429 protein-coding genes, 34 pseudogenes and 1 riboswitch (2 of these 464 only partly in view) are annotated in these 458063 nt (G+C 65.6%); of the genes and pseudogenes, 199 read left to right on the top strand and 264 right to left on the bottom strand.

All coding sequences use genetic code 11. The annotated features are described in order from the left end of the window. Positions 1 to 23, top strand: partial view of a Rossmann-fold NAD(P)-binding domain-containing protein gene (locus ACV7NQ_RS37530; protein ID WP_463363878.1) — the 3' end only. 544 nt of this gene lie to the left of the window's left edge; 23 of the gene's 567 nt are visible here — the last part of the coding sequence; its start codon lies off the left edge, out of view; the stop codon is at positions 21 to 23. Between the two features lie 76 nt (positions 24 to 99). After that, entirely contained in the window at positions 100 to 1833 is a 1734-nt protein-coding gene (locus ACV7NQ_RS37525) for a GMC oxidoreductase (RefSeq protein WP_463363877.1), read from the top strand. Between the two features lie 75 nt (positions 1834 to 1908). On the opposite strand, the gene ACV7NQ_RS37520 is transcribed toward ACV7NQ_RS37525, so the two are convergent. Continuing rightward, positions 1909 to 2913, bottom strand: a complete 1005-nt coding sequence (locus tag ACV7NQ_RS37520; protein WP_463363876.1) for a bile acid:sodium symporter family protein — start codon at positions 2911 to 2913, stop codon at positions 1909 to 1911. 83 nt (positions 2914 to 2996) lie between these two features. Here ACV7NQ_RS37520 and ACV7NQ_RS37515 point away from each other — a divergent pair, with 83 nt between their 5' ends. The 6 genes and pseudogenes from ACV7NQ_RS37515 to ACV7NQ_RS37490 form a co-directional block, all read left to right on the top strand. Further along, positions 2997 to 3848: a LysR family transcriptional regulator gene (locus ACV7NQ_RS37515; RefSeq protein WP_463363875.1), complete on the top strand. Its 852-nt coding sequence runs from the start codon at positions 2997 to 2999 to the stop codon at positions 3846 to 3848. A 588-nt stretch (positions 3849 to 4436) separates the two neighbouring features. Beyond that, on the top strand, positions 4437 to 5411 hold the full coding sequence (locus ACV7NQ_RS37510; RefSeq protein WP_463363874.1) for a cytochrome c oxidase assembly protein: 975 nt from the start codon (positions 4437 to 4439) through the stop codon (positions 5409 to 5411). Positions 5412 to 5759: 348 nt separating this feature from the next. After that, positions 5760 to 6212 carry a MarR family winged helix-turn-helix transcriptional regulator gene (locus ACV7NQ_RS37505; RefSeq protein ID WP_463363873.1) on the top strand — a complete coding sequence of 151 codons (453 nt, stop codon included), beginning with the start codon at positions 5760 to 5762 and terminating at the stop codon, positions 6210 to 6212. Positions 6213 to 6336: 124 nt separating this feature from the next. Next, positions 6337 to 6897, top strand: a complete 561-nt coding sequence (locus tag ACV7NQ_RS37500) for an isochorismatase family protein (RefSeq protein ID WP_463363872.1) — start codon at positions 6337 to 6339, stop codon at positions 6895 to 6897. Further along, positions 6894 to 8285: an MFS transporter gene (locus ACV7NQ_RS37495; protein WP_463363871.1), complete on the top strand. Its 1392-nt coding sequence runs from the start codon at positions 6894 to 6896 to the stop codon at positions 8283 to 8285. Before ACV7NQ_RS37500 ends, ACV7NQ_RS37495 begins: the two co-directional genes overlap by 4 nt. Further along, positions 8282 to 8488 (top strand): annotated as a pseudogene (locus tag ACV7NQ_RS37490) (acyl-CoA dehydrogenase family protein); the annotation flags it as partial. The gene ACV7NQ_RS37495 and the pseudogene ACV7NQ_RS37490, both read left to right, overlap by 4 nt. A 184-nt stretch (positions 8489 to 8672) precedes the next feature. On the opposite strand, the gene ACV7NQ_RS37485 reads toward ACV7NQ_RS37490, so the two are convergent. The 3 genes from ACV7NQ_RS37485 to ACV7NQ_RS37475 are packed head-to-tail and all read right to left on the bottom strand — an operon-like array spanning position 8673 to position 11545. Then, on the bottom strand, positions 8673 to 9746 hold the full coding sequence (locus ACV7NQ_RS37485; RefSeq protein WP_463363870.1) for an ABC transporter substrate-binding protein: 1074 nt from the start codon (positions 9744 to 9746) through the stop codon (positions 8673 to 8675). Positions 9747 to 9806: 60 nt separating this feature from the next. Next, positions 9807 to 10679 (bottom strand): ABC transporter permease, encoded by an 873-nt coding sequence (locus tag ACV7NQ_RS37480; protein WP_463363869.1) that lies wholly within the window; start codon positions 10677 to 10679, stop codon positions 9807 to 9809. 14 nt (positions 10680 to 10693) lie between these two features. Then, entirely contained in the window at positions 10694 to 11545 is an 852-nt protein-coding gene (locus tag ACV7NQ_RS37475; protein WP_463363868.1) for an ABC transporter ATP-binding protein, read from the bottom strand. Between the two features lie 209 nt (positions 11546 to 11754). Here ACV7NQ_RS37475 and ACV7NQ_RS37470 point away from each other — a divergent pair, with 209 nt between their 5' ends. The 3 genes from ACV7NQ_RS37470 to ACV7NQ_RS37460 all read left to right on the top strand — a co-directional run bounded on the left by ACV7NQ_RS37470 (position 11755) and on the right by ACV7NQ_RS37460 (position 14355). Continuing rightward, positions 11755 to 13356 carry an ATP-binding protein gene (locus ACV7NQ_RS37470; RefSeq protein WP_463363867.1) on the top strand — a complete coding sequence of 534 codons (1602 nt, stop codon included), beginning with the start codon at positions 11755 to 11757 and terminating at the stop codon, positions 13354 to 13356. After that, positions 13353 to 14027 (top strand): response regulator, encoded by a 675-nt coding sequence (locus ACV7NQ_RS37465; RefSeq protein ID WP_463363866.1) that lies wholly within the window; start codon positions 13353 to 13355, stop codon positions 14025 to 14027. The genes ACV7NQ_RS37470 and ACV7NQ_RS37465 overlap by 4 nt, the downstream gene beginning before the upstream one ends. 73 nt (positions 14028 to 14100) lie before the next feature. Further along, positions 14101 to 14355 carry a hypothetical protein gene (locus ACV7NQ_RS37460; RefSeq protein ID WP_463363865.1) on the top strand — a complete coding sequence of 85 codons (255 nt, stop codon included), beginning with the start codon at positions 14101 to 14103 and terminating at the stop codon, positions 14353 to 14355. 139 nt (positions 14356 to 14494) lie between these two features. Here ACV7NQ_RS37460 and ACV7NQ_RS37455 read toward each other — a convergent pair whose 3' ends face one another. The 5 genes from ACV7NQ_RS37455 to ACV7NQ_RS37435 all read right to left on the bottom strand — a co-directional run bounded on the left by ACV7NQ_RS37455 (position 14495) and on the right by ACV7NQ_RS37435 (position 20717). After that, a complete protein-coding gene (locus ACV7NQ_RS37455) occupies positions 14495 to 15736 on the bottom strand; it encodes a dihydrolipoamide acetyltransferase family protein (protein WP_463363864.1) in 1242 nt (413 codons plus the stop codon). A gap of 17 nt (positions 15737 to 15753) precedes the next feature. Further along, on the bottom strand, positions 15754 to 16740 hold the full coding sequence (locus ACV7NQ_RS37450; RefSeq protein WP_463365972.1) for an alpha-ketoacid dehydrogenase subunit beta: 987 nt from the start codon (positions 16738 to 16740) through the stop codon (positions 15754 to 15756). A 41-nt stretch (positions 16741 to 16781) separates the two neighbouring features. Beyond that, positions 16782 to 17825, bottom strand: a complete 1044-nt coding sequence (gene pdhA / locus ACV7NQ_RS37445) for a pyruvate dehydrogenase (acetyl-transferring) E1 component subunit alpha (protein WP_463363863.1) — start codon at positions 17823 to 17825, stop codon at positions 16782 to 16784. 10 nt (positions 17826 to 17835) lie between these two features. Further along, positions 17836 to 19284 carry a dihydrolipoyl dehydrogenase gene (gene lpdA / locus ACV7NQ_RS37440; protein ID WP_463363862.1) on the bottom strand — a complete coding sequence of 483 codons (1449 nt, stop codon included), beginning with the start codon at positions 19282 to 19284 and terminating at the stop codon, positions 17836 to 17838. A 155-nt stretch (positions 19285 to 19439) separates the two neighbouring features. Beyond that, positions 19440 to 20717, bottom strand: coding sequence for a PucR family transcriptional regulator (locus ACV7NQ_RS37435; RefSeq protein ID WP_463363861.1), 1278 nt, complete (start codon positions 20715 to 20717; stop codon positions 19440 to 19442). A gap of 98 nt (positions 20718 to 20815) precedes the next feature. Here ACV7NQ_RS37435 and ACV7NQ_RS37430 point away from each other — a divergent pair, with 98 nt between their 5' ends. Beyond that, positions 20816 to 21022 carry a hypothetical protein gene (locus ACV7NQ_RS37430; RefSeq protein WP_463363860.1) on the top strand — a complete coding sequence of 69 codons (207 nt, stop codon included), beginning with the start codon at positions 20816 to 20818 and terminating at the stop codon, positions 21020 to 21022. A gap of 69 nt (positions 21023 to 21091) precedes the next feature. On the opposite strand, the gene ACV7NQ_RS37425 is transcribed toward ACV7NQ_RS37430, so the two are convergent. From ACV7NQ_RS37425 to ACV7NQ_RS37410, 4 genes are all read right to left on the bottom strand, one after another. Next, the gene (locus ACV7NQ_RS37425) at positions 21092 to 21493 is read right to left on the bottom strand and encodes a DUF779 domain-containing protein (protein WP_463363859.1); all 402 of its coding nucleotides are present in this window, start codon (positions 21491 to 21493) and stop codon (positions 21092 to 21094) included. Beyond that, complete coding sequence (gene adh, locus ACV7NQ_RS37420) at positions 21493 to 23010, bottom strand: aldehyde dehydrogenase (protein ID WP_463363858.1); 1518 nt, start codon at positions 23008 to 23010, stop codon at positions 21493 to 21495. Before adh ends, ACV7NQ_RS37425 begins: the two co-directional genes overlap by 1 nt. 112 nt (positions 23011 to 23122) lie before the next feature. Then, complete coding sequence (locus ACV7NQ_RS37415) at positions 23123 to 24352, bottom strand: transcriptional regulator (RefSeq protein WP_463363857.1); 1230 nt, start codon at positions 24350 to 24352, stop codon at positions 23123 to 23125. A gap of 331 nt (positions 24353 to 24683) precedes the next feature. Further along, positions 24684 to 25355, bottom strand: a complete 672-nt coding sequence (locus ACV7NQ_RS37410) for a hypothetical protein (protein WP_463363856.1) — start codon at positions 25353 to 25355, stop codon at positions 24684 to 24686. A gap of 297 nt (positions 25356 to 25652) precedes the next feature. Here ACV7NQ_RS37410 and ACV7NQ_RS37405 point away from each other — a divergent pair, with 297 nt between their 5' ends. Further along, positions 25653 to 25973, top strand: coding sequence for a hypothetical protein (locus ACV7NQ_RS37405; protein WP_463363855.1), 321 nt, complete (start codon positions 25653 to 25655; stop codon positions 25971 to 25973). Here the strand turns inward: ACV7NQ_RS37405 and ACV7NQ_RS37400 are convergent. Then, complete coding sequence (locus ACV7NQ_RS37400; protein WP_463363854.1) at positions 25963 to 26808, bottom strand: helix-turn-helix domain-containing protein; 846 nt, start codon at positions 26806 to 26808, stop codon at positions 25963 to 25965. The genes ACV7NQ_RS37405 and ACV7NQ_RS37400 overlap by 11 nt on opposite strands. Positions 26809 to 26910: 102 nt before the next feature. Between ACV7NQ_RS37400 and ACV7NQ_RS37395 the strand changes: the two genes are divergently transcribed. Then, positions 26911 to 27735 (top strand): SDR family oxidoreductase, encoded by an 825-nt coding sequence (locus tag ACV7NQ_RS37395; protein ID WP_463363853.1) that lies wholly within the window; start codon positions 26911 to 26913, stop codon positions 27733 to 27735. A 275-nt stretch (positions 27736 to 28010) separates the two neighbouring features. On the opposite strand, the gene ACV7NQ_RS37390 is transcribed toward ACV7NQ_RS37395, so the two are convergent. After that, positions 28011 to 28418 (bottom strand): DUF4158 domain-containing protein, encoded by a 408-nt coding sequence (locus ACV7NQ_RS37390; RefSeq protein ID WP_463363852.1) that lies wholly within the window; start codon positions 28416 to 28418, stop codon positions 28011 to 28013. Positions 28419 to 28519: 101 nt separating this feature from the next. Beyond that, positions 28520 to 29163, bottom strand: a pseudogene (locus ACV7NQ_RS37385) (dihydrofolate reductase family protein). 58 nt (positions 29164 to 29221) lie between these two features. Between ACV7NQ_RS37385 and ACV7NQ_RS37380 the strand changes: the two are divergent. From ACV7NQ_RS37380 to ACV7NQ_RS37365, 4 genes are all read left to right on the top strand, one after another. Beyond that, entirely contained in the window at positions 29222 to 29761 is a 540-nt protein-coding gene (locus ACV7NQ_RS37380; protein WP_463363851.1) for a winged helix-turn-helix transcriptional regulator, read from the top strand. A 253-nt stretch (positions 29762 to 30014) separates the two neighbouring features. Next, positions 30015 to 30407 (top strand): hypothetical protein, encoded by a 393-nt coding sequence (locus ACV7NQ_RS37375; RefSeq protein WP_463363850.1) that lies wholly within the window; start codon positions 30015 to 30017, stop codon positions 30405 to 30407. 410 nt (positions 30408 to 30817) lie between these two features. After that, complete coding sequence (locus ACV7NQ_RS37370) at positions 30818 to 31252, top strand: hypothetical protein (protein ID WP_463363849.1); 435 nt, start codon at positions 30818 to 30820, stop codon at positions 31250 to 31252. A gap of 753 nt (positions 31253 to 32005) precedes the next feature. Beyond that, positions 32006 to 32284, top strand: coding sequence for a hypothetical protein (locus tag ACV7NQ_RS37365; RefSeq protein ID WP_463363848.1), 279 nt, complete (start codon positions 32006 to 32008; stop codon positions 32282 to 32284). Positions 32285 to 32359: 75 nt separating this feature from the next. On the opposite strand, the gene ACV7NQ_RS37360 is transcribed toward ACV7NQ_RS37365, so the two are convergent. Further along, positions 32360 to 33469, bottom strand: coding sequence for an ROK family protein (locus tag ACV7NQ_RS37360; RefSeq protein WP_463363847.1), 1110 nt, complete (start codon positions 33467 to 33469; stop codon positions 32360 to 32362). A gap of 236 nt (positions 33470 to 33705) precedes the next feature. Here ACV7NQ_RS37360 and zwf point away from each other — a divergent pair, with 236 nt between their 5' ends. From zwf to eda, 3 genes are all read left to right on the top strand, one after another. Then, a complete protein-coding gene (zwf, locus tag ACV7NQ_RS37355) occupies positions 33706 to 35184 on the top strand; it encodes a glucose-6-phosphate dehydrogenase (RefSeq protein WP_463363846.1) in 1479 nt (492 codons plus the stop codon). Further along, positions 35181 to 36998 carry a phosphogluconate dehydratase gene (gene edd, locus ACV7NQ_RS37350; RefSeq protein WP_463363845.1) on the top strand — a complete coding sequence of 606 codons (1818 nt, stop codon included), beginning with the start codon at positions 35181 to 35183 and terminating at the stop codon, positions 36996 to 36998. Before zwf ends, edd begins: the two co-directional genes overlap by 4 nt. A gap of 115 nt (positions 36999 to 37113) precedes the next feature. Continuing rightward, a complete protein-coding gene (eda, locus tag ACV7NQ_RS37345; RefSeq protein ID WP_463363844.1) occupies positions 37114 to 37734 on the top strand; it encodes a bifunctional 4-hydroxy-2-oxoglutarate aldolase/2-dehydro-3-deoxy-phosphogluconate aldolase in 621 nt (206 codons plus the stop codon). Between the two features lie 204 nt (positions 37735 to 37938). On the opposite strand, the gene ACV7NQ_RS37340 is transcribed toward eda, so the two are convergent. Then, positions 37939 to 38274: a hypothetical protein gene (locus tag ACV7NQ_RS37340; RefSeq protein WP_463363843.1), complete on the bottom strand. Its 336-nt coding sequence runs from the start codon at positions 38272 to 38274 to the stop codon at positions 37939 to 37941. 89 nt (positions 38275 to 38363) lie between these two features. Here ACV7NQ_RS37340 and ACV7NQ_RS37335 point away from each other — a divergent pair, with 89 nt between their 5' ends. The 5 genes from ACV7NQ_RS37335 (at position 38364) to ACV7NQ_RS37315 (ending at position 45561) form a co-directional block, all read left to right on the top strand. After that, positions 38364 to 38969 carry a TetR/AcrR family transcriptional regulator gene (locus ACV7NQ_RS37335; protein WP_463363842.1) on the top strand — a complete coding sequence of 202 codons (606 nt, stop codon included), beginning with the start codon at positions 38364 to 38366 and terminating at the stop codon, positions 38967 to 38969. Between the two features lie 202 nt (positions 38970 to 39171). Then, positions 39172 to 39876 (top strand): response regulator transcription factor, encoded by a 705-nt coding sequence (locus ACV7NQ_RS37330; protein WP_463365971.1) that lies wholly within the window; start codon positions 39172 to 39174, stop codon positions 39874 to 39876. Beyond that, positions 39854 to 41398 (top strand): sensor histidine kinase, encoded by a 1545-nt coding sequence (locus ACV7NQ_RS37325; RefSeq protein ID WP_463363841.1) that lies wholly within the window; start codon positions 39854 to 39856, stop codon positions 41396 to 41398. The genes ACV7NQ_RS37330 and ACV7NQ_RS37325 overlap by 23 nt, the downstream gene beginning before the upstream one ends. Before the next feature lie 74 nt (positions 41399 to 41472). Further along, a complete protein-coding gene (locus tag ACV7NQ_RS37320; protein WP_463363840.1) occupies positions 41473 to 43407 on the top strand; it encodes a glycosyltransferase family 39 protein in 1935 nt (644 codons plus the stop codon). A 99-nt stretch (positions 43408 to 43506) separates the two neighbouring features. Beyond that, positions 43507 to 45561 (top strand): glycosyltransferase family 39 protein, encoded by a 2055-nt coding sequence (locus tag ACV7NQ_RS37315; protein WP_463363839.1) that lies wholly within the window; start codon positions 43507 to 43509, stop codon positions 45559 to 45561. Between the two features lie 116 nt (positions 45562 to 45677). Here the strand turns inward: ACV7NQ_RS37315 and ACV7NQ_RS37310 are convergent, their stop codons facing one another. The 5 genes from ACV7NQ_RS37310 to ACV7NQ_RS37290 form a co-directional block, all read right to left on the bottom strand. Continuing rightward, positions 45678 to 45977, bottom strand: coding sequence for a hypothetical protein (locus ACV7NQ_RS37310; protein ID WP_463363838.1), 300 nt, complete (start codon positions 45975 to 45977; stop codon positions 45678 to 45680). 360 nt (positions 45978 to 46337) lie between these two features. Next, a complete protein-coding gene (locus tag ACV7NQ_RS37305) occupies positions 46338 to 46760 on the bottom strand; it encodes a hypothetical protein (RefSeq protein ID WP_463363837.1) in 423 nt (140 codons plus the stop codon). A 43-nt stretch (positions 46761 to 46803) separates the two neighbouring features. After that, positions 46804 to 47625: a YceI family protein gene (locus ACV7NQ_RS37300; protein ID WP_463363836.1), complete on the bottom strand. Its 822-nt coding sequence runs from the start codon at positions 47623 to 47625 to the stop codon at positions 46804 to 46806. Next, on the bottom strand, positions 47622 to 50216 hold the full coding sequence (locus ACV7NQ_RS37295; protein ID WP_463363835.1) for an MFS transporter: 2595 nt from the start codon (positions 50214 to 50216) through the stop codon (positions 47622 to 47624). Before ACV7NQ_RS37295 ends, ACV7NQ_RS37300 begins: the two co-directional genes overlap by 4 nt. A 9-nt stretch (positions 50217 to 50225) precedes the next feature. Next, complete coding sequence (locus ACV7NQ_RS37290) at positions 50226 to 50690, bottom strand: MarR family winged helix-turn-helix transcriptional regulator (RefSeq protein WP_463363834.1); 465 nt, start codon at positions 50688 to 50690, stop codon at positions 50226 to 50228. 188 nt (positions 50691 to 50878) lie between these two features. Here ACV7NQ_RS37290 and ACV7NQ_RS37285 point away from each other — a divergent pair, with 188 nt between their 5' ends. The 4 genes from ACV7NQ_RS37285 (at position 50879) to ACV7NQ_RS37270 (ending at position 56635) form a co-directional block, all read left to right on the top strand. Then, positions 50879 to 52924 (top strand): ArnT family glycosyltransferase, encoded by a 2046-nt coding sequence (locus ACV7NQ_RS37285; protein ID WP_463363833.1) that lies wholly within the window; start codon positions 50879 to 50881, stop codon positions 52922 to 52924. 134 nt (positions 52925 to 53058) lie between these two features. Then, positions 53059 to 53775, top strand: a complete 717-nt coding sequence (locus ACV7NQ_RS37280; RefSeq protein WP_463363832.1) for a response regulator transcription factor — start codon at positions 53059 to 53061, stop codon at positions 53773 to 53775. Then, entirely contained in the window at positions 53772 to 55292 is a 1521-nt protein-coding gene (locus tag ACV7NQ_RS37275; RefSeq protein WP_463363831.1) for a sensor histidine kinase, read from the top strand. Before ACV7NQ_RS37280 ends, ACV7NQ_RS37275 begins: the two co-directional genes overlap by 4 nt. Before the next feature lie 110 nt (positions 55293 to 55402). After that, entirely contained in the window at positions 55403 to 56635 is a 1233-nt protein-coding gene (locus ACV7NQ_RS37270; protein WP_463363830.1) for a bifunctional glycosyltransferase family 2/GtrA family protein, read from the top strand. A gap of 164 nt (positions 56636 to 56799) precedes the next feature. Here ACV7NQ_RS37270 and ACV7NQ_RS37265 read toward each other — a convergent pair whose 3' ends face one another. From ACV7NQ_RS37265 to ACV7NQ_RS37210, 12 genes and pseudogenes are all read right to left on the bottom strand, one after another. Beyond that, complete coding sequence (locus ACV7NQ_RS37265) at positions 56800 to 56952, bottom strand: hypothetical protein (protein ID WP_463363829.1); 153 nt, start codon at positions 56950 to 56952, stop codon at positions 56800 to 56802. Further along, on the bottom strand, positions 56949 to 57188 hold the full coding sequence (locus tag ACV7NQ_RS37260) for a response regulator transcription factor (RefSeq protein WP_463363828.1): 240 nt from the start codon (positions 57186 to 57188) through the stop codon (positions 56949 to 56951). Before ACV7NQ_RS37260 ends, ACV7NQ_RS37265 begins: the two co-directional genes overlap by 4 nt. A gap of 394 nt (positions 57189 to 57582) precedes the next feature. After that, positions 57583 to 58395 (bottom strand): annotated as a pseudogene (locus ACV7NQ_RS37255) (UTP--glucose-1-phosphate uridylyltransferase); the annotation flags it as partial. 518 nt (positions 58396 to 58913) lie between these two features. Next, positions 58914 to 60377 (bottom strand): NAD-dependent succinate-semialdehyde dehydrogenase, encoded by a 1464-nt coding sequence (locus ACV7NQ_RS37250; protein ID WP_463363827.1) that lies wholly within the window; start codon positions 60375 to 60377, stop codon positions 58914 to 58916. Between the two features lie 6 nt (positions 60378 to 60383). Beyond that, positions 60384 to 61616 carry an iron-containing alcohol dehydrogenase family protein gene (locus tag ACV7NQ_RS37245; protein ID WP_463363826.1) on the bottom strand — a complete coding sequence of 411 codons (1233 nt, stop codon included), beginning with the start codon at positions 61614 to 61616 and terminating at the stop codon, positions 60384 to 60386. After that, positions 61616 to 62542, bottom strand: coding sequence for an NAD(P)-dependent oxidoreductase (locus tag ACV7NQ_RS37240; RefSeq protein ID WP_463363825.1), 927 nt, complete (start codon positions 62540 to 62542; stop codon positions 61616 to 61618). The genes ACV7NQ_RS37245 and ACV7NQ_RS37240 overlap by 1 nt, the downstream gene beginning before the upstream one ends. Further along, positions 62539 to 64026 (bottom strand): aldehyde dehydrogenase, encoded by a 1488-nt coding sequence (locus ACV7NQ_RS37235; protein WP_463363824.1) that lies wholly within the window; start codon positions 64024 to 64026, stop codon positions 62539 to 62541. Before ACV7NQ_RS37235 ends, ACV7NQ_RS37240 begins: the two co-directional genes overlap by 4 nt. Next, entirely contained in the window at positions 64014 to 65120 is a 1107-nt protein-coding gene (locus ACV7NQ_RS37230) for a mandelate racemase/muconate lactonizing enzyme family protein (protein ID WP_463363823.1), read from the bottom strand. The genes ACV7NQ_RS37235 and ACV7NQ_RS37230 overlap by 13 nt, the downstream gene beginning before the upstream one ends. Further along, the gene (gene fae / locus ACV7NQ_RS37225) at positions 65117 to 65674 is read right to left on the bottom strand and encodes a formaldehyde-activating enzyme (RefSeq protein WP_463363822.1); all 558 of its coding nucleotides are present in this window, start codon (positions 65672 to 65674) and stop codon (positions 65117 to 65119) included. The genes ACV7NQ_RS37230 and fae overlap by 4 nt, the downstream gene beginning before the upstream one ends. Before the next feature lie 26 nt (positions 65675 to 65700). After that, complete coding sequence (locus ACV7NQ_RS37220) at positions 65701 to 66282, bottom strand: MFS transporter (RefSeq protein WP_463365970.1); 582 nt, start codon at positions 66280 to 66282, stop codon at positions 65701 to 65703. Positions 66283 to 66293: 11 nt separating this feature from the next. Next, positions 66294 to 67523 carry an IS110 family RNA-guided transposase gene (locus ACV7NQ_RS37215; RefSeq protein WP_463365473.1) on the bottom strand — a complete coding sequence of 410 codons (1230 nt, stop codon included), beginning with the start codon at positions 67521 to 67523 and terminating at the stop codon, positions 66294 to 66296. A gap of 189 nt (positions 67524 to 67712) precedes the next feature. Next, the gene (locus ACV7NQ_RS37210) at positions 67713 to 68618 is read right to left on the bottom strand and encodes an MFS transporter (RefSeq protein ID WP_463363821.1); all 906 of its coding nucleotides are present in this window, start codon (positions 68616 to 68618) and stop codon (positions 67713 to 67715) included. 144 nt (positions 68619 to 68762) lie between these two features. Between ACV7NQ_RS37210 and ACV7NQ_RS37205 the strand changes: the two genes are divergently transcribed. Then, complete coding sequence (locus ACV7NQ_RS37205) at positions 68763 to 69599, top strand: IclR family transcriptional regulator (protein WP_463363820.1); 837 nt, start codon at positions 68763 to 68765, stop codon at positions 69597 to 69599. 43 nt (positions 69600 to 69642) lie between these two features. Here ACV7NQ_RS37205 and ACV7NQ_RS37200 read toward each other — a convergent pair. The 15 genes and pseudogenes from ACV7NQ_RS37200 to ACV7NQ_RS37130 all read right to left on the bottom strand — a co-directional run. Then, positions 69643 to 70272 (bottom strand): annotated as a pseudogene (locus tag ACV7NQ_RS37200) (M20/M25/M40 family metallo-hydrolase); the annotation flags it as partial. Positions 70273 to 70402: 130 nt separating this feature from the next. Beyond that, positions 70403 to 72598, bottom strand: coding sequence for an NtaA/DmoA family FMN-dependent monooxygenase (locus ACV7NQ_RS37195; RefSeq protein ID WP_463363819.1), 2196 nt, complete (start codon positions 72596 to 72598; stop codon positions 70403 to 70405). Beyond that, positions 72598 to 72915 (bottom strand): annotated as a pseudogene (locus ACV7NQ_RS37190) (LLM class flavin-dependent oxidoreductase); the annotation flags it as partial. The pseudogene ACV7NQ_RS37190 and the gene ACV7NQ_RS37195, both read right to left, overlap by 1 nt. Before the next feature lie 213 nt (positions 72916 to 73128). Beyond that, positions 73129 to 73389 (bottom strand): annotated as a pseudogene (locus tag ACV7NQ_RS37185) (acyl-CoA dehydrogenase family protein); the annotation flags it as partial. Positions 73390 to 73524: 135 nt separating this feature from the next. Next, positions 73525 to 73791 carry an acyl-CoA dehydrogenase family protein gene (locus ACV7NQ_RS37180; protein WP_463363818.1) on the bottom strand — a complete coding sequence of 89 codons (267 nt, stop codon included), beginning with the start codon at positions 73789 to 73791 and terminating at the stop codon, positions 73525 to 73527. Positions 73792 to 74174: 383 nt separating this feature from the next. After that, positions 74175 to 75080, bottom strand: coding sequence for a LysR family transcriptional regulator (locus ACV7NQ_RS37175; protein ID WP_463363817.1), 906 nt, complete (start codon positions 75078 to 75080; stop codon positions 74175 to 74177). Between the two features lie 115 nt (positions 75081 to 75195). Continuing rightward, positions 75196 to 75561: a hypothetical protein gene (locus tag ACV7NQ_RS37170; protein WP_463363816.1), complete on the bottom strand. Its 366-nt coding sequence runs from the start codon at positions 75559 to 75561 to the stop codon at positions 75196 to 75198. 599 nt (positions 75562 to 76160) lie between these two features. After that, positions 76161 to 76307 carry a DUF1059 domain-containing protein gene (locus tag ACV7NQ_RS37165; protein ID WP_463363815.1) on the bottom strand — a complete coding sequence of 49 codons (147 nt, stop codon included), beginning with the start codon at positions 76305 to 76307 and terminating at the stop codon, positions 76161 to 76163. Between the two features lie 655 nt (positions 76308 to 76962). Next, complete coding sequence (locus ACV7NQ_RS37160; RefSeq protein WP_463358709.1) at positions 76963 to 77577, bottom strand: transposase; 615 nt, start codon at positions 77575 to 77577, stop codon at positions 76963 to 76965. A 20-nt stretch (positions 77578 to 77597) separates the two neighbouring features. Then, the gene (locus ACV7NQ_RS37155; protein ID WP_463365557.1) at positions 77598 to 78236 is read right to left on the bottom strand and encodes a transposase domain-containing protein; all 639 of its coding nucleotides are present in this window, start codon (positions 78234 to 78236) and stop codon (positions 77598 to 77600) included. An 86-nt stretch (positions 78237 to 78322) separates the two neighbouring features. Then, positions 78323 to 78562 (bottom strand): EthD domain-containing protein, encoded by a 240-nt coding sequence (locus tag ACV7NQ_RS37150; protein ID WP_463363814.1) that lies wholly within the window; start codon positions 78560 to 78562, stop codon positions 78323 to 78325. A gap of 95 nt (positions 78563 to 78657) precedes the next feature. Continuing rightward, entirely contained in the window at positions 78658 to 78867 is a 210-nt protein-coding gene (locus ACV7NQ_RS37145) for an imine reductase family protein (protein WP_463363813.1), read from the bottom strand. After that, entirely contained in the window at positions 78837 to 79880 is a 1044-nt protein-coding gene (mgrA, locus tag ACV7NQ_RS37140; protein ID WP_463363812.1) for an L-glyceraldehyde 3-phosphate reductase, read from the bottom strand. Before mgrA ends, ACV7NQ_RS37145 begins: the two co-directional genes overlap by 31 nt. A gap of 175 nt (positions 79881 to 80055) precedes the next feature. Continuing rightward, on the bottom strand, positions 80056 to 80556 hold the full coding sequence (locus ACV7NQ_RS37135; RefSeq protein WP_463363811.1) for a DUF2231 domain-containing protein: 501 nt from the start codon (positions 80554 to 80556) through the stop codon (positions 80056 to 80058). A gap of 96 nt (positions 80557 to 80652) precedes the next feature. Continuing rightward, complete coding sequence (locus ACV7NQ_RS37130) at positions 80653 to 81324, bottom strand: response regulator transcription factor (protein ID WP_463363810.1); 672 nt, start codon at positions 81322 to 81324, stop codon at positions 80653 to 80655. Between the two features lie 201 nt (positions 81325 to 81525). Between ACV7NQ_RS37130 and ACV7NQ_RS37125 the strand changes: the two are divergent. Then, positions 81526 to 82057 (top strand): annotated as a pseudogene (locus ACV7NQ_RS37125) (nitroreductase family protein); the annotation flags it as partial. A 176-nt stretch (positions 82058 to 82233) separates the two neighbouring features. On the opposite strand, the gene ACV7NQ_RS37120 reads toward ACV7NQ_RS37125, so the two are convergent. Then, a complete protein-coding gene (locus ACV7NQ_RS37120; RefSeq protein ID WP_463363809.1) occupies positions 82234 to 82674 on the bottom strand; it encodes a MarR family transcriptional regulator in 441 nt (146 codons plus the stop codon). Between ACV7NQ_RS37120 and ACV7NQ_RS37115 the strand changes: the two genes are divergently transcribed. Together ACV7NQ_RS37115 and ACV7NQ_RS37110 are read left to right on the top strand one after the other, a co-directional pair. Next, a complete protein-coding gene (locus ACV7NQ_RS37115; RefSeq protein WP_463365969.1) occupies positions 82582 to 83055 on the top strand; it encodes a hypothetical protein in 474 nt (157 codons plus the stop codon). The two genes, ACV7NQ_RS37120 and ACV7NQ_RS37115, sit on opposite strands and share 93 nt — an antisense overlap. A 42-nt stretch (positions 83056 to 83097) precedes the next feature. After that, positions 83098 to 83370, top strand: coding sequence for an SSI family serine proteinase inhibitor (locus ACV7NQ_RS37110; RefSeq protein ID WP_463363808.1), 273 nt, complete (start codon positions 83098 to 83100; stop codon positions 83368 to 83370). Between the two features lie 80 nt (positions 83371 to 83450). Here ACV7NQ_RS37110 and ACV7NQ_RS37105 read toward each other — a convergent pair whose 3' ends face one another. Both ACV7NQ_RS37105 and ACV7NQ_RS37100 read right to left on the bottom strand, forming a co-directional pair. Further along, a complete protein-coding gene (locus tag ACV7NQ_RS37105; protein ID WP_463363807.1) occupies positions 83451 to 84320 on the bottom strand; it encodes a class II glutamine amidotransferase in 870 nt (289 codons plus the stop codon). Between the two features lie 564 nt (positions 84321 to 84884). Beyond that, a pseudogene (locus ACV7NQ_RS37100) lies at positions 84885 to 86028 on the bottom strand (IS3 family transposase). Between the two features lie 110 nt (positions 86029 to 86138). On the opposite strand from ACV7NQ_RS37100, the gene ACV7NQ_RS37095 reads away from it, so the two are divergent. Beyond that, complete coding sequence (locus tag ACV7NQ_RS37095) at positions 86139 to 86576, top strand: MarR family winged helix-turn-helix transcriptional regulator (protein ID WP_463363806.1); 438 nt, start codon at positions 86139 to 86141, stop codon at positions 86574 to 86576. Positions 86577 to 86667: 91 nt separating this feature from the next. On the opposite strand, the gene ACV7NQ_RS37090 is transcribed toward ACV7NQ_RS37095, so the two are convergent. Then, positions 86668 to 86805 (bottom strand): hypothetical protein, encoded by a 138-nt coding sequence (locus ACV7NQ_RS37090; protein WP_463363805.1) that lies wholly within the window; start codon positions 86803 to 86805, stop codon positions 86668 to 86670. A 292-nt stretch (positions 86806 to 87097) separates the two neighbouring features. On the opposite strand from ACV7NQ_RS37090, the gene ACV7NQ_RS37085 reads away from it, so the two are divergent. Beyond that, positions 87098 to 87826 (top strand): copper homeostasis protein CutC, encoded by a 729-nt coding sequence (locus ACV7NQ_RS37085; RefSeq protein ID WP_463363804.1) that lies wholly within the window; start codon positions 87098 to 87100, stop codon positions 87824 to 87826. Positions 87827 to 88489: 663 nt separating this feature from the next. On the opposite strand, the gene ACV7NQ_RS37080 is transcribed toward ACV7NQ_RS37085, so the two are convergent. Both ACV7NQ_RS37080 and ACV7NQ_RS37075 read right to left on the bottom strand, forming a co-directional pair. Beyond that, entirely contained in the window at positions 88490 to 89779 is a 1290-nt protein-coding gene (locus ACV7NQ_RS37080) for a cytochrome P450 family protein (RefSeq protein ID WP_463363803.1), read from the bottom strand. Between the two features lie 292 nt (positions 89780 to 90071). Beyond that, positions 90072 to 90977, bottom strand: a complete 906-nt coding sequence (locus ACV7NQ_RS37075) for a phosphotransferase (protein WP_463363802.1) — start codon at positions 90975 to 90977, stop codon at positions 90072 to 90074. Between the two features lie 1429 nt (positions 90978 to 92406). Here ACV7NQ_RS37075 and ACV7NQ_RS37070 point away from each other — a divergent pair. Beyond that, a pseudogene (locus tag ACV7NQ_RS37070) lies at positions 92407 to 92687 on the top strand (single-stranded DNA-binding protein); the annotation flags it as partial. Positions 92688 to 92768: 81 nt separating this feature from the next. Here the strand turns inward: ACV7NQ_RS37070 and ACV7NQ_RS37065 are convergent. Continuing rightward, positions 92769 to 93041 (bottom strand): hypothetical protein, encoded by a 273-nt coding sequence (locus ACV7NQ_RS37065; protein WP_463363801.1) that lies wholly within the window; start codon positions 93039 to 93041, stop codon positions 92769 to 92771. Between the two features lie 103 nt (positions 93042 to 93144). Between ACV7NQ_RS37065 and ACV7NQ_RS37060 the strand changes: the two are divergent. Next, positions 93145 to 93234 (top strand): annotated as a pseudogene (locus tag ACV7NQ_RS37060) (single-stranded DNA-binding protein); the annotation flags it as partial. Between the two features lie 81 nt (positions 93235 to 93315). Here ACV7NQ_RS37060 and ACV7NQ_RS37055 read toward each other — a convergent pair. Continuing rightward, positions 93316 to 94176, bottom strand: a complete 861-nt coding sequence (locus ACV7NQ_RS37055) for a transposase (protein ID WP_463359567.1) — start codon at positions 94174 to 94176, stop codon at positions 93316 to 93318. 20 nt (positions 94177 to 94196) lie between these two features. Then, the gene (locus ACV7NQ_RS37050; RefSeq protein WP_463365557.1) at positions 94197 to 94835 is read right to left on the bottom strand and encodes a transposase domain-containing protein; all 639 of its coding nucleotides are present in this window, start codon (positions 94833 to 94835) and stop codon (positions 94197 to 94199) included. Between the two features lie 261 nt (positions 94836 to 95096). On the opposite strand from ACV7NQ_RS37050, the gene ACV7NQ_RS37045 reads away from it, so the two are divergent. From ACV7NQ_RS37045 to ssb, 6 genes and pseudogenes are all read left to right on the top strand, one after another. Further along, positions 95097 to 95327 carry a DnaB-like helicase C-terminal domain-containing protein gene (locus ACV7NQ_RS37045; RefSeq protein ID WP_463363800.1) on the top strand — a complete coding sequence of 77 codons (231 nt, stop codon included), beginning with the start codon at positions 95097 to 95099 and terminating at the stop codon, positions 95325 to 95327. Positions 95328 to 95500: 173 nt separating this feature from the next. Then, positions 95501 to 95719 carry a hypothetical protein gene (locus ACV7NQ_RS37040; RefSeq protein ID WP_463363799.1) on the top strand — a complete coding sequence of 73 codons (219 nt, stop codon included), beginning with the start codon at positions 95501 to 95503 and terminating at the stop codon, positions 95717 to 95719. Between the two features lie 240 nt (positions 95720 to 95959). Further along, positions 95960 to 96361, top strand: coding sequence for a hypothetical protein (locus ACV7NQ_RS37035; RefSeq protein ID WP_463363798.1), 402 nt, complete (start codon positions 95960 to 95962; stop codon positions 96359 to 96361). Beyond that, complete coding sequence (locus ACV7NQ_RS37030) at positions 96358 to 96762, top strand: tetratricopeptide repeat protein (RefSeq protein WP_463363797.1); 405 nt, start codon at positions 96358 to 96360, stop codon at positions 96760 to 96762. The genes ACV7NQ_RS37035 and ACV7NQ_RS37030 overlap by 4 nt, the downstream gene beginning before the upstream one ends. Positions 96763 to 96906: 144 nt before the next feature. Continuing rightward, positions 96907 to 97206: a hypothetical protein gene (locus ACV7NQ_RS37025; protein WP_463363796.1), complete on the top strand. Its 300-nt coding sequence runs from the start codon at positions 96907 to 96909 to the stop codon at positions 97204 to 97206. A gap of 1229 nt (positions 97207 to 98435) precedes the next feature. Next, positions 98436 to 98769: pseudogene (gene ssb / locus ACV7NQ_RS37020) on the top strand (single-stranded DNA-binding protein); the annotation flags it as partial. A gap of 260 nt (positions 98770 to 99029) precedes the next feature. Here the strand turns inward: ssb and ACV7NQ_RS37015 are convergent. Then, positions 99030 to 100169 (bottom strand): glutathione-independent formaldehyde dehydrogenase, encoded by a 1140-nt coding sequence (locus ACV7NQ_RS37015; RefSeq protein ID WP_463363795.1) that lies wholly within the window; start codon positions 100167 to 100169, stop codon positions 99030 to 99032. Positions 100170 to 100658: 489 nt separating this feature from the next. Between ACV7NQ_RS37015 and ACV7NQ_RS37010 the strand changes: the two genes are divergently transcribed. Continuing rightward, positions 100659 to 102098, top strand: coding sequence for an NF041680 family putative transposase (locus ACV7NQ_RS37010; protein WP_463358523.1), 1440 nt, complete (start codon positions 100659 to 100661; stop codon positions 102096 to 102098). A 75-nt stretch (positions 102099 to 102173) separates the two neighbouring features. Here the strand turns inward: ACV7NQ_RS37010 and ACV7NQ_RS37005 are convergent, their stop codons facing one another. Beyond that, positions 102174 to 102749 carry an IS66 family transposase gene (locus ACV7NQ_RS37005; RefSeq protein ID WP_463363794.1) on the bottom strand — a complete coding sequence of 192 codons (576 nt, stop codon included), beginning with the start codon at positions 102747 to 102749 and terminating at the stop codon, positions 102174 to 102176. A 158-nt stretch (positions 102750 to 102907) separates the two neighbouring features. On the opposite strand from ACV7NQ_RS37005, the gene ACV7NQ_RS37000 reads away from it, so the two are divergent. Then, complete coding sequence (locus ACV7NQ_RS37000; RefSeq protein ID WP_463365968.1) at positions 102908 to 103738, top strand: IS5 family transposase; 831 nt, start codon at positions 102908 to 102910, stop codon at positions 103736 to 103738. 15 nt (positions 103739 to 103753) lie between these two features. On the opposite strand, the gene ACV7NQ_RS36995 is transcribed toward ACV7NQ_RS37000, so the two are convergent. The 5 genes from ACV7NQ_RS36995 to ACV7NQ_RS36975 form a co-directional block, all read right to left on the bottom strand. After that, complete coding sequence (locus tag ACV7NQ_RS36995; RefSeq protein ID WP_463365967.1) at positions 103754 to 104347, bottom strand: IS66 family transposase; 594 nt, start codon at positions 104345 to 104347, stop codon at positions 103754 to 103756. After that, entirely contained in the window at positions 104337 to 104654 is a 318-nt protein-coding gene (locus ACV7NQ_RS36990) for a DUF6444 domain-containing protein (RefSeq protein ID WP_463363793.1), read from the bottom strand. Before ACV7NQ_RS36990 ends, ACV7NQ_RS36995 begins: the two co-directional genes overlap by 11 nt. Before the next feature lie 125 nt (positions 104655 to 104779). Beyond that, positions 104780 to 105052: a GlcG/HbpS family heme-binding protein gene (locus ACV7NQ_RS36985; RefSeq protein WP_463365966.1), complete on the bottom strand. Its 273-nt coding sequence runs from the start codon at positions 105050 to 105052 to the stop codon at positions 104780 to 104782. 19 nt (positions 105053 to 105071) lie between these two features. Next, positions 105072 to 105182, bottom strand: a complete 111-nt coding sequence (locus tag ACV7NQ_RS36980) for a heme-binding protein (RefSeq protein ID WP_463363792.1) — start codon at positions 105180 to 105182, stop codon at positions 105072 to 105074. Positions 105183 to 105243: 61 nt separating this feature from the next. Further along, positions 105244 to 105540, bottom strand: a complete 297-nt coding sequence (locus tag ACV7NQ_RS36975) for a putative quinol monooxygenase (protein ID WP_463363791.1) — start codon at positions 105538 to 105540, stop codon at positions 105244 to 105246. A 639-nt stretch (positions 105541 to 106179) separates the two neighbouring features. Here ACV7NQ_RS36975 and ACV7NQ_RS36970 point away from each other — a divergent pair. Together ACV7NQ_RS36970 and ACV7NQ_RS36965 are read left to right on the top strand one after the other, a co-directional pair. Next, complete coding sequence (locus tag ACV7NQ_RS36970) at positions 106180 to 106395, top strand: three-helix bundle dimerization domain-containing protein (RefSeq protein ID WP_463363790.1); 216 nt, start codon at positions 106180 to 106182, stop codon at positions 106393 to 106395. After that, the gene (locus tag ACV7NQ_RS36965) at positions 106392 to 106628 is read left to right on the top strand and encodes a hypothetical protein (RefSeq protein ID WP_463363789.1); all 237 of its coding nucleotides are present in this window, start codon (positions 106392 to 106394) and stop codon (positions 106626 to 106628) included. Before ACV7NQ_RS36970 ends, ACV7NQ_RS36965 begins: the two co-directional genes overlap by 4 nt. Before the next feature lie 426 nt (positions 106629 to 107054). Here ACV7NQ_RS36965 and ACV7NQ_RS36960 read toward each other — a convergent pair. Continuing rightward, positions 107055 to 107288: pseudogene (locus ACV7NQ_RS36960) on the bottom strand (ScnB); the annotation flags it as partial. 1390 nt (positions 107289 to 108678) lie between these two features. On the opposite strand from ACV7NQ_RS36960, the gene ACV7NQ_RS36955 reads away from it, so the two are divergent. Together ACV7NQ_RS36955 and ACV7NQ_RS36950 are read left to right on the top strand one after the other, a co-directional pair. Beyond that, on the top strand, positions 108679 to 109317 hold the full coding sequence (locus ACV7NQ_RS36955; protein ID WP_463365557.1) for a transposase domain-containing protein: 639 nt from the start codon (positions 108679 to 108681) through the stop codon (positions 109315 to 109317). Between the two features lie 20 nt (positions 109318 to 109337). Then, entirely contained in the window at positions 109338 to 109952 is a 615-nt protein-coding gene (locus tag ACV7NQ_RS36950) for a transposase (RefSeq protein ID WP_463358709.1), read from the top strand. Between the two features lie 525 nt (positions 109953 to 110477). Here ACV7NQ_RS36950 and ACV7NQ_RS36945 read toward each other — a convergent pair. Then, on the bottom strand, positions 110478 to 110627 hold the full coding sequence (locus ACV7NQ_RS36945; RefSeq protein WP_463363788.1) for a hypothetical protein: 150 nt from the start codon (positions 110625 to 110627) through the stop codon (positions 110478 to 110480). 622 nt (positions 110628 to 111249) lie between these two features. Between ACV7NQ_RS36945 and ACV7NQ_RS36940 the strand changes: the two genes are divergently transcribed. The 3 genes from ACV7NQ_RS36940 to ACV7NQ_RS36930 all read left to right on the top strand — a co-directional run bounded on the left by ACV7NQ_RS36940 (position 111250) and on the right by ACV7NQ_RS36930 (position 114518). Then, entirely contained in the window at positions 111250 to 111609 is a 360-nt protein-coding gene (locus ACV7NQ_RS36940) for a hypothetical protein (RefSeq protein ID WP_463363787.1), read from the top strand. Between the two features lie 556 nt (positions 111610 to 112165). Beyond that, entirely contained in the window at positions 112166 to 112531 is a 366-nt protein-coding gene (locus ACV7NQ_RS36935) for a leucine zipper domain-containing protein (RefSeq protein ID WP_463363786.1), read from the top strand. A 40-nt stretch (positions 112532 to 112571) separates the two neighbouring features. Beyond that, positions 112572 to 114518, top strand: a complete 1947-nt coding sequence (locus ACV7NQ_RS36930) for a glycoside hydrolase family 15 protein (RefSeq protein ID WP_463363785.1) — start codon at positions 112572 to 112574, stop codon at positions 114516 to 114518. Between the two features lie 313 nt (positions 114519 to 114831). Here the strand turns inward: ACV7NQ_RS36930 and ACV7NQ_RS36925 are convergent, their stop codons facing one another. Continuing rightward, entirely contained in the window at positions 114832 to 115500 is a 669-nt protein-coding gene (locus tag ACV7NQ_RS36925) for a cyclase family protein (RefSeq protein ID WP_463363784.1), read from the bottom strand. Between the two features lie 37 nt (positions 115501 to 115537). On the opposite strand from ACV7NQ_RS36925, the pseudogene ACV7NQ_RS36920 reads away from it, so the two are divergent. The 6 genes and pseudogenes from ACV7NQ_RS36920 to ACV7NQ_RS36895 form a co-directional block, all read left to right on the top strand. After that, positions 115538 to 115858: pseudogene (locus tag ACV7NQ_RS36920) on the top strand (flavin monoamine oxidase family protein); the annotation flags it as partial. A gap of 34 nt (positions 115859 to 115892) precedes the next feature. Further along, the gene (locus ACV7NQ_RS36915; protein ID WP_463363783.1) at positions 115893 to 116024 is read left to right on the top strand and encodes a hypothetical protein; all 132 of its coding nucleotides are present in this window, start codon (positions 115893 to 115895) and stop codon (positions 116022 to 116024) included. A gap of 152 nt (positions 116025 to 116176) precedes the next feature. Further along, the gene (locus tag ACV7NQ_RS36910) at positions 116177 to 117076 is read left to right on the top strand and encodes an acyl-CoA dehydrogenase family protein (RefSeq protein WP_463365965.1); all 900 of its coding nucleotides are present in this window, start codon (positions 116177 to 116179) and stop codon (positions 117074 to 117076) included. After that, on the top strand, positions 117058 to 117267 hold the full coding sequence (locus ACV7NQ_RS36905) for a hypothetical protein (RefSeq protein ID WP_463363782.1): 210 nt from the start codon (positions 117058 to 117060) through the stop codon (positions 117265 to 117267). The genes ACV7NQ_RS36910 and ACV7NQ_RS36905 overlap by 19 nt, the downstream gene beginning before the upstream one ends. A 6-nt stretch (positions 117268 to 117273) precedes the next feature. Beyond that, positions 117274 to 117792, top strand: coding sequence for an MFS transporter (locus tag ACV7NQ_RS36900; RefSeq protein WP_463363781.1), 519 nt, complete (start codon positions 117274 to 117276; stop codon positions 117790 to 117792). 153 nt (positions 117793 to 117945) lie between these two features. After that, on the top strand, positions 117946 to 119559 hold the full coding sequence (locus tag ACV7NQ_RS36895; RefSeq protein WP_463365964.1) for a GMC family oxidoreductase: 1614 nt from the start codon (positions 117946 to 117948) through the stop codon (positions 119557 to 119559). Positions 119560 to 120386: 827 nt separating this feature from the next. On the opposite strand, the gene ilvD is transcribed toward ACV7NQ_RS36895, so the two are convergent. Further along, positions 120387 to 122093: a dihydroxy-acid dehydratase gene (ilvD, locus tag ACV7NQ_RS36890; protein ID WP_463363780.1), complete on the bottom strand. Its 1707-nt coding sequence runs from the start codon at positions 122091 to 122093 to the stop codon at positions 120387 to 120389. A 152-nt stretch (positions 122094 to 122245) separates the two neighbouring features. Here ilvD and ACV7NQ_RS36885 point away from each other — a divergent pair, with 152 nt between their 5' ends. The 4 genes and pseudogenes from ACV7NQ_RS36885 to ACV7NQ_RS36870 all read left to right on the top strand — a co-directional run. Then, complete coding sequence (locus ACV7NQ_RS36885) at positions 122246 to 122587, top strand: hypothetical protein (protein ID WP_463363779.1); 342 nt, start codon at positions 122246 to 122248, stop codon at positions 122585 to 122587. 358 nt (positions 122588 to 122945) lie between these two features. Further along, positions 122946 to 123140, top strand: coding sequence for a hypothetical protein (locus ACV7NQ_RS36880; protein WP_463363778.1), 195 nt, complete (start codon positions 122946 to 122948; stop codon positions 123138 to 123140). 35 nt (positions 123141 to 123175) lie between these two features. Next, positions 123176 to 123583 carry a hypothetical protein gene (locus ACV7NQ_RS36875; RefSeq protein ID WP_463363777.1) on the top strand — a complete coding sequence of 136 codons (408 nt, stop codon included), beginning with the start codon at positions 123176 to 123178 and terminating at the stop codon, positions 123581 to 123583. A gap of 402 nt (positions 123584 to 123985) precedes the next feature. Next, positions 123986 to 124318, top strand: a pseudogene (locus tag ACV7NQ_RS36870) (transglycosylase family protein); the annotation flags it as partial. 587 nt (positions 124319 to 124905) lie between these two features. Here the strand turns inward: ACV7NQ_RS36870 and ACV7NQ_RS36865 are convergent. Beyond that, a complete protein-coding gene (locus ACV7NQ_RS36865) occupies positions 124906 to 125646 on the bottom strand; it encodes a TetR/AcrR family transcriptional regulator (protein ID WP_463363776.1) in 741 nt (246 codons plus the stop codon). Between the two features lie 63 nt (positions 125647 to 125709). Between ACV7NQ_RS36865 and ACV7NQ_RS36860 the strand changes: the two genes are divergently transcribed. Continuing rightward, entirely contained in the window at positions 125710 to 126633 is a 924-nt protein-coding gene (locus ACV7NQ_RS36860; RefSeq protein WP_463363775.1) for a carboxymuconolactone decarboxylase family protein, read from the top strand. A gap of 34 nt (positions 126634 to 126667) precedes the next feature. Here the strand turns inward: ACV7NQ_RS36860 and ACV7NQ_RS36855 are convergent, their stop codons facing one another. Continuing rightward, a complete protein-coding gene (locus ACV7NQ_RS36855) occupies positions 126668 to 126841 on the bottom strand; it encodes a hypothetical protein (RefSeq protein ID WP_463363774.1) in 174 nt (57 codons plus the stop codon). Positions 126842 to 127094: 253 nt separating this feature from the next. After that, positions 127095 to 128330, bottom strand: coding sequence for a S1C family serine protease (locus ACV7NQ_RS36850; protein WP_463363773.1), 1236 nt, complete (start codon positions 128328 to 128330; stop codon positions 127095 to 127097). An 810-nt stretch (positions 128331 to 129140) separates the two neighbouring features. On the opposite strand from ACV7NQ_RS36850, the gene ACV7NQ_RS36845 reads away from it, so the two are divergent. Both ACV7NQ_RS36845 and ACV7NQ_RS36840 read left to right on the top strand, forming a co-directional pair. Further along, positions 129141 to 130031, top strand: coding sequence for an NAD(P)H-binding protein (locus tag ACV7NQ_RS36845; RefSeq protein WP_463363772.1), 891 nt, complete (start codon positions 129141 to 129143; stop codon positions 130029 to 130031). Further along, a complete protein-coding gene (locus tag ACV7NQ_RS36840; protein ID WP_463363771.1) occupies positions 130028 to 130678 on the top strand; it encodes a CPBP family intramembrane glutamic endopeptidase in 651 nt (216 codons plus the stop codon). Before ACV7NQ_RS36845 ends, ACV7NQ_RS36840 begins: the two co-directional genes overlap by 4 nt. 154 nt (positions 130679 to 130832) lie before the next feature. Here the strand turns inward: ACV7NQ_RS36840 and ACV7NQ_RS36835 are convergent, their stop codons facing one another. Both ACV7NQ_RS36835 and ACV7NQ_RS36830 read right to left on the bottom strand, forming a co-directional pair. Beyond that, a complete protein-coding gene (locus ACV7NQ_RS36835; RefSeq protein ID WP_463363770.1) occupies positions 130833 to 130979 on the bottom strand; it encodes a hypothetical protein in 147 nt (48 codons plus the stop codon). A 210-nt stretch (positions 130980 to 131189) separates the two neighbouring features. After that, the gene (locus ACV7NQ_RS36830) at positions 131190 to 131537 is read right to left on the bottom strand and encodes a DoxX family protein (RefSeq protein ID WP_463363769.1); all 348 of its coding nucleotides are present in this window, start codon (positions 131535 to 131537) and stop codon (positions 131190 to 131192) included. A gap of 206 nt (positions 131538 to 131743) precedes the next feature. Between ACV7NQ_RS36830 and ACV7NQ_RS36825 the strand changes: the two genes are divergently transcribed. Then, positions 131744 to 132547, top strand: a complete 804-nt coding sequence (locus ACV7NQ_RS36825; RefSeq protein ID WP_463363768.1) for a sigma-70 family RNA polymerase sigma factor — start codon at positions 131744 to 131746, stop codon at positions 132545 to 132547. Here ACV7NQ_RS36825 and ACV7NQ_RS36820 read toward each other — a convergent pair. Together ACV7NQ_RS36820 and ACV7NQ_RS36815 are read right to left on the bottom strand one after the other, a co-directional pair. Further along, entirely contained in the window at positions 132515 to 133789 is a 1275-nt protein-coding gene (locus ACV7NQ_RS36820; protein ID WP_463363767.1) for an MFS transporter, read from the bottom strand. The two genes, ACV7NQ_RS36825 and ACV7NQ_RS36820, sit on opposite strands and share 33 nt — an antisense overlap. 89 nt (positions 133790 to 133878) lie before the next feature. Then, positions 133879 to 134025, bottom strand: coding sequence for a hypothetical protein (locus ACV7NQ_RS36815; protein ID WP_463363766.1), 147 nt, complete (start codon positions 134023 to 134025; stop codon positions 133879 to 133881). 194 nt (positions 134026 to 134219) lie between these two features. Between ACV7NQ_RS36815 and ACV7NQ_RS36810 the strand changes: the two genes are divergently transcribed. Continuing rightward, the gene (locus tag ACV7NQ_RS36810) at positions 134220 to 135116 is read left to right on the top strand and encodes a hypothetical protein (RefSeq protein WP_463363765.1); all 897 of its coding nucleotides are present in this window, start codon (positions 134220 to 134222) and stop codon (positions 135114 to 135116) included. Positions 135117 to 135169: 53 nt separating this feature from the next. Here the strand turns inward: ACV7NQ_RS36810 and ACV7NQ_RS36805 are convergent, their stop codons facing one another. From ACV7NQ_RS36805 to nicT, 3 genes are all read right to left on the bottom strand, one after another. After that, the gene (locus ACV7NQ_RS36805; RefSeq protein WP_463363764.1) at positions 135170 to 135523 is read right to left on the bottom strand and encodes a hypothetical protein; all 354 of its coding nucleotides are present in this window, start codon (positions 135521 to 135523) and stop codon (positions 135170 to 135172) included. A gap of 138 nt (positions 135524 to 135661) precedes the next feature. Beyond that, positions 135662 to 135913 (bottom strand): hypothetical protein, encoded by a 252-nt coding sequence (locus ACV7NQ_RS36800; protein ID WP_463363763.1) that lies wholly within the window; start codon positions 135911 to 135913, stop codon positions 135662 to 135664. Between the two features lie 39 nt (positions 135914 to 135952). Further along, positions 135953 to 137083, bottom strand: a complete 1131-nt coding sequence (gene nicT, locus ACV7NQ_RS36795; RefSeq protein ID WP_463363762.1) for a Nickel transporter NicT — start codon at positions 137081 to 137083, stop codon at positions 135953 to 135955. A 153-nt stretch (positions 137084 to 137236) separates the two neighbouring features. Here nicT and ACV7NQ_RS36790 point away from each other — a divergent pair, with 153 nt between their 5' ends. Further along, positions 137237 to 137731, top strand: coding sequence for a Fur family transcriptional regulator (locus ACV7NQ_RS36790; protein WP_463363761.1), 495 nt, complete (start codon positions 137237 to 137239; stop codon positions 137729 to 137731). A gap of 60 nt (positions 137732 to 137791) precedes the next feature. On the opposite strand, the gene ACV7NQ_RS36785 is transcribed toward ACV7NQ_RS36790, so the two are convergent. From ACV7NQ_RS36785 to ACV7NQ_RS36775, 3 genes and pseudogenes are all read right to left on the bottom strand, one after another. Then, positions 137792 to 137998, bottom strand: coding sequence for a zinc transporter Slc39a7 (locus ACV7NQ_RS36785; RefSeq protein WP_463365963.1), 207 nt, complete (start codon positions 137996 to 137998; stop codon positions 137792 to 137794). Positions 137999 to 138134: 136 nt separating this feature from the next. Next, positions 138135 to 138293 (bottom strand): annotated as a pseudogene (locus tag ACV7NQ_RS36780) (transcriptional regulator); the annotation flags it as partial. A gap of 33 nt (positions 138294 to 138326) precedes the next feature. After that, positions 138327 to 139430, bottom strand: a complete 1104-nt coding sequence (locus tag ACV7NQ_RS36775; protein WP_463363760.1) for an IS630 family transposase — start codon at positions 139428 to 139430, stop codon at positions 138327 to 138329. 174 nt (positions 139431 to 139604) lie between these two features. Here ACV7NQ_RS36775 and ACV7NQ_RS36770 point away from each other — a divergent pair, with 174 nt between their 5' ends. From ACV7NQ_RS36770 to ACV7NQ_RS36755, 4 genes and pseudogenes are all read left to right on the top strand, one after another. Then, positions 139605 to 139931, top strand: coding sequence for a hypothetical protein (locus ACV7NQ_RS36770; RefSeq protein WP_463363759.1), 327 nt, complete (start codon positions 139605 to 139607; stop codon positions 139929 to 139931). A 949-nt stretch (positions 139932 to 140880) separates the two neighbouring features. After that, a complete protein-coding gene (locus tag ACV7NQ_RS36765; protein ID WP_463363758.1) occupies positions 140881 to 141177 on the top strand; it encodes a hypothetical protein in 297 nt (98 codons plus the stop codon). A 234-nt stretch (positions 141178 to 141411) separates the two neighbouring features. Continuing rightward, positions 141412 to 141702 carry a hypothetical protein gene (locus ACV7NQ_RS36760; RefSeq protein ID WP_463363757.1) on the top strand — a complete coding sequence of 97 codons (291 nt, stop codon included), beginning with the start codon at positions 141412 to 141414 and terminating at the stop codon, positions 141700 to 141702. A 308-nt stretch (positions 141703 to 142010) separates the two neighbouring features. Beyond that, a pseudogene (locus tag ACV7NQ_RS36755) lies at positions 142011 to 142269 on the top strand (LysR family transcriptional regulator); the annotation flags it as partial. A gap of 44 nt (positions 142270 to 142313) precedes the next feature. Here ACV7NQ_RS36755 and ACV7NQ_RS36750 read toward each other — a convergent pair. Continuing rightward, complete coding sequence (locus tag ACV7NQ_RS36750; protein WP_463363756.1) at positions 142314 to 144305, bottom strand: heavy metal translocating P-type ATPase; 1992 nt, start codon at positions 144303 to 144305, stop codon at positions 142314 to 142316. Between the two features lie 94 nt (positions 144306 to 144399). Between ACV7NQ_RS36750 and ACV7NQ_RS36745 the strand changes: the two genes are divergently transcribed. The 5 genes from ACV7NQ_RS36745 to ACV7NQ_RS36725 all read left to right on the top strand — a co-directional run bounded on the left by ACV7NQ_RS36745 (position 144400) and on the right by ACV7NQ_RS36725 (position 148737). Next, positions 144400 to 144762 carry an ArsR/SmtB family transcription factor gene (locus ACV7NQ_RS36745; protein WP_463363755.1) on the top strand — a complete coding sequence of 121 codons (363 nt, stop codon included), beginning with the start codon at positions 144400 to 144402 and terminating at the stop codon, positions 144760 to 144762. Positions 144763 to 144965: 203 nt separating this feature from the next. Further along, the gene (locus tag ACV7NQ_RS36740; RefSeq protein WP_463363754.1) at positions 144966 to 145940 is read left to right on the top strand and encodes an NAD(P)/FAD-dependent oxidoreductase; all 975 of its coding nucleotides are present in this window, start codon (positions 144966 to 144968) and stop codon (positions 145938 to 145940) included. Between the two features lie 59 nt (positions 145941 to 145999). Further along, positions 146000 to 146836, top strand: a complete 837-nt coding sequence (locus tag ACV7NQ_RS36735; RefSeq protein ID WP_463363753.1) for a transposase family protein — start codon at positions 146000 to 146002, stop codon at positions 146834 to 146836. Positions 146837 to 146849: 13 nt separating this feature from the next. Then, complete coding sequence (locus tag ACV7NQ_RS36730) at positions 146850 to 147194, top strand: hypothetical protein (protein WP_463363752.1); 345 nt, start codon at positions 146850 to 146852, stop codon at positions 147192 to 147194. A 904-nt stretch (positions 147195 to 148098) separates the two neighbouring features. Further along, positions 148099 to 148737, top strand: coding sequence for a hypothetical protein (locus ACV7NQ_RS36725; RefSeq protein WP_463363751.1), 639 nt, complete (start codon positions 148099 to 148101; stop codon positions 148735 to 148737). On the opposite strand, the gene ACV7NQ_RS36720 is transcribed toward ACV7NQ_RS36725, so the two are convergent. Both ACV7NQ_RS36720 and ACV7NQ_RS36715 read right to left on the bottom strand, forming a co-directional pair. Then, positions 148723 to 149160 (bottom strand): hypothetical protein, encoded by a 438-nt coding sequence (locus ACV7NQ_RS36720; protein WP_463363750.1) that lies wholly within the window; start codon positions 149158 to 149160, stop codon positions 148723 to 148725. The genes ACV7NQ_RS36725 and ACV7NQ_RS36720 overlap by 15 nt on opposite strands. Before the next feature lie 564 nt (positions 149161 to 149724). Further along, positions 149725 to 150168 (bottom strand): helix-turn-helix domain-containing protein, encoded by a 444-nt coding sequence (locus ACV7NQ_RS36715; RefSeq protein WP_463365962.1) that lies wholly within the window; start codon positions 150166 to 150168, stop codon positions 149725 to 149727. Positions 150169 to 150290: 122 nt separating this feature from the next. Here ACV7NQ_RS36715 and ACV7NQ_RS36710 point away from each other — a divergent pair, with 122 nt between their 5' ends. Further along, positions 150291 to 150374 (top strand): hypothetical protein, encoded by an 84-nt coding sequence (locus ACV7NQ_RS36710; protein WP_463365961.1) that lies wholly within the window; start codon positions 150291 to 150293, stop codon positions 150372 to 150374. Here the strand turns inward: ACV7NQ_RS36710 and ACV7NQ_RS36705 are convergent. The 4 genes from ACV7NQ_RS36705 to ACV7NQ_RS36690 all read right to left on the bottom strand — a co-directional run bounded on the left by ACV7NQ_RS36705 (position 150371) and on the right by ACV7NQ_RS36690 (position 154060). Further along, positions 150371 to 150745 carry a thiocyanate hydrolase gene (locus ACV7NQ_RS36705; RefSeq protein ID WP_463363749.1) on the bottom strand — a complete coding sequence of 125 codons (375 nt, stop codon included), beginning with the start codon at positions 150743 to 150745 and terminating at the stop codon, positions 150371 to 150373. The genes ACV7NQ_RS36710 and ACV7NQ_RS36705 overlap by 4 nt on opposite strands. Before the next feature lie 17 nt (positions 150746 to 150762). Beyond that, positions 150763 to 151467 (bottom strand): thiocyanate hydrolase subunit gamma, encoded by a 705-nt coding sequence (gene scnC / locus ACV7NQ_RS36700; RefSeq protein WP_463365960.1) that lies wholly within the window; start codon positions 151465 to 151467, stop codon positions 150763 to 150765. A 56-nt stretch (positions 151468 to 151523) separates the two neighbouring features. After that, entirely contained in the window at positions 151524 to 152324 is an 801-nt protein-coding gene (locus ACV7NQ_RS36695; RefSeq protein ID WP_463363748.1) for an SH3-like domain-containing protein, read from the bottom strand. Positions 152325 to 152602: 278 nt separating this feature from the next. Then, complete coding sequence (locus tag ACV7NQ_RS36690; protein WP_463363747.1) at positions 152603 to 154060, bottom strand: catalase; 1458 nt, start codon at positions 154058 to 154060, stop codon at positions 152603 to 152605. A 320-nt stretch (positions 154061 to 154380) separates the two neighbouring features. Here ACV7NQ_RS36690 and ACV7NQ_RS36685 point away from each other — a divergent pair, with 320 nt between their 5' ends. Next, the gene (locus ACV7NQ_RS36685) at positions 154381 to 155517 is read left to right on the top strand and encodes an NAD(P)/FAD-dependent oxidoreductase (RefSeq protein ID WP_463363746.1); all 1137 of its coding nucleotides are present in this window, start codon (positions 154381 to 154383) and stop codon (positions 155515 to 155517) included. Positions 155518 to 155544: 27 nt separating this feature from the next. Here the strand turns inward: ACV7NQ_RS36685 and ACV7NQ_RS36680 are convergent. From ACV7NQ_RS36680 to ACV7NQ_RS36670, 3 genes and pseudogenes are all read right to left on the bottom strand, one after another. Next, positions 155545 to 155760: pseudogene (locus tag ACV7NQ_RS36680) on the bottom strand (MFS transporter); the annotation flags it as partial. 159 nt (positions 155761 to 155919) lie between these two features. Further along, positions 155920 to 156744 (bottom strand): SGNH/GDSL hydrolase family protein, encoded by an 825-nt coding sequence (locus ACV7NQ_RS36675; protein WP_463363033.1) that lies wholly within the window; start codon positions 156742 to 156744, stop codon positions 155920 to 155922. 2 nt (positions 156745 to 156746) lie between these two features. Next, a complete protein-coding gene (locus ACV7NQ_RS36670) occupies positions 156747 to 157397 on the bottom strand; it encodes a hypothetical protein (RefSeq protein ID WP_463361347.1) in 651 nt (216 codons plus the stop codon). Between the two features lie 148 nt (positions 157398 to 157545). Here ACV7NQ_RS36670 and ACV7NQ_RS36665 point away from each other — a divergent pair, with 148 nt between their 5' ends. Further along, positions 157546 to 158070, top strand: coding sequence for a MarR family winged helix-turn-helix transcriptional regulator (locus ACV7NQ_RS36665; protein ID WP_463363031.1), 525 nt, complete (start codon positions 157546 to 157548; stop codon positions 158068 to 158070). 336 nt (positions 158071 to 158406) lie between these two features. Here ACV7NQ_RS36665 and ACV7NQ_RS36660 read toward each other — a convergent pair whose 3' ends face one another. From ACV7NQ_RS36660 to ACV7NQ_RS36635, 6 genes are all read right to left on the bottom strand, one after another. Further along, the gene (locus ACV7NQ_RS36660; protein ID WP_463363745.1) at positions 158407 to 158736 is read right to left on the bottom strand and encodes an SAM-dependent methyltransferase; all 330 of its coding nucleotides are present in this window, start codon (positions 158734 to 158736) and stop codon (positions 158407 to 158409) included. Positions 158737 to 159021: 285 nt separating this feature from the next. Continuing rightward, on the bottom strand, positions 159022 to 160023 hold the full coding sequence (locus tag ACV7NQ_RS36655; RefSeq protein ID WP_463363744.1) for a hypothetical protein: 1002 nt from the start codon (positions 160021 to 160023) through the stop codon (positions 159022 to 159024). Positions 160024 to 160981: 958 nt separating this feature from the next. Continuing rightward, a complete protein-coding gene (locus ACV7NQ_RS36650; RefSeq protein WP_463363743.1) occupies positions 160982 to 162091 on the bottom strand; it encodes an alanine racemase in 1110 nt (369 codons plus the stop codon). Positions 162092 to 162098: 7 nt separating this feature from the next. After that, positions 162099 to 163490: an amidohydrolase family protein gene (locus ACV7NQ_RS36645; protein WP_463363742.1), complete on the bottom strand. Its 1392-nt coding sequence runs from the start codon at positions 163488 to 163490 to the stop codon at positions 162099 to 162101. Between the two features lie 52 nt (positions 163491 to 163542). Continuing rightward, positions 163543 to 165075, bottom strand: coding sequence for an AbgT family transporter (locus ACV7NQ_RS36640; RefSeq protein ID WP_463363741.1), 1533 nt, complete (start codon positions 165073 to 165075; stop codon positions 163543 to 163545). A gap of 1 nt (position 165076) precedes the next feature. Next, the gene (locus ACV7NQ_RS36635; RefSeq protein ID WP_463363740.1) at positions 165077 to 165478 is read right to left on the bottom strand and encodes a RidA family protein; all 402 of its coding nucleotides are present in this window, start codon (positions 165476 to 165478) and stop codon (positions 165077 to 165079) included. A gap of 106 nt (positions 165479 to 165584) precedes the next feature. Here ACV7NQ_RS36635 and ACV7NQ_RS36630 point away from each other — a divergent pair, with 106 nt between their 5' ends. Continuing rightward, positions 165585 to 165728, top strand: a complete 144-nt coding sequence (locus tag ACV7NQ_RS36630; protein ID WP_463363739.1) for a hypothetical protein — start codon at positions 165585 to 165587, stop codon at positions 165726 to 165728. Positions 165729 to 165934: 206 nt separating this feature from the next. Here the strand turns inward: ACV7NQ_RS36630 and ACV7NQ_RS36625 are convergent, their stop codons facing one another. Then, positions 165935 to 166627, bottom strand: coding sequence for a helix-turn-helix transcriptional regulator (locus tag ACV7NQ_RS36625; protein ID WP_463363738.1), 693 nt, complete (start codon positions 166625 to 166627; stop codon positions 165935 to 165937). 339 nt (positions 166628 to 166966) lie between these two features. Here ACV7NQ_RS36625 and ACV7NQ_RS36620 point away from each other — a divergent pair, with 339 nt between their 5' ends. The 3 genes from ACV7NQ_RS36620 to ACV7NQ_RS36610 all read left to right on the top strand — a co-directional run bounded on the left by ACV7NQ_RS36620 (position 166967) and on the right by ACV7NQ_RS36610 (position 172149). Next, positions 166967 to 169825, top strand: coding sequence for a GAF domain-containing protein (locus ACV7NQ_RS36620; protein WP_463363737.1), 2859 nt, complete (start codon positions 166967 to 166969; stop codon positions 169823 to 169825). 357 nt (positions 169826 to 170182) lie between these two features. Further along, positions 170183 to 170941: a phosphatidylethanolamine N-methyltransferase family domain-containing protein gene (locus ACV7NQ_RS36615; RefSeq protein WP_463363736.1), complete on the top strand. Its 759-nt coding sequence runs from the start codon at positions 170183 to 170185 to the stop codon at positions 170939 to 170941. Positions 170942 to 171264: 323 nt separating this feature from the next. Then, positions 171265 to 172149, top strand: a complete 885-nt coding sequence (locus ACV7NQ_RS36610; RefSeq protein ID WP_463363735.1) for an LLM class flavin-dependent oxidoreductase — start codon at positions 171265 to 171267, stop codon at positions 172147 to 172149. A 451-nt stretch (positions 172150 to 172600) separates the two neighbouring features. Here the strand turns inward: ACV7NQ_RS36610 and ACV7NQ_RS36605 are convergent, their stop codons facing one another. Both ACV7NQ_RS36605 and ACV7NQ_RS36600 read right to left on the bottom strand, forming a co-directional pair. Beyond that, a complete protein-coding gene (locus ACV7NQ_RS36605) occupies positions 172601 to 173683 on the bottom strand; it encodes a tartrate dehydrogenase (protein WP_463363734.1) in 1083 nt (360 codons plus the stop codon). 10 nt (positions 173684 to 173693) lie between these two features. Next, positions 173694 to 175166, bottom strand: a complete 1473-nt coding sequence (locus ACV7NQ_RS36600) for an NAD-dependent succinate-semialdehyde dehydrogenase (RefSeq protein WP_463363733.1) — start codon at positions 175164 to 175166, stop codon at positions 173694 to 173696. 140 nt (positions 175167 to 175306) lie between these two features. On the opposite strand from ACV7NQ_RS36600, the gene ACV7NQ_RS36595 reads away from it, so the two are divergent. Together ACV7NQ_RS36595 and ACV7NQ_RS36590 are read left to right on the top strand one after the other, a co-directional pair. After that, positions 175307 to 176548 (top strand): aspartate aminotransferase family protein, encoded by a 1242-nt coding sequence (locus tag ACV7NQ_RS36595; RefSeq protein ID WP_463363732.1) that lies wholly within the window; start codon positions 175307 to 175309, stop codon positions 176546 to 176548. Positions 176549 to 176635: 87 nt separating this feature from the next. Further along, a complete protein-coding gene (locus ACV7NQ_RS36590) occupies positions 176636 to 177130 on the top strand; it encodes a DUF3830 family protein (RefSeq protein WP_463363731.1) in 495 nt (164 codons plus the stop codon). 74 nt (positions 177131 to 177204) lie between these two features. On the opposite strand, the gene ACV7NQ_RS36585 is transcribed toward ACV7NQ_RS36590, so the two are convergent. After that, on the bottom strand, positions 177205 to 178590 hold the full coding sequence (locus ACV7NQ_RS36585) for an amidase (protein WP_463365959.1): 1386 nt from the start codon (positions 178588 to 178590) through the stop codon (positions 177205 to 177207). 27 nt (positions 178591 to 178617) lie between these two features. Further along, positions 178618 to 179523, bottom strand: a complete 906-nt coding sequence (locus ACV7NQ_RS36580; RefSeq protein WP_463365958.1) for a D-2-hydroxyacid dehydrogenase — start codon at positions 179521 to 179523, stop codon at positions 178618 to 178620. Between the two features lie 145 nt (positions 179524 to 179668). On the opposite strand from ACV7NQ_RS36580, the gene ACV7NQ_RS36575 reads away from it, so the two are divergent. Genes ACV7NQ_RS36575 through ACV7NQ_RS36565 form a run of 3 tightly spaced genes read left to right on the top strand, consistent with a single transcriptional unit; the run spans position 179669 to position 181822 of the window. Further along, positions 179669 to 180409, top strand: a complete 741-nt coding sequence (locus ACV7NQ_RS36575) for a maleate cis-trans isomerase family protein (protein WP_463363730.1) — start codon at positions 179669 to 179671, stop codon at positions 180407 to 180409. Between the two features lie 14 nt (positions 180410 to 180423). Beyond that, the gene (locus ACV7NQ_RS36570) at positions 180424 to 181155 is read left to right on the top strand and encodes a maleate cis-trans isomerase family protein (RefSeq protein WP_463363729.1); all 732 of its coding nucleotides are present in this window, start codon (positions 180424 to 180426) and stop codon (positions 181153 to 181155) included. Further along, positions 181142 to 181822 carry a GntR family transcriptional regulator gene (locus ACV7NQ_RS36565; RefSeq protein WP_463363728.1) on the top strand — a complete coding sequence of 227 codons (681 nt, stop codon included), beginning with the start codon at positions 181142 to 181144 and terminating at the stop codon, positions 181820 to 181822. Before ACV7NQ_RS36570 ends, ACV7NQ_RS36565 begins: the two co-directional genes overlap by 14 nt. A gap of 255 nt (positions 181823 to 182077) precedes the next feature. Here ACV7NQ_RS36565 and ACV7NQ_RS36560 read toward each other — a convergent pair whose 3' ends face one another. Next, positions 182078 to 182455 carry a hypothetical protein gene (locus tag ACV7NQ_RS36560; RefSeq protein WP_463363727.1) on the bottom strand — a complete coding sequence of 126 codons (378 nt, stop codon included), beginning with the start codon at positions 182453 to 182455 and terminating at the stop codon, positions 182078 to 182080. Between the two features lie 229 nt (positions 182456 to 182684). Between ACV7NQ_RS36560 and ACV7NQ_RS36555 the strand changes: the two genes are divergently transcribed. Further along, positions 182685 to 182876, top strand: coding sequence for a hypothetical protein (locus tag ACV7NQ_RS36555; RefSeq protein ID WP_463363726.1), 192 nt, complete (start codon positions 182685 to 182687; stop codon positions 182874 to 182876). A gap of 410 nt (positions 182877 to 183286) precedes the next feature. Next, positions 183287 to 183523, top strand: a complete 237-nt coding sequence (locus tag ACV7NQ_RS36550; RefSeq protein WP_463363725.1) for a hypothetical protein — start codon at positions 183287 to 183289, stop codon at positions 183521 to 183523. 420 nt (positions 183524 to 183943) lie between these two features. On the opposite strand, the gene ACV7NQ_RS36545 is transcribed toward ACV7NQ_RS36550, so the two are convergent. The 5 genes from ACV7NQ_RS36545 to ACV7NQ_RS36525 all read right to left on the bottom strand — a co-directional run bounded on the left by ACV7NQ_RS36545 (position 183944) and on the right by ACV7NQ_RS36525 (position 189770). Continuing rightward, complete coding sequence (locus ACV7NQ_RS36545) at positions 183944 to 184198, bottom strand: hypothetical protein (RefSeq protein WP_463363724.1); 255 nt, start codon at positions 184196 to 184198, stop codon at positions 183944 to 183946. Positions 184199 to 184339: 141 nt separating this feature from the next. Continuing rightward, the gene (locus ACV7NQ_RS36540) at positions 184340 to 185419 is read right to left on the bottom strand and encodes a hypothetical protein (protein ID WP_463363723.1); all 1080 of its coding nucleotides are present in this window, start codon (positions 185417 to 185419) and stop codon (positions 184340 to 184342) included. An 830-nt stretch (positions 185420 to 186249) separates the two neighbouring features. After that, complete coding sequence (locus tag ACV7NQ_RS36535; protein WP_463363722.1) at positions 186250 to 186999, bottom strand: Mut7-C RNAse domain-containing protein; 750 nt, start codon at positions 186997 to 186999, stop codon at positions 186250 to 186252. Beyond that, positions 186996 to 188153: an FIST signal transduction protein gene (locus ACV7NQ_RS36530; protein ID WP_463363721.1), complete on the bottom strand. Its 1158-nt coding sequence runs from the start codon at positions 188151 to 188153 to the stop codon at positions 186996 to 186998. Before ACV7NQ_RS36530 ends, ACV7NQ_RS36535 begins: the two co-directional genes overlap by 4 nt. Positions 188154 to 188969: 816 nt before the next feature. Next, positions 188970 to 189770: an NHL repeat-containing protein gene (locus ACV7NQ_RS36525; protein ID WP_463363720.1), complete on the bottom strand. Its 801-nt coding sequence runs from the start codon at positions 189768 to 189770 to the stop codon at positions 188970 to 188972. A gap of 114 nt (positions 189771 to 189884) precedes the next feature. On the opposite strand from ACV7NQ_RS36525, the gene ACV7NQ_RS36520 reads away from it, so the two are divergent. The 3 genes from ACV7NQ_RS36520 (at position 189885) to ACV7NQ_RS36510 (ending at position 193294) form a co-directional block, all read left to right on the top strand. Continuing rightward, positions 189885 to 191093, top strand: a complete 1209-nt coding sequence (locus ACV7NQ_RS36520) for an ISAs1 family transposase (protein ID WP_463358437.1) — start codon at positions 189885 to 189887, stop codon at positions 191091 to 191093. 597 nt (positions 191094 to 191690) lie between these two features. Then, on the top strand, positions 191691 to 191909 hold the full coding sequence (locus ACV7NQ_RS36515) for a hypothetical protein (RefSeq protein WP_463363719.1): 219 nt from the start codon (positions 191691 to 191693) through the stop codon (positions 191907 to 191909). A 302-nt stretch (positions 191910 to 192211) separates the two neighbouring features. Then, the gene (locus tag ACV7NQ_RS36510) at positions 192212 to 193294 is read left to right on the top strand and encodes an alpha/beta hydrolase (RefSeq protein ID WP_463363718.1); all 1083 of its coding nucleotides are present in this window, start codon (positions 192212 to 192214) and stop codon (positions 193292 to 193294) included. A 338-nt stretch (positions 193295 to 193632) separates the two neighbouring features. On the opposite strand, the gene ACV7NQ_RS36505 is transcribed toward ACV7NQ_RS36510, so the two are convergent. Further along, on the bottom strand, positions 193633 to 195120 hold the full coding sequence (locus ACV7NQ_RS36505) for an amidohydrolase family protein (RefSeq protein ID WP_463363717.1): 1488 nt from the start codon (positions 195118 to 195120) through the stop codon (positions 193633 to 193635). A gap of 253 nt (positions 195121 to 195373) precedes the next feature. Here ACV7NQ_RS36505 and ACV7NQ_RS36500 point away from each other — a divergent pair, with 253 nt between their 5' ends. The 11 genes from ACV7NQ_RS36500 to ACV7NQ_RS36450 all read left to right on the top strand — a co-directional run bounded on the left by ACV7NQ_RS36500 (position 195374) and on the right by ACV7NQ_RS36450 (position 204642). Beyond that, positions 195374 to 196192 carry an ABC transporter ATP-binding protein gene (locus ACV7NQ_RS36500; protein WP_463363716.1) on the top strand — a complete coding sequence of 273 codons (819 nt, stop codon included), beginning with the start codon at positions 195374 to 195376 and terminating at the stop codon, positions 196190 to 196192. Continuing rightward, a complete protein-coding gene (locus ACV7NQ_RS36495; protein ID WP_463363715.1) occupies positions 196189 to 196947 on the top strand; it encodes an ABC transporter permease in 759 nt (252 codons plus the stop codon). Before ACV7NQ_RS36500 ends, ACV7NQ_RS36495 begins: the two co-directional genes overlap by 4 nt. Beyond that, positions 196944 to 197783: an ABC transporter permease gene (locus ACV7NQ_RS36490; protein WP_463363714.1), complete on the top strand. Its 840-nt coding sequence runs from the start codon at positions 196944 to 196946 to the stop codon at positions 197781 to 197783. Before ACV7NQ_RS36495 ends, ACV7NQ_RS36490 begins: the two co-directional genes overlap by 4 nt. Positions 197784 to 197825: 42 nt before the next feature. Next, on the top strand, positions 197826 to 198881 hold the full coding sequence (locus tag ACV7NQ_RS36485) for an ABC transporter substrate-binding protein (protein WP_463363713.1): 1056 nt from the start codon (positions 197826 to 197828) through the stop codon (positions 198879 to 198881). Positions 198882 to 198928: 47 nt separating this feature from the next. After that, a complete protein-coding gene (gene allB / locus ACV7NQ_RS36480) occupies positions 198929 to 200299 on the top strand; it encodes an allantoinase AllB (RefSeq protein WP_463363712.1) in 1371 nt (456 codons plus the stop codon). A 49-nt stretch (positions 200300 to 200348) separates the two neighbouring features. Next, entirely contained in the window at positions 200349 to 201233 is an 885-nt protein-coding gene (locus tag ACV7NQ_RS36475; RefSeq protein ID WP_463363711.1) for a hypothetical protein, read from the top strand. After that, positions 201230 to 201892 carry a GntR family transcriptional regulator gene (locus ACV7NQ_RS36470; protein ID WP_463363710.1) on the top strand — a complete coding sequence of 221 codons (663 nt, stop codon included), beginning with the start codon at positions 201230 to 201232 and terminating at the stop codon, positions 201890 to 201892. The genes ACV7NQ_RS36475 and ACV7NQ_RS36470 overlap by 4 nt, the downstream gene beginning before the upstream one ends. 29 nt (positions 201893 to 201921) lie before the next feature. Next, entirely contained in the window at positions 201922 to 202323 is a 402-nt protein-coding gene (locus tag ACV7NQ_RS36465) for an allophanate hydrolase-related protein (RefSeq protein WP_463363709.1), read from the top strand. Further along, a complete protein-coding gene (locus tag ACV7NQ_RS36460) occupies positions 202323 to 203405 on the top strand; it encodes an acetamidase/formamidase family protein (RefSeq protein WP_463363708.1) in 1083 nt (360 codons plus the stop codon). The genes ACV7NQ_RS36465 and ACV7NQ_RS36460 overlap by 1 nt, the downstream gene beginning before the upstream one ends. Positions 203406 to 203590: 185 nt before the next feature. Beyond that, the gene (locus ACV7NQ_RS36455) at positions 203591 to 203767 is read left to right on the top strand and encodes a hypothetical protein (RefSeq protein ID WP_463363707.1); all 177 of its coding nucleotides are present in this window, start codon (positions 203591 to 203593) and stop codon (positions 203765 to 203767) included. A 38-nt stretch (positions 203768 to 203805) separates the two neighbouring features. Then, positions 203806 to 204642 carry an SAM-dependent methyltransferase gene (locus ACV7NQ_RS36450; RefSeq protein WP_463363706.1) on the top strand — a complete coding sequence of 279 codons (837 nt, stop codon included), beginning with the start codon at positions 203806 to 203808 and terminating at the stop codon, positions 204640 to 204642. Here ACV7NQ_RS36450 and ACV7NQ_RS36445 read toward each other — a convergent pair. The 3 genes and pseudogenes from ACV7NQ_RS36445 to ACV7NQ_RS36435 form a co-directional block, all read right to left on the bottom strand. Next, complete coding sequence (locus ACV7NQ_RS36445) at positions 204626 to 204811, bottom strand: hypothetical protein (RefSeq protein WP_463365957.1); 186 nt, start codon at positions 204809 to 204811, stop codon at positions 204626 to 204628. The two genes, ACV7NQ_RS36450 and ACV7NQ_RS36445, sit on opposite strands and share 17 nt — an antisense overlap. 57 nt (positions 204812 to 204868) lie before the next feature. Next, a pseudogene (locus ACV7NQ_RS36440) lies at positions 204869 to 205473 on the bottom strand (hypothetical protein); the annotation flags it as partial. A 211-nt stretch (positions 205474 to 205684) separates the two neighbouring features. Then, positions 205685 to 206338 (bottom strand): annotated as a pseudogene (locus tag ACV7NQ_RS36435) (YoaK family protein); the annotation flags it as partial. A gap of 872 nt (positions 206339 to 207210) precedes the next feature. Between ACV7NQ_RS36435 and ACV7NQ_RS36430 the strand changes: the two are divergent. From ACV7NQ_RS36430 to ACV7NQ_RS36420, 3 genes are all read left to right on the top strand, one after another. After that, complete coding sequence (locus ACV7NQ_RS36430) at positions 207211 to 208059, top strand: aldo/keto reductase (RefSeq protein ID WP_463363705.1); 849 nt, start codon at positions 207211 to 207213, stop codon at positions 208057 to 208059. Positions 208060 to 208176: 117 nt separating this feature from the next. After that, positions 208177 to 210561 carry an FdhF/YdeP family oxidoreductase gene (locus ACV7NQ_RS36425; RefSeq protein WP_463363704.1) on the top strand — a complete coding sequence of 795 codons (2385 nt, stop codon included), beginning with the start codon at positions 208177 to 208179 and terminating at the stop codon, positions 210559 to 210561. Between the two features lie 223 nt (positions 210562 to 210784). Further along, the gene (locus tag ACV7NQ_RS36420) at positions 210785 to 212398 is read left to right on the top strand and encodes a FadD7 family fatty acid--CoA ligase (RefSeq protein ID WP_463363703.1); all 1614 of its coding nucleotides are present in this window, start codon (positions 210785 to 210787) and stop codon (positions 212396 to 212398) included. Here the strand turns inward: ACV7NQ_RS36420 and ACV7NQ_RS36415 are convergent. Then, positions 212391 to 213323 carry a LysR family transcriptional regulator gene (locus ACV7NQ_RS36415; RefSeq protein ID WP_463363702.1) on the bottom strand — a complete coding sequence of 311 codons (933 nt, stop codon included), beginning with the start codon at positions 213321 to 213323 and terminating at the stop codon, positions 212391 to 212393. The two genes, ACV7NQ_RS36420 and ACV7NQ_RS36415, sit on opposite strands and share 8 nt — an antisense overlap. Positions 213324 to 213949: 626 nt before the next feature. Here ACV7NQ_RS36415 and ACV7NQ_RS36410 point away from each other — a divergent pair. Beyond that, positions 213950 to 215302, top strand: a complete 1353-nt coding sequence (locus ACV7NQ_RS36410) for an acetamidase/formamidase family protein (RefSeq protein ID WP_463363701.1) — start codon at positions 213950 to 213952, stop codon at positions 215300 to 215302. A 347-nt stretch (positions 215303 to 215649) separates the two neighbouring features. Then, positions 215650 to 215904, top strand: a complete 255-nt coding sequence (locus tag ACV7NQ_RS36405) for a transposase (RefSeq protein WP_463363700.1) — start codon at positions 215650 to 215652, stop codon at positions 215902 to 215904. Here ACV7NQ_RS36405 and ACV7NQ_RS36400 read toward each other — a convergent pair. Further along, positions 215858 to 216397 (bottom strand): hypothetical protein, encoded by a 540-nt coding sequence (locus ACV7NQ_RS36400; protein WP_463366134.1) that lies wholly within the window; start codon positions 216395 to 216397, stop codon positions 215858 to 215860. The genes ACV7NQ_RS36405 and ACV7NQ_RS36400 overlap by 47 nt on opposite strands. A gap of 273 nt (positions 216398 to 216670) precedes the next feature. On the opposite strand from ACV7NQ_RS36400, the pseudogene ACV7NQ_RS36395 reads away from it, so the two are divergent. The 3 genes and pseudogenes from ACV7NQ_RS36395 to ACV7NQ_RS36385 all read left to right on the top strand — a co-directional run. Next, positions 216671 to 217138 (top strand): annotated as a pseudogene (locus tag ACV7NQ_RS36395) (aldo/keto reductase); the annotation flags it as partial. Between the two features lie 45 nt (positions 217139 to 217183). Continuing rightward, positions 217184 to 217627, top strand: a complete 444-nt coding sequence (locus ACV7NQ_RS36390) for an NAD(P)-dependent oxidoreductase (protein WP_463363699.1) — start codon at positions 217184 to 217186, stop codon at positions 217625 to 217627. Continuing rightward, complete coding sequence (locus tag ACV7NQ_RS36385; RefSeq protein WP_463363698.1) at positions 217617 to 218231, top strand: TetR-like C-terminal domain-containing protein; 615 nt, start codon at positions 217617 to 217619, stop codon at positions 218229 to 218231. Before ACV7NQ_RS36390 ends, ACV7NQ_RS36385 begins: the two co-directional genes overlap by 11 nt. Before the next feature lie 369 nt (positions 218232 to 218600). Here the strand turns inward: ACV7NQ_RS36385 and ACV7NQ_RS36380 are convergent, their stop codons facing one another. The 4 genes from ACV7NQ_RS36380 to ACV7NQ_RS36365 form a co-directional block, all read right to left on the bottom strand. Further along, positions 218601 to 243074, bottom strand: coding sequence for a non-ribosomal peptide synthase/polyketide synthase (locus ACV7NQ_RS36380; RefSeq protein ID WP_463363697.1), 24474 nt, complete (start codon positions 243072 to 243074; stop codon positions 218601 to 218603). A 1020-nt stretch (positions 243075 to 244094) separates the two neighbouring features. Beyond that, positions 244095 to 244280 (bottom strand): hypothetical protein, encoded by a 186-nt coding sequence (locus tag ACV7NQ_RS36375; protein ID WP_463363696.1) that lies wholly within the window; start codon positions 244278 to 244280, stop codon positions 244095 to 244097. A gap of 189 nt (positions 244281 to 244469) precedes the next feature. Continuing rightward, positions 244470 to 245447 carry an aldo/keto reductase gene (locus ACV7NQ_RS36370; RefSeq protein WP_463363695.1) on the bottom strand — a complete coding sequence of 326 codons (978 nt, stop codon included), beginning with the start codon at positions 245445 to 245447 and terminating at the stop codon, positions 244470 to 244472. Positions 245448 to 245642: 195 nt separating this feature from the next. Then, positions 245643 to 245789: a hypothetical protein gene (locus ACV7NQ_RS36365; protein ID WP_463363694.1), complete on the bottom strand. Its 147-nt coding sequence runs from the start codon at positions 245787 to 245789 to the stop codon at positions 245643 to 245645. A 332-nt stretch (positions 245790 to 246121) separates the two neighbouring features. On the opposite strand from ACV7NQ_RS36365, the gene ACV7NQ_RS36360 reads away from it, so the two are divergent. After that, positions 246122 to 246463, top strand: coding sequence for a hypothetical protein (locus ACV7NQ_RS36360; RefSeq protein ID WP_463363693.1), 342 nt, complete (start codon positions 246122 to 246124; stop codon positions 246461 to 246463). Positions 246464 to 246923: 460 nt separating this feature from the next. After that, complete coding sequence (locus tag ACV7NQ_RS36355; RefSeq protein WP_463365956.1) at positions 246924 to 248510, top strand: sulfatase-like hydrolase/transferase; 1587 nt, start codon at positions 246924 to 246926, stop codon at positions 248508 to 248510. A gap of 713 nt (positions 248511 to 249223) precedes the next feature. Here ACV7NQ_RS36355 and car read toward each other — a convergent pair. Continuing rightward, entirely contained in the window at positions 249224 to 252760 is a 3537-nt protein-coding gene (gene car, locus ACV7NQ_RS36350) for a carboxylic acid reductase (RefSeq protein ID WP_463363692.1), read from the bottom strand. 622 nt (positions 252761 to 253382) lie between these two features. Here car and ACV7NQ_RS36345 point away from each other — a divergent pair. Next, complete coding sequence (locus tag ACV7NQ_RS36345) at positions 253383 to 253640, top strand: hypothetical protein (RefSeq protein ID WP_463363691.1); 258 nt, start codon at positions 253383 to 253385, stop codon at positions 253638 to 253640. A 105-nt stretch (positions 253641 to 253745) separates the two neighbouring features. Here the strand turns inward: ACV7NQ_RS36345 and ACV7NQ_RS36340 are convergent, their stop codons facing one another. Beyond that, the gene (locus ACV7NQ_RS36340) at positions 253746 to 254027 is read right to left on the bottom strand and encodes a hypothetical protein (RefSeq protein ID WP_463363690.1); all 282 of its coding nucleotides are present in this window, start codon (positions 254025 to 254027) and stop codon (positions 253746 to 253748) included. 18 nt (positions 254028 to 254045) lie between these two features. Next, positions 254046 to 254378 (bottom strand): hypothetical protein, encoded by a 333-nt coding sequence (locus tag ACV7NQ_RS36335; protein WP_463363689.1) that lies wholly within the window; start codon positions 254376 to 254378, stop codon positions 254046 to 254048. A gap of 546 nt (positions 254379 to 254924) precedes the next feature. Between ACV7NQ_RS36335 and ACV7NQ_RS36330 the strand changes: the two genes are divergently transcribed. Then, positions 254925 to 256865 (top strand): potassium transporter Kup, encoded by a 1941-nt coding sequence (locus ACV7NQ_RS36330; protein ID WP_463363688.1) that lies wholly within the window; start codon positions 254925 to 254927, stop codon positions 256863 to 256865. 496 nt (positions 256866 to 257361) lie between these two features. Here ACV7NQ_RS36330 and ACV7NQ_RS36325 read toward each other — a convergent pair whose 3' ends face one another. Continuing rightward, on the bottom strand, positions 257362 to 257967 hold the full coding sequence (locus ACV7NQ_RS36325) for a TetR/AcrR family transcriptional regulator (protein ID WP_463363687.1): 606 nt from the start codon (positions 257965 to 257967) through the stop codon (positions 257362 to 257364). 197 nt (positions 257968 to 258164) lie between these two features. Here ACV7NQ_RS36325 and ACV7NQ_RS36320 point away from each other — a divergent pair, with 197 nt between their 5' ends. Together ACV7NQ_RS36320 and ACV7NQ_RS36315 are read left to right on the top strand one after the other, a co-directional pair. Continuing rightward, positions 258165 to 259481 (top strand): lipase family protein, encoded by a 1317-nt coding sequence (locus ACV7NQ_RS36320; protein ID WP_463363686.1) that lies wholly within the window; start codon positions 258165 to 258167, stop codon positions 259479 to 259481. Positions 259482 to 260209: 728 nt separating this feature from the next. After that, positions 260210 to 261466 (top strand): alkane 1-monooxygenase, encoded by a 1257-nt coding sequence (locus ACV7NQ_RS36315; RefSeq protein WP_463363685.1) that lies wholly within the window; start codon positions 260210 to 260212, stop codon positions 261464 to 261466. A 158-nt stretch (positions 261467 to 261624) separates the two neighbouring features. Here the strand turns inward: ACV7NQ_RS36315 and ACV7NQ_RS36310 are convergent, their stop codons facing one another. The 4 genes and pseudogenes from ACV7NQ_RS36310 to ACV7NQ_RS36295 form a co-directional block, all read right to left on the bottom strand. Next, positions 261625 to 261855, bottom strand: a complete 231-nt coding sequence (locus ACV7NQ_RS36310; RefSeq protein ID WP_463363684.1) for a KR domain-containing protein — start codon at positions 261853 to 261855, stop codon at positions 261625 to 261627. A gap of 110 nt (positions 261856 to 261965) precedes the next feature. Continuing rightward, positions 261966 to 263380 (bottom strand): annotated as a pseudogene (locus ACV7NQ_RS36305) (phytoene desaturase family protein). Continuing rightward, positions 263377 to 265181, bottom strand: a pseudogene (locus tag ACV7NQ_RS36300) (DUF3556 domain-containing protein). Before ACV7NQ_RS36300 ends, ACV7NQ_RS36305 begins: the two co-directional pseudogenes overlap by 4 nt. 29 nt (positions 265182 to 265210) lie before the next feature. Next, positions 265211 to 266674, bottom strand: a complete 1464-nt coding sequence (locus ACV7NQ_RS36295) for a class I adenylate-forming enzyme family protein (RefSeq protein ID WP_463363683.1) — start codon at positions 266672 to 266674, stop codon at positions 265211 to 265213. A 159-nt stretch (positions 266675 to 266833) separates the two neighbouring features. Between ACV7NQ_RS36295 and ACV7NQ_RS36290 the strand changes: the two genes are divergently transcribed. The 6 genes from ACV7NQ_RS36290 (at position 266834) to ACV7NQ_RS36265 (ending at position 273920) form a co-directional block, all read left to right on the top strand. Next, entirely contained in the window at positions 266834 to 267613 is a 780-nt protein-coding gene (locus tag ACV7NQ_RS36290) for a hypothetical protein (protein WP_463363682.1), read from the top strand. A gap of 660 nt (positions 267614 to 268273) precedes the next feature. Continuing rightward, complete coding sequence (locus ACV7NQ_RS36285) at positions 268274 to 268858, top strand: transglycosylase SLT domain-containing protein (RefSeq protein WP_463363681.1); 585 nt, start codon at positions 268274 to 268276, stop codon at positions 268856 to 268858. A 743-nt stretch (positions 268859 to 269601) separates the two neighbouring features. Then, entirely contained in the window at positions 269602 to 270861 is a 1260-nt protein-coding gene (locus ACV7NQ_RS36280) for an MFS transporter (protein WP_463363680.1), read from the top strand. A 67-nt stretch (positions 270862 to 270928) separates the two neighbouring features. Further along, on the top strand, positions 270929 to 271180 hold the full coding sequence (locus ACV7NQ_RS36275) for a hypothetical protein (protein WP_463363679.1): 252 nt from the start codon (positions 270929 to 270931) through the stop codon (positions 271178 to 271180). 26 nt (positions 271181 to 271206) lie between these two features. Continuing rightward, positions 271207 to 271545 (top strand): MmcQ/YjbR family DNA-binding protein, encoded by a 339-nt coding sequence (locus ACV7NQ_RS36270; protein WP_463363678.1) that lies wholly within the window; start codon positions 271207 to 271209, stop codon positions 271543 to 271545. An 800-nt stretch (positions 271546 to 272345) separates the two neighbouring features. Then, positions 272346 to 273920: a molybdopterin-dependent oxidoreductase gene (locus ACV7NQ_RS36265; protein WP_463363677.1), complete on the top strand. Its 1575-nt coding sequence runs from the start codon at positions 272346 to 272348 to the stop codon at positions 273918 to 273920. A gap of 41 nt (positions 273921 to 273961) precedes the next feature. Here ACV7NQ_RS36265 and ACV7NQ_RS36260 read toward each other — a convergent pair whose 3' ends face one another. The 4 genes from ACV7NQ_RS36260 to ACV7NQ_RS36245 all read right to left on the bottom strand — a co-directional run bounded on the left by ACV7NQ_RS36260 (position 273962) and on the right by ACV7NQ_RS36245 (position 277533). Next, complete coding sequence (locus ACV7NQ_RS36260) at positions 273962 to 274147, bottom strand: hypothetical protein (RefSeq protein WP_463363676.1); 186 nt, start codon at positions 274145 to 274147, stop codon at positions 273962 to 273964. Between the two features lie 922 nt (positions 274148 to 275069). Next, a complete protein-coding gene (locus tag ACV7NQ_RS36255; protein ID WP_463363675.1) occupies positions 275070 to 276074 on the bottom strand; it encodes an LLM class flavin-dependent oxidoreductase in 1005 nt (334 codons plus the stop codon). A gap of 20 nt (positions 276075 to 276094) precedes the next feature. After that, the gene (locus tag ACV7NQ_RS36250) at positions 276095 to 276397 is read right to left on the bottom strand and encodes an ArsR/SmtB family transcription factor (protein ID WP_463363674.1); all 303 of its coding nucleotides are present in this window, start codon (positions 276395 to 276397) and stop codon (positions 276095 to 276097) included. Positions 276398 to 276960: 563 nt separating this feature from the next. Further along, the gene (locus ACV7NQ_RS36245) at positions 276961 to 277533 is read right to left on the bottom strand and encodes a YbhB/YbcL family Raf kinase inhibitor-like protein (protein ID WP_463363673.1); all 573 of its coding nucleotides are present in this window, start codon (positions 277531 to 277533) and stop codon (positions 276961 to 276963) included. Positions 277534 to 277619: 86 nt separating this feature from the next. Between ACV7NQ_RS36245 and ACV7NQ_RS36240 the strand changes: the two genes are divergently transcribed. Then, positions 277620 to 277811 carry a hypothetical protein gene (locus ACV7NQ_RS36240; protein WP_463363672.1) on the top strand — a complete coding sequence of 64 codons (192 nt, stop codon included), beginning with the start codon at positions 277620 to 277622 and terminating at the stop codon, positions 277809 to 277811. 360 nt (positions 277812 to 278171) lie between these two features. On the opposite strand, the gene ACV7NQ_RS36235 is transcribed toward ACV7NQ_RS36240, so the two are convergent. After that, the gene (locus tag ACV7NQ_RS36235; RefSeq protein ID WP_463363671.1) at positions 278172 to 278360 is read right to left on the bottom strand and encodes a DUF6010 family protein; all 189 of its coding nucleotides are present in this window, start codon (positions 278358 to 278360) and stop codon (positions 278172 to 278174) included. Between the two features lie 241 nt (positions 278361 to 278601). Here ACV7NQ_RS36235 and ACV7NQ_RS36230 point away from each other — a divergent pair, with 241 nt between their 5' ends. From ACV7NQ_RS36230 to ACV7NQ_RS36220, 3 genes are read left to right on the top strand one after another with little or no spacing between them, the layout of a single operon-like run. Beyond that, a complete protein-coding gene (locus tag ACV7NQ_RS36230; RefSeq protein ID WP_463363670.1) occupies positions 278602 to 280326 on the top strand; it encodes a DUF3556 domain-containing protein in 1725 nt (574 codons plus the stop codon). Positions 280327 to 280366: 40 nt separating this feature from the next. After that, entirely contained in the window at positions 280367 to 281179 is an 813-nt protein-coding gene (locus ACV7NQ_RS36225) for a tryptophan 2,3-dioxygenase (RefSeq protein WP_463363669.1), read from the top strand. Continuing rightward, complete coding sequence (locus ACV7NQ_RS36220; RefSeq protein ID WP_463363668.1) at positions 281176 to 282384, top strand: aminotransferase class V-fold PLP-dependent enzyme; 1209 nt, start codon at positions 281176 to 281178, stop codon at positions 282382 to 282384. Before ACV7NQ_RS36225 ends, ACV7NQ_RS36220 begins: the two co-directional genes overlap by 4 nt. A 308-nt stretch (positions 282385 to 282692) precedes the next feature. Here the strand turns inward: ACV7NQ_RS36220 and ACV7NQ_RS36215 are convergent. From ACV7NQ_RS36215 to ACV7NQ_RS36205, 3 genes and pseudogenes are all read right to left on the bottom strand, one after another. Beyond that, positions 282693 to 282933, bottom strand: a pseudogene (locus ACV7NQ_RS36215) (MFS transporter); the annotation flags it as partial. 169 nt (positions 282934 to 283102) lie between these two features. Next, positions 283103 to 283390 carry a hypothetical protein gene (locus tag ACV7NQ_RS36210; protein ID WP_463363667.1) on the bottom strand — a complete coding sequence of 96 codons (288 nt, stop codon included), beginning with the start codon at positions 283388 to 283390 and terminating at the stop codon, positions 283103 to 283105. Then, on the bottom strand, positions 283378 to 283707 hold the full coding sequence (locus tag ACV7NQ_RS36205) for a zinc-binding dehydrogenase (RefSeq protein WP_463363666.1): 330 nt from the start codon (positions 283705 to 283707) through the stop codon (positions 283378 to 283380). The genes ACV7NQ_RS36210 and ACV7NQ_RS36205 overlap by 13 nt, the downstream gene beginning before the upstream one ends. A gap of 202 nt (positions 283708 to 283909) precedes the next feature. Here ACV7NQ_RS36205 and ACV7NQ_RS36200 point away from each other — a divergent pair, with 202 nt between their 5' ends. Further along, positions 283910 to 284293, top strand: coding sequence for an ATP-binding protein (locus ACV7NQ_RS36200; protein WP_463365955.1), 384 nt, complete (start codon positions 283910 to 283912; stop codon positions 284291 to 284293). Positions 284294 to 284397: 104 nt separating this feature from the next. Here the strand turns inward: ACV7NQ_RS36200 and ACV7NQ_RS36195 are convergent, their stop codons facing one another. Beyond that, positions 284398 to 284889 carry a MarR family transcriptional regulator gene (locus ACV7NQ_RS36195; RefSeq protein WP_463363665.1) on the bottom strand — a complete coding sequence of 164 codons (492 nt, stop codon included), beginning with the start codon at positions 284887 to 284889 and terminating at the stop codon, positions 284398 to 284400. A 901-nt stretch (positions 284890 to 285790) separates the two neighbouring features. After that, positions 285791 to 286541 (bottom strand): annotated as a pseudogene (locus ACV7NQ_RS36190) (Gfo/Idh/MocA family protein); the annotation flags it as partial. A 211-nt stretch (positions 286542 to 286752) separates the two neighbouring features. Here ACV7NQ_RS36190 and ACV7NQ_RS36185 point away from each other — a divergent pair. Continuing rightward, entirely contained in the window at positions 286753 to 287202 is a 450-nt protein-coding gene (locus ACV7NQ_RS36185; protein ID WP_463363664.1) for an aggregation-promoting factor C-terminal-like domain-containing protein, read from the top strand. A 156-nt stretch (positions 287203 to 287358) separates the two neighbouring features. On the opposite strand, the gene ACV7NQ_RS36180 is transcribed toward ACV7NQ_RS36185, so the two are convergent. The 5 genes and pseudogenes from ACV7NQ_RS36180 to ACV7NQ_RS36160 all read right to left on the bottom strand — a co-directional run bounded on the left by ACV7NQ_RS36180 (position 287359) and on the right by ACV7NQ_RS36160 (position 290468). Next, positions 287359 to 287697, bottom strand: coding sequence for an SAM-dependent methyltransferase (locus ACV7NQ_RS36180; protein ID WP_463365954.1), 339 nt, complete (start codon positions 287695 to 287697; stop codon positions 287359 to 287361). Positions 287698 to 288024: 327 nt separating this feature from the next. Next, positions 288025 to 288300: an NAD(P)-dependent oxidoreductase gene (locus tag ACV7NQ_RS36175; RefSeq protein ID WP_463363663.1), complete on the bottom strand. Its 276-nt coding sequence runs from the start codon at positions 288298 to 288300 to the stop codon at positions 288025 to 288027. A gap of 24 nt (positions 288301 to 288324) precedes the next feature. Further along, a complete protein-coding gene (gene xylA / locus ACV7NQ_RS36170) occupies positions 288325 to 289503 on the bottom strand; it encodes a xylose isomerase (protein ID WP_463363662.1) in 1179 nt (392 codons plus the stop codon). A gap of 114 nt (positions 289504 to 289617) precedes the next feature. Continuing rightward, a pseudogene (locus tag ACV7NQ_RS36165) lies at positions 289618 to 289995 on the bottom strand (thiolase C-terminal domain-containing protein); the annotation flags it as partial. Between the two features lie 23 nt (positions 289996 to 290018). Next, a complete protein-coding gene (locus ACV7NQ_RS36160) occupies positions 290019 to 290468 on the bottom strand; it encodes a hypothetical protein (protein ID WP_463363661.1) in 450 nt (149 codons plus the stop codon). Positions 290469 to 290537: 69 nt separating this feature from the next. On the opposite strand from ACV7NQ_RS36160, the gene ACV7NQ_RS36155 reads away from it, so the two are divergent. Then, a complete protein-coding gene (locus ACV7NQ_RS36155) occupies positions 290538 to 291059 on the top strand; it encodes a DUF3618 domain-containing protein (protein ID WP_463363660.1) in 522 nt (173 codons plus the stop codon). Next, positions 291056 to 291308, top strand: a pseudogene (locus tag ACV7NQ_RS36150) (DUF4235 domain-containing protein). The gene ACV7NQ_RS36155 and the pseudogene ACV7NQ_RS36150 overlap by 4 nt, the downstream one beginning before the upstream one ends. Positions 291309 to 291433: 125 nt before the next feature. Here ACV7NQ_RS36150 and ACV7NQ_RS36145 read toward each other — a convergent pair. The 6 genes from ACV7NQ_RS36145 to ACV7NQ_RS36120 form a co-directional block, all read right to left on the bottom strand. After that, positions 291434 to 292447, bottom strand: coding sequence for a CE1 family esterase (locus ACV7NQ_RS36145; RefSeq protein ID WP_463363659.1), 1014 nt, complete (start codon positions 292445 to 292447; stop codon positions 291434 to 291436). Further along, the gene (locus ACV7NQ_RS36140; RefSeq protein ID WP_463363658.1) at positions 292407 to 292898 is read right to left on the bottom strand and encodes a response regulator transcription factor; all 492 of its coding nucleotides are present in this window, start codon (positions 292896 to 292898) and stop codon (positions 292407 to 292409) included. The genes ACV7NQ_RS36145 and ACV7NQ_RS36140 overlap by 41 nt, the downstream gene beginning before the upstream one ends. Positions 292899 to 292998: 100 nt before the next feature. Then, entirely contained in the window at positions 292999 to 294318 is a 1320-nt protein-coding gene (locus tag ACV7NQ_RS36135) for a PucR family transcriptional regulator (RefSeq protein ID WP_463363657.1), read from the bottom strand. Further along, positions 294318 to 295751 (bottom strand): phytoene desaturase family protein, encoded by a 1434-nt coding sequence (locus ACV7NQ_RS36130; protein ID WP_463363656.1) that lies wholly within the window; start codon positions 295749 to 295751, stop codon positions 294318 to 294320. Before ACV7NQ_RS36130 ends, ACV7NQ_RS36135 begins: the two co-directional genes overlap by 1 nt. Continuing rightward, complete coding sequence (locus ACV7NQ_RS36125) at positions 295748 to 297592, bottom strand: DUF3556 domain-containing protein (protein ID WP_463365953.1); 1845 nt, start codon at positions 297590 to 297592, stop codon at positions 295748 to 295750. Before ACV7NQ_RS36125 ends, ACV7NQ_RS36130 begins: the two co-directional genes overlap by 4 nt. 89 nt (positions 297593 to 297681) lie before the next feature. Next, a complete protein-coding gene (locus ACV7NQ_RS36120; RefSeq protein ID WP_463363655.1) occupies positions 297682 to 299163 on the bottom strand; it encodes a class I adenylate-forming enzyme family protein in 1482 nt (493 codons plus the stop codon). Between the two features lie 299 nt (positions 299164 to 299462). On the opposite strand from ACV7NQ_RS36120, the gene ACV7NQ_RS36115 reads away from it, so the two are divergent. Next, positions 299463 to 299963: a FadR/GntR family transcriptional regulator gene (locus tag ACV7NQ_RS36115; RefSeq protein ID WP_463363654.1), complete on the top strand. Its 501-nt coding sequence runs from the start codon at positions 299463 to 299465 to the stop codon at positions 299961 to 299963. A gap of 77 nt (positions 299964 to 300040) precedes the next feature. Continuing rightward, positions 300041 to 300217 (top strand): annotated as a pseudogene (locus ACV7NQ_RS36110) (amino acid permease); the annotation flags it as partial. A 40-nt stretch (positions 300218 to 300257) separates the two neighbouring features. Here ACV7NQ_RS36110 and ACV7NQ_RS36105 read toward each other — a convergent pair. Together ACV7NQ_RS36105 and ACV7NQ_RS36100 are read right to left on the bottom strand one after the other, a co-directional pair. Beyond that, positions 300258 to 301007, bottom strand: a complete 750-nt coding sequence (locus ACV7NQ_RS36105; RefSeq protein WP_463363653.1) for a VIT1/CCC1 transporter family protein — start codon at positions 301005 to 301007, stop codon at positions 300258 to 300260. A gap of 253 nt (positions 301008 to 301260) precedes the next feature. After that, a complete protein-coding gene (locus ACV7NQ_RS36100; protein ID WP_463363652.1) occupies positions 301261 to 301617 on the bottom strand; it encodes a class I SAM-dependent methyltransferase in 357 nt (118 codons plus the stop codon). 115 nt (positions 301618 to 301732) lie between these two features. On the opposite strand from ACV7NQ_RS36100, the gene ACV7NQ_RS36095 reads away from it, so the two are divergent. Together ACV7NQ_RS36095 and ACV7NQ_RS36090 are read left to right on the top strand one after the other, a co-directional pair. Continuing rightward, positions 301733 to 302224 carry an N-acetyltransferase family protein gene (locus tag ACV7NQ_RS36095; RefSeq protein WP_463363651.1) on the top strand — a complete coding sequence of 164 codons (492 nt, stop codon included), beginning with the start codon at positions 301733 to 301735 and terminating at the stop codon, positions 302222 to 302224. 417 nt (positions 302225 to 302641) lie between these two features. Next, on the top strand, positions 302642 to 303460 hold the full coding sequence (locus ACV7NQ_RS36090) for an SDR family oxidoreductase (protein WP_463363650.1): 819 nt from the start codon (positions 302642 to 302644) through the stop codon (positions 303458 to 303460). 664 nt (positions 303461 to 304124) lie between these two features. Here the strand turns inward: ACV7NQ_RS36090 and ACV7NQ_RS36085 are convergent. The 11 genes from ACV7NQ_RS36085 to ACV7NQ_RS36035 form a co-directional block, all read right to left on the bottom strand. Continuing rightward, positions 304125 to 304769: a DedA family protein gene (locus ACV7NQ_RS36085; RefSeq protein WP_463363649.1), complete on the bottom strand. Its 645-nt coding sequence runs from the start codon at positions 304767 to 304769 to the stop codon at positions 304125 to 304127. Between the two features lie 124 nt (positions 304770 to 304893). Next, complete coding sequence (locus ACV7NQ_RS36080; protein WP_463363648.1) at positions 304894 to 305091, bottom strand: hypothetical protein; 198 nt, start codon at positions 305089 to 305091, stop codon at positions 304894 to 304896. A gap of 73 nt (positions 305092 to 305164) precedes the next feature. Further along, positions 305165 to 305488 (bottom strand): putative quinol monooxygenase, encoded by a 324-nt coding sequence (locus ACV7NQ_RS36075; protein WP_463363647.1) that lies wholly within the window; start codon positions 305486 to 305488, stop codon positions 305165 to 305167. Between the two features lie 95 nt (positions 305489 to 305583). Next, on the bottom strand, positions 305584 to 307233 hold the full coding sequence (gene groL, locus ACV7NQ_RS36070; RefSeq protein ID WP_463363646.1) for a chaperonin GroEL: 1650 nt from the start codon (positions 307231 to 307233) through the stop codon (positions 305584 to 305586). Positions 307234 to 307276: 43 nt separating this feature from the next. Continuing rightward, positions 307277 to 308302: an NAD(P)-dependent alcohol dehydrogenase gene (locus ACV7NQ_RS36065; protein WP_463363645.1), complete on the bottom strand. Its 1026-nt coding sequence runs from the start codon at positions 308300 to 308302 to the stop codon at positions 307277 to 307279. Further along, positions 308299 to 309027 (bottom strand): iron-sulfur cluster assembly protein, encoded by a 729-nt coding sequence (locus ACV7NQ_RS36060; RefSeq protein WP_463363644.1) that lies wholly within the window; start codon positions 309025 to 309027, stop codon positions 308299 to 308301. Before ACV7NQ_RS36060 ends, ACV7NQ_RS36065 begins: the two co-directional genes overlap by 4 nt. After that, positions 309024 to 310046 carry an amidohydrolase family protein gene (locus ACV7NQ_RS36055; protein ID WP_463363643.1) on the bottom strand — a complete coding sequence of 341 codons (1023 nt, stop codon included), beginning with the start codon at positions 310044 to 310046 and terminating at the stop codon, positions 309024 to 309026. Before ACV7NQ_RS36055 ends, ACV7NQ_RS36060 begins: the two co-directional genes overlap by 4 nt. A 149-nt stretch (positions 310047 to 310195) precedes the next feature. Beyond that, positions 310196 to 310546 (bottom strand): propane 2-monooxygenase effector subunit MimD, encoded by a 351-nt coding sequence (gene mimD, locus ACV7NQ_RS36050; RefSeq protein ID WP_463363642.1) that lies wholly within the window; start codon positions 310544 to 310546, stop codon positions 310196 to 310198. Next, positions 310543 to 311661, bottom strand: coding sequence for an aromatic/alkene monooxygenase hydroxylase subunit beta (locus tag ACV7NQ_RS36045; RefSeq protein WP_463363641.1), 1119 nt, complete (start codon positions 311659 to 311661; stop codon positions 310543 to 310545). The genes mimD and ACV7NQ_RS36045 overlap by 4 nt, the downstream gene beginning before the upstream one ends. A gap of 24 nt (positions 311662 to 311685) precedes the next feature. Beyond that, complete coding sequence (locus ACV7NQ_RS36040; RefSeq protein ID WP_463363640.1) at positions 311686 to 312738, bottom strand: FAD-binding oxidoreductase; 1053 nt, start codon at positions 312736 to 312738, stop codon at positions 311686 to 311688. Between the two features lie 75 nt (positions 312739 to 312813). Then, on the bottom strand, positions 312814 to 314463 hold the full coding sequence (locus tag ACV7NQ_RS36035) for a ferritin family protein (protein WP_463363639.1): 1650 nt from the start codon (positions 314461 to 314463) through the stop codon (positions 312814 to 312816). Positions 314464 to 314608: 145 nt separating this feature from the next. Between ACV7NQ_RS36035 and ACV7NQ_RS36030 the strand changes: the two genes are divergently transcribed. After that, entirely contained in the window at positions 314609 to 316375 is a 1767-nt protein-coding gene (locus ACV7NQ_RS36030) for a sigma-54-dependent Fis family transcriptional regulator (protein WP_463363638.1), read from the top strand. Positions 316376 to 316389: 14 nt separating this feature from the next. Here ACV7NQ_RS36030 and ACV7NQ_RS36025 read toward each other — a convergent pair whose 3' ends face one another. Continuing rightward, entirely contained in the window at positions 316390 to 317061 is a 672-nt protein-coding gene (locus ACV7NQ_RS36025; protein WP_463363637.1) for a response regulator transcription factor, read from the bottom strand. A gap of 226 nt (positions 317062 to 317287) precedes the next feature. On the opposite strand from ACV7NQ_RS36025, the gene ACV7NQ_RS36020 reads away from it, so the two are divergent. The 3 genes from ACV7NQ_RS36020 (at position 317288) to ACV7NQ_RS36010 (ending at position 319577) form a co-directional block, all read left to right on the top strand. Next, the gene (locus tag ACV7NQ_RS36020; RefSeq protein ID WP_463363636.1) at positions 317288 to 317515 is read left to right on the top strand and encodes a hypothetical protein; all 228 of its coding nucleotides are present in this window, start codon (positions 317288 to 317290) and stop codon (positions 317513 to 317515) included. 23 nt (positions 317516 to 317538) lie between these two features. Then, positions 317539 to 318915: a sensor histidine kinase gene (locus tag ACV7NQ_RS36015; protein ID WP_463363635.1), complete on the top strand. Its 1377-nt coding sequence runs from the start codon at positions 317539 to 317541 to the stop codon at positions 318913 to 318915. A 203-nt stretch (positions 318916 to 319118) separates the two neighbouring features. Next, on the top strand, positions 319119 to 319577 hold the full coding sequence (locus ACV7NQ_RS36010; RefSeq protein WP_463363634.1) for a hypothetical protein: 459 nt from the start codon (positions 319119 to 319121) through the stop codon (positions 319575 to 319577). Positions 319578 to 319602: 25 nt separating this feature from the next. Here ACV7NQ_RS36010 and ACV7NQ_RS36005 read toward each other — a convergent pair whose 3' ends face one another. Beyond that, complete coding sequence (locus ACV7NQ_RS36005) at positions 319603 to 320094, bottom strand: hypothetical protein (RefSeq protein WP_463363633.1); 492 nt, start codon at positions 320092 to 320094, stop codon at positions 319603 to 319605. 153 nt (positions 320095 to 320247) lie between these two features. On the opposite strand from ACV7NQ_RS36005, the gene ACV7NQ_RS36000 reads away from it, so the two are divergent. Together ACV7NQ_RS36000 and ACV7NQ_RS35995 are read left to right on the top strand one after the other, a co-directional pair. Next, on the top strand, positions 320248 to 320508 hold the full coding sequence (locus ACV7NQ_RS36000; RefSeq protein WP_463363632.1) for an acyl carrier protein: 261 nt from the start codon (positions 320248 to 320250) through the stop codon (positions 320506 to 320508). A 227-nt stretch (positions 320509 to 320735) separates the two neighbouring features. Further along, a complete protein-coding gene (locus ACV7NQ_RS35995; protein ID WP_463363631.1) occupies positions 320736 to 322076 on the top strand; it encodes an IS66 family transposase in 1341 nt (446 codons plus the stop codon). Here ACV7NQ_RS35995 and ACV7NQ_RS35990 read toward each other — a convergent pair. Beyond that, entirely contained in the window at positions 322073 to 323281 is a 1209-nt protein-coding gene (locus tag ACV7NQ_RS35990) for an ISAs1 family transposase (protein ID WP_463358437.1), read from the bottom strand. The two genes, ACV7NQ_RS35995 and ACV7NQ_RS35990, sit on opposite strands and share 4 nt — an antisense overlap. Here ACV7NQ_RS35990 and ACV7NQ_RS35985 point away from each other — a divergent pair. From ACV7NQ_RS35985 to ACV7NQ_RS35970, 4 genes are all read left to right on the top strand, one after another. Then, positions 323202 to 323717 carry an IS66 family transposase gene (locus tag ACV7NQ_RS35985; protein ID WP_463363630.1) on the top strand — a complete coding sequence of 172 codons (516 nt, stop codon included), beginning with the start codon at positions 323202 to 323204 and terminating at the stop codon, positions 323715 to 323717. The two genes, ACV7NQ_RS35990 and ACV7NQ_RS35985, sit on opposite strands and share 80 nt — an antisense overlap. A 233-nt stretch (positions 323718 to 323950) precedes the next feature. Beyond that, entirely contained in the window at positions 323951 to 324307 is a 357-nt protein-coding gene (locus ACV7NQ_RS35980) for a hypothetical protein (protein WP_463363629.1), read from the top strand. A gap of 107 nt (positions 324308 to 324414) precedes the next feature. Continuing rightward, a complete protein-coding gene (locus ACV7NQ_RS35975) occupies positions 324415 to 324672 on the top strand; it encodes a DUF2000 family protein (RefSeq protein WP_463363628.1) in 258 nt (85 codons plus the stop codon). A gap of 151 nt (positions 324673 to 324823) precedes the next feature. Further along, complete coding sequence (locus tag ACV7NQ_RS35970; RefSeq protein ID WP_463363627.1) at positions 324824 to 325618, top strand: glutamine amidotransferase; 795 nt, start codon at positions 324824 to 324826, stop codon at positions 325616 to 325618. Here the strand turns inward: ACV7NQ_RS35970 and ACV7NQ_RS35965 are convergent. Beyond that, on the bottom strand, positions 325599 to 328163 hold the full coding sequence (locus ACV7NQ_RS35965) for a cytochrome P450 (protein WP_463363626.1): 2565 nt from the start codon (positions 328161 to 328163) through the stop codon (positions 325599 to 325601). The genes ACV7NQ_RS35970 and ACV7NQ_RS35965 overlap by 20 nt on opposite strands. Positions 328164 to 328295: 132 nt before the next feature. On the opposite strand from ACV7NQ_RS35965, the gene ACV7NQ_RS35960 reads away from it, so the two are divergent. Both ACV7NQ_RS35960 and ACV7NQ_RS35955 read left to right on the top strand, forming a co-directional pair. Then, positions 328296 to 329573 carry a glycosyltransferase gene (locus ACV7NQ_RS35960; protein WP_463363625.1) on the top strand — a complete coding sequence of 426 codons (1278 nt, stop codon included), beginning with the start codon at positions 328296 to 328298 and terminating at the stop codon, positions 329571 to 329573. Continuing rightward, positions 329570 to 330331, top strand: a complete 762-nt coding sequence (locus ACV7NQ_RS35955; protein ID WP_463363624.1) for an ABC transporter permease — start codon at positions 329570 to 329572, stop codon at positions 330329 to 330331. Before ACV7NQ_RS35960 ends, ACV7NQ_RS35955 begins: the two co-directional genes overlap by 4 nt. Positions 330332 to 330367: 36 nt before the next feature. Here ACV7NQ_RS35955 and ACV7NQ_RS35950 read toward each other — a convergent pair whose 3' ends face one another. The 3 genes from ACV7NQ_RS35950 to ACV7NQ_RS35940 form a co-directional block, all read right to left on the bottom strand. Then, on the bottom strand, positions 330368 to 330697 hold the full coding sequence (locus tag ACV7NQ_RS35950; RefSeq protein ID WP_463365952.1) for an SAM-dependent methyltransferase: 330 nt from the start codon (positions 330695 to 330697) through the stop codon (positions 330368 to 330370). Between the two features lie 27 nt (positions 330698 to 330724). Further along, positions 330725 to 331243: a hypothetical protein gene (locus ACV7NQ_RS35945; RefSeq protein ID WP_463363623.1), complete on the bottom strand. Its 519-nt coding sequence runs from the start codon at positions 331241 to 331243 to the stop codon at positions 330725 to 330727. A gap of 128 nt (positions 331244 to 331371) precedes the next feature. Beyond that, positions 331372 to 331884, bottom strand: coding sequence for a MarR family winged helix-turn-helix transcriptional regulator (locus tag ACV7NQ_RS35940; protein WP_463363622.1), 513 nt, complete (start codon positions 331882 to 331884; stop codon positions 331372 to 331374). A gap of 327 nt (positions 331885 to 332211) precedes the next feature. Between ACV7NQ_RS35940 and ACV7NQ_RS35935 the strand changes: the two genes are divergently transcribed. The 3 genes from ACV7NQ_RS35935 to ACV7NQ_RS35925 all read left to right on the top strand — a co-directional run bounded on the left by ACV7NQ_RS35935 (position 332212) and on the right by ACV7NQ_RS35925 (position 333432). Further along, entirely contained in the window at positions 332212 to 332565 is a 354-nt protein-coding gene (locus ACV7NQ_RS35935) for an MmcQ/YjbR family DNA-binding protein (RefSeq protein ID WP_463363621.1), read from the top strand. 346 nt (positions 332566 to 332911) lie between these two features. Continuing rightward, the gene (locus tag ACV7NQ_RS35930) at positions 332912 to 333055 is read left to right on the top strand and encodes a hypothetical protein (RefSeq protein WP_463363620.1); all 144 of its coding nucleotides are present in this window, start codon (positions 332912 to 332914) and stop codon (positions 333053 to 333055) included. A 227-nt stretch (positions 333056 to 333282) separates the two neighbouring features. Further along, a complete protein-coding gene (locus ACV7NQ_RS35925) occupies positions 333283 to 333432 on the top strand; it encodes a hypothetical protein (protein ID WP_463363619.1) in 150 nt (49 codons plus the stop codon). Between the two features lie 213 nt (positions 333433 to 333645). On the opposite strand, the gene ACV7NQ_RS35920 is transcribed toward ACV7NQ_RS35925, so the two are convergent. After that, the gene (locus tag ACV7NQ_RS35920; protein ID WP_463363618.1) at positions 333646 to 333927 is read right to left on the bottom strand and encodes a hypothetical protein; all 282 of its coding nucleotides are present in this window, start codon (positions 333925 to 333927) and stop codon (positions 333646 to 333648) included. Positions 333928 to 333957: 30 nt separating this feature from the next. Here ACV7NQ_RS35920 and ACV7NQ_RS35915 point away from each other — a divergent pair, with 30 nt between their 5' ends. The 5 genes from ACV7NQ_RS35915 to murQ all read left to right on the top strand — a co-directional run bounded on the left by ACV7NQ_RS35915 (position 333958) and on the right by murQ (position 339231). Then, on the top strand, positions 333958 to 334884 hold the full coding sequence (locus tag ACV7NQ_RS35915; protein ID WP_463363617.1) for a BadF/BadG/BcrA/BcrD ATPase family protein: 927 nt from the start codon (positions 333958 to 333960) through the stop codon (positions 334882 to 334884). 73 nt (positions 334885 to 334957) lie between these two features. Beyond that, on the top strand, positions 334958 to 336487 hold the full coding sequence (locus tag ACV7NQ_RS35910) for a sodium:solute symporter (protein ID WP_463363616.1): 1530 nt from the start codon (positions 334958 to 334960) through the stop codon (positions 336485 to 336487). Next, positions 336487 to 337356: an anhydro-N-acetylmuramic acid kinase gene (locus tag ACV7NQ_RS35905; RefSeq protein ID WP_463363615.1), complete on the top strand. Its 870-nt coding sequence runs from the start codon at positions 336487 to 336489 to the stop codon at positions 337354 to 337356. Before ACV7NQ_RS35910 ends, ACV7NQ_RS35905 begins: the two co-directional genes overlap by 1 nt. Positions 337357 to 337359: 3 nt before the next feature. Continuing rightward, positions 337360 to 338223 carry a MurR/RpiR family transcriptional regulator gene (locus tag ACV7NQ_RS35900; protein ID WP_463363614.1) on the top strand — a complete coding sequence of 288 codons (864 nt, stop codon included), beginning with the start codon at positions 337360 to 337362 and terminating at the stop codon, positions 338221 to 338223. A 105-nt stretch (positions 338224 to 338328) separates the two neighbouring features. Next, entirely contained in the window at positions 338329 to 339231 is a 903-nt protein-coding gene (gene murQ / locus ACV7NQ_RS35895) for an N-acetylmuramic acid 6-phosphate etherase (RefSeq protein WP_463363613.1), read from the top strand. Positions 339232 to 339270: 39 nt separating this feature from the next. Here murQ and ACV7NQ_RS35890 read toward each other — a convergent pair whose 3' ends face one another. The 5 genes from ACV7NQ_RS35890 to ACV7NQ_RS35870 form a co-directional block, all read right to left on the bottom strand. Beyond that, positions 339271 to 340710, bottom strand: a complete 1440-nt coding sequence (locus tag ACV7NQ_RS35890; protein ID WP_463358523.1) for an NF041680 family putative transposase — start codon at positions 340708 to 340710, stop codon at positions 339271 to 339273. A gap of 173 nt (positions 340711 to 340883) precedes the next feature. Beyond that, the gene (locus ACV7NQ_RS35885; protein ID WP_463363612.1) at positions 340884 to 341129 is read right to left on the bottom strand and encodes a hypothetical protein; all 246 of its coding nucleotides are present in this window, start codon (positions 341127 to 341129) and stop codon (positions 340884 to 340886) included. Positions 341130 to 341204: 75 nt separating this feature from the next. Continuing rightward, positions 341205 to 341915: an esterase/lipase family protein gene (locus ACV7NQ_RS35880; RefSeq protein WP_463363611.1), complete on the bottom strand. Its 711-nt coding sequence runs from the start codon at positions 341913 to 341915 to the stop codon at positions 341205 to 341207. 142 nt (positions 341916 to 342057) lie between these two features. Next, positions 342058 to 342519, bottom strand: coding sequence for a PPOX class F420-dependent oxidoreductase (locus ACV7NQ_RS35875; RefSeq protein ID WP_463363610.1), 462 nt, complete (start codon positions 342517 to 342519; stop codon positions 342058 to 342060). Between the two features lie 143 nt (positions 342520 to 342662). Further along, complete coding sequence (locus ACV7NQ_RS35870) at positions 342663 to 343163, bottom strand: adenosine deaminase family protein (protein WP_463363609.1); 501 nt, start codon at positions 343161 to 343163, stop codon at positions 342663 to 342665. Between the two features lie 120 nt (positions 343164 to 343283). Here ACV7NQ_RS35870 and ACV7NQ_RS35865 point away from each other — a divergent pair, with 120 nt between their 5' ends. From ACV7NQ_RS35865 to ACV7NQ_RS35855, 3 genes are all read left to right on the top strand, one after another. Then, positions 343284 to 344072: a hypothetical protein gene (locus ACV7NQ_RS35865; protein ID WP_463363608.1), complete on the top strand. Its 789-nt coding sequence runs from the start codon at positions 343284 to 343286 to the stop codon at positions 344070 to 344072. A gap of 7 nt (positions 344073 to 344079) precedes the next feature. After that, on the top strand, positions 344080 to 344721 hold the full coding sequence (locus ACV7NQ_RS35860; protein ID WP_463363607.1) for a LysE family translocator: 642 nt from the start codon (positions 344080 to 344082) through the stop codon (positions 344719 to 344721). Between the two features lie 128 nt (positions 344722 to 344849). Then, entirely contained in the window at positions 344850 to 345323 is a 474-nt protein-coding gene (locus tag ACV7NQ_RS35855; protein ID WP_463363606.1) for a DoxX family protein, read from the top strand. Between the two features lie 198 nt (positions 345324 to 345521). On the opposite strand, the gene ACV7NQ_RS35850 is transcribed toward ACV7NQ_RS35855, so the two are convergent. The 3 genes from ACV7NQ_RS35850 to ACV7NQ_RS35840 form a co-directional block, all read right to left on the bottom strand. Further along, entirely contained in the window at positions 345522 to 345665 is a 144-nt protein-coding gene (locus tag ACV7NQ_RS35850; protein WP_463363605.1) for a hypothetical protein, read from the bottom strand. Between the two features lie 245 nt (positions 345666 to 345910). Further along, complete coding sequence (locus ACV7NQ_RS35845; protein ID WP_463363604.1) at positions 345911 to 346396, bottom strand: DnaJ family domain-containing protein; 486 nt, start codon at positions 346394 to 346396, stop codon at positions 345911 to 345913. Positions 346397 to 346473: 77 nt separating this feature from the next. Then, the gene (locus ACV7NQ_RS35840; RefSeq protein ID WP_463363603.1) at positions 346474 to 346683 is read right to left on the bottom strand and encodes a hypothetical protein; all 210 of its coding nucleotides are present in this window, start codon (positions 346681 to 346683) and stop codon (positions 346474 to 346476) included. A gap of 91 nt (positions 346684 to 346774) precedes the next feature. On the opposite strand from ACV7NQ_RS35840, the gene ACV7NQ_RS35835 reads away from it, so the two are divergent. From ACV7NQ_RS35835 to ACV7NQ_RS35815, 5 genes and pseudogenes are all read left to right on the top strand, one after another. After that, entirely contained in the window at positions 346775 to 347056 is a 282-nt protein-coding gene (locus tag ACV7NQ_RS35835; protein WP_463363602.1) for a hypothetical protein, read from the top strand. A 236-nt stretch (positions 347057 to 347292) separates the two neighbouring features. Then, positions 347293 to 347481: pseudogene (locus tag ACV7NQ_RS35830) on the top strand (glycerol-3-phosphate dehydrogenase); the annotation flags it as partial. 100 nt (positions 347482 to 347581) lie between these two features. After that, positions 347582 to 348007, top strand: a complete 426-nt coding sequence (locus ACV7NQ_RS35825; protein ID WP_463363601.1) for an FAD-dependent oxidoreductase — start codon at positions 347582 to 347584, stop codon at positions 348005 to 348007. Continuing rightward, a complete protein-coding gene (locus ACV7NQ_RS35820) occupies positions 347977 to 348105 on the top strand; it encodes a hypothetical protein (protein WP_463366133.1) in 129 nt (42 codons plus the stop codon). Before ACV7NQ_RS35825 ends, ACV7NQ_RS35820 begins: the two co-directional genes overlap by 31 nt. After that, complete coding sequence (locus tag ACV7NQ_RS35815; RefSeq protein ID WP_463363600.1) at positions 348102 to 348440, top strand: glycerol-3-phosphate dehydrogenase C-terminal domain-containing protein; 339 nt, start codon at positions 348102 to 348104, stop codon at positions 348438 to 348440. The genes ACV7NQ_RS35820 and ACV7NQ_RS35815 overlap by 4 nt, the downstream gene beginning before the upstream one ends. Before the next feature lie 100 nt (positions 348441 to 348540). On the opposite strand, the gene ACV7NQ_RS35810 is transcribed toward ACV7NQ_RS35815, so the two are convergent. Continuing rightward, positions 348541 to 349671, bottom strand: coding sequence for a metallophosphoesterase (locus ACV7NQ_RS35810; RefSeq protein WP_463363599.1), 1131 nt, complete (start codon positions 349669 to 349671; stop codon positions 348541 to 348543). 243 nt (positions 349672 to 349914) lie between these two features. On the opposite strand from ACV7NQ_RS35810, the gene ACV7NQ_RS35805 reads away from it, so the two are divergent. The 4 genes from ACV7NQ_RS35805 (at position 349915) to ACV7NQ_RS35790 (ending at position 353779) form a co-directional block, all read left to right on the top strand. Then, positions 349915 to 351576 (top strand): hypothetical protein, encoded by a 1662-nt coding sequence (locus tag ACV7NQ_RS35805; protein WP_463363598.1) that lies wholly within the window; start codon positions 349915 to 349917, stop codon positions 351574 to 351576. Beyond that, entirely contained in the window at positions 351573 to 352016 is a 444-nt protein-coding gene (locus tag ACV7NQ_RS35800; protein WP_463363597.1) for a FixH family protein, read from the top strand. Before ACV7NQ_RS35805 ends, ACV7NQ_RS35800 begins: the two co-directional genes overlap by 4 nt. Before the next feature lie 63 nt (positions 352017 to 352079). Further along, complete coding sequence (locus ACV7NQ_RS35795; RefSeq protein ID WP_463363596.1) at positions 352080 to 353240, top strand: hypothetical protein; 1161 nt, start codon at positions 352080 to 352082, stop codon at positions 353238 to 353240. Continuing rightward, complete coding sequence (locus tag ACV7NQ_RS35790; protein ID WP_463363595.1) at positions 353237 to 353779, top strand: hypothetical protein; 543 nt, start codon at positions 353237 to 353239, stop codon at positions 353777 to 353779. Before ACV7NQ_RS35795 ends, ACV7NQ_RS35790 begins: the two co-directional genes overlap by 4 nt. Before the next feature lie 10 nt (positions 353780 to 353789). Here ACV7NQ_RS35790 and ACV7NQ_RS35785 read toward each other — a convergent pair whose 3' ends face one another. The 5 genes from ACV7NQ_RS35785 to ACV7NQ_RS35765 all read right to left on the bottom strand — a co-directional run bounded on the left by ACV7NQ_RS35785 (position 353790) and on the right by ACV7NQ_RS35765 (position 357796). Further along, positions 353790 to 354224 (bottom strand): hypothetical protein, encoded by a 435-nt coding sequence (locus tag ACV7NQ_RS35785; protein ID WP_463363594.1) that lies wholly within the window; start codon positions 354222 to 354224, stop codon positions 353790 to 353792. Positions 354225 to 354284: 60 nt separating this feature from the next. Beyond that, entirely contained in the window at positions 354285 to 355661 is a 1377-nt protein-coding gene (locus ACV7NQ_RS35780) for a purine-cytosine permease family protein (RefSeq protein WP_463363593.1), read from the bottom strand. Then, a riboswitch (TPP riboswitch) is annotated at positions 355657 to 355772 on the bottom strand. It overlaps the preceding gene by 5 nt. A gap of 599 nt (positions 355773 to 356371) precedes the next feature. Next, positions 356372 to 356641 carry a hypothetical protein gene (locus ACV7NQ_RS35775; protein ID WP_463363592.1) on the bottom strand — a complete coding sequence of 90 codons (270 nt, stop codon included), beginning with the start codon at positions 356639 to 356641 and terminating at the stop codon, positions 356372 to 356374. Positions 356642 to 356673: 32 nt separating this feature from the next. Next, a complete protein-coding gene (locus ACV7NQ_RS35770; protein ID WP_463363591.1) occupies positions 356674 to 357027 on the bottom strand; it encodes an MmyB family transcriptional regulator in 354 nt (117 codons plus the stop codon). A 205-nt stretch (positions 357028 to 357232) separates the two neighbouring features. Beyond that, the gene (locus ACV7NQ_RS35765) at positions 357233 to 357796 is read right to left on the bottom strand and encodes a TetR/AcrR family transcriptional regulator (RefSeq protein WP_463363590.1); all 564 of its coding nucleotides are present in this window, start codon (positions 357794 to 357796) and stop codon (positions 357233 to 357235) included. A gap of 129 nt (positions 357797 to 357925) precedes the next feature. On the opposite strand from ACV7NQ_RS35765, the gene ACV7NQ_RS35760 reads away from it, so the two are divergent. From ACV7NQ_RS35760 to ACV7NQ_RS35745, 4 genes and pseudogenes are all read left to right on the top strand, one after another. Beyond that, complete coding sequence (locus ACV7NQ_RS35760; protein ID WP_463363589.1) at positions 357926 to 358366, top strand: SRPBCC family protein; 441 nt, start codon at positions 357926 to 357928, stop codon at positions 358364 to 358366. Between the two features lie 82 nt (positions 358367 to 358448). Further along, complete coding sequence (locus ACV7NQ_RS35755) at positions 358449 to 358673, top strand: hypothetical protein (protein WP_463363588.1); 225 nt, start codon at positions 358449 to 358451, stop codon at positions 358671 to 358673. Between the two features lie 82 nt (positions 358674 to 358755). Further along, positions 358756 to 359079: a transposase gene (locus ACV7NQ_RS35750; RefSeq protein WP_463363587.1), complete on the top strand. Its 324-nt coding sequence runs from the start codon at positions 358756 to 358758 to the stop codon at positions 359077 to 359079. A gap of 317 nt (positions 359080 to 359396) precedes the next feature. Continuing rightward, positions 359397 to 360232: pseudogene (locus tag ACV7NQ_RS35745) on the top strand (alpha/beta fold hydrolase). A gap of 77 nt (positions 360233 to 360309) precedes the next feature. Here ACV7NQ_RS35745 and ACV7NQ_RS35740 read toward each other — a convergent pair. Both ACV7NQ_RS35740 and ACV7NQ_RS35735 read right to left on the bottom strand, forming a co-directional pair. Then, positions 360310 to 362280 (bottom strand): annotated as a pseudogene (locus ACV7NQ_RS35740) (Tn3 family transposase); the annotation flags it as partial. A gap of 74 nt (positions 362281 to 362354) precedes the next feature. Continuing rightward, positions 362355 to 362867 (bottom strand): recombinase family protein, encoded by a 513-nt coding sequence (locus ACV7NQ_RS35735; protein WP_463363586.1) that lies wholly within the window; start codon positions 362865 to 362867, stop codon positions 362355 to 362357. Positions 362868 to 363352: 485 nt separating this feature from the next. Here ACV7NQ_RS35735 and ACV7NQ_RS35730 point away from each other — a divergent pair, with 485 nt between their 5' ends. Continuing rightward, entirely contained in the window at positions 363353 to 364207 is an 855-nt protein-coding gene (locus ACV7NQ_RS35730; RefSeq protein WP_463363585.1) for a hypothetical protein, read from the top strand. A gap of 225 nt (positions 364208 to 364432) precedes the next feature. On the opposite strand, the gene ACV7NQ_RS35725 is transcribed toward ACV7NQ_RS35730, so the two are convergent. Further along, positions 364433 to 365200, bottom strand: a complete 768-nt coding sequence (locus ACV7NQ_RS35725) for a trans-aconitate 2-methyltransferase (protein ID WP_463363584.1) — start codon at positions 365198 to 365200, stop codon at positions 364433 to 364435. A 3-nt stretch (positions 365201 to 365203) separates the two neighbouring features. Between ACV7NQ_RS35725 and ACV7NQ_RS35720 the strand changes: the two genes are divergently transcribed. From ACV7NQ_RS35720 to ACV7NQ_RS35705, 4 genes and pseudogenes are all read left to right on the top strand, one after another. Further along, entirely contained in the window at positions 365204 to 365533 is a 330-nt protein-coding gene (locus ACV7NQ_RS35720) for a hypothetical protein (RefSeq protein ID WP_463363583.1), read from the top strand. Between the two features lie 263 nt (positions 365534 to 365796). After that, a complete protein-coding gene (locus tag ACV7NQ_RS35715; protein WP_463363582.1) occupies positions 365797 to 366015 on the top strand; it encodes a TetR family transcriptional regulator in 219 nt (72 codons plus the stop codon). Positions 366016 to 366534: 519 nt separating this feature from the next. Continuing rightward, positions 366535 to 366870 (top strand): annotated as a pseudogene (locus ACV7NQ_RS35710) (transglycosylase family protein); the annotation flags it as partial. Between the two features lie 139 nt (positions 366871 to 367009). After that, positions 367010 to 367456 (top strand): nuclear transport factor 2 family protein, encoded by a 447-nt coding sequence (locus ACV7NQ_RS35705; protein ID WP_463363581.1) that lies wholly within the window; start codon positions 367010 to 367012, stop codon positions 367454 to 367456. A gap of 11 nt (positions 367457 to 367467) precedes the next feature. On the opposite strand, the gene ACV7NQ_RS35700 is transcribed toward ACV7NQ_RS35705, so the two are convergent. Then, positions 367468 to 369117, bottom strand: a complete 1650-nt coding sequence (locus ACV7NQ_RS35700; RefSeq protein ID WP_463363580.1) for a PucR family transcriptional regulator — start codon at positions 369115 to 369117, stop codon at positions 367468 to 367470. A gap of 30 nt (positions 369118 to 369147) precedes the next feature. On the opposite strand from ACV7NQ_RS35700, the gene ACV7NQ_RS35695 reads away from it, so the two are divergent. After that, entirely contained in the window at positions 369148 to 369375 is a 228-nt protein-coding gene (locus tag ACV7NQ_RS35695) for a hypothetical protein (protein ID WP_463363579.1), read from the top strand. Here the strand turns inward: ACV7NQ_RS35695 and ACV7NQ_RS35690 are convergent. The 11 genes from ACV7NQ_RS35690 to ACV7NQ_RS35640 form a co-directional block, all read right to left on the bottom strand. Continuing rightward, complete coding sequence (locus ACV7NQ_RS35690) at positions 369360 to 369800, bottom strand: DUF1931 family protein (RefSeq protein ID WP_463363578.1); 441 nt, start codon at positions 369798 to 369800, stop codon at positions 369360 to 369362. The genes ACV7NQ_RS35695 and ACV7NQ_RS35690 overlap by 16 nt on opposite strands. A 14-nt stretch (positions 369801 to 369814) precedes the next feature. Next, positions 369815 to 371464, bottom strand: coding sequence for an FAD-dependent oxidoreductase (locus ACV7NQ_RS35685; protein ID WP_463363577.1), 1650 nt, complete (start codon positions 371462 to 371464; stop codon positions 369815 to 369817). Next, entirely contained in the window at positions 371464 to 371730 is a 267-nt protein-coding gene (locus ACV7NQ_RS35680) for a UBP-type zinc finger domain-containing protein (RefSeq protein WP_463363576.1), read from the bottom strand. The genes ACV7NQ_RS35685 and ACV7NQ_RS35680 overlap by 1 nt, the downstream gene beginning before the upstream one ends. After that, complete coding sequence (locus tag ACV7NQ_RS35675; RefSeq protein WP_463363575.1) at positions 371727 to 372179, bottom strand: thioredoxin family protein; 453 nt, start codon at positions 372177 to 372179, stop codon at positions 371727 to 371729. Before ACV7NQ_RS35675 ends, ACV7NQ_RS35680 begins: the two co-directional genes overlap by 4 nt. Before the next feature lie 15 nt (positions 372180 to 372194). After that, on the bottom strand, positions 372195 to 374825 hold the full coding sequence (clpB, locus tag ACV7NQ_RS35670) for an ATP-dependent chaperone ClpB (RefSeq protein WP_463363574.1): 2631 nt from the start codon (positions 374823 to 374825) through the stop codon (positions 372195 to 372197). Next, positions 374807 to 375127 carry a chaperone modulator CbpM gene (locus ACV7NQ_RS35665; protein WP_463363573.1) on the bottom strand — a complete coding sequence of 107 codons (321 nt, stop codon included), beginning with the start codon at positions 375125 to 375127 and terminating at the stop codon, positions 374807 to 374809. Before ACV7NQ_RS35665 ends, clpB begins: the two co-directional genes overlap by 19 nt. After that, positions 375124 to 376086 (bottom strand): DnaJ C-terminal domain-containing protein, encoded by a 963-nt coding sequence (locus ACV7NQ_RS35660; protein WP_463363572.1) that lies wholly within the window; start codon positions 376084 to 376086, stop codon positions 375124 to 375126. The genes ACV7NQ_RS35665 and ACV7NQ_RS35660 overlap by 4 nt, the downstream gene beginning before the upstream one ends. A 6-nt stretch (positions 376087 to 376092) precedes the next feature. Then, a complete protein-coding gene (locus ACV7NQ_RS35655; RefSeq protein ID WP_463363571.1) occupies positions 376093 to 376590 on the bottom strand; it encodes a nucleotide exchange factor GrpE in 498 nt (165 codons plus the stop codon). An 11-nt stretch (positions 376591 to 376601) separates the two neighbouring features. After that, on the bottom strand, positions 376602 to 378506 hold the full coding sequence (gene dnaK, locus ACV7NQ_RS35650; protein WP_463363570.1) for a molecular chaperone DnaK: 1905 nt from the start codon (positions 378504 to 378506) through the stop codon (positions 376602 to 376604). A 295-nt stretch (positions 378507 to 378801) separates the two neighbouring features. Next, on the bottom strand, positions 378802 to 379341 hold the full coding sequence (locus ACV7NQ_RS35645) for a COG4705 family protein (RefSeq protein ID WP_463365951.1): 540 nt from the start codon (positions 379339 to 379341) through the stop codon (positions 378802 to 378804). Beyond that, positions 379238 to 379762, bottom strand: coding sequence for a hypothetical protein (locus ACV7NQ_RS35640; protein WP_463363569.1), 525 nt, complete (start codon positions 379760 to 379762; stop codon positions 379238 to 379240). Before ACV7NQ_RS35640 ends, ACV7NQ_RS35645 begins: the two co-directional genes overlap by 104 nt. Positions 379763 to 379790: 28 nt before the next feature. Here ACV7NQ_RS35640 and ACV7NQ_RS35635 point away from each other — a divergent pair, with 28 nt between their 5' ends. Beyond that, entirely contained in the window at positions 379791 to 381404 is a 1614-nt protein-coding gene (locus ACV7NQ_RS35635) for a phospholipase C (RefSeq protein ID WP_463363568.1), read from the top strand. Positions 381405 to 381474: 70 nt separating this feature from the next. On the opposite strand, the gene ACV7NQ_RS35630 is transcribed toward ACV7NQ_RS35635, so the two are convergent. Then, the gene (locus ACV7NQ_RS35630) at positions 381475 to 381852 is read right to left on the bottom strand and encodes a hypothetical protein (RefSeq protein WP_463363567.1); all 378 of its coding nucleotides are present in this window, start codon (positions 381850 to 381852) and stop codon (positions 381475 to 381477) included. Between ACV7NQ_RS35630 and ACV7NQ_RS35625 the strand changes: the two genes are divergently transcribed. Then, positions 381847 to 381990 (top strand): hypothetical protein, encoded by a 144-nt coding sequence (locus tag ACV7NQ_RS35625; RefSeq protein WP_463363566.1) that lies wholly within the window; start codon positions 381847 to 381849, stop codon positions 381988 to 381990. The genes ACV7NQ_RS35630 and ACV7NQ_RS35625 overlap by 6 nt on opposite strands. A gap of 210 nt (positions 381991 to 382200) precedes the next feature. On the opposite strand, the gene ACV7NQ_RS35620 is transcribed toward ACV7NQ_RS35625, so the two are convergent. Beyond that, a complete protein-coding gene (locus ACV7NQ_RS35620; protein WP_463363565.1) occupies positions 382201 to 382383 on the bottom strand; it encodes a hypothetical protein in 183 nt (60 codons plus the stop codon). Between the two features lie 652 nt (positions 382384 to 383035). Between ACV7NQ_RS35620 and ACV7NQ_RS35615 the strand changes: the two genes are divergently transcribed. Further along, positions 383036 to 384523 carry a carboxylesterase/lipase family protein gene (locus ACV7NQ_RS35615; protein ID WP_463363564.1) on the top strand — a complete coding sequence of 496 codons (1488 nt, stop codon included), beginning with the start codon at positions 383036 to 383038 and terminating at the stop codon, positions 384521 to 384523. Between the two features lie 384 nt (positions 384524 to 384907). On the opposite strand, the gene ACV7NQ_RS35610 is transcribed toward ACV7NQ_RS35615, so the two are convergent. The 9 genes from ACV7NQ_RS35610 to ACV7NQ_RS35570 form a co-directional block, all read right to left on the bottom strand. Continuing rightward, positions 384908 to 385921, bottom strand: a complete 1014-nt coding sequence (locus ACV7NQ_RS35610) for an NAD(P)-dependent alcohol dehydrogenase (protein WP_463365950.1) — start codon at positions 385919 to 385921, stop codon at positions 384908 to 384910. Between the two features lie 1105 nt (positions 385922 to 387026). Beyond that, positions 387027 to 387935 carry an SEC-C metal-binding domain-containing protein gene (locus tag ACV7NQ_RS35605; protein WP_463363563.1) on the bottom strand — a complete coding sequence of 303 codons (909 nt, stop codon included), beginning with the start codon at positions 387933 to 387935 and terminating at the stop codon, positions 387027 to 387029. A 557-nt stretch (positions 387936 to 388492) separates the two neighbouring features. Then, a complete protein-coding gene (locus tag ACV7NQ_RS35600) occupies positions 388493 to 388972 on the bottom strand; it encodes a plasmid pRiA4b ORF-3 family protein (protein WP_463363562.1) in 480 nt (159 codons plus the stop codon). 1 nt (position 388973) lies between these two features. Beyond that, a complete protein-coding gene (locus tag ACV7NQ_RS35595) occupies positions 388974 to 389717 on the bottom strand; it encodes a hypothetical protein (RefSeq protein ID WP_463363561.1) in 744 nt (247 codons plus the stop codon). Between the two features lie 113 nt (positions 389718 to 389830). Further along, entirely contained in the window at positions 389831 to 390610 is a 780-nt protein-coding gene (locus tag ACV7NQ_RS35590) for an SDR family NAD(P)-dependent oxidoreductase (RefSeq protein WP_463363560.1), read from the bottom strand. A gap of 10 nt (positions 390611 to 390620) precedes the next feature. Further along, positions 390621 to 390890, bottom strand: a complete 270-nt coding sequence (locus ACV7NQ_RS35585) for a hypothetical protein (RefSeq protein WP_463363559.1) — start codon at positions 390888 to 390890, stop codon at positions 390621 to 390623. A gap of 124 nt (positions 390891 to 391014) precedes the next feature. After that, the gene (locus tag ACV7NQ_RS35580) at positions 391015 to 391188 is read right to left on the bottom strand and encodes a hypothetical protein (protein ID WP_463363558.1); all 174 of its coding nucleotides are present in this window, start codon (positions 391186 to 391188) and stop codon (positions 391015 to 391017) included. Between the two features lie 121 nt (positions 391189 to 391309). Next, a complete protein-coding gene (locus tag ACV7NQ_RS35575) occupies positions 391310 to 392071 on the bottom strand; it encodes an SDR family oxidoreductase (protein ID WP_463363557.1) in 762 nt (253 codons plus the stop codon). A gap of 64 nt (positions 392072 to 392135) precedes the next feature. Further along, positions 392136 to 392378, bottom strand: coding sequence for a hypothetical protein (locus tag ACV7NQ_RS35570; RefSeq protein ID WP_463363556.1), 243 nt, complete (start codon positions 392376 to 392378; stop codon positions 392136 to 392138). A 182-nt stretch (positions 392379 to 392560) separates the two neighbouring features. Between ACV7NQ_RS35570 and ACV7NQ_RS35565 the strand changes: the two genes are divergently transcribed. Next, the gene (locus ACV7NQ_RS35565) at positions 392561 to 393463 is read left to right on the top strand and encodes a helix-turn-helix domain-containing protein (RefSeq protein ID WP_463363555.1); all 903 of its coding nucleotides are present in this window, start codon (positions 392561 to 392563) and stop codon (positions 393461 to 393463) included. A gap of 95 nt (positions 393464 to 393558) precedes the next feature. Here the strand turns inward: ACV7NQ_RS35565 and ACV7NQ_RS35560 are convergent, their stop codons facing one another. The 18 genes from ACV7NQ_RS35560 to ACV7NQ_RS35475 all read right to left on the bottom strand — a co-directional run bounded on the left by ACV7NQ_RS35560 (position 393559) and on the right by ACV7NQ_RS35475 (position 408975). Continuing rightward, complete coding sequence (locus tag ACV7NQ_RS35560; protein ID WP_463365949.1) at positions 393559 to 394305, bottom strand: DUF6390 family protein; 747 nt, start codon at positions 394303 to 394305, stop codon at positions 393559 to 393561. After that, on the bottom strand, positions 394305 to 394526 hold the full coding sequence (locus ACV7NQ_RS35555; RefSeq protein WP_463363554.1) for a hypothetical protein: 222 nt from the start codon (positions 394524 to 394526) through the stop codon (positions 394305 to 394307). Before ACV7NQ_RS35555 ends, ACV7NQ_RS35560 begins: the two co-directional genes overlap by 1 nt. A 6-nt stretch (positions 394527 to 394532) precedes the next feature. Further along, a complete protein-coding gene (gene hypE / locus ACV7NQ_RS35550; protein WP_463363553.1) occupies positions 394533 to 395618 on the bottom strand; it encodes a hydrogenase expression/formation protein HypE in 1086 nt (361 codons plus the stop codon). Continuing rightward, positions 395611 to 396723, bottom strand: coding sequence for a hydrogenase formation protein HypD (gene hypD / locus ACV7NQ_RS35545; protein ID WP_463363552.1), 1113 nt, complete (start codon positions 396721 to 396723; stop codon positions 395611 to 395613). The genes hypE and hypD overlap by 8 nt, the downstream gene beginning before the upstream one ends. Then, positions 396720 to 397061, bottom strand: coding sequence for a HypC/HybG/HupF family hydrogenase formation chaperone (locus tag ACV7NQ_RS35540; RefSeq protein ID WP_463363551.1), 342 nt, complete (start codon positions 397059 to 397061; stop codon positions 396720 to 396722). Before ACV7NQ_RS35540 ends, hypD begins: the two co-directional genes overlap by 4 nt. An 18-nt stretch (positions 397062 to 397079) precedes the next feature. Next, complete coding sequence (gene hypF / locus ACV7NQ_RS35535) at positions 397080 to 399518, bottom strand: carbamoyltransferase HypF (protein WP_463363550.1); 2439 nt, start codon at positions 399516 to 399518, stop codon at positions 397080 to 397082. Continuing rightward, positions 399515 to 399757: a HypC/HybG/HupF family hydrogenase formation chaperone gene (locus ACV7NQ_RS35530; protein ID WP_463363549.1), complete on the bottom strand. Its 243-nt coding sequence runs from the start codon at positions 399755 to 399757 to the stop codon at positions 399515 to 399517. Before ACV7NQ_RS35530 ends, hypF begins: the two co-directional genes overlap by 4 nt. 3 nt (positions 399758 to 399760) lie before the next feature. Further along, positions 399761 to 400237: a hydrogenase maturation protease gene (locus tag ACV7NQ_RS35525; RefSeq protein WP_463365948.1), complete on the bottom strand. Its 477-nt coding sequence runs from the start codon at positions 400235 to 400237 to the stop codon at positions 399761 to 399763. A gap of 153 nt (positions 400238 to 400390) precedes the next feature. Continuing rightward, positions 400391 to 400510, bottom strand: a complete 120-nt coding sequence (locus ACV7NQ_RS35520) for a DUF6893 family small protein (protein WP_463363548.1) — start codon at positions 400508 to 400510, stop codon at positions 400391 to 400393. Continuing rightward, complete coding sequence (locus ACV7NQ_RS35515) at positions 400492 to 401859, bottom strand: hypothetical protein (protein ID WP_463363547.1); 1368 nt, start codon at positions 401857 to 401859, stop codon at positions 400492 to 400494. Before ACV7NQ_RS35515 ends, ACV7NQ_RS35520 begins: the two co-directional genes overlap by 19 nt. Further along, positions 401856 to 402494 (bottom strand): DUF6084 family protein, encoded by a 639-nt coding sequence (locus ACV7NQ_RS35510; RefSeq protein ID WP_463363546.1) that lies wholly within the window; start codon positions 402492 to 402494, stop codon positions 401856 to 401858. Before ACV7NQ_RS35510 ends, ACV7NQ_RS35515 begins: the two co-directional genes overlap by 4 nt. Next, positions 402491 to 403126 carry a DUF5947 family protein gene (locus tag ACV7NQ_RS35505; RefSeq protein WP_463363545.1) on the bottom strand — a complete coding sequence of 212 codons (636 nt, stop codon included), beginning with the start codon at positions 403124 to 403126 and terminating at the stop codon, positions 402491 to 402493. Before ACV7NQ_RS35505 ends, ACV7NQ_RS35510 begins: the two co-directional genes overlap by 4 nt. Then, the gene (locus ACV7NQ_RS35500) at positions 403123 to 404052 is read right to left on the bottom strand and encodes a NifU family protein (protein ID WP_463363544.1); all 930 of its coding nucleotides are present in this window, start codon (positions 404050 to 404052) and stop codon (positions 403123 to 403125) included. The genes ACV7NQ_RS35505 and ACV7NQ_RS35500 overlap by 4 nt, the downstream gene beginning before the upstream one ends. A 30-nt stretch (positions 404053 to 404082) precedes the next feature. Continuing rightward, the gene (locus ACV7NQ_RS35495) at positions 404083 to 405879 is read right to left on the bottom strand and encodes a nickel-dependent hydrogenase large subunit (RefSeq protein ID WP_463363543.1); all 1797 of its coding nucleotides are present in this window, start codon (positions 405877 to 405879) and stop codon (positions 404083 to 404085) included. Between the two features lie 11 nt (positions 405880 to 405890). Continuing rightward, a complete protein-coding gene (locus tag ACV7NQ_RS35490; RefSeq protein WP_463363542.1) occupies positions 405891 to 406946 on the bottom strand; it encodes an NADH-quinone oxidoreductase subunit B family protein in 1056 nt (351 codons plus the stop codon). An 87-nt stretch (positions 406947 to 407033) separates the two neighbouring features. Further along, on the bottom strand, positions 407034 to 407870 hold the full coding sequence (gene hypB / locus ACV7NQ_RS35485) for a hydrogenase nickel incorporation protein HypB (protein WP_463363541.1): 837 nt from the start codon (positions 407868 to 407870) through the stop codon (positions 407034 to 407036). Next, a complete protein-coding gene (locus tag ACV7NQ_RS35480) occupies positions 407828 to 408202 on the bottom strand; it encodes a hydrogenase maturation nickel metallochaperone HypA/HybF (RefSeq protein ID WP_463363540.1) in 375 nt (124 codons plus the stop codon). Before ACV7NQ_RS35480 ends, hypB begins: the two co-directional genes overlap by 43 nt. A gap of 437 nt (positions 408203 to 408639) precedes the next feature. Further along, entirely contained in the window at positions 408640 to 408975 is a 336-nt protein-coding gene (locus ACV7NQ_RS35475; protein ID WP_463363539.1) for a hypothetical protein, read from the bottom strand. Positions 408976 to 409113: 138 nt separating this feature from the next. On the opposite strand from ACV7NQ_RS35475, the gene ACV7NQ_RS35470 reads away from it, so the two are divergent. Together ACV7NQ_RS35470 and ACV7NQ_RS35465 are read left to right on the top strand one after the other, a co-directional pair. After that, complete coding sequence (locus ACV7NQ_RS35470) at positions 409114 to 410052, top strand: LLM class flavin-dependent oxidoreductase (RefSeq protein WP_463363538.1); 939 nt, start codon at positions 409114 to 409116, stop codon at positions 410050 to 410052. 81 nt (positions 410053 to 410133) lie between these two features. After that, positions 410134 to 410886: an NYN domain-containing protein gene (locus ACV7NQ_RS35465; RefSeq protein ID WP_463363537.1), complete on the top strand. Its 753-nt coding sequence runs from the start codon at positions 410134 to 410136 to the stop codon at positions 410884 to 410886. Between the two features lie 488 nt (positions 410887 to 411374). On the opposite strand, the gene ACV7NQ_RS35460 is transcribed toward ACV7NQ_RS35465, so the two are convergent. Together ACV7NQ_RS35460 and ACV7NQ_RS35455 are read right to left on the bottom strand one after the other, a co-directional pair. Continuing rightward, complete coding sequence (locus ACV7NQ_RS35460) at positions 411375 to 411875, bottom strand: carboxymuconolactone decarboxylase family protein (RefSeq protein WP_463363536.1); 501 nt, start codon at positions 411873 to 411875, stop codon at positions 411375 to 411377. Then, a complete protein-coding gene (locus ACV7NQ_RS35455; RefSeq protein WP_463363535.1) occupies positions 411872 to 412951 on the bottom strand; it encodes an NAD(P)H-dependent amine dehydrogenase family protein in 1080 nt (359 codons plus the stop codon). The genes ACV7NQ_RS35460 and ACV7NQ_RS35455 overlap by 4 nt, the downstream gene beginning before the upstream one ends. A gap of 28 nt (positions 412952 to 412979) precedes the next feature. Here ACV7NQ_RS35455 and ACV7NQ_RS35450 point away from each other — a divergent pair, with 28 nt between their 5' ends. From ACV7NQ_RS35450 to ACV7NQ_RS35435, 4 genes are all read left to right on the top strand, one after another. After that, complete coding sequence (locus ACV7NQ_RS35450) at positions 412980 to 413765, top strand: helix-turn-helix domain-containing protein (protein ID WP_463363534.1); 786 nt, start codon at positions 412980 to 412982, stop codon at positions 413763 to 413765. 81 nt (positions 413766 to 413846) lie between these two features. Next, positions 413847 to 414185, top strand: a complete 339-nt coding sequence (locus tag ACV7NQ_RS35445) for a VOC family protein (protein WP_463363533.1) — start codon at positions 413847 to 413849, stop codon at positions 414183 to 414185. A gap of 250 nt (positions 414186 to 414435) precedes the next feature. Next, on the top strand, positions 414436 to 414945 hold the full coding sequence (locus ACV7NQ_RS35440) for a hemerythrin domain-containing protein (protein WP_463363532.1): 510 nt from the start codon (positions 414436 to 414438) through the stop codon (positions 414943 to 414945). A gap of 89 nt (positions 414946 to 415034) precedes the next feature. Next, positions 415035 to 416036, top strand: coding sequence for a tetratricopeptide repeat protein (locus ACV7NQ_RS35435; RefSeq protein ID WP_463363531.1), 1002 nt, complete (start codon positions 415035 to 415037; stop codon positions 416034 to 416036). 49 nt (positions 416037 to 416085) lie between these two features. Here ACV7NQ_RS35435 and ACV7NQ_RS35430 read toward each other — a convergent pair whose 3' ends face one another. From ACV7NQ_RS35430 to ACV7NQ_RS35375, 12 genes are all read right to left on the bottom strand, one after another. Then, positions 416086 to 416259, bottom strand: a complete 174-nt coding sequence (locus ACV7NQ_RS35430; protein ID WP_463365947.1) for an NADAR domain-containing protein — start codon at positions 416257 to 416259, stop codon at positions 416086 to 416088. Positions 416260 to 416328: 69 nt separating this feature from the next. Then, positions 416329 to 417237 (bottom strand): ectoine hydroxylase, encoded by a 909-nt coding sequence (thpD, locus tag ACV7NQ_RS35425; protein ID WP_463365946.1) that lies wholly within the window; start codon positions 417235 to 417237, stop codon positions 416329 to 416331. A gap of 14 nt (positions 417238 to 417251) precedes the next feature. Beyond that, positions 417252 to 417647 (bottom strand): ectoine synthase, encoded by a 396-nt coding sequence (locus tag ACV7NQ_RS35420; RefSeq protein ID WP_463363530.1) that lies wholly within the window; start codon positions 417645 to 417647, stop codon positions 417252 to 417254. A gap of 1 nt (position 417648) precedes the next feature. Next, a complete protein-coding gene (ectB, locus tag ACV7NQ_RS35415) occupies positions 417649 to 418911 on the bottom strand; it encodes a diaminobutyrate--2-oxoglutarate transaminase (protein ID WP_463363529.1) in 1263 nt (420 codons plus the stop codon). Further along, complete coding sequence (ectA, locus tag ACV7NQ_RS35410; protein WP_463363528.1) at positions 418908 to 419495, bottom strand: diaminobutyrate acetyltransferase; 588 nt, start codon at positions 419493 to 419495, stop codon at positions 418908 to 418910. The genes ectB and ectA overlap by 4 nt, the downstream gene beginning before the upstream one ends. Positions 419496 to 419590: 95 nt before the next feature. After that, a complete protein-coding gene (locus ACV7NQ_RS35405) occupies positions 419591 to 420712 on the bottom strand; it encodes an ATP-binding protein (protein WP_463363527.1) in 1122 nt (373 codons plus the stop codon). After that, the gene (locus ACV7NQ_RS35400; protein WP_463363526.1) at positions 420699 to 421409 is read right to left on the bottom strand and encodes a response regulator transcription factor; all 711 of its coding nucleotides are present in this window, start codon (positions 421407 to 421409) and stop codon (positions 420699 to 420701) included. Before ACV7NQ_RS35400 ends, ACV7NQ_RS35405 begins: the two co-directional genes overlap by 14 nt. 249 nt (positions 421410 to 421658) lie before the next feature. Beyond that, entirely contained in the window at positions 421659 to 422054 is a 396-nt protein-coding gene (locus ACV7NQ_RS35395; protein ID WP_463363525.1) for a hypothetical protein, read from the bottom strand. 578 nt (positions 422055 to 422632) lie between these two features. After that, entirely contained in the window at positions 422633 to 423418 is a 786-nt protein-coding gene (locus tag ACV7NQ_RS35390; RefSeq protein ID WP_463363524.1) for an RNA polymerase sigma factor SigF, read from the bottom strand. Continuing rightward, positions 423408 to 423935, bottom strand: coding sequence for an ATP-binding protein (locus ACV7NQ_RS35385; RefSeq protein ID WP_463363523.1), 528 nt, complete (start codon positions 423933 to 423935; stop codon positions 423408 to 423410). The genes ACV7NQ_RS35390 and ACV7NQ_RS35385 overlap by 11 nt, the downstream gene beginning before the upstream one ends. A gap of 92 nt (positions 423936 to 424027) precedes the next feature. Then, complete coding sequence (locus ACV7NQ_RS35380; protein WP_463363522.1) at positions 424028 to 424711, bottom strand: PAS and ANTAR domain-containing protein; 684 nt, start codon at positions 424709 to 424711, stop codon at positions 424028 to 424030. An 84-nt stretch (positions 424712 to 424795) separates the two neighbouring features. Further along, on the bottom strand, positions 424796 to 425203 hold the full coding sequence (locus ACV7NQ_RS35375) for an STAS domain-containing protein (protein WP_463363521.1): 408 nt from the start codon (positions 425201 to 425203) through the stop codon (positions 424796 to 424798). A gap of 321 nt (positions 425204 to 425524) precedes the next feature. On the opposite strand from ACV7NQ_RS35375, the pseudogene ACV7NQ_RS35370 reads away from it, so the two are divergent. Continuing rightward, positions 425525 to 425813, top strand: a pseudogene (locus ACV7NQ_RS35370) (glycosyltransferase); the annotation flags it as partial. A 25-nt stretch (positions 425814 to 425838) separates the two neighbouring features. Continuing rightward, positions 425839 to 427359, top strand: a complete 1521-nt coding sequence (locus ACV7NQ_RS35365) for an FAD-dependent oxidoreductase (protein ID WP_463363520.1) — start codon at positions 425839 to 425841, stop codon at positions 427357 to 427359. A gap of 179 nt (positions 427360 to 427538) precedes the next feature. Here the strand turns inward: ACV7NQ_RS35365 and ACV7NQ_RS35360 are convergent, their stop codons facing one another. From ACV7NQ_RS35360 to ACV7NQ_RS35320, 9 genes are all read right to left on the bottom strand, one after another. Continuing rightward, the gene (locus ACV7NQ_RS35360; RefSeq protein ID WP_463363519.1) at positions 427539 to 428177 is read right to left on the bottom strand and encodes an FHA domain-containing protein; all 639 of its coding nucleotides are present in this window, start codon (positions 428175 to 428177) and stop codon (positions 427539 to 427541) included. Beyond that, positions 428177 to 429463, bottom strand: coding sequence for a vWA domain-containing protein (locus ACV7NQ_RS35355; protein WP_463363518.1), 1287 nt, complete (start codon positions 429461 to 429463; stop codon positions 428177 to 428179). The genes ACV7NQ_RS35360 and ACV7NQ_RS35355 overlap by 1 nt, the downstream gene beginning before the upstream one ends. Next, positions 429460 to 430581 carry a PP2C family protein-serine/threonine phosphatase gene (locus ACV7NQ_RS35350; RefSeq protein ID WP_463363517.1) on the bottom strand — a complete coding sequence of 374 codons (1122 nt, stop codon included), beginning with the start codon at positions 430579 to 430581 and terminating at the stop codon, positions 429460 to 429462. Before ACV7NQ_RS35350 ends, ACV7NQ_RS35355 begins: the two co-directional genes overlap by 4 nt. Before the next feature lie 20 nt (positions 430582 to 430601). Further along, on the bottom strand, positions 430602 to 432941 hold the full coding sequence (locus ACV7NQ_RS35345) for a serine/threonine-protein kinase (protein ID WP_463363516.1): 2340 nt from the start codon (positions 432939 to 432941) through the stop codon (positions 430602 to 430604). After that, on the bottom strand, positions 432938 to 434110 hold the full coding sequence (locus tag ACV7NQ_RS35340) for a hypothetical protein (protein ID WP_463363515.1): 1173 nt from the start codon (positions 434108 to 434110) through the stop codon (positions 432938 to 432940). The genes ACV7NQ_RS35345 and ACV7NQ_RS35340 overlap by 4 nt, the downstream gene beginning before the upstream one ends. Positions 434111 to 434124: 14 nt before the next feature. Beyond that, positions 434125 to 435105: a glutamate ABC transporter substrate-binding protein gene (locus tag ACV7NQ_RS35335; RefSeq protein ID WP_463363514.1), complete on the bottom strand. Its 981-nt coding sequence runs from the start codon at positions 435103 to 435105 to the stop codon at positions 434125 to 434127. After that, positions 435102 to 436373, bottom strand: coding sequence for a hypothetical protein (locus tag ACV7NQ_RS35330; RefSeq protein WP_463363513.1), 1272 nt, complete (start codon positions 436371 to 436373; stop codon positions 435102 to 435104). The genes ACV7NQ_RS35335 and ACV7NQ_RS35330 overlap by 4 nt, the downstream gene beginning before the upstream one ends. A 96-nt stretch (positions 436374 to 436469) precedes the next feature. After that, complete coding sequence (locus tag ACV7NQ_RS35325) at positions 436470 to 436832, bottom strand: hypothetical protein (protein ID WP_463363512.1); 363 nt, start codon at positions 436830 to 436832, stop codon at positions 436470 to 436472. 266 nt (positions 436833 to 437098) lie between these two features. Further along, positions 437099 to 437959, bottom strand: coding sequence for an SDR family oxidoreductase (locus ACV7NQ_RS35320; protein WP_463363511.1), 861 nt, complete (start codon positions 437957 to 437959; stop codon positions 437099 to 437101). Positions 437960 to 438420: 461 nt separating this feature from the next. Here ACV7NQ_RS35320 and ACV7NQ_RS35315 point away from each other — a divergent pair, with 461 nt between their 5' ends. Next, positions 438421 to 439803 carry a bifunctional lysylphosphatidylglycerol flippase/synthetase MprF gene (locus tag ACV7NQ_RS35315; RefSeq protein WP_463363510.1) on the top strand — a complete coding sequence of 461 codons (1383 nt, stop codon included), beginning with the start codon at positions 438421 to 438423 and terminating at the stop codon, positions 439801 to 439803. 62 nt (positions 439804 to 439865) lie between these two features. Here the strand turns inward: ACV7NQ_RS35315 and ACV7NQ_RS35310 are convergent, their stop codons facing one another. Then, positions 439866 to 440300 (bottom strand): MarR family winged helix-turn-helix transcriptional regulator, encoded by a 435-nt coding sequence (locus tag ACV7NQ_RS35310; protein WP_463363509.1) that lies wholly within the window; start codon positions 440298 to 440300, stop codon positions 439866 to 439868. A 118-nt stretch (positions 440301 to 440418) separates the two neighbouring features. Between ACV7NQ_RS35310 and ACV7NQ_RS35305 the strand changes: the two genes are divergently transcribed. Both ACV7NQ_RS35305 and ACV7NQ_RS35300 read left to right on the top strand, forming a co-directional pair. Beyond that, positions 440419 to 440892: an SDR family oxidoreductase gene (locus ACV7NQ_RS35305; RefSeq protein ID WP_463363508.1), complete on the top strand. Its 474-nt coding sequence runs from the start codon at positions 440419 to 440421 to the stop codon at positions 440890 to 440892. Continuing rightward, the gene (locus ACV7NQ_RS35300) at positions 440841 to 441200 is read left to right on the top strand and encodes a hypothetical protein (protein ID WP_463363507.1); all 360 of its coding nucleotides are present in this window, start codon (positions 440841 to 440843) and stop codon (positions 441198 to 441200) included. Before ACV7NQ_RS35305 ends, ACV7NQ_RS35300 begins: the two co-directional genes overlap by 52 nt. A gap of 202 nt (positions 441201 to 441402) precedes the next feature. Here ACV7NQ_RS35300 and ACV7NQ_RS35295 read toward each other — a convergent pair whose 3' ends face one another. From ACV7NQ_RS35295 to ACV7NQ_RS35280, 4 genes and pseudogenes are all read right to left on the bottom strand, one after another. Then, complete coding sequence (locus tag ACV7NQ_RS35295; protein ID WP_463363506.1) at positions 441403 to 442050, bottom strand: pentapeptide repeat-containing protein; 648 nt, start codon at positions 442048 to 442050, stop codon at positions 441403 to 441405. 149 nt (positions 442051 to 442199) lie between these two features. Beyond that, positions 442200 to 442676 (bottom strand): RNA polymerase sigma factor, encoded by a 477-nt coding sequence (locus tag ACV7NQ_RS35290; protein ID WP_463366132.1) that lies wholly within the window; start codon positions 442674 to 442676, stop codon positions 442200 to 442202. A 53-nt stretch (positions 442677 to 442729) separates the two neighbouring features. Next, positions 442730 to 443536, bottom strand: a pseudogene (locus ACV7NQ_RS35285) (RNA polymerase sigma factor); the annotation flags it as partial. After that, positions 443455 to 443868, bottom strand: coding sequence for a YciI family protein (locus ACV7NQ_RS35280; RefSeq protein WP_463363505.1), 414 nt, complete (start codon positions 443866 to 443868; stop codon positions 443455 to 443457). The pseudogene ACV7NQ_RS35285 and the gene ACV7NQ_RS35280, both read right to left, overlap by 82 nt. Positions 443869 to 444660: 792 nt before the next feature. Between ACV7NQ_RS35280 and ACV7NQ_RS35275 the strand changes: the two are divergent. Beyond that, positions 444661 to 445858: pseudogene (locus tag ACV7NQ_RS35275) on the top strand (Dyp-type peroxidase). A 90-nt stretch (positions 445859 to 445948) separates the two neighbouring features. Here the strand turns inward: ACV7NQ_RS35275 and ACV7NQ_RS35270 are convergent. The 4 genes from ACV7NQ_RS35270 to ACV7NQ_RS35255 form a co-directional block, all read right to left on the bottom strand. Next, positions 445949 to 446146 carry a hypothetical protein gene (locus ACV7NQ_RS35270; protein ID WP_463363504.1) on the bottom strand — a complete coding sequence of 66 codons (198 nt, stop codon included), beginning with the start codon at positions 446144 to 446146 and terminating at the stop codon, positions 445949 to 445951. A gap of 127 nt (positions 446147 to 446273) precedes the next feature. Next, entirely contained in the window at positions 446274 to 446633 is a 360-nt protein-coding gene (locus tag ACV7NQ_RS35265; RefSeq protein WP_463363503.1) for an Rv2640c family ArsR-like transcriptional regulator, read from the bottom strand. Between the two features lie 91 nt (positions 446634 to 446724). After that, positions 446725 to 447306 (bottom strand): HdeD family acid-resistance protein, encoded by a 582-nt coding sequence (locus ACV7NQ_RS35260; protein WP_463363502.1) that lies wholly within the window; start codon positions 447304 to 447306, stop codon positions 446725 to 446727. A 78-nt stretch (positions 447307 to 447384) separates the two neighbouring features. Beyond that, the gene (locus tag ACV7NQ_RS35255) at positions 447385 to 447798 is read right to left on the bottom strand and encodes a VOC family protein (protein ID WP_463363501.1); all 414 of its coding nucleotides are present in this window, start codon (positions 447796 to 447798) and stop codon (positions 447385 to 447387) included. Positions 447799 to 448000: 202 nt separating this feature from the next. On the opposite strand from ACV7NQ_RS35255, the gene ACV7NQ_RS35250 reads away from it, so the two are divergent. Together ACV7NQ_RS35250 and ACV7NQ_RS35245 are read left to right on the top strand one after the other, a co-directional pair. Further along, positions 448001 to 448987: a glycosyltransferase family 9 protein gene (locus ACV7NQ_RS35250; protein ID WP_463363500.1), complete on the top strand. Its 987-nt coding sequence runs from the start codon at positions 448001 to 448003 to the stop codon at positions 448985 to 448987. A 1001-nt stretch (positions 448988 to 449988) separates the two neighbouring features. Further along, positions 449989 to 450615 (top strand): hypothetical protein, encoded by a 627-nt coding sequence (locus tag ACV7NQ_RS35245; protein ID WP_463363499.1) that lies wholly within the window; start codon positions 449989 to 449991, stop codon positions 450613 to 450615. Here the strand turns inward: ACV7NQ_RS35245 and ACV7NQ_RS35240 are convergent. Next, complete coding sequence (locus ACV7NQ_RS35240; RefSeq protein WP_463363498.1) at positions 450587 to 450910, bottom strand: hypothetical protein; 324 nt, start codon at positions 450908 to 450910, stop codon at positions 450587 to 450589. The genes ACV7NQ_RS35245 and ACV7NQ_RS35240 overlap by 29 nt on opposite strands. Positions 450911 to 451147: 237 nt before the next feature. On the opposite strand from ACV7NQ_RS35240, the gene ACV7NQ_RS35235 reads away from it, so the two are divergent. Then, positions 451148 to 451483, top strand: coding sequence for an RNA polymerase-binding protein RbpA (locus tag ACV7NQ_RS35235; protein ID WP_328400575.1), 336 nt, complete (start codon positions 451148 to 451150; stop codon positions 451481 to 451483). Positions 451484 to 451669: 186 nt separating this feature from the next. Here the strand turns inward: ACV7NQ_RS35235 and ACV7NQ_RS35230 are convergent, their stop codons facing one another. The 3 genes from ACV7NQ_RS35230 to ACV7NQ_RS35220 form a co-directional block, all read right to left on the bottom strand. Then, positions 451670 to 452476: an ABC transporter permease gene (locus ACV7NQ_RS35230; RefSeq protein ID WP_463365945.1), complete on the bottom strand. Its 807-nt coding sequence runs from the start codon at positions 452474 to 452476 to the stop codon at positions 451670 to 451672. A 118-nt stretch (positions 452477 to 452594) separates the two neighbouring features. Next, positions 452595 to 453590, bottom strand: a complete 996-nt coding sequence (locus tag ACV7NQ_RS35225) for an ATP-binding cassette domain-containing protein (protein WP_463363497.1) — start codon at positions 453588 to 453590, stop codon at positions 452595 to 452597. A 112-nt stretch (positions 453591 to 453702) separates the two neighbouring features. Beyond that, positions 453703 to 458063 carry the 3' end of an amino acid adenylation domain-containing protein gene (locus ACV7NQ_RS35220; protein WP_463363496.1) on the bottom strand. It continues 9349 nt past the right edge of the window, so only the last 4361 of its 13710 coding nucleotides appear in the window; its start codon lies off the right edge, out of view; the stop codon is at positions 453703 to 453705.

The raw sequence follows: 458063 nt of genomic DNA, 5'->3' as shown, positions 1-458063 counted from the left end.
CCTGGTGGAAAACCCAGCTCTGACGCCCACTATGGGCGCAACCCTACTCGGTAGTAGTGTTAGCGCTGTCACTGGCGACACTGATCGAGGAGCACCACCATGACCCAACGGGAGACGGATTTCGACGTTCTCATCGTCGGTTCCGGGTTCGGCGGCAGCGTGACCGCCCTCCGGCTGGTCGAGAAGGGCTACAAGGTCGGTGTGCTCGAGGCTGGTCCGCGCTACGCCGATGACGAACTGCCCGAGACCAGCTGGGACCTGCGGAAATTCCTCTGGGCGCCGAAGCTCGGCTGCTACGGCATCCAGCGCATCCACCCGCTGCGCAATGTCCTCATCCTCGGTGGCGCCGGTGTCGGCGGCGGCTCGCTGAATTACGCCAACACGCTCTACGTGCCGCCGGAGCCGTTTTTCCAGGACCAGCAGTGGCGCGACATCACCGATTGGCGCGCGGAACTGACGCCGTATTACGAGCGCGCGCAGAAAATGCTCGGCGTGGTGCGCAACCCGCACATGACTCCGGCCGACGAGGTGTTCAAGAAGGTCGCCGACGATATGGGCGTCGGCGACACCTTCGTGCAGACCCCGGTCGGCGTGTTCTTCGGCGAACCGGGAAAGACGGTGGCGGACCCGTACTTCGGCGGTGTCGGCCCGGACCGCACCGGCTGCCTCGAATGCGGTGAATGCATGACCGGCTGCCGCCACGGCGCCAAGAACACGCTGGTTAAGAACTACCTGTACCTCGCGGAAAAGGCGGGCGCGCAGGTGATTCCGATGACAACGGTCACCGAACTTCGGCCGCTGCCCGACGGCACCTGGGACATATCGACCGAACGCACCGGCGCCTGGGTGCGCAAGCGTCCGGTGACCTACACCGCCGGGCAGGTCGTCCTCGCCGCGGGCACGCTCGGTACCCAGAAGCTGCTGCACGCCATGCGCGACAAGGGGATGCTGCCCGAATTGTCGGACCGGCTGGGCGAACTCACCCGCACCAACTCGGAATCCATCGTCGGCGCCGCGACCAAGAAGGTCACCCCGGGTATCGATTTCACCCGCGGTGTGGCGATCACCTCGTCCATCCACCCGACCCACGACACCCACATCGAACCGGTCCGCTATGGCAAGGGCTCGAATGTGATGGGCCTGTTGCAGACACTGATGGTCGACGGCGGCGGGCGGGTGCCGCGCTGGCTGCGGTTCCTGGGAACGGTGCTGCGCCACCCGCTCACGCTGCTGAGCTTCCTCAGCGTGCGGAATTGGAGCGAGCGCACGATCATCACGCTGGTGATGCAGCACCTGGACAACTCCATCACCACCTACACAAAGCGCGGCGTCTTCGGCCGCAAACTCACCAGCAAGCAGGGTCACGGCGAACCCAACCCGACCTGGATCCCCGCGGGCAATGAAGTGACCCGCAGGGTCGCCGACGAGATCGGCGGCGTCGCGGGCGGCAGTTGGGGCGAGATCTTCAATATCCCGCTGACCGCGCACTTCCTGGGCGGCGCGCCCATCGGCGCCGACCGCGAAGCCGGCGTGATCGACGCCTACCACCGGGTGTACGGATATCCGACCCTCAGCGTGGTGGACGGCGCGGCCGTGTCGGCGAACCTCGGCGTGAACCCGTCCCTGACGATCACCGCCCAGGCCGAGCGATCCGCCGCGTACTGGCCGAACAAGGGCCAGCAGGACCAGCGCCCCGCGCAAGGCGCCGCCTACCAACGGATTTCGCCGATCGCGCCCAAGAACCCGGTGGTGCCCGCCGCAGCGCCTGCCGCGCTGGTGCTGCCGATCGTCGAAATCCGCAACTCGGCCGAGGATACTCCCGCCGCGGGGTGAAGCCGCATTGGCGCCGTCAATCGATGAGGTCGGGCAACTATTAGCATCGCCAGCGGAAGGAATCCTCTCCGAGAGTTATGGCGAGCCGACCGGCACGCCGACCACCTCGTCGACAGATTCCGGTCTGCGGGCGAAGTGCTGGGCGAGGATGGCGCAGGTGATCAATTGGATCTGGTGAAAGATCATGAGCGGCAGCACGATCAGCCCGACCGGCCGCCCGGCGAAGAGCACCGCCGCCATCGATAGTCCGGCCGCGAGGCCCTTCTTCGATCCGCAGAAGACCAACACGATCCGGTCGGGCACCGAGAAGCCCGCGACCTTGCCGACCGCTGCGGTCATGGCGAGGACCGCGGCGAGCAGACCGGCGCAGACCGCCGCGGCGGCGAGCACGCGCCATATCGACAGTTGACCCCAGATGTGTTCGGCCATACCGGCGCTGAACGCCGAATAGACCACGAGGAGCACCGACCCCCGATCGACCACCCTGAGTAACGCGGGCCGCCGCAGCAGCCATCGAAGGCGGGGTCGCAGTAGTTGGCCGACCAGGAACGGCAGCAGGAGTTGGACCATGATGACCAGCACCGCCGACGGCTTGACCTCAGCCGTACCGGTGGTGTTCATCAGCAACACCACCAGCAGCGGCGTCGCGAAGACGCCGACGAGGTTCGACAGCGAGGCGCTGACGACGGCGCCCGCGACATTGCCTCGGGCGATCGAGGTGAAGGCGATCGACGATTGCACCGTGGAGGGCACCAGGCACATGAACAGCACACCGGTATAGAGGTCATTGGTCAGCACGGAGGGAACCAGCATCCGCAGCGCCAGCCCGATGAGCGGAAACACGATGAACGTGACGCTGAGCACCACGGCGTGCAACCGCCAATGCCGCAGTCCCGCGATTGCTTCCCGCGGCTCCAGCCGAGCGCCGTAGAGCACGAACAGCAGGCCGATCGCGATCTTCGTACCCTGGTCCACTACCGCCGCCATCGTGCCCTGGGCCGGAAAGACGCTGGCCAAAACCGCGCATCCGACGATCCCCAGCACGAACCCGTCGATGTAGATCTTGTTGAGGTACTTCACGCTGATCACGCTACGGACCGGCTATTGATCGCGATAGGCGCTCAATCAGATATATGAAAACCGTATGTGTGATAAATTGAGGCGTGCTCGACCCAGAACTGCTGCGCACCTTCCTCGCCGTCGAACGGGCGGGCGGATTCACGGCCGCGGGCAAGGTCCTCGGCCTGCGGCAGTCCACGATCAGCGGGCACATCGCCAGGCTCGAGAAGGCGACCGGGCGGGTGCTGCTGCGCCGCGATACCCGAAACCTCGCGCTCACCGCCGACGGCGTCGCGATGGTCGGCTTCGCCCGCACCATCCTCGCCGCGCACGGTCAGGCCGAGCTGTACTTTCGCAGTTCGACCCTCACCGGCCTGCTCCGGTTCGGTGCGTCCGACGATCTGGTAGCCAGCGAACTCCCCGACGTCCTGCTGGAATTCCGGCGCACCCATCCCGGCGTCGATCTCGAATTGACCGTCGGGCTCAGCGAGACACTGAAGACTCGCATGGAGTCCGGCGAGTTGGATCTGGTGTTCGGCAAACGCATACCCGGCGAACGACACGGCGAATTGATCTGGCGTGACCGTCTGGTGTTCGCGGGCCCGCCCGGCGCCACGGGGCCGGATGACCCGGTTCCGCTGGTGACCTACCCGGAGCCCAGCCTCGCCCGGCGCATCGTGCTGCGGGCATTGGAGCGCGAGGGCCGGGTCTGGCGCACCACCTGCGTCAGCGACAGCCAACTCGGCCTGCGCGCCGCCGCGCTCGCTGGGCTCGGCTACGCCATTCACGCCGAAAGCCTGCTGCCCGACGGCCTCGTCAAGATCGACGACCCGCGCCTGCCCGACCTCGGCGACCTGGAATTCGTCCTGATGCATCGCCGGACGCACCTCACCCGCCCGGAACAGGCCTTGCGCGACGCCATCACCGCCAATGCCCATCGCCTGCACGGACTTTGACCCGCCCGTCAGCCGACGATCCCCGCGGAGCCCTGCTCGGCACAGCCGCCCTGGCGGGGGCGCTGTACGCCTCGGGAATCACAACACAGACTCCGCACATGTATTACCGCGCCGCGGTGCGCTCGATGTCGATGAGTTGGCACAACTTCTTCTACGCGGCGTTCGATCCCGATGCGATACCGGCAAGCGTGCGCTGGGCCACGGTTATCGTCGCGGTGGCGTGCTGCCTGGCCGCCGCGCTCGCTCGCGGCACTCGTGAAGAAGATTCCAGCGGCGCCACGCTATCCGCTGATGTCCTTCACATCGATACTCGCGGCGCCTGTCATTTTCGTGACCGGGAGCCCAGGGCGGAGTTTCCCGAATTCCCGCTGCCCTGTCCTACCTGCCGATGCCGAGCCCGGGGAGGCGCGGGACGTGCTAGGGCGCCGCATCGCGCGGATCGCCGCAACCCGCAGGAAACTCGAACACAAAACACCACATCGACTGGGCACAGATCGTCAGCCCAGACATAACCGCCGACCAGTGGGACGCCTGGGTCACCGCAGGGTGTGCGCGGACGGTGAGATCCGCCAGGCGCATACTCGGGCGGTGGCGTATGTACAGACTCCGTTGTCGGTGTTCAGCGTGCTCGATTCCTGGCAGTGGGATTGGTCGACGACGCTCGTGGTCGCGGTGTTGGGCGTCGGTTACTGGCGCGGCAATTCCGCCGCCGCGCGCGTTGGCAAGGGTGTGAGCGCGGCGCGGATGTCGTGCTTCCTTGGCGTCGGCCTCGGCACGTGGGTGCTGGCGACGATGAGTTTCGTTGGGGTGTACGCGGATACGCTGTTCTGGGTCCGGGCCCTCCAGGTGCTCATGCTCCTGTTGGTCGTGCCGTTCGGGTTGGCGCTCGGCAAGCCGGTCACGGTGCTGCGGAACGGCGGGGCGATCACTCGTCGAGAAAGGATCGACGCCGCGCTCGCGAGCCGGGTGGCCCGCCTGCTGACCTATCCGGCGGTCACCTCGCTCATCATGCTGGCCACGCCGTGGTTGCTGTATTTGACGCCTTGGTATCGCGCCGTGCTCGAGGACGAATCGGTGGACATGCTGACCCACATGGTGTTGGTCGTGGTCGGATTCGCCTACTTCTACTCCCGCGTTCAGGTCGATCCGGTGCCGCGTCGATACTCGCAGGTGATCTCGTTGGTCATCACCATCGCGGAGACCCTCGGCGACGGGGTGCTGGGCGTGGTGATCTGGCTGGGGCCGGCCATCGCCGCCGACTATTATGCCGCGCTCGGCCGCACGTGGGGGCCGTCGCCGAGTACCGATCAGACCATCGGCGCGGGAATCCTCTGGATAGTCGCCGATGTGCTCGGTTTACCCTTCCTGTTCGTGCTGATGCGGGCTTTCCGAGCCGACGAGCGGCGCGCCGGGGCCCGCATCGACGTCGAACTCGACGCTCTGCAAGCCGAATCCGGCACGCGCCCAGCGGATCTCGACGATCCGGCGGAGCCCAATCCGACTTCGACGCTGTGGTGGCAGAACGACCCGCAACTACAGGACCGTTTCCGGCGACAGCACTGACCACGCAGTCGTACTGCGGCGGCACCGGCTGGCTCCCACGCGTCGGTGGCTCCGGAGGCAAAGAAAGCACGATCAGCGCCTAGCCGATTCGTTTCATCGCCGCACCCTCCCGGTCTGCGCACGTCGGACACCGCCGCGGCGACGTACCGACTGTGGTCGGTTCGAACGTCTGAGCAACGTTGAAGCTACCAACACCGCAAGGACGGTTACCTGGTAAGTGCCTCGTTGATGAGGGGCCAGGAGTTGTGCAGGTCTTGCCACTGTTCGAGACCGCACTCGCGAAGTGATCGAGAAGAAGGTTTACTAAGCTAACTGTACAGTTGGCTTAATAAATAGTAGGCTTCAAATATGAGGACACAGCGGACCGAGCCGCCAGCAGAGCTGTCCGTCTTGGCGGGCGAACTCCGAGTCGCGCTCGGACAGCTCATGCGCAGGCTCCGCGAGCAGGTAGACGGCAGCGATCTCACGAGGTCGCAGACGTCGGTCCTCGGTCGCCTCGAGCGCGACGGTTCGGCGACAGCAACGGCCCTCGCTCGCGCCGAGGGTATTCGTCCGCAGTCGATGGCGAAGATCATCGACGCCCTCGTAGCGGCCGGACTAGTCAGCGGCTCCCCCGACCCGACCGACGGCCGGAAGACGATGCTGAGCGTCACCGACGCCGCGCGCGAGGAATTCCGCACCGGGCGGCGCGCGCGGGAGGACTGGCTGACCCACGCGATCGAAGCCACTCTCTCCGCCGACGAGATCAAGCAATTGTCCTCGAACACAGAGCTTTTGAAACGTCTGGCCCAGTCCTCCTGACCTGCCGTCGTCGCGACCGACCAATTGCGCCGAGTCGATCAGGCATGCGCCAGTAGGCGCCTGTCTTTATTCGCCCTGCCGATTTCACAGTGATCGGAGCCTTCTTCACCGAAAGGACATCAGCATGCCCATCACCACCCTCGATCCGAAAACCGCCCTCATCGTCGTCGATCTTCAGTGCGGCATCGTCGCTTTGCCACTCGCGCACCCGGTCACCGACATCGTCGAACGCTCGACATCGCTGCTCGAGGCGTTCCGCAGCCGCGGCCTGCCGGTCGTGCTCGTCAACGTGGCGGGGGCGCCGACGGGCCGCACCGACGCGGGAACCGGCGGCCACACCTTCCCCGAGAGCTGGACCGATCTGCTTCCGGAGTTGGAGCAGCAGCCCGACGACATCACCGTCACCAAGCACGCGCGCAGCGCCTTCACAGGAACCGGCCTGGCGCAACGCCTTCGGGAGCTCGGTGTGACCCAGGTGGTCGTCACCGGCATCGCCACCAGCAGTGGCGTCGAGTCGACGGCCAGGGACGCGCACGAGCAGGGCTTTCACGTAACCCTGCCGGTCGACGCCATGACCGATTCGGTCCTTGCCAGACACGAGCACAGCGTGAGGGAAATCTTCCCGCGCATCGCCGAGAAGGGCACCACTCAGGACGCCCTGGACGTCCTGACCAGCCGGTCATGATTACCGCGACCGACACGGCCACCACCCTCGACAAACCATTCGGTTGGCGATTCAGCAGTCCGCTGCTGCTCGGGTCGACCCTCAACCCCATCAACAGTGCGATGCTCGCCACCGGTCTGGTCGGTATCGGGTTGGACTTTCACAAGGGGCCGGGCACCACGGCGTCGCTCATCTCCGTGCTCTATCTCTCCAGCGCGATCATGCAGCCGACCATGGGCAAGCTGGCCACCATCTTCGGCGCCCGCCGCATCTTCGTCACCGGACTGGCCGTCCTACTCATCGCGGGCGTAATCGGTGCGACCGCACCGGCTTTCAATTTCCTGCTGCTCTCCCGGGCACTGATCGGTGTCGGCACATCGGCCGCCTATCCGTCCGCCATGGCGCTGGTGCGCAAGCGAGCGGACGAGATGAAAACCGGTGTGCCGAGCCGGGTCCTGGGAAACTTCTCCATTGCCTCCCAGGTCACCACCGTCATCGGCCTACCGCTCGGCGGCCTGCTTGCCGGAGTCTTCGGTTGGCGTGCAATCTTTTTCGTCAATGTGCCACTCGCCTTGGTCACTCTGATCTTCACGTTCATCGGCGTCGCGAAGGTCGGTCCGACAGCGAAGGCAGGCCGTGATTCTGTCGTCACGACGATCGACCTACCCGGCATCGCGCTGTTCGCCGGGACGATCACCAGCCTGCTGCTGTTCCTCTCCAGCCTGCGATCACCGAATTGGTGGTTGTTGCCCGCGGCCGTCGCGCTCGGCGCGGCCCTTATCGTCTGGGAACGACGCAGCCGCAGTCCCCTCGTCGACGTCCGCATGCTCGGCCGCAACCAGCAACTGCTGCGCACCTATCTGCGCCAGATGATCGTCGCGCTCGGCATCTACACGGCGCTCTACGGCACGACCCAGTGGATGGAGCAGAGCGCGCACTACACGGCATCCCAGGTGGGGTTGATCATGCTGCCGCTCTCGGCCATCAGTATCGTCGTCGCCCGGCTCGTCTCCGCACGCGGTTGGGTGCGCTGGCCCCTCAGCCTGAGCGCAATCTCGATGCTCCTGACCGGCGGGATCATGCTCTCGATCAGCCACACGTCTTCAGTGCTCATCCTGATCGGTATGTCGTTGCTCTTCGGTCTCGCCAACGGCTTCAGCGGCTTCGCCAACCAGGCGGCCCTCTATGTGCAGGCGCCGGCCGATAAGATCGCGATCGCCTCGGGGCTTTACCGGACGTTCGCCTACTTCGGCGCGATCTTCTCCTCCAGTCTCATCGGGATCGCCTTCGGATCCGCCGCGACCGACGCCGGATTCCATGTCGTCGCGTTCGTCATCGTCGGCATCGGCGTCGTCGTCCTGCTGATGGCCATCCTCGACAGGAAGATCCCCGCACTCGCGCACCAGTGAGTCGACAGCCGCCGCGCGCCTTCTTCGAGAAGGAAGTCGCACCGAACGTCGACAAATACATCGACCAGCACCATGTCGACCACGACCTGTGGCACAAGGCGGGCGAACTCGGCCCGCTCTGCCTGTCCATCCCCGGGGAATACGGCGGTGGCGGTGGCACTTTCGCGCACGAGGCAGTGCTGATCGAGCGTCACCGTCCCGCATGCGGACGTAGCGGCCTGCCGTCAGGACCACCCGCTGTCAGGACAGAATGGCGAGTACCGGGGGGCGCGGCGATGCCCGCTTTCTTCGGGAGATGACGCACTGTCCTGATCTCGGTCCGCACCTCCCCGTGCCGACGTGCGTGCTTTCGGTGCCTGGGCACCGAAAGCACGCACGAGATCGTGGTCAGTGGGCGTTCTTGGTGAACTCCGTGGTGAAGGTCTTGCTGAGATCGATTTGCTTGCCCTTCACAGTGGGGTCGAAGGAGTTCAGCACGTTGAGCACGGTCTGCGGGCCATCCGCCGGCATGATGCCGTCGGCGGTGAACATCGCCTTGCCCGCGTCGAGCGCCTTGCTGTAGTCGTCCTTGGAGATGTTCGCGTTGCTGGTGTAGTCCGCGGGCAACTTGTCGGCGATCTCGGCGCCGCTGTGGGTGCTGATCCACTTCAGGGTCTGCACGTAGGCGTTGGCCAGCTTCTGAGCCGCCGATTTGTGGTTGTTGACCCAGCTGGTGGTCATGTACAGGCAAGCGGCGGGGTAGGTGCCGCCGAGGGCGGCGCGGGCACCTTCTTCGGTGCGCATATCGATCAGGACCTTCGCGTCACCCTTCTTGAGCAGCGCAGTGATCGTCGGCTCCGTGGTCATGCCGCCCTGGATCTTGTTCTGTTCCATGGCCGCGATGAAGGTGGAGCCCGCCTCAACGCCCACCGAGGTGACCTGATCCGGGGAGAGCCCGGAGCGGACGGCCAGATACTTGGTGAGGAAGTTGGTCGACGAGCCCAGACCGGTCACGCCGACGCTCTTGCCCTTGAAGTCGGCAAAGGTGTGCACGTCGGTCGCCTGGGTGGACACCACTTCGACCTCGCCAGGCACCTGAGCCATCTGCACCACCGACTCGGTCGCCTTGCCCTTGCCCTGCAGGTCGATGTTGTGGTCATAGAAACCGACCACGCCGTCGACATTTCCGGCCAGCATCTGCGTTTCCGCGTCCACTCCTGCCGGTTCGTCGGACAGTTCGACCTGGAGGCCGTTCTTGGCGTAGAGGTCGAGTTGCTTGGCCAGGATGGCAGGCAGGTAGATCTGCTTGTTCATACCGCCGACCATGATCTTGACGTGATCCATGCCGTCGGCGCTTGGACCCGAACTGGACGAACCACCGCAGGCGGTGAGGGTGAGCGCGAGCAGCGCGACGGTCGCGCCGATCGTGACGGTCTTGACGGTCTTGACGGTCTTGACGGTCTTGACGGTCTTGATGGACATGATTCTCCTTGAAATGAGTGGGCGACCGGAGCGGTCAGGAGTTCGGGGTAGGTGAAGCGGTCACGCGGCCAGTTCCATGTCGGACAGCTGCGGGGGACGCCAGGCGAGCAGGCGTCGTTCCAGGCGGGTGATCACGGCCTCGGCGACCAGCGCGAGCACGGCCATGATCACCATCGCGGCGAACACGCCGTCGATGTTGAAGTTGCCCTGCGCCTGACGGACCAGCAGCCCGAGTCCCTTTTGGGCGCCGAGGAACTCCCCGACGATCGCGCCGATCAGCGCGAATCCGAAGCAGCTGTGCAGGCTGGCGATGATCCAGGTGAGGGCCGATGGCAGCACCACCTGCCAGGTGACCTGGGTCGGGCTGGCGCCGAGGATGCGTGCGTTCGCGATGAAGTTCCGGTCGACCTCACGGGTGCCCTGAAAGGCGTTGAAGAACACCACGAAGAAGACCAGCACCACGGCCAGGGCAACCTTGGAGGACAACCCGAGCCCGAGCACCACGACGAAAACCGAACCGAGCACGATACGGGGAATCGCGTTGAGCGCCTTGATGTAGGGCGCGAAAACCTCGGCCAGCAGCTGGATCCGACCCAGTGCGATGCCGGACACGACACCGAGCACAACGCCGATGGCGAAGCCGAGCAGCGCCTCCTGCAGGGTCACGCCGATCTGCTCCCACAGCGAACCCGCGTCGGTGCCCGACTTGGCCCATTGGGTGAGCTGGTCTACGATGCCGCTGGGGCTGCCGAAGAAGAAGCTATCGATCAGACCCCATCGGCTGGCCAACTCCCAGCCGCCGAAGATGAGGACGAACAATCCCACCTGGATTCCGTGGACGAGAATGCTGCGACGGCGGGCTGCCCGGCGGGACCGCTGACTCTCGGTGACGCTCGATCTTTCGGTGGCGTGGGACTTTACGATGGTGGACATGGATTCTCTCCCGGTCATTCGGTAAGGCTCGAGGTGCGGGCATAGGCGAGCTGGACCTCGTCGCGCAGCGACTCCCAGATCTGTTGGTACAGCTCGACAAACCGGGGATCGAACCGGATTTCCTGGACCGTGCGTGGGCGCGGCAGATCCACCTCGAAGGTGGCCTTGATCGTGCCCGGCCCCGCCGTCATCACAACCACCTTGTCCGCCAAGGCAATTGCCTCCTCCAGGTCGTGGGTGACGAATACGACCGAGGGACGGGTCTGCTCCCACAGATCGAGCAGTTCGTCGGACATGATCGACCTGGTCTGTACGTCCAGCGCACTGAAAGGCTCGTCCATCAACAGGATTCGCGGTTCGTTGATCAGGCTCTGCGCCAGTGCGACCCGCTTACGCATGCCGCCGGAGAGCTGGTGCGGGTGATGGTTCTCGAAGCCGGACAGGCCGACCCTGCGCAGCCAGTCCCGCCCCCTGGCGAACGCGTCGGCCTTGCTCTGCCCACGGAACAGTGGCCCTGCGGCGACATTGCCCAGCACGGTCTTCCACGGGAGCACGGCGTCGTTCTGGAACATGAAGCCGATACCGGGATTGATGCCACGCACCGGCTCCCCGTCGACGAGGACCTCACCCTCGGACGCCCGCTCGAGGCCGGACACCAGGGTCAGCGTGGTGGACTTGCCGCAGCCAGTGGGGCCGACCACCGCGCAGAACTCGCCGGGGCCGACGGTCAGGTCGAGGTCACGCAGGGCGGTGTACGCGCCGCCGTCCGGGGTGCGGAATCGTTTCGTAACAGACCGGAGTTCGATGGTCGCGGTGGCGTCGGCGCTCCGGTCGCCGACCTCGGTGCGCTGCTCAGTACTGATCATTGGTCCGCCTCGCGGTGCCTGAATGTGACGTGTTTCACAGGAGCGTAGATAGCGGCGAATGGCATGGAAACGCATGCGAGGGTTGTGCGACTAGCGGGCCTAACTGGGCATTGTGAGCCTTCTGTGCACGCCACGGCACTTCTCATCGAGGCCCGCGGTGATGCACACTTGAACTCCCCGCGGCGGCAATCAATGAAGAAGAGTTACGTGTGACACGCGGCGCGAAGCTGTCCACCCGGATCCTGGTGGGCCAGGTGACAATCCTCATCATCACGGTGGCAATCGGCTTCTTCCTGTACCGGCAACACACCAGGGATGTGCTGGACCGCCAGTACGAACAACGCGCGCTGGCCATCGCCGAGACCGTGGCAGCCATGCCCGCGATCAGCGCGGCGGTAGCCGCCGGGCAGGACCCCTCGGGCACTGTCCAGGCGCTCGCCGAACAGGTCCGGCAGAGCACCGATGACGTGAGCTACGTCGTGGTCATCACGAGCGATGGCACCCGGCTGTCGCACCCCAACTCCGCGTTGATCGGCAGAGTTGTCGAGGAACCGGTCATCGCGCTGGACGGCCGTCCGCACACCGGCCTCGACTGGGGCAGCCTCGGTCGCTCGGCCAACGGCAAGGCTCCGGTTCACGGGCCGGACGGCGCGATCATCGGCGAGGTGTCCGCGGGCATCCTCGAGGAACAGGTCGATCTCCAGTTCGCCCAGGACCTGCCCGCCGTCGGCCTCTACACCGCACTCGCACTCGCACTCGGCGCGTTCATGGCGCTCCTGCTTGCCCACCGACTCAAGCGGACGACCTTCGGACTGGAACTCCACGAGATCGCCGCCCTGCTGCAGGAACGCGAGGCCATGCTGCACGGCGTGCGGGAGGGCGTGGTCACCTTCGACCGAAACGGCCGGATCACGCTGATCAACGACGAGGCCCGCAGGCTGCTGGACGTGCACACCGGCGTGCTCGGGCAACGACTGGCCGAACTGCTGCCCGAGGGCAGGCTGCGCGAGGTGCTCTCCGGCGAGATCGAAGGGGCCGACCAGGTCGTGTTGACCGACGAGCGCAGCCTGGTCGTGAACCGGCTCGCGGTCAACCTCCGCGGCCGGGCGCTCGGCGCGGTGGCCACGTTGCGCGACCGCACCGAGATCGAGGATCTACTGCGCGAACTCACCAGCACCAGGGGTCTCACCGACGCGCTGCGGGCCCAGCAACACGAGTTCTCCAACCGGCTGCACACCCTGGCCGGTCTGCTCGAACTGGGCGACACCGTCGAGGCGCTCGCCTACCTCACCGACGTTTCGGGGCTGACCGACGATTTCGCCGAATCGGTCAGCGCGGTGATCGACAGCCGCGTGGTGGCCGCGCTGATCGTGGCCAAGGCGTCGGTGGCCGCCGAACGCGGGGTGACCCTCTTGCTCACCGAGGACTCCTGGCTGCCAGGACCGCTCGCTGACGCCAACGCCGTGGTGACCATTCTCGGCAACCTTATCGACAACGCGATCGACGCGGCCGCGCTGCTCGATCCGGAGTCGGCCCACGTCACCATCCGGCTGCGGCGCGACGACGGTCACCTCACCATCCGGGTCAGTGACACCGGTCCGGGGGTGCCCGCGGACGCCTCGATCTTCAAGGCCGGTTTCACCACGAAGGCCGCTCGTTCGGACGGCGGGCGAGGGCTCGGCCTTGCCATTGTGCGCCGCCAGGTAAGCCGATTGGGCGGCGAGATCAGCGTTACCGAGGGGCCCGGCCCCGCCTTCACGGTCGTGCTACCCGACCGTGAACCCACAACGATGTGGAGAGCCACACCATGATTCGCACCCTCATCATCGATGACGACTTCCGTGTCGCCCGTATCCACGCCGCCTATGTCGGCCGGGTCATCGGGTTCACCGTGGTCGGCCAGGCCCACAATGTGCACGACGCGGTTCGGGCGGCAGCCGATCTGCGACCCGATCTCGTGCTGCTCGACCTGTACCTGCCCGACGGGCACGGGCTGGACCTGGTCCACACCGTCACCGACGCCGCCCTGCAGCATCCGGACTTCATCGTCATCACGGCCGCACGGGACGCGCACAACATTCGGGGCGCGATGCAGCTCGGTGCCGTGCACTATCTGGTGAAACCCTTCGGCTTCACCAGATTGCGCGATCAGCTGACCGCGTACCGGGATCTTCACCAACGGATGCGCGACCTCGGCGAGGCCAGCCAGGAAGACGTCGACGCCCTCTATTCGGCGCTACGCACGCCCACCGGCCCCTCGTTGCCAAAGCGGCATTCGGCGCCGACCATGGCCTTGATCCTGGACGCCGTCCGCGACTCTCACCCCGATGTGTCGGCCACCGAGGTGGCGGCCATGGTCGGCATCAGCCGCCCCACCGCGCAGCGCTATCTGTCCCTGCTTGCCCAGCAGGGCGTCATCCAACTGCACCTGAGATACGGCGGCCTCGGTCGGCCCGAGCAGCGCTACCGGGCGCCCAGCTGACATTGCTCAGAAGTCCGCCAGACCGTGTCCGGGCGGGCCGCGTCGGCCGATGTTTCACTTTCAGCGGGGCCTGGTGGTCGTCGCACGTACCGAGAACGCCGAAATCCTGTGTCGCGCAACGGCACTCGCCGGGACCGACGCCGATGTGCTGCTGGTCGACGGCGTCCGCGATGCCGAAACGATCACCCTTGTCCGTCGAGTGATCGGAGATAAACCCTTGTTCAACCAGATTGCCGGTGGCCGTTCACCGCGGTGGTCGCTCGCCGACATCGCCGCGCTCGGTGTGGATGTGGCCATCTGGGCGCAGGTCATCACGATCCTGGGCTAGGCATTCGCGTGGGACCATGTCCCCACGCGGCGGTTCTTCCAGCAAGGCTGGAAATGTTCCCGCGCGACTACGAGAACATCCCCAGCTGGCTCCGTGCTGATGGGTAGCACGGCGAGGCAGCGATCGGCTGCCCGCCCGCTCAGGTGACGATGCGGAGTGGGTGTTCGAGCAGATCCCTGAGTTGCTGCAGGAAGGTGGCGGCGGTTGCGCCGTCTACCGCACGATGGTCGGCGGACAGGGTTACTCGCAGGATCTTGCGCGCGACGACCTGACCGTCGACAAGTTGCAGCTGGTCGCCGGCGGCGCCGACGGCGAGGATGGCGGCCTGGGGTGGGTTGATCACGGCGGCGAATTGCTCGATGCCGAACATGCCGAGGTTGGAGATCGTGAAGGTGCCGCCGGTCATCTCGTCCGCGCGGAGTTTGCGGGCGCGTGCCCGTTCCGCCTTGTCCCGGCTCTCGGCAGCGATCTGGGAAACGCTTTTGCGGTCGGCGTCGCGGATCACCGGAACTACCAGTCCGGCCGGAATCGCGACGGCTACCCCGAGGTGAACTCCGTTGTGCCGCAGCAGTTTGTCACCGGCGAAGGAAACGTTCACCGCGGGGTCGGCACGCAGCGTGGCGGCCACGGCCTTGATGATCAGGTCGTTGACGCTGACCTTCCCGGCATCGGCGATCCGCAGCGTTTCGTTGATGTCGGCCCGGAAGCCCAGCAGTTCGGTGACGTCGATCGCGCTCGTCAGATAGATATGCGGGGCTTGCTGTTTGCTCTCGGTCAGACGTTTGGCCGCCACCTGCTGGACGGTGGTCAGCGGCACTTCCTCGAAGTCCCCGGAGGTGGCAACAGCCGGGGCGGTTGCGGCCTCGGTGATCACGGGTTCGGTTGGGCGGTGGGCGGATTCCACATCCTGTCGGGTGATCCGACCGCCGGGGCCCGTCCCAGTGACGACGTCGAGATCTACACCCAATTCGCGCGCCACCTTGCGGGCAAGCGGAGACGACTTCGGGCGCTCACCCTGCGTCGCGGCAGTCGACGAAGTGCCCTGCGTGCGAACGACTTCGGCCGTCGACGGCGCAGTGCCCGTGGTCGATTCGACCTTTTCCGACGGCACAGTAACCGCCGGAACGGTCTTCGTGGATGCGCCGCTACCGTCACCGATCAGCGCGATCGGGTTACCGATCGATACCCTCGTCCCTGGCTCGGCCAAGATCTGTTCGAGCACGCCGTCGTCGTAGGCTTCGAGCTCCATCAGGGCTTTGTCGGTTTCGATCTCGGCGAGAATGTCGCCGCGAGTGACCTTGTCGCCGACCTGTTTGAGCCAGGCGACGACGACGCCTTCCTCCATCGTGTCGGAGAGCCGGGGCATGGTGATTTCTGGCATGTCGTGGTCCTCGGGTCTCAGCGGCGGCGGCCGACGGCGGCGAGCGTTTCCAACGCGGCCGTGTGCAGGGATTCGGCGGAAGGCAGCGCCGCCTGCTCCAGCGATTTGGCATATGGCAGCGGCACTTCCGCTGCGGCCACGCGCCGGACCGGCGCGTCCAGGTCGTCGAACGCGCCGTCGGAGATGGTTGCCGCGACTTCGGCGCCGATCCCGTAGGTCAGCCAATCATCTTCTGCCACAACGGCGCAGCCGGTCTTGCGCACCGAGGCCACGATGGTGTCCCGATCCAGGGGGCGCAGGCTGCGTAGATCGATCACTTCGGCCGAGATGCCGGATTCGGCATGCAGCCTCTCGGCGACCTGGGTGGCGATCGTCGCCATCCGCGAGTAGCCGATGAGGGTGATGTCGGATCCTTCGCGGGTCACGGCCGCCTTACCGATCTCGGCGGACGGAAGGTCTTCTGGCACTTCGCCTTTGGTGTTGTAGAGGGCGAGGTTCTCCAGGAAGAGCACCGGATCGTCGTCCTCGATCGCGGCCCGCAGCAGGGCGCGAGCGTCGGCCGGGGTGCTCGGGGCGACCACCTTGAGACCGGGCACGAACGCGTAATAGAGCTCGATGTTCTGCGAATGTGTCGCGCCCAGTTGCTGGCCGCCGCCGCCCGGGGTGCGGATGACCATCGGCACGCTGGTCTGCCCGCCGAACATGCCGTAGATCTTGGCGGCGTGATTGACGATCTGATCCAGCGCCAGCAGCGAGAAGTTGATCGTCATGATCTCCACGACCGGGCGCAGCCCGAGCATCGCGGCCCCGACGGCGGCGCCGACGAAACCCTCCTCGGCGATAGGAGTGTCGCGCACTCGCTTCTCACCGAATTCGGCGAGCAGTCCCGCGGTGATCTTGTACGAACCTTCGAAGACGCCGATCTCCTCCCCGATCAGGAAGACGTCCTCGTCGCGTCGCATTTCCTGGCGCAGAGTTTCGCGCAGCGCTTCGCGATAGGTGATGACAGGCACGGTTGTCCTTTCCGTTTCAGAAGAGCGTGCGGTCAGAAGAGTGGATCGGCGGGCAGCCTGCGGGACGCACCCGCCACCGGGGTGGCGTAGGTGTAGTCGAACAGGGTCGACGGATCCGGGTGCGGGCTCGCGTCGGCGAAGGCCACCGCCGCGTCGACCTGCTCCTCGACGGCCCGCTCGATATCCGCGGCACCGGATTCGTCCAGGACGCCTGCGTCGATCAGATCGCCGCGGAACCGCGCGATCGGGTCGGATTCGCGTGCGATTGCGGTGTCCTCGTCGCTGCGGTACTTCGCCGGGTCGACCACCGAGTGACCCTTGAGCCGGTAGCTCACCGTCTCCAGCATCGCTGGCTTACCATCGCGCCGCGCCGTTTCCATCAGCTCCCGAGCGATGTCGCGGACGGCGAGTACATCGGTGCCGTCGACCTGTTCGCCACGCATCCGGTACGCGGCCGCCCGCTTGTACAGGTCGGGTTCGGCGGACGACTTCTCGACCGTGGTACCCATACCGAGTTGGTTGTTGATAACGACGAACACCACCGGCAGATTCCACAACGCCGCGATGTTCAGCGACTCGTGGAATGCCCCGATATTCGTTGTGCCCTCGCCCATTTGGCACACCACCACGTCATCGTCACCGCGATAGTCGATGGCCAGGGCCGCGCCGACGGCGAGCGGCAGCTGCCCGCCGACGATGCCGTAGCCGCCGAGCAGGCGGGCCGCGGTGTCGAACATATGCATCGAACCGCCCCACCCCTTGGAGGTGCCGGTGGAGCGCCCGTACAGTTCGGCCATCACCCGGCCTGGCTCAATGCCTTTCGCGATGGCGTAGCCGTGTTCGCGATAGTTGGTGAACAGGTAGTCGGTGGGACGCATCGCCGCCCCGAGGCCGACGACGGTGGCCTCCTCGCCGAGATTGAGATGGCAGTAGCCGCCGATCTTGGCCTGGGCGTAGCCGTGGGCGGCGCGCTCTTCGAAGCGCCGGACGAACATCATGTCGCGCAGGTAGCCGCGCAGGGTGTCGAACTCCTCGACGGCGAATGCGGTGGGGGCTCGGTCGATTGTTTCGGTCACAGTGTCCTCTTCAGTGCTTCCGCGGCGCGATGTGCACGGGCAGGCCGAGCGCGGTCAGCGCGGCCTCCATCCCGATCTCGCCGAGGGTGGGGTGGGCGTGGATGGTGTCGGCGAGCTCGTCGAGGGTCGCTTCCAAGGTAATCGCCAGGGCTCCCTCGGTGATCAGATCGCTGGCCGACGGCCCGATGATGTGCACGCCGAGCACTTCCTGATGGCGTTGTCCGGCAACGATTTTGACGAATCCTTCGGTCTCGCCGAAGGTTTTGGCCCGGCCGAGCGCCGCGAACGGGAAGCGGGCGGTGACCACTTCGTGCCCCGCCGCGCGTGCCGCGGCTTCGGTCAGACCGACGCTGGCGATCTCCGGGTGGGTGAAGGTGGCCGCGGGGATGGCGGTGTAGTCGATGTGATTGTCATGTCCGGCAATGACATCGGCGGCAGCGAGGCCTTGATGCGAGGCGACGTGCGCGAGCAGCGCCCGGCCGGTGACGTCGCCGATCGCGTAGACGTGGTCGACGCCGGTGCGCAGCCGATCGTCCACCGGAATGAATCCCCGTTCGTCGGCGGCGATTCCGGCGCGATCGAGGCCGAGATCGGCGGTGTTGGGGCGGCGGCCGACGCCGACGAGGACCACATCGGCGTCGAGTTCACGGGCATGCTTGCCTGTCACGGCGACCCGCAGCGCCTCGCCTTTCGCGATCGAGGCGACCGTCGTTTCGGTCAGCACGGTGATGCCGTGTTTCGTGAAGGACCGACCGAGCGCCGCGCCGATGTCACTGTCTTCGGCGGGCACAAGGCGGTCCTGCATCTCCACGATGGTGACGTCGCTGCCGAAAGTGGCGAAGAGACTTGCCCATTCGGCGCCGACCGCGCTGCCGCCGACGATCACGATCCGGTCCGGGACGGTCGTCAGGCCGAACGCGCCGTCGGAGGTGATCACCCCGGGCAGGTCGGCTCCGGGAACGGGTAGGCGCGCGGGCACGGATCCGGTTGCGATGACGACGTCGCGCGCGCTGATCTGCCGGATAGGCGCCATGGGTGCGGCGGCGTAGCGCGGGCCTTCGGGTCCGACCGGGGATGGACCGACCTCATGCACCTCGACGGTGGTCGGTCCGGTGAAGCGGGCGTGCCCCTCGACGACGGTGACACCGTTGGCCGCGAGGAGCCCGGCGACACCGTCGGTGAGCTCCTTGACGATGCCGTCCTTGCGCTGGCGCACGGCAGGGAAGTCGAACCGCACATTGTCGGCGTACACGCCGTAACCCGCTGCGTCCCTGACCGTTTGGAGCACCTCCGCCGAACGCAGCATCGCCTTCGTTGGGATGCAGCCCCAGTTCAGGCACACTCCCCCTGGTCGTTCCTTCTCGACCAGGCCCACCGACAGGCCACGCTGGGCCGCGCGGATGGCGGCCACATAGCCGCCCGGCCCACCCCCGATCACCAGTAGATCGAATTCCGGCACTCGTGGCGCTCCTCAATCTCGAACGATTCCGACTACACCGCGATGGTGGCGTAGGTCATTTCGATTGAGTCTTATTGGCCCGGAATGCACATACAATGCCTTCAAAGCCCAGGAATCGGGCCGCGAAAATGGGCGCAGCGCCCAATCCATTCGGGTCAGTCGGTGCGGCCCGCGAGTTCGAGGGCCGAGAGTGCGAGCGAGAGTTCGAGGTAGGCCCGCTGCCCGTCCAGTGAGCGGCCGATCAGGCCGGAGAGACGCTGCAACCGGTTGAGCACCGTGTTGCGGTGGCAGTGCAACCCGATCGCTGCGTTGGCCGCCGAGCAATTCTCGGCGAGCCAGGCCGCGAGAGTCTGCAGCAGCACATCGCGTTCTCTGGGTGGTTGCTCCAGCACCGGGCCCAGGGTGCGGGCCAGCAACAGCTTCGTCAGATCGGGAGCACTCACGAGCAGTGCCTCAGGATAGCGTTCGTCCAGCGATACCAGGTCGGTCGCGTCGTTGGGCAGTGTGTCCAGGGCCGTCCGGGCGAGCGCGTGGGCGGTGTCCACCTGCGCGAGTCCTGGCACGGCGGGTGACGCGGCGGCCCGGCCTCGGGCCAACGGGCGTAAGAGCTGCAGCACGGTGGCGACGTCCCGATGCTCCAGCGAGACGAGTCCGATCATGCTGTCCACCCGGGTGTGCCAGACCGACCGGATCCCCAGCGCCGCTAGCACCGTCTCGGGTCCGGCCAGCGCAGCGCGACCGTCGGCTAGCACATCCGTCGCCACCACCACATAGGCGCCGTACGCGGGCAGCTCGAGCTCACGGGCCGCGCGGGCGGCAAACGTGGCATCGTGGGCGCGCCCGGCCAGCAGATCCTCGATCAGCGCGTGCCGACGTCGCTCGTCCCGCCGCACCTGCTCGAGCTCGGTATTGCGGTAGGACGTGGACAACGCCGAGGACAACCCGTCGATCACCGTCCACATCGCGGTGCCCGCCTCGCGGATCTCGTGTGGCTCGGAGCCGACGCTTTCGGCGTTGTCCAGCAACGCTTCCCACACAATCCGACCACCGAGCCGGAAGGTGCGCAGCATCGCTTCCAGCGGCACGCCCTGTTCGGCCCGATGCCTGCCGATCGCGGCAGCGACGTCATCGCGCTCGGGATCGGCCGCGGCGCCGCTCAACAGTTCCAGAATTCGAGTCAGGTAACGACGGCAACCATCACGCAGATCCGCACGCGGCACCGATGTGTAATCCGTCCACTCCGGATTGTCGGTGAAGATCGCCGCCAGCAGGCGACGGGTGAGCACCGGAACGTCGGCGCGACACACGTCGGCCAGCTTCCGTGTGCCCGCCGTGGAAAAAGCGGATCGAGGCGCTCCCATGCCGATCGACGCTACCGCCGAATCCGCAGGCATGCGGACGAGGGCGGCATCAGCGGGAATCGTAGCCAGCACCCCACCACCGCTACGGCCCGCGTTGTTGACAAGAATATCGATCGGCCCGTAACGACGACTACCGCGCGGAATCGGCCCGCTTCGATGCCCTGATCCAAGTGGGCTACTTCATCCTCGGCATCCGCGCCGCCGGGCTGGCGGCAGGTCCGATGAACGGCGTCGACGCCGCCGGCGTCGACAAGGAATTCTTCCCGGATGCGACGCACAGCTCACTGGTCGTCGTCAATATCGGCAGGCCGGGCACAAACGCGTGGTTCCCACGCTCACCCCGGCTCGACTACGACGAAGTCGTGACAACTGCGTAGGCGTCCACTCGATCGCAAGGGGTCCCGAGCAATTGCCCGAGACCCTCCCGCGATCTCCCCGGCGCACCGTCAGTGTGGCAGCTGCGCCCCGGTCGGGGGCGGCTGCGCGGCGAGGGCGGCCACCTCCTGGTCGGTGAGCAGCCGCGACCGGATGAGGAAGCGCACACCGTCGGGCGCCTCCAGCGAGAACCCGCTTCCGCGTCCTGGCACCACATCGACGGTGAGGTGGGTGTGTTTCCAGTACTCGTACTGGTCTGCGCTCATCCAGAATTCGGTGTCGACGCCGAGGTGACCGAGCAGCACATCAGATGCGCCGACCCGAAATTCGCCGCGCGGGTAGCACATCGGTGAGCTGCCGTCGCAGCAACCGCCGGACTGGTGGAACATGACCGCGCCGTGCTGCCGAATCAGCTTGTGCAGCACAGCTGCTGCCTGTTCGGTCAGGTCGACGCGGTCGGTCCGGTTCGACATCAGAAGAAGCCGAGCTTGTTCGGCGAGTAGCTGACCAACAGGTTCTTGGTCTGCTGGTAGTGCTCCAGCATCATGCGGTGATTCTCGCGGCCGATGCCGGACTTCTTGTACCCGCCGAATGCGGCGTGCGCCGGGTAGGCGTGATAGCAGTTCGTCCACACTCGACCTGCCTTGATTTCCCTGCCCAACTGGTAGGCGGTGTTGCCGTCGCGGGTCCATACGCCGGCGCCGAGGCCGTAGAGGGTGTCGTTGGCGATCTTCAGGGCTTCGTCGGTGGAGTCGAAGGTCGTCACCGAGACGACGGGTCCGAAGATCTCCTCCTGGAAGATCCGCATATCGTTGCGGCCCTTGAAGATCGTCGGCTCGACGTAGAAGCCGCCGGGGAAATGATCGACCTTGCGCGGGCCGCCGCCGGTCAGGACCTCGGCGCCTTCCTGACGGCCGATGTCGATGTAGGACAGGATTTTTTCGAACTGGTCGTTGCTGGCCTGTGCTCCGATCATGGTGGTGTCGTCGAGCGGGTTGCCGCTGCGAATCGCCTTGGTCCGTTCGATGCAGCGGGCCATGAATTCGTCAAAGATGGAGGAATGGATCAGCGCGCGCGACGGGCAGGTGCACACCTCGCCCTGGTTGAGCGCGAACATCACGAAACCCTCGACCGCCTTGTCGAGGAAGGCGTCGTCTGCGGCCATGACGTCGGGCAGGAAGATGTTGGGGCTTTTGCCGCCGAGTTCGAGGGTGACCGGGATGATGTTCTCGCTGGCGTACTGCATGATCAGCCGGCCGGTGGTGGTCTCGCCGGTGAACGCGATCTTCGCGATGCGAGGGCTGGAGGCCAGTGGCTTGCCTGCCTCGACTCCGAAGCCGTTGACCACGTTGAGGACTCCGGGTGGTAGCAGGTCCGCGATGAGCTCGACGACCTTCAGGATCGAGGCCGGGGTCTGCTCGGCGGGCTTGAGTACCACGCAGTTGCCCGCTGCCAACGCGGGCGCCAACTTCCAGGTGGCCATCAGGATCGGGAAGTTCCACGGAATGATCTGCCCGACCACGCCGAGCGGCTCATGGAAGTGGTAGGCGACGGTATCGGCGTCGATCTCGGAGATGCCGCCTTCCTGGGCGCGAATGGCGCCGGCGAAGTAGCGGAAGTGGTCGACCGCCAAAGGCAGGTCTGCAGCGAGGGTTTCGCGCACCGGCTTGCCGTTGTCCCAGGTTTCCGCGACCGCCAGTTGCTCGCGGTTCTGCTCGATCCGGTCGGCGATCTTATTGAGAATGTTCGCCCGGTCGGTCGGCGAGGTGCGGCCCCACGCGTCGGCGGCCCGGTGGGCGGCGTCGAGCGCGAGCTCGATATCGGCCGCCGACGAGCGCGCGATCTCGCAGAAGGTTTCGCCGTCGACCGGGGACGAGTTCTCGAAGTAGCGACCTTCGACCGGTGCGGTCCATTCGCCGCCGATGAAGTTCTCGTACCGGTGCGCATAGCTGGTGATACTGCCGTCGGCGCCGGGCTTGGCGTAGATCATGACGGGTGCTCCTCACTGAGACTCGAGGCGTGTGCCACACGACGTGGACATCGTGTTGTGGATCACTGTCTCCGGCGAGGGTTGTCGAAAGGTTGCGCGCTCCCGCGACGGGTCAGCCGCGCGAGGCGGTGTGCAGTCGCGCGGTGGCCACCGCCCGGCGTGCGTCATTGCTCGGCAGCAGTCGCAGCGCGTGCTCGTGTATCTCGATGTCGTCGAATGCGTGCTCGCCGTAGCGGAGCGCATGCTCGACGTTGTCGCTGGCCAAGACGGCGGTGCGCATGCCGACCTCGAGGTACTCACGCCACTCGACGATCGCGGGGGTATCCGATTCGGGCAGCAGCGGACCGCGGTACAGCTGGACCGCGGTCGCGGTGTCCCCGGCCTCGAGTGCGGTGACCAGGTCCACCGCATCGCAGTACAGCGGGGTCGTCAGCTGGTAGACGCGATTGGTGATATCGCCGCCGGTTATCCGCCGCAGGTGCGACACATCGGCTTTGAGGGTGCTCGACCCGGCGGGGCGGTCACCGAAGATGGCGAGGTGCAGCCGCTCGGGGGTAAACCCGTTGGGCTCCAGCGCGAGCAGGACCAGGATTTCCAGCTGGCGTCGGCGCAACCGGACCGGCTGACCGTCGCGAACCAGCCGGGCGGTGCCGAGACAGCTGAGCCTGATACCCGATTCGGTGCGGGAGATGCTGGTGTGCAGCCTGGTTTCGATCGCGCTGACCAGGGTTCGCACCGTGGACATGGCCAGCGGATGGGACCGATCCCAGGTGGAGGACAGATCGAGCACGCCGAGCTGGCGGCCGTCGGCTGCCCGGATCGGTGCGCAGTAACACACCCAGCCGTGCAGGGCGGCGACCAGGTGTTCGGCCGAGAAAACGGTACTCGGCTGTCCGGTGCGCAGGGCCAGCGAGAGGGCGTTGGTGCCCATGTGCGCCTCGTCCCAGCGACCGCCAGGGGCGAAGCCCACTCGTTCGGCGCGCCGCCGCATGACCTTGCCCCCGTAGGACCACAGGATGGTGCCGGATTCGTTCGTCACCGCGGCCACGTAACCGGCGTCATGCGCGATGCTGTGTAGCTGATCGGACAGCTCGGTCACCGGGACGCGCAGTGGTGATTCGACCCAACGCGAGCCGACGTCGTCGGAATCGACGGGTGCGCAGTCGGTCGAGGGATCGACGGTACCGAACGATCGCAGCCAGGATTGCGCAACTTCACTGCGCAGGCTGGAGCTACCACCGTCCGCCCGTGCGGGTGCGGCAGACGTTGCGCTCGGCACCCATCGGGCCCATTCCTCCTCCAACGCAGCTCGCTGCTGCGAGAGGCTACTGTGCTGCGCCATCTCTCGGATCCGTGTCTCCCTCGTCACCGTTGTCAACAACCCCAATCATCCCGCGACATGCGGTCTGCTACCGCCCTTTCGGTGATTCTGGCAACCGGCCGCCAACCTTGTCGGCGCGACGACCACCGTTCCGAGCACGCCGTGGACCATCGGATTGCTGTGTCATTCCGGGACCGATCGGGTCAGGGCTTGGACCGCAGGACTCGTGGCGCGGCACGCGAATTCGCAGTCGGAGAGACTGTCGGCTCCAAGGGCGAGGGTGAGTCGCACGGTGTCGGCCAGCCGGTACGGTTCGAGATTCCACCGCATAGTGCGGTGGAGGCGGGTCGGCTCAGCGGAGGCGGTAGCGGCTGGTCGGCACCACGTCTACGTTTCGGTCCGCGCCGAATGTGGCGACGCTCTTCATCATTCGACTGATTCTGCGTCCCAGCTCCTTGCCGTCTCCCCCGCTGCCATAGAACGCGTGTGGATCGGCGAGAGCCTCGATCGGGAACAGCTCCTCCACGATGGCCGCGAGCTCGGGTGCTCCATCCGTGACGGCGCCGACCACAAGGTTCTGGACATAGCCGAACGTCGCCTGCGTTGCGATGGCGACCTGGGTGTGCCGGTTGCGCCAACAATCCAGCCACTCGGTGTAGGGCTGATCCTCGGGGCGTCGGAGAAAGGCGATATTCGCAAGACCCGGCGCCCGCTCCCCAATCGGGACGATCGGTGGCTCGATCGGCGACGCTGCCTCGACGCGCCAGCCCGCTATCCGATCCGCGACCGACCCGAGGGTGTCGACCACCGGACCGACATCCCATCCCGCGCCCAACCAGACGCTCACCACCGCCTGCACCGGCGCGTCGAATGTCGTCAGCCGCAGCATGGCCTTCGCGACCGCGGCGTCGGAGACGTTCACCTGAACCGCGTCCGCTCCGGCAGCGGCCATCCGTTCGGCCAGCTCGCCAGTCAGGAGGTCTCCGGCACCCCACAGCGCGAAGACCAGTTTCCCCGGGGCCATGCAACCATCACTTTCTGAAACAGGTTCTACTTCGCTCGGCGCAGCTTAGCCCATTCGTGAGGGAAATCCACCGGTCTGAACCGCACGAAATCGACTGCGACACTGCCCGACGGTCGGGAGTGTCCATTCGGCGAAGCTGGCCACGGGTCGACCCGTGGCCAGGGCCCCGGCAATGTCGTCAGGTGATGCCGAGTAGTGCCAGCGGGCGGGTGCTGTCGCGGGCGTGGTGACAGTTCGCGGCGGCGATGTTGCTGACGCCGGCGGCGCGGAGCGCGCCGATGGCGGCGTAGAGCGGCCATGACTTGGGGGCCGGTGCCGCAATGGGCTCTGGGCGTCAGCATCTTCACCTCGGATGCCTTGCACCTGGCCATGCCGACCGCCCCGCCGTGGGTCTCACTGTTCAAGCTCTACACCTGGGGCATGTTCGTCCTAGCCTTGATCATCGCCGCCGGGGCCGTACTGATCGCCACCTTCAGCGCCCCGCGCGATCACCCGACGGCCTCGACCCCGTCAAGGAAGCCGGTCACCCGTCAGGGCTTCTTGACCACATCCGTCGCTTGGCCCGCTGCCATTCAACGCGCGCGAGGCTCGCCAGTCACTGACCTCGCTATTGCGTGAATGTCGCCGATGCTCGCTGATCGGACAGCGAGGCGAGGAGGGAGAGCGCTTGGGCGGATCGGGTGGCCGGCTCGGCGTGGTAGATCACCATGAGCTGGTCCTCGGCGCCGGTGACGGCGAACTTGTCGTACTGCAACTCGAGGTCGCCGACCTGCGGGTGGTGCATGTGGTACCTGCCGCCGCCGGGTTGCGGGCGTACGTCGTGGCGGGACCAGAGGCGGCGGAACAGGTCGCTCTTCACTGACAGCTCGCCGACCAGCTCGGTCAGGCGCGGATCGTCCACGTCGGCGCCGGCCGCGCCGCGGAGAATGGCGACGAGTCCGCCCACGTTGGCCTCCCAGTCGGTGAGGAACGCCTGCGCGGCCGGGTCGAGGAGGACGGCGCGCAGGATGTTGGTGCCCGGCGTGTAGATCGGTGAGAGCGCGACCGCCATCCGGTTGGAGACGAGGACGTCGAGGTAGCGGCCCTCGACGAAGGCGGGCGTCTGCTCCCACGACGCGACCAGCCGGGCGACGCTCGGGCGGACCCGCTCGGTGCGGCGCGGCGTACGCCGACGGCGGGGCGCCGGGTCCGCGAGGTCGTGCAGGTGCGCGGTGGCCTCGCGGTCCAGGCCGAGCGCGCGGGCGACGGCGTCCAGCACCTGCGCCGACGGGTGGCGGTCGCGGCCCTGTTCGAGCCGGGTGTAGTACTCGGTGCTGATCCCGGCCAGCATCGCCAGCTCGTCGCGGCGCAGACCGGGCACGCGCCGGTGGCTGGTGACGGTGATCCCCACGTCCTCGGGCCGCACCTGTTCGCGCCTGGCGCGCAGATACTCGCCGATGATGTTCCCCGACACCCCTCGACAATAGGGCACTCCGGTCTCCGCGTGGGTGGCCCTGGCAGCACCCCCCTCAGCGGGGCGCTGGTTGCGGGCGCGCGAGCGGGCGACGCTGAGCGCATGACACGAACCTGGCTCATCACCGGCGTGAGCACCGGCTTCGGCCGCGAGCTCACCGAGCAACTGCTGGCCCGCGGCGAGCGCGTCGCGGGCACCGTCCGCCGGCTCGACTCGGTGGCCGAGCTCACCGAGAAGTACGGCGACGCGTTCCACGTCGCGCACCTCGACCTGACCGACACCGCGCGCATCCGCGAGGTGGTGGTCGGCGCGCATGCCCGGTTCGGGCGGCTCGACGTGGTGGTGAGCAACGCCGGGTACGGCTTGTTCGGCGCAGCCGAGGAAGCCACCGACGAGCAGGTACGCCACCAGATCGACACCAACCTGGTCGGCTCGATCCAGCTGATCCGCGCCGCGCTACCCCACCTGCGCGCCGTCGGCGGCGGCCGGATCCTCCAGCTGTCCTCGCTGGCCGGCCAGGCCGCGTGGCCGGGCGGCTCGCTGTACCACGCCACGAAGTGGGGCATCGAGGGTTTCACCGAGGCGCTCGCCGCTGAGGTCGCGCCGTTCGGCATCGGTGTCACGATCGTGGAGCCGGGCAGCGCCCGCACCGCGTTCAGCAACGGCGGGTTGCGCCTCGCCCCGAAACTCGACGCGTACGACACCTCTCCCGCCTCCGCGGTCCGCCGCATGATCGAAGGGGGAGTCGACGTCCCGATGGGCGACCCGGCCCGGATGGCCACGGTCATGATCGACAGCGTCGACCAGGACCCCGCGCCGCTGCGCCTGCCCCTCGGCAGTGACTCGTGGACCGCGATGACCACAGCGCTGGAAAACCGGTTGAACGACCTACGAGCGCAGAAGAGTGTGGCTTTCCACGGATTCTGACTGATTGCGCGCCCCAGAAGGGGGCACCCAGTCAGATCTCGCTGGTTACTGGCGCGTGAGGGCCAGTAACGAGAGATCCGGCGCTTAGCTCGCTATCGCAGATAAATCGCGGAGTCGCACCTTCCGGCCGGGGCATCCGCCCAGGTCGGCACCGGGGTTATCGCAGCTGATCGGCATTTGTCTGCGGAAACGCCTTAGCGCCGGATTTCGCAGTTTTGGGCTTGCCGACAGCAACGTGCCTGGTCAGAAGCGGATTCATCCTGTTAGCGCCGGATTCAGGCCGTTTGAACCACCATGCGGTCGATCCGGCCGCTCGTCGGCGGCTCGATCCGCTCGGTCCGGCATCGCGCCAACGCGTGTTCGCGCACCCGCTCGGCCGACCGCTCGACCTGGGTCACACTGGCGACCAGCCACTCGGTCACCGCATCCGCGTCGGCGACACTGCACTCCCGGAAACCAAGAGCTTCGCGAATCTGGGCGCGGTGCGCCTTGCTGGTACGGCCGGTGAAGTCGTAGAACGCGATCTCCGTCCGCTCGACGCCGACCTGCCTCGCCATATACTCCACAGCGTTATCGGGGATCTCGCCACGACCGCGCGGGAACCTGCCCCGCTCGGTGTAGAACATCGCTGTCCCACAGGTGGTCTTGAGATTCGCTGTCCTCTGCCAGTTGATCTGTCGCATTGCCAGCGTGTCTGACGCAAGTGCTGGGTTTCTGCCACTAGTCAGGGGCCTGAACCTACGTCACGTCGATTGGCACAGGACACGTCAGTGTTCTCCGCCAGTCACCGTCGCCAGAAAAAGTGATGCACCACCCCACTCGGGCTCGGGATCTGCTCCAAATGAAAACGGTCGACAAGTTCGTCGGGACTCACCCACAACCTTTCGCCGCGACCGAGTTCGACTGGCGCAACGGCGATATGCATCGTGTCGATGAGATCGGCATCGAGAAACTCCCGGACCGTGGCAACACCGCCGCCGATTCGCACATCCTTGCCCTCGGCGGCGTCGAATGCCTGCGCCAGTGCGTCCTTCGGAGACGCATCAAGGAAATGGAACGCGGTTTCCCCCAGAGTGATCGAGGGTCGCTCATGATGAGTGAGGACGAACACCGGCGTGTGGAACGGGGGTTCGTCCCCCCACCACCCTTGCCAGTCGTAGTTCTCCCATGGCCCCCGCTGCGGACCGAATTTGTTGCGCCCCATGATCTCGGCACCGATGTTGTTGGCCCAGTCACGAGTGCAGTAGTCGTCGAGGCTGTAGGTTCCCCCGGGTTCGGTCCGGTTGACCCAGTGAGCAGTGGCGCCCGCCCAGGACCAGAGCGCACCCGGATCGGCGTGGCCGAACGGGCGATCAAGGGTTTGCCCTCCCCGGCGCCGTATCCATCACTGGAAACGTTGAAGCACTGAACGCGGACTTGCTGTGTCATCAGAACCCTTTCTGATTGCAATGTGCAATCGGTCAGGAAACCTACCTAGGCTGATCCCATGGCGCAACCAGTTGCTCATGACGAGCTTCCGGTGGCCCCGGGCAAGTCGGGCTGTCCGATCAATATGACGATCGAGCTCCTCGGGGACCGATGGAGCCTGATCGTCGTGCGCGACATCATGTTCGGCGGCAACACCCACTTTCGCGAGCTGCTCGCCGCGTCCATCGAGGGCATCGCGTCGAACATCCTGGCCGGCCGCCTCGCGAAACTCGTCGACGCGGGCTTGCTCACCCGCGACGACGACCCGAGCCACCGCCAGAAGGTCGAATACCATCTCACCGAGGCGGCGATCCAGCTCATCCCGGTGATGGCCCAGCTGGGCGCGTGGGGTGCATGCTGGTTGGACACGGCACCGGAACTGACGGTGCGCGCCGAACTGCCGGCCGCCGGCGGTCCCCCGCTGTGGGAACGATTCATGACCGAGCTCCGCGCCCCTCACCTGGCCGAATCGTCGATACCTGCAGCTGGAGTGCTTGCGGAACTGACCACCGCCTATCACGAAGCAGCTGCCGAGCGCGGGCACGAAACAACTGGATAGACCGCGTGACGCCGCTGAACTTCCGGGTCGATCGGTGCGTGCAGGACCCGCGTGCGGGCACTGCTGCAACGAGCTGCGGCTACGCACCGGGGTTTACCAGCAGCCGGAGGCGATGCCTCCCCGCGATTCACTCCCACGTCGATGCAGACCACGCGACAACCCCCGGCACCGCACCCATCGGCATCGGAACGGCAACGCCTCGCGCCGGACATCCGCCGTATCCGACTCAGGACCGACCCCGGAACCTGCGCCTGTGAACCCTGCGACGGTCGATCCGGCTACCGTGACCACCGAACGCGACCGCTCCACCGGCGCATACCGGATCTTCGCCGCAGGTGTACAGATCGGGCGAATCGCTCGCGAGAACCGCATCCGTGCGGCGAAGTGGCAGGCCTACGACGAGACGAACCACCCCATCCCACGCGGGCCGTGGAACACCCTGCGTGAGGCGGTGGTCGGGTATCTCGCCTACCGGGAAGAACGGACAAACCTCCCGGCTGCGACGCAAACGATGCAGGCCGGAGTCCTCGATGACACCCCAACCGCCTCTCGGCGGCGCCACGGGGTCCGCATATTCGGCGTCCCTGGGGGTTTGAAGGAGCAGTCGCGAGAAGAGTCACGCAGTGCGGGGTTGGGTGCGGTGTAGATCGGTTCACGTCGTGGCGCAACGCATCCCGGTCCTTACGTGTGGCCAGCCGGAGGGTGTTACGGATCGAACGGCACCTTCCCCGCTGAATCTCGTTCAGCGCGTTGGGCTGCGGAACACCCCTGAATCCACAGTCCCGGTGCGAATCCAGGGGTACAGTCGAAATCCCTTGTGTGACTGTTGATCTTAAGGGGAGTGTTCGTGCGGTCGTGGCGACGTTGTTTGGATGCAGCAGGGATGCAGGGGGACACGGCGCGTGCCGACTATTCGGCTGCAGCGCGGTATCTCCTGCGCAGGAATTCGTTGACTGGGTGCCAGTGCGGGTCTTGGCTCCGCCGGAGAGCCTGCCGCACTTAGCCGAGACCGACATACTGATTGCGTTGGTCCACCTAGCAAGAGAGTAACCAACCATGAACGCTCGCAGTCGACAACTGAGCCTGCCCGCATCGGTCTTCGCCGCAGCCGCACTGACCTGCGTGCTGGCAGCGCCGGAGGCCACCGCCGAAATCACCGGAGTAAGCGTCGCCCCCGGCCCCGAAGGTCTAGCAGTCGGCTGCTCCTATACAGTGACCGCCACCGTCGACACCCCCGCCCCCGAAGAAGGCGACGTCACCTTCCTCATCGCAGGCGGCTCGGTCCCCGGCAACGGCGAGCGCCTCCCCGGCCCCACCACCTACCACCCCGAATCCGGCACCGCCACCATCACCTGGACCCCGACATACCAAGGTCCCCAAAACCTCATAGCCCAACAGTTCAAACCCGGCCAGTACACCAGTGCGAAATACATCCCCGTCAACGTCAACACCACGGGAATCAACACCGGCAGCTCTTGTCTCACACTCTGATCAGCAATGTGACGCGTGGGACCGCAGGGTAGGTTGTGACCGGACAGTGTCGCAGCGACCCCTACTACCGGGACCCCCCTCGGGCCCGACCGGACCGGCCACCGGTAGATCGCCTTCTCCCAGGAGCTATGCCAAACTTCGTTGGATTTTGGGCCAGTCCGGAACCCTCCCATTCGATCGTCCCGAGCTGCTCGCGCAGTCTCCGCTTCCTCGGTACTACGCTCTCCCGGATCGCCCGATTTTGTGCCACCTGCACCCCCGACACCTGACGCACGCCACCTTAGCGCCACCGGACATAGCCGTCCGGTCGGACACTCCCACGACATCAGATGCGTTGACCAGCAACATCTTTCGAGCGACGCGGCGCCGATCACCAGGCGACGACCAGAATCAACTATGCGCATGCGAACGTACCGGCTCCGTCGCTGGGAGGCCGGGGCGCAGTGCCGCGAGTGTGGGAAGACTCGACGCGGCGGTCGACACCGACGCTGAGCAGTCAGGCTGGCGTCAACTTCGACCTCGCTGACCCGTTCTGCAAAGTTCCCGGAATCCTTAGTCAGAGACGAGCATAAGACAACTGGCAGCTACCGACAGTCCGGTTGCCGTTCAAATCGAAGGAAGTTATCACCCTCCGCTATCGCCCATGGACAACACGCCAGAGCTGCACAATGGCGATGCCAAATTTGAAGACGCCGACACCGAGATCCATTATTTACCTGCGATAGAGTTCACAACGAGCTACCCTCCTCAGGCATGGACGAGACCGAACTCCGGCCGCCAACGGTCAGCTCTGCCAAAGACACTGGACTGGTCTTGGACGTCGCCGCTGTCGGCATCGACGATCCAGCCGCCCCCGCCTACGTCCGCTGCACCGACGGCCAAACCTTCCGCCTGCCCGAACCGCTATACGAATGGGCGACCACCCTGATCGACGCACACCACAAACTCCGCGTTGCCGGGAACCCGTCAATGTTCCCCATTCAAATCGAGTTCGGGACACTCGACGGCGGCATGTACGCCGAACTGCTGTAAAATCATCGGGACGTCAGGGTCGGTCCCGCCGACAAGGCTTCCGCCGCCCCTGTTCGGCCGACCCGAACCGTCCCGTCACGGCAGTGCACCACCGAGCCTGGCGTCGACCGCCGACGGTGCGAGCACCTCGTCGAGAATCATTGCGGCACAGGCTTGTACGCCCGCAGGTGCGCTGTCGGCGCCCGGCTCGATGCGCAGCAACCGCGTGGCCAGCGCGGTCGACCGTTGATAGATCAACTCCCGCATCCCGGCTACCAGCGGTTCGAACGCATGCGCCAGGTCGCCGCGCACGACGATCATCGCCGGGTTGAGCAGATCGACTGCCGCGGCCACGACCTCGCCGATGCGGCGTCCCGCCTCCCGCACCAGACGCAGCGCGTCCGGGTCGCCGCCGCGCACCAGATCGACGAGATCGGGCAGCCCTGACACCGGCTTGCCCTGTGCCGCAAGCTGTTCGAGCAGGGCCCAACCGCCGGCCACAGCCTCCAGGCAGCCGAGGTCACCGCAGCGGCACGGGCGGGCGGGGCCACTCACCTTGATATGCCCGATCTCACCGGCACCGCCCCAGGCGCCACGCTGCAACCGGCCACCCGCCACGATGCCCGCGCCGATCCCGGTCGACACTTTGAGTACGAGCAGGTCGTCGACATCGGGGCGCATCGCGTGTTCGACCAGTGCCAGCACGTTGACATCGTTGTCGACCCGAGCGGGCACACCGAAGCGCTCGGCGAAGAATTCGGCAACGGCGACGTCGCCGCGGCCCGGCTCGACGGCAAGGCTCACGCTGCGTCCGGTGCCTACGTCGACCGCGCTCGGCATACTGACACCCACCCCGTGCACCGCCGTCGTGCTACGTCCCGCCTTCGACAGCAGGCGACTCAGCTTCTCGGCGGCGGTCGAGAGCACCGCCCGCGTCTCCCGCGCCGCAGCCACCGCGAATTCGGATTCTGCCAGCACCCGCCCCGCGAGGTCGCACACCGCGACCTGAGCGCGACTGGCGCCGATCGATGCGGCCAGCACCACTCCGGATTCTGGGTTGAACACGAGTCGGGTCGGTGGACGACCCCCGGTCGACGTACTTTCGGCGCGTTCGGCGACGAGGCCGCGTTCGAGCAGTTGCTCGACGCGCAGCGTAACGGCCGTGCGAGATAGACCGGTCAGCCTGCGGATCTCCGCTCGCGTCATCACATCTCGACCACGAATGAGCCCCAATACATCCCCGGTCGAGACGCCGGGCGCCGTCATGGATCGACCTGCCAACGCTCCTCCTCGTCAGTCCTCGATAAGCACAATATCTGGCCGGTCCGGCCCACCCTACGGCACAGTTAGGTATTTAGAGAACCAAAGGTTGCTTGCAAAAGAGCATAAGCCGCTCTAACGTTCCGGGTGTTCGATCACAAATCCGACCGAAGGAGTCCGCGATGTCGGCCCCACCTCGGATCACGCCCTGCGACATCGTCGTGTTCGGTGGCACCGGCGACCTGGCCATGCGCAAGCTGCTGCCCGCCCTCTACCTCCGGGATCGCGACGGCCAGCTGGCCGACGACACCCGTCTCATAGCGGTGTCGCGCAGCGGCCTCGGCGACGCTGGCTACCGCGACAAGGCGGCCGCCGAACTGACCGGCTTCCTCCCGCAGGATACCCACGACCCGGCGGCATCGGCAGCCTTCCTGCAGCGCCTGCACCACGTCACCCTCGACGTCGGCGACGGCGATACCTGGGATGAGCTGGTGGATCTGCTGCCCGACCCGGACCGCACCCGGGTGTACTACTTCGCTTGCGCGCCAAGTCTTTTCGGTCAGATCTGTGCGGGACTGCAGCAGGTCGGCCTGGCCACCGGTAACTCCCGCGTCGTGCTGGAGAAACCGATCGGCCACGACCTTGCCTCGGCACGGCGCATCAACGACGAAGTCGGCTCGGTGTTCGCCGAGGAGCAGATCTTCCGCATCGACCACTACCTCGGCAAGGAGACCGTGCAGAACCTGCTGGTGCTGCGCTTCGCCAACGCCCTTTTCGAACCACTGTGGAATTCGGGCGCGATCGATCACGTGCAGATCACGGTCAGTGAGGCCGTCGGCGTCGGCGGCCGCATCGGCTATTACGACGGCTCCGGCGCGCTGCGCGACATGGTGCAGAACCACCTGCTCCAGCTGCTGTGCCTGGTCGCGATGGAACCGCCGACCCTCGTGGATCCCGAAGCCGTTCGCGACGAGAAAGTCAAAGTGCTGCAGGCACTTCGGCCGCTGCGCGAAACGGATGTGCATCGCGCTACCGTGCGCGGCCGGTACACCGCCGGCCTCGTCGACGGACTTCCGGTGCCCGGCTACACCGACGAACTCGACGGAAAGTACAGCAACACGGAGACTTTCGTGGCGTTGAAGGTCGAGATACAGAACTGGCGGTGGGCCGGTGTGCCTTTCTACCTGCGCACCGGCAAACGACTGGACCGCCGCGCGGCCGAAATCGTCGTCCAGTTCCGCGGCGTACCGCATTCGGTGTTCCCAGCCGTGGCCGATGCCGACATCGCGCCCAACCAGCTGGTGCTGCGGCTACAGCCCGACGAAGGGGTGCATCTGCGGCTGGTCACCAAGGAACCCGGTCCGGGCGGCCTGCGGATGCGGGCGGTTCCGCTGAATCTGAGCTTCGCCGAAACCTTCGAATCTCGCCTGCCCGACGCCTATGAGCGGCTGCTGATGGACGTAATCCGCGGCAACCCGACCCTTTTCATGCGCCGCGATGAGATCGAGGCCGCCTGGGAGTGGATCGAACCGATCCTGGCCGCTTGGGCCGACTCCGATCAGCCCCCACGCCGGTACGTCGCCGGTACCAGCGGCCCGGCCGCCGCGACCGGCCTCATCGAACGTGACGGCCGCACCTGGCACGAGGAGAACCACCCATGACCATGCACCCTGTCGTCGCCGCCGTCACCGCGCGGATCATCGAACGCAGCGCAACAGCCCGCCGTGCCTATCTGGACCGCATCCGGGCGGCCGCGTCGATCGGACCGGCTCGAATGTCGTTGGCGTGCAGTAATTTCGCGCACGGGTTCGCCGCCTGCAGCCCAACGGACAAACTCGCGCTGCGTGGTGAGACCAAACCCAATATCGCCATCATCTCCTCCTACAACGACATGCTGTCGGCGCATCAGCCGTTCCAGGACTTCCCCGCGGTACTGCGGAAGGCGATCGCCGACGCCGGCGGTGTGGCCCAGTTCGCGGGTGGCGTGCCCGCCATGTGCGACGGGATCACCCAGGGCCGTCCCGGTATGGAGCTGTCGCTGTTCAGCCGGGATGTGATCGCGATGTCCACCGCGGTCGCGCTCGCGCACGACATGTTCGACGGTGCACTGCTGCTGGGGGTCTGCGACAAGATCGTGCCTGGCCTGGTGATCGGCGCCCTCACCTTCGGTCACCTGCCGGTCATACTGGTGCCCGCCGGCCCGATGCCGTCGGGCATGTCCAATACCGACAAGAGCCGGCTCCGCCAACTGCACGCCGAAGCCAAGGCAAGCGACGCGGACCTGCTCGCCGCTGAAGCCGCCAGCTACCACAGCCCCGGCACCTGCACGTTCTTCGGCACCGCGAACTCCAACCAACTGCTGATGGAGGTCATGGGCCTACACCTGCCGGGCGCCAGCTTCGTCCACCCGAACACCCCGCTGCGCGAGGCGCTCACCGCCGCCGCGGGCCGTCGCATCGTAGAACTCACCGCCTTGCGCGGCGGCGCGGCACCGATCGGCGAGGTCATCGACGAACGCGCGATCGTCAACGGCGTGGTGGCGCTGCTGGCCACCGGCGGTTCCACCAACCACACGATCCATCTGGTGGCAATGGCCGCCGCCGCGGGAATCAACTTGCGCTGGGACGATTTCGCCGAGTTGTCCCCTGTGGTCCCCACCCTCACCCGGATCTACCCCAACGGCACCGCGGACGTCAATGCCTTCCACTCCGCCGGCGGCATGGCGTTCCTTGTCGGCGAACTGCTCGACGCCGGACTGCTGCACGACGACGTCGCGACCGTCGCAGGTGCGGGACTCGGTGACCACTACCGCAGCGTCGCCGCATTGGACGGTGACGAGCTGGTGATGCGCAACGCACCGAAAGACAGCGGCGACAAGACGGTGCTCCGCGCCGCGGCGGACCCGTTCGCGCCAGACGGCGGCCTGCGCATGCTCGCCGGTTCGCTCGGCCGTGCGGTGGTCAAGGTGTCGGCGGTTCGGCCGGAACATCGCGTAGTGCGCGCTCCCGCCGTGGTTTTCGACAACCAGGACGACTTTCTGAAAGCTTTCACGGCCGGTCGACTCGACCGCGATCTGGTCGCGGTCGTCAGGTTCCAAGGTCCACGCGCCAACGGCATGCCCGAACTGCACAAACTGACCCCGGCGCTCGGCGTCCTGCAGGACCGCGGTCACGCCGTCGCCCTGGTCACCGACGGGCGGATGTCGGGCGCATCGGGCAAGGTGCCCACTGCCATTCACCTCACCCCCGAGGCCGCGGCGGACGGGCCGATCGCCCGCATCGTCGACGGTGACGTCATCGAACTCGACGCCGAAACGGGCAGCCTCGACGTATTGGTCGAGCCCGCCGCGTTCCACTCTCGCCCACTCGCCACCCATATCGCGTCACCGAGCGGCGCGGGCCGGGAACTGTTCAGCCCGTTCCGCGCCGCCGTCGGCCCGGCGGACCGTGGGGCGACCGTGTTCGGAGCCGCGTGATGAGCGTTGCCGAACCAACCCCCGACACCCCCTGGCTGGTCGCCGTGGCGTCCAGCCCCGCCCTGCTCGGCGCCGCCTCCCTGCTGGCGCACCACCAGCCCGTCATGGAGGCCGCATGAACCTGCTCGACATCGCGCCCGTCGTTCCCGTCGCGGTCCTCGACGATCCGAACCACGCGGTGCCGCTGGCCCGGGCGCTGCTCGCGGGCGGTATCGGCATCATCGAAGTGACTCTGCGCTCGAATGCCGCACTGCCCGCGATCGAACGCATCGCCGCCGAGGTCCCCGAAATGATCGTCGGCGCAGGCACACTCATCACTCCGCGGCAGGTCACCGCGGCGGTCGCCGCGGGCGCACGATTCCTGGTCAGCCCCGGCACTACACCAGCGCTCCTCGACGCACTTGCCGACACCGGCCAGCCGTATCTGCCGGGTGTCTGCACCGTCTCCGAGATACTCGCCGTCCTCGAACGCGGCGTGACACAGATGAAGTTCTTCCCCGCCGAAACCGCTGGCGGGACAACGGCATTGCGCGCGCTGGCCGGCCCGCTCCCCCAGGTGCGGTTCTGCCCCACCGGGGGGATCTCCCTCGACAAAGCCGCAGACTACCTCGCGCTGCCCAACCTCGACTGCGTCGGTGGATCCTGGCTGACGCCCGCGGCCGCACTCGCCTCCGGTGACTGGGCCCGCATCGAACGACTCGCCGCCGAAGCCGCCGCACTGAGACAACCGGTCTAGGCGGTACGCGCGAGGCGGCGCCGGCGATCGCACACTGGTTGCTTCCCGACGTCCGCAGGAGCGCCGAATGATCAACTGGGGCTGGATGTAGGTGGTGACCGGCGTGGTGTCGTCGGTGTCGAGTCGGTCGTACATCGCTTGGGCTGCTTGGTGGCCCAGTTCGATCGGTGTGCCGGAGACGGTCGCGCGCGGTGGCTCGACCAGCTAAGCCGCTACATCCCGATTCGCCGCGCGGACCGGATTCGGCAGTCCCAGTATGGTATTGAGGCGATAGGCGCCGCCGAGACCGTGGAATATCGCCATCACCAGCGCGCCGATGAACACACCGGCCAAACCCGCCCACCCATGGTCGGACAGGTCGGCCCAGTACCCGATCAACACCGCGAGCAGGAGTCCGAGGAGACCGGCCACGGCATTGCGCACCGCGGAGTTGCCCGTCACGTTCGGAAACCGTTCTCCGGTTATCCCTTTCACGAAGTGCGGAATCGCGTTCGTGCCCATGATGCCGGCCAGTACGGACAGCAGGAATGTATGCCACATGGTGGCCACCTATCTCTATTTCGGTCAACAACCGTAGACCGAAGCTAGCAGGCGATCACCACTCCGGTCAACGTACGTAGACTGAATTCGTGAATTCTCCCCGCCCCACCCGAGCCGAGCAGCGTCGTAACACCGAGGCCCGGATCCTCGACGCGGCCGGGCGGTTGTTCGCCGAAGTCGGCTACGACCGGACCACGATCCGAGCAATCGCTGCCGAAGCGAACATCGATCCCGGCCTGGTCATGCGCTACTTCGGATCCAAGGAGAGCCTTTTCGACCGGGTCGCGGAGTTCGGGCAGGACGAGCCGATCACCGGAACACCCGAGCAGGCAGCCGAACTCCTGCTCACCTCGCTGAGCCAGAAACTTGCCGATGAACCGGTGACCGCACTGGCCGCCATCCGATCAATGTTCACGCACATGGACGCCGCCGACGAAATCCGCGCCGCGATGATCGCCCAACAACGCCAAGCCGCACAGCATCTGGCCGACGACGACGCCGTCCTGCGCGCCGGCCTCATTGGTGCGCTCACGATCGGCGCGGTGATCGGCCGCTACCTGATTCAACTCGACGGATTGTGTGACGCCCCAACGGAAAAGGTAACGGCCCTGCTCCGGCAAGCGTTTCACGACATCGCCCACGGCGAACCGAAACCCGACCCCACCCATGCCAACACCACCGGCGCGCAGGCATAACGACGCCCGGCCACCGCCAACCGCGGCGCCAACGGCGAACCACGCGGCACCCGACCAGAACCCGGTTGCTTCCGCTATGTCCGATCGACCGGTCATTCACAGCAATCACACAGCCAGCCCATAGCCATCCCCTAGCCGATCCGCGCACGATGAAACAATGTCCGCGATGACCACTGGAAACAGCCCGGCCGAACGGGTCGCCATGCGCCGCGCCGATGGCAGCCCGATCAGCGTGCTTGTGGTCGACGACGAGCCCGTGCTGGCCGAGATGCTATCGATGGCACTGCGCTACGAAGGGTGGGATGTCGACACGGCCGGCGACGGGCGCACGGCCGTCACCAAGGCACGGGAGACCCGTCCGGACGTGGTGGTACTGGATGTCATGCTGCCCGACATGACCGGACTCGAGGTGCTCCGCAAACTGCGCGCGCAGGTGCCCGGCCTGCCGGTGCTGTTGCTTACGGCCAGGGATTCGGTGGAGGATCGCATCGCCGGGTTGACCGCGGGCGGCGACGACTATGTCACCAAGCCGTTCAGCATCGAAGAGGTTGTGCTGCGGCTGCGCTCGTTGCTGCGGCGCACCGGGGTGAGCACCGGGGACAGCGGCGCGCAGATCGTGGTGGGTGATCTGGTGCTCGATGAGGACAGCTACGAGGTCACCCGCGCCGGTGCGCCGATTATGTTGACCGCCACGGAATTCGAGCTACTGCGTTTCTTCATGCGTAATCCCAGGCGGGTGTTGAGTAAGACGCAGATCCTGGACCGGGTGTGGAGTTACGACTTCGGCGGCCGTTCGAACATCGTCGAGCTGTACGTGTCCTACCTGCGCAAGAAGATCGATAGCGGACGTGAGCCGATGATTCACACCCTGCGTGGTGCCGGATATGTCCTCAAGCCCGCAGGCTGAGCCACCGCGGCGCGCGCGTTCACCGCGCCACTGGTCGCTGCGAGCCCGCCTGCTCGTCGGCCAGGTCCTGTTACTGGTGACCGTGGTCGTCGGTATCGGCGCCGCGACAGAACTTGCGCTACAACAGTTTTTGGTTCACCAGGTCGACACCCAATTGGTCGATGCGCAGAAGCGGTCGCTCGGTGATGCCGGTGGTGGTCCAAGCCTCGGGCCCCCGCCCCATGGGCAGTCCCCTCCCCTGTCTCCACCACAGTCGAAGACGACCGGACCCGGTCCGGACTTCCTGGACCGACGCGGCATCCAACCCGATGCGGTCGGTGCGATCGTCGATGCGGGCAATGTCACCGCCGCGGGCCGGATCGGCGCCGACGGCACCCAGGCAGCGCTGTCGGACACCTCGCGCCGCCAACTCGCCGCGGTAGCGGCCACCGGCAAGCCGACCACGCTGAACCTCGACGGCGAGGGCCGCTATCGCGTGACCGCGGAGCAGACCTGGCAAGGCAAGACGGTGGTCACGGGTCTACCGCTGGCCTCGGTCGACCAGATACTCATGCTGGTGCTGTGGGTGCTGGTGATCGTTACCGTCGCCGTACTGATCGTCGCCATCACCGTGGGCATCTGGCTCATCCGTCGCGCGCTGGCACCGCTGGATCGCGTCGCGGCCACCGCCGCCCGGGTGGCCGACCTCCAGTTGGATCGCGGGGAAGTGGCGCTGCCCGTACGGGTTCCGAGGGCCGACGCCGATCCGCGCACCGAAGTCGGCCGACTCGGCTCGGCGGTCAACCGGATGCTGGACCACATCACCGGTGCGCTCTCGGCGCGCCACGCCAGCGAGACCCGCGTCCGGCAATTTCTCGCGGACGCCAGCCACGAACTGCGCACTCCGCTGGCCGCCATCCGCGGCTATGCCGAACTGGCACAACGTAAACGAACCGAGGTGCCGGACGAGGTGGCCAACGCGATGGGCCGGGTGGATTCCGAGGCCCGTCGGATGTCCGCGCTGGTCGAGGACATGTTCTTGCTGGCCCGGCTGGATTCCGGCCGTCCGCTCGAGCACGAGCCCGTCGACCTGACCCAACTCACGGTCGACGCCGTGAGCGACGCACACATCGCCGGACGCGATAATCAGTGGGACCTGGACCTTCCCGACGAACCCGTCGTCATCACCGGCGATGCCGCACGGCTGCATCAGGTGCTGACCAACCTGCTGGCCAACGCGCGCATCCACACCGGCCCAGGCACCACTGTCACCACGTCGCTGGAATTCGACGGCGGTGTGGCGGTGTGGCGGGTGCGCGACAACGGGCCCGGTATCCCGGCCGAATTACATCAGGAGGTCTTCCAGCGATTCGCGCGCGGCGATTCATCGCGCTCGCGGCGCGCGGGGAGCACCGGCCTCGGTCTGGCGATCGTGGCGGCCGTGGTGAAAGCCCATGGCGGCGACATCACGGTGAACAGCGTCCCCGGCCGCACTGAATTTACCGTGCACCTGCCCGCGGGCCCCGCCGCATTCCCGGCCTGACAACCCGACTTTCACACAGCGGACCCACAGGCCCGCCATAGGTGGCATCCACACTAGATCGTGAATATCGAAGAGTGACTACAACTTTGCTGATATCTCGCGCCGCCACGCAGGCCGAAGGGCCGCCCGTGGCGTCTGCCACGCCCAACCGAGTGTGGCGGCAGCTGACGCTGGCGATACTGCTCGCCGGTACGGCGGCGCTGTATCTGTGGGATCTCGGTGCGAGTGGCTGGGCCAACGACTTCTACGCCGCGGCCGTGCAGGCCGGGTCGGTGAGCTGGAAGGCGATGCTGTTCGGATCCAGTGACGCGGCCAACGCGGTGACTGTCGACAAAACGCCGGGCGCGCTGTGGGTTATGGACATTTCGGCCCGGCTCTTCGGCTTCAACGCGTGGAGCATGCTGGTGCCGCAGGCGCTGGAAGGTGTTGCGGCCGTTGGTGTGCTGTATGTGGCAGTGCGCAGGACAAGCGGTCACTGGCCCGGGATACTGGCAGGCGCGACATTGGCATTGACCCCGGCGGCCACGTTGATGTTCCGGTTCAACAATCCGGATGCCCTGTTGGTGCTGCTGCTGACGGTGGCGGCCTACTGCGTGCTGCGGGCGATCGAGAAGAGCAGCGGCGCATGGTGGCTGCCCTTGGCGGGGGTCGCAATCGGATTCGGCTTCCTGGCCAAGATGATGCAGGCATTCCTGGTGCTGCCCGCGTTCGCGCTGGTCTATCTGCTCGCCGCGCGCGCACCGCTGCGCACGCGGATCATTCGATCGGTCGCCGCCGTGGTCGCCATGGTGGTGTCGGCCGGTTGGTACCTGGCCCTGGTGGCGTGGTGGCCTGCCTCGTCGCGGCCCTACATCGGCGGCTCCCAGCACAACAGCATCCTCGAACTCGCCGTAGGCTACAACGGTTTCGGCCGACTAACCGGTAATGAGACGGGCGGTCTCGGCAATCTGAACTACGATGTCGGCTGGGGCCGGCTGTTCGGCTCGGAGATGGGCGGCCAGATCGCCTGGCTGCTGCCTGCCGCGCTGATCCTGGGCGCCGCGGGCCTGTGGGTCACCAGACGGGCCCCGCGCACCGATCCGACCAGGGCGGCACTGCTGCTTTGGCTGAGTTGGCTGATCGTCACAGGTGTGGTGTTCAGCTATGCCAACGGCATCCTGCACCCCTACTACACGGTGGCCCTGGCCCCCGCGATCGCGGGCACGGTCGGCATCGGCGCGAACCTATTGTGGCAGCGCCGCAACGACATTCGGGCTATGACAGTACTGGCGGGCACGCTCATGGTGATCGCGGTGCTGGCCTGCATCGTGCTCCGCCGCACAGGTGACTGGATGCCATGGCTGGGTCCGGCCATCGCGGTAACGGGTATCGGATCGGGCGCGCTGCTGCTGGCCGGAAGGCTCCCTAAGGTCATCGCGAGCGTCGTCCTCGCAACGGCACTGGCAGGCGGAATCGCTGGTCCGACCGCCTATTCGCTGGCAACCGCAGCAACGACGCACAGCGGTGCGATTCCCGCCGCCGGACCGGCCGTGGCAGGCAGAGCCTTCCCGGGCGGTGGTGGACAACCCGGCAATCCCGGCGGCAATGCCGACGGTGGGCGCGCCGACGGCCGAGCCGGCGGTCCGATGGGTGGACTGCTGGGCGGGGTGACACCAGGGGCAAACCTGACCACCTCGCTGAGCACCGACGCGGGCAGCTACACCTGGGTCGCCGCCACCGTCGGATCCAACAACGCGGCCGGATATCAGCTGGCTACCGGCGAGCCAGTGATGGCCGTGGGTGGTTTCAACGGCACCGACCCGGCACCCACGTTGGATCAGTTCAAAGACTATGTGGCACAACACAAGATTCATTACTTCATCAACGCTCAGGTAATGGGCGGTATGCGCGGCACCGCGAGCGGCGGCAGCCAGAACGCCGCCGAGATCGCCGCCTGGGTCCAAGCCAATTTCACCGCCCGAACGATCGACGGCGTCACTGTCTACGACCTCACCGGGGCTCCGTCATAGCGTGGTCGCTGGCGTCGGTTTGGACAACCTGCCGGGGTTCACAGGAAGTACATAGCTCACGCAAACATCGGACCCACACCACTGTTGGACCATCGTGGTATGACTACCGCTACCGAAGCGCCCCTACGGCGGACCGAACTTGCCGGACCCGAGGGTCCGGCAAGGCACGAACCACGATGGTCCCGATTATTGCTCGGGCCCCGCGATCAGCCCCGATGGGCCCGCCCCGGCCTGTGGACGCTGCTTGCGGCGACCGCGGTTCTCTACCTGTGGGGATTGAGCAAATCCGGTTGGGCCAATGACTTTTACGCGGCCGCGGTCCAGGCCGGTACACAGAGCTGGAAGGCGCTGCTGTTCGGTTCGCTGGACGCCGGTAACGCCATCACCGTCGACAAACCGCCCGCGGCGCTCTGGGTGATGGGGTTGTCGGGCAGGCTGTTGGGATTCGGCTCCTTCTCGATGCTGCTGCCTCAAGCGCTGATGGGTGTCGCCTCGGTCGGGTTGGTCTACGCCACGGTTCGGCGCTGGACCGGTCCGGCGGCCGGGCTACTGGCCGGGGCCACGCTTGCGCTGACTCCGGTGGCGGCCTTGATGTTTCGTTTCAACAACCCTGACGCACTGTTGGTCCTGCTACTGGTTGCCGCGGCGTACTGCACGGTGCGGGCAACGGACAACGGAAGCGGGCGATGGCTCGCACTCGCCGGAGTTGCGGTGGGATTCGGATTCCTGACCAAAATGATGCAGGCGTTCCTCGTCCTGCCTGCGCTCGGCCTGGTGTTCCTCGTCGTGGCGCCGATCGGATTCTGGCGCCGCGTCGCCAAATTGCTGGGCGCGCTTGCCGCAATGGTGGTGTCCGGCGGCTGGTTCGTGGCCCTGGTCAGCTTGTGGCCCAGTGATTCCCGGCCGTATATCGGCGGGTCGACCAACAACAGCCTGCTCGACCTGGCACTCGGCTACAACGGACTCGGCCGTGTTTTCGGCGGCGACGGCAACAGAGGCGGCGGCGGGGGCGGCGGGGGCGGCGGCAAGGTCGGCTTCGGCGGCAGCACCGGAATCACCCGACTGTTCGGCGATTCGATGGGAACTGAAATCTCCTGGCTCCTTCCCACCGCACTGATCGGGCTGGTCGCGGGCCTGTGGTTCACGCGGCGCACACCGCGCACCGGGCACACTCGGGCCGGTCTGATCCTTTGGGGCGGTTGGCTTTTGGTGACCGGCGTGGTGTTCAGCTACATGCAGGGCACGATCCACCCCTACTACACGGTCGCACTCGCGCCCGCGATCGCCACGGTCGTGGCGATCGCGATAGTCGAACTATGGCGCAGCAGGCAATTCCCCTCCGCGCGAATCACGCTCGGCGCCATGGCTGCGACGACCGGTGTCTGGAACTTCATCCTGCTCGACCGCACACCCGACTGGTATCCGGCGTTGCGCTGGATCGTGCTGATCGGGTCGATTGTCATAGCGGCGATCGTCGTGGTCGGTGCCCATCAGCTCGGCAGGTTCACTGCTATCGTCGCTATCGCCGGGCTGCTGTTCGGGCTGGCGGGAACCACCGCGTACGCGATCGAAACCGCGGCGACGCCGCACACCGGTTCCATCCCGACCTCCGGCCCGAACACGGGCAGCGGCATGGGCGGGGCAGCGACACCCGGCAGCGCTGCGCCCCGCGGCATTGAATCCGCGCCTGGCGCAACCACTCCCGAAGGTGCGGATTCCCGCGGATCGGCCCCGGCTGCAATATCCGATTCGACAACAGCGCAACGATCCACGACTGATGGCAAGGGCGGGCCCAGCGACTCGGGTTCGAACAACAATACCGAGCTACAGCAACTACTGAAGACCACCGGAAACCGCTGGGCCGCAGCAACAGTGGGCGCGCACACGGCAGGACCCCTCGAACTGGCCACCGGAACATCCGTCATGTCCATCGGCGGATTCACCGGCACCGACGACTCACCGACCCTGGCCCAGTTCCAGAACTACGTCGCCGACGGGGAGATCCACTACTTCATCGCAGGCGGCGGAATGGGCGGTCCAGGCAGCGGATCGGGCACTGCCAGCGAGATCACCGCATGGGTCGAAGCGCACTACACCGCCACGACGGTCGGCGGCGCTACGATCTACGACCTCACTCAGCCGACCACGTCCTGAAGATCTTCTCCGAATTGGGGCGCGTCCATCCAATTGGTGGACGCGCCCCAGTCCCTCACCATCCACGCCGAAGGCCCTATGTCCGCGGACACAGGGCCTTCGATATCGGGCCGAAATCAGGGCAGCGGGATCCACAGTCCGAAGAACCAGAACCCGTGCTGAGCCGGTTGCGGCGTCGGGTCCTGGTGCCGATCAGGCCCCTGGGGCTGCTGCCAATCTGGTCCCTGGGGCTGCTGCCGATCCGGTCCCTGAGGCTGCTGCCGATCCGGTCCCGGGCCTTGCTGCTGCTGGGGCACCGGCCGCTGATCCGGACCCGGATCCGCGCTCGCAACACCCGCACCGATACCCAGCAACCCGAGGACAACGCCACCGGCCACTGCGGTCTTCGCAAGTTTCGACTTGATCCTCGTGCCCATTCCTCCTGTTTGACGGACCTCGGTTCGAGACCATCGGCCTGCGTGTGCTCAGCCGACGTGCCAATGCTGCAGCCCCAACCTCTGTCTGTCGTGGGTCACAGCTGTGCGCTGACTGTGAACCGATCACGGGCTTCGGTGCCGCCGAGCCTCCAACAGGGCGTCACCACCTTGTCACCGGGTGCCGAGCAATGACGGGAAACGTCTTCGCACTCACCCAGATCGCACTTCAGGTCTCGCCACCATCAGCGCCCCTGGTGGCTGCGCTCCGTCCCAGGCGTAGAGGTGCGGGAGATCGTGATCGGCGCGCTCGTTCACCCGAAACGACTGCCGATGCGAGCCGAGTCGCGGCGGTGAGCCCGATCAGAGCAGATGCCGCTGACGCAGGTCGGTCACGTATTTGTGGATGAGGGACGGTGACAGATGCGGAATGTCCTTGTCGGGGCCGATGCGCGCGGCTTGGACGGCGGCTGTGAATTCCTTTGCGGGAATGGCAGATCCACGCAGGGGCGGAGCCGGGCACCGGTAGGCGTGCAACAGCGGCAGCAAGGATACCTGTCGCTGTTGCTCGGGCAGGGCGCGAATGGCGGTGTCGAAACAGGTGAACCACCCGCCGTAGTCGTCGATCCGCTGAATCGGATGGCCTGCTTCGATCAGCCAGTCGACGAATTCGTCGAGTGAGATGCCGTCCTCGTGTGGGTTTGTGACGTCAAAGGTCTGGAAGCCTGCGACCGCCTGTGCGCCGAAGGTAGCGATTACGTTGCCACGAGCGGGGCACCGACACATGGCCACTACCCCGCCCCTCACGATCCCGACCAACTCCGGACAGCTACCCCGCCGGGAGGATTTCGCCGCGAACCACTTCGATGTCGAGGTCGAGCTTGACGGTGGCGCCGACTGCGGCGACTCCGGCGCGCACGATCGCGTTGTAGTCGATGGCGAAATCGTTGCGGTGCAGTTCGGTTTCGGCGTGGAAGGCCGCGCGCACTCCACCCCAGGGGTCTTCGCCGCAGCCGCCGTAGGTGACGTCGAGATTGATCGGGCGGCGCTTCCCGTGGAGGACGAGTTCACCGGGCATCACGAATGTGTCGGTGCCGGTGCGGCGCAACCCGTTGCCGGTGAACGAGATCACCGGATAGGCGTCGACATCCAGGAAGTCGGGCGAGCGAAGGTGGTTGTCGCGCAACTCGATTCCGGTGTCGACGCTGGCGGCCCCGATCTCCGCGTGCCCGGCGGACTGCTCGAAACGCTCGGCGATGTCGAGCCGTCCGCTCACCTCGGCGAAGCGGGCCTTGATGCTCGCGATGCCCAGGTGGCGTGCGGTGGCGATCACCGTGGAATGCATCGGGTCGATCGTCCACGTGCCCGGCATCGGCAGCGCGACCGCGCCCGCCTCCGGTGCCAGCGAGATGTCGCCGAGCAGACCCGTACCCGCGACGGAGATCTGGGCGGTCCGGGCCATCGGCTGATATCCGGCCGCGGTGATCACCGCCGTGTGCACGCCCGGGGGCAGCGGCTCGGTGGCCACTGCCCCGGTCTCGTCGGCGACGGCGCGGGCGACCTGGCGTCCGCTCATGTCCGTCACGGTCAACACCGCATTCGGCACCGGCCAGCCCTCGACGGTGCGAATGCGCGCGGTCAGACCACTCATCGGTGCCCCGTCACATCGTCGGACTCGTAGCCGAGTCGAACGTCGTGGCTGACCTCACCGCCGGACACCGTGACCCGGCTGGTCACCGGCGGGTATCCACGCGCGACAACCGTGTATTGGCCCTCCGCCAGGTCGGTCACGACGTAGTGCCCGCTCTGGTCGGTGCGGGTGGTCGCGGTCAGGTCACCCGCCGCGTCCAGCACCGTGATCTGGACGTCCGACACCGCGCGGTCTCCGTCGGCCCACGCCGATCCGGCAAGCACCGCCATCGGAGCCAGATCGATGTCGTGACGCAGCAGACCGCTGTCGGGCACGGTCAGGGTGACCGCGCTCGGCCGCATGTGGTCGGCGACCGCGACCAGGGTGTAGGTTCCCGAGACCACACCGTGACACACATACGCGCCGTCGCCCGCCGTGATGGCCGCCCCGACAACCTCGCCGCGCATATCGGTCAGCGTGACGGTCGCACCAGGAAGCGGTTCACCGCGACCCGACGATCTGACCACACCCGACAGCTCGCCGGAGCCCATCAGGCGGAGGTCGAGCTGCTGTGGCCGATTACCGATGGCCACACTCACGGCCTCCGGCTGATGCCCGGCCGCGGACGCGATCAGGACGTAGTTGCCCGCGTCGGGTGCACTGATCAGGTACCCGCCGTTTGCATCCCCGGTCGCCCGAGAGACCTGGCGGCCACGCTGGTCGATCAGGGTGAGAGCAGCGCCGGACACCGGACTGCCGTCTTCACGATGGATGCGTCCGCCGATCGACGAACCGTCGTTGCCGCCGCCGGAGAGCACGATCGTCGCCTCGGTGCTCGCCATCGCGGTTGCCCGCGGCTTCGCCCGGTACACGCCGTTGCCCTGATGTTCGATCAACACGTGCTTGCCGACCCCGGCCAGCACCGGTTCGGGCTCGGAAAATACCTGCGCGGCACCCTCCCAGACCTGATCCTCATCCCACGACGACTCCGCAGCCACGACCTGCTCGCCCTCCGGTTCGGCAGCCACGGGAGCCGGAACATCCTGCAGCGGAATCTCTTTCATGAACATCAGCACCACACAGGCCAGCAGCGCCACCCCGGCGGCGGTGTAGAACACGCCGTGCATGGAGTCGGTGAACCCGGTGAGGATCGGCACCTTCAGCGCATCCGGCAGTGCGGCGATGCCGCTGGTATTGCTCTGCATCTTGCTGAGCTGTCCAGCGTCGAACCCGGCGGGCAGCTGTCCGCCGAACGCGTCGATGATCTTGTGCGGCAACAGGTTGAACAGAATCGTCAGGAAGACCGCGACACCGAGCGTGCCACCCATTTGCCGGAAGAACGTCGCCGACGCGGTAGACACACCCATGTCCGAACGCGGTCCCGCGTTCTGCGCCGCGATGATCAGGGTCTGCATACAGCCACCGAGGCCGAGACCGACGACAGCGCAGTAGACCAGCGGCTGCCACAACGCGCTGTCGTAGTGCACCTGCGCGAACAGCGCCGCACCGACCGCGATGATGAAGGTGCCGAGCACCGGCAGGAACTTGTACCGGCCGGTCTTCTTGGTGACCCGTCCGGCCGATTGCGAGCCGATCATAATGCCGAGCACCAGCGGCAGCATCAGCAGACCCGACTTGGTCGGCGAAAAGCCGCGCACCACTTGGAAGTACTGCGGAACCATCGTGATGGCGCCGAACATGGCGACACCGACGATGAAGCCGCCCGCGATGGTGACACTGAAGGTCGAGTTCTTGAACAGCCGCAGCGGAATCAACGCCGCGTCCTTCATCAGGTATTCGACGAGTATGAACAGCAGCAGCCCCGCGACACCGATGCCGTAGCAGAGCAGCGAGCGGTGCGAACTCCAACCCCAGTCGCGGCCCTGCTCGGCGACGATCAGCAGCGGCACGACGCAAATCGCCAATGCCACCGCGCCGAACCAGTCGATTCGGTGATTCTGGCGCTGGTGCGGAACATTCAGTACCTTGGCCACCACGCCGAGTGCGAGCACACCGATCGGCACGTTGACCAGGAACACCCAGCGCCAGCCCTCGATGCCCCCGAGCTGGTCATAGTTGGAGAAGAAGCCGCCGAGCACCGGGCCGAGCACGGTCGCGCTACCGAAGACCATCATGAAATAGCCCTGGTAACGCACGCGTTCACGGGCGGGCACTATGTCACCGATGATGGTGAACGCCAGCGACATCAAACCGCCCGCGCCAAGCCCCTGGAAGGCGCGGAAGCCGGCGAGCTGGTACATCGAGGTGGCGAAGGTGCAGGCCACCGAACCGATGACGAACAACCCGATCGCGGTGAGATAGAACGGCTTTCGCCCGTAGATGTCGGCCAGCTTGCCGTAGAGCGGGGTGGTGATCGTCGCGGTGATCAGGTACGCGGTTGTCGCCCATGCCTGTTCATTGAATCCGTGCAGGCTGTTGGATATCTTCACGATCGCGACGCTGACAATGTTCTGATCCAGCGCGGCAAGGAACATCCCGAGCAACAGCCCGGACAGGATAGTCATGATCTGCCGGTGCGAGAGTGATGTGCCCTCGCCGGCGTCCAGACCCGGCGGCGCCGCCGCCGGTGCCTGGGTGGTGGAATTCGTCATTTGTGAGCCCTATTTCTGATCGGCTATCTGTGGTGGGGTTTTCTCGATTCCTGTGTTGAGCCGGTCGAGCAGTTCGGTCATGGCGGATCGGTCTTCCGCAGGCCAGTCGGCCAGAATCGCGGCCAACCATCGGTTGCGGTGTTTGCGGTTCTCCTCGAACACCCGTTCCCCCTCCGGAGTAGCCGCCAGGACACAGGCGCGGCCATCGATCGGGTCGGCCCGGCGTTCGACCAGGCCATGTGCCACAAGCGATCTGCTCTCCCTACTGACGGTGGAGATCTCAGCGTGCAGTAGCTCGGCGAGCTTACCGGTGCGCTGCGGCCCGTCATGGACCAGGCAGAACAGCGCGGCATAGGCCAGCCGCTCCAGACCGTCCGGCCCGTGTCTGGCCATCTGTGATTTCGCCCGGTTGACCGCACGCATGAACCGAACCAGCTGAACACCGAGCTCATCGGCATCCTTGGCAACGGACATGGGCCTCACCTTTCCACCAGCAGAATCGTTAGCAGTTGCAACTAGTTGCTGTCGCCAACTATACATCTGGCCGCTCGGCACCGAACAACCCGTCCTGGCCACCCATTTGCCCGCTCCAGGCAGACGTTCACAGCCGCTTCCCAGCAGCTCCGAAGGTCCGAACGAGGCGGTGCTCCTACGCTGCGGGCATGACATCGGTAACGAGCGTCGACGCACGCGTGCGGAATAGCGAAGGAGGACCCGTCGGCGACGATGATGTCCTCGAGACAACACGACAGTCGCGGTGGGACCGGATCGCGTTCGGTCCGTCGTCGGATCCGCGGTGGGTGCGCCCGGCGCTGCTGGCCCTGCTCGGCGCGACGGCGGTGCTGTATCTACGGAATCTGACCGTGTCCGGTTGGGGGAACGAGTTTTACGCCGCGGCGGCGCAGGCGGGCACGCAGAGCTGGCAGGCCCTGCTGTTCGCCTCGCATGACGCGGGCAATGCGATCACCGTCGACAAGCCGCCCGCGGCTATGTGGGTAATGGGCTTGTCGGGACGGGTGTTCGGGTTCAATGCCTGGTCCGTGCTCGCGCCACAGGCGCTGATGGGGATCGGCTCCGTCGCGCTGCTCTACGCGGTGGTCCGGCGGTGGTCCGGTCCTGGTGCCGGCCTACTGGCCGGTGCGGCGCTGGCCGCAACACCGGTGGCGGCGTTGATGTTCCGTTACGACAACCCCGACGCCCTGCTGACCCTGCTCCTCGTTGCTGCCGCCTACTGCACCGTGCGCGCCATCGATGCACGCAGTCCGCGTTGGCTTTCGGCCGGGACGGGCTGGCTCGCGCTGGCCGGTGTCGCGGTGGGCTTCGCGTTTCTGACCAAAATGATGCAGGCGTTCCTGGTGTTGCCCGCACTGGGTCTGGTGTTCCTGGTGGCCGCGGCGGGCGGATTCTGGTCGCGGATCGGCAAATTGGCGACGGCCTGCGCGGCGATGGTGGTGGCGGGTGGCTGGTTTGTGCTGCTGGTCGAATGGTGGCCTGCCGATTCCCGGCCATATATCGGCGGATCCACCAACAACAGTCTGTGGGAGCTGGCGGTCGGTTACAACGGGCTCGGCCGGTTGCTCGGTAAGCGCGGCGATCCCGGCGGCGGAGCCGAGCGGGGTCCGGCCGGTCCGATGATGGGTGGGTCGTTCGGCGGCGACACCGGCGTCACACGGTTGTTCCGCGATCTGATGGGAACCGAGGTATCTTGGCTGCTGCCTGCCGCGTTGATCGGGCTGGTTGCCGGGTTGTGGATAACGCTGCGGGCGTCGCACACTGATCGGTTTCGGGCCGCACTGATCCTGTGGGGTGGCTGGGTTCTCGGCACCGGGGCGGTGTTCAGCTACATGAGCGGCACCATCCATCCGTACTACACTGTCGCGCTGGCACCCGGAATCGCCGCGGTGGCAGGGATGGCGGTGGTCGAGCTGTGGGGACGACGAGAGCAACTCGTCGCGCGGATCACCCTCGCGGTGATGTCCAGTGTGACCGGTGTCTGGGCCTTCGCGCTCCTCGGCCGCACCCCGGACTGGCTGCCGCGGCTGCGCTGGATCATCCTGATCGGCGCGCTGGCCGCGGTCTTCGGGCTGATCCTCGGCGCCCACCGAACACGCAGGGTCGCGGTCGTTGTCGCGGCCGCCGCAGTGCTCTTCGGACTCGCGGGCTCGGCCGCCTATGCGATCGAAACGGCAGCCCGAGCCCACAGTGGCGGCATCCCGTCCTCCGGCCCGGCACATGCCACGATGGGCGGACCATTCGGTGGCACCCCCGGCGGCGACGCGCCGACCGACGGCGGACCGGGTGGCCCCGGCGGACCGGCCGGCGGTCGGCCCGACACCAGCGACGAGAATCCCGCATTGAACGCACTGCTGACCGGAACCAACAGCCGATGGTCCGCGGCGGCAGTCGGCTCGTTCAGCGCCTCCGGTCTCGAACTACAGACCCGCACCTCGATCATGGCGGTCGGCGGCTTCAGCGGTCGCGACAACTCCCCGACCCTCGAGCAGTTCCAGCACAATGTCGCCAACGGCGAGATCGGCTACTTCCTGATGGAAGAACGCTCCGGCTCCCGGCCACCACGCAACGGCGGCGACAGCGATGTGACGAAATCCATGGGTGACCAGATCTCCGAATGGGTAAAGATGCATTACACCGCAACGAAAGTCGGGGCCATGACGGTCTACGACCTCACGAAGCCGACCGGTTCCTGATCCAACTGACCAGGGTGTCCGCGTCGCAACGGCGCGAGGCGGACACCCGCTCGGTCGAGCCGGCTGAACCCGTTCCCAGGAAACACCCAGCTTTGTCGCAGCTGGGCCATCGGTTGCCGCGCCAATCTGTGCTTATGAGCAGCAATACTCCCGAGGCACGGGTGCTCGTCATCGATGACGAACCGATGATCGTCGAACTGTTGGCGGTGAGCCTGCGTTTTCAGGGATTCGAGGTGTCCACCGGCATCAGCGGTGCGGAGGGCCTGGCCAGGGCCCGCGCAGACCGTCCTGACGCGCTGATCGTGGACGTGATGATGCCGGGCATGGACGGGTTCAGCCTGCTGCGCCGCATGCGCGCGGACGGCATCAACACTCCCGTGCTGTTCCTGACCGCCCGCGATGAGGTGGACGCGAAACTCACCGGTTTGAGCCTTGGCGCGGACGACTATGTGACCAAACCGTTCAGTCTGGAGGAGGTCATCGCACGGCTGCGCGCGATCCTCCGCAGGGCCGGACACCTCGCGCCGCATGCCGAGTCCTCGCGAATCAGGGTCGGCGACATCGAACTCGACGAGGACAGCCACGAGGTGTGGAAGGCCGGTGCGCCGGTGTCGTTGTCGCCCACCGAGTTCACCCTGCTGCGGTACTTCATGATCAATGCGGGCAGGGTGCTGAGCAAACCGAAGATTTTGGATCATGTGTGGCGCTACGACTTCGGCGGCGACGGCAATGTGGTCGAGTCGTATGTGTCGTATCTGCGCCGCAAGATCGACACCACCGAACCGAAGCTGATCCACACCCTGCGCAGCGTGGGTTACGTACTGCGCGCACCACAGTCGAGCCGGACATGAGACTGCGCGAGAGGCTGGCGCGGCGGGTGTCGGCCATACCCCTGCGGGTCGGTCTGGTCGTCGCCCTGATCGCGTTGGCGGCACTGGTACTTGTGGCATCGGGCACCGCGGTGACGTCCGCGCTGAGCCGTTCGCTGACCGCGCGAACCGACGAGCAACTGCATGACTCCGCGCACACGTGGGCCGAGCCGAGGGCGATGCGACCGGTCGTCACCAGTGATGGTGCGACACAATGGGTTCCGGTCGGCATACCCGACCCGGGCCCGAGATCCTCAGGCGAACAGCCGCGTCGCTTCTTCGAGCTGCGCAAAGGGCCGAACGGCCAGATCTATACCAACCCCGCCGGCGAGGTGGGCGACACCGCCGCGACACCGGATATCTCGGGAACGCACGCGTCCCGTCCGACCACGGTCGGCTCGACGGGCAACTCCTCGGTGCAGTGGCGGGTGCTGACTATCACCAACCAGTACGGCTCGACCACGATCGGGCTGCCGCTCACCGACAACGAGGAAACGGTGTCGCGACTTACCTTTTTCGAGGCGGGTATCGGGACCGCCGCGCTACTAATCCTCGGGGTGGTCGGCTATCTGGTCGTCGGCCGCAGCTTGCGACCACTGCGTGCGGTCGAGGAAACCGCGGCGGCGATCGCGGGCGGCGACCTGCACCGTCGGGTACCGGTGCGCGACGTCGACACCGAGGTCGACCGATTGGCCCGATCCCTCAACGCGATGCTCGCGCAAATCCAGCACGGCGTCGCGGCCACTGAGGCGTCCGAGGAAGACGCCCGCCGCTCCGAGACCCGGATGCGCCGCTTCATCGCCGACGCCAGCCACGAACTGCGCACCCCGCTGACCACCATCCGCGGCTTCGCGGAGCTCTATCGGCACGGCGCGAGCACTGACGCCCCCATGGTGCTGCGACGCATCGAGGCCGAGGCCGAACGCATGGGCCTGCTCGTCGAGGACCTGCTGATGCTGGCGCGCCTGGATGCCAGACGACCCCTGGAACGGCAACAGGTCGACCTGCTCGCGCTGGCGGGCGACACCGTCCACAACGCGCAAGCGATCGCGGCCCGGCAGAAAACCGACCCCACCGACCCGGACCGCCCGATCACCCTGGAAGTGCGCGCCGGCGACGGCACCATGGACGTAATCGGCGACGAAGCCCGACTGCGGCAGATCCTGACGAACCTGCTCGGCAACGCCCTCACCCACACCCCTGCCGACGCACCGGTCACCGTGCGTCTGACACCGTGGGCCGACGAAGTTCGCATCGATGTGATCGACGGCGGCCCTGGACTGTCCCCCGAAGCCGCCGCCCGCGTCTTCGAACGGTTCTACCGCACCGACAGCTCCCGCACCCGCACTAGCGGCGGTTCAGGTCTCGGCCTCTCGATCGTGCAGGCACTGGCCGCCGCGCACGGTGGGCGCGTGACTGTGCACAGTGAGCCGGGCAACGGGGCCACCTTCACCGTTACCCTGCCACGCGATCTTCACGAACCTTCCAGGCTGTCCTGAACTGCCGCGAGAAACACCGCACCCGTGGCCGTTCGAACGGACCCGCGTGCACAGCAATCTCCCAGCTGCGCTGCAGGGTAGCGCGAGATTGACGATCGAGAATGGAGCACATGACACAGACAGCCACCGCCCCGCGTACCGCGGCAGACACCGGAACCAGCACGCCGGTCCTGGATGTCGTGATTCCCGTCTACAACGAAGAGCAGGGCCTGGCCGTCTGCGTGCAGCGTCTGCACGCCTACTTGACCAACGGTTTCCCCTATAGCGCCCGAATCACCATCGCCGACAACGCGAGCACCGACGCCACCATTCAGGTGGCGCACATCCTCGCCGAGGAATACGACAACGTGCAGGTCTTGCACTTGGACGCCAAAGGGCGCGGCCGCGCGCTGCGCACCGCATGGCAGGCCTCCGATGCCGAGGTGGTCGCCTATATGGACGTCGACCTGTCCACCGACCTCAATGCCCTACTCCCCCTGGTGGCTCCGCTCGTCTCCGGCCACTCCGACCTCGCCATCGGCACCCGGCTCAGCCCGAATTCCCGGGTGGTGCGCGGCCCGAAACGCGAATTCATCTCGCGCAGCTACAACCTGATCCTGAAAGCCTCACTGCGCGCGCACTTCTCCGACGCCCAGTGCGGATTCAAGGCAGTCCGCACCGATATCGCGCGGCAGCTGCTGCCGCTGGTCAAGGATGGCGAATGGTTCTTCGATACCGAGTTGCTTGTCATCGCGGAACGCGCCGGATTACGCATCCACGAGGTACCGGTCGACTGGATCGATGATCCCGACAGCCGCGTCGATATCGTCGACACCGCGCGCAAAGATCTGCAAGGGGTCTGGCGCCTCGGCCGTGCCATGGCGACCGGCGCATTGCCGCTCGACGAGCTGCGCCGCGCGGTCGGCCGGGAGCCGCTGGTCGATGGTGTGCCACTCGGGATGGTCGGGCAGGCAGTACGTTTCGCCATCGTCGGCGTCGCATCGACGCTTGCGTACGTGGTGCTGTACCTGCTGCTCCAGTCGATGGTCGGCGGACAGGTCGCGAACTTCCTGGCACTGCTGATCACAGCGATCGGCAACACCGCCGCCAACCGCGCCTTCACCTTCGGTGTGCGTGGTTCGACGAGCGCGGTATCGCACCATTTCCAAGGCCTGGTGATCTTCGGAATCGGATTGTTCCTCACCAGCGGCTCACTGTTCGCGCTGCACCACTGGGCGCCATCGGCGCTGGTGTCGCTGGAACTGGTCGTCTTGGTCGTGGCCAATCTGCTTGCGACCCTGACCCGATTCGTCGGCCTACGCTGGGTCTTTCGCGACACCTCGGCAGTGACATCCGCGGCGTGACATCCACCCAGGAGGACAGCATCTCGTGAAACTTCTCGTCACCGGCGGCGCAGGCTATATCGGCAGCGTCGTCGCCCACCAACTGAATCTCGGCAACGGCAGTGGCTACTCCAACCAGCAGGTCCTCGCTACCGTCCGCGAGGTCACCGGTCGCGACTTCCCAGTCACCACCGGTCCGCGGCGCCCCGGTGACCCCGCCGTCTGCATCGCCTCCAGCGCCAAGGCGGGTGATCAGCCCGGCTGGAAGTCTCCACCACTCGCACGTCGCGCCCGGTCTCCGTACTCCACACCCGGTCGATGATCTGCTGCTTGCTCACCACCTTCTCGGCATTTGCGAGCAGATACTGCAGCCGTCCAGATCCGGCAGCATCACATCCAGCACGACCATGTCCGGCGGATACGCCGCGGCCAGCTTCAACGCCGCGAGCCCACTGTCGGCGGCATGCACCTCGAACCCGCTCATCCGCAACGCGGCGGAGAGCAGGTCGAGAATATTCGGCTCGTCGTCGACTACCAGGACTGTCGCGGCCGGTGACGTATCGCTGTCGGGCACCGCTACAGAATAAGCAGGTCACCTCGCGCCTCCGGCCCGCATCGCCGACCGCGCCGGTCACTCACAGCAATCTCCAAGATGCGCACCCGCAGGCCCGTCTCGTTGGGCGGCGATCAGGTCGTTGGGCTGGCCCAACGAGATTGCAAACAGGCCATAACCGCAGCGATCTGGCTCGAGCTATTTGTGACAGGTCCCAGCGAAATACACCGTTGCTATGTGAATGCTGTTCTGCCACACGCACACTCATGATTGGAACAGACCGCCATCGGCGCTCGATTCGGCATAGGACCGCCTCGGCAACACTCGACGCGGACAGGAACTGTGTCATCGATTCTGTCGTGAGCAGTTCAGGGCGACCCTCGGAATGACCGAGCCCTATTTGAGATCCGGGGTCTCAGGCCGCGTCGGGTCGGTAGGTGTCGTCGACAGCCAGGCGGTGCAGTAGCCATTCACGCAGCGGCGCACCGTACTCGTCGCGCTCCAGAGCGAAATCGACTGCGGCACGCAGATATCCACCCGGGTTGCCGATGTCGTGCCGAGTTCCTTGGTGCACGACGACATGCACCGGATGACCCTCTGCGATGAGCAGCGCGACGGCGTCGGTCAGTTGGAGCTCCCCACCCGCGCCCGGCTCGATCCGGCGCAACGCGTCGAAGATCGTGCGGTCGAGGAGATAGCGTCCCGCGGCCGCGAACGTCGACGGAGCGTCCGCCACGTCGGGTTTCTCCACCATGCCGTTGACCCGCAACACATTCGGGTCGTCCGCATCGGGTTCCGGGGCGACGTCGAACACGCCGTAGGCACCCACTTCACCTTTCGGCACGTCGATCGCGCACAGTACGCTGCCACCCCACTGCCGGCGCACTCGCGTCATCGTGTCCAGCACCCCATGCGGCAGCACCAGGTCATCGGGCAGCAGTACCGCCACCGCCGTCTCGTCTACGGCCAGCGCCGACTCCGCCTGCAGCACAGCATGACCGAGACCGAGCGGGCGATCTTGGGTCACGGTCTGCACCGCCACCGCCTTGGCGGCGTTGCGTACCTTCTCCAGCAGACCGAACTTGCCGCGCCGCGCGAGGGTACTCTCCAGTTCTTGGTCCTCGACGAAATATGTTGCAAGACCCTGCTTTCCAGGCGATGCCACGATAACCATCCGATCGGCACCGGCGTGCGCAGCCTCCTCCGCGACCAGTTCGATGCCCGGTGTGTGGAACCCGACGGTAAGAACCCCACCTGTACAGACCCTGGGAGCAGCCTGCCTATATCACCTGAATCGGACACCGACTCGAGCCCACTAATTCGACTCCGCGGGCACGATATTCGCCAACTCGCGACTATCCTCCGTGCGGCCGTTCAGCAGATCCGCGAAGCGACGCGCCGAGGAACCGCCAAGGTTCCATTCAAGCCGGCCGCTTCGTCGGCACGACGAAACATCTCCCCGGCGGCGGCCGTGGCGTCTACCTGTTGCGGTCTTCGGACGCGTCGGGTACGTCTACAAACCGTCCGCGCATCGGGAACGTGGACTGCGCGAATGTATTCCGGACAATCCCGGCGACCTCGCGCGGCGCGAGGTGGCGGCCGCTCGAGTCGATGAGCTGTTCGGCTTTGGGCGCCGACGGCGATCGTCGACCACCCCGACCACCCCTAGGCTGATGGAGATACGAAGCATGGGCATGATCACCAAGGACAAATGGCCCGGAATGATCACCGTGCCGTGAGGCGCGATCAGACCTCGATCGCGAGGTATTTGGTTTCGAGATACTCCTCGATCCCCGTCTGACCGCCTTCACGGCCAAGGCCGGAAGCCTTGATGCCGCCGAACGCGCCGGCGGGATCCGACACCAGTCCGCGGTTCACGCCAGCCATTCCCGTCTCCATACCCTCGGCGAATCGGATCGCACGGGAGACGTCGCGGGTGTACACGTAACCGACGAGCCCGAATTCGGTGCTGTTGGCCATCGCGAGTGCTTCGGCCTCGGTGTCGAAGGTATAGACGGCCGCGACCGGACCGAAGATTTCCTCGCTCGCCAGTCGCGCCGAAACCGGCACATCGGTGAGCACTGTCGGCTGGTAGAAGTAGCCGGCACCGCCCGCGGCCTGCCCGCCGGTATGCACCCGTGCTCCGCGTGCGATCGCCTCGCCGACGAGTTCGCCGACCTTCGCCAACTGCTCGGCGTCGATCATCGGCCCGACCGTGCTCGCCGGATCGAAGGCGTCGCCGGTGACGAGTGCTTCGAAGCGTCCGGTGAGTCGCCGAGCGAACTCCTCGGCAATGCCGCGATGCACGATGAATCGGTTTGCCGCGACACAAGATTCGCCGGAATTGCGCATCTTCGCCAGCATGGCGCCCTCGATCGCCGCATCCAGGTCGGCATCGTCGAATACGACGAACGGACCGTTCCCGCCGAGTTCCATCGATGTGCGCAGCACGCGATCGGCGGCTTGCCGCAACAGGATCGAGCCGACCGGAGTAGAGCCGGTGAACGACACCTTGCGCAGCCGGTAGTCGGCCATCAGCGCCGCGGACTGCGCACCCGCCTCGGTGGTCGGCACGAAATTGACGACACCGGCCGGGATTTCGAGCTCCTCGAGCACCTGCATCAGCAGGGCGAGCGTCAATGGCGTCTGTGCCGCGGGTTTGACGAGGCAGGTGCACCCGGCCGCGAGCGCGGCGCCGATCTTGCGGGTTGCCATGGCCAGCGGGAAGTTCCATGGGGTGATGAGCAGCGACGGGCCGACCGGGACCTTGGTAGTCACCACCCGATATCCGCCGTTGGGCGCCGGCGCGTACGTTCCGGTGATGTGCGCGGCCTGCTCGGAGAACCATCGGAGGAATTCGGCACCGTAGGTCACCTCGCCGCGAGCCTCGGCAAGCGGTTTACCCATCTCGAGGCTGATCACAGCGGCGAATTCCTCGGTCCGCTCGACAACTCGCTCGAACGCGCGCCGCAGCAGCTCGGCACGATACCTCGGAGTCGACGCACCCCACTCCGCTTGGGCCGCATGCGCCGCGGTCAGTGCCGCCATCGCATCCTCGACGCTCGCATCGGCAATGTCGGCGATCACCGCGGCAGAGGCCGGATTGTGCACGGGAAACCGTGCAGCGGTGGATGATTCACGCCACTTGCCGTCGATGTACAGATCGGCCGGCAGCGCTGCGGCGAGCGCGAGCGCGGACTGCAATTCCATTTGATTCTACCGCTCCTTGGTCGCGGACAGGCTCGCACGCAGCATGGCCGTCAGTTCATCACGGGTCGGCCGCCGCGGAGTGTTGTTGGTGACGGCGTCGTCGAGGGTCTTCGTGACGATCGTGTCGATCAGGTCCTCGGTCACGCCCACGGCGCCGACGGTGGTGGGCAAACCGACCTCGGCGGCGATTTCCGCGATCAGCCGCACCGCCCGTTCCGCCGGGCCGTCCAGGCCAACGGCACGCAGGAGATCGCCGTATCGTGCTGGTGCGGCATCGATTCCGAACACCAGCACCGGGCCCGCGATCGACGCCAGCGCGACGCCGTGCGGGGTGCCGGTGGTCGCGGTGATGGAGTGCCCGATTCCGTGGACGAGACCGAGCCCGCTCAGCGTCAATGCACGACCGGCCAGGTGGGCGCCGATCATCATCTGACTGCGCGCCTCGACATCGCTGCCATCCGCCACCGCCCGCGTCAGCGCGGAGGTGGTGAGCCGCAACGACTCCGCGGCATACGCGCGCGAGATCGCCGTCGCGCCTTGTGACAGCAGGGATTCGGCGCCGTGGACGATGGCGTCGAACCCCGAAGCGGCTGTGATCGCGTCGGGCAGAGCGAGGGTGAGCTCGGCATCGAGAATCACCAGCGAGGGCACGGTCCGGTCGCTGCCGATGTAGACCTTGCGGTGGTTCGCGCTTTCCATCACACCGAAACCGTTGGTCTCCGCGCCGGTTCCGGCGGTCGTCGGGATCGCGGCGATCGGCAGGACCGGGGTGTCGATCTGCTCCGACCCGGTGAGCGTCTCGGCGCTGAGCTCGGTGTGGGCCAACAGCGCAACCGCCTTCGACGCGTCGAGCGCCGATCCACCGCCGATAGCGACGAGGAAGTCGGCACGGCAGTCCCTCGCCACCGCGCTGGCGACATCGAGCGACGCGGTCGACGGGTTGGGCGGGACCTCGCTGTGCACTGTCACCGCCAGGTCGTGCCCGCTGATCGATGCCGCGATGTCATCAACCATGCCGGTCTTGCGGAGACCAGGGTCGGTGACGATCAACACGCGGCGCGCGCCGTGCTCGCGGAGCAGCTGTCCGAGCTTGGATACCGACCCGAGTCCGCTCACGACCCGGCTGTAGGTCGACATATCCCAACTCTCACCGCGCACGCTGTGCGGGTACGCGCAATAGGTTTCGCGCACGCCACCGCTCTCGGCTCCGTCGCGCTGAGGAGCGCCGTGCTTGTTCATCACGCCACCTCCAGGGCACGCAGACGGAGCTGCACCTGGGCAAGGTCTTCCGCGAGCCGGATCGGTGTCATCTCCCCGGCCTCGGGTCCGTACTTCGCCAGGGCGGTGCGGTAGGTCTGCTCGACGTGCGCCGACAGCGGAGCCGGCACACCGACATCGCGGCTGAGGTCGATGGCGAGGCCGAGATCCTTGCACGCGAGCTTCATAGCGAAAGATTCGTCGTAGTCACCGTCGAACACCGATGGCAGGTCGTTGGCGAGGAAACTGCTCGCCGCGGGGCTCGCGAGCAGCGAAAGGTGCAGGGTCTCCAGGTCGACTCCAGCCTTCATCCCGATGGTCAGCACCTCGGCGGAGGCGACCAGGTGTGAGAACCACAGCTGATTGATCATCAGTTTCACCGTGTATCCCGCACCGAGCCCGCCCACGTGCAGCACTCGTTTCGGGTCGCCCATCACGTCGAACAGCGGCCGGATCCTTCCGAGCACTTCGGCATCGCCACCGACGAAGATCTGCAGCGTGCCTGCCGACGCGCCCTTCGCCATACCCGAAACCGGGGCGTCGAGCCGGGAAACGCCACGCGCGGCGAGGGTTTCGTCGACAACGCGCGCCGCGGCCGGCGTCGACGTCGACATGTCCACCCAGACCGCGCCGGCCCGCAACCGCGGCGCCATGGTGCGAATCACCGATTCGACCTGCGGCGGGCCGGGCAGCATCGTGACGACGATGTCGCATGCCTCGGCGAGGGCCTCGACGGATTCCGCTCGTCGCGCTCCGAGCGCGACGAGCCGTTGGGCCGCTTCGTCATTCACGTCGTGGACCACCAGCTGGTACCCGGCGCCGAGGAGGTTCGCCGACATGTGACCACCCATGTGGCCGAGTCCGATGAAGCCGACGAGCGGATTCGAAGTGTGTGTCATTACCGTCATTCCCAATTGATCCAGGTCGTTTTCAATGCGGTGTAGCTGTCGATGGCGTGCAGCGACTTGTCGCGTCCGGCGCCGGTGTCCTTGAAACCGCCGAACGGTGTGATGACGCTCGACTCGTCGAAGGTGTTGACCCAGACGGTTCCGGCACGCAGATGTCCGGAAACCCGGTGGGCCGCAGCGAGATCCGCGGTCCAGACCGCTGCGGCCAGGCCGTAGCGGGTATCATTGGCCATCCGCACACCGCCGTCCTCCGAAGCGAACGTCGAGACCGTGAGCACCGGACCGAAGATCTCGTCCTGTGCGATGGTGTCGTCGTTGTCGACGTCGGCGAAAACCGTCGGCTCCAGGTAATACCCGCCCGTGTCGGTGCGCACGCGATGACCGCCGGTCACCAGTCGCGCTGTGGTTCTGCCCCGCTCGATGTAGCCGGTGACGGTTGCCAATTGGTGCTCGTCGACCACGGCTCCGAACTGCGTGTTCTCGTCGAGCGGATCACCGGGTACGAATGTTCGTGCGGCGAAATCGACTATGCGCGCGAGCAATTCGTCGGCGAGGGATTCGTGCACGATGAGCCGGGAGCCGGCGTTGCAGGTCTGCCCGACGTTGTAGAAGATTCCCCAGGCGACGGTTTCGGCGATTCGCTGCAGGTCTTTCGCGCTCTCCAATACCAGTTGCGGGGATTTGCCGCCCGCCTCGATCGACACCTGTTTGCCGTTGGAGTCGGCGGCGTAACGCTGGAACAGTCGTCCGACCCGCGTCGACCCGGTGAACGCGATCTTCGCGACGTCGGGATGCAGACCCAGTGCGCGGCCCGCCGTCTCACCGAACCCCGTCACGACGTTCAACACCCCGTCCGGCAGGCCCGCCTGCTGCGCCGCCTCGGCTATGACGAGCGCCGAATGTGGCGACTGCTCAGCGGGTTTCACCACAATCGTATTGCCGGCAGCGAGCGCGGGACCGATCTTCCACGACAGGATCAGCGACGGATAGTTCCACGGCACGACGACGCCGATCACGCCGAGCGGCTCCCTGGTGATCAACGCCAGCCGTTTCGCCGGGGCGGGCGCGATCTCGTCATAGGTCTTGTCGATCGTCTCCGCGTACCACCGGACAGTGGCGGCGGTTCCCTTGGCATCCACCGCCATCGTATTCGCGATCGGCTTGCCAACATCCAGCGTTTCGGCCAGCGCGATCCGTTCGGCGACCCGCTCGAGCTCCTCGGCGAACCGCAGCATCACCGCTTTGCGTTCGGCAGGATCGAGTCCGGACCAGCGACCGTCGTCGAATGCGGCCTTCGCAGCGGCGACGGCCCGGTCGACGTCCGCGGACTGGCCGGACGTGACATTGCCCTGGCTGTGTCCGTCGATCGGCGAAATCTTCTCGAAGCTCTCGCCATCGAGGGCATCCACGAACTTCCCGTCGATGAACAACCCCTTCGGCAGCGTCAGCGACGCTGCCTTCGCCCGCCAGTTCACACTGCCCATCGTCGGCATGCCTCCTCATCGAGTTCCGCGCCGACGCCGGCGACATCGGGCACATGGACGAAACCTTCGTTATCGATCTCGATCGGACTCTTCAGCATGAAATCGCGACGCTGCGGAGTCCACCCCGGCGGGTCGTAGGGAAATTCGAAATACGGCCCGCCGCCGACACCCGCGCTGACATGGAGATTGGCCAGCACACCGATACCGTTCGTCCACGAATGCGGCGTGAACCTGCGGTTCTTGAGAATCGCCAGTTCCGCCAGCGTCCGCGCCCGCAGCATACCCACCGCGAGGACGACATCCATCTGGTACACATCGAGCGCATCGTGCTCGAGGTAGTCGATGACCTCCGACACCGAGGAGATCATCTCCCCGGCCGCGACCCGGACCCCGGTCTCCGCGCGGAGCCGGCGCAGCCCATCCCGATCGGCGTATGGAAGCGGCTCCTCGACCCAGTACACATCCAGATCCCGCAGCTGCTCCACAATACGGCGAGCGGCGACGAAATCGTGTGGCACCTGGGTGTCGCCCGCCATGCGCCAGGATTGGTTGAGGTCCACCATAATGCGCATGGAGTCACCGACGGCCTCGCGCGCCGCCCGCACCGCATCGAGCCCCGCGGCGAAGTTGTGCGGGTCGACGCGGATCTTCATCGCCTGGAATCCGGCTTCCCGAATGGCGAGCGCGGATTCCGCGCGCTGCTGCGGGGCACGCAGCTCCCCAGTCGAGGCGTAGGCCACGACCTTGCGTTGCGCCCCGCCGAACAGCTGCGCGACAGGCAGGTTCGCGGTCTTGCCGATGATGTCCCAGAGGGCCACCTCCAGCGGCCAGAAGCGCCCCGCGTGGAAGTTGATCGTCTCGATCCGTTTGACCTGCTCGACTATGTTCAGCGGATCGGTGCCGATGAACAACTCTTCATAGGGCGCAAATCCGTCCATGGTGTCGCCGGAGCCGATACCGACAATGCCCTCGTCGGTGTCGACATGCACGATCGTCGCGTCGAAGTGCCTGCGCGGGACGGGATCCCACGCCGCGAAGAACGGCGGGTCCAGCTCGAGCCGGAGCCGCTGGGTACGAATTGCGGTGATTTTCACGCCAGGGCCTCCGGGTGGGGTTCGGTCCCCGGCGCGCCGCCATCCGCCGGGGTGAAGAACGGGTTGGTGATCCGGCCGCGCGTCTTCAGCACGGAGTCGACGTCGGGCTTGCGCGCCCCGCCGTTGGCGAGCGCCGTCGCGGTCGCCAATCGGTTGTTGCGATAGACCGCCTCGGCGTCGTCGGCCTCGGGGTTCACCCACACCGCGACGACCAGACGCAGATCGGTGACCTCGTCGGCCGCGATCGTGCCGTCGGCGACGCAATCGGCGACACCGGCCGCCACCCCGGCTTGCGCTGGGCCCCAGATCATTTCACCGTGCCTGTCGCTGGCCGGCACGCCCTTCGAGACGAAGACGGTGAACGGCTGCACCGGCACGCCGGGACGCATGATCACTACGAACCGCTCATGACCCGCCGAGGGCGTTGCGAGGCTGGTGGTCCAGGCGGTCTCGGCGGCACTGCCGCGCGGACCGAGCACGGTGTTGACATGTGCCGCGTTGACGCCCGGATCGACGAACGACTCGCCGAGTTCTACACCGTTGTGTCGTGACACGCCTTTTCCTCCATAAATGCTGTCGTTCAAGCGATCTGGGTCTTGGGACTGACAGCGACCGGGTCAGCCACGGCGACATCACCGGGCACGCGGATGACGCCGCGGGCGGCACGCGAGCTGATCTCGACGAGCGACCGTCCGGTGGTCTCCGGCGCCAGGTACTGCGAGACAACGGCGCCAACGAGGCAGACCGCGCCCATCACCGCCATCGTGCCGCCGACGCTCCAGTGGTCGAGCGCGATCGGAAGCAGGAACGTGCCGACGGCGGCGCCGATCCGGCTGGCGGAGCTGGCGAAGCCGACAGCGCTGGTCCGTACCGATGTCGGGAACAGCTCCATCGGATAGACCCCGCACAGGATCGATGCCACACCGTAGGCGAACAGATAGAGGAAGAAGGAGAACGCGACCACCACGCTCGGCAGTGCGGTGTCGAACGCGACGACGAACAAGGCGAGGCCGGTGATCCACAACGGGACGATCAGCAACCTGCGCCGACCGACCCGCTCGATGAGCAACCAGCCGAGGACGGCGCCCGCGAGCGCGACGAAGGTTCCCAGCAGCGCGGCCGCGATCGGGTTGTCGAGCTTGAGCGCTTTGAGACATCCCAGGGCTTAGCTTGTCAAGCTGCGGCTTGTTGATCTTGGGTGTGGTGTGTCCAGGCGGTGGTCTCGTTGTAGAGGGTTCCGGATTTGAGGCAGCCGTGGAGGATGCCCACGAGCCGGTTGGCGACCTGACGCAGGGCGGCACGGTGGGCTAGGCCGCGGGCGCGTTGCTTGTCGTAGTAGGCGCGGGCTCCCGGCGATACGTTGAGCGCACTGAATGCTTGGGCCATCAGCGCGTCGACGAGCCGGTCCTGGTGCACGAACCGGGCCGCGACGACCTTCATTTTCCCCGAGGCGCGGGTGATGGGGCTGGTCGCGGCATAGTTCTTGCGGGCCTTGGCGCTGGCGTAGCGGGTGGGGTCGTCCCCGAACTCGGCGAGCACCCGGGCGCCGAGGATCTTGCCCAGTCCTGGCTGGGACAAGATGATCTCAGCGGCCGGGTGCCGGCCAAAATGGGCCTCGACCTCCCCTTGCAGGACTTTCACCTGCTCGTCGAGGGTGGCCAGGACCGCGACCGCGGCGCGGGTCCCTGCCGCGTAGGCCGCCGCGATGACCTGGTTGCGGCCCAGCTGCTCGCTGCGCAGGATTGCCTGGATACGGGCGGCTCTAGCGTCGAGGTCGCCGCGGCGGCCGGCCCGCTTCAGCGCGGCCCGGATCTGGTTGAGCGACAACCGCGCCGCGGCGGCCGGGTCGGGTGCCTTGCCGAGCAGCTCCAGGGCGTCGGGAGCGTCGAGGTCGTCGAACGCTTCCAAAGCGGCGGGGAAGTACTCCCGCAACGCGTACCGTAACCGCTGCGTGTGGCGGGTGCGTTCCCAGATCAACGTTTTATGTGCTCGCGCAACAACTTTCACCGCTTCTGCGGCGGGACTGTCCCCGGCGACCGGACGCAACTGGTGCGCGTCGGTACGGACCATGTCGGCAAGGGTATGCGCGTCGGCGGCATCGCTCTTCGCACCCGAAACGCTGCGGCGTTCCCGGAACCGGGCCGCCTGCAACGGGTTCACCGCGTACACCGTGTAGCCGGCCGCGATCAACGCCGCGACCCACGGGCCACGATCGGTTTCGATCCCGATCCGTACCTGCGCGGCATCGGCGTCGTCGCCGAGGTGTTCACCGATCATGGCGTGCAGCCGGGTGATCCCGGCGATCCCTTCCGGTAATCGAGCCTTGGCCAGCCGTTTCCCGGCCTCATCCATCAGCTCGACATCGTGGTGGTCCTCGGCCCAGTCATCACCGACCAGCAGCACAGCTGTTCCCTCTTCATCGTTGTCGGACACCAAATCCGGCAGCGTGCGGGAGAACGTCGGCGACCTAATGAATCGGTGCTCACGCCGTCATGCGGCAGGCACGACATCCCATCAGCGATCCATTTCTCCCGGCCGACCGGCAGGGGCACGATCTCAAAGCAGGACTCGAAGTCCGGGGCCAATCAGTGCTCACCTACCAGCCGCTACCAGTAGCGAGTCTGCCCGATCGACCGACCCGCTACATCTCATTAGGACGTCGGCCTGGAAAAAGATGATCGCGAAATACGGGAGCACCAGACAGAGCCAGAACAGCGAGACGAAGACGGTGCGACCGATGTAGTCCCGCGAGAAGATCACACCGAACGTGGCTGTCTCGGCCTTCTCCTCATCGAAGTCGCCGGACTCCAATGTCCAATCCAGTTGTGCAAGAACAGCTTCTGCCTCATCACGTCGGCCCTGCGACAGCAACCACCGCGGCGATTCAGGAAGGCCGTGCCGCGCGATCAGACACAGCGCCGCGGGGATGACCGCCGAGGCGAGGACCAGCCGCCATTGCTCGGGGTAGGCGCGGGTGATCAGGTAGCCGAGGAGGAATGCCACGACATAGCCCAGGTTCCAGGCGATCTGGAGGAACGAGGTGAGCCGCGCGCGCAGCGAGGTCGGCGCGAACTCGGTGATCAACGGCGAACCGATGGCGTAATCCGCGCCGACCGCCAGGCCCATGATCAGCCCGAGCGCGAACATCTGCCACGGCGCCTGGACGAAGAACATCAGAACCGACGCGACCGCGAAACCGGCGAGGTCGGCGAGAAACATGACCTTGCGGCCGAGCTTGTCGGTGATGTAGCCGAAAGTGATTGCGCCGACGAAGATTCCGATCAGCGTCGCGGAGGATATCAGCCCGGCCCAGGTCGATGAGACGTCCAGATCGTCCTTGAATGTCTGCAACGCCATCGTCACCGCGATCACGGCGAAGATGTAGCCGTCGATAAACATACCGCCCGCGGTGACGGCGGTGAGCCTCTTCAGGAATCGCCAAGCCTTCGGCCCGACCACGGGTTCGGCAGGTGGACCTTGGATGTCGGCACTACTCATGACAACACAACTTTCTTCCAGCTGAGTGGTGCGTCACGATCGCCCAGCAGTTGTGAGGCACACCACAGTGATGTAGTCCAAGCTAATTGAGACTTTGACATCTGAGCAATAGACGTTGCACGATAATCAACAAGGAGGTGCGCCATGCCGGACCAACGCACATACAGCTCGGGCCTGATCCGCGACGTCGACTTACTCGAGGTCCTGGCCAAGCCCGAGGCGGCCGCTGCAGGCCTCGGGGTCTCGCGAATCGCCGAGCTCGCCGGACGTGACAAGGCGCAGGTGTCACGTGCGTTGGCCACGCTTGCCGAGGTCGGCCTGGTGTCACGGGACGAGGAATCGAAGGCGTACCGGCCCGGATGGCGGCTGTTCGCGCTCGCGACGCACGCCACCGAAACGCACCTTGCGCATCTGAGCGTGCCGTTTCTGCGCAGGGTCGTGGCGGGGCTCAACGAGACCACTCATCTCTGCGTCCTGCGTGGCAACAAGGTCCTGACCCTGCACAGTGAGCTCGCGTCGCATGCGTTTCGCGGAATCGGTTGGGAGGGAACGTCGGTCGACCCGTACACCACCTCCGCCGGGCGTACGCTAATGAGCAATTGGGACGACGGGACGCTGGCTCGGTGGTGGGAGTTGTTCCCGCCCGAGGAACCCGCCGTACCCGCGCCCAGCGCCATTCCGGCGAGCAATGCCGGGACATCGCGCCCGCCGAGTCCGACGCTGAGCGCACTGCTCGAGCACGTCGCGCTCATCCGGGAACGCGGATACGCCTCGGTGGACGAGGAATTCGAGCCGGGCCTGGTCGGCGTCTCCGCGCCGGTCTACGGATTCCGCGGCGACATCATCGCCGCGATAAACGTGTCCGCTCCGAAACAGCGGCTCGGCAACCACTTACAGGTCGCCGGCGAGTTCACCCGAAAGATCGCCGACCAGATGTCGGCCTCCCTCGGCGCAACCCAAGGGAGTCGAAGCCCGGCGTGACAAACGCTGCCCGCATGATGATATCGCCGATGGTGAAGTCCGGGGATTCCGACGCCAGCTGCTGACGCAGCAGCCCGATGGCGACCTGAGCGACCGTGAACGCATCCGCGGCGTTGACGCCACGCTCCGGGTAGGCCGCCGCGTGCGCGGCCTTGCCGTGGAAGGCGATGTGGCTGTGCGACACCGCGAATGGTTCGGCGCGGGCGACATCGACCGGGCCGGGGTGCGCCATCGCCGCCGCGTGCAAGCCGTCGAATCCCCCGCGCTCGAGCAGTTCGATCTTGCCGCCGCCGCCTTCTTCGGCGGGCGTGCCGATCACCGACACGGTGATGCCGAGATCGTCGGCGACGGGCGCCAGCGCCAGCGCCGCGCCGACCGACATCGCGGCGATGACATTGTGGCCGCAGGCGTGTCCGAGGCCGGGTAGTGCGTCGTATTCGGCGCACAACGCGAGTTGCAGTGGCCCGCTGCCGATGCGGGCGACGAACGCGGTGTCCAGTCCGCAGTAGCCGGTTTGGACCTCGAAGCCCGCGTCGGCGAGCGGGCCTGCGGTACGTCGGTAGGAACGATGCTCTTCCCATGCGGTTTCCGGGTGTGCGTGCAGATCGTGCGACAGATCCAGCAGCCGCGGCTCGGCGGATTGTGCGGCGCGGGTGAGGGTTGCGGCGGGGATAACAGGTCCCCCGGCACCCCGAACCCCGCAGGGCTTCAAAACCCCTTCAAAAACCCAGGGTTATTCAACAATCCCGGACCACCGTTTTCTGAGCTCAGTTTTGGTCTCAGTTGGGATGTCACCGCGGCGATCATCGGCCCACGCACCGACGTGCGGTGGAGCACGACGCCGCCGTGCTCGCTGACAGCCCCGCGTCGTCGGCGACCTTGGCGAGTTCTTCGGCGGCGGCGCGCTTGCGCTGATTGGCGGCCAGCGCCGGGTCGTGCCGGTGCGGCTGCCTGGTCAACCTCGTGGACTCGGGTGCGCTCGCACCGGCCCGGTAGCGCCCCGAAAGCCAGCCGCCGGCAAGCGGACTCCAGGTCAGCACGCCGAGGCCGTACTTCTGGGCGATCGGCAGTGTGGCACGCTCGGCCGCGCGCGCGAGGATCGAGTACGGCGGCTGCTCGGTGACCGGGCGGTGCAGGCTGCGGTCCTCGGCCACCCACTGCGCCTCGACGAGCTGGTGTGGCTCGAAAGTCGTGGTGCCGTAGTAGCGGATCTTGCCCGCCGCGACCAGATCGTGCAGCGCGCGCAGCGTCTCCTCTAACGGCACGTCGGGATCCGGCCGATGCACCTGGTAGAGGTCGAGATGGTCGGTGTTCAGCCTGCGCAGGCTGTCCTCGACCGCACGGATGATCCAGCGGCGGGAGTTGCCGCGATTGTTCGGATCGGCGCCGATCTGACCGTGGAACTTGCTGGCCAGCACCACTTCGTCGCGGCGTCCAGCCAGGGCCTTGCCGACGATCTCCTCGTTCTCGCCCTGCGAGTACACGTCGGCGGTGTCGACCACGTTGATGCCCGCGTCCAGGGCCCGGTGGATGATCGTTGCGGCGTCGTCGTGGTCGCGGTTGGCCCAGGCGCCGAAGTTCATGGCGCCCAGGGTGAGTGGGCTGACCAGCACACCGATGCGGCCGAGATGGCGGAGTGTCATCGTGCGGGTTGTCACTTTCTGATCGTGGAAACGGTCTCGCGGGCAAAGGAATTCACCGGCTCCGGCAGGCCGAGATGGCCGCGCAGCGTGATGCTCTGGTACTCGTGCCGGAACAATCCGCGGCGACGCAGCTTCTGGCACCACCTGGTCGACGAAGTCGGTCAGGTAGGCGGGCAGCACCGCGGGAATGATGGTGAAACCATCAATACCGCCGGTGCGGAACCACAATTCGATGTGGTCGGCCACGGTTTTCGGGGTGCCGATCACCACGCGGTGGCCGCCGAGGACTTCGGTCAGCAGCTGCCGGACGGTATGGCCGGTCTCGACGGCGTAGCGGGTCACCGATTCGAAGAAACCCTGCGGGCCAATCCGGCCTTCCGGCAGCCGCGTCAGGTGCTGAGGCAGTGGTGCGTCGAGGTCGAGTTCCACATCAGGGTGGCCCAGCCAGCGCGCCAGCGAACGCACCGGCGCGCTGTCGGGATGCAGTCCGCCCTGCAACTCGTCGAACCGGTCGCGCGCTTGGGCTTCCGTCGCACCGATGATCGGCACCAGACCCGGCAGAATCCGGATGCTGTCGCCATCTCGACCTGATGCGGTTGCGGTAGCACGTATCTCGGTGGCGAACTCGCGCGCGCCTGTCAGGCTCAGCTGGGTGGTGTAGATCGCCTCGGCATGCGCCGCGGCGAACGCACGTCCCTGCGGCGACGAACCGGCCTGCACCAACACCGGTCGCCCCTGCGGTGATCGGGTGACATTCAACGGGCCTGCCACCGAATAGAACTCACCGCGATGCTCGACCGCGTGCACTTTGTCCTGGTCGGCGAACCGACCGGCCTGCTGGTCACCGATGATCGCGTCGGCTTCCCAACTGTCCCAGAGCTTTTCGGTCACCTCGACGTACTCCACGGCACGCCGGTACCGCTCGTCGCGCTCGGGCAGTTCGGCCAGCCCGAAGTTGCGCGCCGCGTTCGGTTCGAAGGTGGTTGCCACATTCCAGCCTGCCCGGCCGCCGCTGATGTGATCCAGCGACAGGATGCGGCGGGCCAGGTTGTAGGGCAGGTTCAACGAGGTTGTGGCAGTGGGGATCAGCCCGACCCGCTCGGTCGACACCGCGAGCGCGGATGTGAGCAGGATCGGGTCGAGGGTTGCCGCAGGCGCTGTGGCGATGCTCGGCTGCTGCACTGGAATATCGGGAAACAGCAGCCCGTCGAAGGCGCCGCGCTCGGCGATAGCCGCGATACGCTGATAGTGCTCCAGCCGGATGAACGCGTCTGCGGGCAGTTCCGGCTCCAGCCAGGCCGCGGGGTGATACCCGGCGCTGCCGACATTGACGAAGAAATGCAGACTGCGCGCCATCAGGCCGCTCCTTCTTCCTGTTTCCCGGCGTACTCCGGCAGCGGCAGCCCGAGGTGGCCGCGCAGCGTGCTGCTGTCGTACTCGGTTCGGAATACACCTCGCTGCCGCAGGATCGGCACCACGCCGTCGACGAAGTCGTCGAAGCCGCCGGGCAGTACATCGGGCATCAGGTCGAAGCCGTCGGCGATGCCCTTGTCTACCCAGTCGATGATCGAATCGGCGATCTGCTCGGGTGTCCCGGTCACGATGCGGTGTTCCGCGCCGCCGCCCAGTCTGCGCAATAGCTGACGCACGGTCAGGTTCTCCCGCCGCGCGAGACCCAGCGCAATTTTTCTCGAGCTCACCCACACGGTCGTGAAAACGCGGCACCGTCGCCAACGACGCGCCGAGTGCCGTCGGCACCCTGGTGTGCAGGTAGCGGACAGCGGCAATGCCTGCCGTCCGGCGCGGCGCAGCTTCGCGGTGCCGTCGTTGGGATCGCGCAGATCGACCAGCCGCGCATGCGGCACCACGGTGCCGTCGAAGACGACCGACTGCGTGTCGGAGGCGCGCAGGCCCAGGTGATTCCAGGTGGGCTCGACGCGCCATCCGGTCGCGGAGCGGTCGAGCAGGAAGGTGGCCGCCCGCGGCTGCGGCTCGGCGGTGCTGGTCGTGACGGTGAACCAGGTGAGCCCGGAAATGCCGGTGGCGTATGCCTTTTCGCCATCGATGCGCCAGTCGCCTGACGGCAGGCGGGTCGCGGTCGTCGCCGGGACGCCGCCGCGCGACAAGCTGCCCAATTCCCGCTCCACCGCGAGCACGTTGATCAGCGCGCCGTCGGTCACAGCCGAACGCAGCACCAGTTCTTTCAGCTCGGACGGCCAGGGGTTCTCGGGGCGCAGCAGGCTGAGGTGGTTGGTGTAGTTCCACTGCAGGATCAGCCCGACCTATGGATCGGCGGCGCCGACGCGCTCGATCACCTCGACCGCTTCGGCGATGCCCGCTCCGCGACCGCCGTACTCGACGGGCACGGTCAGCGCGGGCGCGTCGATCGCGTGCAATGCTTCGAAGGCCGCGAACGGGAACTGCCCGGTGCGATCGTGTTCTAAGGCGTGTGCGGCGATCAGCGCGAGCGCGTCCACTAGTACGTCCTCCGCCAGCCCATGCGCCTGTGCCTGTGCCTGTGCCTGCTGCGCGGCTACCACGGCTGTCATTCGACCGTTCACCCTCCTACCAGCGTCATGTCGCGCGCGGACAGCTCGAGACCGAGGTTGCCGCGCAGCGTGTCGTGTGTGTACCTGTCGCGAATAATCCGGCGCATCAACACCTCCGGGAAAATATGCGAAGCCAATTTGTGGATGTCTGCGCCGATTTCGCACGGAATAGCGCTCAGGGCGCGAAGAATCGGGACGAATACTCGACGTCACCGACAACAACACAATGGCACGACCGGAGTCTCGATCAGGATTCGGGTGAATGCCATGAGAACTCCTTTCCATAGTGCCGCTTCGCATTCCAGTATCCGAACAGGCACACCGCGGAACAAGGCAGCCGACCTACGAGGATCGTTTAGTTTTTCTCAAAACAACCGAAGACTTCACGATGCCAATTGCGCCGGCCGGTCGATCGTGCGCAGCGCCCGAATCGCGGCGGCGATCGCGGGCCGCTCCAGCGACGCCTGCCGGTAGGTCACCCCGATCTGACGCGATCCGTTCACGATGGTGCATGCGATCAGGTGCCGGTGCTCGTCGGCGACCGACATCTCCGGGACAATCGTGACGCCGAGACCGTGCTCGACTATCTCGGCCATCCCGGCGAAGCTCCCGCTGCGGTGCTCGATGCGTGGCGCGAAACCCGCTTCCCGGCAGGCGTACATCACCGAGACGATCGAAGGCGCGCCGTCGCGAGCGGCGATCCAGTCGGCGTCGCGGACCGCGGCCAGGCCGTGCTGCCTGGCGCGTTCACGCAACCCGGGCGGCGCGAGCAGCACGAGCGGGTCGCCGAACAGAAACTCCGAGGACAGGCCGAGCGGCGGGTCGCGGGCGCGGAAGGAATACGAATAGGTGATCGCCAGATCGACCTCTTGCTGCCGCACCGCCGGTACCGAATCCACCGGCATCAGATCGACCACCCGTACTCGCAGGCCGGGATTCTCGGCCATCAACCGTGCCGCCGCGGGCAGCGCCAGCCGCGACTGGGCGGTGCGGAAAGTGGCCAGGGTGAGTACCCCGGTGACCGCTTCTGCCGTCGCCGCCACCGCGCTCTCGGCTTCCTCCAGCGCCGCGATGATCCGCGATGTGTAGTCGACGAGCACCCGGCCCGCGTGTGTCAGCCGCAGCACCCGTCCTTCTCGCCTGGTGAGGACAGTGCCCACTTCGTCTTCCAGAATCCGCAACTGTTGAGACACGGCAGACGTAGTGATGCCGTGCAACTCCGAGACCGCCGTCATGGTGGTGCGCTCCGCGAGGTCACGCAACAGGATAAGGCGTCGAATGTCGTACATGAATTCCTCGCTTCGACTGCTGGCATCCGGTACTCATCATCGGCAACAGCAACGTTCGAGGAAATCCTTACGATCACAGCGATTCTGTGCAGTGTGGCTTTCAGACCCGGTTACCTCAGACCCGGACCAGCTCGGCCGCGCTCGCCGCACCCGGCGCCGCGGACAGCAGGCGTCGGGTGTACTCGTCGGCGGGGGCGGCGAAAACCTGCACCACCGGCCCGGATTCGACCGCCTTTCCGGCACGCATCACCGTCACGTCGTCGCCGGTAGTGCACTCCGGGACGATCAGGCTCAGCCGAACATCGTCTGCGCCGGCGGCAAGGTGTCGCTGGACCTTGGTGGCGATTGCGTCCGAGTTGCCATAGCCGAGGATGTCGTCGACTGCACGGTCGGCCCCCTGTGCAAGTTCGTCGTGGGAGTACCCGTATCGGAGGAGGTTCCGGGCATAGGGTGAGCCGAGCCTGGCGACTGTGGTGGACATGAACTGGCGCGCAACGGCTTTCGCGTGGTCGCGGTCCTCGTCGACCCGCGACTGTCAGCCCGACGATGAGGAGTTTGTCGGGTCCGAGGATTCCTCTGGCGTGAGTGGTGACGGCGGGCGGAATGAGCGTGGGGAATGCGCCGTCAGTTATCCGATCGGCCAGTTCGAGCATCTTGGGTCCGTTTGCGGCGAGAACACGGGTAAGCCGCCTCCGACGCCGGGAATATTTGCTCGGGCGTGCTCATCCGTTCAATGTAGTTGCGGATGGTGGTGAGCGGGCGCCCGTACTCCTGGCCGATAGCGGCCGCTTGGGCGGGATAGCCGACACCGAGACCCAGAATGAATCGCCCTGGATATCCCGTCTGATCACCGGCGTGTATCTACGTGGGTCGAGCTACTCTGCGACGGTACCGACGAGCTCGTGTCGACGCTGCCTGCTGATCAAGCGCTCAGGGTATGGATGTGGCGGTTCACCGAACAACCCGGGCGGAAAGCTCGAGCCCACCGACTCGTCGATCTCTTCTTCGACGGCCTTCGTCACCCAACCACCGACCTGAATACCGTGGAACCCGCGAGCACGCCCTTCGCCTCCTGCGAGGTCAGTACGCGATAAACAGGATCTCGTCGCGCGAGTACTCGTGCCCTGGATGATTCTCGGCCAGGTGGGCCTGCGTCTTCTGCACAAGATCGTCCTCGTCGGTCCCGACGATGGCTTCTCCGCAGGGGCAGTTCAGGTTTCGCTTCATCAGCCGTCCTTCCTCCTCGATCGATAGCCTAGGCCGTGCGGACCTCACCCAGGCGACTGCACCGTACGAACGCGACGACCCACTCGTGCAGGATCAGTGCGGATCGCACGCGGCGCACGGCAACAAACGGCGCCTAGTTGCTGCCGTACAGCGCCTCATAGTGCGAGGTCGGGCCGCAAGTCGACCTGCCTGGTCTGTCATCTTCCGGTCCGCTTGTCGCCGTATTGATTTCGCTGATACAGGGCAGGCGACGACGTGGGATCCGGTGCGAATCAGGTGGTCATGTGTTCTTCGACGGTAAAGGATTTTGTGCGCGACCGATCGAGAAAGGTGTGTTCATCATCGATGACGCCCGAGCCGGGGGCATACATTGCCGCCACCCAGGACCAATGCCGCTTAGCTCGCCCCCTGTAGAGCTGTGACCGGCGGTTTTGCGGATGGTCGTCGTTGTGTCGGCGTGATGCAGCTTTGGTTGGCCAGCCGGATGGTAGCGGGTCCGGTGTGACGGGTTCCCTTGTCTGCCTTGCGTTTTACTCGGAAGCTGTTGTGTCTGGCGCGTTTGACGACGCGGGGGTAGGAGCGGTGGCGGCGGGGGTTGAGGTGGCGTTTTGCGGTGATCTGTTCGGCGAGTTCGGTGTGGAGCTCGAGTTGGCGGTCAGGGGGAAAAACCGTCCGGGCCTGCGATGGTGTCGCGGGCGAGTCGGACGGTCTGGGTGAACTTCACGCGGTCGGGATCGATGCCGGTCTCGACCGCGGCCCGGCAGATCAGCGAGCAGATCGCGTAGTGGGCGATGAGGAATCCGTATATTTCCTGGCGGACCATGTCCGGGGTTTGCGAGCGCAGGGTTTTGGCGGGGCCGCGGAGCTGCGTCTTGATTTGCCTGTTCGCGGCTTCGTGTTCCCAGCGTTGGTGATAGGCCTCGGCCAGGATCAGCGAGGGTGCCTCGTGCGGGTCGAGGATGGTGGTGAGCAGGCAGATCAGCTCACCGCCTTCGCCACGGTCGGTGATCTCGTACTCGATGACGCGGGCGAAACGAGTCCGGTCCCAGTCCAACTCCTCCCCGGCTATGGCCGCCTCCAGCAGCTCGGCCCGCATTTTCGCCGGGGTTTTGGGCGCGAAAAGCAGTGTCACATAGGAGCCGTCACCGAGGCGGTCCACGATCGGCAGGTCCATAATGTCACCGAGACGCCACAACAGGTCGGCGTCGGTGTCGGCGCCCTGGCACCACAGTTTGAAACTGTAGAACCCCTGGTCACACACCAACATCATGCCGGGTTCGAGTAACCAGATCAGTTCGGCCGCGCGGTGCGTTCACCGGTGCCCTTGCCCACGACCGGCCCGATCACCGCGCCCAGGCTCACATGCGAGCCGCATTCGGTCAACGTCACCACCCGTGCCTGTGGCAACACTCCCTTGCTCGGTTTACCGAATTCCGTTGCGTTGGCCTCGGTGTCGGCCACGTCGAACACCATGCCATCAATCGAGACCAGCCTGCGTCGCGCGTAGAACGCGTCCAGGGTCAGCCGCGACGCCACCGGCACCGCGATCCGCTCGAACAGTGTTTTCATCGGCTCGAACCCCAGCCGCTGCCGGGCCTGGGTGATCCCACCCGAGGTCGGCAAACTCCACTTCGGATCCCAACAACGCCAAAGCCGCAGCGGCCCAACCAGTTTCCGCATCACCCCCTCGTAGTCCACACCTGCGAACAACGCCAACGCGACCACGAAATACATCACCAAATGCGGCGGCAACGTCCCACCACGACGCTTGGGCGCCTTGCCGTGCTCGGAAATCGCCATCTCCACCGCATCACGGTCCACCACAGCGGTCAACACACCCAACAACACCTGATCGATCAACGACACCGCACCCACATCCACCACGTCGGCGACGCTAACCCCAGCACCGACACGATCCGGCACCGACACGCCCAAAAACGCTCCACACCAACCAGTCTCACAGACCAACCAGCTGGCACTACATCGCAATCATGCCGATGACCTGCGAAAACACGTCAAGCTAAGTGGCATTGCACCCAGGACTCGTAGGCCGCGCGGTCGGGAAAGGTGAGTTCAGTGATGATGTCGACGTCGTTTTCCGTTGTGTCATCGGTGACGACGTAGTTGCGCCGGTAGCTCATCGGGGCGGGAGCCAGACTGGTGATCAGGGGCACGTGGTGGTGCTCGTAGTGTTCGATCAATTCGGTTCTGCTGATGCCGGGTTTCTTGACCAGTAGGGCGATGACCTTGAACATCGTGCTGGGTCTCCTGGTGCGTATTCGAATGTCATTGCAGTCACGATTGGTCGGAACTGTCGAAGACTTCCTGGCGATGCGGGGCCGACGGCCGGTCATCGTCGCTCCCCGGAGGGTATGTGGAACTGCTCGATCATCGCCGCGTAGGTATTGCCGCCGTGCCCATCGGCTACGGGCTGGTCGGTCAGGGCCTTGACGAACCTCGGAAGTTCGGCATTGATACCGAGGAAGCTCAGCACAGCCACGTCATGCAACGATCGGCGGAGCGTGGATTTCAGAGTGTGCCTTGGCGCGCTGCTCGCCACAGATCGACCGCACCGTCGTCATCGAGCAGTGCATCGATCTCGTCCAGTTCCTCGACGCCGAGATCGAGATTGTCCAGCGCGGCGACGTTCTGCTCGAGCTGTTCGGTCGATGACGCGCCGATCACCAGAGAGGTCACGCGCGGGTCACGCAGTGCCCACGCCAGGGCCAGCTGCGCCAGCGTCTGCCCGCGCCGCGCGGCTATCGCGTTCAGCTTGCGCAACCGCTCGATCATCTCGTCGTTCAGCAACTCGGTCTGGAACGACGTGCCCGCGGTGGCACGCGATCCCGCCGGAACACCGTCCAGATATTTCGACGTCAGCAGCCCCTGCGCGAGCGCGGTGAACCCGATGACCCCGAACCCCTCCTCGGCGGCGGTGTCCAGCAAACCCTCGGTCTCGATCCAGCGGTTGAGCATCGAGTACGACGGCTGATGGATCAGCAGTGGCGTGCCCAGCTCACGCAGCAGTTTCGCGATCTTCGCCGAGTTCTCGGCGGTATATGAGGAGATGCCCACATACAGCGCCTTGCCCTGCCGCACCGCGGCATCCAGCGCTGTCGCAGTCTCCTCCAGCGGGGTCGTCGGGTCGAAACGATGAGAGTAGAAGATGTCGACGTAATCCAGACCCAGCCGGGCCAGCGACTGATCGAGCGAGGCCAGCACGTACTTCCGGGAACCACCTCCCTGCCCGTACGGTCCGGGCCACATATCCCACCCGGCCTTACTCGAGATGATCAGCTCGTCGCGGTAAGCCGCGAGATCCTCCCGCAGCAGGCGCCCCGCGTTGATTTCGGCCGACCCGTAGGGCGGACCGTAGTTATTGGCCAGATCGAAGTGCGTAATACCGAGATCGAATGCGCGCAAAGCGATCGCACGCTGCACATCGAACGGGCGATCGTCACCGAAGTTGTGCCAGAAACCGAGCGAGAGCACCGGAAGATCAAGACCGGACCTGCCGCTCCGGCGGTACCGCATGGTGCCGTCGTACCGGCTCGGCTCAGGAACATATGTCATCGCGATCTCCTCCAAAGACTTCGTTCAGCCTAGGCCAGGCACACCGCGCCGCGGCGTCGCGGTCAGTTCGCTCGTAGACCGTCGACTACGACATGGCGTATACCTGGCCGACCTCGCCGCGGACGTCCCGGCCGCGATGATCGATTTCACCGGTGTCGGTTGTCTGCGGATGCGCTCAGTCGGTTTGGTCATGCCAGACGGCTTTCGCGCCGCTGTCGCCGATGCGGTAGACCTGGATCGCCGAGCCGGCCGCCACCACGACTGCCACGATGGCAATGGCAAGAGCGACAGTCCTGTTCGCGCTGACTGCGTCGACGCGGCCAACGCGCGACCTCAGCCGGTTGCGGGCCCGCTCGCTGTGGATGACCCACCACGCGGTGGACAGCAGAAACACCGCGATTGACCAGATCAGCAATTGATCTCCGAGATGTGTGTGAGCTTTAACCAGCGGATTTCTCTCGGTGTGGTGTTCGAGCCATTCACCGGACTGTGTCGTGAGCGGGACGGCGACCAGGGTGGCGAATGCCACAAGCGGGGTGATGATGCCCAGGCGGCGCTGTGCGGCGGGCCAGAGCACCGTCAGTATCACCAGCAGCGCGGTAAGTGGCACCATCACGACGACGATGTGGACGAGCAGGGCGTGGGCGGGCAGCCCTGCGATCGTGGTTGGCCCCATGACGATTCAACTTCTCGGTCGCGACGGTCGGTTGCCGGTCGAGCGAAGAGTATGAGCCGATTCTTGGAGGATTCTTGGAGCCGGTCCGCACGGTGTTCAGTTGCCGAGCCGATAGCCGAGGCCACGCACGGTGTCGATGACGTCGCGGCCGAGTTTGCGGCGCAGGTAATGCACGTAGGTGTCGACGGTGCCGACGGTGTCGGCCCGGTCGAAGACCAGCTCGAGCAATTGGGGACGAGTGAACACCTGCCGTGGGGACCGGGCCAGAACCGCGAGCAGCGCGCACTCACGCTCGGACAATGCCACCTCGCCGAGGGGGTCGACCACCGTTCGGGTGGTCAGAACCAGCAGACGCGCACCGACCGGAAGCGACGCCGCAGCGGCGAGGTGCCGACGATGCAGGGCCCGGACCCGTGCGAGCAATTCAGGGATCTCGAACGGTTTGACCAGGTAGTCCTCGGCGCCGGCGTCGAGCCCCTCGACCCGGTCCGCCACCGCGCCACGGGCGGTGAGTACCAGTGCAGGGATGACGACAGCACGCTTACGCAGTGCTCGCAGCAGATCCAATCCCTCCAGCACCGGCACTCCCCGGTCGATGATCATCACCTCGAACTCCCGGGTCAATCCCCGGTGCAGCCCACTCTGTCCGTCGGTGGCGGTCTCGACCCGATAGCCCTCTTCGGTGAGCAGTGTCGACATCATCTCGGAGAGTTGGCGGTCGTCCTCGACCAGCAACACCCGCGGCGCGGCGATGTCGGTGACGAGCATGCTGCCAGCGTGCCATCGAATTTCTTCTCGGAGCGTTCAGGAGGCAAATTCTCAGAGCGTTCCAAGGGTAGATGCCCACCAGGGTGGTGCGCGGGAGACGTCCGCGGGCGTGATCGCGCCGATAGTCGACGAACGCCGCCTTGGTGGGGCGCACGCGATGAATCGTCGCGGCTGGCGGTCGCGCGGCGGGCCGGGACGGGTATGACACAGGCCGTGCCAGCCGACACGCTGCAGCAGCGCTACCGCGAACCCAATCGAATCGCGCCCGCACAGTGGAATCCGGTCCTGCGAGTACTGCACGATCACCGCTCCGTACGCCGCTATCGTGCCGATCCAGTCCATGATGCGACGCTGCGGCTGCTGATCTCGGCAGCACAATCCGCGCCGACATCATCGAACCTCCAGGTGTGGAGCGTCATCGCAGTGCGCGATTGCGCACGCAAGGCGCGGCTCACCGCACTGGCTGGCGATCAGGCCTCCATCGAGCAGGCGCCTGTATTTGCTCCTCTGGGTGGCCGACTTCGCTCGCCTGCGACAGCTCGCAGGCGACCGAGGAGCGTCATTCGACGGCGTCGATTATCTGGAATCCAGCTACGTCGGATTTATCGACGCCGCACTTGCCGTCCAGAACGCTGTTGTTGCCGCGGAATCCCTCGGACTCGGCACCGTGTATATCGGCGCCATACGGAACAAGCCGGAAGATGTTGCCGCGGCACTCAGGCGCGCGCAACATCGACCGCCTCCGCCTCCACCGAGAACGACACCGACGTCATTCTCACCGCGAAACCCCCACCACTGCATGGGATTCGACCAGGAAGGCAGCATTCGGACACCCGAATTGTTCAGGGACAAGTAGCTAGTACTGCACTACGTGGTCGACCACGTAGTGCCGCTTCCTCGATGCCTGATTCAAGCCGGATTGGGCATCGCGCCGTCCCGCTCGATAGCTCCCGCCATGGCGGCCTGACCATCGCTGTCCAACCATTGCTGTTCGGTCGCATGGACCGCCGCGGCGAGCCTGCGGTGCAGCACCACACCTCGTTTGCTCAGCCCGATGCGCACTTTGCGTCGGTCCGCGGCGTCGACCTCACGGAAAACCAGTGCGCGCGAGACCAATCGGTCGACGACTCGGGACAGGGTGGGCGCCGAGGTCAACGTCACGGCCCGCACCTGCGCCATCGGCAGCTCCACTATGCCCGCCAACGCCTCAAGGACCAGCCAGTCGTCCACCGTCACGTCTTCGGCGGCAAGCGCTCGATCGACCGCTGCGGCGGCCTTCCGGGCGGTGACGATCAGAACGGCGGTGCGAGAAGGTTCCACGACGCCTGTCCCCACCGCATCCTGCCGCATGGCTCGTCCTCCCGTTGCACGCTCGCATCCCCGGAGAAATGCTATCAGCCGCGCTCGCACGCGCTCACGCGCCGGTTCGCAGCGGACGCCCATGAATGGCAGTCCGGCGTCCTAGCGCGCCCGCGCAGAAGTCTGGCGGCTCGCCCCGAGGATGCCGTCGTCGCACTGATCGGGCGGACCGGATTCGATCCCGTCTACGGAGCGCGTGGTCTCCAGCGCGTCCTCCGCCGGACCCTCGCCGAGCCGGTGGCCGAGGCGATCCTGCTGCACCGGCCCGTTGGAACCGAACCGCTGTCACTGCGTGCGCGAGCAATCGATGGACTCGTCCGCATAGATCGTCCGGAACCTGCTGCGCAGGAGAGTGAGTTTACCGCTATATGAATCGGCTCCCCACTGGTGCAAGCACTTTCGGTTTTGCGGCACATGCCCGTGGCCCAATTCTGTTACACCCTAACGATTCTCGAGTTGCCGGGTGACCCACGACCGCAGACAGATCCGGCCTGCGACGAACTCGGAGCGGTCGGTGGTGATTTCGGCCAACTTCGGGGTGCGCCCATACGGTTCTGCCAATTCATCTATAAGCCGGTGACCGTTGCCGCGGACGGGATCTGGAATGGTGCGCCGGTGTCCTACCGTCACACGTTCCCGAACGCATGCATGGAACAGAACTCGGACAAGTACGTGTCCGGGTTCTGAACCCACATGGTTCGGACATCTTCGGGCTCCGGTTCCGGTGGTGGTGCGGTGCGTGACCGGGTCGCGGTCAAGCGTGAAGTTCAGTGTGCGGATTGGGATGCGGCCGCGCCGGGGCTCAGTTGTGCGAGCGACAACAGATGGCGGGGAGCAGAATCGACGACGACTCGAGACCGGACGTGCAGCTGACCATCTATGTGCAGGAGCTCACCCGGTGCCAGCGCGCGCCATCCCGGATCCTCGTCCATCCGCTCGCTGGCTACGACGACCGACTGGTGTGCCGCGAGGTGTCGACTGCGTGCGCGGACCGTGCCCGCTCGGCCGGCATGGTCAAGACCCCGCCCACCCCGCGCACCGCCCGCTGAACGCTCCAGCACGAACAACTCATGCGTGTCCGGGTACCGCAGAGCCCACAGCTCGGTCGGGGTGGTGAGTACCAAATTGAGTGCATACACGGGCAGTCGGTCCGCGATCCACCGCACCGCATCGGTGATTCCCGCCGTGGCATCGCCGTTGTGGTGTTCGGTGCGCTGCGTGATCAGGGCAAAGAAGCGTTCGGAATCCGTATCGCCCGCAACAAGATTCAGATAATCACCGAGTTCGGCCTCCAACTCCGTCAAACCCTGCAGGACGCCGTTGTGGGCGAACAATCGGCCCTGCTGGACAAAGGGATGGGTGTTGCGCAGGTTCAGGCCACCGGTCGAGGCATAGCGAATGTGCGCGACAAACGTCTCCGACTCGCGTTCTCTGGCCTCCAGCCCGAACTGGACATCCTCGTACGCCGCGATCGGTTGCTTCTCCACCAGCGGCGACCCGTCAACAGCGAAGGTGCCCAACCCGGTCCCATCGGGCTCCTGTCGGCTCTGCTTCGCCAAGCTGTCCGGCGAATCCAGCAACCAGAACGTCGCCATGACCCGACAGGGCGCGGCCGACAAACCGAACAAGCGACACATGACATCACCTCCGTGATCTATCGAGCCACAAATAAAACGCCTCGTCAGGCGGCCAGCCGCGGGCGCCCGAGCGGTCAGAAGTACCAGCGCCCGGTACCACAACGGTAGTGACGACGGCAACCGCACTGCCGAGCTCAGCGTCCCACTCGAATGTGGTCATTCATCCCACCTGTCCTGGTGGTTCGTGATTCGATTCACGAGCAGTGCTCGGCATTCGGGTCCATGCCGATACGCTCTCGGTCAGCGTCTTCGCTGTGAACGATGAGCAGGGACCCGGCGCACGTATTCGACCTGTACCAAGAAAGCGCCGCGTGGCAGTTCAGCAAATACACCGGTGGGCCTACTGCACCCGCCCGGCCCCTACTCAACTCTAGCTTGAACCCGCCTCCGACAATCAAGACACGACATCATGACGCGCGCTATGCGGCAGAAAAGTGTGTTCACTGGCAGGGCCCGGTTCAGCAAGCCCGCGCTCTTCAGGTCGACGTCCACTCTTGGTGCAATTGACCGGTCCCCGATGACGGAACCACCCGGTTTTAGAGCCAGGTTGTTTTCGATCCGTATTCAGTTGATGCCGCAGGCCACCGGGTGGTGGCTGTGGCTGCAGCGGGCAGCGTACTCGGCCGGGGTCAGATAGCCCAGCGCCGAATGTCGATGTCGTCGGTTGTGGTCTACCTTGTAGTCGCCGATGACGACGCGGGCTTCGAGCAGGCTTGTCCAGTGGTTCCGGTCGAGGCATTCTTTGCGCAGCCGACGGTTGAACGATTCGACGAATCCGTTATTCCACGGCGTGCCCGGTGGGATGTAGATGATCCCGACCCGGTTTGCGCAAAACTGTTGCAGCGCATGGGAAATCATTTCCGGCCCGTTGTCCATCCGCAACACCGTCGGCGACCCACCATGAGTGGTGAAGACCTTCTCGAGCTCGGTGACGAGCCGCTCGGCGGTGATCGAGCGTTCAACCAGATGCAATAGTGATTCACGGGTGTGTTCATCGACCATCGACGCGATCTTCACCGCTCTGCCGTCGATGGTGGAATCGAACTGAAAATCCAACGCCCACACCACCTTCGGTGCATCCGCATCGACCGGCGGCATCGACGAAACGCCGGCCCGTTTACGCGGCTGGTGCTCACGCACCTGCAGCCCTTCCTCCCGCCAGAGCCGATGCACCTTCTTCTTGTTCACCGAGCTGCCCTCGTCGAACCGCAACCGCGCCCACGCCCGCCGGAACCCGTGACACGGGTTCTTCGTAGCATACGAGCGCAGCCAGGCCCGCAAACCGGCGTCCGGATCATCCGGGGTCTGCGCGAGGGGCAGCCGCCGATACGTCGAACGAGCAAGCCCAACGACCTTGCACGCGAACCGTTCCGACACGCCCTTCACTGCTGTGAGCATGTCGACGGCACGGCGCTTGGACGCTGGGCTCAGAATTTTCCCCGGCTGATCTCCCGCAGGGCGTCCTTTTCCAGCTCCGCCTCGGCCAGCAGCCGCTTGAGCCGGGAATTCTGCTCCCGCAGCTCCTTGAGCTCCTTCGCCGCATCGGTATCCATACCGAAGAGCGGCGCCAGTTGTACAACGTCGCCGCCGACACTTCCAGCTCTGCGGCGATCTCCTCGCCCGACTTACCGGCCGCGGCCAGCTCATCGGCACGGCGCAGCTTCCGCACGATCTCCTCCGCGGAATGCCGCTTCCGTCCTCCAGCCATGATCCCAATCGTCCCTTCTGGCCCCTACCAGGGCCAACAGGACTCTAATACCGAGCGGTCTCATTCATTGGGGACGGGCCACAATCAATAGTTGCTTGTATAAAGAGATAGTGCGTGACCACACACCCGAGGATGCGTTCTTTCGCGAACTCAGTACTACCTGCGCGGACCTGCGACAAGCCTTCACCCTGCAGGTGGGGATGAGCGCACCTCGGGTGCAGATGTTCATACGGTTATGGCGCCACGGCGAGACCAGCCACAGCGACCTTCGACGGGCACTGGGAGTCGATGGCGCGAGTATCACCCGATTGGTCAAGGAGTTCGAGAGCGATGGGCTGATCGGCCGACGCCTCGATCCGGGCGACAACCGCTACACCCTGGCCGCCTTGACCCTAGCCGGCGAACGGGTCGCGGCCGACCTGGAGCTATCACACCAGGCATATCAGCAACAGTTGCTCAAGGGCATCACCGCCGGGCAGCAGCAGACCGTGTTGGACGTGCTGCGACGCATCCGGGCGAATATGACCGAACCTACGGAGACGACGTGAGAGATGATGTGCGGGCCAGCGTCCAACGCATGTACGAAGCGTTCAACACTCGCAATTTCACGGCTACCGAAGAGATCTTCACAGCAGACTTCTACAGCCATCCCCTGGACACGACCGGCCGGGCAGTGTCACCCGGGCGTGGCAATGGTTCCATGAGACGTTCCCCGACGCCCGCGTCGTTGTCGAGGACATGATCGTCGAGGGACACCGTCGCCGTTCGCACAACCATGAACGGCATCCCCGACCAGCAGCCACCGACCATGCTGGAGATCTTCCGAGTACGCGACGGGCAGATAGCCGAACTGTGGGCCCTGTCCTCCATGCGGCGAGACGCCTAGCGCGTTCCAGCACACACTCGCGGTCGGCGGTGGCGCGGTCGATCGCCCCGCCCGCGCCAGCGAATGTTGGCCGGCGCCCCTCCTTGACCGGATCAATCTGCTGAACTGGCCGAAGATCCAACCGGCCGGGATCTTGGTGCCGCCGATGTCGACGCCGATCCAGCTCAGTGGATACTCGCTGCCATGCGCGTGGAGATCAGTGTCGAGTCGGTCAGCGGAGTACGGATCGCCGAGCAGTCTGGCGCGGACCGGGTGGAGCTGTGCGCCGGCCTGTCCGAGGGCGGCTTGACCCCGAGTGCGGCCTTCATCGAGCTGGCCGTCGCGCGGACCATGAAGACCGAGGTGCACGTACTGATCCGGCCGCGGCCAGGCGACTTCAGGTACTCACGTGACGAGATTTCCATGATGGTCCGCGACATTGCGGCGGCTCGTCGGGCGGGTGCGCGGGGGATCGTGATCGGCGCGCTGGACTCGTCCGGTTCGCTGGACCCGGCTTGTGAGAGGTTCGTGGACGCGGCCGAGTACATGCAGACCACACTCCACCGGGCGATCGATATCAGCGAGTCTTCGGAACGGTCGCTTGACCGGGCGATTTCATTCGGGTTTACCCGCGTGCTGACTTCGGGCCGGCAACGTCGCGTGTTGGATGGCGCGCCTTTAATCAAAGACCTGGTGAAGCGGGGTTCCGGCGCGATCGAGGTGATGGCTTGCGGTGGTGTCCGGGCCTCGAACGCTGTGCAGGTTGTCGAGGCGACCGGCGTCTCGGACCTCCACGCGGCCCTTCGCGCGCCGGTACGTGGGGATACGAGGGGTGAGGTGTCGTTCGCGGATATCGGTGTGCCCGAAGGGTTTGACCGCTTCGAGACCGACGCTGACGGGGTCGCGGCGCTGTGTTCGGTCATCCGCGGCTGACCCGCCGTTCGCGTTGTTATGTACGAAGCCTCGCAGCGATCGCGCTGACGAAAATGGAAGGGCCGCCGCTGGTTCGCCTTCAGCGGCAAAATTGTGCGGCGCGTACAACGATCTACGGCATGAGCGCCCATCGCTGCAGCCCGCCAGGGATACGTTGACGGGCAACCGATCAGCGGCATGTGTGTGCATTCGGATGGCGACAGCCCGCCGCCCTCGTCGCGGGCGTGTACGAGATCCGAGGTGAGGTCGTCGCCGGGTTCCCGCTGTTTGCTCGTCACCAGTTCGTGCAAGAACGCCCCGAGTTCGTTCTGTATCGCGAATGCCACTTCGGGAGGGGTGGTGTGTGCCAACAGGGTGACGGTCCATTGCCGCAGCCGGGGCCGGGGGACTCTCGTCTATGGCAGGGAACGAAGGAAGGCTTGTCATGGGGAACCCCTCGCCAGCAGCGCTGGCCCGTCGGCGCGTGCAGTTGGACGACAGTCGTAAATATCGTCGGTGGGTCGCCGACGAATCAATGGATACGCGGGATTACCTTACTTAACAAGCCTTTTCGCCATAGTCGCACGAACGCTCCAGCGCCACAGTCATATTGGATGGTCGCCGCGAATTAACTTGTTAGCCAGTGAATCTCGCGGAAATACGCGAATCCGTTGGATCAGCAGATCACGAACGTGGGGCTGGCCACGTACCCGATTCGCCGTACGCGTACAACGGAGAACAGGGACGGAATGTGACCGGCAGTGCGGTCAAGGCTCGGTGGAAGGGGCCCGGCCGCCAGGTGGGTGCGCCGGCTGTTAGGTCCAGCCGCATCTCGGGCAGCGCATCGAGAAGCTGATCGATGGCGTCCTGAGCGATCAGGTAGGCCGGGGATTGCGCCGGGCACGCGTGTGGGCCGATGCCCCATGCCAGATGCGAGCGATTGCCCGCCTGATCCTCGGTCCGGATCGCTGGGTCGTTGTTGCACGCGGCCATGCTGATGACGACCGGCTGATGTGCGGGCAGCCAGATACCATCGACGAGGATCGGCTGACGAGGGTAGCTGATCAGGAGGTTCGCCAGCGGCGGGTCGTTGAACAAGACCTCGTCCAGGGCCTCGCGGGAGGACAGGTTCCCGCCCAAGACACTGCTCCCGAAACGATCGTCGGTGAGGATCACCAGCAGCGTGTTGACGATCAAGTTCAGCTGGAACTCGATCCCCGTGCCGTAGACTTCTGCCACGTGGTTGACCACCTCCAGTTCATCCAGTTCCGCCGGATGCTGCAGCAACACTGTGGTTATGTCGTTTCCAGGTTTGGTCCGTTTGAGTGCCACCAGTTCCAGCAGCGCCTCGAACAGCATCTTGTTGCCACTGTCGGCATCGACACCCTCGACGATCGCGGCCGTACCGGCGGCGACTCGCTGCCCTATCTCCGGGGGGCAGCCGAGAAAGGTATTGACGACCTCGAACAGCAGCGGGAACACGTACTGGCGGATCAGATCGGCATTGCCAGCCTGACAGAAGTTGTTGACCAGCCGGATGGCGGTCGCCTCCACGATGCCGTGGAGCGCATATAGATCTATCGCGTCGATGCTCGCGGTGATGGCCTGCCGGTAGCGCACGAAGTCGACACCGGTATTTCTGCTTGCCATGGGCCGCCACTCCAGCAGCGGGAGGATGGGGCAGTCAGCGGGGACGTTCTTCTGCCAGGTGCGTGGATCGGCAGGGAAGCGCTCAGGGTCGTTGAGGATCCGCACCGCGGTGGCGTAGCCGATGACCAATGTGGCGGGCACGCCCGGCGCGAGCTCCACTGGCGCCAAAGAGCCGTATTGTCTTCGCATTTCCCGGTAGCAGCGGTGTGGATCGGCGGCGAATTCCGGCGAGTGCAGCGGCACCCGCGGTTCGTCGGAATCGATCGGCGAGCCATGGGCGACCGGGCAGGACTGGGGGTGTACTCGGGACTGCGGCGTACTCAAGGATGGAACTCCATGCTATTCGTGTGCACTGTGGGTGGTGTATCACGGCTTCCTTGCCGAGTCGCTGCTCCGGAGACAGCGTTACCTGGTTCCGGCCGGAACCGGTTGATGAAGTCGCGCCGGTACAGCACCCGGGCGTTCAATATCGAACGCCTGCTGCGCGGCAACATTGTTCGGCCATTTCGGCCGACACGAGCGACGACCGGTGCGCGGTGATCGTTGGTCGTGCGGACTCCGAGCCACCTCGACGTGACTCGGTCGGGAGACAGTGACCGAACGGTGTGACGGTTCGTCAGATGCCGAGGGCACCTAGCGAATCGTTGTCGTCCAGGGCGGTGGTGATTCGCTTCAACAGTGTCAAACAGGTCTCGACCGACTGCATCTTGGGTTGGTATACCGCTCGGCCGATCGTGAATGCCCATGCCGCGTAGGCGAACATGGACTGCTGTCGATAGGCCAGCCAGGCGTCGTCGAAGGACGGCACCTCGCCGCCGGAGCGACCTAGCTCCTCCAGGTAGGCTTCAAGCAGTTCACGATCCCAAGCGCGCCGGTCTTCGGGCTCGCATCCCGAGTTGACGGTGTACGCGAAGTCATGCGCCCAGCCGCCCTGCATCACTACCTGCCAGTCGGCGAACCCCATCCGTCCGTCGCCGGTCACGTAGGTTTGCCCGATGTGCGGGTCGCCGTGAAGCAAGGTCGGGGGCATGTCCTTGGTCGCAATATCGAGGGACCGCTCGACGCCCGCCCACAACCGCTCGCTCTGACCGTGCAGGCTCGCGGGAATAACCACTTTGGCCCGCTCCAAGCCGACCGCGCAACGCTTCTTCATGTCGATCGCAGAGAGGACGGCGTCGAGCATGTCGTTCGGATTCTTGAGGCCCGCGATCGACGGATGCTTCCAGAATGTGCCGTGGAGTCGGGCGAGATTGCGCACCAGATCTTCAATCTGGTCGCGGGCGATCGGGGCGTTCGGCTCGATGAAAACAGCGCCACGGGTCGCGGCGATGTCCTCCATGAGCGCAATGGACCGCCACGATGCCGGATCGACGGCGCCCCAGTAGCCGAGCGGGGCCTCCATCTCGACGTTGGGACGAAAGTCCATGAAGAAGTGAGTTTCACCGTCGATCATTTTCGCCCCGCCGAGCAAAATGCGCTGGCTGAGGGAAGTGGTGGTCTTCGCGAACAGCTCGGTCGGCAATCCGGCCTGCGTGCCCGCCTCGTTGTAGTCGACGCGAATCGCAACCCGTGTGGACGTGCCGCGGCTGCCGTTGGATGTGTTGAACGAGAGCACCTCGGCATCGGGGACATCGCGGCACAGGACAGCCGTCAGCCAGTCGACGGTGATCGCGTCGCCAGAGGCGGGGACGTCGTCGGCGCTCCGCGCTTTCGGCCGGGTGATCTTCTCGCCTAGCACATGACCACCGACTGTGGCGAACCGCCCGAGCAGCCAGAGCTTGTGGTTCAATTGTTTGCCTCAATTCCGGAGTGTGACGAAATATCCCGAGCAGCTGTCCCGTTCAAGTGGGCGCGCCGTAGGCACAGTACCCGATAGGTCCGGATAGTGTTGTGCGACAACACTTTTCTTGATTCTGGTTCCATCGCGCCAGCAATCTCGCGCGGTGGCGGGGGTACGAGTGGTGATGTCGCTTGGGCGATCGCCGACGACAAGCAGCTACTCACCGACCGCCTGCGGGCACTGGGCGCTGATCACCCCGACAGTTTGGCCACCCGCCACAATCTCGCTGACGCCCTGTCCGAGGCAACTGATCAACGACGTCGCCGGCTGCTGCAAGGCAGTCGAACGCGCCTGACCTACAGCGGCTTTCAACTCCCTGGCCGTTGGGTTGAGCACCGGCTCGTCCACACCATCGCCGAATGCCAGCCTCCAAACCGGTGCAGCCGCTCATACAAGCCGTTGGTCAGCTCATCGACAAACCCGAGCGGCCCGAGCACATCATGTTCCTAGCCGACAACCAGCGCCGACCTGCCACTCATGCAGTGAAAATACTTGTGCCACTATTACATCTACCAATAATCCCGTAATCATCCACGGCCACAACAATTTTCGTGTATAGCACAAGATGTCAGGCCAGACCAAGTCGCTTGGAACCATCCGCTCTATGCCGCGCCGAGGGCGACGGCACGACGGTTGCCCGGCGGATGGCGGTGGTGACCGGCTTCTAACGAACCTGCGTCATCGACGCTGGAACACTCACCCGCCGAATACGTGCGGCGTCCAACCGTGCCCAACGAGTCACCGCCACTGGGACTTTCGCAACTGCAGTTCGAAGCTCTGTTATCCCCGGCACGCGATTCCCGTAACCGGTTCGAATTCGCGCTGGTCATGCTCGGGTTGCGGATCTTCGAAGCCTGCAAACCCGACATCACCGATGTCGGAGAAGAACACGGCCGCCAAGTACTTCGCGTGGTGCGACCCTGCGGCTGCAGCGCCGGCCGCCCGTTGCGATCGCAAGCGTGATCGAATGCCGGTTCCCGATATGGACCTAGTCACGTTCGGAGGCGACCAGCCCGTGATGCAGCCACTGCAACTCGGGCTCAATCTGGGAGTAATCAGGTGGCACGGCATCAACGTGTCTGCGAAGGCAGCAAAGCAGATGTTCCCACGGCTGACATCAAAGCGCCTACACCCGTTCCAGTCATTCGGGCTCTGTCGCAGCAGGTCGGTAGTGCAGATAAGGAATCTGACTGCCACGCCGGAGCTGCATTTCAAGCCTGCAGGCACCCGGTCGCGAACTTCACCGTCGCGTCTACACCACGTCACTTCGATCGCGACTCCGCGGAGTGGAAGGGCGGCGAGGCGTTGTTCCTGCACTGCAGGCTCTGGCGGGAGGCGGCTGAGAACTTGCCGAGAGCGCTGATTATGTGGAGTTCGAAGCTTAAAACTGGTCTTGTGCAGGTATTTTCCGCCGTGGACATGTCCATGTGGAACGAGCTGGGTCCCGCAGCTTCGTCGACGAGTTGACCGAGATCAGTCCTTCGGCTCGAGCAGATGTTCTCCGTCGTTGCCGCCAAGAAGGAACAGGAAGCGGTCCAGATCGTCTCGCAGTTCTTGGGTCGGGTCGACAGCCGAGTTGCCGCTGAATCGGGTTAGAGACGCCCGAGCGTGATCGGTTGTCAGCCAGTCGTTGACGAAGTGCAGAAGTTCTGCCAGTTCGATGGCGTCCTCGGTCGCGATCCGGATGTGCGGCATGCCGTAACTCTGGACCAGTTCGCCCGACCGATCAAAGCCCTGTGCCGCCATCGACGGCAGCCGGTCAAGGGTCCGCGATCTCAAATTAGACCGAAGTCGTTGTGGGACTTGGTCAATCATCTATCTGTCGTACTATCGCAAGGAGGTGACCCTCATGGCCGCAGACACGGTCATCACGTTTCAAGGGAATTTGACGGCGGATCCGGAACTTCGCTTCACGCCGGTTTCCCGTGGGTTCGTGAATTCCGAAGGGGCCGTTGCCCGGAACTGAAGCGTGTGCTGCCTTCTACGAGGCTATCTGACCCAATGCCGCTTAGCTCGCCCCCTATAGAGCTGTGACCGGCGGTTTTGCGGATGGTCGTCGTTGTGTCGGCGTGATGCAGCTTTGGTTGGCCAGCCGGATGGTAGCGGGTCCGGTGTGACGGGTTCCCTTGTCTGCCTTGCGTTTTACTCGGAAGCTGTTGTGTCTGGCGCGTTTGACGACGCGGGGGTAGGAGCGGTGGCGGCGGGGGTTGAGGTGGCGTTTTGCGGTGATCTGTTCGGCGAGTTCGGTGTGGAGCTCGAGTTGGCGGTCAGGGGAAAAACCGTCCGGGCCTGCGATGGTGTCGCGGGCGAGTCGGACGGTCTGGGTGAACTTCACGCGGTCGGGATCGATGCCGGTCTCGACCGCGGCCCGGCAGATCAGCGAGCAGATCGCGTAGTGGGCGATGAGGAATCCGTATATTTCCTGGCGGACCATGTCCGGGGTTTGCGAGCGCAGGGTTTTGGCGGGGCCGCGGAGCTGCGTCTTGATTTGCCTGTTCGCGGCTTCGTGTTCCCAGCGTTGGTGATAGGCCTCGGCCAGGATCAGCGAGGGTGCCTCGTGCGGGTCGAGGATGGTGGTGAGCAGGCAGATCAGCTCACCGCCTTCGCCACGGTCGGTGATCTCGTACTCGATGACGCGGGCGAAACGAGTCCGGTCCCAGTCCAACTCCTCCCCGGCTATGGCCGCCTCCAGCAGCTCGGCCCGCATTTTCGCCGGGGTTTTGGGCGCGAAAAGCAGTGTCACATAGGAGCCGTCACCGAGGCGGTCCACGATCGGCAGGTCCATAATGTCACCGAGACGCCACAACAGGTCGGCGTCGGTGTCGGCGCCCTGGCACCACAGTTTGAAACTGTAGAACCCCTGGTCACACACCAACATCATGCCGGGTTCGAGTAACCAGATCAGTTCGGCCGCGCGGTGCGTTCACCGGTGCCCTTGCCCACGACCGGCCCGATCACCGCGCCCAGGCTCACATGCGAGCCGCATTCGGTCAACGTCACCACCCGTGCCTGTGGCAACACTCCCTTGCTCGGTTTACCGAATTCCGTTGCGTTGGCCTCGGTGTCGGCCACGTCGAACACCATGCCATCAATCGAGACCAGCCTGCGTCGCGCGTAGAACGCGTCCAGGGTCAGCCGCGACGCCACCGGCACCGCGATCCGCTCGAACAGTGTTTTCATCGGCTCGAACCCCAGCCGCTGCCGGGCCTGGGTGATCCCACCCGAGGTCGGCAAACTCCACTTCGGATCCCAACAACGCCAAAGCCGCAGCGGCCCAACCAGTTTCCGCATCACCCCCTCGTAGTCCACACCTGCGAACAACGCCAACGCGACCACGAAATACATCACCAAATGCGGCGGCAACGTCCCACCACGACGCTTGGGCGCCTTGCCGTGCTCGGAAATCGCCATCTCCACCGCATCACGGTCCACCACAGCGGTCAACACACCCAACAACACCTGATCGATCAACGACACCGCACCCACATCCACCACGTCGGCGACGCTAACCCCAGCACCGACACGATCCGGCACCGACACGCCCAAAAACGCTCCACACCAACCAGTCTCACAGACCAACCAGCTGGCACTACATCGCAATCATGCCGATGACCTGCGAAAACACGTCAAGCTAAGTGGCATTGCTATCTGACCCGTGAGTTCGGGAACCTACGGGCGTTCTTCAAAACCCATGCTGCCCTGTGTAACTGGGAAGAACGCAGTGCACCACAATCGAGATTCCCCCTGCGGAGGCGCCGGGTGGGCGGTGGCATCCTGCTCGCGCAGAGGGGAGGCCACATCATGAAAGAGGCCGTGCGCATCGCCAAAGAGCTGTCGGTGGCCGTCGTGCCCCCATGTCAGCTCAACTGCGGCCCCTACCAAGGCAACCGGGCACTGGTGCTGTCCGACCTGCGCGAGACCGCCGACATCGAACCGGACTGCGACGCCGCGCTGCTACTGCACCACCCCACCCTAGACGGCCTACCGACCGGCGAGATCGAACTGCACATCGGCAAGAACCGCACCGGATGATCGAAGTGCTTGCTTCCCATACCCATCGGAGGACAAGCCGAGCGCCGCCGGGGCGACCGAATGAGTGAGTCGGAAAGGGTGCACGCCACGCCGCAGGTGCTGTTCGCTCCTGTCGGCACCGACCCGCGCGAACTGATCGGCTTCGGTGATGTCCGATAATCGACGTTCTACTGTTGGGCGGCACCGGTTTCCCGGGCGGCGAGGGGATCTCCGAGGCCTTCGCCCGTGGTCTGGATCCGCGCCGGTTCCGGTACCGCTACGTCGACTATCCCGCCCAGTACGGCAACCTGATTCCGTATCAGGAGTCGGTCGCGATGGGCACGGACAAAAGGAAGTCCAGAATGCAGCCAATCCTGTTGTGGTGGTGTCAAACCGGCTCCACCGGTCGCTGAACAGCGTGGAGGTGCGACCGACGCCGACTTTTGGGCCGATCGGCTGCGAAATACCAGCCTCGATCGCGATCCGCCGACAGGACCGATTGGGCGACCTCAGACGGGCGGGTCAGGACTGATGCAACGGCAATTTCGCGTCATTGGCAGATCTCCTGTCCAGCAACCGATTCGTGGCAGAAGAGTGCATTTGACGACCCGCCGAGTTCACCGTCGAGCACCCGAATCAGGTACCCCGACCACGTGGCGATGTTCGAGGTGGTATCGGCAACCCCAAGCGGCCGCCAAGGAATCGATAAGGTTCTGCATCGAATGTGGTTGAACAACAACCGACTCCACAATGGAATCCGAACCACGCATGCTGTTGCTCGACATTGGCACCCGCTCATCCTCGCCGCCACCGTTGACCCGGCGCCTGCCGCGCAGCCTGGCTATGCTGAATCGATCAGGATCGAAACAGCTTGGGGGTCAATCAATGCTGGAGATACGATGGTGACCGATGTGCTTGCCGGCGCGCCGCTGCACCCAACGGTCGTGCGGGGGTTACTCGGGCACATCTTCATCGAAGACCGAGACTCGGCGAGCGAGGCCCCGGAATGCGGCGGCCGCGAGTCTCCTCGTGATGTGATCAGGGGACTTGAATGAGCGACAATCAGATCAACGACCCGAACACGATGTACGAGCGAGGTTATTTCCACAGCTGCCGCAAAGAGCTCGACCAGGCCGAGTACTGGTACCGCCAAGCCGCAGACACCGGCCACCTCGACGCTATGTGCGACCTCGGGTGGGTGATCGAGCAACGCGGCGACCTCAGCGAAGCCGAACGCTGGTATCGGAAGGCCGCTGATGCTGGTCACACCCAGGCGATGCAGAACTTGAAGTGGGTAATCTGGCAACGCCCCGACGCCGACGCCGACGTCGATCTGGCATGCCTCGAACACGAGCACCGGTGGCAGCAGGTGGACCGTGCCGTGATCGTAGTGGCTGTACTGACGATCATCGGGATGGCGATTGCGTACGCGGTGCTCCACCACCCACCGCAGTAAATCACGGTCAAGTATGCAAATCCCGGCATCCACGCCTGCATCTGCCGTGTTTGGACTCGAACCCATCGCTACCACCCCTGTTATTCCTCGGAACGAGCTTGGAGGACGTCGATGATTCGGATCTCATGGAGCGGATACGGTATTTTGGCGCCCCTGATATTGGCCGCATTCGCCCTCGCAGGCACCGGTATCGCGGACGTTGCCGGTCTGTCCACGACCGCGTTCGCCAACCTGGGCACGTCTATCGGGTCGGTGTTGGGCAGCCTGACCGTGTGGTTGGTCGGCCGGGCTTTGAACCGTGCGCAGCCCGGCTACGACCCCCGCACCGGCCAACCCGTCGTCTCTGTCAACCGGCATCAGCTCATGGATAGTCCTATGCAGTGGTGGGCTCCGTCCGGTGTCATATACGCAGTCGTCACCTTCGTCCAGATACTGCACAGCTGACGTCGCGCCGCACGGCGAGCGCCACCGTCCCGGTTGAAGAAGCAGAAGCCTGCGATCCAGGTGATGAGCTTGTGCCGGGCTCCGCTCCGGCGCGAATTCGGAACCGACGCCGACGGGCGAACTGCACTTCAGTTTGAAGTGGAACGCCTCGAGAGCATCTGAGCGAAGACCCCGAGCCAGCCATAGTCATCGGCTATCGAAACCGACCGCGGTATCACTTTTGGGAGTAGCTCGGGAACTGTGAGTCAGGCGGCGAGTGCGTAGTCGTCCCGGTGGACGCGTTGGCGCATTCGGGTCAATGCCATCAACTTTAAGGCGTTGCGCTGACAGTGGGCCACTGGTGAGCGAATCAGGATGGGTTGCAGTTGTTGTGTGAGATCGCCGGTGGAGCAGGTGATCCTCGCCTCGTTGCTCCTGCCGGGACAGTGCAACATCGATGCTGCCGATGCGGTGTTGTCGCTGCCCGGCCGTCAAAGCCAGGCCCGTGCAAACAGGCGGTGCTCGAAGCGGCTCGGTGCTCCTACGCCAGCGCGCACTCGGCGGTCACCGGCCGCTGCGGTCCCGTCGCCGGGAAACGCCAGCTGGAAGGTCTCATGATCGCAGCGCGGTCGATAACGACAACTTCGATGCCGCCCGCATCGCCGCGCCAGCTGCGCCTGAGACGCTGCTGGTGCTCACCGCGGACGGCAAAGGCATTCTCATGCGCCCGGATTCGTTGCCAGACGCGACCCGCAACGCTGCCGCGCGGGAAGCACCGGTGTTCCACACCCGCCTTACCTCGGGAGAAAGACCGAACTGGAACGCATGGCCACCCTCGCCGCGGTCTACGACGCACAGCCCGCCCCGCGGCGTCCGCACGACGTAATCGCCGTCCCCGGCGGGCGCAGCGGCGACCCCACACCCCGGAATCCCGCTGCTCCTGCAGGCCCGACCACCTTCTGCTGGGCATGCCCCCAGATCGACAACCACCTGACCAAAGCCCCGCGGTCCAGAAGACCTGGCTTTCTCGGGTCCTTTGGCAATCTCACCGCCCGCCAGAGCTCCGCTTCACGCTCGTTTCCCGTGCGTTCGCGAATTCCGAAGGGGTCGTTGCCCGGAACTGAAGCGTGTGCTGCCTTCTACGAAGCTATCTGACCCCTGGGTTCGGGAACCTACGGGTGTTCCTCAAAACCCCTGCTGCCCCACGCAACTGGGAAGAACGCAGTCCCTACAATCCTTGGAGGATCATCATGGCTGGAGACACGGTCATTACTGTCAAAGGGAATCTGACAGCCGCGCCAGAGCTGAGATTCACGCCCGCAGGAGTCGCGGTGGCCAGCTTCACCGTCGCGTCGACACCGCGGTATCGCGATCCCAACACCAGCGAGTGGAAGGATGCCGACGCATTGTTTCTGCGCTGCAACGTGTGGCGAGAGGCTGCGGAGAATGCCGCCGAGTCGACAGCCACGCGGTGCTCGCGTCATCGTATCCGGGCGGCTGAAGCAGCGCTCGTTCCAGACCCGCGAAGGCGAGGAGCGCACCGTGGTCGAGTTGGAGGTCGACGCGGGTCGCCCATCAACCCGATGAGCGACCGCGAAGGTCACCCGCCCTCTCAGGCCCGCATGGCCGCGAGGTTCCGGCTGGCTGCCGAGATACCAATACCATTCTTTCTGATCTATTGGGGCTGGGCACAACCACCGCAAGCCGGTGGGGCAACCTCGTTGCCCGGGATTGGGACCTCGATCATCGTCTGCATCTGATCCAGCGTAAGCATCGCCTCCGATACCGGAGACGCGGCTGGTCACCGTGTGTCACCACCGGTGTGTCGGGTCGATGCTCTGTGGTCAGGGATGCAGGACGACCTTGGTCCATCCGTCGTCGCGAGCGTCGAAATGCTGGTATCCGGACGCTGCCTCGGTGAGCGGCAACTCGTGGGACACGATGAACGAAGGGGTGGCTCGGCCCGCGTGGATGAGATCGCGCAGTTGTCGGTTGTAATGCTTGACGTTGGCCTGTCCGGTCCCGACCTTCTGGCCCTTGAACCAGAACTTGCCCATGTCGAAGGCGATCTGGCCGCGACGTTCCAACTCGTCGGGTGCGTTGCGGTCCTGCGGCAGGAAGATGCCGACGACACCGATGTGTCCGGTGAACCGCACCGAATCGACGAGCCGGTTCATCGTCATCGCCGAGTCCTCGTGACCCTGCGGATCATGCGCCTGGTACCCGACACATTCGCAGCCTTTGTCTGCGCCCGCCCCGTGGGTCTGTTCGAGCACCTGCTCGACCGGATCGCCTTTCGAGTCATCGATGGGGATGCATCCGATCTGCTCGGCAAGGCGTAACCGGTCCGGGTGCCGATCGACGACCATCACCTTGCTGGCCCCTTGGATCATCGCGGAGTAGGCAGCCATCAGGCCGACCGGTCCTGCCCCGTAGATCACCATCGAATCACCGGGCTGCATATCCGCGAGCCTGGTGCAGTGCCATCCGGTCGGGAAGATGTCGGAGAGCATGACGTAGTCGGTTTCCTTCTCCTTCGCGTCTTCGGGCAGTCGCAGGCAGTTGAAGTCGCCGAACGGGACCCTGAGGTATTCGGCCTGCCCGCCCCAAAATGGCCCCATGCCAGCGAAACCGTACGCAGCGCCTGCCATTTTCGGGTCCGGGTGGACGGTTAGGCAGAACGCGGTCAGTCCCGCCTCGCAGTTGCGGCAGAAGCCGCAGCCGATATTGAACGGCACACAGACCCGATCTCCGACCGATATCTTGACCACCGCATCACCGATCTCCGTGACGATCCCGAGATTCTCATGTCCGAGTACCATTCCCAGCTCGAGGTCGGTGCGGCCCTCATACATGTGCAGATCCGATCCACAGATGTTCGTGGTGGTGATCTTCACCAACACATCGGTCGGCCGCTCGATCCGCGCATCGGGAACGTCTTTGACATGGACCTCGCGGGGACCGTCGTATACCAACGCTTTCATGTTCAGTCTCCTTCTGCCGCAACGGAATATCCTGGCCCGTTTGCGCTGTCCGCGAGTCGGTGAACAGGGTGTGCGCCATGGAAAAGATGATCGGATCTACGTCAACCCTCGGACATCCCCGGCGCAGCTATGCCCGAGTCCGGCGTCGGCGCAATGGCCACACCGCACGACTCATAGTCAATCCTTGCGGACCAATACTTTCGGAAGACGCACCAAAAGACTTGATCGGCACCGTGTCCGGACCGGTCACCTGTACGCCCATCTACTAGCCTTCTCCTCCGACCATATGATCGGAACCCCTCAGCTTGATTTTTAACCTCCGGGTCACTGCCCGCCGACCGTCCGGGTCGGTGTTGGAGCGGTTCGATCATCGAAACGTGTTGCTGCCGTGTTGATTTAGGGACGAATTTCGGCGTGTCGCCGTGACATGGAGCGGCCACCGCATCATCATCGTCGGGTTCCCGCTAAAGAGCCTGATGAGAAGTTGTGGTGGCCGTGCCTGTCAGTGTGCCCGAAGTATTTCGTCCGGTCGAGTCGGCGCGCCCGTCGGGACCGGAATCGCTTGCCGCGTTCCGCAATTCGTTCTATGAAAGCCTGACCGCGCGCGCCGACGCGCTGTTCGAACTCACCGACGCGGTGCTGTGCGACGACGGACCGGTCACCACGCTGGTCGGACTGTGTCTGACCGGGGAATATCGACGCGGCCACGGCGCCCTCTACGACGGTCTGAACGCCGGAAGTATCGACATCGCCCGGCTCCGGCGCGCGATCACCGCCACGACCACGGTCGGGCGAGACGACGAAGGTGCGATCATGCTGGCCGTCGATGCCAGTCCGTGGCTGCGTCCCGACGCGGCGACCAGCCCCGATCGATCGTTCTGCCATGTCTATGGCCGTGGCAGGGGGCAAGCGCAGATGATCCCGGGCTGGCTGTTCTCCTACGTCGCCGCGCTGGAGCCCGGCCGGACCTCTTGGACCACGATCCTCGACGCGATACGGCTGCACCCCGACGACGACGCGACCGAGGTCACCGCCGCCCAGATCCGGGAAGTCGTGCAACGCCTGCAAGCCGCCGACCTCCATGTTCCCGGCGACCCGCACATCAAGATCGTGTTCGATGCGGGCTACGACATCACATGCCTGGCATACGAGCTCGCGGATCTGCCCGTGGTCCTGATCGGGCGAATACGCTCCGACCGCGTCCTGGCCTTCCCCGCCGAACCCCGTGCGGGCAAGAGGGGCCGTCCCGCCAAGCACGGCCCCGACTTCGCGTTGTCCGACACCGGGACCCATCCCGAGCCCGCTGTCGTCACCACCACCGACACCGACCGCTACGGCGCCGTGCGTGCGACGGCATGGAACCGTCTGCACCCCAAACTCGCCCGCCGAGGATCCTGGGCCTACCACGACGGGGAACTGCCGATCATCGAGGGCGTCGTCATCGGGCTTCGGGTGGACCGGCTACCCGGCGACCGCAACCCGAAACCACTGTGGCTATGGTGTTCGCAACCCGACATCGCCGACCCCGCCATTATCGACCGAATCTGGCGAACCTTCCTGCGGCGCTTCGATATCGAGCACACCTTCCGGTTCCTGAAACAGACCCTCGGGTGGACCAAGCCGCGTATCCGCGACTCCGCCGCCGCCGACCGCTGGACCTGGCTCATCATCGCCGCACACACCCAACTCCGCCTCGCCCGAGGACTCACCGAAGACCTCCGCCACCCCTGGGAGAGAAAACCAACCAGCCCCAGCCGCCTCACCCCAGCCCGCGTCCGCAGGGGATTTCGCCACCTCCGCCCGACAACCGCTCTTCCGGCCCGCGCGCCGAAACCCTCACGGCCGGGTCCCGGACGCCCGCCCGGCGCAAAAAACATCCGACGCGCACCACACCAGGCGGTCGGTAAGACCACCACGGCTGCCAGTTAGAGGTTAAAAATCAAGCTCAGCGGAGACGAATAATTTCCACGAGGCGAATATCCGGACACACCGAACCGTAACTGGTTAGGTTGTTGCGGGAATCCAAGGTCGGCCCTCGGCAAGCATGACGAGGACTTCGAGGAACTGGTGGCCGTGTTTGGCGGCTGTGGATAGGTAGCTGCGGATGGCGCAGAACTGTTCGGCACCGGTAAGGGTTCGCAGGCAGCCGGAGACTTTTTGTCGGAGTTTGATCATGCGGATGTCGCGTTCGGAGCCGTTGTTATCGGGCGGGATCCGGATGTCGGTGGTGAACCGCAGGTAGTCGTCTTCCCGTTTGAGGAGCCGACGGGCCAGCGCGTTCTGCTTCTGCATCAGCTTCGTGGAACGGGCGGAAGTCTCGGCGAGGCCGATCTTGGCGGCGTCGCGGTAGAGACGGACCTGCGTGGCGAGCGCGTCGGGGTCGATCAGTGGCATGTTGTCGGCGACGGCACCGCTGTCGACGGCGGCGGTGACCAGCCGTTGAATCGCGACCAGCGCGTCGGCGACCTGATCTGCCCAACACCACGGGGTGCCGGCGGGCGCGTTGTCGGCGACGCCTTGCAGCTCGCGTTGGGCATGGGCGCAACACAATTGGTGTTCGGCGTCGGTGTAAGAGCGCATCTGAGAACTTGGTAGCTGTTCGGCGTGTGATGCCAGATATGTAGAGGGACTCCCGGTACGACTGAGGTTTCCATACCAAAACGTCGTCACCGAGAGTCCCTGTGCCAGTGTCGCTTACCTGCTCGTGTTCGTTGTGCCCGGCCCACGGCGAGTCCCCGATCACCTCGCCGGAATGCCCGTTCTACCCATCCTCGTCGCTGACCGACCCCGAGTGGGCGCTGCTCGAGCCGCTGCTGCCACCCCCGGGCAACCGCGGCGGCAAGGGCGGACGCGCGGAGAAGTGGCCGCGGCGGCTGGTCTGCGACGCGATCTTCTACCTGGTCCGCGGCGGCATCGCGTGGGCGCAGCTGCCACACGATTTCCCGCCAGCGAAGACCATCTACGACATCTACCGGAGGTGGACGAAAGCTGGTGTGTGGCAACGCATCCACGACGCACTTCGAGACCGGGCGCGGGTGCACGCCGGGCGTGACCCGCACCCGACGGCGGCGATCATCGACTCCCAGACCGTGCGCGGCGCCGACACCGTGGCCGCCGCCACGGCCGGTTACGACGCGGGTAAAAAGACCAAAGGCCGCAAACGCCACATCGCAACCGACTCGGCCGGGCTGCTGCTGGCGGTGGTGGTCACCGCCGCCAGTATCCAGGACCGTGACGGCGCCCACCGGCTGCTGACCGCAATGCGTGCCCGATTCGCCACGATCACGCTCGTGTGGGCCGACGGCGGCTACGCCGGACGGCTCGTCGAATGGGCGAAATCCGTTCTCGCACTGACAGTTCAGATAGTCAAACGCTGCGACACCGCCACCGGGTTCAAGGTACTGCCCCGCCGCTGGGTGGTAGAGCGCACGTTCGGCTGGCTGGTCAAGCACCGACGCTGCGTCCGCGACTACGAAACCCGCACCGACCACCACGAAGCCATGGTCTACATCGCCGCCATCCATACCCTGACCCGCCGGCTCGCCCGCACCACCGACCCCAACACATGAGTTCTCAGATGCGCTCTAAGTGTCATACGGCGCCCACGCGTCGTGGACCGCGACGGTCTTGAAGTCGGGCAGAACCCCAGCGGCTTTCATCGCGTCGGTGCCGCGCTTGGCGTGGCAGGTGATCAGCGTGTACTTGTCGGTGCGGGCGCAGTGGACCCAGTGCAGCTTCCCCGCGACCCGCAACCCGGTTTCGTCGAACCCTGCCACCGGCGACTGCGCGATCCAGAACACGAGCCCCGCCAAGAAGGGCTCCAGGCCGGTCGCCGCGCGTTTGGTCATCGACGCCACCGTGGCATCCGACATCGGCGCGCCGAACAACTCGCTCAGCGCCTCGGCGGCACGTTTCTTCGACAGGAACTGCCCCACGTACAGATACAGCACGATCGCATGGACGCGCGGCCCGTACTGCACCGGCGCGGACACCCCTTCCGGCGCCGTCGCGCAGGTCGACGCCCCACAACCACAACACCGGCGGGTGATCAACCGGTGCTCGGTGACCTCCAACTCCATCGGCGGCAGGTCGAACACCTGTCGCCGGGTCACGCCCACCTCCGGGGCACCGCCAAGACCAGCGCCGCACCCGCCACACGCGGGCGGCTCACGCCGCACGACCCACTCCTCGGGCACGTCCTCGACCTGCGACAACGTCGATCCCCGGATGACCGTCCTGCCCACCCGGTTTGCGACCAGACTTGCGGCGCAACGACTTCGGTGCAGGCTTATCCAAGCCTTCACTCGACGGCGGCCTCGACGAGTTGCGCGGATTCTGCCCCAAACGCCGCTTCAACTCCGCGATCTCGGCCTCGAAACGAGCCGTCCGCTCAGCCATCTCGGATTCGAGACGCTCGATCTGCCCGCCCAGCGCCACCACCAGAGCAGCGAGCTGCTCATAGGACGGACACAGATCACCAAGCACCCCAACATAATCCATCACCAACAAGCAAAACCAGTCACGCCACGCCAGCGAGTACCTGACCAGTTACACCGAACCTTCGTCCAGTGGGAGCATACGATCCGGCCATCTCCCTGCGAGGGGGTGCGTCAGAGTGCATCGACGCCGGCTTCGGCGGTGCTTTGGTCTTGGTCGCCGTCTCCGCCGCTGACGCCTATCGCGCCGACGGTCTGACCATCTCGACGCAGCGGGATGCCGGCGGCGAAAATCATGACGCGACCGTGGTTACTGGCGTGGATGCCGCAGAACTGCTGGCCAGGCTGGGCATTGCCGGCCAAGCCCTTGGTATGGATGTCGAATGCGCGGGCAGTGTATGCCTTGTTGATGCTGATGTCGATGCTGCCGATCCACGCGCCGTCCATCCGCACGTGGGCGATCAGGTTACCCGCCTGCATCCACGACGGCGATGTTTTGAGGCTGGTCCAGTTCTGTCGCGCGTCGCTCAGCGGCCGCGATGATCTTGCGGGCATCGGCACGGGTCAAGGTGGACATAGTCGATCGAACCTCCGCGTAACGGGCAACCTCTGTCAACGTATGCAGCGGCCGGTAGCGTTCAGAGTTTATTTGCGAGCACGTCGAGTTCGCTGACCTCGGGTGGCGAGATGAATAGTTCGTCCGCGCGAGCAGCGAGCGCCTGTCCGACCGGCCCGTTCAGATGCGTCGTCCGGGCGTCGTCATCCGGGAAGGCATCGATGATGCCATAGGTCGACGGGCCGAACCGCACCGCGAACCAGGGGGCGGTGCCGGGCTCCTGCTCCACGAGCGGAAGTGCGGAGAGCAAGAACTCTTTTACCGCGTCCTCCTGGCCGGGTTTCGCTTCAAGTCGAACGAGCAGTGCCTTGCTTGCCATGATCTGTCTCCTCGGATACCGGGTCGTTTGCGAGCATTCGACCTGCGTCGAAGTCGAGACCGCGGGGTGAGGACTGCTCATCACATGCCCGCGGCTGTCGGCGTGTGGAAACTGTGTTGTCGTGAGAGGAACCTCGCTGACACGCGCGTGAATTCCTTCGCGAGTCGGTGCAGGGCAGGGCCAGATGAACGATGCCCGTTGCCCTTTCCAACGGTAGACCGATTTGCAGGGCTCCGGTAGGGCTGGGGCGTACGCATGTCCGTCCAAGGCCATCTGGCACACGCTGGGGCGCCTGACGTTCTGGCGCGGCACATCACCGATGCGGTAACCGCCAGCTGACCATCGAGATCACCACGATCACCGACTGTCCAACAGCGAACAAGGCCACGAGGCGCCTCCCGCGCCGGCAGGCGCTTACGCCGATCACAATCGCCTGATTTCCCGTCATTGAGCGTGCCGTCAATCACCGGTACATTGTATAGCGGTACAGTCGACTACCCCTCAGAGCTGGAACGTTTCCGGCCAGCCAGTCTTCGCGTCGCACTGGACCCGTAGCGGCGTCGGTTGCCCGAAGAGCCGTTACGACATGTCGGCGGTCGGTGCGAGGCGATCTCGGCACCACGAGGCAAGGACAGAACCATGCAGAACGACGAGATTACGCAGATCAGATTTGTCGTTGAGCGACTCACGAGCTGCCATCCTGAGGTTTCCGCTGAGACCGTCGCCTTGGTTGTCGAACAGGTCCACCAACACTTCGCCAGCGCGCAGGTGCGCGACTTCGTTCCACTTCTCGTCGAGCGCCGTGCCCATAGAGAATTGTCGGAAACCTTGACGCGACAACGGATTCAGCGATGAACGACCGCGCCGACATGGCGCAAGCCAAAACGTTTTTCGACCTGCTGGTCGTCGAGACAGAGGAACTCGCCTACCTTATCGAGGCGGCGAAGCGTACAGAGCACACCACAGAGTGGCGACACCTGCGGAGCCAACTCTATGAAGTTTTACGCTGCATCGCCCAGATCCGCCGCAGATTTCCTGGGGTCGCTGCGGGCGTCCACCTCGAGAGGGAACAGGCCCACGGGCGGTGAATCCACCGGAAGTCGAACCTGTTCGAAGGCCCAGCCTGCATGAACCGGACCTTTCGCGTGCGACGGCGACCACACTGACTCAATGCTCAGGTTCCTGGCACATGTGTGAGCCGACCACTCTGACTTTCGGCCCGAGTGGTCGATCGCCTAGCGTCGTAGCTCGATGGCGCGTCGCGCCGGGATTCCCACATCGATGACCTGCACCTCAGTCGGATTCCGGTGATACCGGCGCGGGCATTCCAGCGTGCTCGAGCCGCCAGTAGGCGACGGCGACCGCCCAGACGACGAACATGCCTACCACCGATGAAGCCGAGTTGCGCCGGTCGGTCCTGCCGATGATCCAGCGGTGCGCCTCGCCCGGTGGCCATGACCAGCGGCCCTCCTCGACGTAGGAAGGCCCATATCGGGGTCGCCGACGTGGGCGATCTACTCCCGGTTGAACCGCGCCCGAACCACCTCCATTCGCGCACGCAACTCCTCCGGAGTGATCAATCCTCGATCCATCAGCGTGTGGCCCGTCACGACGACCGATCGGCTCCGGACGGGAAAGTCGTGGTAGGTCGTCTCACCGAGCCCATCCTCGGCATGGCGGCGTTCCAGGTTGTCCAAAGTGCCTCGCCAGGACAGGCATTCGCACGTCGCCTGCATGCTCGACTCGTAGTGACGGATCCGATGTCACCGACAGGGTGATTTCATACTGCGCACACCGGCTGCCGAACCGCCGGAACCGACACGTATCTACAACAGACCGGATAGTCTGTATTCGTCCAGTTCTTGCACTTCAGCAGTCTTGCAATCCCCCAACGATGATGAGCATGAGAGCCTTCCTGGAGGACCAATGCCTCTTGACGTAAGCGGGACACCGAAGTTCGCTTCTAATGCATCGAAGACCTGGATCGATTCGTCGGAATCGACGGCATATGCCGAGACCACGACAAGCGTCGGCATTCTCGTAGTCGACGTCAGCTCAAAATCGGGTCATCCCGCAACGGTGACGGTTACCATCACCGGTCCCACTGGCGGGGGAATCACCCGCACAATCAAGGCGTCAAATTCTGAATCCATCCCGATCCCTGTGAAACACAAGGTGCGAGTGGCCTATGTCGGCGGAGCCGGATGCCGCTGCTGGGTCGAGTGGCACGAGCTATCACACAGATAAAGACGGTCAGCAACCCCTCGAGTGGCCAACTGGGGCGGCCATACTCGCCCGCCAGTATCCGAATGTTCGAAGAATAGGACTGGACGCCCATCTTCGAGGCCGATGGCATCGTGGTCTCCGTCGGCGACCAGTTGCACCGAACACGTGATGGCCATACATCATACCCGTCCGGTGTTCTGCCGAAACAACCACCGCAACGGGCCCAGCCGCACACTCGTCGGCTACCAAACCTGCTTTGCCGCTCGCGGCCACCTCACCTACTACTGCCGCAACTGCGGAGACGAAATCTAGGTACCGGCCCCCTCGGTGTGATCACCAGGCCTTCGATGATCGCCCCGCTAACTCCGGCGAATAGGTGGGAACGTGCGCGCTAATCGACGGGTGCAAGGCGACGCCGCTGATGTCCGCGGACCAGCGCGCCTTGGTCGTCGCGGTGGTGAACGCTCTCACCGAACACCCCCTTCGCTCGCGACGTCGACCTCGTCCGGGCTGTACACACCGCGATCACCCCACCCCGCCCGTGTCGGACATCAAGGCCGTCCAGGGCCTGGTGGAGAGCGAGCCGGTTGGATGGGAGCCCGGCGTCGCTGGCGAGGTCGTCGCAGATGCATATATACGCATATTGCAGTAGGCAAATGCTTTCCTTGTCCGGAGGGAAGTTGCAGTCGATGGCTCGTAAACAGGACTTTGCGTGCCCCAAGGGTCGAGCACAAGTCCTGAACCGATCCCGCTGGGTACGCGAGCCATCCTGCGCGGGCGCGTTCAGCACGCTGTGCGGATCCTGGCCCAATGCCACTTAGCTTGACGTGTTTTCGCAGGTCATCGGCATGATTGCGATGTAGTGCCAGCTGGTTGGTCTGTGAGACTGGTTGGTGTGGAGCGTTTTTGGGCGTGTCGGTGCCGGATCGTGTCGGTGCTGGGGTTAGCGTCGCCGACGTGGTGGATGTGGGTGCGGTGTCGTTGATCGATCAGGTGTTGTTGGGTGTGTTGACCGCTGTGGTGGACCGTGATGCGGTGGAGATGGCGATTTCCGAGCACGGCAAGGCGCCCAAGCGTCGTGGTGGGACGTTGCCGCCGCATTTGGTGATGTATTTCGTGGTCGCGTTGGCGTTGTTCGCAGGTGTGGACTACGAGGGGGTGATGCGGAAACTGGTTGGGCCGCTGCGGCTTTGGCGTTGTTGGGATCCGAAGTGGAGTTTGCCGACCTCGGGTGGGATCACCCAGGCCCGGCAGCGGCTGGGGTTCGAGCCGATGAAAACACTGTTCGAGCGGATCGCGGTGCCGGTGGCGTCGCGGCTGACCCTGGACGCGTTCTACGCGCGACGCAGGCTGGTCTCGATTGATGGCATGGTGTTCGACGTGGCCGACACCGAGGCCAACGCAACGGAATTCGGTAAACCGAGCAAGGGAGTGTTGCCACAGGCACGGGTGGTGACGTTGACCGAATGCGGCTCGCATGTGAGCCTGGGCGCGGTGATCGGGCCGGTCGTGGGCAAGGGCACCGGTGAACGCACCGCGCGGCCGAACTGATCTGGTTACTCGAACCCGGCATGATGTTGGTGTGTGACCAGGGGTTCTACAGTTTCAAACTGTGGTGCCAGGGCGCCGACACCGACGCCGACCTGTTGTGGCGTCTCGGTGACATTATGGACCTGCCGATCGTGGACCGCCTCGGTGACGGCTCCTATGTGACACTGCTTTTCGCGCCCAAAACCCCGGCGAAAATGCGGGCCGAGCTGCTGGAGGCGGCCATAGCCGGGGAGGAGTTGGACTGGGACCGGACTCGTTTCGCCCGCGTCATCGAGTACGAGATCACCGACCGTGGCGAAGGCGGTGAGCTGATCTGCCTGCTCACCACCATCCTCGACCCGCACGAGGCACCCTCGCTGATCCTGGCCGAGGCCTATCACCAACGCTGGGAACACGAAGCCGCGAACAGGCAAATCAAGACGCAGCTCCGCGGCCCCGCCAAAACCCTGCGCTCGCAAACCCCGGACATGGTCCGCCAGGAAATATACGGATTCCTCATCGCCCACTACGCGATCTGCTCGCTGATCTGCCGGGCCGCGGTCGAGACCGGCATCGATCCCGACCGCGTGAAGTTCACCCAGACCGTCCGACTCGCCCGCGACACCATCGCAGGCCCGGACGGTTTTTCCCCCTGACCGCCAACTCGAGCTCCACACCGAACTCGCCGAACAGATCACCGCAAAACGCCACCTCAACCCCCGCCGCCACCGCTCCTACCCCCGCGTCGTCAAACGCGCCAGACACAACAGCTTCCGAGTAAAACGCAAGGCAGACAAGGGAACCCGTCACACCGGACCCGCTACCATCCGGCTGGCCAACCAAAGCTGCATCACGCCGACACAACGACGACCATCCGCAAAACCGCCGGTCACAGCTCTACAGGGGGCGAGCTAAGCGGCATTGGATCCTGGCCTCTATGCCCCTCCCCCCACAGCTCTCGATGAGAGCCCGGTCGACCCGATCCGACTAATTGGATCGAGATCTGTTGCAGCCCTGTCTCGTTCGGCCTCAGCGACGCAGTTCCCGCTCATCTTCGTTCTCGAATGCGCAGCATCTCCGACAGCACTACATCCCTCTTCCATCGATCTCTCGTGCCCAATTACGTTCTCAGTGAAGGAGTTTCATGTCATCGCCTTTGTACGTGAATGAGCCCGGCGCTCTCATCGACGCAATTCCTCCGATGCTTGGCTTTCGACCCAGCGTTCGCTGGTTTCGGCTGTATTGGAGGGCAGCATCTGCACGCCCGGCATCCCACCCGGATTGTTGCGCTGATGCGCTTCGACCTGGTCACCGGTGTCGGCATGCGGCAAATAGGACTTAATCGTGCAACCCGGCGAAGATCAACCGGCGCCGACCTCGACGATCGCCGTGATCGTCGTTGGTGGTCGGTTTCGTCTTCGCGCTGGCGATTCCGTCGCTGATCGCGTTCACGATGGTGGTACGTCGCTCGCGTCCAAACAGCAGAATTTCGCGTGGGCGCGGTGCCGCGTGCGGTGTGGAGTACAGGCGTCTACTGCCACCGATGCGTCGTCCAAGCCGGCCAGCCACATTCCGGCCCGGCAGCCGCCGCCTGCCCAGTCCTGGTGGATCGTCTGGAACACCGGCGGCTACGCGCACCTCTGAGCACAATGTGAACGCTTGCAGCCCAAGGCGACAGCCCCGGGGTCTGGGCGCGCAGCCCGTTGCCGTCAGCCGATGTAGCGCAGATCGAGTCGACGTGTGACCTTGCAACCGACCTGCCCTACGGGCAACAAATCCACACCGCCACGCGAGGTCACACGATCACCGTGCGCCAAGACGAGATCGACCAACCTGGTTGTGGCGAACCATCCGCAAACGCGGGCGCATCGAAGAACCGATATGACGATCCAGACCTGTCGGCGCACCGCATGCTCAGCGACCGTCCTCGCGACGCTGGGCGCGGCACTAATCGTGGCCGCTGCCCCCGCTCTCGCAGCCACCATCCAATTCGACAAAGCCATCGTTCTCGTATCCAGTAATGCACGGGTGATTGTGTCGGTGATCTACAGCTGTGACGCTTCCAGCGGAGTGGCCGGGCTCAGGGTTGAGATGGAGGACCACGACACCGATTCCACCGGCACTGGCCGTGCCTTACCAACCTGCGACAGCACCAGTCACCTGGCCGCGATCCGGGTCGATGCGGCGAACCCCGATGGTCAGTTTCAAGCACGCGACGAAGCACTGGTGACGGTCCGACTCGTTGATGCCAGCGGAAATGTGGTTGGAACAGCCGCTGACTCCACCATGGTCACTCTGGAGCTGGCGGGGTAGTCCTGCTGTCGGGACTTCCCACCGTTTCGCCAGGTAGGCGACCGGCTCGTCGAGGTCGCTGCCGCGTTGGCCGCTCTCGAAGAGCAGATGTCGGGGCCGCCGCTCGCGCATAGCGACGCACCGTCCTGCGGTCGAGGTTCAACGTCGCGCTGATCGCCTTGATACCGAGGCCGTCGGCGAGCAGGGCGTGGATTTCGTCGTACCGCTGCCGCGTGGTGAGTTCCCGGAGTCCAGGCGCTGGTTTCTGCACCGGTGGTGATGGTTGATCAGTCATGTCGCAAAGACCTACGCCGAGGCGTGGTGGACGGTGCTGCACACCGACTGCGAGGAGCTTCGGCACTCGGCGTGGGTCCATCTTGGCGAGGTCCGTGAAGACTACGCGCAACTCGTCGGCGATATCCGGGCCGGCCGCGTCCAACTCCCACTGGGATGGCGAGGCATCCGACATACCCGACAAAATGACAGCTCTTTCACAAAACCGACGGAGATAAGGAGCATCAAGGCAACCAGTAGCAGGCAGCCCGTTATCTACGGAGAGGGTTGACAGTCAGATCTCTTGAGCCATAAGGAGATTCGGATCTACTGCATCTGGCTGCGCCGCTACGAGACCGAGGGGGTGGACGGGCTGTGTCATCGGTCCAGACGACCGCGGACCAGCCCGAACGCCACCCCGCGCCGAGGTAACGGTGCCGTGAGAATTATATGTTCGCCGAGGCGGTACCGACTGGTTCGACGGCGGCGAGACGGCGATGCGGTTGTATTCAGGGGCGGCCTCACTCATCACGTCGCGGCGCACACCGGGGCTTGCCGATACGACCGACAAAGTGGTGGGCTGTTTGGAAACGCCACATCACTCATGTCCCGATCCGCTCGCAGTCTGGTCGAGAAAGAAGGCGGTTCACCAGGCAATCGCGTGGAATAGTCGGCCGGATTTCAGCGCCGAGATGACGATGGAGCAACACATGGACGACGAGATTGAACGCACGCTGCGGCTCACGGCGTTCCCGCGCATCGACGACTACGGTTTCATCTCCGACTGCGAGGTCACTGCTCTTATCGCCCCCAGCGGAGCGATCGAGTGGATGTGTCTACCCCGCATGGACTCCCCCAGTGTCTTCGCGGCCATACTCGATCGTTCCGCCGGGTCGTTTCGGTTCGCCCCCGCCGACTTCGTGGTGCCCACCGATCGCCGCTACATCCCTGGCACGATGGTCATGGAGACGAGTTGGCGCAGCGGCGAAGGGTGGGCGACGGTGCGCGATGTGCTGCTGGTCGGGCCCTGGCGGCACCAGACACCCGGCCGTAGCGCCCATCGTCGGACCCCCACCGACTACGACGCCGAGCACATTCTGCTGCGGACGGTGCACTGTGAGACCGGGCAGATCCAGTTCGGGCTCGACTGCCAGCCGTCCTTCGGCTACGGCAGGCATCGCGCTCGGTGGGAGTACCTCGACAGTTACCACCTCGCGCAGGCCAGCGCTGACGGGATCGATCTGCGGCTGACGTTGAGCACCGACATGCGCTTGGGGCTCGAAGGGGCGCACGCGGTTACCCGCACCCTGCTGAAGGCGGGCGACACACGCTTCTGCGCGCTCTCCTGGGGCAGCCGCGACGCCCCCCGCGCCTTTGACGAGGCCGATGAACGGCTGCGGCGGACAATCCACCATTGGCGGCACTGGCTGGCCGGTGGGAGATTTCCGGACCATCCGTGGACAGCCCAGCTCACCCGCAGCGCACTGACCCTCAAGGGTCTGACCTTCGCCCCTACCGGCGCCATCGCTGCCGCCGCCACCACGTCGTTACCCGAAACCCCAGGTGGACAACGTAATTGGGACTATCGCTACTCGTGGATCCGCGATTCCGCCTTCGCGTTGTGGGGCCTGTACACATTGGGCTTCAGCTGGGAGGCGAACGACTTCTTCTCCTACATCCTCGACTTGGCCGAAGAAGTCCGGGACATGCAGATCGTGTACGGCATCGGCGGCGAAACCGACCTCACCGAGCAAACCCTCACTTACCTGCGCGGCTACGACAATGCCGGTCCCGTGCGCATCGGCAACGACGCATACCGGCAACGCCAGCACGATGTGTGGGGCGCGGCGCTGGATTCGGTCTACCTCTACGCCCGCCACCAAGATCAAATCGACGCACGGGCCTGGCCTCTGCTGGGCCGGGCGGTCGAAAGCGCCCTCACCTACTGGCGCGAGCCCGACCATGGCATCTGGGAAGTACGCGGGGAGCCCCAACACTTCACCTCCAGCAAAGTCATGTGTTGGGTCGCCGCCGATCGCGGCGCCCGCCTGGCCCGCATCCACCAGGACTTCGAACGCGCGCGTCGCTGGCAACAGGCCGCCGACGAAATCCACGCCGACATATGCACGCATGCCATCGACTCCCGGCAGGTGTTCACCCAGTACTACGGCAGCACGGCGCTGGATGGTTCGACCCTGCTCATCCCGCTGGTTCGTTTCCTGCCCCCCGACGACGACCGGGTACGCAACACGGTGTTGGCCATCGCCGACGAACTGACCGAAGACGGCCTCGTATTGCGGTACCGCGTCAATGAAACCGACGATGGATGCGCAGAGGAAGAAGGCACTTTCACGATCTGCTCGTTCTGGCTGGTCTCGGCGCTGTCGGAGATCGGCGAAAAGAAACGAGCCAAACAGCTGTGCGAGAAACTGCTTGCCTACGCCAGCCCACTGGGCCTCTACGCCGAGGAGATCGACCCCCGAACCGGCCGGCACTGGGGCAACTACCCCCAGGCCTTCACCCACCTCGCCCTGATCAACGCAGTAATGCACGTCATCCAGGACGAACAAGCCACACTGCGGCAGGCACTCGGCGGTGAATCGATCGCCCCACGACTGGACGACGCATCATTCACACTGGGATACATGCACCGCTAAGGCTCTGGGCCGTAGTCAGTCGTGCTGAACAGGCCCGCAGCGACCACCTCCCTCCCCAGCAACTGCTCGTATCGCGCACGCATCGAAGCCGCGTCCTACTGAGTTCATCCGGGTCGGCGACTTCGCTGCGGCGGTTGAGCCCGGGATCGCAGGGGATGCCGCGGAATTCGCCATACGGCACCCGCCGTCAGCTCCCCACCGAGCGTTCGAGGCGGACGACTCGCGGCGCATTGCGAGGTCGGGATTGTCTCGGTTCCGGCAGCGGACGCGCGAATTCCCGCTGCCCGCCACGTTCGGCGTGTCGGCGGGCAGATCAGCTATCGACGCCGTAATCGGTCCAGGCGACAGCGCGCAGCGGAAACGAGCCCATCCCACGCACTGGCGCTGGCAGTGCGACCAACCTGGCACCGGTGTCGGGGACCGCGTCCAGGTTCGTCATATGCTCGATGATCGGGATTCCCGCACCGAGCAGAATGTGGTGGCACGGCCGCGTCGGGAGCGACGTATCGTCGATGTCGAACGAGTCGATTCCCACCAGCGCCACATTGGCGGCGACCAGCGCATCCGCAACCTCGCCGACCAGGAACGGATGCCCAGGGCCCGGGTACGCGGATGAACCCCACCACGCCGACCACCCAGTGTTCACGAGCACCGCCTTGCCCCACAACCGCGCCGGGTCGCCGAGCACATCCGGTCCCACCACGCGGATCCGCGTCGCGCGGATCATCACGATCGGCACGTTGAACAGTCGTTCCAGCGGCAGCTCGGCGATATCGGCGCCATCGGCGTGGAAGTGGAAGGGCGCGTCGATATAGGTGCCGGTGTTGCCGACCATATCTACGCGTGCGATGTGGTAGGTCATATCGATCAGCGGCGACTGCTGACGCGAAATATCTGTGGTGACTCGCGGTCCAGGCATGCCTGGACAGGTGAGCATGCCGTCCGAGATCGGATGCGACAGCTCCACCATCGCCTTGCTCATGCAAGAGACCTTACCGGCCCATCCCGCAGTGCAAGTCGGACAACTCGATGAGGCCGAGCGAAGGAAGGCGATACTCGGTGGACTCGTCGAGCGGTTCGGCGAAAAGGCCGGCTCCCCCGTCGACTACATCGAGCATAGCTGGAGTGCTGAGCGCTACTCCGGTGGCGGCATGCTCAGTCACGCACCAACCGGCGTGCTCACCCAATTCGGCCACGCTCTCCGCGAACCTTGCGGTCTTATCAACTGGGCCGGAACCGAGAGCTCCGCCGTCATGTGCGGTTGGGTCGATGGGGCCATTCGCTCGGGTGAACGGGCGGCAAGCGAAGTGATGGAACACGAAATCGCGGCCGTGGGCTGAGGCAGGACATCGAACGGTCAAGGTCCCTGCAATCGTGACGGTGGTTTCGGTGCTGCTGGGCGGTGCACTGCTCGGCATCGTCGGCGCGCTACTTACCATCCCCGTCGCCGCCGCGGCCCTCCTCGTCATCCGCGAAACCGTGCTGCCGTCACTCGACGAGCGGTAGTTCACGCCGGTGACCGTGACAGTCGAAGGCACCGGCCGCCCGGCTAGAACCGGCGGCCGGTGCCCGAAGCAACCGTGGTTAACACCATCGATGTCGACACGGACCAGAGCGCAGTGGCGGATGCACTGCACGCGCTCGCGGATTCGGGGCGAATGGCCCTGCCGTACCCGGGGTCCGGTCATACCCTCGATCGCTGGCGGCAGCTGGCCGAGCTGTCGTTCGGCAACACGGTCGTCGGGCGCCTTGCCGAAGCGCATGCCATTCTCGCGGAGCTCGGTGACCGCGAGGTCGCCCGCGGCGAGGGTGTCTGGGCCGCGGAGCCGCCCAGACCGGTCCTGCGCGCCCAGCAAGGGACGGATGGTTGGACCCTGAATGGCCGGAAACCGTGGTGTTCCGGTGCGACGATCTGCACCCACGCCGTCGTCGCGGCACGAATCGGTGATGAGCGGGGTCTGTTCGCCGTCGCTCTCGGACAACCCGGGGTTCAGCCGGTTCCGGACACCTGGCACTCCGTGGGCATGCGTGAATCGAGTTCCGGTGCAGTCGATTTCACCGATGCCCCGGCCTACCCCATCGGCAGACCCGGCGATTATCTGACTCGCCCCGGCTTCTGGCACGGCGCCATCGGGGTAGCGGCCTACTGGTACGGCAGCGCCTGCGCGCTCGCCCGCAAGTTACACGAGCGCGCCGCCGACGGCTCGATAGACGAGCATGCCTTCGCCCACCTCGGCGCGATCACCGGCAAACTACATGCCGCCAGGCTCTGCCTCGAAGATGCCGCACGGCAGATAGACGACGGCCCGGAGAACGCCTCGGGCACCGCGCGATTGCGCGCTCGGATGGTTCGCGCGGTGGTCGAGCAGGCGGCGGCGGCCACCATTGATCGCGTCGGGCGCGCCCTCGGCGCCGGGCCGCTGTGCTCCGACGCCGCACATGCCCAGCGCGTCGCCGATCTGACCGTCTATCTCCGGCAGAGTCACGCCGAACGAGACCTGGCCGATCTCGGCCGCGACCAAGCGGAAAGAAGGTTCCCATGGCTGCCGCACCCTTGATCGACCTCGCAGCTCTCGGCACTCCCGAAGCCACCTGGTCACCGTGGCGACAACGCCAACCCGGCCTCGCCGTCACGGGCTGGCGACACCTGATCGTGGTTGCGCCACACCCCGACGACGAGGTGCTCGGTGCGGGCGGGCTGATCGCGCTCGCGCGCTCGCGCGCCTGCCGGTTACCGTCGTCACGGTAACGAATGGTGAAGCGTCACATCCTGATTCGCCAGAGCACCCTCGGCTACACCGCGCTGCACGCAGGACTGCTGTTCATCCCGATGGGCGCGACCTTCGCGCTGGCCAGCCTGAACTGGGAACGCGTCCCACACCGCTTCCAGGCCATCATGATTCCGCTTGGGCTGGTGCTCGGCACCGCCACCACGGTGACGCTCGGCTTCATGCTCCGCAACGGCGCCGACTTCGGCCCGCTGGCGCTGACGGTGTTCGGCGTGCAGGGTATCGGATTCGGGCTCGCGTTCAGCCCGCTGATGACCCGCACCCTGGCCAAGGTGCCGATGACCTTGGCCGCCGATGCGAGCGTAATCCTGGTCACCAGTATGCAACTCGGCATCGTGGCCGGCATCGCCGTCTTCGGCACGGTGTTCCTCGGCCTGGTCCGCGTCACCGCCCTGCCGGCGGCCCACGCGCTCGGCGCCACCGCGATCACCGAGGGGGTGACGGTCCTCGTCGCCGCCGCACTGGCGACCCGCGCGGCACGGTAAACATCGCGTGCCGGAGCCCACCGCTGACATCCTAGCGGTGGGCTCCGGCGATTCGCTATCCAGATTCCCGAGAAAGCGAACCGGGCACCGTCACTTCCTCGTATGTTTGCTGTACGCAGTGCAGATCGGAGTGGGACAGTGCAAGCAGCTGGGATTACCGCGGATTATGTGATCGTCGGCTCCGGGTCCTCCGGTGCGGTGCTCGCCAATCGGCTCAGCGACGACCCGGATACCACCGTGGTGCTGCTCGAGGCGGGCCCGGCGGACAAGAACAAGTTTGCGCACATTCCGGCCGCGTTCTCGAAACTGTTTCGCACGGAAGTGGATTGGGACTATCTCACCGAGCCGCAGCCGGAGCTGAAGCACCGGCAGATCTACTGGCCGCGCGGGAAGATGTTCGGCGGCTCGTCGTCGATGAACGCGATGATGTGGGTGCGTGGATTCCGCGCCGACTACGACGAGTGGGCGCTGCTCGCGGGCGAGGAATGGGGGTTCGCTGCCGCGGTCGAGCAGTATCGGCGCATCGAGAATGTCGAGGACGCCCAGTATCCGGACGAGGGCGCCGCCGGTCCGCTGCACATTTCGCGGCAGCGTAGCCCGCGGGCGTCGACGGCGGCCTACCTGGCCGCGGTCCAGGAGGTCGGTTTCGCGGTGGAGCCACCGAATCGGCCGCAGCCGGACGGGTTCAGTGAGACCATGGTCACCCAGCGCGATGGTCGGCGTTGGAGCACGGCGGACGCGTATCTGCGGCCGGTGTTGCGACGGCCGAACCTGACCATTCGCACCGAAGCCTTGGCCGCACGAGTGCTCTTCCAGCGCGATCCGGTGAGTCCGCCGCGTGCGGTCGGCGTGGAGTACGTGCAGGGCGGCATCGCGCACACGGTCGCCGCTCGGCGCGAGGTGATCCTCTGCGGCGGCGCGATCAACAGCCCACAGCTGCTGATGTTGTCAGGCATCGGCGACAAGGACGAACTCGCCCAGCAGGGCATCGAGATCGTGCACCACGCGCCCGAGGTCGGTGCGAACCTGCAGGACCATCTGGTCTCCGGTATCGGCTATGGTGTAGCAGCGGATTCGCTGTTTGACGCCGAGAAGCCGCGCCAACTGCTGGACTACCTGATCCGGCACCGCGGCATGCTGACCTCCAATGTCGGTGAGGCGTACGGATTCGTGCGCAGCAGGTCCGACCTCGACCTGCCCGATCTGGAGATGATTTTCGCGCCCGCGCCGTTCTATTACGAAGGGCTCCAAGACCCCACCGAGCACGGCGTGGTCCTGGCGACCGTCCTGCTGCGCCCGCACAGTCGCGGCCGCATCACCCTCGCCAGCGGCGATCCAGCGGCGAACCCGGTGATCGACCCGCGATATCTCTCCGATAGTGCGGGCGCCGACCGCGCCGCGATCATGTCAGGCCTGCGGATCTGCGCCGAACTGGCGGCCGCACCGGCGATGAAGGCGGTGCTCGGGCAGCTGATCTATCCACCGCAGTCGCCCAAAGATATGGAAGCGACCCTGGAACTGGCGCTGAACGGCTACTCGCACACCCTGTATCACCCAGTGGGTACCTGTCGGATGGGCACCGACGAGACCAGCGTCGTCACGCCACGGCTGGAAGTTCGTGGCGTACAGGGACTTCGAGTCGCGGATGCGTCGGTGATGCCGCTGCTTATACGCGGGCACATCCACGCACCCAGCGTGTTCGTCGGGGAACAGGCGGCCAAGTTCATCAGCGCGCGCCGACCACGGGGCAGAGGCCGAAGTCGCTGACCCCGAGCCTGTCTCGCGTCAACCGAGGCGAATGTGCTTGACGCCGACCGAGGCCCGTCGCAGTCGACCACGCGGCGGTCCATCGGTGCTCAGCGTGAGTGCGAGGCCGGACGATTCGGCGATACGCTCCGCCACTTCCGGGACCGAGAGATCATTGTTCCACCCCAGGACGGTTCACTGCCACTCGATACAGGCCGATGTTCTACCTATCGGCTACTGATGTGAGGCACATACTCATCGGCCATGCTGATTCTCGCTGGCCTACCGGTACGGCTGCGGCCCAGGCCCGGGTGAGTGGACTCTCTTGAAAGTCGAGCAAGATCGTCGGCGTCTTCGGCTGAACAAGTCGTCCAGTCGCGTGGCGAGTGTTGGTTGGGGAGGACTCGGGAAGGAGACGTAGTGGACAGTCGTCATCATGAGCGCTGGGTACTGGCGTTCGATGCATCGTGTGGCACCTGCCGCCAGATCTCCGGCGTTGTCGGAGAGGCATGCGACGGCAAACTCGAAGTCCTGCCGCTGGCGGACGCCAACGTGCGGCAGTGGCGCGAGCAATCGCTCGGTGTCGACGCCGAGTGGGCGCCGACTCTGCTGCGCGTCGACGGGGATCGTGCCGTAGCCGGACCGGTCCGGCCATGGTCAAACCGCTCATTCGCCGGTTCGGCCCGGCGGACACCATGCGGGTCGTCCTGTTCGGTGAACATGCTGGCCTACGCGCAGGACCGCCTCGGTTCGCGCCGTACCAGGTCGTGGTTGTTCCGATCGCCCGTGGCGACAATGTCGCGCCCGAGCATTCCTGCGCGAACATCACCCGGTACCGACCCAGGTCCTCAGTCACATACGGCTCCGTACGATGCCGAGCCCACCAGCTTCGAATATTTGGCGAGCACCCCGCGGGTGTAGCGAGCCGGTAACGGTTCCCAGCCCTTTCGACGGTGCGCGAGTTCCTCGGCGTCGATCAGAAGATCGAGGGTGCCCGCACCGACGTCGAGCCGGATCTGGTCGCCGTCGCGCACGAACACGATCGGACCACCGTCGACCGCTTCCGGGGCGACATGCCCGACGCACAGTCCCGTGGTGCCACCGGAGAACCGGCCGTCGGTGAGCAGCAGTACGTCCTTGCCCAATCCGGCGCCCTTGATGGCCGCGGTGATCGCCAGCATCTCGCGCATCCCCGGACCGCCCTTCGGTCCCTCGTACCGGATGACCACCACGTCCCCCGCCGAGATGGTGCCGTCCTCGAGAGCGTCCATCGCCGACCGCTCACGGTCGAAAACCCGTGCCGTGCCGACGAACACGTCGGAGTCGAAACCCGCCGACTTGACGACGGCGCCGCCGGGCGCGAGCGACCCCGCGAGAATGGTGATACCGCCGGTCGGGTGGATCGGTGACGCCATGGCACGAACCACCTTGCCATCGGGATCCGGCGGAGCGACTTCGGCCAGGTTCTCCGCCACCGTGCGCCCGGTCACGGTCAGGCAGTCGCCGTGCAGGAGCCCGGCATCGAGCAGCGCCTTCATCATCACCGGCACGCCGCCGATCCGATCCACGTCTGTCATCACGTGTCGGCCGAAGGGTTTGACATCGGCGAGGTGCGGCACCCGGCGACCGACACGGGCGAAATCGTCCAGCGTCAGGTCGACGTTCGCCTCGTGCGCGATCGCCAGCAGGTGCAGAACGGCGTTGGTGGAACCGCCGAATGCCATCACGACCGCGATGGCGTTCTCGAAGGCTTCCTTGGTGAGAATGTCCGACGTCGTGATCCCGCGCCGGATCAACTTCACCACGGCCTCGCCGCTTCTCCTGGCGTAGCCGTCCCTGCGCCGGTCCGTCGCGGGCGGCGCCGCGCTGCCGGGCAGCGACATGCCCATCGCCTCGGCCGCGCTGGCCATGGTGTTGGCGGTGTACATCCCGCCGCAGGCGCCTTCGCCCGGACAGATGGCCCGTTCGATGGCATCCACGTCGGCGCGGCTCATCAGCCCGCGCGAGCAGGCGCCGACCGCCTCGAACGCGTCGATGATCGTCACCTCGCGCTCGCTACCGTCGGACAGCTTCGCTACCCCGGGCAGTATCGAACCGGCGTACAGGAACACACTCGCCAGGTTCAACCTGGCCGCCGCCATCAACATCCCGGGCAGCGACTTGTCGCAGCCCGCGAGCAGCACCGAGCCATCGAGACGCTCTGCCTGCATCACCGTCTCGACACTGTCGGCGATCACCTCACGCGACACCAGAGAGAAGTGCATCCCCTCATGGCCCATGGAGATGCCGTCGGACACCGAGATGGTGCCGAACTGCATGGGATAGCCGCCGCCCGCGAACACGCCGTCCTTGCAAGCCCTGGCGAGCCGGTCCAGCGAGAGGTTGCACGGGGTGATCTCGTTCCAGGAGGAGGCCACCCCGATCTGAGCCTTCTCCCAATCGTCGTCTCCCATGCCGACCGCGCGCAGCATACCGCGGGCGGCGGTCTTCTCGAGGCCGTCGGTGACGTCGCGGCTGCGGGGCTTGATGTCGGGGGCGTTCGGATCATTGGCCATGGTTGCTCATCATCCCTGCTCGGAGCCCGATATGCGCCGACTACGCCTATCCCGTCACACCGCAACGCACCGAACTCGTACGACCAGCATCGAGCGGATCCGACTCTAGATCGTCTGGTGAGCAACAGGGTGATTCGGGCCGCGGAGACCCGGTGTTCGTGGATCTGCGCAGCGACGCCCCAGTCAACAAGATCAACGGACTCGTCGGCGAACCCGACGAGCGGAGCAAACGCGCGGAGACCCTCGAGGTGGCGGGGATCAGCCGCGTTGAACAGATCATCGAACTACCGGCCGAGGAAATTCAGCGAGCGATCCGTGACGGATGGTATTCCCCGATCATCGAGGCGATCACGTTGTCGATACCGATGACATCGACTGGGCTGGCTCGCACGACCCGACCAGACCGCCGACGATCGTCTGCGAGTCGCCCGCGACGGTGGACGCGGTCTGCACACCCATCAGGTTACGTCCGTCCCGACGTCAGCGTCCCCTGATGGCTCGAGCACGTTGCCGGCCGCAGTCTGCTCCGACAACCTCAGGCATTCCATCGCACGGGTTGGCAGCCGTAATGGCGCTGTCGGCGTGATCGCGGCCGTTACCGCGCGGCTAGGCCGCGGGGTGGGTGGGGGGTGACCGGAAGCGCAGATGGGTGTCAGCGGTGACGACATCGGGTGGGCGATGGTTGATTCTGGAAGTCGCGAAGCCGATGGCAGGAGGCGCGGCCGGATCAAATCCCCGTATGCCACCGATGACCAGGACATACCTATCGACTGAGACTTGCACTGGAAATGGTGGCGGGAACAACTCGCGACCGGCGGCGCGATATGCCATCGCAGAAGGGAAGGTGCACTCATGGGGTTGTTGTCAGCGACCGACACCGATGTCGGCTTCCCTCCGCGCCGCCTTGGAATTGCTGACGTCGTCCGCGAGTACGGCGAGGACGCAGTCCGCGCACGGATCACCGAGTTGCGGGAGGCCGGGCTACATTTCGCTGCTACCGCGATCGAGGCCGAGCTGAACACCGGCTCCACTTGTCCTGCCACATAGATGATGGTGCCGCTGCTGACCACGACAAAGTCATCGTGCAAGCCCCTGCGGCCGTCATCGCCGACGCACTTGGCTTCAGCACCAAGCACATAGCCCAGAGTCTGGACCGACGCCGGCCGGAACCTGGAAGACCTGCGCACCAGGCGACCACAGCCGGTGACCGCAAGGCCCGCACCCGGTCACCGGCGGACCGGCCGGATCACCCAACGGCAGCGCATCCTCGTCGCCGAGGACACCACCGCGGCACGATCCTCATCGACATCGAGTCCCGCCGTCCAGTCGACGTACTCACCGACCGCACCGCCGAGACCTCGACACCGTGGTTGCTGGCCCACCCCGGAGTGGAGGTCCTGTGCCGAGACTGCGGCGGCGCCTACGGCGCCGCCTCGCGCGCGCCGAACGCGGCCAGGTGGCCGATCGCTGGCATGTCTGGAACAACCTGACGGGAGCTGTCGAACATGTGGTGATCCGCCCGCCCAGTCAGGTGGTGGATGGTGTCGCTACAGGGCGATCGTGTCGGACGAATGAGACTCACAACATATCTCACTGTGATCTCAAGCACATAACGTCACTATAACAGAGACCTGCGACTAATCGTTTCATGGCTCACACCTGCGTAAATCACGCCACGCTCTAGAATCTTCTAGACAATGCATGCGTTATGCAAACGTGATCTATTGTTATTTCTTCGCTACCTTCGTGGTGGGCCTACATCACAGTCGGGCTCCAACTCGAACCGCTGAACGCCGGTGACCCTGCCCCGCGGTTCGGAGATCCCGAACATCTGGGGGCCAGGGACACGGCGAAGTAACTGCCGAGCCGGTGGGCGCAGGAAGGAAATTGACATGTCGCAAAACCACAAGTTAAGCACCCGCGTTCTCGGCTTCACCGCTGTTCTCGGCGCCCTCGTCGCCGTTCCCTTCGGCCTGTCCACCGCCACCGCCACCGCGTCGGCCCACAACTGGGATGCTGTCGCGCAGTGCGAGAGCAGCGGCAACTGGGGAATTGATACCGGCAACGGCTTCTCCGGCGGCCTGCAGTTCACCCAGAGCACCTGGGAGGAAAACGGCGGCGCCGGCCGGCCGAACCACGCCAGTCGCGCCGAGCAGATCCGCGTCGCGGAGCACGTGCTCGCCACACAGGGACGGGGCGCCTGGCCCGTGTGCGGCGCCTATCTCTGATGCGTCACCGGCGCCTATCGCTCGAAATGCGATAGGCGCCGGGCTATTTTGCAGCGATGGGGTTGTCTGGCCGATTTTCCGTCTCCTGATTCCGGGCTGATTTCGACCGAACTTCCCTCTGCGGAAACCGAATTCGGGTCCGCCGAGCGAGCGCTCCCGGTATTCATCCGAACCATTCTGGACTGGAACACGTTTCAGTCTCGTGCCTCGAAATGCCCGCGGGCAGTGATATAGATCACTAGCCTGTTGCCACCACTGATCCACCGGCTGCTCGACGACATCAACGCCCAGCCCCGACGGCTTCCACGGCGGCGGCATCGGGCTGGAAGAACTCCTGCAAACAGACTGGCCCCGAGGCACCGCACTCACCCGGACCCAGCTCGAAGCCGCACGATCAGAGAATCCACCCGGCGAATAGATGACGGATCTCGTTGCGGGTTAACGGGATTCGATTCGATGAAGTGGGGCGGACAGTGTGCTCTCGGTGATCACGATCAGTCGAGTGACACCTGTCACAGCAGAATCGGTCCAGGTCCGCAAGGGGGCGTTGCCTCAGTCCGTTGCCCCCGGAAAGCCTCCGGGTATCACTCCTGGTTTGCCGCCGCTGAGTCCGCTGTCAATTCTGGCCCATGAGTCAGCCGTCGCGGCGTCGGCGGTGGACCGCCCGGCCGCGACCTGCCCGGGTGGTCGATGCCGACGAGTTTGGCAAGGAAGCGGTCGAGCTGTTCGGCGGCGGGCGGCCATGGAAGGTCAGGTTCGTTGATGCGCTGCGACAGCATTCCGTTGACGGCGGTGCGGAGGTCGATCGCGACGGTGGTCGTATCGTCGACCGGCGCGATTCCAGCGTCCATGCACCGCTGCACGGACTCGATCGTGCGCTGGACCATCACCTCTTTGAAGGGCATTCCGAGCCGGCGGTGGACCGTGCTCTCGTGCAGCACCTTGTAGAGCCCGGGATGATCCTCCGCCCAGCCGGCCTGCGCCAGGATGCGCGCGCGGAGCCCGGCGGCCGGGTCCTGCTCGGCCGCGTCGGCAGCGTCGCCGAGCCGAACCAACTCCTCGTGGCAGCGCTGCGTCGCCGCCAGGACGAGCGAGTCCCGGTCGGGGAAGTGCAGATACACCGAGGTGGCTGCGATCTTGACCGCGCGCGCGACTGCGCGCAGAGACAGCGCCTGGTCGTCGGCGAGCACGTCGAGCATCTCTACGGCGGCCGTGACGATCTCCTCGCGCAGCAGGTCACCGCGGCCGCGCGCATTCGGACGGCGGCGGGGGGCGGTGCGGGCCGGGGTCTCCTCCATAGTCAGCGATTGTAACCGAACACTCATTGCGCTACAGTCGTAACGCTACAACTGCATCCCTACGGAAGTTCACAGATAGGAGTGGTCGTCATGACCATCACGAGCGACATCACCCCGGCCACCGCGCCCGCTGGCCCCGACATGGCCGCGCTGGACCCGGTGTTCGCCCAGATGGGCGCTGCCACCGCGCAGCAAGCCAACGCAGTGCCCGAGCTGACCGACCGGGAGAAGGTGTTCCTGAGACTCACCGCCGACGTCTGTCAGCAGTGCCTCGGTTTGCCCTTCGAGCTGCATGTCCGCGCTGGCCTGAAGCAGGGCGTGACCACCGCGGACATGCGTGCCCTGCTGCGCCTCGTCGCCTACGACACCGGCTACCACACCGCCCTCGCCGCATTCGGCGCGCTCGCCCAGATCGAATCGACTCTCGGCCTGCCTCACCCGGATGCCGAGCCGCTGGCTGACGAATTGTTGTCTACCGGGCCCGATGCAGCGCCCAGCCCGCTGCCCGACCAGGTCGGCGCGATCCTGACGGAGCTGGATTCGCACTTCTTCGAGTACTTCGAGCTCCAGTCGCGGATGCGCACGCCGTCCGGATCTGGCACGCTGACCGTGCGGGAGCGGGCGTTCACGACGATGAGCATCGACGTGCACTACCAGACGCTGGGCGACACGTTCCGGATCCACATCGAGCGGGCGATGCGCGGCGGCGCGACCCTCGACGACGTGCGCGCCGCGCTGCGCTACAACGCCCAGTCGGCGCGACCCGAATGTGGCAAGCGTGGCAGGCATTCCACGCCCACGCTGCCGAGGCCGGCTGGAACGACTGACCCGATCGCGAGTACCGCCACACCCCCGAGTACTGCGACAGGTCGCCCGCAACCGTCTCGGCTTTGCGCTTGGACTGCGAGTCGCGACTGGCGTGCGGCTACAGGTTCAACGGACCGAACTCGTCAACCTAAACCACGCGTCCGTCCCAGGACACGGGCCATCTCGTCGGCGAACTGCCGGTCCTAGCCCGGCTTTCCAGGTCTTCGCCTGAGTTCTCGGCTCAGTCGGGCTTGGAGCGCATCGGTTGTCGAATAGCCAACACCGCCAAAGGGTCGGCGGGCACCAGGGCGGCGCTGGTCTTCGGGCGCGGTGTGGGATGTGAGGCCTCCCGGTCGTCGAATTTCGACGTGCCTGGTTGTCGCCGATCGATCTCAGGGGTGATCGCCCACGCCATGGACGACTTCCCGCAGCTGGGCCATCGACGCTGCGGTCGAGCGCGGCGAAAAACTCAGCCCGGCTCTCGAGGAATGGGCGGTTTGGAGTGGCGGACGGTCAAGAAGCTGCAACCGTGAGTTGAGATGCATCCGGCGGGTCCCGCATCCCGAATGTGCCGATTTCGGCAGTGCGGCAAAGACATTCGATTGCTGATGGAACCAATCCGCTGCAGAAGGCTCGGACCCACAACAACAACAACGGTTCGGGCGGGCTCAGCCGACGGGACCTTGGGCCAATGATATCTGTCCGTGTTGCTGTTGCATCTGCTGGTCGACCCAGCCGAAGGTGATGGTGTCGTTGGGGTGGTAGCCGTCCAGAGTGTGGGTGAGTGTGGTCGCCGAGTCGATGCGGTGGCCGTCCACCGTGGTGATGACGTCGCCCGGCGCCAAGCCTGCTTGCTCGGCCGGTCCGTTCGGGACCAGTTGGCGGATGACGGCGCCGGAGCCGTTCGCATCGGACACGGTGACACCGATAAACGCTGTCGGACCGATGTGCACGGTGTTCGATGCCGTGCTGGACTCGATGTTCTTGGCGATCGACAGAGCCTGATTGATCGGTATCGCAAAGCCTTGCGCGCCAGCACGACCGGCGGACACTTGCCGTCCGAACTGGTAATTGGCCGACGCCGCGGTGTCCATGCCGACGACGTCGCCCGCGCCGTTGATGAGCGGGCCACCAGAGTCGCCGGGCTGAATGTCGGCCGCTACCCGGATGAGTCCGGTCAACTGCTCGGAGCTGCCCGTTCCCTCGTCGCTCGCGGTAATCGACTGGTTCAACGCCGCGACCTGACCGGCGGCCATGCTCGGAGCTCCGCCGACCCCACCGGCATTGCCGACGCCCGCGATCGAGTCGCCGACGGCGACGGAGCTGGAGTTGCCGAGTGGCGCCACCGTCAGGCCGGTGGCACCGACCAAACGCAATACCGCCACATCTTGGGATCGGTCGTAGCCGACGACATTCGCCCGGTATGTTCGACCATTGCCGACTTCGGTGACCGAAATGTTGGTGGCGCCCTCGACGACGTGATTGTTGGTGAGTACTTCCCCATCCGAGGTGAGCACGATTCCGGTGCCCGCGCCCGCGGCGCCTTGCATGCCCAACTCGGTGTTGACGTCGACCAGGCCGGGGACGACTCGCTGTGCCGCGGACGTGAGATTGCCCGAGTTGTCGACGATAGGACTGGCGAGGGAGTTCGCCACCGGTTGTGCCACGCCCGGTGGCGACACAAGCGCCGTAATGCCTTGGTGCGGATGGTTGTTCGTGCTGTAGCCCAAGGCGGCTGCCGCTGCACCGGCCACCAGAGCCAGGCCGACGACGCCGAGCACGAACCGACTGCGTGGTTGGCCCGGGGTCGGCGTCGGCCACGGTGTGGGTTCCTGCTCGTATCCGGACCGGCGCGGGTACCCGCTCCACCGCTGATCGTCGGGTCGCCATTCACGCTCGCTCATGACTCCAGGTAATCCTGTCGATCTGAGAACTTGCTTACGGGTCGGCATCGCTTTGCTGATAACAAAATCGGCGGGTGCGCGCTTGCTGGTTCCGCGCCTGCCTCCTGGACCCGATGTCCGGCCCCCACCTCGATCCCACCCGTATCTTCGGCCACGTCTTTTCAGCCCCCGGCTGGTACCGCGGTGGAATCTCTCGACCGCACAGCCTTCTTCGTGCACCGCGGTGCCAGTTCTCCACGCGAGTGCGCGAAGAATTTCGACGATCTTGTTGATCACCCCATAACCGACAGCCCGCCGTCGAGAACCCGCTGAGCATCCCCTCGGTCCGACCGTCACCGATACGATCGGCGATACCAGCCAGGTCGCTAATCAGCCCCGATCGCCTCGATCGCTTCCCGTTCGTCTCCGACACGTGCCCTCTCTTTGTGCCAACCGAGGAATCGGAAAGCATCGGTAGAACGCCTCCTGGTTCTGTCGCCACTGTGCCAATTCCGTCGGCGGCGAACTACCCACTTGCACAACAAGTGTCGGTGAAACCAGCTCGACGACTCGTGACCATCCTGCGCATCGAGTGCCACGCACAGCCCTTCCCCGACAGCCCTGGTGATGTCTTTCGATCGACTCACGACTTCGAGACCAGCCATCGGACCATAGGGGCCATCTCCGGCGAGCGTCCAGGCCGAGCCACGCCTGTTGCGGCATGCGGTGCCGACCGCTCCCCCGGGCCGGTTAGCCTTTTATACGAATCCGCGAATCGATTCACGGCTCCTGTGTATGTCCCGTCCAACACGGTCACGGAGAGGATTCGAGATGAAGGTGCTTGTCGCAGGCTCCTCCGGTTTCGTCGGCAGACGGTTGTGTCCGGAGCTGGAGCAGGCAGGACACACCGTGCACGCGATGACCCGCCGTCCGGACTCCTACCGGGGATCGGGTGCGACCGTGCGCGGAGATGTACACGATCCGAGTTCCCTGCGCGAGGCGTTGACCGGCTGCGACAGCGCCTATTACCTCGTTCATTCCCTGGAGGAAACTGATTTCGCGCGACGCGACGCCGTGGCCGCGCGCAACTTCGCCGACGCGGCCGCCGACGCGGGCCTGCGCCGGATCGTCTATCTCGGTGGGCTCGGCGACGACGGGGACGAGCTGTCCCCGCACCTGCGCAGCCGTCGCGAGGTGGAGGGATTGCTGGGTTCCGCCGGCGTGCCGGTCACGACACTGCGCGCCGGGATCATCGTCGGCCACGGCGGGATCTCATGGGAGATGACTCGTCAACTGGTAGAACACCTTCCGGCGATGATCACGCCGCGGTGGGTGCGGACCCGAACCCAGCCCATCGCAGTCGACGATGTGATCCGCTACCTCGTCGGCGTGCTCGACCTCCCCGAAGCCGCAGGAGGCACCTTCGACATCGGCGGACCGGACGTGCTCGCGTACATGGACATGTTGCGACGAGTTGCCGTGATCGAGGGCCGCCCCTTGGTGGTGGTGCCGGTCCCGTTGCTGTCACCTCGACTTTCCTCGCTGTGGTTGTCGTTGGTGACCGATGTGGATACCCGAACCGGACGCTCACTGGTCGACTCCATGGTCAACGAAGTGATCGTCCATGACGACAGCATCCGCGACCTGGTGCCCTTCGAACCGATGCGCTACGACGATGCCGTCCTGCGCGCGCTGGGCGAACGCGCGAAAGCCCATCGATGACCATCGAGTGGCGACGCCGCGTTGTCGCCGTGGCTGCCCTCGCCGGTGCTGGGCTCCTAGGGACGTCATTGTCCGTGCCACCGGACTCCGCGAAGTTCTACGGCCTGACCCTCGGTACCGCCACGACGTGGACAGTGGGCGGGCTGGCATCGGGACCGCTGCATCTCGGCCGGGCACGGTCACATGGCAGGGCGCCGTACCGACCGATCCTCGCGCCGATATCGACCGGAGTGGTTGCGTTCGGCGTGTTCTACGGATGCGCCCTTGTCGCCCGGCTCATTCCGATCCTGAACGAGGCCATCTCGAATGTCCTCCAGTACGCCAACCGGGGGTCGACACCGCCGGTGCTATTCACCACGCTGATGAACGGAGCGGCCGAAGAGGTGTTCTTCCGCGGCGCGGTCTACGCCGCCGCAGGGGAACATCCCGTCGCGGTATCCACCGGCGTCTACTGCCTGGTTACCTCGGCCACTCGCAATCCGGCACTGGCCCTTGCTTCCGGCGTGATGGGTGCACTGTTCGGTCTCCAACGCCGGGCCACCGGCGGAATTCAGGCCCCCATGCTGACCCATCTGACCTGGTCGATACTGATGATTCGCTTTTTGCCCTCGCTGTTCCCCGACCATAGTGGCGAGGGTCGGCAATAGCGCCGCGGCATGCCATACCGGACGCCGGCGGTGGCGGCTTGGGCGTCAGGTACCAGTTGGGCCAGTGCTTGGCCCATGTCTGTCAGTCGTGGGTGAGGCGGCGTTGGTCGTTGTGTAGCGGGGTGCGCTGTCGCTGGGCGTAGCGCGCTCGTGATCATGCCGCCAACGTCTCCTTCACGGCATCCTTCGACATCACCTGTGCACCCAGTTCGCGGGCGATCATCGGCGCCAGAGTCGACTTGCCCGCATCTGGCAGGCCGTTGACCAGCACGAGAAGTTTTCCGGTCGGCAAAACGGCCACCGTTGTCCTTTCTCGAGCATCGACTTCGCGAACGCACGGCGATATCGGATCCGCAGGAGGATGCCTTGCACCGGCGGTGGAGCGAGATACCGGTGCCGAGTTGGCATGTCGTGCAGCATTGCTCGCGGTGCGTTCGCGCGTGGCGTTCATCTCGGCGTCAGCTGCGGTGAATCGAGTGGCCGAAATCCCTGTGTGCAGAGGGTAATCCGATCATGCCGCGGCGAACAGGACGAGAGAGCCCGCGGCCAGGGCAAGGAAGGGCAGCGGATAGGTCAGGTCGGCGTACCCGTGGGCACGGACGATGGTGAGGACGGCGCCGATGAAGTAGAGGACGAGGCACGCGGCGGCGGCCAAACCCAATGGTGGGATGGCGAGGCCCACCAGGATGCCAAGGGCGCCAATGGCTTTGGTGGCGGCAAGCGGGTAGAGGGTCCATTCGGGGATGGCGTAGCTCTTCATGTTGTCGCGCACCCATTGGGCGCGGACCACATCGATGGCCGCGGCCATCGCGGTGGCCGCCGCGGCGAGGACGGTGATGCCGACGTAGGCCAAGTGCATGGGAGAAACCCTCCTGTTTCGTGGTACCGCGGATCTGCGATCGTGGTGTGGCGCCGGTGCGCCGTGCCGCGGTCAATCCGGCGGTGTTGTGGTTTGTCATCCAGGTGACGAATGCGGCGAGGAAAGGTGACCGATGCACGCACAGGATTTACTGGCGCGGCGTTTCGAGACGCAGCGCGGGCGCTTGCGGTCGGGTCGCCTACCGGATGTTGGGGTCGTCGAGCGAGGCGGACGATGCGGTGCAGGAGGCGTGGCTGCGGCTGGCGGTGTCCGACACCAGCGAGGTGGAGAATCTCGCGGGCTGGCTGACGACGGTCTTATCGCGGATCTGCCTGGACATGCTGCGGTCGCGGGCGGCGCGGCGCGAGGACTCGATCGAGGTCATCGCCGAGCTCGGGGACACGGCGTACGACCGAGACCCGGAGCACGAAGCGGTGCTGATCGATTCGGTGGGGCGGGCACTGTTGGTCGTGCTGGATACGTTGGGGCCCGACGAGCGGGTCGCGTTCGTGCTGCACGACATGTTCGCGGTGCCGTTCGATCAGATTGCGCCGATCGTGGGACGCACGACCGCGACGACGAAGAAGCTCGCGAGCCGGGCCCGGTCCCGGGCGCACTGCGACGCCACCGCGTCCACCACCGAACTCGCCGAGCAGCGGCATGTCGTCGACGCTTTCCTCGCTGCCGCGCGCAGTGGAGATCTCGACGCACTGCTGGCGGTGTTGGCGCCGGATGTGGTGCGCACTGCCGATCCGGCCGCACTGCCCGCCGGTATGGCGCTCGTCGCGCGCGGCGCGCACACCGTGGCGACGGAAACCGTTGTGCTGCGCCATCGGTCGCAGGTCGCGACCCTCGCGCTGGTCAACGGTGCGGTCGGCATCATTGTCGCGCCGCGCGGGCGGCTGCTGCTCGCGCTCACCGTCAGGGTCGAGGGCGACCGTATCGCTGCCTACGAGGTATTCGCCGACCCCGCCCGGCTACGGCAACTCGACCTGGCGGTGCTGCCCTGAGCCGGGCCTGCCATAGGGTCCGGACCGCTTCTTCTGTGTCTTGCGCCGTCCTCCTCGCAGGTGCCGGGTGACGAAGAGGATCAAAGCCACCAATTGTATTGTGGCAGTAACGCTTACGACGGCCGTGAGGGATCGGGTGTAGAGCACACCGATCAGAGCGGAACCTGCGAAGGTGGCGGTGCCAGAGCCTGCGGCGAAGAGGCCGTAGGCAGTGCCGCGACGGGAGGCCGGGACGAGGTCTGCGACGGCGGCTCGGAGGGTCGATTCTTGGACGCCGAGTATCGCGCCCCACAGCAATGCGCCGGTGATGGCGGGGATTACGGACTGTTCGAAGGCAAGGGCCGGGATCAGCGCCGAAAGCAGGGGGACGGCGAGCAGGACGTGCACACCGATGTGGTCGTATAGCCAGCCGGTGGCCAGCGCTGCGACGGCGTCAACGACCATGGCGCCCGCGTACACGATCGGGATGGCGGCGATGGGCACGATCGACTGCGCGGCGAGGTGGTACGCGAGTAGGCCGAAGGTGGAGAAGCCGAGGGTCGTGGTGACAACAAAGGCCAGGTAACTCCAGAATGCCGGTGGCAATTTTGTTGGTGCGGCGACGGATTCGGTTGGGGCCGTTGTCTGTTGGGGTTCGTACACACTCGGGTCCGGCACTCGGGCGCCTAGGCGGATCAGCATCACGAGCACCGCGACGCCCGGTATCGCCAACGCCCAGAAGGCCGGTTGATAGTCGCCGCTCGAGAGGACGAGTATCCCCGCGACGGTGAGCGGGCCGATCAAAGCGCCGATCTGGTCGAGGGCTTCGTGGACCGCGAATCCACGACCGCGACCGACTGCGGCGGCAGCGTGCGACAGCAGGACATCCTTGGCGGGACTGCGGACAGCTTTACCCGCGCGCTCGGCAATCACCAGCGCACCGGCCGACCATAGCCCACCCGCGAATCCGAGCATGGGCACGGACGCGACCGTGAGGGTGTAGCCGCCGAACGTGATGGGCCAGTACGCGCGGGTGCGGTCGGCCAACGGCCCGCTCACCAATCGCCCGACCAATGCGAAGGCGTCCCCCGCTCCGGTGATCACCCCGACCAGGACGGCTCCGGCGCCGAGGGACGCCAGATACGGCCCGGTCACCGCGCGCGCACCCTCGTAGACGACGTCGGCAAGCAGGCTGACCACGCCGAAGGCGAATACAAACCGCCAAGGCGACACCTGGGTGGGCTCCTGCCCGACCGCCGACATCAGCCGAGAATAGCCCGAGTCGAACCGAACGCACGAGTTCGGCCGTCCGGGACAATCCCAGCCCGGCGTTGTCGGCGTCGGCTGACCCGCTACAGCACGGGAACGCGCGCGAAACCCAACGGCGGCTTCGGGTTCGGCCCGGTGCGCTCGTCGACGGTGCGATCGCCGAACAGGGCGATCTCACACAGGCAGTTGCCGTAGAAGCGGCGAAACCGGGCTGTGCCAGTGCTTTCCACACCTCGAGCGGCTCCAGCGGACCTTCGAACAGCTCATGCAGTGCGTCATCGACGCGGACTTTGGCGGTCAGCGTGAGTGCAGAGCGCACCGGGTCGACGCTGTTGACACCCTCCTCGCCGCAGAACAATTCGTTGCTTAGTGTGATCGCTTCGGTCTCGGTGAGCCCCTTGCGTTCCAGCAGCAAGCCGACGACGTGGAACATCTGCTGGGCGAGGAAGTCGTTGAATATCTGCACCGAATAGGACGGGACGAGCTCGCCCATGCAGCGCTCCATCCACTTGAGCAGGGCGTGCGGATCACGCTCACGCTCCGGGGTTTCCGATGCGAGTCGGCGATCCAGATCGGCGGTGAACGCCTGAAGTTCGGTGAAGAACGTGCGCAGTCGGTGCGGCAGCCGCAGCCAGCCGGTGGCGATAATGGCGACGATACGCAAGCGCTGGAGATACATCTTCGCCCGCGCCAGACCACGTTTCGGTGCGGCCGGGCGCTGGTAGCGGTTCTCGATATTGAGCGCCGCCTCCGCGGCCGTGCGCGGCAGTGCCGACCAGGTACGGGTACAGGCTCGCACATTGCGTTCGACGACGACGCAGGTCGCGCCGAAGTCTTTGTGGCAGGCGCGGAATACCTGTTCGTAGGCGTTGCGCAGGATGGAGAAGGTCAGCGGGCTGGACATGCCGGGACAGGACTCTGCGACGTTGACGTTGACGTTGTCAAAGATGGTCTCGCGCGCACCGGTCGCGGTGACCGATCGCGCTCGGAGCAGGAACAGATTGCCGTCGGTGTCGAAGGACCATTCGATGTCCTGTGGCGCACCGAAGGTTCGGCGAGTGTCGTCGCAGTGGTGGTGAGCACCTGCACCAGGACGGCGCAGTCGATGGTCGCGTTGTCCAGCCCGCGGTGGGCGCGGGAGAACAGCGACCGTTCTTGCCAGGGCGCCGCCGGTTGTTTCGTGCCCGGCCAGCAGGAAGGTCAGGACCTCGCGGCGCAATTGCTCGTCATCCATGGCATGCCCGGCGTCCTCACGCGCGGCGAGCAACCGAGCCAACAGCGAAGTCGCGTCGGTGGTTTCGGCCTGACGGTGCGGGCCTGACGGTGCGGCCATCGCGTCGAGGCGATTCAGCATCCGCTGTCCGCACTCCACCATCAGCGGACAAGCACCCGATGGTCGTCGGCCAGCCGCTCGGCGGTGACCACAGGCACGGCCGAATTGGTGGCGGTGAGGACGATGTGACAGTCACACAGCGCGGTCAGGTCCTCACTGACCTCGACCGCTCCCGCAAGGGTGGCGGCGATTCGATCCAGCCGCGCCGCCGATCCGGTGCGCCCGATCAGGGTCACCGAATCTGCCAGCGGTGCAGTGAGTTCGGCCATGACCGCGCCGATACTGCCGATTGCGCCGAGGATGCCGACCCGTCGTTGTCCCGGCGCCAGCCTGGCGAGCTCACCGCGCACCACCTTGTAGGCGCAGGCGGCGGTGAGCGAGTTCCCTGAGGTCACCTTGACCGTGTCCTCCACGACGTCGCGGGAGGTGACGATAGACGGTACCCGCCGAGTCCGATCACGGTGGCGCCCACGGCGATTGCCTGCTCCACCGCCTCGAGCACCAGCTCCCGCAGCCAGGCGCGGTGCCCGGCGCTAGACGAACGGCGGCCACTCAGGCATCCACGTTGTCTCCAACTCGCCGGTGAGCACGCCGACGAACCATTCACCGAACTCGTGATCAGTATCGAGCCAGTCACGATGGTTTCGGCGGAAGGCCGACACCGTCCAGCGTCCATTGTCTTGGTACCGCAGGAAGAGCTGATCCCCATCGATCGTGTTACCCCATAGGAGCGCACCACCTGGGGCCGGCAGTACCGCGCAGGGGACAGTCTCGTTCTCATCCATGTGCTTTCCCATCCGCTCCGCGGAGGGAAAAAGGACTCGTCACTCTGCTTGGGCTGGGGCGGGCTGCATAGGGGCGGTCCACTTCTCTTCGATACGCCCATAACGCCAGATGAGCAGGGCGCCAAGCCAAGTGAGTACGAACAACCCGACGATGACAAAGCCGAGGATATTGAGGTCTAGGCCGCCGATCCAGTCCCAGAACCCGCCCGACCAGCCGAGCTGGTTCGACAACAACCCGAGGAGTTCGATGGTGCCGACGATCAGTGCGACCGCGACCGACAAGCCGGTGATGGTGATGTTGTAGTAGACCTTGCGCACCGGCTTGGAGAATGCCCACCCGTAGGCGAAGTTCATGAACGAGCCGTCGATGGTGTCGAGCAGACTCATCCCTGCCGCGAACAGGATCGGCAGGCACAAGATCGCATACCAAGGCAGGCCCACGGCTGTGCTGGTCCCAGCGAGGACCAGCAGCGCCACTTCGGTGGCGGTGTCGAAACCGAGCCCGAACAGCACGCCGACCGGGTACACCTGCCAGGGCTTGGTGATCGACTTCATGACACCACCGAAGAAGCGGTTCATGAAGCCGCGCTTGTCGAGTTGCTTTTCGAGTTCGGCTTCGTCGTACTGGCAGGCCCGCATCCGCCGGAAGACTCGCAAAATCCCGACCAGGATGACGATATTGATGATCGCGATGATGTAGAGGAACGTGCCCGACACTGTGGTGCCGATCAACCCGGTGTAGTGGTGCAATGCCGAGGAGTCGTCCTCGACGGGGCCGACGATGGCTTTCACTCCGACCGACAACAACAGCGCCAGCGCGAACACGACGGTCGAGTGGCCCAGCGAGAAGAAGAAACCGACCGACAACGGCCGCTGCCCGTCATTCATCAATTTGCGGGTGGTGTTGTCGATGGCCGAGATATGGTCGGCGTCGAAAGCATGCCGTAATCCGAGGGTGTAGGCGGTGATGCCGACGCCGATACCGAGGGTTTTCTCGCCGACGCTGAAATGTTGCGGGGCAACGAACGCGGTCAGCGTGACCCACCCGATCAGGTGTAGCGCGATGATCACAGCGACCATCGCGCCGACCCGGGCCCACTCACGGCGAGTCAGGGCTGTGCGGATCGTGGTGAAGCGGGTCATGCTCCGGTTGGGGGCCGAGGTTGTCATGGCATGTCCTCTCCTGGACCCCGTGAGTGCCGGAACCCCGCGAGCAAAACCCAACACATCGACGGTAAACCGCAGGCCTTCGCTGTTGCAAGTAAATGGCAACTGCAGATGCAACGATTTGGCAGCACCGATGACTGGCGGGACACTGGAGTGATGGTCGGCACTACGTCCTCGCTCGGCGCTGGTGATGCCGAGGCCACCGCACTCGATCATGTCGGGCAGGCGCGGGCGCTGCTGCGCGGTCACGGATTGCGCTGCACCGCACCACGGCTGGCGGTGCTCACGGTCGTGGTGACCGACCCCGCCGCCGGTCACCTCACCATCGCCGAGCTGCACCATCGCCTCCTCGCCGACGGTGTCGAGGTCGACCTCACCACCGTGTACCGAACGGTCTCGACACTCGTCGATCTCGGTGTCCTGCACGCGTTGACGGTGGACGAGCGCGCCACGAGCTTCGGACTTGCCGCCGAACCCCACCACCACGCCGTCTGCACCCGGTGCGGCACAGTGATCGAAATCCCCGCCAAACAGTTGAGCACCGCGCTGGCCCACGCCAGCGCCGGTAGCGCATTCATCCTCAGCGACCGCGCTGGGCTTACCCTGCACGGACTGTGCCCCAACTGCCAAGGAGACCCCGCCGGAAACTGACTCTACGGTTCGGCGACCGGCGTTTCGCCCGAGCGAACACCGGACCCTCTCTCGACGGTGTCAGGAATCGGGATGGGTGTGCTCGCCTTGCAGGTCGGACTGGTGCACGTGCGGGTGGGTGTGCTCGGTCCCGTCGTCGTGGGTGTGGGGGTGCTCATGCTCGACATGGCCGTGCTCGTGGCTGGTGTGCGCGTGCGAGTGGGTCACCTGCCCGTGCTGGTGATCGTGCGTGTGCGGATCATCATGGCTGTGCCGGTCGGACATCATCATCTCCTGACCTCGAATACTGCAAGGGATATTCCGCCCCGCCGATGCGGGAATAGCTTTGTGCCGGAAGTGATTTCAGCTGTTCACCCGTTTCAGCTCCCGAGGTGCTGCCGACGGCGGGGCGTAGCCGGATCGCCAACTCACCGGCCTCGCGGTAACGGTGCCGCATACCCGGACCGACATGCTCGGTTGCAGACGGCATCCATGACCAGCCGCCGCACGTGCTCGTTCTCCAAGGTGTAAAAGACCGTGGTCACTCCCGACGGGTACGAACCAAAGGTACTAGTCGCAGCTTAGTGGTCGCCGTCGGAAGTCCTTCGGGGGTTGTTCAAGCTGCTGTGGCGGTGGAGGATTGGTCTTGCCGGTCGGGGGTGTGCCGGTCGAGTCTGGCCAGTAGTTCGTCCAGGTCGGAGGTGGTGAACTTCCACTGGAATGGCTGTGCCGTGCCGTTGTAGCGGTCTTCGAATGCTCGGAGCCGATCCCGGACCTGGGAAAGGTCTGTGAAGTCGTTGGGTGAGACGACCTTGCGTTGCACGATCGAGAAGACGACCTCGATCTGGTTGAGCCATGACGCGTGGACGGGCGTGTGGATCATGACGGCGTTGGGGTATGCCTTGGTCAAGCGGTCGATCGCTGCTTGGCCGCGGTGGGAGGAGCCGTTGTCAACGATCCAGAACACGCGTTTGGCGCTGGCGTAGGGTTCGGTGGTCATGACCTGGTCGACCAGGTTCGTGAACGGCTCGATGCCGGTTTTCGGTTCGCAGCGGCCGAACAACTTGGCCTGGTGGACGTCGTAGGCGGCGAGGTAGGCGACCGCGCCGCCGCGGGTGTATTCGTGGTTGACGCGCATCGCCCTGGCCTGGCCGGGCGCGAGGGTGGGGTGGCAGCGGCAGCGGGCTTGGATGGAGGTTTTCTCGTCGCTGGAGTTGACGTACTCGTCGGGGCCGAGTGGTTTGCCCTGGTAGATGCGGGCGTAGAGGTCGAGGACCCGTTGGGCCTTGGGCTGGAAGTTCAGGTCGCGGATGAAGATCCACGACCGGTGTTGCCAGGGTTTGATCGCGTCGGCGTCGAGCAGGCGACGGACGGTGGATTCGGAAATGCTGTCGGTGACGCCACGCGCGGTCAGTTCGGCGGCCAGTTCTGGACACGACCAGCGCGACAACGGCACTCCGGTCTCGGCGGGCAACTGGCAAGCCAACGCCTTCAGTTCCGCGACCTGCAAGGGCGTGAACACCGGTGGCCGTCCGGACCGTTTCCGGTCGGCCAACGCCGCCAACCCGCCAGCGGCGAACCGACCCCGCCAGGTACGCACCGTGTCCACGTGCATCCCGGTCTCCGCGGCAATGCCGGCATTGGAGTGCCCCCGAGCCGCCATCCACACGATGGTTGCCCGCTGCCGGGCCTGGTAGGGGGTCTTATGGCCGTAGGCCATCCTCTTCACCCTGCGACGCTCGGAAGCGGTGAGGGAAATGGGCACGGCTTTGGCGGCGAACACAGACAACAACAGCCGATCTACGAGACATATTGCGGGACAGACGAATACCTTCCCGTAATACCTGCCCGTATCCTGGCTCGACACGCCGAACCGCCCAGTGGAGGACCCCCGATGGCTTCACCGTCTCAATCGACCAAGGACTCCCTCGCCCGCAGCCTCGCCAGTCACGCCCGCTCCCACTGGCCCCAACTCGCCGACCTACACATTCGACACCGCGGAGCGTTCGCATACGTCGCCGGTGAACTCCCTGACGGCGACACCCAACCCCTAATGCGCCTGCGCTACCTCGGGTCCGACTCAACCTGGGGATTCGCCCTCTACCTCGCCAGCAGCGACTCGTATCGCGACTCGATCCTGAACACCGGAGCTTTCGCCGGCAGCCCCCAAGAAACCCTCGACTGCGCCTGCGAGCTCTACCTCACTACCACCGACTTCTAGCCGGAGCCCGCACAAAAACCCGCCTTTGTATCGACCCCCGAACGACTTGCGACGGCGACCACTTAGCGAAATGTTGCGACACCGACGGGCTGCCGTGCCGACATATGTGCGCCAGACCAAACGTTCATGTTACGGATGTAGTGCAAAGACGATTCGGCATTTGCGTCATGTGGTTATGAGGCGGCCTCGAGTCTGGTGGATCTGCGTAAGGCATATCGCATGCTCAGTGACCAGTTCAGGTATGAAACTGGGCTTGCGCGGTTGATCGTTGACCGAACGGACCTCGGGGCGCACCGAGCCGGTCACCCGGTGAGTCCGAATCGGGTCGCGAGCCAGGGCCTTTCCCGTGCCTATGAGCATCCGCAGGCTAGGGCACCGCGTCATTGACCGGCGCGGATCCTGGTGGCAACGACAATCCCACCGCCACGCCAGATCTTTCCGAACCCTGTCCCTACCAGTGAATACGGCGTTACGGTGCTGGAGCTCGCTTCAGCGCTTGCTTCGCTCCTCGGCCTGACACGCAGGGCCACCACCTCAAGCTTGCCCGAACCGCCTCCACCGGATGAATCCGACGACGTACTACACGCCCCGTCGCGACGATCGCGGCCGCGCATACCGCGGCACCCATCAAACGTTCTTGTAACTCAGACCAGCCATCGTGCATCCCTCAGCAAACCAGACTACCGACCAGCTCGCGAGCCGAGTTTCCGAACGTTCACCGGGAAAGATTGAGAGTCATGGCTACCGGTTAGACAATCGGCGGCGACCGAAAGCTACGACGGCAGCGCAGCGAAAAACCGCCGTTTGGACGCCTGTAGAGGTGTAGACAATCCAGGGCGTTTGCCACATTTTCGGATCTCAGCAATTCTTCTGCACACGCTCGGAGATGCGCACATAATGATGTGACAATCGAAAACACGCTGGAAGACAGGGAAGGACGAGGAAGTAGATGACTGCAGCGATTCATACCCAGCACAAAAGCCACAACCACGCCCACGGCCCCGGTTGCGGCCACGTCGCCGTCCCCCACGACGACCACGTCGACTACGTGCACGACGGCCACCTGCACCGCGCCCACGACGATCACTACGACGAGTGCGAGCCCACCGGCCACACCGCCCACACTCATGATCACGTCCACGGCGAAGGATGCGGACATGTAGCGGTTCCGCACGGCGACCATGTCGACTATGTCCACGACGGCCACCGCCACGCCGTACACGACGGCCACTACGACGAACACTGAATTCGTCCTCGCCAGATGAATCCCGTTGCCTTGCTATCTATTCGGCGTCATCCGTCAGGGCGATAGGGTCTCGCACGTTCTTCCCCAGATCACGACACTTCGGGTTTCGGGCGGGTGGCGGTGAGAAGTTGGAATCCATCGATCCGGGTGATCTGTGGTTCGGTGAAGCCGGCCGCACCGATGAGGGCCAACAGTTCCTTGTCGGGTAGAGGCGCATGCGTCGCGTCACCGGCCGTGGCGCGACCGACGCCGGTGGATCGGGCGCGACTGCTGATGCGCCAATGGGGTGAGCTCGTCGCCAATCCCGACGCCGAATTGCCCCCGACAAGGTCGTTCCTGCGGATTCTGAATGCGCGGACACAGGCCGACGCGCAACGCCGTCAACGTGGCGGCGAATACTGGAACGCCCGCGCGGCAACGCTGCCACCAGGCCCGCGGCTGCCCTACGCGACCGCGAGCAGGTCCGCAGCTCCCGATTCCGGCGCCACGAGGCGAAACTCGAACCGCCGCAATGGTCGGCGCTGACCGTCGGGCCGCTGCGCGCGGGCTGAGCCCCACCGCTGTCCTGCTGGCGGCGTTCGGGCTGACACTCGCACGCTGGGGTGCCACCGACCGGTTTGTCTCAACACCACGCTGTTCGACCGTCCCGACTCGTGGGCGCACGCCGATGTCGTCGGAAGCTTCAGCACCATGGCCCTCGTCGAGTTGCCCGAGCTCGATCCGCGGTCGTGGCGTGGGTTCGCCGATTTCGCGAAGCAGGTCAACGATTTCGCGAAGCAGGTCAACACCGGGTTCTGGGCCGAACCCGGCTCTGGGCCAACCTCGAGCATGCGGTCGCCCGACCCGACAACCCGCTGGCGCAGGCCATACCGCATCCAGCGCTCCTGCGCGAACAACAGTGGATGCTGGGTCCCGGCGCCGGCAGCGTCGACGGCCCCATCGCCACGATGCTACGCGAATTAGCCATTCCCGAAGCACACCAACGGATCTTCCAAAGCGACGCAGCCGCCCTCGAAGAAGTCCGCCGCGCCGGCGGCATCACCCTGACGATCGGCTTCGCCGTCTCCCCCGACCTCGCCGCGGGCCACCTGACAGAGACACAACCGCGACCATCGACAAAAACTGCCGCGCCGCGGTCACAGGTGCTTGCGTGGCTGACTTCTCGCGCGGCGCCAGGCCGCCGAACGCAACAGGCGTAGACCGTTGAGGCCGACGATGACGGTGGAGCCTTCATGGCCTGCTACACCCAGTGGCAGCGGGAGGTGTCCGGTGAGGTCCCAGATGACCAGGCCGGTGATGAAGGTGGCCGCGATGATCAGGTTGGCGGCAACGACGCGGCGGGCCCGGCGTGACAGCGCGATCACGGCAGGGATAGTCGTCAGGTCGTCGCGGACGACCACGGCGTCAGCGGTCTGCAATGTGAGGTCGGATCCGGCGCCGCCCATCGCGATCCCGGCGTGCGCGGCGGCGAGGGCGGGTGCGTCGTTGATGCCGTCTCCTACCACGGTCACTCGCCCGCCGTCTGCTTCGAGGTCGCGCACGGCGGTGACCTTGTCCTCGGGCAGCAGCCCCGCGCGCACATCGCTGATCCCGACCTGCCGCGCGAGTTGGGTGGCGGTGGCGAGGTTGTCGCCGGTGAGCAGAACCGGTGCGGTGCCGGTCAATTCGGTGACTGCGGCGATCGTGGCGGTGGCTTCGGGACGGACTTGGTCGGTGATGCCGAAGACCGCGACCGGATTGTGCTCGCACAGCACGACGACGGCCGTTTGCCCGCGAGTCTGCAAGCCCTCGACGGCAGCCCGGGCGGCGGCAGCTTGCGCTGTCGTGTTTCCCGATTCGAGGAGCACGGCAGGGGAGCCCACCTGGATGACATGGCCGTCGACCAGGGCGGAGACACCACGGCCAGGCGCAGCGGTGAATTCGTCGGCGACCGGCAGGTCGATGCCGCGCTGGCGGGCGGCACGCACAATCGCGGCGGCCAACGGGTGCTCGCTCGGGTGCTCGGCAGTCGCGGCCAGCCGCAGGATCTGTTCCTCAGTGAAGCGCGTGCCCGGCAGCGGGCGGATGTCGGCGAGTTCGGGGGTGCCGCGGGTCAGGGTGCCGGTCTTGTCGAACGCGACGTGGGTGGTGGTGCCGAGTTGTTCCATCACCACAGCCGATTTCACGAGTACGCCGTGGCGTCCGGCGTTGGCGATTGCGGCCAGCAGCGGCGGCATCGTCGCGAGCACCACCGCGCACGGAGAGGCGACGATCATGAACGTCATGGCCCGCAGCAGGGAATCCTGCAACGCGTCGCCCCACAGCAGCGGGATGATGAACACCGCGATGGTGGCCGCGACCATGCCGATGGAGTAGCGCTGTTCGACCTTCTCGATGAACAACTGTGTCTTGGCTTTGGTTTGGCTGGCTTGCTCGACCAGCCCGGCGATGCGGGCGACGACCGAGTCTTCGGCACGGCGGTCGACTCGCACCCGCAGCACACCGTTGCCGTTGAGGGTTCCGGCGAACACTTCGTCGCCTACGGTCTTGTCCACCGGCAGGGGTTCTCCGGTGATGGTGGCCTGATCGACCTCACTCGCCCCGCCGACGACGTAGCCGTCGGCGGCGATCCGGTCGCCGGGCCGGGCCAGGATCACGTCCCCGATCTCCAGCTCGGCCGCCGCGACGGTCTGTTCGTCGCCGTCGGGGGTGGTTTGGGTGGCGGTGTCGGGGGCAAGGTCCAACAGTCCGCGCACCGAATCCTCGGTGCGGGCGGTGGCGAGTGCTTCCAGCGCGCCGGAGGTGGCGAAGATGACGATCAGCAGCCCGCCGTCCATCACCTGTCCGATCGCCGCCGCCCCGATTGCCGCGACGACCATCAGTAGGTCGACATCCAGGGTCTTCTGCCGCAACGCCTGCAACCCTGCCAACCCTGGTTCCCAGCCCCCGGTGACGTAGCAGGCCAGATACAACGTCCACCACAGCCACGAAGGCCCGCCCGCCAGCTGCGCTGCCAGTCCCAGCAGGAACAGCACCAGTGCCGCTGCCGCCCAACGCATCTCAGGCAACGCAAACAATCGCGTCCGCCGTACCGGGATGGCCGCGGGCGCGGTGGCGGGGCGTGTGGGCGTGGCAGTGGACGGGGCCACGGGTCACCTCCGGAGACGGGGAAACGGACGACCCGAGAATAACAGAACATATGAAGAAGTATTCATAGCTACCTGTGGGATAGACTGCACGGTCATGGGACATGGGGTAGAGGGCCGCGATCGGCCGGTCGCACGGCTGGACGCCGACGCCGCCGCGCACGTCGCGACTACTCTGCAGGCGCTGGCCACCCCGAGTCGGCTGCTGATCCTCACCGAACTGCGCCAGGGACCCAAGCCCGTCACGGAATTGGCCGAGGCCGTCGGCATGGAGCAGTCCGCGGTCTCGCATCAGCTGCGGCTGCTGCGCAACCTCGGCTTGGTCACCGGCACCCGCGCCGGGCGTAGCATCGTTTACACCCTCTATGACAACCACGTCGCTCAACTCCTCGACGAAGCCGTCTACCACAGCGAACACCTCCGCCTCGGTCTCGCCGATCGGCCCGACACCGCGAGCTGACCACCTCGGCAAGTGTCGACGTCACGGTCGTCACCGACGGTGTGCGCCCACCCGGCGTCGCGTTCATTCTTCGGGCCCGGCGATAGCTCGCATTGCGCGCCGCTACGCCCGGCGCGGGGATCGAGGGCGAGCTGATCGAGCTGCAGTCGGGTAAATCGTGAACTTCCGGTCGTCGGCGCAGGTTCAGCTGGCAAGGTAGGCATATGCCACATGTGGTGATAGCCGGAGCCGGTCTTGCTGGAGTTGCGTGCGCCCACAAGCTCGGGATGGCGGGCGTCGACGTCATGTTGATCGACCGCAACGACTACCATCAGTTTCAGCCTTTGCTGTATCAGGTTGCGACATCACAACTGCCCGCAGAAGACGTTGCGCGCCCGTTGGCCGCGATCTTCGCCAAATATCCGAACGTGCGGTTGGTGCAGTCGGAGATTGTGGACATCGATTTCGCGTCGCGGTCGGTGGATACCGCGGATGGTCGGATGATCACGGCCGACTACTTGGTACTCGCCGCGGGTGCGTGTGCAAATTCCTTCGGAACGCCGGGCGCAGCAGAACATTCGTTCCCGCTGTATTCGGTCGCCGATGCTGAGCGGCTGCGCCTGCACGTGCGGACGATGCTCGAAACACGGTCGGGGCCACTCGATGTGGTCATCGCAGGCGGCGGGCCGACGGGCGTTGAGACCGCCGGGGCCTTCGCCGAACTGTTCGCGGCGTTGCGGACGATCGAGCACGCAGGTGGCGCGGCCGAGGTCTACCTCGTCAACCATGGCGACTTTCTGTTGGCACCGTTCAGCGAGCAGTCACACAAATATGCCTTCGACAAACTCACCGAACATGGAGTGAGGGTGAAACTCGGTGTGGGCGTGAGCAAGATCGAGGCCGGGAGCGTTCAACTCAGCGACGGGACGGTGCTGGCGACGCAGACTGCGGTCTGGGCTGGCGGTGAATCGGCATCGCCGGTTGCACACGGATGTGGCGTCGCGCCAGGACCTGGTGGGCGAATAGACGTGTCCGCCGATCTCACGGTCACCGGGTATCGCGGCGTGTTCGCGATCGGAGACGTCGCGAACATTCGCGACGACGGCGGGAAGTCGCTCCCGCAACTAGGAGGCTTATTCATAAGCCTGTCCCGCAATCGGCTGTGGCATAGCAACTCTCGTGGCCTGTGTGGCCGGTGAGACGGTGATCGCACTGCTTGATACGTCGGCGCGTCGCAGCCGAATTGGCAACGGCCCTCATGTATCTCAGTTCGTGGAGTTACGAAGTCTACGAGCGAGAACGAGGGCCGTTGCGGTACAAGGCTATTACGGGGCTGACCGATGGGCAACTGACGGAACTGACTGCCCGGGTACACGAGACCGTCGGCGGGTTCGAGTCGGCCGGTCGCCCTTACGCGTTGAGCTTGTTCAGGTCTGTCGCTTTGGTGGTGTCGTTGATGCGCAGAAACCTCGTCCAGGATGTCGCGGGCGCGTTCTTCGGGATCAGTCAGTCCACGGTGAGCCGCCGCTGGGATCTGCTGCGACCGGTGATCGCTGACGTACTCGAAGAGTTCGTTCCCAACCCCCGCGACGTCATCGGAGTCGGGTCCGTGCTGGTGGACGGCACAATCTGCCCGACCTGGGACTGGTCGGCGATCCCGGACCTGTTCTCCGGAAAAACCCAGTATCCGGGGTTCAACATCCAGATCGCCGCCGACCTCGACGGCAGGCTCGTCGCGGTCGGCATGACGATCGTGCACGGCGCCCGACACGACGCGCACGCATCCGCCGCCTCCGGACTCGCCGACCTTCTCGCCGAGATCGACACTGTCGCCGATTCCGGTTACGTCGGTGTCGACGGAATCGATCTGGTGCCCTACAAGAAACCTCCGGGCCGCGAACTGCACGAGAGCCAGGCCGCGTTCAATACCGCACTCTCCGGAATCCGGGCCGCGGTGGAGCGAGCCGTCGCTCACCTGAAGACCTGGCGCATGCTCAGCGAGGAAGGCGGCCGCTACCGCGCGCCAGTCCACAAATTCCCCTCTGCCCTGAAAACGATAGTCGCACTGCACTTTTTCGCGGAGGCTTATGAATAACGCTCTAGGTTCGGTGGCACAGCAGTCCGGCGCGTGGGCGGCCGACAATATTGCACGAGATATCGCGGGTCGGAATCGGAAGCCGTTCCGCTACAAGGACAAAGGCATCATGGCCATGATCGGCCGCGGGTGCGCAATCGCTGAAGTGGGCGCGCATCACCATCAAGTCGAAGGCCCACTGGCGTTTGCCGCATGGCTGGGGGTGCATGCGGCGTTGCTCAGCGGCGCACATAGCAAGGTCGACGCATTCATGTCGTGGGCCTGGGATTACTTCGATCGCGATCACGCCGCGATAGTCGAATGCCATGGTGATCCGAAACGTATCGCCTGGGGCGACGACAAGAAGCCGACGTTATAGACGGTTCGTTGGCGCGAAGCGGATCCAATGTTTCGGCACGACCGATCGCCCGCACACCGGTAAGCGCTGCCAACGATTGCTCGTCGTCATAGAAGATCAACGGAGCACCCTGCCCCGATATCCATAACCCCAAAGTTTGAGTTCTCGGCAACCGGATCAGCAACCACGATCTCGGTCGAGGCACTCGCTGATCTCGTTGTCACGTGGCTGCCCCGGCCGGTCTGCGCAATTGCGGACGATGACTGCGCCTGTGGACGTGGCGGCGTCCACTCGGCAACGAGGAAGTGACCCGCCCGACTACGCAACAGCGCCGGGCGGGTCACACATTCCACGGACCATGCCACTCGAGGCCTGCGCCGACGACTCGGTTGTGGGATCAGGGGCCGCACAGACCAATCGAGCCCCGGACCGGTCTGCGTCGGTTCGGGGCTCGTTCGGGGGTATTCGCGCCTACCAACCGATCACTCGGTAGTTGACGAGACGAATGTACCTCGCAGCAAAGAGCATCACCGAATCGGAGCAGTCCTCTGGCCTCACTGCACGCGATTCAAGTGCCCCGCGTCGGGGTCGGGCGGCCCCGGACCCTGCCGCAGTCCCGGCCGATAAGGCCTATAGCTCTCGTGCCAACCGGGACTACCTGCGGCAGCGTGGGATCAGGGCCACCATCCCATTACCGGCCGACCAGGCTGCCCACCGTCGCAACAAGGGCTCGACGGGCGGTCGGCCACCCGCGTTCGGCCCGCCGACCTACCGGCAGCGTCACGCCGTGGAATGCGGAATCAACCAGCTCAAACAACACCGAGCCGCGGCAACCCGGTATGACTGCCGTCGGCTACCTGACTACCATCCACATCGCCGTCATCAACCAGGCAGCCGACCCGAACACAGGCTACAGTCCGGGGCTATGGCGTTGGAGCACAACTATTTTCGTTTGTCTGGTGTTGTTGTAGCGGTCGCGGCATGTGCGGCGGTCACTGGTTGTCAGTCGACATCGCCGCCCACGTCGGCGGCGGTAGCGGCGGCGTCAGCTGAGATCCCGGTTGGGCCCGGCCCGGTGAGCTACGCCGTTCAAACACAGCCCGCGGCGGGGACGTGCCACTACCGGCACACGTCCGGCGGTCAGCCGCTGCCGGATCCGGCATGCACACCGGGAGCGACCAATCCCAAGGTGACTGTGGATAATCTGGCGTCGACGATCTGTCATAGCGGATACACATCTTCGATCCGGCCTACCGAGGCGATCACCGGGCGGGAGAAGAAAGCCGACGCCCAATCCTATGGCTACACAGCGAGTCTGGCCGACGCCGAGTACGACCACCTGATTTCGCTCGAGCTGGGCGGCGATCCGAACGACCCACGGAATCTCTGGGTGGAGCCTCCGTCTCCCGACCATCAATCGGGCCACGGCGTAAGCAACCCTAAGGACGGGGTCGAGAAAACGCTCAATGCCGCGATCTGCGCGCACAAGGTGGACCTGGTTGCCGCGCAACGGGCTATCGCCACCGACTGGACCACCGCGCTCACCAGTCTAGGGCTGGGGTGAGTCAATATTCCTGCCACCTTCGACTTCCAACCCGCCGGTATGTCTGAGCTTGTTTTTTAGCCGACGTCGGGGTGTGGGGTGATGTGCTTGTTCCGAGAGCCTGGTGGGGCGGCCTGGGCCGGGTCTGGACGGTTTCGGTACATGGGCCGGGAGCAGGGTTTTCGTGCGGAGGTTGCGAAACCCGCGGCGGACGCGGGCGGGGGTGAGCCGGTCCGGGTCGGTGACCGGTCTCTCCCACGGGCAGCGGATATCGCGGGTGAGGCCGCGGGCCAGCCGTAGTTGGGTCCAGGCGGCGACGACGAGCCAGGTCCAGCGGTCACCCTGGTCGGCGCGGACACGGGGCCGGGTCCAGCCGAGGGTCTGCTTCAGAAATCGGAAGGTGTGTTCCAGGTCGAAGCGCGGCGCAGGAACGCCTGCCAGCACCGATCCATCTCTTCAGCGGTGAGAGTTTGGCGAGATGTCCACAGCTACAAAGGTTTCGGGTTCCGGTCGCCCGGCAGCCGGTCGACCGAAATGGTCCACGCACCTACCCCAAGTGACGTAGTCCGCATCAGTTCGATCCTGACGGGCATGCAAGCCCGGCGAGTGGCTCTGAACATACCGGCGACTGTGCCGGCTGGAAGAGGTGTTTGACGTCATTGCCTCCGGTTCCGCTGTCGAAGTGGCGTGGGCACCTCGTTCCAGACGTGCAATGACACGGGATCATTGTTCGGGCACGAGCACATCTGCTGCGCCAGCCACTTCCGTTGCGGCTGCGACGACCATAGGGACCCACACGTCAACATCCCCGCTCGACAGACCGTGTCGACGAGAAAAGCCGGTCTCGGAGCAGAATGCTAGCTGAACCCACCATCACGGGAAGGAAACGATGCTCGATGGCCACTAGTGACCCCGGAACGCCTTCTACACCCGCCTGGATGCCTGCCGAGCTGTACCCATTCGCAAGCCACTTCGAAGAGATCGACGGAGACAGGTATGCGGCCCGGTTTACCACCGCCTCGAGTGGGCGAGGACCGAACCCGCGGCCAAGGGTGCTCGCGAGGCACAGCGATCTGGATACCCATGTGCCCGCCGCCACGATGGGTCGGAGGGGTGTCGTGGGTGGACAGGTTGTCGGGCACGACGTGGATGTCCTTGCTTTGACGCAGGCGGTGGCTGATCCAGTGGCGGCGAAGGTGTCGGACTGCTCTTCGATCGGCGCCACCAGGCCTTTCGCGCGCAGGGCAGGGTCGGCGGCCAGCTGGGCGTCGGCGAACGCGCAGACCTCGTGAGCTTGTGACCTGCGCGCAGGCCGGGTTTGGCCGGCACCAGCCCCTCCAGACCGACCGTGTCCAATGCGGCGGCGGCCTCGTAGAACGACTGCCTGGAATACCCGAACGCCGCGGCCGCCGCGGTCACTGGCGTCCCTGCGACGCGCGCCCGTCGCACCATCTCGTACTTGACCTGCACCACATCCCGGGCATCGAAGAACTCGTGCCCGGTGAAGACCTCGTCGGTCACCGCGTCGGGACGCGGATTCAGACTATTCTGTCGATCCGACTGTGATCGGCCGGATGGTCGACGTCCACGCCGATCTCGACACTGTCACCGCCCGCCAAGAGGTTGCCCAGCTACTGTCGCGCCGTCCGCTCGATTAGGCTTCCAGCCTGGCCCGGATGCTCGCCAGCCGTTCCTGGAGTTCTGTCGCATCAATTACACCTCGGACTACCAGGGAGTGTGCCAGGGAAACGAGCTGGTTCTCCGGGTAGGACACACCGGAATAGACGGTTGCGGACAAGTTATCTTCCTCATTGCGTCGGTCGATAGCGCTGAGGATCTGTTTGTCGATACAAGCGGCTCGATCAAGTGCATCACAGATGCCATCCAGACTTGACTTCCACGGTGGCACAGGATTCTCAACTCCGTACTTCGCCGCCATGCGGCTCCAAACCTGATTGCGTTGAACGATCTTCTCCAGCGGCGCAATCTTGTAGGGCTCGATCGAGCGTGAATCTTCCGAAGTAGTCATTGGTTTACCTCGACCGGTCAGTGGTTTGCTGGATGGATGGCCGGACGGGCGCCGGTGATCGCGTTCGTGGTCACACCGATCTTGGGCAGTGCGACACCGATTAAACAATCACGAGTGACGATTTCAGCCAGCTGGTCTTCGTCCCAGCCCTCTGTTCCCTCAGGGCGGACGGGCATCACCATAAAACGATGTTTCTGATTGGAATCCTCGACGCGGATCGCGACGTCCTCCGGCAGATAGAGCCCGAACTCGGCGAGCACCTGGCGTGGCCAACGCACGATGCGACGACGATAGTTGGGTGTCCGGTACCACTCAGGAGAATTGCCGAGAATCGGTCGTGGATAGCACGAGCAAAGGGTGCAGACAATCACGTGGTGAAGGGTGGGCGTGTCCTCGAGCACATGCAGCAGCGTGAAGTCGCTGGGTGTGCCGAAACCAGTCGGTTCCAGCCAGTCCACACCAACTTCTCGACTGGCGGCGAATCCATCGGCAAGGGCGAGCTTCTTGTACTCGGGATCAAGCCAAGCCCGGGCCACCATGTGCGCTGCTGGGGTCGGGCCGATCTGTTCAGCGAACTCTGTGAAATGGCGATGATCCTCGGCCGTAAACAATCCCTTTTCGATGCACAATTCGCGGACAGCTATCTCCAGAATTTCGAAGTCGGTGATCTCGTCCACCATCGGAGCAGCAGTGCGATCGTGATCGTGATCGTGATCGTTCATCATGGAATCCTCCTTGGAGAGACAGTCAGTGGAGCGAGCCGGGCCCGACCTCGGACCTAGGCGGCTGCTTCGAGCCAACATTCAGGGATCTCGGTCTGGAGGGTGTCACTCTTCGGCCCGGTGTAGCCATACCACAGCTCGGAGAGGTTGAACCGAACGACGTAGAACCACTCCGGCTTCTGATCATGCCGGTCCCAGCCCTCGTCCTCGGCGGTAATGCTCTCGTACGCGACGGTCGCGATCTCGCCTTTCGCGCCGCGTACGTACTCCTGCGTGCGAGTATAGAACAGGGCAGGAAGCTCCCGCACCAGCACCGTGTCACCGATCCGGAACTTCGGCTCGCCGGCCTGGCCGGAGAACATTTGTGGGTCGCCCTTGCCGACCGCGTCAATGTGGTGTTGGTTGCGCTTGACCCGAGAACCGTCACCTTCGAATTTCGGCTCGGCGTCCAGAGTCTTTCCCTCGAGGCCGCCCGCATAGCGCCCCTTGACCTCGGCCAATCGGTCGGTCAACTCACCCAAGGTGATGTGCTGCTTCTCAACGAGGATGCGAGCGGCAGCCAGCAGCCACCGACCGTAGTAGGGAAGCCCTAAATAGTTTGTGCGTCCGACATCGACGTTTCCCATCCGGCGACGTTCCTCCGACACCCAGATTCCGCGCCACCCGAGAACCTCACATGAAACATAGGTGTTCTGCTCCCACACTTCGTACTGCTTATTCTCGAATTTGATGGGCGCATCTGGCTGCCCACCCACGTCGTGAGGAGTCTTCATATATGCGGCGAACCGCTCGTGGTCAATAAGATCGGGATATGGTGCGTCGGGAAGGTCGGTGAAGGAGGACTTGAGCCGGGCCATCAGGTCTAGATGGGATACACGGCCCAAAGGAGGAGTAGTCATGAGAGCCCTGTTCGTAGTAGGGACTTGGTGTCTTGTCGGTGCCTGCTCGCTCAGTTGACTCGGTTATCGGGTGATGCCCGCATTTCAGTCGCGGAAGACAGCGAGACGAAAAGGGCGATCGGCGGGCTCGCCATTCGGAGCATATCTCCTGGGCGTCAAGCAGGAATCCGACCGTACAATCCCCGGAGGCCCGGCACCCGCAGGCACCGGGGCCCGACCGGTAAGGCAACAGCCGATCAAGGCTGTGCGCGGACGCCGGTTTCGACTCGGTCGCCCAGTTCCTTGTCGACGTTGCGCCAGTACTCGAAGGCGCGGTGCAGGACCGGTTCGGTGACGCCGTCGAGGAGGTGGCCGACAATGTTGCTCACCAGCCGTTCGCGTGCGCTGTCGTCAAGCACGTCGCGAACCATGGTGCCTGCCTGGCCCCAGTCGTCGTCCTCGGCGTGCGGTGTATAAGCGGCGCGCACGATGTCCCCGTCGGCGTGCCAGCCCGCAGGCTCGCCGTAATGCACGGTGTCGGCTCTCGGCCCGCCCTTGGAATTTGGCGCGTATACCGGGTCCGACACCGGGTGGTAGCGCATCGCGCCATCCTTGCTGTAGCTGTGTACAGGCACCTTCGGGGCGTTCACCGGTATCTGCTGGTAGTTCGCGCCCAGACGAGCCCGGTGGGCGTCGGCGTAGGAGAAGATGCGGGCCAGCAGCATCTTGTCCGGGCTTGGGCCGATACCCGGCACGAGATTGTTGGGCTGGAATGCAGCCTGCTCGATCTCGGTGTGATTGTCGGTAGGGTTGCGGTTCAGCGTCATCCGGCCGACCTCGATCAGCGGGTAGTCGCTGTGTGGCCACACTTTGGTCAGGTCGAATGGGTTGAATCGGTAGGTTTTGGCCTCCTCGAACGGCATGATCTGCATCTTGAGCGTCCAACTGGGATATTCACCGCGCTCGATCGCCCGATACAGGTCGCGGGTGTGGTAGTCGGCGTCCACACCGGCGAGGTGGTCGGCCTCGTCCTGGGTGAGGAACTCGATGCCCTGGTCGGTCTTGAAATGATATTGGACCCAGAACTTCTCGCCCGCGGCGTTGACCCACATGTACGTGTGGCTGGAGTAGCCGTTCATGTGCCGCCACGCGCGCGGGATGCCCCGGTCGCCCATCAGCCAGGTCACCTGGTGAGCCGATTCCGGCGAAAGCGTCCAGAAGTCCCACTGCATGTCGTGATCGCGCAGGTTGCTGTCGGCGCGACGCTTCTGTGACCGGATGAAGTGCTGGAACTTCAACGGGTCGCGCATGAAGAAGACCGGGGTATTGTTGCCGACCATGTCGTAATTGCCCTCGGTCGTATAGAACCTCAGCGCGAACCCGCGCGGATCACGCCAGGTGTCGGGGCTGCCGCGCTCGCCTGCCACCGAGGAGAAGCGGGCAACCATCTCCGTCTTGGTGCCAGGTTGGAACACCGCCGCCTTGGTGTAGGCAGTGACATCGTTGGTCACTTCGAACTGGCCGATGGCGCCGCTACCTTTGGCGTGCGGCTGGCGCTCCGGGATGCGTTCACGATTGAACTGTGCCATCTGCTCGATGAGATAGTGATCCTGCAAAAGGACCGGGCCATCGGGGCCGACAGTGAGCGAGTGCTCGTCGCTCTCGACCGGAATACCTGCATCTGTCGTCAGCGTTTCGGGCTGCTTATTGGTCATACTCCTGTCTCCTTCGGTGGATTGGCCCCTGGACACCCGCTGGATGCGGCGCCTCCGACCTGATCACATGTGTTGCCTGGGTAGAGCACGAGAAACACCGTGGCGCTCGCAGCCTGCCCGCACCATGGCTATACCCACAATGCCACCGCAATGCCGTGCGCGATACTCCTTCCGGCGCCGAAATCCGATCAGCCCGGCGCAGCGACCCACCCGAGATTGTCGACCTGAACTGGATAGATCAAACGGCGAATGGCTTCGTATTCGGCGATGATCGCGGACAAAACAATCATCGTGACCACAAACAGGCACATACTGGTCGAGTGCGAACAGTACTGATTCTCGGCGCCGGGTTCGGGGGGCTCGAGCTGGCCGCGTGTTTGTCGGAGTCGCTGCCCCACGAGGTTCGCGTTGTACTCGTCGATCAGAACGACTCGTTCACCTTCGGATTCTCCAAGATGGAGATCCTGTTCAACGACCAGGCGCCGCAGGCGGCGGCGATCCCGTACGCCGAACTCACACGACCGAGCGTCGAGTTTCGTCAGGAACTGGTTACCTCGATCGACCCTCGGACCCGCCGCGTGGTCACCGACCGGTCCCAGTACGAGCCCGACGTCCTGGTTGTCGCGCTCGGTGCCGAATACGAGCCGACGGCGACCCCAGGGTTCGTCGAGGACGGGCACGAGTACTACTCCATCGACGGAGCCTGCCGTTTGCGCGAGCGACTCGATGGCTTCACCGGCGGCACCGTGCTTCTGGCGATCCTGAGCGTCCCCTTCAAGTGCCCGCCCGCGCCCTACGAGGGTGCGATGCTTCTGCACGACAAGCTGGTCCGGCGCGGTGTTCGCGACCGCACGCGCATGCATTTGATCAGTCCGATGGAATCACCGATCCCGGTGTCCCCCGAGACCTCGTCCGCTCTCACCGAGGCGCTGGCGGAACGCCACATCGAATACTCCCCCGGGCACAGGGTCCACGCGCTGGACCCGCGGGCGCACGTGGCGTTCACGCACAGCAGCGACCTCGAGTACGACCTGTTCATCGGGATCCCGAAGCATCGAGTCCCCGCCGTCGTCGAGGCATCGGGTCTCACGCTCGGTGGAGCGGATGGCTGGATCGCCGTGGATCCGCGCACGCTCGCCACGCCGTATCCGGGTGTCTACGCCATCGGTGACTGTGCGGACGCCCCAGTCCCGCGCGCTGGCGTGTTCGCAGAAAACGCCGCGCGCACGGTCGCCGCTGGCATCGCCGCCCAACTGCACGATTCACCACCACCCGAGAAGTATCTTGGGCAGGGCGCATGCTACATCGAGTTCGGCGGGGGGCTGGTCGGCAAGGTGGACGCGGACTTCCTCTCCGGCTCGAAACCTGCCGCACCCTTCTTCGGGCCATCGGTCGAACTCGCCCACGAGAAAGCCGAGTTCGCCGCCACCCGGCGGCGCCGCTGGTTCACCGGCTGACTCGCAGACGGCGCCCGAGCACCAGCTCAGCTTCACGTTCGGCGCGGCTCCCGCCACACCCGACGCGGCCGCGAACCCGGTCAGCCCCACCAGGAAGGCCCGCCTGCGCCCGAGCACATCGCAGACGCGGCCGCCGATCAGCAGCAACCCACCGAAGGCCAAGGTGTAGGCGGTGATCACCCACCCCCGATCGGAATCGGAAAACCCGAGGTCGGCCTGCGCGGACGGCAGGGCAACGTTCATCACCGTCGCATCGAGGGCAATCATCAACTGCGCCAACGAAACCACCACGAGCACGCTCCACCGGCGCGCACTTACCCGAGCCGACTCGTCTACATAACCAACCACGGGGCCCGAACCGACTCCCTCGAGATCCACCACGATCCTCCTCACCGAATCAGTTCAGGAAAGTTGGGCCAGTCTCGCCACGACCGCAGCCGCGACCGCCTTTTGGCCGACGATGCTCAGGTGCACGCCGTCGTCCAGATGGATTGCCGCGCCCGGTGCCGGCGTGGTGATCGAAATGGCGTCGACGGTCGGTTCCGGTAGCCCGGACACCAGGCGCGCGGTCTGCTCCATATCCGCAGCGACCCAGGCGATTTGGGCTCGCTGAAAATGCGGGAATGCGGCTGCCCGGCTTTCCTCGATCGCGATCGGAGTGAGCCAAACCCAGCGTGCCGCAGTGAGTTCGATGCCGCGGTCACGCAGTAACAGCAGATTGCGCGCCGTCTCCAGCGCGCTGACCAGTCTGGGGCCTTCGGCACCGCCCAGACGCTGGGCGTCGTTCGCGCCGAGCTGGCACAGCACCCAGTCGGGTCGGTGGAAGCTCAGGCTCGGCAGCACGCTCAGCGCTTGCGTTGTGGTGCAACCCGATACCGCCAGATTCGTCAGCTCGAGGGCGTCTTCAGGGCGTCGAATGGCCAGCAGCTGGCGCAGAATCTCGAACCAGGACAGGCGATCTGCGGTCGAACTCTCCCCCAAGGCAATGACATGCTGGCCCGATGCGAACGGGAGCCGGTCCACTTGCGCGGCCAACTCGGCATTCTCCAGCAACTCGACGGCAGCCTGTCGTGCCCGTTCGGTGAATCCAGCACGCAGATCGCGATATTCGACGGGATCGAGGCCGAAGAGCCCCGCGGTGCGTGCCTCGTCGAGCCCGTTCAGATAGGGCAGCACCTTCTCCGGCTGCTGGAATCGCACCAGCTTCTCGATCACTTCGGCATTCATATTCACTCCGTTTCGTTCCGGTCGATGACAGCGGTCGGGTGTGGGCGATGCGTCGGCAGTACGAAACCCGCGGCGATCAGCCACGCCAGTCCTGCGAATCGGGCAATTGGCAGCAGAAATGCCGCGCCGGTGAGGGTGAAGGTGAGGATGGTCGGTCCAGCGATCGCCCCGATCAGCACCCCGCTCCAGCCGAGCCGTGGCCCGAATGCCTGTCCGAGCACGCCAGACAGTGCCAATCCCACGATGAGCAGGCCGGCCGAGACGACATTGCCCGGGCCGCCGAGGAGAAACGCGAGAGTATGCAGGGCCCGCACCAACGCCGGGTCCGCGATGACTTCCGGCACGGTCAACACCCAGGTGACGATGGCGGAGCAGGCAAGGAACGCCGCAGCGAGCACGCCGCCTGCGAGGGTCACAGTGGCGCCCGTTGCCCGCAGGCCGAGGGTGTTCAGCCGGGCTGCCGCGGTCGCCGCGTAGATCACCAGCGGGATCGTGCTTGCAAACTGCAGTGTCGCACCGACCCGAACGGCATCGGGGTGGGTGGAGAAATACGCCAGCGCATCGGCGGCCGATCCGAACGGTGACGGAAATATGTCGCCTCCGGCAAGCACGGTACTGATGATGAGCCCGGCCACGAACAGGGCGGTGGTCATGATGGCGAGCACGCCGAGTGGCGGTTCGGATGGCGATTGCCGATGTCGCGTTTGCCCGGGCAAGGGTGGCGATTGCGCCATACCAGTCCATTCTCTTTACTGAATCATTCACTATAATGAACGATTGCGTGGTGTGTACGCTAGCGCAGTGACCGAAGCAAGGCAAGAGGGCGAAAACCACACGCCGCCACCGAACCCGCCACGCGCGGTGGCATTCCTGCTCGCCCAGATCGGCGCGCACGCCGCCCAACGATTCGCCGAACGCATCGCCGACCTCGGCCTCACACCCCCGGATGTGGGCCTACTCCGGCTGATCGCCACCAACCCGGGCCTCAGCCAACGCGCACTGGCCACCCAACTCGGCGTAGTCCCCAGCCGCGTCGTCACCCTCATCGATAGCCTCGACAGCAAAGGCCTGGTCGAACGCCGACGCAGCCCCACCGACCGCCGCAACCACGAACTCCACCTCACCCCCGCCGCCCAGCAACAACTGGCTCAGATGTGGCAACTAGCCAAAACCCACGAGACCGACCTGCTCGCAAGCCTCGACAGCAACGAATACCAACAACTCGCCACCCTGCTCGAACGCATCGCCGAGCAACAGCACCTAACCCCCGGCGTGCACCCCGGATATCAACGAATACCCCCCCAGCGGGACGCCGAAATGACCTGACGCATCACTGCGGCAATCAATACGCGCCACTATGTCATCAGGTCGCAGTCGGTGATGTTTGAACATCACCACTCGTGCCGACTCGTAGTTTTGCATCGGCCAGTAGGGGTTGCAGTCGAACCACGACAGGTTCTCGCGAGAACGTCTGTGTCGTAACAAGGTTCGCTGGCGCAGGATCAGGGGCAGGTTCGGATGCTGGGCGCCGATCACCTGGCACCCAATAATTGTGGCTGTGAGCCCGCCTGCTGGCGGGCTTCATAACCGCCCGACAATCGCCGATGGTTGGCCGACAAGACGTACCCGCCGGTCGCCGACGCGCTCGGGCGAAAGAACCTGCTAACCAACGGAATTAGAGTGCTGGGGGTATTTGCGTCCGACTGCGGCGTAGAACGAGACGCGTGCGTCTTTGCCCGCGGCAGGTTCGATGCTGTCGGGGTGCCAGCGGTGTGGAGGCACGATGCCGGGCTCGATCATGTCGAGCCCGTCGAAGAACCGGGCAAACTCTCGGTGGCTGCGGACTTGCGGGGTGAGACCGTTCTGCTGATAGACGCGGACGGCTTTGGCGATGGACTCGGGATCGAAATCCGCTGTGGCGTGCGACATCACGAGGTAGGAGCCGGGGGCGACGGCACTACACGACGCCGCCACACACACCACCAACGCCACGTCCCACTCCAGCTGACCTGCAATCCCTTGGAGACGACACCACGCCCTCTGGCAGACAGTCCTCGACGACCTCTCCGCTGCCTACCACCTGATCCACGCCGAACACACCGGCAACGCCTCTCTCGGCATCCCAGTGGCATGCCAAGGCCCAGAGCTACTGGACGGAACTACTCGAACACGACGGGTAGCCGCAGCGCTTGGACAACTCGACCTGGCGTAGCGGACGAGGGGAGCGTCGACCGCCGTGCTCCCACGGCAGATCGACACCGATTCCATGTCTATGCCCTAGTCGGTCTGCTCGCACAGGGCGCGTGCCTGGTCCATGGTCGTGAACGCGTCGGCATCGCTGCGCCGGCCGAGCCCGCACGCCGCGGCCACATCGACCTGGTCGCCGACGGCCCCTTCGATCACGGCAAGCAGTCGGCGCTGTTCGTCCAGGGTGCGGCTCTCGTGCAGGAATCCAGCCACGAACTTGGTGTCTGTCGGCAGTTGGAGCCTGGACAGTGGCCGGTAGAACGCGGGCTCGACAGACGGCGGCTCATCACCCGCCGCGAGCGGTGCGTGTAGGTACGCCAGCTGCCGGCCTTCGGGCCATCCGGCCGCGATCGCGTTGGCCAGCGTGACCAGCGGACCAGCCGAGCGCAGGCCACTCAACGCCTTGTGGCCCAGGTCGCCCAGGCACAGATGGATGCCGAACCGAGCGCCTTCGGGTGCCGCGGCGACCATTCGATGAAGTCCAGCCGCCATCCTCGCGGCGACGAGTGAGCCCAGAGGGCCTGCTTTGGCGACGAACACCGTCTCGACTGGCAACTCCACCTGGAACATCACGGCGTCGCCGGACTCGGTGTGGATTTGCCGGATATCCCGGACAGTCGCGTCGGTGAATGGCTGCCGCTTGCCCAACATCCTGGTCGGACCCATCGTGAACATCGTCAGGTCCAGATCTCCTGGAATGCCGACCTGGAAACCGATGTCGGGAAGTTTCGCCTCGGCCTTGACTTTCTCGAACATCGGCCGATTGATCCCGTACCACTTCAGGTACTCCAGGTCGAGGTTCCCCGCCCCTAGCCGGTGCCCTTTTCGCACCCGGTAATTACGCTGGTGCTTGTAATCCGACCAGTCCCCTTCGTGGGCAACTTCGAGATCCGGGTGATCTATGAAGCTCATCATCAGGCCGACGACCCAGTCGCGGCGGTCGCCGGTTTCGCCGTCGGGCAGGTGACGCAGATACGGCCCGAGGCGGTCCAGAGCCGACCGCATGGCCTCCTCAGCAGTGTTTCCAGGCATTGTGCCAACCAGTAATGCGTGTCGTTGTGCCATTCTTCTTCGCTCCTGCTCAGCATTGGGACAGCAGTGAACGACGTGTCCGTCGCAGGCTCCGCTCAACTCCGCGCGCTTTTGACGGACCTGCACCTGGGATGAGGGGACCCCGCGTAACCATACCGGCGTTCTCACCCATAAGGCGACAATCTTCCCGGCTATGGGAGGACCTCGCCCGAGAAGCAGGTCGAGGATGTGCGCAGGCAGCGGGCCGGCGCCGCGACGTTCGGCAACATTGTCACGCCCGGGCAGCTTCAGCACATAGTCGGCAAGCCGGCCATGCCGCCCGCATGGCCGTCGACACCCCGCCGCCCATGCCGCAGCGACTTGTACCGCGTCGAGCGTGGAGCTAAATCCAACGCACCCGAACAAAGGGCACTCGCCGAGAGCTGGTCGACGAGCTGATCACGATCCGCGGCTACATCGACCGCCTCCACCGACGGTTTCCCGATACCGCACCAGCCGAGTCCCGGTGATTCAACGGCTATCTCGACCGATGGGGTCCGTCACGTCGCGCCATCGCGTCCGGCCGCCAACACCGTGCCGATCCGTTCGGCTGTGGTCGAGAGCTGAGCGGCCGCGCGAGCCACGTTGGTTGTGGCTGCCTCGGCGCGGGAACCAACGGCGTTACCGCTCGTCCGGGGGAGGTCGCGCCGACTCGGTCAGCGGCCCCGCCTTCTCCGCCGGCGACTCGTGTCAATGTCGAAAGAACCACGTCATCGCGATGAAGGTCGCCATGCCGGCGCTGGACCCCTTGGCCTCGTACGCGTCGCGAGCAGGAGATCACAGCACAGAGCAAACGTGGCCAGGAGAAACTGACCACCCTCTCGCCGACCCGGACAAACCCCAGCGCTGAATTCCGGGGATATGGAGGCCTGCGCAGGTGGCGGACGCTGCCGGCCAGCTGCGCGGTGAACCGAAACGATCAGAATGGCCGCAGCACCGTTTCCGCTTCCCGGACAGTCCCGTCACCGACGAGATACACGCAATCGAACTGCGCCAAGGTGGTGTCGACATGTCGCGGCACCAGCAACATCGGTTCACCGTAGGCCGGTAACGGTCCGGATTGGACCGTCACCTTCAGGTGTTCCTGCGATGGCGCACCGACCAGCGCCGAAAGCCCGAGTACCTGTGCATGCGGCCTGCCGCCGTCGACCTGAATCGTGGTCAGCCCGGCGTCCAGAGTGAGCACCCGCTCACCGGGCCGACTGACCACCCGCGACAACACGAACGCGGCACTCTGGAAACCCTTGTCCCCGAACCGGTCGAGGCTCCGCAGATCGTTATACACCACCGTGCCGGGACCAAAGGTGATCCGCCCGCCCCATGGCTCGGGCACCTCGGTGCGAGCGCCGGGGATGAAGGTATGGCTGCTTCCGGCGATGACCTCGCCGACTGGATTCCCGGCGGCCTCGAGCCGCTCCGCGAGTCCTACCAGTTCCCGCAGTTCCCTGGCCACCGCCTCCTGCTGGTCCGATTCCGGCAGGTCCGCCAGGTGCCCGTCATAGGAGTGCAGCCCGAGAAACTCGAACCCCCCGCTCCGCAACTCGTCCAGAATCGCCAGCGCATTCCGCGGGTCGTAGCCGAAAATTCCGGTACGGCCGCCGCCGGTGTCCACGTCCACGAACACCGCGACCGGTCCGGAACGCCAGCCGCGCACCGCGTCGATGTGATCGGCCAGTGTGGACACCCGCGCCTCGGGGTATTCGGATGCCAGCTCAGTCAGCCGCCACTGGTTGGGTCCGACAGCGGGGTAGGCCAGCAGCACATCTTTCGCCCCAGCCTGAAGCAGCAGTGCCACCTCCGACAGCGTGGAGGCCTTGAAACACGTGATCCCGTTGTCCATCAGGGCATCGACGGTCCAGCGCAACCGGGCGGTCTTCACATGCGGGCGCCAGCGCTGCGCCGAACCCAGATACCCCAGCGTGGTGGCGATGTTCTCGCGCACGCGCTCGATGTCGATCACTACCGCCGGAGTGATCGCCGAGGTGAACGGCTCACCGCCGACGAGTTTGTGAAGTGCGATGTCGTCCACGGAACTGCTACCTTCCCGCTCCGGTGTACAGGCCGCCTGCGGCCGGGTCGATCGTGCGGGCACCCGGCAGCCGGGCACTCGCACGCTCGGTGGCGAGCAGCCGCGGGCTGCGCGGGATCACCGTGCCACGATGGAACACCACCTCGCCCGAAGCCACCGTGGAAACCACCGATTTCGTGGAACAATCGACCACCGCGATATCGGCGTCCGATCCCGCGCTGATGGACCCCTTCCCCTGAAGCCCCAGAGTCTGCGCCGGAGTCCATGCCGATTTCTTGACGAACTCCGGAAGACTCAGCACACCCATTTCCACCAGAGACAGTCCTGAATGGACAGTTATATTGCGTGGGATGCCACCGCCGTCGGTGGCGATCGCCGCGACATCGAACGCGCCGTCGGCATTTTTCGACCCTGCCAGCGGGATTCTCGACGAGGCCGGGTTGAGCGGAAGACAGAGCCCGATGCGCGTTCCCGCGTCCTCCCAGATCGCCACCCCCTGCGGTCCGGACACCGGGATGATCTGATCACCGTCCCGGTGCGGAATCGCCGCCCAGCCTTCCAGGATTGCCGCGCGCAGGCCGTCCTGCGTTCCCAGATAGCCTCCCTGTTCCAACCACTGCGCCACCCTTGCCACCCTCGGCCGTCCGTCCACGCAGTCCGCGAAGTTGCCGTTGATTTCGGCAAGGTAGGACTCCGCGAACAGGTTCGGCGCAGTGCGCAGCAGCTCGATCGCCTGCCGTGCCTCCGCATCCGGCGCGTCGAGCTGACCTCGGCAGTAGCTGTTGACATGCGCGATCTGCGCCGGTCGGCCATCGAGAAACTCCACAGCCTGGCGAAGCCCGTCGATATTGCTGCCGGCACTCGTGGTCCCGCAATGCAGCGCCAGCCACACGCCCAGCTCGTGCGCCGTTTCCGCGATCGCCGCCGAGGCGTCCACCGACCAGCCCGAATCCACGTGCAGTTTCACGCCGAGGGCACCTTCGGCGAGAACCGTCTCGAATGCCGCCCGGATCTGGTTACGACTGGGCGAATCCGGCAGCTGCACACCTGGAATCAAGCGCACCACGCAGGCGATCGTCAGGCCGGTACCGGCCCGTCCGGCCACCTCGAACACATCCGTCGCAGACGGTGTCCCCAGGTCCAGCGCCGCGGTCACCCCGGCGCGCGCGAGCATGGCGTGTCCGGCTTCGCCATCGAAGCCACTGTCGAGGTGCACATGCAGATCGACCAAGCCCGGCAGGACGTAACAGCCTTCGGCGTCGATCACCGACCTTGCCGGGCCGCTGATCGACTCATCGATCGCCTCGATTCGGCCGCCCGCTACCGCGATATCGGCGTATCGGTCCGTCGCACTGGCGTAATCGATGATCCGGCCGTTCCTGATCACCAGATCGTGCATGTTGGAGCACCTTTCCTTCGGGGCGCGAACTTGCCGGCGCCGCCTAGTTTTCTCAGTGGAGCCGCAGTCCTACGCCGGGGCCCACCGGCAACCCTGCGAAGTAGAAGACCGCCAGCACCGCGAACCAGGTCAACGCACCGGGAATGACGAAGTACCCGGTACGGCGGATCAGCCAGCCGATCGTGACGCCCGGATCAACCTTACGAGCCTCGTTGTAAGTGAAGTACAGGAACACGTTCGCGGGTGACATCACCGATCCCCAGCACACCGCCATCCGGAACGCCACCTGCAGCCCGGCTGGTGCCAGCCCGGTCAGCATCAACGCAGGCACCAGCACCGGAGCTTCCAGCCCCCACAGCGCCGTTCCGCCGATGAACACGCTCATCACCGCTGTCAGCACCGCCACTGCAAGCAGGGCGAAGTACCCGGTCATCCCGATACTCTCCAGCCCTGACGCGATCTTGACCGCGAGGAAAGTGGACAGATTGGACCAGGTGAGCACCGAAATCACTTGCGCAAGAATAAAGACGATGACGATGAAGCCCGACATCTCCTTGATCGAGTTCGTCATCAACAACAGGAGCTTGCGCTGTTCGGAGGGGATTCCGGCTGCCCGCCCATACACCGCACCGAAGATGACGAACGCCAAGCCGAGAATCGGCACCAGGTTCTTCAAGAACGGCGACTGCACGAGGGAGCCGCCAGGGCCTTGCAGAGCACTGCCAGGCCACAGCCACCAGGCGACGACGATCGCCGCATACACGGCAGTCGCGAGCAACCCGATCCCTACCGCCCGCCGCTGCTCACGCGTCACGTCCGGTTTCCCGTCCGGAGCGTCTGAGTCCCCGGTGGACGTCGATGTGATCCCAGGTTCGAGGATGTGCACGATCACCCAGCCCAGCACGAGCGGCAGCACGATCCCGATGGTCGAGGTGATGAACCAGTTCATGGTGACGCCGGTAGCGAGGCCCTCACTGTGCAGGCCGGGAACGAGTTTCGCCGCGCTCTCCGTCACCGCGGTGTAGCCGACATCGGAGGTGCCGAAGATCAACCCGCCGCCGTACCCGACGCTGACGCAGGCCAGCCCGGCTACCAGACCGGCCAATGGGTTGCGCCCCTTGGCTTTGAAGATCTGCATCGCCAGCGGAGGCAGCAGCACGAAGGAGCCGTCGGAGAGCACGTGCCCCTGACAGCACAGGAACGCCACACCGTAGGGCACGATCTTCGCGGGAACCTTGGCGAACGCGAGACGGACGGCGGCTTCCATTGCCCCCGTGCCCTGCGCGACGCCGAGGCCGAGCACCATTGTCAGAGTGACCCCGAGCGCGGGGAAATCCACGAAGTTGGTGATCGCGGTGGTCAGCAGGTGCACGACCCCAGAACCCGAGAAGAATCCCAGCACCGAGGTGCGTTTTCCGCCGGAGCCGGCGAACGACACCCCGAATGCGGACAGCACAGAGGACACGATCGCGATCGCAAGGAACAGGAAGCCGAGAATAACCAGTGGTCCGGGGACTGTTCGGCGTGGTTTCTGGTCGATTTCTCCGGGCGGCGAACCGGTGGAGGTGGTGGCCACGTTTACCATGTCATCCCTCTTTCGAAATCGTTTCAACAGCGGCCAAGGCAATGGCCTCCACCTCAACCCGGGCACCGTAGGGCAACGCGCCTGCCGCGTAGCAGGTGCGCGCCGGGCGCGGCTCGGCGAAGCACTCTGCGTAGATCGTGTCGAACTCCTGACGATCAGCCATATCCGCGAGCAGCACCGTGGTCTTCACGACGTCGTCCCGACCGCAGCCGCGCTCAGCGAGACAGCGCTCCAGATTCTGCAGAGCCTGCCGGGTCTCAGGGCCGATCCCACCGGACACGATCTCGTTGTCGAGCACGCCGAGCTGCCCGGAAACAAAGACCAATCCGGCGCCTGAACGACTCGTGGAGTACGGATGCTCCGCATCGGAAAATCGCTTTGGTGCGACTGATCCAGAATTCATATGCTTACCTGTTCATAGCAGCAGAAAATAGGCGCAGGAACTTCGTGCGCCAATGAAAAATAGTTATGGTTCGAACGGAGATCGTCGCATGCGTTCGGTGGTGCCGATGGGCGCAGGTACGAAACGGACGTATCCGGTCATCGCCGTCTGGAGGGCCGCCGTCACCGGCCCACTACAGCATCAAATAACCTTCCGGCACGGCCAGGACAGCGTGGCGGGCACGGTGGCGCACAAACACAAGCATTGGTGACCGGCTGAGCGGCACGGAATAGGGCATCATCCCCCTCCGACTTCACGATTGATCACAGCGGCACAACCTTTGCTATTGGCGCTTCACGGGACGTCAGCACGTCCCTCGAGAAGTCCGTGCGACCACGAGTCGATCCGCTCCGACTCCGGCAGACATACTGTCTATGAAACCAGACTTCGTGTCAAGGAAATGGCCAGACGTTTCGGTTAAGCGCCTGTTACGGTTCCTCGCACGGCGTTGAGGTCGACGTACACGGTCGCTCGCGAGACCTTGAAGTGGGCTGCCACCTGATTTGCGGCCCTGGGCAGATTGAATACTCCTCTGGCGTCCAGTGCACCGATGATGGCGAGCCGCCCCTGGCGGGTATCCCTTGGGAGCACCCGACCCAACCGCGATTCCTCTTGCGTCACAACGGTTTCGATGACCTCGCCGATATCGTCGGAAAACACCGTCATCGTGGTGTTCGCCGGTTCGGGGGCACTGCCGACCAGTGCGGCGAGCGAGGTCGCGGCGATCCGCAACTCGGTGATGTCCAGGTTGACGCAGAGCGCGCCGATTACCTGCCCGGACCTGGTCCGAAGCACGATCGACGAGGATTTCACGGTTCGACCGTCTCCGGTGCGCGTGATGTAGTTGAGCTGGTCCTGAGCCTGATCGCCTTGGGCGAGCAGACCGAGGCCGATCTCGCTCATAGCGCCGCCGACGTGCCGAGAGGTCACCGATCCGGACAAGGCGCGAATGCTGTTCTCCGGATGGCGGAAATCATGCAGCACCACTTCGCAGTGCGGCCCAAACGTCGCCGCCATCCCGTCCACCAGCGGCTCGATCGCCCGCAACAAGTTTTCCGCCTCGTCGTCGCCCAACTGCTCGACCCGCTTGTCGCGGCGTGCTGCAGACATCTAGCGGCCCCTCTTCCCGATGTGCGGTAACCCCGGCCGTCCAGGTTACACGACAATCAGTCCAGATCCGCTTCCCCCGCAGTGGGCGAACTCAGGATCGAAAAGCCAGATTCAGCCCTGTCCGGCGGCGGCATGCGCTCGGCCCTGCCCGTCCCGAACACTCAGGCCATGTGTCCAGAGGTCAGCTGTAACCGGTCGAACGATACGTGTTTCGGGGCGGGCGTGATGGGGCCGTCCGACCCGAAGCTGCCGTCACGGGCGCTCGAGTCCCGGCGCGCGTAGCAGGGGCCCTGGTCGTATCGTTGCCGGTCCGCCGAGCATCGGTCTAGCGTCGAATGTATGAGCGCGCCAGATACAGGCGCGGTGGGTCGCGCCGCCGATATGCCTGCGGGTGCAGGTGCAGGTCAAGGCGCACCCGACGAGATAGGGTTGCGTCGGCTTGCTGATGAGCAGGCGGCGTTGCGGCGGGTGGCCACTTTGGTTGCCGGCGGTGCGCAGCCGACGGAGGTGTTTACCGCGGTCGCCGATGAACTCGCCTGTCTGGTCGGTGCCGAGGCGACAGTCGTCTGCCGCGTGGATCTGGAGCGCGGTGAGCCCGAGGGGTATATCACGGTACTGGACTCGTATGGTCGGGCCAGTAGCGAGATGCCGGTCGGCTTCCGGATCAAGCTGCATCCCGGGATGGCCCCCACAGTCGCCCTCCGCACCGGGCGCCCGGCGAGGATCAACGGCGAGCGGCTGGCGATAGGCCCGCTTGGTGCGGTCGTCGGCAGGTTGGGTCTGCGGGCCTCGGTGGCCACGCCGATCGTGGTCGGGGGGCGCAACTGGGGTGTGATCGTGGCCTCGACCTCGCGGGAGGACTTCCCGGCGGGCACCGAGTCGCGCATGGCGGATTTCATGGAGCTGGCCGCGACGGCGATCGCGAACGCCCAGTCCAGGCAGGAGCTGCACGAACTCGCCGGCACCCAGGCGGCATTGCGGCGCTTGGCCATGCTGGTCGCGGGGGACGAACCCCCTGAGGCGGTGTTCGCGGCCGTAACCAAGGAAGCACTGCGGCATTTCGGTAGCGGCACTGCCCGGTTGATCCGGTACGAGCGCGACGGGACGGCAACACTGCTCGCCAACGAGGGCACGACCGGCCCCCACGTGCGGGTCCGGGAACGCTGGGAGGGCTATCCACCGACCGGGCTCACCGCGACCGTCCGGCACACCGGGCGGGCCGCCCGAGTCGATGACTACCGCGACATTCCCGGTGGGGAGTCCTATCTCCGTGAGGGGCTACGGTCCGCGGTCGCCCTGCCGATATACGTCAACGGCCGGCTATGGGGAACGATTGCCGTCGGCTCCGGACAGCTACTGCCGCCGGACACTGAGCAGCGGATGACGGAGTTCACCGACCTGGTCGCGACGGCAGTCGCGAACGCGCAGAACCGGCACTCGCTGGAGGCCAGCAATGACGAACTCGCCCGCCTGCTGGACGAGCAGGCGGCGCTTCGCCGGGTCGCGACGCTGGTCGCCCGGGCGACGTCGCCGGAGGAGGTGTTCGCCGCGGTCACCGCCGAGGTCGGGCGGGTGCTGGACGTGGACTTCACGGTCATGGGCCGCTACGACGGGGGCGGCGTGGCCACGATCCTCGGCACATGGACCCGCGCGGGCGCCCCCGTACCGCTCCCCCCCGACGGCCGAGTTGAGCTCGGCGGCACGAACGTGACCACGCGGGTGTTCGAGACGGGCCGGGCGGGGCGGATCGACGACTACGCTGACGCCACCGGCGCGACCGCCGACGCCATCCGCAATTGGGGGCTCCGCTCGTCTGCCGGTGTGCCGATCAGTGTGGACGGTCGGTTGTGGGGCGTCGTGACCGTGGGGTCCACCCGCGAGGGACCGCTGCCTGAAGACACGGAGGAGCTGCTGGCCGGCTTCACCGAGCTGGTCGCGACCGCGATCGCCAATGCGCAGGCCCGTGTGGAGCTGCGGAGCTATGCCGAGGAGCAGGCGGCACTGCGGCGGGTGGCGACGCTGGTCGCCCGCGCGGCCCCGCCGCAGGACGTGTTCGCCGCGGTCACGGCGGAGGTCGGGCGGGTGCTGGACGTGGACTTCACGGTCATGGGCCGCTACGACCCGGACGGCTCGGCCACGATCCTCGGCACATACACCCGCGCGGGCGCCCCCGTACCGCTCCCCCCCGACGGCCGAGTTGAGCTCGACGGCACGAACGTGACCACGCGGGTGTTCGAGACCGGCCGGCCGGCGCGCCTCGACAGCTACGCCGGCGCCTCTGGCCCGGCCGCCGACATGGGCCGGGGCTGGGGCCTCCACTCGTTTGTCGGAGTGCCCATCAGCGTCGACGACCGGATATGGGGCGTCGTCCTCGTGGCATACACCCACGAGCAACCGCTGCCGGCCGATGCCGAGGCACGGCTGGCCGGCTTCACCGAGCTGGTCGCCACCGCGATCGCCAACGCCGATGCCCAGGCCGCGCTCGCCGCGTCGCGGGCGCGGATCGTCGCCGCCGCCGACGCCACCCGCCGCCGCATCGAACGTGACCTGCACGACGGCGCCCAGCAACGGCTGGTCTCCCTCGCGCTGCACCTGCGCACCACGGTGCAGGCGGCGGTGCCACCCGAGGCCGGCCGGCTGGCGGCCGCGCTGGACCGCGTCACTGACGAGCTGGGCGGGGTCCTCGACGACCTGCGCGAGATCGCCCACGGCATCCACCCCGCGGTCCTCGCCGACGGCGGGCTGCGCCCCGCGCTCAAGACGCTCGCTCGCCGCTCCGCCGTCCCCGTCAGCCTCGACGTCCGCGTCGACGTGCGGCTGCCCGAACAGATCGAGCTCGCCGCCTACTACGCCGTCGCCGAGGCGCTGACCAACACGGCCAAACATGCGTGCGCCTCGGGGGTGGACGTCGACGTGGACGCCGGCGCGGACATGCTGAGGATCGAAGTCCGCGACGACGGGCGCGGCGGCGCCACCTTCGCCAGTGGCTCCGGCCTCACCGGGCTCAGGGACAGGGTTGAGGCGCTCGGCGGCCGACTGACCCTGAGCAGCCCGCCCGGGGCCGGCACCACCGTGGCGATCACCTTCCCCCTTGACGACCGCAGCACGACGCGGGCGCCCGATGCGGACGCTCGCCAGCAGGATCACACCGAGCAGGCGGCCGATCCGGAGCCTTCCGGCCCGCCCCGAGAGGGGTGACAGCTGGAAATGTCGTCCGCCCGCGTCGGCCGTCGGCACCTGGGCATACATATATTCGCATCATAAGATGCGAGTATTCACATTCTGGAGTGAGTTAGTGTCCATAGCTACGCCGGACGCGGCGCCATCGGCCCGGCCATGGCGTTCGGCCACCCGGCCGGACTGGACAACGAACAGCGTGCGAAAAGGGATGTTCCGCAGCGAAATAGCCGTGGCCGACGAGCGGCGACCGATACCGAAAATGCCGTCGATGGCGGTTTGCTCGTTTCACGAGATATCAGGACGAAAAGGACAGGACCTGCGCGATACGCATGAAGAATCACGGAGAAATCAAAATGTTGGCCGTCGGGTGTCGTTGTGATCAGTAACCTTCAGCATGGCGTCTTGATCTTTCTGCTTGTCCTCGCTGTGGCGACCTGGCTGGGCACACTGCGGAAGGCGGCGCCATATGGTCGTTTCATGAATGCAAACCAGCGCTTCACCGTTCCAGCTCGGATCGGCTGGCTGCTTTTCGAGTGCCCGCAGTGGTGGGCGTTCACCGTGACATTCTGGCTGGTATCCGACTCCCATGGAGCGCCAGCGCTGACGTTGTACGTTCTCTGGCAGTGCCACTACATCTACCGAGGTTTGATCTACCCATTCCGGCGGCACAGTGACGACAAGCGTTTCCCCGTCAGCGGTGTAGCATACGGCTTCATCTTCAACGCCCTGAACGGCTTTGCCAACGGCTACGCAGTCACCACGGTGGCACATCTGGAAAACTCGACCTGGTTCACCGACCCGCGCTTCATCGCTGGAACTATCATCACCGCCGCCGGGTGGTTGATCAACTATCATTCCGACACCGTGCTGATCAATCTTCGCGACGACGGATTCGACGACTACCGGATACCGGCCGGCGGGATGTTCCAGTGGGTGTCCGGCGCACATTACCTCGGGGAAATAGTGTTGTGGATAGGATGGGCTGTGATGTCCTGGACAACGGCTGGACTTGTCTTCGCGATCTACACCATCGCAAATCTGGCGCCCCGAGCAATGTCTTATCACCGTTGGTATCACGAAAAGTTTCCCGACTATCCGCCAAACCGCAAGGCACTCATCCCGAAGCTACTGTGACAGGCAGCGACTCGATGCGCTGGCCCCCCTGCCGCGTTCCGCCTGAATTCGTACTTGTTCACGAAGTACTTATACCGCACGCGTTTCCCGGACTGCGCCTTGGCCTCCGACTTACAGTACCCGTCATTCCATACGAACCGGAGTGTGAACAACAGCAGCCGACCCTCCTGCCAAAATAGTTAGCGAGCAGGCTACAGACGGCGGCGACTTCGCTGAAACCCTATTCAGTCGCCCACGGTCCGTGCTTGAATAAGTGGTAGAACGTGTTTCAGAACGCGCACGAAGCTTCGGCACGCGCGAACCACAAGGAGACCGCACCCGCTATGGATATAGGAATCGCTCTACCAACCATGTGCCGTGGGTATTCGCGCGCCACAACACTCAATTGGTGTCGACTCGCCGATCAAGGCCCCTTCTCGAGCATCTCGTCTGGTGAACGCCTTACCTTCCACAACCCCGAACTGTGGACGACTATGTCCGCAGCCGCGGCCCTGACCGAGCGCTTGCGAATTCTCGTGAACCTCTCCATCCTCCCTGCGAATCCACCGGCCCTGGTCGCCAAGCAAACCGCCACCCTTGATGTCCTATCCGACGGGCGCGTTACCCTAGGCGTAGGCGTAGGCGGGCGCGAGCACGATTACCGCGCGCTCGGCACAGGTTTCGAACGACGACACACCAAGCTCGACGAAGGCGTCGCAACATTGCGCTCACTCTGGTCCGGTCAGCCCCTGTTCGACGGGGCAGATCCCGTCGGGCCGGCCTGCGTGCAACTGGGAGGTCCACCAATCCTGGCCGGCGCAATCGGACCCAAAGCGCTAGCACGGGCTGCACGTTGGGCCGACGGAGTCACCGGATTCAGCCTGAGCGGCGCCCCCGATGAACTGTCAGCCGCAGCCCGAGCCGCACACCAAGCATGGGACGCCAACAGTCGCTCCGATCCGAGACTGGTAAGCGGAACATTTTATGTGCTCGGCGTACCGGAACCCGACCACACTTTGCGCGCCTTCGTCACCGAGTACCTATCCATCTTCAGTCGCCCCGGCGCCGAGAGCATTGCCCGCGCGATGACCACCTTCACTCCCGACGCCATCAACAGAACACTCGACGGCGCCGAAGAGGCCGGACTCGACGAGTTCATCCTGACCCCAGGATCCACCGACCTGAAAGTCCTCGAGGCCACCATCGAATTGATCGACAAACGCGGCTGATCCGACCGCAAAGGCGCCTGGCCATGAAAGCCCCGCATCGATCGGCGGCAGTGGCCGATCGATGCGATGCCATGGTTTGGGTCAAGCGCTAGGTTGGACTCGCGCTCGTCGCCCTTGCGGTCGGCAGCTTCTGCGCCAGCGGGGCCAGCTTCTCGCTGCGCCGCTCGACGCTCGCCCAGGATCGGCTCGACAGGATGCCGGACCGGCTGAGCGACAACGTCACCACCAGCGCGGGTCCGGTGACACCGATACCGACGGCCGACCCGTCGACCGCCCCAATCGGCGCGCCGCGCGGGTCGCGATGAGCAATGGCCTGGAGATCGCCTGCAACGCCTGCGCCGCGCTTCTGCTCCTGGCACTGGCGACAACGGTGTTCATTCCTCGCAACACCCCTCCCCCGCTCCCGTCACCATGTGCCGCCGAGCGGCACATGGTGAGGCGCCTTCTCGGATCAGCTCGGTTCGGCGGTGGCCGGTTGGCGGATCAGTTCGGCCGCGCGGGTGGCGATCGCAGAGCCGAGTTCGGTGGTGGTGGCGGTGCCGCCGAGGTCGGGGGTGCGGACGTCGCCTGTGGTGAGCACGTCGCACACTGCTCGGTCGACCGCGGCGGCAGCAGCGGACTCGCCGAGGTGATCGAGCAGCATGGCGCCCGCGAGAATCTGGGCGACCGGGTTCGCGATGCCCTCACCGGCGATGTCGGGTGCGCTGCCGTGCACCGCCTCGAACATCGACGGGCCGGTGCGGTCGGGATTGATGTTGCCCGAGGGGGCCAGGCCCAGCCCTCCGGTGACGGCGGCGGCGAGATCGGAAAGGATGTCGCCGAACAGATTCGAGCCAACGATCACGTCGAGCCGGTCCGGATGCAGCACCAGTTCGGCAGCGAGCGCATCGACATGCATCTGCCGCGTCGTCACCTGCGGGTACTCCGCGGCGATGCGCTCGAAGACACTGTCCCAGTACGGCATCGAATGGATGATCCCGTTCGACTTCGTCGCCGAGCACAGCCGCCCGGACCGTTCGGCGGCCCGCTCGAAGCCGTAGCGGATGATCCGCTCGCACCCGACCCGGGTGAACACCGACTCCTGGAGCACGAATTCGTCGGGGCCGCCCTCGTTGTGGATTCCGCCGATCCGGGAGTACTCGCCCTCGGAGTTCTCCCGCACGATGAGGATGTCCAGGTCGTCGGCGGTCCGGCCGCGCAGCGCCGACTCCGTACCGGGCAGCAGGCGCACCGGACGCAGGTTGACGTACTGACCGAAAGCGCGGCGCAGCGGGATCAGCAAACCCCACAGCGAAACATGGTCGGGCACACCAGGAAAGCCGACCGCGCCGAGCAGGATCCCGTCGAAGCCCGCGAGCCGGTGCGTGCCGTCCGGCGGCATCATCGCGCCCGTGCGCAGGTAGTTCTCGCAGGACCAGTCGAATTCGGTCCATTCCAGCCCGGGTAGCACAGCGTCGAGCACGGTCACCGCCACCGCGGTGACGTCGACGCCGATGCCGTCGCCCGGGATGGTGGCGATGCGATATCCGCTCACCGGCACTCCTTCATAGTCGCACTCCAATGTACTTGGTCTCCAGAAACTCATCGATCCCGGCCAGGCCGCCCTCGCGGCCGAGCCCGGACTCCTTGACGCCACCGAACGGCGCGGCCGGATTCGACACCACACCCTGGTTGAGTCCTACCATGCCGGTCTCCAGCGCTTCGCAAACCCGCAATCCGCGCCGGAGGTTCTCGGTGAACACGTAGGCTACCAATCCGTACGGGGTGTCGTTGGCGCGGGTGACGGCCTCGTCCTCGGTGTCGAAGACGCCGATCGCAGCGACCGGTCCGAAGATCTCGGTGTGGCACATCTCGGCATCGTCGGGCACGTCGACCAGCACAGTCCCGGGATAGAAGTTGCCGGGCCCGTCGGGCGCGGCGCCTCCGGTGAGCACCGTGGCCCCGCGAGCGCGGGCGTCGCTGACCAGTTGCTGCACCTTTGCCACGGCGTCGGCGTCGATGAGGGGACCCACCACCACGTCCGGTTCTGTGCCACGCCCCATCGGCAGGGCCGCCATCCGGTCGGCGAGCCTACGCGCGAAATCCTCGGCGACGCCGCGCTGGACGAGGATGCGGTTGGCGGCGGTGCATGCCTGGCCGATATTGCGCATCTTCGCCGCGAGCGCGCCCTCGACCGCCTCGTCGAGGTCGGCGTCGTCGAACACCAGCAGCGGGGCATTGCCGCCGAGCTCCATCGAGGTGCGCATGACCGTCTGCGCGCACTGCGCGAGCAACTGTTTGCCGACCGCGGTCGAGCCGGTGAACGAGAGCTTGCGGGAGCGGCTGTCGTGGATGAGCGGCGCCATCACCGCCGCGGGGTCGGCGGTCGTGACGACGTTGACCACCCCGGCGGGCAGCCCAGCCTCGGCCATCACCTGGGCTAGGGCCAGCATCGAAAGCGGCGTCTGCTCAGCGGGTTTCACAACACAGGTGCAGCCTGCGGCAAGCGCGGGGCCGATCTTGCGCGCTCCCATTGCCATCGGGAAGTTCCACGGCGTGATGAGCAGGCTCGGGCCGACCGGCTGCCTGGTCACCACGAAGCGGGAGCCGCCCGTCGGCGCGGGCAGGTAGCCGCCGTTCAGTCGCACGGCTTCCTCGGCGAACCAGCGGAAGAACTCCGCGGCGTAGGCGATTTCACCGCGCGCCTCGGCCAGCGGCTTGCCCATCTCCAGCGTGGTGACCAGTCCGAGCCGGTCGACGTCGGCCAGCAGCGCACGGTGCACACGCATAAGCAGGTCGCTGCGCTCCCGCGGCGGTGTGCGGGCCCAGTCCGCCTGTGCTGCGCACGCCGCGTCCAGGGCCGCGAGCCCGTCGGCGGGGCCTGCGTCGGCTACCTCGCAGAGCAGCTGACCGGTCGCCGGATCGACGACGGGCAGTGATCCTGCGGTCTCGCGCCACTGGCCACCGATGAACAGGCCTCGCGGCACCGTGTCGATCGCGGCGCGCTCCGCTGCGCTCAGGGCGGTCTCGGTGAGCATCGTCGCTGACTCCTTTCATCCCCACGCAGCGTCCGGCCATTGCTGCGACCCGTGCGGCCATGTTATGCATGTTGTCAACAATCCGACAATAGACAATCTTCGACGCCGTCCATCACACACCCTCCCGGAGGCGGATCACCATGACCGAGCTTTCGCCCGTCCTGAAACAGGCCACTCCGGTGACCGTCGACCACGGCGCGGGCTGCTATCTGTACGGCACCGACGGCCGCCGGTATCTCGACTTCACTGCCGGAATCGGCGTGACGAGCACCGGCCACTGCCACCCGCACGTCGTCGCAGCGGCTCAGGCTCAGGTGGCCTCGCTGATCCACGGGCAGTACACGACCGTGCTGCACCGGCCGCTGCTGGAGCTGACCGAGCGGCTCGGTGCGGTGCTTCCGGAAGGGCTGGACACTCTGTTCTTCGCCAACTCCGGCAGCGAGGCTGTCGAGGCGGCGCTGCGCCTGGTCCGCCAGGCCACCGGGCGGCCGAACGTCATCGTCTTCCACGGCGGATTCCACGGCCGCACCGTCGCCGCCGCGACCATGACAACCTCGGGCACCCGTTTCTCGGCGGGATTCAGCCCGCTGATGTCGGGGGTGCACGTCGCCCCCTTCCCCACCGCGTTCCGCTACGGGTGGAGCGAGGCGGAGGCCACCGCCTTCGCGCTGCGCGAACTCGACTACCTCTTCGCCACGCTCACCTCGCCTGCGGAGACCGCGGCGTTCATCGTCGAGCCGGTGCTCGGCGAGGGCGGATACATCCCGGGCAACACCGCGTTCTTCCGCGGGCTGCGCGAGCGCGCGGACCGGCACGGCATCCTGCTGGTCTTCGACGAGATCCAGACTGGATTCGGGCGCACCGGAAAGTTCTTCGGACACCAGCACTTCGACGTCCGCCCCGACGTGATCACCATCGCCAAGGGACTGGCCAGCGGGTTCCCGCTCTCGGGCATCGCGGCGTCGCGCGAGCTCATGGCGCGGGCGTGGCCGGGCTCGCAGGGCGGCACCTACGGCGGCAACGCGGTCGCGTGCGCGGCGGCGATCGCCACGCTCGAGGTCATCGAATCCGAAGGCCTGGTGGACAACGCGGCCGCGCGGGGTGCCCAGCTGCTGCATGGTCTGCGCGAGGGCGCAGGCGAGGCGATCGGCGACGTCCGCGGGCTCGGCCTGCTCGCGGGGGCCGAATTCACCACGGCCACCGGCGAACCCGATCCCGACACCGCGGTGGCCGCCCAGCGCGCCGCGGTGGACAAGGGGCTGCTGCTGCTCACCTGCGGCGCGCACATGAACGTGGTGCGGATGATTCCGCCGCTGATCGTGACCGATACTCAGATCGAGGACGCACTCGCGATCTGGTCCGAGGTCCTCGCCGAGCTATAGCCCCCCGTGGCGACCGCCACAGGTCGCCCGATCTGTCCGTGACCGCTGTGCTCGCCCGGCGAGCACCCGACCAGGAAGCAGCATCGCATGGCCCGCTACATGACCATCACCCTCACCAAAGCTGGAGTGACCTGCCGCGCCCGGCTGCTGGACGCGGAGGCGCCGCGCACCTGCGCCGCCGTGTGGGATGCGCTGCCGCAGGAAGGCGACGCTTTCCACGCCAAGTACGCCCGCAACGAGGTCTACACTCTCGTCCCGCGGATCGGCGCGGCGCCGCATCGCGAGAACCCGACCGTCACACCCATACCCGGCGACGTGTGCCTCTTCGACTTTGAGCCGTGGGAGATCGGCAACCCGGCATACGGCTACGAACCCGGCTCCGCGGCCGAGCACGATCGCGGCGCCACCGATCTGGCGCTGTTCTACGGCCGCAACAACTTGTTGATCAACGGTGACCTCGGCTGGGTGCCCGGCAATGTCTTCGCTACCATCGAGGAGGGGCTCGCCGAGGTGGCCGCGGCGTGCAACGCACTGTGGCTGCAAGGGGTGCAGGGCGAAACGCTCGCCTTCGCACACGCCTGACGGCGCTGCATCACCAACGACCCACCATCACCGACAACTCAGCGGCCCCGGCTACCCGGGGCCGCTGTTGGTGTTCAGGACGCCAGTACGAATTCGGCGTAGCGGGCCACCGCCAGCACCAAGTCGTCGGAGTGACGGGGGCCCACGATCTGCAGGCCGACCGGAAGCCCGGCACGGGTGATGCCTGCCGGAACGCTGATCGCAGGCTGCTGGGTGAGGTTGAACGGATAGGTGAACGGCGTCCACTGCGGCCAGCTCTGCAGACCGCTGCCCGGCGGCACGTCGTGGCCGGCCTCGAACGCGGGGATCGGTACCGTCGGGGTGATCAGGACGTCGTAGTCGGTATGGAAGACGCCCATCGTGATGCCGATCTGCGCCGCTACGTTGCGCGCGGCGAGATAGTCGACGGCGCAGACGGTTTCGCCGCGCTCCCACACCGCACGCAGTGCCGGATCGACCCGCTCGCGCGTGCCCTCCGGGAAGCCGGACAGCATGGTGGCCGCACCCGCGGCCCAGAGCAGCTCGAACGCCTCACGCGGGTCGGTGAAGCCCGGATCGGCGGCGCTGACCAGCAGTTCGGCTTCGGCCAGACGCGTCACCGCCGCGTCGACGATCATGGCGACCTCGGGATCGACCTCGGCGTAGCCGAGCGTCGGCGAGTACGCCACGCGCAGGCCGCGCACGTCGCGCTGCATCTCGGCGCGGAAGGCGGTGACCGTGGGGGCGAGCGCGGTCGGGTCGCGGGGATCGGGCAGGGACAGGATGTCCATCAGCAGCGCCGCGTCCTCGACCGTGCGAGTCATCGGACCCGCGTGCGCCAGCGGGCCGAAGGGGCTGGCCGGGTAGAGCGGAATCCGGCCGTAGGTCGGCTTGAAGCCGACGATGCCGCAAAAGGCCGCCGGAATTCGCACACTGCCGCCGCCGTCGGTGCCGACCGAGACCGGGCCCATGCCCGCGGCGACCGCAGCGGCGCTGCCGCCGGAGGAGCCGCCCGCGGTGGTGGACGGGTCGGCCGGGTTGCGGGTGATGCCGGTCAGCGGGCTGTCGGTGACTGCTTTCCACGCGATCTCCGGTGTAGTGGTCTTGCCGAGGAACACCATGCCGTCCTCGCGCAGCCGCGCCGCCACGGGGCTGTCCACCGGCCACGGACCGCCGGGGTCGATCGAGGTGGACCCGCGCCGGGTCGGCCACGCCTCGGTCAGAAAGACGTCCTTGATCGAGATCGGAACGCCGTCGAGCAGACCGCGGGCGTGGCCGGAATGCCAGCGCGCCTCGGAATCCTTCGCCTGTACCAAGGCTCGGTCGGGATCGACGAGGCAGAATGCGTTGAACGCACCGTCGCGGGCGTCGATGGCCCGCAGTATCGCCTCGGTCGCCTCGACGGGCGACAGGGTGCCGGCCGCGTAGGCCGAGACTAGCTCGACCGCCGTCATCGCGGCCGGGTCGGTGGGTTTGTTCATGTCGGGGTAGCTCATGGATGGGCTCCTTCAGCCGGGCACGTACCCCAGCCTTTTGTCGACCACGTTGTCCAGCGGACGTCCGGCGATCCAGTTGTCGAAGTTCTCGGTGAACGCGTTGACGATCTCGGTGCGCCAGCCGATGAAGTCACCGGAGTTGTGCGGAGTGATCCGCACGTTCGGCAGGTCCCACAGCGGGTGATGCGCAGGCAGCGGCTCCGGATCCACTACATCGAGCGCCGCTCCGGCGATCGATCCGGTGCTCAGCGCGGCGACAAGATCGTCGGTCACAACGAGTTCCCCGCGACCGACGTTGACAAACCTGGCATGTGGCTTCATCGCGGCGAACGCGGCGGCATCGAACATGTTCCTGGTCTGCGACGTCAACGGGGCGATCGCGATGACGTAGTCGGCGCCGGGGAGTTCGGCGTGCAAATCGGTGGTGACCGCGCCGAAATCGGGATCCGAGGGGCGCTCCCGCCTGCCCACCGCGCGGACGGTCATACCTGCCGCGCGCAGCAGCCTTGCGATGCCGCGTCCGATCGAACCGGTGCCCACGATCAGGGCGGTGGTCCCGGCGACCTGCTCGGATTCACGGTGCCGCCACTCGTGCCGCTGCTGCAACAGCAACGACCCGGACAGGTCCTTGGCGAAACCGAGGATCTGTCCGAGCACGTATTCGGCGATCGCGGCGTCGAAGACGCCTCTGGTATTGGTCACCACAACATCGCTCGCCCGCAACTCGGGAAACATCACCGGGTCGACACCGGTCGACCCCATGTGCAACCAGTCGAGCCGGTCTGCGGCATGCCACGCGCAGGGAAGCGCGCGGGTGCCGAAGTCGTAGACGAACAACACGCTCGCCCCCCGCAATGCATCCGGGAGCCCAGACGCCTCGGTGTAGCGAACCGTAGCCCGATCTGCCACACCGACCATGAGTTCGGCGTCGGGCACACTGTCACTGTGCAGGACGGTGACAACTGGGCCCTGTTCCACATTGACACACTAAGATCACATCGTATGATTGTCAACAATCCGATCGTGTTCGGAGGTCGTCCCGGCTGAGCGCGAGAGGGGCCGTATGGACCTGAGTTTTCCCGACATCGAGGGCCCCGTTGCGCAACGGGGTATCGGGATCATCGCCCCGTTCGACCTCGCACTAGAACGGGAGCTCTGGCGTTGGGCACCACTGGAGGTGAGCCTGCACCTGGCCCGCACCCCCTACGAACCGGTCCCGGTGTCGTTGGAGATGGCCGAGCTGGTGTCCGACGCGGCACACCTGACCGCGGCCACCCGCAATGTGCTGCACGTTGAACCGGAGGTGGTCGCCTACCTATGCACCTCGGGCAGCTTCATCAAGGGCCTCGCCCACGAGAGGTCGTTGCGCGACACCATCTGCGTGGCGGGCGCCCAGGACGCGGTGACCACCTCGGGCGCGCTGCTGGAGGCGATCCGCCACCTGGATCTCACCAAGATCTCCGTCCTCACTCCCTATGACGAGATCCTCACCCACAAGCTGCACGACTTCCTGGCCGAGGCGGGATGCTCGGTGGTTCGCTCCGATCATCTCGGGCTCGGCGGCGGCATCTGGAAGGTCAGTTACCGCACCATCGCCGAGCGGATCCTCGGCGCCGACGATCAGGAGGCCCAGGCCATCTTCGTCAGCTGTACGAATTTGCCGACCTACGACGTCATCGAGCCGCTCGAACAGGCACTCGGCAAACCGGTGCTCACTGCCAACCAGCTCACCATGTGGGCGTGCCTCGGCCGGATGAAGCTGCCGATGATGGGTCCGGGCAAGTGGCTACTCAACGTTTTCTGAAGGAAGAACCCCGAATGCAGGCACCTACCGTCGGCTTCATCTACCCCGACCACGCGGCCGAGGCCGACTACCCCTTTGCCGCGGCGGCGCTGGGCGCGCGCCTTCCGGTGGCCCACATCTACGGCACTGATCTGCACGCCGTCCCCGAGCTACTCGACCTGGGCAGCCCGGAGAAGTTGCGCGGCGGCGCCGCGCTGCTCGCACAGCACCGGCCCGACGCGGTCGTCTGGGCCTGCACCTCGGGCAGTTTCGTCTACGGCCCCGCGGGCGCCCGCGACCAGGCGCGCGCGCTGGCCGAGGTCGCCGGCGTGCCCGCGACCAGCACCAGCATCGCGTTCGCCGACGCTGTGCACGCGCTCGGGCTGCGCACCGTCGCCGTCGCCGCCAGCTATCCCGACGAGGTCGCGCGGCTGTTCGTCGAGTTCCTCGCCGACGCGGGCATCGAGGTCGTCTCGATGTCGAGCGCGGGCATCGACACCGCAGCCGAGGTCGGCACGCTCACCCGCGCCGACGTGCTGCGGCTCGCCGCGGACAACGACCACCCCGACGCGCAGGCGCTGCTGATCCCGGACACCGCCATGCACACCTTGGCGGTACTGCCGGAACTGGAGGCTACGCTGGGCAAACCGGTGCTGACGGCCAACCAGGTCACGATCTGGGCGGGCCTGCGGTTGGCCGGCGCCGAGCCGATCGTCCCCGGGCTCGGCGCCCTGTTCGCCGAAAGGCAGACCGATGTCCGTCGTTGATTTCGGGCCGGTGAACCGGCAGTCGACCGCGGAGATGATCGCCGACCGGCTCCGCGAGGCGATCATGCGCGGCAGCCTCGCCCCCGGCGCGCAGCTCGGCGAGGCCGACCTGGCCGCGCAGTTCGCGGTGTCGCGCGGGCCGCTCCGCGAGGCGATGCAGCGCCTGGTGTCCGAGGGCCTGCTGCACAGCATCCGCCACCGCGGCATCTTCGTCATCGAACTGACACTCGACGACGTCATCGACATCTACCGGGCCAGGGCGGCGCTGGAGGGTGGCGCGCTCGAGCTGATCCTGGACGGTCGCCGCCCCATCGCCTACGAGGCCCTCGGGCCGAGCGTCGAGGAGATGGTCGCGCACGCCGCACGCGGTGACGCGGTCGGCGTCTCCGACGCCGACCAGGCCTTCCACGAGGCCCTGGTCGAGAGCGCGGCCAGCCCCCGGCTGGTCCGTGCCGCCCGCACCCTGCTGATCGAGACCCGAATGTGCCTTGGCGCCTTGCAGACCACCTATCCCGACCTCCGCGAACAGGCCCGCGAACACGTCGACCTGCGCGAAGCAATCGCCACCGCCACGCCCGACCGGGCCAGGGCGGTGCTCGTCGAGCACATGGACGACGCCGTGCAACGCCTCCGTCAGCAGATCGTCGCCGCGCCCAGCGCGACCTGAGCGCGGGCCGTCCCGTTCCGCGGGCCGGCTAACGGGAGAGAAAGTCCAGCAGTGAGGGGAATTCCGGGAGCGAGAGGTAGCCGTCGCGGTGTCGGCGGCGGCCAGCAGCGCGTCGGCCGGTTCGTCGATGCGGCCCTCGCCGACATGGCGGATGAGGGATTCGAACTCCTCCACCGAGACGAGGTCGTCGCCGTCGCGGTCCCACAGATCGAACGTGTCGACCGGTTGTTCACTCCACTACTTTGCTGCCACTGTCTATCGGTGGCCGCCACGGACTCCGCACACGACGGCCACCGCACATCCGTTGGCGCGGTGCGGGTGGGGTAGCCGACCCGGGGTAGTGGGCGCGTACCGGGCAGCGGTAGCGCGAGAATTCAGCTCGCGGCGGGGCGCCCGAACCGCGAGCGGCGCCGAGCCGACTCGCTTCTCGTCGGCGTCGGCGAGCCAGCGCCTGCCTTCGCCACTCCTGCCCGGCGCCGGATTCGCGCGCAGCCGCTCGGCGACGACGCGGATCCGGCTACATCCGGCTACAGATTGGCGGGGCGCACGACCATGGCCGACAACGCTCTTTTGCAGCAGCGCGATTGGTGCCGCGCGGGCGCCGGTCCGCCGGTCCGCGACCGGCACCGGCACCCCGAAACCGGGCCGGCAGCGCCCCTGGCTGCTGACAGGTAAGCACATATTCCAGCTGGCCGGACCGCGGATGGGTGTCAGCGGTGACGACACGGGTTCGCGGGAGAGCGAATCTAGAACAGGTGCAGATCGCCCTACGGCTGCACGGTCCTGATCCCTCACGGTCCACCCCTCGGGGTCGGGGGTAGGCACCGTCGCTCCGGGCGCGCTCGAATACCAGGAGGCATTGGTGTACATACCGTCCGCGGACCAGCGGGACCTGTGGTTGATCAACGGCCGCGACTGCACCCGCACGCCCGACCCCGGCATCACCTGCGAACACGCCGCATTCCTGGCGGCCGTGCACGCAGGCCACGGCGCTGATTGTCGACAGTACCTGGGTGCTGTGGCGGCCAGCCGCGACGCATGGAGCCGACGGTGATCTTGATGTAGCGCGGCGATCCGGGCTGGCCGCTGGCTAGCCGTACCGCCGACGACATTTGCGTGGCAACGATTTTCGGCGCGCCGCACACGTCGACGATCTACCTCCACATGCCAGAGCTTGGGTCGACAACCTCGAAGGACGAGGCGTCGATCGAGGCATGGGTCAGAACCCGGAACAGGCACCGTAAGCCTTGTCCCCGAGATCGCCACCCTCGGAAGGTTGCTCGACCGGATTCAGCACAACATCGACGCACCTATTCACCCTGATGAGGTTCTCATCACGGATGGTCCTACTTGGACCCTCGTTTCTCTCTCGAGCGGGATCGCCTTCGTCGTGCCTGACCGTGCTGACTGAAGCCCCGCATTGCAGAGTGAGAGCTGGGATCGCACCCGCCCACGATGCTGCGGATGCTCGACGCCCTGAGCCAGGCCGGACTCATCGACCGCGCCGCGCCGTCCCCCGAGCAGCGCGCCCGTGGGAACGTGCTCACCAGCATGGGGAAGAAGCGGCTCGCCGCGGCTTCCGCGCAGGTGCAGGAGTTCGAGAACCTGCTCGTCGCCCGGACCGACCCCGATCATGTCGGGATCATCATGGCCTGGCTGCGCACCTGCGCCGAGCAACTGAGCAACCCGGCACTGCCTTAGCCGGCGCCGTGCGCTCCGGCCATGAGTGCAGCGAGGTCTTCCGGACCAGGAACGACAGGGGCAGCAGCGGACCCCGATTGAACAGTCCTTTGGCGCCTTCGACCGTCCCGGATCCTTGAGGTACATGAAGAAGTTGGCCCCGACATAGTGGCGGCCGAGCCGACCGGTCACTGGCCGCCGACCAGCGCACAACCGAGCCGGACCACACCCGTTCCGAATAATCCGTTCGAGGTCATCAACCAAAATATCCTGCGCCGCGATCTTCGTCCCGCCGGGAATCTCGATCGTGATTTGCGAGGTGCGATGTCGGCAGTAGCACCGCCGCACTGTGGTCAAACCACCCAGCAGCAATTGATCTTCTTGGTGCTCGAAGACAGAGCATCGGTTCGCCGATTCAGGCGATGGCGTGACTGCCCGAGGTCAGGTCACGGTCAGATTGATTCGCGCCCAGGAGGTGGTGGCGTATCCCGTTGGGATTCCACAATGACGCAGCCGATTCCGGCTGTGGTGCTCCGGTGGAATCCTTTCCCGTTCAAGTTTCACCGCCGCGCTCGTCGAGTCGTCTCGCGCCTTGATCCAGCCGAGGTGCACCGCGAACTCGTGGACGACCGATTCATCCGCGCCGTGCTCGACCGAGCGCGGCCCGAACGTGCTCGGACTGCCGGACCTGCTCACGACATTCAGTCCGATATTCCGGGACTGCTCACCGAACGGTGCGGTACACAAGGCCAAGCGCAGGCCGAGTTCGAGCGGTTCGCCCGGCGTCCGTCACCACCTTTCTCGCCCGACGACCACTTCGCCGCACCACAATCACAGTCAGGCGGACAGATCCGAGCAATCGGCCCGCGCCATTTTCACCAACATTCCGTGCAGTACCTTCGCCAGCTTTCCAGCGCGGTCGCCACGTAGCACCACCTCGGTGAACGCCTCGACCAACGCCTGGCCGGGCTCCAGCGGACCATGATCGACGCGTCCGCCGCTACGGAGGGACGCGTCGATCAGCGTTCGCCACGCTTCTTGTCGCGCGCGGAAGCCGCCCGCGATGTCGAGTGCGCCGGCGAATTCGCGAACGATCGCCGTGTACACCGACTGTTCGGTGGCCCCGCGTCTACGCCCTCTCCTCCGGGTTTCCCGAGTGACCCCGCCTGGCGGGACCAGGTTCGTCAAGGCGGCTCCGTCGAGAACGATCCACAACGCCGGTGCGTCCGATCGCCCAGCTTCTGAGGGGCGGTCCCGCACCGGGCGAGAGGACGCGCCATCGCGCCGTTCGGTGATCTCGATGCCGCACAGCGGAATCGGGTACTTGGCGAGCAGGTCATCGAGAGCGGAGGCGATCTCGCGAACGGCATGGACGTCGATACCCCCGTCGTCGAATCCGATGACCTCCAGGTCATGCCGAGTCGCCAATTCCCCTACAATCCGGGTGATCTCGGAACCGGTGTTGATGTCGGTCTGCTGTCGAGCGGCCTCCGACTCCGGCGGGCGAGGCGCAGTCCGCTGCAGTGCGGGCGACGAATGCTCCGTGGTCGGAGCGATGCCTGGCGAAGGTGGCGCGGATACGCGGGCCGGAGCGCCGGGCGCAGGCACGGGCGGCACGCTGCGGCGCTTCGACCACGGTGTGGCCGCCGGTCTTCGAGACCACGGGGTAGGCCCCGGCTTGCGGCCGACGGCGATGCGTTGTTCCGGAACGATTTCCGGATCGGGCGCCGTGGTCGGTTGCGCCGGAATAGGCTTCTCGGCGTGACGATCGCGACGGTTGCTGTCCGGGTGCCCCTCCGCTGAGGCGATGGCGGCCTTCAACTCGGTGACCGTTCGGGAGGCCTTGGCGATGAGGCGTTCCAGCGACGACACCATCGCGCGCAATTCGACCGGATCGATCCGCGGCGGCTGACTCACAGATGTCTCCTGCATGTCGTTACGGCGGTTAGGTCTTGCCGAGTGCGCTGGCCTGCGCCAACACCGTGCTCTCACGAGTACGCGAGAGCAGAGTGTGGTGCGGTCGATTTTCACTCAGATACGCGGAACCTCCCCGGATTGGGAAGGCTCGAGGCCGGCGGTGGGCCGAATTCAGTAGTGTGGCACTCAGTTCAGACAACCGGACAGTAGCAACCGGGCAAAGTAACCGTGTGCTCCTGTGGGATATGTCCAGCTCCCGCCAAGTCGGCGACCCATCGATACCTCCGACGTAGTCCAGAGCCTGGTGTTCAGTCCAGACAGCCGCACCCTCGCGACCCGACCGCTGACGGCACCGTGCGACGTGGCCACTAACCATCAATTCGGAGGCGGGGTTCAGCACGAGGGTGGTGTAGGCGAATCCTGGATCGGCGTTGACGTAGCCGGTGAGCGTCAACCAGACGAAGGGATCGAGATCGCCGGCGGTCCGTTTCAGGGCGGACAGGATCCCAGCAGCGTCGAGCGCGCCGATTCCTGTGCCTGCTCAACGGTCACCGCGCTGGGGACTTGCCCGACGAGCCGGTGATTCCGCCCGGCGTCGCGATCTCCGTGGACGCGGCTGGCACAGCAGCTGCCATGGATCATCACGCATGGCATCACCGCCCACTGGGTGTGCCACAAGCGGTGCTGTGCCTCGAGGACCGAACCAATGCGGAAAACACCGTGGGCAATCAAATTGGGATCGTTGCCTCAGCACGGCGACCGCACACGTGATTTTCCTTGGCGAATAATCCGCCAAAAGGCGTCCACCAGAGCCTGCTCGGCGCACTGGGTCAGAATTGATTCAGCCCGGCGCGGATCGCCTCCACGGTCGCGTTGAGCCGGATCTTATGCGAGCCCGGCCAGTAGACCCGCCCACAGTCCCGGCACTGCCGGAACGTGTCGTAATAGCGGCGGGTGAGCGGTTCCAGCCGATCTTCGACCTCGGCTTTGGCGACCGCGACGACTGCGCCGCCGCAGCGCAGGCACCGGGTGAACGGCGCCAGGCACTCGACGAGGTCGAGCCGCCGGATCACCTCGACGACCTGATCGACCGGCCGGTCTGACCGGATATATACACCGTGAGTGACGTTGCGCCGCTTCAGCAGTCCGCGGTCGCGGGTGAGCAGGATCCGGTGCTCGCCAGCCGACACCTCGGCGAGCCCGGCGTCGTCAGCGTCCCACCGACAGTGAACGTCCAGGCCCATCAGCCGCATCAGCTTGGCGAGGCCGCCGAGATTGACGTCGGCGACGAAGCGCGGCTCGCGCAGCGGGCCTGGGCGCACCCTGGTAACCCGGCCGATGTCCAGGGTCTCGAACACGGGATACGCGGTGATGCGATCGCCGGCCCGCGGGTGAAGGTCGAAGTCCACCGGTTGCCCGTTGACCAGAACCAGGTCGACCTCGGTGTGCGGGATGCCGGCGGACTCGACGACGTCCTTCACGGTCTGGTGCGGGCGGACCGGCCGGTGCAGCACCGTGTATCGCTCGTCGGGCCGTAGGAAGTCGTTCAGCTCGGCGTAGACCCGGATGTCGACGCTCATTCGACGAACAGCGCCATCGATGCCGTGAATCCGTGCAGCGCATTGCGGCCCGCGATCGGACCGATCTCGCCGGCGGCGAAGAAACCCGCAAGCGGAATGCCGCCGAGCAAGTCCTCGATCGTCGCGGCGTCGTGATCCGCGACCCCGAACATCCGCCGGCCGCGTCCGTTGCACGTGAACAGCAATGCACCGGCCGGGCGCCCTGGCAGGTCCGAACTCGCACGCGCGAGGGCCGCACGCAGATCTTGGTCCGCTCCCACCGCGTCGCGGACCTGGAACTGCACGGTCGTGCCGACCTCGACGACCTCGCCGATCTCGATCGCGCCGCTCAACGGGTCGGCACCGAGGAGGCCACGGATCAGGAAATCGCCCTGCCCGGGCGCTGCCAGATGCTCGTCGACCACGATTCCGATCTGCAGGCCGTGGGTCAGCAGTTCCTGCTGATCGAGTGGCAGCACGTCGACGACCTCCCGCAACCGTTCGATCGGCGGCCGACCGCCGAGCTCGGTGATCAGCGCGCCACGCGCGCTGGTGACGATATACGGGTACCCGATCGGCCGGCAGCCCTGCGACACGATCGGGACACCGCAAAGGCCGGGAAGCCGCACGCCGACCGCGCCGGACGTCGCCACGTCGCGGTCGCGAAACAGCCTGCTGCCTGCCGGACCCTGCGCGCCGCTCACCAACCCGCCCATCACGATGGTGCCGGGCAGATCGGCGTTCAAGTGCTCGAGCAGCAGGTCGGCTGGGAACGAGTAGGGGTCCGGCAGCAGCAGATGGAAGTCGCGTGCGGCCTTGTCGAAGCGGTAGCCGGCGAGCAGCCCGCCGGTCGCTGTGCGGACGAAGTCCAGCTGGAATGTCTCGGCGGCGGCGGGCAATCCGGATGCCAGCCACACCGCCACCGCGGGCTCGTCCTCGATCTCGCGGCGGCCCGCTACGACCGCCCGGGCCACGCATCCGACGAGTGCGGGCACCCGGACCGTCTGGTGGACACCGGCGAGCACAGCCGAGGCATCGTCGGTGTGAGCCCGTGACGCGAGCAGCACGGCAAGCGACGGCGTCTCGCCCGCGAGCTGATCGCGCGCGTGCGCTGCAGCTTCCATGCCCGCCTGCCGCGCCTCGGGCGCAGTGGAGAGCCCGACTCCGATCCGCACCCTTCCATGGTAGCCAACCTGCGGGAGCATAGGTGTTGTTGCTGCACAACGCATTTCAGCCCCAGGCGGTGATGTGGTACTTTCACACCGCGACCGCGAGCCCGATGACGGCGCCATGACGATCGTGATCACCGGCCCGCGAGCCGACGGGCGTGCCCTCGAGCTACCCGCCGCCGGAGACCGCGACTACCGCGACATCGACATCGACTCATAAACCGATCGGGCTTCAGGAGCCGCCTCGCCCGCCACGCCGCCGGGCAGCCATACCTCCGGCGGCGCAACGGGCACCGACTCATTCCACATCCATCCACGCCTGGCGAAGGAGCATGCTCATGGCCGAAGACACGACCATCAGTCGCCGAGGAGTTCGCCTGCGCCGAGGGATGTCGCGGAAAGTGCGCGTGAGGACGCCGACGGTGATGTTCTTTGCGCGCTACTCGACAATGCGGGCACGGCCCTCGGGGGAATTCGGCTGAATCATGCGTCTTTGCTTGATTCATTGTGTACCTCCACGATCGGGCGATACGTACTTCTGCTCGACTCCGAACATGTGGCCCGAATCCCTCGGGTAAGAAAACACATCAGTCCACGGCACGTGGTAGGTGATGGGGCCTGGTTTGCGACTGCTCATAAACGGATTCGGTAACTGAAAGGCGCCACGCTCACATCCAAAAATAAGCGGCTTGGAGCGACTTCCGGGCAATCTCGACACCTATACCGGAGCCGCAGATTACACGGCGTATAGATAAATCGGACATTGCAGCATCCGAAAATGCGGGTAGATGTTCTATCGGTCCTGGCTACCGAGCCGCGAGGCTACACCGCTATACCGGTAGGCTCGCTCAGGCCGGTGATGATGGTGGTGGGTGTGCCGCCGGTGGTCGGCAGGGAAACCACGTTGCCGGTGCTCTCGGTGATGTAAAGGGTGGTCCCGGAAACGGCAATACCCACAGGAACGTTCATGGTGGCCAAGGTGATGGGTGGGCCGCCGGTGGTCGGCAGGGAAACCACGTTGCCGGTGCTCCCGGTGACGTTGTCGATGCTCCCGGTGATGTACAGGGTAGTCCCGGAAACGGCAATACCCCTCGGGTTGAGCAGGCCGGTGGCGACGGTGGTGGGTGTGCCACCAGACGTCGGCAGCGAAGTCACGCTGCCGTTGGCCGCGTTTCCGGTGATGTAGAGGGTGGTGCCGGAAACGGCAATACCCTGCGGGTTGGGTAGCCCGACAGCCAGGGTGGTGGGTATGCCGCCGGACGTCGGCACTGAAACCACGGTGCCAGTGCTTTCGGTGATAAACAGAGTGGTGCCCGAAACGGCAATACCCACAGGGTCGACCAAGCCAGGAATGTTCAGCGGGGTCGCCGTGCCGCCGGAAGTCGGCACCGAAACGATCGTGTCGCTGCCGGCTTCGGCGAGATAGAGGGTGGGGCCTGCGACCGCAACCCCGTACGGACGATGATTCAGGCCGGATGCCAGGGCGGTAGGTGTGCCGCCGGCCGCTGGCACCGAAACCACCCGACCGTTGGCGTTTTCGGCGATGTAAAGAGTGTCCGCCGAGGTGTTCGCAGCGGCGGGACCGGCGCCAGGAACCAGGGCTCCGGCGTTGTCGGTCTGCAAGCCGGTGAGCTGCGGTAATTAGCTGTGCGACACGCCGTTTCGGATGCGAGGCGGACACGGGTGGCTCGAGGAGGATGAAGGTTCCTTAGGCCAGAATCTTCCCCGGAGTCGCCCGTGTCCGTCTGTTCAGTATCCCTTGTCGAGCCCGTTGTGGAGGTGTTGGATCGACGGCGCGTCGAACCGGAAACCCACACGGTCGCACCGTGTTTGCTGGAGGTGCTGAAGACGGTTCCCGACCCGCGTGATCCCCGTGGAATCCGGTACCCGTTGGTGGGGTTGCTGGCGATCATGATCCTGGCCACGGCGGCGGGGATGCAGTCGGTGGCCGGGTTCGCCACCTGGGTGCGTACCGCGCCACCGGAAGTGTTGGCAGAACTGGGCATCCGAGTGCGTCGCCCGAGCGAGAAGACGTTGCGAACCCTCATCGCCAGACTCGACGCCGCGGATCTGGATCGCCGGTTGGGTGACTATTTCGCCGCCGTGGCCGCTGCCGCGGACTCCGGCGGACTGATGGCGGTGGCCCTGGATGGCAAAACCGTGCGCGGGGCGCGCCTGGGCGGGGGCCGCGCACCGCACCTGGTGTCGATCTTCGCCCACCACGCGCGATTGGTCCTCGGCCAGCTGGCAGTCGCCGCGAAGTCCAACGAAATCCCCACGGTGCGAAAGCTTCTGAAGGCAATGAACCGGACCGGGCTCATCGCCACGATCGATGCGATGCACACGCAGGTCGCCACGGCGAAACTGATCTGCGGGCAGCTCAAGTCGCACTATTTGATGACGGTGAAGGCGAATCAGCCCAAGCTGTTGGCTCGCATTATCGCCCAGCCGTGGGCCGAGGTCCCCATCGCCCACCGTGACGCCGACGCCAAGCCATCGCACGGCAGGATCGAGACCCGCACCATGAAGGTGCTGAGCGTGCCGCGCGGGATCGGGTTTCCCTACGCCCGCCAGATCATGCAGATCACCCGCGAACGCGTCCAGGTCACCACCGGGAAACTGACGGTCGAGACCGTATACGCCATCTGCAGTGTCACCTTCGAGCAAGCCAAACCCCGACAGTTAGCCGAATGGTTGCGAAACCATTGGGGAATCGAGAATGCGATCCACTGGGTCCGTGATGTGACCTACGACGAAGACCGCAGCACCCTGCGGACCGGCACCGCTCCGCAAGTCGCCGCGACGCTCCGAAACACGGCGATAAGCCTTCACCGCATCGATGGTGCCGCCAACATCGCCGAGGCCTGCCGGACGACAGCCTTCTCACCGAACAGAGGCCTCCACCTGCTGACGAACACCCAAAACCCTTGGTCGCAGGCTAGTTAGGCGACAACGCCGGAGCCCTGCGCCAGGAACGACCGCCGCAGCCGCGAGCACCGTCGCGAGCACGAACGGGACCGTAACCACCGTGGTCAGCGCTCTGCTCACCGCCGGTGCCGCGACTGCGTGGCGGAACCCGCGCCGCCCGCGTCGCTCCTTACGGAAATGCAGTTTCACGCTATCTTCCTCACTTTCTCCGTATCCAGCTCTCGAAAATTGTTTACAGAGGCACGGCCCGCCGCAGCGGCCGTATCACCAGGAGTTGAAAGTCGGTCGATCGCCACTGTCGTCCCGATACCGCGGTGACACTGCATCGCAGGCAGCGATCTTCTCAAGAATGCCGCTTCAACATAATCGCGTGGTCGATGAAGTCAATGACCACGAGCGTTTCACAATCGGTGGCAGAATAGTCGACCACACGAAGTCCAAGCTCAGCATCGCCTCCGGGTCGGGCAAGCAGGACCCGACTGATGCATGCTGGCGGGTACGCACGGATTCCAGCTAGCGGAGAGCAATGATGGGTATCAGCGGCAATGACATGGGGTTCGCTCGAGCGCAATGCTGGAACGCGTTCACAGATAGAGCCATCGAAGGAGAGCCGCCATGCGAATCAGACTGACCTCCATCACAGCCGCATTGGCGGCGGGCGCTGCCGCGTTAGCTGTCGCTATCGCACCGACTGCCGCGGCCGCTCCCCTTCCGGCGCCACCGGCAGTGAGCGCCGCCGCGCCGACGGCCGTGGCCGGCCATTTCGACCAGGTCCGTTTCGGCGGCTGGGGCCATCACGGCGGCTGGGGTACCGGTAGCTCCGGTAGCTCGTAAATGATCGCGCGGTTCGGGCTGCGTTACCTCACCCAGTCGGTCCGGCAGGACCCGTAGGTGTCAAACCGTGGGTTCGCGGGAGCAGCAGCAGTGATCGAGGATGGTCTCTCCCTGCGGCACGGCGAAGGCGACGTCCAGCCGCCTCGTCGAGCCAGCCGACCCGGAGCACACGAACCCGGTCCGCTCGAGCGTCACTCGGGAATGGCCAGCGTGACAGAAACCCGTTCCCAGCAGCCTGTCCGCTCCAGACAGGTGCTCGTGGTTCAGCACTCAACCGGAATTCAACGATCGGGGTTCCCCAGGTGAGCGTCCCAGTCACAAGTGACGATGCCACCAAGAGTTCGGTACGGATCGAGTCACCCGGTACAGCAAGTCTGGCAACCCGGCTCGCCCCCACCGCCCTGACCCCGCTTCGGTGGGCACTGACCGCACTCACGGTGGCGGGCAAGCTCAGCCCGATCACAACCAGATCGATATTCGCATTCACCAGCCACATCGACCGCTACGCCGTACCACTGGCACCACCACGCGGCACCCAACGGATACCCGTCACATTCAAAGCAATGTTCCATGGCGAATGGCTATGGCATGGTCGTAATCTCGACACCATACGCAAGGCCGAGTCAGCGATCCTCTACATCCACGGCGGTGCCTTCATCGCCTGCGGCCTCAACACCCACCGCAGACTCGCCGCCAAAATCGGGCAAGCCGCCGACATGCCGGTACTCAATATCGCCTACCGACAACTGCCTAACGCACACATCACCGAGACGATCAACGACTGCGTCATGGCCTACCGCTACCTGCTCGATGAAGGCTTCCCCGCCCAACGAATCATCCTGGCAGGCGACTCCGCGGGCGGCGGACTCGCGTTCCTGACAGCCATGACCGCACGCCAACACGGACTGCCGATGCCCGCGGGAATCGTCGCCATGTCACCATTCGGCGACCTCGACAACACCCACCGCCTCACCCACCCCAACGCCGGACGCGACCCCTACATACCAACGGAGGCTCTCGGCGTCCTAGCACGCTGGGGATTCCAACGCGACAGCACACTCGACCCCGCCTGGTCACCTATCAACGGAGACTTCACCGACCTACCACCGGTACTGATCCAGGTCGGCTCCACCGAGGTCCTACTGTCGGATGCCGAGCGGCTCGCACAACGCTGCGCCGAGACCAACGTGCAGTGCACCCTGCAAATCTGGGACCGCGTACCACACGTATTCCAGGTCGGATCAGACCTGCTCCCCGAAGCCCGCACCGCCATCAACAACATCGCAACCTTCGCCCGGCAACAAATCCACAACCACATCCCTCGACCCGTCCTCCTTGCTCACCGGCGTCGGCCAACATGGTCACGGTCTGGGGCCAGGAGTTAAGCCAGGCCCATGGCGGGGTCTGCGCGTCGGCAATCTCGGCGATGAGCACGTAGACGCGGCAAGAAGTTCGTCAGTCCCGAAATCATGATCAGCCAACGACCCACAGAGGTCGAGGATTGCACCGTTGCCGGGCACTCGCACTGGGAAGGTGACCTGATCATCGGACCGCGTCGACCATCTGCCGTCGATGGCATAGACGGCGCACTGGGGGCACCAGAGACGTGGATCTCATCCTGGAACACCGGGTTCGAGGGCGATTTTCAACACCTTCGGATCCGATTCGCCAGATTTCTCGACCCAGGATTCGCGGACGCCGCGACGACGAACGGACTGCTCTCTCATACTCCTGTGAACGGCATTATCGACCGATTCGCCTTCGCCGTTCGCGTCAACTCGGTCAAGAACGGTTCCTGGGCTCGCGCGAGTTCAGCGAGATGGGAGTTGCGGGCGAGGAGCTTGGCTCGAACCTCCCGTGCGCTCGCTAGCAGCGCGGTCTCATCGATCGTCGTCAGTCGGCCATCGTCGACGACCACGCGACCGGCCACGACCACGGTGCGCGCCGAGTGGTCCCACGCACCGAGAACAAGGGTCGCGAGCGGATCCTCACCCGAGGCATAGGCGGGGGTATCGGTCGGGAAGATCGAAAAGTCCGCGGGCTCGCCGACCTCGAGCCGCCCGCTGCCGAAGCCGAGCGCCGTGGCACCGGCAGTCGCGAGCCGCAGCGCCGAGAGCGGCGTCTCCCAGGTGCTCGGGTCGTGCCGGCTAGGCCGATGCAGCACCGTAGCGAATCTCATCGACGAGACCATGTCCATCGATCCACCGCAGTTGACGCCGTCGGTACCGAGGGCCACTGAAAGCCCCTGGCGCCGCCATTCGGTCAGCTCCGCAACACCACTGCCGAGCTGAAGGTTGCTCTGCGGGTTATGCACGAAGGTGGCTGCCCGCCCTGCCGCCAACTCGATGCCAGCAGGGCTGACCCAGACGCCGTGAGCCGCACTCAGGCGAGCGGACAGCAGCCCCTGATCGTCCAGCAGTTCCAGCCAGGAGCCGAAACCTTTCGGCGGCGTAATGCCAGCCTGTACCCGCGTCTCTAGAAGATGGGTGTGCACCCGGATACCTCTGCTCCGAGATATGTCAGCGATCTCGCGCATCATCTCGTCGCTGCAGCGCTGCGGTGCGGAAGGTCCGAACATCACACCCGTCCGCCCGCTCGGTGAGGTCCATCCATCGTACAAAGCGACGGTCGCATCGATGAGGTCGCGTGCGGATCGCTGATCGAGTGCGGGGTCTTCCGCGCGGGCGCTCGCGGGCCATACCGATGGAGCGGCACCGACCGTGTCCGGCAGACGGATATCGGCGATCATCGGAGCGACGAGGGCTCGGATCCCGATCTCTTCGTATGCGTCGAGGGCGGCCTCTTGATCTTCGATCGCACCCCCCAGTTGGTCAAGCATGCTGGTGGTGCCGGTGCGCAGGGCCTCCACGGCTTGCAGTTGAGCGGTGAGGCGGACCTCCTCTCGAGTGCGTCCCACCGTGGATGCCCACCCGTGCATCATCCACGGCTCGAGGGGCAGGTTCTTACCCTCGTGGCGGCACAGCGGGCCGTACGAATGAGAGTGGGAGTTCACGAAACCGGGCAGAGTCAACCCGCCTGCCGCATGGACAACCTTCCGGGCGGGCACCCGGTCGCGTCCGGCATCCGAGATCGAAACCACCGATCCGTCGCGGACGTAGATGTCGACCGATCGCACCGCTGCGGTGTCATCGACGACCAACGCGTCGGTGATACAGAGATCGGCTCGAGCAGCAGTGGCGGTGTCGGTCATGGAACTCCTTCGATGGGTCAGCCGTTGCGTCGCCGTGCATCGGGCCTACGGCATCTTCCCCGAACGGTGGTGATCGGATGAGGTCACGAGCATCTCTGAGTCAGCGTCGCTGGCTCCAGACTGCGGTGAGCAGAACGTAACCGAGGTGCATCCGCGGTTCATCGGGACGAAATATTACGGCTCTAACTTTTGGATCCAGGCTTGGATCCAAACTCGGATGCAGGTGGATTCCTTTCAGATTAAAGGAGAACGCATGGTCTCGCCTACCGCACCAGGGATCCATATCGGCAATCTCACCAAGAAATTCACCGTGGGTCGCTCGCACCTGACCGCTCTCGACGGGGTGGACATCCACTCCGACAAGGGCGAGTTCGTCACCCTTCTCGGCCCGTCAGGGTGCGGCAAGAGCACCATCCTGCGCATCCTGGCCGGGCTCGAACCCCAGACGGCGGGACTCGCACTGGTCCACGGCGAGACCCCGAACGAGATGCGCAAGCATCACCATCTGGGCATCGCGTTCCAGGACGCGGCGTTGCTGCCTTGGCGCTCGGTGCGCTCGAACGTCCGCCTTCCGCTCGAAGTCGCCAAACAGACCGTCAGCGACGAGTTCATTCAGGAATTGATCGACCTCGTCGGCCTCACCGGATTCGAGAATGCCCGCCCCGCACAGCTCTCCGGCGGTATGCGTCAGCGCGTCGCGATCGCACGCGCACTGGTCGTCAAACCCCGCGTCCTGCTGCTCGACGAACCCTTCGGCGCCCTCGACGATATGACGCGACAGAACCTGAACATCGAACTTCTTCGCATCTGGACCGAACGGCCCGCAACGACATTGATGGTCACCCACGGTATCGCGGAAGCGGTGTTCCTCTCGGACACGGTGGTGGTGATGAGTGCGCGGCCCGGCAGTGTAAAGAAGGTCGTCAAGATCGACCTGCCACGACCCCGCACCCCGGATATGATGCGCACCAGCGCATTCCACGAGTACGTCGACCTGCTCTCCGCTATTCTGTTCGGCTCCGCACCCGAGGATGACTCCACCCTTGCCGCGGCAGGCGGTCAGAACCGATGAACCGCAACAGATTCCTCGGCGTCGCCGGCTCACTGATTGTCCTCGTCATCTGGCAGATCGTCGGTATGACCGGAATCCTCGGACCCGACATCGCGGCACCCGTCGAGATCATCAGGGGCGTGATTTCCGACGGCACGGCCTTCTACGGCCTGCATGTGCCCGTCACGCTGGCCTCGGCGACGGTCGGATATTTCTGGGGCAACGTCGCCGCGATCGCCTGCGCCGCGCTCGTGATGACTGTGCCGGCGTTGGAAAAGCTTGTGCTGCAGGTCGGTATCGCCTCAGCCTGCATCCCGCTGATCGCCATCGCCCCGATCCTCGCCGCCTGCTTCAACGGGCCTGTGACGTCGGTGATCATGGCCGCCGTCTCGGTCTTCTTCGCCACCCTCGTCGGGACCATCAACGGCCTGCGACAAGCCGATTCCGCAAGTGAAGATCTCGTCCGCGCCTATGGCGGCGGCAAATATCTAGTGCTGCGCAAGGTCCAACTGCTCTCGGCGCTCCCGAACATACTGACATCCCTGAAGATCGCCGTCCCCGCAGCGATCCTCGGGACCGTCATCGGCGAGTTCATGGGTCGCGAACGCGGACTCGGAGCGGCCCTCGTCGTCGCACAACAGGGCAGCGACGTCGTCCGCACCTGGGGCATCACCCTCGTCTCTAGCCTGCTCGCCGGAACCGGCTTCCTCCTCGTCGCCGCCGTCGAGAAGATCGCCACCCCGTGGGCGGCAAGCACCTCCGGAGCAAAAGCATGAGCACTACCGTCGCTACCGCACCCCTCCGCACCGCGATGCCACAACCGAGTGGGACCCTCACCCGCGGCCTTGCTCGCAGTCTGGCGACTCTCGTCGGTGCGGTCGTCGCCATCGTGATCGTCTGGACCGGATTCCTGCGCCTGGTGAACGTGAGCCCGTTCGTGGCGAAGTCACCGGCCGATGTCTGGAACTACCTGGTCACCGCATCGGACGCCACCGCCCACCGTTCCGATATCGCCCACAACCTGATGCGTACGCTCGCCGATGCGTCATACGGGTACATCCTCGGCCTGGCGCTCGCGGCCGGTGTATCACTGCTCTTCTACTTCTCCCGAACCGTCGAAACGATGTTCATCCCGAGTCTGACAGCGCTGCACGCGATCCCGATGGTCACCGTCACCCCCATCCTGGTGCTCATCTTCGGCCGCGGCGCACTGGGCACCGCCGTCATCGGCGCGGCCATCGTTGTCGTACCCGCGCTGCTCACCATGCTCCAGGGGGTGCGATCCGCACCTCGTACCGAGATCGACATGGTCACCACGTTCGGCGGATCGACCTTATCCACCTTCTTCAAAGTGGCCCTCCCGCATGCGATTCCCACGTGGTTCACGGCGGCCCGCCTCTCGGTGACCGCTTCGGTGGTCGGCGCGTTGCTGGCCGAATGGCTCGCCACCGGCGAAGGTCTCGGCGGTCAGATGCTCAAGGCCGCCAACGAATTTCAATTCGCTCGCCTGTGGTCCTCGGTTGTGGTCCTGACCGTCGTCTGCGTCGCCGTATACCAGCTCGTCTCTGTCGTCGAAACGGCCGTCGGATCCCGCATGCGCGGACCTCGCTGAACCCACCTCACTACGCCCTACAACGATCAACACGGAGCAACCATGTCCGCACAATTCGACCGCCGCAAATTCCTCACCAGAGGACTGACAGTCGGCGGTATCGCACTCGCCGGGCCCACAATCCTCACCGCCTGCGTCTCCAGCGGATCCGGCACGACAACCGGGAACGGCTTCGGAGTCGCCTCACAGCGACTGGCGTGGATCAAGAACACCGAGTTCGCCGGCAGTTACTTCGCCGACAAGAACGGCTACTACTCCCAGGCCGGATTCAGCGGATCCGAGCTCATTCCGGGCGGACCGACCGCACCGCCGATCGAATCCGACGTCCTCACCCGTACCTTTGCCGGTGTCTCCCAGGTTCCTACCGTCGCCTCCGCGGTAGCGCAGGGCGCACCACTGAAGATTATCGGCGCCGCCTACCAGCGCTACGCCGGCTGTGTGATGTCGATGGCATCCAAGCCGATCGAAACTCCGACAGATCTGTACGGCAAGACAATCGGTTGCGCCTCCTCCTCTGAACCGGTGTGGCGCAACTTCATCGCCGCTCTAGGCCTGGACAATTCCCGCATCAACACCGTTCCCGTCCAAGGCAATCCGATCGGCATGACCGCCGGCGAGATCGACGGCTACCTCGGTTACGTCAATGACCAAGCCATCGAGCTGCGCGCCAAGGGCTTCGACGTGCACACCATGCTCCTCGCCGACGTCGGCTTTCCCTTGGTGGGCCAGACCTACATCACCACCCAAGACAACATCGCCAACCACCGCGACAAGGTCAAGGCCTTCCTCAAAGCAGAGATACGCGGCTGGAAGGATGTCCTCACCAACCCGCAGCTGGCCACCGACATCACTGTCAACGAGTATGGCAAGAACCTCAGCCTCGACCCGAAGACCACACTCGCGTCCTGTCTCGCCGGCAACGACCTGATACGCAACGGGCAAGCCGGACAACAGATCCTGACATTCTCCGACGAAACCGCCGCTGCCAACATCAAGTCCATCGCCGCGGGCGGTCTGCACGTGTCGGTCGCCGATCTATTCGAACTCGGCCCAATCCGCGAGGTCTACCACGAGAACCCCGACCTCGCATTGTCCTGAGCACGTTTCCGTCGCTCGTACGATCGATCCGCACCGGAAGGCAAGTCATGACACCTCCCACCACCTCCGATCTCGTCGTCACCGGCGGAACAGTGGTCTCGCACGACGGACGCCGTCGCCAGGACATCGCCATCCGCGACGGCCGGATCGTCGCCGTCGGTGACGACCTCGCCACGGCCGGTGTGCCCACAGTGGACGCAACCGGACTGCTGGTCCTGCCCGGGCTCGTCGACATGCACGTGCACCTGCGAGAGCCCGGTATGACAGAAAAGGAGGACTTCGCCAGCGGCACCAGCGCCGCCGCCGCCGGCGGCGTCACCACAGTCGTCGACATGCCGAACACCAAACCTCCCGTCGCCACTGCCGACCGCTTCCGGCAGAAACTCGACCTGGTGAAGAACAAGGCGTACGTCGACTTCGGCCTCTACGGCATGCTCGACCATGACAACGATCACGAGATCGCCGCCATGGCCGAACTCGGCGCCATGGGGTTCAAACTCTTCATGGGCCAGACCACCGGGGACAACCGCTGCCCTGACGACGCCGCGATCTTCCGTGGCTTGGAAGCTGCTGCCGCCGCTGGCCTCGTCGTCGGTGTCCACGCCGAAAATGACCACCTGCTGCGCATGTTCGGCGACCGCCTGCAGGCATGCGGGCGTCGTGATCCACGTGCCCATCTCGAAGGCCGGCCCGACTTCGTCGAGGTCGAAGCGGTCACCCGCATCATCACCATGGCCACCGAAGCCAAAACCGAGCTCCACATCCACCATCTCTCGTCGGCCGCAGGATTGCAGCGAGTGATGGATCTGCGGGCCCAAGGACATCGGGTCACCGTTGAAGCCCTGGTCTCGCACCTGTTCCTCGACGACACCGCGTACGACACCTACGGCAACCTCATCAAGCTCAACCCTCCGATCCGCCCGGCCGCCGACGTCGAGGCATTGTGGTCGGGAATCGGCCGCGGGGACGTCGACATCATTGCCACCGATCATGCCCCCCACACCGCGGACGAACAGAAAGAGGAAGACGTCTGGAAGGCTTACGGCGGGTTCATCGGTGTCGAGACGATGCTTCCGTTGCTGCTCACCGCCGCGGCGCAAGGCAAGCTCGCCGTCGAGGACATCGTGCGCCTGTGCTCGTACACCCCGGCGCGGCGCTGGTCGATGTCCACCAAGGGACAGATCTCGGCGGGATTCGACGCTGACTTCGTACTGGTCGATCCGACGGCTGAGGTCGTCCTCGATCAGACATCGTTGCATTCCAAGCACAACGTCACTCCATACAACGAATGGCCGCTCACCGGTGCGGTTGTCGCGACCTACCTGCGTGGAAACCTGATCTTCGAGAAGGGTGAAGTGATCGGAGCGCCAGCCGGCCGCCAGGTGATCCCCGCCCGCGCACCGCTCGCCGCGCACTGATTCACCGGGAGCTACGCACATGATCATCAGAACCACGACAGGAAACGCTGTGACCGACCCCCAGGTTGTCCTGCTCCACGGCGGCGCCGGCGCGGCCACGATGCACAGCGCCGTTGCGCACTGCGTCGGCGAAGTGCGCGACACGCCGGATGCGCGGCCGACCACCACCCCCGCTGTCATCGCAGGAATCGGCACCACCGCTACGCACGCCCTGGGAGGTCGATTGCTACTCGACCCGCTCGCGCGGCAGGGCATCAAAGTCGTTGATACGCTTGCGTTTCCGAATCCAAGCGCGCTGTTCGCGGACTCTCGCTGGGAGCTTGCCCTGGTACTGAGTCCGTGGAAGCAGGAGGTAGCCACACAGTTGGACACTCTGACCGTCTCGGCTACGCGGACGGGCGTCGTGGACACTATCGTCCGATACGCCGATGGTGTGATCGGGGTCAATACCAACAGCTGGGCAGCCCAAGCCGCCATGGAGACCGTTATGGGCGGTCGAGCCCCCGCATCGATCCTGGTCCTCGGCTCGGGTGGATCGTCGAACTCGGTTGCGCTCGGTTGCCGCCGAGCGTGGCCGACGGCGCGGCTGGTCGGCAGCGCCCGTAGCACCTCCGCACTCGAGGCATGGGCGGGCCGGTTCGAGGCAGAAGCAACCGCCCCGGGCGATATCCGCGGGTTGTTCGACGGAACCGCGCCCTCGCTGATCGTCAACACCACGACATGGGGTGAGACCGACGCCTCCGAAACCGAGCCGTTCGTATTCGACTTTCCGGAACTGCTTGCCCCGGGAAACAGCTACTTCGATCTGAACAATCGCATCTCCACCCTGCAGACCACGGCGCTGCAAGCCGGTATGAACGTCATGTCGGGAACATTCATGCAGCGCGCCACCAACGCGTGCCGAGTCGCCCTATTGACAGCGAGGATCTCGTGACCGCACTCAAAACCCTCGGCTCGACCCGCGCCGACGAACCTGTCAGTGCCCGTGACCGAGTGTATCTATATCTGCGTCAGCAGATCACTACTGGCGGGTTCGCCGGTGGCATCCGCTTGGTCGAAGAACAGATCGCCGAACAACTCGGCGTCAGCCGGACCCCTATCCGCGAGGCTCTCCAGCGATTGACCAGTGAAGGACTCGTCGAACGGGTGCGGCGCGGACAGTTGATCGTGGTCGAAGTCGACGCCACTACCCGAGCAGAACTGCACGAGCTTCGAATTGCCTTCGACCAGGTCGCCGCCAGAATGATCAGCGCCAAAATCGAGACGATCGACTGGGACTCGCTCTACGCCTTGCTGACGCCGCTCGGGAATGCCCTGCACGATCACGGTGTCGGCAGCCCGCAGTACTCCATGGCCCACCTCGAACTGCACATGGCGATCAACCGCGCCGCGTTTTCGCCGATCACGTCGTCGTTCCTGGCACGGCAGGCATTTCTCTACCCGACAGACGATTACGTGCAGCAACCGGGGCACGAACCTGTCTCGCAGCACCGTACCTTGCTCGACGACCTGGCCAGCGGTGACGTCGAGCGCGCCACGACCGCAGTACGGGTGCACGCCTTGCGTGGTCACGGCAACACCACCCTCGACTGAGCAATACGTTTGCGTCAAAGGAGTTTCACATGTCCGACACTACGGTCATCATGTTCGTCAACGGCCAGGCGATGGGCGGGGGACCGCTGAACGACGCCTTGTCGTCCGCCCGATTCCTCGGCTCGGTTCGCACTGCCCCCGCGTACAAGTTCTTCTCATACGATGACGTCTTTCCCGGGCTCGCGCCCGTCAGCGACGGCGGCTGGTCCGTCCCGGGCGAAATCTACGAAGTCTCCTACACCGAACTGCGCGAGAAGCTCCTTCCGCGCGAACCGGCCGAGTTGGAACTGTCGGTGATCGAGCTCGAAGACGGACGGGGATCGCTGAGTATGGTCTGCCGCCGGCTGCCCGGCAGCGAAGACTCCGCCCGCGAGATCACCGCAACAGGAGGCTGGCGAGAACACCTGGCCGCGCTCTCGAGCAGGCTCTGATGGACATCCTCACAGCAGGAATCGACCCCGGCACCGCGGACCACTACCTCTGGTGCACCCCGGACACAGTCAGCTGGGGAACGCTTCCCACTCCCACGACACCGCCGGTACTCACGGTCGACAGCGGTCAGACCATCACCTTCGACACCATCTCCCCAGAAGGATTGATGGAAGATCAGGGCCGTGACCCTGTAACATATTTCGGACAGTTCGGTGTCGAGCGGCACCACGTTCTGCCCGACGCTGTCGAGTTGGCGGCCTCCGACCTGCGGCGCACTCATCGACCGCCCGGACCGCATATCGTCCTGGGCCCGGTGCACGTCCGGGGCGCCGAACCGGGAGACTGGCTTCGTGTGGATTTCCTCGAGCTCACACCGCGAGTTCCCTACGGGATCATCTCCAGCCGTCACCAGCGCGGCGCGCTGCCCGATCTGCTGCCCCGGGAGATCGATGGGAGTGCAATCCCGGTTTTCAGCAAGTTTTGCGCCGTCGACGACGCCGAATCCCAAGCCCTGTTCGACTTCGAAGGCGGCCAGGCGTCGATCGATCTCCGTCCGTTCATGGGACTGTGCGGTGTCACGCCGCCGGGACCCGAGGCGCTCAGTACGATCCCGCCCGGGCCCTTCGGCGGAAATATGGATATCCGCGAAATGGACTGTGGGTCATCATTATTCCTTCCGGTGCAGACCCGCGGAGCGGGCTTCTACCTCGGCGACCCGCACTTCGCCCAAGGCAACGGTGAAATCGCGCTCACCGCGCTGGAGGGATCCCTTCGCGTCACCGCCCGGCTCACCGTCGTCGAATCCGGCGTGCGGCATCATGGGCCGTGGCCATTCGTCGAAACGGACACCGAGTGGGTCATTTTGGGTATGAACGAAAGTCTCGACGAGGCGATGCGGCACTGCGCCAGACTCTCCGTCGAATTCCTGTCTTCGCTCACTGGCATGACTCAGAACGAGGCGTACCTCTACCTCAGCGCGGCCGGAGACTTTTCCGTCACGCAGGTGGTCGACATCGTCAAAGGGGTGCATTGCACAATACGGAAGAACGATTTTCGAAGCGTCGTCCCGGCACAACGCTGATGCCACCGGGTGACCCTGCTTCGGGAGGTGCTCACCTACATCCGCTCTGTCCCCGGCCGGGCGGGGTGAGTAGCGCATCGGATGCCGGCTCCGCCCCCCACCCTCAGCGAGCCCACGTCGTTGCGGCAGCCATCCCGACTTCTACGTCGAGGCCGCCTCGAGCAACCAGAGCGCACGCATCCGCTTTGCCTAGGGCAATGGGCCGCCAGGCCCTCGCACTGCTGGCGATGCTCGACGCCGCATGCACCGGCGCCACCGAGTTGGAACACACTGCCGCCGAAGAGATCCACAAGCACCCCGACTACACCTCGCTGCCAGTCCACTCGGGTGCCCCGAAAGAGGTTCACATGCGCGGGGAATAGACTGACTGCCAAACACTTTCGATAATCAATACAGCCGAATGAGACGGGGGTTCTTGATGGTGGTGGATCTGCGACAGGATCAGCCCCACAGCGCCAGAATGTATGACCTGTTCCTCGGCGGGAAAGACAACTACGCCGCCGACCGGAACGCAGTCGACAAGGTGTTGCAGGTCTTTCCACATGCCCCGGAGATGGCCCGCACCAATCGCGCGTTCATGTGGCGGGTCACCCGATGGTTGGCCGACCGGGGCATCCGCCAGTTCCTCGACATCGGCACCGGAATCCCCACCGAACCCAACCTGCACCAGATCGCGCAGGAGATCGCCCCGGCATCCCGAGTGGTGTACGTCGACAACGACCCGATCGTGCTCACCCACGCCCGTGCGCTCATGACAGGCACCAGCGAGGGCCGCACCGCCTACATCGACGCCGACGCCGCCGACCCCGCCGCGATCCTGCGCGCACCCGACCTGCGCGACACCTTCGATCTGACCGAACCGATCGGGGTCAGCCTGTTAGCGCTGCTGCATTTCATCCCCGACGACCGCGCTCCCTATCAGATCGTGTCCACTTTGATGGATGCCGTCGCCCCCGGCTCCTACCTCGTGATGTCGCACGCCACAGCGGATTTCGATCCCGAGTCCATCGCCAAAGCCGTCCGCGTCTATCAGCAGAACGGTCTCACCCCGCAAGTCCGCAGCCACCGAGAGTTTGCCCGGTTCTTCGACGGGCTCGACATGATCGAGCCCGGCATCGTGCCTCCACACCGCTGGCACCCCGACAGCATCGAACCTGCCGCGGGCAAAGACGCACGCGTCTCGTTCTACGCCGCAGTCGGACGCAAATACCCCCAGCACTCTAATTCCGGTGGGTAGCAGGTTTGTCCTGCGGGGACTTGGTGTTGATCGCCAGGGATCGAGTTGCTGTTGAGCATCGTGAAGTACAGGGCGTCGACGTCGGGATGTCGCGCAACTGGTGACGGGTGACACCACCACCGGTGATGCGCTCGACCTTCAGGACGTCGGCGCCGAACCAGGCGAGCATTTGCGTGCACGCCGGGCCGGCTTGAACTCCGGTGAAGTCGATGACCTTGATTCCGGAGAGCGGCAGTTCAGTGGCCTCTGGTGCGGGGAGCTGGCGCGGCGCCGGGTCGACGACCCTCCGCAGGGACGCGCCGCCCGCGGCCACGTCGATGACCTCACCGAGAACGGCGGCTGGATGTCGGGGTAGACACCGCCGGACCGTCCGGACGCCGCGGTGCGGATCGCTCGGGCGATGCCGCGGCTGATGTCCTGGACTCGGTTCACCCGGTAGGCGGCCTTGGCGAACGGTTCGGCCGCCGCAAGCTGGTCGAGTTCCTCGTAGTCGCCTTGCTCGAGGTCAACGATGTGCCGCTTGCTGGAGCCGGATATCTGGACCATCGGGAAGCAGTTCGTCGTGGCGTTTGCCAGTGCGACCAGGCCGTTGAGGAAGCCCGGCGCGGATACCGTCAGGCACACACCCGGCTTCTTCGTCAAGAATCCGGCCGCGGCCGCCGCGTGACCGGCATCGCTTTCGTGACGGAAGCCGATGTAGCGGATGCCCGACGCCTGCGCAACGCGCGCAACGTCGGTGATCGGGATGCCGACAACGCCGTAGATGGTCCGGATGTCGTTGAGCTCGAGGGCGTCGACGACCAGGTGGTATCCCGTTGCCGACCAGCCGATAGGCGATGGCTGTCAACTTCCGCTGCGGCGGCGCAGCCGGCCCTGAACGTGTGGGTCCGGACGTCGACGGCTGTGTCGGTTGTTTTGGCTTTGTTGCGTTCGGTAACCCCGAACCCTCTGGCCCCGAACATATTTCGGCGAGGTTAAACGCCGCACCGGGCGTCGAGCTGTTGGCCGACTTGTGCAGGCTGCGCCCCGTGAGGATCACCAGGATCGTGATCGCGAGCGGCAGCATGGGGGCGTAGCTGCGCGCATGCAGGAAGAGTAGTCCTCCCCCAATGGCGCCGACGACCAACCCGATGAGCACGCCGACCAGGCGGGGTATCTCGGTCCTCGGCCTGGTCCCTGCGAAAGTACCCGCGAATGCGACCAGGGTGAAGGTGCCGGCTGTAGTGAACACGCCCTGCACGCCCAGTGATCGGACCGCTGCGGTCTGGATCCCCATAGCCAGCGAGAGCAGGACGATGAGAACGTCGGTGATTACAGTCGACGGTTGTCCGGCCGTTGCTGACCACAGGGCTAGAAAGCCGGCCTCGGCGATCGCCACGAGGGCTAACAACACCGATACCGTCCGGGGCCACAAACCAGCTTCTTGGGACCGCAGAGTCACAACCCGCCAGCCGAGATAGGCTCCCACCGCGAACATAGTCAGCGCGCAAATGGCCGGCAGTACGGCGGGTCCCCGAAGGTGTGCGATTCCGAAGCCAAAGAACACAATGTTCCCGGTCATGAACGCCGAGAATATCTTTCCCAGGCCGAAATAGCTGATGGCGTCGACCGCCCCCGAAGCGACTGTCAACGCTACGAGCAGCAGGTCGCGCAACTTTTGGCCATTCGTGGTTGTTTCGGCTTCGTTGTTTCGCATGATCGGCGCGAATTGCACGCCAGCACATCGCACTGTCTTTGTCATGCTCGTCTGTCCGTTCTTCCGATGTGCCGGTACCAGTTCCTTGTGGATTCGGCAACGGGTCAACGCCAGAAGCGTCTGCCCCAAGCGATCATCTCCCGGTCAGCCACTCTCCGGACGAGTTCATCTGGCGTGGAACCTGTTTGGTGGCTTCGCATTCAAACCCCCTGCATTGCCTGTGCGCACGTTCCGAAGGGTGTCTAATGCGGCGCACCAGTTCGTGGATAGTGAGTTGCATGACAGCATGATCCCCTTTTAGCGCCCCCATGTCGTCACGGCTGACGCCAACTTGCTCCCCAGGTCAGCTGGAGTATGTCCATACCTGCCAGCGCCGTGCGAAGACTCCGGCTAGCCGTAACGCGCAAACGGTCGCCCCCATCGCTGTGCTGCTCTGATTTTTCGGTAAACCGCGCTAGCAGCCCAACTGGATGCTGACGGGTAAGCACAGGCTGCCGCTAGTGGGAAGAATTAGTGGGTGTCAGCGGTGACGACACGGGCCCGCTGAAGCGCAATTGTGGAAGACAAGGACCGATCGTCAGTGCCGCAGGCGACCTGATTCGCCAACCGGAGGGCCCCACAGCCCGGGTTAAGAGGCAAATTTGAACATCTGTTCGGCCGGAGAACGGAAACAGGTAGCGGTCATGACGGTGCGGGTACGGCATAGCAGAACTTCTGATGCGGGTCGTGCTCTGACGTAGCGAAGGTGGTTCGCGAGGTCTGCACTGTGCTGCCCAGGTGAGTCCCCTCCAAGCAACGCTTCCGCTGAACAGCGGCGGGAAACTCGTAGGACGTCTTGTTCGCTGGGTAGAACGGTCAAAGGAGGAGAAATCGTGAGCAATATTCCCGTAATCGAATTGAACGACGGCACGCACGTCCCGCAGCTGGGTTTCGGCGTCTTCCAGATCGAGCCCGACAAAACCGCCGCAGCGGTGAAGGCTGCCCTGAAGATCGGTTACCGGCACATCGACACGGCAGAGATGTACGGAAACGAGAAGGAAGTCGGCCAGGGCGTCCGCGACGCCGGGCTGGAGCGAGCCGCTGTCTTCATCACAAGCAAGCTCGACAACGGCTTCCACAAGCCCGACGATGCACGACACGCGTTCGACAAAACATTGAGCGCGCTCGAATCCGATTACGTCGATCTCTTCCTTATCCACTGGCCGTTGCCGACGCTCTACGGCGGCGACTTCGTCTCGACCTGGAATGTCCTCGAAGAGTTCGCCAGGGACGGACGCGCCCACAGCATTGGAGTGTCGAACTTCCAGCCGGCACATCTGGACCGACTGGCGAAGGAATCCGACACTGTCCCGGCGGTCAACCAGATCGAGGTCCATCCCTACTTCACCAACGAAGAGGTTCGCGCATACGGACGAGAGCACGGGATAGCGACCGAGGCGTGGTCGCCGATCGCTCAGGGCAAAGTCCTCGATGACCCGGTTATCGAGCGGATCGCCGATGCCGTTCGCAAGTCACCCGCACAGGTCGTGTTGCGCTGGCACATTCAGCGGGGCGACATCGTCTTCCCCAAGTCAGTATCGCCGGACCGGATAAAGTCCAACTTCGAATTATTCGACTTCGAACTGGCCGGCTCCGATATGGATGCGATCTCGGCCCTCGACAAAGGTGAATCCGGTAGAATCGGCCCCAACCCAGACAAGTTCGGCTACATAGCCAACTAGCGCTGAGGGATCGCCAGGAGCACGCCGCGGTCGCACCCTCGTGTCCATGAGCGGTGGATGGGTCTGCGGCGACCTCGCGAGCCACGACAGGTTGGTACTCGGAGGAAGGGCAGCGCGATGACAGACAACCCGCCACCCATTCGGGGTGATTTGCTTGGGAAGGGTGAGCCGGGCCGGGCCGCGGTGGGGCGCGGTCCGAACGCCGGTGGCGAATTCTCCCAGGCCGATTACCACCATCCCGCTGCCGGCTGGGGCGCGGCCCGCAGTGTGGCAAAGGTGTTGGTACAGACCAAGCAGCTGTTTGCCGGCCCACTGGCGATCCAGCGGATGAACCACGAGGACGGGGGCTTCGACTGCCCGGGGTGCGCATGGCCGGATGACCGCAAGGGCCTGCACCTGGACATCTGCGAAAACGGCATCAAGCACGTCACCTGGGAGATGACCCGCAAGAAGGTCGACCGTGACTTCTTCGCCAGCCACACGGTGACGGAGCTGTCGGGGTGGACGGATTTCGCGCTGGAGGACCAGGGGCGGCTGACCGAACCGATGGTGTATGACGCCGAGTCGGACAAGTATGTGCCGATATCGTGGCCGGAGGCCTTCGAGGTGGTGGGCTCTACGCTGCGGGGGTTGGATAGCCCGCATCAGGCGTCGTTCTACACATCCGGCCGGCTCAGCAACGAGGCGACGTTCCTGTATCAGCTGTGGGTGCGGGAGTTCGGCACGAACAACCTGCCGGACTGCTCGAACATGTGCCACGAGGCCAGCGGGCGAGCGATGACCGACTCGTTGGGGACGGGTAAGGGAACCTGCGACCTGGACGATTGGGGAAAGGCAGATCTGCTGCTGGTGATGGCGGTCAATGCCGCGTCCAACGCGCCCCGGATGCTGACCTCGCTGGCCGACGCGCATCGCCGCGGCGCACAGATCGTCCACATCAACCCGCTGATCGAGGCTGCCAGCCGGCGCACGATCGTGCCGCACGAGTTCGTTGCGATGGGGTCTCTGCATGCCACCAAGACCGGAAACATGAACGTCCAGCCACGCGTCGGTGGGGATCTGGCGTTGCTGCGCGGGGTCGCGAAGGTCGTCCTCGAGCGCGCGGAGACCGACCCGAAGGCCATCGATCATGAGTTCCTGGAGCGCTTCACGACCGGCTTCGCGGACTACCGGTCGCTCGTGGAGGGGACCGGCTGGCCCGAGATCGTGCACCAGTCGGGTGTCGAGGAGAAAGCGATCCGAGAACTGGCTGAGGTATATCTGGGTGCCGACCGCACGCTCGTTGCCTGGTGTCTGGGAGTGACCCAGCAGGAACATGGCGTCGACACCGTCCGCGAAATCGTGAACCTGCTCCTCCTGCGTGGCAACATCGGCCGTGAAGGCGCAGGCCCCTGTCCGATACGTGGCCACAGCAACGTCCAGGGCAACCGCACCTGCGGCGTCGATCACCGCCCCCCTGAGCGGCTGCTGGACCGGCTGGAAGAGGTTTGCTCGATCACTCCACCGCGTGAGCACGGCCTGGACACCGTCGGCACGATCCAGGCGATGCTGGCCGGCGAGGTGAAGGTGTTCGTCAGTATGGGCGGGAACTTCAGCCTGGCCGCGCCGGATACGGAGATGACGTTCGCCGCGCTACGCAACTGCGAGCTCACGGTTCAGGTCAGTACCAAGCTCAATCGCAGTCATCTGATACATGGCCGCAAGGCGCTGATCCTGCCCTGCCTGGGGCGCACCGAGAAGGACGTTCAGCAGACCGGCGAGCAGGGCGTCACCGTCGAGGATTCGATGAGTATGGTGCACCTGTCGTTTGGCATGAAGACGCCCGCATCGCCGCATCTGAAGTCTGAGTGCTCGATTCTCGCCGGCCTGGCCCGGGCGACTCTGCCATCCTCCGCCACACCGTGGGAGTCCTACAGCCAGGACTACGACCGGGTCCGCGATGTCATGGCCAGGGTGCTGGACGGCTTCGAGGACTTCAACCGTCGCGTACGACTACCGCTTGGGTTTCGGATCCGGCAGCCGGCGCGGGAACGAGTCTTTCTCACCCCGTCCGGAAACGCGGAGTTCTCTGCCGCACCGATGCCCGATATTGTGCCGCCCCGGGGGCGGTTGATGCTGGGCACCGTGCGTTCCCACGACCAATGGAACACCACCATCTACTCCGACAACGACCGCTACCGCGGTCTGAAGAACCTGCGCACCGCGCTGTTCATGAACCCCGAAGACATGCGCGAACGCGGACTGGGTGAGTTCGACCTCATCGACATCACCAGCTTCGCCCGCGACGGCAGCACCCGCTCGGTCTACGGCTACCGCGCTGTGGCCTACAACACCCCGCCCGGCAGCGTCATCGGCTACATGCCCGAGTTGAATCTGCTGTGCGCGATCGCCGACCACAGCGAGCAGAGCGGACAACCCCTGACAAAGCACATCATCGTCGAGGTCACCCCGGCCGTGACTGCCCCGGCAACCAGTCCAACGGGTGCATCGCCCGCGGGGTGATCACTGGCATGCGCGGCCAGGAGGCTCAGTCCACGGTGGTGGCTCTCTGATTCGTTGGGACAGTTGCGGATTCGGTGACACATGGCTGGCGCCCCACTGCCGGCGGCGCCGTCGATAGAGGCCCGTTATCAGCCATTCGCAAGCAGGTACTGGACGTGGCCGCCATGCCGCAGCAGGCTCACAGGTAGCGACTGCACCAATTCAAGGCGAGGAGGTGGTGGACATGGCCGCGGCGACCGAGTCGTCCTGCCACGACGAGAAACGGTTTCGGCCCCCGGCGATCACGGGACTGACTGATCTTCTGGATCAGCACGTGCGCGATCGCCCGGACGCTCCGGCGCTCGTTGTAACCGGTGATCGGGTACCGGTGTCCTACGGTGCCCTCGCCGCCTTGGTCGACGATGTGGCCGTCCGCCTAGGCAGCACAGGGCTGCGCCGAGGAGACGCGGTTGGCCTCGTCAGTGCCAACACTGCCGAGTTCGTCGTCGCGCTTCTGGGGGCAGCACACGCCGGGCTCGTGGTCGCGCCGCTCGACCCCACACTGCCCCGGTCACAGATGTCCGCGCGGCTCGAGGCGCTGGGGGCGCAAGCAATCCTGGTCGGCCCACCCGCGGCCGACGCCGCGCCAGTCGCACAGTCCCGCGTTCCGACATGGGAACTGCGTGTAGACATCTCCACTGACGGGTTCGCGACGGCCACCCTCGAAACCGGCGCGCGTGCGGTGCACATGAGGGACGCGGCACCCGGGTCCTCGGACCACGACGCCGTTGTCTTGTTCACTTCGGGCACCACCGACCGGGCCAAAATGGTCCCGCTGACGCACACCAACGTCGCCGCCGCCGTGCAGGGTATCTGCGCGACCTACGAGCTGGGACCCGAGGACGCAACTGTGGCAGTCATGCCGTTGTTTCATGGTCACGGATTGTTTGCGGTGCTCCTGGCGTCCCTGGCCAGTGGGGGTTGCGTGCTGCTGCCGGAGCGGGGACGGTTCTCGGCACACGCGTTCTGGGACGAGATGCGGACTGTAGCCGCCACGTGGTTCACCGCTGTTCCCACGATCCATGAGATCCTTCTGCAGCGGTCAGCGCTCGACTACCCCGGCCCGCAGGTCGTGCCGTTGAGGTTCGTACGCAGCTGCAGTGCCGGCCTCAACGTGGCCACGGCGCGGGCGATGGAGCGCACGCTCAGCGCTCCGGTGCTTTCGGCCTACGGGATGACCGAAACCTCGCACCAGGCGACCAGCGAGCCGCTGCCTCAGCGTGGGCGGCTGAAGCACGGATCGGTCGGGCGGGCAACCGGGGTGGGTCTTCGCGTCGTCGACGACGACGGGCACTCGTGCCCGGCTGGCACCGTCGGCGAGGTGTGGGTGCACGGGCCGACAGTCGTGCGCGGTTATCTCGACGACCCGGCCGCGACGGCGCACAGCTTCGCCGATGGGTGGTTCCGCACTGGTGATCTGGGCTCACTGGACGAGGACGAGTACCTATTTCTCACCGGGCGCATCAAGAACATCATCAACCGCGGGGGCGAGAAAATTTCGCCCGAGCACGTCGAGGCCATCCTGGCCGGATGTACCGGCGTCATCGAGGCGGCCGTGTTCGCCATCTCCGACCCGGTATACGGGGAACGAGTCGGCGCCGCCGTTGTCGTAGGCCCGGCCGGTGGCGTCGGTCCCGAAACGATCCTGCAGAACTGCCGCAACCAGCTCTCCCCGTTCGAAGTACCCGACCGGCTGGAAGTCGTCGCTGCTTTGCCTCACACCGCCAAGGGCGCACTCGACAGGCGGGCGGTGGAGAACCGGTACACGCACCAACACCGTCGGACCGGTCTCACTTGACGAGGGGCTCGGTCGGCATTGGCAGGTCGAAGAACTCGTCCAGCGCTAGGCCCTTTGCTGCGGTAACGAACGCCCGAGCCATGACCGAACCGGGGGTCGCTGCGTGGATCGCCACCGAGACCTGCGCCCCGGCGTCAGGGTGGATCAGGCGGGCGGCTCTCGTCCTGCCGACCACGGGCATGGCACGCATCCACGTATGCGGCACGATGCACGCCCACCCTCCGCAGCCCACGTGGGCGTAGAGAGCAGCCACCGAGTCCGTCTCTACCTGCGGGTGCACTTCGACCCCGGCCTCCGCGAATGCGCTGTCGATGACCTGGCGAATCCTCATGTCGGGCGTCAGCAACGCGAGCGGCAACTGGGCGGCGTCCGCCCACCTCATAGTGTTGCTCGGGGGCAGCAGCTGGTCTCCGGACGCCAGCAGGATGTACCTCTCCTGATATAGCGGCACCACATGCAACCCCGCCTGGTCGTCGGGGGCGAAGTGAGCGATGGCAGCGTCCAGCTCGAATTCACGCAGTTTGCGATGTAACTCTGTCGTCGACAACCGGGAGTTGACCTCCACTCTGGCCAGCGGGTGCGTAGCGCAGAACGCGGCCACCGGAAGTGCCAGGGTTGTCGATGCGGTGGGTTCGGTCCCCAGCCGCAGCGTCCCGGTAATACCCGACTGAACGGCCGCCACCTCCGCCTTGAACGCCACTTGTTCGGCGAGGATCCGTTTAGCCCATACGACGAGCCGTTCACCCTCCGGGGTCAGGCCCTCGTAGTTGTGCCCGCGATTGATCAGTGTGACGTTCAGCTCCCGCTCGAGCTTGGCGATCGACGCCGAGAGCGCGGGCTGCGACACGTAGCAGGAATCCGCCGCCCGCGCGAAGTGTCTCTCTCTTGCGACCGCCACGAAGTACTCCAGCTGACGGAACAGCATGAGTGATCCTATCTCCCACGGCGCCCCGTTAGGAACCGGACTGCAGACTCGACTTCACCTCAGCCCGGAGGCGCCTTTCTCGCGTGACCTTGCCACCCGCCTGTGCCGAGGATTGATCGTATTCATTCCCAAGGCGGCAGGTGCCATGCGACGCCGTTCGATTACCGCCGCCATGATCGAGGGCCGATCCTGCATGCTCGCGCGGACCGACGTCCATAGCAGGGCCTCCCGTAGTTCTGACCGGCCTGCGCGTAGGCCGCGACGCCGCTCGCGTCGTTGTCGCCGACCACGACGATCAGGCCGGGCCCGATGATGGCCAACAGAATCCGGAACCGCTCCGCCGACCAGCTCGACGCCCCCGCACGCATCCGTGTTCGAAGCCGCTGTATGCGACCGGCTGCATCGTTCCGAGATCAGCGCCGCTCATCCAGCCGACATCGTCGACGCAGATGACAACGGCACTTCTCCGGGCAGGCCCTGTTGGGCGGATCGCGACCGCCAGATCGACCAGCCACGCGGTCGAAAAACTGCCGTCCAACATCCGAACACGGCCGTAACATCCCAGCAATCTCGTCCTTCTATGTTCGTCGTGTCGATCCGCGTTTCGGAGTTATGGAGGAAGCGGAATGCACAGCGAGGGCGGCCGGGATGCGGCGCGAATCATGGACCGGGGGCTCGGTCGCCGCGGTTTCCTGCAAGCCGTCGCGGCGGTCAGCGGCGGGGTGGGGATCGCGGGTGTCGCCACGGCCTGCTCGCACGATTCCGAGGCCGCAGGCGTGCCGACGAAGTATTCCGGCGGCGTCCTCCAGCCCGGCAACGGCGCCATCACCGGATCACACTATCTGCGCTCGAATCCGGATGAAGTGTTGTGGGGGTATGTCCCCACGGTGCACAGCAGTGCGGTCATGCGGATGAAATCCGGCGAGACCGTCACCATCGACACCGTGTCCCACGAGGGCATCCTCGAGGACCAGGGCCGCAATCCCGTCGAGTACTTCGGCAGCAAGGGTGTCGCCGCGTCCGACGTGCTCGCGGATGCCATCGCCGTCGCCGCCGAGTACAAGCGCACGCCGCGCTCCTTCGACAAAGACGGCCCCCATGTCGTGACCGGTCCGATCTTCATCGACGACGCACGCCCCGGTGACGTGCTCAAAATCGAGACGCTGGAGGCAATTCCCCGCGTCCCCTACGGTGTGGTGTCCAGTAGACACGGCAAGGGCGCACTTGCCCTCACCGCCGATCGCGCAGCACCGGCGGGCATCGCACCGGCTGAGGTGATGCCCCCGGTCGGCACCGACGGCCGGGCCGGCGGCACTCCGGCGAAGTATGGCAATTTCTCGGTCTTCACCCCGATCGAGGACGGGCACGGCGTGATGCGCTTCGGGGACACCTCCGGCGTGCGATTTCCGCTCCGGCCCTTCATGGGCATGATGGGCGTGGCCTACGCCACTGACACCGATCCGACCTCGCCGAATGCGAATTCGATCCCGCCGACGCTGGGCGGCGGCAATATCGACATCCGCCTGCTCGGCGCCGGATCGGCCTTCTACCTCCCCGTTTTCGCGGACGGTGCGCTGTTTTACGTCGGCGATCCGCACATGTCGATGGGCGACGGCGAGGTCGCCTTGACGGCGATGGAAGGGTCGTTGCGGGGAACGTTTCGGCTGACCGTGTGCAAGCCCGGCTCGGGCGACGCGCCATCGGTCGCCTTCCACTACCCGTTCGGCGAAACCGACGACTCGTGGATCCCCATCGGCCTGTCCGATCCCAACGGCGCCGTCGACGGTCAGAACAGCGACCTCAATGTCGCGATGCGCCGTGCCGTCGTCAACGCGCTCGACTTCCTCGAACACGACCGCGGCATGGATCGCCCGACCGCCTACGCCTATCTCTCCGCGGCTGCCGACTTCACGGTGTCGCAGGTGGTGGATCGCACGGTCGGCGTGCACGGGCAGATCTTCAAGTCCCACTTCGCATAACCACAACCCCTGTCGAAGCCGTGCGCCGGGCTGTCCGGCCAGCGCACGGCTTCGGCCGCAAACCGTCGACCGGCCGCGAATCTCACGCTCAACTGGCACGATCGCGCGATTGTGTTGCCGCATCATCTTTCGAGCCGACCGACCTAATCGACGCAGAGAGACCTTGCAGGGCAAGGGATTCGGTGAACTTCACCGACGTGTATATGGGGGCACTGTAATTTTTCGTCGACAGACCCGATCGAAGGCTAAGACCAGCAAAAAAAAGGACCCGCAAGTCCAGGTGAGGAGCCGGAAAGTTTCAGGACAGTGGCCCCACAGTAAATCGGGGTTTACTGACAAGAGTTATAGTGGCGCAAACGAATTCGCGGTATTCGCCCGAGTTTCGAGAGGCGGCGGTCAAGGAAGTGATCGACCGATCCCAGACGGTGGCGGGGGTGGCTCGCGAGTTGGGATTGTGGAGAGATGGAGTAGCTAACCGGGATGTCAGTGAATCTTGCTGCGGGGCTACATATCCAGCGCGGATCCCGTTGCCGCTCGTCAACGGCGAGGACATCGTCACGGGTCGCCTCGACGACGTGCGGATTGCGCCTTGTCGACGCTGAGGACAGCGTTCGCGACGTCGAGGACCTCCGAGAGCACTGGCCATTGTTCATCCGGCCGCGGAGGTCGGATCCAATGCCGCCCCTCCCTGGTCACCGGTCCCCACCCCGTCGGGAGGATGACATTCGAGCGATGCGGGCACAACGACAGTCCATGCCGCTCTAGTCGCGCCATCAACTCTGCGTCGGGGTACCGATCGAACACCGCCAAGAAGGTGCAACGCTTCGCCCCCGCCAACACCGGCACCGACCACCCATGCGAGGTCAATTCGTCCAGCATTCGAATGCCGAGCGGCTCAGGCGCAATCGCCGCGGCCATCTCATGCAGCGGCAGAATCACGAACCCTGGGACTGTCGCGTGGACTCCCGGCACTCGCAGCTGTGCGCGATAGGCCTGAGCCCACTCCTCGGGCGTGCGACGTTCATCGGGCCGATCCCGACCAGACGCATCCAGGAGGTCGGGTGATGTCGTTGTAACCCGGGTGTCGCTATCCATGTCGACCCTCCGTTTCGAAACTATTAGTTTAGCTTTTCCAGGTTAGCTCGACAGCTGGACGCGGCGCCGATTTCTCGCGTTAAGAACGCCTTACATGGGTATTCCGACCCGAAAGATGTCGCTACAGGATGCCGACTACACAATTACGAAACTGTGCGTATACTTTTACTGATACTTCGGAACTCGAAAACCCAGGAGGTGTGATGACGACCAGGACGTTGGCTACAACGCAGTTGGGATCCACCGGCATGGAGATCACCCGCGGCCGCCTACGGCTTCGGTCGATCCGAGCGAGTGGTCGGTGATGCATTGCGCGGTAGCGGGATGCGGCCGTGTGTGTTCACCAAGGCGTCACTGCTCGACGACGGCAGCGGCCGGGTCCGCAACAGTCTGAAGCTGGACTCGATCCTGCTCGAGTCCGAGGCCGGCCTCGAGCGACTCGAGGTGGATGCGATCGACCTGTACCAGATCCCTTGGCCCATCCCAGATCACGATATCGAGGAGGGCTGGTCGGAGCTGAAGGAGCAGGGCCTCGTCCGACACATCGCGGTCACCGAACCGCAGCTGTCACGACACCTCGCCACGGCACACCGACTGCGAACAGTGGGCGAGCGGCACGGCGTGACAGCGGGCCGTCGCGGCGGCCTGGACGCTGACCGATCCGGCGGTGCGGCGCGATCACCGGATTCCGGCTCCCCGACCAGGTCGATCCGATCGTGGCGGCCGCGAACCTCGAGTTGACCCCCGAAGACTTCAACGAAAGTCAGGCATAGAGAGGAGAGCATCATGACGACAATCGGTTTCGTCGGCCTCGGCGCGATGGGCAGCCGGGTCGCCGCCCGACTACTCGACGGCAACTCCCTCTACGGCACCAACCGCACACCTGCCAAGGCCGAGTACCTGATCAGTCGCGGCATGATCTGGTGCGACACCCCGCACCAGGTTGCCGAGGCGGCCGAGGTCGTGTTCAGCATGGTGTCCGACGACGCCGCGCTGCGCGCGATCACCCACGGCCCGGAGGGAATTCTGGCCGGCCTCACGCCGGGAAAGGTCCTCGCCGACATGAGCGCGGTCGGCCCGCGCGCCGCCGCCGAACTCGCCGGCCAGGTCGAGACCACCCGCGGGGCCCGGATGGTGAGCGCTCCGGTGTCGGGCAGGCGCTGCGCATCGAGTCACCGACATCGACGAGTCCTCAGCACACTGTTGCCGGGAGGAAGCAGTGACCGCTGAGACCACGACGGTCCGGCGTGGCCGACCGCGCAGCGAGAAGTCGCGCGAAGCCATCCTGCAAGCGACCATGGAGCTGCTGCTCGAACGCGGCGTGGCCGCCATGAACGTAGACGCGGTCGCGGCGGCGGCGGGAGTCAGCAAGGCCACCATCTATCGCTGGTGGCCGACCAAGCAGACCCTCGCCATGGATGCACTCTACGAGCAATGGGCGACGGTCCCACCCACCGCCGACACCGGATCGCTACGCGAGGATCTGCGCACCATGCTGTGCCCATGGGCCGAGCTGGCGGCTCGCCACCCCTACGGCCGCATCATCGCTGGCCTACTCGTCGAGGTACTGTCGAACCCGGACTTCGCCCGCGAATACCGCGCTCGCTTCGTCGAAGACCGCCGCGAACAAGGACGACTGACCCTGCAGCGGGCCATCGGCCGCGGCGAGATCCCCGCCGACACCCACATCGAGATCGTGCTCGACATGCTCTACGGCCCGATCTACCACCGCCTACTACACGGCCACGCCTCATTCGACAACACCTTCGTCCTCCAAGTCATCGACACCGTGCTCGACGGCGTCAGGGCAAGACCCGACAAGACCGGGTCGTGAACCATCGCAGTCGTCTTCGCCACCTATGTGCGCGTCGCGCCGGCGACGCGGCCCGCTTGGGACGGACTCCGCTTGTCCTGTTGGGGATCGAGTCGAGAAGTCTTATCTGGGGGTGTCCTCGAGGGGCGGGTCGGTTCCTGGATGGGAGCTCGCGAAGGAGAGTGGGTACCGATCCGGAATCAAAGAACAAGCGATCAACCATAGCGTCCGCTCCAGAGCGACCGCAGGAATTAGTCCGGATAAACATCGAAATCGCCTGTGGCCCAGCGGTCTGCGCTTACTCGACCTCGACACCACCCACGGCCGGCTCCCACCCCGAACAGTGGGGCCGAGCACGTGATGGCCGAGCCCCGAGTTATTGGAGAGGGCTCAATATTCGTTCATGAACCTTTCGAGGATCGGGCCGATGATGGCCAGTGCGTCCGGGTGAGTCAATTCGAGGTGACGTGCGCCGACGACCGTGTTGTGAATGGCGCCTGTCATATAGGGTCGCCACGTCTGTGCGACAACCGCGTGGTCCACGCGATCTTTTCCTGCGGTGAAGAAAACCAGGTCTCCGTCGAAAACTCCCGGCCGGTAATCGTGAGCGATGCCGCTCGCGGTCGCGAAGCTCTCCATCACCCGATCGGCCTGTTCGGCGGTGAACATCCCGGTTCCGATCACCTGGTCACGGATGACGGCCCACGCTTGCTCGTGGGTGTCCACCTTCACCTCGTCGCCGAAGTCGAACAGCTCCCGCCAGCCGCCGAGCAAGTCGGCCATCAGCTGTCCCGGCCCGGCCTCGTCCTCAATGGTGATCGTCGACGCGGTCGGCGCCTCCGGTGAATCGACAGCGCTGTCCATCATCGCCAGCATGCCGACCTGCTCACCATCGCGCTGGAGCCGTACCGCCATGGCATGTGCGATTGCACCGCCCAACGACCATCCGAGCAGGTGATAGGGTCCGATCGGCTGCACTCGGCGAATCTCGGCCACATAGCGTTCGGCCAGTTCTTCCACGGACTGCGCATGTGGTTCGCCCGCGACGACGTGGGGATCCTGCAAGCCATACATCGGCCGATCCTTGTGCAGATGTTCGACCACGCCGCCGTAGAACCACGCCAACCCGCCTGCGGGGTGCACACCGAAGACCGCGGGCTTGGGGCCGCTCGCACGCAGCGGAAGCAACACTTGCAGACCGGAGCCGCCCTCCGAATCGTCGGCCCTGCCCGCCAGCGCCTTCGGCGTCGCATCGTCGAACATCCACGGCAACGCGATCGTCACACCGCGAGCACGCAGCTCGGTCACCACCATCGTGGCCAGCAGCGAATTGCCGCCGAGGTCGAAGAACCCGTCCGATGCCCCGACGCGCTGGACTCCCAGGACCTGCGCATAAACGTCGCTGATCACTCGTTCCGTATGGGTCCGCGGCGCGATGAACTCGTTCGCTGATTCGTCGAAATCGGGAGCAGGCAGTGCCTTTCGATCGAGCTTGCCGTTGACCGTCAACGGCAGTTCGGGCAATACCATGATCGCCGACGGCACCATATAGCTGGTCAACACCTGAGCAGCGGTCTCCCGGACTTCGTCCGGATCGATCTGCTGGCCCTCGACGCCCACGACGTAACCGATCAGCTGATCGACGCCACGATCGTGGCGATGCACGGCCACGGCGGCCCGCGTCACGCGCGGATGCCGGAGCAGCGCCGACTCCACCTCGCCCATCTCGATCCGGAAACCGCGCAACTGCACCTGCGCGTCGGCCCGGCCGACGTACACCAACTCCAGCCCGCTCGCGGACTTCTGCCACCGGCCCACATCCCCCGACCGATACAAGCGGGCGCCATCCGGATCAAACGGGTTCGCCACGAATCGGCCCGCCGTCAACGCCGGAGCCCCCAGGTAGCCACGCGAGAGCTGTCCACCGGCCACATAGATCTCCCCGACGACTCCGATCGGCACCCGGTGCAGCCGGTCGTCGAGCACGTACACCTGCAACCCCGGTAACGGCGATCCGATCCCGGTCACGCCTGCCGCACCGATCTCGGAGAACGTCACATGCACAGTCGTCTCGGTGATCCCGTACATGTTCACCATTCGCGGCGATCCCGGCTCGTGCGCCGCAAACCAGCCGGTCAACCGCGACGCATCCAATGCCTCGCCACCGAAAACGACATATCGCAAGGCGAGATCACCAGCAGCACAACCGGATTCCCGACGCTCGCGTTCCGCGTCGGCGAACCCGTAGAACGCCGACGGGGTCTGGCTCAACACCGTCACGCGCTCCCGCGCCACGACGTCCACGAACGCCTCCGGCGACCTGGAAGTGTTGTAGTCGACAACGACCAGCCTGCCACCGGACAGCAATGCGCCCCAGATTTCCCACACCGCGAAATCGAAGGCGTACGAATGGAACATCGTCCACACGTCGTCGGGGCCGATGTCGAATCGCTCGGCCGCGTTGGTGAACAACGTGACCACTTCCCGGTGGCTGACCGCCACCCCCTTGGGTCGGCCTGTCGACCCTGAGGTGTAGATCACGTAGGCGACATTGCCCGGCCGCACACCCGACATCACCGGACCGGAACTGCCTGCGACGGCGTCCACACAATCCTCGACGAGCACCACCGGCGCCGCGCACTCCGGTACCGCCGACGCCATGCCGGCCGATGTCAAGACGGCTGCCGGTCCTGCGTCGTCGAGCATGAACCGCAATCGCTCCTGCGGATACGCCACATCCAGCGGCAGATACCCCGCGCCCGCTCGTACCACTCCGAGCAGGCCCACGATCAGTTCGATCGACCGCGACAACGCCACTGCCACCAGCGATTCCGGCCCTACGCCGTGCTCGGTCAGCCGGGCGGCCACCGCTGCGGCGCGCCGATCCAGCTCCGCGTAGGTCAGCTGCGACTCACCATCGGTCACCGCAACCGCATCCGGCTGTGCGACGGCCCGGGCGGTGAAAAGTTCCGCGAGCGTCACGTCCGCGACCGCGACGCCGTCGTCCCCAGCCGCGTCCAGCAATTCGCGCCGCTGCACCGGATCCACGATGTCGATATCGCCGACAGCAACCCCCGGATCCGCGGTCACCTCCTCCAGGATCCGCACGTACGCATGCGCGAACCGACTCATCGTCTCCTCGACGAAGAGGTCGGTGGCATAGGTCAGTCGTCCCGCCATGCCGGCCGGACGCCCCTGGTCACCGAACCGCTCGACAAGCTTCACGCTCAGGTCCGCCTGCGCCTGCTCGAAGCCGTTCTCGACAGGCTCGATGGTGAGCCCTGGCAGCTCCAACGCGGCCTTACTCAGGTTCTGGACGTCGAGTGTCACCTGATACACCGGAAGATGCGCGGTGGATCGGGGCGGATTCAGCGCCTCCACGACCTGTTCGAAGGGCACATCCGCATGTCCGAACGCGGCCAAGTCCGTCTCGCGCGTCGCGGCGAGCAATTCGGCGAACGGCTGCTGCGAGAACACCCGCGACCGCAACACGACCGTATTGACGAACATGCCGATCAGATCGTCGAGTTCGCGCTCCCCACGGCCGGCCACCGGTGTGCCTATCGCGACGTCGTCGACGCCGGCCAGCCTTGACAGCAGGGCGGTCAATGCAGCGTGCAGGACCATGAAGATCGTCGCGTTCGCCTCGCGCGCGACCGCGTCGATCCGCGCCTGCAACTGGGCGGAGATCTCGAAATCGACTGCGCGGCCGCGCATGGAGGCAACCGACGGTCGGGGCAGGTCGGTCGGCAACTCGAGCAGCTCGGCCAACCCGCCGAGGGTGTCCTTCCAGAATCGCAGCTGCAGGGACATTACCGAGTCGGGATCGCGCTCATCGCCGAGCACCTCGCGCCGCCACAGCGAGTAGTCCGCGTACTGGATCGGAAGGACCGGCCACATCGGCTCCGTCCCTTGCCTACTCGCCTGATAGGCCGCTGCCACGTCCCGCGCAAGCGGCATCATCGACTGTCCGTCGGCGCAGATGTGATGCACGGTAATCACCAAGACGTGATCCTGAGCATCGAGGGCGAACAGCTCGACACGCACCGGAGGCGCCTGGGTCACATCGAAGCTCACCGAGACCGCGGCGGTCGCCCGCTCCATCACATGCTCTTCGTCGACCCTGACCGGAGTCAGTACCGGCGCGACCTCCTCGACGGCGACAGCGACCTGATGAGGCATTCCGTCGGTCACCGGGAACTTGGTGCGAAGCGACTCGTGCCGCTCGACGACCAGTTCGCACGCGTGCCGCAACGCGTCGATGTCGAGCTCGCCCTTCAGCCGAATCACCAGCGGGATGTTGTACGCGCCGACCGAGGTGTCGAACTGATTGAGAAACCACATCCGCTGCTGCGCCGGCGAAAGCGGCACAACAGCAGGCCGAATTCTCGGTGCCAGCGGCGCCCGGACGTTCCGGTCGAAAGTAGCCAGACGCGCGGCGAGATCGGCGACTGTCGATGCTTCGAACACGTCTCGGACGCCGATGCGCAATCCGAGTGCCCTGCTCAACTGGGCAGCCACCCGCGTTGCCGACAGCGAGTTGCCACCGAGGTCGAAGAAGCTGTCAGTTGTCCCTACTCTGTCGACGCCCAAGACGTTCCCGAACACTTCCGCGACGCACCGCTCGGCGTCGGTGCGCGGGGCGATCCACTCCCGGCCGTCCGAGAATTCCGGCATGGGAAGCGCCCGGCGATCGAGCTTGCCGCTCGTGGTGAGCGGGAGTTCGGCGAGCACCATGAACACGTCGGGCACCATGTGCGCAGGCAACCGCAACCGTGCTGCGGCCCGGACGTCGCTCAGATCTACATGCTCGTCGCTTACGAGGTAGCCGACGAGCCGGTCGATGCCGCGCTCGTCCTTCCGCAGCGCGACAACCGCGTGTACTACCCTGGGTTGTTCGGCGAGGACCGTTTCGATTTCGCCGAGTTCGATGCGTTGACCGCGGATCTTCACTTGGAAATCGCGACGTCCGAGGTATTCCAGGGTGTGATCGGTGCTCCAGCGTGCCAGGTCGCCGGTGCGGTACATGCGCGAGCCTGCCACACCGAACGGATTCGCCACGAAGGCCACCGCCGTCGCCGCACACCGGTTCACATATCCGCGTGCCAACTGCACACCTGCGACGTACAACTCCCCCACCACCCCGACCGGCACCGGCCGCAACCACGCATCCAACACCACGGCCTCGACACCACGGATCGGACCACCGATCGTGACCAGGTCCCCGACACACAACGGGTCGCTGATCGCGACCAGGATCGTGGTTTCGGTCGGCCCGTACCCGTTGAACAACCGCCGGCCCGGCGCCCACACCGCCACCGTCTCCGGCGACACCGCCTCCCCACCCGCCACCAACACCTGCAACGAATCCAAACCGGCAGGCGACATCGTCGCCAACACACTCGGCGTCACGAACGCATGCGACACCCGCTGCCCCCGAATCAACTCCGCCAACTCCACACCGGCGAACACCTCCGGCGGCGACACCACCAACGAAGCACCATTCCCGTGAGCCAGCAACACCTCGAGAACCGCCACGTCGAAACCTGGAGCGGCCGCATGCAGCACTCGCGACCCACTGTCCACCCGGAAACGGTCACGCTGCTCGGCCGCGAAATTAGCCAACCCCTCGTGCGTGACTGCGACGCCCTTCGGCGTCCCCGTCGACCCCGAGGTATAGAGCACGTATGCCGCATCCCGAACATGCTGCGCACGCACCCGATCCGCATCCGTCACAGCGTCCGACGATCGCGACGCGATCGACGCCTCGATGTCCGGATCGTCGAGAACCAACAGCCGGACCCGGTCCGGAAGCAGGTTCTTCGATGCCTCGACCGTGATCGCGACCCGCACATCGGAGTCCGCGACCATATGTGCGACCCGCTCGGTCGGGTACCGCGGATCGACCGGCACGAACGCAGCGCCCGCTTTCGCCACCGCCCACACCCCGACCACGAAATCCATCGACCGCGCCATCGCCAACGCGACCTGATCACCCGGGCTCACGCCCCACTCGATCAACTCACGCGCCACACGGTTCGACCAGGCATCCAACTCGGCGTAGGACACCGTGCGCTCGCCCGAAATCAACGCCGCCGCAGCCGGGTTCCCAACCATGCCGGCAGACAACAACTCCGCCAACACTCGCGGCGCCCCGGCATTGCCACCAGACGCAGGCACCAACTCACACCGCTCACCAACCGACAACAGATCAACCACACCAAGCCGCGCTTGCGGATCGGTCGTGATAGCCCGCAGCACGGCTTCGAAGCGGGCGGCAAGACCGGACGCGGTCGCGTCGTCGATTCGGGCCTGCTGGTAGCGGATGCTGACGTGCAACTCGTCGGTCTGGTGCGCCTGAACGGTGATCGGGTAATGCGCGGCGTCACTTCCTTCCGCCGAGACTACCCGCAGACCGTCGATGTCGGCCTCGCCCAGGCCGCTGCTGTCGACCGGATACGACTCGAACACGACCAGCGTGTCGAACAACTGGCCAGCGCCCGCGGCCGACATGATCTGCGACAGTTCGACGTAGTGATGGTCGAGCAGACGGGTGTTATCCGCCTGCAATCGGTTCAGCGCGTCCTCGATGGTCCAGTCCCGGCACACGTTCACGGCGACCGGAACTGTATTGATAAACAGGCCGATCATCGACTCCACGCCCGGCAGTTCGGCAGGACGCCCGGAGACCGTGCTACCGAACACCACGCGTTCGACGCCGAGCAGGTTCCCCAGTACCACCGCCCAGGCGAACTGCACGATCGTCGCCATCGTCACCGCTTGTGCCCGAGCGAACTCCACCAACTCGGCCGTGACGGCGCGATCGAGAACAACCGCGAGATCGATCGGGATATCCACGGTCGTATCCGTGCGCGAATCGGCGACCAACGTAGGTTCGGTGAAATCGCGCAGCACGTCGCGCCACACCTCGATGCCGGTAGACCACTCGCGCCGGTCCAGCCATTCCAGGTAATCGTGATACGACGCCACGGCGGGCAACAGGTCCGCCTGTGCGCCCACCGCGTATAAACCGATCAGCTCACGCCACAGCAGCGGCAACGACCAGCCGTCCAGCAGGAGGTGGTGCACCGTCAGCACCAGCCGGAAGTCTTGCGGCGCTACGGCAATGATCAGGAACCGCAACAGCGGCGGATCGGCGGGATCGAACGCGACCGCCCGCTCGGCTGCGATCAGCTCATCCAGTTCCATTGCGCTGTCGGTCAGATCGACTCGGCGCCAGCGCACGGCGGTGTCAGCGGGAACAACCTGCGCAGGAATGCCGTCGGCCGTTCGGGTGAAAGCGGCCCGCAGGTTGGGATGCCGCTCGAGCAAGGCCGCCGCAGAACGCTCGAGCCGAGTCTCGTCGACCGTGCCCGCAAGGGCGACTACCGATTGCGCCGTATAGACGTCGAGTTCGCCCGCGGCGAGTTCGGCGTGGAACAGCAGCCCTGCCTGGAGCGGCGCCAGCGACCATACGTCGGTCAGCGGTCCGTACCGGTCGGCGAACGCGTCCAGGTCGGGCTGCGTGACGTCGACGAGCGGAACGTCTGCTCGGGAGAGTCCCCAGTCATCGTTCGCGCGGGCCGCCGTGGCGATCCCGGTCACGGCGTCGACCCAATCGTCGACGAGTTCGACCACGTCGGAGTGGTCGATCAACCGCGAGGCGTAGCCGACGTGCGCCGACAGCTGAGGTCCGGCCTCGGTGTCCACGATATTCACGTCGATCGTGACGACAGCTGCCGCAGGCATGTCCGGATCGAATGCGGCCCGCCTGTCGAACTGCTCGTCGGTCGGAATCCACGCCAGATCCGACATCGTCGTGAGGTCGACGCCGACGCGGCCGAGATTATTAAAACTGATCTGCGGCTCCGGCGACGCTGCGAGCCGGTCGGCCGTGTCGGTGTTCAGATAGCGCAGCAGGCCGTAACCGATTCCCTTGTCGGGGATCTCGCGCAGTTGGTCTTTCACAGACTTCACCGCAGCCCGCAGGTCCGCGTCCTCGATTCCGCTCAGGTCGAGCGCAACCGGATACGCGCTGGTGAACCAACCCACGGCGCGTGAAAGGTCCGCTCCCGCGGCAACCTGCTCCTCGCGCCCATGACCCTCCAGCAGGACTTTCATGCCCGCGTGTGCGATACCGCGCCGCCTGCGCCAGCGTGTCACCGCCACGGTCAGACCGGCCAGCAGCGCATCGTCGACGCTGCCGCGAACGGCGTCGGGCATCGCGTCGAGCAACGCCGAGGTCACCTGCGTCGGGATGGACACCGCCAGATGCCGCACAGTCGACTGGGTGTCGACGGCGGGATCCAGTGCCGCACGTCCCAGCAGTGGATCGGCAGCCGCACTCACCCGATGCCACAGCTCGAACTCACCGGCTCGACCCGCAGCGGCGGCGGCCAACGCGTGCGCCCACCGACGCATGGATGTGCCCTGCGCAGGCAACTCGACCGCTCGCCCCTGCGTGATCTGCTGCCAGGCAACCACCAAGTCGGGCAGCAGGATCCGCCACGACACCCCGTCGACAGCCAGGTGATGGATCACGATGAGGGCACGGGCATCGGCATCTACGCCCGGTTCAGGAAGTAGGCACACAACCTGCAGCATCCTGCCCTCGGCGGGATCGAGACGGTCGGATGCCTCGGCCAATGCCTCTTCCACCACGGCGGTGAAACCGTCGCTGCCCGGAGCCTCGTCCGCCCGGAATGTGCGGGTCGAAACCGAACCCGCGGCATCGGCGGAGCTTTCGGGCAGCACGTCCAACCGTCGTTCACGCAGCCTCGAACGCAGCATGTCGTGCTGTTCGAGCACCGCCTGCACGGTCGACGTCACGTCGTCGACTCGCGCGTCCCGCGGTAAGCGCACCAGCATCGACTGGGCGAACCGATCGGCGGCCCCGAGTCGGTCGGTGAACCAGGACACGATCGGCGTGAACGGGATTTCGCCCACACCACCCCCGGACAGCTCCTCGAGCGACACCCGTTCGACGGCGTCGGCCACTCGCGCCAGCTCTCGAACGGTCTTGCGCTCGAAGATGTCCCGAGCCGTCACGACGACACCCGCGGACTTCAGACGCGATGCCAACTGGATCGACATGATGGAATCACCGCCGAGCGCGAAGAACGAGGTTGTCGCGCTGACCGCCGCTATCCCGAGTACGTCCGCGAAGGCGGCGGCGATGGTGCGTTCCAGGTTGGTCGATGCCGCGACGGCATCGTCTCCGACGGTCTCGAAGACGGGTTCCGGCAACGCTTTCCGATCCACCTTGCCGGTCGAGGCGAGCGGCATGCTGTCGAGCACAGTTATCGTCGACGGCACCATGTGCGCGGGCAATACGGCAGCGACATGATCGAGCACGGTGCTCGGTTCGACGACCGTTCCGTGTTCGGCCACGATGTACGCGGCAAGCAGAGGTTGCCCGCCGGGTCCGCTGCGGCTGACGGTCACAGCGGAGGCCACCCTCGGATGCGCGAGCAGCGCGGCGTCGATCTCGCCGAGCTCGATGCGCTGGCCACGAATCTTGACCTGGAAATCGATGCGGCCGATGTATTCCAGCGTGCCTTGCGCGGTCCAGCGGACAATGTCGCCGGTGCGATACATCCGCGTACCCGGCCCACCGTATGGATTCGCCACGAACGCACCCGCCGTCGCCGCAGGCCGATTCAGGTACCCGCGCGCCAGCTGAGCACCCGAAAGGTACAGCTCCCCCGCTACTCCGACCGGCACCGGCCGCAACCGCGCGTCCAGAACCACGGCCTCCGCACCACGGATCGGACCGCCGATCGTGATCACGTCGGTAGGCTGCACCGGGTCACTCATCGTGATCACGATCGTCGTCTCCGTCGGACCGTAGATATTGTGCAACTGCCGCCCCGGCGCCCAGGCAGCAACCAGATCCGGAGCCACCATCTCGCCGCCGACCGCCAGCATCCGCACCGAATCGAGGTCGGCAGGCGACATCGTCGCCAACACACTCGGTGTCAGGAACGCATGCGACACCTGATGCGCCCGGATCAACTCGGCCAGATCCGGGCCGCCGAACACCTCCGGTGGCGACACCACCAAAGACGCGCAGGCCGCGTGCGCCATCAACGCCTCGAGCAGGACCGCATCGAAGGCGGGCGCCGCCACTTGCAGTACCCGCGACGTGCTGTCCACCCGATAATGATCACGCTGCTGGGCCGCGAAGCCCGCCAACCCCTCGTGTGTGACCACCACGCCCTTCGGCGTTCCCGTCGACCCGGACGTATAGACCACATACGCCGCATCCTGAATCTGGAGTGCGCGTGGGCGATCCGCGTCCGTGACCGCGTGGCCGGGATGCGCGGCGATCTCGGCGGTCGAACGCGGGTCGTCGAGCACCAGCCATCGGACACCGCCCGGCAGCGACGTGCGTGCGGCCGCGAGCGTGATCCCGACTTCGACACCGGAATCGTTCACCATGTGCGCGATCCGCTCCAGGGGATACCGAAGATCCACCGGGACGAACGTCGCGCCGGTCTTCGCTATCGCCCACATGGCAACGTGATATTCGACCGACCGCGGCACGGCCAGCGCGATAAACACTCCCGGTCCGACACCCCGGGCGAGCAGGTGACCGGCGAGCTGGTTGGCCCGACGGTCGAGCTCCCCATAGGTGATGGTCTCGGTGGCCCCGATCAGGGCAACCGCAGAGGGGTCTGCCGCCACAGCCGAAGCCAGCAGATCGGGAAGCAAACACGGACGCGTGGTGTCGCCGCCACGTGCCGGGAGCAGTCGTTCGGCCTCCTCGGCGCCGAGCAGTTCGATGTCGCCTACCGGCCGAGTCGGATCGGTGGTCATCGCTTCGAGGACGCGGACAAACCTCTCGGCGAGCGATTTCGCGGTCGATTCGACGAACAGATCTGTGGCGTAGATGATCTCGCCGTCGATTCCGGCAGGCAGATCGCCCTCGAGGCGTTCGGTCACCAACATGGTGAGGTCGGTCTTGGCCTGCGCAATGCCGGGGTCGAGGAGTTCGACACCGATACCGGGCAGCTCGAACCGAACCGCGCGGGTGTTCTGCAGCCCGAACATCACCTGATACAGCGGCGAATACGCCGTCGATCGCGGACGTCCGAGGACGTCGACCAGCCGTTCATAGGGCAGATCCGCGTGTGCGAGCGCCTCCAGGTCGGCGCCGCGTACCTCTGCCAGAAGTTCCCGGAACGACCGGTCGTCGCGGACCTGTGTGCGCAACACCACTGTGTTGACGAACATGCCGACCAGATCGTCCAGCGCCCGCCTGCCGCGACCGGCGACGGGGGTGCCGACCGAGACGTCCTCGCTGTGCGCGGTGCGAGCCAACAGGATCGCCAACGCCGCGTGCAGCACGACGAACACGGTGACCCCCTCACGGTGCGCCAGCCGCACGATGTCGTCGTGCAGCCGCGCCGACATGCCGAAGCGAACGTTGCCACCGGCCATCGACATCGTGGCGGGCCGAGGCCGATCGGTCGGCAGGCCGAGCAGTTCTGGGGAATCGCCGAGGACCTTGGTCCAGTGCGCGATCTGCTGCGCGATCACGGACGTCGGATCGTCCTCGGAACCGAGCATCTCCTGCTGCCACATCGCGTAGTCGGCGTACTGGACTTCCAGCGGTTCCCACTGCGGCGCTTGACCATTCACACGCGCCCGATAGGCGGCGAACACATCACGGGCGAGCGGCGCCATCGACGAGCCGTCGGCCGCGATGTGGTGGACCACGAGCACCATCACATGATCGTGGGCGCCGGTGCGATACAGCCGTGCCCGCACGGGCGCCGATTCCGCGATATCGAAACCCGCCCCGACGGCATTCCGGATCCGGTCGGCCAGCTCGGTCTCGTCGGCGACCGGCTCCGGATCAAATTCCACGTCCGCGGCGATTGCCGCGACATCCTGCACGACCTGACACGGTTCGCCGTCGACAGCGGGATACACCGTCCGCAATGGCTCATGCCGAGTCACCACGTCGAGGAACGCCGCCCGCAACGCATCGACGTCCAGCGGGCCGGTCAACCGGGCCGCGAAACAGATGTTGTATGCCGCCGAGGCGGTATCGAACTGGTTGAGGAACCACATCCGTCGTTGAGCTGCCGCCAACGGGACGGCTGCGGGGCGTGGACGCGACGCGAGCGGAATCACCGTAGAACGGGTTCGCATCGCGATCCGTTCGGCCAATCCGGCAATCGTCGGTGCGTCGAAAATGTCACGGATGCCGACCTCGACACCGAGAGCTGCCTCGGCCCGCGCCGCGATCTGGGCAGCCGAGAGCGAGTTGACACCGATCTCGAAGACGTTCGCCGTCACGCTCACCCGTTCGGCACCCGTGATCTCGGCGACAACATTCGCAAGCACCACTTCGCGATCGGTTCGAGGCGACACGAATTCCTCGCTGTCGTCGAACACCGGTTGCGGCAACGCGGCTCGGTCGAGCTTGCCGTTCGCGGTGAGCGGCATCGAATCGAGCACCTGCACACCGGCCGGAACCAGGTACGACGGCAGCGAGCGAATGAGCTGGTCGCGAATCGCACGGCCATCGGTCACCGCACCGGGTACGAGGGTCACGTATCCGACGATTCGTTCCGCCGTCGCGACTGCCACAGCATGCGCGACCTGCGGAATCGCATAAAGCGCCGCTTCGATGTCACCCGGTTCCACCCGCTGACCGCGCACCTTCACCTGGAAGTCACTGCGGCCCAAGAACTCCAGCTCCCCGGTTTTCGTCCACCGGACCAGATCTCCGGTGCGATACAGCCGCTCACCCGCCACACCGAACGGGTGCGCGACAAAGGCACCGCAAGTGAGGTCGGCGTGTGCGTGATAACCGCGCGCCAACTGCACACCCGACACATACAGGGCGCCGACGACACCGACCGGTGCCGGTCGCAGTCGCATGTCAAGCACGTAGACCTTCATGCCGGACACCGGCGCACCGATCGGGACCGTCGTATGGGTTGTCACACCCGGCAGGCACCGCGCAGCTGTGACGACCTCCGCCTCCGCCGGGCCGTACCAGTTCACCACCTCGGCAGTCACGAACACGCGCGCCGCAGCGTCGACGGTGCGCTGCGCCAGCGCCTCACCCGCGGCGAATACCCGCCGGATCGAGGGCAGCTGTGCGGCGCCCGTGGCTTCGAGGAGAACGTCGAGCATCGACGGGACGAAGTGCACCGTGGTGACCTGATGACGTGCGATGACGCCTGCCATGTACACCGGGTCGCGGTGCCCGTCGGGTTCGGCAACGACGATCTGCGCACCGGTCTGCAGCGGCCAGAACAACTCCCACACGGCGATGTCGAACGTGATCGGAGTCTTGTACAGCACCACGTCGGACGCGTCGTGTGGCCACTGCTGCTGCGCCCACGCCAACTGACTCATGGTCGCGGCATGGGTCAGGGCGACCCCCTTGGGAACGCCGGTGGAGCCGGAGGTGAACAGGACGTAGGCCACGTTGTCCGGCCGAAGCGGCGCAACCCGCTCCGCATCCGTGATCGGGGCATCGGACAGACTGGCCACGTCCACTCGATCGCTCCGAGCGGACTCGAATCCATCTGGCAGTTCATCGCCGTCCGCGGATGTCGTGAGCACCACCAACGGCCGTGCCGCGCTCAGCACGCGCGCGATCCGGGGGCCTGGATGATCCGGGTCGATCGGAAGGAACGCGGCGCCGGTCTTCACCACAGCGTAAATTGTCGTAATGAGTTCGGTCGACCGGCGGATAGCCACCGCCACAACGGTTTCCGGCCCCGCACCGCGTGCGATGAGCCACCGGGCCAGACGATTGACACGGGTGTCGAAATCCCGGTAGGTCAACGCGCTGCCGTCTGGAAGGCGGATCGCCGGAGCGTCCGGGGTGCGTGCGACCTGTGCGTCGAAGGCATCGACAAGGGTACGGCCGTGTGTGGCGGGGCCGGCGGTGTCGTTCCATCGCTCCAACACCTGATGCCGCTCTGCGGCATCGAGCAGCTCGATCTCGCCGACGGTCGAATCGGCATCGGTCGCGGCGACATCGAGTACACGGACGAATTGTTCGGCGAAACGCCGTACGGTGTCCTCGTCGAACAGGTCAGTGGCATACGTCAGGCGCAGCGTCATGCCGGTCGGCTCGTTCTGCGTGCCGTGTCCCTCCGCCATCATGAGCAGCAGGTCGTAGATCGCGGCGCCCTCGCCCGGGTCCACGTTCTCGACGGTGAGACCTGGAAGTTCGACGCGAGCTCGCTCCATGTTCTGGTAGGCGAGCATTACCTGGAACAAAGGGGTGTGCGCTGTCGACCGCGCCGGATTCAGCGCATCCACCAACTGCTCGAACGGGACGGTGGCATGGTCGAAGGCCTCGATGTCGGTGCGCCGCACCTGATCCAGCAGGCTCATGAACGTCTGATCGAGCGTGATCCGGGTGCGCATCACCAAGGTGCTGACGAACATCCCGACGAGGTTGTCCAGCGATCTGTTGCCACGGCCCGCGTGTGGCACACCGATTGTGATGTCGTCACTGCCGGACAGCTTCGACAGCAACACCGCAAGAGCCGTGTGCACCACCATGAACGTCGTGGCCCCGGCTCGGCGCGCCAGCGACTCGACCCTGCCCTGCAGCTCGCCGGGGATCGTGATGTGGATCACCGCGCCGCGTTGTGTCTGCCCGATCGGCCGCGGCCGATCGGTCGGCAGCTCGATCAGTTCCGGTATGCCCGCGAGTTGGGTTCGCCAGTAGGCGATGTCGCGGGCCACGTACGAAGCCGGATCGTCCGCCGAGCCGAGCACCTCGCGCTGCCAGAGGGCGTAATCGGCGAATTGCACTGTCAGCGGCGCCCAGTCCGGCGCAATCCCGCTGGACCGCGCCCGATAGGCCGTGACGATATCGGTGGCAAGCGGCGCCACCGAATAGCCGTCGCAACTGATGTGATGCACGGCCAACGCGACCGTCCAGGCCGTGTCCGACAGCTGATACAGCGCTATGCGCAATGGCACGCCCTTCGACACATCGAATCCGACGCTCGAGAACTCGGCCAACCGGCGTGACAGCTCGCGCTCACCGATCGGCTGCGGCGTGAGATCGCACATCGCAACGAGGTCGGCCGCGTCCAGCACGACCTGCGTGGGCGTGCCGTCGACTGCCGGATACATGGTGCGCAAGCTCTCGTGCCGCTCGATGACATCACCGACGGCCGCTGTCAGCGCATCGATATCGAGGACACCGTCGAGCCGAATCGCGAGCGGCACAACGTATCCGGCCGAATCGGGATCGAACTGGTTGAGGAACCACATCCGGGCCTGTGCCTGCGAGAGCGGAAGGCGATCCGGCCGCGGCTTCCGAGTCGGCGCGGGAAGACTCGGCACCGCACGCAGCTGCGAGATACGCTCGGCCAGTTCGGCAACAGTGGGCGCCTCGAATATCACTCGCACCGGTATGGACACGTCGATGACGTCGCCGACACGGCTCAGCGCGCGAGTCGCGATGAGCGAATTTCCGCCCAAGTCGAAGAAGTTGTCGTCCGCGCCGATCTCGGGCAGGCCGAAAAGCTCACTGAAGACCCCGGCGATGGCCTCCTCGACGAGCCCCCGCGGCGCCCGGTACTCAGACTCGTGGCTGCTCGGATCCGGCACGGGCAACGCCCTGTAGTCGACCTTGCCGTTCGCCGTGAGCGGGATCGAGTCGATCCGGATCACCGGTGACGGCACCATATAGGCGGGCAGTCGTTCCAGCAGAAAGCCCCGAACCCGCTTGGCATCGAGCGCCTCTTCGGCTACCACGTAGGCGATCAAGCGCTGCTCGCCGCGATCGGTGCGCACCTGCGCGACGGCCGCGCTCACCTGCTCGTGTGCGAGCAACGCGGCTTCGATGTCGCCCAGTTCGATCCGCAGGCCGCGAACCTTCACCTGAGAGTCCGCGCGGCCAACATATCGCAGGCTTCCGCCTCCGTCCCAGCGAACCAGGTCGCCAGTGCGATACAGGCGAGAACCGTCCGGACCGCCGAAGGGATCGGCGACGAACGTCGCCGCCGTCAGGCCGGGACGTTCGTGGTATCCGCGGGCCAGCTGGACACCCCCCAGGTACAACTCACCGGTCACTCCGACGGGAACGGGATGTAGCCGTGAATCCAACACGTGCACAACCACGTTCGCCTCAGGGACGCCGATCGGCACCGCCACGCCGTCGAACGCATCGATTGGGTGAGCGGTCACACTGACCGCGGCCTCGGTCGGCCCGTAGAGGTTGTCGATGCGCGCATCGCTGAGATCCCGGAACCGGCGGACGGTGTCGGCAGGGAGCGCCTCGCCGATGCACAGCACACGCCGGAGGTCCGGGAACTCGCGAGCGGCGGGCACCTCGAGGAATGCCGAGAGCAATGACGGCACGAAATCCACTGTCGTCACCCGATACTCTGCCATCAGCCGTGCGACGGCGCTGGGGTCGCTGTGCGCGTCGGCACCCGCGACAACCAACGATGCACCACATATCAACGCGGAGAACAGTTCCCAGACCGACAGGTCGAATGTGACCGGCGTGCGCAGCATCATGACGTCATCGCCGTCGAGCCGATAGTGATCGCGCATCCACCGGAGTTGATTCACCACGGCGGCGTGCGGCATCGCCACGCCCTTCGGCACACCCGTCGAGCCGGAGGTGTAGATGACATAGGCCAGGTCGTCCGGATTCAGCGGCCGGTTCCGATCGGCATCGGTCACCGTCGACGAATCCGCGTGCCCGGCGCCGAGCTCCTCGAGCGCCCAGACCGGCACATCGTCGGGCAGACTCGCCTCGTCGGCCAGGCGGGTGAGAACCGCACTGGGCTGCGCGACGCTGAGAACGGCACGCACGCGGTCGACCGGATGATCCGGATCCAAGGGCAGGTAGGCCGCGCCGGCCGCGTGGATCGCGTACAGCGCCGTCAGCAGATCGACGGAACGCTGCATAGCAACCGCCACAACGGTTTCCGGGCCGACGCCGCGTCCGATCAGCACTCGGGCCAGCGAATTCACCCGCGCCGCGAACTCACGATAACTGAGCCGAGTTCCGTTCTCGGCATCGAGCACGGCCGTGCTCTCGGGCGTCGCCGCTGCCTGCGCGGCGAACAAGTCCGCGATCGTCGAGGCCGACGACTCGGTCGTCACCCCTGTCGATCGCGCGGTCAGTTCACGCGCCTCGTGTGCGGTCAGCAGGTCGATCTCACCGATGGCGCGTGTGGGGTCGGCCACGGCCTCGCGCAGCAGCCGCAGGTAGCGGTCGAACATCGAGGTGATCGTTGCCTCGTCGAACAGGTCTGTCGCGTAACCGAACTCGACTGCCATGTCGCCCGGTTCACCACCCGGCTCGATGGCATCGACGAGATTCAGATGCAGGTCGTATTTGGCCACGCTCGGGTCCGCCAGGTGGGCCGAAACCGTCAGGCCCTCGAACTCCACTGTAGGGATCTCGATGTTCTGGAACGAGAATCCCACCTGGGTCAACGGTGCGTGTGCAGTCGTGCGCGGCGGATTCAGCACCTCGACGAGGCGCTCGAACGGAATGTCGGCGTTCTCGAACGCGGCCAGATCGGTGGCCCGGACTTGATCCAAAACACGAATGAAGGAGTCGTCGGGCTCGATGTGCGTCCTCAGGACCAGCGTGTTGACGAACATTCCGATCAGGCCGTCGAGCCCAGGCTCGCCCCGACCCGCGATCGGCGTGCCGACCGCGATGTCACCGGTTCCCGACAGCCGCGCGAGCAGCACCGCGAATGCCGCATGTGTCACCATGAAGACCGTCGTGTCGTGGCGGCGGGCCAGCGCAGCCACGTCCCGATGGAGATCCGCGGGCAGTGCCGCCGACACTGTCGCGCCGCGGAACGACTGCTTCACCGGCCTCGGACGGTCGGTGGGCAGATCGAGCACCTCGGGCAGATCGGCGAGAGCCGCCAGCCAATACTCGGTCTGAGCGACGGTCGGGCTATGCGGGTCGTCCTCGGTGCCGAGCAACTTCCGTTGCCACAACGCGTAATCCGCGTACTGCACCGGCAATGGCGCCCATTGCGGCGGCTGCTGCCGAACACGAGCCTGGTAGGCGGTCATCAGGTCCGCGGCGAGCGGTGCGAGCGACGACCCGTCGATGCTGATGTGATGAACGACGAGAACCAGGATGTGTTCCTCCGGTGCGCTGCGCAGCAACGCAATCCGACATGGGACCTCGGATGTGACGTCGAATCCGACCGCCACTTCGGCGGTGATGCGCGCCTCGACGTCGCTCTCCGCGACGGCGACCGGGGTCAAACGGGACAAGGCCACGTCCACCGGGACGATCATTTGGTGCGGTCCGCTGTCGCTGTCCGGATATATGGTCCGGAGTGATTCGTGTCGGTCGAGCACATCCGCGATCGTCGCGTGCATGGTGGCCACGTCGAGATTTCCCGACATGCGTACGACCAGCGGAACGTTGTACACCGGGGAGCTCGTGTCGAACTGATTGAGGAACCACATACGGGCTTGTGCGGGTGACAGCGGGATCCGGTCCGGGCGCTCCTGCGGCACAAGCGGTTCCCGTTCCACCACGTTGGCGGTCCGAAGATGCTCCGCCAACGCCGCGATGGTCGGCGCCTCGAACATCACGCGCAGCGGAACATCGACGCCGAATGCGCCGCTCAGTCGCGCTGCCGCCCGGGTAGCCGACAGCGAGTTGCCGCCGAGATCGAAGAAGCTGTCGAGGACGCCGACTCGCTCGATTCCCAGGACTTCCGCGCAGACACCGGCGACGACCTGCTCGGCCGCGTCGCGCGGCGCGACGAACTCGGTGCTGGTAGCAAACACCGGTTCCGGCAGCGCTGCACGGTCGACCTTGCCCACCGACGACAGCGGCAACGTGTCGAGCGCGATCACCGTGTCCGGGACCATGTGCGACGGCAAGCGTTGCGCGGCGTAATTCAACAGCTCCGCGTTGTCGATAGCGCCGTTCGCGGGCATCACGTAGGCGGCCAGTCTCGATCCGCCGTCCGTCGCTACGCCCACCGTCACCGCTGCCACCACATTGGGGTGTCCGGCGAGGACGGCTTCGATTTCGCCGAGTTCGATGCGTTGACCGCGGATTTTCACTTGGAAATCGCGGCGTCCGAGGTATTCCAGGGTGTGATCGGCACTCCAGCGTGCCAGGTCGCCGGTGCCGTACATGCGGGTACCGGGGCGACCATAGGGGTTGGCGATGAACGTGACGGCTGTGGCGGCGGGTTGGTTGAGATATCCGCGGGCCAGTTGTACACCCGCGACGTACAACTGTCCCGTCACCCCGACCGGCACCGGCCGCAACCACGCATCCAACACCACGGCCTCGACACCACGGATCGGACCACCGATCGTGACCAGGTCCCCGACACACAACGGGTCGCTGATCGCGACCATGATCGTGGTTTCGGTCGGCCCATACCCGTTGAACAACCGCCGGCCCGGCGCCCACACCGCCACCGTCTCCGGCGACACCGCCTCCCCACCCGCCACCAACACCTGCAACGAATCCAAACCGGCAGGCGACATCGTCGCCAACACACTCGGCGTCACGAACGCATGCGACACCCGCTGCCCCCGAATCAACTCCGCCAACTCCACACCGGCGAACACCTCCGGCGGCGACACCACCAACGAAGCACCATTCGCGTGGGCCAGCAGCAACTCCAACACCACCGCGTCGAAACCCGGCGCCGCCACCTGCAACACCCGCGACCCGTGCTCGACCCGGTAGCGTTCGCGCTGCTCGGCCGCGAAATTCGCCAGCCCTTCGTGCGTGACCGCGACGCCCTTCGGGGTGCCCGTCGACCCCGACGTGTACACCACGTACGCCGTATCCGAGACACGGCATGCACGCACCCGATCCGCATCCGTCACCACCGCCGAGGACCGCGACGCAATCAACGCCTCGATGTCCGGATCGTCGAGAACCAACAGCCGGACCCGGTCCGGAAGCAGGTTCTTCGATGCCTCGACCGTTATCCCCACCCGCACATCGGAGTCCGCGACCATATGCGCGACCCGCTCGGTCGGATACCGAGGATCGACCGGCACGAACGCAGCACCCGCCTTCGCCACCGCCCACACCCCGACCACGAACTCCACCGACCGCGCCATCGCCAACCCGACCTGATCACCCGGGCCCACACCCCAACCGATCAACTCACGCGCCACACGATTCGACCAGGCATCCAACTCGGCGTAGGACACCTCGCGCTCACCCGACACCACCGCCACCGCCACCGGATCCCCCACCGACAACAACTCCGCCAACACCCGCGCCGCCTCGGCACTACCACCCGACGCAGGCACCAAACCCACCCGCTCACCAACAGACAACACATCCACGCCACCCACCCGCATCTCCGGGTTCGACACGAACGCCTCGAGAATCCGATTCAATCGGGCGGCAAGCTGCTCGACGGTCCCCCGGTCGAACAGATCCGTCGCATAGTTGATCCGCAGTGCGACATCGCCACCTGCGGCGGTGTTTTCGGCGACGGTGACGATGATGTCCACCTTCGCCGGTTCGCGCCCCGGATCCAGGATCTCGACCGTGAGGTCGGGCAGCTCCAAGCTCGCGCGGTCCATGTTCTCGAAGGCGAGGTACACCTGGCACAGTGGTGCGTACGCCATCGACCGCTTCGGATCGACTTCTTCCACGACGCGTTCATACGGCAGGTCGCTGCAGGCGAAGGCATCGGCATCGATGTCTTTGACCCGCGCCAGGAATGCGGTGAACGATTCGTCGAAACGCACCTCGGTACGCAGGGGCACGGTGTTGACGAACATGCCGATGAGCAGCTCGAGCGCGCGCTCGCCCCGACCCGCGACCGGTGTGCCGATGGTGATATCCGAGGAGCTCGACAGGCGGGAGAGCAGAACAGCCAACGCGGCGTGGACCACCATGAAGGTCGTGACGTGCGCCGCGCGGGCCAATCGCTCGATCCCGGCAAAGGTCTCGGCCGAAATCACGGTGTCCGCGACGTCGCCGAGCATGGACTGGCGGGCCGGACGCGGACGGTCGGCGGGAAGTTCCAGCACCGGCGGCATCCCCGCCAGTTGCCCTGCCCAATAACGCAACTGGTGTGACGCCAGGGAGTCCGGATCGTTCTCATCGCCGAGCAGGCTGCGATGCCAAATGCTGTAGTCGGCGTACTGCACCGTCAATGGTTGCCAGTCCGGCGTCTTCCCCTCCGACCTCGCCCCGTAGGCGGCTGCGACATCGGCCGCGAGTGGTCGAAGGGACGATCCGTCGCAGCAGATATGGTGCAGGACAACGACCAGTGCATGACGTCGGCGGTCGGCTGTCGCGAGCAGCGCGACCCGGATCGGCGGGCGTTCGCGCACGTCGGTCCCCATCGATGCCAGCTCGCGAATCCGGTTCGCGATGTCGCCGGCGTCGGTCGGCTTCGGCGTCAGATCGAAATCGGCGACGACCTGCTCGGCCGACAGAATGACCTGTGCCCCTTCCCCATCCACGGCAGGATAGACGGTGCGCAGCGACTCGTGCCGATCGATCACGTCCGTCAGGGCCGCACGCAGCGCTGCGGCGTTGAGACGTCCGGTCAGCTGCACCACCAGCGGAATGTTGTACGCCGCGGACGCCGGATCGGCCTGATTGACCAGCCACATCCTGTTCTGCGCCGGCGACAACGGGATGGGCTCGACCCGCGCCGTCGCTCTCAGCGCAAGCCGGCCGGGGCGGTGCTCGCCTTCGATATGCGCTGCGAGTTCGGCGACGGTCGGTTTAAGGAACAGATCGCGGACCGACACGCCGCATCGGGTCACCTCGGCGATGCGCACGGCGGCACTGGTCGCAGTGAGCGAATTGCCGCCCAGTTCGAAGAAGCTGTCCAACACGCCGACCCGCTCCGTACCCAGAACCTCGGCGAAGACGTCGGCGATCGACTCCTCGACGACCGTACGTGGCGCTACGTACGCCGCGGCCGAATCGAACACCGGCTCGGGCAGCGCACGCTGGTCTAGTTTGCCGTTGACGGTCAGTGGCAACGCCGACAACACGACGATGCCGGCCGGGACCATGTATTCCGGCAGCAGTGCTCCAACGTGCGCGCGAAGCGAGTCGGCCTCACAGACCGTGTCGCCATCAGCCACGACGTATCCGACCAGCCGGGCCGCCTCCGTGCCGGGAAGATGCATGACGACGACCGCCGCCGAGACAGCGTCGTGGGTCAACAGCGCGTTGCGGATCTCGTCCAACTCGATCCGGAACCCGCGTAGCTGCACCTGCTGGTCGGCTCGGCCGCGGTATTCCAGCTCGCCCTTGTGATTCCATCGTGCGACATCGCCGCTGCGATAGAGGCGCTCGCCCGGCTTGCCGAACGGGTCGGCGACGAAGCGTCCCCCGGTCAACGCAGGTCGGTTGAGATAGCCGCGGGCGAGTTGGTCTCCCGCGACGTAGATCTCACCCCAGGCTCCCAGCGGAACCGGGCGCAACCGCCCGTCCAGGACATACGTGCGCAAACCCGGCAATGCCGGGCCGATCGTGCTCGGCGCGCCCGGCACGGCGGTTTTCGGTGTCAGGCCGAGGTAGGTGACGAAGACGGTGGTTTCGGTGATCCCGTAGCTGTTGGCCAGCACGGGCAGGGTCGGGTTGTGTTCATACCAGTCCGCCAACCCCGCCGGGTTGAGAGCTTCGCCCGACAGAACGACCAGGCGAAGGAAAAGCTCACCGTCGAGCTCACCTGCGTGCGCGTACCGCTGTTGTGCGGCCGCGAATTGGTGGAACGCCGACGGCGTTTGGTTGAAGACGGTCACCTTCTCGCGCGCCGCGAGGCGCACGACGTCGTCCGGCGAACGCGTCGTGAGGCTGTCCACGACGACGACACGGCCGCCGGTGACCAGCGCGCCGAATATTTCCCACACCGAGTAGTCGAACGCGATCGAGTGGAAGAACGTCCAGACGTCCTCGGCCCGGACTCCGATCTCGGCACACGCGTTCACCAAGTAGGTGGCGACGGCGCGATGGGTTATCGACACACCCTTCGGTCTACCGGTCGATCCGGACGTGTAGATGACATAGGCGACGTGGTCAGAACACAGCGAGCCCGTCCGATCGGCATCGGTGATCGGGTCCGAGGCATCATCGCAGGAGGCGGCGGGGACCTCGTCGAACAGCAACACGCGGCCGGGATCGCCCGGAACGTGCTCGCGCATGCTCCGGTTCGTCACGACAACGATCGGATCGGCATCGTTCAGCACGTACTCCAGCCGCTCGGCCGGATGAGCCACGTCCAACGGCAGATACCCGGCGCCCGACTTCAGCACGGCCAGTACGACGACGATCAGATCGATATCCCGTGGCATCGCGATGGCCACCAGTGATTCCGGCCCCGCACCGAGGGCGACAAGCCTGCGGGCGAACCGGTTGGACCGCTCGTCCAGCTCGCGGTAGGTGAGGGCGGTCGCGCCCGACGTGACGGCCACCGCGGACGGAGTGGCGGCAGCCTGTCGCGTCAGCATATCCACCAGTGTCGAGGAGGGCGATTCGCCGTCGCGGCCCGCGAGTTCCCCGACGATTCGCAGCTCCTCGTCGAGGCCGACGAGCTGGATGTCGACGATGGGGGTATCGACGGGCGACTCCATCAGCCGATGCAGGAACTCGATGAACCGGTCTGCGTGCGATTCGAGTTCATCCTGGCCGTACAGGTTCGCGTTACCGTGCAGTTCGATGAGCAGCGGCGCATCGGCACCGGAGCGGTACAAGTTCAGCTGCAGGTCGTCGAGCGCCCCCGAGGTCAGTGCGCGGTATCGGCCGACGGCTGCCCCGAGGCGAATCTCGGAGTCGAAGAACAGGATGTTGACGATCGGACCGAACGAGTTCGCGGCCGCGTCCAGCGCGTTCGAGTCGCGGCGCATATCCTCGAACCGGTAAAGCTGGTGCCGCATCGCCGAGACGAGTTCGGACACCGACCCGCGGACCAACTCCTCCACGGTGGTCGTCGCATCCACGGCGAATCGAATCGGCACCATGTTCGCCAACATCGCGGCGGCATTGCGCAGGCGCATCGTCACTCGCCCGCTCACTGGCATCGACAACACCACATCGTCGGTACCTGTCATCCGGGCGAGGAACGCGGCGAACGCGGCGATCACCACCTGCGCGGGCGACGCTCCCAGGTCGTCAGCGAAGCGATCGAGCATGTCGGACAACCGCGACGGAAGCTCCCCGCCGGCTACGCGGTCGACTTTGCTCCACCGCGCGGTGCGACCGGACAGACTCGCCGGCGTCGGAAGATCGGCAACCTTGTCGAGCCAGTACGCTTTGTCGTTCTCGAACCGGGAGCTGGCGCGATAAGCGCGCTCCGCCTCGACGATGTCGCGCAACCCGGCCGCCACCAACCGTGCAGGCCGCCTGCCCTCGAGGATGGCGTTGTAGTGCTCGGCGATCCGGGTCACGACGTTGAACGCGCCGTAACCGTCGATCACGAGATGGTGGGCACGCCCGTACCAGAGATACCGGTCCTCGGCGAGCCGGATGAGCCGCGTCGCGGTGAGCCGGTCACGGCTCAGATCGACAGCCTTGGTGTTGTAGTCGCGGCGCATCCATTCCATCGCCGCCGCGAACGGATCGTCCTCATCACTGACATCCAGCAGAGCCTCGTCGTAGATGATGCTGCGGTCGACGAATTGATATGGGCGACCGTCGGACTCGACCACCCGCACCACCAGAGACTCGGTTTCCTCCCCGACGTTGGTCACCGCCTGGCTGAACGCATCGACGTCCACCGGGCCTTCGATCTCGACGTACTGTGCGATGTTGACAGCCGGTCCGCCGGGCATGTTGTCCGCGAACCACATGCCGTACTGCGCCCTCGAGAGCGGAATCAGACCCAGATCGCCGTCCGCAGTTCCGGCTGACTTCAGATTCATCCTATGACCCCTCACTCAGACTCGGAGGCACTACGGCACGTTGGAAATACGCCGTCCTGCCTTTGTCCGACTTTGCCCTTATATGCACTTTGTCTACTTCGAAGCGGTGCTACACCTGCTCCCGAACGCGGCGATCATGTACAGCGTGTGGCTCGCCCCTCCGCGCCTCGGAATCCGAACCGAGCGCCGAGCTGCCTGTGCAGCGACTCCCCCACCTCCGATTTGCCAAGGTTTCCCAACGTCTCGAAATCTGAAAAGTAAGACTTTCGAACATGCGGCAAAGCGCCCCAGGATCACGTGCAATCAGCTATCCAACAGCATTTTCGCTCAGTCTAGCCATACCAGACCGTCTGACCTGCGTAGGAAGACGGCGTTTCGGTCGTTGGTTCGAGGAAAGCGACCGCGACGACGGCGCTCGACACTGCCACACCGACACAGGTGGCGGTCCGCCATCGAAGAGAATCAGCTGTACAAAGCCCAAATCGAGCGCAGTGATGACGCGCGGGACATCCTCAACTCCGGGTCGGAACCAGCGACGGATGGAGTTGCCCCGAATGAAGGCGCCGACGACTTCCGCGCGCCTTCATCTTCCTCGCGAGCACACCCGGCCGCTACCAGGCGTACCTCGCTAGGATCATGGCAATACTCCGGCAACTGCACACTTCGCCGTCCGAAGAACTCGAGTTCTCTTTTTCTACCTCGCGAAGTGAATCCTCTGCTACCCAGTTCCACACCGAATCCGACGTTCATCCGGCTCTGTCAAAAAATTCTATCTGAGTAATTTTCGACAAATATCCTAAAAAGGCAGAGTTTCGTATCTGCGGCAAAACGATTCTCCCGATAATTCACGGCATTCAGCAAGAACCGGACCGGCTGGTGGGGAGTTCTGATTCCCGGAAAGGGCGGCATCGGCGCGGGACGGTCCTCTGGGAACTCCGATCGGGCAGACCGGCTCACGCTCGGCTCATCGACGCGGTCGGCGATCAACTCCGCACGTGCATAGCCGAACCACATCCCAGCCTAGGAATTAGCCGACTTATTGACGGCACTGCGGCCCGGCCGGGAGAACATCCGCCCGAGAAAATGATGGATCCCGATCGCTCCTTCGACGACTTCCGAGTCCACGCCGATCTCGGCAAACCACATCGTCGCGTGATCATCGAACGAATCCGAACCTTCCAGCCATCGGTCCGATGACCTGACCATTGCTCCCTTCTGGGGCGAATTCATCGATAATCCGCAGGTTCGGGTTGGTGCGACACCCGATATCAGGCCCTATGACAAGCCCCCATCAGAGCACTTGACTGCGGCCACGGAGATATGGGCCGATACCGATGACAATAACGACGTCCGATGTCCAGGCGGTCATGGCGATTCTCCTTCGGGTAGACAGGGTCAGCGGCCGATGAGCCGCATCTGTGCTTCTTCGTGGTGTTCTCCCGCTGCCGGGGTAAGGTGGTTGAGCTTGCTGATCTGTTCGGCGGTCAGTTCGATGCCGTCGGCGGCTGTGTTCTCCTCGACGCGGGAGACCCGTTTGGTGCCGGGGATCGGGGCGATGTCGTCGCCTTGCGCCAGCAACCAGGCCAGCGCTACCTGCGCTGGGGTGGCGCCGACCTCGGCGGCGATGGCCTCGACCTCGTCGGCGATGCGCAGGTTGTGTTGGAAGTTCTCGCCGGTGAAGCGGGGGTTGGTCTTACGCCAGTCGCCGTCGGCGAGCTGGTCGGTCGAGCGGATCTGCCCGGTGAGGAAGCCGTGGCCCAGCGGCGAGTAAGGCACGAACCCGATTTCCAGCTCACGCAGCAGCGGCAACACCGAGGCTTCGGGGTCACGGGTCCACAGCGAGTACTCCGACTGCACGGCGGTGACCGGGTGTACGGCGTAGGCGCGACGGATGGTGTCGACCCCGGCCTCGGACAGGCCGATGTAGCGGACCTTGCCCTCGGCCACCAGCTCGGCCAGCGCGCCGACGGTGTCCTCGATCGGGGTGTTCGGGTCGACGCGATGCTGGTAGTACAGGTCGATGTGGTCGGTGCCGAGCCGCTGCAGCGAGCCCTCGACGGCGATGCGGATGTTCGCCGGGCTGCTGTCGAGGTTGCCGGGGCCACCGCCGGTGTGCGAGATCATCCCGAACTTGGTCGCCAGGACGACCTCGTCGCGGCGGTCCTTGATCGCTCGGCCGACGAGTTCCTCGTTGGTGTAGGGACCGTAGACCTCAGCGGTGTCGAGGAGGGTGACGCCCAGAAGGAGGGCACGGTGGATGGCGCGGATGGACTCGTCGTCGTCGCTGCCCGCTCCGGTGTAGCCGAAGGACATGCCCATGGCTCCCAGACCGATACGGGAAACATCCAGATCGCCCAACTTGATGTGCTTCATAGTGGAAGGCTCCAGTCCTCGATGTGTTCACGGTTCGTGCTCTGATCTCGGCATTGCCTCTCGGGCATCGCGTTCGGTCGCAGTGTCCCTGGCCCGCCCAATGTCGTGTTTTGCCGACTACCACGCAATCAGCGGCGCCGTGATGTAGTCGTCGGTGTCGAGTTCGCTGGCACCCGGCTGAAGCTAGCGCGGGATTCAGGCGGGCGGGGCCAGTTCAATGTAGGCGAAGTCGAGCATGCCGACTTGGGCCATGGGCAGCGACTGCATCACGGCTTCGGCCGAGTCAAGATCTCCGGTGTCGAGGATGAGGTAGGCACCGGTTCCGTCGGCTGGTCGCGTCACCGTCCCCACGGCGGTCCTGCCCGGGCCCGGTCTGCGCACCGAAACGAAGCGGTTCACCATGTCGATCCCCTCTTCATCGTCATCGCAGAAAGCCGGTGAGAGCCTTCTCGCGGCAACACAGCGGCCGGGTCTCACGCCCTCGGCACTATCGGGCACTGCCGATGAAACCGCAGGTAGCACGCGTATGGGAGGACCAGTTGATACATGTACTGACAGAACACCCCACTGTCTTCGGAGTGACCTCAGCCTCGAGCTTATGGACAACCGGACTGAGATCCGAGAGTTCCCCGCCCCCGATTGATGCGGAAGCGATCGGAGCCGCGCGAATTTTGTTGTCGCAGTTGGGCATCGCTCCCGCCGATCTGCTCACTGCCGCGCCGCTGGTTCCGACATTCGGCGAGGTCGTCTCGAAAGTGCGGACCACACTTGGTGCAGGCACACTGCGCACCTACGTGCATCCACCTCAACCGACTGGAAAAACACCTGGCGTAATTACCGGCCTCGATGCGGTGTCCAAGGCCGACCTCGACGAGATGGCGCGCACCGTAGGCGACAAGCAGGCCGAACCGCGCTACCCGAGGTGGCACGACCGCGATAGAGCATTACCCCGAAAGCACTATCGCGCCCCAACCACAACGGTTCCACCCCACGCCACATCCCTGACGTACCAGTAGTCCAGAGAAACATCCTGATGGTCTCGCGAATGCGCGAAGAAGCCCGAGCGGGCTGACCCGCCGGGCAGGGCGGTGGCCACCGCCGTGTGGCACTGCGGACCAACGGTTGCCGCTGCCAGCCTCATCCTCGCAGGCAACTTCGCCTCCCCCATGCTCGCCGGCGCCCGCATCTTCACCCAATTGGCTTCGTGATCTCCGCCGGAATCAGTCGACGCGGCCGCACTCATGTCCGCCTTGAACCCTTCCGCGTGACTATTTCCCTTATAGTGCGGATTGCGGTCGAGTTCGGCGCCAGATGAGGCAACCCGGATCTATAGCGACACTTCCGACGGGTTCCGATGCCTGACCAGATCCCAGATCATCGAGATGTGCAACATTCCGTGGATGGAGTAGAAGCGTGACGATCAGCAGGCGTGGTTTCTTTGCCCGCGGTGCCGCGGCTGCAACGGCTGCTACCGCGATGTCGGGCGCGACCGGAGTCGGCAAAGCCCGCGCCGATGTCGACCCCGACAGGCCCAACATCCTCGTGGTGCTGGTGGACGAAATGCGTGCGCCGATGTGGTTCCCCGACCAGGAAGCGTTGGACGGGATACTGCCGAATATCGCTCGAATCCGCCGAGGCGCTGTGTCATTCGAGCAGCACTACACCGCGGCCAACGACTGCACACCGTCGCGCGGGGTCCTGCTGACCGGCTTGTACTCTCATCAGACCGGTTGCATGATGACCTCGCAGTCGACATTGTCGCCGTTGTTCCCCACCTGGGGCTCGATGATCCGCGAACACGGATATGAGTCGGTGTGGTGGGGGAAATGGCATCTCGGCCATGACCCGGACACGATTCCGGGGTCGCTGGCAAATTACGGATTCGCGGGCGGCACCTATCCGTCGCCCAACGGGGCGCCCGGACAGGGCGTGCAGGTGGACCCGACCATCGTCGACCAATTCATCGGATGGCTCGACGCGGAAGCAGGTCAAGCGCCGTGGTGCTGCACGGTGTCGTTGGTCAACCCGCACGACATCCAGTGGTGGCCCCGATGGACCCGACGCCTCCAAGCGCAACTCGACCTTCCACGCTGGATGAACGACCTGCCCGCGAACTACGAAACCCTCGAGCAGCTGGCTCAGAAGCCACGCCTGCAGTTGGCGTTGGTGGAAGCCTCGGCGGCCGCGTTCGGGTTGGCACCCTACGGAACTCCCGGTGCCGAGCAACAGTGGATCGACATGCGCAACCTCTACCTGTGGCTGCAACAGCAGGTCGACATCCAGATCGGCCGGATGCTCGACGAGCTGTACCAGCGCCCGGATGTCGCCGCCAACACCGTCATCGTCTTCACCTCCGACCACGGGGACTACGCCGGCTCGCATGGGTTGCACGGTAAGGGTGGCGCGGCCTACGACGAGGCGATCAGGGTGCCGCTGTATGTTCACGATCCCCGCGGTCTGCTGAGCCCCACTTCTTCGACCAGTACCCGTGGACAGCTCACTTCCAGCGCCGATATCACCCCACTGCTGCTGACGATCGCCTCTGGCGGGAGCGCATGGCGCGGGGACGCAAGGTACGCACACCTCGCCGATCGCCTCGACATCGCCGCCCTGTGCCGCGACACGGGCAAACCCGGGCGGCCCTGGGTCGTCCACGCCACCGACGAACCCACCATCGAAGAGGCAGCCGTGCTCTTCAACCAGAATGCGCCCGCACATGTCGCAGCGGTGCGCACCGCCGACGCGAAATACGTGTCCTATTCACACTTCTTCAAAGGACGAATCGAAATAGACCCGGCTCAGCAACAAGAATACGAGCTCTACGACTACGCAGCGGTGGGCGGACAACTCGAACTCGACAACCAAGCCGCAGGCAACGGCGAACTGCGCGCCCAGATGGAACCGCTACTGCAACAAGCCATTGCCGAACTGAACCAGCCGCTCCCACCCTACCTGCGCCAAGCACAGGAACAAGGCTGGGCAGATTACCTGTCACAGGAAGGCAATATCCTCGCAATAGCACAGCACGCGTTCGGCGAACTGCAAAACGCACTGCCCAAATAGTCCCGAGTGGTCCGCGAAGGCGTCGTCCAAGATTGCCTGGATCTCGGATGGCTGGCCCACGGCGAAGACCCGAGCGCGTTCTCCCCAATACCCCTCGGGGGAGGACACTTCCACGAGCACGGCGACATTGTGGTCACGAGCAAGGCGATATTGTGGTCCCGCCGAATCGGATCGTTTCCGGCGTACCCCACATTCCTCAGGTCGGCATCGACGGATCCGCACCCAGGGAGGATGCAGAGATCAATGCGGTCCAAATCGTAAGCAATCGCTGGCACCTCCTTCCCGACTTGACGAAGGCACTTCCCGACCCGCAACGCGTCCATCCTTTGCCGACCGGGCGGCCTGCGCCGGTGTTGGGTGGTGCTGGGTAGTCGGTCAGGGGATCGAGGGTGATGTCGCGGTCCAGGGCGGAGAACAGGTTCAGCGGCGCCGCGCGGTGTTATCAACGACAGCCCGCGGTTGAGGCTCAACGCTGCGCTGGGACAGGATGATTCGTTCCCGATTGCGGGTGACTGCCTTCAGTTCGGCGGGGACCGCGCAGGGTTTCGGCTCCCCGCTACCTGGCGTCGCGATCGAGTCTGAACCCTGCGAAACCGCGGATCGAGCGCGCCATCTGCGGCGTGCCGTCCAACATCAGCACTAGCGCGGGGCGGCACACTGTCGTGGTGCGCCCTGGCCGGCGATGCCGGCTCAGGATCGGCGTCGTTGTCACTTCATAGCAGTCCGAGCAGTTGCAGGTTGGTGATGTACTTGACGATGATCGGCGCCGCGACGTGCGGGATGTCTTTGTCCGGGCCGATTTTCCCTTCCTGCACCGCGGCACGGAACCGCTCCGTCGGCGCGATGGACCCGCGGATCGGTTTTTCGGGTCGTTGGTAGTTGTGCAACAGGGGCAGTAGCGAGTGCTGGCGCTGGTGTTCAGGCAAAGCACGCATGGTCGTCTCGAACCGCTGCAACCAGGCGTCGTAGTCGGGGATGCGTTGGATCGAGTAACCGGCTTCGATCAGCCAGTCGACGTATTCGTCGAGTCCGATGCCGTCGTCGTAGGGGTTCATGACGTGATAGGTCTCGAACCCGTCCACCAGCTGTTGGCCGAGGGTGGCGATCGCTTCGGCGATGAAATCGACGGGCAGCCCATCGTAGTGCGCCCGTTGCCTGTTGCCGTCCGGGTCGGTCTGGTAGAACGAGCCGGGCGCGATGCCGGTGGCGACGAGGCTCAGCATCAGCCGGGTGAACATGTCGGGCACGTTGAGCTGACCTACGTACGTGGTGTCCACGAGGATCATGTCGCAGCGGAAGACCTCGACCGGCAGACCGCACAGATCGTGGGCCTCCCGGAGTAGGACTTCGCCCGCCCACTTGCTGTTGCCGTAGCCGTTGGCATAGTTGTTGTTGATCGCGCGTGTCGGGCTGATGGTCCGGATGTCGGCGTCCTCGGTGAAAGCCGACGGTTCGATCTGGTCGCCCACGCCGATGGTCGATAGATAGGTGACCGGCTTCAGTTTCGTGGTGAGCGCGATGCGGATCAGCTCGGCGGTGCCCAGCGCGTTGGGGCCGAAGAGCTGGCTGTAGGGCAGGACGTGGTTGACCAGCGCTGCGGGATCGACGATCAGATCGACAGTGTCGGCCAACCGGTGCCACGTCTGTTGATCCAGGCCGAGATTCGGTTCGCCCTTGTCGCCGGCGATGACCTCGAGATGATCGGCGGCCAGTTCCCGGTAGTGCCGCAGCAGATCCGGATCGCCGCTGTCGAAGGTCTTGTCCAGGCGTTCACGGGCCGCCGTGTCGTCCTTGGCCCGCACCAAGCAAATCAGCTTGCCGCCGACGAAGGACAACCGTTCGAGCCATTCCAGCGCCAGGTAACGCCCCAGGAATCCGGTCGCGCCGGTCAACAGCACGGTCCGCACCTCGCCGCGCGGGCGTGGCAGCGTAGAGGCGGCGGCCAGCGTCTTGGCGTCGATGAATTTGTCCAGGGTGAGGTCACGGGCGTGGACCTCGGTGGCATCGCGGCCGTGCACCGTCGCGAAGGTGGGCCGTTTCAGGCCGCCCCCCCGCTCTGCCTCGATGTAGTCGGCGAGGACGTGCAGGTCGGTGGCCGGGCTGACGATGACGCCCACCGGGACGTCGATGTCGAAGATCTCGCGCAGCAGGTTGGCGAACGTCAACGCGGACAAGGAGTCTCCACCTAGGTCGGTGAAGTGCGCGTCGGGCCGCAGATCAGCGGTCGAAGCGCCCAGCAGTGCGCCTGCGGTCCGGCTGACGGTCTCCAGCACCGGCCGGTCCGCGCCGCTCTGGCGCAGCGCGCGCAACTCGTTGGCCTGACCTTCGGCCAGCTCGGTGTAGAGCTGTTCCAGACGCTCGCTGTAGTGCTCCTTGAGCTTTGGTCGCGCCAGTTTGCGGATGCCGGTGAGCAGGCCGTTCTCGAGCGTGAACGGCGTTGTCTCGACGATGAGGCCGCGTGGGATCTCATAGGACTGCAATCCGGCTGTTCTAGCGACGTCCTTCAGCGAGTCGCTGATGAGCGGCTGCAGCGACTCGATATCGCCGCCGGTGCGGAACAACGCGTCCTCGGTGGGTACGACGACCGCCAACAGGTAGGCGCGAGCGCTGTTGCCGTAGACGTAGATCTGCCGGACCAGCGGGCTGTCACCGAACACCGCCTCCAACTTCGAGACCGTGACGAACTCGCCCTGCGACAGCTTCAGCACGTTGTTGCGGCGGTCGAGGTACACGAGCTGATCGGGACCGACCTCGGCAACGATGTCTCCGGTCCGGTAGTAGCCGTCCGCGTCGAACACCTCGGCGGTGACCTCCGGTCGTTTGTAGTAGCCGGGGAACAAGTCGTCCGACATGACGAGGAGTTCGCCTCTGGGGTGTGGCTGGTCGGTGTGGAAGTAGCCCAGATCGGGGACATCGGCCAGCTTGTAGTCGATCACCGGTGGGCGTCGCACCCGGCCGTCGACGAAAATGGCCCCACCCTCGGTCGAGCCGTAGCCGTCCACTAGATGCAGGTCCAGGTAGGACTCTACGAACGCCCTCATCTCGGCCGACATCGGCGCGGATGCTGTCATCGCCGAGACGAACCGTCCGCCGAGAAGGTTCTGCTGCTGCTGCGCCATCACCTCCGCCTCGAGTGCCGCTCGGTCGGCGCCGGGGGAAGACCGCCGGTCCAGTTCGCTCTGGAACTCCTGGAACAGCATGTCCCAGATCCGCGGCACGAAGCCCAACTGGGTGGGCCGCACCAGCGCGAGGTCTTCCAACAGTGTCGAGAGATCGCTCTTGGCTGCGAAATAGGCCGTGCCGCCGTTGCCGAGCGTCCCGTACAGGATCATCCGGCCCATCATGTGGCTCATCGGCATGAAGCTGAGCGTGATCGACGGCTCAGCGCTCTGCTGGCCCCACGCCGCTCTGGTTGACCTGCGCCAGAAGTTGGCGACCAGCCGCTGGGGGTACATGGCGCCCTTAGGCGCGCCGGTGCTGCCGGAGGTGTAGATCAGCAGCGTCAACAGGTCGTCATCGTCGTCGGGATCGAACAACGGCGTGGCGGGCAGCGCCTTTCCGCGTTCGAGCACGTCTGCCAATCTTTCGAGGACCATCGGGCTGCCCGCTTCCGTCAACCGCGCCCGAGCGGCTTCGAACGCCTCGCTGTGGTCGTCGACCTCCGGGTGGTAGTCGAACACGACCAGCCGCGTGGGCGCGTGACCGGTCAGCACCAGTTCTACGGCGTCGGCGAGATAGTCGACGCTCGCAGCGATCACGCGCGGCTCGGTCTCCGCGACGATAGGCTGGAGTTGGGTGACCGGTGCGCTGGTCTGCAGCGGAACGGACACCGCGCCCACCTGGATCAGCGCCACGTCGACGGTCGTGTAATCGACGCTGGTGAAGCCCAGGACGCCAACGCGGTCGCCGGGCCGCACCGGATGCTCCGGGTCGTCGGTCAAGGCGCTCGCGATCGCGCCGGCGCGGTCCCGCAGCTCGCGGTAAGTGACGGTCTCGAACCGGGGCAACAGCTCCAGGGATGTGCGGCCCGTCTCCGCGCCGGTGACGAATCGGACGGCGCGCTGCCCGAGCGCGGGCCGATCCGCATAGCCCTCCATCACTGTTCGAAGGAGCTGCGGCAGTCGCAGCCCAGGTTCCTCGATCGCCGCGGTAACCGCCTCGCTGGGCCGGGCGCCGGCGAACTGCTGATCTGTGGCGTACAAATCGGCGATGCGGCGCTCGAGCCGCTCTTCACGTATATCAGTAGACATAAGCGGTCCCTATGTATCACTGCGGAAAGCTATCGGCGCCACGGCGTGGTGGCCTTTCTTTCAAATATCGCGTTCCAGCGAACCGATCTCATTACCGCTAACACCCATTAGCACTGGGTGCCAGCTGAGATCTTTGGCTACCGGATAGCGCGATGATTCAATTGCGCCTTCAAGGCACAGAGAAGCCCCCGACTTCTTAAGATCTGCGATCCGGGTGCCCTTATAGTCGCGAGGCCGCCATCAGCTGTTCAGTGGTGCCCGTGGAAACCGACTCGGCGAGCATTCCCGCGTCGCGGGCCGCAAGCGCCCACCGCTCGGCCTGCACGGTGCGAGGCGGCAGTGGGCGGGCCTGAACAGAACAGTCCCCGGTACTCTCATCTCGATCCGTGAGTCTCAGTCGTCGCTGCGGCTTCGGTATCGGGCTGATGTGCCGGGGGCTTAGCCAGAGCCTCAACAAGTGCCACACAAGTCGTTGAACGTCTCCAACAGCCTGGTAACTCTGCTTGGTGTTCTGGTGTATGTATAAGCCTCCTCCTTATCCGCCCGACGTCAAGAGATTTGTCCCGAATTCTCCAAGATTTTTTCGCCCCGGTTCGGCCTCGGTCGAAGCGGGCTCGCTGCTTTGATCCGCGTCTTCGGCCTCGGCGCGGTTGCTGCCGCCGAAGGGAGCGCAACCACGAAGGTGAAGGCCGCGCTACCGAAGCCGCAGCGATCCCGCGACCAGGACATGCTGCGCCGACCCCACCGTGTTCCTCGCGATGCCGGGACGGTGGTGGCCGCGCGCGGTCACGCCGCTTGGGGCACGTCGGCGGATGCGGCATCCGCCAGGAATGACGAGGGACCCGCTGTGCTCGGGCGCGGCAACCTGTCGGCGAGCTGATCATCGCGTAAGGCGCGCAGGATCGTCGCGACGAGCCATACCCGTTATAGCGTCAGAATGCGTCAACGACCCGTTCCGTGTTCGAGACGCGTAGGCCTTTGCCCCTCACGTTCCCAACGGAGCCCGGAAGCGTTCGACGTAGTCCGGCCAATTCCACGTGGACAAGAAGTGCTGGGCTGCCACATATCCCTTCTGGTAGAGCGCTTCGATCTCGTGTGCCAGTTCAGCGGTTTCGTGGTGGGACACGATCCAGGACGGGGTGTAGCGGGAGTAGATGTCGATGAGCACATACAGGTGGAACCAGACCCCCTTGGCAGGCCCGCGCAGTTTGGAGATGTCCCAGGTCCGCACCTGTGACGGACCGTCGGCGAGGAGTTCGGGTTTCACCTTCGCCGGGTGGGTCGCCTATCGTCGCCGTTCCCGGTTCTGACCGGCGGCCGCGGCGATGCGATACATGCTCGACATCGAGCACCAATAGTTGCCTTCATCGAGTTCGCGGGCCCAGATCTGGCATATCGCCAGGTCGGCGTAGGGCGGTGAGTTGATCACCGCGAGCACATGAGCACGTTCGATGGTGGTGAGCGCTTGACCGTTGCCCGGAACCGTCCTGGGCTTGCTGGGGCCCTGCACGGGCGGTTTCAGGTGCCGGTAGTGGATCGCTCGTGATCGGCCGATCAGCGTGCAGGCCCGGCGGATGGGTACCTCGACGGCCCGCAGGTCGTCGTAGGCGTCGGTCATGGCTTCGTCGGTCGCGGCGGTGTGCCCGTGCTCTCGAAGATGGACTCCAAAAGCACATGCAGTTTCCGATGATATCGAGCGCGGCCTCCGTCTGCCTCAATTGCTTTGCCAGACGGGCATTCTCACGCGTCAAACGTTCGTTCTCCCGGGCCGCGGCGGCGCTCTCGGCCTGGAGGTGACCGCGTCGCCGGATCCGCGGGGACTGCGCTTTGCGACACCGCCGGCCTGCTTCGCGGCCCGGGCCTGGGTCCACTCGGCGATCTGGGATTGGTAGAGGCCCTCGCGGCGCAGGACCACCGACTTCTCCCCGTGCGAGGCGTCGCGGTCTCGTCGATGATCTTGTCGCGGTACTGCGCGGTGAAAGACGGCCGCGGCGGCTTCGGGGCCGGATCGACCGGCTCACCACCACGGGATACGAGTTTCGGGCTACTCACGCGATTGCTGCTCAAAAGTTCAACTGAAACAATATCGAGATACGCGTCGTAACCGCGATATGGCACCCAATCACGGCACGATAGGGCACGGGCCGCAAACGAGGAGTTCGCCATGGACACAGAGTCCAGAGTAAGTCCGTCGCTCGACGCGGGGCGCGGTCACGAAGCAGTGCGGCCTGCCGTCGTGGTCGGCGCCCTCGGCGTCGTCTTCGGCGATATTGGGACCAGTCCGATCTACACCACCCAGACCGTGTTCAACCCGGGCGACCCGCACCCTGTGCCGATCGGCCGGGACAACGTGTTCGGCGTCGTATCGCTCATCTTCTGGTCCGTGATGATCATCGTGACGGTGACCTACGTCTTGCTGGTGATGCGCGCCGACAACGATGGCGAGGGCGGGATCATGGCGCTGATCACGCTGCTGCGGCGCCTCGGTGGGGCACGGAGTAGCCGGGTCGCTGCGGTGCTGGCGGGTCTCGGCATCTTCGGGGCTGCACTGTTTTTCGGCGACAGCATGATCACTCCGGCGATTTCCGTGCTGTCCGCGGTGGAAGGGCTGAAAATCATCGAACCGGGGTTGGCAGATCTGATCGTGCCGATCACGGCGGTGATCATCGTTGGGCTTTTCGCGGTTCAGCGCCGCGGCACGGCGGCGGTCGGTCGGCTGTTCGGGCCCGTGATGATCGTCTGGTTCGTGTCGATCGGTGCCTGTGGCGTGGCCGGTATTGCCCGGCATCCGGAAATCCTCGCGGCGCTGTCGCCGACCTATGCGCTGAGCTTCATGTTCGGGCACTTCGGCACGGCCTTCTTCGCGTTGGCCGCGATCGTGCTCGCGGTCACCGGTGCGGAGGCGCTGTACGCCGATATGGGCCATTTCGGCAGGCGGGCGATCACCCGCGGCTGGCTGCTGCTGGTGCTGCCCGCGTGTGTACTGAGTTACCTCGGCCAGGGTGCGCTGCTTCTCGGTGACGAGAGTGCTGTGGGCAGCCCATTCTTTCTGCTGGCCCCTGGTTGGGCGCGGTTGCCGATAGTGCTTCTGGCGACCGCTGCCACGGTGATCGCCTCGCAGGCGGTGATCACCGGCGCTTATTCGGTGGCCTCACAGGCGGCCCAGCTCGGCTACCTGCCGCGATTGCGGATAGCGCACACCTCGGAGTCGACCATCGGACAGATCTACGTGCCGTGGATCAACTGGACGCTGATGGTCTCGGTGCTCACTCTGGTGTTCGCCTTCCGCAGCTCAGCGGCGTTAGCGTACGCGTTCGGCATGGCGGTGACCGCGACGATCACCATCACGACGCTGCTGTTCTTCTACATCGCCCGCACCAAGTGGGGCACCCCGCTGTGGCTCGTCGTGCTCGGCGCCGGTCCACTGTTGGTAGTCGACGTGATGTTCCTGTCGGCGAACATGACCAAACTGGTGCACGGGGCGTGGCTGCCGCTGCTGATCGGGCTTACCGCGTTCACCGTGATGACCACCTGGCAGCGCGGTCGCGAAGTCGTCACTCGCGCGCGAGAGCAGGCAGAGGGGCCGCTGCGTGCGTTCGTAGACCATTTGCGGGACTACCGGCCGCCGCTGCTGCGGGTCCCCGGCACCGCAGTGTTTCTCAACCGCGGTAACCAGACCGCGCCACTGGCGATGCGGGCCAACGTGGAGCACAACCGCGTGCTACACGAACACGTGGTGATCATGTCGATCGACACGCTACCTGTGCCTCGCATACCGGACACGGAGCGAACGCGGATCGACGCGCTCGGCTACGCCGACGACGGAATCATCCACGTTACCGCGTACTACGGATACATGGAGACACCGAACATCCCGAACGTGCTGCGCCTGCTCGACCCCACGCAAACCGAAGGCCCGATCGCAATCGATGACGCCTCCTACTTCCTGTCGAAGATCGAGCTGAAGAAAGGTACGGCACCGACAATGGCACTATGGCGCAAGACCCTGTTCATCGCCACGTCCCACATCACCGCCGACGCCGCCGAGTACTTCGGCCTGCCGGGCGAGCGCACCGTGATCATGGGTTCGCGAATCGACGTGTAGGGCAAGTGGACCAACCTCCCTGGTCGCCCAGGCCCTCCGTTGAACAGGTCCGCGCGGCCGTCGCCGCACTGGCACCAGAGGAGGCGCGTCTCCCCCACCGTCGACTCCGGATTCGGGGCTACTTTTCAACAGCGCCGAGTCCGGTCTCTACGAAGTGGGGTCCGTAGCGTGCAGCACGGGCTCTCGACGTGGCGCTTCCTGTGCCGCCGCCGGTCACGGTCGCACCCCTGTTGTTCTTGTCCAGGCAAGCCTGGCCGCTACCTGTATCCGCTGGTTGAACACTGTGCGCACACAGAGTGACGGTCTCCGGGTATTCGCGAATGACATTGCCCGCATTTATGACCGGTTCTTGATCGTCTGCCGGGTGCCGGACTGTGCTGCCGCTTCGATGGTGTAGACGATCTCTGCGACGGAATTGCGTCTGATCTGAAAGTCGACGCATTGGCCAATGTCTCGGATGGGGATTCGGGAAGCCTATGACCGATGCTGTGGGCGCCTACCCGGGCAGTGCGTTAGCCGTCATTTGTGGTCTGGGTTCTCGCGGATATCCACGGGCCGCGTCAGCTGTCTGGGATAGTCCCGCGATTGCGCGCAGGGCGGAGATCATTCCTGCAACCGGGATGCCGGGATCGATCGACCGGAACAAACCCACCCCGACACCGAGCGCCAGCATGGCGACGGCGGCCTCGGCCGGCGGCACCCGGGTATCGAGATCATCCGCAGTCTCCAGCGCCGTGCTGATCACGCCGACGAGGGCGTTGAGCCGGGTCGCGAGCTCGTCGCGGAGCTGGTCGTTACGCCGCACCTGAACGCTGAACTCCAGTTCCAGCTGTGTCCAGTTCGGATCGTCGATGACCTGTTCGGCCCATTCCGCGATCCGTTGCAGGCGGCCGGCGGTCGTGGGCGCGGCGAGGATGTCGGCGACCTCGGCCACGCGTTCGCCGCGGATCTCGTCGAGCACGGCCAGACACAGGCCGTCTTTGGTGCGGAAGTTCGAATACACTGCCCCTTTGGTGAAACCTGCGGCCTCGGCGACCTTGTCGATGGTCGTCGCCTGATAGCCGTCCTCCAAAAACAGCCGCTTGGCGGTCGCGATCAACAAAGTGCGCGTCTGTGCCTGGCTCTGAGCTCGGCTCGGTCGGGCCAAATGCCCAAACCCTAGAAGCCGCCGATTCTCATCCTGGTTCGCAGACACGCCGATTCTCATCCTGATTCGCAGACAACTGACACCCTTACAGATACTCTCAGTATCCGATTGTAGATGCCATAGGTCTCCCGAAGCGCAGGAAGGATCGAATCGTGAGGAGCCGGATCCCAAGATGGGCCGCAGCTTTGACGGGAACCCTCATCGTGGTCGGAGGCGGGGCGATCGCCGCACCACACGCATGGACGCAGCCGGCCGCGGAGGCCGCCAATGATTTCTACATGCCGCCGGCGCCGCTACCGCAGGGAGGACCGGGCACAATCGTCCGCACCGAACCGTCGCAGCTGGCGCTCTCGGCCCCCGGACAGTCCGGAGCGATCCCGGCGAGGTCGACGCGCATCATGTACGTCAGCAGCGATACCCACGGCGCGCCGACCGCGACGGTGGGAACGTATCTGGAGCCGGACCTGCCGTGGACCGGCCCGGGAGAGCGCCCGCTGGTCGCCTACGCGGTCGGCACGATGGGACAAGGCGATCAGTGCGCGCCCTCGAAGCTGCTATCGCAGCTCGTCGAATACCGGCCTCCGCTCGACGTAATAGTCGAATACGATTTGCTGGCGCTCTATACGCTGGTGGCCCGCGGCATGGCGGTAGTGGTTACCGACTACCACGGCCTGGGCACGCCCGATATGCACGACTATCTCAACCGGACAGCGCAAGCCTACGCGGTACTGGACTCCGCGCGTGCCGCGCTGCGGTTGCCCGGCACCAGCCTCACCTCCCGCTCGCCGGTCATTCTGTACGGGTACTCCCAGGGCGGCATGGCCTCCGCAGGCGCGGCCGAACTGCAACCGAGCTACGCCCCCGATCTGGACGTGCGCGGCGCCTACATCGGCGGGCCGGTGGTGGACGACCAGTACTTCATCGGGTTCAACGACGGCCGAGCCGCCATGGCACCCGCCTTCGCCTGGATCCTCAACGGCATCGCCGCCGACTATCCCGACACCGGCCCGGTGCTCGATGCTGAACTCAACGAGACTGGCAAGGCGATCCTGCGCGACTCCGCGGACAAATGCGCCGTCCCGACCGGAATGGCCCAGCAATATCGGGACACGTCCCAATGGACGACCAGCGGAGAACCTCTCACCACTGTGATTGATCGGTCTCCAGCGTTGAAAACAGCATTCGACCGACAGCGTGTCGGCACTCTCACCCCGTCGGTGCCCGTACTCATCGCCTCGGCCACCAACGATGAGGGAGCGCCATTTCCGCCCATCCGCGACGTGGCCGCCCGTTGGTGCGGTAGTGGCGTGACTGTTCAGCTCGATCCAAACGCCGCGATTCCCACCGTCTCCGGAATCGCGGGCACCCACGTGTTGGCCTTTTTCCCGTCACTGGCGGCCTCGCAGCAGTGGATGACCGATCGGCTCGCGGACACGCCCGTCCCAACCAACTGCGCATCCCTGCCCTAGTTGCGGATGCACGGCCAATTCGGATACCGACAGTATCCCGGATATACGGCGTCCTGCCTTGTCTGTGCCGCGCATTATCGGCTCGTCGCACGTGAGTCGTGCTGTGATTTCTGTGTACGATGCCCGGCGCGGGTCGGTCCCAGGCCGAACCGCGCCGGCGGCCGACCTGGCCGAGCATGCCGAGGAGATCGCACAGCCCGCCATACGAAGCGAGCGAGCTTCACTGTGGGTTGGCACCACATAGGCTGTCGTGCGCCGTTTGTAGACAATGCGAGGGCGATCGAGGTTTGCCGGGTCCAGCCGCTGGGCGCCGACGGGGCAGGCTGTAGAGCGCGATGCCATCGCGAACATCTTCTCGGGCCCAGAAACTTCGGACAGTGGAAGGAACCCGTTACATGCCCGTTCGCCACCGAAAGTACGAACGCTCCGCGTACCACGCGTCCTTCGCGCAGCCCACTCCGAGACAAGGGCCCGCTACTCCAAATTCTCGACTACGCAGGTACTCCACCAGTCGTGCACCGAGGCGAGAAACCATCCGCCATGCCGATCCCCTAGGAACATCCGGGTCGACCGATCATCGGTAGACGAGAGCAGCAGGGACGGCGCCCGGTCAGGCGGTGGTTTTAACGGATCGCCGCTTTGCAGCGAGGAAACAGCTATCCTTGAGCTACAAGTTCAGCGCAACCTATTTCGGCGGCCACACTCTCGATTGGGTGTGGTTCTGTTGGATGAGCGAGAGGGCTTTGACGATCTTCAAGCACACGCAAGCTCGCGACCCCAAGCGCTACCTCTGGATTCTGGGTTTGATCGCCCCGGCTTGCGCACTACTTCCCTCACAACTGGTGGCCCGTACGGGGCTGGAAGTGTTCTGGTGGATTGGTCCGATCATCGTGCTTGTGGTGATCCCGCTGTTGGACTGGGCGGTGGGCGATGACGGTAGCAAGCCGCGCGACGAGGACTACGAGGCGTTGTCCAACGATCGCTACTACCGCTGGTGCACTTACCTTTTCCTGCCGATCCAGTTCGCCGGGCTGCTTATCGCGGGCTATCTATGGTCCAGAGCCGAACTTAGCCTGGCCGACAAGCTGGGACTGGCCGTGACGCTGGGGTTCATGTCGGGCATCGGCATCAACGCCGCCCACGAACTCGGCCATCGAGCCGAGCACCTCGAACGCTGGCTGGCGAAAATCGCGCTGGCGCAGTCCGGGTACGGGCACTTCTTCGTCGAGCACAACCGCGGTCATCACGTGAACGTCGCGACGCCCGAAGACCCGGCCAGCGCCCGGTTCGGCGAGTCATTGTGGGCGTTCCTGCCGCGCAGTATGCTCGGCGGCTTCCGCTCGGCGCTGGCCTTGGAACGCGAACGCCTGTCCCGCAAAGGAAAACACTGGTTCAGCCTGGACAACCATCTCCTGCACGCGTGGTCGCTTAGCGTCGCGTTGTTCGGCACGATGATCCTGGTCTTCGGGCCCGTCGTGATCCCGTTCCTGGCGCTGCAGGCGCTGATCGGCGCGGGGCTGCTGGAGACGGTGAACTACGTCGAGCACTACGGGCTGCTTCGCCCGCGCCGCGCCGACGGCCGCTACGCACGGTGCTCACCGCGCGACAGCTGGAACAGCGACCGTCTGGTCACGAACGTGTTCCTGTTCCATCTGCAACGCCATAGTGACCACCACGCGAACCCCGGCCGTCGCTACCAGACCCTGCGCAGTTCCGAGCAGGCGCCACAGCTACCAGCTGGCTACGCCTGCATGATCGTGCTAGCCGCCGTGCCCCCGCTCTGGAACGCAGTCATGGATCACCGGGTCCTGGCCCACTACGGCGGCGACATCATGCTCGTCAACACCAAACCCCGAGCCAAGCGTCACCACTTCTTCTCCGGCCCCGCCGGGTACCCCCTGACCGAGACGCCCACTCGCTCCGCACGACGAACGGCCGTCGGGTGTATCCGCGCGCATGAACCCCGTGATCCACACATCCGGTGATGGCCGGGCACCAGGACACCGAACGAGTGCGCTACATCTACGACACGTACATCGAACCCGCCCTCAAAGACGTCGGACGGCTGCTCACCCACCTCGCTGACGATGGCGTGATCCGCCCGATTCCCCTGCGAACGTTCCACCCACGGCGCCAAAGCTCCCTACAGCCTTGTTCCGCTCGCCGAACTGGTGCGACGGCAGTCGTCGGCGCAGGCGATATTGCCGCGATGCGCCGAGACGGATGCGCCGTGCGGCGCGGTGACCTTGCGCAGATCGTCGGCGAATCGGTTGGCGCTGTCCGGATTCCGGCTGTAGCCGACGGCCATGGTGGCGCCCTGGTTCGCCAGGCTGTGCGCAATGGCTGCGCCGATACCGCTTGCCGCCGGCGACAAAGGCGACCCGGCAGGCGAGCTTGTCGGCGACATGGACGGCGGGGCTGTGGGTTTCGAGCGTGCTCATGATGATGCCTGTCTGTATCGAGAGTTGTTGTGTGGGAAGGTGATCAGCGGCGCAGCTGATCGAGTGCGGCCGCGGCCGCATTGGCGCCGCACATGCCGTGCGCGCCGGGTCCTGGCGGGGTGGCGGCCGAGCAGATGTACATGCCGGGACCCCGATGCTGTATGGCGACAGCGTGATTCGCGGCCCGAACACCAGCTGACGGATGTCTTTGGCCCCGGTCATGATGTCCCCGCCCACGTAGTTGGGGTTGTACGCGGCCATCTGCGTGGTGCTGCGGACGGTGGATCCGATGACGCGCTCCCGGAAGCCGGGCGCGAACCGTTCGATCTGCGCGATGATCGCGGCCGTTGCGTCACCGGGGTAACCGTTGGGCACATGCGCGTAGGTCCACAGCGGATGTACGCTTCCGACCGAGCGCTGCGGGTCGGCCAGGTACTGTTGTCCGACCAGGACGAACGGCCGTTGCGGCATGCGTCCCGCGTGAATATCGCGTTCGGCGGCGGCCAGTTCAGCGTAACCGCCCACGACGTGCACCGTCCCGGCCCTTCGCGCCTCGGGATTGGTCCACGGCACACCATCGGCAATGGCGAAATCGACCTTGAAAGCGCCCGGCCCTTGCCGGAATCGCTGGTAGGCATTGGCGATTCGGCGCGGCAGCCGGTCGCCCATGATGCCCGCAACGGCATCGGGCGCCAGGTCGAATATGGTCACATCGGCGGCGGGCAGTTGGGCGAGGGCCTCGACCCGAGTACCGGTCTCGATCTTGCCGCCCAGTTCGGCGAGCAGCGCGGCGAGCGCATCGGTGATCGACCGCGATCCGCCCGCCGCCACCGGCCACCCGTGCCGATGCCCCGAGGTGATGATGCCGAGCCCGATGGCCGAGGTCATCGGGTAGTGCAGGGGCCGGAAGGCATGTGCCGCAATGCCTCCGAACAGTGCCCGACCCTCCCCCGTCCGGAAGATCCGGGCCAGGGTGGACGCGGGCAGGAGGGTCGGCATGCCGAATCGGGCCAGCGTCAGCGGATGCCGCGGCACGCACAATAGCGGCCGCATTATGTCCTCGGCCAGCGCGTCGTATCGGGCCGCGGGACGGTCGAACAGCGCCCGCCATGCGGAGCCGTCGGAACCCAGCCCTGCGGCGGTGTCGGCCACCGAGCGGTACAGCACCCCGGCCCTGCCGCCGTCGAGCGGATGCACGCAATCGATTTCCGGTGTGCGCCAGGATAATCCGTAGCGCTCGAGCCCGAGCTCGGTGAGAAAGCGCGAGCCTACGGCCATCGGATGCACCGCCGAGCACTGATCGTGCAGCAGGCCGGGCTGCAGCGCCTCGCGGGTGCGTGCGCCGCCGCCGATCTCGTCGGCGGCCTCCAGCACCGTCACCTGCACCCCGGCCAGCGCCAGGACCACAGCGGCGGCAAGTCCATTGGGCCCGCCGCCCACCACCGCCGCGGTCGTCATGCCAGCGCTCCGTGTCCGTAATCCTGCTCGCCGCGCACCCGCCGTCGCGGTTCGCCGGTCCAGGTGACCGTCAACGGGATGGGCCCCTTGGGAAGCCAGGGCTGCTCCGCGACCGCGTCCGCGACTCTCCAGGTGCCCCGCTCGATCACGCCCAATGCCGCGTCGATGACCTGATAGTGCTGCACCTTGCTGCCCCATGCTTGCGATTCGACCCAGACGACCACCAGCTCACCGGGTTCGAACCCGGCTTGGCGCTGCACCGCGGCGATGAGATCAGCGTTGTGCAGGTGGCCGTCGCCGAAGTTGAAGCCGATCAGCGAGTTGCAGAGGAACTCGCCCTCGCGCACGGTCCTGATGTCGATATCGGGGAGGTTCTTCAGCAGCACCGAGAACAGTCCGCGCCCCTGGCTGTGCATGGTGCGCCAGGCTGCGACCTGCTGCATGGTCACCTCGGCCCAGGCCGGTTCGTACCCGAAGTCGACGAACTGGTCGACCTGGTTCTTCGCAGTGCGCGTCACCTTGTCCAGCTTGGCCTCTGCCCCGGGTGCGAAGGCCCAGACCGCCGAGGCCCAGTTGCCCGCGTACTGCCGCATGGATGGCAAGAAGGACACCTTGTCAGGCCGGAAATTGCCCAGGATCGGGAAGAACAGCAGCCCGGCGATGAGCAGCACGGCCAGCCACGGCGAGGAGATATCGGTGAGTGCGTAGCCGTGCCAGTTCGGGAAGCCAAGGAAGAGGAAGACCGTCGCGTACGCGAACAGCACATTCCATTCCAGCGGCACCGCCAGCGGGAACGTGGACACGATGAACAGGTGGAAGATCACCATCACCGCGGCCGCGGCCACCGTCAGCCAGATATTGGCCGAGAAGAACAGCACCAGCGGCGCGACCACCTCGACGGTGGTGCCGCCGACATGGGCCATGACATCGGCTACCCGCCATGGCCGCAGATCCCGTGGGAAGTCGCGGTAGTGCGCCCGTTTGAGCCAGGTGAAGGGCACCCACGGGCTGTTGCTCACCATGGGCGGTACCACCAGCGAGAAATGCTTGCCGAACTTCGAGATTCCCGCACCGACCCAGACGACGAGGATCGGCAGCTTGAGCGCGATGATCATGTCCACGAACGGCAGCACGGCGAAGAAGATCAGCGCGGGCAGGTACTGCTCGCCGCGAGCGCCGAGGAAGATGGTCTTATCGCGCAGACCGTTGAGGATCAACAACAAAATCGGAGCGATGAGCAGCGCGGTCCGCACCAAGCCGGAAGTATTGTCCGGCACGGCTTGGAGAGCGAATCGCTGTGCGCGCCAGGGACGAACAACTGGATCGCGACGCTGATCAGCAGTGCCACATACAACGCAACATCGAGCCGAGTGCGCCGATCGCCCGCAGTGAGCGGCATCCACTTGAACGGCCGCAAACGGATGGTGCCGGGCCGGGCCCAGAACAGGATGCCGCCGGTCATCGGCTTGACTTTGCCTGCCAGCGGGCCCCATGAGCCGGCGATACCGGTGGTCTCGAGCAGCACGGTCCACAGCACGATCTTCTGGTAGACGATCGGCTGGTTCCACCACTGCGAAACATGCCAGAAGGCAGGCAGATTCGAGGTCGCCGTGGCAACGATGACGCCGCCGAGCGCATAGAGCAGTACGAGCTTCAGGATGTAGACGGTGCGCACCATGCGTGGTGAGCCGAATCCGTGCTCCACCCAGTGCAGGGCAAGCACACGCATCCGCTCCATCAGCGGCTCGCGCAGGAAGGTTTCCGGATCTACTTGCGGCAGATCCGGTTTGGTGAATCCCATGGTCTTACTTCTTGTCGATGAGGCGGGAATCAGATCTGCTGTGCGGACAGTCGCCGGAGGGTGGGTTTGTCGATCTTGCCGACAGGGTTCTTCGGTAGTTCAGCAAGAATCGTGATGGCAACGGGCAGTTTGTATTTCGACAACGCATCGCGCACGTGCGCGTGGATCTTCTCGGCGTCGAGCGCGGCCCCGGAGTTGAGCGAAACGTAGAGCACCGGCTCCTCGCCGTACACCGGGTTCGTCCGGCCGACCACGGCCGCCTCGGCGATCTCGGGTAGCTGGTAGACGACGGTCTCGATTTCCTTCGGGTAGATGTTCTCCCCGCCACGGATGATCATGTCCTTGGCGCGGTCCACCAGCACCAGATAGCCGTCCGCGTCGATGCGGCCGATATCTCCGGTGTGCAGCCAGCCGTCCACGATGGTGCGGGCCGTCTCCTTCGGGCGATTCAGACAGCCGCGCATGACATTCGGTCCGGATACCAGCACCTCGCCGGCCGTGCCGTCGGGCACCGGTGTGCCGTCTGGTCCGGCAATCCGAATCCGCTGTCCCGGCATCGGGATTCCGACGGCGCCAGCCTTGCGCGGGCCGTGCAGTGGATTGATCGCGCTCGCGCAGGAACCCTCCGACAGGCCGTAGCCCTCGATGATCGGTATGCCGTATCGGTTTTCGAACTTGGTGAGCAGTTCGATGCCGGTCGGCGCCGCGCCGCACACGGCGAAGCGGACCGAGGAGGTGTCGGGCCGCAGCTCGGCGGGCAGATCCGACAGCATGGTGTAGATGGTCGGCACCGCGGAGAAGTAGGTGGCGCGGCTGCGTTCGACGCGGTCGAAGAAGGTCCGCGCGCTGAACCGCCCTGCGACAGTGGCCTGCCCGCCCGCAAGCAGCGGCGAGAGCGTGCCGACCACAATGCCGTTGACGTGGAACAGCGGCAGGATCAGCAGGCTGTGATCGGCGGCGGTGAGCTCGAACGCCTCGATCACCATGGCGCACATGGCATTCAGGTTGGCGTGGTCGAGCATGACGCCCTTGGGCTTGCCGGTGGTGCCGCTGGTGTAGATGAGCAGCGCCAGCGCATCGTCGCCGACATCGGCAGGCTCGGGTGCGCCCGGTTCGGCGACGGCGAGCTCGGCGACGGAAATGACGGTCTGCACCGGGGCCTCGAAATCCGGGCGCTGTTGCGCGATCAGCACTTTCGCGCCCGCGTCGGTCATCTGGTGGACCGCCTCGACCGCGGTCAGCGTGGGGTTGACCGGCGTCACCGCGGCACCGAGTCGCCATGCGGCGAACAGCGATACGACGAAGCCCGCGGTATTGGGGAGCATGACCGCGACCACGTCGCCGTCCGCGACGCCCGCGGCGCTCAGCGCACCGGCGGCCCGGCGCACGCTGTCGAGGAACCGGGCATTGTTCAGCGTCTCGGTGTCATCGGCGAGGGCGGGCGCGGTGGGCGTCGCGGCGGCTCGGCGATCGGGAATAGTTGTCAGATTCATCAGCTGTCCTGGGTGAGCGGGCTGGAGGAATGGCGACAACGGTAGAAATCCGGGCCCTGCGTGACACCGTCGCGCACCGACGAACCTCGCCGCCGCCGTTGTCCCCGGAGAACAAACGATTCGCCGCCACGCCGGCCGCGCAGTGCCTACGATGGACGGGTGACGGCCATTCGTCGCGAGGGTGATGGCGATGTGCGCCCGTATGTCGTGGAGATCGCCGCCCGCATGAACGAGCGGGTGGCGGAGATCAGCGCGATCCTGCGGCACAATCTCGAGGACGAGATCCCGGAACTGCACGGCGATCCACGCACCGTCGAACTGCTCGGCGCCAGCGTCGAGGGCAATGTCGACACCCTGCTGCACGCCCTGCGCCACGACATCCCGGTGGCCCGCATCCAGGCGCCTGCCGCCGCCATCGAATACGCCAGACGCCTTGCACAGCACGGTGTTCCGTTGACGGCGCTGATTCGCGCCTACCGGGTCGGGCAACGGCGGATGACCGATCTCGTCTTCGCCGAACTGCGCGCGGTCGGCATTCCGCCGGAAGACTGCGTCACCGTCATGGAGACCATCACCAGCACCCTGTTCGAATACATCGACTCGATCACCGAGCAGGTCGCCGCCATCTGCGAAGGCGAACGCGAACAGTGGCTCGAGAGCCAGAACAGCATCCGGGCGGTGCGGGTGCGCGAGGTGCTCGCGGGCCGCAAACCCGTCGATGTGGACGCCGCGACCGAATCCATCCGCTACCCGCTGCACTGGCATCACCTCGCACTGGTCATGTGGTATCCCGACGCCGCAGACGACAGCGATGAACGGGATCAGCTGCTCACACGGCTGCAACGATTCGTGCGGGAACTGGCGGAAGCGGTCGGCACCGGCGCGAGCCCGCTGTTCGTGGCCGCAGACAGGGGCAGCGGCTGGGCCTGCCGGATATGAGCTGGATCTGATGTGATGTCGGGCGCGTCATGCCACTACCGGGGTAGGAGTACTGCAACGGCCTCGGTGCTGGTAGACGCCGCGGCCCACTCAGCCAAGCCGCGTCCTAGTGACCGAATCGAGACTAAATAGGCCGCGTTACCAAGAAATTTCCGTGTTCTGCGTCATATTACGTTTAGGGGCAAACTCCCCGCATACACGGCGTATCGGTGAACCCGACCATGGCTTTCCAAGATCGGCAACACGTTTAATTCATTATTCGTTTACCTTGCGTTCACCAATCGTGACCAAGCTGCAATCAGGTCAGAACAGACCTGAGGTTTGGTTACATCAAGGAGTAGTCCACACACATTCGGAAACGACCGCAACGGACGTATGTTCACCCGCCGCGGTCGCTGGAGAAACCAGCGGCACCACAACCGGTAACCGCATTCTCCCCTCACAACAGCAGCACCCGCCGGGCGCCGACCCGAGTAGCTCTCACCGCGTCTAGCTCTCACCGCGTCGCGCCGCCAGGAATCCGAACCCCTGGCCTTCACAACAGAATCCGAAAACAGCACATGAGCCGATACAGGCGAGCTCCCCCACCAAACGCCCGCGGTGGATCCGCGCTGCCTCCTGCGGGCCGGATCGCTGCATGATCAAGGAACTGATTTCGTAATGCCTGACTTACGCCTTTCTTCTTTCCGCCGCCAATCGCTCCGTGGCGGTGTCACCGTCGTGGTGGCCGCAGCCGGCGTCATCGCCGTCGGCGGCTCCTCCGCGGTGGCGGTGGCCGACGACAGCGTTCCGTCCCACGTTGCGATGGTCGCCGAGCAGCAGCCGGTCGCCGTCGCCGCGCCGATCGACGCCCCGGCCTTCGCGCTACCTGGACTGCCCGCGCTGCCGCCCCTACCCTTCCTGCCCCAGCAGGCCCCGGTCTACGAGAACAACCTCGACGGCTGGATCCGCCAAGCCCTCGACATCATGCACGCCCACAACATCCCGGGCAGCTACGACGGCATCCACCGCAACGTGATGCGCGAATCCGGCGGCAACCCCCGCGCCATCAACAAGTGGGACTCCAACGCCGCCGCCGGCACGCCTTCCAAGGGTCTACTCCAGGTGATCGACCCGACTTTCAACGCGTTCCACGTCGACGGCACCGCCTTCGACATCTGGGACCCGGTTGCCAACATCACCGCGGCCTGCAACTACGCGGCCAACCGCTACGGCTCGATGGACAACGTTAACTCAGCTTACTAGTCTCGACCGTACCCAAACAACGCCTCCTCGTCTCACCAACGGGGAGACGTTGCCGTCTCCCGACCCCCGCCGTCGCACGATCATCCTCACTCGCGCCAGTGGGCGCGTCATTGCCCCTACCAGGCAAGCCGAGATTCCGGCTAACTGCAATCCACATAGACATGCTGACGGTGACGACGTCCCGCTCTGTGGGGCGCAACGATGGATTCGTAGATCAGACCCGACCGACCCATCACACGCGCGCCTACAACACGGAAGATGAAGGTGAGAACAATGACGAGGACCTTTGTCCGCGGGGCGGTCGCCGCCGTTGCTATCGCACCGTTGATCGGCCTCGCATCCGGCACTGCCTCGGCGGTGCCGGCTCTCGGCGGACACGCTGCGCCGGCCACGCATAGCGGCATCAGTTCGACCGCTACGCAAACGGAGATGTGGGCCGCCGCGGGGTACGGCTTCCCCTTGGCCCGACCGTGGCCGTATGGACCACACTAAGCCTGTTCATGGGGTGGCGATCACTATCATTCGCACCGGGGCTCCGCAGATCATCGGCGCTGACCCGACGATTCGCAGAATGCACTTCGCCCAGCCAAGATATAGATTGCGCAGGAGCGCGCCGGGAACAGTCTGGCCACTCCCGTTTGCCCGGGCGGCGTCGAAGCCGCCCCGGTAGTCGTGCGGACACCCTGGTTCGAAGTCGCCGAACTGTACGAGGAACGCCCCCCGGAATCCTGAATGGCGGTGCCATGAACAATTACCCTGCTGGACCGACCCGACCCAGTCCGATGGCCCTCGTCGTTTACGCGTTCACGGTGGTGATGCTCGGTACCACGCTGCCGACGCCGATGTATATGTCGTACGCACAGCGACTGCACTTTTCGGTGTTGACCACGACCATCGTCTTCGCCACCTATGCGGCTGGTGTGATCGTCGCGCTCATCGGTTTCGGCAGCTGGTCCGATGTGCTCGGTCGCCGACCTATGTTGCTGGCAGGAACGGTTGCCGCAGCAGCCAGTTCGGTCGTGTTTCTCACTGCGGGCCCGGTCTGGCAGCTGTTGGTCGGACGGGCACTGTCCGGGTTGTCCGCGGGTATCTTCACCGGTACCGCCACTGTCGCTATCGTCGAAGCCGCTTCACCACAATGGCGTTCGCGCGCGGCAATCGTCGCGACGATCGCGAACATGGCCGGGTTGGGGCTGGGACCCGTGATGGGCGGATTGCTTGTGCAATACCTGCGCTGGCCACTACATCTGGCGTTCGTTTGCCATCTCGCGCTGTTGGTGGTGGCGTGCGTGGGTCTGTTGCGGGCCCGGGAGACCGCCACTATGACCTCGGGCGGACGACTAACTGTGCGGTCTTTGGTGGTTCCGGCTCAGATGCGGGCAACGTTCGTGCCCGCCGCCATTGCGACCTTCGCGGGGTTCGCGGTCCTCGGACTGTTCACCGCGGTAGCGCCGACGTTCCTGGCGCAAATCCTCAACATCCACAACGTTGCCGTCGCAGGGATCGTGGTCTCGGCGGTGTTCTTTTCGTCTGCCTTGGCTCAGATAGCGACTGGGCCGATGCGCACGTCGACCGCCCTGCCCGTAGGCTGCGTGGTCTTGGTGGCGGGCATGGTGTTCATTCTGCTCGCCTTGCTCCGCTCGTCGGCTGTCTTACTCGTCATCGGCGCGGTGGCAGCCGGAGCGGGACAAGGCATCAGCTTCAGCAAGAGCGTCCGCAGCGTTACCGACGCGGCCCCCGCTCACCACCGAGCTGGGGTCACCTCCACGCTGTTCGTCATCGCCTACCTCGCCATCTCCATCCCGGTCGTCGGAGAAGGCTTGGCCGCACATGCCTGGGGCCTGCGGACCGCGGGCATTGCCTTCGCCGTCGCCGCAGCAGTGCTGGCAGTCGCTGCGGCGTCCGCGTCCTGGCTGGTCGGCCCGCGCCCCGCCAACTCTAGGACATCTCAACCTATTCCGTTCACAACATCGCCATCACCGAGCACAGCGCGAGAGTCGTAATCCCCGATAGCCGACTGACGGCAGCCGCCACCGATTCATCCGCGTCCGCCGCGGCAGGATCGAGTCGATGAAACTCCTCGACGGCTCGCTGACCGCGAGCGTCGCCATGCTGACCCGGCCTGGTCCCACAGCGGGCAGGCGACCTACTCATAGCCCGTCCACGGCCGACGCGGTGATGGCAAGCATCGTGGCCGCTGCTGAGGATCACGCCCTCCTGGTCGCCACCCATGATCTGGTTCCCGACGTCTTCCATGAGATCCTCGAACTCGATGCGGGCCGGATCCTCACTCGTACCCGACCGACCGTCGGCGCGATCTGAGATGGGCGCCTGGAAGGATTCGGTACATGAGTGCCGCCGGGGACGATGTCCGCTCCTTTGCCTTGTCGTTGCCGGAGACGTCCGAGCAGTTCACTTGGGGGATGCCGACTTTTCGGGTCACCGGCAAGCTGTTCCTCACCCTCCCGGAGGACGAAACCTCGATGGCGGCCCGCTGCCCCGTCACCGACCGCGACGAACTGGCCGTCGCCGAACCGAACAAGTTCTGGATCGCCGCCCACGAAGCCAACAACGCCTGGGTCCGAGTGCGCCTCGCCGCCCTCGACGACCGGGACGAACTGGAAACCATCGTTCTCGACTCGTGGCGACAGGCCGCACCCCGACATCTACTCAACGATGCCGGGTGACGCGGCTGCCGATTGCCCCGCACCGACCTCGGCTTCACAATCCGCCCACTGCCGAGCGCACTCATCTCGGCGTGAGCGGATGCCCGAGAGGGCAACGCACGGTGGACAACCGCGATCGCAGCTCGATCGCCTCCGCCAAGTGGAGGTAGCGAAGATCGCCGACGCTACGAGATCGAGTCCGACGGACGATGCGATCTGCCCGTCGTCTGCGACACCACCATCGCCCAGGGGCGGCTGGCCCAGCGCATCGGCCCGTACGGCACCCGCCTCACCGAATTGGGTCGAGCAGGCGCAGGTCACCAAGCAGACCGCCGATTCCTGGTCGACCAGTTCGAACGCACAGGTTGCGAGCGCGTCCCCGACCCGAGCGACGGCCGAGCCAGCCTGGTCCAACTGGACCCCTGCACATGAGCGCTAGTCGGCGCCAGGTGGGTTTCAGGTGCATCGCCGAGCACGCCCTGTTGCGTACCTGACGCCACACCACCTTGTCCGCGAGGTTCCCCCGCCACCACGTCGGCCACAACCAGTAGCGCGCGAGCGAAATCGGTCACGTGAACAAAGTCTCGGCGGGATCACGGCGACAACATCAATTCTGCTGACCGCCACCAGCATTCGCTCAACGGGTTCGCTACGTCCGAACAGACAGCCCGAATTATGTCGACCCGATGGACCTCGATGCGGGCAAGATCGTTGATCGCCCTCTCATCAAAAACCAACAGCCGTCAGCACCGGCAAAACCAAGAGAAGTTGCCACGTAGCAAACATTCCACAACGAATACGTCGCGGTACGCTCATTGCTCATGGCAAATCTGCGAGCATCGAGCGGGATCGTGTCCGCCGGAGCCACCATCGGTGTCGCCGAGCTGATTTCGGTCCCGATCGGCGCAAACAGTGCGCCGCTCAACGCCTTCGGCTCCAATGTCATCGACATCACCCCACAGAATCTTCGTGAATGGGTCATCGGAACCTTCGGCACCAATGACAAGCTATTGCTGTACGCGTCGATTTTCGTGGTGGCGATCGGCGTCGCCGCGCTCGCCGGCTTGCTGGAGCGGACCACCCGGCCACTCGGGTCGGCGCTGTTCGTCGTCTTCGGCGTCGCAGGCGTGATAGCCGCCTGCACTCGCACGAACGCGTCGTGGACCTACGCCCTCCCGACGCTGCTCGGCAGCCTCGTCGGACTGCTTGCGCTGCGAATGCTGATACGACGCATCGACGCCACCCCGCCCGCGAAACCCCGGACGGCATCCCGCCGAAAGAGCGATGCCGCTACGGAACCGGTCGGCGCTGCACCCCCATCGGAGAAGACGGCACGGCGCCAGCTCCTGGGTGGAGTGGTCGGCGTCGGCATGCTCGCGCTGCTAACCGGACTGACCGGGCGACAACTCGCCGCTAGAGCCAATGACGTGTCCGGGAACCGGGCGGCAGTCCGGCTGCCCACCCCGACCGAGCCTGCGGCTCCCATTCCCGCCGCGTCCGAACTGCAGGTTCCAGGGCTGACATCATTTGTCACCTCGAATTCCAGCTTCTACCGGATCGACACAGCGTTGACCGTGCCGCAGCTCTCGACCGATGACTGGAAGTTGCGCATCCACGGCATGGTCGACCGAGAGATGACCATCTCCTACGCCGACATGGCCGAGCGCATGCCGATCGAGCGGATATTAACCTTGACCTGCGTGTCCAACCCCGTCGGTGGCGACCTGACGGGCAACGCGCGGTGGCTCGGCTACCGGGTCGCCGATCTGCTGGCGGAGGCGGGCGTGCGCTCGGGCGCCGACATGGTGCTGTCCACCAGCGTCGACGACTTCACCGCCGGAACCCCGCTGACGGCGCTGACCGACGGCCGTGATGCGATGCTGGCCATCGGCATGAACGGCGAACCTTTGCCCATCCTTCACGGCTATCCGGTCCGCCTCGTCGTCCCGGGGCTGTACGGGTACCTCTCGGCAACCAAATGGGTGATCGATCTCGAGGTGACCCGGTTCGATCGGGCGCGGGGATACTGGGCTCGGCGTGGCTGGTCGACCCAAGGCCCGATCAAAACCGAAGCCAGAATCGACACGCCGAAGTCATCGACGAAGCTATCGACGGGCCCCGTTGCGATCGCGGGCATCGCCTGGGCCCAGCATCGAGGTGTCACAGCCGTCGAGGTCCAGGTCGACAACGACGAGTGGAAGCCCGCGCAACTGTCCCAGGAGTACTCGATCGACACCTGGCGGCAATGGGTTTATCAGTGGGACGCGACGCCAGGGCAACACACCGTGCGCGCCCGTGCGACCGACGGCACAGGCGCCGTGCAGACCGCCGAAAGAACGGACGTGGTCCCGGACGGCGCGTCCGGCTATCCGTCCGTGTCCGTCCGGGTCGGGTAGCCGCAGGCTCCCGGCCCGACGCGGATGTCGCAATCGGCAAGCTAGCGCCTCCGCAGGCCGACGCCCGCCAGGAAAAGGCCGACGACGACGACGATCAGGCCGATGACCGCCCAGATTGCTTGTCCATTCATTCCGCCACTCTGCCCGAGCAGGTTGAGCCCTTGCAGCGTCCACAGACCACCCATCAGCATGAGCAGCACCCCGACGATCAACCACACCCAGCGCATTGCCGCTCCTCAGCTCAGGTCGCCACCCACCTGGAACGTCCATCGTGCCACGGAAACAAGCTGCCCGCGATCGTCTTCGGTGTGCTCGCGCTGCGGTTCCCGGGTGCCGCCCGGTCGGATCAATGGATCAACAGCTACGCCACTGCGCCCGTAGTGGCGCTGCGAAATGATCAGCTCGTGCCCTGGAGTCTCCTTCTGCCGACGTATCGGATCATATATATTTAGATGCGCATATCGCATTATCTGAATGTGTACAGACTCCCGCCGGGTCACAGTGTCCGGCGCGACATCCGCCCCGCTGGTCGGCGATGCCTCGACGCCGCTGCAAGTGGCGCATCACCGGTGAGTTGTCGATTCACGCGATATTGCGTGTCTTGATCGTCCAGGCCGGGTCGACACACAACCCGCACTGCGGCCCACGAATCTCTCGGCGGCATGCCGGTCCCCCGCGACCTGCCAGCGAATCCAATCACCGAGCAGTGTCGCGTACGCTCCCCGTTCGGGGCGAAATAGGTGCCGAAGTGCCCGACACCGGAGGAGCGGAGGCAGGCTCGGCGGCACATGCTCGAAATCGCGTATGCCGTTCTGGTATGCGACATCCCACGGCCCGCCGAGCAGGTACAGCACGGAGGCGCGCAGTTTGTCGAGTTGGGCCTGCCGGCAAGACTCCGCTCGTCCTTCTACACGGTGTCACGATGTCCGCGCGGGTTTGGGATGACGTTATTCCTTTGCTGACTCCGCATCACGATGTGATTGCCCCGACCGCGATCGAGCACCGCGGCGGCCCGCCCGCCAGTCGGCGTCCGGCGCGTATCGAGCATTTCGACACCGTCGACCGAGAATCTCCCAGCTGCCTCGTCGGACGGCTGCGGTACGAAGGACGAAACGGTCGCGTCTCGGCCCGAAAGGCTGGAGCAGCCGATTACCGGATCGCAGCGGCTGCCGCTACGGCGGCGCCGGTGAGTTCGACGGACCGCACTCGGTCGTCGATTCGCGTGGCGTGGTGGGCGAGGATGAGCTCGTCGGCGTGGGTGGAGGCGGCGAAGTCGTCCAGGTACGCACAGACTTCAGTGGGTGTGCCGACGGCGGTGTACCTGGTCATCGATGCGAGCTGGAGGCCGTTCGGCGAGGCAAGGAACGCGTCGATCTCCGCGTCGGTGAAGTTGGCATCCGCCGCACCTCGCGTGACCATCGCCCGTGCTCTGGCCCGGTAGGCGATCGTCTTCTGCGCTGCCGCCTCGTCGTGGCTCTCGGCGGCGAAGACATTGACACCGGCCATCACGTATGGCTCGGCCAGCTGCTCCGACGGCTGGAAATTTTCGCGGTAGACGGCGACCGCCTGGTGCAGAGCGTCCGGTGCGAAATGGGACGCGAAGGCGTACGGCAGGCCGAGCTGCGCGGCGAGCTGCGCACCGAACAGTGACGAACCCAGAATGTAGAGCGGCACAATCCCTTCCGCTCGCGGAATCGCCTGCACGCCCGACACCCGCGACCGCCCCGTCAGGTAGCCCTGCAGCTCCAGCACATCCTGCGGGAAGGAGTCCGCCGATGCCGGGTTACGTCGCAGCGCCAGCATGGTTTTCTGGTCACTGCCCGGCGCCCGGCCGAGCCCGAGGTCGATCCGTCCGGGAAACAGCGTCTCCAGTGTGCCGAACTGCTCCGCGATCACCAGCGGCGAGTGGTTGGGCAGCATGATGCCGCCCGAGCCGAGCCGAATGGTGTCGGTATGTACCGCGACATGGCCGATGAGAACGCTCGTTGCGCTCGACGCGATCGACGGCATGTTGTGATGCTCGGCGTACCAGACGCGTCGATAACCGCTGCGTTCAGCAGCCCGGGCGAGTGCGACGCTGTTGTCGAAACTGTCACGCGCGGTGTGGCCGGGTGCGATCGACGCCAGGTCGAGGATGGACAGGGCTGGGAGCATATGACGCTGCCTTTCGTGTGTCAGAGAACGCGGTGGAGTTGTTCGGTGAAGGCCCGGATGCAGGCATCGTCGCGGCGGTAGTACGTCCACTGCCCGCGACGGGTGGCACGAAGGAATCCCGCGCGCTGCAGGATCGCCAGATGCGCCGATATCGTCGAGGCCGAGGTCCCCGCCTTCTGCTGGATGAGACCGACACATACGCCGAGCTCGGCTGCCTCCCCCGCCCTTTCCGGGAAACTCGCATCCGGGTCCTTGAGCCACTCCAGGATGCGAAGTCGCGTCTCATTCGCCAAGGCTTTGCACTCGTCGAGCACGCTCACCATCCTTCGATATTTCGCTAATTAACGAATTTACGCCGTGAGCGGCAGATGGGCACCATGACACTGCTCACGCTCAGCCGACCAACTCCGAGCGGGCGAGCCTCGCACAGCACTCGGCGCCACCGACACCGTCGACGGCGACTCCGACACCGTCGCCCACCGACTCAGCCAGGCTGCGACCGAGTCCGCCTTTGATCGACTACCTCTCGGGCCTGTGTGTCGCCTGCGGACCCGGCTCGACCGCCGAGCGTAGCCCGGAACAAGTGAGAATGCTCGGCCGCCGGTGTCGGCCGAAATGGAATGCCCAGGGCACAGGGAGAACGGTGTGGGCGAGCAGTTTCCGGGCCGATCTGGATCGGCCGGGACCCCTCGCGCTGGGGTTCGATCGGATCGGCGCGCCGATTCTGCTGACCACCATCAGTATTCGGCCTGAACAGGTAGTCCACGGCCGAACCGGCAGAGAGATGACATTGTTCGGTGCACCGGCGATATCGCCTGGTGCGGGGTTCGACTGAACGGCCATACCCAGTCTCGCAGGGGCCACGGGATGTCGACGCCGCGGGCTATCAGCGCTCGTAGAAGCCGTCTACCCGACCACGGGACAGAACCGGACCCCGAGCGGCGGCCAGCATGTCGCGCGGCTTCATCGACTCCAACGCGACATCGCCCGGGGCGGAGACAATCGGCTCGGATGAGGCGAGGAGCTGAAATACGTACCGGTGCGGGCCATGGCCCTTGATCGGCGCGGGACCCATGTAGCCGCGACCCATTCCCGAACGCAACAGCCGTACGCCGGCTGCGGGATTCTTCGCGTTCAGCGCGCCCGCCGCCAAGGTGGTGACGGTCGGCTCGAGCAGCGCGACACAGTGCACGAACGGCAATCTTGTCGGCGCATCGGGGTCTTCGATCACCAGCATTAGTTGCGCCGTATCGTGCGGCGCGTCGTTCCAGGTCAGGGCCGGGGACAGGTCGTCGCCACCGATCCGCGTCGAGGCATGGGCTTTGCCGATGGTTGCCTCGTGGTCGAAGTCGGGACTGCGCAGCCCGAGTGTCTCCTTACCCGCCAGGGCAGGCAGGTTCCACACCAGGCCCGCTTGCCCGGCGCGTCGGTTCTTCAGCAGGGTGCCGAGAATCGCCATGTGAATCTCCTTGATTGCGTTGAGGTCGTCCTTGGTGTCAGAGTCATCGTGTTGTCACCATTAGCACGCTAGTGGACCGAAACCTAGTGCGGCGCAACGCAGATACGAGCGATCGCCGACGCGAACAGCTGGTCATCACCGAGGACGGGAAAGACCTGCTGAGCGAGCGCCGCGAAGCCTGCCACGGACAGTTGGCATCGATGATCGCCACCCGTATGGACAAGGCAGAGCGAGACCAACTCTCACAAACCCTTGTGCTGCTGCAGCGACTGACCTAGGGCCTGCCGCAGTTGAGGAACACGACAACATGACCGTCCGCCGACACTTTCACCCAGGGTAGCGCCGTCTCGTGAGGAGTGGGCGGACTGGGCCACCGACGTCCTTACCCTGCAGCTGCTGCCCCGGGGCGCACATGCCTCGCAGGCACGCTAGTCCGTGCGCGGCTTCGGTATGGGCGCTCGCATGTCATGAGACGACCATGCTGGTCATCCAGAATCCGCGATGTCACGGGGCAGCTACATCAGCTCTCCAGGAACTGTCGCGCCAGAGCGCCGAGACGACCGCCTCTAGTGAAAGGCATTCACTCGTAATGCTTTTCAGTGCCTCCGGTTCGATGAACGCAATGCCGTCGACGGCTGTCAGGAAGCCGCTTCGTCCGCTCTACTGCCTCCTCCAACAGCGGTGTGGCCGTGGTGTGGTCGCCTGCGGAGGGGCAGGAGCGAGCGGCCGCCGCGCAGACACCAGAGGGCGATGACAGGATCGCAGATGGCGCAGCCGAGAGACGAGTCGTGAGCGAACGGGATGATGGGGTGGCCTTTGAGCGCCACCCGCCGCCACGCCGCGATACGACGCCCTACCGGCGATGCCGAGCACTACGCGACACTTTCGCCACCGAGCGATCCAGCAACACAAACCACCGACCAGTTCGCTGACGAACAGGTTGGCAGGGATCGGCAAAGGTGCCTACGAGGTGATTGACAGCAAATGTCTTCCGTGCCAACGTATCGGAGGATCTCGGGGACCTGATTCGGGTGCGTGCCTCGGTGTCTTCGAATCGGAGAGTGCTTGATGGGGTTTCTCGAGCCTGACCTGCCTGTGGTCGACATGGAGGAATGGAGCGGGGGCACGCGCAGTGAACGGATCCGCCCGATGGCCCGACACTGGGCCGAGGTGGGCTTCGGTACACCCGTCGTACTGCACTTGTTCTATGTCGGCAAGATCTGTCTCTACATCCTTGGTGGCTGGCTGTTCGCTCTGTCCACCAAGGGCATCGACGGTTTCGCGAGTGTCGGCGCCTGGTGGTCGGAACCGATCGTCTTCCAGAAGGCCGTGCTGTACACGTTGCTGTTCGAGGTGGTCGGACTCGGCTGCGGGTTCGGTCCGCTGAACAACAGATTCTTCCCGCCGCTCGGCTCGATACTGTATTGGTTGCGGCCCAAGACTATTCGGCTGCCTCCGTGGCCCGAGTGCGTTCTGCTGACAAAGGGCACCAACCGTACACCCGTGGATGTCGCGCTGTACGCGGCGTTGCTGGTGATGACGACGAGTGCGTTGGTGTCCGACGGCACCGGGCCGATACCGGCGTTGGACACGACGGTCGGCCTACTGCCAGTGTGGCAGATCGCGGTGATTCTCGGCCTGCTTGCGGTACTCGGGTTGCGCGACAAGGTGATCTTCCTGGCGGCGCGCGGCGAGGTCTACGCCACCCTGGCGGTCACCTCCTTGTTCACCGGTGCCGACATGATCGTCGCTGCGAAGGTGGTGTTCGTCGTGATCTGGATGGGCGCGGCGACCTCGAAGCTGAACAAGCACTTCCCATTCGTGGTGTCCACGATGATGTCCAATAGCCCGGTGTTCCGGCAAAAGTCGTTGAAGCGCATGTTCTTCGAGAGCTTCCCCGACGATCTGCGGCCGGGTCGCTTGTCGCGCATTTTCGCCCACGGCGGCACTGCCGTCGAGATGTGTGTTCCGGTGGTGTTGTTCTTCTCTCACGGTGGTTGGCTGACGGCAGTCGCCGCGTTCGTGATGGTGTGCTTCCACTTGGCCATTCTGACCGCCATGCCCATGGGGGTGCCGTTGGAGTGGAACGTCTTCATGATCTTCGGCGTCTTGACGTTGTTCGTCGCGCACGCCGATCTCGGTCTCAGCAGTCTGAACAACCCTGCGCCGGTGGGGGTGTTGTTCGTCGTGATCGCAAGCATCGTCATCGCCGGAAATCTGTTCCCCCGCAAGATCTCGTTCCTGCCGGGCATGCGGTACTACGCTGGCAACTGGGATACCACGATGTGGTGCGTCAAACCGTCGGCCGCGGAGAAGATCAGCAAGGGCATTGTCTCGATCGCCAGCATGCCGCAGGCACAGCTGGAGCGGTACTACGGAAAGGAACGCGCGCAGATCCCGATGTATCTGGGATACGCCTTCCGCGCCATGAACACGCACGGTCGCGCGCTCTTCACCCTCGTCCACCGGGCCATGCCGACCGGTCGCGAGGACGAGTACACCATCACCGACGGAGAGCGGATCTGTAGTACCGCGGTCGGCTGGAACTTCGGCGACGGCCACATGCACAACGAGCAACTCATCGCCGCGATGCAGCAGCGCTGTCAGTTCGAACCCGGCGAAGTACGGATCGTTCTGCTCGACGCCCAGCCGATCCACAAGCAGACACAGGAATACCGCCTCGTTGATGCCGCCACCGGCGAGTTCGAGCGCGGAGTCGTGAAAGTCGCGGACATGGTGATCCGCCAGCCCTGGGCAGACGACGTGCCCGTGGCCGTCCACACAACTGAATGAATGAGCCACGCAATGCTGATCAACCGATCATGATTCACGGGTGGCAGAATCCGCGAATCGCATCGGCAATGAATCACCCATGCAGACCTATGGTTTGTATCTGGCGCTGGACGATGTGCTCGGCGCGCAGCATCCACGCTCGGACGAGCACGACGAGATGCTGTTCATCGTCATACACCAGGTATACGAACTGTGGTTCAAGCAGCTGCTGCACGAACTGGCCCATCTGCAACGAAAACTGGATGCCGGGAACACCACGCATTCGCTGCACACCCTGCGCCGGGCACTGACCATCCTCAAGGTCGTGGTGGCGCAGATCGACGTCCTGGAAACCATGACACCGCGGCAATTCACCAGTTTTCGCGCCCGGCTGGATACGTCGAGCGGGTTCCAGTCCACGCAGTTCCGCGAGTTGGAATCCGTGCTGGGCCGCCGGGATCAGAGCGCGTTCGCGCATTATCCAGAAGCCAGTGCCAGCCGCGACCGCATCGTCGACGCGATGTCACGGCCCTCGCTGTACGACTCGTTCCTACGATATCTGGCCGAGCAAGGGTATCCGGTGCCGACCGAGCAGCTCGACCGGGACGTGCATTTGCCGGCCGAGCCGTCGCCGGAGATTCAGCGGATATTGCTGACCGTCTACACGGACGACAGCGGCCCGGCGCAGGTGGCCGAACGCCTCGTCGATCTGGACGAGGGACTGCAGGAATGGCGGTATCGACACGTGATGATGGTGCGGCGCACCATCGGCGACAAATCCGGGACCGGCGGTTCCTCCGGCGCGGAATACCTGCGCGGCACCCTCTTTCGGCCGGTGTTCGCCGACCTGTGGGCGGTCCGGGGCGGGCTGTGACCACAATCGACGAGCTGCGCGCCAGTCCGAATGCACTGGCTGCGCACTACTCGCGGTTCCGCGTCGACCAACGGTCCCTGCTGACCGGGCATTCTCATCAGGCATGGCCGGATGTCGCGCTGCGCGGCCAGATCGAGGCGTTCGACGACGCGGCCGACGCGGTGGACGCCAAATGGGACCGGGCATTCGGCAGGGCCGATGCGGTGCGCGCCGGACTCCGGCGGATATTCGACGATCCGACTGCGGAGATCGCGCTCGGCGCCAACACCCACGAATTGGTCGTCCGATTCCTGTCCACTATGGACATTCGACACCGGCCGAGGCTGGTCACCACCGGCGGCGAATTCCACAGCGTGCGTAGGCAGCTGGCCAGGCTCGGCGAGGAAGGGATCGAGGTGGTCCGGCTGCCGCCCGACCCGGTCGACACGCTTGCCGCGCGCCTCGCCGGGGCCATCGACGACCGCACGAGCGCGGTGTTGGTGTCGGCGGTGCTGTTCGAAACCTCCCGGATCGTGCCCGGTCTCGGCGACCTCAGCGCGGCCTGCGCGCGGCACGGTGTCGAACTGCTGGTGGACGCCTATCACGCGCTCGGCGTGGTGCCGTTCTCAGTGCCGGGTATGGGCCTCGACTCGGCGTGGCTAGTCGGCGGCGGCTACAAGTACCTGCAATTGGGCGAGGGCAACTGTTTCCTCCGCCTGCCGCCACACGCGCTGGCCGCCCGGCCGGTATTCACCGGCTGGTACGCGGAGTTCGGAGAGCTGGTAGGTGAGGGGGACGGCCAGCCGGTGAGTTACGCGCCGGGCGCGGCCCGCTTTGCCGGCGCGACCTACGATCCGACCAGCCACTATCGGGCGAGCCACGTCTTCGAGTTCTTCGCCGACCATGACCTCACGCCCGCAATCCTCCGCCGAATCTCGTTGCACCAGAACGAATTACTGGCGCGACTGTTCGACCATCTTGACGCCCCCGCCGACCTGGTCAGCCGAGACCGCAGCGCACCACGATCAGCCTTCGGCGGTTTCCTCGCGCTGCGCTCCCCCAAGGCCGCAGACCTTCGCCGCGGCCTTGCCGATCGCGGCGTATCCACCGACAGCCGAGGCGAGTACCTTCGGTTCGGCCCCGCGCCGTATCTTTCGGACACCCAACTGGAATCCGCGATCATCGCCCTCGACGAGGTGCTGCGCGACACCCACGGCCGTCCATGACAACCCAACCCGCAGAACCGAATTCGACCTCATCCTGTCCCGGCGATGTGGGCGCGGTGGGCGACGATCGCCGCGGCGCTCATGGCCGCCGGGTCGGAGCGGGGCCCACGGATGTTGCCGTGGACCGGCGTATTCGAAAGCAGCGCGCGCAGCGGGGCGACGCTGCATGCGCCCCGGCCGGACAGGCCGTAACGGTGTCGAGGACGTGAAGTCCGCGATCCGCCATCTGCGTGCCCGCGCCGCGCAGTACGGCTTCAACGGTACGAAGGTGGCCCTTCGGCCCAACCGACCTGGCGACCATCGGCGAGGACTGTCCGGAGCGGGATGATCGGGATTCAGCGCGGGACTCACCCACACGGTCGCCACAAGCAGTAAAACCCCGGCGGTGACATAGAGCGCCGATTCCCGGGAGATCCAGGCGTAGTAGACGGTTTTCCCGGCGAACGACACCCAGATGAGCAAGACCGACACACCGCCGGTCAGCAGCGCGGCGCCGAGCCATCCGATCGACACGTGTTCCTTACGGTCGGTGGCTAACCTCAGTGTTCGGGGCGAATCGGCCGCATGGTGTCAGGAAAGCAGCGTGCCGAAGACGATGTCGAAGAATATCTGATAGGAGTCTTCCGAGTGGTCGGCTCGAGCCGAGATGAGCGTCCCCTCCCATGCGTTGAGGACGAACCGCGCCACGGTTTCGGCGTCGGTGGCCGCGGTTATTTTGTCATGCCTCTACTTTCAGGACGATACGGAAACGGGCCTGACCGGCCATCATGCGTTCGTAGGCTGCGGGAGCCTGGTCGAGCGTCATGACCTCGGTCATCGGACGAACATTCCGGGCTTCGGCGAACCGCAGGTTGTCCTCGTTGTCGATGGAACTGCCGGTCAGGCTTCCGCTGACCGTGCGGGTGCCGAAGATCAGGTCCATGGTCTGCACTTGGATCGGGTCGGGGCCGGCACCGACGACCACCATCCGGCCACGCGGCGCCAGTCCGGGAATCAACGGCGACATCGAAGCACCGCTCGCGGCGGTCGCGACGACAGCGGCCGCCCTGCCGAGCCGCCGCAGCGCCTCGCCGGGTCTTCGGCGGCACTGTCGATGTAGTGGTCGGCACCGAGTTGCGTTGCCAGCTCGGCCTTCTCGGTGCCCCGAGCGATAGCGGCAACGCGGAACCCGAGCTTGTCGGCGTACTGCACCGCCAGATGTCCGAGGCCACCGATCCCCTGCACGGCCACCAGCGCGCCGGGACCGCCGTCGATCTGCCGGAGCGCGCTGAATACCGTCAGTCCGGCACACAGCAGCGGCGCTACTTCGATCTGACCGGTCATCTTAGTTTCCGTCAAGGCATAACTGACCGGTCGTCTTAGGGCAGCTGGATGGGCCAGTGCACGGCTGATCAGCCGATATGCGGGCACCAACCTGCGCTACTACCCGGCCGAGGACGACATCCCGGTACACCGTGCGCATTCGCGCGGCCGGATTCCCGCGGGATAAGTCGTTGCGGGCGTTGGACTTCGATGCCACCCCAACATCGACCCGGCGCTCGTTCACACCCTGGCTACTGGCGACTGGGTCCGGAAAGGGTTGCCGCTCCGCTTGATCGGTGACTCCGGCACCGGCAAATCCCACCCGCTCATCGCTCTGAGCACCGAGGCAGCCATGCACGGCTTCCGAGTGAAATACACACTGGCCACAATGCTGGTCAACGAGCTCGTCGAGGCCGCCGACGACAAGGTGTTGACCAAGACCATCGCGCGCTCCGACATGGACACCATCCCCGAAGACGAACTGTGGTCCCCACAAGTCCTGCACGGCTTACAGGGCCTCTACGCCTGGGGCCCGCCACCACCACCGTCGTTCCTCGAACCCGATGACCTGGCAGCCCTCATGACCGGCGCGCACTCCGCGAAATAGTCAATGCCCGAGCTGGTGCCCGGCGCCCAGCCTGCGTGAACTGCGCGAATCCTGGCACCGTGAGCAGCCGGAACACCCTTGACGGGAAGATGGCTATGTGGTGCTCAGCCTTCCGCCAATTCCTCGGCCGACTCGTGCCCAGCCGTGCCGGTCTGACGCAGGAAGTCGGCGATCACCTCGAGTTCGGCCTCGGAGTAGCGATCGCACAGTTCGTCCATCCTGTTGTTCATGCCCGAGAACACCTGAAACAACTCGGAATTGCGTTCACGCACCGCCCGCAGGGTGACCGCACGGCGGTCCGCCGATTCGGGATCGCGCTCGCGCACGATCCAGCCGCCCTTCTGCAGCCGATCGAGGATTCCCGTGAGCGTCGCCGGGTGCAGCCCGGCACGGCGCGCCAACGCGGTAGGGGTCAGCGGCCCGTGCCGATTGATGAGGTCGAGGCAGGTCCAATCGACATCTCTGAGTTCGACACGGCCGCCGAACCTGCGGTTGAGCAGCGACAGCTGAATGTTCAAGTCGCGCAATGCCTCCTTGACGGCAACGGTCAACTGCCGCCGGCTCCGAGCCCCGGCCCTATCTGCTACCGAACTCATACAGCACTACTTTCCCATCAGTTTGTATGGATTCCATATGGTATCGCAGCTCGCTCGGCGTGACTGGAAGGCGTGGCCGACGTTCCTCCACCGGAACCTCGACCAGGCGGACGGTCGACGACCTTCGGCCTCGCGTCAGTGCGACAGTGTCTGCCGCCCGTGCGTTCGCCACCCACGCGGCCATCGCGACCTGGGGCTTCTCGCTGTCGGGCGGCCACCTGTTCCCTCTCGTGGCGCGGAACCCGCAACTCGGCACGGTGATCGATGCCCTCGGCGGCCCCGTCGGGCGCCAACGACTTCTCGTGCCGCTTGCGGGCGAGCCCGGCACCGTCGCGATGGTCACCACACCGGACGGCCGCGACGGCAACCGAGCACTCAACCCGGCCAACAGGTACCCGGACTGGCCGCAGTGTCATCGCCGCCCGAACCGGGCTCCGCATGAGCCTGTACCGACCCGGCCGCCACGCCTCTCGGATAGCGAGCCCGCTCCTCGTTGTCGTGTGCAACCAGGATCAGACCGCTCCTCCCGAACCCGCGGTAAAGGCTGCGAAGCGGGCGCCTCGCGCGGAGGTGGTCCGTCCGAGGCGAAGACCGCCCCAGCCAGCAGCGTCACTTCGTACCCGAGCGCCGTCAGCAGCGCCGCGCGAACACCCCTTCAGCTCGTAACAGATGCCACCGCGAGGCGCCGAACGATCTTGTCCACCACGCCTTTTCGTCGAGAGATTGAGCTACGTGGTCGCTAGCAAGCTAGCGCACAGCGTGCAGGCAGACGCCCGCAATGAGGGCGGCGCCAAGGCATCCGCCAGCAAGGCCAGGCGCTGCGTGGGCGGGTTGCCGGGACCGACCTCCGATGAACCTGTCGGCGCCGCGTCGTCCATACATCCGACGCATCCGCTCAACTCCGCAACTGCCCGCGTTCGCCCACCACCCGGGCACTGATCCGCAGCACATCCGACGACCACATCGAGCAACGCACTCGACCGGTGTGCCCGGCCGGGAACCGCAGCTCAGCCGTCATGGCCCGGTCGACCCGCGGATCGTGCAATTTCGCCCGCGCCGAAACGACCTCCGGATTTTCGCCACCCAACACACGGGCCATGTGGACCGCGTAGCAACCTGCGTCCATTGTCGCGCCGCCGGCTAGCGAGTAGTCGTATCGGATGTCGGAGAAAATCGGTAGCGGGAAACACACCGAAGTCTCCACGCGTATCAGCTTCCCCAATTCACCCGAGGATATGATCTGCTCGGCCATCATGGTCATCGAATGGTAGCGGTAATGGAAAGCCTCCATCACCACACGGTCCGAATCTTTCGCAAGTTCAGCAATCTCGCGAGCCTCGTCGGCGTTGGCGGTGAACGGCATTTCGCACAGCACATTTTTTCAGCCGCAAGGGCCGCCCGTGTCCACCGGCCGGTAAACCGTTCGGCAATGGATTGTAGACGGCGTCGACATCCGGAGCGGCGATCAGCGCGTCGTAACTCTGGTACGCCGTCGCGATCCCGTGCTTGCGCGCAAAAGTATTCGCGCGCACTGCATCGCGTGCGGCCACGACATCGGGATTCTTCGCGGCAGGTTTGACAAGAGCTGATGGTGCGATGCGTGCAGCACCCAGGATGCCGATCCGCAGCGGTACTTTTACGGCTTCGGTCACGGCAAGGACATTAACACCGACGGCCTTATCCGGAGCGGTATCGGTCCGCGGAGAGACCGGATCGAACTCGCCAACGGGGCTTGAGGCTTGCCGAGCGGAACGCGTGGTTTGATCGTCGCGGCCGGCAATTTCTTCCGCTCCACCCAGGAACCATTCCAGCAGCAACCGATGCAATCGGTTGATCGTCTCGACCTGAAGGGAGCAAGTCGCAATGCCGCATGTCATCCCTGTCGTCGCAGCAGCCGTCTGTGTGCTGTGCTTCGGTGTCAGTCCTGCTAATGCCGCGGCCGCGGACTCCGATGACACCGTCGCACAGCCGATGCCGTCGGGCTCCGTCGAGACGGAGACCTCCGGGTCCTCGCTCTCACTCCTCCGTCTTGGCACCAAGGCTTTGGCGATGATCGTCGTGCCGCCGCACCATTTCCGGACATTCGACAACATCGTCACGCGCGAGAGCAGTTGGGATGTGTTCGCCATCAACCCGAGCAGTGGCGCTTACGGCATCGGCCAGGCCCTGCCGCCCGAGAAGATGGCCAGCCACGGAGCCGACTGGCGATTCAACCCGCTGACTCAGATTCGCTGGACCTACGACTACATGAACGAGCGCTACGGCAGCCCCGACAACGCTTGGGAGTTCTGGCAAGAACATCACTGGTACTGATCGTCGCAATCGAAGCTTCAGCGTGTACCCGCCGAATCATTTCCCCCTTCAAACATATACCGCCTAGGCACCCTTGCGGCAAGCCCATGGCAAGGGTCGATAATCGCAGGTCTGAGCCGTAGCGGCACAAGGAAATGGTCTCACACAGCACAACATTCAGGCCGACCGAGCCTGAAAACCGGCACCGAGAAGACGCGGACAAATGACTGAGGAAAAGGCGTTCGACGTCGGCCCGTCGGGGGGATCGAGGTGGCCTACGAATGCTTCGGCGACGCCGAAATGCCGCCTGTGGTGCTGATCATGGGCGGCGGCGCAGATGACCAGCTGGCCGGAGCAGTTCTGCACCGGTCCGGGGTCGGGGCGCCAGTCCTGGCGGTGGACCAGCCCCGGCTCGACGAGGGTGAGGCCGTCGAAGAGCGCCAGGATCTCGGCGCTCGTGCGGAGGCGGTCGCCGCGGGTAGTGACGTCGCGAGTGACGCTGAGGAAGTGGGCGATGAGTTCGTCCGGACCTTCGTCGGTCAGGTGTGACAGTGCCAGCTAGCTGCCTGATCGATGCAGGCGTCGAGCAGATCGGTGACCGCGCGGTGCAGAAACGCCCGGTTGGCCCGGGCTCAGCGCGATCTCCGGCACTCTAGTCGCGGCCGTCCGCCAGCGCGAAAAGCGTGACACCGCAACATCGTTGCGATACGCAAAGGCCCGGGCCTGGTGGACCGGGCCTTCGTGGTACCGGACGGAAACATACCTGCAGGCCGCGCTGCCACAGTCGGCGCAATTCACTACGGCGTCGAATCGCACAGGCGTGCGGCACTGGAGGCAGAGGCGTCAGCGATCGAGGCATAGGACTCGTGGGCAACGCCGCCGATGTGCCGAGTGATGCCGACGTTCTCGGTGAATCCCGTCGTCCGGGTCGATCGGTTCCGCCCGCGCCACATCCAATCCAGCGCCTGCGAGATGGTTGTCGCGCAGCGCCGCGAGCAACGCGGAACCATCGACAACCGGCCCGCGAACCACATTCACCACATACCCGCCCCGCGGCATCGCTGCGAGCTCTGCCTTCCCGATCATGCCGCGGGTGGCTTCGGTCAGCGGGCAGCACACGATCAGGTAATTATCGGGCAGCGTTCAGCGGACGCCGAGCAGATGGTCCATGGCCAACTGGTCGAGGCGTTCGAACGCCATGCCCCGCGCGGCGGCCGCCTCGACGTCGAACTCCTCGAAGGCCGACCGGTCGGCGAGCAGATCGGCCGGTTTCTCACCCGCGTTCAATGTCGCCTCGGTCAGTCGGTCGAGACGCGAGATTCGCAGCGCCTCCTGCACTTCCGGATCCGCACGGAACGCGGCCGCGCGGGATTTGAGGATGAGGTAATTGCGCATGCAGCCCAACGCGGCGGCCCACACACCGTCGAAGTCCTCGGTGCGCGGGGGTTTGAAGTCGAAGTGACGCGGGCCGGTGTACCCCGCGGACTCGAGCAAATCGACCAGCCAGAAGGCCTGGCGCACATCGCCGGCGCCGAACCGCAGGTCCTGGTCGTACTTGATACCGGACTGACCGTTGAGGTCGATGTGGAACAGCTTGCCGGCCCACAGCGCCTGGGCGACACCGTGCGTGAAGTTCAATCCCGCCATCTGCTCGTGGCCCACCTCCGGGTTGACACCGAAAAGCTCGGAGTGTTGGAGCCTTTCGATGAAGGCGAGCGCGTGACCGACGGTCGGCAGCAGGATGTCGCCGCGCGGTTCGTTGGGTTTGGGTTCGATGGCGAACTTCAGGTCGTATCCCTGGGACAGGACATAGTCGGCGAGAAAGTCGAATGCCTCCTTCAGCCGGTCCAGCGCTGCCCGGATATCTTTGGCCGCTCCGGATTCCGTGCCCTCACGACCGCCCCATGCGACGTAGATCTGCGCGCCCAGCGCTACAGCCAGATCTATGTTGCGCATTGTTTTGCGGATCGCGAAGCGGCGGATGTCGCGGTCGTTGGCGGTGAACGCGCCATCCTTGAATACCGGATGGGTGAACAGATTCGTGGTGGCCATCGGCACCCGCATGCCGGTGGCGTCCAGAGCGGCCCGGAAACGTCCGACGCGGTGTTCGCGTTCGGCGTCGTCGGCGCCGAAGGGAATCAGATCGTCGTCGTGAAACGTGACACCGTAGGCGCCGAGTTCGGCTAGCCGATGCACGGACTCGACCGGGTCCAGCGCGGGGCGGGTGGCGTCGCCGAACGGGTCGCGACCCTGCCAGCCGACGGTCCACAGGCCGAAGGTGAAGTGGTCGTCCGGGACGGGGGTGAAATCGTTGTCGCTCACTGTGGTTCCTCGCTCGGTAGATGGGTGTGAGTCCGGCCTTCGCCGCGCTCACCGAGGTGATGATCCTCGCCGTCCATGGTGGCGCGGTCCTGGCCCGCACGCGCCACTAATCGATCACCTCACCGAGGGCGCCAATCCGATTCGGGCCCCGTCGACCTGATTGACGGCGGTGCCGCGCAACTGCTCGAACAACTCGACACACTGGGCCACACCGGTCGCCCCCGGCGGATGACCCTTGGCCTTCAGCCCGCCACTCGGGTTCACCGGCAGCGCTCCGCCGACACTGGTGACACCCGCCTCGAGCAGCTCGTAGCCCTCGAAGCGATCGGCGAAGCCGAGGTGCTCGATGCCGGTGAAGAAATCGTGGACCTCGGCGACGTCCACATCCGACGGCGTCAGACCGGCCATGGCGAAGGCTTGTTTGGCGGCCCGGACAGTTGCCGGGAAGGTCGTCATGTCCCGCTTGTGCTGGTGCATCACCGAATCCAGGCCTTGTCGGCGACCGGCCAGGGCCGCTACGACTCGATTCGGTCCAGGAGCCAGCGAGGACCGACGGTGCCGGCCCCGAGCGCCTCCACTCGGTCGCGGAGTCCGCGATCAGACGTCACGACGGTGATCGACCGGTGACTGTCCTCCTCGGCGGCCACTGCCACCACGTCAACGATCGCGTCATCTCCCGAACCGTCCGCCAGCACCACGCGCAGGCCGTCGAATTCCGAATTCGTCGCACCGGCGACCGCGGCCTTCGCCGCGCCCTCGAGCACCACAACCACCTCGGCCGGCTGCTCCAGACTCTCTCTCGATCTGGACAGCTTCGCGAGCAATCGTCGGGTCGCACCAGCACGATCGCGCCACCAACCATCAGGCCTCGAGCCGACGACATTAGCGGCATCCACCACAATCAGCTGAACCCTGTCATCCGTCACCCCCTCAGTCTTCCTCTTCCACCCCACCCATCCCCGCATCTCTCCCAACGCGGCGAGGATGGCTCTACGACCCCTGGTCGACGGCGCGGGCTCGCGTACTCCGTGCTCATGAACACCGCTGGCCGCCACGCGATTCAAACGGGACCACAGCCCGGCCGTCGCGGGACGGTCAACGAGTCGGAGGCACTGCGGCAGAACCTGGAGAACACCAGAGAAGAACTCGGGCAGACTGTTTCGGAGCTGACCGACAAACTGGACGTGCCGGCGCGAACCAAGGAGAAGGTGCACGAAACCGGCGAGGCGGTCCAGCAGAAGGCGGCCGAGGCGAAGCAGAAAGCCACGACGAGCGCCGAGCAACTGAAGGCGGTGGCCGAGGAGAAGGCCGAGCGGTTGAAGGCGAAGGCTGGAGATACGGCTGGTCGGGTGAAGGTGAAAACCGACGATTCGGCCGATCAGACCAAGGCGCGGGCCAGGCAGTTGGCCGACAAGGCCGAGGCGGCAGCGCCCGAACCGGTCGTACGGCAGAGCAAACGTGCGACGGAGTTGGTTCGCGATAACCCAGTGTCTGTCGCCGCTGCCGCCGTCGTCGCGGCCTTGGTGGTCTGGCGCGTCCTTCGGCGACGGTCGTGAAGGCGCTGTACCGGCCGCTCGGATTGATCATCGGTGTCCTCGGCGAGCTCGCGGCCAACGCAGTTTTCACCCGGGTATGGACCTCGCTAGGACGAAGCGCCGAGCGCGACCGCGAAGGACTACAGCTGGCGCGAGGTCCTGCTGGCCGCGGCACTGCAGGGAGCCGTTTTCGGCCTGGTCAACGCCGCCGTCGACCGAGCGGGCGCGGCCGGGTACGAATCACTGACGGGAACCTGGCCCAGCGAATGACCGCAGCGTCCGCAGTGGCGCGGCTTGCTACAACATCGGCCGGAGTTCGAGCAGTGGACTGTCGGCACTCCCCGGCACGGCGGCTTGACCATCTGGTTGGGGTGACATTCGCACGGCCACGTCGATCATGGCCGAATGGGGCCTTTGAGCGGATGGGCCTGGAAGAAGTCCCAGATGATCTGGTTGGCGCTGATTGATGTGGTGGTGCTGCCGACCAGTAGCTCGGGAGAAACCGCGGACGGATTGCCCGGCCAAGTGTGGCCGCCGCCGATGATCGAGTAGAGCTCGACAGCGCTGTCGGCGGGGCACGGGTACCTCAGCAGGGTCACGTCGGCAGCGATCTGTTGCTGTGCCGGTTCGGGTCCGCATCCGTTGCGTTGCGCCCACGCGGCGGCTCGAGCCGGGATGCTCTGCGGTCCCGGCCCGTCGATCCCGGACGGCCCGGTCGCGAGTTCCTGACCGGCGGCCGAGCCCGAGCCGTTCGGCTTCGGCAGGAATTGAGCGTTCGGGCCCTGGCCACCGGTGTAGGCGACGATTGGGTCCGCAGTGCCGTGGAACGCGACGACGGGCACGGGTCGCGTCGGATGACACCACGAGAAGTCCTGCAGACCGGCCACCGGCGCCACGGCCGCGATCCGGTCCGAGAGTTGACATGCGAGTGATGAGGTGGTGAAGCCCCCCATCGAAAGGCCGATGACGTAGACGCGCCGTTCGTCGATGCACAGCGATGATTCGACATCCGAGATCAGCTCCGACAGGTGCGCGACGTCACCGCTGCCCTCACCGAAATCCCATCTCGGCCAACCTGGTTCGTCGAGCTGCGGGGTGATCGTCACAAACCCGTGACTGGTGCCGAGCTGGCTGATGCCGGTTCCGGAATGCTCGAGTGCGGCCGGCTCGAGATAGCCGTGCAGGTCGAACACGACCGGCAGCGGACCTGGTGCTGCGGCGGGAACATCCTGGATGTAGGTGCTGGACTTGCCGACCGATGAGAACTTCAGCGTCGATTCACCCGGCGCAACCGCCAGCGCACGGCAACCCGCCGATGCGACCGGATCGGTCGAGTGTGCTGCCGGTTCGTCTGCTCGCGCGGCATCGTTACCCGCCGTGAGAGCCGCGGCAACGGCAACGGCCGCCATGGCGGTACACGCGACACGCCGTAGCCCGCTTCTCAACAGCCGATCCTCGGCAGCACGGATAACCGGCCGAGCCGTTTCCGGCGATGCGGAAACCGAATTCTTGAACATGAGAGGTATATACATGCCCGGGTCGGGCATAGGCACCGCATTGGCGAACCTCCCGGCGCACGCTTGATCTGCCCGGGGTGATGAGGCCGGATTCGTCGGCGAGGACGACCGCTTGGACGCGGTCGCGCAGGTCGAGTTCTGCCAGGACGCGGCCGACGTGGATCTTGACGGCTCCCTCGGAGACGTGCAGGTCGGTGGCGGTCTCACGGTTGGAGCGACCGGCGACGAGCTGTGCGAAGACGGCTCGTTCGGTCGGTAAGTTCGTCGAGCAGTGCGTCACGGCGCCGTTGCCGGTCCGGATCGCGCAGTAGCGATTTACTCGCCGCGATTGCCAGCGACGCATTGACGGTGGACGATGCCGAGCGTCGACGGGTTCAGGCGTAGTCGAGTCCACAGTTCTCGACCGGTGCATATGCCGAAAGACTGTCAGCGGCCGGGGCGTGTCAGGTTGCTGGACGCACGACGCTCGCGCCGAGGAAGCGGCAGACCTGCAGTGCCAACGCGATGTCGAGTTTGTCGCGATGGTTGCCGCCGCCGCTACGAGTGGCGTTGAGGGCCTTGTTGATTCGGTATTTAACCGTGTTGCGATGCAACGTGAGTTGCTGGGCGGTGTGGACGTGGCTTTCGCCGGTGGCGTAGTAGGTGCTCAGCGTTTCCCGCAGGACGGCGGCCTGCTCGGTGTTCTGGGCGAGTTCGCCGAGGACCTCGTGAACCCAGGCGCGGGTGGAATCGAGGTCTTTGGCGAGCAGCGAGACCACCGCTACTCCTGGATCACCGAAGCCGACAATCGGGCGTGCTGACGGAGAGCCGGGGACGGTCGCCACAAAATACGCCGCTGCCGCCTGCTGGTGCGAGCGGCGGAACCCGTTGAGGCCGTTGCCGGGTAGCCCGACGGCGATGCGCACCCCGGCATCGAGTTCGACCTTGTCGAGATCGGCGGTGTCGAGGCCGGTTCGGCGTCGGCCGAAGGGGAGCCAGGCCCAGGCGGTGCGCCGGTCGATGGCGGTGATGATGGGCGCGGTGTCGGTTGTCAACGCGCGCGCGATGCTCCGCGCGTGATTATCGAGGACGGTAAGCGTGCTCGGGTGGTCGGCGCCGGTGTGCCACAGGATCAACGCCAGGTGCGTTTGATCGAGACGGTATCGCGTCTCGCTCTCGAAGGCGGTGGTGTCGGGGGTATCCGAGGCGAGCAGCGCGTGGATAGTGGACGAGTGCACGCTGCCGCGAGCGTTCATCCATCGCCCACGCTCGGCTTCGTAGGCGTCGAAGACGTAGAGGGTGATCCAGTCGATGTAGCTGTAGATGACATCGGAGAGGTGCTTGATCACCGAAAGAGCCAGTGGCGCAGGTAATTCGCGCCGGTGTAGTTCCTCGTAGCAGATCCGCATCATGTCGTTCTGGCCCATGTGATAGGCGCGGACCAGCGAATTCGACGGCACCTCGCGCTGTGCCAGCCGCAGCGCGTATTCGACTGCGGCCGTGGTGGGTTGGAGGTGATCGACCGGGATGTCGTTGGCGAGGACGTGCAGAATGGTGGCGATGTTGCCGTGCACGCTGGCCTCGAGCATGCCGACCAACTGCGGGTCGTCGTCGAGATGATCGATCTCACGGGCGAGCAGGGCGCTCATGCTGCGCGTGATGTCGGCTTCGCGGGCGCGCAGCGAGTGGGCGATATCGGCCACCACCGCGACGACTTTGCCGTCGGCCATCGCCGGAACTCTGGACAGACGCCGTGGATCGGACGCGCCTGCGGGTGCGGACATCAGGTCTCCTTCCCTTGGCGGCGCAGGTACCGCAACGCGGATTCGGCCGCGTTGTAGCCGCACATTCCGTGTGCCCCCGCACCCGGTGGTGTTGAGGATGAGCATAGGTACACTCCGGGGACCCCTATGCGGTACGGATCCAGGCCAAGGCGCGGTCGCGCCACGATTTGCAGACCGGCGTTGGCACCCCCGATGATGTCGCCACCGGCGTTGTTCGCGTTCGCCGCGGCCAACTCTGCCGGTCCCGTGGCGACCGAGGCGACGATCCGATCGCGGAATCCGGGTGCGAACCGTTCGATCTGCCCGATCACCGCCTCGGCGGCATCGCCGGAATAGCCGTGCGGCACATGCGCATACGCGTAGATCGGGTTGATACCCGCGGCCGAGCGGCTGGGGTCGGCGACATACTGCTGTCCGACCAGTACGAACGGTCGCTCCGGCATCCGCCCGAGCGTGACTTCCCGTTCCGCGGCGGCGATTTCGGCGAAGGACCCGCCGAGATGCAGGGTTCCGGCCCGACCGCAGGCGGGGTTGGTCCAGGGCACGTGACCGTCGACGGCGAAGTCGACCTTGAATGCGGCGGGGCCGTGCCGAAAGTTGTCGAACGCCCGCGTGATTCGTCCGGGCACCCGGTCACCGTAGATGTCGAGGGCAGCACGCGGCGACACGTCCAGCAGGACGATGTCGGCGGGCGGAATGTCGGCGGCCGTGCGGATCGGGACACCGGTGTCTATCTTTCCGCCGCAGTCGCGCAGCATCGTTTCCAGTACGTCGGCGATGGCTTGGGATCCGCCTGCGGCGACCGGCCACCCGTACCGGTGCCCGGCCGCGGCGATCATCAACCCGACCGCCGAGGTGGCGGGTCGATCCAGCCGGGTGTAGGCGTGCGCCGCGATGCCGCCGAACAACGCGCGGCCGCGGCCGGTACGAAACAGCTTGGCTGCGATGGTCGCCGGCGCCAGCGCCTTCGGCCCGAAGGCGGCAAGCCGTAGCGGGTGTTTCGGCACGTTCACGATCGGCCGCATGAGGTCGGCCGCCAGCAGTTCGTAGCTATCGACCAACCCGGCGAACAGCGCTCGCCACCGCGCTCCGTCCACACCGAGACCTGCGGCTGTCGAGTCGAGTGACCGGTAGAGCAGACCGGCCTCGCCGCCGTCGATCGGGTGGGCGCAGTCGATCTCCGGCCACCGCCACACCAGTCCGAACCGCTCCAGCTCCAGTTCGGCGAAGAACGGTGAGCCCACGCCCATCGGATGGATGGCGGCGCAGTGGTCGTGGACTACGCCCGGCACCGTCAGATTGTTGGTCGAGCGCAGGCCGCCGCCGATCCGGTCCGCGGCCTCCAGCAGTTGCACGTCGAGTCCGTTGCGAGCGAGGTGGATCGCGGCAGCGAGCCCGTTGGGCCCGCTGCCGACGACAACTGCTGTGGTCACGGCCGCGCCTCGGTCGTGGGCAGGGTCTCGCGCATCTTCGGCTCCGTAACGTGGCCGGGGTCGGTGATCGCCCGACGTGGGTCGATATCCAGTGTCCACTCCACATCGAACGGGATGGGGCCGTTCGGCAGCCACGGTTGCTCGGCGACCGCATCGGCGACGTTGTAGGTGCCGATCTCGATCACCCCGAGCGCCGCGTCGATCACTTTGTAGCGCTGGGTCCGGCGGTGGATGGGTTGGGACTCGATCCACGCCACCAGGAACTCTCCGGGAGCGAAGTTGCAGCGCTTCTGGATCGCCGCGATGAGGCGTTCGTCGTGCAGATGGCCGTCGCCGAAGTTGAACGCCACGATCGAGTTGCAAGCGAATTCGGCCTCCCGCAGGTCGTAGCGCTCGATGTCCTCGCCGAGGTGATTGATCATCAGCGAGAACAAGGCGCGGCCCTGGGAGTGCATCGACCGCCAGCCCAACAGCTGGTGCATGATCACGTCGGCGACCTCGGGTGGGTAGGTCGCGCACAGTTGGGTGCGGGTGTTCGTCGCCGGTCGCCGGATAAACCGGTCCAGCTTCTCCTCGGTACCGGGAGCGAAAGCCCACGTGGCCGAAGCCCAGTTACCGGCGTACTGCCGCATCGACGGCAGGAACGACACCAGGTCCGGGCGCAGGTTGCCCAGTATCGGGAAGAACACCAGCGCCGCCACGATGGCCGGCGTCAGCCACGGCGAGGACATATCGAGCACGCTGTAGCCGCTCTGATTCGGGAATCCGGCGAACAGGAATACCGCCGCGTATGCGAAGAGCAGATTCCACTCCAGCGGCACCGCGAGCGGGAAGGTCGACAGGATGAACAGGTGGAACGCCACCATCGAGGCGATTCCCAGCGCTGTGATGATCGGATTGGTGGAAAACAGCAACACCAGCGGGATCATCACCTCGACCAGAGTGCCCAGCACGTGTGCCACCCCACCTGCGACCACCGACGGGCGCAAATCCTCGGGGTAGTCGCGGTACAGCAGCCGCTTCACGGTTCTCGACGTTATCCATGGGGTATTGCTGATCATCGGTGGTACCACCATCGAAAAATGGTGACCGATCTTGGAGATACCTGCGCCGATCCACACGGTCACGATCAGCAGCTTGAGCGCGACGATCATGTCCACGAACGGCAGGAACCCGAAGAACACCATCGCCGGCAGATACTGTTCGCTGCGCGCGGCGATGAACACCACCTTGTCGCGCAATCCGATGACCACCAGCAGAGCGATCAGCGGAAACATCAGCGCCGGCCGCACGATTCCGCTGTTATCGGCTCCTAATGCGGTGTCGACCGATGTGGTATGCACACCCGGCAGTGCGACCGCGATCGCGAGGTTCACCAGAATTGCCGCGTAGACAACGACATCGAACAGCTGTCGGGTATCTCCGGCGGTGCCGGGGACCCGGTCCGGCCACGGTGGGAGCCGAATAGTCCCGGGCCGCAACCAGTACCGAATGCCACCGGTCATCGGCTTGAAATGTCCCGCAAGGGGACCCCACGACCCGGCCAGCCCGATCATCTCGAGTAGTACCGTCCACAGGACGAGCTTCTGGTAGATGATCGGCTCGTGCCACCACTCGCCGACCGCGAGCGGGCCGAATCCTGATGTCAGCGTCGAGATCGATACGCCTGCACCGATATAGAGGACCAGCAGTTTGAGAATGTAGACGGTGTGCACCATTTTCGGAGTGCCGAACCCGTAGTCGGCCCAATGAGTCGACATGGCTCGCAACCGGTCCCGAAATGGCCGCTGCAGAAAAGTGGCCGGGTCGACCGCGGGGAAATCCCCTTCTTTGAAGCCCATGATGTCCTCCTCGACGCTCACGCGGGCATGACTGATAGACCTCGAAATGCGTTCCGAGGCAACGGATACGGTTGTTCGGTCCGCGAAACCTACGTCGCGGAAGCCACTTCCGGGCGGCCGATCCGGCGCAGGCCCGGTTTGTCGATCTTGCCGACGGGGTTACGCGGAAGATCGTCCATGAGATGGATCGCCACGGGCAGCTTGGCTTTCGTTACCTGGGTGCGCAGGTACGCAAGCAACTCGACCGCGGTCACGGTGACGTCGGGATAGGTCAATACATAGGCGACCGGGACCTCGCCTTGCATTTCGTCGGGGATGCCGATCACCGCGGCTTCCAACACCGCCGGATCACCGGCGAGCGCGTTCTCGATTTCCTTCGGATAGATGTTCTCGCCGCCGCGGATGATCATATCCTTGATGCGGTCGACCAGCGTCAGATAGCCGTCGCGGTCGAGAAATCCGATATCTCCGGTGCGTAGCCAACCGTCGACAACGGTCCGAACGTTTTCGTCCGGTCGATTCAGGTAGCCGCGCATGACATTCGGACCTTTGATCGCCACCTCTCCGAGAGATCCTGCGGGCAGGAATTCGCCGTTGTCATCGAGAATCGCTACGGTCTGTCCCGGCAGTGCGGGGCCGACCGTGCCGGGCTTGCGGACACCCGCGACGGGATTGCACGCCGACGCGCAGGTGCCCTCGGTGAGTCCGTAGCCTTCGACGACCGCCCAACCGAACCGATCCTCGACCCGGCCCAGCAACTCTTTCGAGATCGGCGCCGCCCCGCAGACCGCGAACCGCACCGACGACGTGTCGGTGACGACCTCGTCGGGCTGCGCGGCCAGCACCGCGTAGATGGTCGGCACCGCCGAGAAGTAGGTGGGCCGCAACCGCGCGACGTCACCGAAGAACCGGCTGGCAGAGAAGCGCCCGGTGATACTGAGCTGGCCACCGGCGAGAACCGGCGCGAGGAAGCTCACGCAGATGGCGTTGACGTGGAACAGCGGCAGGATCAGCATGCAATGATCCGCACTCGTCAACGAGAAGTGCTCGACCATCGCCGAGGCCATGTACTGCAGGTTCCCGTGCGTCAGCTCGACACCCTTCGGACGGCCGGTGGAGCCGGAGGTGTAGATCAGCAGAGCGACATCCTCCCGACGCGGATCCGCGGGTGGCGTCCAGTCGACAGGTTCGGCGTGCATTGTCGCCGACGCCGCGATGGCTGGTCGGCCCGCCGACGGCGCGAGCGGGCCCTCGTTGACTACGAGCACCGCGTTCGCGTCATCGATCTGGTAGGACGCCTCCTGTTCGGTGAACGCCGGATTGACCAGAGTCGCAACTGCACTCACGCGCCACGCGGCCATCATCGCAACCAGCAGCTCGACCCGATTCGGCAGCATGATCGCTACGACATCGCCGACGCCGACCCCTGCCGCAGCCAACCTGGCCGCGAACGCGTCCACCCGGTAAGCGAATTCGGCGTACGTCAACTCGATGACCTCGTCGCAAAGGCACACCGCCTCCCCCAGCTCGGCACCTCGCCGCCACGCCAAGTACCTGATCGCTCCATCCATGACCCGAATCACCTTTTCTGTCGTGTGTGACACGACACTAATAGCGGGCTATGGGGCTGGAAACGGCCTGGCAGGACACACTTCCCGATGCGCATTGTGCATCGCGCACAAGCCACAAGCCACAAGCCACAAGCCACAAGCCGACGGTTCGGACGGACCCGGCGGCATCGGCAACCCTCTCAGCGCCACCTTTCGAACGACAGTCCACATCTTGACAACGAGTGTGTTCGCAGTCACTACCGTTTCTCATGAACCTGTAAGACAACCGGACAGTCGGACCGATTCGGCGAGTGAGCGCGATGGAAGCCGTACTGACTCAGCTCCGGCACGCGATCGAACGCGGCGACCACGCCGTCGGCGACAAACTTCCCTCCGAGGCCGACCTCGCCAAGCAGTTCGACGTCAGCCGCTCGGTAATCCAGGAGGCGTCGCGTGGTCTGCAGGCACTCGGGCTGACCGTCTCGCACACCGGCAAGGGCACCTTCGTAACCGCGAGCGGACCCGTCGAGAACCCGATCTTCGGACCGCATTCCGCCCGTGACCTGGTCGAGGTGCGCCGGCACGTGGAGATACCGGTTGCCGGGGACGCCGCGCTGCGGCACAGCACCGACGACCTCGACGAGCTCATGCGGCTCGCCGACCGCATGGATGTCGAAACCGACGACACCGCCTGGGTGGCACTGGATCGCTGTTCACATCACCATTGCGCGAGCCTCGGGCAACCCGGTGTTCGCGAAGGTCATCGAGGAGATCCGGGAAGCGCTGGCGCGCCAATCGACGTTCCTCAACAAGCTCGGTGACCGGCGCAGTCCAATGTCGAGCATCGCCGGATACTCACGGCCATCGCCGCGGGCTCGGAGGCCGCGGCGGACTGGTCTTCGTGGTCCGCTCACTCGGCGAGCTCATCCTGCACCGGCCCTCGTCGGGCGCGTTCGTCTCCTACGCATGTGAGTTCATCGGCGAAAAGGGCGCCTACGTCGCGGGCTGGATGCATTTTCTGAACTGGTCGACGACCGGCATCGCCGACATCACCGCGATCGCGGTGTACGCCCACAGGTTCCTGGAAGTTCAGATTTGGCGACGCCCGCTGTACCTCACACGGCGATGCCGACGACGTGGCCGATCAAGTAAGTGGTTGCCATGGCCAGCGCACCGCCGAGGACCACTCGGGCGGTGGCCGGGGCCGTCGCCGCTCCACCCAACCGGGCCCCGACTGCTCCGGTCGCGGCCAGCGCGACGAGTACCGCCGCGACCGTCACCGGGACCCGAAGAGGCTGGGAGACAACGAGAATCGCTAGCAGGGGCAACAGGGCGCCCACGGTGAACGACACCGCGGACGAAAACGCGGCATGCCACGGATTGGTCAGATCGTCGGGATCGATACCCAATTCGGCTTCGGCGTGGGCGGTGAAGGCGTCACGAGCGGTCAGTTCCTCCGCGACCGCGAGCGCCGTGGCAGGCGACAAACCCTTGGCGCGATAGATGGCGGCGAGTTCGGCGAGTTCCTCCTCGGGCTGCTCGGCCAATTCAGTTCGCTCTTTTTCCAGCAGGGCACGCTCACTGTCACGCTGCGTACTCACCGAGACGTACTCGCCCAATGCCATGGACACCGCACCGGCAGCCAGACCAGCCACGCCCGCGGTCAGAATCGGCCCGCGCTCGGCGGTCGCGGCGGCGACACCGACAACGATGCCGGCGACCGAGACGATCCCATCATTCGCGCCGAGGACACCCGCCCGCAACCAATTGAGTCGGCCGGACAATCCCGTGCCGTGTGGCTCGGACGAATGCGGCGCAACAGCAATCTCCGATTGTTCCCGAGTCGGGTATAAATCCTGGCCCATGCCGGGCACGCTAGCGGTTACCGCCAGCCGCCGCCAGCAATGAAAGCCTCGCCGAAGTGAGGTAAAGCATTGCATACCAAGGGTTCCCATACCTAGGAAAGCAACGATCACCGCCATCGCCGGACAACTGTCACCAATTACCGTCCGCCCCGCCAGCCAAGTCTTTCGGCAAATCCGCAGGAGCCCAGAAACAGCCGTCTCACCGGCTAACGTTGGTGTATGTCGCCTGCCAGCTCGGCCGCACACGTCGTCATCATGGTTCAGGAAAATCACACCACCGACAACTACTTCCGATCAATGCGGGCATTCGGCGCGAATGTCGCGAACGATTGGCCGACCTCGCCGAACACCTCGCGGGGACACCATGTTCCTCGGCATTGGCGCGGGCATAAGCGATCGCGCTCGTCGACAGATCCACGCCGAGCACGTCATAGCCGAGCCCAGCCAGATGAATGGTGTGTTCACCGGCCCCACACCCGACATCGAGCACCGCGCCGCGCACCCAGCCCTGCGCGACCAGATCGACGATCGCCGGCTGTGGCTCACCGATCGCCCATGGCGCGGAACCGTTGTCATAGGCGGAATTCCAGAATTCAGCAGGGCGTGTCATGCCCCCAGTCTTAAACCTCAACTATAGTTCAGGTCAATCATCGATCGCGCCTCTCACGCCCTGACCGGCCGAATCTCGCTGGTACATTGCGCCGATGATGGATGGTGTTACGGCCGTGGAGCTGCGCCCGGCGCGCGCCGAAGATGCGGAGTCCATCGCGGCGATCTGGTATGTCGGCTGGCGCGACGGTCACCTGGGGAACGTTCCCGAGGAACTCGTCGCGGTCCGTCCGCACGAGTCGTTCGGACCGCGTGCCGCGCAACGGATCGACGACACGACAGTGGCGACCGTCGGCGACGAGGTCGCCGGGTTCGTCATGGTCGTCGACGACGAGGTCGAGCAGGTCTATGTTTCCGGTGACCACCGCGGAACCGGTGTGGCGATGACGCTCCTCGCCGCCGCCGAGGAACGGGTGCGTGCCAACGGACACCGCCGAGCATGGCTGGCCGTCGTGCCCGGCAACACCCGCGCCCGCAAGTTCTACGCCCGCAACGGCTGGTCCGACGACGGCCCGTTCTCCCACCTCGCCCCGGGCCCGCACGGCCTCGTCACCGTGCCTGCCCATCGCTACGTGAAGGACGTCGCCCAACTGCCGGACCTGGGTTGACGTCGGGGAGAGATCACCGGCGATGTGCTACGTCATACCACTGGTGCGGAATGGACCAATCCCAGCACTCCGCGGCCTGCGGGTCGGGGGGGTTGTCACGAGCCCACTCGACATAGCACCGCGCCGACCCACCGACACACATTCCGCAGATGATCAGTCCACGAACCAGGTGGCGCCAGAGCGCATGGCCTGAGATGCGTCGCAACATCGCGACCTCCTCGACGGTGACGGCGGATCCGAGCAAAGGCACGGCCTCAGATCAGGGACGATACCGGCGCGAGGGAAGAACGCGACGACTTCTTTTCACCGGGCAGCGGCGCTCGATTCAGACATTGTCGAGCGCCCCGGGGATGGTGCCCGTGCTTGCGCCGCCACAGAGCTTGCTTGGAGTGCACTCCAGGTCGCTACCGTGATCGTATGAGCAAAGTTTGGTTCATCACTGGTGTATCGCGAGGATTCGGCCGTGAATGGGCGCTCGCCGCCCTGGAGCGTGGCGACAGCGTTGCGGGTACGGCGCGCGACCTGAGCACGCTCGACGATCTGGTCAGCAAGTACCCCGACACGTTCCTGCCGATCCAGTTGGATGTCACCGATCGGGCGGGCGACTTCGCCGCCGTAGAGCAGTCGGCCGACCGGTTCGGGCGGCTCGATATCGTCGTCAACAATGCGGGCTACGGACAGTTCGGCATGATCGAGGAATTGACCGAGGACGAGTTCCGCGCGCAGTTCGAGACCAACGTGTTCGGAGCCCTGTGGGTCACCCAGGCGGCGCTGCCTATCCTGCGGGCGCAGGGCAGCGGCCACATCATCCAGGTCTCCAGCATCGGCGGCATCTCCGCCTTCCTGAACCTCGGCGCATACCACGCGTCGAAGTGGGCGCTGGAAGGGTTCTCGCAGTCCCTCTCGCAAGAAGTCTCCCCCTTCGGCATCCACGTGACCCTGATCGAGCCCGGTGGGTTCGGCACCGACTGGGCCGGACCGTCGTCGCGGCACGCCACCCCGAACTCGGCATACACCCCGGCCAGGGAGGCAAGAGCCGCCCAGCGTGCCGCGACACGTAGCGGCGACCCCACCGCCACCCGCGCCGCGATCCTGGCCATAGTCGACGCCGACGAGCCGCCGCTGCGCATCTTCCTCGGCGAGATCCCGCTGGCCATCGCGACCGCGGACTACGAATCCCGCTTGGAGCTGTGGCGTAAATGGCAGCCGATCTCCGCAGCGGCACAGGGTGATTGACACATAGCTCTGGACATGCCGCACCGCGATTAGTTTCCGCATCCGCTCCCGTCAGTATCGGTGACAACCTTCGACCTGGAGAATCGACCATGGACCGTCACCTGGTCCGCACCTGGGTGCGAGCCGAACGACTCGCTCCCGCCGACTTTCTCGACGACCTTGTCCAACCGGGTCACCCTGCGGAACACCCTCACGGGCCTGCTCCGCGCCAGAGGCAACTGGAACCGGATGACCGCCGAGTTGGCGCGTCGGCGCGCCGCACGGTTCACGCCCACCGAGTTGATCGCGCAGTTGCGCGAATCGGCGAGCGCGACCCGGCGGGCACCGGGAGCGGGACCATTGGATCCGCTGGTGGACAGCATCGTGCGTGGGCAGAACATCGCCCGTCCGCTCGGGCGGAGTTGGCAGTCACCGACCGGGCGGGTCGTCGTCGCGCTCGACCACGTGCTCGAAACATCGTTCTACGGTGCGCGAAAGTGGTTGCAGGGCACTCGGTTGACCGCGACCGACGCGGACTGGACACACGGACACGGCCACGACGAGGTCCGCGGGTCGATCACGGACCTGCTTGATGGTGGCGACAGGACTTCAGGATTCCCGAACATCGGCCCTCCCAACACAGACGATGCCGGACCTCGACCACTCGGTCGAGTCACCGAGCTGACTAGTTCGACGTCCCTGCGGCTTGCCTCGCAACCGACTCGGCGACGTCGGTCTGGCGGTGACGGCGGCGGATTGCGACGACGACGACGGCCGCGATGATGAGCACCGCGACGCCCGCGATGAGGTAACTCGGTCCGCGCAGGACGTTTTCGAGGCTGTCCCAGTTGGCGCCGACGCCGTAGCCCGCGATCGCCAGTGCCGCGGTCCATGGCAAGCACCCTGCGAGAGTGATGATGCCGAACCGCCCGGCGGGCATCTCCGCGATTCCGGCGGGCAGCGAGATGAACGTACGAATCCCGGGCAGCAGGCGTGCCCAGAACACCGATGCGGCGCCGCGGCGGTCGAACCAGTCCTGGGCCCGGTCGATGTCTTCGTTGCGCAACAGCACATACCGGCCCCACCGGTAGAGGGCCGGCCGGCCACCGAATCGTCCGACCAGCCACGCCAGGTAGCTTCCGACGACATTGCCGAGTGTCCCAGCGGCGATCACCGCGATCAGATTCGGATGCGGCCCAGCGACGGCGCCGCCCGCGAGCGCGCCACCGAGCAGCATCGTGACCTCGGACGGCACCGGGATACACGCTGACTCGGCCACCATCAGCAGGAAGATGGCAGCCAGCCCGTACGTGACGATCAAATGCTGCATAGAGGACACACTTCTTTCACATCCGGGAGCAATCGGTCGGCCACCACTATGGCGAATCCTCGCTGAAAAACCGCTGAGACCGACCGACCGCACCGATCGAGAGCCGAATGGCGCGGGATCGAGATCAATCGGTGAAGTTGCTGTGCAGTCCGTAGCGGTGGGCGTACACGACGGCTTGGACGCGGTCGCGCAGGAGAGCCAACAGCCTGCGCAGGTCGGCCATCGCCGATCGGCTGGTTGCCTCGACCGCGGCCAAGGTGTCGGTGACGCCGTTGCCACCGGCAGTGCCGTTGAGCCGCAGCCGTGCGGCGCCCGCCTGCATGCCGGTGGTAGTGACCCCCCAGCGGGGACGCCCTCTCCCCGCCTGAGGGCGTCTGATCAGACGACGGATTGCGCTATCGAACCGTCATCTCGCCCATTTCGGACCAATCGGTGGCGTCGATGGCCTGGCTGATGATCCGCGGGGTCGACGCGAGAGCCTGCGGCAAGTCATCCATGGCGGCCTTGAAATGCGCGCTGCCGACGTGTGCGGCGCCCGCAGCCTGGTCGCGGAAGGCTTCTACGAGAACGAATTCGGTGTGATCGTCGATGCTGCGGGACCAGTCGAACCAGAGGTTGCCGTCCTCGGCGCGGGTGGCGGCGGTGAAGGGGCCGACGAGGTCGAGCCAGCGGTCGGTCCATTCGGGCTTGGTCTTGAATTTGACGACGATGAAGATCATTGCGCTCCTCCTTCGGTGAATCGGGGCTGCCGCGACACAGCCCGACCCCCTGGGCCAAGGGCGGTGCGCGTTGCGACTAACCCATTGTCGAACGGTCAGTAGATGTTGGAGGGCCGAATCAGTCCCTCGGCGAGGTCGCCGAACCCGGGTGCGATCACCGAACCCGGGTTCACCATGATCTCTTCGACGATCAGAGTCTCGGTGGTCAGCAGCATGGCCGCGATTGAGGCAGCGCTGCGCAGGGCCGAGCGGGTGACCTTGACCGGGTCGATGACGCCGGCGTCGAACATGTCGACGTAGGTGTCGGTGACCGCGTTGAAGCCGTGTCCGATAGGCAGTTTCGATACCGTGGCCACGGCCACATCACCGTCGTATCCGGCGTTGACCGCGATCCAGCGCAGCGGTTCCTCGACGGCGCGGCGGACGATCTCCCGGCCTTCGGCGGCGTCCCCGGTGAGCTCGAGCAGGTCGAGGGCCGGTTGCGCCTGCAGCAGTGCGGTGCCGCCGCCGGCGACCACGCCCTCTTCCATGGCGGCACGGGTCGCCGACAGCGAGTCCTCGACGCGGTGCAGCTTCTCCTTGAGCTCGACGTCGGTCGCCGCGCCGACGTGCACGACCGCGACCGAGCCCGACAGCCTGGCGACGCGCAGTTTCAGGTTGTCCTGATCGTGTTCGTTCTCCGCACGCTCGAGTTCGCGCTCCAGCTGGGCGATGCGCGCTTTCGCATCGTCGGCCGCGCCCGCCCCGTCGACCATGGTCGTACTCCGTTCGGTGACGGTCACCTTCCGCGCCTGACCCAGGTGCTCGATGCGGACGTTCTCCAGCGCGACACCCGAATCGGCGCTCACCACGGTGCCACCGAGAAGTGCTGCGAGGTCTTCCAATTCGGCAACGCGACGATGCCCGAATCCGGGTGCGCGAATGACCACCGAGCGGAAGGTGTCGTGCACGTTGTTGGTCACAAGCATGCTCAGCGCGGGGCCGTCCATGTTCTCGCACAGGATCACCAGCGGCCGCTGGGTCCGCTGGACCTGCTCGAGCACCGGCATCAGCGTCTGGACGGTGGAGATCTTCTGGTTGGTCAGCAGCACGTAAGCGTTGTCGAGTACCGCCTCCATCCGGTCCTTGTCCGTCACGAAATATGGTGAGATGTAGCCGTGGTCGAACTCGATACCGTCGATGTAGCCGAGGCCGAGGCCGAGCTGCGGCCACTCCTCCACGCTGACAACACCATTCACGCCCACCTTGGCCAGCGCCGCGGCGATGACGTCGCCGATCTCGGTGTCGTTGTTCGCCGAGAGCATCGCGACGTGGCGCAGATCCGCTTCGTCGATGATGGTGCGGCTGCGTTCGCGTAGCACGTCGACGACGGCCGTGGTCGCGCGTTCGATGCCCCGCTTGAGCTGGATCGGATTCGCGCCCTCGGCCACCGCGCGCAACCCCTCACGCACCATCGCCTGAGCGAGCACGGTCGCAGTCGTGGTGCCGTCACCGGCCACGCCGTTGGTTTTCGTTGCCACCTCCTTCACGAGCTGAGCGCCCATGTTGGCGAAGGGATCTCGTAACTGGATCTCCTTAGCGATGCTCACGCCGTCATTGGTGATCGTCGGCGCGCCGGTGAGCTTCTCCAGCACCGCGTTGCGGCCCTTCGGTCCCAGGGTCACCTTCACCGCGTCCGCGACCGCGTTGACCCCCTGTTCCAGTAATCCGCGGGCATTCGCGCCGAAGCGCAGTTCCTTGGCCATGTCGCACACACCTTTGTCGTGTCGTTGTTGTCGAATCGTGCTGTCACGGAACGAGAATCGCCCGGCCGCGGACCCGGCCGTCGTCGAGGTCGCGCAGCGCGGTCGCGAAGTCGTTCAGCGAGTACTTCGTGGTGTGCAGCCGTACCCGGTCCTGCGCGGCGAGCACCATCAGTTCCACGAGGTCGTTGTAGGAGCCGACCAGGTTGCCGATGACATTGATTTCGGTGGAGATGATGTCGATCGTGGGGACCGCGAGCACACCGCCGTAGCCGACGACGTAGTAATTGCCCGCCCGCCGCAGCATCGCGACACCGGCTTCTATCGCGCCACCTTCACCGACGAAATCGATCACCGCTTCGGCGCCATTGCCGCCGGTGATCTCGAGGACAGCATTGGCCTCGTTTCCATCCGCCAGGATCGTATGGTGCGCACCGATCTCACGGGCCAGGGCGAGGGCGGCCGGAGAGCGGTCCACCACAATCATTTCCGCGGCCGACAATGCCGCGAACACCTGGATGCCGATGTGCCCGAGTCCGCCTGCGCCGATCAGCACCGCCTTGTCGCCAGGACGCAACACCCGAGCGGCCTTGGCAACGGCGTGGTAAGCCGTCAGACCGGCATCGGCCAGCGCGGCGACGTCGGCGGGCGCGAGGGCCGGGTCCAGCTTCACCACCGCGCGTGCATTGGTTCGCAGGTACTCGGCATAGCCGCCATTGGTATCGATGCCAGGGAATTGCGAACTGGCGCAATGGACATCGTCACCGGCACGGCACGCGCGGCACAGCCCGCAGGTCATCAGCGGGTGCAGGATCACGGGGTCGCCTGCCTTCAGTCCGGTCACCGCCGATCCGACCGCCTCCACCCAGCCCGCATTCTCGTGGCCGATCGTGTACGGGAGCGTGACGCCGCTCTTCTGCTCCCACTGCCCCTCGATGATGTGCAGATCGGTGCGGCACACGCCGGCGCCGCCGATCTTCACGATCACATCCAGCGACGACTCGATCCTCGGGTCCTGCACCTCGACCAGTTCCGGTTCCGAATCGTAGGCGGCCAGTTGTACGGCCTTCATCGCGCTGCTCCGTTCTCATACGTGGTGGTGGAGGTGGTTTCGCCGTAGCGCGTCGCCAGTAGGCCGCGGCATAGGTGGGCGTTTCCCTCGATACTGACCCGCACCGCGCGGGCATAGCGCAGCCGGATCGCCAGTTCGCCCGACTTCAGCGCGACACCGTGCTCATCGACGAGAAGCATTGCGCTGGAACGGTTGTCGAGCCCGATCGCCTCGCGACGACGCTCCAGAGACTCTCGTTCCATCCCATCGGGAACATCGCCGAGTGTCAGCTGTAGAGGCGCGTTCATCCGGTCCGCCGTCGACAATCGGCGGACCACCCGCTCTAGCGCCGCAATATAGGCCTTGCGCTGGAAGGTCTTTCGCAGCTCGTCCAGTTCGCGGGTCGCCTCCGCGGGAAAGCTGCCGGTGAACCCCGCAGCTCGGGCGACACCGGTGTTGATCTGCTCCGACGCGAAATGGTCCTCCAGCAGCACCGTCACCGCACCGACCTCCGGCAGCGCCGCCACCGCATCATGGGCGTCGGCGACCATCAGGTACGCGAAGTTCGGTGCGCAGAAGTAGGTGGGCAGCCGCAGCCGGACGCGTATGTCGCGCTCGCCTGCGACCAGGACCTCGGTGACGAACCGCAACGTGGTGATCGGTTCATCGAGTTCGGGGTCCCGCACGGTGTCGAGCGCGGCCCACACGCGGGCGGCGACCGTGTCCGACGGCGCGACGGTGGTCATGCCGGCACCGGGCTCGCGACAGGCTGTGCGGTCGAGGACAGGGCCGCTTCCGCGGGAACCTCGAAGCCGTACAGCCGAGCCATATTGAGGCCGAGAATCTTCTTCTTGACCTCCGTGGTGAGCACACCGTATTCGGCCTGCATGTCCTCGGGGATCTGGAAGTCGACGAACTTCTCGATCAGCCAGGCGGGCTTCCAGATCGCGTAATCGCTGGCGAAGGTGATTCGGTTCTCGTCGAGCCAGTACAGCAGTTCGCCGATGATCTGCGCGAAGTAGCGCGGCCTGGTGTGAATGAACGGCATGGCGACGGCGAGTCCGCCGTAGACATTGGGCTCCTGGGTCGCGATCCAGCAGAAGTCCTCGAGCCGCGGCAGGCCGACATGCTCGATGATGAAGTTCAGATTCGGGAACGCGGTCGCCACATCGTCGACGTCCGCGACATCGAACGCGTCACGATTGAGCGGATAGACGGTGGGGCCCTTGTGAATATGGATATTGCGGATCCCCAGGTCCTCGCACTTCTCCAGGTAGCGATAGCTCCACGGATCGGTGAGCTTGTAGCCCTTGGACTCACCCTTCCATTCGGCCGTGTAGAGCTTGACGCCCTTCAGGTTCCAGCGTCGGTGCAGGGCCTCCAGTTCGTCGAGGCCCGCTTCGCCGTCCCGGGGATCCCACGCGCCATTGGTGATCAGCTTGTCGGGGTGCTTCTCGGCCAGGGCGCCGTTGCGTTCGGTGGTGTTGAAGCCGTTGATGTAGAAGTCGGTGAGATAGGTCGGCTGGAAGATCGCCTTGTCGACGTACCCGACCTCGAACAGATCTTGCATCAGATCCGCTTCGGTGTAGCTGCCGAACTTCTCCAGCGTCCAGAGTTCTTCGGTGGGCGAGAGATTCCGGTGATAGTCGTAGAAACACTGGGTGAAACCCTTGCCGTACCGATTCTTCTGATTGCTGGGGCCGCCGTCCCAGAAGTGGATGTGGCCGTCGACGATGAAGTACTTCTCGCCGTCCTTCTCATACATGATGTGCTCCGTTTATCGAGTCTTCGGAATGTGGGTTGCCGACGTGCGGGGGCTGATACGCACCTCGTCGATCCGCCAACCGGCGGCCTCCAACCGGGCGATAACCGCCTGGAGGCCCGTCGGGGCGTGTGCTGTGGTGAGTGAGACGGTCATTGCACCGGTTTCAGGTCGAAATCGATGTACTCGGCCGCGTCTTCCGGATTGGCGAAGAGCATGGTGCGGTCGTCGAAATGCACCATCCGCCCGTAGTGGGTGGACATGATCTCCTCGAAGTCGGAAAGTTCGAATTCCGCGCCGAGCGCCTCGGTGATCTCGTCGAAGTCGAAGGTCAGCACCTTGTTGCCGTCGACCCGGATCATCGAGGGGTACTCGGTGATCGAGACACCGTCCTTGCGGCCCATCACTTCCGCGACGACATAGCCGTTCTGGTTGTTCATCAGGGTGACGCCGCACATGTTCGACGATCCGACACCTGCGCCGAATTCCATTGCAGTACTCATCGGGTCAGCTCCTCGGGCAAGGTGAGATCCAGGTCGGCAAGCACGCTGCGCAGGCCGGCCTTGGCGGCTTCGAACGATTCGACGAAGGGGACGGTCCGCTCCTGCGGGTGCGACCAGATCGGTTGCAGCTCACGGGCGGCGGCAATGCTCAACGGCACCCATTTCGCCAGCCAGGCGCCCAGCACTTCGCGGTTGTGGTCGCGATGCCGTTCGTCGCGCGTCAGCAACGAGAACAGCGCGCGGGTGTAACCGAGGTCGCGGGTGTAGTCGTGCTCGCCGGACCCCACCAGGCTCGGCGTGACATAGTCGCCGTTGCGCGCCGAAATCTGCATGATGAGGTGGCTGCGGAACAGCACGCCGACCAGCTGTTCGAAGACGATGTTCGTCGCGAACATCGCCTCAGCCCAATCGCCCGCGGCGGTGAGCAATTCGACGTTGCGCCGCACGCCCTGCCAGACCGGATCGGTGTGCCACACCGCGCGGTGCACCGATCCGTCGAAACCGTTGATCGATTCGCTGAGGTCCAGGTTGTACAACGCGAGATCCTGCGCGAACCGCAGTTTGTGCGCACTGTTCACCGCGACCGCCGTGTTGATCATGTTGGTCGGGCCCGACCGTTGGACCGCGGTGAAGACGTGCAGGCCGAGACCGTTCTCGGCGTGCATCCACGCACCGAGGTTGCGCTCGACGAACTTCGTCCACGCGGGTGTCCAGGAGTGGTAGGCGTCGGCGAGCTTGGCGTTGGCCAGGTTCTGCTGGATCTGCCGCACAACATTGGCGTTGTTGCGATAGATCGTCTGCTCCCATTCCTCGTTCGGGTCCCGGAACTTGTGCCAGTCGGTGGATTTCAGCTCCGTCCACTCCTGCGGGTAGCCGCCGGGGCCGTCACCGAAGCCGTAGATCCAGCCCTGGCTCAGGTGGCGGTCCGGGTCGGGTTGGACGTCGAAGGTCACGTCCTCATACGTCGTCGCCCGCAGCTTGGCAGGGGTGAAATAGTTGTAGGAGCGACTGCTCGAACTCGGAAACTCCAGGGCGCCCGCTTCGGCGTCGGTGAATTCTGGCTTGGGGAAACTGCGCCCGGATTTCGCCGCGCGCTCGGCGGTGGGTGCGCTCATAGTCGGTGCTCTCTTTCTCTGGAATCAGTTCTGCGGAACCGTCGTGGTGAACTTGTCGAAGTGGATCCGTTCCCTGGCAACCCCTTTGCCGTCGAGCATGCGCATTGCGGCGTCGACCATCGGCGGTGGTCCACACAGGTAGATCTCGGCCTCGGTCAGATCGGGCTCGCGGCGGTCGACCACGTCGGTAACGAATCCGAAATCGCCGTTGGCGACACCGATCTCGGCCCAGTCTGCGGTCGAATGCTCCGAAAGTGCTGGCACGAAGACGAATTCGCTCAGTCGATTGCCGAGTTCCTCGATCTCATGCAGATAGAACAGATCCGCGGCGGTGCGGGCGCCGTAGTAGTAGTGGACCCGCCTGCTGCTGCCGATCTCGACGAGGTGCCGAAGCAGCGACAGGATCGGCGCCATTCCCGCCCCGCCGCCGATGCATACGATGTCGCGCTCGGATTCCTTCTTGATGGTGAACGAGCCATACGGCCCGCGCAGCCGCAACTCGTCGCCGACCGCGAGCTCGCCCTCCAACAGACCCGAGAACCGGCCGCCCGGATAGCGTTTGATGATGAACTGCAGCCGACCGCGGTCGGTCGGTGTGGTCGCCATCGAGAACGAACGGTGCTCGTCGGTGCCGGGGATCATCACGTCCGAGTACTGACCCGGCTTGAATTCGTATGCCGCCGGCTCGATCAACCCGAGCTCCAGCGAGACGATGTCGCGGGTCAGGGCGATCAACGCCGTGACACGCGTGCGAAGCTGTTGCAGCGGAACGGCATTGCGCAACTCGTCCTCGTCGAAGTTGATCAGCTCGATCTCGCAGTCGCTGTACGCATGCGACTTGCACAGCAGCACATACCCTTCCTCGCTCTCGTAGTCGGCGAGCGCGAAGCTGGAGTAGCGATCCATCTGGATGTCGCCGTCGAGCAAGAAAGACTTGCAGGCCGAGCACTGCCCCTCACGGCAGCCGTGCATCAGCGAAACCCCTTGGCGGAACGCCGCATCGAGGATCGTCTCGTCCTCACTGACCTCGATCGACAGATCGACCGGCTCGAACCTGATGTGATGGATGTCGCCCACGGGAAGCTCCTCGGGTGGGGCCCGGTGACGGCGCTCGCGGACAGCCGCGCCGCCACCGGGCGTTCGATGGGATCGTCAGGCGATTTTCGCCGGACGACCGCCTGGACCACCGGCCATGTACTCGGCGATGTGCGCCGCACGTTCGACGTCGGACATCTCGTTCAAGAGCACGTTGGGGCTCTGGAAGTTGATGCCGCGCAGGTCGTCGAGCGTCCACAACTTCTTCGGATCGTCCAGATCCAAGTGCGGCTGCGGAATCAGCGTCTTGCCGTCATCGCGGACATAGCCGAGGCCCTGCACCACGTCGGCGAGATCCTGGTTGTGATGCAGGGTCTCCCATTCGCGATGACCGGTGAGCCGCCCCATGTTCGGGGTCTGCCTGCCCTCGTACTCCGGGCGGAAGGCCTTGATGTCGGTCCACGCGCAGGTCTCCGAGCAGTACGTACGCCATTGGCCGTCGACCTTCTCGGTCACCATGTCCTCTCGAATCAGGCACGGCACCATGCAGGTCCAGCAGCGGTGCGGATACTGGTAGTCGACATCCTCGAACGCGATCGGCTTGTTGCGGCCCGGGTAGCGCAGGCGGTTGTAGTTCTCCCACCACTTGCCGTACTTGTTGTACCAACCCGGGTACTTCTCCTCGAACCACTCGAAGTCCCTGTCGGTCATCGGATCAATACGCCAGTAGTTGACCGGCCAGCCGGTCGCGAAGAACTGGGCGACCTCGTGCACGTAGCCCTTGTTCACGATCCGGTTCCACGCTTCCTCGACCAGATCGTGCGGAATCTTCAGGCCGTACTTTTCCAGCGGGATGAGGTAGCTGCGGTAGTAGTCGTCGTAGATCCAGCGCCGCCACATCTCGGCGTAGCTGTCGCGGTCCTTACGGCGATCCTTCGTGCCGTACTCGATGAACGTCCCGATCGCCGCGTCGACCACGCAGTGGTTGTTCCACCAGGCGTAGCGCAGGTCGCGCTCGAGCAGTTGCCGGTTGTCCTCATCCGCCAGCGCCATCAGCAGAATCGAGTAGCCGTTGGAGATGTGGCGCGATTCGTCGGACTGCACCGAGTGGAACACCGTCGGCAGTAGGTAATCGCCGTTGGCTGCCGCTTCCGAGGGCATCGCGACGAAAAGCGTGTTGGTGAAAGCGGTTTCGGCAACCACCGTGAGGTAGATGTTCGCGGCAGTGATCGCGTCACCGGTGATGAAGCCCTCACCGAACTGGCGGCCGATGGTGCCCGCGTAGTTGTTGGCGAACGCCTTCTCACTGATATCGAACCCGGCGGGATCGATGTAGTGGTTCATGTACAGCCGTTTGAGGTTCATCTGGATCGTCGAGTGCCGTACCTCGTCGATCATCTGCACCGCGAGACCGTTGTGGATCTCCGGATTCGGCACCGCGTCGATGGCCATCGGCATCGCACGCGCCGCCGAGATCTCCGGGAACGGGATGATCGACAGGAACAGCTTCTGCCACTCCATCCACCGCTGCTGCACCTGACGGAACATGTTGCCGCGGATCGCGCCGTCCATCGCGCCGAAGACGCGGTTGTCCTTCTCCTCCTCCATCGGGAAGTAGGAGCGCAGGATCTGCTTGAGCGGATCCTTCTTCGGTGCCTTGTCGAAGTTGTAGTCGGTGCCGAACCGTGTCGCCGGTGTCGCGAAGGTCGGTTCCCACGACAGTTCGGTGATCTTCTGATGCGCCTTGCTCAGGCTCTGCCTGCTCAACGTCTTCCTCCTGATGTGGCTGGGCACATTTCCTGTTATCCATGACACAGCGGAAGCGATTGGCTGGACGTCTCAATGTGAGACGCGTCGCACATTGAGACACGGCTACCGTGGGCTGTAGCAAGTCAGTACCGAGGTGATAGCAATGACGGACCCTCACGCCGACGGCGTCGTGAGCATGCAACGAGCACGCGACCAGTTCCTCACCGCAGGACTGCTCGACACCCTGCCGGTGCGCGACACAGTGCTCGATTCGTGGCGCCGGGCTCGCACGCTGCGGATCCATCCCGACCGGGTGGAGCTGCCGTATATGCGCGACCCCAATCTCGACTCACCGCTCACCAATGCCGCAGCGCCAGTGCTACAACGGCTCGCGAACGACCTTGCCGCCCAGACCGTCAGCGTCATCCTGACGTCCTCGGACGGGCTGGTGCTCGAACGCTTCGCCTCCGATCCGACGATCATGCGTGCGCTCGACCGCGTGCAACTCGCACCCGGGTACAGCTATGCCGAGGATTTCGTCGGCACCAACGGAATCGGCACCACGCTGGAGACGGCCAGCCCGACCTTCATCCGCGGCGGCGAACATTATCTCGGCACCCTCGGCCGGTTGGCATGTGCCGGCTCCCCCATCCGCCACCCGGTGACCAGATCGGTGCTCGGCGTCATCGACCTGACCTGCTGGGCCAGCCGATCCGATCCCCTACTGTTCACCCTCGCCAAGAGCGCGAGCAGCCAGATCGAGGATCGGCTCAGCGCGCTCGCACGCGAAAGCGAAACCGCGCTGCTGGAAACGTATCTGCGCCAATGCCGCAGGTACCCGCTCGGTGTCCTGGCCATCGGCGGCGACGTGGTGCTGATGAACCAGTACCTACGCCAGACGCTCGACGCGCACGACCAGGTTGCGTTGCTCGAACACTCCACCGATCTGGCCGGGCCGGGTTCCGCGAATACCCTCGTCGCGCCGCTGCCGAGTGGAATCACCGCGAAAGTCACGGCGGTCGAACGCATTTCGGTACGCGATGGTAGCCGCAATATCGTGCTGCACGTGCAGCTCGCCACCGTCCGTGCCAGTCAGCAGTCGATCGCACACAGCACGCTCGCACTGCCCGGTGTCGCCGGGCGCAGCAGCTCGTGGCGGCGCAGCTGTCAACAGGTGGAGCGGTGCTGCCGCGATCGCGAATGGGTGGTGCTCGACGGCGAAAAAGGTTCCGGTCGAACGAAACTCGCCAAGGCGGTCGCCGCGCACGTCAGCTCGGACAAGATGATCCGGGTGCTGCGGACATCCGAATTCTCGAATGCCGAGAGCATGCTGGGGGCGCTGATCGCGGAAACCGGCAATAACGATTTCAATGTCGTCCTCGCGGACATCGATTGCCTGCCCGGCGAAATGGTCGAGCCGCTCGCGGAAGTCCTGCAGGGCTGTGCGGGTCGTGGCTGGATTGCCGCCACGATGAACTCGGCCACGCCCACTCCGGCCGTCGATTCACTGCTGCTGCCATTCTTCACCCACACGGTCGGCCTGCCCGCGCTTCGACACCGCATCGAAGATCTCGAGGACCTTGTCCCGTTCCTGCTGCGCGAATTGACCAAAGGAGCCGACATCCGCCTCGCCCCGGATGCCATGCGACAACTCGGCAAACTACCGTGGCCCGGCAATGTCGCCCAGCTGCGCCAAGTGCTCGCCGACACGATCGCCCGCCAACGGTCCGGCGTAATCCACATCGACAAGCTACCGCCGCAATGCCGTTCGCTGACCCGGCGCAGGCTCAGCCAGATCGAGGCGTTGGAGCGCGACGCGATCGTCCGCAGCCTCCAGGAGAACGGCGGCAACAAGGCCGAAGCCGCAGTGGCACTTGGGATGTCGCGGGCCACCATCTACCGGAAGGTCAAGGACTTCGGTATCGCCTGAATCCGGACGCGCGCTCACGAGCCGCGCAGGCGGTACCCGACTCCGCGCACGGTTTCGATGGTGGCCAGTCCGAAGGGCACGTCGATCTTCTTGCGTAGGTATCCGACATACACCTCTACGACATTTTCGTCGCCCTCGTAATTGATATCCCATACCGAGCTCAGAATTTCCGCCTTCGTCACGACATCACCCGCGTGGCGCATCAGAAATTCCAGCACCCCGAATTCACGAGGGGTCAGGGCGAGCAGCTGATCTCCGCGCGTGACCCGGCGGCGCGCGGGATCCAGGCACAAGGTACCTGCGGTCAGGACCGTGGGGCGCACGGGCGCACCGCGGCGCATCAGTGCGCGCAGCCGCGCGACGAGAACGACGAACGAGAACGGCTTGGTCAGGTAATCGTCGGCGCCGAGGTCGAACGCGTCGGCCAGATCGTATTCGCCGTCCTTTGCCGATAGCATCAGCACCGGAGTCCATACTTCACGTTCGCGCAGCTCGCGCACGATCTGATAGCCGTGTTTGCCGGGCAACATGATGTCGAGCACGATGACATCGAATTTGCCGCTCGCCGCCAGTTCGAGACCCTCGAACCCTTCGTGGACGACCACGACGACGAACCCCTCCGCCGTCAACCCGCGCCGCAGGGTCTCGGCCAAGCGTTCCTCGTCGTCGACCACCAGGATCCGCACCGCACCTCCACTCGTGTCTGTGCAATCCATTAGACCCGAGTTCGCTGAGTGGCCGAGCGCGTTCTCAGCGTTCTCACAGCGAGCGACCCCAACACTGGCTGCGTGTCCGCAGCGAGGCCGACCTCCGTGACGGTTCTCAGCCCGCCACAGCATTATCTCAGCAATGTGCGAGCACGGTGGGAACCGTCAGCCATAGCGGCTGAGAACCCAAGAAAGGGCACCACCGATGAACAAACGGAACAAGATCATGGCAGCCTTCACCGCGGCGCTCGCGGCGGGCTCGATCGGCGTCGGCGTCACCACCGCCTATGCCGATCCGCCGACGGCGCCCCCGTCGGCTGCGGACACCCCGGAACCCGGCGACACCCCGGACGCACCCGGTGCCGCGGACAACGACAATGTCCAGCAGGGCGACCAGAATGGCCCCGAAATACCCGACAGTCCCGGAAACTGAGTTTCGTCGAAAGAAAAGGTTCTATGGCAAAGATCTGGCCCGTCCCGCATCCACGCAGGTGGGGGCTGCGGGTCAGATCTGCGCTCATCGTCACTGTCGCGGTCGCCGCCGGGATGGCCGCCTTCACGCTCGCCTTGACCGCGGTGCTGTATCACTCCCTGATCGGCGCCGCGAACGATGCCGCAACAGCGCGCGTCGACGAAATCACCCGCCAACTCAAACTGGACGCCCCCGCCGAACTCGACCGCAGTGCGCTCGCCACCGACCGCCGCCTCACCACTGCGCAGATCATCGCTGCCGACAACCAAGTAGTGCAGGCATCCACCGGCGCCCCCACGACTCCGCTCACTGCCGTGCGACCAGCGCTCGGGCAGATCGTGTACGACGCCGCCCCGGCCGAAGCCGAGTTCGGCCTTCGCCTGACCGCGACCACGACCGATGGGCTCAGCGGACGCTACACCGTCGTCGTGGCGACCAACCAGGAAGAAATCGAAAACACCGTCAAACTCGTCCTCGGGCTGGCCGGCACCGGGACACCGTTCATTACCGTGATCGCCGCGGGGGCCACCTACCTGCTCGTTGGCCGCTCACTACGCTCGGTAGAAACGATCCGGGGTCGAGTCGCGGCCATCACCAGCACCGATCTGACCGAGCGGGTCCCGGTACCGCAGCAACGCGACGAAATCGCCGCCCTGGCCCGCACCATGAACGAAATGCTCGCCCGTATCGAGGCCGGTAACAATGCGCAACGTCGCTTCGTCGCGGATGCCTCCCATGAGCTGCGCAGCCCGCTGACCTCGATGTCAGCAGCCCTCGAGCTGGGGATCCTGCGCCCCGACCTGTTCGACACCACGCTCGTCGAAACCACGCTGGTGCCCGAAACCGAACGGATGCGGCACCTGATCGACGATCTCCTGCTATTGGCACAATCCGACGAACGCGGGCTCCCCCATCGAACCGTCGATGTCGATCTCGACGATATCGTCGCTGCCGAAATCGGTCGCAAACGCAGCCAATCAGGACCGATCGAGATCAGCTCGGATCTCGAGCCGGTGCGGATCAGGGGCGACGCCGGCCACATCTCCAGAGCGGTACGCAACCTGCTCGACAACGCAGCCCGCTACGCCGCCGCTTCCGTCACCGTCCGTCTGACCCAAGACGGCGACAGCGCCCGAATCGAAATCGCCGACGACGGACCCGGCATCCCGCCCGCCGACCGTGACCGCGTCTTCGACCGATTCCTTCGCCTCCAGCACGACCGCAGCCGCGACACCGGAGGATCCGGACTCGGACTCGCCATCGTCGCCGAAATCGTTGCCGCACACCATGGCTCGGTTCATTTCACCAACACTCCCAGCGGCGGAGCCACGGCCGTTATCACGCTTCCGCTCGACCGATGACCGACCTCACCGTCGCGCAGCAGGTCGATGGCCGTTACCAGCGGCAATGTCGTAGCAACACAACAGCAATATCGTGGTGGTCAACTCGAACGATCACTTGTGGAGGTCTCGCAGTCACCAATCGGGGAGGTTGCTGTGCATGCATCATCGACACGGAGTCGGTCAGCCGCGCGGCGTCGCGGCGTACGGGCCGAGGCCGCGTAGTGTTCGAATCCTGTTGCAGCCCACACGATGCCGCACATCTGCTGCGCCACCGATACGGATTGCCGGTCGAACTGATCGGCCACCGCCCAGCGGTCGTGTGCGGCTCCCGAATCAGCGCCGTCGACCTACCCGCCACCCTCGGCTGCTACGTCATAGGTCTGCTCGGGGACCAACCGTCCCTACCTGTCGTGGCCAATCCACGCGACGCCGTATGGACCTTCCTCGTAACACCGCCCTGGCCGCCGACACCGACCAGCACCCACAGCCCGCTACGACTCGCCGACGCAGGCGTCATCGTCCGTCTACGCGGACAACGCGTCATGCTGCCGGTGTCCGACACCGGCCACGGCTGGCGCTGGGCATCCGAGCCATCATCCGCCGGAGCACTGCGGCTACCCACCCGATCGTCGGTACTCGAGGCAACCGAACTCGCTCTCGAGCTGATCACCGCGACCTAACCGAATCACGCGGTACACCAGCCGATTAGTGGACCCATACAGAATGGGCTCCGGAGTCACCAATTCGATAGACGAGGATAACCGATCCGATCGCGACGACCAACGCGACCACGCCGAGTATCACCTCGGCCGGGCGGGCGGTCACCGCGCCGGTGGCCCGCTCGTTACGGGCGACCGCCCATTCGTGGACCCGTTGACTGTGTTGCAACCACCACAACACCGCCACGACGAAGACCACTCCGGACCACAGGACCATCTGGTCACCCAGGTGCGCATGTTGGCGCAGGAAATCATTCGGCTTGGTGTGCCTTTTGAGCGATTCCCCGGCATTGGTCGTCAATGGCACAGCCGCCAGGGTGACCGCCGCCAGCACGGGCAGCCCGACACCGAGCCGTCGACGGGCCGCGGGCCAGACAACCGCCAATATCAGCGCCAGAGCCGTAAGCGGCACGAACACCACAACGAAATGCACCAGGAGAACGTGGGCGGGAAGCCCGTCAACAGTGGTAAGTCCCATGTGGGCGCACATTAGCGCAGCGACCTGTGACGACGCTGAAGACCGGCAAGACCGCGTACTCAGCACACAACGCGAGATGTTGGTCGCCTGGCCTGGTGAGAAACCAGCCTTTCGCAAGATCTCCAGCGTCACTTCGACCGCGCCGAGCGTGGCATGCGAAAGGACCTGCCGGGCGCTGAGACGGACAGCGAACAGATCATCGATGCGATCCGCAGTATCCTGTACGACACGTTGAGCAGTTACGAACGCAAGAAGATCGACCTTTGGGCGATCGACAAGGACACCTCGTTGCGTTCTTTACCGCTGGATTCCGTCATCATGATGGAGATCATCGACAGCTTGAACGAAAGATTCGACACCGACCTCCGACCGGAGGATGTCGCAAAGCGTCCGGAGACGTCATCGCTGCCATGAAATGAGAAGAGCAACGATACGACCGAGGGCATCACAAATTCTATGCCGAGGAAAGCTGCCGCACCGCCCTTCCGAAGATTATCGGAGCATGCGAGTCCGCGAGTTACACGTTCACCGACGACCTCCAGAGTATCGGCACCTCAATCGGTGTAGCTATTCAGCTGTCCCCCTTGGGGTTTGATGGCGTGTCGGTTGGATTGTGATGGCCTGTCGGGCATAGTGGCGGGGTGTCTGGAGCGTCGTCGGTTGAGCAGCTCGTTGAGCGGGTGGCCGAGTTGACGGCGCAGGTGAGGGTGGTGCTGGCCGAGAACGCGGAGTTGCGGGCCGCGAATGCGGAGTTGCGGGCCGCGAATGCGGAGTTGCGGGCCGCGAATGTGGAGTTGGGTTCGGAGAACACAGAGTTGAAGGCGCTGGTGGGGTCGCAGTCCGAACAGGCTGCGGCGCAGGCGGATCGGATCGCAGTGCTGGAGCGGCGGTTGGCTGCGGATTCGTCGAACTCGGGGTGGTCGTCGGGGTCGGACTCGCCCTATGACAAGAAACCGGCCAAGAAGCGGTCGTCGCGGACCCGGTCGGGGCGGTCGGCGGGTAAGCAGAAAGGCTCGGCAGGCACGTCGCGGCCACTGCACGATGACCCGAACCACACGATCCGGTTGGAACCGCCCCGCTGCCAGGGGTGTTCGTGTTCGCTCGACGGTGCCGCCGAGGTCGCCTGCGAACGCCGCCAGGTCGTGGACACGGCACCGGCGGCGGCGCCGGTGATCACCGAGTATCGGCGTATCGCCCGCGAATGCGGGTGCGGGACAGTGACTGCCGGTGACTGGGCCGATGCGGCACCCGAGCATGTCGCGGTGATCGCGGCGGCGGGGTCGCCGGTGCGGATCGGGCCGGTGGCTCTGGCCCGGGCGGCGTTGCTGACCTGCGGGCATTACCTACCGATCGGGCGGAGCCGGGATCTGTTCGTCGCACTGTGCGGCCTCGATATTTCGACCGGCTGGCTGGCAGGGGTGCGTGGCCGCGCCGCGCGGCTGCTGGAACGACAGTTCTCCGTCCACATGCGAACTCTGCTGGCCACCGCGCCGGTGTTGCATGCCGACGAAACCACCGGCCGCGCCGCCGCGGAGTTGAAGTACGTGCACGTCGCCTGCACCGACTATCTGACGTTGATGCACGTCGGTGGCCGCTCCGCCGACGATATTGATGCCGGTGGTGTGCTCGGCGAGTTCACCGGGATACTGGTCCGCGACGGCTACGCCGGGTACGCGCACCTCAAAGCGGCCCACGCGTGGTGCGGTGCGCACCTGCTGCGCGACTTGCGGTCGATCCACGATGCCGATCCAGCCGGGCAGGTATGGGCGAAAGCGATGATCGACTGCCTGCTCGACGCCCACACCGCCGCTGGCCGGGCCCGCGCCGCTGAGGCATCGGCTCTCGACGCCGACACCCTCACCGGGATCCGCCGCGCCTACGCCGGTGCGATCGGGCTGGGCCGCGACGACAACCGTGACCGGAAAACTACCTTGGCCGCCGACGCCCGCAAGCTGGTGCAGGGCTCCGGCGTTGTCGCCTAACTAGCCTGCGACCAAGGGTTTTGGGTGTTCGTCAGCAGGTGGAGGCCTCTGTTCGGTGAGAAGGCTGTCGTCCGGCAGGCCTCGGCGATGTTGGCGGCACCATCGATGCGGTGAAGGCTTATCGCCGTGTTTCGGAGCGTCGCGGCGACTTGCGGAGCGGTGCCGGTCCGCAGGGTGCTGCGGTCTTCGTCGTAGGTCACATCACGGACCCAGTGGATCGCATTCTCAATTCCCCAATGGTTTCGCAACCATTCGGCTAACTGTCGGGGTTTGGCTTGCTCGAAGGTGACACTGCAGATGGCGTATACGGTCTCGACCGTCAGTTTCCCGGTGGTGACCTGGACGCGTTCGCGGGTGATCTGCATGATCTGGCGGGCGTAGGGAAACCCGATCCCGCGCGGCACGCTCAGCACCTTCATGGTGCGGGTCTCGATCCTGCCGTGCGATGGCTTGGCGTCGGCGTCACGGTGGGCGATGGGGACCTCGGCCCACGGCTGGGCGATAATGCGAGCCAACAGCTTGGGCTGATTCGCCTTCACCGTCATCAAATAGTGCGACTTGAGCTGCCCGCAGATCAGTTTCGCCGTGGCGACCTGCGTGTGCATCGCATCGATCGTGGCGATGAGCCCGGTCCGGTTCATTGCCTTCAGAAGCTTTCGCACCGTGGGGATTTCGTTGGACTTCGCGGCGACTGCCAGCTGGCCGAGGACCAATCGCGCGTGGTGGGCGAAGATCGACACCAGGTGCGGTGCGCGGCCCCCGCCCAGGCGCGCCCCGCGCACGGTTTTGCCATCCAGGGCCACCGCCATCAGTCCGCCGGAGTCCGCGGCAGCGGCCACGGCGGCGAAATAGTCACCCAACCGGCGATCCAGATCCGCGGCGTCGAGTCTGGCGATGAGGGTTCGCAACGTCTTCTCGCTCGGGCGACGCACTCGGATGCCCAGTTCTGCCAACACTTCCGGTGGCGCGGTACGCACCCAGGTGGCGAACCCGGCCACCGACTGCATCCCCGCCGCCGTGGCCAGGATCATGATCGCCAGCAACCCCACCAACGGGTACCGGATTCCACGGGGATCACGCGGGTCGGGAACCGTCTTCAGCACCTCCAGCAAACACGGTGCGACCGTGTGGGTTTCCGGTTCGACGCGCCGTCGATCCAACACCTCCACAACGGGCTCGACAAGGGATACTGAACAGACGGACACGGGCGACTCCGGGGAAGATTCTGGCCTAAGGAACCTTCATCCTCCTCGAGCCACCCGTGTCCGCCTCGCATCCGAAACGGCGTGTCGCACAGCTAATTACCGCAGCTCACCGGCTTGCAGACCGACAACGCCGGAGCCCTGCAAGCTGGTGGCCCGGTTCACCCGCTACGAAGACATGATCTTGCGGTTCGCGACCGACCTGACCGTCCCGTTTTCGAACAACGAAGCCGAAAGAACGCTCCGACCAGTCAAAATACAGCAACGAACCAGTGGTGGAGCATGGCGAACCCTGCAGGGAATCACCGACTTCGCGATCGTCACTTCCTACCTCGACACCGCCCATAAATGGGGCCTCGACAAACTCGACGCCCTCACCCAACTGTTCACCACCGGTCCGTCGCTACCGCCTGCCCTCACACCCGCAGCCGCCCCATAACCACGCACGCATACCACACCGACCACCGAAAACCTCACCACCCCAGGTGAATAGCTACCAATCGGTGAGGCAAGCGAATCGGAAGCCGCACAGGACCTATACCTGTCCACCGCCCAACAGACGACGAATCAGATCCGCGACGATATTTTCGGATTTTCGGCACCCAGAAGTCGCCGATATCGTCCGGGTCACATGCGACGAGTGGTGGCCCGCCGGTGCAAACGTCGCGCGGAATGCGGGCCCGGGAGATGCTGCCCAACATCATTTCGTCGGTGGACCAAAGGCGGCCATGCGAGCCCGCATATCGACCAGCTTCGAACACCGTTGTTGGACCCTACCAGCTGATCCGGCGCATCGGGGTCAATATCTACGTCGAAACTCCGCCGCTCGATTCCGGCGGCGAGATAGATTTCTGGCATCGCTTCACCGATGAAGGCCTCTATATGCCCATGAAACGCAGCACCTACGGTCTCGATCGCGACGGCTTGGGTGTACCACACCTGTCCATCCACCCCGATCAGGGCGACCTGGTGATGTTCGACGCGGCACGAGTGCACGGCGTCCGCGCCCGCCGCGGCGCTCCCGGGTGACGGCGGCCTGCTTTCTGGGCGTCCGTTCCGTCGCCGATCCCATAGTCGTCTTCGCGTAGATACGACAACACGTAACCGTGCAGCGTGGTCGACTATACTGACCTGCCATGGGTGACCGTAAATTCGTCATCGTATTGACGAAGAGTTACGAACTGAGCTGGTTGGCGTCCGCGCTCGGACACGTTACCGCCGGCCTCACCGCCAGTTTGGGCGCGCGGTCCGACGACATTCAATTCGTCGAATACAAATCGAGCGACGGGCACACCTATCCATGGATCAGCGATTGGCCGTTCATCATCCTGCGCGGTCGCGGAGGTCACATGAACACATTCCGCGACGAACTACAGAACCGCGATCTGGCGTGAGTCACCTACCTGGACACGATGCTGACCGGAGGCTCGGTGGCGCAGCGGGCCGCCTTGCGGTGGCCACTTTCGGCGAGGCGGATGTCATCAACGAGTTGACGAAGAAACTCTCACTCTGGCAATGAGTACTGCACGGATTGGATGGCCCACCATGTCCAAGCCCTACTTACTACTACAGTTGCGACCCGAACGTGACGCTGCCGACGATGAGTACGAAGCGATACTGCGCGTTTCCCAGCTCGATGTCGACGAGGTCGTTCGAATACACATGGACCGAGGATTGTCCGACGTCGACCTCGACGATTTCTCGGCCGTAATCGTCGGTGGTGGGCCGAGCAATGTCAGCTATCCCCATGATAGGAAATATGACTATCAGCTACGGTTCGAGCCGCCACTGCGGCACGTGATCACCGAGATCATCGCCAGAGATTTCCCGTACTTCGGCGCCTGCTATGGATTGGGCATCCTGGCCGACGTGCTCGGCGGGAAGGTGAGCGATGAACGCTACGGCGAAACAGCAGGCGGCAGCACGATCGTGCTGACCGACCACAGCGCCGAGGATCCCCTGCTCGGCGACATCCCACAGTCGTTCCGGGCGTTCGTCGGACACAAAGAAGCATGCCAAGCGGTGCCACCCGGTGCGGTACTGCTGGCCGAGTCGATCGGTTGTCCGGTGCAGATGATCCGAGTCGGGCAGAACATCTACGCCACGCAATTTCATCCCGAGTTGGACAGCAAAGGGTTGGCGGTACGCATCGAAACCTACCGAGACGCCGGCTATTTCGAGCCCGATGAGGCGGCACGATTGACGGCCCTCGGCCATCAGGAATCGGTTCCCGTGCCGAGAGAGTTACTGCGCCGATTCGTGGCGCGTTACCGCGGCGGATCGGCTCTGGGTCGTCCGGCTACCGGTCGCGCCGAGTCCGCTATCGCGGGTGAAGGGTGACCGGCAACGCCGAGGGCGACAGGACGAAGTCCCGATTCGAAGCGCGCACAACGTAATCTGGGTCGGGCGTCGGTCGCCATCGCACCAGCAGCGCGGCCGACGCCAGCGTGATCTCGAGCAGGGCGAAATGATCGCCAAGGCAGCGGCGGCGACCGACACCGAAGGACAGACTGGCTTTCTTGTCGATCTCACCGGCACGCTCCGGAGACCAGCGCGCCGGGTCGAAGGCTTCCGGATTGGCGAAATAGCGCTTGTCGTGCTGGACCATGTAGGGGCTGAACATGATTGCCGTGCCATTCGGAATGGTGAGCCCGCCGACGGTAACATCGCCGTCGGCAGTGCCCGCACTGATCCACGGGCCCCAAAAGCGAAGCGTCTCCGCCACAACCTGTTTCAGGTAGGGAAGCTCGCCGAGATGATCGGCGCTGACCGGGCCGGATCCGACGACAGCGTCGAGTTCGGCATAGAGCTGCTCGGCAATGTCGGGACGTCGCATGACCTCGTGCCACAACCATCCCGCCAGCGACGCCATCGAACCCACCCCACCGGCCAGCATGAGGATCGCTTCGTCGATGATGTGCTCGTCGGAAAGCGTCGCTCCGGTTTCGGGGTCTGTATGCCGGATGAGCGCGGAGACCACGTCGTTGAAATCTTCGTCGCGGCGGCGGTATTCGGACACGACGTCCCCGATCGCGGCCCGCAGGTGGCGCGCCTTCGTGCGCCATCGCCAGTTCGCGATGACACGGAGATGACGCAGCTGCGGCGGTAACGCGGTCCGCAGGATGACCTGACTGAGCAGCCAGGGCACGTTGTCCCGGATCTCGCAGCGCGCATCGTCGCTGAAGCTGGCGGTGAACAGTGTCGAAGACACCGTGTCGAGCACCAGGCCGTGCGCCTCGTCCATCAGATTCACGTGCCCACCCGACGGAAGCCCGGCCGCCCAGGCGTCCGCGATATCCGCCGCCGACTTCGTGTACTCGGCAAGGCGGCTCAGACGCAGGGCGGGCGCGATCATCCGGCGCCGAAGCTTGTGTTCGTCGCCGCGCAGGACGTTGACCGAGCCGCCCGCGATGTCCTTGATCGCCTCACGCAGGTCGTCCCGATTGAGCTCGGCGTCGCCCAAGCCGACCTCGCGAACCAGATCCGGGGTGGTGAGCAGGTAGCCCGTCTTCTGGCCGAAGAAGATCCGCACTATCGGCCCGAGCTCGGACAGTGACGTGACAAACGTGGGGGCGCCGCGCAATGCCTGCAGGCTGTGTCCCACCAGCGGCAGTCGTCCCGGCGCCGTGGGAACCTCCGACAGATCTCGCGGCACCACCAATTCCGGGCTGCGCTCTGCTTTCTCGCGTGCCTGCCGGTAGATATCCACGACTGTCTCCGTATGACGTGACTGCAGAACCGAGTCGCCGTGCTTGCCGAGCACCTCGCGCATCTGGGCGAGCGCGGTGCGGTCGGCGGCGAGCTTGGTGATCGTCTCGGCGATCCCGGCGGCGGACGGATCTCCCGTGCGAATGCCACCACCAATGGGTACCGACTCGTCCAGATCGGGATCGCAATAGATGATCGGAAGCCCCACCGCCACTGCCTCCAGCAGCACCATACCCTGCGTGTCGAAACCGTGGGAAGCAAACAGCAGCGCATCGGCATCGGACATGGCGACCATGCCCTCGGCTTGAGTGACCCTGCCGTGCAAGCGGATTCGGTCCTGCAGATGTCGTTCGGCGATCGCGGCGGCCGCGCCGTTGCGCAAATCGCCTTCACCATAGATATCGAGGGTGCAGTTGTCGGCGCGGCGCACCGCGTCGATCGATTCGAGCAGGCGCTTTTCGGTGGAGAACCGTCCACTCCAGACCAGCCGCAGTGGTCCGTCGTTCGGCCGCCTGGAAACCGCGCGGCTTTCGAGCAATGCGTCGTCGACGCCGTTGGAGACGACCTGAATCGGTCGGGTCAGCCCGTGCGCGACCAGCAGTTCGGCGAAATGGCGGGTAGGTGCGATTACCTGGTCGGCGGCCTGGGCCTGGCCGACTATCGTCCACCAGGCGTGGCGGGCGGCACGGCTTTCGGGTCGGTGCGACATGTGATGGCGGTGCGGCACGAATCGGCCGTGCAGTGCGCGCATCGTCAAAGCCGCCAGATACGGTGCGGGCGAGGTCTTTTCGATGAACGCGTCGTCACGGCTCTGGGCGGTATGCACCAGCGGAAGCCGGTGCCGTCGTGCCGCTTTCAATCCGGCGATGGCAACGCCGTAGGTGGTGTGCGTGTGCACGACGTCGATCGGGCCGCGCGCCGCGAAGGTAGCGTCGATCAGCTCTTCATTGCGCTCGGTGGGCAACACGACGGCGAAACCGTTCACAGCGAGAGCCGTGACCGCGTTGAGTTCCACCACGTTCGGGATAGCGTCCGCGCCCGGTAGCGGCGCGACAAAGAGTGTGACGCGATGACCGGCGCGTTCGAGTCCGCAGCACAGCGAGTCGACCGCGGTCTGGACCCCGCCGAGCGTGGCGGGGTGGTAATCCACGAACATCGCAATATGCACAATGGTCACGGTACTGACACACGACGTCTGCCAAGGAGCCCCCAGTTCCGTCGACTCCACGTCGAACGTCGGTAGGAGCAGAGTGGCGACGAGTACCTCAACAGCACTGCGTGCACATGCAACAGCACGGAAAGAAGCGCCGTGAGAATTGCGATTCCGCTCACCGGAACCCGCGGTGACGTACAGCCGATCGTGGCACTGGGGCTCGAGCTGCGGCGGCGTGGTCACGACATACTGCTGGGCGCACCGCCCAACCTGGTCGATTTCGTCACCAGCACGGGGCTCGCCGCCCGCGCGTGTGGCCCCGATGTACAGCAGCTCTACAGCTCGGAGGCCGGGCAGCAGGCGCTGGCGTCGGGGAACACGTTGCGGCTGATGCAGCTTGTCGCACGACAGATGGCCGGTTACGCGGTGCAGATGAACAGCGAGGTCATCGACGTGTGCGCGGATGCCGACCTGATCGTCGCCAGCACCGTCACCGAGGATCGGGCGAGTTCGGTCGCCGAGGCGATGGGCGTTCCCCTGGTCTCGCTGCACTATTTTCCCTGCCGCAGTAACAGCGCCTATCCATTCCCCGGCGCGTTGCCCCCACATTGGAATCCGCCCGGTCCGGTCAATCGAGCCACCTGGGCGCTCGCCGAGAATATGCGCCGCGTGGTGTTCATGCGCTACCTCAACGACCTGCGCGCACAACTAGGGCTGCCGAAGTCGTGGGCGAGCACGGCCGCAGTGCTGGCCAGCGAGAACGTCCCGGAAGTACAGATATACGACCCAGCGCTGGTTCCGGGACTACCGCGGCAATGGGACGGGCGCAGGCCGTTCACGGGCTTCCTGACGCTCGATCATGCGGCCCGCGAAGCCGTCGGTGACCTCGCGGGCGACCATGCGGGCATTCTGTCCTGGATCGACCAGGGGGAACCACCGGTGTTCTTCGGCTTCGGCAGCATGCCGATCCGGGACACGGCCGCGGTGTTGGCCACGGTTTCCGAGGTATCCGCGCGACTGGGTGTGCGTGCGCTGGTTAGCGCGGGCTGGAGCGATCTGGACATCGCGAACGCGCAAGTCGGCGCGGACGTCAAGGTCGTCGGCCCTTTCGCGCACGACATGGTTTTTCCGCGATGCGCCGCGGCGGTGCATCACGGCGGTATCGGGACATTGTTCGAGAGCCTGCGCGCCGGACTACCCACACTCGTTTGCTCGGTCTCGTTCGAGCAGCCGATGTGGGGCGGGCAGGTCGAACGCCTCGGCGTGGGTGCGCATATCAGGTTCACGCAGCTCACGGCAGCCCGCCTAGAGCAAGGCATGGCCTCGATACTTACGCCGGAACGTCGCACCCGCGCAGCGGAATTCGCGAAAACCCTGAGCACCGACGACGCGAGCGGCCGCACCGCCGACATCGTCGAGGCCACCGCCCGGTGATCGCGCACGTTTTCGCCGACTCGGCCGTGATGTTCCGGCGCTGTGCCCGGCATACCCTGCGCAGCCGGGACACACTAGTCATCTCGCTGCTCATGCCGGTCCTGGTCATGATGCTGTTCACCTACGTCTTCGGCGGGGCCATCGACGTGGGCGGGCCCTACCTGGACTACGTGGTGCCCGGAATCATGCTGCTGTGCACGGGATTCGGCTCGTCGATCACGGCAACCAGCGTGTCGACGGATATGACGAAGGGCAGTATCGACCGGTTCCGCACGCTGCCGATCTTCAAGCAAGCCGTACTGGCCGGACACGTCACCGAGGGCGCCATCCGCAATCTGGCGGCTATAGCGATCGCGGTCGCCGTCGCGATCGTCCTGGGCTACCGGCCCCATGCCGGGCCTGTCGAGTGGCTCGCGGCGCTGGCGGTGATCGCACTGTTCGTCGTGTCGATCACCTGGATCGCGGTCGCGATGGGACTGCTCGCCAAGAACCCGGAAGCGGCCGGTGGGCTCACCTACGCGATCATGTTCATCCCGTACATCAGCAGCGCGTTCGTTCAGACCGCGACCATGCCGGGGTGGCTACGCAGTTTCGCCGACTATCAACCGGCAACGCCAATCGTGGACACGGTGCGCGGCCTACTCAATTCCACCGGCACCGGACACGAAGCCAGTCTCGCCGTATTCTGGTGCATCGTCCTGACGGTGACCGGCTTCGCCTGCGCGAGCGTCGTATTCAGCCGATTGTCGCGCCGCTGATCATCTCGGCCCAGTTCGACCACCGGGTGTCTTCCGCTACGTACGCCCGACTGCTGCGTAGAACGAGATTTGGGCGTCCATTGCTCGAGGCGGGTCGAGGGCTGGACGCCAGCGGTGCGGTACTTCGACGCCCGGGTCCATCAGGTCCAATTCCTGGAAGAACAGCTCGAATTCGTCGCGACTGCGAACTCGGAGATCGACGCCGCCCTCGCGACAGATGCGAACGATGCGGGCGAAGGTATCCGGATCGAAGTCGGCGGTGGCGTGCGACATCACCAGGACCGAGCCGGGCGCGAGCGCGTCGATGAGGGTGGCGACGATTCCGTAGGGGTCGCGGTAATTGGGCGCGAAATGCAGCAGAGCGATCAGGCTCGTCGCTGGCTGCCGCGGCTGTTATTGCAGCGGCGCCGTAATCTCGTTCGTACGCCCCACGTACTCGTCGTTGATCAGGTGGTAGGCCTGGCCTAGATCGGTGATGGCTCGCTGCCAGCGGGCTTCGGCATCGACGTTGCCTGGGTGGCGGCTCAGCGAAAGCAACGCTGCGGCGGCGTCAGTGGAGCGAGCCGCGGCCTCGAGCAGAACCGGCGCGGGGTCGACTGTCATGTCGAGCGCCAGGGCTTCGATTCGGTCACGCAGCCAACGGGCGTCGAAATCTGCTTGCTCGCAGGCATTCTCACCGTGCACCGGCTGGATGCTCATGGTGGCGGCGTGCACGATTTCGTCGTCGGTCATGGTCGCGGTGATCACTCGCCGCAGTTCGTCACTGACCGTGCGATGCAGCAACCCTACCAGCACGGCGCGCTCCGCGCGCTGCCCTCGGGGCTCCGCGTCGCTGCCCTTGGCACCGATCTCCGCAGGGTCGATATGCAGAATCGCCAACACGGCCCGCAACTGCGCGATGGTCACCATCATGTACCCCTCCCTGTTCGTCACAGCGGCACTCGGCCGCACCAGTGGACCCTCGCAACTCGGCGGGCTCCAGACCAAACCAGCAGACCATTAACCGACCAGTAGCCACCGAATATCATCTCGTATGTCCTTCAGTCGGCCGCTGCCGCGGCCAATGCCAGATCCGCCCCTGCGAGCGGTGCGCCGGCGTTGTTCAGCGCGCCGACCAGATGATTCGACAACATTTCGCACAATGTGGCCAATTGCCCCTTCTGATCCGGGTCGAGTGCGTCGAAAACCAGGCACCGCACCGTGTTCAGGTATTCCGGGGTCGCTTGGGCTACCTTCTGGTAGCCATCCGGAGTGAGGATGACATACACCCCTCGACGGCTGGCGTCGGCGCTTCGATGCGCCAGGCCCGTCCGCTCCAATTTGGACACGACGTGCGACAACCGCGAAATCGATGCATTGGCCGCGCAGGCCAAATCAGTCATACGTAGCCGATGGTCAGGCTCTTCGGACAGCAGCGCCAGCACGCGGTATTCGAAATGGGTCACACCGAATTCGCGCTGCAAGCAAGTATCGAGGGCGCTCGGCAGTCGCGTCGTCAGCGTCATCATCGCCTGCCAGGCCCGCTGTTCGGTGGGGTCGAGCACCTCCGCCATGTCCTGCCCCCTTTTCAGCCGAGTGACATGGAGCCCACTGTTCGCATTGTGCTTGTTGTCGACGCAGCCGCCTACGTTTGCCACACCTTCGCTGGACCCGAGCACCTTATACATATGAACGCCGCTTGTCCGCAAAATCGACAAATGACGGGATCTGAACAACCGCGCGACCGAGGCTGAGGCGCGTGCTCGACAGGAGTCCGACTGCATGCCAAGTATTCGGTGCCGACTCGACTCAGGGTTGGTGGCCGAACGGGTCAGCGCGCTCGTCCGTGGTGGCGGACATTTCGGCGCAGTAGTGTCGGTGCCGGGTGGCATCATCGGCGAATGGTTACCGTCCAGGACGTGCGCGGGCTGGCGCTCACCCTGCCTCGCTCATACGAGGCGATCGTGCGTGACCGCATCAAGTTCCGCGTCAGGCGGATCGTCTACGTCGCCTTCTCCCGAGACGAATCCATCATGGGCTTCGCCTTTCCCAAGGAGGAACGGGCCGCGCTCGTCGCCGCCGAACCGGAGAAGTTCCGCATGCCGCGGCAGTCGGATCAGCGCTACAACTGGGTCGACGGTGTGATGGCGGCGATCGACGCGGACGACATGCGCGAACTGGTCATCGACGCCTGGCGAATGGTCGTACCGAAAATCCTGCACGACCACCCCAGCACCTTGCACCGTGACGCTTGACCCTACGGTGTCAGCCCATAGACCTTGGTCATGACTATCGAAAAACATCGAGCCATCAGGAATCGCGGCGGTACTTCACAGACCCCGGAACGATGACGTCGCCTGGCCCGTACGCGGCGTTGTTCGACGAGTTGCCCGGCGACATCGCGGATCTCGCGGGCGCGGCGCAAGGGCTGATAATCCACGAGTATTCGCCATTCCCTGCGAGACCGAGGTGTTGTTCCCGCCCGGCACCCAATTCGAAGTCACCGACGTGACGTATAGATGCTCGGCTACGTCGATACCCTCGACAAACTGCACCTGCACGCGCAGCTGAATCAGTGCGCGCCAAGGAACTCGACGGCACGTGGCCGGTATTGACCCGACCTCGAGGGGGCTCGCACTACCCCGACCCCTCGGCGAGTCCGACGAAGAATGGCAGGCGCGGGACCGCGAGATCCACGACGCGACGGCCGAGTCACACCCGGACGAGGCTCCCGACGACAAGTAGCAGCGACACCAAGGAATATCCGTTGTCGCAGTTGGTCACCGAACGGTTCAGCGGCGCGGGCATGCACCGGTCGCATGGCCCAGTGCCGCCACTGGCAAGTGTTGGCACCTGACGGGAGTTGCCCCATCTGCCTGCGGGCGTGGACATTCGTGGTGCGAGAAGTTTGGATTCGGGTAAGGCATGGCGTGAGCCATGCCATGTCACACCCTGATTCGAGGGGAGCTACGATGAAGCGTTCCAGCCTCATTCTCGCCACGGCCGGCATCATCCTGGCCGGAAGCGCGGCCATCGAAGTGCTCGACAACGTCGGAGGACCGGCCGTGACACCGGCCGCCCATTTGTCCGATCAGCACCATGTCATCGGCACCTGTCACTAGCGCTGGTCCCGTCGGGAACCCGCGAACCCGGCTAGCATGCAGCCCATGGCGCAGAGCCGAAGGTGGCGTACGCCGGTCTTAGGAGCGTGTGTGGTTGCGATGACGGCGACGGGATGTGCTGGCGCGGTTGATCGCGCCGACTTCGAGGACATTGCGCGGCGATCGCGGCGTTGCGGGAGCGACTGGAGGTGGCGCACTTTCAGGCGAGCGTCATCATGTTGACCGCGCAACTCGTCCGCGTTTCGGCTGGTGGTGCCTGAGCAGCCCGGTCAGCTCACCCGCTTCCTGAACGACGAGCACGACATCGCGGGTCCGGAGGCGTTGGCGCGGTTGCGCATTCGGGTGCCGCAGCGGCCGGAACAGCTGGACGACTATACGTTCAGCCACGGCGCGCTGAGTAGTCCGGCACCAGTGCGCGTGTGGGCGTCCGCCGCCCATATTCTCCAGGGTGTTGGTGGGCACCAGCGGGTTCTGCGGCTCGGCGCCGATGGTCACAGGCACACCGTAGCTGCGAGGATGCTCCTCATGTTCACGCACGTTCTCGCCATCGATCTCGGCAAGACAGGCTGTCGTGGTTCCCTGCGCATCAATGGAAGCGAGACGCGCTACACCGAAGCCTCGGGCTCCCCCGGGCTCGCCAATGCCGGAGGCGTCGCCGCGGCGGAACGAACGATTCATGCTGTCATCGACGAGATAGCGCTGCCGGGAACGACTTTCGCACTGTCCGTCGGTGCTGCGGGTGCCGCTTCCGCGCCGGAGGCTGCCGCACTCCTCGCGCAGCACCTAGCCGATCTTTCCGGCGCCGCCTCGGTCGCCGTGACTTCCGACGCCATCACCGCGCACGCTGGGGCGCTCGGCGGTTCAGCGGGCGTGGTCTTGGCGGCGGGCACCGGAGCAGTCGCAACGGCGGTCGATCAAACGGGACGGTTCACCAGAGTCGACGGGTGGGGTCCGCTGCTCGGCGACGAAGGCAGCGGCGGATGGATCGGCATCGAAGGGTTGCGCGCCGCGCTGCGCTCGCACGATGGCCGCGGACCGAATACGGTCCTCGCGGCGAAGGTCGGCGAGCACTACGGCATCGCCCTGGATGAGTTGCCGAAATATCTTGGGCAACAGGGTAATCCCGCGCTGGTCGCCGCCCGCTTCGCCCCCGTCGTCGCGGCGGCCGCGGCGACCGATGGTGTCGCATCGGCCGTCATGACGGCCGCTGGACACGCGCTCGCGCGCACTGTCCTCGCAACGATAGACCGGTCCGGAATCCGCCCGCCGGTCCCCTATGCGATCACCGGCGGGCTGGCCAAGCTCGGTGCGGCGCTGCTGGATCCATTGGACGAGTCGATTGCGCATGCGATCGATCGTCGGGAATCTCGTGGTGGTCCCATCGACGGTGCGGCGCTGCTCGCCCTCGACACGGACACGATGCTCGAGGCAATGGTCGTGCGAATACTCTGACAATAATTGACAGCTACCGAGTGACCGCTGACACTTATTTTCATTCGGTCCGCCGCGTTACCCGGGAGCTGCGATGAACGCACTCAATCTCGCCGTCATCGTCGTCTACCTCGTCGTCGTCGCGTGGATCGGCCTACGGCTGTCCGGAAAGCAGAAGTCCAGCAGCGACTATTTCGTCGGTGAAGGCCGAATGCCGTGGTGGACCGTGTGTTTCTCGGTGGTGGCGACCGAGACCAGCGTGCTCACCGTCATCTCCGTCCCGGGTGGCGCGTACACCGATCAGGGCTTTGGCAACGTCGAACTGGCGCTCGGTTACATTATCGGCCGCACGATCGTCTCGATCGCCCTGATCCCGCTGTACAAGCGCGGCGGGTTCGTCAGCGCCTACCAGTACCGCGAGCTGCGATTCGGCCGCTATCTGCAGGGCGTCGCCTCGGTGACGTTCGTCTTCACCCGACTGCTCGCCGAGGGCGTGCGACTGTTCGCCTCCGCCATCCCGATCAAGTTGCTGCTCAGCGAGTTCGGCCTGAACTTCGGCTACGACGTCATCGTCGTCGTGCTGACGCTGCTCACGGTCGTGTACACCTACCTCGGTGGCATCAAGGCGGTGATCTGGACCGACGCGCTGCAGATGGGTCTCTATCTCGTCGGCGCGCTCATCGCGATCTGCGTGCTCACCGGTCACGTCGGCGCCTCCGGTTGGTCGGATGCGTTCCACGCGGGCAAGTTCCGCGTCTTCGACACCGATTTCGGCCTCGCGCACATCCTCACCAGCACCTTCGCACTCCCGACGGCGATCATCGGCGGTGCGATCTTCGCGATGGCCTCGCACGGCTCCGACCAGCTGATTGTGCAGCGCATTCTCGCTACGCGGTCGTTGCGCGCCAGCCAGAAGGCGATGATCGCCTCCGGTGTCTTCGTCGCCATCCAGTTCGCCGCCTTCTCTCTGGTCGGCGCGCTGCTGTGGTCGTACAACGGCGGCAAGTCGCCGAAGCAGCTCGGGCTGTCCAGCGCGGACAGCCTCTACCCAAACTTCATCCTGCACGGGCTGCCGGTGGTGATCTCGGGGCTGTTGGTCGCCGGAATCCTCGGCGCCGCAATGGGTTCACTGTCCTCGGCGCTGAACTCGATGTCGAACTCGACCGTCGCGGACATCATTCGCAGTCTCTCGCGCAAGACGCTGTCCGACGAGACACTGCTCGAGCTGGCCCGTGTGATGACGCTGGTGTGGGCGGTTCTGATGGCACTGTTCGCGATGGGGTTCAGCGCGACGACCGGCAACGTGTACCTCACCGCGCTCACCATCGCCGGATACACCTACGGCGCGTTGCTCGGCGCCTTCCTGCTCGGCCGACTCATCAAGCGCGCCAATCAGTTCGACGCGATCGTGGCCTTTGTCGTTACGGTGATCGTGATGACATTCGTCGTGCGGGTCGTCAAGATCGACGTCACGGTCGCGGGAAAGGTGACCGAAAAGGGCATCGCCGCACAGTGGCTCGTGCCCATCGGCGTGATCGTCACGCTGGTCGTCGGCGGGGTTACGAGCCGCTTCCATGCCGCGCCGGAACCCACACCGTCGGAACCGATCGAGGCGGTGGCGTAGTGCGCGTCATCGGGTTGATGTCGGGGACCTCGCACGATGCGATCGACGCGGTCGGCGCGGATATCGTGCTGCAGGAGGACACCGTGCGCGTCCACCTGGTCGGACAGCTCAGCCGGTCCTACCCCGAGTGGTTGCGCGCCGAGCTCATCGCCGCGCTGCCGCCGGGATCGGTCGACATGGCCGCGGTCTGCCGACTCGATACCGCGATCGGGCAGGCATTCGCCGACGCGGCCGACGCGGCCGTTCACGAATTGTTCGACGGCACAGCAGATCTCGTCGCTTCGCACGGTCAGAGCGTCTACCACGAGGTCGCCGACGGAAGAACGCACGGCACGCTGCAACTCGGCCAACCGGCGTGGATCGCCGAGCGCGGGCAGGTCGACGACGAACTGCTGAAAACCCTCCTCTACCGCGCGGCACCGCCCAAGTCCACCGGCAAGGAACTGTTCAACCGCGCGTATCTCGAGTCCGTGCTGCGAGACCGCGCTATACCGGCTGACGATATCGTCGCCACCGTGACCGCGCTGACTGCACACACCATCGCCGACGCACTCGCACCCTTCGGACCCACCGAGGTCATCGCGTCGGGCGGCGGAACTCGCAACCCTACGCTGATGTCGATGCTGCGCGAGCAGCTGAGAACCGCCGAGCTGTGCACCTCCGACCAGCTCGGTCTGCCGTCGGCGGCCAAGGAGGCCGCGGCGTTCGCCGTGCTCGGCTTCCTCACCGCGCACGGTCTCCCCGGCACACATCCCGCATACACCGGCGCGAAGCGTGCGACAGTGCTCGGTTCGATCACCCCCGGCACCGCGGGGCTCGATTTCTCGGCGGCGTGTACCGCCCCACTACGACTCACACTGGCCGGGTGAACCATGCCCGACGGTGACGACGTCCGCTTTCGCCTGCTGGCGGCCCTCCCCCGGCTCACGCCGTCCGGGCTGAAGGTCGCACGCGTGATCCAACACGACCCGGCGGGCGCCGCGCAGCTGACCGTGAACCAGCTCGCCGAACGGGCCGCGACCAGCACGTCCGCGGTCGTCCGGCTGGCCAAAACACTTGGCTACGACGGCTATCCGCAATTGCGACTTGCGCTCGCCGCAGCGGGCACCGAGTCCGGGACGCCGGTCTTCGCGACCGACATCGGCGCCGACGACGCGCTGTCGAAAGTCCTGCACAAGCTCACCGCCTTCGAGACCGAGGGAATGCTCGCGACCGCGGAACTCGCCGACCCTGAGACCATGGAAGCGGTCGTCGACGCCTTGGTCGGTGCGCGGCGCGTGCAACTCATCGGGATCGGTGCGTCGGGACTCGTCGCGATAGATATGGCGCAGAAGCTGACACGCATCGGAATGTGGTGCAGCGCTAGCACATCGGAGGACGACGCGCTCGTACAGGTGAGTCTGCTCGAGCCCGGTGACGTTGTCGTCGCCTTCTCGCATTCCGGCGAAACCGCTGCCGTTGTCGACGCCGCCACCCGCGCGGCGGGCGGGCGGACAACGACGGTCGCGGTAACGGCCGGAGCACAGTCCAGCCTGGCGAGAGCGGCGGCCCACACGGTGCTCGTGGCCGGACGCGAAGACGGTTTCCGTTCGGCGGCAATGGCGAGCCGGATGAGCCAGCTGCTCATTGTCGACGCTCTGTACGTCGGTGTCCTGCAACGCACACCGTCGGCTCCGACGGCGCTGCGGCGCACCTATGACGCGGTCGCCAATCGTCGCACCAGGGAGACCGAATGACGCTCCGTTGAGCAGGGCTCCGGGCCGAAGCACGGAGAGACACATCGCGCGGCGCCCATCGTGCCGACGCGGTCCGGAAACCCAAGCAAAGACACAGGAGGCACGATGAGCGAGATCGGATCACTGACCACCGAGCTGTCGAACCCGCGCACCGGCGCGCTGGACTCCATGTCGGTCGATGAACTGCTGCGTACGATGAACACCGAAGACGCGGGAGTGGCTTCCGCCGTGGCACAGGCGATTCCGGAAATCACACGGGCCGTCGAGCTGATCGTCGATTCACGGCGGCATGGCGGCCGGTTGATCTATGTCGGTGCGGGCACCAGCGGCAGGCTCGGCGTACTCGACGCCGTCGAATGCCCGCCGACCTTCGGCACCGATCCAGGCGAGGTAATCGGGATCATCGCGGGCGGCCAAGGCGCGTTCGCGAAGGCGGTCGAGGGCGCTGAGGACGACCCCGCCCGTGCCGCTCAGGACCTGTCGGCGAACGCACTCACCGCGACCGATGTCGTTGTCGCACTCGCGGCGAGCGGACGCACGCCCTACGCCATCGGGGCGCTGGACCACGCACGGTCGGTCGGCGCCGCGACCGTCGCGGTCTCCTGCAATCGCCACGCCGAATTGAGCGCCCACGCCGACGTCGGCATCGAAATCGAGACGGGCCCAGAGGTTTTGACCGGCTCCACCCGCCTCAAGGCCGGCACGGCGCAGAAGATGGTGTGCAACATGCTCTCGACCGCAACCATGGTTCAGGCGGGCAAGGTGTACCGCAATCTGATGGTCGACGTGCACCCCACCAATGCCAAGCTGGTGAACCGTGCCCGCCGGATCGTCGCGGAGGCCACCGGCGCCGATTCGGCCACTGCCGCTTCGCTTCTGGACGCGGCCGGTGGACACGCGAAGACCGCCATCGTCATGCAGCTGGCGAGAGTCGATGCGGCGGCGGCGCGGAAGCTGCTCGACGACGCGGTCGGGTACGTACGCACCGCTGTCGGCGACAACGGGTAGCCGACACGAACCGGCCGCTCTAAGCTTGATTTTTAACCTCTAACTGGCAGCCGTGGTGGTCTTACCGACCGCCTGGTGTGGTGCGCGTCGGATGTTTTTTGCGCCGGGCGGGCGTCCGGGACCCGGCCGTGAGGGTTTCGGCGCGCGGGCCGGAAGAGCGGTTGTCGGGCGGAGGTGGCGAAATCCCCTGCGGACGCGGGCTGGGGTGAGGCGGCTGGGGCTGGTTGGTTTTCTCTCCCAGGGGTGGCGGAGGTCTTCGGTGAGTCCTCGGGCGAGGCGGAGTTGGGTGTGTGCGGCGATGATGAGCCAGGTCCAGCGGTCGGCGGCGGCGGAGTCGCGGATACGCGGCTTGGTCCACCCGAGGGTCTGTTTCAGGAACCGGAAGGTGTGCTCGATGTCGAAGCGCCGCAGGAAGGTTCGCCAGATTCGGTCGATAATGGCGGGGTCGGCGATGTCGGGTTGCGAACACCATAGCCACAGTGGTTTCGGGTTGCGGTCGCCGGGTAGCCGGTCCACCCGAAGCCCGATGACGACGCCCTCGATGATCGGCAGTTCCCCGTCGTGGTAGGCCCAGGATCCTCGGCGGGCGAGTTTGGGGTGCAGACGGTTCCATGCCGTCGCACGCACGGCGCCGTAGCGGTCGGTGTCGGTGGTGGTGACGACAGCGGGCTCGGGATGGGTCCCGGTGTCGGACAACGCGAAGTCGGGGCCGTGCTTGGCGGGACGGCCCCTCTTGCCCGCACGGGGTTCGGCGGGGAAGGCCAGGACGCGGTCGGAGCGTATTCGCCCGATCAGGACCACGGGCAGATCCGCGAGCTCGTATGCCAGGCATGTGATGTCGTAGCCCGCATCGAACACGATCTTGATGTGCGGGTCGCCGGGAACATGGAGGTCGGCGGCTTGCAGGCGTTGCACGACTTCCCGGATCTGGGCGGCGGTGACCTCGGTCGCGTCGTCGTCGGGGTGCAGCCGTATCGCGTCGAGGATCGTGGTCCAAGAGGTCCGGCCGGGCTCCAGCGCGGCGACGTAGGAGAACAGCCAGCCCGGGATCATCTGCGCTTGCCCCCTGCCACGGCCATAGACATGGCAGAACGATCGATCGGGGCTGGTCGCCGCGTCGGGACGCAGCCACGGACTGGCATCGACGGCCAGCATGATCGCACCTTCGTCGTCTCGCCCGACCGTGGTCGTGGCGGTGATCGCGCGCCGGAGCCGGGCGATGTCGATACTTCCGGCGTTCAGACCGTCGTAGAGGGCGCCGTGGCCGCGTCGATATTCCCCGGTCAGACACAGTCCGACCAGCGTGGTGACCGGTCCGTCGTCGCACAGCACCGCGTCGGTGAGTTCGAACAGCGCGTCGGCGCGCGCGGTCAGGCTTTCATAGAACGAATTGCGGAACGCCGCAAGCGATTCCGGTCCCGACGGGCGCGCCGACTCGACCGGACGAAATACTTCGGGCACACTGACAGGCACGGCCACCACAACTTCTCATCAGGCTCTTTAGCGGGAACCCGACGATGATGATGCGGTGGCCGCTCCATGTCACGGCGACACGCCGAAATTCGTCCCTAAATCAACACGGCAGCAACACGTTTCGATGATCGAACCGCTCCAACACCGACCCGGACGGTCGGCGGGCAGTGACCCGGAGGTTAAAAATCAAGCTGAGGAGTTGCCGGGTCGGCCTGGCAGGTGATGTCCGTGTTCGGCAGCGCACCGTCGCTGAAGTAGCCGGTGTTGGCCAGCGCATCGTTCAACCGAAAGGAATCCAGCGCCTCCTCGCCGCACGGCTTCCAATGGAGACACTGGTGCCAGAACCGAAAGTCGCTATGATCATCCGCCGCCGCCAGCCCCGCGACAACAACACATCGAGCGACGGACCAACTCTTCATCGACACCCGAGTGACAGACCACTTGTGTTGGCCTGCAACACGTTACTTAGCCGCGACACGCATGGGACACTACCAGTCGGGCTAGGGGCAATTGGTCGCGAGCGGACCGCCGCGCAGCGCGGAGTCGATCAGTTGCTGCATCGCGCCGTCGATGGGCTCATCGGCGTGGTCGACCTGACGTCCGGGACAGAAGGACTGGATGCTCCTGTTGGTCGCACCCGGCAGCGGGTTCTTCTCTCCCCCACCGCCTTCGGTGAACAGGTGGTAGGCGGGCAGGGCTGGCGGGATCGCCGGATCGGCGTTGAGCGCGTTGATGAATGCGGAATCCGGAACGAGATCTCGGCAACCCGGATACACGGTGTAGCACAGCAATCCGAGCTGTTCCCCTTGCTCAGGGGTGCCGTAGTCGACGTAGGTGCCGACTTGATCGAGGCCGCCCAGAAATTTGACGAAGTGGCGCTGGGCGAGTCCGCCCATGGAGTGGCCGACGAGGTCGACCTTCCACGCACCGGTCTGTCGCTGGATCTCCGCGACCTTGTCGGCAACTGCCTGCGCAGAGTCCGCGATCGCGGCGGATCCGGTCGGGTTGCCGGGCAGCACCATCGAATAGGCGGGATACCCCCGCCCACCGAGCCACGCCCGCAGGCTTTCAAGCTTGTCCTGATTGGCGTCGTATCCGCCGATCACCAACACCGGATTCGGGCCACCAGCAGCGGCGGCGGCGTGGCCCGCGGCCAATCCCATTGCCGCGCACAACAAGACGGCGGCCAAGCGTGTGATCCGTGTGAGCATGTACGTCGACCTGCCTTCGGAAACGGCCCCCCGTTTGTCCGCACGAACCTTACCGTCGGCGATGCGAACCAGCGCGCGCCGACCGACTACAGGAGTCGGCGGCGCCGCGCGGTGTCCACCGATGGCGGCACGGTAGTCGAACTCAGTCCACCAGTCGGGCAGGAAATCCGCCGGTAGCGATAGGCCCCCAGCGTTCGATGTGGATTCGGATCAGGGACTTGCCCTGACGGTGCATGGCGGCACGGTAGTCGTCCCAGTCGGGGTGCTCGCCGGAGATGCTGCGGTAGTAGTCGACCAGGCCATCCAACGCGTCCGGCATGTCGATCACCTCGGCGCGACCATCGACCTGCACATAAGGACCATTCCAGTCATCGGACAGCACGCAGATCGACACCCGGTCATTGCGGCGAGCGTTCCTGGTCTTGGCTCGATCGGGGTAGGTGGACACCACGATTCGACCGCCGGAATCGACGCCACAGGTGACCGGTGAGAGCTGCGGACCGCCCGCGGCCCGGACCGTGGACAGCAGGCCGTGGTGGCGGGTGCGCAGGAATTCGAGGAGTTCGGGCAGTTCGGCACGGTGTGCGGTAGCGATTGTGGGCATGGTTCAAACACTAGGCCCGCAGATCCGGGTGACACACCCACCCAGTCCGCGACACCGCTACGGCCAGCACTGACAACTCAACGATGCTCCGCGGCGTAGTCGTCGATCTCGCGCAAGAACCCGTCCAACCGTGCAGGAGTGATCTACGATGCCCGGAACGAATTCTTGGCCAACGCGACCAACCGGTCGGCGTCGAGACCGGCGTGCTCGGCGAGCGCCACGTAGTTGTCGGCCGCGTACGCGTCGAAGTAGGACGGGTCGTCGCTGTTGATGGTGACCGCCGAGCCCCGATCCAGTAGGGCGATGATCTCGGTCGACTTCATCTTTTTGGTGACAAACGAATTCGAGACCGGACAGCAGGTCAGCCCGATGCCCTTGGCCTTGGCCAGCTCGACGAGTCGATCGTTCTCGACGATGTTGGTGCCGTGGTCGATTCGGTCGACGCCGATATCTTCGAGCGCCTGCCGGATGTGCTCGATGGAGTCGGCCTGGTCGACATCGCAGTGCATCGTGAGCAGAAAGCCCTCGGCGCGTGCGCGTTCGAAGACGGCCGCGAATTTGCTGGGCGGGTTGCCTCGTTCGTCCGAATCCAGGCCGACTCCGATGATCCGCTCGTTTGACGTGGCGGAGCGCGCCCCTCGCATCTGAGGATCCGTTCCTTTAGGCTGCAATCGACTTCACTTGCTGTGTCTTCGCCGCTGGTGTGCTCGGATCCTCGTGCGAGAGGCGCGGCTACGAAACCCGACGACGGAATGGACAACCGAATGAACTTCCGCGGCACCACTGGAGCAGTGATCCTGGCCATCGGTACGGTGACCGTCGGCGCGGGCACCGTGCACGCCCAGCCGGCCGCCGCGCCCGCACACCAGGACATCTCCTACTCGGTCAAGCTGGTCGGCAAGACGGTCGTAACCTCCCTGAAGGGTGGAACTTTCGAGACGTCGAAGGCACTCGGGGATCAGCTCGCCGCCGGGACCGACAGCAGGCTGGTCGACCAGGACGGCAAGCTCGTCGACTCGGCGGGCAAGGTCGCGGATATCGCCGACGTCGTCGATGTGGTCGATGTGAAGGACAGCGACGGCCACACCGTATTGACGCTGCCGCTGGACTTCCGTGTCGCCGACACCGGTATACCGGTGCAGTCGGAGCTGACGAAGGATTCGACGGTCCTGGAGTTGACGCCGCAGAAGCCCGAGGGGCTCACGATCTCCCAGCCGCTGGTCGCCAAACCGGTGGCATCGCTTGTCGAAAACCAGCGCGCCCGTAATGAATTCGCCAGCCAGTTCGGTTTGGCCACCGCCATCGGCGGCTTCATCGGCACCGCCCTCGGGGCGACGATCGGCTGCGTGCTCACCATCGCCGCGGGCTGCATCGCCGGGTTCGTCACCGGCGCCGGCATCGGCGGCATCCTCGGAACGGTCATCGCGGGCGGCCCGGTTCTCGTCGCCGCCGGCATCGACTTGCTCACCACCCTGCAGGCCGCCGACGGCACCACCAAGTGGGCAGACAAGCCGGAGCAGATCGTCACACCCACCTCGGCCCAGCCGAAGTAGTCCTGCCGTGAGTGCCTGGATGGGGCTGGTCTCGTTCGCCGCCGTGGCCGGGCTGCTCACCCTGGTTCCCGGTTTGGACACTGTCCTCGTCCTGCGGGCCGCGATTGTCCGAGGGACTCACTACGCCTTCGCGACCGCGCTCGGCATCGGCAGCGGAGTGCTGCTGTGGGGTGCGGCCGCGGCATGCGGACTGTCGGTGCTGCTAACCACCTCGCACCTGGCCTACACCGTGTTGCGTGTCGCGGGCGCAATCTATCTGGTCTGGGTCGGCGCCAAGACGTTCTACGATCTGTGGCGCAGTGACGGCGCCAGCGTCGGTGCGGACGGCGGCGGCGATACGACCGGCGGCCTGCTGCGGGCGTTGGCGCGCGGCACCGGGACCAACCTGCCAAACCCGAAGATCGGCGTCTTCTACATCGCGATGCTGCCCCAATTCATCCCGGCGGAGGCGCCACACCTCGCGATGGGTCTGGCGCTGGCGGTGGTCCACGACATCGAGGGCATGCTGTGGTTCAGCGTGCTCATCTACGGTGTCCGGTTCACCAGAAACTGGGTTGCCCGCCCCTCGGTCAAGCGGACGATGGAGGCGTTCACAGGCTCGCTTCTGCTAGTATTCGGACTGAAGCTCGCGTTGTCCGACACCCCCTGACGCACCGAATCCGGTGGGGTCGGCGTCACCGGGATGAACTATTCACCGCCGCGGATCGTAGTGACCAGTTACGGATGGCGTAGCCGATCATCCGATGTCCATAGGATTCGAGGTGTGTGATGCATCTATTGACTACCGATGCCAACGCCGGACCGGAGCCGGGCAGTAGCGGCGCGATCGTTCTCGGCATTTTTCGTATTCTCGTCGGCCTCTCGTTCGCCCTGCACGGGCTTTCCGGGCTGTTCGGGATACCTGTGGCACCAAACGGTGGCCAAACCGCCGCCTTCGGCAGCTGGCCGAATTGGTGGGCCGGAGTCATCGAACTCGTCGCAGGCGCGTTCGTGACGCTCGGTATCGGCACCAGAATCGCCGCACTATTGTGCTCCGGCGCGATGGCCTACGCGTTTCTGTTCGTACATTTGAAGCACGACGGGGTGCTGCCAATGCAGAACGGCGGTGAAACCGCTGTGCTGTTCTGCTGGTCGTTCTTCCTTATCGCGGTGATCGGTCCGGGGGCGTTCGCGCTGCAGACGGTGATATCGCATACCGCTCGCTCGGTACGGCACTCCACCGGTGCCGGAGTGGCGGCGACGCCGAGTTAGCTCGCGCTCCCGGTCGCCTGTCGGCGCAAGCATGCAGAGCGACCAGTACGACCGCGCAACCTGTTGAGGGCAGGGCGCGATAGCGATTCGGCTGGATCATGTTTCACACCGGCGCGCCTGCTCGATCGGTGTCAGAGCGCGGTCGCGGTCGATCGCCCGGCGTCGTGCCCACGGCGGCCAGCGTCCCGGCGGATCGCGTCATTGCCGCAACGGCATTGACGGCCCCATCGTGGCCGGTGTCGAATGGGGCGGCAGCGGCGTGAACGGCTGATGGTGCTCGATCGGCTCGACGTTGTAGGCGACATAGAGCGAGACAATGATCAGGAAAGCAGCCGCGAGCATCCCGAGAACAGCTCTGACAATCGCGGCGCCGCGGAGCCATTTGTCCAGCCGCCGACGCCTCACCAACCGATTGTCTGTCGGCATTCTTCTCCCTCGAGGATGGGCCTTTGGTGGTCGAATCGCGGAGCACCGGTAGACCGTTACCGTCGAGTGTCACCGTGAACCGACCGGTTCGAACAATGCGGCCCCGGTGCGTTCGTCCATTCCCGCTGTTGCGCCCTGGACTCGAGCCGGATGAAGCGCCGTCACCAATTCGGTTGGGTGTCAGAGTGTTCCGCGTCGGTTCGCGGCGATCCGGTCGGTTTGTTCGGTTTGTTCTGGCGCGCGGAAGCACGCTCACTGCGCCACCGCGAGACGATGTCCTCGGCATCCACCGGCGAGACCGGAACATGCGGCCCGTGCGGCAGCCGCAACCACTCGACGATGCGCCGGTTCAACTCGGCCACCGCATCGCGGACCTGCCGTTCGGTATCCAACTCCCGCGCCGTCTCCGGGAGCTGCTCGACATCACGCCGCAACACCAGCGACGGCGGCAACATGCCGTCGGCCCGCACCCCTTCACGCCGCAAGTAGTTCGTCAGCCACCAATTCTCGTCATCAACGGCACCGGACCCGGGAATCGGCTTTCCACTCCCCCGAAGATTATCGAACTCACCGCGCTCGGTCGCCTCGCGAACCTGCTTGTCGATCCACGACTCGAAGTTCATCCCCAATGGTTTGCGCTCGGTCATTGCGACTGCTTCGACGGAACGTACATACCTCAATATTACGGAAGGTCTGATGTAGACAGCGTGCTCGTCCTGTCCCACTACGGGTTCTCGCTGGACCCGCCCGTCATGTAGTGCAGCAGCCGAATATCGAACGCGCGGTCGACGTCATCGTCGCCGCTCCAGGGCAACCGGGGAGCCGTGTCGAGGTAGTTTGCCACCGCTGGATACTCGGCGCGAAACCGTGTGTCGTCGTCGAGGAGGGTGGCGAGCTCGTCTCGTCGCTCAGCCGACAGCAGGAATTCGGTCACTTCTCGATTCTGATCGAAACCGGACCTCCGCCGCCTCAGCAACGGCTTCGCAGACCTACTCCGCGACCGCGGACCGATGACCGTGCCCCAGATGAGCCGCGCGCAAGCCCTGAGCCGCCAGTTCGTGCAGCGCATGGTCAACGACGCCGCCGCGACCAACCTGCTCGAAGCCCTCCCGAATCCACAACACCGGCGATCCCCCCTCATCGCCCTGACCGCCGCAGGCAGCGCGGCCATCACCGCCGCAGCCGTCCGTGAACACGCCCTGCTCCGTCAGGTCGGCGGCAACCTCACCGACACCGACATCGACTCCTGCCTAAGGGTTCTCAACCGGATGCAGCAACTCTTCGACGATGTCGACATGAACGGCTGATCCTGTGCAGTGTTCCGGGTTTGCGTCGCCAGGGTCCTCGGCGGGAGCGGGCAGCGTGCGCTCGCGCCGTCAGCTGGTCGGGTATCCGAGCCCACACAGTGGCTCGACGATCGCTCCCATCCCTGTGATTCAGCGAATGGTCGCTGTGCCGCCCAGTGCCCGCTTCGATCGGGACCAGCCGAATGTGAGGGCTACTGCGCCCGTACATCGGTGCGGGCGTCGCGCTGTACGACACCATGGGTGGCGCGCGAACGTTGCCGATGCACCGGCACCTATCCCGCACGCGGGCACTGGAATTGGCGCCCGCGCTTCGCGCCGACGCGATGATCGGCGCCATCCGCTACTTCGACGCGCAGGTCGACGGCGCGCGCCACACCACGACGATTGCCCGCACCGCCGCGCAACACGGTGCGACGGTCCTCACCCGCACCAAAGTCACCGGCCTGCTGCGCGATGGCGCCCGGGTGATCGGCGCTCACGTCACCGATCTCGAATCCGGTCGCGAATACTCCGCACGCCCGCCGCGTGATCAGCGCGACCGAGGTGTGGACCGACGAGATGAACCGGATGACCGGCGTCGAATTCCCGTTTCACGTGCGCACTTCCAAGGGCGTGCACATTCTCGTGCCGCGCGAACGACTCGACCTGGACACCGGGCTGATCATGCGCACCGAGAAGAGCGTGCTGTTCGTGATCCCGTGGGACAACCATTGGATCGTCGGCACCACCGACACCGATTGGTCGCTGGACAAGGATCACCCGTCGGCCAGCCACGCCGACGTGCATTACCTGCTCGACCACGTCAACGCGGTGCTCCGCGAGCCGCTGACCCGCGACGACATCGTCGGCACCTACGCGGGACTGCGCCCGCTGCTGTCCGGCGCATCCAGCAACACCGCACGCTGTCACGGGAACACGCTGTGGCCGAACCGGTTCCGGGCCTGTTCGTGATCGCGGGCGGCAAGTACACGACCTACCGGGTGATGGCCGCCGATGTCGTGGACGGCGCGGTCGAGGGCCTCGGCCGCGCCGCCGCACCCTCGGTGTGACTGAGCACCTGCCGCTGCTCGGCGCGGTGGGCTACCAGGAACTGGCGGCCGACCTGGACAGTGTCGCGCAGTGGGCCGGACTGCCCACGGCGACCGTCGAACGACTCCTCGGACGCTACGGCTCCGCCGTCTCCGATCTGTTCGAGTTGATCGCCGCCGATGCCGACCTCGGCAAGCCGATCCCCGGCGCGGACGAGTACCTCGCCGCCGAGGCCGTCTACGCGGTAACCCACGAGGGCGCACTGCATCTCGACGATGTGCTCACCCGCCGCACCCGCATCTCCATCGAATCCCCGGACCGCGGTCTGGCCGCCGCCCCGAGATCGCGTGGCTGATCGCCCCCCGCCTCGGCTGGGACGCCTCGGTCACCGACCGCGAGGTCGCTCGCTACCGCGACCGAATCCGGGCCCCGAACTGACGGCAATGTGGACGCGGCTAGCTGGAACGCAACACCAGAACGGTGATCTCGCTCGGTGCGAACACTCGCAGCTGCGGTCCCCAGAATCCGGTGCCGCGGCTCGTGTAGAGCTGGGTGCCGTTGCCATGGCGGCTCAGGCCGGCCACCACGGGCTGCTCGAAGCGAACCAGGTAGTGGAAAGGCCAGATTTGGCCGCCGTGGGTGTGTCCTGAAATCTGCAATGCGACACCCGCCGCCGCCGCATCGACGACCTGCCTGGGCTGGTGAGCGAGCAACACCACCGGCAGCTGCGGGTCCGCGCCGCCGAGGGCAGCCGAAAGGTCCGGGCCGTGCCCGTCCAGCCCGACGCCGGTGGGATCGTCGATGCCCGCCATGACCAGCCGGTCGCCGCCTCGGCTGATCGTCTCGTGCTGGTTGCGCAGCGGCTGCCAGCCGATCGATGCCATGTGCTCGATCCAGCCCGGCGCGTCGCCGAAGTACTCATGGTTGCCGGTGATGTAGAACTTGCCGAGCTCGGCCTCGACCTTGCCGAGCGGGTCGACCTGGCTGCGTCGCTTCGCGACCGAACCGTCCGCGAGATCGCCTGCGTGACAGGCGATATCCGGACGCTGTGCGTTCACGACGTCGACGACCTGCTCCGACCAGCGCAACCGATTCAGCGCGGCGAAGTGGGTGTCGGTGATGACCACCAGGCGCAGCCCGTCGAGCCCCGGTCCCAGCTTGGGAATCGATACCTCGCGCGTGCGGACCCGCGGCACCCGTCGCGCCTCGATCACGCCCCACACCGTCAACGCGACCGCAACCGCGAGCACGCCGACCGCGACAATGCGCGAGCGGGCCGGATTGTCCACACCCGCGACGGCCAACCCCAGCCCGACGATGTTGCCGATCACCGACCAGCTGAACACCACCCACATCACCCCGAGCAAGGTGTCGCCGACGACCGACGCGGCATCCGACTGCGCGGGCCCGTGCCCGAGGAACATCGACAAGGGCAGGCACACGAATCCTACGAGGAACAGCACGGAGCCCACCCAGAACAGCGGGCCGGCTCCCTCGGTGGGGGCACCGACCAACGTCCACCAGGGCAGCAGGAACAGCACGGCGGGAATCGCCAGAAACAAGATCAAACGCGGAACGTACTTCAACAGGGGTCATCCTCGTCGGCACGAATGCAGCGCACGGTCCACCCCGCCCGGCGCCCTGGGCTCTATCGACGATAACAGCGCCGACGTCCGTCACCGGCAACCACGTCCCCCCGCTGGCGACAGCCCCGAGGCGGAGCCGGGCATTATCCGGGTATTCCCCGATCCCGGCATCACTCCAGCGAGGGAGACGAAATCCCCACTGGAGGTGATGATCTCGTAGGTACCGGTTTCTACGATGGCAGCGTGACTGATGCCGGGCATGTCGTTCGCTTCCGCCTGCCCCTCGTCGCGGGGCTGTGTGCTTTGTTCGCGTGGGCTGGGATCGCACCCGCGTTCGCCGATAGCCCGTCCTCCGGCGCGGATGTCTCGATCGCGCAGAGCCTCGGTGACCGTGAGCTCACGATCGTGCTGCGCCGCGTGACGGCCGTTCCCGGCCCGCTCCGTGTGGATGTCCTCACCCACGCCGGTACTGCCGAGGGTCGACTCACGCTGGAGGCCACACCGACCGGAACGACGTCGGCGGCTTCGACACTGCCCGCCCCAGGGGCGCCCACCACCCGTGCCGATGTCGAACTCGGCCGCACACCGGGGATGTACTCCGCCACCCTCACCATGGACCGGCCCGGTCCCTGGGAACTGGCCATCGGCGACGGCACACGAGTAGCGCGGATCCCGTTCGTCGTACCCAAACAGGTCACCTCACCACCCGAACGCCTTGTCTACGGCGGATTCCTCGCGGCGGGAGTGCTATTACCCGTCTCGGTACTCATAGCCACCCGCGCCCGACACCACGCATGGGCGCTACTACCCGCCGCAGGCATGGTGGCAGGCGTAGCCGCCGCAGTCACCGCCGCAGTCCTCTCGGCGTCACTACCGCTACCCCCACAACCCGGCAACCAACTCGACCCCACCATCGACAACATCACCAACCCCTACACCGTGAACCAACCATTGATCTCGGACTTCTCCCGCCCCCCGGCCATGCTCACCATCGAGGGCCCACCCCTGACCGCCGGACAACCCGGCGACCTCGGTCTCGCCCTCATCGACGCGGCCACCGGCGCGCCCGTCGACGACCTGATGATCCACGACAGCGCCCTCATACACCTACTGATCATCAGCCCGACCGGCCGACTGTCGCACCTACACCCCATCCGGACCACACCCGGCCATTACCAGGTCCATCTCACATCACCCGAACCCGGACAACACGCCCTGTCCGCGGAGTTGGTCCGTCGCGGCGGCGGAGTCCAAACGATCCGCGCGGCAACCGGTTTCACTGTCCTACCCGCGGATTCGACAGGGGCTGCTCCGGTGTCGGCGGTCAGCCCGGTGCGCCTCGGCGGTGGCCTCACTACCACGTCGACCGTTGTCGACACCAACCCCATCACCGTGACGACAACCCCCGCGGTCGCCGGGACACCCATCACCATCACCGCCGGAGTCGGCCACACCGCCGACCTACAACCCTGGCTCGGCATGGTCGGACACCTGATCGTGGCCGGTCCGCTACACGACACCGGTGATGCCGATATCGGTGCAGCCGTACAGAACTCACCCATCTGGGGCCACGCCCACTCAATGGGCACAATGTCGATGCCCGGCATGGCAGACATGCCGAGCACGAGCAACACGCCAGGCACAAGCAGCACACCAGGGATGGCCGACATGCCAGGCATGACCAGTACAGCCGACAAACGCACGAACGCCATGCTCATGCCACCCGTCAACGGCGAAAGCGCCCCCGACGAGACCGTCACCGCCTACGGACCCGACGTACCGTTCACCTACACCTTCCCCGTCGCGGGCCGCTACCGACTCTGGATCCAGTTCGAACGGCACTACACCGTGTCGACCCTTCCCGTCGTACTCGACGTCGCGGCGCCCCCGGGGGTACATCAGTGACCGAAACCCGCACGCCCACAACCGATCGTCGCCCGCGCCGCGCGCTCGCCGTCGGCATCGTCGTCGCCGCGATCGCGCCCGCCGCTATCGTCTGGCTGATGTGGCCCAGCCCCTCCGGCCCACTCGAACTGCATTCCGGTACACCCCGCCACATCGTCACCGTCACCATCGACAGCCCCCGACTCGGCGACACCGACATCGACATCCTCGTCACCGACCGTACCGGTAACCCGATAAACCAAGCGACGGTGCAGGTTCAAGCGATCGAACCACTCATGGGCTACGCCGGGCAGCCCGGCATGAGTGTCGCCACCGGACCCGGTCACTACCGCACCACGGCCGTCCCGTTTATGATGACCGGCCCCTGGCAGCTTCGACTATCCATCGACGCTCGCGACGGCATCGACCAACTCACCCTGCCACTCTGGGTCGGCGGCTGACACTGGGTTACCGCACACGCATCAGAAGATCGTCGCAGCAGGACCGAAGAAAGGACCGCCGTCATGACCACCCCCGCACCGCCCGACGCGACCGCAGGCCGCGCCGGACCAACGACAGACACCACCCCGGCACCCGTATCCGACAGCGGTATCGCCGCCCGCGTCGGCGCCTGGGTCGTGCTGCTCGGCACCGCGGTCACCACGCTGGGCCTGAGCTGGGATATCCAGTGGCACATCGAAGTCGGCCCCGACACCTTCTTCACCCTCCCCCATCTATTCCTGTACTCCGGTAGCGCGATATCGGGGTTCGCCAGCCTCGCCATGGTGCTCATCGCCACCTCCGCCCAACGCGCCGGACGACCCCTACCCTGGCTAGGTGGCACACCCATCCGCGTGTTCGGCGGTAACCTCACCGCCCCACTCGGCTACATGATCGCCGGAGCGGGCGCAGCATCGTTCCTGCTCTATGGCCTATTCGATCTGCAATGGCACTCGATCTACGGCTTCGACGCGGTACTGAACACGCCCTCGCACGTTGCCCTGTTCCTGTCGATCACACTCACCATGATCGGCAGCATCATCGTCTTCGCCGCCCACCGCGACCAACTGTGGAGCCGGGTCGGCATGGTGCTCGCGATCCCGATCCTGATCACCTTCGCGCCGATTCCGACCAACGCCTTGAACAACCTGCAGTTGCCCGTCGACCCGACCATCCTCGGCCTCGTCCTGTTCGCGCCGATGCTGCTGATCATCGGTGCCGCGATCCTGTCCCGTGCCGGCGCGGCCGTCGCCATCGCGGCAGCGCTCGGCGTCATGCAGGGGTTCCTGTGGTGGTTCTCGCCGTGGGCCGCCGAAACCTACGCCTCGGCGATCGGGCTCCCCCTGCGGGACGGGCTCCGGTCCGGACCACCGGACCTGCCCGGCATCATGCCCATGTTCCTGATCGTCGCGGCCGTCGCCGTCGAGGGACTGTTCTGGCTGGCACGGACCCGCGGTTACGACGCCAAGAAGATCGTGCTGCTGGCGGGCGCGGTGGCCGGTGTGGTTGTGGCCGTGACCTTTCCGCTGCAAATGAACCTCACCAATGCCAGGTCGCACATCCCGTTCAGCGACATCGCGGCGATCACGATCCTCGGGATTCCGGTTGGGCTGCTGGCAGGTTTCCTCGGTGGCCGGTTCACCAGCATGCTGCTCGCACTCGCCCCCGCGAAGGACGTTCGATGACCCTGCGCCGACTGACCTTCACCATGCTGGCGACAATCGCGCTGTCGCTCGTCGCCGTCGCTCCCGCGTCCGCCTACGCACCGGTGGACATCGTGCACACCGAGCGCGTCCAGGCGGGCCCGTACGCCATCACCGTCGGGTTCTCCACCTGGCCGATCCGCGCCATGAAGTCACTCGACTTCACCTTCATGCCCGATGGCGGCATCGCCGACAAATCCGGGACGCTGCGGGTGGTAGGCCCCCGGGTCAAAGCCGGGCGGCAGGCCGGACCGCTCGTGCGCCATCCCCGCAAGCGCGACTCCTGGGGCCTGGACATCAAGGCGTTGAACAACCCTGGCACCTACAGCATGGTCTTCACCATCGACGGCCCACTCGGACACGGCCAGGGGAGCTTGGACGGCCTACAGGTACTCGACCAGCCCGGACCGCCACTGCCGCTGAGCTGGACGATCGCCTCGCTGCCGCTGCTCGCCCTCGTCGTATTCTTGGTGGTGGCCTGGCGGCGCACCAAGCCTGGCCGCCGACCACTGACCGTCTGAACCCGGTCCGTCACAGCGATGGCAGGAGCAGCTCGGGGTAGCGCTGGCACGACCACCGGCAGGGGCTGGCGCTACCTCGAATTCGGGTGCGGGAGGCATAGACGCGCCGAGGCCGGATTCCCATCGTGATGGCTACTGTGCGATCGACGGTGATCGCCGCGTCGATCGTCATACTCGCGGTCGTCGCTGGATCGCTTGCCGGAGCGGGCATGTCGGGGACGACGCCGATCTCGCCGATCGAACCCTTCGCGATCTGGAGTTCGCCGCGGGAAACCACGAGTTCGATTGTCTCGCCGCCACTTTCGAAGCGCATAGTCATGTCGGTCGCATGTTCCGGCCGGAATCTGGCCCGCAGCGGATGCACCAGCCACCGAGCCTGAAACACGTCATCGGTCTGCCGTTCACCCAGCAATTGGATGCCCCACACCGTCAGTGCCCGCAGCACCGGTTCCAGCTCTCGCCCGAGAGCTCAACGCTACCCGCGAGGTTCTTTGAATTCCCAAGTTCACGACGGGCGTTTCGAGGCAACCGTCGCGAGTCGCCCGATGGCCCAAGCCACCAGGACGGCGGCGAGGAACGACAGCAGCGACGCGCTCATCCACGCCTGCTTGGTGAAGTGCAGCGTCTCCTGGATGTTCACCCAGAAGTTCGTCCAGACTCCGGCGTCGCCCGGGTTGATGAGTTGGTAGACCGAGAGGCCGACCAGCCAGGCGACGATCATCCCCCAGCGCGACGGTGCGCTCTCCGTGGTGTCCCACTCGCCCTTCGCGCGCAGAAAGAAATCGGCGACCAGGACGCCGAGCAGCGGCACGAACACCGAGCCGATCAGGCCGAGGAAGCCGAAGTAGTTCTCCATCTTCAGGCGCAGTGCGAGCAGGGTGATCAGGGTGCCGAGGCCGATCGACAGGATGCGGCGGTCGATGCGCGGCGCGAGGTTCTGGATCGAGACGGCCGTGGAGTAGACATTGGCGAAGGACTGGTCAGCCTCGCGGAACACGAAGATGAAGAAGAAGACCGCGCCAAGGCTGACCTGAAGGAACGGCGAGTACTGGCCGCCGTCGCCGGTAGCGAGCGCCAGCGCGAACAGGCCGAGCACGTAGGCGACGATCTGGGTGACGGCATAGGCCCCGCTGGCCGCGCCGAATGCCGCGCGGGTGCTGCGGGAGTGGCGGGTGTAATCGGCGGCGACCGGCACCCAGGAGATCGAGACGGCCAGTGCCGCGTCGGTGGCGATCCAGAATAGGTTCCAGTCGACGCCGAACGGGCCGCCGCCCTTCGGGCCGGGGTTGGTGGTCAGGTCGGGCAGACCCTTGTGCAGGAACTGGATGTAGAACCAGACCAGGGCGATGACCACACCGACCGTCACGAACCGGCGCAGCAAGCGCACCGAGCCAAGCGGCCAGATCGTCAGGGCCGTCGTCAACATACCCGCGGCCACCACGTAGAGCCAGTGCGGACCACCGCCGAACAGCTCGTCGGCCGCATTGCCGATGACGATCAATTCGAAAGTGCCCCAACCGATCAGCTGCGCGATATTGAGAACGGTCGGCACATAGCTGAGCTTCGCGCCGAACAATCCACGCAGCAGCACCATCGCGGGCTTGCCGGTCTTCGCACCAGGGACGGCCGCGAGGCCGAGCATGAGGCCGCCGACAACCGTCCCGAGGATCATCGCGATGATGCCCGCGGCAATGGAGATCTGCGGGGCATAGTCGGTGTTGGGGGCCAGCACGGTGTAGGCGCCGGAGAAGGCGATGAGGCTGACGCCGAGGTTGGCCCAGAAGGCGCTCTGATCCCAGAACGACAGCACCTTCGGGGCGGGCTCGTCGAGGGTCAGCGGCGCCTCGTACCGATCGGAACTTTCCAGGGTCGGTGAGGACATGCCTGCAGCACTACTCCCTACGCCGGCATTACCCGGACAGGTTCATGCGGTCGGCGAAACTTAGGGTCGCCCTCTCAGCCCGGCCTTGCCCGAGCTCCCGCGGTGGGGTTATTCGGGCAAAGCGTACACCTGGTCCCGCTAGAGCTACCCACCATGTGAGTTCTCGTTTCCTCGACGGCACTCATCGGCTGCGGACAGGACGGTACGTTCATGCTCGGACCCAGCCACTGGGCGGTCGCGGTGATCGGCGCGATGGTGTTGCTGTGCGGGTCGACCGCCTGCGCGTCCGATGCGAAACACGACGGCGCCGGCGCATCGACTCCGGCGCAGCAGGTTCCCCTGGCGACGTCGTGTCGACGACCCGGTCGCGCAGATGTCGACCGAGGAGACGGCCGCCTATCTGAAACGGAAGATCGACACCCCGGTGCACAACGGCATCGATGTCTATCGGGCCGTGTACCGGACGGTCGGGCTCGATGGCGGACCGACGACTGCCAGCGGGCTTATCGTGTTGCTGCGCACCGATTCCCGTCGCCTGTGTGTGGTCAGTTATGAGCACGGAACGTTGGTGCTCGAGAGCGACGCGCCGTCGGTCAACGGTCAAACCCGCCCCGACCAGGCCCGCACCATCATATTCGCCGCGGCGGGCTATGCGGCGTCGCGCCGGACTTCCTGGGGCTCGGCGAAGGACCCGGTTTCCATCCATATACTCACGCACCGACAGAGGTCAGCGCCTCGGTCGATCTACTGCGTGCCGCCCGAACGGTCGCGGGCCGACAGGAGCGCGAATTCGATACCGACATCCTGGTCACCGGCTTTTCCCAGGGTGGTGAGGTGCCCACCGACCGCCGCGATACACCGAACATCTCGGCAGCCTCGCCGTAGCTGTGCACCCGTTCCGACTCCAACGCGGCCACCACCCGCAACCGCACCACCTCCTGCGCCGCGGGCGACAACCGCCGCAGGTCCCGATCGCTCACACACCCTCAACGACCAAGGCAATCAAGAAGTTTCAGTTCAATACCTGGTGTAATGCCTCGGCCAGCGTCATGAACTCGTGATCGCCTGCGTGCTCACCGGTCGCGGCCCGATATTGGGCCAGTAGCCGTTGGGCTTCGCCATGCCAGTCGACGAGTAGTCGCCGCATCGCGGGATCGGTGAAGATCAGCCAGATAATGTTGCGTTCGTTGTCGGCCAGTTTGTCCGGCGCACCGATCAGCCCGGCCTCGGCCCGGTTCCAAGCGAGTAGGTCCCATCGCGGACTGAGCACGTAGGCCGGATTCGGATCGAGCTCGTCGAGCAGCCGAGACAGTACTTCGCTGACCGGGGATTGGTAGCGGCTCGCGCCGGACCCGCGGCCGGCCACCGCCGGTTCTGAAGCCGGTGAGTGGTGTGCGGCTGGCGGATGCGGTGCGGATCTATCTGGCGACGATCACCGGCCAACACCCGCGCAACGTCGAACCAGAGCCGATTGTAGTCCCGCCGCCGCGTCGCGATCTCCGCGGCAACGTCTTGCGCCGCCTGGAGGTACGCCGAATTGCCCAGGATATGGCCTACTGTGGTGGCGGCCGTCAGGATGCCCACGTTCCGATGCTGTCCATGATTCGCTCGATCAGGTCGTCGGAGACGGTGCCGGCCTGCACGCAGGTGTAATGCAAGATCGGTCCTACCAGCAGGGCGAACGCGTCCTCTGGAGCTACCGCGGTGTCGAGTTCGCTCTCGGTGGCGGCCAACGTGAGGGCGTCGCGTATCCGGTTGGTGACCGTGGCGCCGAATCTGTCGCGTATCACGGTCTGCGGGGTGCGGACGGCGCCGGTCATGAAGACCAGTGCGACAGCGGCCACCTGGGGCAGTGCCATCTCGTCGGCCAGGACCCGCAACTGCCCGCGCAACCAGGGGCGAACCGGAGTGACCGGCTCGCGGAAGAACGGCAGGTCCACACTGTCCATCGCATCCAGCAGCAAAAGCTCGGGCCGGGGCCAGTGCCGGTAAACCGTGGCCCGCCCCACCTCGGCCTGTAGGGCGACGCGTTGGTGGGTGACTGCGGCGGGGCCCTCCCGCAGCAGCAGCACTCGGGCGGCGGCCAATATCGCCTTTCGGCTCCGGACCATCCGGGGATCGACAGAGGCGTTCACCGCACGGATTCTACGACCAGACGCCAACTATGAGACATCTTGACTCATAGTTGCGGAAGATGAGAGTATCTGCTTCAAGCTCGGGCGTGGCCTCTGCCGCGGCACTGCCAATTTCAGAAGGGTTCCGGCATGGCTTTTGTGATCGAGGACAGCGTGGACATCGACGCCTCCGCCGAGGTGGTGTGGCAGGTGCTCACCGACTTCGGGCGATACGGGGAATGGAATCAGTTCTGCATGGAATGCCACACCACCCTCGAACCGGGCGCACCAATCGTCATGCGGGAGCGACTGGTGGCCGGGCGGGAGATGGTGCAGCGGGAGGTGATTCGCTCGCATACGCCGGGCATCGAGTTCAGCCACACGATGAAGCCGGTGCCCCTGGGTGCGCTGCACAGTCTGCGCTCGCACACGGTGACCCCGCTCGGCGCCGGACGTTGCCGCTACGACTCGTATTTCGAACTCGACGGCTGGCTGCGTCCGGTGACCGCCGGACTGCTCGGCTCGGCCTTCACACGCGGTTTCGGTACAATGACGGCCGGCCTCGTGCAGCGCGCCGAACGGCTGGCCTGAACCGGCATCGGCGTCCGGAAGGAGCCGGGCGTTCTGAGTCGTGCCGGCGTGTGAGCTGAATCGACGCGCACCGGCCACATCGGTGCCAGCACATCACCGCAGCAGCGATTCCTCGCTGGTCCGCCGCCTGGAACTCGCCAACGCCCGCAACCAGGAACTGGCCCAGGACAACCAGCGGTTACGTCGGCAACTCGCCCAGGCTCTCGGGCAGCTACGGTATGCGGGCATTCGCCCCGCCCCGGAAACCGCCGAGCCTCCACCAACCCGCAGCCGACATCGCATTTCCGTAACGATCGGGCCCTGCTGACCAACCGTCTTCACGCGAGCATCTGTTCGTCACCGACACCGTCTCCGACGAACAGGGCCAGGTCAGCAGTCCACGACCGCGGATGGCTCTAGATAACGAGCGCAAACGCCACATCGCCACCGACACTTCCGGGCTGCTGCTGGCGGTCGTGGTGTCCGCCGCCTCGATCCAGGACCGCGACGCCGCACACCGGCTGCTGACCGCGCTGCGGGCTCGCTTTGCCACTGTCTTGCTGGTGTTCACCGACGGTGGCTACGCCGGGCGACTGATCGTATGGGCGAAATCCGTTCTGACACTGACTGTTCAGATCGTCAAACGCACCGATACCACGACCGGATTCCAGGTCCTTCTCCGGGACGTACTCGCTGGTCCGGCCCCGGATCGTGGCGCAAGATCCTGGTGGTGAAGGACCGGCCGGGCAAGCTGGTGCGCCGCCACCTGGAGGTGTGCGTGTTCTCCTACCTCGCCTCCGAGCTGCGGTCGTCTCCGGCGCCGCCGGGGCGACCTCGGGACCCTGCGTCCACTTCTGAAGATCAACGCGCAGAGATCATCTGAGCTCGCCGCCCCGTGGGCAAACGCCCTGAAATGCCGAGTTCGGGGCGATTGCGGGAGTGTGGACACGATCTCGGCTACACCGATGACTTTCGGGTGAATCTGTCGTCGATACCTCTGGGTATACCGACAGACAGGAGTACAGGCATGACGAGACAGTTTCGATTGGGCATGACCTCGGTGCGGGCGAACGGTGTGGATCTCGGCATCGAGAGCTTCGGCCGCGAGGACGATCCGCTGGTCCTGCTGGTCGGCGGCACAACGATGTTGTCCTGGCCCGACGCGCTGTGCGAGCGGCTCGCGTCGGGCGGGCGGCGCGTCGTGCGCTACGACCTGCGTGACTCCGGCGCGTCGACGACCCTCGACCCGGAGAACCCGGCGTACGACCTGCGGGATCTCGTCGCCGACGCGGCCGCGCTGGTCGAGGTGCTCGGTGCCGGGACCGCCCACCTCGGTGGAGTCGGCGTCGGTGGGATGGTCGCTCAGGTCGCCGCGCTGGACCACCCGGACGTGTTCTCCGCACTGACCCTCGTCGGCACCCGGCCGGTGGCGCCGGGCACGGTCGACGAGGACCTGCCGGACCACGACCCCGCGGTCATGGTCGCGCTGTTCTCCCACCCGCTGCCGGACTGGACCGACCGGGACGCTGTCGCGGGATTCGCCGCCTCGGGGGCTGAGCCGATGGGCAACGATCCGGAGGACTGGCGACGGCAGCCCGAATCTGGGACCGGACGCGGTCGAGCGATCCCGCGGTGCACCAGGCGAACCAGCTCGGGATGGTGTTCTCCCGGATCGACTGCGCCCCGCGCTGGCGGGGCCGGCTCGGTGAGCTTGACGTGCCCACACTCGTCGTGCACGGTCGCGCCGACCCGTTCTTCCCCATCGGCAACGGCGAGGTCCTCGCCGCCGAAATCCCTGGGGCGCGACTGCTCGTCCTCGACGACATGGGTACCGCTCTGCGCCACGCCGCGGCCGACCAGGTCGCTGCCGCCATGCTCACCCTGTAACCGCCTGGGGCTGGGGGCATCCTGAGCTGTTCGAAACGGCTACAGCTGGATGTCAAGCAGGACAGTGACGTCAGATATCAGAACAGTGTGTCGCGCATTCGTAAGGGCCGATAGCCGGTCGGCCCGTGCTGGGCCAGCTCGGCGTCGATGTCGACCTCGATCGCGCCGAAGAAGTTGATGTTCTCCGAGTGGGCCGGAGACACGTGGGCCAGCACCTCGTCGTCCACCCGGCGGCCCTCACGCCGCATCTGCTCCACAGCGAGTCCGAAATACTCTGTCGTCCAAGCGATTACCGCATTGGTGGCCAAGGTCAAGCACCACATTTGTTCGGCCTGATCCTCCGGGTGCCGCGCCCGGATCATGCCCTCGTGGGCGTAGAGCAGGTCGCGTTTGAGCGCGTGGACCGACTCGCCCCTGTTCAGTTGGCGAGCGATCTTGCGCCGATAGTCCGGATCCGAGAGATAGCGTGCGGCGTAGATCGTACGGCGAAGCGCCCCATACTCTTTCAACGCCGCAGCGAGGGCGTTCTGCCGCCCCGACGCCGACAGCTTCCCGACCAGCAGGGACGCGGTCGCGTGCCCGAACTTCAGCGATCCGGTCAGACGAAGTAGATCGTCGTAGTGCTCGGCGATGAGGTCGAGATTCAGTTTGCGGGTCAACAGCGGTCCGGCGCACGGGAACTGCGACTCGATCTGCGAGCGCGACCCTGGCCGGTACAGGGTGATCTTGCCCAGATCCCGGATGCGGGGCGAGAGCTGCATGCCGAGCAGGTCGAACAACGCGAAGTTGACCAGGGTCACCCCGTGGGTGTCGGTCGCGTGCTCGGTGATCGGCAGATCCTTGGCGTTGCCCAGGATCTCGTCCAGCACGTAGTGCGCCTCGCGCCGCGTCGTGACGATCACCTTGGTGCCGTAAGTGGTGTGCTGATCGGTGACGTGGGTGTAGGTCGACAAGCCCTGGTCGGCGAAGAAATGCGGGACCGTGCGGGCGGTGGTCGACTTGCCGCGGGTCGGGAACCGCTGCCCGTCGCTGGACGATAGTGTGCCGCCACCGAAAGTCGCGGTGAGCGGCAGCCTTTGGTGGTAGTCGGTGATCGCCAGGTTCGCCGCACGTAGCGTCTCCTCCCGCACATACCATTCCTCGGTCCACCGCAGAATGTCGTAGGAGATGCCGCACGCGTCGGCCATGCTGGCCAGCCCGAGGTTGGTCGCATTGGCCAAAAGGACCGCGATCAAATTGCGTTTCAAATCGGAGCTGCGGGCCTGCTTGCCGGTGGCGTGGGTGAAACAGTCCAGGTAGCCGGTGCGTTTGTCCAGCTCGATCAGCAGCGACACGATCGGCGCGAACGGCAGCATCTCGGTCAGCTCCGCCTTGAGTTCGGCCGCCTCGGCCGGCACATCCTCGGCGGTCAGCGGTGAGATCACCAGGTCACCCTCCTCATCGAGACGGACCGGGCCATCACCGTCGGCCAGTACCTTCTCCAGCTCACCGACCGACTCGTGCAGTTCATCGACCGCGTCCGCCAGCGCGCGGGCCGGATCAGCGGATTTGCCTACCAGACGGCAGAATTCAGCCCGCTGGGGCTCCCACTGCTCCGGGGTGAGCAGATACGCCGCCGGATCGGCGTAGCGGCGCGAACCGGGCACGAACACGTCCCCGGTGCGCAGCCCGTCACGCAAGCCGAGCAGCACGCACAGCTCCCAATAGTGCCGGTAGGCGGTGGGATTGCCGGAGCGGCGGGCCTCCTCGAGGTAGCCGCGCCACTTGGTCGGCACGAACCCGGTCGGAGCCTCGTCGAACACCTTGCGGCGGCCGGTGGCGTTCAGCTCGCGCAGCATGGCCACCGCGGTCAGCAGATCGGTCGCCGCGGTGCCGCCGGCGAACCCGACGCTCGACAGCACGTGCGGGGTGAACTGCCTCAAATAACTGTAGGAGGTATTCAGGGCGGCCAGATGCCCGTGATCACGCGGAAGGCGGGGTTTGGCCTGCGCGATCGCCGCCCGCAACCGTTCCCACCCGATCCGGTCCCCGCGGATCAGGCCGCCGATCGGGCAGCAAGGTGATCAGCTCGGTGTAGCAAACCCGCGCGCTGTTGGTGACCTGGTAGACGTAGGGCAGCACGTCACTGCCCGCCGGGGGTCGACGGCGCGGGGTGGCGTTCGAGGACGCGGTAGACGATGGCGCGGCTGACGGAGAAGAGCTCGGCGAGGTCGGCGATGGTGTGCTCGCCGGACTGGTGCTGCTGGACCAGGTGGCGCTGCTGGCGGGCGGTGAGCTTGGACTGCTTCCCCTTGAGCTTGCCCTTGGCCCGCGCCACCACCATGCCTTCGCGGGTGCGCACGTGCAGGAGGTCGACCTCGAACTCGGCGAAGGTGGCCAGGATGTTGAAGAACATCTTGCCCATCGGGTCGGCGGGGTCGTAGAGGGTGCCGCCGAGCGAGAGCTTGACGCCGATGTCGCGGGCGTCGGGTGCCGAGCGTACCAGACGGTCGAGCTTGGGGACGACGAGGGTGTCGCCGGCGCGGTGGAGTGACCCAATAGGTCCCGCAGCACCAGCAGCGGATCGGCCTTCGCTGCCTGGGAAGGTCTTCATCCAAATGGGTATCGAGACCCGTAGGAACAGCTCGAATGTCAAAGGTAAATCGCCCAGCTGGCAACATATTCCCACTGCTGGGATTGGCGTTTGGCAGCGGCTGCGAGAATTGGTCGCGAGGCTGGCTCCCTTCGGCTCCGTAACTACGTCACCCAGCGTAAAGGCATGTTGTCGACGATGGCACCCCCGAACAATCAGCCAGTGCATCGGGCGTACCAAATCAACGCGGTGACGAGCGACTGTCCGCACGAATGTCGGCTGGACTCTGCCACAACGTATCTGAGCGCCGACGTCAACAGCTCCAGCTATCAGTGGACCGATCTCAGGGTTGTCGGTGTGTCGTGCTGAATCCTTGGTCCACTTACGAGAACGAGTCGCTATGTTGGGCCCTCGAGTTCCCGGTCGATCATGCGGTCGAGCGGCTTCAACACTGGCAGCGGCAGGTGCTGGTATCCGGTGCCCGACACCGCATATACCAAGTGCGGGGCTGTAACCAGCTCGGGTATCGCGACGGCCGCGATGGATTCGTGGCCGACTTCCTTGACCGGCACCCGGAACGGTTGCGCCGGGCGTTGCCGTACGAGGAGCTGATCCCTGGCGTCATCTTCAACGAGGGTCTTTGGCTCGACGTCTCCACCACCGTCGCGGTCGACCTCGCCGAGGGACGAGTCCTCGAGATCGACACGGGCAACATGTCGTCGCTGACGACCCTGCCCTCGATCGTCACCCACCGCTACGACACCACCATCCCGCCGCTGGAGATCCGGGGCCGACAGCTGCTCGACGACGAGGGCCGGGGTGGGCCGTACCAGTGTGAGGTGGTTCCGTTGGGCAACATCTGGTTCCCGTGGACCCGCGCTCCCTACAACCTGCTGTGGGTAGATGACGACTTTCTCGACAACCGGCACCTGGCGTCGCACCATTCCACCCGGCTGAACCGCTTCCTCGGGGAAGTCCGCGCGGCGACCAACGCCGCGGGCGGCCGCTGGCTGGGCGCACAGGATGTCCAACCGTCGGTGGCCTTCCAGATCGACGACCTAGGCGTGCTGCTGGATGCCACGCACCCGCTGGACTGCTACTGGGATGCGCCGGCGACAGCCGACCCCATCGATGCAGTCCGAGTGGGCCTCTCCTGGTTCGCTGGCCACCCCCCACCAACGGGTCGCCAGGCGGTCGTCCGGACCACACTGACCGCGGACAGCACCTGGTACGACGCCTCGACGGAGGAGCTCCTCGCGACACTGACCGTAGCCCCGGCGCTGCGCGATCATGACTGGACAGCACCGAGCGGGATCGCGAAGATCGCGCTGACGAACGTCCGCGGTGAGCATCTGCTGGGCCGTCGACGGCTCGCAGCCGAGCAACTGCGCACAACCCGCTGAAAACAGCAGGGCACGCCGTGGCCCGGCAACAGAATCCGATCCCGTCGTCATCGAGACCTCGCACATCCACGCGCTCGAAGTGTTTGCCGACGGCACGCGCATCGGCGTGGCGCGAGATACCCTCCCAAACATGTCGCAGCCATCCACACCCTCACTCGGCGGCTGGCCCGCGACAGCGGGCCAGCAGAATGAGTTCTCAGATGATCTCTCAGAGCTAGCCCCGAGCTAGCCCGGCTTGCGTCCGACGACGAACACCCGCCGGAACGGCAGCCAGGTGGTGTCGTCGAGCTGGCGCGGGTACGCCGCGCGGAGTAGCGGAGCGAGCTGGGCGCGGAACTCCTCCCATTCGCCGTCGTCGAGGGCGTCGCGCACGGGGCGCAGGGCGGTTCCGGTGATCCACTCGAGTACCGGATCTTCGCCGGAAAGTCGCTGGAGGTAGGTGGTTTCCCAGGCATCGACTTCGCATCCGGCGGTGGTGAGTAGCTGGGCGTATCCGCTGGGGTCGAGTACGGCGCCCGGTTCGAGAATGCCTGCGGGGGCGAGCTTGTCGCGCCATTCGTCGCGGGCCGCGACCTGGCGGATGGTGCGGTGGGAGAGCGCGTCGAAGTTACCCGGTACCTGGAAGGCGAGCCAGGCTCCGATCGGCAGCAGGGTTACCCATTCGGGCAGCAGCGCGGTGTGGGTCGGCACCCAGTGCAGGACCGCATTGCAGATGACGACATCCGTGTCGGGGCTGGGTTTCCAGTCTTCGACCTCGCCGAGGTCCGCGTCGACACCGCGATCCCTGGCCGCGGCAACCATTTCCGGCGATGAGTCCAATGCCTGGATCGCCGCGGCGGGCCAGCGCTCGGCCAGGGCCGTGGTGAGATGCCCTGGCCCACAGCCGAGATCGACAACGCGGCGGGGTTTTTCGGCTCCTACCCGATTCAGCAGGTCGAAGAACGGCCGCGACCGGTGATCGTCGAAGGCCAGATACTTCTTGGGATCCCACATCGGATGCTCCAAGTCCTCGAATTGCAACAAACCGTACGTGCGTACTTTATTGTACCGATTGTAGAGGCTGCAAGGGCTATTGTGGGCTACGGATTCCGCTATGTGGGATCGGTGTTACCGCCGGAACTCTTCGACCGGCCGGAACTCGGCATTGCGGCCGCCGACTTCATTGCGGTACCACGCTTCTCGTCGTCGCCGCTGCACTCGATCGACGACATCGTCGACACCGGGGATGGTTCGACGCAGGGTTTCCACCGCGAAGATGACCGGCGCCTGGATGATCGGGTGGAGCACCCACGGGAAGCGGAAAGCGGCATATCGTGCCGGGCGTAGGTGGCGGGCGGTAGCCAGAGCGCGGTGTACCCGATCTGGGCGCGATAGTTGAGCTCGTCGCGACGTCGTTTGCGCCATGGCGTTCCCGGCTTCGCTTCGAACGCGGGTAGGTAGGACTCGACCAGCTCGACCCCGTCCGGACCCGCGGTGTGCGCCCGCTTGACGAACGCGGCGAACATCAACTGCACCGATTCCCGGAAACGCGCGGATACCAGTCGGGTTGCACACCGAGCAGGTGTCCGATGTAGCGCCAGAAGTGCAGCGTGGCTTCGATTTCGCAAATCGTGGTCTGGTATCCGGCCGCGCACGCCGGTATGAGCATCGGCTCGCTGTATCGATACTTCGCCGACAAGGACGAAATCGTCGGTGTGCTGCGCAACCGTTTCGACGCGGGCCCGGGCGTGTTCCCCGGCGGCGAGCACCGCGCGCGGCGACGGCAGGACTGCGGCGCCCGCCTCGGTCAGCCGGACGCGGCGGGGTGAGCGCGGCGACGCCCAGCTCGCGTTCCCGGCGGCCGATTGCTGGCTGACCACGGACTACACGATCATGAGCCGGTCGTCGGGCCGCCCGAAGTGACTGACGAAGTTCCACGACCTCAGCACGCGCTACGACGGGACATCGTCACGCTACCGGCCGAGCCGGGCCGATTCCGAGGTGGTTTTCTCATGATCAAACGCGATCGAGGTCACTATTTCGACGTGATCTCGCCCACATAACGTAACAATAACTGCCAAGTCGAATATGTAATTTCTTCGACTTGAGCGGGCGGAATGTCAACAGCCTCGCCGTCCACTTGAGGCAATTCGGACGTTATCGCAACGTGATCTGTCGATACTTCTCCGTTACCGTCGTCGGTGTCGGCCCGGATCGACGTCCAGGCTGAACTCGAATCGCCGAACACCGGCAACCCTGCCCCACGGTTCGAGGATCCCCGACATTCCTGGGGGCAGGGACCCGGACCAGCTTCCCGGGCCGGCAGGGCGCAGGCAGGGAATTCATATATGACTCAGCACCGCAAGTTCACCAACCGTACCCTCGGCGTCGCCGCCGTCGTCGGCGCGCTCGTCGCCTTCCCGTTCAGCGTCTCCACCGCCACCGCGTCCGCCGCGGGCGGCCACAACTGGGACGGCGTCGCGCAGTGCGAGAGCGGCGGCAACTGGAGTACCAACACCGGTAACGGCTTCTCCGGCGGCCTGCAGTTCACCCAGAGTACCTGGGAGGCCAACGGTGGCTCCGGCAGCCCGAGCAACGCCAGCCGGAACGAGCAGATCCGCGTCGCGGAGAACGTGCTCGCCACCCAGGGCCCCGGCGCCTGGCCGGTCTGCGGCGCCTACCTGTAAGGCTCCGACCTCCGGAAAACAGCATCCAGAACGGCCCTGTCGCGCGGACTGCGCAGACAGGGCCGTTCTGCATCTTGATTCCCGGCTCCAACACTGATGGCATTACTAGAACCTGTTTCAGTGCGAGGAGGCACCCATGTTGTCGTTGCAGGAAATTTCGGATCGTTTGGAGATCCAGGATCTGATGGTCCGCTACTCACACGCGGTCGACACCAAGCAGTGGGACCTGCTCGATGACGTCTTCACCGCCGATGCCCTGATCGACTACTCCGCGATGGGCGGCGCCAATGGCGACCTCGCGTCGACGAAAGCCTTTCTCGCCCAAGTCATGCCGAACTTCCCGGCATTCCAACACCTGGTCAGCAACTCCTCGATCACCGTCGACGGCGACACCGCGACCGGCCGCACGATGTGCCACAACCCGATGCTCATAGCGAATGGCGACGGACAGCAAAGCGTCATGTTCTGCGGCCTCTGGTACCTGGATACCTTCGCCCGCGTCGACGGCCACTGGCGCATCAAGCAGCGCGTCGAGGAGAAGAGCTACATGTACCTCACACCCGCCACGCCGGGCATGGGCTAGCGGTCGCAGCGTTACGGATCAGGGACGACGGACAGGAATTGCCACGCGCGCGTTGCGGCTTGGAGATTGAATCGGATATTCACATCACGTAAGTCGAAGCCGGTGAGTTCGCGGATACGGCCGAGGCGATAGCGCACGGTGCTGCGATGGATGTGTAATGCGGCGGCGGAATCGTAATAGTTGCCGCCGCATTCGAGATACCGGGCCAAGGTGTACACGAGGTCCGAGTTCCGGGTGTCGTCGTAATCCAGGAGGGCACCGAGCCATTCGCGCATGAAGCCGTCGACCTGACCGGCGGCGTGCGCCGCGTCGACCAGACGATAGAAGCCGAGTTCGTCGAATGCCGTCGCGCCGTCCGGTATCCGCGACCGCAGCCGGATATGGACCGCACGGTGCGCGTCGGCGAACGATCGCGCGAAATCGCTCGGCTGCTCGCACCGGCCGCTGATGCCGATGGTTATCGGCGTCGCGTCGACGCGTTCGCGGATTGCGTGGTGGAAGGCGACCGGATCCGGTCTGCGGTCGGTGATCAGCACGACCGTGCCGCCGTGGCGGCCCTGGATGTATTGCAGACTCAGGGCCGACGCGGCGCGGCTCGCGGCCTCTGCGATCGCATCGTCGGCGCGGCCCGCGCTGTGCACCAGGACGACGTAGTGTGCTCCGCGCAGGTCGTGTCCCAACGCTTCTGCGCGGGCGTAGGCGCTGTCGTTGTCGGTGCCGGAGGCGAGATCGTCGACGAGCTCGCGACGTAGCCGCAGTTCGATCTCGGCGAGATTGCGTTGATGTGCGAGTTCGAGGGCGAGCATGGTGCTGCCGTACACCAGTGCGAACAGCTGAGCCTCGACCACTCGATGGTCCGGGTCGATCAGTGCGAGCGTGCCGAGGACCTCGGCACGTGGTTTCACCAGCATGATCACCCGATCGTGGACCCGCAGCGGCGCATTGTGGGTCGCGAGACGATGCAGCAGTTGATCACGCTGCTCCGGTGCGGCTTTGGGATAGGGTTCCGGTCGGCCGGGTCCAGACCAGGCCCGCAGATTGCCGAAGGGGTCCTCGACCGCGACGGGCAAATCGGTCAGCTGGGCGAGGGCGTCGGCGATACCCTGTTCGCCCTGTCCGTAGGCGGCGGCTCCCGCGAGCACCTCGTGCACCCGCGTCTGCCGTTCGAGGCGTAGCACCGTGGCGGCCAAGTGCTCGTTGATCTCGGTGAGCTCGGAAGCACGTTCGTGCGTGGTGGCATTGGCCAGCGCCGCACCGGTGAGCTGCGCCAGCACTTCCAGCAGCAATATCTCGTCCGGCCGCGGCGCGCGGTCGGAGCCGACAATGAGCGAACCGACCGCTCCGGACAAACTTCGCAGGGCGAACGCCCACCCCCACTTCTCGTCGGCCAGGTTCACGCTGCCCTCGCCGTCCTGGGCACTGACCTGCGCGTCCAGGCCGGGCTGTGCGGGTCGCGTCTGCGGGTACTGCAGGAATTCGCCGTCCACCCGGTGATAGCTCGCCAGCGTGCGACACGAGCCGAGGGACGGGACAGCCGCACCGGCTATTCGAAGTATTTCCACTTCTTCGTGCTCGCTCGACAGCGCCGCCGACAGCGCGCACAGCCCGTGCAGCGACGCCACTTGTGCGCGTGCCAAGCCGTCGGTGATTGGATAACTCAACAATTGCTGATTCATGGCGGGGTCTGGCCCATGGCAGCAGGGTTCGAGGCCGGACCCGGCGCCGCGGCGGCCACGGCCACGCCCACCCCGAAATTTTCGGCCGATCAACTCGCCGCCACGCGCACCGATCCACTTCGAATGACAACATCCAGGCGCGGATTAATTCTGCGGGCGTTCATCATTCACGGTACACCGATCACTCCGGCGTTTGCAGCCCATGACGAATATGCCCCATTGCTGCATCAAAGCAGCAGATGAAATATCTCGAATACCACAGACCATTCGGCGGTTCCCGGATTCTTGACCTTCGGTGCGATCGCGACGAACGTCTGCGCGAGCGCCACGCTCAGGCCACCGGCGATCAGCGGCAGCCGGCGCTCGGTGTCCTCCGAGAGGGCCAGGTCGAGGGGCGGGCGCGCGGCGAGTTGGTCGAGCAGCGGTTGCAGCTCGATCTCCTCATCCAGCTTCTCGAACCGATGGATGCTCTGCTGCAGTCCCGCGGTGATCGGCAGATCCCAGGGTTCGATCACATCGCGCGAGTTCGCCTTCGCCGACGCCTTGGCAACGACGAACAGGTCATAGATCTTGTCGTCGATGAATTCGGTGTAGCGCTTGAGATCATTGCGGTCCACCTGCAGCCCGGCCGCGGCACGGAAGAAACGCTGAAATTTGACAACGCCCATTACCGGCATTTCAGTCAGCTCCTTTCGAAGTATTCGTGAATATGGCGCACCGCCATCGCGCCTTCACCGACGGCGGACGCGACTCGTTTGACCGAGCCGCTACGGACATCGCCCACCGCGAAGACGCCAGGCCTGCTTGTTTCGAGCGGTAGCGGTCGGCGGCCGGAATCGCGCTGATCCTCGGCCGAGTACACCGCGTCCGGGCCGGTGCGGACGAAGCCGTGCGCGTCGAGCGCGACGGAGTCCGCCAACCACACGGTGCACGGCATGGCCCCGATGAAAACGAACAGGGCGCGCACCGCGAGCTTCTCCCGCTCCCCGGTGCGAGTGTTCTCGACCACGATTGCTTCGAGTTCGCTGACGCCGACTACCGCGCGCACCTCGGTGTTGCGGTGCACCGTCACACGCGGGTGCTGCTCGATCTGCTCGACCAGATACCGGGACATGCTCTTGCCGAGATCGCCATCCCGGATGAGTAGGTGCACGTGCTCGACGCGACCGGCGAGAAACACCGTTGCCTGCCCTGCGGAGTTACCGCCGCCGACGATCGCCACCGGGTCCACGCCGCACATCGACGCCTCCTGATGGGTCGCGGCGTAGTACACGCCGGTGCCTTCGAAGCGCTCGATCCCGGTCACGGCGAGTCTGCGATAGCGGGCGCCGGTGGCCACGACGACGGTGCGGCCGAGCAGCGCGCCGCCACCGGCCAGCCGCAGCAGATGGTGTCCATCCTCGGCTTCCAGCCCGACTACCTCCGCGGACACCAGCAACCGAGCACCGAACTTTCCGGCCTGGATGACCGCCCGCTCGGCCAGCTCGGTGCCGGAGATGCCCGCGGGAAAGCCCAGGTAGTTCTCGATGCGCGAGGAGGTGCCCGCCTGCCCACCCGCCGCAATCGCCTCCAGCACCGAGGTGTCGAGCCCGTCCGAGGCGCCGTACACCGAGGCGGCCAGACCAGCCGGGCCAGCACCCACCACGATGAGGTCGCACACCTCGCGCAGCGTGTCCGGCACCGGTAGGCCGATGAGGCGCCCCAATTCGGCATTCGTCGGATTGCGCAGCACCCGCTCGCCACGCCAGATGACGACCGGAGTGTCCTCGGGTGCGACACCGAGATCACGCAGGAGTTGTTCGGCCCGACTGTCGCGCTCGAGGTCGATCCAGGTGTGCGGCAATCGGTTTCGCACGGCGAACTCGCGTAGCCGCCGGGTGTCGGGCGAGTAGCAGGAACCGATGATTCGGAACCCGGAGACCATACCGGGCAGCCGGCAGCGGCGGATCAGATACGCGCGAAGAATGAGGTCGCTGAGCACCGGATCGTGTTCGACCAGCGCGCGTATCCGCTGGACCGGGACGACCAGCACCTCGCCGTCTTCGATCATCTCCGCGGTGTAGAACGCGACCTGACCTTCCAGCAGGCCCAGCTCGCCGAGGAATCGGCCGGGCCCGTGGATGCGCAGCACCCGGCGTTCCCCCGCATCGTCGTCGACGATCGCGACGGTGCCGGACAGGATCACGAAGAACTCGTCGCTCGGCTCGCCGGCGCGAACCAATGTCTCACCGGCGCGCACCGCTCGCCGGGCGCCGCCGACGGCGAGCGTCGCCACCTGCGCGTCCGACAATCGCGGAAACGCGCCGACATCGTCCGGGGTTTCGACGTTCATCAGACGAAGTTCTGGTGGACGTAGCACCAGCGCCAATTCTCGCCGGGTTCCATCGATTGGACGATGGGGTGGCCGGTCCCGGTGGCGTGCGCTCGCGCGTGCCGCATCGGGGACGAGTCACAGCAGCCGACGTGCCCGCAGGTCAGGCACAGCCGCAGATGCAGCCATGGCGTGCCGAGCTGAAGACACTCTTCGCAGCCCTGCGGTGTCCGCGGCGCCACCGGCCGGATCGCCGCGACGTGGGGATCGGTATAGATGGAGGTCATGCGGTCACCCCCTTATCCGCTCGATCGGAGAGGGCCTGGTCCAGCCACCTCCGCAGTTCCGGTACCGGAGCGGCGCCCGCCTGCCTCGCCAGCACCTCGCCGTGGTCGAGCACGAGCAAGGTCGGCACCGCCCGCACTACGAACCGCTCGGCGGTGCGGGGTGCGGCATCGACGTCGACCTTGACCAGCTTCAGCCGACCGGCACGTTCGGTCGCGAGCTGTTCGAGCGCCGGGCTGACCATCAGACAGGGCCGACACCAGGTCGCCCACAGGTCGACAAGGACCGGCACCGAAGACTTTTCGGTCACCTCGGTGAAGTCGTCGTCCCTCGCCGCGACGATCCACGGCAGCCGTTTGTGGCAGTTACCGCAGCGCGGTGTGCCCTCCGCCGCGGCCGGAACCCGGTTGAACGTCCCACAGTTGGGGCATTTGATCTTCGCGGTTTCCATGGTCGCACCTCGTTTTCATGCCGCGATCGCGGGCGCGGTGTACGCGACCGCGAGATCGTCACCGTCCACGGTGACAGTGACGGTGCCGCCCTGACCGATATCGCCGCGCACGAGCGCCCGGCCGATCTTCGTCTCGACTTCGTGCGCGATGTAGCGGCGCAACGGCCGCGCACCGTAGACTGGATCGAATCCGTGCTGGGCAATGAGCCTGCGCGCCTCCGGGGTGATGTCGAGCCTGATCTGCCGTTCCGCCAGGCGATGTCGGAGTTCTTCGAGTTGCAGCTCGACGATGTGCTCGATCTGCGGCAGCGTCAGCGGCGTGAACAGCACGATGTCGTCGACGCGGTTGAGGAACTCGGGGCGGAAGTGTCCCCGCAGCTCGGCGAGCACCCGATCCCGTGCGTCCGGCTTGATTTCGCCGTGGGCGGTGACACCGTCGAGTAGATGGTGGGAGCCGATATTCGAGGTCATGATGACCACGGTGTTGCGGAAATCGACCTGTCGGCCTTGCGAATCGGTGATCCGGCCGTCGTCGAGCACCTGCAACAGGGTATTGAACACGTCGGCGTGCGCCTTCTCGATCTCGTCGAACAGCACCACCGAGTACGGCTTACGGCGCACCGCCTCGGTGAGCTGCCCGCCCTCGTCATAACCGACGTAGCCGGGAGGCGCACCGATCAACCTGCTGACCGTATGCCGTTCCTGGTACTCGCTCATGTCCAGGCGCACCATATTGTCTTCGCTGTCGAAAAGCGCCGCGGCCAACGTCTTCGCGAGTTCCGTCTTGCCGACGCCGGTGGGTCCGAGGAAGATGAACGATCCGATCGGCCTGCGTGGATCGCGGATTCCCGACCGGGCCCGGATCACCGCGTCCGCGACAAGTTGCACCGCCTCCTCCTGCCCGACCACCCGCTCATGCAGGATTTCATCGAGCCGTAGCAACTTCTCCCGCTCGCCCTCTTGTAGCCGGGCCACCGGGATTCCGGTCCACGCGGCGACGATTTCGGCGATCTCGTCCTCGGTGACAACCTCGCGCAGCAGCGGCTGCTTGCCCTGCTTGGCCCGCAATTGTTCCTCTGCCGCTTGCAGATTGCGTTCCAGCTTGGTGATCTCGCCGTAGCGCAACTCGGCCGCGCGATTGAGGTCGTAATTGCGTTCGGCCTCTTCGGCTTCGTGGCGCAGCTGCTCGAGTTGTCCACGCAATTCCTGCACCCGCCGGATCGCCTGCCGTTCGGCCTCCCATTGGGCGTGCCTCGAGTCGGCCTCGGCCCGCAGATCGGCAAGTTCCTTTCGGAGCTCCTCGAGACGAGCCCTGCTTGCCGCGTCCGTCTCCTTGGACAGTGCCGCCTCTTCGATTTCCAGCCGGGTCACCTTCCTGGTGAGTTCATCGAGTTCCGCTGGCATCGAGTCGATTTCGGTGCGCAGCCGAGCACATGCCTCATCGACCAGGTCGATGGCCTTGTCCGGCAGGAAGCGGTCGGTGATGTAGCGATGCGACAGGGTCACGGCCGCCACCAGCGCGCCGTCCTGGATCTTCACGCCGTGGAAGACCTCGAGGCGTTCGCGCAGGCCTCGCAGGATGGACACCGCGTCCTCCACGCTGGGCTCGTCCACCAGCACAGTCTGGAATCGACGTTCCAGTGCCGCATCGGATTCGATGTGCTTGCGGTACTCGTCCAGAGTGGTGGCGCCGATCATGTGCAGCTCGCCGCGGGCGAGCATCGGCTTGAGCATATTGCCCGCGTCGAGGGATCCTTCACCGCCGACCGATCCCGCGCCGACCACGGTATGTAGCTCGTCGACGAAGAGCAGGATGCCGCCCTCGGCCGCCTTCACCTCCGACAGCACGGCTTGCAGCCGCTCCTCGAACTCGCCTCGATATTTCGCCCCCGCGACCAGCGAACCCATATCGAGGGAGAAGATCGTCTTGTCGCGCAGGCCTTCTGGCACATCGCCACGGACGATGCGCTGGGCCAGGCCCTCCACGATCGCGGTCTTGCCGACGCCGGGATCACCGATCAATACCGGATTGTTCTTGGTCTTCCTGCTCAAAATCTGTGTCACCCTGCGGATCTCGGCGTCTCGGCCGATGACCGGGTCCAGCTTGCCCGCGCGGGCTTCGGCGACGAGGTCACGGCCGTATTTCTCCAGTGCCTCGTAAGCGCCCTCCGGGGTCGCCGAGGTCACCCGCTGATTACCACGAACCGTGGTGAGCGCCTGCAGGAACGACTCTCTGGTGATGCCCTGACCCGCGAGGATCCGGCCCGCCACAGTGCCCGATCCCTCTTCGGCCAGCGCCATTACCAGGTGCTCCACCGAAACATAGGAGTCCTTGAGCCGCTTGGCCTCTCGTTCGGCCGATTCGAGCAGTGCCGCCAATCGCCGGGTGACCATCACCTGCCCCGGCGCGGCGCCCGGACCGCTGACCTTGGGCCGGCGGGCCAACTCGCGATTCAGGTCGGCGCGCAACGCGTCGAGATCCGCGCCCGCCTGGTCGAGCAGCCGGGGCACCAGCCCGTCGCGCTGGTCGATCAAGGCGAGCAGCAGATGCTCGCCGTCGACCTCGCTGTGCCCCAATCGCGTCGCCGCGTTCTGCGCTTCGCTCAAGGCTTCCCGAGACTTCTCCGTCAACTTGCTGGTGTCCATCGGGACGTCCTCCTTCGACGAGGATCGGCTTCGAGTTCTTCGATTCGGTCCAGCAGATCGAGCACCAACCCGATTGCCGCATAGTTCAATCCGAGCCCGGACCGCAAGCGCTGGATTCGGGCGACGACGGCCACCGCGGACGGTTCGAAGCGAAGTTCGGTACCTTCGCGGACACCGTCGAGCAGTCCGAGCGCGACCAATCTGCGCACCATGTCCGGATGCAGACCGGACCGCAGTGCGAACTCGTCGAGCCGCAGACCCGGTCGCCGCACGATCACGTATTGCGGTGTGGGCGCGCTCATTTCTCTCTCCTCGGATCGAAGGTCGATTCGGCGGCCAACTGCTCGAACAGCTGCCGTTCCCGCGCGGTCGGCTTCGACGGCACCATGACCTTGACCTCGGCATACAGGTTGCCGTTGGCGCCGCGGGCATTGGGCATGCCCGCGCCACGCAATCGCAGCTTGCGCCCGGTCGAGGAGCCCGGCGCCACTTTGACTTTCGCCTCGCCGCTCGGAGTCGGGACCGCGACGGTGGCGCCGAGCACCGCCTCCCACGGGGAGACTGCCAGGTCGACGTAGATGTCGCGGCCGACCAACCGGAAGCGCGGATGCGGCTTGATGTGCACGACCAGGTAGAGATCCCCGGCAGGCGCGTCGCCACTGCCCCTGCCGCCCTGCCCGGCCAACCGGATCCGCTGGCCGTCGATCACCCCGGCCGGGATATCAACGTCGTAGCTGCGCCCGTCGAGCCCGAGCTTGCGCTTGCCGCCGCGGTAGGCCTCCTCGACGGTCAGCTCCAGGACCACCTCCTGATCGGCACCCGGAATCGGTCCGTATCCGCCGCCACGGCCACCGAAGATATCGCCGAATATGTCGCCGAAGTCGACGTTGCCGTCGAAACCGCGACCGAAGTGCACGCGGGTCCCGCCACCGAAACCACCGCTGCCGCCACCGAAACCACCGCTGCCGCCACCGAAACCACCGCTGCGGCCACCGAATCCGCCGGTGGCCGCGCCGACCCGTTCGTCGTAGTCCTCCGGCACCCGCCGGAAGTCCTCACCGAAGCGGTCGTAGCGACTCCTCGTCGACGGATCGGACAGGACCTCGTACGCCTCGCTGACCTCCTTGAACCGATCCTCCGCCGCCGGATCGGAATTCACATCCGGGTGATATCGCCGCGCCAGCTTGCGATATGCCTGCTGAATCTGGTCCTTGTCGGCGTCGCGGGAAACCCCGAGGACCTCGTAGTAGTCGCGCGCCATCGACGCTCACCCCTCGCGTCTGCTGACGATCACGGCCGCCGGACGCAGCTGCCGTCCGTTCTCGCCGTATCCGGGGCGCAGCACCTCGACCACGGTCCCCGGCGGGAAATCGGGCCGGTCGACCACGCTGACCACCTCGTGCATTTCCGGGGAGAACGGCACCCCCACCTCCGAATGCCTCGGGTAGCCGAGCTGTTCGAGTACCTGTACCGCCTGGTCCCGGATCGCGCGGACGCCCGCGACGAGTGGGTCCGCCTCGCCGTTCGCGTGCGCCAGCGCCAGTTCCAAGTTGTCCAGCATCGGTAGCCAGGCGCCCGCCACCTTCGATCGTTCGGCCGCGCGCTCTCGATCGAGATCCCTGGCGTAGCGCTTGCGTAGGTTGTCCAGATCGGCGGCGGTGCGGCGCCAGCGGTCTTCCAACTGGGCGATCTGGGCGTCGGGTTGTTCCGGCGCCGCATCCGAATCGGGGGTGTCGGTGGTCGACTGGTCTGCGGAGGTTTCCATCGGGAATCCCCTCAGCTCCGGTCGAACTCGGCGTCGATCACGTCGTCGTCACCGGGTGAGCCCGCGCCTCCACTCGCGCCGGCGCCCGCGCCCGCGTAGCTCGACTGTCCGTCGTCGCCGCCGGATTGCGCCGGCTGCAACCCGTACTGCAACTGCTGCAGTTCCGAGGTGAGCGACTGCACCCGATCCAGCGGAGCTTCTTCTTTGACGGCCTGTCTGGCGTCGGCGATCAGCATCTCGGCGCGTGCCCTCTCGTGCGGCGGCGCGCTGTCACCGAGTTCGGCCAGGCGCCGTTCCACCTGGTACGCGGCCGAATCCAACGCGTTGCGGGCATCGACGGCCTTGCGCAGTTCCTCGTCTTCGCGGCGGTGCTGCTCGGCCTCGGCGAGCATCCGGTCGACCTCGCTCTGGTCCAGATTGGACTGCTCGCTGATCGTGATGCTCTGCTCTTTGCCGGTGTCCTTGTCGCGCGCGGTGACATTGAGGATGCCGTTGGCGTCGATGTCGAAGGTGACCTCGACGTGCGCCTGACCACGTGGTGCCGGCCGGATGTCCTCCAGTCGGAACCGGCCGAGCACGCGGTTGTCGGAGGCGCGCTCGCGTTCGCCCTGAAGCACCACCACATCAACCGCGCGCTGGTTGTCCTCCGCGGTGGAGAACACCTCGCTGCGCCGGGCCGGGATGGTGGTATTGCGCTCGATGATCTTCGTCATCACGCCGCCCTGGGTCTCCACGCCGAGCGACAGCGGCGTTACGTCCAGCAGCAGCACATCGGAGACCTCGCCCTTGAGCACGCCGGCCTGGACGGCCGCGCCGAGCGCGACGACCTCGTCCGGGTTGACGCTCATGTTCGGGTCCTTGCCGCCGGTCAGCCTGCGCACCAGCGCCTGTACCGCCCGGATGCGGGTGGAACCGCCGACCAGGATCACCTCGTCGATGTCATTGGCGGTGACCTTGGCGTCCTTCATGGTCTGCTCCACCGGGCCGAGGCAGCGCTGCACCAGATCCGCGGTCAGGTCCTCGAACTTCGAGCGCATGATCGTGGTGGTGAGGTGCTTGGGTCCGTTCGCGTCGGCGGTGACGAAGGGCAGATTCACCTGTGTCTGTGTCACCGAGGACAGCTCGACCTTGGCCTTCTCCGCTGCCTCGAAAAGTCGTTGCAGCGCTTGCGGATCGGCACGTAGGTCGATGTGCTCTTCGCGCTGGAATTCGTCGGCGAGATAGTCGACGATGCGCCGGTCGAAGTCGTCGCCGCCCAAATGGGAATCGCCCGCGGTGGAGCGGACCTCGACTACGCCGTCACCGACGTCGAGCAGGCTGACATCGAAAGTGCCACCGCCGAGGTCGAATACGAGCACCGTCTCGTGGGTCTGCTTGTCCAATCCGTACGCCAATGCGGCGGCGGTCGGCTCGTTGATGATACGCAGGACGTCGAGTCCCGCGATCCGGCCCGCATCCTTGGTGGCATTGCGCTGTGCGTCGTTGAAGTAGGCGGGCACGGTGATCACCGCTTCTTTGACCCGCTCCCCCAGATACTTGCTCGCGTCATCGACCAGCTTGCGCAGCACCAGCGCGCTGATCTCCTCGGGCGCATACATCTTGCCCCGCACATCGAATCGGGCAACGCCGCCCTCGCCCTCGACGACGTCGAAGCTCACCGCCTTGGCTTCCTCCGAAATTTCGTCGAAGTGGCGGCCGATGAATCGCTTCGCCGAATAGATCGTGCCCTTCGGATTCAAAATCGCCTGTCTGCGGGCGAGCTGACCGACAAGGCGCTCACCGCTTTCGGTGAAGGCAACCACCGACGGTGTGGTGCGCGCACCCTCGGCATTGGCGATCACCACCGGCTCGCCGCCCTGCCAGCTCGCGATGACAGAATTCGTAGTTCCCAGATCGATTCCTACAGCAGTGGCCATATCAATTCCTTCGGATCGGCGCGACCGGCCGGCCGCCGGATATTCGACACCGCCAATCCTTCCGACCGCGCCAGAGCCATGACACGGTCCGACAAGGCGAAAAAACGCACACCGATTGGTCTTGCCGGAACAAGGGCGACCAACTACGGATCGCGAAGGTCGCAGGGATCGCCCACGCCGTCGAGCAGTGGGATCGGATCGACCTGCAACCCTCCAGTCGCGCTGCTGCTCGGCACCGCGGGCAACATAATTGGTGCCCGCGGTGCCAGATTTGTCCGATACGAGCAGGATCGGGTCAGATCGAATCGAGTTCGGGGGCCGGTTGCGGATCCGGCTGCCGACGCTCGACATCGATCTTGGAGATCGTCAGATAGGCCACCAGCGCGACGATGACGACGAGGAACAACCCGGTGGTGACGGCCAGTCCGAAACCGAGTCCGCCGTTGTCACGATCCTGCGTCAGCAGGTCGCCCAGGGAGGCGCCGAGCGGCCGGGTGAGGATGTAGGCGATCCAGAAGGCGAGAATCGCATTGAGCTTCAGGCCGTAGTGCATGACTGTGATCACCGCGATGATGCCGACGAAGACCACAGCCGACTTCCAGTATCCGAGGGCGAACTGCTCGGCGACGAGGTCGCCCGCGGCGGTACCGAGCGCGAAGGTGAACAGAATCGCCAACCAGTAGAACGCTTCTCGGCGCGGTGTCCGGATCGAATGGATCGACAGGGTGCCTTCACTGGCGTACCAGGCGCCGAATGTCACCGCGAGCGCGATCGCGAAGATGATGGTGGTCGCCTCGAGTGGCACGTTGAGATTGTCGGTGAGGTTGTCGGTGATTCAGCGTGCCGATCACACTGATCAGGACCACCACCAGCCAGTAGATCCACGGCACATACTGTTTCGCCCGGAATTGGATGACCAACGCCGCGATCAGCAGCACCGTCATCACACCCGTGGTGCCGCCCAGACCGAGCCCTAGATCGGCGGTCGGCGAGTCCGCGGCGGTCTCGCCGACCGTGGTACCCAGGATCTTGATGACCAGAAGTAGATCGTGATCTCGGGGACCTTGCTCAGGACCTGCTGTGTGCTCGTCACGGCCGAAAGCCTCGCAGAAAGTCGCTGAAGATCCGCTGGGGAAGGGCACGCCCACCCGAGGAGCGCGAGTGGCGGCGGGCAGCGTTTTCCTAGGCTTCAGCAGGTGTTTACCGGAAGCTGCACACACAGTGCAGCATGAAGACCGGTGTCCGTACGCGGGCATTCGTCCGTAAGTTCGACCAGGAGGTCACATGCCAACCATCCGGGGTAGCCGTGCTGCCCACCGGACCCGCGCCGCAGTCGCGGCCGCGGCTCTGCTCGCGCTGACCGCGACATCGTGCTCGAGCGGCTCCGACCAGGGATCGGGGACCGACACCGCGACACCGATCAAGCATCTGGTGGTGATCTTCCAGGAGAACGTGTCCTTCGATCACTACTTCGGCACCTACCCGAACGCGGCCAATACCGACGGCACGAAGTTCACCGCGCTGCCGGGCACGCCCACGATCGATGGGCTCACCCCGGACTTGTTGACGCACAACCCTAACAAGACTCAGCCGACCCGGCTCGGTGGCCCCGATCAGCAGGTGACCTGCGATCAGGACCACGAGTACAAGGACGAGCAGGCCGCCTTCGACGGTGGCAAGATGGACCAGTTCGTCGAGCACACCGAGGTCGCCGCGTGCAAGCCGCCGACCTTCGGTGGGCCGGGGCTCGTCATGGACTACTACGACGGCAACTCGGTGACCGCGCTGTGGAACTACGCGCAGCACTACTCGATGAGCGACAACTCCTACAACACCACCTTCGGTCCGTCCGCGCCCGGCGCGTTGAACCTCGTCTCGGGCCAGACCCATGGTGTGACACAGCAATTGATGCCGGGTGGGCAACCGTTCCCCCAGAACACGGTGCTGGAGAACGCAGGCAACAACCAGGGCACGGTCATCGCCGACCCGCAACCGTTGGGTGACGACTGCTCCAGCCGCGATCAGGTGCAGCTCACCGGCAAGAACATCGGTGATCTGCTGAATCAGAAGAACGTCACCTGGGGATTCTTCCAGGGCGGTTTCAAGCCGACCGAGACCAAGGACGGCAAGGCCGTCTGCGGCGCGACCCACAATGTCGGTGTCGCGCTGGGCGGCACGGGTAAGTCCGGAGACAAGGCGTTCGATACGAAGGACGACTACATCCCGCACCACGAGCCGTTCCAGTACTACCAGTCGACGGCGAACCCGCACCATCTGCCGCCGAGCTCGGTCGACAAGATCGGCCAGACCGATCAGGCCAACCATCAGTACGACATGTCCGACTTCTGGACCGCCGCCGACAAGGGCCACATGCCCGCGGTGAGCTACCTCAAGGCGCCCGGCTACCAGGACGGCCACGCCGCGTACTCGGATCCGCTGGACGAGCAGCAGTTCCTCGTCGAGACGGTCAACCATCTGCAGCAGCTGCCGGAGTGGAAGGACACCGCGATCGTCATCGCCTACGACGACTCCGACGGCTGGTACGACCACAAGGCGGCGCCGACCGTCTTGAACTCCACCTCACCAGAGGATGCGCTCACCGGACCGGGCGTCTGCGGTGACGCGGTGGGCAAACCTGCCAAGTACCAGGGCCGCTGCGGTTACGGTCCGCGGCTGCCGCTGCTGGTGGTCTCGCCGTTCGCCAAGGCGAACTTCGTCGACCACTCGCTGACCGACCAGTCCTCGATCCTGCGATTCGTCGAGGACAACTGGAAGACCGGTCGCATCGGCGACGACTCGTTCGACGAGCGCGCCGGGGTGCTCGACCCGATGTTCGACTTCAGCGCGGGACCGCAGCCGACGCTGACCTTGGATCCCAAGACGGGCGCGGCGAAGTAGCACTCGCGTCAAACCAATGCAGCGGCGGCAGTGGGCAATTCGCCCACTGCCGCCGCGGGATTATGGTAGCTCAGCTCTTCGGCAGGCTCGCGGTGCCCGCACCCGCGATGATCAGCGGCACGTGGCGGCCTTCGGGAGTCGCGCCGCCGTGCTCGGCGATCTTCGATTTGCCCGCGGTGTAGACGGTTCCCGCCTGCTCGGTGGCGTAGATGTCGGGCACGCGTGTGTCACCCGGCTGGGTGCCGAAGTAGGCTGCCACATCGGCGCCGGCATAGATCTTGTCGATACCGGAGGCGTGGAACGGCTTCGGGCTTCCGGCGACATCGGTGCCGTCACCGTTGCGCGCCGGCAACTGATCCTTCACAAACGCGGAGGGTGAATCGTAATAGACGCCGGTTGTCGAATCCGGATGGGCCGCAAGATAACCGGTGAGGTCCGCCTCATGCAAGCCGTCGATCGAGACCAGCAGCACGTGCGTGCCGGAATTCTTGTCGCCGTCGCCGTTCCCACAGCCCGCGGTAAGGCACCCGCCGCTGCGCCCGTGGCCGCGTCCAGCCTGCCGACCTGCCTGAACTTCATTGTGTGACTCCCTCGTCGAACGGAACGCATGCGGCACACGTGCACTCGGTTTGCAAGGGATGAACCCGGATCAACGGCGCCGGAAGGCGCCGCAAATGTGGCGCTGCCCCACCTGGTTAGAGCGGTCCAGGCAGGGCAGCTGTCGCTCATTCAACGGGTCGGTCCTGAGAGCTGGGCACAGGTTTGTTGAGAGTCTGCTGAGAACGCACGCGTCGCGTTACCGATGCGAATGCGCACGCACCACCGCGGCGGTCAGCAACTCGACGAACCCGCTGACCTTGCCAGGCTCGACTCCGCTGTCCCAGGTGCAACCGACCGCCTCGCCCACCGGATCCGCCTGGGCCAGCGCGGTCAGCGAGAGCGGGGCCTGGGAAGCGTCGAGGGGGATGACGGTGACCAAGCCGATTGACCCGAGGCGGCCTTCGGTTCAGGTCCAGTTCTTCGCGACTGGACGACAAGGTCGGTGGTGGGCTCGTAACGTCTGGAGTCGTGGATCCGAAACTTGCCGACGATCTGGCTGAGCTGCCCGCCTTACTGGACGCCGTCCGTGACGCGGCCGAACAGGTGCTGACCGGGATCGACAAACGCCCTGTGGCGCTGCCGCAGGATCCAGTTCCGGCTCTGCCACTACCGGACCAGGGAATCGGGCTGCGCCAGGCACTTTCGGAGTTCCAGCACCGATGGGGACCGAGTTTCTCGGACAGCGCGGGTCCGCGGTATCTCGGTTTCGTCATCGGCGGGGCTACTGCGGCATCGATCGCGGGTGACTGGCTGACCAGTGCGTTCGACCAGAACGCCATGTCCAGTGGTGATTCCACGGCGACCGACCTGGAGCATGAGACCCTCGCCTGGATCGGCGAGCTCTTCGGTCTGGAACAGCACACCGGCGCGTTCGTCAGTGGGGCGACCACCTCGAGTTGCGTTGGGCTCGCGATCGCGCGTCGCCGCCTGCCCCGCGACGGCGCACCGACCCGGTCTCAGCCGATTTTCAGCTCCATTCGCGTGCTTGCCGGCCGTGCAGCAGAGAGAATCGACTCTGACGAAGGAGTCCCATGGAACCGATTGTGTCCGTCACCGGCGGCAAGATACGAGGCCGGTCCAGTGCTGGTGTCAGTACATTTCTCGGCGTGCCGTACGCCGCGGCGCCGGTCGGGCCCGCCCGTTTTCAATTGCCGACGCGGGCGCCGGAGTGGTCCGGGGTTCGTGACGCGCTCACCTACGGTGCGACGTGCGTCCAGTCGCCCTACCCGCCGCCGATCCATGCGCTGATCGGCAGCGACGGCATCCCCGGGGACGAGTATCTGAACGTCAATGTCTGGACGCCAGACCCGGGTGGGTCCGGACTGCCGGTCATGGTGTGGATTCACGGTGGCGCGTTCGTCCGGGGTTCGAATGCCCGCGCGATCTATGACGGCGCGTCGTTCGCGCGCGACGGGATCGTGCTCGTCTCGATCAACTACCGCCTCGGCATCTCCGGATTCGCCGCCATCGCGGACGCACCGCTCAATCGCGGTCTGCACGATCAGTTGTTCGCACTGAACTGGGTGCAAGAGAACATCGAATCCTTCGGCGGCGACCCGAACAATGTCACCATCTTCGGCGAGTCCGCCGGTGGGATGAGCGTCGCGACGCTGCTCGCGTCACCTCGTTCGCGCGGGCTGTTCCGCCGGGCAATCATGCAGAGCGGCAACGGATCCGCGGTCGCGGCAGCAAACGACGCGCGCAAACTCGCCGGTGAGCTCGCCGCGAAGGCCGGGATCAGCGCGACCGCAAGCGATTTCGGCAAACTCGGACCGGCCGAGCTGCAAGCCGCCCAAGACGCGACCGCCCTCGACCTGATGACCAACCCCGATCCCGCGCGGTGGGGCGCGACGGTGATCGCCAACGGCCTCGGCATCATGAGCCTGTTCCCGGTGATCGACGGTGACGTCATCGAGGGCCCGGCGACCGATGTCCTTGCCGCACAACCAGACCGTGCCGTCCCGCTCATCGCGGGCTGCACCCGCGACGAATTCCGCTTCTTCACCGTTCCGACGGGAGTCGCCGCCACGATCACCGCCGACACCCTCCCGTACATGCTCACCCGCTACGGCATCTCTCCCACGCTCGCCGACATCTACACCGCAAACCACCCAGCGGCCACCCCCGCCGACGTTTTCGCCGCGATAGTCACCGACCGCGCATTCCGGTCCGGCACCCTGCGCCTGGCCCAAACCAACGCCGCGGCAGCCCCCACCTACGCCTACGAATTCGCCTGGCCCTCCGGCATCGACAACCTCGGCGCCTGCCACGTCCTGGAGATCCCCTTCGTCTTCGACGCCCTACCCTCAGCCCACACCTTGACCGGCCCCAACCCACCCCAGCCCCTCGCCGACGAAATCCATTCATCCTGGGTAGCGTTCGCTAAAACCGGCAACCCCGGCTGGCCCCAATTCCAGCCTGACACCCACCCTGTCCAAATCTTCGACTCACCACAATCAACGGCCGTCAGCAACCCACGCGCCGACGAACTAGCCGCACTACGCGAATCCTTCGGGTAGGACGGAAGCCACGATTCGCATTGGGTTGCGATAATGCACGCATCGTCATGCTCCTGGTAATCAACAGTCGCTGGCGGGCGCCGAGCACTGAGTACCGACTGCGTCCCGAACGTACTGTAAGTAGCCGCATGGCGCACGGTCGGCGAACGGTCCGCTTCTGCCGATGAGCGAGCGTCTCTAGGGCTGCCCGCGCTCATGCCGCTGCGGGCGTGTGGACGGGTCGGGCGGCGTACTTCGCGCCCTCGACGCCGATCACCTAAGTATCGCCGACATCCGGCGTTCGGGTGCGTTCGGCCTCAATGCCGGACGCCCGGCCTGCTCAACCAGATCCCCTGGGTACCCGCACCTGGTACGGCTGCCGGCAGGGAGTACTGCTTGCGTTCGTCACAGTCGGCGAGGATCGACGACGCTCTTGATCGTTCCTTCTTGCGTGGTCGATCGAAATGCGGTCTCCACCTCGGACAGGCCGAAGTGCCCGGTGACCAGCGCGTCGAGGTTCACCACGCCCCGAGTGACCAGGTCGATCGCGGTCGGCCAGGTGTTGGCGTAGCGGAATACGCCGGTCACCGACAACTCACGGTTTTGAATCACCGGCACCGGCAGTGGGACATCGGCGGCTCCCATGCCGACCAACACAACCACACCGCCCGGGCGCACCGCGTGGATGCCGGACCGAATAGCCGGCACCGCACCAGATGCGTCGATGAAGCAGTCGACGCCGAGATCCAGTGCAACGATGTCTTCTTTCCGGGGATCGATCACGACATCAGCGCCGAAGCGGTTGGCCCGTTTTCGGCGAAAATCGCTGACATCGGTTATCACGACTTCCTTGGCTCCGTATGCCTTGGCGACCTGAGCGGTGATCAAACCGATCGGTCCCGCTCCGGTGATCAGCACTCGGCTCCCCACCGTGAACCCCGCCTTGCACGCGGTCGCGATGCCAACCGACAAAGGCTCCATCAGGCCTGCGGCCTCGTCGGTGACGGCGTCCGGTACCGGCCAGGCGAAATGGCTTTGAATTGCCACATATTCGACGAACGCGCCGTCGACACCCGGCGTGGCGTAAAACCGCATGTGCGGGCACAGATTGTATTGCCCGGCACGGGATTCCGCCGAGTTCGGGTCCGGGCGCTGCGGTTCGATCGACACGCGCTCGCCGATCCGATCGGCGGGGACCGCGCTGCCGACAGCGACGATCCGCCCGCCGGACTCGTGCCCGAGCACCAGGGGTGACTCCACACGCCAATCACCCAGCGCCCCGTCGTGCCAGAAATGGACGTCGGAGCCGCAGACGCCGACAGCTGTCACTTCGACCAGGACCTGATCGGGGTCCAGCGTTAGTAGGGGGCGTTCTTCGACTGCGAGTTCCTGTTTCGCCAGCAGCACACTGGCCCGCATCGTGTTCGGCAGTGCCGTTGTCATCACGTTTCCTTTCGTCGGCCGCTCCCGCGCCGACGGGGCGGGCGGTCTATCGTCACGACGATGACCTGAATGCCCTTGTCCCGGTTGTTTGGTTACCCGGCCGGCGACCGCAGCTGCCGATTCCCGGGATACACCACAGCCCCCGGGCCACCTCTGGGGGCGGCCGTGTGAGGAAGATCAGTTGCCGTCGGTGAGCCGCACGGACGGAAGCAAGCCGAAGCTCCGCGGGCGATGGCACGACGAGGCAGCATGGGGTCGGATGAGTCGTGAAGACGGGAACCCGAACCGACAAGAGCAGATTCGGGGTCCGAGTCCCTGACGGTGCGCACCTTATCCGGCTTGGAATAGCCAAATCCGACCTCGACCGTCGAGATACCCCACGAAAACGCTGGTCAGCACCGGCCTGATCTTGATACCGCCCCGCCCAGGGCTCTGTACGGCTAGGACCAGATTCGCAATCTGCGTGGGGCGGCCCGATAGCTAGATCGGGTACGAAGAGGTATCTGAACCTCTCCTCATCCAGAGCAATGGCGCCGGCCTGTTCGGCGATGATGAAAGCGCCAGCCAGCGCGTCGATTGCGTGGAACATGCCGATGAAGCCGGCGACCGCCCCTCCGGCGGCGACGTTGACGAGGGCCAGGGCCGCCGATCCCATGGTCCGCACCGTGCACGACCGTGCCGACAGCTCCTTGTGCATGCGGATCGGGCCCGGCCAGGGTTGGTGGCATGCCCGCTCGGTCATCACGATCGACCATCGAGTCGTGACGTCGAACTGCAGTGCAGCACTTCGTTATTGCACATCGCCGGGCCGTCGCGAACGGCGCTGAAGACCTCGTCGCGGTAGGGGGTCGGACACGACCGCGACGGCGGGTCCTGCAGGGTCGACGAGGGCCGGGCTGAAACTCGACCATGGCAACACCGTCCTGCGGGCCGCGGAGATGTTCACCCTCGTGACCACCTCCCTGCTCATCCTCTCCAGCGACACCCTGCCGATAGACACCGACGAGCACGTTCGCTGGTTCACACAGACATAATTTTCACCCGATCATCATGGCATCGGCAGACCCGCCCCCTCTGATCGTCAGCGAACCGCCCCGCAGCACTTCTTGTATTTGCGCCCTGAACCGCACCAGCACGGGGCATTACGCGGCGGTGGCCAGTCGACAGTGGCCGGTCCCTCCCGCGCAGACCGCTCGACGTAGTCGAGCCTGGTCTGCTGATCCTTGGGGTCGAGGCCGTGCTCGGCAGCGAAGGCCATGAGGTCATCGACGCGGGTGGGCACCAACTCCAGTCGTGGATGACCCTGCTCGGCCAGATCTCGCCAGGCTTTCTCGGTGGTACGGAAGTAGGAATCCTCGTCAAGATCCTGGCTGTTGTCCGTGTGGACCAACCCGGCCGAGAGTGCCCGCTCGACGTCAGCCCGGACGAAGTAGGTCGCCGCTCCCCGTTCGGGGCGATTTGGGCGCCGCGCGCCGCGCGCGAAATCGTCGAGCATACGAGTGAGGTCCGTGTGCGCTTGCGCGGTTCGCTCATCGAGTTCGTCCGGCGGCAGACCTAGTGCGCGGCGCACCCGAGCCCGTCCCTGCAACTCGGGACGTGCGAATAGGGCCGACTCGTCGATCTCGCCCGAATCCACGTCCCGGCAGGCAATGTTGAACCACGTGAGAGCGTCGTCCAGGCGCCCTCGCGCTTCCAGGAACTCGGCGACCAGGCTCGCCGGCCCCGGATGAACATGGCTCCGGCCGAGCCGGGCGATTTCGGCATCGACCTCATCGCGCCTGCCGAGCGTCACCAGCACATCCAAACGCTCGGCCGCCGCGAATTGAGCGTTCTCGGCAGACGCATTGGCGATAAGCTCATCGTAGATCTGCAAGGCCCGTTCGGTTTCGCCCGCGGACTTCGCCTGTCCAGCAACGTCCAACAGGATCTCGGCGCGCTCCTGCGAATCGCCGCCCAGATCGCGCCCGACCGCCTGCCGCTGATTCAACACGACCGGCAGCCTACCCTGTGTTTCACAGTGGGTGAGGGCGTGCTGCTCTCGGGTGATCGCCAGACCGGCGTTCTCAGGGTGCTGATTCTTTCTCCGGCACCACGTACCGCTGGTCGATCTCCCAACAGTTGCTCACTGGCAGATGCATGATCTTGTGCCGTAACGGATCCCGAACTGAAGTTGCCGTGATAGTGCAACCGCGCTCCGGAGTCGGCGCCGATTCCAACAACCGCAGCACCACGGCACCCGGTTGTCCGCCAGTGGTCCGCACTCGGAGCCGTAGCGGTCGGCTGCCGCGGCCACCACCGACGTGTTCTCGCAGATCGATATCCGTTCGGCGCCGGTGAAAACCGGTGGTTCGCAGGTCAGTTGACGCAAGGTGAGGATTACTGGCTGACCGGAGTCACGGCAGGTGCGCAGCACGCAGCCGGTGGCGGTTCCGGCGGCGGACGCACCCATCACAAACCTCCTCGCTCACGTCCCGGAAAGTCGACGACCACCGACCGGCAGGATGCGATGATGTTCATCTGCGCCATTCGTGAGCAGCCACCACCCCATCACCCGGAGTCACGACCGCGCAACAGCGACAGTGCCGCGTCGACGTCATCGGGCGAGAATGCGGCCGGGTCGAATTCCTCGGCCGAATTCAGCCCCAGCCACTGCACCCAGTCCTCATGCTCCTCATCGTCGGGATCGGCCAAGATGCCGAGCAGCGCCTCATACCCGCCGATGCCGCCGCAATCCTCCGGCGGCGCCGCCCGCCGACCACCAGTACAGCGCGGATAACCGCCCCCTGCTTCTCGCGGGCCCGACTTCTCTACAACGATGCGGTGCCGCCAGTCGTCACCGAAGTCATAGACGTAGTCCAGCTTGCCCGACGTCACCACCTGCTCGAGAGTGACCTTCGCGTCCGAGCGGATCTCCAGATCGGGGTCGGCCTGACCGAATTGGCCGTACGCGGTCTCGAAAACGTACAGGTGCGCGCGATCCCAGTCGAATGCGATCTGCAGCACCTGGTGCAGCCTGCGCAGGGGCATGTCACCGGGTACCTCCAGCCGGCGCCAGATCGGCGGTTTCGCCCCGACGAGATCGACCCCGCAACCGCAGGATCGGCGCGGTACCAGCCCGCTTGGTGCGCTCGGCGGGAAGCTTCGGCGGCTTCGGACCACGCACCCTGATGTCGGGGGCCCGGTCGACCAGGCTCTCCACCATCGCCAACAGCCCGGCCAGATCCACATCCTCGTGCCCACCATGCGGCGGCTTGGGCTCCGGCGACAGCGGCAGGGCACGCAGCCGTGCCCGTAGCAGGGTGGCGAAATACGGATACTCGCCCGGATCCCGCGCGATCGTGTTGTCGTGCACGGCGCGGGCATCCATGGCGATTTCGGCGCGACGCCGAAATTCCTTCGGCTCCAACGGAACCTCGGCGAGCGAAACTCCGTTGCGCCGGGCGGTCCGATGGACTTCGTCGAGAGCGGTGCGCAGATCCCCGGGATCGAACACATCGATGGACACCGCCGCACCGCAATCGGTCGGATCAATCAGCACACATATCGCGTGCGCCACAGCGGCCCGTTCGAACAACGCCGCCACCGTGACCGTGTCACCGTCGGGCTCTTCCAACGCGACACAGCCGCGCACCACCGCAGCCGCCATCAGCCCGTCGACCCTGCGAAAGTCGAGTGGTGTGGTGTCGGGGTGTACCCTACCGCCACCGGACTCCCGCGCGGTTGGCGACCGCGCGAGAGCGGACCTATCGGGGGCGGGCGTCGTTATCGACATGGTCGTCAGTACCCGCGTTCGCTGGGTCGGAACGTCTCGCTCAACCGCTATACGCGAATCAGGATGTGGCCGTCGGTCCCATGATCCGGCGCGGGGCCGACGGCCACGTCGGTTCAGGCGGCGCGGTAGCGCTTGGCGAGCTCGGGGCTCTGCGCCCCGAAGGCGGCGAGGTCGGCCTGGAAGATCGCGTCCAGGAGGCTGGCGTCCTCGACGCCTGGGGTGCAGACGGTCTCGCCCAGCTCCAGGCCGCGCAGGCTGGCGGTGACGACGTCGTCGGCCGTCATGCGGGGCACCATGCTCATGTCGATGCCCTGGCGCTCGTGGAACTCGGTTGCCACCACGCCTGGGCACACGACCTGCACGTTGACTCCCGTGCCCTCAAGCTCTGCGCTGAGGGTCTGGGACATCGCGACGAGGTAGGCCAGGGTCCCGGCGTAGACGACGCGGCGGGGCATCTGGGAGTGCGTGGCGGGGCCGCTGAAGGCGATCATGCCGGCCACGTTGATGATTGTGCCTTCGCCGAGCTCCTGCATGCCCGCGACCACGGCGCGGGTGAGCATCGTGGAGGCGAGGACCTTGACGTTGACGAGTTCCCTGGCCTTGTCGGCGGGGAGCTCGGCGAGCGGCATGTAGTAGGCGACCCCGGCGTTGTTCACGAGCATGGTCAGCGGCTCGGTCGCGCAGATCTCGGCGACCGTATCGACGCCTGCGCCGGTGGACAGGTCAGCGGCTACGACCCCGATTTTGACGTCAGGGTGCGAATCGGCGAACTGTTCCAGGCGCTCCTTTCGCCGGCCTACGATCACCAGGTCGTAGCCGTCGGCAGCCAGGCGCTCGGCGAAGGCCTTGCCGATTCCGGAGGTGGCGCCGGTGACGAGTGCGAACTTGCTCATGCCATTCCTTTCAATTGCCGACCATGGCGGCCGGAGTTCGGCTCCCGTGGAGCCAGGTCATTTCCGCCTGGTACTTGCGTGCGACGGCTTCTGGTTGGTCGTCGCCGAGGTGATCGGGTCCAACGTGGTAACCGTTGCGATTCAGGTACCAGGCAAGGCACCGGTAGGACTGGCGGTAGGCCGTCAGTTCGTGCGGGTCGATGTCGAGGCGGGCGTTGGGCAGGGCCGGAGTGAGAGTGTCTTTCTCGTAGATCGAGGTGATCCGCGTGATGCGCCACACGCCGTCGTGGCCGCGCTCGGCCCGGTACTGCGACCGGCAGGCGGAGGCGAAATCGGCTTCGACGCCGTCGATGTCAACCCGCCACTCGATGATCAGTGGCAGTTCGGCCAGTGCACGGTCCCAGTCAATGTGGACCGCTGGCGGGGACGGTGCACTGCGTAATCATGTCGCGCGTGGCGCGCACGAAGTTCACGCCGCTTCCCTGGAACCAGCTCATCTCGACAACGGAGTCTTCAGCGAAGCAGTCGGCCATCTGGTCGTACCAGCCGCGATCGCGGCTCTGCCGCTCACGCAGCACCAGCTGCCTCTCGGACCTGCTTGCGGTGACGCTTCGCACCCCGGAGCTGCGAAACGGCAGACCCCAGAACCTACTGGCGAGTTACTTGTTCCCTGTGTCTGAGCTAGGACTCCGGGGCCGCTTACTGACGGCTCGGGAGCATCGCGAGCGCCTGCGACCGCTGGGCGACCAACTCGTCGTAGGTGCCGTCGCGCTCGGCCCACCGGTGCATCAGCACGCCCTTGACGAGGATCTCGTGCGGAGTGGGGTCGGTCTGGAGCAGGTCCATCACCTCGGTGGCGAACTCGGCCAATTCGAGCGCGCGGGGGTTGCGCTGTGCGTGCTCCGGCGTGGTGGCGACAGCCGGAGGGACGAGTTCGGACACCTCGATGCCAGTGCCGTCCAGTTGCGCGCGCAACGCCTCGGAGTAGGCGTGCACGCCGGCCTTCGAGGCGGCGTAGGTTGGCATGACCGGGAACGGCAGGAACCCGATGCCCGAGGTGACCGTGATGATGGTGCCGGTGCCGCGCCCGATCAGGTGCGGGGTGAGCGCGTCGATGAGGCGGATGGTGCCGAGGAGGTTGGTGTCGATCGTCTTCTCCGCGGCACTGAAGTGTGCGGGATCGCGCAGGTCCTCGGGGATCATGACCCCGGACATCGTCACGATCGTGTCGAGGCTCGGGTGGCTGTGGAGGATCGTGTCGCGGGCACGGTCGATGCTGTCCTGGTCGGTCACGTCGATGGGAACGGTGGCGAACCCCTCAGCCGCGAGTTGGTCGAGCAGGTCGGTTCGTCGGCCGCCGACGATGACGGCGCTGCCGGCCGCGGCGAAGCGGCGAGCGAGCTCGAGACCGATTCCCGAGGTAGCGCCGGCGATGAAGACGGTGCGGTTGGTGATGTCCATTGATTGCTCCTGCTCAGGGCGCCGACAGCGACAAGCTAGTGGGCGCACTCGATGATGGTTTGGGTTACCGGTCGGGGCTTCCATGCGAGGATGCGCTCGGCCTTGCCGAGGTGACCGCGTACTTCTTGCCGAGGCTGGGGACGAAGGATCGCGTGCGCCGGTCGAACTGTCCCACCAGCCGCATCACGTGGACGAACGACGGGCCGCCGCCCGTCTCGGCGCACGTCGCGATCGGGGAACGCACGGCTGCTTCCCAGTCGAGGCTGCGCACGCTCGTGCGGACCGCGTAGCCGTACCGCAGATCCACGAGGTGAGAAGCCGGTGCCGCCGGCGACCAGCACGATCTTCGGCATCGCCGTTTTCAGCTCCTTTCCTGTGCGGCGACACCTTCAGTGTTGATCTGTTCTCCGGCCGGAGGCAGTACCCCCGTCTTCCGGGGTCCCATCAGGGCCCCCTTAGCTGAGGGGGCCCTGAACTACGATGCTGAATATGAGCGACAACGACCGCGCCAACGTGCTCGGCAGTTACCTCCGTGCCCGGCGGGCGCTGGTCACTCCGGAGCAGGTCGGGCTTCCGGCGGGTGCGAATCGCCGCGTTCCCGGGCTTCGCCGTGAAGAAGTCGCCATGCTCGCGGGCATCAGCGCCGACTACTACCTGCGGCTGGAGCGCGGTCGCGACAAGAACCCCTCACCGCAGGTCCTCGAATCGCTCGCGCGGGTCCTGCACCTTGACGAGCTCGAACAGGAATACCTCCTCGGCCTGGCCGCCTCGCGCCCAAGGCCGCAGCGGCGCCGGAAGCCTGAACGCGTGCCCGCGCGGTTGCATCAGCTCCTGGCGAGCGTGCAGGTTCCTGCGTTCGTGGAAGGGCGCGCGTTCGATGTGCTTGCATCCAACCGGCTCGCAGTCGCGCTCTCTCCGCGCCTTCAGCCCGGGTACAACCGTCTCCGATCGCTGCTCCTCGATCCTGAGGAGCAGGCGTTCCAGCAGGACTGGACGCGCTCCACGGAAGGATTCATCGCTGCCTTCAGAAAGTCCATCGGCGACGGCATTGACAACCCGCGATTCGTGGAACTGGTGGGCGAGCTTGCCCTGTCGAGCGAGCGGTTCCGAACTCTCTGGGCGCGCCACGACGTCCGCAGCCTCGAAGGCGGCACCACCACCGTGAATCATCCCGTCGTCGGTGAGCTGCGCCTGCACCGAGACAAGCTCCCTGTCGACGATCTGCTCCTGGTCCTCTACTACGCCGATCAGGGTAGCGAGAGCGATGAGAAACTACGCCTCCTCGCCTCCATGGCCCAGACAACACCCACCCCGACGCGCGTCGGATCACAAACGGCTGAACTGAACAGCCACCTCGAACCCCACGGTGACATGACGGGTCTGTCGAGATAACGGCTCTGGTGCACATTCGGTGGTGCCGCCTGGTGGGAACCTCGGCTCCGATGCCAGGCACAATGCCGGGTAGAGCCCTGAAAACATCAGGGCAATCAGCGTTGCGTCCGAGCGAGCGTCGCAAGACGCAGGTTCGTGACCTGCAACTGCCGTGCGGTGCTCACTTCGAGATCCCGGATCTGCACGTCGTCGAGGCGACCGCACAACCGACCCCAATGCACGGCGACCTGGTCGCCGACGGTGGCATCCGGCAGCGCACTGTATCCATCGGACCACACGTCCGCCCGCTCTATCGACGGCGCGGAAAGTTCGAGTGTCCGCCCGTTCCAGCCGAGACGTCGGCACCGGACGGCCAAGCCGGTCTCGTCGCAGGAAACCACTGTCCCCCAAGTGATTCGGCAGTTGTCGAGCACACTGATCGGATGCTCGTCCACCCCTCGGCCCAGCAGCCGCGACCACGGGTACACGCCGAACACATGGAAGCAATGGTTGGCGGCCGCCTCGGTGGCCAGTCCCGGGGTGAGATGAGTCCAGTAGGCACCAGCCACCGGACCGATCACCGCGAGCAACTCGGCAATGAAATCGCCGGGGTCCAGCCGCGCGCCGACTCCCCCACCGAGCCAATATGATTCGACGAGTCGACTGTCCAGCGGATCGTCGATCCCGGTCAGCCGGGACATCACCCGCAGATATGGCCAGACGCCGGAAAACCGCGTGGCGACGGCCCGAATCTCGGCGGCAGACCCGCTGCGCAGTGTGGCCGCCTCCGCGGGGCCGCAGTAGCCGAGCCGATTGGGCGCGTAGGTGTAGCGCGCGAACATCTCCGTGCCCGGGATGTCCATCACCCCTGTGACTTTCGGATGAGGTCGGCGATGCCCTGCACGACATAGCCGCCGGGGACAACGAGAATCACCAGCGCCGCCCAGCCGACGACGTGCAGCGCGACGATGGTCGTGACCATCCCGAAAATGCTGCGCCGCCGGGGCCGGTCCAGTCCGACCCACGAGTCGCCCAGCACGATCGGGTATTTGGTGATCGCAACGATGACAGGTACCTCCCTCACCCGACGTCAACAGATACGCGGCAACTGCTCACCGGCTGGCAACGCGACCACTCGGGTACCGCCCAATGCCGTGCGCGCGACGACCATCCCAGGATGTTCCTCGACGCACACACCGATGATCTCGGCCCGCGCACCGAGCGGATGATCGCGCATCACGGCCAGCACCCGCTCCGCATCCTGTGGCGCCACGAAAGCGACCAGCTTGCCCTCGTTGGCGACATACATCGGGTCCAGGCCGAGCAGCCCGCAGGCATCGCGCACTTCGGCGGGCACCGGAAGCTTCCGCTCGTCCAGCGCGACACCGACTTTCGCGACTCCCGCGATCTCGTTGAGCGTCGCCGCCACGCCACCGCGGGTCGGGTCCCGCAGCACGTGCACATCCACGCCGGTCGCCAGTATCGCTGCGACCAGACCGTTGAGCGGCGCGGTATCGCTGACCACCGTGGTGCCGAATTCGAGCCCTTCGCGACAGCTCATCACAGCGACACCGTGCACGCCGATATCGCCGCTCACGAGGATGACATCGCCCGGTGCCGCGCGCTGGGGCCGAATGTCCACGCCCTCGTCCACCACGCCGATACCCGCGGTATTGATGAAGATCCCGTCGCCATGCCCGGAATCGACCACCTTGGTATCACCGGTGACGAGCTTGATGCCCGCGGCGAGCGCCGCCGTGCCCACCGCCTTGGCGATGTGCGCGATATCCGCCAGCGCGGTGCCCTCCTCCAGGATGAACGCCGTCGACAGCACCATCGGCCGCGCACCGGACATCGCCAAGTCGTTGACGGTGCCGTTGACGGCGAGGTCGCCGATCGAGCCGCCGGGAAACACCAGCGGCTTCACCACGAACGAATCGGTCGAGAACGCCAGCCGGGCGCCACCGAGCGTGACCACCGCGGAGTCGCCCATCCCGGCTTCGGCGGCGGAGCCGAAGGCGGGCAGGAAGAGATGCTCGATCAATTCACCGGACATCGCGCCACCGCCGCCGTGTCCCATGACGATATTCGGCGAGTCCCGCAGCGGCATCGGGCACACCCAGTTCTCCATGTCGATCGTCGGGGCCCCCGCAGGCATCCCGATATTGTCAGGCATGAGCCACCTGCTCGGGTTGATCCAACCGCCGGTACAGGTAGTAGGCGGCGCACGCTCCCTCCGATGAAACCATGGTGGCGCCCAACGGATTTCGTGGCGTGCACTCCTTGCCGAACGCGGCGCACTCGTGCGGCTTGATCAAGCCCTGCAATACCTCGCCGGACCGGCAGATCGAGGACTCCGCGGTGCGCAGGTCACCCACCGAGAACCGCTGTTCGGCGTCGTAGTCGCGGTAGCGTTCCGACAGCCGCCACCCGCTCTGTGGGATCACGCCGATCCCGCGCCAGGCGCGGTCAGTCACTTCGAAGACGTCTCGCAGCATCTGCTTCGCGGGCGTATTCCCTGCGGCCATCACGGCCCGCGGGTACGCGTTCTCCAACTCGTGCCTGCCCGCTTCCAACTGGATCACGGTGCGGCGGATGCCTTCCAGGATGTCCAGTGGTTCGAACCCGGTGACGACCATCGGCACCCGATACTTCTCGGCCAGCGGCGGATACTCCTCGGTGCCCATCACACTGCACACATGCCCGGCGGCAAGGAATCCCTGCACCCGGCAGCTCGGTGACTCCATGATCGCGGCGATGGCGGGCGGGACGAGCACATGCGAGACGAGCAGCGAGAAGTTCTCGATGCCGAGCCGCTTCGCCTGGTACACGGTCATGGCGTTGGCAGGAGCCGTGGTTTCGAATCCGATGCCGAAGAATACGACCTCGCGATCTGGGTTCTCCCTGGCGATGTTCAGCGCGTCCAGCGGTGAGTAGACCACACGGACGTCGCCGCCCTCGCTCTTGACGTGGAAGAGGTCCTTCTTGCTGCCCGGCACCCGCAGCATGTCGCCGAACGAACAGAAGATCACGCCGGGTTGCGCGGCGATCTCCAGCGCCTTGTCGATCACTTCGAGCGGGGTGACGCAGACCGGGCAGCCCGGACCGTGGATCATCTCGATTTCGTCCGGCAGCAGTTGGTCGATGCCGTGCCGGATGATCGAATGCGTCTGGCCACCGCAGACTTCCATGATGGCCCAGCGTTTGCTGGTGGCGGCATGAATCGTGTCGAGCAGGTTCTTCGCCAGCTCCGGATTGCTGAACTCGTCGAGATACTTCATGGCGTCACCTCGGTATCGGGTCGCGGCTGGGTGGGTTCGGCTCCTTCGGCCGTGGGATCGGCGAGGCCCGCCTGTTTGGCGGCGCGCGCGAAACCGTCACCGAACTCTTCGTTCAACACCCCGAGGTGCTCGAATTCGGCCAGGGTCCGCAGCGCGGATTCCTCGTCGAGGCGCTGGATGGCGAAACCGACGTGGACGACCACGTAGTCACCGACGGCAGCGTCCGGAATGTATTGCAGGCACACATCTTTGTGCACGCCGCCGAAGTCGACGACGGACATCAGCGTGCCGTCGCGCTCCTGGAGGCTGAGCACCTTTCCTGGGACTGCCAGGCACATCGTTGGCTCTCCTTTCGCTCAGCCCGCGCCCGCGGCCAGTATCTGCCCGAACGCGAGACCACCATCGTTCGGCGGCAGCCGTCGATGACAGAGGACATGGAATCCGTTTTCCCGCAGCAACATTCGTGACTGCGACAACAGCAAGGCATTCTGAAAGACCCCGCCCGACAGGGCGACGGTCGTCGATTCGCTCGCGCAGGCGAGCGCAAGTTCGAGGGTCAGGTGCGCCACCGCCTGATGAAAGCGCGCGCCGATCACGGCCGGTGCGACGCCTCTGGCCGCGTCGGCCACCACCGCGGCGATCACCGGCGCCGGATCGATCACGACGGGATCGGCGTCGTGATCCAGGACGAATCGGTAGAGCAGCGGCGACAGGTCGGAGCCGCCATCGCCCGCTGACGCGGCGAGAGCGGTCGAGCCGGTATCGACGGCGTCCGAGCTGTCACCATGTGGATCGCCCGCGACTCGACGGACACCGGTCGCGGGATCGACCTCGCGTGAGATTCCCTCCAGTTCGATCGCCGCCTGCGCCTCGTAATCCGCGACATGCCTTACCCCGGCCAGCGACGACACCGCGTCGAACAATCGACCCATGCTCGAGGTGGGCACGCAACCGAGGCCGGTATCGAATTGATGTGCCAGCACCCGTCTTTCGTTCGGCGGGCAGGCACCGACCGAGGTAATGGACGGCGACCACTCGAGGCCCGCCGCCCACAGGTGGGCCAGTGCCATCCGATACGGCCTGTGCACGCTGGCATCGCCACCGGCCAGCGGCACGTATTTCAGGTGTGCGAGTCGCCGGAAGCCTTTGTAGCCCGCCGACAGGACCTCACCGCCCCAGACCGCGCCGTCCGGCCCGAACCCGGTCCCGTCGAAGGCGAGGCCGACGACCGTTGCCGATTCGCTGAGCCCGTGCTCGCCCATGACGGCGGCGATGTGGGCGTGATGATGCTGGACGGTGCGGACCGGCCGATCGCCCGCGTGCTGGCGTGCCCAAGCCGTCGAGCGGTATAGCGGGTGCGCGTCGACCGCGAGCTGAATCGGGCGTACGCCGGTGAGCTCCTCCAGATGCTGTTGCGCATCGTCGAACGCACGCAGCGTGGCCAGGTCGTCCATGTCGCCGATGTGCTGGCTGAGCCACGCGTAACGGCCGTCGGCCACCGCGCAGGTGTTCTTGAGATCGCCGCCTACCGCAAGCGTGGGTGGTGCGGGGACGGGTAGCGCCAACGGGAGTGGCGCATAACCGCGGGAGCGCCGTACCGGCAGTTCGATGCCGTCGACCAAGCGCACCACCGAGTCGTCGCACGGGACGAGGATGCGCCGATCGTGCGACAGCCAGCCGTCGGCGATATCGGCCAGACGTTCCCTGGCGTCATCGTTGTCGTAGCAGATCGGCTCGCCGCCGAGATTGCCCGACGTCATCACCAGCGCTTGCGGGCCGGGTCGATCGCCGGGCAGTCCGAACAGCAGCGCATGCACTGGGGTGTAGGCGATCAGTACACCGAGATCGGGGTTACGTGGCGCAACGGATTCGGCGAGTGCGCGCCCGCCACGGGGCAGCAGCACGATCGGTCGCTGCGAGCCGGTCAGCAGTGCGGCAGCGGTCTCATCGATGCGGGCGATCATGCGTGCCGTGGTCAGATCCGGCACCATCACGGCAAAGGGCTTGTCGCCGCGGCGCTTTCGCCTGCGCAGCTCCGCGACGGCCGACTCGTCGGCGGCATCGCACGCGAGGTGGTAGCCGCCGATGCCCTTGACCGCGAGAATCCCACCCGTCCGGAGCCGTTCCCGTGCGGCCGCCAACGGATCGCCCGCAACCGAATGACCATCGGCATCGGCCTGGTTCTGGTGCGGCAGTGGATCGTCCGAGCCGCTGCCGACGTAGGCGAGGGTCGGGCCGCAGTCGGGGCACGCGATCGGCTGCGCGTGGAAGCGCCGGTCAGCCGGGTCGGCGTATTCGCGGGCGCAGCGCTCGCACATCGCGAAGTCGGCCATCGAGGTTCGTTCGCGGTCGTAGGGCAGGCCCGCGATGATGGTGAATCGCGGACCGCAGTTGGTGCAGTTGATGAATGGATGGCGGTAACGGCGGTTGTCCGGATCACGCAGTTCGCGGGCGCAGTCCGCGCACATCGCGACATCGGGTGAGGCCAGGGTGCGCCCGCCGCCGTCGCGGGTGGTGTCGGCGATATGGAATCCGGTGCCACCCCGCACCGGGATGGCGGCCTCGTGCACCGATTCGATCACGGCGAGCGGCGGGGGCCGGTCCCTAACCCGGCGCGCGAATTCATCCAGATCCGTTGGCGCGCCTTCGACTTCGACGATCACGCCGGAACTGTCGTTGGACACGCTGCCGGACAGCGCCAATTCGGCGGCGGTGGTGTAGACGAACGGGCGAAACCCGACGCCCTGCACCACACCGCGCACCAGCAGTCGCCGCCGGGCCCGAGCGCCGGTCATGGCTCGTCACCCCGGCCGAGCAAGCGCAGTCCGGCCAACGCCTGCTCCGCACCCGCGTCGTCGGTCTTCTCGACCACGAAGCCCATGTGGATGATCACCCAGTCGCCGGGTTGTGCCGGATCATCCTCCAGGAGGCCGATATTCACCTTGCGCTTCTCCCCGGAGACGTCCACCAGCGCGATCTGGTTGTGATAGCCGTCGAGGATCTCGACGACCCGACCCGGAATACCGAGGCACATTGTTCAGACCTCCTGTCGGGTGGTCAGCAGATCGGTGACGACCCGATCGACGGCAGCCGCGGCCGCGTCCACCGCGGCCGCCACCGGCACGGAAAGACCGATGCCCTCGTCGACGGATTCGACCTGGCAGCCGACGACCACGGTCGGCGGCAATGTCGCGCCGAGGGCCCGGACACTCGCGAACACGGCGTCGGGATTCATGGCGTGCGCGTCGAGTTGCGCGGCACCCGTCACATCCGGCTCAGCGCGAAAGACCGTTATCTCTCCCGGCGCACCGCGATTCGGTACGGCATCGATGAGGACCAGCGCGTCCCACGTGTCCAGGAGGTCGTAGGCGAGGTGCATACCGCGAATGCCGTAATCGACCACGTGCACGCCGACGTCCGGGTGCTGCGGCAGCCGCCGCACCACCTCCGGTCCGAATCCGTCGTCGCCGAGGAAGATATTGCCGATCCCGGCGACCAGTACGTTCGCCGTCAGATTACCCCTTGTCCTCGGTCGGGGAGGTCGCTCCGCCGTTTCGCGCCGCCGACTTCGCCGGTCGCTGAACCGGTGTCTCGTGAACCGGGAGCGCCGCGCTCGGACTGTGGTTCTTCTCGTTGGTCGCTCACGATGTGCCCTTCTGTTCGTTTACTACATGTGGCGGATCTTCAAATAGCGCCTGATGTCCGGTATCGACCGGAGGCCGAGGTAGGCGCCGCCTACCACTATCAGCGCGACCACTCCCGTCGCGATCACTCCCACGATTTCCATGGCGGACCTTCCTTTCGGTTTTCGGGGCTGTCGAGTGGTTCGATTTCGTCCGGCGCGAAATACAGGTAGCGGCCATACCATGCGTGCAGGTCGGCGGCGGGGTCGTCGTCGATGACCACCCCGACGTGGGCGCGACCGTCGACGTCTTCGTGCACCGAGGTGACGCGGGCGAGTTTGCCGTCGAAGAACAGATCTTGGGCGTCGGCGCGGCGTGACGGGTGCAATCGCACTCGGCTGCCCTTGCTGACCCGCACTCCACAGATCGACACCGCGTCCGACTCTGGACTAACGGCGTTGTCCGCCAATGGATCCCACCAATCGATGCCCTCGGGTACTTCAGGGACGAGGCGAGGCTGCCCGAGGTGTGGGTCGCGCAGCACCCCGTGTAATTGCTGCATCGCGTCCGGGGTCATGGCGTCGCAGCGGTCTATGACCTGCGCGGCTCGAGGATCGGTCGCGCGGGCCTGCGCCTTCTCCTCATCGGTCATGGTCATCACCCGCAGGGTGAGGATTTCGTCGATCTCGGTGGAGTCGAACAGCGGTCCTTCACTCTGCTCGGCGACCTCCGGGTGGTCGTAGAGGATGATCGGTGAGATCAGCAGCATGCTGTGGTCGCCTGGAGGGCCCGCCAAGACCGGGAAGCAGCGGTGCTGGGCGCAGCGTGGCACGGCGGCGGCCGCGTCCGGTGGCGGCTCCAGCAGGGAAATGAACTGTGCGCCATCGAGTTCCGCGATGACGTGGGCACCGATGAACGATCGAGCGATGGCGTCGGGCTTGTCGGTCGCCGGCGCACCGATATTGCGGACCCGGATGGTGATACGGAGGTATTCGCCGTCGCGTTCGACCGACAGTGCGAGCTCACCCTCCAACGGAACTCGGGTGCGCACCAATCGCCCGGCCGGGTTGCCCGCGGCGTCGACGATCTCCTCGACATCGGTGGCACCCGAAACCGGTAGTGGCTGTGTCGTGTCCGTCAACGGCAGCGGGCCGACTGTGATATCGCACTCCACGGCTTCGTCCCAGCTGATCCAGGTCCGCGCATCGACCGTCAGATCGTCCACCGGCTTCGCGTCCCGGTCCTGGACAGCGCGGCGTTGCAACTGCAGGAACCGGACCGCGAGCGTGATCGAGGGCTGCGCGCCCGCTTCGACCAGGCATTGCGCCGACAGGCTCGAATCCTCACTGAGACCGGATTCGGCGGCGCCCTCTGGGCCGAGCACACCGAACTGCCACCGGGACTGGTTCTTGCGCGAGCTCGCCCGATAGGGATAGAGCAGGTAGCCCTCGTAGAGCACCGCGTCGGCAACGGCGCGCACCTGCGCGGACCACGGAGACTTGGTGCTGCTCATGGGATCTCCTCCAGTAGCCGCGAGACCGCGTCATCGAATCCCAGCATCCCGTGGCCGGCTTTGTAGGCGGCGAGCGCGTCGAGTGTTTCTCTGCTCAGACGCACCCAGCCGGTGTTCGGGAAATGCGCGGCCATCAGTTCGTGCCAGACCGCGACCGGCATATCGAACTTGTCCTCGCGATCCCAGGGAATCTGCTGGATCGCGAAACCGGTGCTGCCTTTGATGAATACGGTGCCGCTGAACAGGAAGGTCAACGGCACCGTGCCCTCGCGCAGCGCGTGCAGATACTTCGACCCGGTCACCTCGAAGTCGTAGGTGCACGGCATCGGCAGGTCCACCTCGGTGCCGCCGTTGAATCCGGGAATCATGGTGGCGCAGTGCATCCACAGAAAAGTCCGCTGGGTATCGCGCCAGCGCTCGCGCGGGCCGAACAGGTCGACGAGCCCAGCACTTTCCTCCTCGCTGTAGGGGCGGCGATGCGGTTCGATCCGCACTTGGGCCCGCAGCGCGATGGCGTGCACCGGGTCCGCCCCGAGTGCGGCGATCCCGACCCGAGCAGACAGGATCGGCGCCACCGCATACGGTTCCGGCTTGACGTCGAGGACCGCGAAGGTGATCGAGTTGACGGGGCTCATCGCGCGCCGCCGGGTCGCGCACGCGCCGACATCGCGGTGAAGAACTCGTCGAGATAGCGGTGGACATCCTGGCCGCCATCGAAGCCGCGCCACAGCATCCGCATCCGGCCGACGAACTCGTAGCAGGCGTCGATGGGCAGCAAGAGGCACGCGGCATCGGCGGTGCCGCGGTCGGGCACGCGGATCAGCAGCGCCTCGACGTCGTCAGCGAGCACATCGATCTCCGGGTGCCGCTCCAGCACCGCACGCCATTCGGCAAGGGGCAGTTCGGATTCGGTGGCGCCCGCCGGACCCGGGTAGAAGGCGACGGTGCGGCCGAGCGCGGAATTGCGGAAGAAGAACGCCAACCCGACCGGTATCTCCAGCGCGTCCCACTCGCCCTGACTGATCGTGAATTCCGGGAACGACAGGTAGCGGTCCGGCACGGCGCGATAGCGCAGCGCGGCATTCTGATCGATGAATAGCAGATAGCAGGCCCGGCACACGCACATCAGCTGTCTGCCTTCGACATTCACGACGTGCTGGTGCTCCTCGGCGATGGCCTCGGCGCACATCTCGCAGCGCTCGCCGACGGGTACCGCCGGTTTGCGATCGGCGGTGATGCGTTGCAGCACTCGGAACGGGGATGTCACCCGCTCACCCCCACCGGTACCACCACCGACAGTTCGCCCGAACGCACCAGCACCGGCAACGGTTCGAGGTGTCCGTCACCGTCGACCCGCGCCCCGGCATGCACCGCGTCGAAGTGCGCCAGGCACGTCGGGCAGCGCAGCACCGCGTCGCCGACCGGGAATCCGACCCGACGATGCAGCACCGCACCCGCGAGCGACTTGTCACACGCCGGGCAGTGATCGCGGTAGGCGAACAGATGGTCACCGACTCGGCAGGCCACGATCGTCAACCCGGCGATGGCGAACCCGCCGACTTCGCCCGGCTGCAATTCGGCCAGCTCCGGCGCCGCGATCCAGCTGCCGGACTGGTGACCGTTGGAATGCACGCGCGAGAACAACGAGTCGGCGGAGAACACTCCGCTCGTCGATTCCTGTTGCGCCTCCTGTTGCGCGGCAGCCACTTCGATGGACTCGATCTCAGGTGCGGCGGCCCGCACGGCATCCTCTACCGCCAGTTCCAGCGTTACCGACGATGACGGGCAGGTGCGGCAGCTGCCCGTCAATTCCAGCCGGACTACACCGTCGGCGACACCGAGCAGTTCCACATCGCCGCCGTGCGACCCGAGGTAGGGTCGCACGCTGTCGAGCGCCGTCTGCACCCGCGTGTACACATCGTGCGGGTGCAGTCCGTGCACGAGAAGCAGGCTCGCCACCAGATCATCTCGACCCAGCCGATCGGTGGATTGGTCATCGACCAGCTGCAGCACCCGCGCCAGTGCGGCGCCATACAGGTCCGCGACTTCACGCACCAACTGCTCGGCCCGCTCCCTGGCGACCGCGCCGCCCGCCGAGCTGGCGTCGAGCAACGTCTCGATCCGCTCGCCCGCATCGCGCCAGCGAGTCTCGTCGAAGACGACGTCGTCCTGATCCCCCGGGCGATCCTCCACTGTCATCTCCTGTCGTGTCGCCCGTCCGTGTCACTCCGCCGTCAGTGTCTGTGTGGGTGAATGCAGCTTCTCCAGCGTCTTTCCGTTACCGAGATACATGTGCACACCGCACGGCAGGCAGGGATCGAAGCTGCGCACCGTGCGCATGATGTCGATGCCCTTGAAGTGCTCGCGATCGTTCTCCTCGAAGATCGGCTGGCCCTGCACCGCATCCTCGTACGGTCCCGGAGTGCCGAAGCTGTCGCGCGGGCTGGCGTTCCACGGCGTCGGTGGATACGGGTGGTAGTTCGCGATCTTCCCGTCCCGAATCACCATGTGATGCGACAGCACGCCGCGCACGGCCTCGGTGAAACCGCAGCCGATGCCTTCGTCGGGCACCTCGAACTTCTCCCATGTCTTCGTCCGGCCGGCGCGGATCTCTTCCAGGGCCTTCTCGGCGAAGTGCAGTGCGCTCGCCGCCGTGTATGCCTGGAAGTAGGTGCGCGCCCGATTGCGTTCGATCGTGTTGCTGCCGTAGGCGGGAATCTTCCATTCCAAGCTGACCGGGCCCTTCAACGCGGTCTTGGGCAGGTTGATCTGGACGCTGCGTCCGGTCGACTTCACGTAGCCGATGTCTACCAGCCCGGCCAGCGCCGTCGACCACAGCCGGGCCAGTGGCCCGCCGCCGGTGTCGAGGGCCAAGTGGTCGGTGCCGTCGAACCAGCGCGGCGACATCACCCAGCTGTACTTGTCGTCCAGGTCGCGCTTCTGCGGCTTGGGATTGGTGTGCTGATTCCACGGGTGCCGCCGGTCCACCGGATTGCCGAGCGGATCGGTCTTCACGAACATTTCCTGATCGGTCCAGTCCTCGTAATACGAACTGCCCAAAAGGATTCGGATGCCGAGGTTGATGTCGACAAGGGAGGTGGTGATCAGTTTGCCGTCCACCACGATGCCCGGGGTGACGAACATCTTGCGGCCCCACTGCTCCATGTCCTTGTACGCGAAGTTGCACACCTCGGGATCCTGGAACGAACCCCAGCAGCCGAGCATCGTGCGGCGCAGACCCACCTGGTCGTAGCCGGGCAGCGCCTCGTAGAAGAAGTCGAACAGGTCGTCGTGCATCGGCACGACCTTCTTCATGAACTCGACATAGCGCATCAGCCGGGACATGTAGTCGGTCATCAGCTGGATCGTCGCGACCGTGCCGACGCCACCGGGATACAGCGTCGATGGATGCACGTGCCTGCCTTCCATCAGGCAGAACATTTCGCGCGTAAGCCGGCTGACCTGCAGGGCCTCGCGGTAGAACTCGCCGGTGAACGGGTTGAGCGCGCGCATGATGTCGGCGATCTTGCGGTAGCCGTGCTCGCCGGCGTGTGGCGCGTCGGTGTTCTCGGCCTTGGCCAGCACACCGGGATTGGTTTCGGCGACCATCTTCTCGCAGAAGTCCACGCCGACGAGGTTCTCCTGGAAGATGTTGTGGTCGAACATGTACTCGGCGGCCTCGCCGAGGTTCACGATCCACTCGCCCAGGTGCGGCGGCTTCACCCCATAGGCCATGTTCTGGCAATAGCAAGAACACGTTGCGTGGTTATCACCGCAGATACCGCAAATGCGGCTGGTGATGAAGTGCGCGTCGCGCGGATCCTTGCCGCGCATGAAGATCGAGTAACCGCGGAAAATCGACGAGGTGCTGTTACACTCGACCACTTCCCGATTCTTGAAGTCGATTTTTGTGTAAATTCCTAGGCTGCCGACGATTCGGGTGATCGGATCCCAGGACATCTCGACGAGACTTTCCGGGTCGATCATTCGGTGCGACGGCTCGGGGATAATCTGTGTCATCGAAGATTCTCCTACCAGGTGCGTGACGCGCCGGAATACAGCTTTGTGCCCTTGTGCCGCCAGCCAGGTTCTTTATCGAGTGTGCGGCCGGTGATAGAACGCAGGCTGCGGATCATCGATCCGTAGAGCCCGGATGCGGCGGAAGACAGCTTCCCACCGGGTGGTTCATCCATGAACGGCATGAACTTGTCGGGGAACCCGGGCATGGTGCAGCCGATGCAGATGCCACCCACGTTAGGGCAGCCGCCGATACCATTCATCCAGCCGCGTTTGGGCACATTGCATTTGACGACCGGGCCCCAACATCCCAGTTTCACAATGCATTTCGGCGATCCGTATTCGGTCGCGAAGTCGCCCTGTTCGTAGTAGCCCGCCCGGTCGCAGCCCTCGTGGACGGTAGCGCCGAACAGCCATTTCGGCCGCAGCGCCTCATCGAGCGGGATCATCGGCGCCTGTTCGGTCGCCATGTAGAGCAGGTAGGTCAGCGTTTCCGCCAGGTTGTCCGGTTGGATCGGGCAACCCGGCACGCAGACGATCGGAATGCCTGCCTTGCTCTTCCATTCCCAGCCGAGATAGTCCGGCACGCCCATGGCGCCGGTCGGGTTACCGGCCATCGCGTGGATGCCGCCGTAGGTCGCGCAGGTGCCGGCCGCTACTACGGCGGTCGCTTTCGGCGCCAACCGGTCGAGCCATTCGCTGGTTGTCATCGGCTGTCCAGTGGCGGGGTTATTACCGAACCCGCACCAGTAACCTTCTTCGTGCAATTGTTCGTTGGGAATCGAGCCTTCCACGACCAGCACGAATGGCTCCAATTCACCCCGATCGGCTTTGAAGAACCATTCGAGGAAGTCGTCGGCTCCCCCATTCGGGCCACACTCGAAATCGATGAGTGGCCAATGGACGGCAATCTTCGGTAGGCCGGGGAGCGCCCCCAGCGCGATTTCTTCGATACTCGGCTGAGTGGCCGCGGTCAGCGCCACCGAATCGCCGTCACAACTGAGCCCTGCGTTGATCCACAACACATGAATCAACGTTTCTTCGGCTCTGACTGCTTCCTGAGTTGGCACGAGCGCCACCTTCCGGAGCCGGACACCCGGTGACAATCTCACCCAATTTGAAGATCATCACCTGTCTGTGAACGTGATTACATGAGTCTAGGCCCGGCCGACAACATCATCAAGACCGGACGCCACCGCTTCGCGTTCCTTCGCAAGCCACTCATACCAGTGAGACACGCCGTCGCCGGTGGTCACTGATATCGGGAGAATTTCGACACCCGGATTGACCGAGTGGGCATATTCGCGGCATTTATCCAGGTCGAAGTCGACATAGGGCAGCAAATCGATCTTGTTGACCAGAACAAGCCCTGCGGCTGCGAACATGTGTGGGTATTTCAGTGGTTTGTCCGTGCCCTCGGTCACCGAGATGACCACGACCTTGCCGCGCTCGCCCAAATCGAATAGCGCCGGGCATACCAGGTTTCCGACATTCTCGATGAACAACAGCGTGCCCGACGGTGGGTCGAGAGTGTCGAGCGCGCGGCGCATCATGTCGGCGTCCAGGTGGCACCCCGCGCCGGTGTTGATCTGCACCACGGCACAGCCGGTCGCCTTGATCCGTTCGGCGTCGAGCAGGGTTTCCTGGTCGCCCTCGATCACGGCGATCGGCACGTCGCCGAGCTCCCGGATCGTGCGCTCCAGCAATGTCGTCTTGCCCGCGCCGGGCGAGCTGGTCATGTTGAACGCCACGATGTTTCGTTGCTCGAGCCATTCGCGATTATGACCAGCCAGGAGATCGTTCTTCGCCAGGATCTTCTGCTCCAGCGTGACGGTCTCGGTCACCGGCAGGTGTACATGATGGGCGCCGTGATCGTGATGATCGTGGTCGTGCCCGCCACCATGCTCATGATGGTCCGCGTGCTCATGATGATGCTCGAGCGGGACGGTGATCATGGCTGCCGCGTCGTTGCCGCATCCGCAGGTTGCGCACATGTTTCGCTCACTTCCATTGATCGGATTCGCAATTCCCGCCCGGATATCACCTCGACGTCGGCACTGCCGCAGTGGCACAACACGATCAGATCGGCCAGCGTGAAGTCCGCGCCACAGGACCGGCAGACAGCGCGGCCCGGTACCTGCTCGATCTCGAGCCGCGCCCCCTCCGCGACCGTGCCCTCGGCGGCGAGCTCGAAGCAGAACTGCATCGCCTCCGGCACCACCGCGCAGAGCGCGCCCACCGCAACGGTGACGCTGTGCACCGTTGCGCCCGCCGCGTGCCCACACACGGCGTCGATGACACTCTGGGTGATCGCCATTTCGTGCACGATAGCCTCGACTCGACTCGACGAGAGAGCGGACAGCTAACGTTACTCCTGCGCGAAAGCCACCTCCAGGTATTCGCGATCCGCGGCCGGGCGCGAACCCGGACACAGTCGGGCTCGATTTGCCGGACTGATACCCGGCCTCTTGACTGCGAGTCTGCGTGAGACGACCGGTCGCCGCCGCGGAGGTGACGGGGAGACTCGCCCGGGCCGACGGCGCGCTCGGGCCGATCGATGTGTCGTTTGGACGAGTGGATGCGGTCGAACTCGGACCGGATTACTTCGTCTCCAAGGGGCTGCGAGTCCCGCTGGCCGGGCAGTGGCAGCTACGCATGACCGTGGTGGTGGACCGGACCACTGGCTACGCGGCCACGCTGGCCCTGCCGACACGCTGCCCTACCGGGTCTGGTGACGACCCGAAGCAGCCGTCCGGGATATGGCTACCCGGTTGGCGAGCTGTGCCGCCTCGAACCGACTCGCCACGACAAATCCGGCCATGGTGGACGACGAAGCACCGCGAGCGTGCCGATAACCGCCGCGAGCAGGCCGATCAGTTCACCCATCAGAACTATCCGGCTCTCATCGACCGCCGGTGTCCACGACACCTTCCCATCGTGGATGGAAAACAGTCCTACCGGCCGAGCGATGGGCCGGAAGCCACCGATTCGCGCGACGGTGATGACGGTGACTCCTTCGCCGGTCTCGTACGGCGCACCGTAGATGAGCGAGCCGTCGTTGATCGTTGGCCAGTGGTTAAGACGATCCCGAAGCGTCACTGCGGCCCCCTTCGTTCTCGAAGTTGCCTTCCGCCGAGAAGAGGCGAACTGGAACAGCGTATTACGCCGCTACCGCGTCTGCTGGAATTACCTTTGAGGTAATTGCCTGAGATCCCGCTGCCCAGCAGGGTTGTCGGCATGAGTCAGATCGGTGTGTTGCTGCCGAGCCGCGAGACCGCGATGACCGGCGAACATGATGCCGCCGGGTTGGTGACCTTTGCGCAGGCTGCCGAGGATGCCGGGTTCGACTCGGTGTGGATCGGCGATTCACCCTTGGCGCGGACCAGGGCGGAACCGCTGGCAGTGCTCGGCGCGGTAGCGGCAAGCACCTCACGGGTGCGGATCGGCACGGCCGCATACACCGCCACGCTGCGCCACCCGCTGCTCGGTGCACACGGCGCCGCGACCGTCGATCAGCTCAGCCGCGGCCGGCTCGTCCTCGGACTCGGCGCCGGATTTCCGATACCGGAGAGCGCGGACGAATTCGCGGCCATCGGAGCACCGTTCGAGCAGCGGGTGGGGCGACTGGACGAGACGGTGACGATCTGGCGGCAGAGCTGGGCCGGTGGCGGTCGGTTCGACGGCCGGTATTGGACATTCGATGATCTCTCGGGCACCCTGCCCACCCACGACGCGGCCGGTCCGCCGCTCTGGCTGGCGGGCAGCGACACGCCTCGGGTCCTGCGGCGGGTCGCCAGGCACTACGACGGCTGGCTGCCCTTCCTGCCCGATCCGGACGCCTACGCCCGCGCATGGGAGTCGATTCAGGAGCAGACCACCCGGACCATCACGCCCGGTTTCTATGTCACGATCAACATCAACCACGACGCCGCGCGAGCCCGTGACGAACTCGACGGCTACGTTCGGCAGTACTACCGCCGCTCCTTGGACGAAATGTCGACCATCCAAGCCTATTTCGGTGGTTCGGCGGACGAGTGCGCGGACTGGCTCGGCCGCTATCTCGCCGCGGGCGCATCCCACGTGGTGCTGCGCATCGGTTCGCTCGATGCCTGCCGCCAGTTGGACGCGATAGCCGACACCCTGCTGCCCGCCTTGCAGACAGTGTCGACACCCTGACCGATCCGGCCGGCGATCCCGGTGCGGCTGGTCCGACGTCTACTGTGAGATGTCAACCGTCACCTGCCGAAGGGGATCGTCTTGGCCAGCGAGAACGCCACCCGCCTCGCGGTGCTTATCGACGCCGACAATGCCCAGCCCGCGATCGCTGAGGGCCTGCTCGCGGAGGTCGCCAAGTACGGTACGGCCCACGTCAAACGCGCCTACGGCGACTGGACGAGCACCAACCTGAAGGGCTGGAAGGACCATCTGCTTGCGCAGTCGATCCAGCCGATCCAGCAATTCGGGTACACCACCGGCAAGAACGCCACCGACTCGGCGATGATCATCGACGCGATGGACCTGCTGTACACCAGCAAGCTGGACGGCTTCGTCATCGTGTCCAGCGACAGCGACTTCACCAGGCTGGCCAGCCGGATCCGCGAATCCGGGCTCACCGTCTACGGATTCGGCCAGCGCAAAACACCGAAGCCGTTCGTAGCGGCCTGCGACAAGTTCATCTACACCGAAAACCTCACCGAGGTCACCGAAGACGCCCCGACGACCAAATCCCGCACCGCCGCCAATCAGCTCAAGGGCGACAGCAAGCTGATGAACCTGCTCCGCAACGCCGTCGATGCCGCCTCCGACGACAGCGGTTGGGCGCGCCTGGACACGGTCGGTTCGATCATCACCAAGCAGCGCCCCGACTTCGACTCCCGCAGCTATGGTTTCGGCAAACTCGGCGAACTCTTTAGTGCGACAACCCTTTTCGATATGGAGTCGCGCAGCCCCGGTGACGGCAAGCCGCCGGTCACCCACGTCCGCGACATCCGCCACCGCACGGACAAATAGTCCACCGCGGATCAGCGGTACTCCGCCAACCGAGGTCGGTGCCGACGCCGATCAGCACGACCACGATGATCGCGCCGCCGTAGGACAGCAGAGCGGATGTGCCGACGAAGATGCAGGGCTTCCGCTGCTTCGTATGAAGACCTGAAGGCCACCCCAGCGGCGGAAGCTGAGACGCCCGTTGCTCTTCCTTTGCTCCCGACCGGCGTCCGGGACGACGGTCTTCTCCTGCACTGGTCGAGTCACAGATGGGAAACACCCGCGCCTCCGAAGACCCGCCCAGGTCAGGTTTGTGACATCTGTCGACGTGGTCGGTCATGGTCCGCGCGAGCGCGACGGGGTGCTGGCGGTGCACCGTGCTGCGGTTCTGTCCAACCCTTCTCAGCGGCGCGGCGAGCCATGAACGCGAACTCGGGTGAACATGAAAGATCCTACCGTCAGGTCAAGTACCTGCGGGTATGGCTCGAGGAACACGAAGTGCTGCTGAAGTATTAGCGGTGACGGCTCGGCGCGAGTGTCCCGGGCAGCACGCAGACCGCGTCCAGGCCGAGGACGCGATTGAGGCGGCCGAAGGCCAGCCAGGAGCCGATGCTCATGCTGAGTTCTACGATTTCGGTTTGGGTGTAGTGCTTGGTCATTCGGGACCAGAACTCTTCGTCGATGTTGTGGTGGTCCTCGGCGTAACGCTCGGCGTATTCGGCGGCCAGGCGGGTGCGGTCGTCGAAGGCGTCGGTGGTGCGCCAGTTGGTGACGGCGTCGGCGAATTCCGCTTCGACCTTTTGACCGTCGCGTTCGGTGCGCCAGTCGAGGCAGAAGATGCATCCGTTGATTTGGGCGATGCGCAGCCGGGCGGCCTCGAATTCGCGCAGGCCCAGGGTGGTGTGCGAGTAGACCGAAAGGGAGAAGTTGGAGGCGGCAAGGCCGATGCCGGGGACCATTTCGCCCCAGACGTAGCCGATCGGATCTTTGCCCTCGGGGATATCGATGATCATTGGTGTTTCCTTCCGAGCTTGCCGACCGCGGGACGCAGTGGGACATCGAGCGCGTCGTAGAGACCTGGTTCGGCGTCGATCAGCCAGTCGATGGCGTTGGCCAATCGGCCTACGGCAGTGGCGTTTCCGCCTGCGGACCGGTTGCCGTCCTCGTCACCGGCTTCGATGGTGACCTCGATGCGCGGGTGGCCCTCGATGATCACGCGATGCGCGCCCTCGCCGTCGGGCGGCGTCGGCCAGTCCGGTGCGCAGGACGGGTGGATCCGGGTGACGTGCTCGATGACGATGCGCGGCTCGCCCTCGACGATGCCCTGCACCGCGAACCGCACCGCGCCCTGGCTGCCCGCCTCGAATTCACCCATGGTCTTCGTGGTGACGGTGTCCTCGAGCGCGCGCCGGTCCAACGTCTCGCGGATCTCGTCGAGTTCGACGCCGAGCGCGCGTGCCATGAGCCGAATCTGCCCGCCCCACACCATGGTCGGAATACCGGGCGCGGTCATCGGCGGCTGATAGTCCATCGGCTGACCCATGCCGACCAGATAGCGGACCGAGTCGGGCTGGTCGTAGGTCGAGTAGTCGAAGATCTCCTGGCAGCGGATCACATCCACGGTATGTCCGAGACCGCTGAGCAACACCGGCAGCACGTCATTGCCCCACCCGGGGTCGACACCGGAGACGAACAGCGAGCCGCCACCCTCCGCGATCGCCGCAAGTACAGGATCGCGCAATTCCGGCGGAGCGTTGCGTGGGTCGTAGAGGGCATACAGCGCGGGCGTGACGACGACCGCGCCCGCTCGGATCGCCTTGATGATGTCGGCCAGCGCATCGTCGGGCCGGATGTCGCCGGAGGCCGCGTAGACGACGGCGCGCGGGCTCGAGGCCAGCATCGCGTCGATGTCGCCGGTAGCCGCGACACCCACCTCATAGTCCAACCCGGCCAGCGTGCCCGCATCCCAGCCGACCTTCTGCGGGTTGTGCACGAGCACGCCCGTGAGTTTCAGCGCGGGATGGGCCTCGACTGCACGGATGGCCGACCGGCCGACATTGCCCGTGCCCCAGACGATGGTGGGGATCATCGACAGAGCCTAGCAAGCGCTTGGTTTGTTGTCTGAGGTACGCGGGTACACGGAATTCTGCGAGCTCGCTCAGCAGCCGATCCATCGCAGCGAACCGGCCAGCGCCGCGCCGGTGCTCATCGTCGAATTCGACGACCCGCTGCTCGTCACCGACGCGACCGAATCGCAATCCCCTCGCTCCTGGCAATCGTTCGCCGCGGGCCCGAGCCAAGGCCCGACCTCCACCCGGCACGCGGGCGCACAACACTGCATCGAGGTGCGATTGACACCGCTCGGGCTGTACCGGCTGTCAGGCATGGCGATGAGCGAACTGAACAATCGCGTGGTCGGCCTCTACGACCTGCTCGGGCGAGCAGGTCGCGAGCTGCCTGAACGCCTTGCCGCAGAGACGGATTGGGTCCAACGATTCGATCTGCTGGATGCGCTGTTCGCGCGGTTCGCCGCCGCTGGGCCCGAACCCGACGCGGAGGTCGCCTACACCTGGCACCGGTTGGAGCAGACGAGCGGCACCGCGACCATCGGCGGGATTCTCACCGAAATAGGTTGGAGCCGAGCCCGATTGGCGAAACGATTCCGCGAGCAGGTCGGTGTGCCCCCCAAAGCGGCGGCCGGTGTGCTTCGCTTCGGTCGCGCCACCGAACTCCTCACCGCACCGGGACACCGCTCACTGGAATCGATCGCCTCCGCCTGCGGCTATTACGACCAAGCGCACATGAACCGGGACTTCCGAAAGCTCGCGGGATGTACGCCGATGCAGTGGATCGCGACGCAAAACGGCGATGTCTCGAGCACCCGCGGCACCACCGACGGGTGAACATTCGTCCAAGACGGACGCGGCGCCACGAGCCTACGGTCGGTGGTCTCAGACGACATCGACAATACGGAGGCAATCATCATGACCGGCGAACCCACCTTCTTCGAAATCGGCGTACCCGACGCGGTGCGTGCACAGAAGTTCTACACACAACTGCTCGGCTGGGCGCCGCACACCATGGGCGACCGCGGCCAGGCATGGCTCGAAACCGGTGGCGTGCGCGGCGGATTGCATGACAAGGACGAGGACCGGCGCATCGATATCTTCTTCGCCGTCTCCGATATCGAGGCCGCCGTGACCTCGGTGCGCGAGCTCGGCGGCACGGCCGAGGACGCAGGGCCCGAGGAGCCCGGCTTCGGGCGATTTGCCTTCTGCACCGACGACCAGGGCGTGCGTTTCGGGCTACCAAATCAATCATGAGTTGAGCGGCGGTCGAGTGCCGTGCTAGACCTTGGGTCGTGTCGCGTGTCGGCGCCGAGTGGACGGCGATCGACATGGAGGCGCCGTGATCGAGGAGACCGCCGTGCGTCCACATTTGCGCCCGCAGTGACGCCGAGCCGCGCCTTCGGCGTTGGCCACATCGCATAACGGAGCCCCGTTGTTCGGGGCTACTCGCCACCGGTCTGTTCCGACCGATGGCCTCTCCTATTCCTCGATCGAAAGACGAACCATGCCCGACACATCCCGGTCGACTGATCGAGTACAGGCTCTGGGACGCGAGCTGACCGAAATACACCAGCGACTGCGCGCCGAACTCGCCCACGTACGCAAGGAGTTCACCCGCTACCTCGAGGGCGATGCGGTGCGGCCGACGCGACTTCGGACCCACTGCGCGGCCTTCTGCTCGGCCTTGACGCGTCATCACACCAGCGAGGACACCACGGCCTTCCCAGCACTCAGTGCCCAATTCCCGGAATTGGCACCGGTACTCGCCGAATTGAGCGATGATCATCGCTTGGTCGCGGATATTCTGCGCAGGCTGGAGCAGCTGCTCGCATCCGTCGGACCCGACAATGCGGACAATGTGCGGCGCGAACTCGACGGCCTCGCCGCCATCCTCGAATCCCACTTCCGGTGGGAAGAACGTCGGCTCGCGCAGGCCTTGAACGCGCTCGAATTGGGTAGTCGAACAACCGAAGAACTCTTCGGCATAACGGTATGCGCACCAGTGGAGAATTGAGACGACGACCAGATACCCGCCCGGTACGGTATACCCGGCCGTACCGCGCAGGACGTGGCCGACGAGCATCGGCGGAAGGTGGGCGCGACATGAATCAGCCGTATTCGCAGTGGCATGCTCGGAATGCGGCCGACAATCTACCGCTGGCCGCCCGCTACCAGACCGCCGATCCGATCCGCTGGAACGGCAGCATGGTCTATCCGATGTACACCGAGCAGATCGGGCCCGCGCCGATCTGGGTCAGCATGACGCTGCTGTCCGCGGCGCCGCCCGTCGGCCTGCGCGGGCACGGGATCGGGTTGTCGGTGATCGATGGATACATCGGTCTCGCGGACCAGCGGCTCGGCGGTGTCGACGTGTGGAGCGATGCCCTCACCGCCGGCATCACCTTCGAGCTGGTCCCGAATGATCCGGGCGCGATGTTCAGTCTCACGCCGGTGTGGGTCGATCCGTTCGGGATACAACAGTCCTGGTCGGGCAACTATGGAATGCTCATCGAGCAACCGCCGAGCGGCCAGCTCGTGCTGTGGTGCAGTGTCGGTGAAGGTCCGCCGAATTTCGCGAATCTTGTGGTGGAACTGGCGGTCCAGGCCGCGCCGGTGGAAGACCTCCCCGCACCGAGCCAACCGGCGGCCGTTGCGAACGAAGCTGCTGTTGTGCGGGAGCCTCCAGGTGTGCACGAGCCCGCCGTAACGCAGGAGCCCGCCGTCGCACACGAATCGGCCGTCGCACCGCCGCCCAAACCGACCCGTTCGGCCAACCCCGACTACCGCAGCGCCCTCTACGACCTCGGCGTGGCCATGTACAACCGCGGTGAGGAAGATCAGGCCTGCGGTCTGTGGGCGCAGGCCGCGGAATCCGGTCACCCGGCCGCAGCGTATGACCTCGGCGTTGTGCGGTTTCGTCGCGGCGATCTGGCCGATGCCGAACGCTGGTGGCGGGCGGCGGCCGACGGCCGAGAACCCCGCGCCATGATCGGTCTCGCCGAACTGCTCGAGCGTCGGGGCAACTCGTCAGAGGCCCGGGTCTGGCGGGCCTGTGCCGCGCAGGATCGCGTCGCGGACACCAATCATTCCCTCAGTTCCGGCTGAGCCGCGCGCAATTCGTCCCGCGCGGCCATCAGCGCGAACCCGAGCAGATTCAATCCGCGCCAGCGCGCGGGATGCTCGCTCGGGGATCATCGGCGGCCGGCCCGATACCCCAGATCCGGTCCATCGGGCTGGCTTCCACCAGCACTCGCTCCCCCGTACCGAGCAGGTACTGCTTCAGTTCCTCGTGCTGCCCAAACTTCGCCACGTTCCCGGCCAGCACGATCTCGAAACATTTTGTGTCCCAGATGATTTCATTGAACCCGCGCGCCTGCCGTCCGAAGTCGCTGCGCGCCTACGGCTGAACGTGTGCGCGCACCGCGGTTCCTACCGGAGTGAAGTCACGGCTGCCGACGTAGCCGGGGCGGCGGCCCGGCGCGGCAAACGGCTCCTCCACGGTGTTTTCGACGCTGTTGAACACCAGGAAGATGTTCGAGCGCGGGAACGGCGTGATGTTGTTCGACGACCCGTGCATAATGTTCGAGTCGAACAGCAGCGCCGACCCTGCCGTGCCGGTGAATTGGGTGATCCCGTATCGGTTGGCCAGCGTCTCGATATCCGCGTGGGTCGGCACGCCGATCTCCTGCTCCTGCAATGACTCCCGATAGTGCTCGGCGGGGGTGCTGCCCGCGCACGGCACGAAGGTGCGGTGCGAACCGGGCATCACCATGAGGCTGCCGTTGATCGGGTAGTTGTTGGTCAGCGCGATCGATAGGCTCACCGCACGGGGTGCGGGCATTCCGTCCTCCGCGTGCCAGGTCTCGAAATCCGAATGCCAGTAGAACCCGGTGCCGCGGAACCCCGGCATGTAGTTGACCCGGGTCTGATGCAGGTAGACATCGGAACCGAGCACCTGCCTGGCCAGTCCGGCGACTCTCGACTCGGCCACCAGTTCGGCGACGGCCGCACTGAGCCGGTGCACCTCGAAGATCGAGCGCACCCGCTGCGAGGACTTCTCCACGATGACGCGGTCGTCGTCTCGCAGCGCCGGATCCCCGGCGAGGCCGTCGATTTCGGCGCTGAAATCGGCCACCTCACCGGGGGTCAGTAGCGCATCGAGGATCGCGAAGCCGTCGGCTTCGAAGCTTGCCAGCTCCTCGTTCTCGATCCGGCCCCACACCGTCGGATCGGGACGATCCAGGTGCGGCGCTGGGCCGATCAACCGAGTCGGATAACGATCGATGCGATTGTTTGCGTGCGCCACCACTATTGCGCCTTTCAGCTGACGTGGGCGGTCACCAGTGGGTAGACGCCGTTGCTGTCGTGGACTTCCTGCCCGGTGACCGGCGGATTGAACACGCACATCATCCGCATCCGGGTGCGCGCCTGGAGGCGATGGCGCTCGTGCTCATCCAGCAGATACATCGAGCCGGGCTGGAGTTCGTAGGTGACGTCGTTGTCCAGATCGGTCAGCGTCCCCTCGCCCTCGATAAGCCACACCGCCTCCACGTGATAGCGGTAGTGGAATTCGTGCTCGGTGCCCGCGTCGATGGTGGTCTCGTGGAAGGAGAAGCCGACGCCGTCGCCGCCGAGGATGATGCGCTTGCTGCGCCAACCCGTGCCCGCGACGTCACGTTCGGTGCCGGTGATGGCGTCGGTGGTTCGCACGATCATGTCAGCAACCTCCCACGGTATCGATAGCGGTGCTCAGCAGGTCGATGCCGAGATCGAGTTCCTCGTCGCTGATTGTCAACGGCGGCAACAACTTCACCACCTCGTCCATGGAGCCGGAGGTCTCCACAAGCAGCCCGCGCTCGAAGGCGACCTGGCATACCTTGCCCGCCTGGGACGGGTCGTCGAACACCACGCCCTGCACCATGCCGCGGCCGCGCAGCGAGACACCGGGGATCTCCGCGGCCAACCGACCGAGCGTCCGCTCGATCCGCTGCCCCTTCGCCTCGGTCGAGGCCTGCAGCGTGCCGTCGGACCAAAAGTGTTCCAGCGCAACCTGTGCCGTGACGAAGGCAGGGTTGTTGCCGCGGAAGGTGCCGTTGTGCTCGCCCGGCGCCCACTGATCGAGTTCCGGCTTGAACAGCACAAGCGCCATCGGCAACCCGTAGCCGCCGATCGACTTCGACAGCGTCACGATGTCCGGGGTGATGCCCGCGACCTCGAAGGAGAAGAACGGTCCGGTCCGGCCGCAGCCCATCTGCACGTCGTCGACGATTAACAGGATCTCGCGCGCGGCGCACAATCCGGCCAAGTGGCGCAACCATTCCGGGCGCGCGACGTTCACGCCGCCCTCGCCCTGCACGGTCTCCACGATCACCGCGGCCGGGCGATCGAAACCGGAGGAGGTGTCGTCGAGCACCCGTTCCATCCACTGGAAATCGGCGGTGGTGCCGTCGAAGTAGCCGTCGTACGGCATCGGGGTCGCGTGCACCAGCGGCACGCCGGCACCGGCCCGCTTGGCGGCGTTGCCGGTCACCGAGAGCGCGCCCAACGTCATGCCGTGGAAGGCATTGGTGAAGCTGAGAATGGTCTTGCGGCCGGTGATCTTGCGCGCCAGCTTCAGCGCCGCCTCCACCGCGTTGGCCCCCGTCGGGCCGGGGAACTGGACCTTGTATTCGAGGCCGCGCGGCGCAAAGATGGTGTCGCGCAGGGTTTCCAACAACTTGCGCTTGGCCGCCGTCGACATGTCAAGGCCGTGCGTGATGCCGTCACTCGCGATGTAGTCAAGCAGGGGCTGCTTGAGAATCGGATTGTTGTGGCCGTAGTTCAGCGCGCCAGCGCCCGCGAAGAAATCGAGGTATTCCTTGCCGTCTTCGGCGTGCAGCCAACTTCCCTTGCCGGTGGTGAATACCGTCGGCCAGGCCCGGCAATAGCCGCGAACATTCGATTCGAGTTCTTCGAAAATGGTGGTTTCAGCGGTAATCAACGACGATCCTCCTGTGTCGTACGGGCGGTCGGTGCGATTCGGTAGAGGTCTTCGGCGGCGTGGCTGTCCGGGAAAACTCCGGGATCGAACAAGGGGTGCTTGGTGATTCGCGCAGCGCGGCGCCGTGCCACGGCGGAGAACATGGCGATGGATCCGGGGTTGTCCGGTGAAATGGTGGTTTCCAGTACCGAAACACCCGCCTCGGCAACGGTGTCGAGCAGCTTGTCGAGCAGAGCCGCTCCGATGCCGCGGCCCTGCTGGGCGCGCTCGACGGCCACCTGCCAGACGAACACCGTGTGTGGCGCCTGGGGGCGCAGGTATCCGATCACGAACCCCACGACCCGGCCGCCCACTTCGGCAACCACCGAGGTGGCGGGGAAGTCCCGGCACCACAGCAGGTATGCGTAGCTGGAATTGGTGTCCAGTACGTGCGAGTCCGTGGCGATCCGCCAGATATGGGCCGCGTCGCCCACCCGTGGTGCACGCAGCACCACACGGGCGGCAGGCGCGGATGTCGTAGCGGCCGAAGAGGATTCGGCAGACGTTCGGTCGATCGTTGCGGTGGTCGAGGTCGGCAGTGACATACAACTCCCAGGTTGGGTCTGCAGTACTTACCCAGACTTACGAAGTTACATTGAGGTGAACTGGTCGAGTTCTTTACGGTCGTGTTACGAAACGGTCACGCACGGTCTTCATCGAGCACGGGCAGCCGGATCGCGAACCGGGCGCCGCCGCCCGGGCGGTCCAGGCACACGACCCGGCCGCCGTGCGTCGCCACTGTTTCGGCAACCAACGCCAGGCCGATCCCCGTCCCGGAGACCGACCTGCGACTCGTCTGTGCGGTCACGAAGCGTTCGAAGATGCGTGCCCGGTAGGCAACCGGCACGCCGGGACCGGCGTCGTCGACGGTGATCACCGCGTCGCCGCCGTCGCGGCACGCAGTGACCCCGACGACGCCACCGCCGTGCCGATCGGCGTTGCTCAGCAGATTGACAACGGCCCGCTCCAGCTCGAGTTTGCGACCGAGGACGGTCACGTCCTCAACCGTGGTCAGCAGCTCCGGAGGATGCCTGCTGTCGGCCAGCGTGTGTGTCAGCAACTCGCGCACCGAGAGCGGATCCGCATCGCCGCGATGGATGCCCGCCTCCGCTCGCGCCAGGGCCAGCAGGTCGTCGAGCAGCCTGCGCAGGTGCTGGACCTCGTCGGTGACCAGGCTCAGCGCCCGGCGCGGTCGCTCCGGGAAGTCGCCGCTGTGCCGGTTCAGCACGTCCACGCTGGTCGTCAGGGTGGTCAGCGGGGTGCGCAGTTCGTGGCTGACATCGCCGACGAGCCGATGCTCGCGCTCGATGCGTCGCTGCAGCGAGTCGACCATGGTGTTGAATGACTCCACAGTGGTGGCCAGGTCCTGATCGCGCGTCTCCGGCAGGCGGGTGCTGAGATCACCCGCGGCGATCCGCGCGGCCGTCCGGGAGACCTGCTGCAACGGCGTCAGCACCCGCTTACTTGCCCACCAGCCGACGGCGGCGCCGATTGCGGTGGCAATCAGCGCACCGCCCATCAGGACATTGAGCAGCAGCTCCAGATCGGACTGCAGATCACCGGCCGAATACCCTTCGGGCTGCGCCCGCTGCGCCTCCAGATAACTGCGGCTGATGACGAAGACCGACACCACAAGCACCAGCGACATGAGCGCGGTGATGGCGGCGAACGCCGCCATCACCCGGCTGCGTAGGCTCCAACGCCCCGGATCGAACCCGAATCGGCGTTCGGCCGCATGCTGCCGCCGATCAGCGACGGACATCGAGCCGGTAACCGAGTCCACGCACTGTCACGACGATGCGCGGATCGGAGGGATCCAGCTCGATTTTGGTGCGCAGCCGGCGCATATGGACGTCCACGATGCGCTCGTCACCGAAAAAGCCACGGTCCCATACCCTTTCGAGCAGCAGAGTGCGGCTCAGCACCCGGCCGGGGGTTTCGGCCAGCTCGCACAATAGCCGGAACTCGGTCAGCGTCAGCGCGATCTCTTCCTCTCCACGGCGCACCGCCCCGCCCTCGGGAGCCAGCACCAGCGGGGCATCCGGATGCGCGTCGAGCACCACTTCCTGTGGCGTATCCCGCTCCGCGGACAACCGGGCCCGGCGGCGCAGCGCGCGCATCCGCGCGGTGATTTCCTTGATCTCGAACGGCTTGGTGACGAAATCGTCCGCACCGGCCTCCAGCGCCGCCACCACATCGTGAGTATCGTCACGCGCACTGACCACGATGATCGGTACGTCGTGTTCGCGCCGAATCTCCCGAATGCAGTCGAAGCCGTCCATCTCGCCGAGCATCAGATCGACGATCATCACATCGGGAACGCCATTGCTGCGCAGATGGATGAGCGCATCCTCGGCTTCCTCCGCCTCTGCGACGTCGTAGCCCTCGTCTTCCATGGCCAGCCGCAGTGCACCACGCACGCGGGTGTCATCTTCCACGATCATCAGGTTCGCGCTCAAGACCATCATCCTTTGCAGACACGCGCAGGAGCGTGCCGCGCCACGGAGAAATCGCATCCCCAGACTGACGCGACAGTTTCCGCACTTCGAGCTACTTGCCGAACACACAGATACCCGGGCCGCCCGTTCGGTAAACGTTGCGCTTCCCGATCAACTGAGTGAACGGCAACGTCCAGTCTGGTCATGAATGCGGCTGGAACGCAAGGACGAGGTGAAGTCCGACACACGCGCGCCGGACCCCGCATCGAGTCACCCGACCATACGGTCGATGCCTTCGAGCCTATTGAAATTGCTGGTAGAGCCGTCGGCCCGCTGTTCTTGATACAGCAGGATCAGCCTTTCGGCGTCGAAGGTGGCGAACCATTCGTCCCAGTCCACCGGCTGCAGTACGGCGCCGCCGTACCCGGGGAAGTCGAACCGCAACACAGCCAGTCGTCCGTTGTATTCACTGCCCGGCATGGTCGCCGGACGAGCGCCACGCTTCTCCGCCCACTGCCGAATGACCTCGTGATTCGTGGTGGCCAGCGTGCGTCCGCGCTCCGGCTGCTCCTCGGGCGAGGAGATTTCCTGTGCGTACTTCAGCGACCTCGAACTACCCGGAGCGAGATGTAAAGTCCGGGTGCCTGGTCGTCGCTGATAGTTCATGACGACCCTCCTACGCCGTAGGCAATCTTTCCGGCTAACCCCTTGCATACCCGTACGGCGAGTTCGGCAAACTGACGGTGCGTTCAGTACGAAATAGATTCCGCCGCAACGGAATCCATGGACCGCTCAGTCGCGGAGCGCTTGCTCGCGCAACGAGTTCAGGGTGCGCGAGGCTACGCGTGTTCGGTCACGATATCTACCTCCGAAATATCGGTATCAGGTGGACATTCGCCGCTTACCCGCTGTCGACCGGCTCAATCGGAACTCTTCGATTTTCGAAGCGGCTCGTGGTCGCAATGACCGTCGGACCTGTTTACCGATGATCATCCCGGGTATCGACCGGGTATGAACCCGATCGATACGACCGTGCCGCCGGATGTGCCCGAGCCGGTGCCACCCAATCCGGCGCCGCCGGAGCCGATACCCGAACCGGGACAACCCGTTCCGCCGGTCCCCGAACCTGTCCCGACACCGGTTCCAGAACCGTCGCCGCCGGACCCGAGCCCGCCGCTGCCCGGTCCGCGACCGTCGGAACCACCGCCGACCATCCAGTGACCCATCTCGACCGGAGGCCGTGGTCAGTCGCGCAGCGCTTGTTCGCGCAGTCGGTTCAGGGTTCGCGAGAGAATGCGCGAGATGTGCATCTGGGAGACGCCGAAGTGGTCGGCGATCTGGGACTGGGTTTTCGACTCGAAGAATCGCATGGTCAGCACCTGGCGTTCCCGCTCGGGCAACTCGGCGATGAGCGGCTTGACCGCCATGAAGTCCTCAACCAGATGGTAGGACGGCTCGTCCGCGCCGAGCGAATCCAGCAACGGCAGTGTGGTGTTCTCGCCGTCGTCACCGGTCAGAGCGTCGATCGAGGAGGTTTGATACGCGTTGTTCGCGATGAGGGCCTGGGTGACCTCGACCAGATCGATATCGAGTTCGGCGGCGATCTCCCGCGCCCTCGGCATCCGGCCGAGCCGCTGCGAAAGCGTCTCGATGGTGGGACCTATGGTGAGCTGAATCTCCTTGACCCGCCGCGGAACTCGTACGGCCCAGGTGTTGTCGCGGAAGTGCCTTCGCACCTCCCCCATGATCGTCGGCACCGCGAACGACAGAAAAGACGAACCTCGCGTGACATCGAAACGGTCCGCGGCGTGCACCAGGCCCAGGCGCGCCACCTGCAGCAGATCATCGAAATTCTCACCGCGACCGGCGAACTTGCGCGCGATATGCTCGGCAAGCGGCAGACAACGCCCGATCAGCTCAGCCCGCTCGGCATCCCGGCGCGGATCATCGGCATCGAAGGCCGCCAGCTTCTCGAACAGCGGCTCGATGTTGTCATAGCTGTCGCCCCGGGCACGAGCCTCACCCGCCATCTGCGGCACCCCGCACCCAGCTGAAGTCCACCACGGTCGGATAGCCGCAGACACTCTCGTCGAACGGTTCCTGCGCCGCGGCAATCGAATCCGTCAGTGTGCGCACGATGTGCCAACCAAAACTGCCGTCGCCTACCGCTGATTGCACGGCCGCGACCGAGGCGACATGGACCAACATCTGCTTGCCGTCGTAGCTGAATTCGCAGTCGAGGATGCTGTCGGGAACCGCATCGAGGATCAGCGAGGTGGCCACCTCATCGAGCGCCAGTCGAATGTCGGTCACCTCATCGATCGCAAAATCCGCGATGAGCGCGACGGTTTCGGTGAGCGCGCGCAGCATGATCAGTTGCTCGAGGTCGGCGGGCACGCGAACTCCGATAGTCGTTCCCACCGCTGCTTTGGAGATCTGCTCCCCCATGCCAACCACCGCCTTTTCCTCGCCACCGACCGAGCTGTCTGCGTGCCGATCCTTCCTCATCGACCGATCGTGGGTGCCGATACCCGGCGGCACGCGCATGAGCCACTCCTTCGGGCCTACGATCAAGGACCGCCTACCCGGTGCGGCAGGCTCGGAAACCTCGGTGCCGCGCGAAAGTTCGGCGGCGATGCTCACGGCGTCGGATCGGGTCCGCTGGAATCGACCCGTTCGTGCACGGTCAGCAGCAGATGATCGAACTCCGTGCGCAATCCGGGCGTAGCGTGCACCAGCGACCGCAGATCGTGGACCAGCTGCGCGGCAAGGGCTCGCAGCTTCGTGTTGGTCTCCTGCGAACGCCAGCTCAGCACCCGGAACGCCTGCTCGGCACTGATCCCGTAGACGAGCATGAGCGCGCCCTTGGCCTGCTCGATCACCGCGCGCACTGCGTACAGCTCGGGCAAGGTGTCGTCGAGGGTCTCGCGCCGGTGCTCCTCGATGGTGTTGGTCACGTCGATGTAGTAGCCCGATGTGCCCACCACCTCCTCGTTCTCGTCGAGCATCCTGTCGGCGACAACGACGACGTGATGCACTTCGCCGTCGGTGTCCACGATCCGGTGACTACTGCAGAACGGCTCGCCGGTCTCGATGGATTTGGCGAGGGCGCTGGCCACCTGCGCCCGGTCGTCGGGATGCTTGTGGGCCAGCAGCAACTCGGTGGTCGGTTCCATGTCCCCGGAGACATAACCGTGCATGCGCGCGACTTCATCGGACCATTCCCACTGCTGGCCGGAGAACCTGAAGTGGAAGTAGCCGACGTTCTGAGGTGTTCCTGCACCGATCACCCGGTCGAGCGCGAGCGCTTCCTCGGGGGACATCCCGCTCTGTGTCACATCGCAAGTATGTGCCGCGTACCTCCGCATCGCATGTAGATCGGGCGCACCAGGAGTTGTCCTGGCGCGTCAGGCGTCCAGCGCCGCCCGCATCGTCGCGTAACGGCAGAACAGCGGCCGTACCCCGGTGACCTCGAGCGTCCGTTCGATCTCCTTACCGCCGGTGACCACGCGCAGATCGAGCCCGCTGCGACAAGCCCGCGACTTCGCGGCGGTCAGCGCCATGGCCGCGCGGATGCTGAGGAATCTCGTCGCCCGCAGATCGATCACCACGGCGTCGCACGGCGTGTCGACGGCCCGGTCGAGCAGGCGACGGAATTGCTGGTAGACCACGGCATCCAACTCGCCCTCGACACGCACGATCACACAGTGTGTACGGCTGTCACTGCGTTGGGTCCACAGGCGGCGGTCGCGCAGCCGCGCACCCTCGGCGTCGACGCCATCGGTGCGGTGCTGAAGAACGGCAATGGAAGACATTCAAAACCTCCCGTAAGGGGGATTTCCAGTTCCTATGCAGCAGGTCGGACCGGCGATCGAGGAGGACGAGGCAGCGGTGGAGACTACGCTCCGTCAACCGGCTTGCGGATCAGGCGTGCTGAACCGGGTTGGCTGTGGTTCTCAACCTGTGCCCATTGTGGCACGGGACCGCTCGCCTGTACACCGGCCTGACGGGCGGCTCTGCCCGGTTTGGGGCCGGTGAGCGGGGCATATCGGCAGAAGTCGGATCTCGCCAGAATGGAGCACGCGGTGAAAATTGCCATGGTTTCCGAGCAGCCGGCCCGCTGACCGATCTGTTTGTACGAGCCGTTCGGCATAGTCGCGCTGGAGGCGATGGCCTGCAGCAGGCCGGTGGTGTCGACCGCCGTCGGCGGCATGCTCGACAGCGTCGTCGACGGTGTCAACGGGCGGCTGGTCGCCCCGCCCGAACCGAGCGCGGTGGCACGTGCGGTGCGACCGCTGCCTGGATGACGCGACCCTGCGCGACACCTGGGGAGCGGCCGCATGCCACGCCGCTCGCGGGCACCCTGCGACAATTTCTACGCTGCGTATACCCGGCCTGATGGGTGCCAATCTGTACGTTTCATGACGGCCGGAAGGGCTATGCCGGGAATATGACGTCACTGTGGTTGAACGACGCCCAGGTTCCGGCGCGCCTGCGCCTGACGCCGGGACTCCGCTTCGATACCGTCGTGATCGGCGGCGGCCTGACCGGTTTGGTGACCGCGCTGCTGTTGGCCGAGAGCGGCGTTAATGTGGCGGTGGTCGAGGGCAGACGCCTCGGGGCGGGCACCACCGGCTCCACCACCGGCAAGATCAGCCTGCTCCAGGGAACTCGTGCCCAGCACATCGCGAAGCGCCACTGCAACCGGACGCTGACCGAGTACATCGACGCCAATCGCGACGGACAACAGTGGCTGCTGCGCTACTGCGAGGAACGGTCGGTGTCCGTCCAGCGCGTGCCCGCGCTGACCTACGCCCAGTCCGTTTCCGAAATGGCCGCGGTGCGTGCCGAATACAAGGCAACGCGAGCCGCGGGGCTGGACACCTATCTCACCGAAGACCTCGACGTGCCCTTCCCCACCTACGGCGCGGTCGCGCTGGCGGATCAGGCACAGCTCGACCCGATGGCCCTGCTCGCCGCACTGGCCGCCGACGTCGAGTCGCATGCCGCATCGATCTTCGAATCCACGCTCGCCACGGGCGTGCGCCACGGCGACAACGACGACCTCGTCATCGAGACCGAGCACGGCGATCTCGCCGCGGGCACCATCGTATTGGCAACGGGCACACCGATTCTCGATCGCGGTGGCTTCTTCGCCCGGCTGACCGCCCAGCGCTCCTACCTGACGGCCTTCCAGGTCACCGAGCCCATCCCGCGCGAAATGCTACTCAGCGCAGGCGAACCCACGCGTTCGTTGCGCTACGCCCCGAGCCCCGACGGCGACCTGCTGCTTGTCGGCGGCAACGGCCATGTAGTCGGGCGCACCAACTCCGCGGCGCAGCGTATCGAGGATCTGACCCACTGGACGCGGACCTGGTTCCCCAGCGCCGAACCCCGGCAATCATGGTCCGCGCAGGACTACTACCCGATCGACGAACTCCCCTACATCGGACCGCTGCTGCCCGGCCAAGACCGCATACTCGTCGCCACCGGCTATGCGAAATGGGGCCTGACCAACGGCGTCGCCGCGGCACTCGCGCTGGCGGGCCGGATCAACGGCAAGCCCCGGCTCTGGTCCGGTGCGCTCGCCAGCTGGCGGCCCACCGAACTCAAGGCCCTGCCCGCCGCTGCCCAGTCGAACTACACTGTCGCACTGCAACTCTCGACTGGTTGGCTCCGGATGGCACGGTCCGGTTACGGCGCCGTCCCGCGCGAAGGCTGCGGGCACGTCGAACGCCACGGGCTGCAACCGACCGCCGTCAGCACGGTCGACGGACAGACCACCGAAGTCTCCGCCGTCTGCCCGCACCTCTACGGGATCGTCCGCTGGAACGACGCCGAAAGGTCGTGGGACTGTCCGCTGCACGGCTCCCGCTTCGCCGCCGACGGCACCCTCCTCGAAGGCCCCGCGACCAAACCGCTGTCGCCGATTTCGGGCCCCACCGCGGTGCCGGTCGTCAACGCGACCTGATCAGCTCCAGCACCGCCGCCACCGGCATCCCGGGCGACCGGCCGGCATCCGGGCGACCGGTGACCCTTACGGCCGACCATCGTCTCAGCGGTCGTACGTCCTGCGCGGGCTGGAACGGGCGCTCGACGAACTCGACACGCCTATCCCCGCAGGCCCATCTGCCCCGTATCGCCTATCGCTCAGGCGGGTTCGGCGGATACCTTGATCGTGGTCCAGCCGCCTAGGTGGATGCGGTCGCCGCTGCGCAGCTGCACGGCCACCTTGGCGGGGATCAGATCGTCGCTGCCATTGAGGCTGGTGCCGTTGGTGGAGCCGAGGTCGGTGATGCTCAGCCCGTCGGCGGCGATATGGATCATCGCGTGCGCCCGCGAGACACCGGCATCGGCCGGGGCAATGCCCAGATCGATATCCGGTTGCAGACCCTGCGAGACGCTACGCTTGCCGATCAGAATATCGGTGCCGCGCAGCATGATTCGACGCTCCGGATAGAACGCCGGGAAGCCGACCTGATCGGCGTCGGGGCCCTCGCGGGCGAGCACCCGGTCATAGAACTCGCGATCGGCGGTGATCGTCGCGACCCACGCCACCACACCGGCGGTCTGCTCGATGGGCGCGGTGGCCGTCGGTTGGGCAGGGATCGGCACGGGCAGCGCCGAATCATGCCCGCACACCTCGCAGAATCGACCGCTGCTCGGCGAACCACAGGCCGGGCACTGCGAATCGGACACGGCGGCAACCACCACCGGTGCGGTCATCGGTGAGCCGCACACATCGCAATAGTCGGTGGCGACGGACTGATGACCTTCCGGACACTCCATCACGCCTCCTTCCGGACCCTGGCCGTCTTGGTCGAGCGTGCGTCCAGCGCCATCTCGTCGGCGGCTTCGACCTTCGCGCGCAACCGCACCGTTCCGTTGCGCTCGTCCACCTCGACCACACCGCGCAACAACTTGGCGGTGCTCTCGTTGCCGGACTCGGCGGCCAGTTGCACCGCCCGACGCAGTTTCGCCGTCGCGGTGTCCACATCGCCGTTCTTGCGGGCGGTCAGACCTTCCTGCACGACCTGCGCCAGCTCGGCCTGGCCCGTGTAATGCGCTACGCGCCTGCTGATTCGGGCCGAAAGCTCCGATTCGGTGGTCCACACCGCGCGGACCAGGCCCTGTCCGACCACATCAGAACCGGCAACAACACTGATGCGAGCCGCCAGCTTCTCCCGTCCCGGCGCGGCGGGCTCGACGCGCACCTGCACGTGATAGTCGCGGTCCTCCGCGCCCCACGCACCGAGCGGGTACTCCCCCAGCTGCGGACCGGTCTCGGTGCGGCGCGCGGTCAGGTCCTGGATGGTCGGCGCGACCTGCTTGACGAACTGCACCACCGCACCCGCCGGTGTCCACACCCGCAGCGTGAGCTCGGGGATCGCCTTCGTCATCGAGGTCTGCATCATGGCCGCGAAATCCGCGGCCAGCATGGCGGGATCGGCGACGATGTCGACGGTGCCGTGCAGCGCCGAGGCGATGGCGCGCAATTCCTCCACCCGCCAATCGGTTCCGACACCGCGGCAGTCGCAGGTGAACACGCCCTCGGACTGCCGGATCTCCGCGGCAAGCGCCGCGGGCTCCTCATGCTCGTTCTTGCCGTCGGTCAGCAGGATCGCGTGCACCATCGCGTCGGGATGCTTCTTCGACAGCTGCCGGGCCAGGCCGAGCCAGGTACCCATCGCGGTGCCGCCGTTGGGCCGCAGCTTGTCGAGCCGGCGACGGGCGGCCGCGCGGCTTTCCCGGCTCGCGGGCACCGAAGGTGTATCGGAGGGAAACACCAAGCGCGCCATCGAGGTGCCCTCGACGATCGCGAACCGGGTGCCGTCGGGCAGCACGTCCAACGCGGCCAGGGTGGCCTGCCGAGCGCCGTCGAACTTGCGTGCCGCGCCCATCGAGCCCGAGGTGTCGATGATAAGGATCTCCACCCGCTCCGGCGGCGGCCCTGCGGCCACGAAATCCGCGTCGGTCTCGACGGTGACCACGGCGTCCACCGTGCCCGCACCCTCGGCGAGATATTCGTTCTGATCGATCGCTACCGAAATACCGATGCCGTCAACAGAACTCACAGCACGTCTCCTGGCTGGTCGGGATGCGCCGCTCCGAACTGGCCCGGCTGCGCGACGGGAGCGAGCGCGACGGTGATGTTGTCGCTGCCGCCGGAACGTATCGCGAAGTCGATGAGCTCGCGGGCGGCGAGCATGGGCGCCGGGGCGGTGGCCATGGCCGCCAACACCACCGGATCGGACTGGTAGTTCCATAGTCCGTCGGTGCACAGCAGCAGCACACCGGGGCCGGTGGTGCGCAAGGTTCGAATGGATTTGTCCGACCACGGTTTCGACTCACTGTCCGCGCCGAGCCAGCGCAGCAGCGTGTGCGCTCTCGGGTCGTTCATGGCGGCCTCTTCGTCCATCGCACCAGCGTCGACCAGAGCCTGCGCCCACGAATCGTCCGAGGACAGCCGCTGCGACGGCGCGGCCTCGCGTGCCAGCGGGGTGCCCGCACGTAACCAATATGCCCGGCTGTCACCGACATTGGCGACGGTGATCTCCACCGCGCCATCGCCGGAGCCGCGTACTACGGCCGAGACGTAGGTGCACGAGGGTGCGTGGCCGTCGTGCACCGCGACGTCACGGACCGCCTGCGCCGCAGCCGCGAGCCCCGCCAGCACGGCCTCCTCGGCGGAGCAGCCGTCGGCCAGCGCGGTGAGACTCGCGTCGACCCCCGCGCGCACCCCGGCGCCCGAAGCTGCCTGCGGGTCCTCGGAGGTCGACACGCCATCGCACACCGCAATCACCGTCGCGGCGGGCTGCCCGGCGATGCCGCTGTCGAGCACCGCGGCGGCCACCGCATCCTCGTTACGCGCGTGCTCGATACCGCGATCGGTGACGACACAGACCGCGCCGAGATCGGCCTCGCAGCGATCGGGCTCGGGCCGCAGCTGCCCGCAGTCCCGGCAGTAGCCGTCGGCGTCGTAAAGCCGGCCACCACAGCCGTCACACGCCACTATCGCGTTGGGATCGGACTGGGGCAGCGCCACCCGGCGCGCACCGAGCTCACGCCCACATGTCTCGCAATACCGGTCCGCGGCACCGACACTCGCCGCGCAGCCAGGGCACCGGGCACCGGTCGCGCGGTTCGGTGCGGCATTCAGTTCCGTCGTGCTCGTCCACGGCGTTGTGCCCACGGTTCGCTCGTTTCGTTCGGTCACAGTGTGGTCCTCGGCCGGATCGAGTTCGCCCGATCCACCAGCTCGAATCGGGCCCACATGTCGTCGGTTTCGCGGGCCAGTTCGCGATAGCACCGCTCCAGGCCGGTGCGCACGCCGTCCTGGTCCAGGCCGGCACCGAGCAGCGGATCGTGTGTCGACGGCGCCTTCCCGGCACTCAACCAGTCCAATGCGGCAGATAGCACGCGCATCCGTACCTGTGCGCCACGGCGTTTGGACTCCAGCCGCAGCCGCTCGACCCGGCCGCCCGCGTCGCGCAGTAGCGGCTCGGACAGTTCGGTCGAAGCGCGGCCGGCCAGCATGGTTTCCACGGCCGTGATCCGCGCCTCGGTATACAGCGCCGAGGTCGCGTCGACTTGATCGAGCACGGCCACCGCACCCTCCCGGTCACCACCGGCCTGCCGCAAACGGGCCAGTCCGAATACCGCGCTGACGAATGTGCGATCGGTGCGCCACACCGTCTCGTAGTACCGCGACGCCTGCCCTTCGCCCGCCGCGGCGTCCGTCAGTTCGGCGACGGCGGCCAATGCCAGTTTCGGCGCGGGCTCACCGGGTAGCGCCGAATACACCGACTCGAATTCCGCCTGCGCGGCAACGAAATCCCCGGCGAGCAGTCGTGCCTGGCCGCGATACCACGCCAGCCGCCAATCGCCGGGCAGCGTCTCGGCGAGCGCGTCCAGCCTGCGTTCGGCGTCGGCGGGATCGTGCACGTCGAGGGCGGCGCGGGCCAGCCGCAGCGGAATCTCCACCGATACGCCGCGTCCGGTGACGACCGACCGCAGCCCCGCCTCGAACGCGGGCTCCAGCTCGGCGGGCGTGCTCCCACTCGTGGTAGCCAACAGCGCGGCACCACTGTCGCCCGGATCGACAAGGGGAACCGGCATCGCCGCAACGACATTGCGCGGGTGCACCACCGCGTCCGCGCCGATACCGAAGACCGCGCGCGGCGGTCCGAAGTAGGCCGACATGCCCGGACGCGGCACCCCGTCGTCGGTGCAGAGCACCTCACGCAACACCCCGGTCAGCTGATCGGTCATCTCCTCCATCGAGGAGAAGCGGGCCTCCGGGTCGGCGTCGGTGGCGCGCAACAGGAATCGGTGCAGCGAGTCGTATCTGGCCAGCAGCGGTTCGGTCGCCGGACCGGGCAGATCACCGAAATGTCCGCCCACCTGCGGCACGTTCATCACCAGCACCGCGAGCGTGCGCCCGACCGTGTAGACCTCGGTAGCGACGGTCGGTCCGGTCTCCGCGATTTCGGGGGCCTGATAGCCGATGGTGCCGTAGATGTTGCTGTCCTGATCGTCCATGGCGATCACCGCACCCAGGTCGATGAGCTTGAGCTGCTCGTCGGTCTGCATCACGTTGTCGGGCTTGAAATCACAGTAGGCCAGCCCCACCGAATGCAGATAGCCTAGCGCGGGCAGCATCTCCAAGATGTAGGCGATGGCCTGGGCGGGCGGCAGATAGCGGCCGTCGGCGTCGCGGCGGCCACGCAGGATCTGCCCGAGCGAGGTGCCACCGACGTATTCCATGACGATGTAGCCGACGGCGATGCCGTCCGCGCCGGTGTGCTCGACGAAGTTGTGGATCTTGACGATGCTCGAGTGCTCGACCTCGGCCAGGAACCGCTTTTCGGCCATCGCGGCCGCCATCGCGTCGATATCCCCGGAGTTCAGCAGACCTTTCAGCACCACCCAGCGGTCGCTGACATTGCGGTCGGTCGCCAGATAGATCCAACCGAGCCCACCGTGCGCCAGCGCGCCTGCCACCCTGTACTGCCCGCCGACCAGATCGCCCTCGGCCAACTTGGGAGTGAAGGAGAACCGGGTGCCGCAGTGCGGACAGAAACCTTCGGTGCGACCTGAAACGCCGTCGCGACCCCGGCCGACGGATCGTTCGCACTTGCCGCAGAGCCGCTTCGATTCGGCGACTTCGGGATCGGCCATGATCGCGGTGGCGGGGTCGATGCGCGGCACCCGCGGCACGTCCACCATTCCCGCGCCGAGTCGGCCGCGGGTACTGGATTTCGATGAGGAGGAGCGGCCGGTGCGCACCGAGCGCCCAGACGACCGGTTGCTGCCCGTCGACGCCGACACCGCCGACTGTTCGGCGGGAGCGGTGCCGCAGCAGTCGCAGTAGCCATCGACAATCGTTCCTGCGCAACCAAGTTCGGTGCAGGCATTGCCTTCCCTCGACACCGGATTCGCGGCCGGGGTCTCCTGCACCGAGACCGTCGTGGCCTCGACCGGTGCGGTGCCGCAGACGACGCAGTACCCATCGTCGATGGTCCCCCCGCATCCGGGTTCCTGACAGTTCATCCGCGCCTCCCCGATTTCTCCCCGATGAGCTGCTGATAGTCGGCGACCGCCCGGGTCACAGCGGCCAGGTCGCACGGTTTACGGGAGAGCAGACCCGCCGCGATCTGATTGGCGGCCAACAGGTCTCGATCCTCGCTGACGCCAAGTCGAGCGGCCTTGGCCTGATATGCGGCCAGCCGCCCGCGCAGTTCGGCCCATCGGTCGAGCAGACCCTTCGCCAACTGCTCTGCGGTATTCGCGTCCGCGATGGCCTCGGCGATCCGCCTGCGCAGCTCCAGCAATGCCGCGGCCGCACCGGGTTTCGCCGACACCGCGTCCAGATGGGCGCCAAGAGCCGCGGTGTTGTCGGCGGGCACTGGCAGCGGTCCCGCCAGAATCGTCCGCTCGACCTCCGCTCTGCTGAGCGCGGCACGTTCCCGGGTTTGACGCAGCGTGTCCCACCGCCTGCGCGTCTCGGCGACGGCGACAGACCAATTCGCCACTATCGCGGCGAGTTCGGCGAGGACGGTGGCCTCACGACGCAGTTTGTCGCGCAATTCGCCGACACACGCATCGATCTCGGGCACGGTCAACGCGAGCGGATCGGTGGCCGACCGACTCAACAGTTCGGCGATACCGTCCGCGATCGTCGTCAACTCGGCGGTCGCGGCTCCCCCCGCGCTGTCGAGTTCCTCCTGCAGCGGCGTGAGACCGGACATGATCCGGGTGTTCACCGCGTCGACCGCGTCGAGGAATTCGGCGATCTCCGGGAAGGCGGCCCGCATGCGGTCCACGGTATCGGCGAGCCCGACGAACAGCACCTGTTCGCTGGGTCCTGTCAGCGACCGTTGCGCCATCGGTATCGGCGTGCGCGACACCTCATAGGGTCGCCCGCACAACAGCCTGGTCACCTCGGCGCGCTCGCTGTCGTCGAGCCTGGACCGGGTGCCGCGCACCGTGCGTGCGGAATCCAGGATCGACCGCAGTCGACTGAAGTCCTCCCACATCAGCGCGAGCGCGTCGCGCACCGGCGCCCAGCGCTGCTCGGTCACTCCGGACGGCGGAAACCGGCGAAGCAGCGTGTGTCCCGGATGTTTGTCCAGTTCCAGCAGGGTGGCGGTGATGGTGTCGAGTTCGTGTGCGCGGGCGGCCAATTCGCCGTCGATCTCGGCGATAGTGAGCGGTTGCATGGTCGTCGCCGCGTTCAATCCACGTACCGGAGGGCGGGCGGGCCCGGCGACGGGCCGAGCAGGCTGAGCCGAGTGTTGTAGATTCGCTGCCAAGTGCCGTCGGTGCGGATGCGTTCGAGCACGCCGTTGACGAACCGAACCAGATCCGGATTGCCCTGTGCGATACCGACCGCGTAGGCGCCGGTGCCGATTTCGTCGCCGACGACCGCCAGATTGCGATCCTGCGCGACCAGTCCGAACAGGATCGGATCGTCGCCGCTGATCGCGTCCACGTGGCCCTGCTGCAGCGCGGCCAGGCAGTCGGTCCAGTTCGCCGCGCCGATCACGGTGACGGACTTCTTCAGCGCGAAAAGCGACGCCGCCGCGGTGGCGCCTCGGGTGACGCACACTGCCTTGTCCGCCAGGTCGGCGGCGGTCCGGATGCCCGAATTCGTCGGCACCAGAATGCGTTCCGACGCACGGTAATAGACACCGGAGAAGTCGACGTCTCTGCGGCGCTCACAAGTGGCCGAGAAGGTGCGCACGATCACGTCGACCTGCTTGTCGCGCAGTGCGGGGATACGGTCGGTGGCGGCGACCGAACGCAGCTCGATCCGGTCCGGATCACCGAACATATCCCGGGCGATCTCCCGCGCGATATCGATGTCGAAGCCTTCGAGCTGGCCGGTGGTCGGATTGCGGAAGCCGAACAGATAGGTGTTCTGATCCACACCGACCCGCACCCGGCCGTTCGCGACGATCGCCGCCATCGGCGAACCCGGCGGCATGGCACCGGGTTTCGGCAGCGGTCCGGGGCGCAGGCTCGCCTCGGGGTTGCAGCTCTCATCCGCCTCGGACCCCGGCGGTGTAGTGATTTCCGCCAGGTCCGGTCGCGGATTCACCGCCGCCACACGGGCCGGATCCGGAACCCTGGTGCCCGAACTGCACCCGGTCACCGATGCGCTCACACCAACCAGCACCGCGGCCAGCACCGGCAACAGCATCCGTGTTTTCACAGGAACTCCTTCAGCCGCGGCCACAATCCGACGGTGACGGCGACCGCCGCGAACACCATCAGCACCAATGTGCCCGACGGGCTGAACGCCAGCGATCCGCCCGCGGCATCCACCCCGTCGCGCAGTTCCTTGCGGACCTGGGCGAGGCTGTCGCGCAGCTTGTCGTCGAGCTTGGCGAATCCGGTGGCCGAGTTTCCCGGCGCGGAACCGATGGCCTGCGCCACCGCCGCGGGATAGTTCGCCGCCTCGTAGGCATCCTTCTGGCGGCTGTGCCCGGCCTTCCAGCTCGTGAGTGCTTGCGACGCAGCGGAATCCGACCCCGCCGCGCTCACGAGCCGGTCGCCCAGCGCGGCGGTGTGCTTGGCGAAATCCGTTTCGCCCGCGACGATGTCGCCTCGGGTGATCAGTTGCAGGGTCTCGTCGGTACGCGCCTGCTGGGCGAGGATCCTGGCCTGGGCCAGCGTCTCGAACCGGTTGCTCGCACTGGACTTGCCGGTGTCCACCTCACTCGACGCGGTCAGCGTCGCGGCGATACTCCACAACAGCACCAATGCCGTTGCCGCCGCACCGGCGGCCAGCCCGAGGTTCATGCGCCGATTGGTCAGGCGCAGCAGCACGAAAGACCCGACGCCACCGGCGATCAGCACCAAAAGCAGCAGCGTAATACTCGTTCCAGGCAGTGCCCCGATGCCGCGCTGATCGTTGCGGACCGCGGCGAAGCGGTTGTTGCTGAGCTGTTCGGCGTTGGGCAGCAACGAGGTTTGCATCAGGGTCGATGCCTCGCGCAGGTAGGCCGAGCCGACCGGGAAACCCTGCCGATTGTTGGCCCGTGCCGCCTCTACCAGCCCGGTGTAGGCGGGCAGGTCGGCGGAGATCCGCGCGACGATCGATCGGGTCTGCGCATCGGAAGCGCCGGTGGTCGCCTCCGCCAGCGCGCCCGCCGCATCGGCCAGCGACTGCTGATATCGCCCGCGCACCTCCGGCGCTTCGATACCGCCGGACAGGAAGGCGGTGGCTGCCGAAGCATCGGCCGCCGACAGCGCGACGTACAGGCTCTGCGCCGCATAGGCCAACGGCTCGGTCCGCTCCAGCACCGCATCGCTGCGAGCGATTTTGCCGCTCAACTGATCGGCGCACACGATGCCCGAAAGTAGGCACAGGACAACAGATACGACCAAAACCGCGCCGATGGCACCGGGAGTCGTCGCGGCGAAACGCCACAACCACTGTGCCCCGTTGCGCGTGGTCGCCGATAGCCGAACTCCCACACCGCCCCCCTTCATCTACCGGCCGGTGCCTCCGATCGAGATAGTACGGGAGCATGTTCCGCTCTGCTGTGGTGTATCGCCAAGAGTCCTGAGTCGCTACCCCCACCGCTGGACGGCCGTGACCGCCTTGCGCGCGGCAACCAGGACGGGATCCCAGACCGGCGAGAACGGCGGCGCATAGCCGAGATCCAGCGCCGTCATCTGTTCGACGGTCATCCGCGCGGTGAGCGCGACGGCCGCGACGTCCACGCGCTTGCCGGCACCCTCCCTGCCGACGATCTGCACGCCGAGCAGGCGCCCCGTGCGCCGCTCGGCGAGCATCTTCACCGTCATCGTCGCCGCACCAGGGTAGTAGCCGGAGCGACTGGTCGATTCGATCGTCACCTTCACGTACTGCAGGCCCCCGGCGCGCGCGTCCTTCTCGCGCAACCCGGTTCGCGCGACCTCCAGATCGCACACCTTGCTGACCGCGGTGCCGACGACGCCAGGGAAGGTCGCATACCCCCGCCGACGCCGGAACCGATGATCTGGCCGTGCTTGTTGGCGTGCGTGCCGAGCGCGATATGGCGTTCCAGCCCGGACACGGGGTCGAGCACCTCGACGCAATCGCCACCCGCCCAAATGCTCGGCGCTGCTCACGAGCTCGATCCCCACCCGACGTAGCCGCGCGCGACCGCATGGGTGATGCTTACCTCGACGCGTACTGCTGAGGGCGGCCGGTTCGGCTAGCGGGCGCCGCCCCTGGCTTCCCGGTCGATATAGCGGGTCATCGCCCAGTTCATGCCGCGCATGGCGAGGTTGTAGGACGGCGGGAAGTATCGCTGTGCCCAATGCCCTACCCTGATGTCTTGCGAGGTGTAGACGAGGTAGCGGTTGCGTTCCACTCCCCGCACGATCGACCTGGCGGCCGCTTCGGGTGTGACGGCGTGCCGCATGAACACTCCGATGGCGCGCTGGACGGTGGCGTCGGTGCGATCGATACCGGCGATGTCGACGCTGTCGACCATCGGTGTGGCCATCGCACCGGGGACGGCGAGGCTGACGCCGATGCCGTGCCGGCGCAGATCGAAACGCAAGACCTCCGACACGCCGCGCAGCCCGAATTTGCCTGCGCTGTACGGGGCGTGCCACGGCAGACCGAACAGGCCGGCGGCCGAGGACACGTTCAGCAGGTGACCACCGTTGCCCGCCTCGATCATGCGCGGCACGAACTCCTCGATCACATGGATCGGGCCCATCAGATCGATGTCGATGGTCCGCCGCCACTGTGTGTGGGTGAGCCGCTCGACCGCACCCCAGGTGGCAATGCCCGCCACGTTCATCACGATGTCCACGCTCTCGACGTCGGCGTGTGCCTTGGCAGCCAGCGCCACCACTGCGTCATAATCGCTCACGTCGGCGGGCGCCGCGAGATGCACGATGCCACCGGCGGCCTGCACGTCGACGGCGGTCCGCTGCAGACCGTCATTGTCGATATCGGTCAGGATGACCGAGGCGCCCTTGGCCACGACCGCCAGCGCGATGCTGCGGCCCAAGCCACTGGCGGCACCGGTGATCAGGCAGCGCCTGCCGCCGAACTTCGTCATGAGTCAAGACGATAGGCGTATATGAACAGTGTTGTCTATAGATGCCGCCACACTGTCTCGGACACAAGATCGACAACGCCGATGCCGACACCCAGACACGGCCCGCGGTGCGCTGGCCGGGCCACAGCTGTGGGCTAAGGTCTGCGGTTATCCGGACTCGCCGTGGCAAGAGTCGGGCTCGCCATCGGGTGGCCGACAGCGGTCGCGGTCGCGGCTACCGCCGCGTGGGCGACCGGGCCGACGGCAGCCGGGCCCCCGGAGATCCGAAGCATCCTGAACTATGGCGCCCATCCATAGCGTCGGCCTGGTCCGCCGACTCGATGCCGAAGGAATGTTCGGGCTCCCGTCACACGTTCCGCATATTGTGACCTTGGTACAGGTTCAACGGGAGGACCATATGGGGGACCGGTTCGTGAATGTGCCGCGTGCCTGTGCGCGGCTCGGCCTAATGGGGTACCGACGTGGCTGAGGAACGGCAGACAGTCGCACGCAGCATGACGCTGGCCGGATACCGCCAGGCGTCGATCACGGCGACCACCGCGTTGCGCCCGGTCCTCACCATCTCGTTATTGCTGCTCAGTGCGGTGCTCGTATACGAGGCCTGGCGGGCGGCGGATCAGGGTGTCAACCGTGGCTGGTTTGTCGCGGCCTCGATCTCCGGACTGTTCGTGGTCCGTGGTCTGCACCTGCGTCGGCCGATCACGTTGGCACATCTGACGATTGCGGTGTTCGTGCTCGCGGTGGCCAACCTCGCCTACCGCTCATCCCATCCCGGCTTCGGGTTCGTCTTCCTCGCCTCGACCGGGTTCATCCTGATGCTGCCGCAGTCCAGCCGTCCGCAGCCCGACCAGCTGTATCGGGTGGCCGAGCTGGTCGGCCGGACCGAACGCGATCCGCTGGCCGCGTTCGCGCTGCACTCCTCGAAAACGTACTTCTTCAATGCGAACTCGTCCGCGGCGATCGGCTACCGCGCCCGTTTCGGCATCACGGTCGTCGCGGGCGACCCCATCGGTGACCGCGCGGCGTTCGCAGAATTGCTCTCGGAGTTCTCCGAATTCGCGGCCAATCAGGGCTGGCGGATCGCGGTGCTCGGCGCGAGTCCCGAGCTGGCCGCGATGTGGCGCTATCGGGCGCTCGAGCATCGCGGGCTGCGCGCCATCCCGATCGGTCGCGATGTGGTGATCGACGTGGGCAGCTTCGACATGGTCGGGCGGAAGTTCCGGAATCTGCGCCAAGCCGTAAGCCGCACCCGCAATTTCGGGGTGACGACCGAGGTGATCAGCGAAGCGACATTGAGCGAGCCGCTGCGCGCCGATCTGCTCAATATCGTCGACGAGTGGAGTCACGGCAGGCAGAGCCGCGGCTTCTCGATGATCCTCGACCACCTGTTGGATGGACGAAACCCCGGCATGCTGCTCGTCATCGCCAGGGACGGCGACGGACGGGTTGCAGGGTTCCAGCGCTACGGCGTGTCCGGTCGTGGCCGCGACCTCAGCCTGGACGTGCCGTGGCGACGCAAGGACGCCCCCAACGGCCTGGACGAGCGCATGATCCTCGACCTCGTCGACTACGCACGCGAACAGGGCGTCCAGCGAATCTCGTTGGCATTCGCGCCGTTCCCGGAACTATTCGCCGATAAGGAGCGGTCGCGCACCGCCACGCTGATCTATGTGGCCGTGCACCTGGGTGATCCGCTGATCCGCCTGGAATCGCTGTACCGATTCCTGCGCAAGTTCCGATCGATGTCCGACCAGCGTTTCGTGCTGATCCGCTGGCGCGAGGTCCTGCTTGCCGCCGCGGCGCTGCTCACCCTGGAGTTCGTGCCGCACCGCAAGCAGTACTGAATCGCCTTGTGCCGCTACCGCACTACCGCTGCCACGGCGGGCGGGGCCGGCTGAGGAACCACTCAGGACGTCGGACCGTGCAGCAGATCGGTTGCGGCCAGGTGGATTTTCACCAGTGCGCTGAGCAGGTGCTCGCGTTCGGTGGCCGTCAGGTCCGCGGTCACCTGTTGCTCGAGTAATCGCCGCTCGGCTTCGATCGGTTCGCGCAGGTCGCGGCCCGCGTCCGTGAGCCACAGTCGCACCAGGCGGTTGTCCCGCTCGTCCCGGCGCCGGAAAAGCAGACCGGCGTCGGTCATCCTGGTCGCCATCTTGACGACGGTGGGCGTCGTGACGTGCAACGCGGCGGCCACCTCGCCGGGCGTCCGACCGTCCTGCTCCCACAGCACAGCCAGCATATGGTTCTGGCCCAGGTGCAGTCCGTGCCGTCGCATCCCGGCCTCGGCCACCGCGCGCAGCGCCTTCGTCGTCTTGCTGTGCAGGTCCAAGAACTCGGGCATCGCGGTCTCCATGGTCTGGCAGAACATTCGGAAGGCAGGTCGATTGACGGCTAATTATTAACCGGCTAACGTCTTCTTCGGACCATCGCTAGACGGCTAATGAACCTATGGAGCAGCAATGCTACTGATCACGGGAGGCACAGGAAACGTGGGCCGAGAACTCGTCCGCGAGTTCGATATCCGAGGCGCCCAATTCCGGATCATGGTCCGCGACCCCGCGCGCGCCGTCGGGATACCCGATCGCATCCCCCGCGTCGTCGGCGATCTGGACCAGCCCGCCACTCTGCCGACCGCCTTCGACGGTGTCGACACCCTCTTTCTGCTCACCCCGGGCATCGGCACCGAGCGGACCGGACACGCCGTCGCGGCCGCGACCGGTGCCGGCGTGCGCCGGATCGTGCACCTGTCCTCCATCAACGTTCTCGGAGATCCCATGCCCGCGATGGGACGCTGGCACCACGCCCGTGAAGAAATCGTTCGCGCCAGCGGCATTCCCGCCACGATCCTGCGTCCGGGCGGATTCATGACCAATGCGCTCGAATGGGTGGCCGGCATTCCGAAAACGGCCATAAGAACACCGAATACGTCCTGACCGGCGACGAAGCGCTCACCGTCACGGAGCAGGTGCGGATCCTCGCCGCGGCACTCGGCCGGACCATCGAGGTGCGCGCGGTGAGCACACCTGAAGAAGCCGTCCGGTCGCGCTTCCCCAACGGCGCTCCCCCAGCGCTCGCCGCGGCCATTGCCGAGGGTTTCGCGCAGTTACGCGCCGACACGGTCGGGTTCCGCACCGACACCGTCGAACAACTGCTCGGCCGCAAGCCCCGGACCTTCGCCGAGTGGTGCGCGGCTAATACCGCCGCATTCCACAGCGACTCCGCGGATGCTTCTGTTCGTTGAAAGATGTTGTGGCGCGAGAACTCTCCGCAGCGTTATGAAGCTGGTCGTGCCTCGGTGACGGCAACGTCGATGCGCGGGAAGTCGACCCGATGTCGCCGACCGCGCTCAGACGAGGCGACCGACCGTCGACGGAGTCGTCAATCGCAGGGCAGCGTCAAGGCCAAACGCGGACGGCAATGTCGATTGCGCAGCCGAACTCAGGTCAACCGTCGACGACGTTGATGCCGATCGCGCGGGCGAAGTCCGGTGCCAGGTCCATCAGTTGGCTGCTGCTGATCGTCGCGCCGCGCAACGCATCGATCCCGTCGGCGATGCCGAGACTCACCGCGCCGCGCAGGTCGAACTTCTTCATTCGCGCCTGGTTCAACAGCAGCCCCTGCAGCACCGAGCCGGGAAACGTCACGTTGGTCAGCTCCGCGTCACCGAAATCGGTGTGCCGCAACACGCAATCCACGAAGGACACGTCGCGGAACTTCGCCCTCCGGAAGTTCACCGAGTCGAACTTGCAGCCCTCGAACCCAACCCGCCGCAGATTGGAGCCACCCAAATCCACCCCGGCCATGGCGCCGTCGATCAACTGCGCGTCCTGCCACGAACTATCGGACAGTTCCGTACCCACCCATCGCACATTCCGCACCCACACATCCGCGAACCGCGCATATCGCAGGCTGCCCCGATGGAACGCCACCGAGGTGAACACCGACTCGGAGAAGCGCGCGTGCCCCGCCTCGACATCGTGGATATCGTCGCCACTCACCTGCACGCACTCGTAGTCCCCCTCGGGCTCGAGCTGCCCCTCGAACGGCCGCAGATAGCTTGCGTAGGGCAGTTCCGCCAGCTCACGGGGCATCATTCAAACCTCTCGGCTTGCGGTGGTCAACGACTCCCTTGTCTACCAGGCGGAGCTGACACCATCGCGCCGCACTGGGACCAGATGCCATCCGTGCCTCCGCAACCATCTTCGCCTCAATCATCGGAGGCGCCGATGGTCCCATAATGTCAAATGTCCGTCTCGGCAATCCGGGCGACGCGGGCATACAGGTAGCGCTGCGTCGGGACGTTCGTAGTCTGTTGTGCCGCACGAATATACGAATCGCGTGCTGCCGCCGTGTCGCCGGTCATCTCCCGCAGATGGGCGCGGACCGCGTGCAGGCGGTGGTCGCCCGCTAGGCGGTCGTCGGTATCGAGCTCGTCAACCAACTTCAGCCCAGCGTGTGGACCGAGGGCCATGGCGACTGCGACGGCGTGGTTGAGCGCGATGATCGGATTGTCGACGAGCAGTAGCAGCCGTTCGTAGAGCAGCATGATCTGCGGCCAGTCGGTGGCGTTGTAGGTCGACGCCTCGTCGTGCAGCGCGGCGATCGCTGCCTGCAGCTGGTACGGGCCGGGTACGCCGCGCGGCAAGGCATCGGTGATGAGCGTGACGCCTTCGGTGATGGCGTCGGCGTGCCAGCGGGTGCGGTCCTGGTCTTCCATCGGATCAGTTTGCCGCCGGGACCGGTGCGTGCGGGTCTGCGGGCATCGGTGAGCAGCAGGAGGGCCAGCAGGCCGGTGACTTCGGTGTCGTCGGGTAGCAGGCGGTGCACGAGACGAGTCAGGCGGATTGCCTCGGTGGACAATTCGACGCGGTGCAGGTTCGGACCGGCGGTCGTCGCGTAGCCCTCGGTGAAAATCAGGTAGAGCACGTGCAGGACGGCGGCGAGTCGCGCATCGCGTTCCGAGGCCGATGGAGGTGCGAACGGGACACCGCTGTCCTTGATCGATTTCTTGGCGCGGCCGATGCGTTTGGTCATGGTTGCCTCGGGCACCAGGAATGCGTGGGCGATCTCCGCCGTGCTCAGGCCTCCGACCGCACGCAAGGTGAGCGATACCTGCGAAGTCGGTGACAGCGACGGATGGCAGCACATGAACAGCAGGACCAGGGTGTCGTCCGAGTCCGTCTGCCTTCGGTCGGCGGGCGGAGTCAGCCAATCCTCCGGCAGTACCCAGCGCGCGACCGCGTCCTCGCGCCGCCGTCGCGCCTGTTCATTGCGCAGCAGGTCCGTCAGTCGGCGGGCAGCGACCGTGATCAGCCAGGCTCGCGGGTTGTCCGGGATTCCCTCGACCGGCCACTGCGTCGCCGCCGCGAGCAATCCCTCCTGCACCGCGTCCTCCGCGGTGTCGAAATGTCCATACCGCCGTACCAACGCGGCGAGGACCTGCGGCGCCAGCAGACGCAGCAGATCCTCCACCTCGCTTCCGACACCGAACCCGCTCACCCGAATTCGGGCGCGGTCTCGTGGATCGGCCGCACGTCGGCGTATGCCGTGTCGCCTATATGCGCGGGCCCCGGACATTTGCTGAGCTCGGCCGCGATTTCGGTTGCGCGGTCGAAGCTTTCGCATTCCACGATCCAGTAACCCGCCAGTACCTCCTGGGTCTCGGCATACGGTCCGTCGGTCACGAAGGGCGCGCCGTTCATGGTGCTGATGCGCCGCGTATGCACCGGCTCCGCGAGCGCCCGTGTCTCGACCAACTCACCGGACTCTTCCAGTTGCTTGTTCAGATTCCCCATGAACTCGGCCATCGCCGCGAAATCCTCGGCGGTCCAGGCGGGCTTGCCGGTGTCCTTGCCCACCATGCCGTCATAGTCCTGCTGCGAGCCGTAGCTCAGGATCATATATTTCATGACAACTCCTCCGCTCTGTCGACACCGGTTCGGCGCCGCTCGTCAGGTACGTCGCAGCCGTTGACCATTCTCGGACATCGATTCCGAGAAAACTACAAACCGGCCTCCGACAAGCACGCCTTGTCGGAGGCCGGTGGAGCGCGGGCGATCGTCGGGGACTGACGTCGAGCCCAATCGGCCGGAGCTGGTGAATTCACTCGCACCGTCGAGTGAACCCGCCAGGCATTCCGAGCGCGGCAATTGGGTTCAGACTCGATAATGCGTTGCGAGCAAGGCACATTCGCTCGTGCGGTTGAGTGGACGATCGCAGTAACTCCAGCGATCGTCCACATCGAGCCCTGACGCCAGGACCCGTGGCGCCGGGCACCACGCGCGAACCGTCAGCCGACATACTTCTCAGCCCGACACCGAGAAGTCCGGGCACATGCAGAGCCACAGGTAGCCACGTTGTGCCGTACTCCACGCTGAGCTGAACTTCACTGCACGGGCAAGCCGTTCGTCACTGCATGCATCCGAGTGCGGGCATTGCTCATCGTCCGGACCTGCCGCAGGCCAGACGATGGGTTCGATCGTCCAATCGCGGTGCGCGACAGCCCTTTGATGCCAAACCGGCACCATCTCGCGGCGGAGTCCACCAGCCACGACGCGACTGATCCGAACCGACACAACAAGCCGACCAGACACTGCCAGGCCGAATCGACCAGGCGCAGCTCAGCCCAGCCGACGGCCGACGACCGGGCGAAGTCGACCAACATCGCCCCTGCTCCGCCAACAAGCAACGGCCCGACGCGGGTGACCCGTTCCGGGCGCATCAACCGGCGGCGCCTGTTCGGTGGCGCTGACGCCGCGGCCGGCGCCGCCGGAATCGGTTGGGGCGCAGCCGCGCTCAGCCGTCGGGACACGACCGACGGCGATCGAGGGCCGACCGCGACGGAGCCGTTCCATAGCGAGCATCAGGCTGGCATCGCGACCGAGCCCCAGTCCCAGGTGGCCTTCGTGGGTTTCGATCTGCGCCCGGGCATCGGTCGCGACGACATCATCGGTGTCCTGAAGATCTGGACCGATGATGCCGCGCGGCTCACCCAGCGCCGACCGGCGCTGGCCAACACCGAACCCGAACTGGCGCAGCGGCCGGCACGGCTCACGGTCACGGTCGGGTTGGGTCCGCGGGTGTTCACCGTGGCCGGACTGGAACAGCGCAGACCGTCGTGGTTGCGTCCGTTGCCGCCGTTCCCCATCGATCGGCTCGAAACAGCCTGGAGTGCCAGCGATTTGGCGCTGCAGGTCTGTGCCGACGAGGCGACGGCGGTTTCGCATGCAGTGCGGGTGTTGTGCAAGAACGTGGCATCGCTGGTCTCCCTGCGGTGGGTACAGCGCGGGTTCCGCCAACGCCGCGCCAGGGCAGACCCCACGCAACCTGATGGGGCAGGTCGACGGAACGGTGAACATCCCCGGCCGGCAGCACCGACTTCACTCGGCTGGTGTGGGACGACGGCAGCGCCCAACCCTGGCTGACCGGCGGCACCTCGCTGGTGCTGCGGCGTATCGCGATGAAACTCGACACCTGGGACGAAATCGACCCGGAGGGAAGGGAGCTCACCGTCGGCCGCAAGATCGCCGATGGTGCGCCGCTGACCAGCAGCCGGGAATTCGACGAACCGGATTTCGCCGCGGTCGACGCGCACGGCATTCCGGTCATCCCCCCGTCGTCGCACATCGCCCGGCCCACCACACCCCCGAGGGCGAGCGGTTCCTGCGCCGCGGTTACAACTACGACGACCTACCCGCACCCGGTCTGACATCGAACTCGGGGCTGCTCTTCGCCGCGTTCCAACGCGACGTGGATACCCAGTACCTGCCGGTGCAGCAGCGCCTCGCCGAGTTCGACGCGCTCAATGTCTGGACGACACCGGTGGGTTCGGCGGTCTTCGTCATCCCACCCGGAGTTCGGTCGCCGGGCGGATACCTCGGGCAGTCGCTGTTCGAGTGACCGAACACCGGCCGGATCGCGGCCTCTGATCATTTCGCCCGGAGTGCGGTCACCGGGCGGAATGATCAGACAGTCAGGTCCACAATGCGGTCAGGTCCACAATGCGGCGACAAGCACATCCGCGATCGCGAGGCCACCCGCCGCATGGGTCATCCACGCCACGTTCTTGCCCCGCTTGGCGTCCGCGTGCCCTATCTCGGCGCACGCCACCACCACCACGACAACCAGCTTCGTGCCGATCTTCGGCGTGTTCGGGTCCTTGCCGAGCGAGTCGATCGGTTCGGCCATCCCGACGAGCACAGGTGACGATCTGCAGACGCGCGCCCCACACCATCACCGCGGAGACGATGGGCTGCCCGGCGGCGTCACTATCTACTACAGTATGTCGTAGAAATCCCCGAATGCGTGGCCGCGGTTACCCGCAGCACTCTGGGTCGAGCACGAAACACAAGGCGGACAACGCATCTCGCCGCGCCGCATGGTGCACGCTCATCCCCTGGCGGGTCGATTCCACCAGGCCCGCCGCGCGCAACTGCCCGAGGTGGTGACTCACCGTAGATTCCGCCAGCGCGACCGCCGCCGCCAGATCGCGGGTGTTCACGCTGCCGTCACGCCGGGCGAGCAGCAGCGACATCAGCTTCACCCGAACCGGATCCGCCAGCGCCTTCAACCGCAGCGCCACCTCCAGTGCGACCCGATCGTCGACCGGCGCCGCGGCTACCGGCGCGCAGCAGATCGGCGCGGACACATCGATCGTTGGCAACGTCTTCGGCATACCGCCATCTTGGCATATATCGAAAGCCTCCTCCCCCGCACAGCAAACTCCGGCCCGCGCCGAGATGCGGACCGGAATCGACTTCACCAGGTCAGATGCCTGTGTGCAGCTGCTCGGTGTTCTTGCGAATACCAAAGGAGGTGATGATCTCCATGATGCCGAGGACAACCAGCCAGATACCGGCAACCCATGCCAGGGTGGCCACCGACGTGACCGGCCAGACGATCAGCACCACACCCGCGATCGCGGTGATCACACCGAAGAAAGCCACCCAGCCACGCCCGGGCAAGGCGGGCTCTGACAGCGCGGCCATGGTCGAGGCAACGCCCCGGAACAGCCACGCGATACCAATCCAAATACCGAGCAACAGAATCGAGGCAAGCTCGTCACGGAAGCAGAAGACACCGATCACGATCGACAGGACACCCGTAATGAAGGCGAGCACCCGCATGCCGGCGCTCGCCGGCGCGCCGAAGGCGGCCATCAGCTGCAGTACACCGGACACCACCAGATAGATGCCGAAGATGACGCCCGCCACCAACAACGTCTTGCCCGGCCACACCAGAATCATGACCCCGAGGATCACCGACAAGAGGCCGGTGACCAGAACCGATTGCCACGCGCTGCGGGCGAGCGTTTGCAGCGGCGCCTCTACCACGCTGTTTGTCGTCATATCGCGATGTTATTCCTTTCGCGATAGGTTTACTGGCCATTTGCTATGCGCCGAGTGGTCTGGGCCATCGAATTCCGGCTACTGGGTGGCGGGAGCGATGTTCACCATCCAGGCAACACCGAACTTGTCCGTGCACAATCCGAACTCGTCGCCCCACATTTGCTTCTCTAGTGGCACGGAGATGGTGCCCGCCGCCACCAGCTTGTCCCAGTAGCCCTGCAGTTCGGCACCGTCGTCGCCACTGAGGCTGATCGAGATGCTGCTTCCCGGTCTGTATTCCATGCCGGGCGGAGTGTCGGAGGCCATCAGCGTGAAGCCGCTCGGCGTCTCCAGCACGCCGTGCATGACCAGATCCGCACCCGGCTCGTCCTTGTCACCGAACTCGCCGAAGGTACTGATGGTCAGCGTGCCGCCGAAGACGTCTCGATAGAACTCGAGTGCCACCTGTGCTGTCTCTCCGAAACTGATATATGGGTTGAGCCGGGAGACCATGGGAACGCTCCTCAGGAGTAGTTGCCGCCATCTGGGAGGTTAGTCCCCCCGACCGACCCTGTGGCATAGATAACGTCCGAGTCGGCAACGTTTACTGCTCGGCAGGCTCGGGTAGTCATCCCTGAGTGGCTCTCGTCCGTGTGCACCAATGGGTGAAGCGGGCGGGTCGGGTTCGTGAGTCTCGGGTGGCTAGGAGAAGAGGGTGGCGGTTGTACTCGTGCTGCAGGCACGTGGCCTTGGTGATCTGCTCACCGCGGTCCCGGCGTTACGTGCGCTGCGCCGGGCAAGGCCGAACGACCACGTCGTCTTGGCCGCACCGCACCGACTGAAGCCGATCGTCGATCTGATCGCGTCGGTCGACACGATGGTGCCGACCCACGAGCTCCACGCGTTGCGCTGGGATGCCGCACAGCCCGAACTAGCGATCAACCTGCACGGCCCCAGCGCCGAAAGCATCGTCACGCTGACCAAAACCGATCCGGGACGCATTCTCACCTATCGCAACGCTGCCTTCCCGGACCTGGAAGGCCCGGAATGGCAGCAGGACATGCACGATGTCGAGCGCTGGTGCCATCTGCTCGAGTCCGATGGCATCGTCGCCGATCGGCGCAATCTCGGACTGGTGCCGCCAGTGTCGACCACCAGCCATCGCGATTGCGTCGTCGTGCACGTCGGTGCGGGCTCTCCGGCGCGCCGCTGGCCGGCCGACCGGTTCGCCGCAGTCGTCCGTCATCTGCTCGTGCTCGGCCGCGAGGTGGTACTCACCGGTGACGAAACCGAGCGCGATATCGCGCTGAATGTCGCGGCACGGGCGAGCCTGCCGACGCGGCGGGTACTCGCCGGCGACCAGAACCTCATCGAACTCGCCGCCACGGTCGCCGAGGCCGCACTGGTCATCTCCGGCGACACCGGCGTCGCGCACTTGGCCACTGCCTTCGGCACCCGCACTGTACAGCTGTTCGGTCCGACGCCGCCACGCTGGGCCGGACCACCGCCCCATCTGCTCGGCAGGCACGCGGTGCTGTGGGCCGGTCAGGTCGGTGACCCGTACGGCGATAGGCCCGATCCCGGTCTGCTAAGGATCGGCGTCACCGAGGTGATCAACGCCGTCGACAAGCAGCTCACCACGCGCAATTGGCCCGGCACCGGCCCCGAGCGCCGCAGGACCAGCTACCGCCGCGTGGGTTAACGATTCCGGTGTCCGCAACGCCGCTCAGTTCACCGCGTTCACCCCGCGCGAGGCACAGATGCCGCAGGCCGTGCCAGAGGCCGTGCACCTGCCCGGCATCGGCCCGGTCGACCCGATGCCCTGGCTCGCCGCACGCGGCATCGACGTCGGACACTCCCCCGACTAACGAAACCGGGCCGGCACGGCCCGAATCAACGGGGCGGCGACAGGCGTTCGCGAGTCGCTGAAGGCTCGCGAACGCCTTCGGCCGTCGAGTGTCGGTTCGGGCCGCGAAATCAGCGAGTTTCACAAGCCGTTCCAGGCGCTGCGGACTCGGTGATCAACCTAGTACTGCGGTGCTATCCGCGAATGGCACTCGAGTGGGACGCGTCCCGGTGCCTGTGATTTCTACCGTCTGTTCATGCTGACGATCGACACCCCTTCCGCAGCTGGGGACTCCGGCCTCAGGCACGCGCCGCGGCACCGCCGAAGCTACCTGCCGCCCGGCCGCCTCCATCGCTCGCTGTTGTGGATGGTGGCTGCGATGGGCGCGCTCGCCATGGTTTCGGTTGGCGGCATGGTGGTCGACGACCGCATGCTGCTCGGTGAGTCGGTGTGGCTCAAGCCATTCAAGTTCGGGTTCGCCTTCGTGCTCTACGGTTTCACGCTGGCGTGGCTGCTGTCGTTGCCGCACAAGGGAAGTCGAGTCACCTGGTGGCTCGGAACCGTTTTCGCGATCACCGGATTCCTGGACGTCGGGTTCATCGCCGTGCAGGCCGCGCGCGGCACCTACAGCCACTTCAACACCGGCGCCGACACCGTGAACTCGATCGGTCAGCAGGTGTTCATGTCCGGCGTCCCCGGCCTGTTCCTCGCGAATCTGATTATCGCGGTGATCCTTTCGTGGCAGCGCATCGTGGACCGGCCGACCGCGCGGGCCATTCACGGCGGCCTCGCGCTCGCGGTCGCCGGGATGATGATCGCCTACCAGATGGGATACACCGGCAAGCAGCGCGTCCGCGATGCGAACGGAAATATCGTGGAACTCATGGCCGGGCACACGGTGGTCGACGACGCCGCGCGGTCCACGAACGTGGCGCGCGACGGCGCGGGCGGTATGCCGATCACCCACTGGAGCACGGTTCGGTGGCGATCTGCGTGTCCCGCACTTCGTCGGGTTGCACGGCATCCAGGTGCTACTACTCGCGGCATTTGCGCTGGCGTGGCTGGCGCCGCGGCATCCGTGGCTGCGCGCCGAACTCACCCGCGCCACGCTGATGGGAGTGCTGGCCCTCGGCTACGCCGGAATGCTGACCATCGTGACCTGGCAGGCGATGCGGGCGCAGTCGCTGGACCATCCCGATGGCGCGACGCTGGCCGCGTTCGGTGGGCTCGCCGCGACGGTCGCGCTGCTCCTGGCTGCCATTTATCTGTGCAACCGATCGACGAGCAACTCGGTGACAGTCGACCCGGCCACCGACTCCGGCATCGCTCGAATACTTACGACACCAGGCTCAGCCACTCGGATGAGCCGCGCGGCCCGGCGCGCCGGGCCGCTCAACGGCTCGACTGCGCCGCCCGGCGCGGTGCGACCAGTCGACTCGCCCGCGCGAGTCGGCATCACCGTAGGCGTTCGGCGTCGCGGGTGAGCTCGAGCATCGTGGCCGCCAAACGCTTCAGCGCGTCGGCGTCGGCGCCCTCGCCGATCGCGGTGGCGACATCCTCGGCGGCGCATCTGGCGGCGAACCAGCGGTCCGCTAGATCCGTCGCCTCCTGTGCGCTCAGCACGACGGAGTCGTCGGGAATTCCGGTTCCCTTCAAGCTGTTGCGGTGTTCGTAGGCGCGTTGGCGACACGATTGACGGCAGTACCGGCGACGACGTCCGGCCTCCGATTCCACGATCTCCCGCCCACACCACAGGCAGGACAGCAAGCGGCGCGACATGATGCAGAACACTAATGTGCCGCCGCACCCGACGGATTTCGAGGTCCCCAGGGATCGCCGCACCGCGGGCGTGGCAAGAGCCACCGCACGCACCGACTACAATGGGGCGGTTCACCGTCGCCGTGTCGGGAACTGTTAGCGCAGGCCCGTTCGTTGAACAGAAAGTCCAGCGAGCGCGAGTTCGTCGGGACACGGCCGCAGCGCAACAAGACTCGAGCACACAGGGAGAGGCACACCATGGCAGATCGCGTACTCCGGGGCAGTCGGCTCGGAGCGGTGAGCTACGAGACCGATCGCGACCACGACCTGGCTCCGCGGCGGATCGCTCGGTACAAGACCGATAACGGCGAGGAATTCGACGTTCCGTTCGCCGACGACGCCGAGATCCCCCCGACCTGGCTGTGCCGCAACGGCCAGGAGGGCACCCTCATGGAGGGCACCACCCAGGAGACCAAGAAGGTCAAGCCGCCGCGCACCCACTGGGACATGCTGCTGGAGCGTCGCAGCAAGGACGAGCTCGAGGAGCTGCTCAAGGAGCGCCTCGACCTCCTGAAGACCCGTCGGCGCGCATAGGTCCGGTTCACCGCCGAATTCGACGAAGGCCGCTTACATCGAGTGATGTAAGCGGCCTTCGTCGTATCGCATTGTGTGACAACTGATTTCCGCACTGTATGCGCAGTCGCATACAGGCCGCTCACATCGGATCGCCTGATGCGAGCGGCATTTCGCGTGTCGGCCGAACGGCGGCACAACCGAGGTTCAGTGGCTGGCGACCTTTCGATAGCGCAACAGAGCCAGCGGGACGGCAATCGCCAGGATCGCGAGAGAGCAGCCGACGGAGTATGCGATGCAGTGTTCGGCGGCCCAACCGGTTGGCGGGATGAAGGAGGGCGGAGCGCCGTTGTCGAAGAGTTTGCGGCCCGAGGCGGAGACCGCGGTGATCGGGTTCCATTCGGCGACCGTGCGCAGCGGGCCCGGCAGGGTCTCGGCGGAGATGAAGGCCGAGGATATGAAGGTGAGGGGAAACAGCCAGATCAGCCCCGCGCTTTGGGCGACTTCGACCGTCGGTGACAGCAGGCCGGTGAGCGCGCCCACCCAGGACATCGCGAAGGCGAACAGCAGAATGACACCGAACGCGAAGACGGCGTCGGCGATACTGCCGTTGATGCGCCAGCCAACCGCGTAGCCACAGCCCACCATGACGACCAGGCTGAGGATGTTGACCACCAGATCCGACAGGGTGCGTCCCATCAGCACCGCCAGCCGGGACATCGGCAGCGTGCGCATCCGGTCGATGATGCCCGTGTGCAGATCGCCCGCCAGGCCGACCGTAGTGAAGGCCGCATTGAAAGCGACTGTCTGCGTGAAGATTCCGGCCAGCAGGAACTCGCGATACTGGCCGCCGCCGAGGGACGCACCGAAGATGTAGGCGAACAGGAACACGAACATCAGCGGTTGGATGGTCGCGGTCACCAGCAGCGTCGGCACCCGCAGGATGGTCAGCAGGTTGCGGTAGGCGACGATGGCGCTGTCGCGGATGACCCGGACGCGCGGCTCCCTGGCGATGCCATGGGTTTGCTCTTTCGGTGTGGCCGGGGAGTTGGGAGAATCGTCGCGCGCCAGAGTCTGCGTGGTGCTCACGACTGCGCCTCGCGTGCGCTGCGTGCGGCCGCGGTTGGGTCACTCAAGACAGGATCTCCTCTTCTACGTCGCCGGTTTCCGACTCGCGGGTCGCGGATTCGCTCGCCGCGGTGCCGGTGAGGGACAGGAATACGTCGTCCAGGCTGGGGCGGTGCACGGTCGCGTCGACCACGCACACGCCTGCGTCGTCGAGCCTGCGCAGAGCCTCGACCATAGTGCGCGAGCCGTCGCCGACCACCACGGACACCTCGTCGGGGCGGTCGTCGCAGCTCGGTTCGCCGATGCCGACCTGCGCCAGAATCGACATCGCGGGCTTCGCGTCCTGCCCGCCGGCCAGCGTGACGGTGAGCCGGTCGCCGCCGATGGAGGTCTTCAGCTCGTCGGCCGAGCCGCGGGCGATCACTCGGCCGCGGTCGATGACGGTGATCCGGTCGGCCAGCAGATCGGCCTCTTCCAGATACTGCGTGGTGAGCAGCACCGTGGTGCCGTCGTCGACTAGATCGCCGATGACTGTCCACATGTCGAGCCTGCCGCGCGGATCGAGTCCGGTGGTCGGCTCGTCCAGCACCACCACCGCAGGCCGAGCTACCAATGCCCCAGCCAGGTCGAGACGCCGCTCCATACCACCGGAGTAGGTGCCCGCCCGACGGTGCGCCGCGTGGTCGAGCCCGAACGCGCTGAGCAGTTCGGCCGCGCGAGAGGTGGCCTGCCGCTGCGACATTCCGTACAGCCGGGCCACCATGCGCAGGTTTTCATAGCCCGACAGGTTGCCGTCGACCGCCGCGTACTGACCGGATAGGCCGATGTGCCGCCGAGCCGCGGCCGGGTCGCGCAGCACGTCGATGCCCGCCACCCGCACCGAACCCGCGCACGGCCGCAGCAACGTGGTGACAATGCGCACCGTCGTCGTCTTCCCGGCGCCGTTGGGGCCGAGCAGCCCCATCACAGTGCCGGCGGGTATCTGCAAGTCGATCTCATCGAGTACCCGCACCCGCCCGTAATTCTTGACCAGCCCGAGCACTTCCACTGCCAAACTCATGAATACACCTCGCTCGCACTGGGTTTCGTGCCTCCAGGCGCTGCGCCCAAGGCTCGATCTCTGCGCCTCGTCGGGTACCGAGGCGCGCTGTCGGCGGCTGCGGCTGAATCACTCACCGCTCCGCCTCCTTCGCGGTGCCGCCGCCGTCCAGATGCCGGTGCAGGACCGGTCCGATCGCGGCGAGCGATTCGGGTGTTGTCATTTCCGAATGCCGGCACGGCACCTTATGGTCACGAATGTCCCCGGTGACGAACGGCTGCCAGGCGGAAGCGCAGCGGGCGGGGTCGGTCCGGTTGATCTCGTCCTCGGCGGCGGTGAAGAACAGCAGGTCGCCGTCGAAGGTGCGCGGCCGGAAGCCGTGTGCCTGCACGGTGCCGTTGATGTAGCCGGCGTAGAACCGCTCCAGGTGATCGACGGTGAGCGCCGCGAAGGGACCCGGCCTCGACCGCAGCAGTTCCGCCGCGTCCTGCAGGTTCATTGCCGGGTTCAACTCTTCGCCGTCGCCGAGCAGGTCGGCGCCGAATTCGCCGATGATATCGGCGATGCCAGGAATCGCATGTTCGAGCCACTCGTCCGACAGCTGGTAGCTGTCCATCATCGACAGCAGCGCGACCTCTTCGTCCGCATCCTGCAGTTGGACGGCCACTTCGTGCGCGATCAACCCGCCCAGCGACCAGCCGAGCAGATGGTACGGCCCCTCCGGCTGGATCGACCTGATGTGCGCCACATAGTGTCCGGCGGCCTCGGCAATCGAGGCGAACCCGTCCTCCCCCGCGACGTGCGGGGCTTGCAGCCCATACACCGGTTGGTCCGGCGCGAGGTGCGCGAGCAGGCCCGAGTAGCACCACGCCAGCCCGATCGCGGGGTGGATGCAGAACAGCGGCGCCCGCTTCGACGCGCCACGCGGGCGGATCGGCAGAACCGGCTCCAGCGCCGCGGCGATGGCCGTGGCGGCGCTGCCGGGTCCGTCCAGCCTGGCCGCGATGGCGGCCGGGGTGGAGTCAGCGAACATCAGCTGCACCGGGAGATCGATCCCGGTGGCACGCACCTGTGCGACAACTTTGGTGGCGAGCAGTGAGTTGCCGCCGAGTTCGAAGAACCCGTCGTCGACGCCCACCGATTCGACACCGAGCACATCCGCGAAGGCGGTGCACAGCGCCGCCTCGGTCGGGGTGGTCGGCGCCCGATAGCCCTCGGCCGCGCGGAACATCGGTTCCGGCAATGCCTTTCGATCGAGTTTGCCTACCGGGCTCAGCGGCACTTCATCGATCAGCATGATCGATTGCGGCACCATGTAATTCGGCACCAGCTCGGACACGTGGTCTATGAGTTCGCCGACGCCGACGGCGGATCCGTTGCGCGGCTTCACATACGACACCAGCGCCGTGGCGCCCGCAGAGGTGCGATGCCCGATCGTGGTGGCGAATTCGACATCGCGGTGGCTGGTCAGCGCGGTGTCGATCTCGTTGAGTTCGATACGGAAGCCACGGATCTTGACCTGATGGTCGATGCGGCCAACGTATTCGATGTCACGGACCGACTTCGACCCTCCCCACCAGCGCACCAGGTCGCCGGTGCGGTACATCCGCTCGCCCGGTTTGCCGAATGGGTTGGCGACGAACCGCTGCGCGGTCAGCCCCGGCCTGTTCAGGTAACCGCGAGCCAGCACATTGCCTGCCAGGTGCAGTTCGCCGGTGACGCCGACCGGAGCCGGATGCAGGCGCGCGTCCAGAATGGTCGCGCTGACGCCACGGATAGGGCCGCCGATGGTGATCGGCCCGTTCGGCTCCAGCGGCTGCGAGATCACCGTGACGATGGTGGTCTCGGTCGGCCCGTACACGTTGTACAGGTTGCGGCCCGGCGCCCAGCGGGTGACCAGGTCCGGCTGCAACGCCTCGCCACCAACGAGCACGTGCGCCAACTCGGTGACCCCGGTCGGGTCGACCGTCCCGAGCGCGGCGGTGGTGATGAACGCGTGGGTAATGCTCTCCTCGATGAACACCTGCCGCAGCTCGGCGCCGCCGACCACACCCGGCGGGGTGATCACCAGGGTCGCCCCGCCACCGAGCGCGAACAGCAGATCGAGCATGGCCGCATCGAAGCTCGGCGTCGCGAAATGCAGCACGCGGCAGCCCGGTCGCACCTCGAAGCGCTGCGCGACCTCCGCGGCGAAGTTGGACAGGCCGCCGTGGGTGACCACGACGCCCTTGGGCGTGCCGGTCGACCCGGACGTGTAGATCACGTAGGCCGGGTTGTCCATCCGGAGCAGCGAGGTCCGCTCCCACGCCGCGATCGGCACGTCCGGCGAGTCGAGCACCTCGGCACGGACGTCGACGTCGTCCAGGACGATCCACTCCGCACCCTCGGGCAGTAGGTCCCGGTACCCGGCGAGGGTAATGCCCAGCGCCGCACCGGAATCCGACAGCATGTGGCTGATGCGGTGCGCGGGGTACAGCGGGTCGACGGGCACGAACGCCGCACCGGCCTTGGCTACCGCGAGCACCGTGGCCACCGACTCGATCGAGCGTGGAATGCCCATCGCCACCAGGGTTTCCGGTCCGACACCGCGTTCGATGAGCACCCGGGCCAGCCGGTTGGTCCACCGGTCGAGGGCGTCATAGGTCACCTGGGTGTCGCCCGAGCGCAGCGCGACCGCCTGCCGATCGGCATTGACCGCCGCCTCGAACAGCTGGGGGAAAGTCACCGGGCGGTCCGGCTCCGCACCGCGCACCGGCGCCAGGCCGGACCACTCGGCCGGGTCGAGCAGGTCCAGATCCCCCACGGCGGTGGTCGGGCTCGTGGCGACAGCGGCCAGCAGCCGGGTCATCCGCTTGCCGAGCCGCTGCGCGGTCTGTTCGTCGAACAGATCGCTCGCGTAGTTCACCGACAGGGTGATCCCGGCCGGATCTCGTTGCGGGGTATATGTTTCGGTGAAGGTGAACTGCAGGTCGAACTTCGCGACCCCGGTGTCCACGTCGTTCGCCTCGATGCGCAGTCCTGGCAGGTCGAGTACGCGCACCGGTTGGTTCTGCACCGAGAGCATTACCTGGAACATCGGGTTGTGTGCCTGCGAGCGCGCCGGATTGAGCACCTCGACAAGACGCTCGAATGGCAGGTCTGCGTGCGCGAACGCATCCAGGTCGGTGTCGCGGACGCTGTGCAGCACGTCGGTGAACCTGGCGTCCGGATCGATCCGGGTCCGCAGCACCAGCGTGTTGACGAACATGCCGATCATCCGGTCCAGCGCAGGGTGGCCGCGGCCGGCGATCGGGGTGCCGACGGCGATGTCGTCGGCCGCGGTCATCCGGTGCAGCAGCACCGCGAGCGCGGCGTGCAACACCATGAACATGCTGACGTTGTTGCTGGTGGCCACCGTCCGCAGTTCCCGGTGGGTGAACGCATCGATCGCGCACTCCACCAGCCCGCCGCGATAGGACGGGGTGGGCGGACGCGGCCGATCGGCGGGCACGTTCAGCAGTTCGGGTATGCCGTCGAGAGTGCGGCGCCAGTAGTCGAGCTGGTGGCTCGCCAACGAATCGGGGTCGTCCTCGGTGCCGAGCGTGTCCTGTTGCCACAGTGTGTAATCCGCGTACTGGACCTCCAGCGCTGCGCCTGCGGAGTGATCCGACGACGCCGGATCGGCCCAGTCCGGGGACTGCTCGTCGCAGGCCGCGCGGTAGGCGACCGCGATATCGGCGGCCAGCGGTTCCAGCGACCACCCATCCATGGCGATGTGGTGCACCACCAGGACCAGAACGTTCTCGGTCGACAGGCCGGGCGGCGTCGAGTCGTCGACGCCCGCCGGATCGGCGTCGGGGTCCACGGTGATCAGCGCGGCCCGCATCGGCACGGTCTGCGCGAGATCGAATCCTGGTGCGGCGAAACGACGTACGGCGTCGGCTACATCGGCGGGCCGCAACGTCGCGACGAACAGCGTGATCGCGGCCGATATCGGGTCGAGGATCACCTGCGACGGTTCCCCATCGACCTCTGGGAACACCGTCCGCAGGGTCTCGTGCCGCCGCTGTACCGCGTGCAGCGCCCGCACCAGCGCATCGACATCGAGTGCGCCGTGCATGCGTAGCACGACCGGGACGTTGTAGGCGCCCGCCGTCTGGTCGACGCCGTCCGATTGGGCGGCCTGCGCGCCGATCTGGTTGAAGCGGTTCAGGAACCACAGCCGGTGCTGCGCCGCAGACAACGGGATCAACTCCGGGCGAGTGCGCCGCGCCAGCACCGGCCTGTCGTCCCCGCCTGCCGGACCGGAGTCGAGCAGCGCGGCGAGTTCGGCGACAGTCGATGCCGTGAAGACGGTGCGCACCTCGAGTCTAGTGTTGGTCACGGCGGCCAGCCGGGACACGAGTTGGGTTGCCAGCAGCGAGTTTCCACCGATGTCGAAGAAGCTGTCGTTCGCGCTCACCGCGTCGACACCGACCAATTGGCCCATCAGATCGGCGACGAGACGCTCGGAGT

It is taken from the genome of Nocardia sp. Tas62D01 (genome assembly GCF_055232035.1).
The sequence above is the reverse complement of the archived record's forward strand: the minus strand, read 5'-3'. Positions and strand labels throughout refer to the sequence as shown.

Bases quoted from the DNA above. Each gene is read 5' to 3' on its own strand.
- ACV7NQ_RS37525 (WP_463363877.1), top strand. From the start codon at position 100: ATGACCCAACGGGAGACGGATTTCGACGTTCTCATCGTCGGTTCCGGG.
- ACV7NQ_RS37505 (WP_463363873.1), top strand. From the start codon at position 5,760: ATGAGGACACAGCGGACCGAGCCGCCAGCAGAGCTGTCCGTCTTGGCG.
- ACV7NQ_RS37500 (WP_463363872.1), top strand. From the start codon at position 6,337: ATGCCCATCACCACCCTCGATCCGAAAACCGCCCTCATCGTCGTCGAT.
- ACV7NQ_RS37495 (WP_463363871.1), top strand. From the start codon at position 6,894: ATGATTACCGCGACCGACACGGCCACCACCCTCGACAAACCATTCGGT.
- ACV7NQ_RS37485 (WP_463363870.1), bottom strand. From the start codon at position 9,746: ATGTCCATCAAGACCGTCAAGACCGTCAAGACCGTCAAGACCGTCAAG.
- ACV7NQ_RS37480 (WP_463363869.1), bottom strand. From the start codon at position 10,679: ATGTCCACCATCGTAAAGTCCCACGCCACCGAAAGATCGAGCGTCACC.
- ACV7NQ_RS37475 (WP_463363868.1), bottom strand. From the start codon at position 11,545: ATGATCAGTACTGAGCAGCGCACCGAGGTCGGCGACCGGAGCGCCGAC.
- ACV7NQ_RS37465 (WP_463363866.1), top strand. From the start codon at position 13,353: ATGATTCGCACCCTCATCATCGATGACGACTTCCGTGTCGCCCGTATC.
- ACV7NQ_RS37455 (WP_463363864.1), bottom strand. From the start codon at position 15,736: ATGCCAGAAATCACCATGCCCCGGCTCTCCGACACGATGGAGGAAGGC.
- ACV7NQ_RS37425 (WP_463363859.1), bottom strand. From the start codon at position 21,493: ATGTCGAACCGGACCGACCGCGTCGACCTGACCGAACAGGCAGCAGCT.
- adh (WP_463363858.1), bottom strand. From the start codon at position 23,010: ATGATCTACGCCAAGCCCGGCGCCGACGGCAGTATCACCAGCTATGCG.
- ACV7NQ_RS37415 (WP_463363857.1), bottom strand. From the start codon at position 24,352: ATGGCGCAGCACAGTAGCCTCTCGCAGCAGCGAGCTGCGTTGGAGGAG.
- ACV7NQ_RS37410 (WP_463363856.1), bottom strand. From the start codon at position 25,355: ATGGCCCCGGGGAAACTGGTCTTCGCGCTGTGGGGTGCCGGAGACCTC.
- ACV7NQ_RS37405 (WP_463363855.1), top strand. From the start codon at position 25,653: ATGACTTGGGGGCCGGTGCCGCAATGGGCTCTGGGCGTCAGCATCTTC.
- ACV7NQ_RS37395 (WP_463363853.1), top strand. From the start codon at position 26,911: ATGACACGAACCTGGCTCATCACCGGCGTGAGCACCGGCTTCGGCCGC.
- ACV7NQ_RS37390 (WP_463363852.1), bottom strand. From the start codon at position 28,418: ATGCGACAGATCAACTGGCAGAGGACAGCGAATCTCAAGACCACCTGT.
- ACV7NQ_RS37380 (WP_463363851.1), top strand. From the start codon at position 29,222: ATGGCGCAACCAGTTGCTCATGACGAGCTTCCGGTGGCCCCGGGCAAG.
- ACV7NQ_RS37370 (WP_463363849.1), top strand. From the start codon at position 30,818: ATGAACGCTCGCAGTCGACAACTGAGCCTGCCCGCATCGGTCTTCGCC.
- ACV7NQ_RS37365 (WP_463363848.1), top strand. From the start codon at position 32,006: ATGGACGAGACCGAACTCCGGCCGCCAACGGTCAGCTCTGCCAAAGAC.
- ACV7NQ_RS37360 (WP_463363847.1), bottom strand. From the start codon at position 33,469: ATGACGCGAGCGGAGATCCGCAGGCTGACCGGTCTATCTCGCACGGCC.
- zwf (WP_463363846.1), top strand. From the start codon at position 33,706: ATGTCGGCCCCACCTCGGATCACGCCCTGCGACATCGTCGTGTTCGGT.
- edd (WP_463363845.1), top strand. From the start codon at position 35,181: ATGACCATGCACCCTGTCGTCGCCGCCGTCACCGCGCGGATCATCGAA.
- eda (WP_463363844.1), top strand. From the start codon at position 37,114: ATGAACCTGCTCGACATCGCGCCCGTCGTTCCCGTCGCGGTCCTCGAC.
- ACV7NQ_RS37340 (WP_463363843.1), bottom strand. From the start codon at position 38,274: ATGTGGCATACATTCCTGCTGTCCGTACTGGCCGGCATCATGGGCACG.
- ACV7NQ_RS37330 (WP_463365971.1), top strand. From the start codon at position 39,172: ATGCGCCGCGCCGATGGCAGCCCGATCAGCGTGCTTGTGGTCGACGAC.
- ACV7NQ_RS37325 (WP_463363841.1), top strand. From the start codon at position 39,854: ATGTCCTCAAGCCCGCAGGCTGAGCCACCGCGGCGCGCGCGTTCACCG.
- ACV7NQ_RS37315 (WP_463363839.1), top strand. From the start codon at position 43,507: ATGACTACCGCTACCGAAGCGCCCCTACGGCGGACCGAACTTGCCGGA.
- ACV7NQ_RS37310 (WP_463363838.1), bottom strand. From the start codon at position 45,977: ATGGGCACGAGGATCAAGTCGAAACTTGCGAAGACCGCAGTGGCCGGT.
- ACV7NQ_RS37305 (WP_463363837.1), bottom strand. From the start codon at position 46,760: ATGTGTCGGTGCCCCGCTCGTGGCAACGTAATCGCTACCTTCGGCGCA.
- ACV7NQ_RS37300 (WP_463363836.1), bottom strand. From the start codon at position 47,625: ATGAGTGGTCTGACCGCGCGCATTCGCACCGTCGAGGGCTGGCCGGTG.
- ACV7NQ_RS37295 (WP_463363835.1), bottom strand. From the start codon at position 50,216: ATGACGAATTCCACCACCCAGGCACCGGCGGCGGCGCCGCCGGGTCTG.
- ACV7NQ_RS37290 (WP_463363834.1), bottom strand. From the start codon at position 50,690: ATGTCCGTTGCCAAGGATGCCGATGAGCTCGGTGTTCAGCTGGTTCGG.
- ACV7NQ_RS37285 (WP_463363833.1), top strand. From the start codon at position 50,879: ATGACATCGGTAACGAGCGTCGACGCACGCGTGCGGAATAGCGAAGGA.
- ACV7NQ_RS37280 (WP_463363832.1), top strand. From the start codon at position 53,059: ATGAGCAGCAATACTCCCGAGGCACGGGTGCTCGTCATCGATGACGAA.
- ACV7NQ_RS37275 (WP_463363831.1), top strand. From the start codon at position 53,772: ATGAGACTGCGCGAGAGGCTGGCGCGGCGGGTGTCGGCCATACCCCTG.
- ACV7NQ_RS37270 (WP_463363830.1), top strand. From the start codon at position 55,403: ATGACACAGACAGCCACCGCCCCGCGTACCGCGGCAGACACCGGAACC.
- ACV7NQ_RS37250 (WP_463363827.1), bottom strand. From the start codon at position 60,377: ATGGAATTGCAGTCCGCGCTCGCGCTCGCCGCAGCGCTGCCGGCCGAT.
- ACV7NQ_RS37245 (WP_463363826.1), bottom strand. From the start codon at position 61,616: ATGAACAAGCACGGCGCTCCTCAGCGCGACGGAGCCGAGAGCGGTGGC.
- ACV7NQ_RS37240 (WP_463363825.1), bottom strand. From the start codon at position 62,542: ATGACGGTAATGACACACACTTCGAATCCGCTCGTCGGCTTCATCGGA.
- ACV7NQ_RS37235 (WP_463363824.1), bottom strand. From the start codon at position 64,026: ATGGGCAGTGTGAACTGGCGGGCGAAGGCAGCGTCGCTGACGCTGCCG.
- ACV7NQ_RS37210 (WP_463363821.1), bottom strand. From the start codon at position 68,618: ATGAGTAGTGCCGACATCCAAGGTCCACCTGCCGAACCCGTGGTCGGG.
- ACV7NQ_RS37205 (WP_463363820.1), top strand. From the start codon at position 68,763: ATGCCGGACCAACGCACATACAGCTCGGGCCTGATCCGCGACGTCGAC.
- ACV7NQ_RS37195 (WP_463363819.1), bottom strand. From the start codon at position 72,598: ATGGCGCGCAGTCTGCATTTCTTCGTCAATGTCGGCAGCGCCGGGTAT.
- ACV7NQ_RS37180 (WP_463363818.1), bottom strand. From the start codon at position 73,791: ATGACAGCCGTGGTAGCCGCGCAGCAGGCACAGGCACAGGCACAGGCG.
- ACV7NQ_RS37175 (WP_463363817.1), bottom strand. From the start codon at position 75,080: ATGTACGACATTCGACGCCTTATCCTGTTGCGTGACCTCGCGGAGCGC.
- ACV7NQ_RS37170 (WP_463363816.1), bottom strand. From the start codon at position 75,561: ATGTCCACCACAGTCGCCAGGCTCGGCTCACCCTATGCCCGGAACCTC.
- ACV7NQ_RS37165 (WP_463363815.1), bottom strand. From the start codon at position 76,307: ATGAAGCGAAACCTGAACTGCCCCTGCGGAGAAGCCATCGTCGGGACC.
- ACV7NQ_RS37160 (WP_463358709.1), bottom strand. From the start codon at position 77,577: ATGATGTTGGTGTGTGACCAGGGGTTCTACAGTTTCAAACTGTGGTGC.
- ACV7NQ_RS37150 (WP_463363814.1), bottom strand. From the start codon at position 78,562: ATGTTCAAGGTCATCGCCCTACTGGTCAAGAAACCCGGCATCAGCAGA.
- mgrA (WP_463363812.1), bottom strand. From the start codon at position 79,880: ATGACATATGTTCCTGAGCCGAGCCGGTACGACGGCACCATGCGGTAC.
- ACV7NQ_RS37135 (WP_463363811.1), bottom strand. From the start codon at position 80,556: ATGGGGCCAACCACGATCGCAGGGCTGCCCGCCCACGCCCTGCTCGTC.
- ACV7NQ_RS37130 (WP_463363810.1), bottom strand. From the start codon at position 81,324: ATGCTCGTCACCGACATCGCCGCGCCGCGGGTGTTGCTGGTCGAGGAC.
- ACV7NQ_RS37120 (WP_463363809.1), bottom strand. From the start codon at position 82,674: ATGCGGCAGGATGCGGTGGGGACAGGCGTCGTGGAACCTTCTCGCACC.
- ACV7NQ_RS37110 (WP_463363808.1), top strand. From the start codon at position 83,098: ATGCCCGTGGCCCAATTCTGTTACACCCTAACGATTCTCGAGTTGCCG.
- ACV7NQ_RS37105 (WP_463363807.1), bottom strand. From the start codon at position 84,320: ATGTGTCGCTTGTTCGGTTTGTCGGCCGCGCCCTGTCGGGTCATGGCG.
- ACV7NQ_RS37090 (WP_463363805.1), bottom strand. From the start codon at position 86,805: ATGGTTGTGCGAACGGCGACGGTGTCCCTCGACGATCATGTCCTCGAC.
- ACV7NQ_RS37085 (WP_463363804.1), top strand. From the start codon at position 87,098: ATGCGCGTGGAGATCAGTGTCGAGTCGGTCAGCGGAGTACGGATCGCC.
- ACV7NQ_RS37065 (WP_463363801.1), bottom strand. From the start codon at position 93,041: ATGGCGGCACAGGGCTTTGATCGGTCGGGCGAACTGGTCCAGAGTTAC.
- ACV7NQ_RS37055 (WP_463359567.1), bottom strand. From the start codon at position 94,176: ATGATGTTGGTGTGTGACCAGGGGTTCTACAGTTTCAAACTGTGGTGC.
- ACV7NQ_RS37045 (WP_463363800.1), top strand. From the start codon at position 95,097: ATGAAAGAGGCCGTGCGCATCGCCAAAGAGCTGTCGGTGGCCGTCGTG.
- ACV7NQ_RS37030 (WP_463363797.1), top strand. From the start codon at position 96,358: ATGAGCGACAATCAGATCAACGACCCGAACACGATGTACGAGCGAGGT.
- ACV7NQ_RS37015 (WP_463363795.1), bottom strand. From the start codon at position 100,169: ATGAAAGCGTTGGTATACGACGGTCCCCGCGAGGTCCATGTCAAAGAC.
- ACV7NQ_RS37005 (WP_463363794.1), bottom strand. From the start codon at position 102,749: ATGCGCTCTTACACCGACGCCGAACACCAATTGTGTTGCGCCCATGCC.
- ACV7NQ_RS36985 (WP_463365966.1), bottom strand. From the start codon at position 105,052: ATGGACGGCGCGTGGATCGGCAGCATCGACATCAGCATCAACAAGGCA.
- ACV7NQ_RS36980 (WP_463363792.1), bottom strand. From the start codon at position 105,182: ATGTCCACCTTGACCCGTGCCGATGCCCGCAAGATCATCGCGGCCGCT.
- ACV7NQ_RS36975 (WP_463363791.1), bottom strand. From the start codon at position 105,540: ATGGCAAGCAAGGCACTGCTCGTTCGACTTGAAGCGAAACCCGGCCAG.
- ACV7NQ_RS36970 (WP_463363790.1), top strand. From the start codon at position 106,180: ATGCAGAACGACGAGATTACGCAGATCAGATTTGTCGTTGAGCGACTC.
- ACV7NQ_RS36965 (WP_463363789.1), top strand. From the start codon at position 106,392: ATGAACGACCGCGCCGACATGGCGCAAGCCAAAACGTTTTTCGACCTG.
- ACV7NQ_RS36950 (WP_463358709.1), top strand. From the start codon at position 109,338: ATGATGTTGGTGTGTGACCAGGGGTTCTACAGTTTCAAACTGTGGTGC.
- ACV7NQ_RS36930 (WP_463363785.1), top strand. From the start codon at position 112,572: ATGGACGACGAGATTGAACGCACGCTGCGGCTCACGGCGTTCCCGCGC.
- ACV7NQ_RS36925 (WP_463363784.1), bottom strand. From the start codon at position 115,500: ATGAGCAAGGCGATGGTGGAGCTGTCGCATCCGATCTCGGACGGCATG.
- ACV7NQ_RS36910 (WP_463365965.1), top strand. From the start codon at position 116,177: ATGGCCCTGCCGTACCCGGGGTCCGGTCATACCCTCGATCGCTGGCGG.
- ACV7NQ_RS36905 (WP_463363782.1), top strand. From the start codon at position 117,058: ATGGCTGCCGCACCCTTGATCGACCTCGCAGCTCTCGGCACTCCCGAA.
- ilvD (WP_463363780.1), bottom strand. From the start codon at position 122,093: ATGGCCAATGATCCGAACGCCCCCGACATCAAGCCCCGCAGCCGCGAC.
- ACV7NQ_RS36880 (WP_463363778.1), top strand. From the start codon at position 122,946: ATGGGGTTGTTGTCAGCGACCGACACCGATGTCGGCTTCCCTCCGCGC.
- ACV7NQ_RS36865 (WP_463363776.1), bottom strand. From the start codon at position 125,646: ATGAGTGTTCGGTTACAATCGCTGACTATGGAGGAGACCCCGGCCCGC.
- ACV7NQ_RS36860 (WP_463363775.1), top strand. From the start codon at position 125,710: ATGACCATCACGAGCGACATCACCCCGGCCACCGCGCCCGCTGGCCCC.
- ACV7NQ_RS36855 (WP_463363774.1), bottom strand. From the start codon at position 126,841: ATGGCGTGGGCGATCACCCCTGAGATCGATCGGCGACAACCAGGCACG.
- ACV7NQ_RS36850 (WP_463363773.1), bottom strand. From the start codon at position 128,330: ATGAGCGAGCGTGAATGGCGACCCGACGATCAGCGGTGGAGCGGGTAC.
- ACV7NQ_RS36845 (WP_463363772.1), top strand. From the start codon at position 129,141: ATGAAGGTGCTTGTCGCAGGCTCCTCCGGTTTCGTCGGCAGACGGTTG.
- ACV7NQ_RS36840 (WP_463363771.1), top strand. From the start codon at position 130,028: ATGACCATCGAGTGGCGACGCCGCGTTGTCGCCGTGGCTGCCCTCGCC.
- ACV7NQ_RS36830 (WP_463363769.1), bottom strand. From the start codon at position 131,537: ATGCACTTGGCCTACGTCGGCATCACCGTCCTCGCCGCGGCGGCCACC.
- ACV7NQ_RS36825 (WP_463363768.1), top strand. From the start codon at position 131,744: ATGTTGGGGTCGTCGAGCGAGGCGGACGATGCGGTGCAGGAGGCGTGG.
- ACV7NQ_RS36820 (WP_463363767.1), bottom strand. From the start codon at position 133,789: ATGTCGGCGGTCGGGCAGGAGCCCACCCAGGTGTCGCCTTGGCGGTTT.
- ACV7NQ_RS36800 (WP_463363763.1), bottom strand. From the start codon at position 135,913: ATGGATGAGAACGAGACTGTCCCCTGCGCGGTACTGCCGGCCCCAGGT.
- nicT (WP_463363762.1), bottom strand. From the start codon at position 137,083: ATGACAACCTCGGCCCCCAACCGGAGCATGACCCGCTTCACCACGATC.
- ACV7NQ_RS36790 (WP_463363761.1), top strand. From the start codon at position 137,237: ATGGTCGGCACTACGTCCTCGCTCGGCGCTGGTGATGCCGAGGCCACC.
- ACV7NQ_RS36785 (WP_463365963.1), bottom strand. From the start codon at position 137,998: ATGATGTCCGACCGGCACAGCCATGATGATCCGCACACGCACGATCAC.
- ACV7NQ_RS36775 (WP_463363760.1), bottom strand. From the start codon at position 139,430: ATGGCCTACGGCCATAAGACCCCCTACCAGGCCCGGCAGCGGGCAACC.
- ACV7NQ_RS36770 (WP_463363759.1), top strand. From the start codon at position 139,605: ATGGCTTCACCGTCTCAATCGACCAAGGACTCCCTCGCCCGCAGCCTC.
- ACV7NQ_RS36765 (WP_463363758.1), top strand. From the start codon at position 140,881: ATGACTGCAGCGATTCATACCCAGCACAAAAGCCACAACCACGCCCAC.
- ACV7NQ_RS36745 (WP_463363755.1), top strand. From the start codon at position 144,400: ATGGGACATGGGGTAGAGGGCCGCGATCGGCCGGTCGCACGGCTGGAC.
- ACV7NQ_RS36740 (WP_463363754.1), top strand. From the start codon at position 144,966: ATGCCACATGTGGTGATAGCCGGAGCCGGTCTTGCTGGAGTTGCGTGC.
- ACV7NQ_RS36735 (WP_463363753.1), top strand. From the start codon at position 146,000: ATGTATCTCAGTTCGTGGAGTTACGAAGTCTACGAGCGAGAACGAGGG.
- ACV7NQ_RS36725 (WP_463363751.1), top strand. From the start codon at position 148,099: ATGGCGTTGGAGCACAACTATTTTCGTTTGTCTGGTGTTGTTGTAGCG.
- ACV7NQ_RS36715 (WP_463365962.1), bottom strand. From the start codon at position 150,168: ATGGTGCGACGGGCGCGCGTCGCAGGGACGCCAGTGACCGCGGCGGCC.
- ACV7NQ_RS36710 (WP_463365961.1), top strand. From the start codon at position 150,291: ATGGTCGACGTCCACGCCGATCTCGACACTGTCACCGCCCGCCAAGAG.
- ACV7NQ_RS36705 (WP_463363749.1), bottom strand. From the start codon at position 150,745: ATGACTACTTCGGAAGATTCACGCTCGATCGAGCCCTACAAGATTGCG.
- scnC (WP_463365960.1), bottom strand. From the start codon at position 151,467: ATGAACGATCACGATCACGATCACGATCGCACTGCTGCTCCGATGGTG.
- ACV7NQ_RS36695 (WP_463363748.1), bottom strand. From the start codon at position 152,324: ATGGCCCGGCTCAAGTCCTCCTTCACCGACCTTCCCGACGCACCATAT.
- ACV7NQ_RS36690 (WP_463363747.1), bottom strand. From the start codon at position 154,060: ATGACCAATAAGCAGCCCGAAACGCTGACGACAGATGCAGGTATTCCG.
- ACV7NQ_RS36675 (WP_463363033.1), bottom strand. From the start codon at position 156,744: ATGAATGCCGAAGTGATCGAGAAGCTGGTGCGATTCCAGCAGCCGGAG.
- ACV7NQ_RS36670 (WP_463361347.1), bottom strand. From the start codon at position 157,397: ATGACCACCGCCCTGTTCGTGGCCGGGCTCATCATCAGTACCGTGCTT.
- ACV7NQ_RS36655 (WP_463363744.1), bottom strand. From the start codon at position 160,023: ATGCCTGGAAACACTGCTGAGGAGGCCATGCGGTCGGCTCTGGACCGC.
- ACV7NQ_RS36645 (WP_463363742.1), bottom strand. From the start codon at position 163,490: ATGCACGATCTGGTGATCAGGAACGGCCGGATCATCGATTACGCCAGT.
- ACV7NQ_RS36640 (WP_463363741.1), bottom strand. From the start codon at position 165,075: ATGGTAAACGTGGCCACCACCTCCACCGGTTCGCCGCCCGGAGAAATC.
- ACV7NQ_RS36635 (WP_463363740.1), bottom strand. From the start codon at position 165,478: ATGAATTCTGGATCAGTCGCACCAAAGCGATTTTCCGATGCGGAGCAT.
- ACV7NQ_RS36630 (WP_463363739.1), top strand. From the start codon at position 165,585: ATGGGCGCAGGTACGAAACGGACGTATCCGGTCATCGCCGTCTGGAGG.
- ACV7NQ_RS36625 (WP_463363738.1), bottom strand. From the start codon at position 166,627: ATGTCTGCAGCACGCCGCGACAAGCGGGTCGAGCAGTTGGGCGACGAC.
- ACV7NQ_RS36620 (WP_463363737.1), top strand. From the start codon at position 166,967: ATGAGCGCGCCAGATACAGGCGCGGTGGGTCGCGCCGCCGATATGCCT.
- ACV7NQ_RS36610 (WP_463363735.1), top strand. From the start codon at position 171,265: ATGGATATAGGAATCGCTCTACCAACCATGTGCCGTGGGTATTCGCGC.
- ACV7NQ_RS36600 (WP_463363733.1), bottom strand. From the start codon at position 175,166: ATGCTCACCGAGACCGCCCTGAGCGCAGCGGAGCGCGCCGCGATCGAC.
- ACV7NQ_RS36595 (WP_463363732.1), top strand. From the start codon at position 175,307: ATGACCGAGCTTTCGCCCGTCCTGAAACAGGCCACTCCGGTGACCGTC.
- ACV7NQ_RS36590 (WP_463363731.1), top strand. From the start codon at position 176,636: ATGGCCCGCTACATGACCATCACCCTCACCAAAGCTGGAGTGACCTGC.
- ACV7NQ_RS36585 (WP_463365959.1), bottom strand. From the start codon at position 178,590: ATGAACAAACCCACCGACCCGGCCGCGATGACGGCGGTCGAGCTAGTC.
- ACV7NQ_RS36580 (WP_463365958.1), bottom strand. From the start codon at position 179,523: ATGGTCGGTGTGGCAGATCGGGCTACGGTTCGCTACACCGAGGCGTCT.
- ACV7NQ_RS36575 (WP_463363730.1), top strand. From the start codon at position 179,669: ATGGACCTGAGTTTTCCCGACATCGAGGGCCCCGTTGCGCAACGGGGT.
- ACV7NQ_RS36570 (WP_463363729.1), top strand. From the start codon at position 180,424: ATGCAGGCACCTACCGTCGGCTTCATCTACCCCGACCACGCGGCCGAG.
- ACV7NQ_RS36565 (WP_463363728.1), top strand. From the start codon at position 181,142: ATGTCCGTCGTTGATTTCGGGCCGGTGAACCGGCAGTCGACCGCGGAG.
- ACV7NQ_RS36550 (WP_463363725.1), top strand. From the start codon at position 183,287: ATGCTCGACGCCCTGAGCCAGGCCGGACTCATCGACCGCGCCGCGCCG.
- ACV7NQ_RS36535 (WP_463363722.1), bottom strand. From the start codon at position 186,999: ATGAGCGTCGACATCCGGGTCTACGCCGAGCTGAACGACTTCCTACGG.
- ACV7NQ_RS36515 (WP_463363719.1), top strand. From the start codon at position 191,691: ATGCGAATCAGACTGACCTCCATCACAGCCGCATTGGCGGCGGGCGCT.
- ACV7NQ_RS36505 (WP_463363717.1), bottom strand. From the start codon at position 195,120: ATGACCGACACCGCCACTGCTGCTCGAGCCGATCTCTGTATCACCGAC.
- ACV7NQ_RS36500 (WP_463363716.1), top strand. From the start codon at position 195,374: ATGGTCTCGCCTACCGCACCAGGGATCCATATCGGCAATCTCACCAAG.
- ACV7NQ_RS36495 (WP_463363715.1), top strand. From the start codon at position 196,189: ATGAACCGCAACAGATTCCTCGGCGTCGCCGGCTCACTGATTGTCCTC.
- ACV7NQ_RS36490 (WP_463363714.1), top strand. From the start codon at position 196,944: ATGAGCACTACCGTCGCTACCGCACCCCTCCGCACCGCGATGCCACAA.
- ACV7NQ_RS36485 (WP_463363713.1), top strand. From the start codon at position 197,826: ATGTCCGCACAATTCGACCGCCGCAAATTCCTCACCAGAGGACTGACA.
- allB (WP_463363712.1), top strand. From the start codon at position 198,929: ATGACACCTCCCACCACCTCCGATCTCGTCGTCACCGGCGGAACAGTG.
- ACV7NQ_RS36465 (WP_463363709.1), top strand. From the start codon at position 201,922: ATGTCCGACACTACGGTCATCATGTTCGTCAACGGCCAGGCGATGGGC.
- ACV7NQ_RS36460 (WP_463363708.1), top strand. From the start codon at position 202,323: ATGGACATCCTCACAGCAGGAATCGACCCCGGCACCGCGGACCACTAC.
- ACV7NQ_RS36450 (WP_463363706.1), top strand. From the start codon at position 203,806: ATGAGACGGGGGTTCTTGATGGTGGTGGATCTGCGACAGGATCAGCCC.
- ACV7NQ_RS36445 (WP_463365957.1), bottom strand. From the start codon at position 204,811: ATGCTCGCCTGGTTCGGCGCCGACGTCCTGAAGGTCGAGCGCATCACC.
- ACV7NQ_RS36425 (WP_463363704.1), top strand. From the start codon at position 208,177: ATGACAGACAACCCGCCACCCATTCGGGGTGATTTGCTTGGGAAGGGT.
- ACV7NQ_RS36420 (WP_463363703.1), top strand. From the start codon at position 210,785: ATGGCCGCGGCGACCGAGTCGTCCTGCCACGACGAGAAACGGTTTCGG.
- ACV7NQ_RS36415 (WP_463363702.1), bottom strand. From the start codon at position 213,323: ATGCTGTTCCGTCAGCTGGAGTACTTCGTGGCGGTCGCAAGAGAGAGA.
- ACV7NQ_RS36410 (WP_463363701.1), top strand. From the start codon at position 213,950: ATGCACAGCGAGGGCGGCCGGGATGCGGCGCGAATCATGGACCGGGGG.
- ACV7NQ_RS36400 (WP_463366134.1), bottom strand. From the start codon at position 216,397: ATGGATAGCGACACCCGGGTTACAACGACATCACCCGACCTCCTGGAT.
- ACV7NQ_RS36390 (WP_463363699.1), top strand. From the start codon at position 217,184: ATGACGACAATCGGTTTCGTCGGCCTCGGCGCGATGGGCAGCCGGGTC.
- ACV7NQ_RS36380 (WP_463363697.1), bottom strand. From the start codon at position 243,074: ATGAATCTGAAGTCAGCCGGAACTGCGGACGGCGATCTGGGTCTGATT.
- ACV7NQ_RS36375 (WP_463363696.1), bottom strand. From the start codon at position 244,280: ATGGTCAGGTCATCGGACCGATGGCTGGAAGGTTCGGATTCGTTCGAT.
- ACV7NQ_RS36370 (WP_463363695.1), bottom strand. From the start codon at position 245,447: ATGAAGCACATCAAGTTGGGCGATCTGGATGTTTCCCGTATCGGTCTG.
- ACV7NQ_RS36355 (WP_463365956.1), top strand. From the start codon at position 246,924: ATGTCGGGCGCGACCGGAGTCGGCAAAGCCCGCGCCGATGTCGACCCC.
- car (WP_463363692.1), bottom strand. From the start codon at position 252,760: ATGTCTACTGATATACGTGAAGAGCGGCTCGAGCGCCGCATCGCCGAT.
- ACV7NQ_RS36335 (WP_463363689.1), bottom strand. From the start codon at position 254,378: ATGACCGACGCCTACGACGACCTGCGGGCCGTCGAGGTACCCATCCGC.
- ACV7NQ_RS36330 (WP_463363688.1), top strand. From the start codon at position 254,925: ATGGACACAGAGTCCAGAGTAAGTCCGTCGCTCGACGCGGGGCGCGGT.
- ACV7NQ_RS36315 (WP_463363685.1), top strand. From the start codon at position 260,210: ATGAGCGAGAGGGCTTTGACGATCTTCAAGCACACGCAAGCTCGCGAC.
- ACV7NQ_RS36295 (WP_463363683.1), bottom strand. From the start codon at position 266,674: ATGAATCTGACAACTATTCCCGATCGCCGAGCCGCCGCGACGCCCACC.
- ACV7NQ_RS36285 (WP_463363681.1), top strand. From the start codon at position 268,274: ATGCCTGACTTACGCCTTTCTTCTTTCCGCCGCCAATCGCTCCGTGGC.
- ACV7NQ_RS36280 (WP_463363680.1), top strand. From the start codon at position 269,602: ATGAACAATTACCCTGCTGGACCGACCCGACCCAGTCCGATGGCCCTC.
- ACV7NQ_RS36275 (WP_463363679.1), top strand. From the start codon at position 270,929: ATGAAACTCCTCGACGGCTCGCTGACCGCGAGCGTCGCCATGCTGACC.
- ACV7NQ_RS36270 (WP_463363678.1), top strand. From the start codon at position 271,207: ATGAGTGCCGCCGGGGACGATGTCCGCTCCTTTGCCTTGTCGTTGCCG.
- ACV7NQ_RS36265 (WP_463363677.1), top strand. From the start codon at position 272,346: ATGGCAAATCTGCGAGCATCGAGCGGGATCGTGTCCGCCGGAGCCACC.
- ACV7NQ_RS36260 (WP_463363676.1), bottom strand. From the start codon at position 274,147: ATGCGCTGGGTGTGGTTGATCGTCGGGGTGCTGCTCATGCTGATGGGT.
- ACV7NQ_RS36255 (WP_463363675.1), bottom strand. From the start codon at position 276,074: ATGCTCCCAGCCCTGTCCATCCTCGACCTGGCGTCGATCGCACCCGGC.
- ACV7NQ_RS36250 (WP_463363674.1), bottom strand. From the start codon at position 276,397: ATGGTGAGCGTGCTCGACGAGTGCAAAGCCTTGGCGAATGAGACGCGA.
- ACV7NQ_RS36245 (WP_463363673.1), bottom strand. From the start codon at position 277,533: ATGGCGATTCTCGGCACCCTGCTGAAGAACCGACGCGCCGGGCAAGCG.
- ACV7NQ_RS36230 (WP_463363670.1), top strand. From the start codon at position 278,602: ATGGGGTTTCTCGAGCCTGACCTGCCTGTGGTCGACATGGAGGAATGG.
- ACV7NQ_RS36210 (WP_463363667.1), bottom strand. From the start codon at position 283,390: ATGTCGCCGTTGATTCCCGGACTGGCGCCGCGTGGCCGGATGGTGGTC.
- ACV7NQ_RS36205 (WP_463363666.1), bottom strand. From the start codon at position 283,707: ATGACCGGTCAGATCGAAGTAGCGCCGCTGCTGTGTGCCGGACTGACG.
- ACV7NQ_RS36195 (WP_463363665.1), bottom strand. From the start codon at position 284,889: ATGAGTTCGGTAGCAGATAGGGCCGGGGCTCGGAGCCGGCGGCAGTTG.
- ACV7NQ_RS36185 (WP_463363664.1), top strand. From the start codon at position 286,753: ATGCCGCATGTCATCCCTGTCGTCGCAGCAGCCGTCTGTGTGCTGTGC.
- ACV7NQ_RS36160 (WP_463363661.1), bottom strand. From the start codon at position 290,468: ATGCGGGGATGGGTGGGGTGGAAGAGGAAGACTGAGGGGGTGACGGAT.
- ACV7NQ_RS36155 (WP_463363660.1), top strand. From the start codon at position 290,538: ATGAACACCGCTGGCCGCCACGCGATTCAAACGGGACCACAGCCCGGC.
- ACV7NQ_RS36145 (WP_463363659.1), bottom strand. From the start codon at position 292,447: ATGGCGGCCGTTGCCGTTGCCGCGGCTCTCACGGCGGGTAACGATGCC.
- ACV7NQ_RS36140 (WP_463363658.1), bottom strand. From the start codon at position 292,898: ATGCGTCGCTGGCAATCGCGGCGAGTAAATCGCTACTGCGCGATCCGG.
- ACV7NQ_RS36135 (WP_463363657.1), bottom strand. From the start codon at position 294,318: ATGTCCGCACCCGCAGGCGCGTCCGATCCACGGCGTCTGTCCAGAGTT.
- ACV7NQ_RS36125 (WP_463365953.1), bottom strand. From the start codon at position 297,592: ATGGGCTTCAAAGAAGGGGATTTCCCCGCGGTCGACCCGGCCACTTTT.
- ACV7NQ_RS36120 (WP_463363655.1), bottom strand. From the start codon at position 299,163: ATGGATGGAGCGATCAGGTACTTGGCGTGGCGGCGAGGTGCCGAGCTG.
- ACV7NQ_RS36115 (WP_463363654.1), top strand. From the start codon at position 299,463: ATGGAAGCCGTACTGACTCAGCTCCGGCACGCGATCGAACGCGGCGAC.
- ACV7NQ_RS36105 (WP_463363653.1), bottom strand. From the start codon at position 301,007: ATGGGCCAGGATTTATACCCGACTCGGGAACAATCGGAGATTGCTGTT.
- ACV7NQ_RS36100 (WP_463363652.1), bottom strand. From the start codon at position 301,617: ATGACACGCCCTGCTGAATTCTGGAATTCCGCCTATGACAACGGTTCC.
- ACV7NQ_RS36090 (WP_463363650.1), top strand. From the start codon at position 302,642: ATGAGCAAAGTTTGGTTCATCACTGGTGTATCGCGAGGATTCGGCCGT.
- ACV7NQ_RS36085 (WP_463363649.1), bottom strand. From the start codon at position 304,769: ATGCAGCATTTGATCGTCACGTACGGGCTGGCTGCCATCTTCCTGCTG.
- ACV7NQ_RS36080 (WP_463363648.1), bottom strand. From the start codon at position 305,091: ATGCAGGCGGGCGCCGCACGGCTGCGGCTCAACGGCACTGCCGGTGGC.
- ACV7NQ_RS36075 (WP_463363647.1), bottom strand. From the start codon at position 305,488: ATGATCTTCATCGTCGTCAAATTCAAGACCAAGCCCGAATGGACCGAC.
- groL (WP_463363646.1), bottom strand. From the start codon at position 307,233: ATGGCCAAGGAACTGCGCTTCGGCGCGAATGCCCGCGGATTACTGGAA.
- ACV7NQ_RS36065 (WP_463363645.1), bottom strand. From the start codon at position 308,302: ATGAAGGCCGTACAACTGGCCGCCTACGATTCGGAACCGGAACTGGTC.
- ACV7NQ_RS36060 (WP_463363644.1), bottom strand. From the start codon at position 309,027: ATGACCACCGTCGCGCCGTCGGACACGGTCGCCGCCCGCGTGTGGGCC.
- ACV7NQ_RS36055 (WP_463363643.1), bottom strand. From the start codon at position 310,046: ATGTATGAGAAGGACGGCGAGAAGTACTTCATCGTCGACGGCCACATC.
- mimD (WP_463363642.1), bottom strand. From the start codon at position 310,546: ATGAGTACTGCAATGGAATTCGGCGCAGGTGTCGGATCGTCGAACATG.
- ACV7NQ_RS36045 (WP_463363641.1), bottom strand. From the start codon at position 311,661: ATGAGCGCACCCACCGCCGAGCGCGCGGCGAAATCCGGGCGCAGTTTC.
- ACV7NQ_RS36030 (WP_463363638.1), top strand. From the start codon at position 314,609: ATGACGGACCCTCACGCCGACGGCGTCGTGAGCATGCAACGAGCACGC.
- ACV7NQ_RS36020 (WP_463363636.1), top strand. From the start codon at position 317,288: ATGAACAAACGGAACAAGATCATGGCAGCCTTCACCGCGGCGCTCGCG.
- ACV7NQ_RS36015 (WP_463363635.1), top strand. From the start codon at position 317,539: ATGGCAAAGATCTGGCCCGTCCCGCATCCACGCAGGTGGGGGCTGCGG.
- ACV7NQ_RS36005 (WP_463363633.1), bottom strand. From the start codon at position 320,094: ATGGGACTTACCACTGTTGACGGGCTTCCCGCCCACGTTCTCCTGGTG.
- ACV7NQ_RS36000 (WP_463363632.1), top strand. From the start codon at position 320,248: ATGCGAAAGGACCTGCCGGGCGCTGAGACGGACAGCGAACAGATCATC.
- ACV7NQ_RS35980 (WP_463363629.1), top strand. From the start codon at position 323,951: ATGCGGGCCCGGGAGATGCTGCCCAACATCATTTCGTCGGTGGACCAA.
- ACV7NQ_RS35975 (WP_463363628.1), top strand. From the start codon at position 324,415: ATGGGTGACCGTAAATTCGTCATCGTATTGACGAAGAGTTACGAACTG.
- ACV7NQ_RS35970 (WP_463363627.1), top strand. From the start codon at position 324,824: ATGTCCAAGCCCTACTTACTACTACAGTTGCGACCCGAACGTGACGCT.
- ACV7NQ_RS35945 (WP_463363623.1), bottom strand. From the start codon at position 331,243: ATGATGGTGACCATCGCGCAGTTGCGGGCCGTGTTGGCGATTCTGCAT.
- ACV7NQ_RS35940 (WP_463363622.1), bottom strand. From the start codon at position 331,884: ATGGCGGAGGTGCTCGACCCCACCGAACAGCGGGCCTGGCAGGCGATG.
- ACV7NQ_RS35935 (WP_463363621.1), top strand. From the start codon at position 332,212: ATGGTTACCGTCCAGGACGTGCGCGGGCTGGCGCTCACCCTGCCTCGC.
- ACV7NQ_RS35925 (WP_463363619.1), top strand. From the start codon at position 333,283: ATGAAGCGTTCCAGCCTCATTCTCGCCACGGCCGGCATCATCCTGGCC.
- ACV7NQ_RS35915 (WP_463363617.1), top strand. From the start codon at position 333,958: ATGTTCACGCACGTTCTCGCCATCGATCTCGGCAAGACAGGCTGTCGT.
- ACV7NQ_RS35910 (WP_463363616.1), top strand. From the start codon at position 334,958: ATGAACGCACTCAATCTCGCCGTCATCGTCGTCTACCTCGTCGTCGTC.
- ACV7NQ_RS35900 (WP_463363614.1), top strand. From the start codon at position 337,360: ATGCCCGACGGTGACGACGTCCGCTTTCGCCTGCTGGCGGCCCTCCCC.
- murQ (WP_463363613.1), top strand. From the start codon at position 338,329: ATGAGCGAGATCGGATCACTGACCACCGAGCTGTCGAACCCGCGCACC.
- ACV7NQ_RS35880 (WP_463363611.1), bottom strand. From the start codon at position 341,915: ATGCTCACACGGATCACACGCTTGGCCGCCGTCTTGTTGTGCGCGGCA.
- ACV7NQ_RS35875 (WP_463363610.1), bottom strand. From the start codon at position 342,519: ATGCCCACAATCGCTACCGCACACCGTGCCGAACTGCCCGAACTCCTC.
- ACV7NQ_RS35870 (WP_463363609.1), bottom strand. From the start codon at position 343,163: ATGCGAGGGGCGCGCTCCGCCACGTCAAACGAGCGGATCATCGGAGTC.
- ACV7NQ_RS35865 (WP_463363608.1), top strand. From the start codon at position 343,284: ATGAACTTCCGCGGCACCACTGGAGCAGTGATCCTGGCCATCGGTACG.
- ACV7NQ_RS35850 (WP_463363605.1), bottom strand. From the start codon at position 345,665: ATGCTCGCGGCTGCTTTCCTGATCATTGTCTCGCTCTATGTCGCCTAC.
- ACV7NQ_RS35845 (WP_463363604.1), bottom strand. From the start codon at position 346,396: ATGACCGAGCGCAAACCATTGGGGATGAACTTCGAGTCGTGGATCGAC.
- ACV7NQ_RS35835 (WP_463363602.1), top strand. From the start codon at position 346,775: ATGAGCCGCGCGCAAGCCCTGAGCCGCCAGTTCGTGCAGCGCATGGTC.
- ACV7NQ_RS35795 (WP_463363596.1), top strand. From the start codon at position 352,080: ATGACCACCCCCGCACCGCCCGACGCGACCGCAGGCCGCGCCGGACCA.
- ACV7NQ_RS35790 (WP_463363595.1), top strand. From the start codon at position 353,237: ATGACCCTGCGCCGACTGACCTTCACCATGCTGGCGACAATCGCGCTG.
- ACV7NQ_RS35780 (WP_463363593.1), bottom strand. From the start codon at position 355,661: ATGTCCTCACCGACCCTGGAAAGTTCCGATCGGTACGAGGCGCCGCTG.
- ACV7NQ_RS35760 (WP_463363589.1), top strand. From the start codon at position 357,926: ATGGCTTTTGTGATCGAGGACAGCGTGGACATCGACGCCTCCGCCGAG.
- ACV7NQ_RS35750 (WP_463363587.1), top strand. From the start codon at position 358,756: ATGGCTCTAGATAACGAGCGCAAACGCCACATCGCCACCGACACTTCC.
- ACV7NQ_RS35725 (WP_463363584.1), bottom strand. From the start codon at position 365,200: ATGTGGGATCCCAAGAAGTATCTGGCCTTCGACGATCACCGGTCGCGG.
- ACV7NQ_RS35720 (WP_463363583.1), top strand. From the start codon at position 365,204: ATGCTCCAAGTCCTCGAATTGCAACAAACCGTACGTGCGTACTTTATT.
- ACV7NQ_RS35705 (WP_463363581.1), top strand. From the start codon at position 367,010: ATGTTGTCGTTGCAGGAAATTTCGGATCGTTTGGAGATCCAGGATCTG.
- ACV7NQ_RS35695 (WP_463363579.1), top strand. From the start codon at position 369,148: ATGGCAGCAGGGTTCGAGGCCGGACCCGGCGCCGCGGCGGCCACGGCC.
- ACV7NQ_RS35690 (WP_463363578.1), bottom strand. From the start codon at position 369,800: ATGGGCGTTGTCAAATTTCAGCGTTTCTTCCGTGCCGCGGCCGGGCTG.
- ACV7NQ_RS35685 (WP_463363577.1), bottom strand. From the start codon at position 371,464: ATGAACGTCGAAACCCCGGACGATGTCGGCGCGTTTCCGCGATTGTCG.
- ACV7NQ_RS35680 (WP_463363576.1), bottom strand. From the start codon at position 371,730: ATGACCTCCATCTATACCGATCCCCACGTCGCGGCGATCCGGCCGGTG.
- ACV7NQ_RS35675 (WP_463363575.1), bottom strand. From the start codon at position 372,179: ATGGAAACCGCGAAGATCAAATGCCCCAACTGTGGGACGTTCAACCGG.
- clpB (WP_463363574.1), bottom strand. From the start codon at position 374,825: ATGGACACCAGCAAGTTGACGGAGAAGTCTCGGGAAGCCTTGAGCGAA.
- ACV7NQ_RS35665 (WP_463363573.1), bottom strand. From the start codon at position 375,127: ATGAGCGCGCCCACACCGCAATACGTGATCGTGCGGCGACCGGGTCTG.
- ACV7NQ_RS35660 (WP_463363572.1), bottom strand. From the start codon at position 376,086: ATGGCGCGCGACTACTACGAGGTCCTCGGGGTTTCCCGCGACGCCGAC.
- ACV7NQ_RS35655 (WP_463363571.1), bottom strand. From the start codon at position 376,590: ATGGAAACCTCCGCAGACCAGTCGACCACCGACACCCCCGATTCGGAT.
- dnaK (WP_463363570.1), bottom strand. From the start codon at position 378,506: ATGGCCACTGCTGTAGGAATCGATCTGGGAACTACGAATTCTGTCATC.
- ACV7NQ_RS35640 (WP_463363569.1), bottom strand. From the start codon at position 379,762: ATGCCCGCGTACGGACACCGGTCTTCATGCTGCACTGTGTGTGCAGCT.
- ACV7NQ_RS35635 (WP_463363568.1), top strand. From the start codon at position 379,791: ATGCCAACCATCCGGGGTAGCCGTGCTGCCCACCGGACCCGCGCCGCA.
- ACV7NQ_RS35625 (WP_463363566.1), top strand. From the start codon at position 381,847: ATGCAAGCCGTCGATCGAGACCAGCAGCACGTGCGTGCCGGAATTCTT.
- ACV7NQ_RS35615 (WP_463363564.1), top strand. From the start codon at position 383,036: ATGGAACCGATTGTGTCCGTCACCGGCGGCAAGATACGAGGCCGGTCC.
- ACV7NQ_RS35610 (WP_463365950.1), bottom strand. From the start codon at position 385,921: ATGCGGGCCAGTGTGCTGCTGGCGAAACAGGAACTCGCAGTCGAAGAA.
- ACV7NQ_RS35600 (WP_463363562.1), bottom strand. From the start codon at position 388,972: ATGCCCCTGCGCAGGCTGCACCAGGTGCTGCAGATCGCATTCGACTGG.
- ACV7NQ_RS35595 (WP_463363561.1), bottom strand. From the start codon at position 389,717: ATGTCGATAACGACGCCCGCCCCCGATAGGTCCGCTCTCGCGCGGTCG.
- ACV7NQ_RS35590 (WP_463363560.1), bottom strand. From the start codon at position 390,610: ATGAGCAAGTTCGCACTCGTCACCGGCGCCACCTCCGGAATCGGCAAG.
- ACV7NQ_RS35575 (WP_463363557.1), bottom strand. From the start codon at position 392,071: ATGGACATCACCAACCGCACCGTCTTCATCGCCGGCGCTACCTCGGGA.
- ACV7NQ_RS35565 (WP_463363555.1), top strand. From the start codon at position 392,561: ATGAGCGACAACGACCGCGCCAACGTGCTCGGCAGTTACCTCCGTGCC.
- ACV7NQ_RS35560 (WP_463365949.1), bottom strand. From the start codon at position 394,305: ATGGACATCCCGGGCACGGAGATGTTCGCGCGCTACACCTACGCGCCC.
- hypE (WP_463363553.1), bottom strand. From the start codon at position 395,618: ATGCCTGACAATATCGGGATGCCTGCGGGGGCCCCGACGATCGACATG.
- hypD (WP_463363552.1), bottom strand. From the start codon at position 396,723: ATGAAGTATCTCGACGAGTTCAGCAATCCGGAGCTGGCGAAGAACCTG.
- ACV7NQ_RS35540 (WP_463363551.1), bottom strand. From the start codon at position 397,061: ATGTGCCTGGCAGTCCCAGGAAAGGTGCTCAGCCTCCAGGAGCGCGAC.
- hypF (WP_463363550.1), bottom strand. From the start codon at position 399,518: ATGACCGGCGCTCGGGCCCGGCGGCGACTGCTGGTGCGCGGTGTGGTG.
- ACV7NQ_RS35530 (WP_463363549.1), bottom strand. From the start codon at position 399,757: ATGTGCCTCGGTATTCCGGGTCGGGTCGTCGAGATCCTCGACGGCTAT.
- ACV7NQ_RS35520 (WP_463363548.1), bottom strand. From the start codon at position 400,510: ATGGAAATCGTGGGAGTGATCGCGACGGGAGTGGTCGCGCTGATAGTG.
- ACV7NQ_RS35515 (WP_463363547.1), bottom strand. From the start codon at position 401,859: ATGAGCAGCACCAAGTCTCCGTGGTCCGCGCAGGTGCGCGCCGTTGCC.
- ACV7NQ_RS35510 (WP_463363546.1), bottom strand. From the start codon at position 402,494: ATGAGCCCCGTCAACTCGATCACCTTCGCGGTCCTCGACGTCAAGCCG.
- ACV7NQ_RS35495 (WP_463363543.1), bottom strand. From the start codon at position 405,879: ATGACACAGATTATCCCCGAGCCGTCGCACCGAATGATCGACCCGGAA.
- hypB (WP_463363541.1), bottom strand. From the start codon at position 407,870: ATGTGCGCAACCTGCGGATGCGGCAACGACGCGGCAGCCATGATCACC.
- ACV7NQ_RS35470 (WP_463363538.1), top strand. From the start codon at position 409,114: ATGAGTCAGATCGGTGTGTTGCTGCCGAGCCGCGAGACCGCGATGACC.
- ACV7NQ_RS35460 (WP_463363536.1), bottom strand. From the start codon at position 411,875: ATGATCATCGATATCCCCGAGGGCAAAGATCCGATCGGCTACGTCTGG.
- ACV7NQ_RS35455 (WP_463363535.1), bottom strand. From the start codon at position 412,951: ATGATCCCCACCATCGTCTGGGGCACGGGCAATGTCGGCCGGTCGGCC.
- ACV7NQ_RS35445 (WP_463363533.1), top strand. From the start codon at position 413,847: ATGACCGGCGAACCCACCTTCTTCGAAATCGGCGTACCCGACGCGGTG.
- ACV7NQ_RS35440 (WP_463363532.1), top strand. From the start codon at position 414,436: ATGCCCGACACATCCCGGTCGACTGATCGAGTACAGGCTCTGGGACGC.
- ACV7NQ_RS35435 (WP_463363531.1), top strand. From the start codon at position 415,035: ATGAATCAGCCGTATTCGCAGTGGCATGCTCGGAATGCGGCCGACAAT.
- ACV7NQ_RS35420 (WP_463363530.1), bottom strand. From the start codon at position 417,647: ATGATCGTGCGAACCACCGACGCCATCACCGGCACCGAACGTGACGTC.
- ectA (WP_463363528.1), bottom strand. From the start codon at position 419,495: ATGTCACTGCCGACCTCGACCACCGCAACGATCGACCGAACGTCTGCC.
- ACV7NQ_RS35405 (WP_463363527.1), bottom strand. From the start codon at position 420,712: ATGTCCGTCGCTGATCGGCGGCAGCATGCGGCCGAACGCCGATTCGGG.
- ACV7NQ_RS35395 (WP_463363525.1), bottom strand. From the start codon at position 422,054: ATGAACTATCAGCGACGACCAGGCACCCGGACTTTACATCTCGCTCCG.
- ACV7NQ_RS35390 (WP_463363524.1), bottom strand. From the start codon at position 423,418: ATGGCGGGTGAGGCTCGTGCCCGGGGCGACAGCTATGACAACATCGAG.
- ACV7NQ_RS35385 (WP_463363523.1), bottom strand. From the start codon at position 423,935: ATGCGCGTGCCGCCGGGTATCGGCACCCACGATCGGTCGATGAGGAAG.
- ACV7NQ_RS35380 (WP_463363522.1), bottom strand. From the start codon at position 424,711: ATGTCCCCCGAGGAAGCGCTCGCGCTCGACCGGGTGATCGGTGCAGGA.
- ACV7NQ_RS35375 (WP_463363521.1), bottom strand. From the start codon at position 425,203: ATGTCTTCCATTGCCGTTCTTCAGCACCGCACCGATGGCGTCGACGCC.
- ACV7NQ_RS35365 (WP_463363520.1), top strand. From the start codon at position 425,839: ATGACGTCACTGTGGTTGAACGACGCCCAGGTTCCGGCGCGCCTGCGC.
- ACV7NQ_RS35360 (WP_463363519.1), bottom strand. From the start codon at position 428,177: ATGGAGTGTCCGGAAGGTCATCAGTCCGTCGCCACCGACTATTGCGAT.
- ACV7NQ_RS35345 (WP_463363516.1), bottom strand. From the start codon at position 432,941: ATGAACTGTCAGGAACCCGGATGCGGGGGGACCATCGACGATGGGTAC.
- ACV7NQ_RS35340 (WP_463363515.1), bottom strand. From the start codon at position 434,110: ATGCAACCGCTCACTATCGCCGAGATCGACGGCGAATTGGCCGCCCGC.
- ACV7NQ_RS35320 (WP_463363511.1), bottom strand. From the start codon at position 437,959: ATGACGAAGTTCGGCGGCAGGCGCTGCCTGATCACCGGTGCCGCCAGT.
- ACV7NQ_RS35310 (WP_463363509.1), bottom strand. From the start codon at position 440,300: ATGCCCGAGTTCTTGGACCTGCACAGCAAGACGACGAAGGCGCTGCGC.
- ACV7NQ_RS35305 (WP_463363508.1), top strand. From the start codon at position 440,419: ATGCTACTGATCACGGGAGGCACAGGAAACGTGGGCCGAGAACTCGTC.
- ACV7NQ_RS35300 (WP_463363507.1), top strand. From the start codon at position 440,841: ATGGGTGGCCGGCATTCCGAAAACGGCCATAAGAACACCGAATACGTC.
- ACV7NQ_RS35295 (WP_463363506.1), bottom strand. From the start codon at position 442,050: ATGCCCCGTGAGCTGGCGGAACTGCCCTACGCAAGCTATCTGCGGCCG.
- ACV7NQ_RS35290 (WP_463366132.1), bottom strand. From the start codon at position 442,676: ATGGAAGACCAGGACCGCACCCGCTGGCACGCCGACGCCATCACCGAA.
- ACV7NQ_RS35280 (WP_463363505.1), bottom strand. From the start codon at position 443,868: ATGAAATATATGATCCTGAGCTACGGCTCGCAGCAGGACTATGACGGC.
- ACV7NQ_RS35270 (WP_463363504.1), bottom strand. From the start codon at position 446,146: ATGGCCGAACCGATCGACTCGCTCGGCAAGGACCCGAACACGCCGAAG.
- ACV7NQ_RS35265 (WP_463363503.1), bottom strand. From the start codon at position 446,633: ATGCCGAAGACGTTGCCAACGATCGATGTGTCCGCGCCGATCTGCTGC.
- ACV7NQ_RS35260 (WP_463363502.1), bottom strand. From the start codon at position 447,306: ATGACGACAAACAGCGTGGTAGAGGCGCCGCTGCAAACGCTCGCCCGC.
- ACV7NQ_RS35255 (WP_463363501.1), bottom strand. From the start codon at position 447,798: ATGGTCTCCCGGCTCAACCCATATATCAGTTTCGGAGAGACAGCACAG.
- ACV7NQ_RS35245 (WP_463363499.1), top strand. From the start codon at position 449,989: ATGCGAACGGAAATATCGTGGAACTCATGGCCGGGCACACGGTGGTCG.
- ACV7NQ_RS35240 (WP_463363498.1), bottom strand. From the start codon at position 450,910: ATGTCGCGCCGCTTGCTGTCCTGCCTGTGGTGTGGGCGGGAGATCGTG.
- ACV7NQ_RS35235 (WP_328400575.1), top strand. From the start codon at position 451,148: ATGGCAGATCGCGTACTCCGGGGCAGTCGGCTCGGAGCGGTGAGCTAC.
- ACV7NQ_RS35225 (WP_463363497.1), bottom strand. From the start codon at position 453,590: ATGAGTTTGGCAGTGGAAGTGCTCGGGCTGGTCAAGAATTACGGGCGG.